Source organism: Blastomonas sp. AAP25 (genome assembly GCF_001295965.1).
In the GTDB taxonomy this organism is placed as follows: Bacteria; Pseudomonadota; Alphaproteobacteria; order Sphingomonadales; family Sphingomonadaceae; genus Blastomonas; species Blastomonas fulva.
Genome location: NZ_LJHP01000005.1, coordinates 165,647 through 604,990, shown reverse-complemented (window position 1 = coordinate 604,990; position 439,344 = coordinate 165,647). Strand labels below are relative to the sequence as shown.

Here is a 439,344-nt window from a genome sequence, read left to right as displayed (position 1 = left end):
CCGACAGCCCCTCGATCCTCAACGCCTCGCCCGAGAGTGCGGCAGGCGGCGGGCTGGCCTGGCTACAGACGGGAGACGTCATCCGCATCGATCTCAACACCGGGCGCTGCGACGCACTGGTCGACGAAGCCGAGATCGCACGGCGCAAGCAGCACCTCCCTGCCCCGCCGATCCCGCCCAGCAACACGCCATGGGAAGAACTGTACCGGGAAAAGACCAGCCAGCTCGCCGATGGCGGCGTGCTGGAAATGGCGATCAAATATCGCGGAACATCGCAAAGGACACCGCGGCACAACCACTGACACGGGCGCGCCGCGGAGTCCGGTGGGAGACACCATGCCGGCAGCACCCCACCAATCGCGGCAAACGCCAGGGCTTGCGCGATCGCCCCTCAGCTGCGGTGTCCTATCTCGGTGAGCTTGGCCCATTCGCGAGATGCTCAGCGAATGGGTGAATGGTGCCCAGAAGAGGACTCGAACCTCCACGCCCTTGCGAGCGCCAGCACCTGAAGCTGGTGCGTCTACCAATTCCGCCATCTGGGCACGGGGTAGGAGCGGGCCACTAGCCTGACTGTTTGCGGGCGTCAACAGGCTGGTGCGATTTGGGCCAAAAGAATTTGTCCACAGGCAGCAAGGCGTTGACGGGTTTGCGCAATTGGGCCGTTGCCTCGGGCGGTTGGCTGATGCAAAGGCGTGCTGGACAGACTGGCCGCGGCGGCACCTGCCGGCGACGCTGCGGACACGCAGAGCAACTCACGGGACTTGAACCATGCGCGACACACTGATCACGATCTTTGGCGGCGGCGGATTTCTGGGACGGCACATCACCCAGCGCCTCACCGCAGCAGGCGCCCGCGTGCGCATTGCCCAGCGCAACATCCGCATCGCGCAGGATGTGAAGCCGCTGGGCAATCTGGGCCAGACCCAATTGGTCGCCGCCGATATCCGCAAGCCCGAGACGGTGGCGCGCGCGGTGCACGGCGCCGATGCGGTGATCAACCTGGTCGGGATCCTCAAGGGCGATTTCGACGCCTTCCACCATATCGGTGCGGCCAATGTCGCGCAGGCAGCGGCAGCTGCCGGCTGCGCATCGCTGGTGCACGTCTCGGCGATCGGGGCCGATGCGAATTCCAAGAGCGGTTATGGCCGCAGCAAGGCCGATGGCGAAGCCGCGGTGCGTGCCGCCTTCCCCAACGCCACCATCCTGCGCCCCTCGATCGTGTTCGGCCGCGAGGACCAGTTCGTGAACCGCTTTGCCGGGCTGATCGCATCGCTGCCGGTGGTGCCGATCATCGGCGGCAAGGCCAGATTCCAGCCGGTCTATGTCGACGACGTCGCCGAGGCCGTGGCGATGAGCCTGATCGATCCGGCGCGCTTTGGCGGGCAGACGTTCGAGCTGGGCGGCCCCGAGACGATCAGCATGGCCGACCTCAACCAGCGCATCGCCAAGGAAATCGGTGCCGATCGCAGCTTCATCGCGATGCCCGATTCGCTCTCCGGGCTGATGGCGGGGCTCACGGGCTGGCTGCCGGGCGCGCCGATCACCAGCGACCAATGGGCAATGTTGCAGACCGATAATGTCGTGGCCGCCGGCGCGAGCGGCTTCGAGGCATTCGGCATCACGCCCACGCCGATGGCCGCGGTGATCGGCGATTATCTGGTCCGGTTCCGCAAGCACGGCCGCTTTGGCGTGCGCACCAAGCCCAAGGTTGGCTGAGGCCGCTCCGGCGGGCTGCTCACCGGCGCCCGCCGATTGCGCGCCGCGTCAGGCGGGTTGTTCCGCCTGCCACAGCGCCAGCGAGGCGCTGAGCTGACGCTCGGCCTGCATCCGCGCGGTATCGCGGTCCAGCCCCAGCGCGCCTGCCAGCTGCGCGCCCATCAGCGAATCGCCCAAGGCCATGGTGCACAGCACCAGCGTATCCTCATGCAGCGTGCGGCCCTCGGGCCCATGCTCGGCGAGTTCATCGACCAATTGGTGGATCGCCTCGACGATCGGGTCGAGCGCGTCCTCGTTGCCCGACAGCAGCATCCAGCAGGCCAGCGCCCCTGCCCCTTCGCGGTCGAACGCATCGAACGCAAGATCGACGATCTCGCGCGTGGCGCCCTCGCCGCTGCGCAATTTGACCACCGCTGCGCCGATCGTCTGGCAGATCGATTGCGCAAGATATTCCGCCAGCGCCTTCTGCAGCCCCGACGCCGAGCCGAAATGGTGGAGCAGATTGGCATGGGTGCGCCCGATTCGCCCGGACACAGCCTTGAGCGTCACCGCCTGCGGTCCGGTTTCGATCAGCAGATCACGAGCAGCACCCAGAGCGGCGGAGCGGCTTTCCTCGGGACTCAGCCGTCTTTTCGCTATTGACATCTATGTAAGTAACCTTATTGTCAAAACTGTAAGCAACACCCCAGCATTATGGACCCCGCCATGAACGCTCCGCAATCCTTTTCGACTCCGCAAACGCCGGACCGCCAGCACACCCCCGCCGATCTGGAGCTGGTCATCCGTGACCGCCGCTTCGGCCGCGATTCGGCGCAGCGCCGCTGGTGGCTGGGCGGAGACCCGGTCGCCACCGCGTTCTACAACGCGCTGTCGGTCACCTTCCCCAAGGGAGAGGCGTTCTTCATCGAGAGCGTGAAGGCATTCCGCGAAGGCACGCCTGAGCGGCTGGCAAACGAGATCCGCGCGTTCGTGAAGCAGGAGATCAACCACACCCGCGAGCATGTCGCCTTCAACCGCCGCGTGGTGGATGCAGGCTATGACGTGCGCGCGCTGGAAGACCATGTCGATCAGGCGCTGGCGCTCACCAAGGACAAGCCCAAGATCGCCAACCTCGCCTCGACCATGGCGCTCGAGCATTTCACCGCGATCATCGCGCAGCAGCTGCTCGCCAACCCCAAGCACCTCGAAAACGCCGATGCCGAATCGCGCGATCTGTGGCGCTGGCACGCCATGGAAGAGATCGAGCACAAGGGCGTCGCCTTTGACACCTGGAACTTTGCTACCAGGGGCTGGAGCCGCTGGCAGCGCTGGAAGGTCAAGTCGCTGGTGATGCTGATCGTCACCAAGAATTTCATGGTCCACCGCGCACACGGCATGCTCGAACTGCTGCGGCAGGACGGGCTGACCGGCCCCAAGGTATGGGCGCAATTGTTCTGGTATGCCTTTGGCAACCCCGGCATGGCGCGCAAGATCATTCTGCCTTGGATCAGCTATTTTCTGCCCGGCTTCCACCCGTGGAAGCACGACGACCGCTATCTGATCCAGCTCGCCGAAAGCGACTATCGCGACGCGGTAATGGACAAGGCCCCGACGCTGGTTCCGGCGGAGTAAGTCGCCCGCTCACTTATGAATAGCCGTCACCCCCGCGAAGGCGGGGGACCCGCTTCTGTACTCACGGTTCGGAAAAAAGCGGGATTCCCGCGTTCGCGGGAATGACGAGCCAGGGTGGCGGCACCAGCCTAGACCATCGGTTTCCTCGCCCGCAGCGCCTGTGCCAGCGTACCCTCGTCGAGATAATCGAGCTCACCGCCCATCGGCAGGCCCTGCGCCAGCTGGGTGAGCCGTACCGGATAGCCCTCGAGCCGCTCGGCGAGATAATGCGCGGTGGTCTGCCCCTCGAGCGTGGCGTTCATCGCCAGCACGACCTCGTCGATCCCGCCAGCAGCAACCCGCGCGACCAGCGAGGCGACCCCCAGATCCTCGGGGCCGATGCCGTCGAGCGCCGACAAACGCCCGCCCAGCACATGATAGCGCCCGACGAACAGCCGCGAGCGATCGAGCGCCCACAGGTCCGAGACCTCCTCGACCACGCACAGACTGCGTGGATCGCGGCGCGGATCGGTGCAGATGCCGCACGGGTTCTGCGTATCGACATTGCCGCAGATCTCGCAGGTCGACAGGTTGGCGCGCACCCGCTCCATCGCATCCACCAGCGGGGTGAACGCGGTTTCGCGCTTCTTGAGCAGATACAGCACCGCGCGGCGCGCCGATCGCGGCCCCAGCCCGGGAAGCCGGGCCAGCGCGGTTGCCAGATCCTCAATCTCTTGCGATGCCATGACCTGAGCATTAGGGGCGAGGCGAACCGCCTGCAAAAGAAAAGTCACCAAGCCTCATGCGCATCGCCTTTATGGGAACCCCCGATTTCGCCGTGCCGACACTGCAGGCGCTGGTCGATGCCGGGCACGAGATCGCCGCGGTCTACAGCCAGCCACCGCGCCCCGCCAATCGCGGCAAGAAGCTTACCCCCTCGCCTGTCCAGCAACGCGCCGAGCAGCTGGGGCTGGAAGTGCGCACCCCTGTGTCGCTCAAGGGCGAAGACGAAAAGCGAGCGTTCGCCGCGCTCGATCTCGATGCCTGCGTGGTCGCGGCCTATGGCCTGATCCTGCCGCGCGCGGTGCTTGATGCGCCGCGTCACGGCTGCCTCAACGTGCACGGTTCGCTACTGCCGCGCTGGCGCGGCGCCGCGCCGGTGCAGCGCGCGATCCTCGCCGGCGATGGGCAAACGGGCGTCACGATCATGCAGATGGAGGCCGGGCTCGACACCGGGCCGATGCTGCTCAAGGGCGAGACTGCGGTGGACGGAAAGACGGCGGGCGAGCTGACCAGCGAGATCGCGCAGATCGGCGCGCGGCTGATGGTGCAGGTGCTCGGCGACCTTGGCGCTTATCCTCCGCAAGTTCAGCCCGACGAGGGCGTGACCTACGCCGCCAAGATCGACAAGGCCGAGGCGCGGCTGGATTTCACCCGCAGCGCCATCGAGGTCGAGCGGCAGGTGCGCGCGTTCAATCCGATGCCGGGCGCATTCTTCGAGCTGAACGGCGAACGCGTGCGGGTGCATTCGGCGGAGGTTGTCGAAGGAACAGCCGCGCCCGGCAGCATCCTAGACGACCGCCTCGCAATCGCCTGCGCCAATGGCGCGATCCGCCCGGTGATCATCCAGCGCGCGGGCCGTCCGGCGATGGCCCTCGACGACTTTCTGCGTGGGTTTGCCGTTGTGCCGGGCAAGGTCATCGCATGACCCGCTTCGCGCTGACGCTCGAGTTCGACGGCGGGCCCTATATGGGTCTGCAGCGGCAGCCGCATGGCCCCAGCATCCAGCAGCATGTCGAGGATGCCGCGCACGCCATCACCGGCGAGCAGGTGACGCTGCACGCTGCCGGTCGGACCGACGCGGGCGTCCACGCGCTGGCGATGCGCGCACATGTCGATATCGAAAAGCCGATCGATCCCTTCCGGCTGATGGAAGCGCTGAACGCCAAATTGCGCCCCGAGCCGATCGCGGTGCTCGCCTGCGAGGTCGTGCCCGATGACTGGCATGCGCGCTTCTCGTGCCTGGGCCGGTCGTACATCTACCGCATCACCAACCGCCGCGCGCCGCTGACCCTCGAGCGCGGCAGAGCGTGGCAGGTCTCGGCGCCGCTCGATGCTGCAGCAATGCATCATGCTGCGCAGCATCTGGTCGGGCATCACGACTTCACGACGTTTCGTTCGGTGCATTGTCAGGCGGCGAGCCCGGTCAAGACGCTCGATCGGCTCGACGTGGTGCGCGATGGCGACGAGATCGACATCCACGCCGCCGCGCGCTCGTTCCTGCACCATCAGGTGCGCTCGATGGTCGGCTGCCTGGTGCTGGTGGGGCGCGGCAAATGGTCCGCCGATGACCTCAAGGCCGCGTTGGACGCCAGGGACCGTGCGGCGCTGGGGTTCAATGCTCCGCCCGATGGACTGTACTTTGCCGGGGCGGTGTATCCATAGTCTTTCCCCTTCCGCTTGCAGGAGGGGAAAGACTAGAACACCCGATCCAGCGCCTTGTCGAGCATCCACAATTGCCACAGCAGCCGCGCATTGTCGCTGCGGCCTGCGATATGCGCTTCGGCGACCTCGCTCAGTCGCGCGGTGTTGAACCATCCGCTGCGCGCCAGCGCCGAGCCCGACGCGATGGCGCGCGCCTGCTCTACCAGCGGCCCGCGGAACCACTGCGCGATCGGGCTTACGAAGCCCATCTTGGGGCGGTAGAGGATGTCATCGGGCAGCGTGCCGCGCATCGCGCGTTTCATCAACCACTTGCCCTGCCCGCCGCGCACGCGCATCGCGTCGGGCAACGTCGCGGCAAACTCGATCAGCCGGTAGTCGAGCAGAGGCTCGCGCGCCTCGAGACTGACCGCCATGCTGGTGCGGTCGACCTTGGTCAGGATGTCGCCGGGCAGCCACAATTTCATGTCGGCATATTGCGCAGCATCAAGGCCCGTGCGCGCGGGTGCAGCCTCCATCAGCGCGATCATGTGATCCTCGCCGCGATAGCTGCCGAGCGCATTGCGCTGGCTGTCCGAATAGAGCGCATGCCGCTGTGCGTAGCCGGTGACGCCGACTGCATCGGTATAGCCTTCCGCCCCGGTCCGGGCCAAGGACAGCAGCGTCGCTTTGGCGCGCAGCGGCCGCGGCGCCCAGTCGGCCTTGGGATAGAGCGCTCCCAGCGCACCGAACACCGGTCCGCGCAAGGATTGCGGCAACAGGTTGCGCACCCGCTCTTCGCCATGGTGAAACACATGGCGGCGATATCCGGCAAATGCCTCGTCGGCGCCATCGCCCGACAGCGCAACGGTGACGTTCTCGCGCGCCAGCTGGCACACGCGGAAGGTGGGCAGCATCGAGGCATCGGCGAAGGGCTCGTCGAACTGTGCTGCAACCTGGTCGATGATACCGATGTCGTCGGGCGAAACCGTCCGGCTGCGGTGCTCGGTCGCAAAGCGCTCGGCGATCCGCCGCGCATAATCGCTCTCGTCGAGCGCGGCGACATCGAAGCCGATGCTGCAGGTCTTCACCGCCTGCGTGCTGCGTTCCGCCATCAGCGCGACCACAGTCGAGCTGTCGACGCCGCCCGACAGGAATGCGCCCAAGGGTACGTCGGCGACCATGCGTGAGGCCACCGCCTCGCGCATATGGTGCATCAATTCGGCCTCGAGATCGGCGACCGAGCCGCGCGCGCGGCACGAGAAATCGACATCCCAGTACTGCACCGGGGCTGGCAGCAGCTTGCCGCGCTCGAGCATCAGATAATGGCCCGCGGGCAGCTTCTTCACGCCTGCAACAAAGCAGCGGTGATCGGGGACGTAACCGAACGCGAGATAGTCATCGACCGCCTGCGCATCGGGCGCGCGGCGCAGCGCCGGGTGCGCGAGCAGGCCCTTGAGCTCGGAAGCAAAGATCACGCTGCCATCGGGGAGCGGCGCATAATGCAGCGGCTTCACCCCCAGGCGATCGCGCGCGATGAACAGCCTCTGGGTGCGCTGGTTGTGGATCGCGAAGGCGAACATGCCGTTCAGCCGGTCGAGACAGCCCACCCCCCATTGTCGCCACGCACCCAGGATCACCTCGGTATCGCCTGAGGTGCGGAAGCGGTGGCCCAGCGCGGAAAGCTCGGCGCGGACCTCCTGGAAATTGTAGATCTCGCCATTGAACGTCAGCACATCGGCTTCGTCCTCGCTCAGCATCGGCTGCGCGCTGCCCGCAAGGTCGATGATCGAGAGGCGAAGGTGCCCGAGGCCGATGCCCGGCGCGGTCCAGCAGCCATTGCCGTCCGGGCCGCGGTGCAGCATCGCATCGGTCATCAGCCGGATGCGCGCCGGATCGACCGGCTTGGCGGTCTCGAGATGGAAGATGCCCGCAATCCCGCACATGGCTCAGCGCTCCGCCAGCACGGCTTCGGCAAGCTTGCGCGCGCCACCGGCATCGGCGAGCAGCGCATCGATCGCCGCGCGCTCGGACCCGTTGCCGCTGCGCTCTGCCGAAACGATCAGGATCATCGCGCTCTGGCTACGGCGCAGCAGACGCGCCTTGAGCGATTCGAGCCGGATACCGAGGTTGCTGCCGGTCTGTACATCACCGACGCGGTAGAAGGTCGCGACATCGCGCACAACCCGGCCCGGTCCGGTGATGATGTCCGCGCGGCCATCGGCAAGCGCAGGCCCCGCCTCCACCCACGACCAGGTGCCATCGGGATCGAGCGCACCCTGGCCGAAGCCGGTGATCTCGCGGCCTTCGGACTGGCCGTCATACAATGCGGCAAACACATCGACCCGCCTGCCATCGCGGACGAAAGTGGCGATGAGCGTGCGGTTGCTGGCATCGGCGCGCGGAGTCCATTCGGCGGTCGGGTCATAGCTTTGCCGCTGCCATCCAGCGATATCGGGCAGCGTGTCGCGCGCAGGGAGAGATGCCGGCGCGGGCAATCCGGCGAGCGCCCAGCCCAGCGGCGCTGCGACCAGCAGCGCAGCGCCGATCAGCACCGGGCGCGGCTGCGGGCCGGCCTTGCGCGATTGCACTGCCAGCCGTTCGGCCAGCGCCGGCTCGATGAACGGATCGGTGACCTGCCGGTCGAAGAACCGCCAGCCGATCGCCATCACCAGCAGAAGCACCAAAGCGAAGAACACCCAGCCATAGAAGATGTGATCGAACCCGGCGGCAAAATCGAGCCCGTGATGATGCGCGATATAGATCGTCCCGAACGCACGCACGCCATTGGCAAGCACAGGAACGACGATCGCGACCGCAATGATGCCGATCCGGCGCGGCCAGCTCTTGAAGCAGACATTGGCAACCAGCACGCCATAAGCGAGCATCGCGATCAGGAACTTCACCCCCGAGCACGCCTCGGCAACACGGAACAAGGCGGTGGGGGTCGAGATGAACACGCCCTCGATATGCGCAGGAATGCCGGTCATGCCGAGCAATGCCATCGAGATATCGGCGGTGATCACCTGCAGCCGCGGCACCAGCTCCTCGCCCACCGGCACAAGGAACAGGGCATAGCCCAGCGGGAACAGAAGCGCCCTTGCCACCTGCGGCCCGAGCAGCGCCAGCGTGCTGCCCTGCAGGAACATTACCAGCGCCAGATGCCGCGCGAGCGCGACCCCGGCCGCCTCGCCCAGCACCCAGCCGCCGGCAGCGGCGGCCATTACCACCAGCCCGGGTGCCCAGACCGAGGGCGCGATGCGCTTGAGCTCGTCTTCGCGCTGCATCACCAGCCAGCCGAGGATGAAGGGGATGAGCAGGATGTGGTTGAAGGTGGAGCTGTCCCACCAGATCATCACCATATCCGCAGCGTCGCGCGCGAACACCAGCAGGATCGCGGCCCAGGCCACGCCCAGCCGGATCAGGGCCATGCGCCAGGCGGCGCTCAGCGGCTGCGGGGAGACGGGGACCGCATCGGCGGCGATGCTGGCCATGTCAGGCTGCACTCTGCAGCGCGGGGACCGGCGCATCGAGCCAGCGCATGAGCGGCGCCAGTTGCGCATCCCATTGGTAGCATTGCAGCATGTGCGCGCGCGCCGCCTGCCCCATCGCCGTGCCCCTCGCCGGGTCGGCGGCCAGGGCATTGACGGCGGCGGCCATCGCGGCGTCATCATGCGCGATCATGAAATGCTTGCCATCCTCGGCGATGATCCCCTCAGCGGCGGCGGCGGACGCCACCACAGGGCGCGCCATCGCCATCGCCTCGAGCACCTTGTTCTGTATCCCGCGCGCGATCCGCAAGGGCGCGACCACGACATCGGCCGAGGCGATCCAGGGACGGATGTCCTCGACCGCGCCGGCCACGTTCACCCCCGCTAGGCTGGCAAGCGCGCGGACCGCAGCGACCGGATTGCGCCCGACGATGTGGAAGCATGCATCAGGGTGTTCGGCGCGAACAGCCGGCAGCACTTGGCGCGCAAAATGCACCACCGCATCGACATTGGGCGCGTAGTCCATCTGCCCGGTGAACACGAGGTGCGGGCCGTTGTCCTGCGCATAAGGCGCGGGCGCGACCCCGGCGGGATCATAAGCGACGGTATCGATGCCGTTGCTGATCCCCTCGACGCGGACAGAGGGATCGCCCAGCGTCTCGCGAAACAGCGCCGCTTCTGCCGGGCTGACAAACAGCGACAGATCGGCGCGGCGCGCCACGGTCTGTTCGAACGCACCCAGGAGCCGCGCCTCGCGCGCGTGCACCAGCTTCATCGGTCCCTGCGCAGCATCGGCATAGGCTGCGAACTTGGCCGAATCCATGTCGACGAAATCCATGACGACGCGGCCCGCAAAGCTTGGCGGAATGAACTGCGCCATCTGCCCCGAAAAGACGAAGATCGTGTCGATCGGCCGCGTGGCGATCAGGCGGCTGACGAAGTGGCCGATCTCGGCACTTTCGAACGCCACCAGCGACACCGGCTTGCCGGCGGCAAGCGCATTGAGCCCCGCGCGCAGGTTGGAAATGGTCCGCCGCACCAGCACATGGCTGGTCGCGGTCCAGGCTAGCTCGACCTCGGCGGCCATGTCCGCATCGGTCTCGCCAAAGGTCGCGACATGCACGGGCCCACGCGCGGCGAGCGCGCGCAGCATCGCGCACGAACGGATCTTGTCGCCGCGGTCTGGCGGAAACGGAATGCGGTGCGCAAGGAAGAGCGTTTCGCCCATCTCAGCCAAGCCCGTTCGCGATCAGCGGCCCCAGACGGTTGGCGATTGGCAACGGCAGCCGCTGCCACAAGGCGATCTGCAGCCGGTATTTGGGGCTCAGCGGATTGACGTCGCGCGGCGGCTGGCCATCGGCGTTGCGGATCGCATAGCTCAAGGGCGAAGGCTCGAAGCCCCAGTTCTTCTTGAACGCGAACGCGCCGCTGCCGACCTTGGAGCGGCCGAAATCGAAACGGGTGCAGCCACGCCGCCGGGCGTGGTTCATCAGCGCATAATACATGATGTCGTTGGCGCGAAGACCGCGCGCCGCCCAGACGCCGCCGCCCCAGAAGGGCATCACGGTGCCGCGATGATAGAGGTTGAGCACGCTCGCCACCGGAATATCGTCGTGCAGCACGGTGAGGATGTCGGCATCGTCGCCCAAGCCATCGAGCACCGCCTCGAACAGCGCGCGCGGGAACACCGGGGTGCCGAGGTTGCGGACGCTTGTCGCATAGACCGCATAATGCTGCTCGCGGTCGATTGCGCCGGTGCCGGTGCGCACCACCAGATCATTGGCAAGCCCCTTGCGGACCTCGGCGCGCTGCTTGCGCGGCACCCATTCAAGCTGCTTCTGGTCGGCATCCGGACCATCGGCGACCAGATCGGCGACAAAGCCTGCGTGCGCGTTCGACTTGATCGTCCAGGCCGGATCGTCAGGCAGCCAGCCGCCGCGCAGCTCGAGCGTCGGGGCGCTGTAGCGCTCGGCCAGCTGCCAGGCGGCATCGGCGAGCGCCTGCGCGCTGGCGCCATCGCTGGCGAGGATCCCGCCATCGACCGAGAAGCCTGCCGACACCATCACGCGCCCGAACAGCGGAGAATGCACCGCGTGCAGCGGCAGATAGCCGGTGAGCGATCCGGCGGCATCCTCTGCGACCAGCGCCAGGAAATCATGGCCGGTCGAGCGCGCCACGGCCTCCCCCCAGGCGATCCGGTGGAACGCGGTCGCCTCCTCGCGGCTATCGATCCAGGTAGACAGCCCCGCGCGCTCCTGCGGGTCGGCGAGGTTCGCCAGACGCACCGAGGGCGCAGTGCACGTCGGGGGCACGAAATGCAGCATCACAACCGCCCCGCCGCAAGCGGCAGCGCTATCTCGTCGATCCGGCACCAGTGGAAATCGCGCGTCAACTGCTCGAGCTTGCCCGCCATCGCGCCCAGCCCGGTATAGTGCCGCACCCGCGACTTGAGCGGGGCATTGGCGACGCGCGGCTGATCTGGATCGACCTCCCACGGATGGAAATAGAAGATCGCGGGCTGCCCATCGGTGCCGTTGACCCGGCGCAGCGCCCACTTGGACAGCGCATAAGGCAGGATGCGGAAGAACCCGCCACCGCCTGCACCAAAGCGACGCTCGCCGAGCTCGACCGTGGTCACCGGCAGTTCGATCAGGTCCGATCCCTCCACGGGGTGAAACGCAAAGCGCGGCGCGGCGCGCCAGCCATAATGGTCATGCGCGATGGGCGCTACACTCGACGAATAGGCATAGCCCTGCTCGGCCAGGATCGGGTGCGCCCAGGGGGTGCGCTGGTCGATCGAGAAGCTCGGCGCGCGATAGCCGCGGATCGCCACGCCACCTGCGTCTTCCAGAGCGGCGCGTGCGCGATCGATATCGGCACGAAACTGGTCGGGCGTCATGGTGAAAACGCGGGTGTGATCCCAGCCGTGGCTGGCGATCTCGTGCCCCTCCGCGATGATCCGGCGGATCAGCCCGGGATGGCGATGCGCGACCCAGCCCAGGGTGAAGAACGTCGCCTTGACCCCGCAGCGCGCGAACAGATCGAGCACCGCACCGGTGTTGAATTCCACCCGGCTGGCGATGCCGTCCCAGTCGCCGGACGCAATCGTGTTCTCGAACGCGCCGACCTGGAAATACTCTTCGACATCGACCGACAGGCCGTTGACGATGGCGCGCGGATCGGTGCGATCTGGTCCCAGCGATGCTTCGCGCACGGTATTAGACTCCTGGCAAACGGCAGTAACGACCCAAGACTTCGGGCGACGATTTCAGGCGGCCTGGCCCTTGGGCCACATGCCGGCGGATTCGTCCTCGACCCAGCCTACCAGCAAAGCGAGCACGCGGTGCAATGCCTTTTGCTGCTCGGCCTGCTGTTCCTCAAGCGCATGGATGCGCGCGAGCAGCGGTGCAAGATCGACCGGCGCAGTCTTGGGAGCTGCCTCCAGCGCCTGGACCCGGTCAAGCGCGGCCTGGAGTTCATTGACCAGGAACTTGCGCTCGGTTTCCTGCTGCCCGGCAAAGGCGCGGACCTCGGCGACGAACTGGTTGAAGTCGGCCTTGCTGACTTCGGGGATCACGGGCGCGGCCATCGCGGCCACAGGCGCTTGCGGGGTCGTCGCAACCGATGCGGAATGCGCGGCATGGGTAGCCGCGCTCGCGAGCGCGGCCTCGTTGTCCCAATCGTCATCGGTCATCGCATCGACCGCAAGGTCCGCGACCACGGCCTCGACCAGCGCGGCATCGATCGTTTCGCGGTTGTCCACCGCCGCCATCAGCAGCACGCGGTTGATCAGCATGTTGATCTTGCGCGGGATACCGCCGGTTTCAGCGAACAGCCTTGCCCACAGATCCTCGGCAAAGGCGGGGCGACCCTGCCAGCCGACCAGCTTCATCCGGTGTTCGATATAGGGCTGCACCTCGTACAGATCCATCGCGCCCAGATGGTGGGTCGCGATGATCCGCTGGCGCAACTGCTCCAGCCCGGGCGCGCCCTGCACCGATGCGCGGAACTCGGGCTGGCCGAGCAGGAAGATCTGCAGCAGCGGGTGGCTGCCCAGCTGGAAGTTCGACAGCATCCGCAGCTCCTCGAGCGCGGGCAGCGGCAGGTTCTGCGATTCATCGACCACCAGCAGGCAGCGGCGTCCGGCGCGCGCCTCGGTGTGGAGGAAATGCTCGATCGCGCCCAGCGTGCCGGTCTTGTCGAGCCCCGCGGTCGGCACGCCGAAGCTGCTGGCGACCATGTGCAGCAGATCATCGCCCTTGAGCTGGGTGGTGACGATCTGGGCAGCGGTCAGCCGCGCCTTGTCCACGGTCTGCATCAGATGCGCGACCAATGTCGACTTGCCCGCACCGATCTCGCCGGTGATGATGATGAACCCCTCACCCTGCGCCAGGCCATAGCCCAGGTACGACATCGCCTTGCGGTGCGTCGCGCTCTCGAAATAGAAGCGCGGGTCGGGGGTCAGCTGAAAGGGCCGTCCGGTGAGGCCATAATGAGTTTCGTACATGGGCTTGCCCCCTGATATGGATCTAAGAACTTACTGGAACGAATAGCGCAGCGCCAGCAGCGCGGACGCCACCAGGCTGCTTTCGAAGCCCTTGGGATCGAAATAATCGAGCCCCAGCGCGACGCTGCCCGAGAAGCGGTTGGTGAAGTTGCGGGCATAGGCGGCGTTGGTGCCAAGCCCCATCACATCGCTTCCCGCGCCGTTGAGCACCTGGCCGGGTCCGTTTTCCAGATAGGTCGCATAGACCGTGCCGGTCACGCTCGACCGGGCATCGAGCTGCTTGGCGCCGACATAGCTGGCGAACCAGATTTCATCGATCGTCTGGTCGAACCCTGCCAGCGCGCCGGTGTCTGCGGCAAAGAACTTGCGGCGGCTGTAGCCGGCGCCCAGCCCGTGCGTCCAGCTGCCGCTGTTCAGGCTGATCTGGCCGGTAACGCCGCGCGTGCGGAAGAACGAAGAGGCGACCGACTGCAGCGAATCGTTCAGGCAGTTGCCGCCGCCCCCGCCGAAGACGCAGGAGTTGAGATCGCCGCTCAGCGGGTTGCGCGTCGCATCGAACTGGGTGGGCAGACCTGCGAGGCTGTCGTTCAGCCGCGAACCGAACCCGGTCACCAGATCGTACACCGTCAGGTTCGCCGCCAGCCGCTGACTGGGGGTGTAAGTGAACGATCCGTAATAGGTCATGCTGTCATAGCGTTTGCCGACCCGCGCCTCGAGCGAGGTGCGACGGCTGGGCCGCCACAGCACGCCGACATCCCAGATCAGGCCATCCTGATCATAGGACAGCAGCCGGGGCGAGCTCTTGTCGGTCAGGAGGCGGCCGTCATTGCCGACCAGCGGGTTGCCCGCCGCATCGCGCAACGCGTTCCGCTCCGAAATCTCGATATCTTCATAGCCCACGCCGCCGACCAATGCGAGCGTCGGGCTCACCGGCACGGTGATGTCGGCGCGCACGATCTTGTCCTCGAAGCGCTGGTCGAGCTGGCTGGTATCCTCGCGATAATAGCCGCCGCTGACCGACCATCCCACAGGCAGGAAGCCGCCGGGCTGTTGGCCAATCGCGAGGCTCGCCGCGTGGTTGACGCTATCGCCGAAGATGTCGACCGGACGCTGGCCGACCGGCAGAACGACGGTGTCCGCCTCTACCTTGGTATAGCCGATGCGATAGGCCGCGTTGACATCGACCGTGCCGACCTGCGTGGCCAGCGTCGGTCCGGCATAAAGCGAATAGACTTGGGTGACGTTATCCGACCCGCCGATGAGGTTGCTGGGGGCAGCACCTGCGCCATCGATCCGCGAACGCAGACCCAGCGCACCCGCCTCGATCGAAAGCGTGTTGGGGATGATCTGATAGTTGGCGCGGGCGATGCCGCTGACGACATCCTCATCGCCGAACTGGTCGTTCCAGGAAAAGCGCCGCTCGTAGCGCAGGCTGACCTGCGCCTCGGCGCGCGACGACTGCACCGCGGCATCCACGCCCACCGCCACCAGGCTGTAGGTCAGCAGGTCACCGCCGTTCTTGATATCGCTGAACAGCACCTGGCCGACTTCCAGATACGGGATCACAGCGGTGCGCTGACGCCCCCCGCCGACATCACTGCCCTGGCCGCCGCCGCCCTGCTGCGCGTGCGCCGCCTGGGGCACGGCGGCAAGCGCGAAGGCCAGCGCGGTCAACGGCAAGCCGTGTTTGGCATTCTTGAAAGCAGACCATTTCGCCATGGTCATTCTCCATATCCATAATAGGACCCGAAGCTGCGGCCAGACGGGGAGAATTTGACCCCGTTGAGCAGCAGCTGAATCTGGTTGCAGCCTGAAATCAGTCCCAGCGCATCGCGCAGCGCGCGCTCGCTGGTGACATCGGCGCGCACCACCATCAGCGCATGGCCAACATGCTGGGCGAGCGTTGCTGCGGGCGATGCGGCGAGCAGCGGCGGCGAATCGAAGATCACGATCCGGCCCGGATGGCCATCGGTGAGCCTGGCGAGCACCTCAAGCGTGCGCGCCGAAGCGAGATATTCGCTGTCGGTGTTGGTCTGGCGCCCGGCGGGCAGGACGGAAAGCCCGCGAATGTCGGTGGGGATGATTTAATCCTCGACCGCCACCGAAGGATCGGCCAGCGCATCCATCAGGCCGCGCTGTCCCTCTATCCCGAGCGAGGAGAGGATGCTGGGCTTGGCGAAATCGGCATCGACCAGCAGCACATCATGATCCTGCTCGGTCGCGATCGACAGGGCAAGGTTGATCGCGCTGTAGGTCTTGCCTTCGTTGGGCTGCGCCGAACAGATCAGGATGCGCTGCGCCGCTGCGCCAAGGCCGGCATTGGCCTCTGCCTGGATGCTGGCGAGCAAGCGGCGTTTGACGATGCGGAACTCTTCGGAAATGCTCGTCACCGGGCCATCGGGCACGATGAACGCGCGCTCGCGCATCTGGTCGCGGTCGATTGCCGCAACCGGAAGGCTGGGGCGCATCCGCGGGCGAGCAACCGCAGCGGCGGCGGCAACAGGCGCGGGTGCAGGAGCGGCGGAAGCGGCAGCCGGAGCGGGAGCCGCAACCGGCGCGGGCGCAGCGGCAGGCGCGGGAGGCTCGTCCGACGGGGCGTCGGGCAGCTGAGGCGCGGGCTGGTTCAGGCTCTTGCGGAAATCGTACATGTCCGCCGCCCGCTCGATCAGCGAGGGCGTGCCACTGGATTTGTCCGGCGAGGAAATGGGGTCGTGCATCGTCATGTCTTTCTTGCCCCTCACACCACCGAACCGCGCTGGATGAACTCGATCACCAACAGCAGCAGGAACACGCCCACCAGCGCGCCTCCCGATCCGACATAAAGCCGCAGCTTGCGCTTGCGTTCGTCCCGCTGGGCCTGGGTCAGCATCTGCGAGATCGATCCGATCACCGGCAGGCCGCTGGCGGCTTCGAGCTTGGCGGCGGTGGGATAGCTGGCGCTGAGCTGGCCGAGCGCGAACGCCCCGCCGATGCCCCCGCCGATTCCGGCGAGCAGCACCGCGATCAGCAGCAGCGGGCGGTTGGGCGCGATCGGAGTGCGCGGGCTGGACGGCGGGGTGATCAGGTCGAAGCGGACCGCATCGGTCTGCGTTTCCACCTGCCCGCGCAGCCGCACCTGCTCGCGGTCGGCGAGCAGCTTGTCGTACTGGGTCTTGAGCACTTCATAATCGCGCGCGATCCGCGCCTGCTCGGCGGCGACGCCGGGCTCCTGGATCTGCTTGGCGACCATCGCGTTCATCTCGCCCTGCAGCGCAGCCTTGCGCGATTGCAGCGCGGTGACCGCCGCCTGGCGCTCGGCCCGCATGCTGATCAGCGAGCTGTAGGCGGGGTTGGAGACGCCATAGCTGGTGCTTGCGCCTGCGCCCGCTGCCTTGAGCGCGGCGATCTGGTTCTTGAGCGCCTGGACATCGGGATGCTGGTCGGTAAGGCCGCGCGCCTTCATGCCCGCAAGCTCGCCCTGCGCCTGTGCGAGCGGATTGACCCCGCCGCCGCTGGCACCGCCCGCGATGGTCTGCGGGGTTCCGGCGATCTGGCCGTTGATCGCGGCGAGCGCACTCTGTGCGGCGATCAGCTGCGAATCGATCTGGTTGATCTCGACCCGGCCGGTTTCGAGCCGCTGGCTGACCGATCCGATGCCGGGCAGCATGCCCAGATTCTCGGTCTCGAACTTCACGCGCTTCTGCTCGGCGATCTCGAGCTCTTTCTGCCTTTTGGCGAGCTGCTCGTCGAGGAAACGCAGCGTGTCGCTGGTCTCGCCGCGTCCGCCTGCGAGGTTCTCCTCGACGAAGATGTCGATCAGCTTCTGCACGACATCGCGCGCCAGAGTCGCCGCTTCGCCGTCGGAACGGCCGCCGGCGGACATCGTCGCGGAGATCTCGAACAGATTGTCCTGCTCGGACTTGATCTTGATCGCGGTGCGAAGGCCATTCACGGCGCCCTCGATCTCGCGCGGGGTGACGAGGTTCTTGCCGAGGTCCGTGCCGCGCACGACCTTGCCCAGATTGGCGGCCGAGGTCAGAGTCTGCTCGACGGTGTCGATCTGCTTCTGCCGTTCGACCGGACTGATGCCGGTATTCTCGGGCAGGATCGCCTTGGTCTGGACAAAAAGCTTGGCCTGCGATTCATAAGTGTTGGGGATCAACGCGACCGCCAGCCAGCCGAGCACGCAAATGCCCCAGGCAATCGCCATCGCCAGCCAGCGGCGCTGCCACACGCTGTGAACCGCAATCCGGAATTCTTCGTACAGGCCAGTCATCGGTCGGGCTTTTCTTTCAGCTATACGGGTCGGTTCGGCTTTGGGACGCTCAGAACATGCTTTCCGGGATGATGATGACATCGCCCGGCTGGAGCAGAACATTGGCGCGGCTGTCGCCCTTCTTGATGAGGTCGCCCAGCTTGATCGGATATTCCTGCTGGCGGCCCGACACCTTGTCGAAACGGACCAGCTTGGCGCGGTTACCCGCTGCGAATTCGGACAGGCCGCCCACCGCGATCATCGCATCGAGCAAGGTCATGTTCGCGCGATAGGGAATCGAGGCGGGCTTTTCGGTCGCACCAACGATCCGCACCTGCTGCGAGAAGGTGCCGGCAAAGCTGTTGACGATCACCGACACGATCGGCTCCTGGATGAACTGCGATAGTTGGAGTTTGATATCCTCGGCCAGCATCGTCGGGGTCTTGCCCACGGCGGGCATATCGGTGATCAGCGGCGTGGTGATGCGGCCATCGGGGCGCACCTGCACCTTGGCGCCCAACTCGGGATTGCGCCACACGAACACGGTGAGCTCGTCGAGCGGACCGATGATATATTCCTCGCCCGGACCATCGGACAGCGAGACGAACGATGCCGGAGGCAGCTGCGGCCCGCTGGCGCTCGAGGCGCAACCGGCCAGCAAGGCGGTGGCCGCCAGAGCCGCGATTCCCATTTTCAACAGACGGAACAATCCCATGTCAGCACCTTTTTCATCGCCCCGCGAATCCCCTTTCCGTCGCATGGACGAAAGGCCGGGTTCACGCAGATTGGGCTCAGCTATGACGAAAAAGGGTGAACATAGCGTTAGTGTTTGATGGTGAAGGCGTTTTTACATTGAGGGTGTGACCTAAGGCACGCTGGCGACACTACGGACCCAACCCGCCCTCGAATGGTCCGCTCCTAACCACCCCCGCTCAGCCTGAGCCTGTAGAAGGCCACGCGAAGCCGCTCCGTTTCCATCGCCGTCATTCCCGCGAACGCGGGAATCTCGCTTTTAACCTACCCGTCACAAAGAAAGCGGGACCCCCGCGTACGCGGGGGTGACGTGTCTCTTGGACGAACCTTAGCGCGGGGCCTTCGACAAGCTCAGCTGAGCGGATGAGAGTGGCGGGCTTGGCGCAATCCAGAAACAAAACTGACTTTCAGGAAACGACCACTTTGCTGACAGGTAACTTTCACATAAGATCTGCAGGTATGGCGAGAACCAGAACGCTCCCCCTCTTGATGATGGCATTCGGCTTGGTGAACTGCGGCGGCGGTGACACGAGCAATCAAACATCCCTGTCACGGAACGTGGCGCTCGCTGAATCTATAGAAAAGCAAGTGTTAACCCGTCATGCTAATTTTGATCTACGGCGCTATGCCCGCTTTTACACTCAAGACGATACCGGCAATGTAGAAGGAACTTACTTTTTCCCAGGCATCGGCGGTATGCCGTCGAAGTGGGAAAGAGGCAAATCGTATTGGGTAGAGGCGAACGAAGTCCCAGCAGTGAATGACGGCGGCTGTGCGGTTATCAGCCTGCTCTACAATGTCCCCAGCGAAACGCTTGTCTTTGTATCTTGTAATGGAGATGCATAGCGACGTCCGCTTTCCACCGATTCCGGCCTTCAATGCGTGATGGCGAGTCTCCTGAAACCAAGACGCCACTACACGCTCAAACCCATCACCCCCGCCGCTTTGCCAGGAACCGCGCCCAGCCCCGCGACCACTTGTTGAACACCTTCGCCTCATCCGAGGCGAAGGCCGCCGCCTTGATGTGCTCGGACCGGTTGGGATAGGGCACGATCAGGCTGGCGACGCCGAAGGTCGAGGATTTGCCCGCGATCATCATCGCGATGGGCAGGATGAGGTCTCCCGCGCCGCGGCCAACCACGGTGCCGCCGATAACCTTGCTGCCCTTCTTGACCAGTTTGACGAAGCCGGTGACTTCGCGCTCGGTCACCGCGCGGTCGTTGTGGTCGAAGTCCTCGCGCCAGACGGTGATTTTGTCGCCGTGCGCCTTGCGCGCCTCGTCCTCGGTCATGCCAACCTGCGCGAGTTCGGGGTCGGTGTACGTGACCCAGGGCAGCGCGGAATAATTGGCCTTGGTCGGCACCCCCAGGCTGATCTCGAGCGCGACATTGCCGCCCTCATAACCGCTGGCATGGGTGAAGCGTGGGCCATCGCGGCAATCGCCGATGGCGTAGATGTGTTTCGCGCTGGTCCGCCGCCGGGCATCGACCAGGATGCCCTTCTTGTCGTATTTGACGCCAGCGGCCTCAAGCCCCAGCCCGTCGAAGTTGACCTCGCGCCCGGTGGCGATCAGCAGATGCGTGCCGGTGATCGTGCGTCCATCCTTGAGCGTCAGCGTAAGGCCTTGGTCAGTCTTGGCCACCGCATCGGCCTCGGCATCATGGATCAGCTCGATCCCCTCGCCGGTCAGCCGGTCGATCACGATCTTGGCGGCGTCACTGTCATCCTTGGGGAACGGACGCCCCTTGGTGGCGACCACGACCTCCGAGCCCAGCCGCCGGAACGCCTGCGCCATCTCCATGCCGATCGGCCCGCCGCCCAGCACGATCAGCCGCTGCGGCAGTTCGGTCAGGTCCCAGACGTTGTGGTTGGTGAGGTACGGCACCGCATCCAGCCCCTTGATCGGCGGGACGTACGCGCGGCTGCCCACCGCGATGACGATGCGCGGCGCGGTGTAGGTCGTGCCACCTACCACCACGCTCCTGGGCCCGGTAAAGGTCGCATCGCCGCGCACGACTTCCACGCCCATGCCTTCGAAGCGTTCGACGCTGTCGTGCGGTTCGATGGTCTTGATCGCCTGATGCACCGCTGCGTGCACCGCGCGGAAATCGACCTTGGGCTCGACCGAGGCCATGCCGAACTCGGCGGCGTTGCGCATGTCGTGCGCGCGGTGCGCGGCGGAGATCAACGCCTTGCTGGGCACGCAGCCGGTGTTGAGGCAATCGCCCCCCATCGCCGCGCGCTCGATCAGCAGCGGCTTCAGCCCGAACATCGCCAGCCCGCCCGAGCAGACCAGCCCGGCAGACCCTGCCCCAATGACGATCACGTCGTGCGAATATTTCATAGACCCCGTTTCGATGAAACAATGCGGCTGGTTACGGCGAATTCTTCTCGCTAGACCATGTGCGCCAGATCAGAGGGAATCCAGCATGAATCTCGAAAATTCGCGTGAATATTACGGCAAGGTGCTGTCCGAGTCCGCCGACCTGCGCACCGATGCGTGCACCACCGCCGAACGCCCGCCGCTCGCGGTGATCAAGGCGCTGGCCAATGTCCATGCGGATGTGAAGGCGCGCTATTATGGCTGCGGGCTGATCGCGCCGTCGGCGATTGCCGGCGCGCGGATCCTCGATCTCGGCTCGGGCTCGGGCCAGGATGCGTATATCCTCGCGCAGTTGGTAGGCGAACACGGCGAGGTCGTCGGCGTCGATGCGACTCCCGAACAGCTCGCCATCGCCAACGCGCATCTTGAATGGCACCGCGAGACCTTCGGCTATGCCAAGTCGAACGTGCGCTTTGTCGAGGGCGACATTGAAAAGCTCGATGAGCTCGATCTGGAACCGGGCAGCTTCGACATCATCGTCTCCAACTGCGTGATCAATCTGGTTGGCGACAAGGCCAAGGTGTTCGCCGATGCGCACCGGCTGCTCAAGCCCGGCGGCGAGATGTATTTCTCCGATGTCTATTCGAGCCGGCGGGTGCCGCAGCATCTGCTGACCGATCCGGTGCTCCACGGCGAGTGCCTGTCGGGCGCGCTCTATTGGGGCGATTTCCTCAAGCTCTCCAAGGCCGCCGGTTTCACCGATCCGCGTCTGGTCAAGGACCGCCCGCTGGGCATCGGCGATCCGCGCATTGCCGACATGCTCGACGGGATCGATTTCTTCTCGGCCACCTACCGGCTGTTCAAGCTCGACGACCTCGAGCCCGAGTGCGAGGATTATGGCCAGGCGGTGGTCTATCTGGGCACCGTCGAGGGCGAGGAGCGCGTGTTCACGCTCGACAAGCACCACCTGATCGAGCGCGGGCGGATCTTCCCGATCTGCGGCAACAGCTGGAAGATGCTGAGCGATACGCGCTTTGCCGAGCACTTCCAGTTTATCGGTGACTTCTCGACGCATTACGGCGTGTTCGCAGGCTGCGGAGGCGGGCTGCCCTTCGCGCAGGCTGCGGGCGAGGATGGCTTGGTAGCAGCAGGGTGCTGTTGAGTTCGCTGCTTTTCCCTTTGTCGCTCCCCTCCCCCGCTCAGCCTGAGCGTTTCGAAGGCCCCGCGCGAGGTTTGCGTATCCATCTTCGTCATTCCCGCGCACGCGGGAATCCCGCTCCTACTTTCGTGCGGTTCACAAGCGGGACCCTTGCCTTCGCGGGGGTGACGAGGAAGGTGGCCGGACCGAATGCGCGGGGCCTTCGACACGCTCAGGCTGAGCGGAGGTGGTTTGGGGCTGCCGGACTGGAGCACCCATGCACATCTTCCTGACCGGGGCGACCGGACTGGTCGGCGGGGCGCTGGCAGGCGCGCTGCTTGATGCCGGGCACCGCGTCACTGCGCTGGTGCGCGGCGAAGGGCGCGATGTGCTCGACATGGATCAGCGCGACCGGATCAGCGAGATCCATGTCCTGCAGGGCGATGTTGCGCTGCCAGGATTCGGCCTGGCCGAGACGCCAAGGGATATCGACCTGCTGGTTCACTGCGCCGCCACGGTCGATTTCGCCGCAGCGGATGCGGTGCATCAGGCGGTCAATGTCGGCGGCACTGCGCACGCCGTCGCGCTGGCGCAGGCGTGGGACTGCCCGCTGCTCCACGTCTCTACCGCTTATGTCTGCGGCCGCGCCGACGGGCTGATCGCCGAGACCGCCGCCAATCCCGCCGCCGATTTCACCAACGGATACGAGGCCAGCAAGGCGCGCGCCGAAGCGCTGGTCGACGCGGCGCGCGCGGCAGGTCTTGCCGCTGCGATCGCGCGCCCGGCGATCATCGTCGGGCGGTTGAGCGACGGCGCGATTGCGCGGATCGACGGCTTCCATCATCTGTTCCGGCTGTTCGGATCGCCACTTCTGGGCGCGGTTCCCGCAGCGAGCGACGCCGCCTTTGCCATCGTGCCGATCTGCCACGTCACCGCCGGGCTGATGGCGATGGTGCAAGGTTTCGCCGCGTTCGACGGCCAGCGGGTGCACCTTGTCGGCGCCGCGCCATTCGCGATGACGGACATGCTGGCGATCGTCGGCGATTATCCCGGCACTGTGCCCGCGACGATCATGCCGCCGCCCGACTATCATGCCAGCGAACGCGACCGGCGGGTGGCGATGGTCCACCGGCGGATCGGCCCGCAATTCTTCGACTATTTTCAGCGCAGCCCGCGTTTTTCCGGGGAGGCGCTCGCCAGGCTGGCCGACATTCCCCCGCCGGTGATCGACGAACCTGCGTTCAGGCGGATGATCGACCACTGCATCCGGGCAGGATTTCTGGACTGGGGCTAATTCGCGTCAGCTGAAGTTGGCAGGCCGTTTCTGCATGAACGCGAACACCGCCTCCATCTGGTTGGGCGTGCGGATGATCTGGTCCTGCAGCACGCTTTCCTCCATCAGGATGGCATCGGTGTCGAGGTCCGGGGCCCGGTTGAACAGGTCCTTGGCGGCGCGCACCGCGTCCGGGTTCTTGGATGCAATGTCGGTGGCGATGGCCATCGCGCGGGCATGGGGATCGACGTCGAGATGCGTCGCAAAGCCGATGCGGCCCGCCTCCTCACCCGAGAACTCGCGGTTGGTGTAAGTGAGCTCGCGCAGCACATCGTCGCGCACGGTGCCGCGCCACAAAGCATAGCCGCCCATGTCGGGGATCAGCCCCCAGCGCATTTCCATCACCGACAGCCGCGCATCGGGCGCGATGATGCGCATGCACGCGCCCGACATGATCTGCAGACCACCGCCGAAACACACCCCGTGCACCGCGGCGATCACCGGCATCGGTAGCTTGCGCCAGCCGAACGCGACCTGCTGGAACTTGTTGGCGTTGCCATAGGTCCTGTCGGTAAGCGCGGCGGGTGCATCCCCGCCCGACCCACCGCCCGACGCGGTGAAGCTTGCCATGTCGAGCCCGGCGCAGAACGAGCGCCCCTCGCCCGACAAGACCACCGCGCGCACGCCGGGTTCGCTGCCCAGACGGTCGATCGCGGCGATGATGCCATCGAACATCGCCGGGTCGAGCGCGTTCATCTTGTCCGCGCGGTTCAGCCGGACATCGGCGACATGGTTTGCGATAGTGATGCTGACCCGGTCGTTCATGAAATGCTCTCTCCCTTGGCGTGCTTCAGCGCCTGTTCCACCAGCGGCAACTGGTCGTTGCCAAAATACATATCGGTGCTTCCCACGAAAATCGAGGGCGAACCATAGCCGCCGCGTGCCACCAATGCGTCGGTGTTGGTGCGCAGCCGGTCCTTGACCGGCTGGCTGTTCGCCGCAGTGATCAGCGCCGCGCCATCCATGCCGATGGCATTGGCGACCGCAGCGACTTCCACCGGGTCATCGAGATTGCGCTGTTCGACGAAATAGGCATGGAAGGCAGCTTCGGCAAAGCGCTCGAGCGCAGCCTGGTCATCCTCCAGCGCGCAGGCGGCACGCATGGCGTGGATGCTCTTGAGTGGGTGCCATGGCGCGGGGAAGTGCAGCTCCACCCCGGTCCATTGCGCCCAGTCGCGCAGGATCTTTCCCATATGCCGGAACTTGGGGCTGCTCGCATTTTCGCGCGCGGCATAGACCGAGGGGTTCGCGGCGTTGAACACCCCGCCGACCAGGATCGGCGTCCACCGGATCGCCGCCCCGTGTCTTGCTGCCAGCGGGCGGATGTTGTGGAACGCGAGATACGTCCACGGGCTGGAGAGGTCGAAGCAGAATTCGATTTGGGCGGTCATGTGGTGACGTTCCTTTCTTGCCCGTTCTCCAGCGAGAGCCGGAGCCCAGGGGTCAGATTAATCGTCCGGTGCACAATCCCGTCTTTCCCGCGAACGCGGGAATGACGCGTTGGCGCCGCCGCATCGCAAAAGCGGGACCCCCGCGTTCGCGGGGGTGACGATTCCAATGCCGTTGCGGAAGAACCGCAGCCCATCACGTCTTGATCCCGAACAATGTCTCGCGCGTCTTCCCATCCGCCTGCGGGTTGCGGTTGATCGCGTCCTTCATCACATTCAGCCCTGCCTGAAGCGCGGGCCGGGCGCGGCACAGCGCATACCAGCGGGCGATGTTGGGATAGTCCGCCAGCGTGATCTCCTGCCGCTTGTGCGTCATGATCCACGGGAAGATCGCCATGTCGGCGATGGTGTATTCGCCTCCCGCGACATACTCCGCCTTCCCCAGCCGCCGGTCGAGCACGCCATAGAGCCGCGCGGTCTCGCGCGCGTAGCGATCGATGGCATAAGGCAGCTTCTCGGGCGCATAGAGCTTGAAATGGCCGTTCTGGCCAAGCATCGGGCCAAGGCCGCCCATCTGCCACATAAGCCATTCGTGCACCCGCGTGCGCCCGCGCAGATCGCCGGGCATGAACAGCCCCGTCTTGTCAGCAAGATAGAGCAGGATCGCCCCGGTCTCGAACACACTGACCGGATCGCCACCGCCGGGCGGGGCATGGTCGACGATCGCAGGAATGCGGTTGTTGGGGCTGATCTCCAGGAACTCGGGCGCGAACTGCTCGCCCGCGCCGATGTTCACCGGCCTGACCGTATAGGGCAGCCCGCATTCCTCGAGCATGATCGATATCTTCCACCCATTGGGGGTGGGCGCATAATACAGGTCGATCATTGCAACAGGGCCTCTCCGCACGGATTCGCATTGCGTCTTGCAACCGATCATAACGCGGCTTGCCGCGCTGTCACCCCCGCGGATGAGGTGCGCACACCAACCGATAGCCCTGGCGCTTGACCGTCTCGATCCGCACCGCGCCGCCCAGCGACGCCAGCCGCTGGCGCAGCTTGAAGATGTGCACCTCGGGGCTGTTGGTGCCCGGATCGAACGCGGTCCGCCAGACCGATCTGAGCAGCACTTCGCGGCTGACCGGCAGCCCGGCATGGCGCGCCAGCACCAGCAGCAGATCGAATTCGCGCGGCATCAGCGGCACGATCTCGCCGCGCCAGCACAGCTGACGCAGACCGGTGTCGAAGCTGAATCCTGCCAGCCGGATGATCCCCTGGGCCGCATCGCGCGCGCGCTGGGCGGCGATCATCCGGGCAGCAAGCTCATAGGGCGCGATCCGCCCCGACACCGCATCGTCCGCGCCGGAGAGGATCAGCCGCGCCCGCGCCTGCGGGGCCTGCACGCCATGGATCAGCAGCGGCGCCAGCCTCGGCGGGGTGTCGTCGAGGAGGCTGCGCACCATCTCGCGGTGACGCGCATCGCACAGCACTGGCGCGATCGGCGATGGTCTGGTCTGGCCATCGGACAGCTCGGCCTGCACGCCAAAGCGCGCCAGCGACTGGGCCAGCATCCGGGCGAGCGGCGTCCATGCGGCACGATCGGCTCCGATCAGCAGCCAGCTGGCCCGCGGACCACAGGCCACGCCCCCCGATCTTGCCAGACATGCATCGTCGCCACGCCACATCGCCCCGCTCCCGCACGGCGTCCGCCTGGACGCCGTGCAGGCGGTTAAAGCGCGTTCATCGCAGGGATGTCAGCGGAACCGCCTCCGAAACGGAGCGACCCTTTGCCTTTGCGTCAGCTGCCGACGGCCTGTCCGGGGGCGTTGACGCCCATGCTGGTGAGGTAGCGCTTCACGTTGCGCGCCGCCTGGCGCAGGCGCTGCTCGTTCTCGACCATCGCGATGCGGACATAGCCTTCGCCGTCCTCGCCATAGCCCACGCCGGGGGCCACCGCGACCTTGGCATGCTGCAGCAACTGCTTGGAAAACTCGAGGGACCCCATGTGCTTCAGCGCAGGCGGCAGCGGCGCCCAGGCGAACATCGATGCGCGCGGCGGCGGGATATCCCACCCTGCCCTGCCGAACGCCTCGACCATCACGTCGCGGCGCTTGTGATAGAGTTCGCGGTTCTTCTGGACGATATCTTGCGGGCCATTGAGCGCCGCGCAGGCCGCCGCCTGGATCGGCGTGAATGCTCCATAATCGAGATAGCTCTTCACCCGGGTCAGCGCCGAGATCAAAGTCTTGTTGCCCACGGCAAAGCCCATGCGCCATCCGGCCATCGAATAGGTCTTCGACATCGAGGTGAATTCGACCGCGACATCCTTGGCCCCGGGAACCTGCAGGATCGAGGGTGTCGGGCAGCCGTCGAAGTACAATTCGCTATAGGCAAGGTCGGACAGCACCCAGACCTTGTTCTCCTTGGCCCAGGCGACCAACCGCTCGTAGAAGGCGAGGTCGACCACTTCGGCGGTGGGGTTGGAGGGATAGCCGACGACCAGCACCGAGGGACGCGGGACGGTGAACGCCATCGCACGATCGAGCGAGCGCCAGTAGTTCTCGTCCGGCGTGGTCGGCACCGAGCGGATCGTCGCGCCGGCGATGATAAAGCCGAAGGTGTGGATCGGATAGCTGGGGTTGGGCGCGAGCACGACATCGCCCGGCGCGGTGATCGCGTTGGCAAGGCTCGAGAGGCCCTCCTTCGACCCCATCGTCACCACGACCTCGGTCTCGGGATCGAGCTCGACATTGAAGCGGCGCGCGTAATAGTTCGCCTGCGCCTTGCGGAGGCCAGGAATGCCCTTGGACTGGCTGTAGCCGTGCGCATCGGGCTTCATCGCGACTTCGCAGAGCTTTTCGATGACATGCGGTGGCGGCGGCAGGTCGGGATTGCCCATGCCCAGATCGATGATGTCCTCTCCGGCCGCTCGCGCCGCGGCCCGCATCGCATTGACTTCGGCAATGACATAGGGGGGCAGGCGTTTTATGCGGTAGAATTCTTCGGACATATCAAATTCGCTTTTCAGTTCTCCGTGAATGGAGCGCGTTCTTTGACGTATGTGCGTGCGCGTGTCGAGCAAAAGCACCGATACGCCAGATCCTCCCTTGCAAGGGGAGGAGTGAGAAGGACTTATCTTTGCGGGCCGGCGCTGCTAGGACACCGGCAAAGAGCAAAAGCGAGAGACGATCATGCCAGGCGATACCGAAATCTCCACCCCGGGACTGCCCACGCTGGAAGAGATGCAGCACTGGACCTGGGTGGTCGGCCGCGCGCAGCAGATGATGCTGGAGCACGCCGCGACCATGGCGCAGCAGACCCCGATCGACATGAGCGCCTTTACCGATCCGGCGGCGTTCCAGTCGCGGCTTCCCGCCTGGATGGGATCGATGCCGCAGGCGATGCTCGATGCGCAGGCCGATATGTGGCGCGATGGCATGACCTTGTGGCAGGGTTTCATCGGCGCAATGACCCCGCCGGCTATGCTCGCCGAAAGCGAAGGCGGACCGCCCAGCACGCCGGGTACCGTGCCCGAGCTGCGCAGCGACCGCCGCTTTGCCGCGCGCCAGTGGCACGACAACCCGGTCTATGCGCTCATCCAGCAGAGCTATCTGATGGTGTCCGAACAGATGCTGCGCATCGCCGACAGCGTCGATGGGCTGGAGCCGCGGCAGAAGGAAAAGATGCGCTTTGCGCTCAAGGGCCTGCTCGACGCATCGAGCCCCGCCAACTTTGCAATGACCAATCCGCTGGTGCTGGAGAAGATGGTCGAGAGCAAGGGCGAGAACCTGCTCAAGGGCCTGGATCACATGCTGTCCGACATGCGCAAGGGCCAGCTCACCCACACCGATCCCGACGCGTTCGAGCTTGGCCGCAACATCGCGGTGACCCCGGGCAAGGTGGTCTATGAAACGCCGCTGTTCCAGCTGATCCAGTACGCGCCCGCCACCGACGAGGTGCTCGAGATTCCGCTGGTGATCTTCCCGCCCTGGATCAACCGCTTCTACATCCTCGATCTCAACCCGCAGAAAAGCTTCGTCAAATGGGCGACCGAACAGGGCATCACCGTGTTCATGGTGTCGTGGAAGTCCGCCGACGAGAGCATGGCCGAGGTGATCTGGGACGATTACGTCAAGGCGCAGATCGAGGCGATCGATGTGGTGCGCGAGGCTCTCGATGTCCGCCAGGTCCACACCATCGGCTATTGCGTCGCGGGCACCACGCTCGCCGCCACGCTGGCGCTGCTGGCCAAGCGCGGCGAGGCCGAGCGCGTCAAGAGCGTGACCTTCTTCACCGCGCAGGTCGATTTCGAAAAGGCGGGCGACCTCACATTGTTCGTCGATGACGAGCAGCTGAAGCTGGTCGATCAGCTGGGCGCCAAGGGGTATCTCGACGGGCGCTACATGGCCGCGACCTTCAACCTGCTGCGCGGGCGCGACCTCATCTGGAACTATGTGATCAACAACTATCTGCTGGGCGAGGACTATCCCCCGTTCGACCTGCTCCACTGGAACGGCGACACCACCAACCTGCCCGCCAAATGGCACAAGTCATACCTCAAGGATCTCTATCGCGACAACCGGCTGGTCCAGCCCGGATCGATGGTCGTCGACGGCACCCCGATCGACCTCAGGCTCATCGAAACCCCCGCGTATATCCAGGCGGGCAAGGAGGACCACATCGCCCCGCTGGAAAGCGTGTGGCGGCTGACCGATCACCTCTCGGGCCCGGTGCGCTTCGTGCTCGCAGGCTCGGGGCATATCGCAGGCGTGGTCAACCCGCCCTCGATGAAGAAGTACCAGTACTGGACCAACGAGGCGCCGGTGAACGGGCTCGAGCATTTCCTCTCGGGCGCGACCGAGACCAAGAGCAGCTGGTGGCCCGACTGGATCGAATGGCTCAAGGCCCATGCCCCCGCCACGGTCAAGGCCAAGGGCGCGCGCGTCCCCGGCAAGGGCAAGCTCAAGGCCATCGAGGATGCACCCGGGCGGTACGTCAAGACGCGCTGACGCGCTTGCAGCATAAGCCATGCTGCGCTAGACATCCTTGACCATCAGGAGCGCGGCCAGCCTGCCAATCCTTGCAGATTTGCACTTTTGTGCAGTGCAACATTTTCCCTTGACGTCACCCCCTCGGATCACTATTGTGCAGTGCAGCATAACGCAGCAGATGAGTGAAACCGACCATGTCCGATCAGAGCAAGACGCCCTCCGCCCCGAATGCGGTCCCGGCCAATGCCGCTGCTGCCAGCGCTGCTCCCGCAGCTGCTCCGGCGGCCAAGGTTGAAGCGCCCAAGGTTCAGGCACCCAATGCCGAGCCCGTCAAGAAGGTGGAGCCTGCCAAGGCGATCGATACCGTGATCGCCAAGGCGCTGGCCCCCGCCGCAAAGCCCGCTGCTGCAGCAAAGGCCCCTGTGGCCGCGCCCGCAACAGCCAAGCCGCAAGCTGCAAAGCCCAAGGCAACCAAGATGGCCAAGCCTGCCGCAAAGACGGCTGCGCCCAAGGCCACGAAGCCGCTGGCAACCAAGCCCAAGGCCGCGCCAGCAAAGTCCGCAGTCGTCCCGTCTCCGGTTGCCGCCAAGGCCGCCGCTCCAGAGAAGAAGAAGGAATCCATCATGACCACCACCGAAACCATCACCGCCGAAACCAAGAAGGCCGCCGAAGCCATGACCGATCGCGTCAAGGCGCTGATGGGCGACATGTCGACCCGCGCCAAGGGTGCCTATGAAAAGGGCACCGAAATGGTTTCGCAGGCGACCGAATTCTCGAAGGGCAACGTTGAAGCCCTAGTCGAATCGGGCAAGATTGCCGCCAAGGGCGCGCAGGAAATGGGCCAGACCTATGCCGAAGACACCAAGAAGGGCTTCGAGGAACTGACCGCCGCGCTCAAGGAAATGACCACCGTCAAGTCGCCGACCGAGTTCATCGAACTGCAGACCAAGCTGGTGAAGAAGAGCTTCGACACCGCGGTCGCGCAGACCTCGAAGAACAGCGAAGCGTTCCTGAAGCTGGCCGGCGACGTGTTCCAGCCGATCTCGAACCGCGTCAGCGTCGCTGTCGACAGCTTCAAGAAGGCCGCGTAACCCTTACGCCCTTTCCCGCTGGAAATTGAAAAAGCCGCTCCGGGCAACCGGGGCGGCTTTTTTTGTTGAGCGCGACCCCGATTGTGGCCACAAAGGGTCGGGCCTACCAGCGTAGAAGGCCTACGCGCGAGGAACCCCATGCTGCACTCAATTTCAGTAGAAAATTATAGAAGCTTTGCAGAATTAGCGAGCGTTGAGCTCAGGCCTCTTACAATTTTACTAGGAAGGAACAGTGCAGGTAAAAGCTCGTTGACCCGTTTATTCCCTCTGCTGAGGCAGTCAATGGAACGGGGAACCTCGGCTCCGATTTTGTGGAACTCAACGTCAGTGGATTTCGGGAAGATTGCTGATGTCATAAACCGTTCGAATCCAAAATCCCCGATGCAAATGTCATTCGAACTTCGCGATGAAAACCTCGCCCGGGTTGGCCGACGATTGCGTCCGGGGCCAACAATAACAAAATTTGGAGAAGACTATCTATCGAATTTGAAATTTACGGCTCGTCTCCGTGCTGGGCCTGATGGTAAGACACATTATGACAGCGCTACCTTATCCATCGATGACCATGACGAGGTTGAAATACGCTTTCATGGCGTCAACGCATCTGTTTTGATTAACGGTCGCAATATACGAAATCGAGGCTACTGGTCGCGTATTGTTTGCAGACCATCGCGACTTTTTCCGCATATATACTTCGCAAATGACGAAGGACAGCCGAGAGGTCTATCAGAGTTTCCTGAGACCCACGAAGCCATTCTAAAACGCGCAAACAACCTAATCGACCTTAGTCAGATTGATGAATGGGATTCGAAAACTCGGCGGCAACTTTGGACAAATCATGGGCTGAATCCTGATATACCACCGGCATTTCCATTTATTTCACGGAAGTATATATTCGAATATATTGATTCATTATCAGCACTGATGCCGTTCAAAAGCTACTCGATTGATCAAATCGAAGAACTATCTGATTTATTGGTTCTTACCTATTTCGGACAGATCATCGAATACGTCGGCTCGGTGGTTCAAGAGGCTATACAAGACTCTTCATATCTCGGACCAGTGCGTGCAAGTGGCAATAGATTTTACCGAGAACAAGAATTATCTGTAGAACGGATTGATGACAAAGGTGAAAATTTAGCGACCTATCTTGGATCACTTTCTGAACGGGAACTTTCGAATTTTAACAAGATATTGTACGATTCTTTTGGAGTCGAAGTACGCGCACATTCTGAGGCCGGCCACCTTAGCATTGAAATTGGCAGGCCTGGAAACGAAAAATATGATAATCTTGCTGATGTTGGGTTTGGCTATTCCCAGGTATTACCGTTGATTGCACAAATTCACAGTGAGACTCGTCGCCAAAACTCACCAGCATGGATGAGAAGCGGCGCAATGCAAATCGCAACGATAGAACAACCGGAGCTGCATTTACACCCAGCCTATCAGGCAAGTCTTGCCGACCTTTTTGTGAGTTCCATTACGACATCTAAAGAACGGGGGAATAAGCCCGTTGTTTTTCTCGAAACTCATAGCGAGTCATTAATCGGTCGCATCGGCGAACTTGTGTGCCTCGGTCAAATCTCACCGAAAGATATTGCGATTCACTTCGTTGACAAAGACGAGATCACCGGAAATTCTAAAGTACGACTCACAGAATTTGATGAAGATGGAATAATCCGCGATTGGCCTGTTGGTTTTTTTTCGGCTCGCTGATGTTCATTGAATTAGATCCTAGCGTAGATGCAGACTTAAGCGCACAAACTGAATCGGCAATCGAATTTGTTGACGATTTGTTGAGTGCACATCGTAACGGTCACTTGATCGCAGTCTTATCACGCAGGCAGGCACTGCAGTTTTCGGATTTAGGTTGGCTTAGCCTAGCCTCCCGAAGAACAGCCTCACACATTTCAAAGCGATTAAATGACTATACGGCGGCCATGGCTTCTGCAGCCAGAAGAATTGTTATTTTATCCCCCAGCGTTCAAAATAATTTTCAATTTGATGGCGGCGTTGTGAGGACATCCTACCGCGTCCTGTCCTCCCAACACTTAACGTGCCAAAAGTTTTTTCTCGCGGAAGGCCGCCGAGACATCGACATCTTAACACTTATTTCAGATGAATACTACAATTATTACTCATATCCCCGAAATTATGTCTTGTTTCGACCACTCATTGGCGGTGGTGGTTCCTGTGGGCAGGTATTAGAAACGGAGTTGATTAGCCCTTGCAAAGGGTATGCAGTTTGCGATCGCGATACGACACTAGATGTTCCCCCATTCAATAAAAACTCGACTGGCGACAAGCTTCACTGCGCCGCAAAGAATCTCGGATTAATTAGAGACGATATAGGAATAAGTGAAGTCTCCCCTTTCTTTGGATTTGGAGTGACTTGGGGGCGAACTATAGAGAATTTTGTTGGTCCAAATTTATTTGGCCTATACCTATCATGCAACATGAGACGGGCTGAGTCCAAGGCGTTTTTTCAGGCCTTTGCAAATTTCCCTAATCTTGATGATGTAGAATTAAGTATCTGGAGAATGCTAAATTTTAAGGATGGCACAAGAAATTTACAGGGCGTATTAGAGTTCTTGAGGAAGAACGTTGGATCGGTTCCACCGAGAATTCTTCAGCGTCTAGAATACATGAGTGATTTGAAATTTCCGGGCGATACATTGGACTGGATAATCTCGAACCAAGCAGCTAATCGTTGGTCACGCCAAATCCGCCAGTCTGTCCTCAAGGATTTCCAGTATGTAAGTTATCTTGAAGGTGTAGCAAGTTTTGCCATCCCGCTTTTGACTTTGGCAGCAGGCGACGCCTCGGCGGCAAGAACTTAGAGCTCACCTCCCAATTCAGTAGTTGGCCGCCAGTTCTCAGAAACTACTGAATTTCTACAACAACAGTGCTAGTTTTGCCTGTCCCCCTCACAACTGCCTCAACGCCTGCGCCGGTCTCGCCGCCAGCACCGGCAGCGATCCCGCGAGCCCCAGCCCGAGCGTCAGCAGCGCGCCGCCGCCCAGCGTCGCCAGCACCACCCACCAGTCGGGCTGCCAGCCGAAGCCGAAGATCTGCGTGATCACATACCAGGCAGCCGTCACCCCCAGTCCCAATGCGACAACCGCCAGCAGCGCCGCGAGAAGCCCGTACTCGAGCGCTTGGGCCGACAAGATCTGCCGCCGCGTTGCGCCCAGCGTCTTGAGGATCACGCTGTCATAGATCCGCGCCTGGCGGCTGGCGGCGATCGCGCCGATTAGCACCGCTATCCCTGAAAGGATCGCGATCGATCCGGCGGCGGCGATGGCGGTGGCGATCTGGGTGAGGATCGTCGAGACCTGCCCGATGACATCGCGCACCTCGATCACCGTGGCCGAGCCGAAGCCCGCGAGCACCGCCTTGGACACCGCGCGCTCCTTGACGTCTGCGTCCGCCATGCCCTTGAGCGAGACGGTCGCGGCAAGGTTGTGCGGTGCATCCCTGAGCGTGTTGGGGCTGAACACCATCACATAGTTGAAGCCCATCGTGTCCCAGTTGATCTGGCGCAGCGAAGCGATTTTCGCGGTGAATTCGCGCCCGAGCAGGCTGACGGTGAGCATGTCGCCGACCTTGAGGTCGAGCGTCTGCGCCATCTCCTTGTCGACCGAAACCAGCGGCGGGCCGTCATAGTTGCTCGGCCACCACGTGCCCTCGATCAGCTCGGAGCCTTCGGGCAGCGTTTCGGCATAGGTGAGGCCGCGCTCGCCGCGCAGCACCCACGCGTTGTCGGGGATGTCCTTCAGGTCGGCGACGCGGATGTTCTTGTAGCCGGTGATCGTCCCGCGCAGCGAGGGTACGGTGTTCACTGCCGCGCCCGGAGCGGCGTTTTCGACCAGCTGGCGGAACTGGTCCGCGCCCGTTACGGGCACATCGAGCACGAACAGATTGGGGGCTTCCTTGGGCACGTTGCGGGTGATCTCGTTGGTGAGGCTGGTCTGGATGCTCGCCAGGATCACGAACAATGTGAGTCCCAGCCCCAAAGCCACCACCAGTTGCCCGGTCTGCGCGCCGGGGCGGTGCAGGTTGGCGAGTGCCAGCCGCAACAGCGGCGCCTTGGGGCGCGGCAGGCGCGAGGCCGTCCAGCGGATCGCCCAGCCGATGCCTGCGAGCATCAGCAGCACCCCGGTCGCCGCCGCCATGAACCAGGCAGAGAACACCGCCTCGCGCGCGGTGACCAGTGCGAGCAGCACGATCGCGGCAATGCCTGCCCCAACCGCGATCAGCGTCGCACGGTCGGGCCAGCGGTTGCCCTCGACCAGCGATCGGAACAGCCCCGCCGCCGGGATGTGCCGCGCGCGCGCCAGCGGCGGCAGCGCGAAGATGAACGCGATCAGCAGGCCGTACACTGCGCTCACCACCAAAGGCAGCGGGTGGATGGCAAAGCCGGGCTTCACCGGCAGGATGTCGCCTGCCGCCGCGATGATCGCAGGCGGGATCAGCGCGCCTGCCACAAGCCCGCCCAGAATGGCGAGCGCCGAGACCGCGAGGATCTGCACCAGATAGATACGCAGGATATCGGCAGAGCCCGCGCCCAGGATCTTGAGCGTGGCGATGCCCTGTCGCTTGGTGGCGAGGTAGGACGCAACGCCGTTGCCCACGCCGATCCCGGCGATCACCAGCGCCGCGAGCCCGACCAGCGAGAGGAACTGCCCCATCCGCTCGATGAACCGCGAGGTGCCCGGCGCGCCGCGATCGCGGTCGCGCATCTCGAGCCCGGCCTCGGGGAACTCGGCCTTGATCCGCTCGATCGACGCCACCAGATCGGCGAGAGGACCGACCTTCACCCGGTATTTGGCCTCGTACATGCTGCCCGGCTGGATCAGCCCGGTGCGCTGGATGCCGAGGTCGGAAACAAGCGCGACGGGGCCGAGCGTGAAGCCCTCGCCCAGCCGGTCGGGCTCATCGGTGATGATGCCGCGGATGGTGAACTGCGCCTCGCCAAAGCGGATTGCGTCGCCGGGCTTGAGGTCGAGCCGATCGGCCAGCCCCGCGCCGATCACTGCGCTTTGCGGATCGAGCGGGCCATAGGTGCCCTGCTGCAGCGTCAGCGTGCCATAGAGCGGATAGTCATAGTCCACCCCCTTCAGCTCGGCGAGGATTGCATCGGGGCCGGTGCCCCCTCCGATATCCGGTGCGCGCGGGCCGGTGCGCTGCGCCATCGCCTGCATGCGCACGGTCTCGGACACGGTGCCTTCGCGCTCGAACGCAGCCAGTTCGGCTTCGCTCGCCATGCGCTGCGACATCGTAGCCTCGAAATCGCCGCCCAGGATCACCTGCCCGCGCTGCGACAGTTCGCCGGTGATCGATGCGGTCAGGCTGCCGATGGTCGCCAACGTCGCGACGCCCAGGAACAGGCAGACGATCAGCAGGCGAAGCCCGCGGAACCGCCCCGACAGGTCACGCCGCGCGATCCGCCAGATCTGCGCCCAGGTCATGCTGCTCCGCCGGCACGGTCGGCGATGATCAGCCCGTCGCGCATCTCGATGACGCGGTTGCAATGGGTTGCCAGGGCAGGATCATGCGTGATGATCAGCAGCGTTGCGCCGCTGGCGCGCTGGCGGCTGAACAGCAGGTCGATGATCGCCTCACCCGTCGCCCCGTCGAGGTTGCCGGTGGGCTCGTCGGCAAAGATGATGTCCGGGCCCGGCGCCATCGCGCGGGCAATCGCCACGCGCTGCTGCTCGCCGCCCGAAAGCTGGCTGGGGTAATGGGTGACGCGGTGGCCCAGCCCGACGGCTTCAAGCTCGCGCGCGGCGGTGCCGAACGGATCGTCGCGGCCTGCCAGCTCAAGCGGCACCGCAACGTTTTCCAGCGCGGTCATCGTTGGCAGCAGATGGAACGCCTGCAGCACTATGCCGATGCGTCCGCGCCGCGCCTTGGCGAGGCCATCCTCGTCCATCGGTCCGAAATCGAGCCCGGCTACGGTCACCTCGCCGCCGGTCGCGCGCTCCAGGCCCGACAGGATCGCCATCAGCGAGGACTTGCCCGATCCCGATGGACCCAGCAGCGCAACCGACTGGCCCAGCGGAATTTCCAGGTCGATGCCCTTCAATATCTGCGTCTGGTTGCCGCTTTCGCCCAGCGAGAGGGTGACATTGCGGGCGGCAATCGCAATATGGGTCCGCGTCGTTGGTGCGTGCATGAAATGAAAGGGCTTTCGCTTTGGGTCGGAACATCATCCTATATGGGGCAGCTTTGGCGCTTGTCTATTGCACTGCGGCATGTTCTGCGTCGTCGGACGAAGCCGCACCGCCGCCTGTCGAAAGCGCCGAGGCACCTGCCACCCCTGCGGCGCTTGCCGCGGACACCAGGCTGGTGATGGCATTCGGCGACAGCCTGTATGCCGGATATGGCGTCAAGCAGGACGAAAGCTTCCCCGCGCAGCTCGAAAAGGCCTTGTCCGCCAAGGGCCTGAAGGTCTCGGTCCGCAATGCCGGCGTCTCGGGCGACACCACGGCGGCGGGATTGCAGCGGCTGGCGTTCGCGCTCGATGGCCTGCCGCGCAAGCCCGATCTCGTGATCCTGGGGCTGGGCGGCAACGACATGCTGCGCGGCATCAGCCCCGACCAGACGCGAAGCAACCTGGATGCGATGCTCAAGGAACTGCAGAAGCGCGATATTGATGTGGTGATGACCGGCATGATCGCCGCGCCCAATCTGGGCCAGGACTATGCAGGGCAGTTCAACCCGATCTTCAGCACGCTCGCACAGCAATATGATGCCGAGCTGTATCCGTTTTTCCTCGACGGGGTGATCACCGATCCCAAGCTTATGCTCCCCGACGGCATTCATCCCAATCCGCAGGGTATCGCCAGGGTTGTCAATCAAATCAGCGACATGGTCGCGGCGGAGCTCAAAGACTGATTTTGTTCGTGTCACGGGTGTGACGGAATGAGTTCAAAATGACGACAGTTTTGCGCGTATCCCAGCAGATTCGGTCATCTGAACGCCGCCATGGAGTCATGCCCGGCAACTAGCTGCCCCCTCGAATTGACAACGAGGGGGTTGCGTCATGATTCTTGCCACACGTTCCGGTGCGCTGCTGCGCTGTTCGATCTCCGTCCTTGCCATGGCAGCAGCGGCGACCGCCATGCCTGTCATGGCGCAAACCGCGCAGGCTGGCGATGAGGCAGAAACCGAGGGCGAGATCATCGTCCAAGGTGCGATCATCACAGCGCAGGGCGAATCGATCGCGCAGAAGCGCAACGCCGACAATCTGATCGACATCTCGGCAGCGGACTCGGTCGGCCGTTTCCCCGACCAGAACAGCGCGGCCGCGCTCTCGCGGCTGCCCGCCGTCGCGGTGCAGCGCGATCAGGGCCAGGAACGCTATATCCAGGTGCGCGGCGCGCCCAACCGCTGGACCTCGGTTAGCATCGACGGGATTCCGATGATCGGCGCCGACGAAGGCGGCCTCACCCGCGCCTATCGCTTCGATGCGGTCCCCGCAGTGATCCTGAGCGCGCTGGCGATCAACAAGTCGCTCACCCCCAATCTCCAGGCAGAGGCGATCGTCGCCAATATCGACCTGCGCACCTTCTCGCCGCTGGCGGGCAAGACCGGTTTCCATGTGCAGGGCGATGTCGGCTATGGCTTGATGGAACTGGGCGATGGCGACCAGCGCCAGGGTTCGTTGCGCGTGTCGTACTCCGACGGCACCTTCGGCATTGTGGCGGGCGCATCGCATTACCGCCGCGAGCAGGTGACGGACAACCGCGAGGTCGGGCTGTATGACAATCCGAGCGACCCCAGAGCCAACGCCGCCACCCAGTTCGGCCCGACCGAGATCGATATCCGTCAATATCGTCTGGTGCGAGAGAACAATGGCCTGTTTGCGGGTCTGGAATATTCGCCGGCCGAGGGTCAGCGGATTTACGCCAAGACCATCTACACCGAGTTCAAGGATGACGAGCAGCGCGATCAGTACGAGATCCGCCTCGACCGCGCGCTCTCGGGCACGCGCAATCTTTCGGGCGGTGATCTAGTTCGTGTGCCGGTGCGCGCCTCGTTCAACCTAGGCAACTACCGCACCCGCAACTTCATCAACACCATCGGCGGCGATTACGAGGAAAACGGCTGGAAGGTGAACTTTGCGGCGAACTACACCCGCACCGAAAACACCACCTTCCTGCCCTTGGTCCAGGCCAGCACCGCGACGGCCACCTCGCCCTCGGTCAACTATGATTTCAGCCGCCCGAATTTCCCGATCGTCCGGCTGTTCCAGACGGTTCCAGGTGCGACGGCAGGCAGTTTCGTGCGCGGCCCGGCGCTGGCCAATTTCGACCAGACCACGATCGTCAACACGAATGCATCGGGTGCCTTGCTGATCCCCATCGTGCAGGACGTGTTCACCGACAGCTTTACGGTGAAGCTGGATGTGGCGAAGGAACTGGGCGATGTGACGTTGACCGGCGGCTTTCTGTATGCCGACCGCGACATCAACGGCTTCCTCTTTTCGACCTCAAACGCGCTTTCGTTGTCGCCTGCCGCGCTGGCCGGCACCGGGCTCAGCTTCAATCCGGCGAGCTATATCACCAACACGCCATGGGATACCGGCTTCCCGCTCGGACTGACGTTCAACTATGTCGACAACACCCGGATGCGCGCCGATCTCGATAACATCTTCGCGACGCTGCAATCGCAGGGCCGCTTCAATCCGGCCAACAATGTGCCTGCCGCAAACCGCTTCGCGCTGAACGAGAAGACGCTGACCGGCTATGGGATGGCCAAGTTCGTGTTTGGCAGCGGTCAGATTGTCGCTGGTGCCCGCGTCGAGCATTTCAAACTGAGCAATCAAGGCCAGGCGCTGATCCCCGCCAACCCGAGAATTCCGGGCTCCGTGGCGGTCTTTCTGCCGCGCTCGGTGCCTCAAGAATACACCGATATCTTCCCGAGCGTGAACGCACGCTTTGACGTGACCGACAATATGGTGTTCCGCGTGTCGGGCCAGCGCGGCATCGCGCGACCCAGTTTTGGCGAAATCCGCGTCGGTTCTGCGATCAACGATACGACGTTGCCTGGCTCGATTGCCGGCGGCAACCCCAATCTGAAGCCCGAATACACCTGGGGGGTCGATGCCAGCATTGAATATTACATCCCTGGCCAGGGCATCCTGTCGGTATCGGCATATCACCGCTGGGTGGAGAATGTGCTGTTCTCAAGCGAGAGCGCGGTGGGCACCAACGAGTTCAACACCAGCGGCATCGACCGGTCTGGCTATCTGCTAACCTCCAGCTTCAACGGGAATTCCGGCGAACTTTATGGCGTGGAGTTCAACTATCAGCAACAGTTCACCTTCCTGCCCTCGCCGCTCGACGGCTTCGGCTTTCAGGGCAATCTTACGCTGATCGAAGGCAGCTTCGATACAGACGCACGCCAGAATATCGGCTTTCCCGGCACATCGGACACCGTCGTCAATGCCTCGCTGTATTACGAGAAATACGGACTATCGGTGCGCGCCAGCTATCAGTGGCGATCCGATTATCTGGAAACGCTGTCGATCGGTACCGGCGGCGGGGTGGCGACCGGGGACGAGTTCCGCGGCGGCTATACCAATGTCGATGTCGCGATCCGCTATGACATCACGCCCAACATCAGCGTGTTTGCGGATCTCAACAACCTGACCGATGCAAAGTATACCGCGTTCCTGGGCACACGCGCCCGCCCGACCGAGGTCGAACAGATCGGCCGCCGCTACCTCGCCGGCATTCGCTTCGGCTTCTGACAGGAGATCATTCGATGCGCTTCAAAGCCTCCCTCGCGCTGGTCCTGCTGACCGGTACCGCCCCTGCCCTCGCGGTCGATACCGTGATGGTCAGCCGCATCGATGCCGAACGCGTCAAGGTCAGCTGGAACGACAGCGATGCCGTCGACATCATCGTCACCGACACGCCGGTGGCGGCGGGTGCGGCCATTCCGGTGGTCAAGGCCAGCCGCAAGCGGGAAGCGGTGGTCGCCATGCCTGCGAACAAGCGCCAGTTCGTCGTGCTGCGCGATGGCGGCGATGGCTCGCTGACGCTGGCGGCGGAGCGCGAGCTGCCGCTGGCCAAAGGATCGAACTTCCGTGATCTGGGCGGGTACAAGGGCGCAGGCGGCAAGACGGTGCGCTGGGGCAAGGTGTTCCGTTCGGGCGCGCTGCCGCTGCTCACCGACGAGGACTACACGCTGCTCGGCGGGTTGAACCTCGGCACCATCGTCGATCTGCGCTCGCTCGAGGAGCGCGAGGTCGCAGGCACGCTACTCGACGATCGCACCGGCGCGCTGTTCGTCTCGAACGACTATTCGCTCAAGCCGCTGATGGCCAACATGGGCAGCATGAAGGGCGAATATGTCTACACCGGCATGGAAAAGCTTCTCGCCCCCCAGTACCGATCTTTGTTCAAGCGGCTGCTCGCCGATGACGGCGCGGTGATGTACCATTGCTCCGCCGGGCAGGACCGCACCGGCATCGCCTCGGCGCTGATCCTCAGCGCGCTGGGCGTCGACCGCGAGACGATCCTGGCGGACTATCACCTTTCGACCCAGCTGCGCCGCCCGCAGAACGAGATGCCGCCGATCGATCCTGCCGATCACCCGACCAACCCGATCGTCCAGTATTACGCTGCCGCCGCCAAGAAGCCCGGCGGGGTCAAGGCCGAGCCGCTCTACTCCGCCTCGGGCAAATCGCACCTGGCGCAGTTCTTCGAGGTGATCGACCGCGATTATGGCGGGGTCGAGGGCTACCTCGCGACGCTGGGGATCACCGCGGTGGATGTTGCCCGGCTGCGGTCGCTGTATCTGGAATAGCCGGGCGAAACCGAGGCGCTGACGGCTAGGCGACAGGCTCTGCCCTGGGTGCATTCGGGGCATGTCCGAGCAACGTTGCGGCGTAGCGCGCGATGTCCTGGGGCCATTGCTGAAGTATGGCCGTGAGATCATCCTCTCGCCCCGCATACAGGGCACGCAATGCCTCCTCGTAACCCGGCATGTCGCCACACGCGGCCTGCATGAAACGATAGGCGGCATCGCGGCGCTGGCGCTCTGTCTGCCCCTTGCCGCGTGCTTCCTCCACCAGGCGTCTGAGCGCCGCGGAGGCACCGCCTGGCTGCTGTGACAACCATTCCCAATGACGCGGCAGAAGCGTTACTTCGCGCGCTTTGACGCCAAGCTTGGGTCGACCGGCGCCCTGCGCCGTGACGGACCGGTAATCGAGATCCGTGATCCGACCGGTCTCATCTTCAAACACCATCACCGCGCCGTCTTGGAGGTGAAGGCTGTCGCGGACAGCCCTCGCCACTTCGTCGCGGTCGCCTGCAGCAATCGCCTTGCCGCCAAGAAAAGCCGTATAACCAGACATGCCGTAAATCTCCCTGGGATTCACAGCCTATTATATCCGGATAAAACTCGAGTCAATACTATCCGGGTAAAATTACCGATGCCTGCCTTGGGTGGCCGGCTGATCCGCAATGGCAGGCGGACCGCCTCACCTGAACAGCAGCACCGACATCTGGCCCGACCGGATCATCTGCGTCGTGGTGCTGCCCACCAGCATGTTGCGAAGAGGGCTGTGGCCATAGGCGCCCATCACGAACATATCGATCGCGCGCTCTCTTGCCAGCTGCTGCAGCACGCCATCGGGCGCGCCCTCGCGCTGGATCGCCTTGACCCCGGTGCGCCCGGTGAACTGGGTCTGGGCCCAGTCGATATGCGCCGCGTTCCTGTCTGTATATCCGCCGACCAGCACGATATCGATATCCAGCCCGCCAAACAGCGGCGAGGTGGAGACGTATTCGAGCGCCTTGCGGCTTGATGGGCCGCCGTCAAAGGCGATGGCGATGCGCTGCGGCTGCTTAAAGACGCGGGTCGCGACCAGCACCGGCTTCTGGCTCTGACGCACCACCCGTTCCACCTTGCTGCCCAGATGACCCTTGGCGAAATTGGCCTGCGCGCCGCGCTTGCCGATGATCACGATGTCGCTGAACACCTCGCGCTCAATGATCGTCTCGACGATCCCGCCTTCGCGCTGCGTGGTCTCGACCTCAGAAATGCCCAGCGCCCGCAACTGCTCGATCGCCGCCTGCAGCAGCAGCTCCCCCTGGCGCTCGGCCAGTTGGCCCTCGGCCACCTTCAGCGAGAGGATTTCGTCGAGCAGACCTGGCTTGCTGGCCAGGTCCATGGTGTCGCCCAGCTCCTGGCGGACCTCCTCGGTGGCGTTGCGCTGGATGACATGGAGCAGCTCCACCGTGGCACCGAGCCGCTGGGCAGCCCAGGCAGCGTGCTCACACACGGTCTGCGAATAATGCGATACATCCAGACAAGCCAGAAGGCGCTTCATGTCTCTCTCCCGTTAGGTGCTTTGCCGTTATCGGCCAGCCCTGCGACTATGGGCCATGCGTCGTTGCGGCGTCATGGCCCGCCTGTTGTACAACGTTCAGGTTCGCGTGATGGTTTCAGCTTGCCTCAGGTTACCTTGGTTTTGGCCATGTATTCGCTGCGCTGCCAGCGGCCATCGTCCATGATCGCGGCCAGCCGGTCAACCGCATGCCAGATGTCGGCAAAGCCCAGATAGAGCGGGGTCAGCCCAAGCCGCAGCACATCGGGGGTGCGAAAATCGCCGATCACGCCCGCCTCGATCAGCGCGCGGTTGATCGGCCAGGCATGAGGATGGGAAAAGCTCGCATGGCTGCCGCGCAGATCCGCGCGCGGCGGCGTGATCGGCGCCAGATCGGGGCAGCGCGCGGCCATCAGCTGCGCAAGGAAATCGAACAGCGCCTGCGACTTGTGCCACAGCGCCGCGTCATCGGCCTCGACCATCAGATCGACCCCGCCTTCCAGCGCGAGCAGCGACAGCATCGGCGGCGTTCCGGCAAGGAACCGTTCGATGCCGGGCGCAGGCGTGTAGCCATCGGTCATCGCGAAGGGCTCGGCGTGCCCCATCCAGCCCTGGATCGGTGAACCCAGAAACTCCAGCGCCTCGCCCGCGACGTACAAGAACCCCGGCGCGCCCGGGCCGCCATTGAGATACTTGTAGCCGCAGCCCACCGCAAAGCGCGCGGCATCGCCGCCCATGTCGAGTGGAACCGCACCGACCGAGTGCGACAAATCCCAGATCAGCGGCACATTGTGCGCATCGGCCAGCGCCTGCACGCCCGCCATGTCGAAGCGCTCGCCGGTCTTGTAATGGACATGGGTCAGCACGATCAGCGCGGTGTCTGGCCCGATGCGATCGGCGATCTGCTCGCGCGGCACTGCGTCCAGGCTCAACCCATGCTGCCTTGCGACCCCTGCCGCGACATGCAGATCGGTCGGGAAATTGCCGCTTTCGGTGAGGATCGTCCTGCCCTGTCCGGGGTGCGAGGCGAGCAGTGCGAGCATCAGCTTGTAGAGGTTCACCGTCACCGAATCGCACACCACCACCTCACCGGGGGCGGCGCGGATCAGCTGGGCGATCTTGTCGCCGATGCGGCGCGGCGCGCCGATCCAGTCGGCATCGTTCCAGCTGCGGATCAGCCCCTCGCCCCATTGGCGTTCGGTGGCATCGCGCATCAGGGCCGCCGTCGACTTGGGCAACGCGCCCAGCGAATTGCCGTCGAGATACATCACGCCTTGCGGCAGCGTGAACCGGTCGCGCCACGCCCGCAACGGGTCGGCGGCATCACGGGCCTGGGCTTCGGAAAGCGAGGGGTATTCAGTGCTCATCATTGTCCCAACAGTTGCTTGATCCGCGCCTTTTGCGCAGCCCAGCTGCGGCTGCTCGGCGCGATCAGTTCGACATGGCCTTCGGGCCCATGGATCTGCGTTTCCACCTCCACGCCGCGCTTTGCCATGTCGGCAGCATAGCTTTGCGCGTACTCGGGCGGCGCGATACGGTCCTTGTCGGTGTGAAACTGGATCTGCCGAGCCTTGCTCACCGGCATTTCCGGCGGCGAGGTCAGCGCGAACGCATCGCCCGCCATCTTCGTCGGAGCATCGGTGCCGCAGGCATGGCCCTCGCGCTTCATCGCGGCGCGCAGATCGGCGATCCCCGCCTGGCTGATTGCCGCGTCGATGCGCAGCGGCGTGCTCCCACGCAGCGGTTCGTTCGCAGGCAGCGCCTGACGCGCCGCCAGCCACAGCGCCAGATGGCCGCCCGCCGAATGGCCGATGGCGACCGTGTTCGTAAGGTCGAGGTTCAGCGCCTTGGCCTGGCCGGCGAGCAGATCCGCCGCCGCGCCGACATCCTGATAGGTGCCGGGATAGCCGCCGCCCCGGTCGATCCCGCGATATTCGATGTTCCACACCGCGATGCCCTCCCTGCGCAGGTCATCGGCGATGTAGTTCATGATGTCGCGGGTTGCGATTTCGGTCTGCCAGCAGCCGCCGTGGATCATCACCACGACAGGATGCGGCCCTTTGTCCTTGGGCAGCCAGACATCGACCAGCTGTAGCGGGTCGGCGCCATAAGTGAGCGTGCGGTCGGCCGCCGGACGCGGCTGGTCGAGCAGATCGGGCCATTGCATGATCGGCTTGTCTTCGCCCGCTCCGGTCAGCATGGCCGCCACCGACGTGCCATCGGCGAGCCTGATGCCGAGCAGCACCAGCGCCAGCGCGATAGCCCCCCATTTGATCGTCTGCACACCGCTTCCTCTCCGGTCGTTGTTCTGCCTGGCACCCATGCCCGCTCAGGCCGAGCCGAGGTGGTCGGCTGGGCAATGCCCGCCTCAATAATCCTTCGATATCCGCACATTGGCGCTTTGGCGACCGATAGTCGAGATCGACGACAGCAAGGACAGCCAGCGCGTGATCTGGAACTCCACCTGCGTCGCCGAATAGCCGCGCCCATCGGTGACGATCTCGACATAGGTGTTGCGGGTGATGTACTTGCCCGCCGCGATGCTGGTGCCCTGCCCCAGCGTCTGGTTGCCCTCGACGATGCGCAGCCGGTCGAGCCCGATCGCCCCGCGCAGCGCGTTGATCGGGTCGAGCCCGCCGCCACCGCGCAGCGAGGCCAGGGCTGCGGCCAGCTGCACCGCTTCCGGCGCGGAGATATCGGTGATCGACGACCCGAACAGCAGCCGCGCGAGCAGTTCGTCCTCGGGCAGCGCGGGCGTGCTGGTGAAGCTGATCTCCGGCGCCAGACCCGTGCCGCGGACGTTGATCGTGGCGTTGAGATCGGTGAGATTGGCCGAGGCTGCGATGTCGAGCGAGGGATTGGGCGGGGTTTCGCCGCGGAAATTTATCCGCCCGCGCACCAGATCAAACTCGCGCCCGGCAAACTCATATTCGCCGCGCACCAGATCGGCCTGGCCGGTGATCCGCGGCGCATCGATCGTTCCGGTGAGCGTGACATTGGCGCCCCATTCGCTGTTGAGCCCGAGCCCGGTGACGGTGAACTGGTTGGTCGCGCGTGCCTTGACATCGTAGCGCCAGATCGCGGGGCGCTGGCGGCGCGGTGCCTCGTCGGCGCGGCGGTTGATCTCGCGCACGTTGATCACTGGCAGCGCCTGCGCCGCGTTGAACTGGCCGAGGCGGAAGCGGCCGCGGTTGAGCACGACATCGCCGCCAAGCGTTCCCGATGTGCCGCTCGACGAGATGGTGAGCGGCCCGGTGACGGTCGCGCCGAAATCATCGCGGTTTACCAATTGCGCGTTCTTCGCATTGGCCCGCATCTCGACTGCAACGCCCTGCGAGGGCGAGGCGAACAGCCCGCCATAATCGACATAGCCCGATCCCGATATCGTGCCGTTAGGCCCCGCCTTGCCGCTGAAGCTGGAGAAGGTCAGCCGCGACCCGTTGAACTGCCCGCGCGAGGCGATGTCGGTGATCACCGTGCCAGCGACGCCGCTTTCCAGCCGCGCGGTGCGCGTCGCAAGCACGCCGTTTATCCGCGGATCGAGCAGGCTGCCCGCAAGGTCGGCAGCCACGCCGACCTGGCCGGTGACATCGAACGCCTCGATCCCCAGCAGCCGCCACAGCGAATCTGCCGGGCCGTTGAAGCGCAATTGCCCCGCAAGCGTGCCGCGCTGCAGCCGCCCGAACAGATCGAACCCGGCGGGCAAGCCGCTGATCCGCGCCTGCGCGCGGCCCACGGTCTTGTCCTGCTCGGCAATCACCGCGCGCATCGCGAGGGCATCGGCGGTCAGCGCCAGATTGGCCGAGATATCGACCGGGCGCGAATTGGCGATCAGTCCGGTGCGGGTGATGTTGTCGAGCTTGAGGCTGGCCTTGCCGGTCGGCACTCCGCCTTCGGCTTGGCGATAATTGAGCGTGCCCGAGGCATTGCCGCCGAAGCCGAGCTCGCGAACCGCGACATCGAACAGCGCCATCGGCACCGTGTTGAACTGCGCGGTGACATCGGTCAGCCCGCCGCCTATGCGGCCCTGCGCGCCGATCCGTCCGCGTCCGACGCGCAGCACCGCCGGTGCCAGCCGCCAGCCGCCATCGTCGAGCTTGCTTAGCCGCGCCGGGCGCATCAGACGCAGCCGCCGGTTGCCATATTGGCCGTTGCCCGCGATCACCAGGGCATCGCGGGCTACTTGAACGCTCGTCTGCAGATCGAAGTTGCTGCCGCGCTTGCCCGTCATCGAGGCAGTGACCTTGCCTTCGCCGTTCACCAGATTGGCATTCGCCGCCAGCCGCCCGATGAACAGCGGACCGCGTCCGATGCCCTGCGCACGGATCGAACCGGTGACCGTGTTACGGCCCTCGGCGATCAGCGCGTCGATCTCGACCGAACCCCGGTTGATGGTGATCGGCACATCGCCGTCGAACCGTGCATTGGCGAGATCGAGCAGCGCCTTGACTCCCTGCCCCTGCGCGCGCGGATCGAGCGTGACATTGCCGGTGATACCTCCCCCGGACACGGTGAGCGTACCCCCGATCCCGGCGCGGGTCGCGAAGATATCCCCCGCAAACAGCGCCTGCGACACGGTGAAACGCTCGATCTCGATCAGGGTGCGCCCGGCCTCGCGCGCGTAGATCCGCGTTGCGCCTTCGAGCGGACCCAGCGTCGACTGGCCGGTCACATCGACCGAAAAGCCATCGGGCACGGTGCCCAGCGCGAGCCGCAGTTCGCGCACCCCCAGCGCCGGCAGCGGCTCGTCGAGCGTAAGCACCGCGCGGGTGTCTCCCCGGATCGAATCCGCGCTGAAATCGAGCGGGCCGTAATCGCGGTGACGTCCGCTGGCGCGCAGCACGATGCGGCCATCGCTTTCTACCCGTCCGCCGCCCTGCAGCGCGAGCTTCTCTGCCGCAAGGCTGGCATCACGCAGCACGAGGGGCTGGCCCGCGCCGTAGCTGAACTTGGCTGCAAAGCGCGGAGCAGGGCCGATCAGCGTCACTACCGTCTCGTTGACCACACGGCGCATCAGCACGCGAACATCGCCCAGCATGTCCCAGCCCGCACCGCCGCCAAAGGCGAGGCGGACATTGGCATCGATATCGGCATCGCCGACATTCTCGACCCCGAAAGCGGGCAGCCGGACATCGGCGACCGCCAGATAGCGCCCGCGCTGAGCGCTGCCCGAAAGCTGGACCAGAGCGGTGAAGGCGCGGCTGGCGAGCCGGATCGGATCGCTGCTGAGTTGCCCGTCACGCATCCGCACGACACCTTCGCCAGCCAGCCCGCTGGCAAGCCTGTCGCCATAGGCATTTCCGGTGACGACGCGCGCAGCGCTGACCTTGACCGGAATGGTGAAGTCGCTGCCCGTGCGGGTCAGCGTCCCTTCCGCGCGCACCGTATCAGCGCTGAGCCCCGCCAGCGCCAGCCGGTCGGCGGTCAGCCGATAGGGCGCAGCAAGATCGGTGAACGCACCGTCAAGCGTGATCGCGCCGCGCAGGTTGCGCGCCTCCAGCCCGGGAGCGAGCAGCTGCGGCCGTGTCAGCAGCGCCACGAGTTCGAGCCCGTCGAAGCGGTTTTCGCCCAGATCGATCGCCCCTTCGGCGTTGAGCGTGCCAGCCTGCGCCGCGAGCGCCAGCGTGCCCGAAAGCACCCGGGCATCGAGCGTGCCATTCGCCGACAGGCCCACCGCCGGACCCAGCGCGCGTGCCATCTGCGTGCCGATCAGCGGCGCGGGACGGACATAGCCTGTCATCCGCACATTGCCCTCGCGCTGGTTGATGTCGATCGCGGCGAGTTCGCCGGGGCCCAATGTTGAAGCGAGCTTGCCCTGCCAGAAATCCCAGTCGCCGCGGCCCTTGATGGAGGCGGTCATATCCTGGTTCATCCCGGCGATCGCAGCGATCGCGCCGTTGGCTGGCGCGGTGACATCGGCATCGATCATCAGCCGGTTCTGGTCGGGCATTGCATCGAGAGTGACCGCCAGCCGGTCGGTGCCGTCGGTCAGCGCCGCACGCGCATCGACCAGCACCCGGCCCGAGCGGATATCGACCTTGCCCGCGATGTTTCCGACCCGGCGCGCACCGGCGATGCCTTGCCGGATGACAAAGCCATCGGCGCGCAGCCGATCGATGCGGATATCGAATGCCGGCAGCAGCGGATCGTCGGGATCGCCGGGGTTGAGCACGGGCAGGCTGCGCAGTTCGCCGCGCCGGATGACGAGATCGCGGATGTCCAGCCGGTTGGCGAGGAAGCGCAGCGGCCGCCAGTCGAGATCGACGGTCGAGGCGGTAAGGAACACGCGTTTGGTATCGTACACCTCGACCCCGCGCAGCACCGCCTTGCCATAGATCGACCCATCGATCCGCGCGACGCGCAGCTTGAGCCCGGACTTGAGCTGATAGCCCGCCAGCTGCTCCGCAATGAATCGGCGCCCCGGCCCGGTATCGAGCGCGAGCACCAGCGCCCCGATCGCGACCGCCAGCCCAAGCACGGTGAGCAAAAGCCCGCGCACCCAGCGCACCGGCCTGCGCGGTGTGGGCGCATCCACGGCGTCGGGCGGGGTGATCGGCTCCTCTGCCATCAGAACGCCTGCCCCAGCGAGATATAGACGCCGATCCGGCTGTCGCCCGTCTGGCGGTTGAGCGGCGTTGCGACATCTATGCGCAGCGGACCGAAGCTGCTGTAATAGCGCACGCCGATGCCCGCCCCATAGCGCAGCCCGCTGAAATCGGGGACGCTGTTGGCGTAGACATTGCCCGCATCGAAGAACGGCACCACGCCGAAATCGCCGAACCGCACCCGCGCCTCGAGCGAGAACTCGGCAAGGCCGTTGCCCCCGATGGGATCGTCATTGCCATCGCGCGGGCCGATCCGCTGGAAGCCAAAGCCGCGCACCGATCCGCCGCCGCCCGCATAGAAGCGCCGCGAGGGCGCGATGTCGAAACGGTCGGCTCCAAAGGTGCTGCCCAGCCGCACCCGGCCCGCCATCACGATCCTGTCCGACACCGGCTGGTAATAGCTGCCGTCGAGCTGAATCCGCACATAGCCCTGGCTGCCCGATTGCAGCGAATATTCGGGCGACACGCGCCCGCCTAGCCGGAAACCCTTGCCCGGATCGAGCAGATCGTCGCTGCCGTCATAGGTCAAGGATGTCGGCAGCGCGGCGATGAAGAAAGTCCGGCGGCTGCCGCCGACGATGCGCGAGCGGCCATCGCGTTCATCGGTCAGCACCAGCTCGCCCCCCACTGACCAGGTCCATTTCTTCTGGAAGATCAGGTTGGTCTGCCGTTCGAGCGAGGCCGAGACGAGGAAGGTGCGCGCCTCGAAGGCATCGCGGTTGATGTTGCTCGCCAGCACCTGCGCGGTCAGCACGCGGTCGCGGGTCATGAAGTTGTTGCGGCGATAGACCAGGTTGATCAGCTGTTCCTGCGTGCCGCCCACCGCGCGGGCGCGCACCAGGCCTTCGGGCGGGAAGAAGTTGCGATGCTCCCAGCTGACCTCGGCGCGATAGCCTTCCCCCGTGCCATAGCCGACCGCACCCGCAATGGTACGCAGCGGCGCTGCCACGGTATCGACCGCGATGTCGACGGTGCCGGGCTCGGTCCCGGCAGGCGGGGTCGCGGCTACGGGGGTCAGCGTGATCGTAGAGATGAGCCCGGTTGCCAGGATCGCGCGGCGCAGATCGTCGACATCGGAGGCCTGGAAGATATCGCCGCGGTCGAAGCGCGCGATCCGCTGAAGATGGCGTGATCCGAACAGGTCATCATCGTCGGTGACGATGCCGCCAAAGCGATATTGCCCGCCGGGCTTGACCGCCAGGGTCAGCGCGCCGCTGCGCTGGTCGTGGTCGACCAGCAGATCGGGCTCGCCGGTTTCGGCAAAGGGAAAGCCCGTTTCGAGCAACCCGGTCAGCAGCGCCAGCCGTCCTGCGACGATGGTGTCGGAATTGGCGGGGTCCCCCACCTTCATGCCGAAGGCTGCGCGCATCGCGGGCACATCGACGCCAACAGCATCGAGCCCCGCCAGATCGATCGCGCTCAGCGTATAGAGCGGCCCTGCGGTGATATCGAAGGTCAGCGCGACCCTCTCCTGCCCCTCGATCCGCGCGACCGAATTGCGGACATCGGCATCGTAAAAGCCATAGACATGGAGCATGGTGTCGAGCAGATCGCGGTCGTCGCGCGCGCGCCGATTGACTTGCGCCAGGTTGGCGTCGTCGTCCGCCAGCCGTTCGAGCGTCGAGAGCGCGCGGAAACGGCTGGTGAACGCACCCTGGTCGAGCGCCTTCAGATCCTCGGACGGCACGAAGTTGACCACCACCTGATAGCGCACATCGCCATCGTCGATCTCGCGCAGCGCCTGCCGTTCTGCGCGGCGCTGCTCGCGCTCTGCCTGGCGCTCGGCGCGGCGGTCGGCGGCAGAATCCGCGCCATCGCCTGGGGCATCTGCCAAGTCTTCTGCAGCCGGCAGCGCCGATGCCACAAGGCCATCGCGGACATCGTCGGCACCGGTCGCGACGCTGTCGGGATTGGCGCTGTCGGATGCATCGGCGGCCTGGGTTTCTGAAGGCAGCGTGTCTTCCACCGCAAATTCGCCCGGCCAGGGCGGCACATCGCCGCCATCGGGCCATTCGACCTCCATGCCGGGAAGCTGGTCCAGCGGCGCGAGCGGATCGATCCCCAGCGGGTCATCGAGCTGCGGCGGCGGGGCTGGCAGATCGGGCGCGGCGGCTTCCGCAGCGACGGCGGCGGGGTCGGCGGCTGCGGCCTGTGCGCGCGCGGATTGCGGCATCGCGGTGCCGGCGGCCAGCAAAGCCAGTGTCCAGGCCGTTGCCAGGCAAGCGCGATCAGCCAGACTCATCAACCCTAATTGCTTTCAACGCGTACGGGCTTGATCCCGAGGCCGCCCGAAACGTCTAGACCTCGCCCGCGTCGCGTTCAAGGTCGAAGGGATGCCAGCCATCGGGACCAAGCAGCTCAAGCGGCTGATATTTGATCTTGTACTGCATGCGCGGCGAAGATTTTACCCAATAGCCCAGATACACATAGGGCAACCGCGCCCGCGCCGCGCGCTGGATGTGATCCATGATGATGTAGTTGCCAAGCCCGCGCCGGGTCGGATGCTCGGGTTCGTAGAAGCTGTAGATCATCGACAGCCCATCGCCCTGCTGATCGGTGAGGCACGCGCCGACGAGCTTGCCCGCGCTGCCATCGGGGTTGGGCTCGCGATATTCGATGACATAGCTGCGCACGGGCGAATGCTCGACCATGTCGGCATAGTCCATGTCATCCATCTCGGACATGCCGCCGCCGGGGTGGCGCGCCTTGAGATAGCGGCGCAGCAGATCGTACTGCTCCTGCGTCGACCAGGGACGACAGGCGGAGACGATGAGATCGCGATTGCGCTTGAGCAGCTTGCGCTGGCCGGGGCTGGGCACGAACTTTTCCGCCACCACCCGCACCGAAACGCAAGCGCGGCAATCGAGACAGCTGGGGCGATAGGCGACGTTCTGACTGCGGCGAAAGCCGATGCGGCTCAGCGCATCGTTGAGCTCGTCGGCATGCGGGCCGTTGAGCTCGGTGAACACCTTGCGCTCGCTCTTGCCCGGCAGATAGGGGCACGGACCGGGGTTGGTGACGAAGAATCGGGGGAAGCGTGCCGGTGCGCTCACGTGTGGAACGATCCTTGTTTCTGGTTGCCTGTCGTACGGGAAAGTGACCCGAGCCCGGTATGATCGATAACCCGGGGCACCGCCAAGCCGGTTAACCAACTTTCATGGTTAAGCCACGCCAAGTCGAGTCAATTTGGCGGCAGACTGCGCTGCGCTGTGGATAAAGAAAGGATTCATGCTGAATCCTTGGGGGTGTGCTTCGGCCTTTTCGCTCGCCGGAGCAGCATTGCGACGATCATTTTCTGCATTATTTCAGGCCCACCCCGGCCTTCGGCCACCGCTCCCGCAAGCGGTAGGGGAGAGAGCTTGCGCCAACCCTCTCCCCTACCGCTTGCGGGAGGGGCAGGATCAGCTTGCTGATCCGGGGTGGGCCTGAAATTCAGAGCCTCTCGCCCAAGGCCGCGTCGAGCTCCTGCAACACGCCATCAAGATGATCGCGGACGTCCTCGTTAAGAAATCGCAGAACCCGGTAGCCTTGGTTCCGAAGAAACGCTTCGCGACGTTCGTCATACGCCCCGGTTAAGTCATGCGAGTCACCGTCCACCTCAATCACCAGCTTTGCGTCCCGGCACACGAAATCGCTGAAATATGGACCGATCGGGATCTGGCGGGAAAACTTGAAGCCCAGCCGCTGCCGTTTATTTAGGTAGAGCCACAGCCGCTTCTCCAACAGCATGGCTTCGTGCCGGAGACTGCGGGCTCGCAAGGTGTTGCGGGGAGTGAAACTAGGCATCGTGACAATGACCTCCGACACTTTTCAGGCCCACCCCGGCCTTCGCCCACCCCTCCCGCAAGCGGGAGGGGAGAAGATTGGCGCTTCCCCTCTCCCCTACCGCTTGCGGAAGGGGCGGGCCCAGCTTGCTGGACCGGGGTGGGCTTGTCCAGAACGCAAAAGACGCCTCCTCAAGCCACCTCGACCAGACCCACATCATAGCCGCTGGCCTTCAGCGAAGTGATCAGCGCTTCGAGCTGGCCGCGATCGCGCGCTTCGCATTCGATGTCGGTGATCAGGCCCTTGGCGGGGAGGTTGGTGAAGACGCGCTGGTGGTAGATCTCGATGATATTGACCTGGTGCGCGTCGAACTGGCGCATCACCTTGAATAGCGCGCCTGGGCGGTCCTGCAACGCGATGCGCAGGCGGGCGAGGCGGCCCGATCGCGCCAGATCACGCAGCAGCACGTTGGCGAGCAGCCGCGTGTCGATGTTGCCGCCGCACAAGACGACGCCGACGGTCTGCCCGGCAAAGCGCTCGGGCTCGGCGAGCAAAGCGGCCAGCCCCGCGGCGCCTGCGCCTTCGGCCACAGTCTTTTCGATCTGCAGCAACAGGCTGACCGCGGTTTCCAATTGGGGCTCTGTCACCAGCACGATGTCGTCGGCGAGCGCACGGACGATCTCGCGCGTGAAATCGCCGGGCTGCTTGACCGCGATGCCTTCGGCGAGCGTGTCGCCCTCGCAAGGGTAATTGGTGCCCTTCACCGTGTTGTACATGCTGGGATAGAGCTGCGCCTGCACGCCGGTGAGCTTGATGCCCGGCTTGAGCGCGCGCGCTGCGGTGCCCATTCCGGAGAACAGCCCGCCGCCGCCAATCGGGATGACGAAATGATCGATCTCGGGCGCATCCTCGAGCATCTCGATCGCGACCGTTCCCTGCCCCGCCGCGATCACCGGATCGTCGAACGGATGGACGAAGGTCAGCCCCTCGGTCACCTCGAGCTCGCGGGCGTGCGCATAGGCGTCGTCGTATTTCTCGCCGAACAGGATGACCTTGCCGCCGTTCGCCTCGGTCTGCTGCACCTTGATGGTGGGCGTGGTCTTGGGCATCACGATGGTGACCGGAACGCCCAGTCGGGTGCCGTGCCAGGCCAGACCCTGCGCGTGGTTGCCGGCAGAGGCCGCGATCACGCCCTTGGCCTTGGCCTCTTCGGTCATCTGGGAGAGGAAATTGAGCGCGCCGCGTTCCTTGTACGCCGCGGTGAACTGCAGGTTCTCGAACTTGAGATAGACCGTCGCCCCGGTAATCGCCGACAAGGTCCTGCTGACAAGCGTGGGGGTACGGACGATCGATCCGGCGATCCGCTGGTGCGCGGCGCGGATGGTCTCGAGGGTGAGCTGGGCGGTGGGGCTGGTCATGTCGGCTGCGGCACCTAACCGATATGGCGCGGATTGAAAACATCCGTTAAGGCACCGCCATGGCAAATATAGCATTTATCGGCATCGGTGTGATGGGCGGCCCCATGGCCCGCCATCTGGGCAACAATGGACACTCTCTGGCGCTGTACAATCGCAGCCCGGCCAAGGTGCAAGGCTGGCTCGAGGCCAATCCGCATCTGGCTGGCAAGGTGCGGATCTCGGCAACCCCGGCAGAGGCTGCCGAGGGCATGGACGCGGTCATCACCTGTGTCGGCAATGACGATGACCTAGCGCAGGTGATCATGGGCCGCCAGGGCGCGTTCAACACGCTGCCCAAGGGCGCGGTGTTCATCGATCACACCACGGTATCGGCCACCATCGCCCGGCAGATTTCGGTAGAGGGCCGCGCCAAAGGCATCCTGTGCGTCGATGGTCCGGTCACCGGCGGGCAGGCGGGCGCCGAAAACGGCACGCTGGCGATCATGTGCGGCGGCAAGAAGGACGCGGTCGATGCCGCACGGCCGATCATCAAGAGCTATGCCACCCGCATCGTCCATGTCGGCGGCCCCGGCGACGGCCAGACCACCAAGATGGTCAACCAGATCTGCATTGCCGGCGTGCTGGGCGGATTGAGCGAGGCGATGCGCTTTGCGCAGGCGAGCCGGCTCGATCTCGACAAGGTCTTCTCCGCTATTTCGGGCGGCGCGGCGCAAAGCTGGCAGATGGACAACCGCTGGAAGACGATGTCGGAAGACAGCTTCGATTTCGGCTTTGCCATCGACTGGATGCGCAAGGACCTTGGCCTCGCGCTCGACGAGGCGCGCAACAACGGCGCGTCGCTGCCGGTGGCGGCGCTGCTCGACCAGTTCTTCGCCGAAGCCCAGCATCTCGGCGCCGGGCGTCAGGATACCAGCGCCCTCGTTCGCAGGCTGCCGCGCAAGTGATCGCCCGGACCCTTCCGCGCGTCCTCGGGCTCGCCGCCGCATTGCTCGCCAGTGCCTCTGTTCCTGCGCTTGCCGATGGGCTGATCGAAAACGTCAACGGCATGACGCTCGACGCCAAGGGCAAGGTGGTCAACTTTACCGGGCTGGTCATCGACGATGACGGCAAGGTGAAGGCCCTGCTCGAGCGCCGCGACAAGCGCCCCGAAAAGCTCGACTACAAGCTCGACGGCGAAGGCCGCACTTTGATGCCGGGCATCATCGATGCGCACGGCCATGTCATGGGGCTGGGCTTTTCGCTGCTGACGCTCGACCTGTCGGGCACGCGCTCGCTTGAAGAGGCGCTGGGGCTGATCAAGGCCTATGCCGACGAGAACCCGTCGCGCCCATGGATCATCGGACGCGGCTGGAACCAGGAAAAATGGGGCCTTGGCCGCTTCCCCACCGCGGCCGACCTCGACACCGTCGTGCCCGACCGCCCTGTGTGGCTCGAGCGGGTCGATGGTCATGCCGGCTGGGCCAACAGCGCCGCGATGAGGACAGCGGGCGTCAAGCCCGACGTCAAGGATCCGCCGGGAGGCCGCGTCGAGCGGATCGGTGGCAAGCCTGCGGGCGTGTTCGTCGATGCCGCCGAGAGCCTTGTTTCCAAATCGGTACCACCGCCGCGCGCGGTCGATCGCGATGCGGCGCTGATCGCGGCGCAGGACCATCTGCTGGCGCTGGGCATCACCGGCATCGCGGACATGGGCACCACCATCGACGACTGGCAGGCCTATCGCCGCGCGGGTGACGAGCGGCGGCTGTATGTCCGGATCATGGCATATGCGGCCGGGATCGACGCGATGGTCGCGATCGGCGGCCCGCGCCCGACGCCCTGGCTGTACGATGACCGGCTGCGGCTCAACGGGGTGAAGCTGTATCTCGACGGCGCGCTGGGATCGCGCGGCGCGCTGCTCAAGGCCGATTATGCCGACAAGCCCGGCGAGCGCGGCCTCGCTTTCGTCAACGACACCCAGCTGCTCAACATGATGAGCCGCGCGGCAATGGACGACTTCCAGGTCGCAGCGCATGCCATCGGCGATGGTGCCAACGCACAGGCGCTGTCCGCGATCGAGGAGCTCGCCAAGGACTACAAGGGCGACCGGCGCTGGCGGATTGAACATGCGCAGATCATTGATCCGGTCGATATTCCGCGCTTTGCCAAGAACGGTATCATCGCCTCGATGCAGCCGGTGCACCAGATATCCGATCGGACGATGGCCGAGGCGCGGCTGGGCCCTGCCCGGCTGGCCGGTGCCTATGCGTGGAAGTCTTTGGTCGATGCCAAGGTCCCGCTTGCCTTCGGATCGGACACCCCGGTGGAATCGCCCGACCCCTTTGCCGGGCTCGCAGCCGCGATCACCCGCGAGGGCGCCGACGGCCAGCCGTTCGGCGGATGGCAGCCGCAGGAACGGCTCGGACGGGTACAGGCGATCGATGCGTTCACCCGCGGCGGCGCTTATGCCGGATTTGCCGAGGACCGCTTCGGCACACTGCAGCCGGGCATGCGCGCGGACTTCATCCTGCTCGATGTCGACCCGCTGCTCAGCAGCCCGAGCGAACTGCGCAATGCCAAGGTCGTCGAAACCTGGATCGGTGGTGTCCGCCGCTTCGAAGCGCGCGGCAAGAAGTGAACGGCTTTTTGCGCAGCATTAACCATCCGGAAAGCATTCGTTGCGCGCGTGCAACAGCTTGCCATAAAAGCCTTTTTGCGGCGGACCGAGCATGGATTCCACCTTGCATGGCGGGAACTTTCGCCCTAGTTGGGCATTGAGCGTCGGGAAGAGCTCGTAAAACACTCTTTTCGAAACGGGTTGCAATCCCTGTTCTCTCAATGGGTTAGGGAACCAAACTAAAGACGTGACGGAGGCTATAATGAAGAATCGTATTGCTGCAGCTACTCTTGCTGCACTTGCCATCGCCGCGACGCCGGTACTGGCACAGGCTGGCGCACAGCGCGTTTCGGCTACCTCGACTGAGGATAGCGAAGCTGCTGGCGGCACCGGCATCATCATCGGTATCGTGGCTGCTGCAGCCGTGATCGGTGGTATCGTGATCGCTGCCGATCAGGACAGCGACACCCCGACCAGCCCCTGATTTCGATCAGACTGGTTGGATCGCACTGATCCAATGAATCAGGAAAACGGGGTCTTCGGGCCCCGTTTTTTTGTGCCCGGCGCGCGCGTGCCTATCGCCTCGCTGCTACCCCATCCCTCCGGCAAACAGGCGCATCAAAAAAAATAATCTCGCGCATGTTTTTTGTTGGAACCAAAATTGGCGATCTTGGTTTTCCATTCAGGACGACAGACCAAGCCCCCCTCCAAATGTCGTCCTCACAAACATGAGCCCGGGCGCGCGATCCTCCCCCCTTCTCATCGCGCCCGGGCTTATACCCCAGCCTCCAACATCCTGCAGTTCGCTGGTCCCGCCGATGCCCCTTGCATCGCGGGCCGTTCGTGCGCACAACTGGGGCGTTCGGGTCGCGCCAACCTATCGGGATAGCCGCAGTTGCGGTGCCCGGTGCTGCGCGGGGGCAAACCATGGTTTCCGGTCCGGCTTGCTTGGCAAGCGCCCTCCCCTCACCTGTGTCGTATAGCGGTACGAACCCATGACGCCGCGCATCGCCGCTCTGGCGCTGGCTGCGCTATTGGCCATTCATCCGCCGGTGCACGCACAGTCCTCGAAGACCGACATGCCCGCGGACGAATCCGCCGCCGCCCCTGCAAAGGCCGACCCGCTGATGGAGGAAATCGAGCGGTACCGCGCGCTCGATGCCGAAGCCTATGGCGCGAACGACTATGCCCGCGCTGCCGAGGCCTCCGCTAAGGTCGTGGAGCTTGCCGAGCCTTTGGGCGATGCAAGCTTCGTCTATGCCCGCGCGCTCAACGACCATGCGCTCAACCTCATGTTCTCGCGCCGCGCCGCAGAAGCCGAGCCATTGATGCAAAAGGCGCTGGCGCTGTATCAGGCGCAGCTGGGCAGCGATCATCCCGAGGCATTGAAGGCGCGCGCCAATCTGGGCGCGGTGCTGTTCAATGCGGGCAAGGTGGAGGAGGCCGTGGACGCCTATCGCATCGCCTATGACGGCTCGCGCGAGCAGCTGGGCATGGACAATCCGGCTACGCGCGATGTCGCAGCCAATCTGATCGACCTGCTGTATCGGCTTGCCCGGCGCGACGAGGCCATCCCGGTGCAGGCGGCGCTGCTGGAGAGCATGCGGACCGAGCCCGGTGCCGATCATCCCGACACGCTGCTCGAACAGAAGACGCTCGCCAGCCTGCTGATCGAGACCGGCCAGTACGTCGCCGCACGCGACCTGCTGCGCGATGCAATGCCCCGGCTGGAGGCGGCGCTGGGCAAGACGCACCCGCTGACCACCGAATCCCTGGCGCTGCTGTCGGTCTCGTTCGAGCGCACCGGGGACTATGTGACCGCAGAACCGCTGGCGCGCGACGCGCTGGACCGGGCCCGCGCGGCGAGCAGCGCCGAGGACCCCACTACCTTCCTGTCGGCGCTGGCGCTTGGTAACATCCGGATCGCGCTGGCTCGCTTTGCCGAGGCCGAAGCGGACCTGAAACCGGTGTATGAGATATCGCTGACCAACCCCGGCGAGGCGAGCGATATCAGCCTCGCGCTCGCCCGCGGGCTTGCCACCGCCTATCTCAACACCGGCCAGTTCCGCGAAGGCATAGCGCTGATGAAGCGTGTAGATGGCGTCGCGCGGCAGCATTATCCGCCCACCAGCACCTTCCGCCATGTCATCCAGGGCACGCTCGTGGCGCTGCTGGTTTCGGCAGGCAGCTATAGCGAGGCCGAACCGCTCAGCGCCGCGCTGCTCGACACCGTCCGCGAAACCCGGGGGCAGAACAACCGCGATGCGCTCAATGTCGCGACCAACCATGCGATGCTGCTCACCAACCTGGGCCGCTATGCCGAGGCCGAGGCGCTGTACGAACAATCCTCGCCCGTGCTGGCGGGCCTGCTCGGGAGCGAACACCAAGAGGTTCTGGCGCTGCGCAACAATCTGGCGCTGGTCCACATCTATCAGGGCCGCTTTGTCGAGGCGGAGGCCAATCTGCTCGAGACCCAGGCGATCGCGCTGGAGCGTTATGGCCGCCGGCATCCCACCTGGCAGGGCGCAGCGGCCAATCTGGCGCTGCTGCTGGTCCAGCAGCGGCGCTTTGCGGAGGCCGAAGCGGTGTACGAGGCAGCGCTGGCAGAGCTTACCGAGGTGCTGGGCCCCGACCATGCCTCGGTGCTGCAGACCCGCGCCAACATCGCGGACATGAAGCTGCAGCAGCGCGATTTCGCCGCAACCGAGCAAATCCTGGAATCGGTGCTGGAGCTGGGATCTAAGCAATCCTCGGGTCAGAGCCAGCTGCTGACCATCGCGCGCACCAACCTGGGGATCGCCCAGCTGCTGCTCGGCAAGAGCGCACAGGCGGAGGCCAATCTGCGCCAGGTGGTGGACCTTCCGTTCGAGACGCTGCCGCGCGATCACCCGATCCGCTTTGCCGCGCAGTCGCGGCTGGCGCTGGTGCACGTCAACCGCGACGAATTCGCCACGGCCGATGCGATCTACACCGATCTCGCGCAAAGCCAGATTGCGACCTTCGGCCTGCCTCATCCCAACAGTCTCGACACGCTTTCCATTCTGGTCCGGGCGCGGATCGCCAACACCGCGGCGGGGGTCGACCGGCTGGCCCCAGCGCGAATGCTGCTCCAAGGTCTCAGGCAGCGCATCGGATCGGGCGATGCCGATCTGCGCAGCGAAGCCCAGAGCACGCGCGAGCGCAGCAATCTGGTCGATTATTACAGCAAGGCGGCCGATGCGATGTGGCTGGCGCGCGAACAGGACCTGGCCACCGTTCGCAACGAGGCCTTCGTGGCGTTGCAGGGCGCGATCGCCGGCGGCGCCAATGATGCCATCGCGCGGATGGCGGCGCGCGGGCTTGCCGACAGCATCGATCCCGCGCTGGGCGATCTGGTGCGCGAGCGCGAGACGCTGAGTACCGCCTGGTCCGAAAACGCGCGCAAGTACAACGAGGCGCTGGGCAACACCGCGCCGGGCAACGCCGAGGTTCGCGCCAACCTGACCGCCAGCCGCACGGCGATGGCCGATCGCATCGCCGCGATCGACCAGCGGCTGCGCTCGGAGTTCCCGCAATATTTCGCACTCGTCCGCCCCGAACCGCTGGCCCAGCCCGAGGCAGAGGCGCTGCTCGCGCCCGACGAGGCGGCGCTGCTGATCGTGCCCAGCGATGCCGGAACGCATGTCTTTGCGGTGACATCCACCGCGACGGTGTGGCATCGCGCCGAGCAGGACGATGAGGCGATCGCCGCGTCGGTCAAGCGGCTGTTGTGGGATGTCGGAGCCAACATCCAGGTCGATGCGATCGAGGATGCCGAATGGTCCAACCAGGGCGAAGGCGCCTATCCGTTCGATCGCGGCACCGCCTTTGCGCTGTATCAGCAGCTGATCGCGCCAGTGGCCGACACGATCAGCGGCAAGCGCCATGTGTTCATCGCGGCGGCAGGCGCGCTGTCGTCGCTGCCCTTCGGCATGCTGGTGACGCAAAAACCCGAGGGCGCAGACGGCGATCCCGCCGGCCTGCGCGGCACGCGGTGGTTTGCAGACAGCCATGCGCTGATCCAGATTCCCTCGCTGCAATCGCTCAAGTTCCTGCGCGACCGGCTGGCGTCATCGCCGACCAAGGGCGGTGCCGCCCGCCAGCCGTTCCTTGGCTTTGGCGATCCGGTGCTGGAGGGCGAGGTCGCGATCCGCGGCGGCGGCGGGCGCGGCGTGTTCGTCAAGGGTCAGGGCCGCGATCCCCGGCGCGCCCGGCCGCAGGGGCTGGCGGCAGCAGAGGCGTTTGCGCCGGGCACCACGCGGTCGGGCGGCGGCGTGGTCAACATCGCAGCGCTCCGGCAGATGGCGCGGCTTCCAGGCACCGCGATCGAGCTCGCGGCGATGCGCACCGCTCTGGGCGCGAGCCCGGCCAGCGTACTGACCGGCGCACAGGCGACCGAGGCCAATGTCCGCAAGGCGAGGCTCTCCGACGCGCGCATCCTGGCGCTGGCGACGCACGGGCTGATGGCAGGAGAGGTCGAAGGTGCAGCCGAGCCGGGGCTGGTCTTCACTCCGCCCGCATCGGCGAGCGAGGCCGATGACGGGCTGCTCACCGCGTCCGAGGTCGCTGCGCTCAAGCTTGATGCAGACTGGGTGATCCTGTCTGCCTGCAACACCGCGGCGGGCGATGGATCGCAGGGCGCACCGGGGCTGTCGGGCCTCGCCCGCGCTTTCTTCTATGCCGGCGCGCGCACCCTGCTCGCCTCGCACTGGCCGGTGCGCGATGACGTTGCGGCGAAGATGACGGTGCGCACCATCGAAATCGCGCGCGACAACCCTGCTCTCTCGCGCGCCGAAGCCTTTGCGCAGGCAATGCGCGAGATCCGCAACGACGCCAGCCAGGATTCGGACAGCGACACGCTGGCCCATCCCAATGCCTGGGCGCCGTTCACGCTCATCGGCGACGGGGCGCGGTAGACGAAAGCTTCGTGCCCGGCTAATCCCGCCGCCATGACCGCTACCCCCGCCTGGCCCCCGCGCTCCGCCCCGCGCCTGTTCGTAGACCAGCCGCTTGCGATCGGCGCATCTTTGCGCATCGAAGGCAATCAGGCGCATTATCTGGTAAACGTGATGCGGCTGGCCGAAGGCGCACCGGTCAAGCTGTTCGACGATATCAGCGGCGAATATCTGGCGCGCGTCACCGCACGCGGCAAACGCGACATCACGCTGACCTTAGAAAGCCTGTTGCGCACCCGCGAAGCCGTGCCCGATTTCTGGCTTTGCGCCGCGCCGATCAAGAAGGCACGGTTCGATTTTCTCGCCGAAAAGGCGTGCGAACTGGGCGTTGCCCGCTTTGTGCCGGTGCTGACCGACCGCGCGGTGGTCGACAAGGTCAAGGACGACCGGCTGCGCGGGACGATGATCGAGGCCGCCGAGCAATGCGAACGCACCGCATTGCCCGAAATCGCGCCGCTGACCAGGCTCGATGCGCTGCTCAAGTCCTGGCCCGAGGGCCGTCACCTGTTCTTTGCCGATGAGCGGCTGCACGAGGACGGGGGTGTTTCGTTCAGCCAGGCGCTCACCCGCCATTCCGGCCCGGCGGCGGTGCTGATCGGCCCCGAGGGCGGCTTTACCGACGCTGAAAACGCCGCGATCCGCAGCCATCCGGCCGCGGTTCCGGTATCGCTTGGCCCGCGAATCCTGCGCGCGGAGACTGCCGCGATCGCCGCCACCGCTGTGTGGATGGCATCGCAAGGCGATTGGGTCGCTTGAAAGCCCGGCTATCCTCCCCATTACACATTTAACACTAGCTTGGGTTGCAAGCCGCAACTAAAGCCAGCGACCAAAGACAATTCAGGGTTCAGGGCGCATCATGAGCACACGTACCACCACCGGGCAGGATGATCCCGTGATCACCTCGATCGCGCAGCTCGCAGAGCCGATGCGCGAAGGCGAAAAGCCCAAGGCCGATTGGCGGATCGGCACCGAGCATGAAAAGTTCGTGTTCTGCCGCAACGATCACCACGCCCCCAGCTATGACGAGCCCGGCGGCATCCACGATCTGCTGATGTCCTTGACCGAATTCGGCTGGGAACCGGTCGAGGAACGCACCCCTGCCGGCGGCACCAACGTCATCGCGATGCGCGGCCCCGATGGCACCGTGAGCCTCGAGCCTGCAGGCCAGCTAGAACTGTCGGGCGCACCGCTCGAAAACCTGCACCAGACCTGCGCCGAGACCGGACGCCACCTTGCCCAGGTCAAGGCCGTAGGCGAGAAGACCAACACCGGGTTCCTGGGGCTGGGCATGTGGCCCGACAAGACCCGCGCCGAACTGCCGATCATGCCCAAGGGCCGCTATGGCATCATGCTGAACCACATGCCGCGCGTCGGCAGCATGGGGCTCGACATGATGCTGCGCACCTGCACCATCCAGGTGAACCTCGATTATTCGAGCGAGGCCGACATGGCCAAGAAGTTCCGCGTCGGTCTGGCGCTCCAGCCGCTCGCGACCGCCTTGTTCGCCAACTCGCCGTTCACCGAAGGCAAGCCCAACGGCATGCTTTCGTACCGCAGCCACATCTGGTCTGACACCGACCCCGCGCGCACCGGCATGCTGCCATTCGTGTTCGAGGATGGCTTTGGCTATGAGCGCTATGTCGAATACATGCTCGATGTGCCGATGTACTTCGTCTTCCGCGACGGGTTGTATATCGACGCGGCGGGGCAGAGCTTCCGTGATTTCCTGAACGGCAAGCTGCCCGCCTTGCCCGGCGAGCGCCCGACGATCAGCGACTGGAACGACCACCTCTCCACCGCTTTCCCCGAAGTCCGCCTGAAGAGCTTCCTCGAGATGCGCGGCGCCGATGGCGGCCCATGGAGCAAGATCTGCGCGCTGCCCGCTCTGTGGGTCGGCCTGCTCTACGATCAGGGCGCGCTCGATGCGGCGTGGGACGTGGTCAAGAACTGGACCATCGAGGAACGCCAGACGCTGCGCGATTCGGTGCCCAAGATGGGCCTCGCTGCACCGATCGCAGGCGGCGGCAAGCTGCTCGATATCGCCGCCGAAGTCCTCGACATCGCCACCTCTGGCCTTGCCGCGCGCGCGCGCACCAACTCCAGCGGCGACAACGAAACCGGCTTCCTCGAACCACTGCGCGACACCGTTGCGCGTGGCCGCACCCCGGCCGAAGACCTGCTCGCCAAATACCACGGCGAATGGGGCGGCGACCTCAGCCGGATCTATGACGAGATGCAGTTCTGAGCGCGACCGCTGTCGCGATAATCAAGCCGTAAAGACCCCGAATAGTCACACGAATGCCACACCCGCGCAAGATTGTGCGGCGCAGCATTGGCGGTTGCTTGACCCTTCAACCCCCGCTTCGCATTCAGGCGCCGGGGGGCGGCGCGTTTGATCGAGTCGTCCCGGGACAATTTTCATCTGGACCTGCCGGAGTTCAAGCAATGCGCTTTACCGCCTTTTCGTCGCCATCCCTTGTTGCTCTGGCGGCTGCCCTGTCCGGGCTTGGTCTTGCAACTCCTGCAATGGCGCAGGAGCAGGTCGCTGAAGACCAAGATCGTGGCATCGGCGTCATCGTGGTCACCGCGCAAAAGCGCGCCGAAGATCAGCGCGACGTTCCACTGTCGATCTCGACGCTCAGCGCCGACGCGCTGGCCGCCGTTCAGGCCGGAGGCGGTGACATTCGCGGGCTGGCAGGCCGGGTCCCCAACCTGAATATCGAAAGCTCGTTCGGGCGCACTTTCCCGCGCTTCTATATCCGGGGCCTTGGCAACACCGATTTCGACCTCAACGCGTCGCAGCCGGTCAGCCTGGTCTATGACGACGTGGTGCTGGAAAACCCCATTCTCAAGGGCTTCCCGATCTTCGATCTTGATCGGATCGAAGTGCTGCGCGGACCGCAGGGCACTCTGTTCGGGCGCAACACGCCCGCTGGCATCGTCAAGTTCGACACCGTCAAGCCCGGCGAAACCGGCGGCTATGCCAAAGCCAGCATCGCGCGGTTCAACACCTTGCAGCTGGAAGGCGCCCTCGGCCTGGATCTCGGCAACGGCTTTGCGGTCCGCGCATCGGGCTTCTATCAGCACCGCGACAACTGGGTCGACAATGTCGACAATGGCCCCGGCAACGATCTGGGCGGTTACGACGATTTTGCCGGACGTCTGCAACTGCAATATGAGGATGGCCCGCTCACCGCGCGGCTGGTCGGTCAGGTCCGCATTCTCGATGGTTCGGCGATCCTGTTCCGCGCCAACGTGTTCCAGAAAGGCAGCAACGAGCTCAACGGCATCGCCGGGGCGGGCAGCGATTTCCGCCGCGACCAGATCCGCTCGGATGGCCTGAATTTCCAGGAACTCAACACCTACAACGCCGGGCTGACAGTCAATTATGACTTCGGACCGGTCACGCTGACCTCGGTTACCTCTTACTGGAACGGCAACCTCAAGAGCCGCGGCGACATCGATGGCGGCTTCGGTAACGCCTTCGCGCCCAGCCAGGGACCGGGCTTCATTCCGTTTTCCGCCCAGACTCGCGACGATGTGCCGAGCCTCGACCAGTTCACGCAGGAAATCCGGCTCGCTTCGAACAACGAAACCGGGTTGGGCTATCAGGTCGGTGGCTTCTTCTTCAACGAAAAGCTCGACATCACCACCCTCGATTACGGCGCGCCTGCCGATACCGTCGCGGCAGCCGTTGCGGTGCAGCGCCAGGTCACAGATTCCTTCGGGGTGTTCGCTTCGCTGAACTACAAGTTCGACAATGGGCTGACGCTGCAGGCGGGTGCGCGCTACAACAACGACGAACGCAAATTCGCAGCCGCAAGACCGATCGACACCCGTCCCGGTTTCCTGGGCTTTGGCGGCCCGGTGCCGACCTTGACCACCGCGGTCGATGCCGATCTGGTAACCTGGGACCTTGCCGCCATCTATGCCGTCAGCGATGCGGTCAACGTGTTCGCTCGCGCAGCGCGGGGCTATCGCGCGCCCTCGATCCAGGGACGTCTCGCGTTTGGCCGCTCACTTTCGGTCGCCGACAGCGAACGGACGATGTCGTATGAAGCCGGCATCAAGACCGTGCTGTTCGATGGCCTCGCGCGCTTCAACCTGACCGGCTATTACTACAACACCGAAGACCTCCAGCTGACAGCGGTTGGCGGCGGTGGCAATGTCACCTCTTTGCTCAACGCCGATGACGTCGAAGGCTTTGGCTTCGAAGCCGACCTTGCGGCGCGGCCTGCCGACGGGCTGGATCTCAGCATCGGCGTCGGTTTCAACGAAAATGAAATCAAGTCGCCGGGCCTCGGCGTGGCCGGCTGCGGATCGCCCTGCACCGTTCTCGACCCCGCCATTGCCGGACGTCCGGGCATCTTCTCCATCAACGGCAACCGCCTGCCGCAATCGCCAAAATGGTCGCTCAACTGGACCGCAGGCTATGCCATCCCTGTCGGCGATGGTGAGGTCTACGCGTTCACCGACTGGTATTATCGTTCTCGCATCCAGTTCTTCCTCTACGATTCGGTCGAATTCAGCGATGACAGCCTGATCGAAGGTGGTCTGCGGTTCGGCTATCGGACCGGCAACGGACGGCTCGATGTCGCAGCGTTCGTTCGCAACATCACCAACAACACCTCGGCCACCGGCGGCATCGATTTCAACAACCTCACCGCCTATGTCAACGAGCCGCGCATCTTCGGCCTCGAAGTCGGCACCCGATTCTAGATCATGAAGACGCGGCGGACACAGCCCTTGTGGCTGTGTTCCGCCGCATCAGCAGCAGGTACCAGCCGATCAGCACCGTGTTCGACAGAGCGTTGCGCCAGAAGCCGGTCGCGACCGAGAGTGCGCTGTCGACGACATACCACAACAGCAAGGCGGCGGTGATCCCGCGCCACAGCGCCAGTGCCTGCGCGGCGGGCATGTCGCCGGTGCCGCGCACCACCGCGAGCACGGTCGCGCCCCAGCCCAGGGTCACCGCGCCCATTAGCGCCAGGCTGAAGCGCAGCGCCGGATCCCAGGTCACTGGTCCCGGGCCATCGAGAATATCGAACAGGATGTTGGCCACCTGACCTGTGGCTTCGAAGGCGCCGCTCATCAGCACCAGCCCAAAGACCATCACCGCGCCGCACCACAGTTGCATCTGTGCCTGCCATTTGCCGTTTATGTCTCAAGTCTCCCATTGGGTTTCTATTGCCCCCGGTTACGCCGCGGACATGCATGCGAACAATTACGCTGCAGGTAATCGCGCTGCATCCTTATGCCGCATGCCTGCGTAAACTGCGCCATATGCGCATTCCCAACATCATCGGTCTGGCCCGGCGTCTGATCTGGCTCGCGATTGTGGCGTTCGCCCTGCTTGTCCTGTTTGCCTGGCTGAAGCCGGGCCGCGAGGACATGCCGTGGACGCCGTTGTCGCTGAGCGAACCCATCGGCATGTCCACCGGGCGCAAGATCGTGGCACTGACCGACGATCGCGACCAGTGCCTCGCGCTGCTTAAGGGCTCGGGGCTCGATTTCACCCCGTCGGAACCGTTTGGCGCGGACCAGTGCCGGGTGGAAGACGCGGTGCGCGCCTCATCCGGCCAGCCGCTGCTGCCGCTCGCCCCCGCCTCGGTCGCGCCGTCGTGCCCGATGGCGATCGGCCTGCTGATCTGGCAGGCACAGGTGGTGCAGCCTCAGGCGCAGGAAATCCTGGGCAGCAGGGTCAGCCGGATCGAGACCTTCGGCAGCTATTCGTGCCGCCGCATGTATGGGCGCAGCGAGGGCGCGTGGAGCGAGCACTCGACAGCCGACGCGCTCGACGTCAGCGGCTTCGTGCTCGAGGACGGGAGGCGCATCTCGGTGCTGAACGACTGGTTCGGCGGGGATGACAAGGCGCTGTTCCTCAAGCGCGTGCGTGATGAGGCGTGCGAGCTGTTCTCGACCACGCTCTCGCCCGACTACAACGCCGCGCATGCCGACCATTTCCATTTCGACCTCGCCAATCGCGGCGCGATGGGCTGGAGCGCGTGCCGGTAATTTACTCGCGGCCCGCGCGGATCGCGGCACCCGCAGCAATCGGGCAGATCACGGTAAGCAGCAGGCTGGCCGCCGCAAGCAGCAGCAGTCCGTTCTGGCTACCGGGCGCCAGGCTTCCCGCCCCGAAAATCAGCAGAGGCACCGCGAGCGGAAGCAGCAGCAGCCCGCCCAGTGCCGCGCCATGGCGAAGCCCTGCGGTGAGCGCGGCGATCATCACGCCGAGCGCGGCAAGCGCAGGTGTCGCGCAGGCCAGCCCGATCTCGATGGTCAGCAATTGTTCCGATGTCTGGCCCAGCAACCCGGCCGAAATCACCGCCGCGAGCATCAGCGGCGGGCCGAAGCTCAGCCAGTGGCCGATGGTCTTGGCGAGCGCAATCAGCTCTTCGGACAACCCGCGCACGACATATTGATCGATCATCCCCTGGTCCATGTCCGCCTGCACCAGCCGGTCGATCGGCAGGATGCTGGCGAGCAGCGCCGCGACCCAGATCACCCCGCCCCCGGTGCGCCCCAGCAATTGCGCGTCCGGCCCCACCGCGAACGGATAGATCGTCGCCACCGCGAGGAAGAAGATGATCGGCATGATGAACCCCGCCGATCCGCGCGTGCCGCCGCCCAGCCCGAAGGCCAGCATCAGCTCGCGCCGGATCAGCGTGCCCAATGCGCCGATCATGCGGGCTCTTCCGGCACGATCGCGGGAACGAATTCGGCCAGCGGCAGCGTCTGCGCGCCTGCCAGCGGCAGCGGCTGGTGCGAGGCGGCGAGCACGATCCCGCCGCCCGCGCGGTGCGCCGCCATCAGCGTACCCAGCCGTTCGATCGACGCGGTGTCGAGGCCGTTGGCGGGCTCGTCGAGCAGCCAGAGGGGAGCGCGCGAAAGCTCAATACGTGCGAGCAGCGCACGCTTGCGCTGCCCGGTCGAAAGGAAGCGCACCGGCACATCGGCAAGGTGGGCGAGATCCACTGCCAATAGGGCGCGCGCAATGTCTCCGGTATCGGTGCCGTCGAGCTGCGCCCAATGTGCGAGCGCGCGGGCCAGCGGCTGCCCCTGATCGAGAGCAACGCGTTCATCGGCCAGCGCCATCCGCCCGGTCACATCGACCGTACCGGCAAAGGCAGGCAGCAGCCCGGCCAGCACGCGGATCAGGCTGGACTTGCCCAGGCCATTGGGGCCGGTGACATGCAGCACCTCGCCTGCCTTGAGCGCGAACGAGACGCCGCGAAACAGCATCCGGCCGCCGCGCACACAGGCAAGCCCGGTGCATTCCAGCGCTGCGTCCGCGTCAAAGTCCTTGGTTTGTGCAGCTTCTTGCGCCATCTGCACCGCAGATAGGCGCAATTGCCGCCCGCTGCCAAGAGGAGACACATGCGATGGTCACCAAACTTACCGATGTCGAGCGTACCATCGCGCTGGCCGCGCTACCCGAATGGACGCCTGAACCCGTGCGCGATGGCATCACCCGCACGTTCAAGTTCACCGATTTCGTCGAAGCCTTCGGCTTCATGACACGCGTCGCGATCCTCGCCGAAAAGGCCGATCATCACCCCGAATGGTCCAACGTCTACAGCCGGGTGGAAATCCTGCTCACCACGCACGATGCAGGCGGGCTTTCGCAGCGCGATATCGACCTTGCGACCCAGATCGACGCGCTGATCTGACACCGGCATCCGGGCTTTCAGCGGCCATTGTGCAGGCCGCATGCTCTCTATACGATGCAGTCCGGACCGACCCTGCATGAACGGGGCGGCAAGCCACTGTGGAGAGAGAGAGCTTATGGCAGACGACACCCCGAACCTGGTCGAAGAGGCAGCGCAGCACACCACCGCGCTGGGGCCATTGATGGGGCTGGCACGCGAGGATTTCATCGGCGCGATCGGGCTGCTGCTGCGCGAGACCGCGAGCGATCCGGCGCGCACGATGCGGCATGCCCAGTCGTTTTCGGAAGATGTGGTCAAGATCATGATGGGCCAGTCGGAGCTGTCGCCCGACCCCAAGGACAAGCGCTTCATGGACCCGGCCTGGCGGTTCAACCCGTTCTACAAGGCGGGCGCGCAATATTATCTCGCGGTGCAGAAGGGCATGAAGACCTGGATCGACGAGCTCGAGCTCGATGCGCTCGAACGCGACCGCGCCAACTTCATCTCGGCGATCATCATCGATGCGCTGGCGCCGACCAACACGCTGATCGGCAACCCGATGGCGCAGAAGCGCATCGTGGATTCCGGCGGGCTGTCGCTGCTCAAGGGGCTGAAGAACGCCTATAACGACATGGTCTACAACGACGGCATGGTCAGCCAGGTCGACAAGAAGCCGTTCACGATCGGCGAGAATGTCGCGACCTCCAAGGGCAACGTCGTCTATCGCGACGAGATCATGGAGCTGGTGCATTATGCGCCCTCGACCGACGAGGTCTATGCGATCCCGCAGCTGACCATCCCGCCGCAGATCAACAAGATGTACATCAACGATCTGTCGCCCGAGAAATCGGTAGTGAAGTGGCAGGTCGACAACGGCATCCAGACCTTCATCATCTCGTGGCGCAATCCGCAAAAGGAGCACGGCCACTGGGCGATGGCGGATTACATCGCCGCGTGCACCCGCGCGATCGACGTGGTGTGCGAGGTGACCGGATCGAAGAAGGTGAACGTCTCGGGCGGATGCTCGGGCGGGCAGACGCTGGCGATGCTGCTTTCCAAGCTAAAGGCCTCGGGCGACGATCGCATCGGCGCGGTGACCTTGATGGTGTGCGTGCTGCACCCCAAGCAGACCGATATCGAGGCAGGATCGCTGATGAGCGACAACGGCCTTGCGCTCGCCAAGCAGCGCGCGGCCAAGCAGGGCGTCATCAAGGGCAGCGACCTGTCGCGCGGCTTTGCCTGGTTGCGCCCGAACGACCTGATCTGGAACTATGTCATCAACAACTATCTGATGGGCGAGGATCCGCCCGCGTTCGACGTCTTGTTCTGGAATGCCGATGCCACCAACCTGTCTGCGAGCCTGATGGGAGACTTCCTGACCATCTTCGAGACGCTCGCCTTCACCCGCAAGGGCGAGGTCGAGATGGTCGATCACAAGATCGACCTTTCAAAGGTGACCAACGACCTGTTCATCCTGGGCGGGGTGACCGATCACATCACCCCGTGGCGCGCGTGCTATCGCTCGACCCAGTTGTTCGGATCGAAGAATGTCGACTTCATCCTCTCGCAATCAGGGCACATGCAGGCGATCCTCAACCCCCCGACCAACCCCAAGGCCAAATACTTCCGCATGAAGGGCAACACGCCCACCAAGGCAGGCAAGACCCCGGCGGATGTCGACGACTGGCTGTCCAAGGCCGAAGAGGTCAAGGGCAGCTGGTGGCCTTACTGGATGGAATGGGTGCAGGCGCGCTCGGGCGAGAAGGTCGCAGCGCCCGCCAGCACCGGCAGCAAGAAACACCCCGCGCTGGAACCTGCGCCGGGTCTGTATGTATTGGAGTAGGACATTGCAAACCCTCCTCGTTATGGGGAGGGTTTGAACGTGCATATATCAACCGACAGGAATTTCCTTTGGCCAGCAAACCCAAGCCCACCGCCTCCAACGGCCCCGAGATCACCATGGAAGTGGCCGACGGGCGCACGCTGCGCGTTGCGCGCTGGCGCTTTGACGAGGGGCTGACCAAGCCGCCCCTGCTGTTCTTCAACGGCATCGGCGCGAATATGGAAGCGGTCGCCCCGTTCGCCGAGATGATGGAGGAACGCCCGTTCATCACCTTCGACATGCCCGGTGTGGGCGGATCGCCCGATCCCAAGGTGCCGTACAATGCCTTTTTGATGTCGCGCATCGCCTGGCTGCTGCTTGACCGGTTCGGGATCGAGAGCGTCGATGTGATGGGGGTGAGCTGGGGCGGCGCGATGGCGCAGCACTTTGCGCTCCAGCATTCGGGCAGCGTCAACCGGCTGGTGCTGGCCGCGACCACCGCGGGCATGTTCATGATCCCGGGCAACATCTCAGCGCTCAGCAAGATGGCCGATCCGCGTCGCTACATTGACCCCAGCTATATGGAGAAGCATTTCGCGACGCTGTATGGCGGATCGACCGAAGGCGCGACGGGTCACACTGGCCGCATCACCCCGCCGTCCAAGACGGGCTATTTCTACCAGCTGCTCGCGATGATCGGCTGGACCAGCGCGCCATTCCTGCCGTTCCTCGGCAAGCCGACGCTGATCCTGATGGGCGGCGACGACCAGATAGTTCCGGTCGCCAACGGCCATATCCTCAAGACGCTGATCCCCAATTCCGAGCTCAAGATCATCGACGATGGCGGGCATCTGTTCATGCTCAGCCATCTCGACGAAAGCCTGGCCGCGATCCGCGAGCACCTGGATGCGGTAGAAGGCTAGATCTCTCCCACCGTCACCCCCGCATTCGCGGGAATGACGATGTCAGACGGTCGGTTTCAGCCTGCCTTTACCCGCTGGCGATAGGCGTGCAGCAAGGGCTCGGTGTAGCCGCTCGGCTGCTCGACACCCTTGAACACCAGATCGCGCGCTGCCTGAAAGGCGAGCGAGCCTTCGGGGTCGCTCGCCATCGCGCGGTACAGCGGATCGCCCGCATTCTGCGCATCGACTTTGGCCGCCATCCGCAGCAACGCCCCGTCGACTTCTTCAGCGGTGCACACGCCGTGCAACAGCCAGTTGGCGAGCGCCTGGCTCGAGATGCGCAGCGTCGCGCGGTCCTCCATCAGACCGACATCGTGGATGTCGGGGACCTTCGAGCATCCGATGCCCTGATCGACCCAGCGCACGACATAGCCCAGAATACCTTGCGCGTTGTTGTCCAACTCGGCGCGGATGTCATCAGGCGACCAGTTCTGCCCCGCGGCAAGCGGGATGCTGAGCAGCGGCTCGAGCGTTGGCACCGGTTGGGCAGCGATCTCGGCGCGGCGTGCGAAGACATCGACCTTGTGATAGTGCATCGCGTGCAGCGTTGCGGCGGTGGGCGACGGCACCCAGGCGGTGTTCGCGCCGGTCAGCGGGTGACCGATCTTCTGTTCCATCATGTCGGCCATCATGTCGGGCGCAGCCCACATCCCCTTGCCGATCTGCGCCTTGCCATCGAGCCCGCATTTAAGCCCGATGCCGACATTGCGCGCCTCGTACGACTTGATCCAGTCCGAGGTCTTCATGTCGCCCTTGCGGACCATCGCGCCTGCCTGCATCGAAGTGTGGATCTCGTCGCCGGTGCGATCGAGGAACCCGGTGTTGATGAACACGATCCGGTTCCGCACAGCATGGATGCACGCGGCCAGGTTGGCCGAGGTGCGGCGCTCCTCGTCCATCACGCCGACCTTGATGGTGTAGCGCGCGAGGCCCAGGATGTCCTCGACCGCATCGAAAAGATCGTTGGTGAAGCCGCACTCTTCGGGCCCGTGCATCTTGGGCTTGACGATGTAGATCGATCCGGCGCGGCTGTTCGAATAGCGGCCCAGCCCCTTGAGGTCGTGACAGCCGATCGCGCTGGTGAACACCGCGTCAAGGATGCCCTCGGGCGCTTCGGATCCATCGGCGAGCAGCACCGCCGGGTTGGTCATCAGATGGCCGACATTGCGCACGAACAGCACGCTGCGCCCCGGCAGGGTGAAGGCGGTGCCATTGGGCGCGACATAGCTGCGGTCCGGTTCGAGCGCGCGGGTCAGCGTCTTGCCGCCCTTGGGGAAGCTTGCCTCCAAATCGCCACGCATCAGGCCCAGCCAGTTGGTGTAGGCGGTGATCTTGTCCTCGGCATCGACCGCGGCGACCGAATCTTCCATGTCGACAATCGTCGTCAGCGCAGCTTCGAGCAGCACATCGGCGATCCCCGCCTTGTCGTCCTTGCCGATCGGGCTGGCAAGATCGATCACGATTTCGATATGCAAACCGTTATGGCGCAGCAGCAGGTTGGCGCCATTCGTGCCGACCAGCTGTGCAGGATCGGCGAGCACCGGCGTGCCGCCGGCAAATTCCGCCCAGCTGCCGTCTGCGAGCGGCACGGCCTCATCGAGGAACGCCTTGGCCGCCTTGACCACCGCGGCGCCTCGCACCGCGTCATAGCCACCAGGCTGCGCCGGGGCCGCGTCAAGCGCGTCGGTGCCGTAATAGGCGTCATACAGGCTGCCCCAGCGCGCATTGGCGGCGTTGAGCACGAAACGGTCGTTGAGCGAGGGCACGACCAGCTGCGGGCCAGCCATCGTGGCGATTTCCGGATCGACATTGGTGGTGCCGATGGCGAACGGCTGCGGCTCGGTCACCAGATAGCCGATGTCGTACAGGAAGGTGCGGTATTCCATGGCGTTGAGCGGCTGGCCCTTGCGCGCACGGTGCCAGTCGTCGATCTTGGCCTGTAGGTCCTCGCGCTTGTCGAGCAGCGCCCGGTTGACGGGAACGAACCGGTCGAGCAGCGCGGCGAAATCCGCCCAGAAGCGGTCTGCGTCGAGCGCCAGCGGGGCCAGCACCGAATCGGTGATGAAGCCGTGCAGCGCAGAATCGATGCTGATGCCGTTGCTCTGGATATAGTCGCTCATTCCCGGTCCTCTTTGCTTGTGACGGTCCCCTGGGCGCGGCGCGCCAGAGGAGATGCAAGGTAATTTCCGGGGGAGGAATGGCGCACAGCCTATGGCAACGCAAGGCGTCAAAGTAAATCCGCTTTTGCCCGCTACGGGTGGTAGGATGCGACCAACCGGGCTATGGCATGGCGGATGACGACCAGCCCTGCCAGACTGACCGGATCCGAGCGCGCCTGCCTTGAAACCATCGACCAGACCGCGATGCTGAGCCAGGTCGAGCGATGGGCCGCGATCAACAGCGGGACCGGCAATCTTGCAGGCCTCGCCCAGACCGCGCAGCTGCTAGCGGACGCGTTTTCGGCGCTTCCCGGTGACGTGCGGCTGATCGATCCCGCGCCGGTCGATGCGGTGCGCGCCGATGGTAGCATCGACACGATCCAGCGTGGCCAGCATCTGGTGGTGCAGGTGCGGCCGCAAGCGCCGCTGCGGCTGCTGCTCACCGGGCACATGGATACCGTATTTCCCGTCGACAGCGGCTTCCAGAGCCTGACATGGCTCGAGCCCGGGTTGCTCAATGGTCCAGGCGTCGCCGACATGAAGGGCGGGATCGCGGTGATGCTGGCAGGCCTTCGCGCGGTCGAGACATCGCCGCTTGCCGACACCATCGGTTATGACGTGATGATCAACTCCGATGAGGAGGTGGGTTCGGGCTCGTCCGCGGCGCTGATCGCCGAACTGGCGGCGGGCAAACTGGCCGCGCTGACCTATGAACCCGCGCTGCCCGATGGCACGCTGGCGGGCGAACGCGGCGGATCGGGCAATTTCTCGGTCATCGTCACCGGCCGTTCGGCGCACGCCGGCCGCAACCCACAGGACGGGCGCAACGCGCTGGTCGCTGCCGCCGACATGGCGGTGCGGCTGAAGGCGCTGACCCGCGACGGATTGTCGGTCAACCCCGCCAGGATCGACGGCGGTAGCGCCAACAATGTCGTACCTGATCATGCGATATTGCGGGTCAACTTCCGCCCGCAAAGCCTTGAAATGCAGGCCCATGCCGATGCAGCGCTGCGCCAGATCGCTGATGCCATCGGCCGCGAGCACGAAGTTTCGGTGCATGTGCATGGCAGCTTCGGTCGCCCACCCAAGCCAATCGATCCGGGTGCCCAAAAGCTGTTCGGGCTGGTCAAGGACTGCGGCGCGGCTTTGGGCCTTGAGATCGGCTGGCGCGGCACCGGCGGGGTGTGCGATGGCAACAACATCGCCGCGTGCGGGGTGCCGGTGGTCGATACCATGGGCGTGCGCGGGGGCGCGATCCACAGCGCCGACGAATTCCTGATCACCGAAAGCCTTGCCGAACGCGCGCGGCTGTCGGCGCTCACCATATTGCGCCTGGCCGAAAAGAGGGGTTTATGAGCTTTGTCATCCGGGCGGCGAGGCCCGAAGATCTGCAGCCGATCTACGAGATGGCGAAGCTGACAGGAGGCGGCTTCACCAACCTGCCCGCCGACCGCAAGTCGCTGCAATCCAAGATCGAGCGTTCGACCGAGGCCTTTGCGCGCACCGAGGACAGCGTCGAGGACGAACTGTTCGTGCTGGTGCTGGAAAACACGCGGACCCGCGAGATTCGCGGCACCTGCCAGTTGCTCACCCGGGTGGGGCAAAAATGGCCGTTCTATTCCTATCGCCTGAGCACCCTGACACAGCACAGCGCCGAGCTCGAACAGACATTCCGCGCCGAAATCCTGAGCCTGGTGACCGATCTTGAGGGATCGTGTGAAGTCGGCGGACTGTTCCTCCACCCCGGCGAGCGCGCGGGCGGGCTGGGGCTTTTGCTGGCGCGCAGCCGCTATCTGTTCATCGCCATGCACCGCGCGCGCTTTACCGACCGCATCCTGGCCGAACTGCGCGGGGTAATCGACGAGGCGGGGGATTCGCCGTTCTGGGACAGCATTGCCGGGCGCTTTTTCGGGATGAGCTTCGACGAGGCCGACACCTTCAATGCGCTGCGCGGCAACCAGTTCATCGCCGATCTGATGCCCAAGCACCCGGTCTATGTCGCGATGCTCTCGGATGCCGCGCGCCATGTGCTCGGCCGTCCCAATGTCAGCGGCCGCGCGGCGATGCGAATGCTGGAGAATGAAGGCTTTGCCTATGAGAATTACGTCGACATCTTCGACGGCGGCCCGACGATGACCGCGCGCACCGACCAGGTGCACTCGATCCGCAACTCGCGCGATGCGGTGTTGGGCGGAACCGCCGACGACGGAGCGCTCGCATTGGTGGCGACAGGCAGGCTGGCGGACTTCCGCTGCGCTTATGGCCATGTCGCGGATCAGGGCGACACCATGGCGCTCGATGCCGACGCTGCTGGCCTGCTGGGAGTGGGTGCGGGTGACGCGATCAGGTGGATCGAGCGGTGATTTTCCCCTCTCCCTCGATGGGAGAGGGTTGCGCAGACTTATGAGCGCAGCGAATTAGTCGGAGCTGGGTGACAATGATGCGCAGACAGAACAACATTTCGCCCCCTTCACCCTCATCCAACTTCGCCTAGCCAGCAAGCTGGCAAGGCTTCGTATCCTTCTCCCATCAAGGGAGCAGACTTTTCTGGAAAAAAGCAATGCTGACCGAAATCAACTTCGACGGAATCATCGGACCCAGCCACAATTACGCCGGGCTGAGCCTGGGTAACATCGCCTCGGCGAGCAACGCGGGCGCGGTCAGCGAGCCGCGCGCGGCGGCGTTGCAGGGCGTGGCAAAGATGCGCGCCAATATCGCGCTGGGGCTGGCGCAAGGCTTCTTCCTGCCGCTCGACCGGCCCAATACCGGCTGGCTAGCAAGCCTGGGCTGCGATATCGCCAGCGCCGAGCCGCACATCCGCGCCGCGGCCTTTTCCGCCTCGTCGATGTGGGCGGCCAACGCCGCGACCGTCTCCCCTGCCCCGGATACCGCAGATGGCCGCTGCCATCTGACGGTCGCCAACCTCGTCACCATGCCGCACCGCAGCCATGAGTGGACGGGAACGCTGGCGCAGCTGCAGCTGGTCTTTGCCGACACGCGGCACTTTGCGGTGCACGGCCCGGTGCCTGCCCCGTTCGGCGATGAAGGCGCGGCCAATCACATGCGACTGTGCGACGGCCATGATGGCGCCGGCGTCGAGATTTTCGTCTATGGCAAGGCAGGCGGCCCCTTCCCCGCGCGTCAGCATATCGAGGCGGGCAAGGCGATCGCCCGGCGGCACGGGCTTGCGCCCGATGCCACGCTGTTCCTCCAACAGAGCGAGACCGCGATCGCGGCAGGCGCCTTCCACAACGATGTCGTCGCAGTGGCCAACGAGACCGTGCTGTTCACCCACGAACAGGCGTTCGAGAAACGGACTGAGGCCTATGCCGAAATCCGCGCAGCCTTCCCGGCGGTGCAGATCGTCGAGGTTCCCGCCAGCGCAGTGTCGCTTGCCGATGCGATCAAGAGCTATCTGTTCAACGCCCAGCTGGTCAGCCTGCCCGAGGGCGGCCACGCGCTGGTGCTGCCCAGCGAATCGCAGGAGGTGACCGCGGTGTGGCAGTGGCTTGAGGCGATGGTCGCGGGCAATGGCCCAATCCGCCGGCTGGTCCCGGTCAATGTCCGCCAGTCGATGGCCAATGGCGGCGGCCCGGCCTGCCTGCGCTTGCGCGTGGTCGCGGATCCCGCCACGGTCGACCCGCGCTTCATGGCAACCCCTGACAGGCTCGACAGCATCGAGCGGATCATCGCCAGCCATTGGCCCGAACGGATCGCCCCGGCTGACCTTGCCGACCCGGCCCTGGCCGAGACGGTGCGTGCCGCGCGCGCGGCGCTGATCGATGCGCTGGATCTGGGCGAGCTTGGCTGACCTGTCGGCAGGCTTTACACATTAACCCGATCTTCACCATAAGGGACCGCAGAAATCAGCCCTTGGCACGGGGCTTGCGGAGAGAAGTTCCATGTTCGAGAAAATCCGGCGCCTGTTCCTGATCAAGACCAAGTTCGAGGTGTATCTGATCACCTACGCACTGGCGCTGGGGGCCTGCGAACGCGGCAAGCTCTATCTCGATCAGTATCCCGGATATGGCGGCTGGCTGCTGTTCGTCGCCTGCACCGGCGCGGTGTTCATGGCCGGCGCCAAGATGCTCGACGCGATCGAGTACCAGAAGGCCTATGGCCCCGAGTGACGCTCCGAAATGATGGGTAAGGTGGAGAGCTTCTGTTGCCCGGTGCTCTCCAAACCGCTGAACTCCGCTTCTGTTGCCCGGTGGGTTCAACCGCGCTCTTGCTAGATAACTCTTGGCCGTTAGGCCGCTGAATTATGCAGCGAGGGCGAGTGCGTCATTGTCATTGGCACTTATCGTGTTTGAGCCTTTAACGGGTTACTCAGCCCGGACGAAAACAACGTCTTTCAACACACGTCGATCCTAGTTCGGCCCCGTCAAAAGCCCTGCCTGCGCAGGGTTCATGGTGGAGCCGCCGGGTACCGCCCCCGGGTCCGCTGTGCCTATTGCACGCCGCAGTTTATCGTCATAGCCGGACGAACCGGCAGGGATGTATATAGCGATGGATTGATGAATGGGAAGTGAGTGTGGGGAAAATCCTTATCTTCCTCCTCTCCCCTCCCGCATGCGGGAGGGGAGAGCATAGGCTCACTTCTTCAGCAGATCGCGGATTTCGGCGAGCAGTTCGGTCTCGCTCGGGCCTGCGGGCGCGGCGGGCGCTTCTTCCTTGGGCATCAACTTGTTGGCCTGACGCACGATCAGGAAGATGATGAACGCCAGGATCAGGAAGTTGATCACCACGGTGATGAACTGGCCATAACCGAGCAGCGGAACCCCGGCCTTCTTGAGCGCGGCATAGTCGTTGAGCGATCCTGTATAACCCTCAGGCACCGGGCCCAGCATGACGAAGTAGCTGGAGAAATCCGCGCCGCCGAAGATCGCGCCGACCACCGGCATGATCAGGTCCTCGGTCAGCGATGTGGTGATGGTGGCAAACGCTGCGCCGATGATCACGGCCACCGCCAGATCGAGCACATTGCCGCGCATGATAAACGCCTTGAACTCTGCGAACACGTGTTTCCCCTTTTGCTGTCACGATAACGCCCTATAATCGTGAGCGACGTGGAGAAGTCGAGCGCTTTGCAGGCGTAACATGTAAAACATGGTCTTGCAGAGTTGCCGTATTAATACGATATAACGGTCGCGCGTTATCAACCGGAGGGAAATTCTGACTATGCGTATCACCCGTTATGCCCTGCTGCCGCTGGCTGTTCTGGCGCTGTCCGCTTGCGGCATCAACTCCGTTCCCACCGCCGAGGAAAACGCCAAGGCAAAATGGGGCGATGTGGAGAACCAGTATCAGCGGCGCGCCGATCTGGTGCCCAATCTGGTTTCTACCGTGAAGGCCGGTGCGGCCTCCGAAGAGAAGATCCTGACCCAGGTGACCGAGGCCCGCGCGCGCGCGACCTCGATCAACGTCACCACCGATGACCTCTCCGACCCCGCCACCTTCGAGAAGTTCAGCCAGGCGCAGAACCAGCTGACCCAGGCGCTGGGCCAGCTGCGCACCGTGGTGGAAGCCTATCCCGACCTCAAGAGCCAGCAGAATTACACCACGCTGATGAGCCAGCTCGAAGGCACCGAGAACCGCATCACGGTCGCCCGGCGCGATTACAATGAGGCGGTGCGGCAGTACAACACCACCATCCGCACCTTCCCCGATTCGATCGGCGCCAACCTGATCCATGGTGCCAAGCCGATGGTGCCGTTCAAGGCGACGACCGAAGGCGCCAACGAGGCTCCCAAGGTCGATTTCGGATCGTGACCACAACACCCGCCCCGACCGGGGGCTGGAAATCATGGCTGGGCCAATGTCTGGCGCTGGCGCTGCTGCTGATCGCAGCGGCGCCGGGCCAGATAGCCCTCGCCCAGACCTTCCCCAAACTCACCGGTCGCGTGGTCGATGCCGCCAATCTGCTCGATCCCGCGCAGGAAGCGGCGCTGACCGCCAAGCTGGAGGCGCTGGAGAAGCAGTCCAGCCGCCAGCTGGTGGTTGCAACGCTCCCCGATCTGCAGGGCTATGAGATCGAGGAATACGGCTATCAGCTCGGCCGCGAATGGGGCATCGGGCAAGCCGAAAAAGGTTCGGCAGAAAAAGACAACGGCACGCTGCTCATCGTCGCGCCCAACGAACGCAAGGTGCGGATCGAGGTTGGCTATGGCCTCGAAGGCGTGCTCACCGATGCGCTGTCGAGCGTCATCATCCAGCAGGACATTCTGCCGCGCTTTCGCGACAAGGATTTTCCCGGCGGCATCGCGGCGGGCGCCGATGCAATCATCACCCAGCTGACCCTGCCCGACGAGGAAGCGCGCGCCTTTGCCTCCAAGGTGGAAGAAGAGGCCCGGTCGAGCGATGACGGCGGCGGCATCGGTCTGTTCATCTTCTGGGGGCTGATCATCTTGTTCTTCTTCATCATTCCCGCCCTGAGCAGCAAGGGCAAGGGTTCGCGCTATCGTGGCGCGGGCGTCGGCGGGATCACCACCTGGGGCGGCTCTTCGGGCTCTTCCTGGGGTGGCGGAGGCGGCGGCTTCGGTGGGGGCGGCTTTGGCGGAGGCGGCGGCAGCTTCGGCGGCGGCGGCTCTTCGGGCGGATGGTGAGACAGCATGGCAAAGGTTGAAACCATCACCCCCGACGAACATTGCATCGTCACCGCTGCGGTCGCCGAGGCCGAACAGCACACCAATGGCGAGATTGTCACGGTGATCGCTGGGCAATCCGACGACTATCGCGAAACGCCGATCTACTGGGCGGTCGCCGCGATGTTCCTCGCGCTCGCGTGCATCGCGGTGTTCCCCGAATGGTTCGAACAGCTGCTGTCGACCTTCACCGGCGGCTGGGAGCATGTCTACACCCCCGGCGAATACCTCACCATCATCATGCTGCTGCTGGGAATCAAGTTCGCCGCGGTGCGCCTGATCCTGGGGTGGAAACCGCTGCGGCTTGCGCTGACCCCGGCTGCGGTCAAGCAGATGCGGGTGCGCGCGCGGGCGATCAACCTGTTCAAGGTCAGCGCCGAAAAGCGCACGGTCGGGCTCACCGGGGTGCTGATCTACCTCTCGATGGCCGAGCATCGCGCCGAGATCGTTGCCGACAGCGCGATCGCCGCCAAGGTCTCTCCCGATGTCTGGGGCGAGGCGATGGCGGACATGATCGTCGAGCTCAAGGCAGGCCGCGCGGGCGAAGGCATGGCGGCGGCTGTGCGCGATGTCGGCAAGGTGCTGGCAGAGCATTTCCCCAAGACCGGCGACAATCCCAACGAGCTGCCCGATCGGCTGATCGAGCTTTGAAGGTTGTGCAGCATTGCTCGCACCTCTCAATCGTGGCCCCCGCGCAGGCGGGGGTCCCGCTTCTGCTCTCCGTCAGAGCAAAAGCGGGATTCCCGCGTTCGCGGGAATGACGAGGCCTAACCTGTGCTGGAAAACCTGATGACCGAAACCGAGGAAATCGTCTGGCAGGGACGGTTCATCACCGCCAAGACACGCGGAAGATGGGAATATGTCTCGCGCAGCCGCGGCATCAGCGCCGCGGTGATCCTGGCGGTGCACGAAGGCGCGGTGGTGCTGGTCGAGCAGTATCGCGTTCCCCTGGGCCGCAGTTGCATCGAACTTCCCGCCGGCCTGATCGGCGATCATGAAAGCGGCGAAGCCCCCGAACTGGCCGCAGCGCGCGAGCTGGAAGAGGAAACCGGCTTCCGTGCAGGCCGCATGGAAAATCTCGGCGAGTTCTACTCCTCCCCCGGAATGGTCAGCGAGGCCTTCCACCTGATGCGCGCGCATGATCTGGTGCAGGTGCACGCGGGCGGCGGGGTGGAGGGCGAGAACATCACCGTCCATGTCGTGCCGCTTCCCGAGCTCGAGCGCTTCGTCGCCGACAAGCGCGCGCAGGGTTGCGGCATGGATGTGAAGCTGCTGATGCTGCTGGGCGCGCGGATACTGGGCTAACCCGGATGCCCGGGCGGGCCTCAGCCCTTGCCCTTGGTCTTGGTCGCGCCCGCCTTGCAGTTGCCCTCGATGAAATCGATGATCATCCCGGCAATGTCCTTGCCAGTGGCATGTTCGATCCCTTCGAGCCCAGGCGAGCTGTTGACCTCCATGATCACCGGGCCGTGATTGGAGCGCAGGATGTCCACGCCCGCCACGTTCAGCCCCATGACGCGCGCCGCGCGCACCGCGGTCGAGCGTTCCTCCGGCGTGATCTTGATCGCCTTGGCGGTGCCGCCACGGTGCAGGTTGGAGCGGAAATCGCCCTTGGCGCCAGTGCGCATCATCGAGGCCACAACCTTGCCGCCGATCACGAAGATGCGGATGTCGCTGCCATCGGCCTCCTTGATGAACTCCTGCACCAGGATGTTGACGTTGGCGCCGCGGAACGCCTCGATCACCGACTTGGCTGACTTTTCGGTTTCGCCCAGCACAACGCCGATGCCCTGCGTCCCCTCGAGCAGCTTGATCACGACAGGCGCGCCGCCGACGATCTTGAGCACCTCGTCGGTCTGCTTGGGGTCGTGCGCAAAGGCGGTGACCGGCAGGCCGAGGCCATGCTTGGCGAAGATCTGCATCGAGCGCAGTTTGTCGCGCGAGCGCCCGATCGCGACGCTCTCGTTGAGCGACCACACGCCCATCATCTCGAACTGGCGCAGCACGGCAAGGCCATATTGCGTGATCGAGGCGCCGATCCGCGGAATCACCGCGTCGTAACGCGCCACCGGCTCGCCATGATATTGCGCGCCGGGGCGGTGCGAGGTGATGTTCATCGTCACCCGCAGAGTGTTGAGGATGTCGATCTCGTGCCCGCGCGTCCGGGCCGCCTCGCACAGGCGGCGGTGCGAGTAGAGATTGGGATTGCGCGCCAGCATGGCGATTTTCATGGGGAGGTCCTTTGGGGAAAAGGGATCATCGGTCGGATTCCTCGGGCTGGCCGAGAACCCACTTGCGAGCGCAATCGACACGGAAACCGCGCCGCAGCGCGCGGCGGCCGATCAACAGCGGAAAGCTCATGGTGTTGCGATTGGCCAAGGTCATGTGCCCTTTCCAGCGCACGCTACCAAGGATCATCGTCGTTTCTATGACATAGCGCAGTTCGATCGCGCCATTCGAGCTCTTGACCCGGCGCTGCTCGACTCCGGGCGCGCGAAACTTGCGCGCAGGCTCGCCGCGGTGCGCGCGGAACCAGAATTCGACGACCAGCTGGCCATCGATCATCAAGGGGTTGACCCGCGTCGCGTGGATGGAGGAGGTAGCTGCGCCGGTGTCGATCTTGGCCTTGATCCGGCTCAGGCCCAGATCGGGCAGGTCGACGCACTCGGACCAGCCGATATCGATCAGCTCCCGGCTCGCTTTGATCTTTCTGGAGAGCCGGGACATCGCAGCGCCCGTTAGCAGGACGCGCGCGCGGCGCAAGAGGCTTGCGGCGAGCAGTTCGTCCTGCTCGCCGCGCCTGTCATCGCGTCAGACTACGCCAAAGGCGAGCATCGCATCGGCCACCTTCTTGAAGCCTGCGATGTTCGCGCCCTTCACGTAATCGACATAGCCCTTGCCGTTGTCGCCATAGGTCAGGCAGCTGTTGTGGATGCCCATCATGATGTCCTTGAGCATCTGCTGCAACTCGTCTTCCTTCCATGCGCGGCGCTCGGAGTTCTGGCTCATTTCGAGCCCCGAGACCGCAACGCCGCCGGCGTTCGAGGCCTTGCCCGGCGCGTAGAGGATCTTGGCATCCTTGAACACGTGCACGCCATCGAGATCGGTGGGCATGTTGGCGCCTTCGGACACCGCGATGCAGCCGTTCTTGACCAGCATGCGCGCATCATCGCCGAGCAGCTCGTTCTGCGTGGCGCAGGGCAATGCGACATCGCAGGGAACACCCCACGGGGTCTTGCCGGCATGGAAGGTCGCGCCCTTGAAGGCTTCGACATATTCCTCGATGCGGCCGCGGCGATGGGTCTTGTGCTCCTTCACCCAGTTGATCTTGTCCTGGGTGATGCCATCGGGATCGTGGATGAACCCGCCCGAATCCGACAGGGTCAGCACCTTGCCGCCCATCTGGACGATCTTCTCCGCCGCATGGGTGGCAACGTTGCCCGATCCGGAGATCACCGCGGTCTTGCCGGTGAGGCCATCGCCCTTGTGCGCCAGCATGTTGGAGAGGAAGTAGACCGCGCCATAGCCGGTCGCCTCGGTGCGGATCAGCGAGCCGCCCCATTCCAGACCCTTGCCGGTGAGCACGCCGGTAAACTGGTTGGTGATGCGCTTGTACTGACCGAACATATAGCCGATTTCACGCCCGCCCACGCCGATGTCGCCTGCGGGCACGTCAACGTCGGCACCGATATGGCGGTACAGTTCGGTCATGAAGCTCTGGCAGAAGCGCATGATCTCGCGCACGCTCTTGCCCTTGGGGTTGAAATTCGATCCGCCCTTGCCGCCGCCCATCGGCAGGCCGGTGAGTGCGTTCTTGAAAGTCTGTTCGAATGCGAGGAACTTCAGCACCGATTCGGTCACCGAGGGGTGGAAGCGGATGCCGCCCTTGTACGGGCCGATGGCGTTGTTGTTCTGCACGCGCCAGCCGCGCTGGACGCGGATATTGCCGTTGTCATCCTCCCAGCAGACGCGGAACGAAATGACGCGGTCGGGCTCGGCGATACGGCGCAGGATCTGCTGCTCGTGATACTGGACCTTGTCGGCCATGAAGTCGAAAATGTCTTCGGCGACTTCCTGCACCGCCTGGACAAATTCGGGCTGGTGCGGATTGCGCTTCTTCACGCCTTCCATGAAGGTCGGCAAGTCTACGTGATCGGATACGGCCATGGGTGCCCCCTTTTCAAGGTATTGCTGCGAACTGCGCGACCCGGCCCGAATGGCAGCGAACTCTCCTGATTCGCCTGCGATTCTGCGCAAACTCTAGCGTAAATTGCCCGGGGCGATAGTGCTAATTGGCACAGCTTTCAGACCGCCCGGAGGCTCGCGACCGGGGCTGTTCGAAGGCGCCGGAAGTGGCCAGCTTCAGCGCCCACCCTCTTCGGGATCACGATCGCGCGAAGGCCGGGCAAGCGGCCTGGTGCCTGCTGCAGGGCCAGGCTTCACGGCAGGCTCGGCGGCGGGCTTGGCGACAGGCTCCTCGTCCTTGCCTGCCGATACCGCGTCGTCCGGCTCGAGATCGGCAACCAGGCTGCTGACACTGCCGCCGGCATCATCGGCAGCGGCATCCGTGTCAGCCGCGGGCTCAGGTTCAGCATCACTGATAGCGGGCGCGTCAGCTCCGCCACCGCCCACCAGCGGGCCCAGCGCCATCGCCAGCCGCGATGCCTGCGCGCCGATCACGCCATCGACCGCCGGTGCCATCTCGCCCTGCGGCATCCGCATGAAGCCGCCCGCGACATATTCGAACGTGAGCCTGGTGCCTCCCTTGATCGGCGCGAGGCTGACCGTCATCGTGCCCGCCATCGCTTCACCCTGCAGCGGTCCCAGCGCGCCGGACAGCCGCAACAGCTTGCCCGGATCGACATAAAGGATCTGCATGTGCTGGACGCTGCCGCGCAAGGTCCGCTGCGGCGCGCCGCTTTCGGTGGTCGCCTCGTTGGGGATCAGCTCGCAAAAGCACCCCCCTGCCTGCGCATCCATGTAGAGATTGTCGGCGCTGCCGGTCCAGGTGTGGTCCTTGTCCCACCATTTGGCAGGCGTGCGCAGCATCGCAAAGGCGGCGTCCGGATCGACCGCGACCGTCACGCTGTGCTTGACCGCAAAGCCGTTGTCCGACTGCGCAGTGACCTCGGCATGGGCTGGGGCGGCGGCAAGGGTGGCGAGAGCCAGAACGGCAAGAGCGGTGCGCATGTGCAAAGGGTTCCCCGGTGATGTTCCAGGTTCATGCCCGCGATCGGGTGGTCCCGCAAGTCTATCGAGAGAAGCGCCAGCTCCGGACCTGCCCCTCCCGCTGCCGGGAGGGGAAACCCGTGGATCAGGCGTCGAGAACCCCGGCGATGGCGCCGGCGACGGCATCCATGCTCGCCATACCATCGACCCGGCTGACGATGCCGCGCGCTTCGTAGATCGGCAGGATCGGTGCGGTCTTGGCGCGATATTCGGCCATGCGGGTGCGCACGGTGTCCTCGTTGTCATCGGGACGGCGCTTGAATTCGGTCGAGCCGCACTTGTCGCACACGCCCTGCTTGGCGGGGAGCTTGTAGCGGTCGTGATAGCCCTCGCCGCAGTTGGCGCAGGTGTAGCGGCCGGTGATGCGATCGACCAGTGCGTCTTCGTCGACGCCCAGCTCGATGACATGGTGCAGGCTGCGGCCGCGCGCTTCGAGGATCTCGTCGAGCGAGACCGCCTGTGCCGCGGTGCGCGGGTAGCCGTCGAAGATGATCCCGGTTTCGGGCGAAAGCTCGTCCAGCGCATCACCGATGATGCCCGAGACGATCTCGTCGGAGACCAGCTCGCCCGCTTCCATGACCGCCTTGGCCTTGAGGCCGATCGGCGTGCCCGCCTTGACCGCAGCGCGCAGCATGTCGCCGGTCGATAGCTGCTTCATGCCGCGTTCGTCAACCAGACGCTGCGCCTGGGTACCCTTACCGGCACCTGGCGGGCCCAACAAAATGATATTCATGGACAGTCACATCCCCTGGGGACCGGTTGCCCCGGCCCTTCATATTCAGAATGGAACGCTTAGCGCAAGCGGCCCTTCAACTTAGCCTTCTTGATGAGGTCGGCATATTGGTGCGCAAGCAGGTGGCTCTGGATCTGGGTAATCGTGTCGACGGTCACGTTGACCACGATCAGCAGGCTGGTGCCGCCAAGGAAGAACAGCGGAATGCCGGTCTGCGCGATGACATATTCGGGCAGCACGCAGACAAAGGTCAGGTACGCCGCGCCGACCACGGTAATGCGCGTGAGCACATAATCCAGATAGGTCGCGGTGTTCTTGCCGGGACGGATGCCGGGGATGAAGCCGCCATTCTTCTTGAGGTTCTCCGACGTTTCTTCCGGGTTGAACACCACGGCAGTGTAGAAGAAGCAGAAGAAGATGATGCCCAGCGCATAGAGCGTCATGTACAACGGCTGGCCGTGCTGCAGATACTGGTTAAGCGTCACCAGCGCGCTGCCCATAGCCGAGTTGGGATCGGCAGAGTTGCCCGCGAACTGAGAGATCGTCAGCGGCATCAGCAGCAGCGACGAAGCGAAGATCGGCGGGATCACGCCTGCGGTGTTGATCTTGAGCGGAAGATGGCTGCGGTCCGCCTGCATCACGCCGCGCTGGGTGGCGCGCTTGGGATACTGGATCAGCACCCGGCGCTGGGCACGCTCCATGAAGCAGATGAAGATCACCAGGCCGACGATCATCACCAGCAGGCCGACGATCAGGAACGGCGAGATCGAGCCGGTGCGACCGCCCTCGAACATCTGGGCAATGAAAACCGGCATCTGGGCGACGATGCCCGCCATGATGATCAGCGAGATGCCGTTGCCGATACCGCGCGCGGTAATCTGCTCACCCAGCCACATCAGGAACATGGTGCCGCCGACAAGGCTGATCACCGCGCCGATGCGGAACATGAGGCCGGGATCGACCACCGCCTGGATGCCACTGGCACCGGCATAGGATTCAAGGCCGACGGCGATGAAATAGCCCTGCATCGCGGTGAGGAACACGGTGCCGTAGCGGGTGTACTGGTTGAGCTTCTTGCGGCCCGATTCGCCTTCCTTCTTGATCGCGGCAAGCTGCGGCGACAGCGAGGCTGCCAGCTGCACCACGATCGAGGCGGTGATATAGGGCATCACGCCAAGCGCGATCAGGCTCATGCGCTCGAGCGAACCGCCCGAGAAGGTGTTGAAGATGTCGAGGACGCCGCCCTTGGTCTGCTCGTACAGAGCTGCCAGCGCGGTGGGATCGACGCCCGGAAGCGGGACATAGCTCAGAAGACGAAAGATGATCAGCGCGCCGATGGTAAACCAGATGCGGTTCTTCAGTTCGGTCGCCTGGCTGAATTTAGCCATGCTGAAGTTGCTTGCCAGATTGTCGGCCCGTGATGCCATGAACCCAAATATCCCATAATGCGGCCTGCCAGCGCATTCAAAGCGCGCGACCGGAAATCACATTGTGCGCGCTACGCTTCGCGCTTGTGCTTTACAAGCCCGTCGCAGCGATACCGCCTTGCGACGTCTCAAGCAAGACGCCCCGCGCTCACCATATCGGGAGGCGGGGCGTTCTTGACAAGCCGGATGGCCTGATCAGGCTTTCTTTTCGTACGGCGGCTTTACGTACTTGGGACGCGGGAGGATGATATCCACCTTGCCACCGAGCTTTTCGATCGCCTCAATGGCACCCTTGGATGCACCGGCGACATTGAAGCTCACCTTCGAGGTCAGTTCACCCTTGGCGAGAATGCGCACGCCATCCTTGCCGCCACGCGACAGGCCGGCAGCGCGCAGCGCAGCCTGATCGACAGTGCCATCGGTCGGCAGCTTGCCGGCGTCGATGAACTTCTGGATCATGCCCAGGTTGACGATGTCGTAATCCTTGCCGAACGGATTGTTGAAGCCGCGCTTCGGGATGCGCATGTGCAGCGGCATCTGGCCGCCTTCAAATCCGGCGATCGAAACGCCCGAACGGCTGGTCTGGCCCTTCTGGCCGCGTCCACCGGTCTTGCCCTTGCCCGAACCGATGCCGCGTCCGACGCGCATACGGCCCTTGCGGGCGCCTTCGTTGTCCTTGAGTTCGTTCAGCTTCATAATGTGCACTCGCTTTCGCTTTGTTCGCGCTAAAATAAAATCTCTCCCATTCGCAGGGAGAGATACGCAGCCTTGCCAGCTTGCTGGCTAGGCGCAGTAGAGAGGGGCAAGCGTCAATGCAAGCCCCTCTCCCAACCCTCTCCCCTCAAGGGGAAAGGACATTTCTGTCAGTCGATCACCGTCACCATGTGGCGGACCTTCTGGAGCATGCCGCGAATTTCGGGCGTGTCCGTATGTTCCACAACGCGGTTCATCTTGTTCAGACCAAGGCCGATCAGGACCTTGCGCTGCGATTCAGGACGACGGATCGGCGATCCGGTCTGCTTCAGCTTGATGGTTGCCATGTCGCTTTACTCCGTAATCGCAGCGGCTTCAGCCTCGGCGACGACAGGTGCGGCACCGCCACGGCCCAGCAGGTCGGCAATCTTCTTGCCACGACGCGCTGCCACCGACTTGGGGCTGGTCTGTTCGCCGAGCGCCTCGAAGGTCGCGCGGATCATGTTATAGGGGTTCGACGTGCCGTTGGACTTGGTCACAACGTCGGCCACACCCAGGCTTTCGAACACGGCGCGCATCGGACCACCGGCGATGATGCCGGTACCCTGCGGCGCGCTACGCAGCGTCACCTTGCCTGCACCGAAATGGCCGGTGCCGTCATGGTGAAGCGTGCGGCCTTCCTTGAGCGGAACGCGGATCATCTTCTTCTTGGCAGCAGCAGTTGCCTTGCTGATCGCCTCGGGCACTTCGCGGGCTTTGCCATGGCCGAAGCCTGCACGACCCTGGCCGTCACCGACCACGACCAGTGCTGCAAAGCCGAAGCGCTTGCCGCCCTTGACGGTCTTGGACACGCGGTTGATGTGGACGAGCTTTTCGATCAGCTCGTCACCCTGGTCCTCATCGCGCTTGTTGCGGTCATCCCGACGGCCACGGCCACCGCGATCGTTGCCGCCACGCTCGTTGCCACCACGGCCACGACCACGGCCACCACGGCCCTGGCGTTCAGCCTGGGGAGCACCTTCAGCGGCGGTGCCCGATGCTTCTGCGTTGTTCACTTCATCAGCCATCGCTTAAAACTCCAGTCCGCCTTCGCGTGCGGCATCGGCCAGGGCCTTGACCCGGCCATGAAAAATGAAACCGCCACGGTCGAACACAACGGTGGTCACACCCGCCTGCTTGCCAGCCTCGGCGATCTGCTTGCCAACGGCGATGGCGTCGGCAACGGTTGCGCCCGTTGCCTTGCTGCCCTTGACCAGGGTCGAAGCCGAAGCCAGCGTCTTGCCGGCTGCGTCGTCGATGATCTGTGCATAGATGTGCTTGCCGGTGCGGTGCACCGAAAGACGGGGACGTCCACCTGCCCGTGCGCGCAGCGAGCTGCGGACGCGCTGACGGCGACGATCGAATAAAGAGAGCTTCGCCATGGCTTACTTCTTCTTCCCTTCCTTGCGGAAGATAAACTCGCCCGCATATTTGATACCCTTGCCCTTGTAAGGCTCCGGCTTGCGCCAGCGACGGATTTCGGCGGCAACCTGCCCAACCTTCTGGCGGTCGCTGCCCGAAATGTGGATCGTGGTCTGATCCGGGGTCTTGATCTCGATACCGTCAGGAATGGCGAAATCGACATCATGGCTGTAGCCGAGCTGCAGCTTGAGGTTGCTGCCCTGCACGTTGGCACGATAGCCGACGCCGGTGATGTTCAGCGTCTTGGTGAACCCTTCGGTCACACCGACCACCAGGTTCTGGACCAGCGTACGCTGCATGCCCCAGAACGCCCGAGCGCGCCGCGTGTTGTTCGCCGGCTTCACCGCGACTTCACCATCGGTGAGTTCGTAGGTGATATCGGGCACGGTCGGCATGGTCAGCTCGCCCTTGGGACCCTTCATGGTGATGACGCCATCGGCCATCGATGCAGTCACGCCTGCAGGAATGGCCACCGGCTTTTTACCAATGCGGCTCATATCAAAATACCTCCGCCAGCACTTCGCCGCCAACATTCTGTTCGCGCGCTTCCGCGTCGGACAGAACACCACGGGGAGTGGATACGATGGTGATGCCCAGGCCGTTGCGCACGATCGGAAGTTCCTTGGAACCCGAATAGACGCGGCGGCCAGGCTTCGACACGCGCGCGACATGCTTGATCGCGGGCTGGCCTTCGAAATACTTCAGCTCGATGCGCAGGCCCTTGTGACGGCCCAGCAGCTCTTCGGTATATCCGCGGATATAACCTTCGCGCTGCAGAACGTCGAGCACGCGAGCGCGCAGGTTCGATGCCGGCGACATCACGCTGTCCTTCTTGGCCTGCTGGCCATTGCGGATGCGGGTGAGCATATCGCCCAGAGGATCGGTCATTGCCATATCTTCAAATCCTTACCAGCTGGACTTCGTAACGCCGGGGATCAGGCCCTTGTTGGCCAGATCCCGCAGCTCGATACGGCAGAGCCCGAACTTGCGGTAATAAGCGCGGGGACGACCGGTGGTTGCACACCGGTTGCGCACGCGCGTGGGGTTTGCATTGCGGGGCAGTTCAGCCATCTTGAGCCGGGCGATCAGACGCTCGGTTTCGTCAAGATTGGTGTCTTCAGCCTGCGCACGCAGACGCGCATAACGGCCAGCATACTGCTTGACCATCTTCTTGCGACGTTCGTTCTTGTTGATGGAACTCAGTTTCGCCATGACTTAAGTTCTCGCCTTTCTATTGCGAGACGGTGGGCTTTTAAGCCGCCGCCTGTTCCTGGGTTTCCTCGATCGGGAACGGGAAGCCGAAGAGGCGCAGCAGTTCGCGCGCTTCATCGTCCGTCTTGGCCGTCGTGGTCACAATGATATCCATTCCGCGAACAGCGTCGATCTGGTCGTAGCTGATCTCGGGGAAGATGATCTGCTCTTTCAGGCCCATGGCATAGTTGCCACGGCCGTCAAAGCTCTTGGGGTTCAGCCCGCGGAAATCGCGGATGCGCGGCATCGCGATCGTCACCAGACGATCGAGAAACTCGAACATGCGCTCCTTGCGCAGCGTCACCTTGCAGCCGATGGGCATGCCTTCGCGCAGCTTGAACTGCGCGATCGACTTGCGAGCCTTGGTGATCACGGGCTTCTGGCCGGCGATCAGCTCCATTTCCGCAGCGGCGGTGGTCACCTTCTTCTTGTCCTGGCTGCCTTCGCCGACACCCATGTTGATGGTGATCTTCTCGAGCTTGGGAACCTCCATGTGGTTCTTGTAGCCGAACTTTTCCTGCATCGCCTTGACGACAACGTCGTCATAACGCTGACGCATGCGGGGCGTGTACTTATCAGCCATCGATTTTCTCCCCGGACTTCACGGCGACACGGACTTTCTTGCCGTCCACCGTTTCAAAACGGACGCGCGTGGGCGCGCCAGTCTTGGGATCGGCCACCGCGACCTTGGAAATGTGCATGGGGGCTTCGACACGGTCGAGACCGCCCTGCGGGTTGGTCTGGCTCGGCTTGCGATGACGGGTCATCACATTCAGGCCCGAAACCACAACCTTCTCGTCCTTCGGCATAACCTTGGCGACGGTGCCGGTGCGGCCCTTGTCCTTGCCGGACAGGACGACAACGTTGTCGCCCTTTTTGATCTTAGCGCTTGCCATGGTTACAGCACCTCCGGAGCCAGCGAGATGATCTTCATGTGCTTGCGCGCACGAAGTTCACGAACCACCGGGCCAAAGATACGCGTGCCGATGGGCTCGTCGTTCTTGTTAACCAGCACAGCTGCGTTGCCGTCGAAACGGATCACGCTACCGTCGGGACGACGAACGTCCTTGGCAGTGCGCACGATGACGGCGCGGTGAACGTCGCCCTTCTTGACGCGGCCACGGGGCGCCGCTTCCTTGACGGAGACGACGATGATGTCGCCAACGCCGGCGAAGCGACGCTTCGATCCGCCGAGAACCTTGATGCACTGGACGCGCTTGGCGCCACTGTTGTCTGCAACATCAAGATTGGATTGCATCTGGATCATGGATCCGTTTCCTTCTTGTCTGGCTTGCCGGAACCAGTCCGGCAGTTCCTGCTTGAATTATGCTTCGGTCGAAGCCTCGGGCGCCTTGTGGGTGTTGACCCGATCCAGCACCTTCCAGGTCTTCAGCTTCGAAATCGGCGCCGTCTCTTCGATGCGGACGGTTTCGCCTTCCTTGAAGCTATTGGTCTCGTCGTGCGCGTGGTACTTCTTCGAACGACGGATGATCTTCCCGTACAACGGGTGCTTCACCTTGCGCTCGACATTCACGACCACGGTCTTGTCGCCCTTGTCGGAGACCACCGTTCCGGTCAGAACACGTTTCGGCATATCGGCCTCCTTACTTGGCAGCGGCGGCGCTTGCGCGCTCGCTCTGCAACGTCTTGATGCGGGCAATGTTGCGACGCACTTCGCGGACACGCGCGGGGCGTTCCAGCTGGTTGGTCGCAGCCTGGAAGCGCAGGTTGAACGCTTCCTTCTTCAGCGAACCCAGTTCAGCCGAAAGCTGATCGTCGGTCTTGGTGCGCAGGTCTTCAACAATCTTGGTCATCACTCACCTCCCAGGTGCGACGTATCGCCGAGGCGGGCCACAACCTTGGTCTTGATCGGCAGCTTCATGGCTGCACGCTCGAAGGCAACCGCGGCGATCGGGCCGGGAACGCCATCCAGTTCGAACAGGATGCGGCCGGGCTTGACGCGCGCTGCCCAATATTCGACCGAACCCTTGCCCTTGCCCTGACGGACTTCGGCAGGCTTCTTGGTCACGGGTACATCGGGGAACACGCGGATCCACAAACGTCCCTGACGCTTGATGTGACGCGTGATCGCACGGCGGGCCGCTTCGATCTGGCGAGCGGTGATCCGCTCGGGCTCCAGCGCCTTCAGGCCATAGGACCCGAAATTGAGGCTGGTTCCGCCAGGCGCATTGCCGCTGATGCGACCCTTGAATGCCTTGCGGAACTTCATTTTCTTCGGTTGCAGCATGATGCTCTACCTTGCTCTACTGTTCTGGGCTCAGCGGGCCGGACGGACGCCGGAAGTCTGTGCTTCCATCATCAGCCGGTCCTGCGCCATCGGATCATGTCCAAGGATTTCGCCCTTGAAGATCCAGCACTTGATGCCGATGATGCCGTACGCGGTGAGCGCTTCGGCATCGGCATAGTCGACATTGGCGCGCAGCGTGTGCAGCGGCACGCGGCCTTCGCGGTACCATTCGGTGCGCGCGATTTCCGCGCCGCCCAGACGGCCGCCGCAGGTGATCTTGATGCCTTCGGCACCCAGACGCAGCGCCGACTGAACCGCACGCTTCATGGCGCGACGGAAGGCAACGCGGCGGATCAGCTGATCGGCAATGCCCTGGGCAACGAGCTTGGCATCGATTTCCGGCTTGCGGATTTCAACGATGTTGAGCTTGACCTCACCACCCTTGATCATCGATTCCAGCTTCTTGCGTAGCTTCTCGATGTCCGCACCCTTCTTGCCGATGATCACGCCGGGGCGTGCAGCATAGATGGAGACGCGGCACAGACGGGCCGGACGCTCGATCACCACCTTGGAGATCGCTGCCTGGGGCATCGTCTTCATGATGAACTTGCGCAGCTCGATGTCTTCCTTGAGCATGCGTGCATAGTCGCGCCCTTCGGCGTACCAGCGGCTGTCCCAGGTGCGGTTGATCTGCAGACGCAGGCCGATCGGATTGCTCTTCTGACCCATGACTTACGCTTCCTCTTGTTCGCGCACGACGATACGCAGGCGGCTGAACGGCTTCAGGATGCGGCTGGAACGGCCACGAGCGCGCGTCATGAAACGCTTCATCGTGATCGCCTTGCCAACACTCGCTTCAGCCACGACCAGCGCGTCAACATCGAGATTGTGGTTGTTTTCGGCATTCGCAATCGCAGATGCCAGAACCTTGCGTGCGTCGACCGCCATGCCCTTCTTCGAGAAGGCCAGGATGTTCATGGCCTCTTCGGCCTTCTTGCCACGGATCAGGGCAGCAACCAGACCAAGCTTCTGCGCAGAACCACGGATGGTCGTGCCGACAGCCAGAGCCTCATTGTCACCAACGCGACGCGGAGATTTTGCCTTGCCCATTAGCGCTTGCCCTTCTTGTCAGCAGCGTGGCCAGGGAAGGTGCGGGTCGGAGCGAATTCGCCCAGCTTGTGACCCACCATGTCTTCGTTGACCGAAACCGGGATGAACTTGTGACCGTTGTAGACGTTGAACGTCAGACCAACGAACTGCGGCAGAATGGTCGAACGACGCGACCACGTCTTGATCGGAGCACGGCCGCCAGCGTCCTGCGCCGTTTCTGCCTTCTTCAGCAGATACAGGTCGAAGAACGGCCCTTTTTTGATGGAGCGAGCCATGACTTACCTCTTCTTCTTCGCGTGACGTGACCGGATGATCATCTTGTCCGTCGACTTGTTCTTGCGGGTGCGCATGCCCTTGGTCGGCTTGCCCCACGGAGTGACCGGATGACGGCCACCCGAGGTGCGGCCTTCACCGCCGCCATGCGGGTGATCGACCGGGTTCTTGGCGACGCCGCGGGTCAGCGGACGACGGCCCATCCAGCGCTTGCGACCGGCCTTGGCGAAGTTCTGGTTGCTGTTGTCGGGGTTCGACACCGCGCCCACCGTGCCCATGCAGGCGCCGGGGATGTAGCGCTGTTCGCCCGAGTTCAGACGCACCATGACCATGCCGCGGTCACGACCTACGACCTGTGCATAGGTGCCTGCCGAACGCGCGATCTGACCGCCCTTGCCCGGCTTCATCTCCACATTGTGGATGATGGTGCCGACCGGCATCTGTGCCAGCTTCATCGCGTTGCCCGGCTTCACGTCGGTCTTTTCACTGGCGATCACCTGATCACCAACGGCCAGACGCTGAGGCGCCAGGATGTAGGCGACTTCGCCGTCTTCGTACTTGATCAGCGCGATGAAGGCGGTGCGGTTGGGATCGTATTCGATCCGCTCCACAGTGCCGGCAACGTCCATCTTGCGACGCTTGAAATCGACGATGCGATAACGCTGCTTGTGACCACCGGCGATGCCGCGCGAGGTCACGTGACCCTTGTTGTTGCGGCCACCGGTCTTGCGCTTGCCTTCGGTCAGCGCCTTGACGGGGCCGCCCTTGTACAGGTCGCTGCGATCGACAAGAATCAGACCACGACGGCCCGGGCTTGTCGGATTATATGATTTGAGTGCCATATCTCTATCCTGTCAGCTACGAACCGCGCTCAAACGCCGGTGGTGACGTCGATCGACTGGCCTTCGGCCAACCGAACAACGGCTTTCTTGATGTCATTGCGGGTGTAGGGACGACCCTTCCAGCGCTTGGTCTTGCCCTTCTGGACCAGGGTGTTGACCCCGACCACCTTGACATCGAACAGCGCTTCGACCGCAGCCTTGATCTGCGGCTTGGTCGCATCCTGGCTGACCTTGAAGACCACCGAGTTGAATTCGCTCAACAGCGTCGACTTCTCGGTGATGTGCGGGGCAACGATCACGTCATAATGACGCGTATCGATGGTGTCGGATTTTTTAGCCATTGAACCGTGCCTCCAGCTTTTCAACAGCGGCGCGGGTCAGCACCAGCGTATCGTGTTTCAGGATGTCATAGACGTTGGCACCAACAGCGGGCAGCACGTTCAGACCGATCAGGTTGGCCGAAGCCTTCCGGAAATTGTCGTTCACGGCATCGCCATCGATGAACAGCGCCTTCTTGCCGAGACCCAGCTTGCCGAGCTGTGCCAGCAGCGTCTTGGTCTTGGCTTCGGTGAGGTCGAACGTGTCGAGCACGATCAGGCTTTCGCTGGCGACCTTGGACGACAGTGCCATCTTCAGGCCAAGCGCACGAACCTTCTTGTTCAGCGAGGGGTTGAAGTCACGGACGCGGGGACCGTGAGCCTTACCACCGCCGATGAAGATCGGGGCGCGACGATCGCCGTGACGGGCGGTACCGCCACCCTTCTGGCGACCGAACTTCTTGCCGGTGCGGGCAACGTCCGAACGTTCACGAGCGCCGCGGGCAGTGCCGCGACGGTTTTCGAGCTGCCAAGTGACAACGCGGTGCAGGATGTCTGCGCGCGGGGTCACGCCGAAGACGTCATCGTTCAGTTCGATGTCGCCCTTTGCGGTGGCGTCGAGGGTCTGGACCTTGAGCTTCATGGTTTAACCCTCCTTCTCAACGGTGCTGTTGGGCGTATCGAGATCGCCTCCAGCGGCGGGCACTTCAGCGGCTGCTGCAGCGATTTCCGCATCGGTGGGGGTCAGCGGAGCTTCGTGCTCTGCTGCGGGCTCAACCATGCCGGCAGGTGCTTCTTCATGCTCGTTGGCATTGGCTGCCGAACGGATCGCACCGGGGTACGGAGCATCGGCGTGACGCTCGACCTTAACGGCATCGCGAACCATCAGCCAGCCACCCTTGGAACCGGGGACCGAACCCTTGACGAAGATCAGACCGCGCGCCTCATCGGTGCGGACGACTTCGAGGTTCTGCTGGGTACGCTGACGGTCGCCCATGTGGCCGGCCATCTTCTTGTTCTTGAACACCTTGCCCGGATCCTGGCGCTGGCCAGTCGAACCATGGGCACGGTGCGAGATCGACACACCATGCGATGCGCGCATACCACCGAAGCCCCAACGCTTCATGGCACCGGCAAAACCCTTACCCTGGGTGTGACCGGTGATGTCGACCAGCTGACCGGCGACAAAGTGGTTTGCAGAAATGGTGGCGCCAACATCGAGGATCGCATCATCAGAGACGCGGAATTCGGCCATCAGCATCTTGGGAGCGACTTCTGCCTTGGCAAAATGCTCGCGCTGCGGCTTGTTGACGTTCTTGGGCTTAGCAGCTCCGGCACCCAGCTGCACCGCGACGTATCCGTCACGATCCTGGTTCTTGACCGAAACTACCTGGCAATCTTCCAGCGACAGGACGGTAACCGGCACGTGCCGACCATCATCCTGGAACAGGCGGGTCATCCCGACTTTCTTTGCGATCACGCCAGTGCGCATGATCTTTCTCCCAATAGAGGCCCACATGCGTGATTGCGTGGGGGCGTATCCAAACGAAAACCCCCAAGGCCAGACAACCTTGAGGGCCAACCCGAATTTTGATGATCACCCCGTCCGGGTTGGCTTTTTCCGCACCTCCTTTGAAAAGGAGTGTCGAAAAAGACGGGGGACCAGTGCCGCAGCATTGCTGCGCGGTATCCCTTGTAGTTCCCATCCAGTGGATGGAAGCGCCAGGCCCAGCCCGGCGCCGACTGGCATCAGGCCAGTTTGATCTCGACGTTCACGCCGGCAGCCAGCTCAAGCTTCATCAAAGCATCGACAGTGGCCGGGGTCGGCTGAACGATATCAAGCAGACGCTTGTAGGTGCGCACCTCGAACTGCTCGCGCGACTTCTTGTCGACATGCGGGCCGCGGTTCACGGTGAACTTCTCGATGCGCGTCGGCAGCGGAATGGGACCACGAATGAGAGCGCCGGTGCGACGGGCGGTGTCGGCGATGTCGCCGGTTGCCTGATCAAGCACGCGATGATCAAATGCCTTGAGGCGAATACGGATATTCTGCGTTTCCATTACCACTTTACCGATGCGAAAGAGCGAAAAACAAACCGCCCCAGAAACCCGTTGGCTCTTTCGAGCCCAACGCCGGGGCGGCCTATTGGAATATTGCCATCCCCCGCACGAATCAGATCCGTGCGGGAGATGGCGCTATATTACTTGGAGATCGTGCTGACAACCCCAGAACCGACGGTCCGGCCACCTTCGCGAATTGCGAAGCGAAGACCCGGATCCATCGCGATCGGTGCGATCAGCTTGACGCCGATCGTCACGTTGTCGCCCGGCATCACCATTTCGGTGCCCTCGGGCAGAACAACTTCACCGGTCACGTCGGTGGTGCGGAAGTAGAACTGCGGACGGTAGTTGGCGAAGAACGGCGTGTGACGGCCGCCTTCGTCCTTCGACAGGACGTAGACTTCTGCGTTGAACTCGGTGTGCGGCGTAACCGAACCGGGCTTGCAGAGAACCTGACCGCGCTCGACGTCTTCACGGGCAACGCCGCGAACCAGTGCGCCGATGTTGTCGCCAGCCATGCCCTGGTCGAGCAGCTTGCGGAACATTTCGACGCCGGTGACGACGGTCTTGCGGGTGTCCTTGAGGCCGACGATTTCGACTTCTTCACCAACCTTGACGATACCCGATTCCACGCGGCCGGTCACAACCGTACCACGACCCGAGATCGAGAACACGTCTTCGACGGGCATCAGGAACGGACGGTCGATCGGACGTGCGGGCTGCGGGATGAACTCGTCCACGGCCTTCATCAGGGCGTAGATCGATTCCTTGCCGATTGCGTCGTCACGGCCTTCGAGAGCGGCCAGAGCCGAACCCTTGACGATGGGAATGTCGTCGCCCGGGAAGTCGTACGAGCTCAACAGCTCGCGCACTTCCAGTTCAACCAGTTCCAGAATTTCTTCGTCGTCGACCTGGTCGACCTTGTTCATGTAAACGACCAGAGCCGGCACGCCGACCTGACGAGCGAGCAGGATGTGCTCGCGGGTCTGGGGCATCGGGCCGTCAGCAGCGTTCACCACCAGGATCGCGCCGTCCATCTGCGCAGCACCGGTGATCATGTTCTTCACATAGTCAGCGTGGCCGGGGCAGTCGACGTGCGCATAGTGGCGTGCTTCGGTTTCATATTCGACGTGTGCGGTCGAAATGGTGATGCCGCGCTCGCGCTCTTCGGGAGCCTTGTCGATGTTGGCATAGTCGGTGAAGGTCGCGCCGCCGGTTTCAGCCAGCACCTTGGTGATGGCTGCGGTCAGCGTGGTCTTGCCATGGTCAACGTGACCGATGGTACCGATATTGCAGTGCGGCTTGGTCCGCTCAAATTTAGCCTTGGCCATTTTTTCCTACCTTCGTTCTTTTACTATCTGTGGATAGTCCGCGCCGCGCTCTGGCGAGACTGCCCAAAACTGTCAACACCCAAATGAAAGCCCGTCGCGCGTTTCAGCGCGATTCGGCGGGCTAAGGTCGAGCGCCTATAGCGACTATGCCCGGCTTATGCCAGCTTCTCCTTGACCTCGGCTGCGACATTCGCCGGAACCTCGTCATAGTGAGAAAACTGCATCGTGTACTGCGCACGTCCCTGAGTGAAGGAACGCAGCTGGTTCACGTAACCGAACATGTTTGCAAGCGGCACGATAGCCTCGACCGCCTGGGCATTGCCCCGCGTGTCAGTGCCCTGGATCTGTCCGCGGCGACTGTTGAGATCGCCGATAACATCGCCCAGATAGTCCTCAGGCGTCACCACTTCAACCTTCATGATCGGTTCAAGCAGCTTGATGCCCGACTTCTGTGCCGCTTCGCGCATGGCCGCACGGCCAGCGATTTCGAATGCCAGCGCCGAGGAGTCGACGTCATGGTAAGCACCGTCGTACAGCTCGATCTCGAAGTCGATGATCGGGAAGCCGACCAGCGAGCCCGAGGCTGCAGTTTCGCGCATGCCCTTCTCAACCGCAGGAATGTATTCCTTGGGAATGTTGCCGCCCTTGACGTTGTCGGTGAAGATGATGCCCGAACCGCGCTCGCCCGGCGTGACCTTGAACTTCACGCGGCCGAACTGACCCGAACCACCCGACTGCTTCTTGTGGGTATAGTCGATGTCCACGGCCTTGCCGAGATACTCGCGATACGCCACCTGCGGTGCACCGACATTGGCTTCGACCTTGAACTCGCGACGCATGCGATCGACGAGAATTTCGAGGTGAAGTTCGCCCATGCCCTTGATGATCGTCTGGCCGCTTTCGGAGTCGGACGTCACGCGGAACGAGGGATCTTCGCGGGCAAGGCGGTTGAGCGCCACGCCCATCTTTTCCTGGTCGGCCTTGGTCTTGGGTTCCACCGAAAGCTCGATAACGGGCTCGGGGAATTCCATACGCTCAAGGATGATCGGAGCATTGATGGCGCACAGCGTGTCACCCGTGGTGGTGTCCTTGAGGCCCGCCAGAGCGACGATGTCGCCTGCAAAGGCTTCCTGGATGTCTTCACGGCTGTTGGCGTGCATCAGCAGCATGCGGCCAACCTTTTCCTTCTTGTCCTTGACCGAGTTCATCACGGTCGAAGCCGCTTCCAGCTTGCCCGAATAGATGCGGGCAAACGTCAGCGTGCCGACGAAGGGATCGTTCATGATCTTGAACGCGAGCGCCGAGAACGGCACGTCGTCCGAGGACGAACGCTCGTCTGCGGTCACGCCGTCAAGCTTCAGGCCCTGGATCGCAGGAACGTCGAGCGGCGAAGGCAGATAGTCGACCACGGCATCGAGCAGGGGCTGGACGCCCTTGTTCTTGAACGCCGAGCCGCAAACCACCGGCACGAACGCCATCTCGAGCGTACCCTTGCGGATCAGCTTCTTGAGGTCGGAGGTGCTGGGCTCGTTGCCTTCGAGATAGGCTTCCATCAGCTCGTCGTCGAGTTCGACAGCCATTTCGATCAGGTCGCTGCGATACTTCGCGGCCTTCTCGACCAGATCGTCAGGGATCGGCTGATATTCGAACTTCGCGCCCAGGCTTTCTTCCAGCCAGATGATCGCGCGGTTCTCGACCAGGTCGACAAGACCCTTGAAGCCGCCTTCGATGCCGATCGGCAGATACAGAACGGCCGGACGCGCGCCCAGACGTTCGATGATCGAGTTGACGCAGAAATAGAAGTCGGCGCCGGTGCGATCCAGCTTGTTGACGAAGCACATCCGCGGCACGCCGTACTTGTCGGCCTGGCGCCACACGGTTTCGGACTGCGGCTCAACGCCGGCAACGCCGTCGAAACATGCAACCGCGCCGTCGAGCACGCGCAGCGAACGCTCGACTTCAATCGTGAAGTCGACGTGGCCGGGGGTGTCGATGATGTTGATCAGGTGCTCTTCGCCCTTGCCCTCTTCGGCGCGCCACTTGCAGGTGGTGGCAGCGGACGTGATCGTGATCCCGCGCTCCTGTTCCTGCTCCATCCAGTCCATCGTCGCGGTGCCTTCATGCACTTCGCCGATCTTGTACGACTTGCCGGTGTAATAGAGGATCCGCTCGGTCGTGGTGGTCTTGCCCGCGTCGATATGGGCCATAATGCCGATATTGCGGTACTTTTCCAGGGGATGGCTGCGTGCCATGATCATAAACTCCAGGTGTGGGCCAGATGTGGGGATGCAATTTGCCGCGCGCTATAATGAAGCCCCCGCACTTTGGCCAGTGCGAATTGGGGATATCGATGTAGCAGACGCCAAACCCCTCTCTCCTTGCAGAAAGAGGACGGTATGCCTCACCAGCAGGCTGGCCGAGGCGGAATTGGAGAGGGGCAGGTCAGCACCCGATGTGCGCCCTGCCCTCCCCGTGCTTCAGATCGTGAAGCGAACCCTCCCCCGCAAGGGAGAGGGCGAGTTTTACCAGCGATAGTGCGAGAAGGCACGGTTCGCTTCGGCCATGCGGTGCGTGTCTTCACGCTTCTTGACCGCATTGCCGCGATTGTTGGCGGCATCGAGCAGTTCGCCCGACAGACGCGCAGCCATGGTGGTTTCCGACCGGTTGCGCGCGGCCGAGATGAGCCAGCGGATGGCCAGCGCCTGGGCGCGCTCGGGGCGCACTTCGACGGGAACCTGATAGGTCGCACCACCGACGCGGCGGCTGCGCACTTCGATGCCGGGCTTCACGTTGTTCAGCGCATCGTGGAACATGGGCAGCGGGTCGGCCTTGGCCTTCGCCTGCATGGTTTCCATGGCGCCATAAACGATCCGCTCTGCGACGGACTTCTTGCCGTCAAGCATCAGGTTGTTCATGAATTTCGAAAGCGTCAGATCACCGAACTTGGGATCGGGAAGGATGACGCGCTTTTCTGGGCGACGACGACGTGACATATTGGATGACTCCTGAAAAAGATGTGGCCGCGAACGGGGGCGTGTGGATCCTGAACAAGATCGCCTGAAGCGATCTTTTCAGGATGATCCGTCCCCCGGACGGATCACTTGGGCCGCTTGGCGCCGTACTTGGAACGGCTCTGCTTGCGGTCCTTGACACCCTGGGTATCGAGAACGCCGCGCAGCACGTGGTAACGCACACCGGGAAGGTCGCGTACGCGGCCGCCGCGGATCAGCACAACCGAGTGCTCCTGCAGGTTGTGGCCTTCACCCGGAATGTAGGTGATGACTTCACGGCTGTTGGTCAGACGGACCTTGGCCACCTTGCGAAGCGCCGAGTTCGGCTTTTTCGGAGTCGTCGTATAGACACGGGTGCAAACGCCACGCTTCTGCGGGTTTGCATCCATTGCGGGCACCTTGGACTTGGCCTTTTGCGGCACCCGGCCCTTGCGGACCAGCTGGTTGATAGTTGGCATGTTTTCTCTTCACCTGATTGGTAGAGGTAAGGTTACTCTGCCGCCCGATACGTGCCCGATCCGTTGCAAAACGAATCGATATGGTGGAGGCTCCGCCTTTGTCCCACCCGCACCTGACGCCAGTGTCGTGCTAATATCCGGAAAGCCGGACGCAATACGCCCCGGCAACCGAAGCGCGGCCCTTAACGGCGAATCCCCGTGCGGTCAAGCCGCAGCAGAATAGGGCGCGGCCTTGGCGAGAATACCCTGACGCATCGCGGCCCAGTCCTCGAAATGCCAGAACTCGGGCCGTTCGGTCCCCAGGATCTGAACGCCGCGATCGGGCGTGATGGTGATCTCCGCCGGAGCAAGCTCCTGCAGCCGCGATGTGCAATAGAATGGCAGCACGCGCACCCCTGACGGGTCCTCGCGGCAATTGTCGACGACCAGCGCCAGCCGGTGATCGTTCAGCCTGACCAGCCCGCCTGCGGGATACAGCCCCATCGAGTTGATGAACACCTGCATCAGCCGCTCGTCGAAATGACCCTGCCACTGCGACATCCGGCCCAGCGCCACGCAGGGGGTCCAGGGGTCCTTGTAGGGCCGGTTGGAGGTCACCGCATCATAGACATCGCAGATCGCGCCCATGCGCGCCGCCAGGCTGATCTCGTTGCCCTGCAGGCCGAAGGGATAGCCCGAGCCATCGATCTTTTCATGATGGTGCAGGCACACGTCGCGCGCGATATCGGGGATATCGGGATTCTCGCCGATCAAGGCATGGCCGCGTACCGGGTGGCTGCGGATGGTAACCATTTCCTCGTCGGTCAACCGGTCGACCTTGTCGAGGATCATCTGCGGCACCGCCATCTTGCCCAGATCGTGCAGCAGCCCGGCCACCCCCATCGAGCGGATGGTGTCGTCGTCCAGATCGAGCTTGCACGCAAAGTTGATCATCAGCGTGCACACCGCGACCGAGTGCATATAGGTGTATTCGTCCTTGTTCTTGAGCCGGACGAGGCTGGTCAGCGCCTTGTTGTTGCGCTCGACCGAATCGCGGATCTCGTCGATCAACGGCAGGACCTCGGGAAGCTTGACCGCCTGCCCCAGCCGCGCGGATTCGAACATCGCACCGACCTTCTTGCGCGACTTCTCAACGATCTTGGCGGCGCGCTTGCTCTCCTGGCGGAAGCTGGTCTTGCGCGGCGCAAGGCTGGGCGGCGTATAGCGCCCGGTGGCCGGGGCATGGCGCGGCGGAAGCACGGCGGCGGGCGGAAGCTGCGGCATCACAGGCGCGGGCTCCGCGGGCACGGCGCCGCGCTCGACATCGATGATCACCGCCGACACCTTGCTCTCGCGGATCTTGAGGACATCGGCATCCTCGATCAGCAGGAACTTCTTGCGCCAGAACGGGTGATCGAACCAGGAGCCGACAAAGCCCTGGATAAACATGCCCGTTTCAACCTCGGCTGGTTTGATATGCTTTAACAACAGCCCACTTCCCGTCCACAACCAAGGCCCGGGCTATCGTTCCATGCATCCATGCTCACAGATGCCCCCCGGCTTTCGCACAATCGTTTGCGACACCGGTATCAGGCAAAATTGTTAACGGTTGGTAAGTCCCGCGCACCGGCCAGAAAATGTTACAAAATGGCACTATTCCGGGGGGTGCGGGGTCGCAATCAGTTAAGGGCTTTCTTCAGCAGCTCGTTAACCATCTGCGGGTTGGCCTTGCCCTGCATCGCCTTCATCGTCTGCCCGACGAAGAAGCCGAACAAAGCTTCCTTGCCACCGCGATACTGCTCCACCTTGTCGGCGTTGGCCGCAAGCACGCCAGCGATGGCGGCATCGATCGCACCGCTGTCCGATGTCTGCTTGAGGCCCTTGTCCTCGACGATCTTGCCGGCACATTCGCCTGTTTCCAGCATGATCTCGAAGACCTGCTTGGCGATGGTGCCCGAAATCGTGCCGTCTGCGACGAGAGCAATCAGCTCTGCGCCAGCAGCCGGGCTGACGGGGCTGTCGTCGATCGACTTGCCGGTGCGATTGAGCGCGCCGTACAGTTCGGACAGCAGCCAGTTGGCGGAGCCCTTGGCGACCTCGGTCTCCGGCTTGCCCTGTGCCTTGACGCTTTCGGCCAGCAGCGCCTCGAACCAGCGCGCGGTCTCCGCCTCGGCGGTCAGCACCGCCGCGTTGTAGGCGGACAGGCCCAGCTCGCTTTCATAGCGCTTGCGCTTGGCATCGGGCAGTTCGGGCAGCGACGCCTTGCAGCCTTCCAGAAACGCGTCGTCGAGTTCCAGCGGCAGCAGGTCGGGATCGGGGAAGTAGCGATAATCGTGCGCGTCTTCCTTCGAGCGCATCGAGCGGGTCTCGTTCTTGTCGGGATCGTACAGCCGGGTTTCCTGGACGATCGAACCGCCGCTTTCCAACACATCGACCTGGCGGTTCGCCTCGTGCTCGATTGTCGCCATCACATAGCGCACCGAGTTGACGTTCTTGGTCTCGGTCCGCGTGCCGAATTCGTCGCCGGGCTTGCGCACCGAGACGTTGACGTCGGCGCGCATCGAGCCTTCTTCCATGTTGCCATCGCACGAGCCGACATAGCGCAGGATCGAGCGCAGCTTCTTGAGATAGGCGCCAGCCTCCGCAGGTGAACGCATGTCGGGCCGAGAGACGATCTCCATCAGTGCGACGCCGCAGCGGTTGAGGTCGACATAGGACATCGTGGGATGCTGATCGTGCATCAGCTTGCCTGCATCCTGCTCCAGATGCAGCCGTTCGATGCCGATCGTCTTTGTCTGTGCGTCGGGGTTTTTCTCATCGAGGCTGATCTCGATCGCGCCCTCGCCCACGATGGGATGATAAAGCTGGCTGATCTGATAGCCCTGCGGCAGATCGGCGTAGAAATAGTTCTTGCGGTCGAACCGCGAGTACCGGTTGATCTGCGCGTTCAATGCCATGCCGGTGCGCACCGCCTGGCGGACGCACTCGCCATTGGGCACCGGCAACATTCCGGGCATCGCGGCATCGACAAGCGACACCTGGGCATTGGGCTCCGCCCCGAAGGTGGTAGCCGCACCCGAAAACAGTTTGGCATGGCTGGTGACCTGAGCATGCACCTCGAGCCCGATCACGACCTCCCACTCACCGGTGGCGCCCTGGATACGATAGGTTGATTCAGTCATTGTCACCACCACTGCGCCGGACGCGCGGTAAAGCCTGCGCGTTCCTCGATTGCCAGACCCGCGTTCAACACGCCCTGCTCGTCGAGCGGCTTGCCGATGATCTGGAGGCCCAGCGGCAGGCCCTGGCTGTCGAGACCGCCAGGGACTGACATCGCGGGCAGCCCCGCAAGCGAGGCGGGCACCGCGAAAACATCGTTGAGGTACATCGCAATCGGATCTTCGCTGTTCTCGCCCAGGCCAAAGGCCGCGCTGGGCGCGGTCGGAGCGAGCAGCACGTCACATTTGTCCCACACCTGCGCGAAATCGCGGGCGATCAATGCGCGGACCTTCTGCGCCTGCGTATAATAGGCGTCGTAGAAACCGGCCGACAGCACATAGGTGCCGATCATGATGCGGCGCTTGACCTCTGCGCCGAACCCTGCGGCGCGGGTTGCGGCGTACATGTCCTGCAGCCCCGCCCCGTCGGGCAAGGTGCGCTGGCCATAGCGCACGCCATCATAGCGCGCGAGGTTGGACGAGGCTTCGGCAGGCGCGATGATGTAATAGGCCGGCAGCGCGTAACGCGTGTGCGGCAGCGAGACCTCGACGATCTCGGCGCCGGCATCGCGCAGCCAGTCGGCGGCCTGATCCCAGATCGCGGCGATCTCGGCGTTCATGCCGTCCATGCGATATTCCCTGGGAATACCCACGCGCTTGCCCTTGAGGTTGCTGGACAATCCGGCTTCCCACTGCGGTACGGGCAGATCGAGCGAGGTCGAATCCTTGGGATCGAAGCCGCTCATCGCCTCGAGCATGATCGCGCAGTCGCGGACATCGCGGGCCATCGGCCCTGCTTGGTCGAGCGAGGAAGCGAACGCGATCACCCCCCAGCGCGAGCAGCGGCCATAAGTGGGCTTGATGCCGCTGATGCCGACGAATGCGGCAGGCTGGCGGATCGATCCGCCGGTATCGGTGCCGGTCGCCGCCGGGCACAACCGCGCCGAGACTGCAGCGGCGCTGCCTCCCGACGAGCCGCCGGGCGCAAGCGGCGCGTTGCCGCCATCGTTGCGCCGCCACGGCGAGATCACGTTGCCGAAAGCACTGGTCTCGTTCGACGATCCCATCGCGAACTGGTCCATGTTGAGCTTGCCCAGCATGCCCGCGCCCGCATCCCAGAGCTTCTGGCTCACGGTCGATTCATAGGTCGGCTTGAAACCGTTGAGAATCTCGCTCGCCGCGCGCGCTTCCACACCCACGGTGCAGAAAAGGTCCTTCATACCGATGGGCACGCCCGCCATGATCGGCAGGTCCTCGCCCGCCGCACGCTTCGCGTCGATCGCATCGGCTGCGGCCAGCGCGTGTTCCGGCGTGTCGATCAGGAATGCGTTGAGCGCCTTGGCGTCTGCCACCCGAGCGTTGAATGCGCTCGCGACGTCGCGCGCGCTGAAGGTTCCGGCGCGCACGCCGTTGCGGATATCGGCAATGCCGAGGTCTGTAATGTCGGTCATGTTTATTCGATCACCTTGGGGACGCCGAAAAAGCCGTGCTCGGCAGCGGGCGCGTTAGCCAGCACCTTGTCGCGGATATCGCCATCGGTGACGATGTCTTCGCGCAGGCGCAAGGTGTTGGGGATGACAGCGGTCATCGGTTCGACGCCGGTGACGTCGACCTCGCCCAGTTGCTCGACCCAGCCCAATATGCCGTTGAATTCGGGGACCATCGCCTCGACTTCGGCATCGGTCATCGCGATCCGGGCCAGGCTGGCGATTTTCTTCACGGTTTTGCTATCTACTGACATGGTTCATGCGGCTAGCACCGGCCCGCCCGGCCATCAAGCGGGCAAATGCTGTGATCGCGCCAATAACCGCTGCTGCCAAACACCGCTGGCGATGTTGAAAACCCGCACCTATATGCGCGGATTGACGGGCATGTCGCTGGACCGCCCTTGCCCGCCGTTTCCGGAGAGTTTTTTTGGCCCGCAAGTTCCTGTATTTGATTGCGACGATCATCTTCCTGCTGGTCGCAGCTTTCGCGGTTTACCGGCTGTTTCCCCAGCAGATTTTTGCCGCAGCCTTCGTTCCTTCCGCTGAATTCGTGAAGCCCGAGGCGATCCAGACCAGCGCCTATGCCGACAAGGCCATGTGGTTCTCCCGCCCGGAAATCACCGGCAACGACAACCCCTCATTGTGGACGCCGGAAGGCTTTGAGCCCACCACTGCGCCCAAGGTCGCGGTGTTCTATGTCCATCCGACGTCGTACCTGAAGCGCGAATTGTGGAACGCGCCTTTGGGCGACAAGGAGTCGCAGGACCGCGCGCGCATCTTCCTGCGCAGCCAGGCCAGCGTGTTCAACGGCATCGGCCAGATCTGGGCACCGCGCTATCGCCAGGCGGCGATCGGTGCCTTCCTCACCAACAAGCCAGAGGCGCAGATGGCGTTCGATGCCGCCTATTCGGACGTGCTTGCGGCGTTCGACGAGTTTCTGCTCGAAATCCCCGACGACATGCCGATCATTATCGCCGGGCACAGCCAGGGCGCCTTGCACCTGACCACGCTGATGCGCCAGCGCGTGGTCACCCGGCCGCTCGCCGACCGCATCGTGGCTGCCTATGTGATCGGCTGGCCCATCTCGCTGACCACCGACCTGCTGGCGCTCGGCCTGCCGGTTTGCGCCGACCCCGATCAGGCCAACTGCCTGCTGTCGTGGCAGAGCTTCGGCGAGCCCGCCGAACCCGATCTGCTGCTGTCGGTCTATGATGTCAGCATCGGCTTTGATGGCACCCTGCGCGGCGCGACGCCGATGGTGTGCGTCAACCCGATCACCGGCGTCAACGGCGACGAGGCGACCGCCGATCGCAACATCGGCACGCTGGTTCCCAATGACGAGCTGACCGATGGCGTCATCACCCCCGCTTTGGTACCCGCACGCTGCGACGATCGCGGCCTGCTGCTGCTGGGCGGCGAACCCAAGATGGGCAACTACGTGCTGCCCGGCAACAATTACCATGTCTATGACTATCCCCTGTTCTGGGCGAACATCCGCGCAGACGCCGAACGGAGGGTGGCAGCATTTCTGGCCCGCTGATCACGACCAAGCCCGCAGAGTTTCGCGAGGCATTGCCCGAGGGCGGACGGCTGATCGGGCTGGACGTCGGCAGCAAGACCATCGGCACCGCGTTCTGCGATGCCGGCTGGAGCTTCGCCACCGCCGCCAAGACGATCAAGCGCTCCAAGTTCGGCAAGGACAAGGCGCAGATCGAGCAGCTGGTGGCTGATCAGAACATCACCGGGCTGGTCATCGGCCTGCCGCTCAACATGGACAGCACCGACAGCCCGCAAACCCAAAGCGTGCGTGCCTTTGCGCGCAACATTGCAGTGCTGGGGCTGCCGATCCTGCTGCAGGACGAGCGCTGGTCCACTCAGGCTGTGGAGCGCGCGCTGATCGACGCCGACGTCAGCCGCGCCAAGCGCGCCGAGCGCGTCGATTCGGCTGCAGCGGCGTTTATCCTGCAGGGGGCGATCGACGCGCTGGTGGGTTGAACGCCCGGCGGTCAGATCAGAAAGTCAGCGGAAATTATCGGCATAGGCCTGAATCTTCAGGCGGCGTGGAGGTGTCTGCTCGATCCGCGCGATGATGCCGTATTTGTCGGCATAGGCCCTGGCAGCCTCCAGATCGGGGAAGCGCAGCGAGAGCTGCTGGCGCGTATCGCCCGAGCCTGCCCAGCCGGTCAGCGGATCGGGCTTCTTCGCCTCGGCAGGTTCGAACTCGAGAACCCACAGATCGGTGAGCGCGCGACCCGACTGCATCGCGTTCTTGGGGCGCTGATAGATTCGTGCGGCCATTGGTATCCGTCCCGGGAAAAAGGTGATTGCAGCGCCTTTGCTACAGCGGGGGCGTTCGGGTCAAGCGTGGTGTGGGGTGGAAGGGTTGCAACAACCGCTGTAGAAAACTCCCTCACCACCCCCGCTCATCCTGAGCTTGTCGAAGGACCCGCGCCCACGCCAGCCATGTAGCGGGGCCTTCGACAGGCTCAGGCTGAGCGGAAGTGGGCAGTATCCTTGAACTCTCTCAGCCCTCAAATCCCCTGCCGCTTCTTTGTTGCCAGGCTCGCCTGCGCTTCCCACGGCGCATCAGGCCAGTGGTGGCGCGGGTAGCGGCCGCGCATGTCCTTGGCGACGTCGCGCCAGCTGCCGCGCCAGAAGCCGGGGAGATCGCGCGTGGTCTGGATCGGGCGACCGGCGGGGGAGGTCAGCGACAGCACCAGCGGGATATGGTCGCGCCCGACCACCGGGTGAACATCCAGCCCGTAAAGCGCCTGCACCCGCAGCTCGACGGTCGGGCCTGCAGTGGCCGAATAGTCGATGGCGTGGCGTGTCCCGGCTGGGCTGGTGAACTCGGGCGGAGCGATACGATCGACCGTCTGCGCCGCGTCCCAACCCAGCAGGCCCTGCAGCGCGGTGTGCAGCGGCCCCGGGCCCACTGCGCCCAGCGAGCGGTGCCCGGCGAGCAGCGGGGCGAGCCAGTCGTCCAGGCTATCAAGCAAAGCTGCATCCTCCAGCACCGCAATCCCGGCAAAGCGTGCGCGCTGCCGCAAGGCCAGCGCCTTGTCACCCCAGCCGAAAAGATCGAGGCCATGCTCGCGCACCCCGCCGATCAGCGCGGCGCACAACGCATCGGGCGATGGCGACGGGTCCGGCCCGCTCGCCAGCCGGATCGCACCCAGCCTGCGTTCGAGCCGGGCCTCGGCGCGGCGCTCGGCCAGCGCAAAGCTGCAGCGGCTGACGCGCTCGATCCGCGCCGCCAGATGGGTTTCGACGTCCGCAGGGTCGAGCGCCATCGCGCTCAAGATGCGCGCGTCTGCCGCCTTGCCCTGCACCTCGCCGATCGCCAGCCATTGCGCGGTGATCAGCGAGGAGGCCGTATCGAGCCGGAAGCTGCGCCCGCCAGCGCTCGCCCAGGCCTCTCCGCCAGCATCGCGCCGCTTGGCGACCCGATCGGGGAAAGCGAGGGCTAGCAGGATGGCGGGTGGTAGGTCGGAAGAGTTCGGATTGGCGATCTGCCGCTCTGCCAATTGCGCCCAGCGCTGTGCGAGCTTGCGCGATTTCGATGCGCGCTCGCCGCGGTCGGAGCGCCAGCGCGCCAGCCGCGCATCGAGATCCTCCCCCTGCCCGCCCAGCCCGCGCTCCTGAAGCAGCAGCGCAATTTCCGCGGCCAGCATGGCGCATCCTGCGCGCGCGCCGCACAGCAGCATATGCGCAAGATGCGGCGGCAGCGGCAGCGCGGCGATCGCGCGGCCATTGGGCGTGATCGCGCCGGTGGCATCGAGCGCGTCGAGCGCCTGCAGCCGCTTGCGCGCCTCGGCCAGCAAGGGCGCGGGCGGCGGATCGAGCCAGTTCAGCCGCAGCGGATCGTTCTCCCCCCAGGCGGCGCATTGCAGCACCAAAGGCGCAAGATCGCTGTCGACAATCTCGGGCGGATCGAAGCGCGGCAGCCCGCCGGTCGCGGCCTCCTCCCACAGCCGATACGCCACCCCCGGCCCCTGCCGCGCGGCGCGGCCTGCGCGCTGGGTGGCGGCAGCCTGGCTGGCGCGCTCGGTCACCAGCCGGGTGGTCGCGGCGAGCGGATCATAGCGCGCGCGCCGCGCCATGCCGCTGTCGACCACGATGCGCACGCCATCGATGGTCAGGCTGGTCTCGGCGATGCTGGTGGCGAGAATCACCTTGCGGCGGCCTTGCGGATCGCGCCGGATCGCGGCGCGCTGTTCGGGCGGGGTCAGCGTGCCGTGAAGCGGCAGCACCACGATCACATCCCCCAGGTTCGCCAGCCGCTCCTGCGTGCGGGCAATTTCCCCGACACCGGGGAGGAAGGCGAGCACATCGCCCGCTTCCTCGCGCAATGCGATGCGGATCGCCTGCGCCATCGCGTCCTCAAGCCGTTGTTCGCCGCGCCGTCCGAGATGGCGCAGCGCCAGCGGATGCGAGCGCCCCTCGCTGTTCAGCACCGGCGCATCCCCCATCAGCGCAGAAAAGCGCGCGCCATCGAGCGTCGCCGACATCGCGAGCAGGCGCAGGTCGGACCGGAACGCACCCTGCGCTTCTAGTGCAAGCGCCAGCCCGAAATCGCTATCGAGGCTGCGTTCGTGGACCTCGTCGAACAGCACCGCTGAGACGCCTGCAAGCTCGGGATCGGCCTGTATACGGTTGACGAAAATCCCCTCGGTCAGCACCAGCACGCGGGTAGCCGCGCTGGTCTTGCTGTCCATGCGGGTGGCATATCCGATGGTCTGGCCGACACTCTCGCCCGCCAACTCCGCGATCCGCTCGGCTGCCGCGCGCGCGGCAAGGCGGCGCGGGGAAAGCAGCAGGATCTGCCCGGTGCACCAAGGCTGGTCGAGCAGCGCCGGTGCGACGGTCGTGGTTTTGCCCGCACCCGGCGGGGCGACGAGCACGGCATTGGGTGAGGTCGCGAGCGCAGCCAGCAGATCGGGCAGGACTGCGTGGATCGGGAGCTCAGCCATAAACCCCCAGCCCCAGCCGGCTGCGCATCATCCAGCGCCCGACCATCAGCACCGAGACCACCGCAAGTCCCGCAGCGAGCCCGATCCAGACTCCCACACCATCCCAGCCCAGCTGGAAGGCGAAGAACCAGGCGGTGCCCATGCCGACAGCCCAATAGCCGAATGCCGCAAACAGCATCGGCCAGCGTGTGTCCTGCAGCCCGCGCAACACCCCTGCCCCCACAGCCTGCACCGCATCGACCAGCTGGAAGATCGCCGCGACCAGCAGGAAGCCGAGAGCGAGCGAATACGCCGTCGCCGCGCTTGCATCCATCGGATCGATGAACAGGCTGACCAGCTGACGCGGGAACAGTGCCATGATCGCGGACATCATGCACGCCGCGATCACGCCCAGCCCCAGCGCCGCCCATCCGGCGCGCCCCGCCGCCACCGCATCGCGCGCGCCATGGTGCAGCCCGACGCGCACCGTAGCGGCCTGCGACAGGCTGAACGGCACCATGAAGGCGAAAGAGGCGATCTGGATGGCCACGGCATGGGCTGCAAGCGAATCGCGGTTGATCAACCCCATCAGGAACGCCGCCGCGCTGAAGATCGCGACCTCGAACGCAAAGGTGATCGCAATCGGCAGGCCCAGCCGGAACAGCCCGACATAACGCGGCCAGTCCGCCACCCAGAAGCGTCCGAAGATGCGATAGCGGCGGAACGGGCGCACCGTCGTGACGACCAGCGCCATCACCACGAACAGCGTGCAATTGGCAACGAGGTTCGCGGTCGCGGCCCCCATCAGCCCCATTTCGGGAAAGCCGAGATTGCCGAACACCAAAGCCCAGCAGACGATCAGGTTCACCCCGACCCCGCACAAGGTGACGATGACGCCCCAGATCGGGCGTTCCAGCGCCGAGACATACATGCGCAGCACGAACTGCAGCAGCCAGGGCAGCAATCCCCACATCGCGACGCGCAGGAATTGCCCGGCGTCGCGCGCCAGATCGGGCTGCTGGCCCATCAGCAGAAACAGCTTTTCGGCCTGCCACAGCACGGCCCAGATCGGCAGGCAGGCGGTAAGCGCGACCCAGAACCCCTGCCGCACCGTGCGCCGGATATCGCGCACCGAATGCGCGCGGCGCCCGCGCTCGGCCGCGATCATCGGCGAAGCGGCGGTCATCAGCCCCATGCCGAAGGTGCCGCAGGCGAAATACAGGTTCACCGCCAGCGCCGCCGCTGCCAGCGCCTGCACATCGTAGCGGCCCAGGATGATCACCTCGGTGGTGTGGATCGCCATCTGCGCGAGATTGCCCAGCACCAGCGGCCCTGCCAGCCACAACAGCGCACGGATCTCGATCCCCAACGAGGCGGGCGGGGCATCACCGGAAATGGAAGTGGCTGAAAGCGCCGTCATCTGACTGAAACTCGATTTACCGGGCCTGCCCGGTGATTCGGGTCAGCCGGGTTCAATACCCTCTTGCGATCGCGAACTCGACCGTTTCGATCAGCGCCGCCTTGGCCTTGCCATTGGGGAAGCCCGCGATAGCGTCGATTGCGCGCTGCCCGAAGTGGCGGGCGCGGTCGAGCGTCAGATCGATGGCGCTGTGCTGACGCAGCAGATCGGTGGCGTGCGCCAGATCCTCGTCCGAGGTGCGGTGACCGATGATCGCCGCTTCCCAGAACTTGCGCTCTTCGGGGCTGCCGTGCGCATAGGCCAGGATGACCGGAAGCGTGACCTTGCCGTCGCGGAAATCGTCGCCGACATCCTTGCCCATCTGTGCTGCGTCGGAGACATAGTCGATCGCGTCATCGACCAGCTGGAACGCGATGCCCAGATTGCGGCCATAGGCGTCTAGCGCGAGCTCGTCGGCCTCGTTGCGCTCTGCCACCACCGCCGAAATCCGGCAGGCAGCGGCGAACAGCGCCGCGGTCTTTGCACCGATGATCGCAAGATAGCGCTCTTCGCTTGTCTCGATCTGGCGCTGCGCGGTGAGCTGGTCGACCTCGCCCTCGGCGATGATCGCCGATGCGCCCGACAGGATCTTGAGCACCTTGAGCGAGCCGTCCTCGACCATCAGTTCGAACGAGCGGCTGAACAGGAAATCGCCGACCAGCACCGTGGCCGGGTTGCCGAACACCAGGTTTGCAGCCTTCTTGCCGCGCCGCATGTCGGACCCGTCCACGACATCGTCGTGCAGCAGCGTGGCGGTGTGGATGAACTCTACCGCAGCCGCCAGCTTGTAGTGGCGGGTGCCGGGATAATCGAGCAGCCGCGCGCAGGCGAGCGTCAGCATCGGACGCATCCTTTTGCCGCCGCCTGCGATCAGGTGACCTGCAAGTTCCGGAATCAGCGGGATTTTCGACTGCATCCGGTCCAGAATCACGCTGTTGACGGAATTCATGTCGTGCGCGACCAGCGCCATGATCGGATCAAGGCTGGGCGCGGCGGCAGGCGCGCTTCCGGGGCGGCCGATCGGGTGGATAGTCGCTGTCATGGGTTGCGATGTGGCAATCCACATGGCTTAAGGCAAGCGCAAAGCGCAGCGGTGTTGTGATCCGTAGCGTGATTCTGGTCCCGTTCTAGACAAGGCTTCCGCTTATGGCGCACGATCCCGTCCTGGCCGCTTTCCGGCAGAGCATCGACAACATCGATGCCGCATTGATCTTCATGCTGGCCGAGCGGTTCAAGATCACCAAGGCGGTGGGCGAATACAAGGCCAAGACCGCGCTCCCCCCTGCCGACCCCGGCCGCGAGGAAGAGCAGATCACGCGGATGAAGCGGCTCGCGGTCGATGCCGATCTGGATCCCGATTTTTCGGAGAAGTTCCTGCGCTTCGTGATCGACGAGGTGATCCGGCACCACGAGAAGATCAGGGACGCTGGGTAACTTTCTCCCCTCCCGCTTGCGGGAGGGGCAGGTTCAGCTTGCTGAACCGGGGTGGGCTGGGAGCACACCCGGTGCAGGAGCTTGATTTCTCAGGCCCACCCCCGCCTCGGCTTCGCCTCAACCACCCCTCCCGCAAGCGGTAGGGGAGAATTCGGTCAGCCCGCCCGCGGCAACCTCAGCCGCACCAGCAGGCCGCCCAGATCCTCGCTTTCGTCGAGCTCGACCAGCCCGCCATAGATCTCCGCGACATCGCGCACGATCGCCAGGCCAAGGCCCGTGCCCGGCTTGCCGGTATCCAGCCGCGCGCCGCGATCGAAGATGCGGGTGCGTTCGATTTCGGGGATTCCGGTGCCGTCATCCTCGATCCAGATATCGACCAGCTTCGGGTCCGCGGACCCCTTGGGATCGATGGTGACGAACACGCTGCCGCCGCCATATTTGCCCGCATTCTCGACCAGATTGCCCAGCATTTCCTCAAGGTCCTGCCGTTCGATCGCGACGCTCGCGGTCTTGCTGCCATCCAGGTCGCAGCGGACATGCGGGTACAGCCGCACCACCGCGCGCTCGACCGCCTGCGCGCTTTCCCACACATTGGCGCGCGCCAGCGCCTGGCCGCGACGCCCGACAGCGCGTGCCCGCGCGAGGTGATGATCGACCTGGCGGCGCATCACCGCGGCTTCGCGGATCACGGTATCGGCCAGGTCATCCGCGCGCGCGGTGGCGCTGTTCATGACCACGGTCAGCGGAGTCTTGAGCGCATGCGCGAGATTGCCCGCATGCCTGCGCGCCTCTTCGGCCTGTTTCTCGTTGTGCTCGAGCAATGCATTCAATTCCTCGACCATCGGCATCACCTCGATCGGCATCGGATCGCGCACCCGGTCCATCCGGCCTGTGCGCATCGCCTGGATCGCCTCGCGCACCTTGCGCAGCGGCCAGAGGCCATAGAGCGTCTGCAAACCGGCAAGGATGATCAGGCCCAGTGCCAGCAGCGCAAAGCTGTAGGTCAGCGTCTGGCGCAGCTGGCGAATTTGCAGGTCCATCGCGTCACGCGACTGCGCGACCATGAAGCGCCAGCGGACCTTGGATCCGGGCAGATAAATCGATTGTTCGATGATCCGCAGCTCGTCGTCGGAAAACTGGTCGCTGTTGTAGATATGCGGCTGCGCGTCGCTGTGGTCAGTCTCGATCCTGAGCGCGCGGTCCCACAAGGAGCGCGAGGTGAAATCGGAATGGCCCGCGCCGCTGATCTGCCAGTAGAGGCCGCTGTTGGGCTCCAGAAACCTCTGATCGCCCAGCGGCCGGTTGAAGAACACCTCGCCATCGGGGCCGATTTCCGCCGAGGATATCATTGCGGTCAGCACATATTCGAGCTGATCGTCGAAGCTGGTGGTGACGGTGTTGGTGAGGATGCGGTCGAGCGCCAGCCCGCCGCCCAGCAGCAGCACGAATATCCACGCCGCAGCGATGCCGATCATCCGGCGGCTGAGCGAGCCGGTATTGGGCAGCGGCGGAGCAGGCGCGACAGACCCGCCCGTCAGCGTCTGGTCGAGATCAGCCGCCGGCACGCTCTGCCGGGTCTTCGAGGCTGTAGCCGAGCCCGCGAATCGTGGTGATCACGTCCGAGCCCAGCTTCTTGCGGATGCGCGTCACGAACACCTCGATGGTGTTCGAATCGCGGTCGAAATCCTGGTCGTAGATATGCTCGATCAGCTCGGTGCGGCTGATGACCTTGCCTTTGTGGTGCAGCAGGTACGACAGCAATTTGTATTCCTGCGCGGTCAGCTTCACCGGCTCGCCATTCAGCGAAACCTTGCCCGAGCGGGTGTCGAGCCGGACATCGCCCGCGATCAGCTCGCTCGAGGCGTTGCCCGAGGCACGCCGGATCAGCGCGCGCAGCCGCGCGATCAGCTCTTCGGTCTGGAATGGCTTGGCAAGATAATCGTCCGCGCCCGCATCGAGCCCGGCGACCTTGTCGGACCAGCTGTCGCGCGCAGTCAGCACCAGCACCGGGAAGGTGCGGCCTTCCTTGCGCCACATGCCCAGCACGGTCAGCCCGTCGATCTCGGGAAGACCCAGGTCGAGGATCACCGCGTCATAATCCTCGGTCGAGCCCATGAAATGGCCGTCCTCGCCATCCACCGACAGGTCGACCGCATAGCCGGTGGCCTCGAGCGTGGACTTGAGCTGTTTGCCAAGGGTGGGTTCATCCTCGACGATCAGAACGCGCATGGGCTACTCCTGCAAATGGATTTGGGAAGCGGCATGGCGGATGCCGTCGCTTGCCTGAATGGGTGCATATTGGCCAAAAAGGGAGTGGTGACAAGGCTGGCGGCTGCAGCAAAGGCCCAAATGGTTCAGCCGGTCTGGCGCAATATCGCCCCCGTACGCGCATCGACATCGACGAAGATGACGCGGCCGCTGTCTAGGAACTTGAGCCGATAGACCTGCGAGCCGGCGTCATATTCGGGGCCGAGATACTGCATGCCGCGCATCTTGGGGAGAATGCGCCCCTCGATCTCGCGCAGCGATTTCACCTGGCCTGCCATGAACTGTTCGCGCGCCTCGCTCTGTTCGCCGCGGCGCTTGCCGTCGAGCGCGTCGGCATGCGGCGCGCCCGTCACCATCAGGGCAGCGCCCAGAGCGAGAGCAGGCAAGGAGAGAGAGAACAGTTTCATGCTGACCGCATTACCCCCCGATCATTGAATAACCGCTGAATAGCGCGCTAACCGCTTCTTCAGCCTTTGGCCAGAGCCGCGCGTGGGTCAACGCGTCATCTGATAAGTTGCGTTGACCGTCACGCTGGTACCCACCTGACCGCCCTCGATCGGCGGGGCGGCGGCGACGGACTGCATCGTGGTGCGCTTCATGTCCATCATCCCCATCGGCGAGGCGTTGGAGATCGCTTCGGACACTGCGAGCAGCTGCACCCCGGTGAAGCCGGTGCGGCGCGCATAATCCATCGCCTGGGCTTCTGCCCGCTTCATCGCCTTGTCGCGTGCCTCGCGCTGCGCGGTGCTGTCGTCATCGATGCTGAAGCTGGGGCCCGACAGGTTGTTGGCACCCTGCGACACGACCGAATCCAGGATCGATCCCAGCTTGTCGATCTGGCGGACTTTCACAGTGACCGTGTTGCTGACCTGATAGCCGATGAAGCGCGGCTGGCGGCCATCGTTGCCATATTCATAATCCATGGCGAGGTTGATGCCCGATGTCTGGATGTCCTCGCGCTTGATGCCCAGCGCGACGATCTGCTTGATCACCTTGTCCATGTCGGCGGAGTTCTGGCGAAGCGCGGCAGACGCGGTCGGGGCCTTGCTGGTCACGCCGGTGCTGAACGTCGCGGTGTCGGGGGCGCCAAGCACCGTCTCGGTGATGCTGAGTTCGACCACGGGCGCGCCGGCGCTGGGGGTGACATCCACAGCGGCAATCGCAGGGGTTGCGGCGGCAGCAAGGAAGGCCAGCGGCAGGGCACGAGCGACGGTCTTGATCATGAGCGGGGTCTCCAGAAGATTGAACGACATCGGTTTTTCCGGCAACCGCCGGGTGAAGGGGTGTCAATGCGCCTGCGTACGTGTCAATCGACTGAACGGATCAGTCAGACGCGCGCAAGCCTTGTAAACATCTCTGTCATCCCGTGCCGCGGGCATGATCGATGTACGCCTTGCGCAGCGCCATCGTCTCCATGCCGGGGCGGCCATCGCCTATGCTGAGCCCATCGATCTCGACCACCGGCATCACGAACAGCGACGCCGATGTGACAAAGGCCTCCGCCGCACCCTGCGCCTCGGCGATGGTGAAGGGCCGCTCTTCCACCGTGATCCCGCTTTGCCGCGCAATGTCGATCAGGCTGAGGCGAGTCACACCGGGAAGGATGTGATGCCCCAGATCGCGCGTGACCAGATGGCCGTTGCGGGTGATGATGCATGCGTTCTGCGAAGTGCCTTCGGTGATCACATCGCCCTCCACCAGCCAGACATCATCCACCCCCGCCGCCCTGGCCTCCATCTTCATCATGCTGGCATAGAGCAGCTGCACCGTCTTGATATCGCGCCGGCCCCAGCGCCGGTCCGGCCGGGTAAGGATCCGCATGCCGCGCTGCGCCGTCGGATTGTCGACCAAGGCGCGGGCCTGGGTGAAGGCGAACACCGTGGGCGGAGTGCCGGGCGCGGGGAACAGGAAATCGCGGTCCGCCGCCCCGCGGCTCACCTGCAGATAGATTGTTCCCTCGGTCAGATCGTTGCGCGCGATCAGCGTAGCCAGAACGCCTGCCCAGTCGGTCGCAGCAACATCGTGCGCGATGGTCATCTCGGCGAGCGACCGCTCCAGCCGGGCCATATGCGCTGCATGGTCGATGATCCGCCCGTCCAGCACCGAGAACACCTCGTATACCGCATCGGCAAACAGCAGCCCGCGATCGAAGATCGAAACATGCGCCGCGTCTTCCGCGACGAAATCCCCATTGAGATACACTGTCCGCACGGCCGACCCTTTCTGGCGTATTTGTTCCGTCTTGCGATGAGCGCGGGCGGCGGGTCAAGACGGATGTTGCAGAATGGCCGGGGATTGCGCCGCGCAGCGCCCGCGCCTAAGTGCCTGCGCATGTCCACACCCCCTGTCCTATCCTATGAAGACCTTGGCCTGATCCAGGGCACCGGCTGGCTGTTCCGCGATATCAACCTGCATGTCGGCCCGCGCGACCGGCTGGCGCTGATCGGGCGCAACGGTGCAGGCAAGACCACGATGCTGCGGCTGATCGCGGGCGATATCGAGGCGGATCGCGGACGGCGCACCATCCAGCCGGGAATCCGCTGCGTGATGCTGGCGCAGGACCCCGACTTCAAGGGGTTCGCCACGCTGAACGACTGGGCGCTTGCCGGAGACGATGCTCCGCCCGCGCACGAGGTCGCCGCGATCGCCGACCAGATCGGTATCGATCTGTCGCGCGAGGCAGCGACCGCCAGCGGTGGCGAGCGCAGGCGCGCCGCGATCTGCCGCGCGCTCGCGAGCGAACCCGATGTGCTGCTGCTCGACGAGCCGACCAACCATCTCGACCTTGCCGCAATCGACTGGCTCGAAAGCTGGCTCGGGCGCTTCAACGGCGCGTTCGTGGTGATCAGCCATGACCGCACATTCCTAGAACGGCTAACGAAACAAACCCTGTGGCTCGACCGCGGCAATCTGCGACGCCAGGAGATCGGCTTTGGCGGATACGAGGCGTGGATGGAGCAGGTTTATGCCGAGGAGGCCCGCGCCGCCGACAAGATGGACGCCAAGCTCAAGATCGAGGCGCACTGGCTCGAGCGCGGGGTCACCGCCAGGCGCAAGCGCAACCAGGGGCGGCTCGCCAAGCTTTGGGAAATGCGCGCAGCCCGCGCCGCGATGCTGGGGCCGCAGGGCACCGCCAAGCTGAAAGCCGTGAGCGACGACAGCAAGACCAAGTCGGTGATCGTCGCCGACCGGGTGTTCAAGACGTTCGGCGAAGGTGAAGACGCGCGCACGATCATCAAGGACTTTTCGCTCAGGGTGCAGCGTGGCGACCGCATCGGCATCGTCGGCGCGAACGGCGCGGGCAAGACCACATTGATCCGCCTGCTCACCGGCGAGCTCGCGCCCGACAGCGGCACGATCACCCTCGCCAAGACATTGGACGGCGTGATCATCGACCAGCAGCGCAAATTGATGTCGCCCGAAAAGCGCGTGCGCGACGTGCTCGCCGAGGGCGGAGACTGGATCGACGTGCGCGGGGTGCGCAAGCACATCCAGGGCTATCTCAAGGAGTTCCTGTTCGACCCCGGACTGGTCGAGGCGCGCGTCGGCACCTTGTCGGGCGGCGAACGCTCGCGGCTGCTGCTGGCGCGCGAGTTCGCCCGCGCCTCCAACCTGCTGGTGCTCGATGAGCCGACCAACGATCTCGATCTCGAAACGCTCGACCTGCTGCAGGAGGTCATCGCCGATTATGACGGCACGGTGCTGATCGTCAGCCATGACCGCGACTTTCTAGACCGCACCGTCACCGTGACGCTCGGGCTTGACGGCTCGGGCGTGGTCGATGTCGTTGCGGGCGGCTATGCCGACTGGGAAGCCAAGCGCAAGCAGCGCACCGCCGACTGGGTCAAGTCGAACCGCAGCAAGGCCGAGGCCGCCGCCGCGGCAGCTGCCGCGATCCCCAAGCCGGTCTCGCAGAAGGTCAAATTGAGCTACAAGGACCAGCGCGATTACGACACTCTGCCCGAAAGGATCGAGGCCATCGAGGCGGCCATCGCGCGCGATGAGGCCGCGCTCTCCGACCCGGAGTTGTATACCCGCGATCCTGCCAAGTTCGCCGCGCTGACCAAGGCGATCGAGAAGGCCCGCGAAGAGAAGGACGCCGCCGAAATGCGCTGGCTGGATCTGGCCGAGCAGGTCGAGGCGATGGGGTAACGCCACCGACTGTCGATCCGGTCCCTACCCGGTCCCCTGCGAAGGCAGGGGACTGAGCTAGTCTCTCAAGGCAGCCGATAGAAATCTGCCAGCCGGTCGAGCGCCATGCGCAGCACCAGGCGGCCGGAGCGCACCGGCCAGCCCAGCGCCTTTTCGGCCACCGGCATCGCCTCGCCCGAGCAGATCACCCGCCAGGCGATGTCATTCAGGTCGCGGCCCAGCGCGGTGATTGCCGCATCGAAACGCTGGCGCGCCGCCGCCTGGCGTTCGGTTGGCTCGAGATGGTCGTCGCTGCCGCGATAGCCGCCGGATCGCGGTGCGGCATCCCAGCGCATGGTGATAGAAGGGGCCAGGTTCGCCCGCTCCCAATCGGCGCGCAGTTTCTCCCCTGCCTCGAACTGCCGCTCGTCGATCAGCCCGCGCGCCAGCAGCCAGCCCAACGGCGATTCAGCCAGGTTCACCGTCACCGATCGCGCATGCCGCGCGCTTCGGTTTGCGCGCGCCACCGTCTCGCCCTCGATCGCGCGCTCCGTCAACAACCGCCCGGCCACCTGCCGGACAGCACCAAACACTTCAGCCTTTGCCATCACCACCATCCATATCGGTTCGTTTATGCCGATATCGTCTTGCCATGGCGGTTGGATTGTAGGAAAGTTGTTTTCCAATCCGGTTCGAGAGGATGCTCCATGATCAACCGTATCCGCGATGTCCGACGCGCCCGCCGCATGACGCTGGACGATGTCGCCCGGCGCTGCGATCCGCCGACCACCGCGCAGACCATCGGGCGGCTGGAGACCGGGACGCGCACCCTGTCGCTCGACTGGCTCAACCGCATCGCCGCAGCGCTCGAGGTCGACAGCAGCGCGCTGGTGAGCACCGAAACCACCGCCGAGCTGGCGGTCGTCGCGCTGCTCGGAGCCGATGGCGCGCATGCGCTCAGCCGCCCGGAAACCGCCGTTCCGCCGATCCCGAACGACCAGATGGTGGCGATGCGGGTGATCGGCAGCTTGGGCGAGTATCGCAGCGGCGACACGCTGTGGCTGCGGCGGATCGGTGCGGACGGCATCGGCTCGGCGCTCAACCGCGACGTATTGGTGCCCCGCCCCGCCGGTCGCTTCGTCTTCGGCCGACTGATCGCGCGCGATGGCGAGCGTATCCAGATTCTGCCACCGGGCGCAGGCTCCCGCCAGCAGGTGGTGAGCAATCCGCCGTGGCTGGCCGTGGCAGAAACGTTAATCCGCGCGCTGTAGAAGCAACGGCGATATGCGCATCCTCACCCTCGCCACGCTGTTTCCCAATGCCGCCCGCCCCAATTTCGGGATCTTCGTCGAGCGCCAGACCGCGGCGCTGGCGGCACGCGCCAGCGTCGAGGTCACGGTGATCAGTCCACAGGCGGTGCCGCCCTGGCCGCTGTCGCGCCATTCGCGCTACCGCGCGATCGCCGCGCTGCCCGCGCACGAAAGCTGGCACGGGCTGGATGTCCATCGCCCCCGCTTTATGCATGTGCCAGGAATCGGCAGCCACTGGCAGCCGCAGCTGCTCGCCCGCGCCGTCCTGCCGATGGTGCGCAGGCTGCACCGCGAACAGCCGTTCGATTTGATCGATGCCGAATTCTTCTATCCCGATGGCCCCGCCGCGCGCATCATCGCGCAGGAATTGGGCCTGCCCTATTCGGTCAAGGCACGCGGTGCCGACATTCACCATTGGGGCAACGCTGCCAGAACGCGAGAGGCAGTGGTGCAGGCAGGGCGCGATGCCAATGGTCTGCTTGCGGTATCGGCGGCGCTGAAGGCGGACATGGTCGCGCTGGGCATGCCCGCCGATCGCATCATGGTGCACTATACCGGCTGCGACCAGCAGCGCTTTGCGCCCCAGGACGGAAGCGCTTTGCGCCAACAGCTGGGCATCACTGGCCCGATGCTGATTTCGGTGGGTGCCCTGATCCCGCGCAAGCGCCAGAACCTGATCATCGAAGCGCTGCCGCTCATGCCCGAGGCGACGCTGGTTCTGGCTGGCGCGGGCGAAGCGGAGGCGGAATTCCGCGCGCTTGCCGTGCGGCTGGGGGTCGACAGCCGCGTGACCTTCGCAGGGTCGCTGCCGCATGACGACCTGCCCCGCTGGATCGCGGCGGCCGACGTGATGGTGCTGCCGTCAAAGTCCGAGGGCCTCGCCAATGCCTGGGTCGAATCGCTCGCCTGCGGGACGCCCATCGTGATCTGCGACGCCGGCGGCGCGGCAGAGCTGCTCACCGATCCGGTCGCCGGGCTGATCGCAGACGCTCACCCTGCCGCGCTGGCCGATGCCATCGGCCGCGTGCTTGCTGCGCGTCCGGACCCGGCCGCAGTCCGCGCATGCGTCGCGCGGTTCAGCTGGGACCGCAATGCGGACGAGTTGCACCGGTATTTCGAGAGAATTCTGGCGGCTTAGGGCCGTTTGGCGCGATCGCGCAGCGTGCGGATGATGCGGTTGCAGATCGTCGGGCTCAGCGCCTCGGCAAAATGGCACCCGACCAGCTTGCCTTCGGCCCACACTACTTCGCCAACGATCGGATCGACGCCATCGATCAGCAGCGTGATCGGCGCGGGCAGCCGAAGCAGATAGTCGGATTCGAACCGGCATCCGGTGATCGAAAGGTTGGTGAGCGTGACACCGCAGCGGCGACGCCCCTGCTCGAGCAGGTCGGCGTCGATCTGCACATTGATGCGAATGGCGTAGCGGCGGTCGGTGGCCGCCTGGCCCACCCCGATCTGCTTGCCCATTGTCGCCGTCATAACCTGCCCCCGATGAAGCGAAACCCTCGCGTGGTCCACGTCCGGCAGGGGCCGGAATGTGGCTACGCGATGTTAAGTCTTAACGGCAACACCCTAATCGTTAGTAAATGCGCGGAAAACGGGTGTGAAACGCAAAAACGCCCGGCAACCCCATCAGGGTGCCGGGCGTCTTTTAGAGCTTTTGCCTTTTCAGGCGCAGCTGCGCGTCTGCTTATTCAGCAGGAGCGGCGGGAGCGGCCGGAGCAGCTTCTGCGCCAGCGGCGGCACCGGCTTCGGCACCAGCTTCAGCACCGGCTTCGGCGCCAGCTTCCATTCCGGCTTCCATGCCAGCTTCGGCGCCTTCAGCGGCCGGAGCTTCCATGGCTTCTTCAGCAGGAGCTTCAGTGGTTTCTTCAGCAGGAGCTTCAGCGGCTTCTTCCGGAGTGCAGGCTGCGAGAGCCAGAACGCTAGCGGCGGCGAAAACCGGGCTCAGCTTGATGATGGACTTCATGGTACTTTTCCCCTTCGTTGCGGAAACAAGAGCCCGCGTTGTATCGACACCCTTGGGACTCTGGCAAGACAAATTTCTTGCACTGGCGCAGGAAGGACACGCACATGGCCCGACCCCTATCCCCCGCACCCTTGGGAACCGTGCATATAGCCGAGTTACGAAACGCGGAAAAGAGGATAAAATACTGACACTCCAAGCGTCTTGTTCTGGAACCAGACGGGGCTGATACATCGACAGAGCGCCGCATCAATTCGCGCGATCGCCGCGTTTTGAGTTTCGCAAACCGCCAGTTTAACCGATCAAAGACAAGGGCTTGCACTAGGCTGCGCCCGCCACGACGCACTGTGCCGTCTGGCGGTGAAACCCACCCGCCGCCGTTGCAGCATCGGGCAGATCCCCCGTCGCGGCGCGCCTTGCCGGGACATGCACGCCGAATCGCCCACAGGGCAATCTGGCTTCAATGACCGGCACTTCCGGACAGGGCAGTTGACCGACAAACACCATCTGTGCGACCGGCCAGAAGCGCACCACTTCCGGTTCAGAAAGGCCTGTCCATGACATCCCGCACGATCAACGGCAATCCGGTCAACCCCATCGGCCTTGGCTGCATGTCGCTGAGCTGGGGCTATGGTGCCCTGCCCCCGCGCGACGTGGCGATCGCCCTGCTCAACCGGGCGCTGGATATCGGCTATGATCATCTCGACACCGCCAACATCTATGGTCTGGGCCATAACGAAACACTGATCGGCGAGGCGCTGAAGGGACGGCGCGGCGAGTTCTTCCTTGCGACCAAGATGGGTATCGTCATCGAGGGCGAGAAGCGCGGGATCGACTGCAGCCCGCAAAGCATCCGTCGCTGCATCGATGAATCGCTGACCCGGCTTCAGACCGACCATGTCGACCTTTATTATATGCACCGCCGCGACCGCAGCGTGCCGATCGAGGAATCGGTGGGCGCGATGGCCGAGCTGGTGAAAGAGGGCAAGATCGGCAGCATCGGCCTGTCCGAGATGTCGGCCGACACCCTGCGCCGTGCGGCAGCGATCCACCCGATCGCTGCGATGCAGACCGAATATTCGCCCTGGACGCGCGAGCCCGAGATCGCCGTGCTCGATGCCTGCCGCGAACTGGGGACGACCTTCGTCGCCTTCTCGCCGGTTGCGCGGGGCGTGCTGGCAGGGGGCGTGCGCGATGTTGCCGCGCTGGCAGACAACGATCTGCGCCGCGCAATGCCGCGCTTCAACGACGAGAACTGGCCCGCGAACCTCGCCCTGGTCGATCAGTTCTGTGCGCTGGCGGCCGAACACGGGGTCACGCCTGCGCAGCTGTCGCTCGCCTGGGTGCTGTCGCGCGGCGAGCATATCGTCGCCATTCCCGGCACCGGATCGATCGCGCACATGGAAGAGAATTTCGCGCGGACCGACTGGACCATCCCCGCCGATGCCGCCGCGCGGATCGATGCGATGATCAACCAGCAGACCGTCGCCGGCCCACGCTATGGCGCAACCATGCAGCGGACGATCGATACCGAGATGTTTGGCTGAAACCCGCCCGATCGCCCGGATCGCTGCGGTGAGAAAATTGGTCGGGACGAGAGGATTCGAACCTCCGACCCCCACACCCCCAGTGTGATGCGCTACCAGGCTGCGCTACGTCCCGACCGTGCCATCGCCGCGCTGCGGCTGATGGGAAGCGCGCCTATATGGCGGTGCGACACGAATGGCAAGCCCGTCGTTCGCCCGCAACGCACAGGTCATCGCCAATTGCCATAAGCGGCCGATGATGATAGGCGCGCCCATCGCCGCGACCGGGTTTTTATGCCGCGTCGCTCTCCTGTGCTTTTTTCAGACATTCGGAATTTATCGACATGGACTCGACACTTTTGCTTGCATTGGCTGCGGCTGCTCCCGGTGGGGCTCCGGCCTGGACTCAGCTTTTGATGTTCGTGCCGCTGCTGCTGATCTTCTATTTCCTGATCATCCGGCCGCAACAGCGGCAGATGAAAGCGCACAAGGCCAAGATCGATGCGGTCAAGCGTGGTGATCAGGTCGTTACCGGCGGCGGTCTGGTCGGCAAGGTGATCAAGGTCGACGACATCTATGTCGAGCTGGATCTGGGCGGTGCCAAGGTGCGCGCGGTCAAGGCAACGCTGAGCGATGTCGTCCAGCCCGGCGGTGCGCCCGCCAACGATTGACCTATCGCCTTGCCGCAAATGAGCCACATGAATATATGGCGCGCACATCCGGTTCGCGTCCGCCTTGCCCGCCCCTGTGCGACGCATGACGCGGCACTGCCAAGGAAGCCTTGAGAATGCTTGATTTTCCGCGCTGGAAAACGATCTCGATCAGCCTGATGCTCGCTTTGGGCGTGCTGCTGGCGATCCCCAGCCTGCTGCCTGCCAGCATCTCGCCTTATTATCCATCGTTCCTTCCGCAGGAAAAGATCAATCTGGGGCTCGACCTTCAGGGTGGCAGCCACATCCTGCTGGAGGGCGACCCCAAGGATGTCGCGGCGCAGCGTCTGGAGAACATGGAAGAGACCGTGCGCACCGCCATGCGCGCCGCCAAGCCGCGGATCGGCATCGGCGATATCTCGCGTGAAGGCGGCAAGCTTTCGTTCCTGGTGCGCGACGTATCGCAGGTCGATGCCGCGCGCGAGGCGATCCTACCGATGACCACGGGTGCGGGCCTGACCGGCCAGCGCGACTGGGACATTGAGGTGCGCGACACCAGCCGCATCGTGCTGACCCCGACCGAAGCGGGCCTGACCGAGGCGCTCGACCAGGCGATGGAAACCGCGACCGAGGTGGTGCGCAAGCGCATCGACGAACTGGGCACGCGCGAGCCGACCATCATCCGCCAGGGCGACAACCGCATCGTCGTCCAGGTACCGGGCCTCGAAGATCCCGAAGCGCTCAAGGAACTGCTCGGCCAGACCGCCGAGCTCGAATTCAAGCTGGTCGACCAGAACGCCAGCCCCGAAGACATCGCCGCAGGCCGCGCCCCGGTGGGCAGCGAGGTCGTCCCCTACCCCAGCAACCCGGCCGGCGGCACGCCGATCGCGGTGCGCCGTCTGGGCGGTATCCGTGGCGACAAGCTGACCAACGCGCAGGCGAGCTTCGACCAGCAGACCAACGAACCCGTCGTGTCGATCACCTTCGACCGCGAGGGTGGATCGCGCTTTGCTCGGCTGACGCAGGAAAACGTCAACAAGCCTTTCGCGATCATCCTCGATGGCGAAGTGCTGTCCGCTCCCAACATCAACGAACCGATCCTGGGCGGCTCCGCCCAGATCTCCGGCAGCTTCACCACCGAAAGTGCCAACCAGCTGGCGATCGCGCTGCGCTCGGGCGCACTGCCGGTCGAACTGAAGGTGGTCGAGGAACGCTCGGTAGGGCCTGATCTCGGCACCGAATCGGTGCAGCTCGGCCTGCTCGCAGGCGGCATCGCGACGATCGCGGTGCTGGTGCTGATGGCGGTCACTTATGGCCGCTTCGGCCTCTATGCCAACATCGCGCTGATCCTGAACATTTTCCTGATCCTGGGAATCATGGCGCTGATGAACGCGACACTCACGCTGCCGGGGATCGCGGGCTTCGTGCTCACTATCGGCGCGGCGGTCGACGCCAACGTGCTCATCAACGAACGCATCCGGGAAGAGCGAAAGGCGGGCCGGCGTATCGTCCAGGCTATCGAGGTCGGCTATACCGAAGCCTCGCGCGCGATTTTCGATGCCAATATCACCAACGTGATTGCCGCCGTGCTGTTGTTCCTGTTCGGCTCCGGCCCTGTGCGCGGCTTTGCCGTGGTGCTGATGATCGGCATCCTCACATCGGTGTGGACTGCGGTGTACGTCACCCGCATGTTCGTCGCCATCTGGCTCAAGCGCGCGCGTCCGCGCGAGCTGGTCATTTAAGGAAGGCTTGACCCCATGAAGCTCCTCAAGCTCGTTCCCGACGATACCAACATCCGCTTCCTGCGCTGGCGCAAGCTGGCGATGACGATCAGCCTGCTGTCGATCATCGCATCGCTCGTGCTGGTCGGTGTGCGCGGCCTCAATCTGGGCGTCGATTTCGTCGGCGGCCAGATGATCCAGGTGACCTTCGACAAGGTGGCCGAAGCCCCCGTGTCCGATCTGCGCGAAGACATCGAGGCGCTCAACCTCGGCGAATCGACGATCCAGCGCTTCGGCCAGCCCAACCAGGTTTCGGTCCGCATGCGGCTCGCCGGCGACAATGTCGACGAGGTCAATGCCGTCACCAGCCGCGTGACGCAGATGATCACCAAGGAATATGCCGCGCAGGGCGCTCGCATCGACGGGGTGGATTCGGTATCGGGCAAGGTGTCCGAAGAGCTCCTGACGACCGGCGTATATTCGCTGGTGTTCGCGATGCTCGCGATTGCGGTCTACATCTGGTTCCGGTTCGAATGGCAGTTCGGGCTCGCCGCGCTGTTCGCGCTGTTCCACGACGTGGTGCTGACCTTCGGCTTCTTCGCGCTGACCCAGCTCGAGTTCAACCTCAACATCGTCGCCGCGCTGCTGACCATCATCGGCTATTCGCTCAACGATACGATCGTGGTGTTCGACCGCGTGCGCGAGAACCTGCGCAAGTACCGCAAGATGGACATGATCGCGCTGCTCGACCTGTCGACCAACGAGACCCTGGCGCGCACCGTGATGACATCGCTGACCATGCTGGTCGCTTTGCTCGTACTGCTGCTGATCGGCCCGGGCGTGATCTTCGGCTTTACTGCCGCGATGACCCTGGGGCTGTTCGTCGGCGCCTATTCGTCGGTGTACATGGCCAACCCGATCCTGGTGTGGCTGGGCGTGGGCGCGCACAGCTTCATCCCTCAGATGACTGATGCCGACAAGGCCGCAGCCAAGCTGAAAGAGGGCGTCGGGGGCGCCCAGCCCTGATCGGCAGCGCTCAATATGGCTGAATTCAACCAGGACCCGCGCGCGTCCGGCCCGGTGATCACGGGCTTCACCGCGCACGGCTTCAAGCTCGACGGCGACAATCTGGGCCCGCGCCGGGTCGAATCCAGCCTGGTGCTGACCCCCGTCTCGGCGATGCCTTGGGATACACCAGCGATCGACGCGCTCGGTATCGCGGCGTTGGAGCAGGTGCTGGCGATGGACCCACCGCCCGAATTCATGCTGCTGGGGACCGGCCCGGCGCTCGCCCACCCTCCCCGCGCCTTCATCCGCGCGATGGAAGAACGCGGCATCGGCGTGGAGGCGATGGACAGCCGCGCCGCCGCGCGCGCCTGGGGCATCCTGCGATCCGAAGACCGCTGGATCGCCGCTGCAATCATGGCGATCTGATCAGCCTCTCGGCCGCTCGTTCAGGCTCGTGATCATGTCCGCCATGGCGCGGAACTGCTCGATCGTGCGCGCCAGCAGTTCGTGATCGCGGCGCGGATCGAGCGAGCCGCTTTCGAACAGATCGTCGCTTTCCATCGTCACGATGACATCGCCCTTGTGAAACAGCGCCTTGAGCTTCTTGCCCTCGAACTTGTCCTCCAGCGCGATCAGGCGTTCGCAATAGGCCGGGTGCACCAGATACCGCGCTTCCACCGCATCGCTGCCATAGACATCGAACGCCTTTTCGAAGCGCGGATCGACCATCTTTACCCGCTCCAGCCTGATGCCGTCCTTGGTCTGACTGTCGCCGAACAGGGCGAGCCTCATCCGCTGCCGCTCGATCAGGGTGACGCCGTGAAAGTCGCGCGCGAAATGCATCTTCAGGATGACGCCGCTGAACACGGTGACATCGCGCGCATTCTTGCCCGACCCGCGCCGTTCGATCAGCGTGGCCTCGTACAGGTTGAAACGCGTACCCCCCAGATCGCCTTGCCACAGATCCTGGCAGGTCTTGCGGGTATAGGATGGCAGCAAATCGAACCTGCAGGCGAGCTCGAATTCCTCTCCAAACGAAGCTGCGGCGGAATAGGAAATGCCCAGCGTGCGGGCCAGCGTGGTGTTCATCTGTGTCTTGAGGCTGGTGACCACCGCCTGGCGGATCATCGCCCCCTTGCCAGCGCAGATCGCCATGATCCCCATGCCGACGAGCGCGAACAGCTGACCCAGAAAGCCTTCGATCGCCAGTCCCAGCAGGAACGGCAGGCCGATGACGGCCCCTGCGATCCACCATTTCGCTGCCCGGCTCTTGGCATCCTTGCGTGCCTGATCCTGCCCGGTGAGCCACGTTCCCAGGTCACCTGCCATCAACGTATCGACATCGGGCACTGTGATCATCGGCATTCCCCCCGGCGCGCGCGCATGATAGCTCTAGGGCTCGCAATGGGGGATTGTCTATGGAATGGATCATAGCTGGTGTCGTCGTCGTGCTGTTGCTGGCGGTTGTGCTGATCTACAACCGGCTGGTCGCGCTGCGCGCCAATTGCCGCCAGGGCTGGGCTGATATCGATGCGGGGCTGCGCCAGCGGCACGACCTGATCCCCAATCTGGTGAATACCGTGCAAGGCTATGCCGCGCATGAAAAGAGCGCGCTCGAGGCGGTGATCGCTGCACGGGGCAATGCGCTGGCAGCGCGCGGCCCGGGCGAGGCACAGGGCGCGGAGATGGCGCTGGGCGGCGCGCTCAAGAACCTGTTCGCGCTGGCCGAGGCGTATCCCGACCTCAAGGCCAACACCAATTTCCAGTCGCTTCAGCACGAGCTCGCCGATGTCGAGGACAAGCTCGCCGCCGCGCGCCGCGCCTATAACGCCGCCAGTGCGGATTATAATGCGGGGATCGAATCCTTCCCCGCGGTGCTGTTCGTCGGCGCTCTGGGCTTCAAGCCGCAGAACTTCTGGGAGCTGGGCAATGACGAGCGGGCGACACTGGGCAACGCGCCGAAGGTTTCGTTCTGAGCCTTGGTGGCACTTTGCTCTATCGATACAGTAATTCAGGTATCCCTGCTCGGCTGACGCATCACAAATCTGCAAGGTTAATGTAGTTTAATTTTGCTGCGTGGCCCTATCGTCTATCCTCTGCTGCAACTGGACGTATCCAGACAGCGGGGGCAGATGCGATGACACGGGGCAAGACAGCTTTATTGGCGTGCGCCTTGGGCGCGATGCTGGTGACGGGGTGCACCAGCCTGCGTTCGGCGCAACAGCCGGTTGTCTCCACGCAGGACATTCTCGCCAGTCTCAAACCCTATAGCTGGCCAGATGCGATCGCAGCCTATCACAGCGCCGACGCTCGCGATCGCGGTGGACTCACCCAGCGTCAATATCGCGATCTGGTCATCACGCTCTACATGAATGCCATCGATGCCCAATATGCCGACTTCCAGACCAGCGCAGATTCCGAAAGTCGCACCAGTGCGATAGGCTTCGACCTGGCGCTTCTGGGACTGACCGGAGTTGCGTCTGTGGCAGAGGCGGACGAGGTCGGACCGCTTGCCGCTGCCATTGCTGCGTTCACTGGCGCCCGCAGCAGCTTCGACAAGAACCTGTTCTTCAACCAGTCGCTGCCTGCGATGTTCGCGGCGATGGAAGAGGAGCGCGCAAAGCGGCGGCTGGTGCTCGTTCAGGCGATGCAGCGCGACGTGGAAAGCTATCCGTTGCCTCTGGCGATCGGAGACATCGCAGCCTTGCAGCGCGCTGGTTCGTTCGCGCTGGCGATTTCCAAGATTACCAGGCAGGCCGTGACCGCCAAGAACGACGCCGAACTGCGCCTCGACAAGGCGACCTCCGGATGCGACGTCGTCGAGGACGTGCAGGCATCGACCCGGGAGTTGCGCGCCATCCTCGTCGCGACGCGAAATAGCGATCCAGCGATCGCGACCGACAATCGCGACCTGCTCGCCGCCCAATTCAACCTGCCTGACGGCCTGTCCGAAATCGAATTGCGCGATCAGATCGGGGCAAAACTCAACAGCGACTACTGCAAGACGGCAGATCGGGCCGCGAAGGTCGCCAACGTGAAATCGCAGCTGGGCATACCTTGACGACAGGAGATGGAACCATGGCAACAGATCTCAAATATCATTCGCGCCACTCGCTCGGCCAGCTCGAGCTTGCCATGCGCAACGACGAGCAATGGTGGGGTGCGCTGACCGCATTCGAGGTGATCGACAATTACACGCTGGCGACACTGGGGGACGAGCCACCGGCCATCGACTCGCTCGTTCTGCTGCCGATGATCGGTGATACCGTTCCGCCGGCTCCGGGTGGAGCCGAGTTGATCACCACGGGCGAGGCGGTCATCAGCGGCGAACCGATGAAACTTGCCGCGTTCCGGCGGGGCTGACGCTTCGATCTGCTTGCCGCGTCGGCACAAGGCCCCCCCCTGCCCTTTACACCAGCGCCTTCCAGATGCTGAACGCGCTGGTCAGCGTCAGTACGGCGCCGACCATGAACAGCAGGATGCGCGGGCGCACGTTCTTGGCGAGGATCGCGCCGAACGGGGCGGCGAGCACGCCGCCGATCAGCAGGCCGATGGTTGCCTTGGTGAACGCCTCGAAGCCCAGGGTCAGGATGAAGGTCAGCGAGATCGAGACGGTGAGGAAGAACTCGGACGCGCTCACCGTGCCGATGGTCTTGCGCGGTTCGCTGCCCTGGATCAGCAGGTTGGACGTGACCACCGGCCCCCAGCCGCCGCCACCTGCCGCATCGAGGAATCCGCCCGCCAGCCCCAGCGGCGCGACGACCCTGGGGTCGTCGAACTTGTGCGGAGGAAAGCGCCAGGCGCGATAGAGCAGCATCGCGCCGATGATCGCGAGATACGCCATCACCAGCGGCCGGGCGAGGCCCGCATCGATATTCGACAGCACATAAGCCCCCAGCACCCCGCCGACGACACCGGGCACCACCAGCCTGGCAAACAGCGACCAATCGATGTTGCGGTGCCAGGCGTGGCTGAGCCCCGACGCGCCGGTGGTGAACACCTCGGCCAGATGCACGCCTGCCGAGGCTTGCGCAGGCGGCACTCCCAGCACCGAGACCAGCAGCGTGCTGGAGATGACGCCGAACGCCATTCCCAATGCACCATCCACCATCTGCGCGGCAAAACCCGCCAGGATGAAAGGCCAGATATCGGCGGGATTCAGTATTCCAAGGTCCGGCACATGCGGTCCCTTTCATGGCATGAGGGCCGCAGGTTCAGGAGAAACGCTGGCGTTCGGTGACATCCATCTGGACGAGCCTGCCGTCATGGACGGTCAGGGTGACCGCGCCGAACCGCAGCCTGGAAATGGTGTCGGCAATGGCCGAAAGCGGGATCGGGGATCGAACCGGCTCGGCGGCGCCTGTGGGACTGGAAGGAGGCATGAGGCAAAACTCCTGTAACGTCTGGTGCGGACCGGCTGCATGAAGCATGGCCCGCAGCCACAGGGTTATTCTCTACCAATTCAGTTGCCAAGATAGAAAAACTATCGGCCTTCTCTATGACCCTGCCTCTGCCCGGAGGTGGTCAGCCGATCCGCGCAAAGCCTGCCGCGCCGTGCGGGACGCGCGCTCCGGCGTCTGCGGCAGCAGACTCCGATAGGACCGGTGCATTCAACGCCCGGTGCAGCGCCGCCGACGGATCGTCATGCCCGCCCATCATCGCCTCCATTGTCCGCACGCACAGCCCGACCGTTTCGTCCGCGAGCGAATAATGGACCTGCTTGGCCTCGCGGCGGGTGCGGACCAGTTCGGTGCGGCGCAATTCGGCAAGCTGCTGGCTGAGCGCGGGCTGGCCGATGCCGGTAGCCGCATCTATCTGGCCCACGGTCTTCTCGCCTTCGAGCAGGCACGACAGGATCATCAGCCGCTGCGGCTGGGCATAGGCGCGCAACTTCTCGGTCATCGCCTCGGCCCGCGCGCGGCTCTGGTAGATCGCGGTCATGATGCCGGCACCGTGCGGCAGAACCAGTCGGCGGCGCTGCTATCGGGCATCGCTTCAGGGTCGGGCGCATGCAGCAGGTCATCGCCCGGACGCCAGCCTTCGGGAGTCATCACGATGCCATCGTCGGCGCGCTGCAGGGCGGCCACCAGCCGCAGCATCTCTGCCACCGATCGGCCGACATTGTGCGGGTACACCGTGATCGCGCGGACCACCCCTTCGGGATCGATCACATAGCTGCACCGCATCGCCGCGCTGCTCTGGGCGGTATCATCGATCATGCCATAAGCCCGGCCGATCGCCATCGAAGGATCTTCGACCACGGGAAAGCTGATCGCGACACCGAAGCTTTGCTGGATCGCGCGAAGCCAGGCGTGGTGCGCATAGAGGCTGTCGACCGACAGCCCCAGCAGCGCGCAGTTCATGTCCCTGAACTGGTCCGCGGCGCGCTCGATGCCGATGAATTCCGTGGTGCAGACCGGCGTGAAATCCGCCGGGTGCGAAAAGAACAGCAGCCACTGGCCGCGATAATCGCGCAGCGCCCTTTCACCCTGGGTCGTTCGGGCAGTGAAATCCGGCGCGAGATCGCCGATGCGGACCGCGCGAGCGGGAATCTGGGACAGGGTCATGCGTTCGCCATCTCACATTTGCAGGGGCCGGATCAATTGGCTTGACGATGCGACATTACTCACTTACATATTTCATGTAAATATGAATTTGAAGAGGATTCCCCATGTCCGACTCCGCCCTCGCCACCGCCACCGCACAGATTGCCGCCGCCCAGGCCGGCGTGCCGGTGATCAAGGCCTTTTTCGACAAGGACACCAACACCGTGTCCTATGTCGTCCACGATCCCGAGTCCCTGCGCGGGGCAGTGATAGACAGCGTGCTGGACTATGACCCCGCCTCGGGTCGCACCTCCTTCTCTTCGGCCGATGCGATCCTCGCCTATGTCGGGGAGAAGGAGCTTGCGATCGACTGGATGCTCGAGACGCACGCGCATGCCGACCATCTGTCTGCCGCGCCCTATCTGCAGCAGAAACTGGGCGGAAAGATCGCCATCGGCGCATCGATCACGCTGGTGCAGAACGTCTTTGGCAAGCTGTTCAACGCCGGCACCGAATTCGAGCGCGACGGCAGCGATTTCGATGCGCTGTTCCACGATGGCGATCACTTCAAGATCGGCAATCTGGACGTGACCGTGCTGCATGTTCCCGGCCATACACCCGCGGACATCGCCTACGTCATCGGCGATGCGGCGTTCGTCGGCGATACCATGTTCATGCCCGATTACGGCACCGCACGCTGTGATTTTCCCGGCGGCGATGCGCGCACGCTGTTTCGCTCGCTGCGCCGGATTCTCGAGCTTCCCGGCGATACCCGGCTGTTCATGTGCCACGACTACCTGCCCGAAGGTCGCGACCATTTCGTATGGGAGACGACCGTATCCGAGCAGCGCGCGCACAATGTCCACGCGCATGAAGGCATTACCGAGGATGGGTTCGTCGCGATGCGCGAAGCGCGCGATGCTACACTCGACATGCCGCGGCTCATTTTGCCTTCGGTGCAGGTCAACATGCGCGCAGGGCATCTGCCCGAGCCCGAGGACAACGGCGTGCGCTACCTCAAGATCCCGCTCAACGCGCTGTGACCGGAACGGGCATGATGCTTCCGGGCTTTCCCGATGCGATGCCGCTGCAGGGGCTGGCGGGCGGGCTGATGATCGGCCTGTCCGCCGCGATCATGCTGCTGGCGCTGGGCCGGATCGCGGGCGTCAGCGGGCTTGCCGCGCGCGCCACGGGGATCTCGACTGGCGGCGCACCGCGCAGCGTCGCCATCGCGTTCATCATCGGCCTGCCCCTTGGGGCACTGCTGGTCAGCACGATGCTGGGCGGCGTGGCGACGACATTCCCCGCCAGCCCGTGGCCGCTGCTGATTGGCGGACTGCTGGTCGGCTTCGGCACCCGGCTGGGGTCGGGCTGCACCAGCGGGCACGGGGTGTGCGGCATGTCGCGCCTGTCGCCGCGATCAATCTTTGCGACCGCGATGTTCATGGCCAGCGGCTTTGCCACCGTCGCCCTGCTGCGCGTGGGAGGATGGCTGTGAAACAGACCGCAATCGCGCTGGCCGCAGGGCTGATCTTCGGTGCGGGGCTGGCCGTCTCGGGCATGGCCGATCCGCAGCGGGTGCAGGCGTTCCTTGATCTGTTCGGCGCCTGGGACCCGACGCTCGCCTTTGTGATGGGCGGCGCGATGATCCCGATGGCGATCGCCTGGGTGGTCCAGCGGCGGATGGCCGCACCGGTCGCGGCCAGCCGGTTCGATCTGCCTGGCACCAACAGAATCGACCCCAGGCTGGCGATCGGCGGGCTGATCTTCGGCGCGGGCTGGGGGATCGGCGGGCTGTGCCCCGGCCCTGCCATCGCCGACCTTGCCATTGCCCCTGCGCCCGCCGCGATGTTCATCGCCGCAATGCTGGCGGGCATGGCGGTGCACAGGTTCGCGATACGATAACGACACTCCGCCAGCGTGCGGGACGGGAGAGCAGCATGCCGATCACCACCCAGACCACCTCGCCCGCACCCTTGGTGCCTGGGGCAACCAGAACCTTCGACATCGTGATCGTCGGCGGCGGCAGCGCGGGCATCGCGACTGCCGCCAGCCTGCTCAAACGCAACTCCCGGCTCGACATCGCGATCATCGAGCCCTCCGAGGTGCACTATTACCAGCCCGGCTGGACGATGGTCGGCGGCGGCATCTTCGATGCGCAGGTGACACGCCGCTCGCAGGCCTCGGTGATGCCAGATGGCGTCAAATGGATCCGCGCGTCGGCGAGCGGCTTTGCGCCGCAGGACAACCGCGTGATCCTGGCAGACGGTAGCGATGTGCACTATCGCGTGCTGGTCGCGTGCCCCGGCATCAAGCTCGACTGGGATGCGATCCCCGGGCTGCGCGATGCGCTCGGCCATCATGGCGTGACCTCGAACTACGGCTATGATCTTGCGCCCTATACTCGCCAGCTGGTCGACGCACTGCGCGGCGGCCGTGCGCTGTTCACCCAGCCGCCGATGCCGATCAAGTGCGCGGGCGCGCCGCAAAAGGCGATGTACCTCTCGTGCACCCGCTGGGAGAAATCGGGCGTGCTGCCCAGCATCGACGTACAGTTCCACACCGCAGGCGTGGTGCTGTTCGGTGTTCCCGCCTATGTTCCTGCGCTGATGGAGTATGTGCAGCGCTACGACGCGCATCTGAATTTTGAATCGAAGCTGGTCGCGGTCGATGGCCCCGGCAGGTTTGCGACCTTCGAACAGAAGCGGGGCGACACGGTGACCCGGGTGGAAGAGCATTTCGACATGATCCATGTCGTGCCGCCGCAGACCGCGCCCGACTTCGTGCGGTCGAGCCCGCTGGCTGCCGCATCGGGGTTCATCGATGTCGACGAGGCGACGCTGCGCCACACTCATTATCCCAATGTCTTCGCGCTGGGCGATGCGTGCTCGGCCTCCAACGCTAAGACCATGGCCGCCGCGCGCAAGCAGGCGCCGGTGGTCGCGGTCAATGTGCTCGCCGCCTTGCAGGGCAAGCCTCCGGTCGCCGAATATGACGGCTATGGCAGCTGCCCGCTGACCGTGGAATCGGGCAAGATCGTGCTCGCCGAGTTCGGCTATGGCGGCAAGTTGCTGCCAAGCTTCCCCACGTGGCTGATCGATGGCACAAGGCCCTCGCGGCTGGCATGGCTGCTCAAGGACACCATCCTGCCGCCGGTCTATTGGCACGGGATGCTCAAAGGGCGTGAATGGATGGTCAAACCGCACATGATCGGCAGCTGATCGATGCGCCCGGCCTCCTCCTTTGCCCGCTACCTGCCGGTACTCGACTGGGGCCGGGGCTATAACCGGACGATCCTGACCAACGATCTGGTTGCCGCCGCGATCGTCACCATCATGCTGATCCCGCAGAGCCTCGCTTACGCGATGCTCGCAGGCCTTCCGCCCGAGATCGGCCTGTATGCCTCGATTCTGCCGATCGTTGCCTATGCGCTGTTCGGCACCAGCCGCGCGCTAGCGGTGGGACCCGTGGCGGTGATCTCGCTGATGACGCTGACCGCTGCGAGCAGCATCGCGCCGCCAGGAAGCGCTGAGTTCATCACGGCGGCCCTCGTGCTCGCCTTCCTGTCGGGCGCGATGCTGATCGTCATGGGCGTGCTGCGGCTGGGGTTCCTGGCCAATCTGCTGTCGCACCCGGTGGTCTCCGGCTTCATCACAGCCTCGGGACTGATCATCGCGACCAGCCAGCTGAAATCGATCCTCGGCGTCAAGGCCAGCGGCGAGGCGATGCCCGAGCTGGTCAGCACTTTGATCGCCAACCTTGCGAACACCAACCTGCCCACGGTGATCATCGGGGTTGTCTCCACGGCGTTCCTGTTCTGGGTGCGCAAGGGGTTGAAGCCGCTGCTTGTCAAGCTGGGGCTGAAATCCCGCACCGCGGACCTGACCGCCAAGGCGGGACCGATCGCTGCGGTTGCGGTGTCGACGCTCGCGGTGGTGCTGCTCGATCTCGAAGCGCAGGGCGTCAAGGTCGTCGGCCAGATCCCGCAGAGCCTGCCGCCGTTCACCGTGCCGCTGTTCGATACCGAACTTTGGCAGCGCCTTGCAATTCCCGCGCTGCTGCTCAGTGTCATCGGCTTTGTCGAAAGCGTCTCGGTCGCGCAGACACTGGCGGCCAAGAAGCGCCAGCGGATCAATCCCGACCAGGAACTGATAGGGCTGGGCGCGGCCAATGTCGCCGCCGCATTCACCGGTGGCTATCCGGTCACCGGCGGGTTCGCGCGCTCTGTGGTGAACTTCGATGCAGGTGCCGAGACCCCTGCAGCAGGCGCGTTCACCGCGATCGGCATTGCCATCGCCGCGCTGTTCCTGACCCCGTTCCTCGCCTCACTGCCGATCGCGACATTGGCCGCGACGATCATCGTTGCGGTGCTCAGCCTCGTCGACTTCAAGACGCCGCAGCATATCTGGCATTATTCCAAGCCCGATTTCGCCGCGATGGCCGCCACGGTGCTGGTGACGTTGCTGGCGGGCGTCGAGCCCGGCGTGATTGCGGGCGTGGGCCTCTCGCTGGCGCTGTTCCTGTGGCGGGCATCGCGCCCGCATGCCGCCATCGTCGGGCGGGTGCCGGAGACCGAGCACTTCCGCAACGTCAGGCGGCACCAGGTGCTCACCGATCCGCGCATCCTCACGATCCGCATCGACGAAAGCCTGACCTATCTCAACGCGCGCTGGCTCGAGGAATTCGTGCTCGAACAGGTGGCCGAACACCCGAAACTGCGGCACCTCATCCTGATGTGCTCTGCGGTCAATGCGATCGATGCATCGGCACTGGAAAGCATCGAGGCAATCAATCATCGTCTCGCCGACGCCGGGGTCAAGTTGCACCTGTCGGAGGTCAAGGGCCCGGTTATGGACGCTCTCGAGCGATCGCATCTGCTGCGCGACCTCACCGGCACGGTATGGCTGTCGCAGAACAAGGCGTTCGCCGCGCTGCTGGTGCTGGCTGACGACGAAGACACACCTGCAACCAGCCACGACCCCTGGGCGGCCAGAGGGCTGATCTGACCCTTGGCGCATGAAAAACGGCGACAAACCTTTCGGTTTGCCGCCGTTCGTCGACCTTCGAAGGGGAAGGTTTACTGGTTGGGGGTTGCACCCGGAACTTCGCTCGGGGCGATTTCGCCATTGTCGTCGATCTGGTTGGCGCGTTCTTCGCCAGCATCTTCAACGGCATCGGCCTGCGCATCGAGAGCGTCTTCCTGCGCTTCGGTCGGGGCCTGGTCGGCCATGTCTTCGATCACATCAGCTTCGGCTTCTGCCTGATCTTCGACCTGGTCGGCCTGTTCGCTCTGGCAAGCTGCCAGGCTGATGAGACCGATGCTGGCGATGCCGGTAAGAATCTGTTTACGCATAATTTGCTCCACTACCCTGTTTCATGCACGACGCATGACGGGATTTACGACCATCGTTGCAGATGGTTGCACGGGATGGCATTTTTTCTGTCCATCGTTTGCGCGCACCCCACCGCTGGGCGCAGTCAGCGCAAAGCTAGCCAAAGCGGATCAAAGCTGCTTTAGAGCATGACCAGGTTTGGGGTTGGAAACGCCACTTTGACATCAGTACCGCCGCCTCACGAGCCATCGCTTCCGGATTCCGTGTCCGGGACGGGACAGGCTGTGTCCGGTGCCGAACAGGGCGAACGCGCAGCCAAGGCCGATGGCGACATCGCCGCGCTGGCCAAGGGCGGGCGCACCAATTTCCTCGGCTTTCTGCTGCGGCTCGCCGCCCGCCTGCCGTTCCTGTTCATCGCCGGGCGGCTGTACGGCGCAGAATCGCTGGGCCGGTTTGCCTATGCCATTCTGGTGGTCGAATTCGCAGCCCAGCTGGCCACCCTCGGCCTCAAGCGCGGGCTCGCAGCGCAACTGGCGCGCACATCGCGGCCGCATGCGCAGGTGGTAGCAGACGGGCTGCTGGTCAGCTTCATCGCCTCGGCTGCTGCAGTGATCCTGCTGATGCTGTTTCCCGAACTGATGTTCCCCAACAGCACCGCAGGCGAGATCGACCGGCTGCTGCCGCTGATCATCTTTGCCGTGGCGGGATCCGACATCGCTTTGGCGGCGCTGGCCTATCGCTTCGACATTGCCTCTGCGGTGCGCGCGCGCTCGGTGATCGAGCCGTGGACGATCAGCATCACCGCGTGGATCTTCTTCTACTGGACGCCGCAGGACGGCCTGATCCTGTCATATATCGCATCGATGGCCGCGGCGTTCGTCGCCTCGATCTGGCCGATGCTGCGCAGCTATGGCCTGCCCTGGGGCTGGCGCCCCCAACCGATGAAGCTGGCCCGGATGGCGCGGCGCAATTCACCGCTGGCCGCCGCGGACGCCATCGAGTGGGGCAGCCGGCGGCTTGACCTTGCCGTGCTCGGGCTGTTCGCTTCGCCCGCAGTGGTGGGCATCTATTATATCGCACAACAGGTCGCCAGCCTGCCGCAGAAGCTCAAGACCAGCTTCGACCCGATCCTGGGCCCGGTGATCACGCGCAACCTGCAGGAAGGCAAGTTGACCGAGATCGCGCGGCAGGTCAGCCAGGTGGGGTTCTGGATCATCGCCGCGCAGACCGGCGTCGCGCTGGCGCTGGGCATTCCGGGAGAAGGCGTGATGGGGCTGGTCGGGCCCAATTTCGTCGGTGGCACCGGGGCGCTGGCGTTTCTGCTGGCGGCAGAGGTCGTCGCCGCCACCGCAGCGGTGAGCGAGGCCGCATTGATCTACATCGCCCGGCACCGCAACCTGATGATCTCGCTGGCCATGCTGGCGCTGCAGGCGGTGCTCAGCGTCGCGCTGATCCTGACCGCGCAGGCAATGGGCCTGCCCCCCCTGTTTCAGGCGGCAAGCGTCGCGCTAGCGCTCGCGCTGGCACTGGGCTTTGCCTCAATCGTCAAGGCGCGGCTGCTCTCCAAGCTTTTGGGCGCGCCGGTCAATGGCTGGCGCTGGGCTCTGGTATGGGCGGCGGCGGTCGCATCGCTGGTCGGCTGGGGCTTTACCAAGCTGCCCGAATGGGCCGAGCTTGCGATCGGCATCCCCGCCATTCTCGGCGTCTATGGCTGGATCATCTGGCGGCGCGGCTTCGGCCCGGAAGACCGCGAGCTGTTCCGCACCCGCAAGGCAAACACCCCCTGAAAGCCTCGCGGGGCATCGCATTGCGTCTGCCATAGACGTGCATCGGGCGAATTTTGCTTGCACGTGTTATGATATTTTGTATCACGCGAGCCTCGGAGGCGATCGGTGGGGGCCGCTTCTGCAAGCAGGATCGCACATCATGGCCAATCGCGTCATATCTTTCATGTCTGCCATCGCGGCAGGCACCGCAGCCATCACGACCCCGGCTTTGGCCGAGGACGATGCCGGATCAATCGTTGTCACCGGCCAGCGCCAGGCCTATCGCGGCGACTTCGCCTTGCGCGAAACGCCGCAGGCGATCACCCAGATCGACGCCGAGATCATCGACCAGAACGCGATTTTGCGGCTGGCGGATGTGCTCGACCTGTCGGCATCGGTGGCGCGCCAGAACAATTTCGGCGGGTTGTGGGATTCTTACGCGGTGCGCGGCTTTGCGGGCGACGAGAACCTGCCCTCGGGCTATCTGGTCAACGGCTTCAATGGCGGGCGCGGCTTTGGCGGCACCCGCGATGCTGCGGGGATCGAGCGGGTCGAGGTGCTCAAGGGGCCCAACGCAGCGCTGTTCGGTCGCGGCGAGCCGGGTGGCACAGTCAACATCGTCACCAAAGTCGCCGATTTTGAGACCCGCGGCCAGATCACCGCGCTGGCGGGCAGCTTCGACCGCCGCCGAGCGGACAGCGACGTCAACATCGCGATCGGCGATGTCGCCGCGATCCGGCTGATCGGGTATTACGAAAATGCCGGCAGTTTCCGCGACACCGTGCGCAGCGAGCGCCTGGGCTTTCTGCCCTCGGTGCTGTTCAGGCTCGGCGAACGCACCACCCTGACCTATGACCTCGAGCTGTCGCGGCAGGAGGCCGATTTCGATCGCGGCGTCACGGCGATCGGCGGCGTGCTGGGGCTAGTTCCGCGCTCGCGTTTTCTGGGCGAGCCGGGCGATGGGCCGGTCGACGCCGATGCGACCGGCCATCAGGTCCAGCTCCGCCACGAATTCTCGGATGACTGGAGTGTCATGCTGGGCGGCCAGTATCGAGACACCCGGCTGGAGGGCTTTTCCACCGAGGCCGAGCTGGTTGCCAGCCGCCAGCGACTGGCCCGCGATGGTCGATCCTTGTCACGCCAGCGCCGGTCGCGCCTGTATGAAGCCGAACATTTCGTACTGCGCGGCGAAGTGGCCGGCAAATTCGACACCGGCAGCCTGTCCCACCGGGTGCTGATCGGGGTGGATTATGACGAGTTCGACAATTCGCAGCTGTTCCTGCGTTTCCGCCCTGCCGTCATCGGTGCGACCACCACGGCGCAGGCCAGCAACGACATCGATATCTTCAACCCTGTTTACGGACGGTTCCCGCTGCCCAACCCCGGGCCGCAAACCAACCGGCTCGATCAGCAGCGCGCGGTTGGTGCCTATGTTCAGGACCAGATCACGCTCAGCGACAGCCTGCAACTGCGCATTGGCGGACGCTTCGACGACATCACGGTGGAGACATTGAACCGCGCCAACAGTGTCGCCGCCAGCCGCAGCTACAACCGGTTCAGTCCGCAGGCCGGCATCGTGTTTACCCCATCGGATGCGGTGTCGCTCTACGCCGCTTATGGCGAGGGCTTTCGCGCCAATCTGGGCGCGACAGCGGCGGGCACATTGTTCGACCCGGAGACATCGAAATCGGCCGAAGTCGGCGCGAAATTCGGGCTGCTGGACGGCGCGCTGGAAGGCACGGTGTCGCTGTTCACCCTGTCCAAGTCCAACGTGCTGGCGGCAGACCCGGGCAATCCGGGGTTCTCGCTGCCCATCGGCAAGGCGCGCAGCCGCGGGCTTGAGGTGGACATTGCGGGCAAGCTTCCCGGCGATATCGATCTGTGGCTGTCCTATGCCTATGTCGATGCCGAGGCGCGCGCCAACGTCACCGATCTCAACTTCGGCCTGGCGATCCGCTCGGGCGACCGGCTGATCAACATTCCCCGCCACAGCGCCAACATCCAGCTGTCGCGCGGGTTCGACATCGGCACCACCCGGCTGAACGTTGGCGGCGGCGTGCAATATGTCGGCAAAAGGCTGGGCGAGACCGCCACCACCTTCGAGCTGCCCGATTATGTGCTGACGCGGGTGTTTGCGAGCTGGAAGCTGCAGGAAAATCTCGAGGTGATTGCCAATGTCACCAACCTGTTCAATACCACTTACTACACCAACAGCTTTGCCCAATTGTGGGTCCAGCCGGGAAGCCCGCGCGCGGCATCGGTTGCGGTGCGCGTGTCTTTTTGAGAAGGGATTAAGGTGACCGATTGCACCCTGGCCATCGCCGATCTGGTTGTCGAACGCGGGGACCGGCGCATCGTCGACGGTCTTTGCCTGTCGCTGGCACCGGGGGAAATCTATGCGCTGCTAGGTGGCAATGGCGCGGGCAAATCGACCACGCTGTTTGCGATCCTGGGCTTTCTGCCGTTCTCGTCGGGAACGCTCACCGTTTGCGGGCAGGACCCGCGCTCCAGCCCGGATGCGGTGCGCGCATCGGTTGCCTATCTGCCCGAGAATGTCGCGCTGTACGATCACCTGACCGCGCGCGAGAATGTCGAGTATTTCCTGAAAGTTGCCGATTGCGCCAGGCCACGCGCGGATATCGAGCAGGCGTTTCAGAGCGTCAGCCTGGCCGCCACCGCCTGGGACCAGCGCGCCGGGCGCTTCTCGAAAGGGATGCGGCAGAAGACCGCAATCGCGCTCGCTTTGCTGCGCAACACACCGCTGCTGCTGCTCGATGAACCGACATCGGGGCTGGACCCGGCAGCCGCAGCGGATTTCCACGCGCTGCTCGAAGCGCTGTCGGCGCGCGGGGTCTCGATCCTGATGGTCACGCACGACCTGTTGGGCGCAGCCGATACCGCCGACCGCATCGGCCTGATCGCGGGCGGACGGATAGCCAATGAATGGCGCGCGCAAGAGACCGGTCCGCGCTTTGATCTCAACACACTGCACGACGGCTTTGTGGGCGTGAAATGAACCGCAGCCTGATCATTGCCGCAGCCGAGCTGCGCCTGATGCTGCGGTCGCGGCTGGCGCTGGTCGGGGTCGTGACCTTGCTGCTGCTGTCGGCGATCGCGGCGGTCACCTCTGCGGTGCAGATGACCGAGGCCGCCAGGGCGCGCGCGCAGGCGCAGACCGAGACCGATGAGCAGTTCGAGGCGCAGCCCGACCGCCACCCGCACCGCATGGTGCATTATGGTACCTATGCGCTGCGCCCCGTCGGGCCGCTCGCCGCGTTCGATCCGGGCGTCGATTCCTTCACCGGTACGGTGGTGTTTCTCGAAGGGCACCGGCAGAACAGCGCGACCTTCGGCGCGGCGCGTGAATCATCCGATCTGCTGCGCTTCGGCCAGCTGACCCCGGCGTTCGTGCTGCAGACACTGGCGCCGCTGCTGCTGATCTTCCTGGGTTTTGCGACCGTCGCGCGCGAGCGCGAGCGCGGCAGCCCGCGCGCACTGGCGGCGCATGGCGCAAGCGCAGGCAGCATCGTCGGCGGCAAGGCGCTTGCGCTGGGTCTGGTCGCATTGCTCGCGCTGACACCCGCGCTGGTGGCCTTGGGCTGGGCGGCGCTGCGCCAGCCGCATGAAGCCGCCGTCGCGCTGGTGATCGCGCTCGCTTATGCCGGGTATCTCGCCGCCTGGGTGCTGGGCATCGTGGCGCTGTCGGCGATTGCGCGAACATCGCAGGGCGCGTTGATCGCGCTGATCGCCGCCTGGGCGCTGATCGTGGTGCTGGTGCCGCGCGCCGCGGCAGGTTGGGCAGGCGTTGCCGATCCGCTGCCCAGCCGGGTCGACACCGAACTTGCGATTGCCGCGGACCTGCGCCGCATCGGCGACAGCCACAACCCCAACGATCCGCATTTCGCCGCGTTCAAGGCGAACCTGCTCAAGCAATATGGCGTCACCCGCACCGAGGACCTGCCGTTCAACTATCGCGGGCGCCTGGCTCAGGAGGGCGAGCGGATCACCTCGCAGCTGTTCAAGGACTATGCCGCGCGCGCCGATGCCATCCGCGCGCGCCAGTCCGGCTGGCTGGCCTGGGCAGGCGTATTGAGCCCCGCGCTGTCGGTGCGCAACGCGTCGATGGTCGGCGCCGCCACTGATCTGACGACCCACACGGCGTTCATGAATGCGGCGGAAGCCTATCGCTTCGATCTGGTGCAGAGGCTCAACGGCCTTCAGGCCACCGCGGTGTCCGGCGCCGATGACAACGCGCGCAGCAAGGACCCGCTGGCCGACCGGCGCACGCGCATTTCCGCAGACTTCTGGAAGACCATGCCCCGGTTTGATTTCGCCGCGCCCTCGGCATCGGCTCGCATGGCAGCGATGCTGCCCTCGCTGGCGCTGCTGGCGCTGTGGATCGTGCTGGCGCTGGGCGGGCTGGCGCTGGCTGCGCGGCGGATGGGAAGGCTCGGCGCATGAGCAGCGTGATCCGTGAAATCTGGCTGCTGGGCCGCAACCGCGCTGCGCTTGCCGCTTTGGTGCTGCTGGCGGTGTTCGCCGCCGCAGGCGTCGCCATCGGGCTTGCCAATGTCGCACGCGATCAGGCGATGATCGAACGCATGCTTGCAGGCCAGCCCGCCGAAGAACAAGCGGTGGCCAGCTTCGTGAAGGATGCCGGCTATGGCGCCTATTACGGGTTCCAGCCCGTCTGGGATCCGCCATCGGACCTCGCCTTCGCCGCGCTGGGCAACCGCGACATCGCGCCTGCCATCCTGCGGGTGCGCTCACTCTCGCTCGAAGCGCAGCTGTATGAAAACGAGAGTGCCAATCCCGAGCTGTCGCTGGCCGGGCGGTTCGATCTGGTGTTCATCACCATCTACATCGCGCCCTTGGTGCTGATCGCGCTGCTGCATGACCTCTGGTCGGGCGAGCGCGAGGCGGGGCGGCTGTTCATGCTGTCCGCTCTCCCCAGGGCGCGACGACGGCTTTGGTCTGTGCGGATTGCGGTACGGATCGCAGGCGTGCTCGCCGCGCTGTTGATCCCGTTTGCAGTGGGTGCCGTGCTGGCAGGAACCGCCCTGCCCCGCGCGCTGGCCTTCGGCGGGCTGATCACGCTGGCGTGCCTGTTCTGGTCGGTGGTCATTCTGCTGGTGGCGCGGCGCGGCGCAAGCTCGGTGGTCAACGCAGCGACCCTCGCGTCGATCTGGTTCGCGCTGACACTGGTCGTTCCCGCTGCCGCCAATCTGGTGATCAACGCCGCCGTACCGGTGCCCGATGGTGCGGCGCTGGCGCGCGAGAATCGCGAATTCGTCCACGGCGCGTGGGATCGCCCACGCGAGCAGACGATGGACGCGTTCCTGGCGCTCTATCCGCAGCATGCAGCCGGAAGCGCGTTGCCGCCCACCTTCCACTACAAATGGTATTTCGCCTTTCAGCACATGGGCGATGTGCATGTTGCCAAGCAATCGCAGGCCTATCGCGACGGCATCGCGGGCCGCGCAGCCTATGCCCGGGCTGCGGGCTGGGTGCTGCCACCAGCGGGTATCGCGCAGGCCATGACTGCGCTAGCGGGGACGGATGTCACCGCCCAGCTTGCATTTCAACAGCGCATCCGCGCCTATCATACGCGACTGCGCGAGTATTATTATGACTATCTCTTCAGCGAACGCCCCTTCGACGTCCAGATCCTTGCGGATGTTCCGCGCTTCGATCCTGCTGACGGCAGCGGCACTGGGGCTGACTGACCCCGCTCTTGCTCAGCGTGTCACCGACAATGCCGCGGGCGGCGCCGAGGATGCCTTCGGCACCAGCATCGGCAACGAACGCGTCGGACTCTACAGCGGCAACGACGTGCGCGGCTTTTCACCGGTCACCGCCAACAACATCCGGCTGGAGGGGCTGTATTTCGACCGACCGGCCTCGTTCACCGACCGGCTGGTGCAGAGCAACGTCGTTCGCGTCGGGCTGACCGCGCAGAACTATCTGTTCCCCGCCCCCACCGGGATCGTCGATTACAGGATCCGCCCAGCTGGCAACGACTTCGTGCTAAGCACCATGTTCGGCCTCAACAGCTGGGGCGGCGGGCGGCTCGAGCTCGACGCGCAGATTCCTGTGATCAAGGACAAGCTCAGCCTGGTGGCAGGCGTGGCCGGCTTCGTCGACGAGCTCGCGCCGGGCAACCAGTCGTTCTTCGGCTCCTATGCGCTCGCCGCACGCTGGAAGCCCGCGCCGGGGATCGAGGTCATCCCGTTCTGGAGCCGGATCGACCTGTACAACCGCGAGGCCGCGCCGCTCTACACGCCCGAAGGCGCGTTCCTGCCGCCGCGCGTCGAGCGCCGCCGCTTCCCCGGCCCCGAATGGGCGGACCAGCGCAACACCGTGCAGCATTACGGCGCGCTCACCAAGGCGCGGCTGAGCGAGTCATGGCAGCTCGCCGCCGGGCTGTTCCGCTCGACATCGGACAGCAGCACCAATTTCGCGCAGAACTTCATCGCGATGCGCCCCGACGGCACAGCGATCCGCCGCGTGACAAGCGACCCGCCCTTGTCGCTCGCGGGGACCAGCGGCGAACTGCGCCTCAGCCGAACCTTTGCCGATGGTTCGCGCCGCCACACCGTGCATCTCGCGGTGCGCGGGCGCGAGCGGGTCAGCCGCTATGGCGGCGGCGGGCGGATCGATTTCGAACGCGCGCCGGTGGACGAGGTGCTCGATATCCCCGCGCCCGATTTCACCTTCGTGCCGCAAACCGGCGAGACCGTGCGCCAGGGGATCGCGGGCGTCGCCTATGACGGCCGCTGGGCGGGCGTCGGAGGTCTCAGCCTCGGATTGCAGCACACCTGGTATGCCAAGAGGGTCGATCGCCCCGGCGCCCCGCTCGCGCGCACCGACGATCAGGCATGGCTGCCCAATATCACCGCCTCGCTCGAGCTCAGCGACAGGCTGGCGGTCTATGGCAGCTACACCAAGGGGCTCGAGGAAAGCGGCATCGCCCCCGACAGCGCCGCCAATCGCACCGAAGCGCTGCCTGCTATCCTGACATCGCAGATCGATGGCGGGCTGCGCTGGAAGGCGCCCTGGGGGATGAGCCTGATCGCCGGGCTGTTCGATGTGCGCAAACCCTATTTCGCCGCAGATGAGGCCAATGTGTTTCGCGAGCTGGGCGATGTCCGCCATCGCGGGATCGAGCTTTCCGCCGCCGGGCCGCTCGCCAAGGGGCTGACCGTGGTCGCGGGCGCAGTGCTGATGCAACCGCGCGTCACCGGCGATGGGGTCAGGCTGGGCCGCGTCGGGCGGCGTCCGCTGGGCCAGCCATCGCAGCTGCTGACGCTGGCGACGCAATATGCGCTCCCCGGCGCGGAAGGCGTGCAGCTGACGTTCAACGTCACCCATCGCGGCACCCGCGCCGCAGATACGCGCAATCTCGTGACCTTGCCTGCGCGCGCCATCCTGGATGCAGGGGTGCGCTGGCGGTTCGATCTGGCCGACAACCCCGCGCTGCTGCGGGTGCAATTGCAGAACCTCACCAACGCCTATGATCTCGCTCTGGTCGGCAGCGGCAGCTATCAGGTCAATTCGCCGCGCCAGCTGACGATGTTCCTCACCGTCGATTTCTGACGCGGGAACGCAAGCGGGCGGAGCGACTAAGCCCCGCCCGCCTGGAGCGCTTACTTTGCCACGCCCATTTCACTCAGCAACCGCTGCGCGCCATCGACCTTTTCCATGGTCCACAGCATGAAGCGGCTGTCGACGTGGATGGTACGGTTGATTGCGGCATCGTACGACCAGTCGGACACCACGCCATCGAGCGTGCCATCGAACGCCAGTCCGACGAACTCGCCGCGCGCATTGAGCGTCGCCGAGCCCGAATTGCCGTTGGTGATGTCCACGGTCGACAGATAGTTGACCGGCAGCGTGCCCAATTTGGCGTCGGTGTAGGAACCGAAGTCGCGCGCCTTGAGCTTGTCGATCGCAGCCTTGGGGGCATCGAACTCGCCGCGCCCGGTCTGCTTGGCGACCAGTCCTTCCGCGGTGGTGAACGGCGTCCAGATCAGGCCGTCGCGCTGCTTTCCGGTGACCTTGCCATAAGTGAAGCGCAGCGATCCGTTGGCGTCGGGGTACAAAGTGCGGCCCTGTGATTTGGCGAAGGCGAGCTGCCCCGCCATCACCTGCGAGCGGGCTGCCTGCAGCCGTCCTGCCCGCTCCTTGGCCTTGTCCTCATCCGCCTTGGCGCCCGGATAGGCAGCCACCGCGAGCTGGATGAACGGATCGGTCGAGGCCTCGAACGCGGATGCGGGTTTGTCCATCCAGCCGATGCGCTGCGCGGTGTCGCCCAGCTGGGTGTCGGCGTACATCCGATCCATGCCGATCGCGGCGATCTTGGTTTCGAGCGGCGCATTGCGCTTGTCCGCCGCCACCTTGGCATATTCGCCCAAAGCCTGCTCGAACAGCACTCGGTCGACGCCTGCATCGAAGCGGCGCTCGATCTGGGTCAGGCGTTCGCGGATCGAAAGCCGATCGCGATCCTGGAAGCCGGGCTCACGCTGCGCATCGGGCTTTTCGCGCTCCTTCGCCCAGCGATACAGCGTTCCTGCTGCCGACAGCAGCTGTGCGCGGCCCAATGTCGAGAGCCGCAGGCTGTCTACGCGGGCCTGGTTCGATTCGGCGACCAGCGCGTCGAGATCGGCGAGCGCCTTGCCGTACTGGCGGGTGCGCGCAGGGTCCGCCGCCACCCAGGCGCGGAAATCCGCATCCGCGCGGTCCTTGCGGCCCAGCAGGTCGATGGCATCGGCCCCGGCGATCTCACCCAGCAGCTTCTTCTTGTAGTTGTCCGATCCCTTGAGGATCGATGCGTATTTGATCTCGGCATCCTTGTTGCCCGCCACCGCCTGGATAATCGCATCCGAATAATCGGCACGCAGCTGCTGGTCGATGGCATAGACCTGCTCGAAATTGTGGCGAACCTCGGCGGCGGTCCAGTGGCGCTGGGTGACGCCGGGGAAGCCCGCGACCATCACGAAGTCGCCTTCCTCCAACGGCTTGTCGGCAATCTTCAACCACGACTTGGGCTTGTAGGGCACGTTGTCCTTGGAATACGGCGCCGACGAACCATCGGGTGCGACATAGGCGCGGTAGAAGCCGAAATCGCCGGTGTGGCGCGGCCACTGCCAGTTGTCGGTCTCACCGCCGAAATTGCCGATGCCGCCAGCGGGTGCATAGACCAGCCGGACATCCTTGATCTCGAGCTGCTGCTGCAGGAAATAGGTCTGCCCGCCGAAATAGGGGCGAACGTCGCAGCGGCGGTTGGCCTGCTTTTCGCATTCGGAGATCAGGCTCTTGCGGTTGCTTTCCAGCCGGTTGTAGCGGTCGAGGCCAGACAGCTTGCTGGTGACACCCTTGGTCATCGCCGCGGTGACGTCGCGCAGGTCCTCGATCACATAGATGCGCGATCCCGGCGCGGCCTGAACCTCGTCGGCGTTGGTCTGGGCCAGGAATCCATCGGTCAGATAATCCTGGCCGGGCTTGGAATTGTACTGGATCGACCCATAGACGCAGTGATGATTGGTCGCGACCAGACCTTCCGGGCTGACGAACGAGGCCGAGCACCCGCCCAGCGAGACGATGGCGTTGAGCGGCGCGGTCTTGAGGTCGCCAAGATCGGCGGGCGATAGCTCGAGCCCCGCCTGTTTGAGCTTGTCTCCCAGCGCAGGGGTCTGGCCAGGAAGCCACATGCCCTCTTCGGCAAAGGCAGGCGCGGAAAGCAGTAGCGCGGTGGTGGCAAGCAACAGGGTATGACGCATTAAGGAACCTCCGGGTGATCGCAAAAGCGATGGATGGTCGCCCAGATAGACCGGGCAAATCGGCTGGGCAAGCGCGGTGGAATGGCAGGACGCCAGGGTCACAGATCGACCGTCAGATAGGCGCTGACCAGCCTTCCGTCGAAGATGTCGTAAGCCCCCGGGCCGCGCAGATCGAACCCGCGGACATCGAAGACATTGCTCATCGAGACGCGGAAGGTCGCAGGCGTTCCGTCCAGATCAAACGCATAGCGTCCGCCCAGCGACACCAGCGTGCGCGCCTCGATGAACACGGCATTGTCGATCGTCGCAGGCAGCCTGCCGGAATGGCTGATGCCGGTGTCGACCGAAACCCCGGGGAGGAACGGCAGGCGCCAGTCCAGATTGATGTCGATCCGCTCGCGCGGCGTTCCCACCGGGCGTCGGCCCAGCCGCCCCAGCCGCACGCCATCGCCGGTCACCCTGGGATCCAGCAGCACGCCGCCCAGCGCGATGCTGAGGTTGCCGGTGACCTTGCCTGAGAGCGACAGCTCTATGCCGCGGTTGCGCACATCGCCCAGCGCGCGGAAGACATTGTCGACATCCAGATCGAAATAGGGCTTGCGCAGATCGAACACGCCGGCAACCAGCCGGACATCGGGGCTGATCTGGTAGCGCAGCCCTGCCTCGGACTGGCGGGTGATGATCGCGGGCAGCGCCTCGTTGCGGTTGAGCGCGAAGGCAGGCGCGACCCCGCTTTCCTCAAGCCCGCGCGTGTGGCTGGCATAGATCGCCAGATTGTCGATCGCGGTGATCGCGACGCCGAGATTGTATAGCAGCGGGGTTGAGCGCGTGCTCACCGTGCCGAACACCGGCTGGTCGACGCGTTTGCGATAGTCGCTGTAGCTTAGGCCCAGCGTCAGTTCGCCCTCCGATTGCCACTGGCCCTGATAGGCGGCGCCCGCAAACCATTGCCGCACGCTGTCATTCGCCTGCGGCCCGAAGGCGAAACCGGGCCGGGGCGGATTGAGCACCTCGCCGATGCGGACCGGCCCCAGATCGATCCGCGCGGCGCCATCGAACACCTGCCCCCGGTCGCGCCCGCGCAGGCTGACGGTGATGCGATGCGTGCGCTCGGCCTCGGCAAAGACCTTGCTCAGCCTGACCTCGCCGCTGGTCGATGCAAGCTTGGTCGGCGGATCGGCAAGGATCAGCTGCGCGCCCTCGCCCTGCGGCGTCAGATCGAAGATCAGGTTGGTGAAGGCGCGCGCGTCATCGAACAGCGACCGGAACAGACCGCCGCGCAGCTCCCAGTCATCACCCAGATCGGCGCGTCCGAAGGCACCGTAGTTGATCGCGACCCCGCGGTAGCGCGCCCAGTCCGGCCCGAAATAGCGGCGGCGCGGCACGCGCGGCGGGCGGAAGTCGCCGGCGGGGATGTAGATCGGCCCCGCCTCGTCGCCATACAGGTCCGACCGCGCCCAGAAGGGGATGATCTCGATCCGGTCGCTCGGCGTGATCCTGACCGAGACTGCCTCGATATGCTGGACGCTGTCGGTGGCGTTGTAGAAGGCGTTGCGATAGACGCCCGCGCCGACCCCCAGCGCGAGCTTGTCCTGGATCAGCGGCAGGCTGACATCGACCTCAGCGCCTGCGGCACCAAAGCTGTTGATATCGACCAGCGCGGCGAGCGATGCGCTGTCGCCGGGCTTGCGAAAGCTGTAATCGACGATGCCGGTCGGCGCTGGAAAATCGAACCCGAAGGCGCTGAGCCCCACCCGGATCGTGGTCGAGCGGCGGATGCGGCTGGTCAGCCCCCAGACCTGATCGAAATACAGCCCCTCGATGCGGATGTTGCCCGCCCGTGTGGGAGAAAAACCGCGCACCTCGGCCGCGCTGTAGATCCCGATGGTCTCTCGCCCGACACTGACCCCGAACCCGTCCGATGCGGCGCGCACTGCATTCTCGCTCGCGCGGCCCTGTTCGCCCAGTGCATTAGCCTGTTCGGCGGAGGGGCGATCGTCAGCGGGCTGCTGGTCATCGATGACGGGAGGGTCGGTGTCGTGCGCCAGCGCGGACGCGGGCATCGCGACGCTCGCCGCCAGCCAGGCCGCCCATCGCATGCGCGCGCCGTTAGCCATTTGGATGCCGGTCGGGCGTATCGATCACCAGCACCAGCCGCTTGTCCCCGCTGCCCTCGATCGGCGGCGAGCGATGCAGGCAGGCGCGATGGCCGGGGCCAAATGCCTGCCCCTTGAACAGCGCGACCGCGCCTGTCGCAATGCGCTGCAGCGGAGCGTCGGGAACATCGCCCAGCGTATAGTCGGTGCCCGGCCCCGCCAGCGTGCAGATCAGCCTGAGATCGGTATAGTCGGCGTGCACCTTGCGACAGGCATTGCCGGTCACCCCCTCCAGCCGCACCCGCACCGTCTCGCACCGCATCAGCGCGGCAAAGCGGGTGGCGAGATCGGTGATCGCAGCAGTGAGCGCTGGAGGCATCGGCGGCAGCGCCTGTGCCACCGTGTCGGGCGGACCAGCGGCGCGATGGCCGAAGGGGGCAAGATCGAGCAGCGGCGCGATCTCGTCCCACCGCAGCAGCACGGCCTCGGGGTCGATGACGATCCGGGTGTCCGGATCGAAGATGTCCTGCCAGCTTGTGATGGCAGGCGGATGGTTCAGAGTTGCAGATGCACTGGTCATGGCTCAGGCGCTCTCCAGGACACGGGCCTGTTCGCCCCAGGCCGGAAACGGATCGGCGAGGCGCTGCCAGGCATCGGGGGTATAGCCCTCGGCGTCGACCAGACAGGCATCGAGTCCGGCGCGAAGCCGCGCCTCGTCCATATTGATGCCGATGAACACCAGTTCCTGCCGCCGGTCGCCCCAGACCGCATCCCAGTTGTGCGCGACGAAATCCTCGAACTGGTTGTCGTGCGGCCACTGGTTCTTGGGCACCGATGCCCACCAGCGGCCCAGCCGCGACGTCATCGTCTGCGATCCCGCCACCGCGAGTTCGCCGACCCATTCGGTGCGCGTCGCCAGCCAGAAGAAACCCTTGGCGCGGACAACACCTTCCAGCCCGTCTCCGGTCAGAAAGGCATAAAAGCGATCGGGCGCGAACGGACGGCGCGCACGATAGACGAAGCTCTCGATGCCGTATTCCTCGGTCTCGGGCCGATGGGTTGCATAGCCGTACAGCTCCTTGGCCCATAAGGGATGCTCTGCGGCACGGTCGTCGTCGAACAGCCCGGTGCCGAGTATCTGCGCAAGATCGACCTTCGAGCGGCTGGCGGGGATGATCCGCGCATCGGCGTTGAGCGAGGCGCACAATTTGGTGACGGTCGCCAGATGCTCTGCGGGAACGTCCTCGGCCTTGTTGACGATGATGACATCGGCAAACTCGATCTGCTCAACCAGCAGCGCGACCAGGCTGCGCGTATCGTCCTCGCCGAGGGATTCGCCGCGATCAGCCAGGAATTCGTGGCTGGCATAATCGTTGAGCAGGTTCACCGCATCGACCACGGTCACCATGGTGTCGAGCGTGGCGACATCGCCGAGGCTCTCGCCTGACTCGTCGCGGAAGCTGAAGGTTGCCGCGACCGGCAGCGGCTCGGAGATGCCGGTGCTTTCGATCACCAGATAATCGAACCTGCCCGCCTCGGCGAGGCTGCGCACCTCCTTGAGCAGATCGTCGCGCAGCGTGCAGCAGATGCAGCCATTGGTCATCTCGACCAGCTCCTCGCTCGCCCGGCTGAGCGCCGCCTCGCCGCCGCGCACCAGAGCGGCGTCGATGTTCACCTCCGACATGTCGTTGACGATCACCGCGACGCGCAGGCCCTCGACATTGGCCAGGATGTGGTTGAGCAGCGTGGTCTTGCCCGCGCCGAGGAAGCCAGAAAGCACGGTGACGGGCAGCTTGCGGTCCAGGGCGGATATCGGCGTGGGCATGGGGAACCTTTCTGGTGTTGCTATGTAACGTTATATCATTATAGGCTCGTGCGCAGTTCGACAAGTGGAGAAGTGGAGATGATTCCCAGCAGCCTTGCAGGCGCCGTGCGTGCGCCGAAATCGGCTGACTTTGCCGAGGGCGTGGCGATTTCCGCGTCGATCCTGTGCTTGATCCACTGCCTTGCGCTGCCGCTGCTGCTGGCAGGCTCGCCTTGGCTCAGCCATGCTCTGGCACTGCCCTTCGACATGCATCTGTGGATCGTGCTGATCGCAGGGCCGGTCAGCGCGTGGCTGCTGCTGACCGCAGCGCGGCACCAGCGGATCGGGGTGTTCATCGCCGGACTTTCCGGGCTTGGTGCGCTGGTGCTGGCGCTGGTGCTGCCGGTACCAGAGCCGGTCGAAACCACGATGAGCACGCTGGGAAGCCTGATGCTCGCCGGCGCGCATGTGGCAAACTGGCTGGCACGCCACGGTCCTGGCCAGCGTTGCGCCTGATGCACCGATAATCCGCCCGAAATCACCCGACCGCGGCCTGAAAGCTTTTGCGTTTCATCTTGGTTATGTTGTATCGTCGCACTCTGATCTGACGGAGGTGTCCCCGATGCGCAAATCCCTTGTCCTGTTGCTCGCCGTGACGGCATTTGCCGGCACCGCCCCTGCGGCATCCTCATGTGATCTGGAAGGCTTCGGCTTCACCCGGGTGAATCCCTTCGGGCTCAATGCATCCTGGGGCGTGCCACAGGATCACCAGCAGAGCCAGCCACCTTCCACCCGGCAGGCCGCCAGCGCTCGGGATGCGCGCCAGAGCGCGCCGGCGCGGACCGATCAGGCGAACAACGCCACCGACCCGGCAGCCGCATCGCAGCGTGCCGAGCGCGCCCCCCAGACCCCACCCGGCTTCGTTCCGGTTTCGGTTGAGGCGGCCGCAAGCCAGTCCCGGCGCTTCACGGCGACCAAGGATTGATCGCCCCGTCCCAGCCATGAGCCTTTTGCTTCAGCACGTCGCGTTCCATTATGCCGGACGCCCGATCCTAGATGATTTCAGCTTTGCCATGGAGCCCGGCGAACACAGCCTGCTGATTGGCGCATCGGGCAGCGGCAAGTCGACGCTGGTCAATCTGGTGTGCGGGCTGCTCACGCCCGACAGCGGCACCATCGCCATCGCGGGCGAGAGCATGACCGGGCTCGGCCCCGCCCGGCGCGACGATCTGCGCAGGCGCCGAATCGGGCTGGTCTTCCAGACGCTGCGGCTGGTCTCGGCGCTCGACCTCACCGGCAATCTCCTGCTCGCTCAAAGACTTGTGGGGGGCACCGGCGGGCGCGACCGCGTGGCGATGCTGATCGAGCGGCTGGGACTTGGCCACCGCGCCCATGCCCTTCCCCGCCAGCTCAGCCAGGGCGAGGCACAGCGCGCTGCGATCGCCCGCGCGCTCATCGGCCAGCCGGACCTGATCATCGCCGACGAGCCGACATCGTCGCTCGATCATGCCAACATGGAAAAGGTGGTCACGCTGCTGCGCGAGTGCGCGCGCGAGGCGGGTTCAAGCCTGCTGATCGTGACGCACGACGACCGGCTGCGCGATCATGTCGCCTCGGTGCGCGAGATCGGCCCGATGGCCGCGCAGGCTGCAGCATGATCCGGCTGGCATGGGCGTATATGCGCGACCGCCCGCTGACGGTCGGGCTCAACGCGCTGCTGCTGGGCATTGCGGTTGCAACGCTGGTGCTGCTGCTGCAGTTCGCCACACAGGCCGGCGAGCGGTTCGAGCGCGATGCGCGCGGCATCGATCTGGTGGTCGGCGCAAAGGGGTCGCCGCTGCAGCTGGTGCTGTCGAGCGTCTATCATATCGACCAGCCGACCGGAAACATCCCGCTGGGCGAGCTGGCGCGGCTGCGCGCCGACCCCGGCGTGGGCAAGGCTATTCCGCTGGCGCTGGGCGACAATTTCGAGGGTTTCCGGATTGTCGGGAGTGATTCAGGCCTGCTCGATCTCTACGGCGCGAGGATCGCGCAAGGCCGCGCTTTCGCGAGGCCGTCAGAGGTCGTGCTCGGCGCGGATGTCGCGCGGCGCACCGGCGCCGGGCTGGGGCAGAAATTCGTTGGCAGCCATGGCCTTGAGACCGACCCCGATGGCGAACAGGGCCATGACCATGCGCCGTTCGAAACCGTCGGAATCTTGGCCCCCACTGGCACCGCACTCGACCGGCTGATCATCACCTCGGTTGAATCGGTGTGGGACGTGCACGGGATCGCGCATGACGAACACGATGATGATCATGAGGGCGAAGCCGGGCATGACCACGCCGATCATGACGATCACGATCACGACTCCGAGCATCATGACGAAGCGCTGCAGGCAGAAGCCCCGCAGCCGGAGATCACCGCGATCCTGGTGCGCTATCGCAACGCGGCCGCCGCGATGCGCCTGCCCACCCAGATCAACCGCCAGACCGCATTGCAGGCCGCCGCGCCCGCGGCAGAGGCAGCGCGGCTGCTCGGGCTGTTCGGCTCGGTGATCGAGGGCGCGCGCTTGTTCGGCTGGCTGCTCGCGCTGTCGGCCGGGCTCAGCCTGTTCGTCGCTTTGTGGAGCGCGACCCGCGCGCGCGAGGGCGATCTGGCGCTGCTGCGGGTGATGGGAGCGACGCCGGGGGCGGTGTTCGGCACGATCCTGGTGGAAGGGCTGCTGATCGCGGCGATCGGCGCAGTCGGAGGAATCGCGCTCGCGCACGCGGCGATGGCGGCAGCTTCCAGCGCCTTCCCGACGATCAGCGAACTTGGCATTTCGGCGCTACGCTTCCTTCCCGGCGAGGCGGTGATCCTCGGCGCGGCGCTGACCATCGGGCTGGTCGCGGCAGCGATCCCCGCCATCCGCATCTTCCGGGTCGATCTGGCCGAAACCCTGGCAAAATACAGTTGAGGACACCTCCCATGCGCAAGCTCATCCCCGCCATTGCGGCGCTCGCCCTAATCGCCGTCCCGCAGACCGCCTCGCACGCTGCAATGCAGCAGGGCAAGAAGGCCCCGGTCGAGGATGTCTGGAAGCCCGCAGCAACCCCCAAGGGCGGCGTCTCCTGGGCGGTGCTGGAAGCCACCAAGGAACAGACCCGCACCGGCAAGGACGGCTATATTTATTCCAAGCCGCTGTTCACCCCGGCGGTGAAGGCGCTGGCCGGCAAGCGCATCAAGGTGGCCGGCTGGATGAAGCCGCTCGAGACCGGCAGCCGCCAGAAGCACTTCGTCCTGCTCGCCTATCCCCCGGGCTGCCCCTTCCATTTCCACGCCATCCCCAACCAGTTCATCGAGGTCTATGCTGACATCCCGTTCCCGACCAACGAGACCAGGATGTTCGTGGTGACGGGGGTGCTCGAGCTGACCGGCCAGGACGAAAGCGGCATCTTCTATCGCCTCAAGGCCGCCAGCCCCGCCTGACGCTCCCCGGCCTGACGGCAACCGCCGGATATTGACGCGCGGCCGCAGCTGTGGAAGCAAGGACGCACCGGGACAGGTGCAACCTCCCGGTCAGGCGGTCCGCGCCCAAGCGTTGCCTCTGGCTTGCCTCTCGTGCGAGGGGTCGGCAATTGAGGGAGCCTGGCCCGGTGCCGACACAACCAAACAGAACCGCCGACTTTGCCGACCTGCTGCGCGTCTTCGCGCGCATCGGATGCCTGAGCTTCGGCGGGCCCGCCGCGCAGATCGCGCTGATGCACAGTGAAGTGGTCGACAGGCTCGGCTGGGTGCGCGAGCAGGAGTATCTGCACGCGCTGAACTTCTGCCATTTGCTGCCCGGCCCGGAAGCGCAGCAACTGGCGACGTGGATCGGCTGGCGGCTGCACGGGCTCAAGGGCGGGCTGGCCGCCGGTCTGCTGTTCGTCCTGCCCGGCGCGCTGCTGATGCTCGCGCTTTCGACGCTCTATGCACTGGCGGCCAATCTTGACTGGTTTTCCGCAGCATTTCTCGGCGTCAAGGCAGCGGTGCTCGCGATCGTGGTCCAGGCGCTGATCCGCATCGCCGGGCGAGCCCTCGACACCCCGGTCAAGCAGGGCCTTGCGATCAGTGCCTTTCTGGCGCTGTTCCTGTTCGACCTGCCCTTTCCGGCGGTGGTGTTGGGCGCAGGCGCGCTCGGAATGATCGTGGCGGCGTGGCGTCCCGGCTGGCTGGCGCTCAAGCCCGTCTCTGGCGACGCCCCCGCGGCAGCACCCACATGGCGCGCGATGGGCCGCACGGCACTAGCGTGGGGCGCGATCTGGGCGCTGCCGCTCGCGGTGGTGCTGGCAACGCTGGGGCAGAGCCATGTGCTGTGGGATATAGGCCTGTTCTTTTCGCAGCTCGCGATCGTGACCTTCGGCGGCGCCTATGCGGTGCTGGCCTATATGGCGCAGGAGGCGGTGCAGACGTTCGGCTGGCTGCAACCCGGCGAGATGGCCGATGGCCTGGGCCTGGCCGAAACGACGCCGGGTCCGCTGATCCTCGTCACCCAGCATGTCGGGTTCCTCGCAGCCTTCCGCTCGCCCGAGCCGTTCTCGCCGATCACCGCGGGCATCCTGGGCGCGGCGCTCACCACCTGGGTGACCTTTGCGCCGTGCTTCCTGTGGATCTTCACTTTCGCGCCCTGGATCGACCGGCTGCAGCATGCCACGCGGTTCAAGGGTGGCCTTGCGGCACTGACCGCAGCGGTGGTCGGGGTGATCGCCAACCTCTCGATCTGGTTCGCACTGCACGTGCTGTTCGCACGCGTCACGCCCACCGCGATCGGCCCGCTGTACGTCCAGCTTCCCGAGCTTGCCAGCTTCGACGCCCGCGCCGGCCTGCTGTCGCTGGCGGCCGGCTTGATCCTGTTCCGGCTGCACTGGAGCATCCCGCGCACCCTCGCCGTTCTCGTATTGGCCGGGCTCGCAATGGCCTGGATCCCGCTGGGCAGCGCCTAGAACCTCGGCGATCTTTGGTCGTTGGAGGCCATCATCGTGGGCCATGCCCCAAGGGGGCCCCGAGTTCGAGACGGAAATGTGCGCCCTTGCGGCTATCCCCGGCCTCGCCGACGACCAGCCCGATCCCCGCCGCATCGCACAGGCGCCGGGTTATATCGAGCCCCAGGCCGCTGCCGCTGCTGCGATCGCCCTTCTCGAAGCGAGCAAACGGATCGGTGCCCGGTTCGAACCCGGGGCCGTCATCCGAAATCGACAGTGAACCGTTTTCGTATCCGATCACCAGCTGTCCGGTCCCGACATGCTGGAAGCAATTGCCGATCAGGTTGTTGAGCACAAGCTGCAACGAGATCGGGTGCGCAAGGACGGCGGCGGCGCTATCGATGCCGGTCGCAACCTCGATCAGGCTGCCGGGGTAGCGCAGCCTGGCCCAGGACACGGCCTTGTCGATCATCGCCCGCAGCGCCACGCGTTCCTTGCGAACGCCCTCGTTTTCGCGCGCCAGCGCCAGCAGCTGGTCGAGCGCCAAGACCATGTCGGTGGTCGCCGTTTCAATCCGGCGCAAGGGTTCGGCAAGATCCGATGGAAGATCGCGGTTGAGCGCGATGACCTCGGCGGCGCCGGAGATGACCGCCAGCGGCGTGCGCAGTTCGTGGCTGGCATCGCGGGTAAAGGCTCGCTCCCGTTCGACAAATCCGCCGATGCGCGCAAACGCCTGCTCCAGCGCTTCTGCCAGCGTCCCGATCTCATTGGCCGGATAGTCCCCTGCATGAAGGATCGGTATCGCCGACTCTGCGCGTGCGACATCGTGCGCCAGCGCGCTGAGCGGCTTCATCGCCCGGTTGACCAGCCACCATCCGAACGCGGCCATGACCGCCGCGATGACGAGGCTGAGCCCGGCCAGCAGCACGATGATCGAATCCCGATAGGGGCGAACCAGCAGATCCTGGCTGACTTCGATCACCGCCACCGCTGGCGTCCGCCCCGCACCCGACCTGCCATCGGCCGGATCGAAGCGCTGGACGTGGTAATGGCGTCCCTTGCGACCATAAAACTCGCTCTGCCGGGGATTGGCGGCAAAGTCCTTCCGGATATCCGGTGGCAGCGGCTGGTCTTGGCGATAGATGGTGACGTCGGGGTTGGCGGGTGTCGCAAGTGTGCCCGACCTGCGCCAGGCGGCCGTCTGGTGTGCGACCTCTTCGGCGAGCACGTCGCGAAACAGGCGGTCTTCGGTGGTATAGGCGATACCGAAGGCGGCGAGGCCGAAGATCGCGCTTGTCGCAATGACGCTGCCGATGATCGTGAGAACGATCCGCCCGCGCAGGCTGTGTCGCCTCGCGCTCATGGCGCGACCTTCAGGCGAAACCCGACACTGTGCACGGTCTCGATGATCGGACGGTCGAATGGCTTGTCCACCACCTGGCGCAGCAGGTGCAGATGCGCACGCAGCGAATCGGACGAGGGCGGATCATCGCCCCACAGCCGCAATGTCGCCTCGTCCCGGCTCACGGGATTGGGCCATGCTTCGGCCAGCAGCAACAGCAGTTCCCACAGCAGCGGCGTCAGACGCAGCAGCTGCCCGTCCCTCGTCGCCGTGCGCGCCTGCCGGTCGATGGTCAGCGGCCCCACCGAAAAGCAATGCGGCTGCCCCAGTTGCGGCCGCAGCGCCAGCGCGGCAACCCGCGCGGCAAGCTCTGCCAGCGAAAAGGGTTTGACCAGATAATCATCGGCACCATGCGCAAATCCCGCCAGCTTGTCGTCCAGCGTATCGCGCGCGGTCAGCATCAATATCGGTATGCGCCGGTCTGCGCGGCGGCGGATCTCGCTGCAGACGCTCAAGCCCCCCCGGTTCGGCAGGGCGAGATCGAGCAGCACGATATCGACCGGGCGGACCAGCGCCTCGCGCAATCCCGCCTCCCCGTCTGCGGCATAATGCAGCCGGTGCCCGAGCGCCTCGAGATAGTCGATGATGTTGCTGGCCAGATCGGGGCTGTCCTCCACCAGCAGAATGTCGAAGCTGTTGCTCAAGAGCAGTTTCCCGGCTGTTGCCTCCGCCCCTTGGCGCCCCCCGTGTCAAAAGAACGTCAAAAGGCGTTTCACATCCGCATGACACCCGGTGTGCGAAAGGCGCCAGCATCAACAGACTATCGAAAGGGTAGAAGATGCTGCTGCGGATAACAACGATGCTGACGTGCACGCTCGCTTGGCTGGTTTTTGCGCCTGCGAATGCCACCACCAGCCAGAACAACCGTGTCCTACTGGTGATCAGCGGCCATGGACAGGAAGAGGGCAAGGTGCGCCCCGGCTTCGAAATGGACGAACTCACCCAGGCCTATGCCGTGTTCGTGGACAATGGCCTGCAGGTCGATATCGCAAGTCCCGCAGGCGGGGCAGTCGTCGCAGACAAGTTCAATCGCGACAAACCCTACAACCGGCGTTTCCTGACCGACCCCATGGCCGCAGCCAAGCTGACCGCCACCCGGTCGGTCGCAAGCCTGGACAAACAGGACTATGCGGCGGTCTTCATCATCGGCGGCAAGGGCGCAATGTTTGACCTTCCAGTCGACGTTCAGCTCAAGGCGCTGCTTGCAAGGACCTATCAGGCGGGCGGCGTCGTTGGCGCCGTCTGCCATGGCCCTGCAGTGCTGATGAACGTCTCGCTGCAAGGAGGGACGTCGCTGCTCGAAGGGCGGTCGGTCACCGGATTTTCGAACGAGGAGGAAGCGCTGTTCGGCAAGGGCTGGGCGCCGGCCTTCCCCGTGCTACTGGAAAACGGATTGCGCGGCTCGGGCGCAAAATTCAGCGATGCCCCGATGATGCTGAGCCATGTCGTCACGGATGGCCGGCTGGTGACGGGGCAGAACCCCTATTCCACTGCAGCGGCGGCAGAAGCAGTGATCAGGGCCATGGGTCGGACGCCTGCGCCGCGCCAGCCATGGGCCGACGAACGGAGCATATTGCTGCTTGGGCAGATGCTGAATGGCGACGCGGTGCAAGCGCGCGCGGCGTTCAACGCGGACCCGACGCTCTATGATGTTCCGCTGATCGCGATGTGGGGGTTCTTCCGCGCGCAATCGGCGGGATCGGACCGCGGCGTGCTGACCAATGCGGTCGACGTCATGGAACTGGCGCTGCCCCATTTCAGCAGGCCCGAACTCGTCTCTGCCATCGCAGAGGCGCGCAACACGCTTGCCACGATGCCATGACGCGGTGGCGGCCGAGCCGTCACCCACCCCGTTGCACCCTGGCCCGACGCGCCCCGGGGTGAAGGCCGGATCAACTGCAGGAAAGCAATATGCCCGACACGCCCGACACCATAGAGCTGAACGCCATCAGCCATCATTTTGATACGGCAAGCGAACGGATCGAGCTGTTCAAGGGGCTTTCCTGCACGATCCATGCGGACCAAACCCTGGCCATCGTGGGGCCCTCGGGCGCGGGCAAGTCCAGCCTGCTGGCGATTGCCGCGGGGTTGGAGGAGCCCGCGGGAGGCACCGTGCGCTTCATCATCCTTGGCGCGGATGTCGACGCGCAAACGATGCGGGCCAATTCCGGCTTCATCTTCCAGCAGTTTCATCTGATGCCCGAGCTCGACGCGATCGGCAATCTGGCGTTGCCGCTCAGGCTGAAGGGAAATCGCGACGCGTCCGATATCGCGGCGCTCTGGCTCGAAAAAGTGGGGCTGAAAGATCGGGCCCGGCACCGCCCCCACCAATTGAGCGGCGGCGAGCAGCAGCGCATTGCCGTGGCACGCGCCTTTATTTCAGCTCCAAGATTTGTCTTCGCGGACGAGCCGACCGGCAATCTGGATATCCACACATCCCAGGCCGTGGCCGAGCTGATGTTCGATTGCGCGCAGGCGACAGGGTGCGGTCTGGTGATCGTGACCCACAGCAGGCAATTGGCACAGCGTGCCGGCGCGAGCCTGATTCTGGCGGCCGGACGGCTGGAGGAAGCCGCATGAACGCGCTTTGGCTCGCGCTGGAAAATGGCTGGCGAGACCTGCAACAGCAGCACGGGCGGATAGCCCTGGCCACGCAAACCGCATTGCTCTTCTTCCTCATGACACTGTCGCTCACGAGCGCGTCGATCCAGAGCTATCTGGCCGACAATCTCGATGAGATGCTGGGTTCGGACCTGGTGGTTGAAAGCCATTCGGCGCTGACACGCGATAATGAGCGCGCCCTCGGACGCCTGGCGCCCAGGCTTTCGGTGACCAAGATCAGCGACATAACCTTGACGCATCAGGACAAATGGGCCCGCGTCCAGCTGAAACGGGTGGATGATGCCTATCCGTTGCAGGGCAAGCTTCAGATCGGCGACACACCGGTCGCGCGCCAGCGTGCGGTCAGCCGGGGCCCGGGGGTCGGGGAAATCTGGCTCGAATCCAGGCTGGCGACGAAATTGGGGATGCAGCCTGGCGACACTCTCGTCATCGGCGGCACCCGGCTGCGGCTCGGCGCCATCCTGTTTCACGAACCCGACCGCATCATGGAAGGCCATGGCACCACGCAGCGGGCGATGGTGCACAGCCAGAGCCTCGACGCAGCATCGCTCGCCAGCAGCAAAGGCCGCACCCGCTATCTCGTCACCGCGGATGAAGAGCAGCAACGGGCGATCGAAGAATGGGTGCGCACGGCGCTGCCCGGTGCAACCGTGATCAGGAAAATCGGCGGTCGACATCCGCTCGCAAGCTTCTGGCAACGCACCGAGAATTTCCTTGGCCTTGCCGCCGTCATCCTGGTGTTCATGGGCGCCGTGGCGCTTGACATGACCACCCGCCGCTGGCTCGCCAGCATGCGCTATCGGCTGGCGCTTTATGCAAGCTTCGGGGTCACCACGCGCACCGGTATTGCGATGGCGCTGGGGCAATGGCTGGCGGGATTCATCCTCGCCGTGCTGCTGGGCACCCTGCTGGCGACGCTGGCGTACGTGCTGATCGTCGGACAGCTGCAGGAGCAGTTTCCAGGCCTTGACGCGGCGTGGCACTGGCTGCCCGCCCTGAAGACGATCGGTCTTGTCTTCGTGCTGCTGCTGGCGCTGCAGGTACCCAGCTTCCTCCAGCTGCGCCGCGCCTCGCTGCTTTCGCTGATCCGCAACCCCGCCGAAAACAGCTTTGTGTGGCACCGGCTGTTCTGGAGCATAGCATCGGTCACGCTGCTGGCCGCCGTCTATTCGGACAACTGGCTGCTGACCGGTATGACGCTTGCCGCGATCGCAGCGGCGCTTGTCCTGATGGTGGCGCTGACCTGGGCCGTCATCCGGCTGGGTGATCTGTGGGGGCGCCGCCGCGCAGGCCTGCTCCCCTTTGCCTTTTTCATCACGCGCCAGCGCCTGTTCGCCAAATCCGCCCAAGTGCTGGGCTTGGGCCTATCGGGACTGCTGCTGCTGTTCACGCTGATGCTGATGCGCGACCTGGGCACGACGATGGAGCAATATGGTCGCAGCCATGATGGCAATCTGATGATTTCCGAAGCCGGTGCGGACCAGATTGCGGGAATTCGCCAATGGACGACGCAGACCGGCAGCAGCGTTCGCGCACTGCGCCCTTTCGTGTCGGCCCAGCTTGTCGCCGTGAACGGCGCAAGCCTTGCCGAGCTTGGCGACAAGCCCAGCGACACGCTCGCCACGCTGAAGGATCCGATCCGGCTGAGCTGGGCGGGAGCCATGCCGCAGAACAACCGTCTCGCCGGCGGCAGGTGGTGGTCGGCGGACACGTCGAACTGGCGGCAGATTTCTGCGGAACCTGAAGTGATGACAGACATGGGGCTGGGCTATGGCGACACGCTCACCTACCAGATCAACGGCAAGCTCTATGCGTTTACGCTGGTGGCTAGCCATGCCTACCAGCCGGGGCATGGATCGATCACCTTCTGGTTCCAGGTTCCGCTGGCCGCCAGGGCGCAGATCGAGGCCCCGACGCTCTATATGGGCAGCATGGAGCTGCCGGAACAGGCTTGGGATGCGCTGGCCGGACTGTGGCAGCAATATCCCAGTCTTGCGCTGGTCCCGCTTCGCGAGCTGACCGAACGGTTCGACCGGACGCTCGGGATCGTCACCAGTCTGACCAGCGGCTATGCGGCCATGGTGCTCCTGCTGGCGCTGTTCGTGCTCGCAGCATCGGTCAGCGGTTTCAGCGCAGACGACCGCCAGAAGAACGGCCTGCTGATGAGCATGGGGGTCAGCAAGGCCGACTGCCTGAAGCTGAGTTTCTACGATTGGAGCGTCACGGCCCTGATTGCTGCGATGGGCGCCATCGCGGGGACCTGGAGCGCAGGGTTGCTGATCTATCGCAGCCAGTTCAACCTCACCTACAGCCCGGACCTGGCCTGGGTGGCTGGCATGGTGGTTGCGATGGTGGCAAGCGTATGCCTGGTGGGTTTCATCGCCTGCCGCCAGAGCCTCAACGTTTCCGTGCGCGAACTTATGACATCCTAGACGACAAACCTCCAAGTGGGGCTACCAGCGCGGCAGGTGAGCACATTGGCTGGGTGTGCGCTTTTGTCCGCGCTCGGGGATGCTCCCGCGCATGCCCTCTCGTTCAACGAGATGACGTGCGAAAATTCTGCGCAGCAACGCTGACCGGCATGCTGACATAGTTTGACAGCTCATCCCAACTAACCGAATCCGGACCCTCATATTCAAATAGTCATGAATGTTTGAAGATACCGAGATTTCAGCATTGTGATCCCGTTTTGAAACAGGGATTTACCGATAGATTTTTGCTATTGATCTCATCTGCAACTTTCTATTTTTTTATCGGTAAAGTGGCAGATATTACACGGCTCATCCGGATCCTGCAGGTCGAGTTCCCACCTCGTCATGCGAACATCTCGGTCGCGGATTTGCGCTGGGATAGGATATTGGGTGATGCTTGCATCGGATCGGGTCGTAGCCGGAATCCATGGGGCATCACCCACGTTTTTTGTTCAGCCGCCTCTTCGATGTCGTCCAAATAATTTGGATAGACCGATGTGTATTGCAGCCAAGCGAGTATTTGTTCTTCGAAGGCTTCATCGTGACCGGCGGCATTTCAAATTCAAAACCTAAAGAATGGCAAAGTTTGAAACATTGAGCACAGCAAGCCACATCCGCGTGCCCGTCATGGAGCTCCAATCCTCTAAATCACCTGTCGGTTCCTGACAGGACGCGGATCGATGCCTCATCGCATCTTGCTTGTTGCAGGGTTTTTCCCGCCATACTCCCCGCTGGGTGCAGTGCGGGCGCCGATGCTGGTGCGCTGGTGGCGCGATCAGGGCCATGATGTGCGCGTGATTGCGCTGGAGAACCCGGCGATCGCCGGCCAACTGGATCACTGCCTTGCACCAGAGGCGGTCAGGTACATCCCCTTCGGCCAGGCCGCCCCGCCCCTCGTACAGACGGTGGGCAGCGTCAAGAAGCTGCTGGTCAAACGCGAGAGCCGCTCCAATCCCTATCTGGCAAGCCTCCAGACGCTGTATCGCCAGATCGCCCATTTTCCCGACCGGTATCACAGCTGGATCAAGCCGGCGGTGGCGCAGGCCGTCGCGATGGCGGAAGAATGGCAGCCCGACCTCATCTACTCCACCGCACCACCGCATTCCGGCCATGTCGTGGCCTGCCAGATCGCGCGGCGATTGAACCGGCCCTGGCTTGCCGAACTGCGCGACCTCTGGGCGGGCAACCCCTATAACGATGGCCACCCGCTGTTCGATCCGATCCAGCGGCGCCACGCCTGGGGCACCCTGGCCCAGGCGGCGGGCCATGTCGCGCTCACTCGCGGTGCAGCCAGTCGCGTCTGCCGCGCGCTCCGTCGGCCGGTGACGCTGAGCTATAACGGCTTTGGCGCGGATGATTTCGATACCCTCGACACGGTGTCCGCGCATGATCCTGACCGGCTGACCATCGTCCATGCCGGAATCATCTATGCCGGTCAGCGCGAGCCGACCGTGCTGCTGGCGGCCCTTGCCAAGCTCGATGCCTCGGTGCGCGCGCGCATCCGGGCCGTTTTCTTCCACGACGAGGAATCGGCGGTGGTATCGGGCGCCGCGCATTTCGGCGTCGCGGACTGCATCGAGCTGCGTCAGCCTGTCCCGCGCCGCGATATCCTGAAGCTTGAGCGCGAGGCCGATGTCTTGCTACTCTGCCGCTGGAACGACCCGGCCGAGGACTCGATCATTCCGGGCAAGGTCTTCGAGTACATTGGCGCCCGGCGCCCGATCCTGACAATCGGGTCGGATACCGGCGAAGCAGCGGATATCGTGCGCGCAGGACCCTTTGGCGTGGTGATGACCCATCCGGACGATATCGCCCGCCAACTGGTCGAATGGCTGGCGCAAAAGGACGCCCATGGCGGCCGACTGCCCGATCTGCCCGAAGGTCCGACCCATGCCTATCTTCGCGAAACCCAGTTTCAACACGTGGATGCAGCCATTGCCGAAATCCTCCGCTAGCCCGGCCTCAGGGCCCGTACTCCATGGGTAGGGGCATGCTTTCCGCCTTGAAAACTGTTGCCCGCGATGCGCTTGATTGTCGGCCCTGGGTTTCCGGACACGGCGCCTATCTGCTCCACCAGGTCAGCGGTCGTGGCTCGATCGACGAGGCTGGCGCACACGATGACGCGGCGATGCGCGCTGCCGCCCGCTGGCTCGCCGCCGCACAGGACAGCCAGAACGATGGCGGCTTTTCAGGGCGTTACAAGCTCGCGCGCGGGTGGTCATCCAGCTACCCGGAAACCACCGGCTATATCATTCCCACCCTGCTGAAGCTTGCTGACCTATGGGACGAGCCGGAATGGCACGACCGCGCGGCGCGGGCGATCGACTTTCTGCTGGGCCAGCAACTGCCCGATGGTGCCTTTCCCGGGGGAGAGGTGCTGGAAAACCGCACTAGCCCATCGCCGTTCAACAGCGCCCAGATCCTGCATGGGTTGACCCATTGGGCGCGCAGCACGGGCGACACCCGCGCTCAGACCGCTGCTGCCCGCTGCGCGGCGTGGCTGATGTCGGTGCAGGACGAAGACGGTGCCTTTCGCCGCCATTTCTATCTGGATGTCGCTGCAACCTATGCGGCTCATCTGAGCTGCTGGCTGGCTGAATATGGCGAAGCCTTTGGCGACAGCGCTGCACTGGCCAGCGCGGAACGGCATCTCGACTGGGTCCTTGCGCAACAGGACAGGGCAACCGGCTGGTTCGACCTGGCCGGATTTACCGACGATCAGCACAGCGGCCGAACCGCCTATACCCACACCATCGCCTATACGGTGGCCGGTGTCCTGACGAGCAGCCTGATCCTGAAACGCGAGGACGGGATTGCCGCGGCGCGCCAGGCTTCCGAAGGGATCATGCGGCGGCTCGAACTGTCCCGCTGGCTCCCCGGGGTGCTCGACTGGCGCTGGCGCGAGGTGGAACACCCGCAATGCCTGACCGGCAATGCCCAGATGGCGCTGATCTGGTTTGCCCTGACGCGGCATGAAGGCGACTGGCGCTTTGCAAATGCGGGCTTCAAGGCGCTCGACCTGGTCAAGCACGCGCAGCTACGCGACAATGTGAACCCGGGACTGGCCGGAGGGATCGGCGGATCGGACCCGGTATGGGGCAGCTACATTCCCAAGGCGCTGCCCAATTGGGCCGCGAAATACTTCATCGACGCCCTGATCGAAAAGCGCGCGCTGCTGCAGGCGGCCGGCACGCCGCCATGAAGATCGCGCTGCTCACGCATCGGCATTCCTTCAAATGTGCAGTGATCGGCTCCGCGCTGGCGGCGCGCGGCGTGCAACCCGATTTGATCGTCTTCGAGCAACCACCTCTCGCGCCCGCCGGAGCACGGCTGCGCCAGCTGATCCTGGAGCGCGGACCGCGGGGCCTGACGGACAAGCTGCTCTCGAAGTTCGGCACTCAACGCGAGGACGGGACAACAGAGCCGGGCCATTCCGGCCAAAGGCTGGATGCGGCCAGCTATGCCGCGCAGCACGCCATCCCGCTTGTCGACCTGCCCGACCTTGCATCTTCGGCATCGCTCGATCGGCTTCGGGCAGAAGCAATCGACCTGATGATCCATTCAGGCGCCGGCATATTGCGCGCGCCGCTGCTCGCTCTGCCCCGGCTTGGCGTGCTCAATGCGCATATGGGGGTGCTGCCACGCTATCGCGGGATGAATGTCGCCGAATGGGCAGCGTGGGAAAACGGCCCGCTGGGCGCCACGCTGCACTGGATCGATCCCGGCATCGATACCGGACGGATCATCTCAACCGTCCCTGTCGCCCGGCAAGGCCTGCGCGATGTCGCCACGCTGCGCAACGCAGTGGATCAGGCCCAGACCGCAGCGCTCGCGGATCTGGTGGCACGAATGGTGGCCAGCGGTGAGCCGCCTGCGGCGACCCCCCAGCGGCGCGAGGATGGGCAGCAGTATTTCACCATGCATCCGCTGATCGTCGAGGTGCTCGAACAGCGCCTGGCTCAATCGGCATAGGCTGCGCACCAGCGATCGAACATCGCGATGCCCCACAGTTGTTCCAGCGCACGGCGTTCGTTGGCGCAGGCGCGCGCGACGATCGGCTGAAGGCCATCGAGCGATATCCAGTTGTGGAATTCCCGGCTGACCGGAACGTAGCCACCTGCATCGCGCAGCCGCTCGGCGAACCATGGGAATATCGGCAGCGGGAACCCCCGCTTGGGCGCATTCAGCACCGCGTCGGGCAAGCGCGTGGCGACAAAATCACGCAGCACCGCCTTGGTGCGGAATTGTCCATGCGCGCCGATCCTCGCCTCCATCGGCGTCATCTGGCACCATTCGACCAGCGGCAGGTGCAGGAAGGGAACCCGCGTTTCCAGCGATGCCGCCATGGCCATCTTGTCCGCCTTCATCAGCAGATCCTCGACCAGCCAGGTGCCGAAATCGGCCTGCTGGCTTTGCGCCAGCGGGTTGACCGTATCGGCAAGGCTGTACCAGCCCTGCACCAGATCGAAGCTGGGTACCATCGGCGGACCTCGCCAGAACGCCGCCTTTTCGGCATCACTGATCGTCCAGCCAATGTGCGCGGCCATGCCCCGGCGATAGGCGCCAGGCCCCCCTTTCGCCATCGCGCGCAAGATCGATGCGCGATCGGGCGAGACGAAACGCGCGGCCAGACCCAGCAAGGACCGGGGCACATGGCCATAGCGCCGCTCCACTTTGGCCAGGGTGGCAAGGTCGGTTGCGCGGGTATAGCCAAGCAGCAGCTCATCCGCGCCTTCGCCCGACATCGCGACCTTTACATGCTCGCTCGCCTTGCGGGAGAGCAGATAGAGCGCAGCGCCGGTCGCATCGCCATAGGGCTCGTCAAACGCGCGGACCACATCGTCGAGCGCATCGAAATAGTCGGCCCGCGCCATGCGGATTTCATGATGCGTCGTGCCGAACCGCTCGGCAACGGCGCGCGCCAGCGGCAATTCGTCATCGCCGCCCGCGCCATCGCCGCTGATCGAGAAGGTGTGGAAATCGCGATGGCCAAGCTCGCTCGCCGCCGCCACGATCGCCCCGGAATCGAGCCCGCCCGAGAGAAACGCGCCAACCGGCACATCGGCCGCAATAATGTGGCTGTCGACCGCTGCGATGAACTGGTCGGCAAATTCGCGGGCATAATCCCGCCCCGGCACGAGCGCCCCGGGTGTCAGATCAGCACGCCAGTAAGTTTCGATGGTCTGGCGGCCATCGCCAAGGTTGCGCCTGAGCATCTGGCCTGGGCCAAGCTTGCCGATGCCGGCCCAGATCGTGCGATCAGGCGCCATGAAGCGGAGGGACAGATAGTCCCAAACCGCCTGCGGATCGATCGCAGGCCGGCCCGGCAGCGCAGCGAGGATCGCCTTGATCTCGCTGGCAAAGAGGAATTCGCCGTCATGTTCCGCAATATAGAGCGGCTTGATGCCGACCTGATCGCGCGCGAGGATCAGCTCGTTGCTGCGCGGATCATGGATCGCAATCGCGAACATGCCGTGCAGGCGGGCAAAGGCCGCCACCCCTTCGGCATGATAGAGATTGAGGATGACCTCAGTGTCCGATCGGGTCCGGAAGACATAGCCTCTCGATTCAAGCTCGGCGCGCAACGACTGGAAATTGTAGATCTCGCCGTTGAAGACAATGGTGACGCCATCCGAAGTCATCATCGGCTGGTGACCGGTGCTGAGATCGATGATCGCCAGCCGCCGCATCGCCAGGGCAAGCCCGGGTGCAAGATGCACGCCAGCATCGTCGGGCCCACGGTGGACGATCGCCGCGTTCATGGCGGCTATACGGCTTGCCAGCCGATCCGGAGCGTCTGCAGATAACAGTCCAACAATGCCGCACATCGCCCGATACTTAGCGAAAAACGGTTAGCAAAACACTATTCGATGCATCGCCCCACGTGTTTCGGAGTCTCATCCTACAGCTAACCGATCGAAGTCATGTAATCGCGCCGGGTTGTCCAGTTCCCGGCAGAAAGGCAATTCGCCCCGGGCAAACCAGAATGCGGCTCCTGCAAGCCAGAGCCCCAGCGACCGTTGTCCAGCCGCAACCGGTGATTTGGCCTTTTTTTCTCACAACCCCAGATCGTCGAGGCCCGGATGATCATCGGGCCTGCGGCCTAGCGGCCAGTGAAATTTGCGCTCGGCTTGCGTGATCGGATGTTCGTTGATGCTGGCAAAGCGCCTGGCCATCAGGCCGTCTGCGTCAAACTCCCAGTTCTCGTTGCCATAGGCGCGGAACCACTGGCCGCTGTCATCATGATATTCATAGGCATAGCGAACCGCGATGCGGTTGCCGCCGAATGTCCACAACTGCTTGATCAGGCGATAGTCGAGCTCGCGGTTCCATTTGCGGGTCAGGAATGCCTCGATCTCGGCATGGCCTGTCGGGAACTCGGCGCGGTTGCGCCATTGGCTGTCGCGAGTGTAGGCCAGAGTCACCTTGGCAGCGTTGCGGCTGTTCCAGCCATCCTCGGCCAGGCGGACCTTCTCGCGCGCGGAATCTTCTGTGAACGGCGGCAGAGGCGGACGGGACATCGGGCAGTTCCTTTTTGGCTGAAACTCAATGGGACACCATGGGAGCGCGAGCAGCGATCATGGGCGGTTCGTTGCAAGGGCTTGCGCATTCCATTGCCCTCGCCAGCTGACGAAAGCCGCTTTTCTGGACGGAGGGCCCGCCGGGGAGCAGCATCAGCAGGGCAATGGCGGCCATCAGCAGCGGCAACAGACCCTTTTTGTTTGCGCCAGGTGTCGGTCGATCTCCCAGTTGCGGGTCGATCAGCACCATGGCCTCTGCCGAGAGGCCGAGGTGCAGGTTGGCATGCGGGTCGCAGGTCATAGTTCGATCTCCAAGGCTTCGCTGCCATCGGCGGGAACCGCCGAGCAGACCAGGATTTCGCCGGGACCGACCGGCGCGGTGGGTGGAACGGGATAGGCGACCTTGCCCTTGAGCAGCCGCACCGCACACGATCCGCACGATCCGGCGCGGCAGCTGTGCTCGGGCTTCAGTCCGCGCGATTCTGCCAGCTCGAGCAACGAACCGCTGGCGGGCTGCCAGCGCGCTTCCTTGGCCGATGCGGTGAACACCACCGTGACGCTGGCGGCGGAGGGTTGTGGAAGCTGCGGAACGGCTGCGCTCTGGTCCGGCTTGCGGACCAGAGCGGACGGACCAAACGCCTCGGCATGGATGCGCGCGTCGATGACGCTCAGGTCGCGCAGGCCGTCGTACAGGTCCTGCATAAATCCGCCCGGGCCGCACAGATAGAAGTCGTAATCGCCAAAGGGCAGGATCTGGCGGAAAGTGTCCGCCGTCAGCCGGCCCACACCATCATGGTCGCGGCCGGTCCGCTCATGGGGGCCCGGCTGGCTGACGATGCGCACAACCCTGACTGCGCCCTGCGCTGCGGCGACCAGCGTATCGATCTCGGCATCGAAAGCGCGTTCCGCCCGGTTGCGCGCGGTGTGGATCAGCCAGGTCTGGCGAGTGCTGCGGGTACGCAGCCCCTCGAAGACGACCTGCCGCAGCATCGCCAGCATCGGCGTGATCCCGACACCTGCAGCGACCAGCACTGCCGGGCGGGTGGCTGCAGCATCGATGGTGAAGCCACCTGCGGGGGCCTTGGCCTCGATAACACTGCCTTGCCGCACATGATCGTGCAAGAACCGCGAGACACGGCCATCGCGCTTCACACTGATGCGATAGCCGGCGTCGGACGGCGCGCAGGAAATTGTGTACGTCCGCAAGATCGGGTCGGTATCGCCCGGCAGCGTGACCCGGATCGGCAGATGCTGGCCCGCCTTGTGGGCGATCAGCCCCTTGCCGTCGTTCGGCATCAGATGGAACGAGCGGATCGTGCTGCTTTCGTCGACGACATCGGTGACCACAAAGGGCCGCCAGCTTCTGGCGAGAGCTTCGGCCTCGATGCGCCGGGTCGCGGTGTCCCAGTCTCCCGTCATCAATGCATTGGGCGACCAGCCGTTCGTGCGCGTCGCCCAGCGCAGCGCCAGCGCGCCGCGCCGCAGGATGATCCGGCGCGGGTTGAAGGTCCACAGCCGCTCCGCGCCTTGGAAGGCCGAAATTTCCGGAGAGTCGAGAATGACCTCAGCCGTGCCGGTCATCTGCACGACATCTCCTGTCGCAAAATCGGTAAAAATCAGGCCGGCGCGCGAATTGACCAGGATGTTGCCCAATGTGTTGAAGAACAGGTTGCCGGCAAAATCGGGAATGGTGAGCGTGCCGCCCGGATCGATCCGCACGAAGCCGCTCTTGCCGCCGCGGTGCGACACATCGACCTGACGGCCCGCATCGGTATCGACATAAGAGGCGACGAAGAAGGTGTCTGCGGCAGCGACGATTTCACGGGCCAGGCCGTCGAGGACAACCGCTTCCTCGCGCTGGGCCTGCGAGGGGAGCGCAGGATCGCGTACGAAGGAAAAGTCGCGCAGCTGAATGTATTGGGGGCAGTTGCCGTAGCTTTGAACGACCTCGACACGGTGCCCATCCGCGCCGGTGCGGCGCAGCGTGCCGTTCATCCGGTTGCGGCGGCGGGTATGGAGCTCGATCCCGAGCAGCCCCACCGCATCGCCATCGCCGAGCCCGGCATCTGCCGGGTCGAGCGGGTCGCGCTGCAGCGCAAAGTCCAGCGTGCGGGGATCGGGCGAGGACACGAAACCGGGATTGCCCACCGCCAGTGTCGCCCAGGCGTCTCCCTGCGGATCGACCGCGCCCACCACGATCACCGGCAGCTGCTCATAGAAGTCGCGGTGCTGATCGGGCATGAAGTCACGCACGATTTTGCCCCCGATTGTGGCCATCCGATCGGCGGCGCCGACCGTCTGCTGCATCGCCACCTCGCCTGCGTGCCAGGGTGCTTTTGGATCGGTGGGTGTCATGTCGAACTCCTCTGGCGATGCGGGAAAGGCGGGCTGGCAGCGTGTTCGGGGGGCGCTGCCAGCCCGGCGGGACAATCAGGCGGCGATGCGCAGCCCTGCGACGGTGCGCTGGAAGGGCGCAAACCCGTCGAGCGCCTCGATCCGGCGCAACCAGGCGAGGACCTGCGGATAGCCAGCGAGATCGACATTGCCCTCGGGCGCGTTGGCAATGTAGCTGTACAGCGCGATATCGGCGATCGTCGGCTGAGCCGCGCCGATGATCCAGTTGCGCCCCTTGAGTTCGGCATCGATCTGGCCCAGCACTGCATGGGCGCGCGCAATGACTTCCTCAGCGTTGAACTTCGCCCCGAACACGGTGATCAGGCGGGCTGCGGCCGGGCCGAAGGCGATCTGTCCGGCGGCGACCGACAGCCAGCGCTGAACAGCGGCCGCGCCCTCAGCGGTATCGGGCAGCCAGTCGGTGCGGCCGAACTTGCGCGCGGCATACACGAGGATCGCATTGGAATCCGCGATCACGGTGTCGCCATCAATCAGCACCGGCAGCTGCCCGAAGCGGTTGAGCTGGAGAAATTCGGGCTTCTTGTGCTCGCCTGCAGCGAGATCGACCACGATCTCTTCGACGTCTGCACCGATCAGCGAAAGGAACAGGCTGGCGCGGTGCGCATGGCCGGAGAGCGGGTGGGTATAGAGTTTCATCTGGCATTCCTTCGGTTGGGGGCCGGTCGAACCGGATGCCCAAGAGATACGCTTATCGCGCGCTTGGAAGAATGACCGGCGAATGAAAGAAACTATTCCATCTGGGGAAACAATGGTAAGCACCGGCAATGGATCGATTGCATGCCATGCAGGTGTTCGCCGCCGTCGCGCGCAGTGGCGGCTTCGCGGCGGCCGCGCGGCAGCTGGGAATGAGCCCACCTGCGGTGACCCGGGCGATCGCGGCGTTGGAAGACCGCATCGGGACAAGGCTGTTCAGCCGCACCACCCGCAGTGTCTCGCTGACCGAGGCGGGGCATCGCTATCTGGTCGATGTCGAGCGGCTTCTACAGGAACTGGACGATGCCGAGGCTGCAGCGCAGGGGCTGCATGCCTCTCCGCGGGGGTTGCTCACCATCACTGCCCCGGTGATGTTCGGCCGATTGTACATCGCGCCGATCCTGCTCGACTTCCTTGACCAGCATCCCGATGTGACCGGACGGCTTCTGCTGCTGGACAGGGTGACCAACCTGCTGGAAGAGGGCATGGATGTCGCGCTGCGCATCAGCCATCTTGGCGATTCGAGCATGGCCGCCATCCGTGTCGGTTCGGTGCGGTCGGTGATCTGTGCGTCGCCCGACTATCTCAAGCGCCAGGCCGTCCCCCAGCATCCCGGTGACCTTGCCGCTCACCGTCTGATCGTCGCGACAAGCTCGCTCGGCATTCAGGAATGGCGCTTCGGCAAGGATGACAGCCTTGCGGTGCGCATCAACCCGGCGCTGGTGTGCAATTCCAACGCCGCGGTGGTCCAGGCAGTCGAGAGCGGTTGGGGAATCAGCCGGCTGCTATCCTACCAGGTCGGCCCGTCGATTGCCGCAGGCCGCATAAGGCTGGTGCTGGAAAGCTTCGAACGCGCCCCTCTGCCCGTGCATCTGGTCCACCTCGAGGGCAGACGCGCCTCGGCGAAAGTTCGCGCCTTCATCGATTTTGCCGCCAGCAGGCTGCGTAGCGATCCGGTGATCAATCCTCGCTAGGTCCGCAGATTACCCACTTTCTTGACAGGAGCTGCCAGCAGCAGCGGGATCAGGTGGACAGGATCGGGGAAGAACGAAGCGCGCGCGCTCTTGCTTCGATTGCGATGCGATAGCCGACGCCAGGCTTGTTGATGATCAGCCTGCAGCTGGCAGGATCGGCCTCCACCTTCTTGCGGAGTGCGCGCACGGCGACACGCAGATAATCCAGATCCTGCCGATGCGCCGGTCCCCAGACATGCTCGAGGAGGTTTTCGTGGGTGATCACCCGTCCGGGTCTGTCGGACAATGTCCGACCGCTTTGGCGCCACGATCAGGCCCTCGCAGCCGGCAACTGCAAGCCAGCATTGTGACAGATTTTTTACGTCAGCCTCGATCTTTTCGCCAATTGTCCTATAGCCCCCTCTTGGTGCGCGGCGGGAGGCACGAACTTACCAAGGACTTTTGAATGACCGTAACCCTTTACTCATCTAATCCGCCAGCTTCTGCACGGCAGCGGCCATGAGCGCCGTAAGCCGGATACAAGGCAATCTGCTCGCGGCTGCTGAACGCAGGCTGCTCAACTGGCTGTGCGCGCGCCTGCCTGCATGGGTGTCTCCCGATGGTCTGACGCTGATGGGATTTTGCGGCGCATTGACCATCTTTGCAGGCTATGGTCTCAGCCTGTACCGGATCGAATGGCTTTGGCTGGCGATTGCCGGATTCTTCATCAACTGGTTTGGCGATTCGCTGGATGGCAGCCTGGCACGCTACCGCAAGATCGAGCGGCCAAATTACGGCTACTTCATCGATCACAGCATGGATGCCTTGTCCAACCTGATCATCGTCGTGGGTCTGGGCCTGACTGCTTTCATTCGCATGGATGTCGCGATGTTCGCGCTGGGCAGCTATCTGCTGTTATCGATCCACACATTTCTGGCGGCCCGTGTCACAGGCGAATTTCGGTTGTCCTATCTGGCTGCCGGACCCACCGAATTGCGGCTCATCCTGATCGCTATGAGCCTGGCGATGTTCACCACACGGCCGACAACGGTGATGGGCACGGGCCTTTCCCCATTTGATCTGTTCATCACTGCCATGGGCGCAGGGATGATGGTCCTGTTCATTGTCCAGACTGCGGTCACCGGGCGCAAGCTGCACGCACTGAGAAAATAATCCCGGTTAGAGGCGTCCAAGGCCACACTTTCAGGACACTGCGCGCCGACGCGACCTAGATGCTTTCAGGCGTCTCGCAGGCTCATTGCCACCGCCTCGGCAATCTTGATCCCATCGACAGCGGCCGAAAGGATGCCCCCGGCATAGCCCGCACCTTCGCCTGCTGGAAAAAGCCCCAAGGTGTTCAGGCTTTGAAAATTGTCACCCCGGGTAAAGCGGATCGGGGATGACGTGCGGGTCTCGACGCCAGTCATCAGAACGTCGGGGTGATCATAACCCGGAATCTGCCGACCGAATACGGGAAGCGCCTCGCGCATCGCGACGACGGCATAGTCGGGCAGGCATTGCGCAAGATCCGTCATGTGCACGCCGGGTTTGTAGGATGGAATGACCGACCCAAGCGCTTGAGAGGGGCGACCCGCCAGAAAGTCCTCCAGCCTTTGGGCCGGGGCCTTGTAGCTCGATCCACCCGCGACATAGGCCAGCGACTCCCAGTGGCGTTGCAGCTCTATCCCTGCGAGCGGATCGCCCGGGAAGTCGCGCGCTGGATCGATCGCGACCACCAAGCCGGAGTTCGCGTTGCGCTCGTTGCGTGAATACTGGCTCATGCCGTTGGTGGCTACGCGGCCTTCTTCGGACGTCGCAGCGACCACGGTGCCGCCGGGGCACATGCAGAAGCTGTAGACCGTCCGGTCATTACTGCAGTGGTGCGAAATGTGATATTCGGCTGCACCGAGAATGGGGTTGCCTGCATCGACGCCGAAGCGCGATCTGTCGATCCACGATTGCGGGTGCTCTATCCTGACCCCGATTGAAAACGGTTTGGCCTCGACATGGACCCCGGCGGCATGCAGCATCGCAAACGTATCGCGCGCACTGTGGCCGATCGCCAGCACGACATGATCGGCCTCCAGATACGCACCGGTGCTCAGGTGGACGCCGCGAACCCGGCGATCGCCCCTGGAGTCGATGGCAATGTCTATTCCATCGACGCGGCTTGAGAAGCGATATTCGCCGCCGAGCTCCTCGATGGTCCTGCGCATGCTCTCGACCATCGTCACCAGCCGGAACGTCCCGATATGCGGATGCGCCTCGGTCAGGATCTCGGCCGGTGCCCCGGCCTTGACGAATTCGGTCAGAACGTTGCGGTCGCGATTGCACGGATCCTTGATCCGGCTGTAAAGCTTGCCATCGGAGAATGTGCCCGCACCCCCCTCCCCGAATTGGGCGTTCGATTCCGGATTGAGGACCCCGCGTCGCCAAAGGCCCCAGGTGTCCTTGGTCCGCTCACGAACGACCTTGCCCCGGTCGAGGATGATGGGTCGAAATCCCATCTGGGCCAGTATCAGCCCGGCGAAAAGGCCGCATGGCCCTGCGCCGATGACCACGGGCCGCTTCGAAGTGCCGCTTGCAGGTGCCTTGGCGACCAGATGATAACGAGGGTCCGGGGTGCGCTGGACGTTGCGATCCTTGCGAAAGCGCGCGAGCACCGCGGTCTCGTCCTTCACGTTCACATCGACGGAATAGACCAGCTGGATGTTGGCCTTGTCGCGCGCATCATGCCCGCGGCGCGCAACGACGTGGCGAATCAGATCGCGTGGGCCGATCCGCAGCCGCTTGCAGATGGCGGCGGGCAGCGCTTCGTCCGGATGATGGAGCGGCAGGGTGAGTTCGGTGATGCGGAGCATTGTGCAACGTTAGTAGACGGATAGCACAGAATGCCAATCACTCATGTGCAGCCTGTCGCGAACCCATTGTTCGGCAGAAGAATGGCCAGGTAACACCTCCGGGCCTGAGCCAAAGTGCTCGAAAATCCGCCGAAGCGCCGCCGTGTCGTGCTCATCCCGGGCAGTCTCGATGGCATCCGCAGCACAGCGCCCATGATGCCGCGACCAAGCATATCACCGCACGCCTGCCTGGTGCATCAATAGCCGTGGTAATGGCCGACCTGATCGACAATGGCTGTTGAACACAGCGGCTGGGCATATGGGGGAAGGATGAGGCCGGGCCGGATACCGGATCACGCGAAAACAAATCGACGCCCTGACAGGATCACAGGATGGCAACGCTATCTGACCAGGTTGGGTATCTCAAAGAGCATGACAATCATGAGCATTGGATGCTCAGGGAGATGCATGACAGAAGGGTCAACCACATAAATGTCGGCTTCACCGAGGTTTCAGGTAGTCGCCCTGGCGGAGAGGGTGGGATTCGAACCCACGGTGAGCTCGCGCCCACGCCGCATTTCGAGTGCGGTACATTCGACCACTCTGCCACCTCTCCGGCCTGGCTGGGTCAGGGAACATGCCTTGACGCCCGAACGGGTTCCCGCAGTGCAGAAAGCGATGTGGTCGATCTGCGGGAAGGCGGGCCATTAGCGCAGGCATTGCGGCTTGCCAAGGGGAAACCTGCTGTGCAGATGCGGAAAGCTTGTATGCTGCGGCGCAACACCCTAGATTGAGGATATGAGCAATAATTCCTTCCGATCCGGCAATGACGATGCGTCGGGGGTCACCCAGTCTCCCGGCGGCGTGATCATGCCGCGCATATCCCGCGCGCGCTATGCGATTGGCGATGTGGTGCGGCATCGCATCTTCGATTTCCGCGGGGTGGTGTTCGATATCGACCCCGTGTTCGCCAACAGCGACGACTGGTACGAATCGATTCCCGAAGAGCTGCGCCCTGCCAAGGACCAGCCCTTCTATCACCTGTTCGCCGAGAATGCGGAGAACAGCTATATCGCCTATGTCAGCCAGCAGAACCTCGTGACCGACGACAGCGGCGAGCCGGTCGATCATCCCGCGGTGCCGCAATTGTTCGGTCCGTTCAGCGAGGGTCGCTACCGCCTGCGCACGATGCACTGATTTTCGGCCGTATCCGGGTTTAAGCCCGGATCAGGAGCGCAGCTTCCATCCCGAGCGCAGCAATGCGTAGCAGGCAAAGCCCAGCGCGACGTTGATCGCCAGCAACAACCCCGCGCCCAGCAGCAGCGGCGAATCGGCCGAGCCGATGAAGCCATAGCGGAAGCCCGAGATCACGTAGAAGAACGGGTTGGCGTGGCTGAGCGTGCGGAACGCTGGCGCCATCGCATCGACCGAATAGAAGGTCCCCGAAAGCAACGCGAGCGGGGCGACCACGAAGTTGGTGATGGCAGCGGCGTGATCGAACTTCTCGGCCCATATCGATGTCAGCACGCCCATGAACGCCAGCATCATCGCGCCCATCAGCCCGAACCACAATATCGCCAGCGGATGCTGCGGAGTCACGTCGATCCCCGGCCACAGCAGCATCGCCAGCCACACCGCTGCGCCGACCAGAAACGCGCGGGTGACCGCGGCGATGACCAGCGACACCAGCACTTCAAGCTCGGACAGCGGCGGCATCAGATAATCGATGATCGTGCCCTGGATCTTGCCGACCAGCAGCGAGAAGCTGGAATTGGCAAAGCTGTTCTGCATCATCGCCATCACGATCAGCCCGGGGGCGAGGAAATCGGCGAAGGGCACGTCCAGCACGGTGCGTCCGCTGCGCCCCAGAGCGACCGTGAATATCACCAGATACAGCATGGTGGTGATCGCCGGAGCCCAGATGGTTTGCAACTGGACCTTGAAGAACCGGCGCACCTCTTTCATATAGAGGGCTTTCAACCCTCCCCAGTTGATCGTGCCAATCCGGACGGTGCCTGGCTCTGCAAAGGCCGGACCCGTTCCCAATTCGGGCCGATTGCCCGCCGCAGCAGCGGCGGCGGAGGGATTTGGTGCTTGATCGTTCATGGTGGTTGCGCCTATCGGCGGACACCAGACCGGGCAAGCCCCAATTGGTCAAGAAGGAATTGCTGTTCATGTCATGGACCGACGAGCGCATCGATCAGCTCAAAACCATGTGGGAAAAAGGCCTCACCGCCAGCCAGATCGCTGAAGAGCTGGGCGGGGTCAGCCGTAACGCGGTGATCGGCAAGGCGCACCGCCTTGGCCTGAAGTCGCGTCCCTCGCCGGTGAAGCCGGGCGAGGCCAAGCCCAAGCCCGCCAAGAAGACGGAGGCACCCAAGCCCGCCAAAAAGGTCGAGGCTGAGGCTGCGAGCGATGCGCCGCCGTTCAAGGTCGACGCTCCTGCCCAGCCCGTGCGCGCCGCGCCGGCACCAGCCCCTGCACCTGCACCTGCTCCGCGCCCTGTCGAAGCCGCCGATGTGGCCGATGACGCGGACGAAGGCGATCTGGATGCCGGAGCCGACGCCGTTGCAGCACCCAAGCCGCAGCCGCGCATCGTCTCGGTCGGTCCCGGCGGGTTCTTGCGTCAGGGCCCCGGCGACCAGCAGGCGCCGATTCCGCCTGCCCCGCCGCGCCGTCTGGTCCCTGCCCGTCCGAGCGCAGAGATTGCCGACAAGACCACATTGCTCGATCTGACCGACCGCATCTGCCGCTGGCCGATGGGTCACCCGGGCGAGCCGGATTTCCACTTCTGCGGCCAGGCGGTCAATCCGGGCTTCCCGTACTGCGTGGAACATTGCGGACGTGCCTATCAGGCGCAGCTGCCCCGCGGCACGCGTCGCCCGCCCCCGCCCATGCCGTTCGGCGGACCACGCGTCCGCTGATCAACCTTCGATAGCAGCGGATAAGTCCGGCAGCGTGCTTGCCGGACCGCTGCATTGCGCCCTATAGCAGGCGGCATGTCAGACGATCTGTTCGCAAAATCGCACGCCCCTGCCGAAACCTATGATGCCTCTGCGATCGAGGTGCTCGAGGGGCTTGAGCCGGTGCGGCGCAGGCCGGGCATGTATATCGGCGGCACCGACGAGCGCGCGCTGCATCATCTGGCCGCCGAGGTCCTCGATAACTCCATGGACGAGGCGGTGGCAGGCCATGCCAGCCGGATCGAGGTCACGCTGCGCCCGGGCAACCATCTGACGATCAGCGACAACGGCCGCGGCATCCCTGTCGATCCACACCCCAAATTTCCCGGCAAATCGGCGCTCGAGGTGATCCTCACCACGCTGCATTCGGGTGGCAAGTTCTCGGACAAGGCCTATGCCACCAGCGGCGGCCTGCACGGCGTCGGCGTGTCGGTGGTCAACGCGCTGTCGACCGAACTGCTGGTCGAGGTCGCGCGCAACAAGGAATTGTACGCGCAGCGTTACTCGCGCGGCGCGCCGCTGGGCCCGCTCGAGAAGGTGGGCGCCGCCCCCAACCGGCGCGGCACGACGATCAGCTTCGTGCCCGATGAGGAGATCTTCGGCGCAGGCGCAAAGTTCAAGCCCGCGCGGCTGTTCGCGCTCGCGCGCTCGAAGGCGTATCTGTACGCCGGCGTCGAGATCCGCTGGAAATGCGATGCCGAGCTGTCCGATGACAAGGTGCCGCAGGAGGCGGTGTTCCAGTTCCCCGGTGGCCTCGCCGATCACCTGCGCGAGCAACTGGGCGGGCGCGAATGCGCGACCTCGGATTTCTTCGCCGGGCGGCAGGATTTCCCCGATGGCAAGGGCCGGGTCGAATGGGCGGTCGCCTGGCCATTGTGGAGCGACGGCAGCTACAGCTACTATTGCAACACCATCCCGACCCCCGATGGCGGAACGCACGAGTCAGGGCTGCGAGCCGCGATCCTGAAAGGGCTGCGCGGCTTTGGCGAGCTGATCGGCAACAAGAAGGCGACGCAGCTTACCGCCGAGGACGTGATGACCGGCAGCGAACTGATGCTCTCGGTGTTCATCCGCGATCCGCAGTTCCAGAGCCAGACCAAGGACCGGCTGACCTCGCCCGAGGCGGCGCGTCTGGTCGAGAACGCAGTGCGCGACCATGTCGACCACTTCCTCACCGACAATATGGAGCGCGGCAAGGCGCTGCTCGGGCTGGTGCTCGAGCGGATGGACGAAAGATTGAAGCGCAAGGCCGAGCGCGAGGTCAAGCGCAAGACCGCGACCAGCGCGCGCAAGCTGCGCCTTCCCGGCAAGCTCACCGATTGCAGCAACGACGGCACCGGGGTCGAGGGCGCGGAAACCGAGATCTTCATCGTCGAGGGCGACAGCGCAGGTGGCTCTGCCAAGCAGGCGCGCGACCGCAAGACCCAGGCGATTCTGCCGATCCGCGGCAAAATCCTCAACGTCGCTTCGGCCAACAGCGCCAAGATCGGCGCCAACCAGGAAATCGCCGATCTGGCGCTTGCGCTGGGCTGCGGGACCGGCAAGCATTGCGACCCGGGCCAGCTGCGCTACGACCGGATCATCATCATGACCGACGCCGATGTCGACGGCGCGCATATCGCGACCTTGCTGATGACCTTCTTCTTCCAGGAGATGCCCGATATCGTCGAGGCAGGGCATCTGTACCTCGCCCAGCCGCCGCTCTACCGGCTCGTGGTTGGCGCCAAGAGCTGGTACGCGCGCGACGATGCGCACCGCGCCGAGCTCGAACGGACGATCCTCAAGGGCAAGAAGGTCGAGGTCAGCCGCTTCAAGGGCCTGGGCGAGATGAACCCCGGGCAGCTCCGCGAGACGACGATGAGCCGCCAGAGCCGATCGTTGCTGCGGGTCACGCTGCCGCCCAATTACGAGCAGTATTCCGCGGTCAAGGAGCTGGTTGGCGAACTGATGGGCAAGAACCCCGAGCACCGCTTCAACTTCATCCAGAACCACGCGGCGCAGGTCGACCGTGAAGCGATCGACGCATAGCCGATCGCACCATCCGTCTGTCGTTCCCCGGCGGTGGGGAGTCCGCGCGCTCGTCATCGTTGCGTGGATGAGCCCCTTCATGGTCGCCGCCCAGACGCCCCCGCCGCCCTCGCCCGCATCGCAAACGCTTTTCGACCAGCCCGCTGCCAATGTTCTTGCGCTGATGCAGGACAAGGCTGCGGCGCCGGACATCTTCGACCCCGCGTTTCTTACCGCGGTCCCTCCCGAGCAATTGGTCTCGGTAATCGCCTCGCTCAAGACGCAGTTCGGCGAGCCGCAGACCCTCGAGGCGGTGCGGCGGATGGACGTGCGATCGGCCAGTATCGATATTCGCTTCGACAAGGCGGTGGTCACGTTCACCATCGGCGTGCTCGACGGAAGGCTCTCGGGGCTGTTCATCACAGGATCGCGCACCCAGGGCGACACGATGGAGCAGATCACCGCAGATATCGCCGCGTTGCCCGGTCGCAGCGGCTTTGTCGTGCAACAGCTGACCCCCAGCGGTGCGCAGACCATCGCCAGCCACCGCCCGGATGAGCGCTTTGCCATCGCCTCGGTGTTCAAGCTGTACGTGCTTGCCGAGATCGACCGGGCGGTGCGCGCGGGCGAGCGCCGATGGAGCGATGTGCTGCCCCTGTCGCAGAAATCGCATCCCTCGGGAATCGCGCAGGATTGGCCCGACGCCGCGCCGATGACGCTGCAGACGCTGGCGACGCTGATGGTTTCGGTCAGCGACAACAGCGCCACCGACACGCTGATCGCCGCCATAGGCCAGGAAAAACTTGCTGCGATCGTCCGCGCGAGCGGACACTCCCGGCCGTCGGACATGATCCCGCTGCTCTCGACCCAGGCGGTGACGGGGCTGAAGATGCCCGCGAACGCGGCGCTGCGCGACCGCTTCCTCGCCGCGGACGATGCCGAACAGACACGCCTTGTCGCCGATGCGGGCGACACGTTGCGGCTCAAGAACCTCGATCTTGCAGTCTATACCGGCGGCCCCAACCAGATCGACACGATCGAATGGTTTGCCAGCCCCGCCGATGTCGCGCGGCTGCTGGCGATGCTGGAGCGCGATGGCGACCAGGTGACGCGCGCGATCCTTAAGGTCAATTCCGGGATTCCTCCGGTCAACGCCGGACGCTGGGCGTATCTGGGTTACAAGGGCGGGTCGGAGCCCGGGATTATGGGCATGAGCTTTCTCGCCCGCACGAAGCAAGGCGACAGCTATGTGATCACGGCCTTTGCCAACAACCCCGCCGCCGATATCGACCAGCCCGGCTTTATCCAGCTGATGACCCGGCTGCTCGATCGGCTGGCTGCTGGCGATGCGCCAGCCACTCGTCCCTGAGCAGACCGAAGATCAGGCTGTCACGCACGCCGATATGCGTTTCCCATTCGGCGCGCAGATAGCCTTCGCGGACAAAGCCCATCGACGTCAGCAGGCCGATCGAGTGAATGTTTTCAGGATCGGTATCGGCAAACACGCGGCGCTGGCCTTCGGTCACCAGCAGCTGGTCGAGCACCATGGCCACCGCTTCGCGTGCAATCCCCTGCCCCCAGGCCGGGCGCGCCAGGATATAGCCGATCTCGCTGACGTTCTCGCGCCGGTCATGCGCGGCGACCCAGCCCAGCGCGATGTCTTCGCCGGCCCGCGTGATCGCCCAGCTGCGCCAGTTGCCCACAGCTGCCGGTTCCAGATAGGTGCGGGTTTCCTCGACCGACCGGTGCGGGCCCGACGACCACCAGGTCATCAGCGCTTCGTCGGAAAGCACGGAAAACAGCGCTGCAGCATCGTCGCTCCGCACCTGACGCAGCACCAGCCGCTCGCTGGTCAGCACCGGCATCGCCACCGTGGTCATGCCGCTGTCAGCGCGTCGACCAGCGCGCGGACCTTTTTCTGCCGCCATTGCGGTGTGGGCGCGACCACCCAATAGGCACGCCGCGCCGGGCGAGCCTCGCCGATCGCCACCAGCCTGCCTTCGGTCAGATCGCGTTCGGCGAGCAGATAGGGCACGGTCACGCTGCCAAAGCCGGCAATTGCCGCATCCAGCCCCAGTCCCGCATCGGCGACCTGCATCACCGCCCTGTCTTCGGAATCATTGCTGTCTTGTCCGCGCGTGCAGCCGGGCCATTCGATCCCGCGATTGCCATCATATCCGGGCGCAGCCACGGTGACGAACTGCGCCGGGCCGATCTGCGCCCCCTCGAGCTCCGCCGGGCCATCGGCAAGCCGGATCGCGCAATCGAGGTTCGCCTCGGTGAAGTCGATGTCGCTGTCGCCCGAGACCAAAGTGTAGCGGATTTCGGGGTTGGCGGCAGCATAGCCAATCAGCCGGTGGTGCAGCCATTTGGCGGCAAAGTCACGCGGCACCGCGATCGTCAGGCGGAAGCTCGACTGGCCTTGCTGCATCGCGCGCACGGCTTCCTCGAACTGCAGGAAACCCCCGCGCAGCGCATCGAGCCCGGCGCCAGCCTCGTCGGTCAGTTCCAGCCCCTTGGGCGTGCGGCGGAACAGCACGACGCCCAGCATGTCCTCCAGCGCGCGAATCTGCTGGCCGACCGCAGCCGGCGTCACCGCGAGCTCGTCTGCCGCGCGGGTGAAGCTCAGATGGCGGGCGGCGGCATCGAGCACACGCAGGCCGTTGAGCGGAAGATGGGTACGCTTCATAAGGAGCGCTGATTAATCGGCAACTGCCGGGGCGACCAGCGGAAAACGCGGAATTTCGACCGCGATCAGTTCATCATCGTCGCGCATCATCCGATAGACGCCTTCCATCCGCCCGGTTGGGGTGGTGAGCGGGCAACCCGAGACATAATCGTGCGACTTGCCCGGAAGGATCACCGGCTGTTCGCCGACCACGCCTTCGCCATCGACCTGGTGCACGCCGCCGCGGCCATCGGTAATCACCCAGTGGCGGGTGAGCAGCTGAACGGCGCTGTCGGAATGATTCTCGATACGGATGTGATACGACCAGAACCAACGGGCACTGTCCGCGCGCGACCGGTCCGGCAGAAAGCTGACCGCCACCCGCACCGTGATTCCCTGGGTGGTGGCAGAGTGGGTGAAGAACCTGTCCATGCTGTCTGAAAATCGGTCCATGGCTATAATATGCCTCTTAATCCGGTGAGGCGAAAGGGGGCACGGGAGAAATTCCTGGAAGCGTGCGCCTGGGCGAGCCTATTTGCCGCTTTCCTTTTTCAGATACGCGATCACATCGGCGCGGCGCTGGGCATCGGCCAGGCGGAACCCCATCTTTGCGCCTGGGATGAACGCCTGCGGACTGGTGAGCCATTTGTCGAGGCGCGCGGCGTCCCAGGCGAATTTCGCCTTCTTGAGGCCCGGCGAATAGGCAAAGCCGGGCGCACTGCCCGCCTTGCGCCCGAAGATACCGCGATGCGCAGGGCCCACACCATTGGCATCGGGCGCATGGCAACCGGTGCAGTTGCTCTCATACACCTTCGCGCCGCGCGCGGGGTCGCCTGCTGCGGGCGCGCTCTGTGCGGCGGCGGGATGCGCGGCGGTTGTCGCGACCAGCACGGCAAGCACGAGCGACTTGGGGGCAATCATCAAAATCCAGGCTCCGCAGATGGTTAGCAAGCGCGGGATATAGGCGCGAGCTGGTGCGGTTCCAAGGCGCCGGTCACATCATTCGGCAGGCGCGGGCATGGCCTCCGGCTTGACGCGACGTCCGGTGATCATCGCGATCAGCCGCGGGACCGGGCCGTGGCGGTCCATCCAGGCGGCATAGGCCGCATAATCGGGGTCTGCCATCAGGTGCCGCTCCTCGGTCCGCGCACGCCAGTAATAGACCCCCGACACAGCGGCGAGCAAAGCGGCGTTGCGCACGCCATCCTGCCAGGTGCCGCTGGTGACCAGAAACGGCATGGTGGCAAACCACCAATAGGCATTCTTGGAAAGATACGCCGGGTGCTTGGTCCAGCGATAGGGCCCGTGCGTCAGGATGCCGCGATGGGTAAGGTTGGAAAAACGGATCCCGAAGGCCACCGTCGCCCAGGCATAGATCCCGGTCAGCAGCACCAGCCAGGCGCCCCAGACGATCAGCAGCGGCGTGTTGCCCTCGAACCAATAGGCCCAGTCGGCGGTGTTGACGTGATAGTTGAGCGGGCCGTTGTCCCCCATCATGATGAACGGCGGATAGCAGATCAGCGCAGCTGCCCAGCCCGCCATATAGGGGTTGGCGGTGCGGATGTGCGAATCCAGCGGCTTCAATGTCAGCGCATAGCCCACGGTGGCGAACTGCACATCGACCAGGAACATCGCGATGATCAGCCAGTTGGCGATCCACACCGGGTTGGTCACGATCTCGGCGACATTGGCATTGACGATATCGGCATAGCCGCCCGGCACGATCGACAGCATGAAGGCGAGGAAGAAGCCCTTCACCGCCCACGCGCGCAGGTGGTGGAAGATCGCCTCGCGGTCCCAGCCCGGCTGGCCCGAAATCATCGCGCCGAAATGCCACGCGCCGTCGTGCGGGTCCTTCAGATAGCGGTCTATCCAGATGACATAGGGGATCGAGAGGAAGAACAGGAAAGGCGAGGCATAGATGAACACGTTCATCGAGAACTGGTAGTTGCCCATCCAGTACCAGCGCGCCACCGCATAGATCGCGGCGATCCCCGCCCAGGTCATCCACAATCCGGTGAGCTTGATCATGCTGGCATCGATGACATCCTTGACCGCCCTGGGGTGCGCCCAGTCCAGCCCCGTGCTGGGGCGCAGGTGCACCTTGTCGACCAGCAGCGACCACAGCACCATCGGCAACCCGGTGGCGATGCAGCAGACCAGCGCCGCATTGGGGCCGTTCCACGCATAGTGCCGCGCCAGCAGCACCCAGCCGATCAGCCCGACAAGCCCGATCAGCCCAGCGCCATGGCTGACGGCGCTGGGGGGACACGGATCATGCAGAGGTGCAGCAGAGCTTGGCATGTTGCAGCCTCCTTAACCCATATTGGTAAGCAAGGGATGAAGGAATTTCAGGGCCGGCACCCGCCGCCAGTTTGCGACAAAATACATCGCGCGCGCACGAATGCTGCTCGACTTGGCGCAGCGATCATGCACAAGTCGCAGCTTCGCGCGGAACAAATGCCCGGCGCACGGGTAAGAATTGAATATGGTCGCAAAGGGTCGATGAAGATGTATCTGGGGACATCGCGGGTTTGGTTATTGGCTCTGGCCGCGCTGGGGCAGACCGGATTCGCTGCGAGCGCGGCCAGAGCCGAGTCCATCCACGGCACCTGGGAGAACCCCACAGGCGACGTCCGCGTCGTCACCCAGCCGTGCGGCACCGAACTGTGCGGCAAGGTGAGCTGGGCGAGCGATCTGGCCAAGAAGGATGCTGCCGCAGGCGGCACGCCGCAGCTGGTCGGCACCAGCCTGCTGCGCAACTATCGCGAGACCAAACCCGGCCACTGGAAGGGCAATGTGTTCGTGCCCGATCTTGGCGACACCTATTATTCGACGATCAAGCAGCTCGACGCCAACCGGATCAAGATCAGCGGCTGCATTCTGGGCGGCCTGCTGTGCAAGTCGCAGATCTGGCGCAAGATCTGAGCCGTCAGTCACGCTGACTTTGGCGCGGGGCATCGACGCTTTCGAACCCGTGCATCCGCCAGTGATATTGCAGCGCGATCACCGCACCCTTGGCGGGCTGCAGCAGCGCGATCGTGAGCAACAGCGCGCCCAGGATCGCGATGACAGCCAGCACCCCCATCGGCAGCAGCTCGCGGCTTCCCGCAGCGATCAGCACCGGGGCGAGCAGATGCCCGCTGATGAAGATCGCGATATAGGCGGGAAAATCATCCGCCTGGTGCAGCGTCCAGTCCTGCCCGCAACCGGCGCAGCGCTCAACCGGCTTCAGATAGCGCCGGAACAGCGGCTTGTGGTCGCAGCGTGGGCAATGGTTGCGCATGCCGCGCAGCGCAAGCTGCAGCGCGCTCTGGGTGTCGCTGTCGGGCGTCACGGAGCCGGGGCGGGCGGAATCGGGCATGGCCAGTCTTTCAAAGACGCTGGCAAAGGCACCGACGCCGGTAGCTAGATAGGTATTGCGATGGCCGACATCAAAGCCAAATGCCGCCATTGATCGCACAGGATCACTCCCCATCATTAAGCTGAGCACCGCCCAGGACACCATCTGCCGCATGAAAACCCTTATCCCGATCCTGGGCGACCAGCTCAGTCATGATCTGTCCGCACTGGACGGCGCCGACCCCGATCACACCATCCTGCTGATGATGGAGGTGGATGCCGAGACCAAATATGTCCGCCACCACAAGGCCAAGATCGCTTTCATCCTCTCGGCGATGCGCCACCATGCCGAGGATCTGCGCGCGCGCGGCTGGACGGTCGATTATGTGCGGCTCGAGGATTCGGACAACAGCGGCACCTTCACCGGAGAGGTCGCGCGCGCGATCGAGCGTCATGCCCCGGACCGGATCGTCGCGACCGAGCCCGGCGAATGGCGGGTGCTCGCTGCGATGCAGGAATGGGCCGACCGGTTCGACGTGCCGATCGATCTGCGCGAAGACAGCCGGTTCGTGTGCACGCATGCCGAGTTCGACACCTGGGCCTCGGCACGCAAGCAGCTGCGCATGGAGTTCTTCTATCGCGACATGCGGCGCAAGACCGGGCTGCTGCTCGACGAGCATGGCAAGCCCGAGGGCGGCGAGTGGAACTACGACAGCGAGAACCGCAAGCCCCCGCCGAACGAGCCGCTGCTGATCCCGCAACCGCTGCGCTTCAAGCCCGATGCCATCACCCGCGACGTTCTCGACATGGTCGCCAGACGCTTTGCCGATCACCCCGGCAGCCTCGACCATTTCGTGTTCGCCACCACCCGCGAGGATGCGCTCGCACAGCAGGCACATTTTATCGGCCAGGCGCTCGCCCGGTTCGGCGACTACCAGGACGCGATGCTCACCGATCAGCCGTTCCTGTGGCACTCGATCCTCTCGCCTTATCTCAACTGCGGGCTGCTCGATCCGCTGGCCCTGTGCCAGGCGGTCGAGGCTGCCTATCGCGACGGCAAAGTCCCGCTGAATGCCGCCGAGGGGTTCATCCGCCAGATCATCGGCTGGCGCGAATATGTCCGCGGCATCTATTGGCGCGAGGGGCCCGATTATGCGCAGCGCAATGTGCTTGAAGCGCACCGTCCGCTGCCCGGCTTCTATTACGACGGCAAGACCGACATGCATTGCATGGCGCAGGCGATCGGCCAGACGCTGGACCATGCCTATGCGCACCACATCCAGCGGCTGATGATCACCGGCAACTTCGCGCTGGTCGCCGGGATCGATCCGCACGCGGTGCATACCTGGTATCTGGAGGTCTATGCCGATGCCTATGAATGGGTTGAACTGCCCAACACCCTGGGGATGAGCCAGTTTGCAGATGGCGGGCTGCTGGCGAGCAAGCCCTATGCCTCGAGCGGCAACTATATCAACGGCATGTCCGATTATTGCGGCAAGTGCCGCTACGACGTGAAAGCCAAGACCGGGCCCAAGGCCTGCCCGTTCAACCTGCTCTACTGGGACTTCCTCGATCGCAACGAGGCGCTGCTGGGCAGGAACCAGCGGCTTGCCATGCCCTATCGCAACTGGGCGAAGCGCGACGAGAAAGACAAGGCGGCAATCCGCAAGGATGCCGCGCGCTACCTCGACACGCTCACCAGATAAACGAGGTGATCGCCACGAAGAACGCCGAGAAGCTCAGCAGAAACAGCCGGACTTCCTCGTTGCGCTGTGCCTTTTTGCGTTTCGCCAGCACCTCGGGCTCATCCACCGGGGTTGCGGCGAGGATTCGCGGGGACAGGCTGCCCCGGAAGCTGTGGGGACGAGCGGGCACGGGAAGGAATGTCAAACGCTGCATAATGAGGGTGTTAACGGATTTTTAACCATTGCCCATCGCAATTGATGGTTAATCATCGATTGTTCCAGAAACGGACAGGCACGCGGCGTCGGCGGTTTACGCGCGCGTCAACTTTCGAAGAGAAATTGAGGTTTAAACCGGGGAGAAGCTGCGCTAGACCCTGACCCCATGAAGCACGACACCATCCGCAAGGCCGAAACCATTCCCTTCACCTGGGACGATCCGTTCCTGATCGACGAGCAGCTGACCGAAGAGGAACGGCTGATCCAGGCAAGCGCGCGCGGATTTGCGCAAGATGTCTTGCAACCGCGGGTGATCGACGCTTTCCGCGAGGAAATCGACGCGCCCGAACTTTTCCCGATGATGGGCGAAGCCGGGCTGCTCGGCGCGACGCTGCCCGAGGAATTCGGCGGGGCGGAAGCAAGCTATGTCGCCTATGGCCTGATCGCGCGCGAAGTCGAGCGGGTCGACAGCGGCTATCGCTCGATGATGTCGGTGCAAAGCTCGCTCGTGATCCACCCGATCAATGCCTATGGCAACGACGAACAGCGCCGCAAGTATCTCCCCGGCCTATGCGCGGGCACGCTGATCGGCTGCTTCGGACTCACCGAACCCGATGCGGGATCCGATCCTGCGGGCATGAAGACTCGCGCGAAAAAGGTCGATGGCGGCTATGTCATCTCGGGCGCGAAGACCTGGATCTCGAACAGCCCGTTTGCCGATGTGTTCGTCATCTGGGCAAAGTCCGACGCGCACAATGGCCAGATCCGCGGGTTTATCCTGGAAAAGGGCATGAAGGGGCTGAACGCACCCAAGATCAAGGGCAAGCTGAGCTTGCGCGCATCGACCACGGGCATGATCCAAATGGACGAGGTCGAGGTGCCCGAAGAGAACCTGCTGCCCAATGTCGAAGGGCTCAAGGGTCCGTTCGGCTGCCTCAACCGCGCGCGCTACGGCATCTCCTGGGGCGCGATGGGGGCGGCGGAATTCTGCTGGCACGCTGCGCGCCAATACGGGCTCGACCGCGTCCAGTTCGGCAAGCCGCTCGCAGCGACGCAGCTTTTCCAGAAGAAGCTGGCCGACATGCAGACCGAGATCGCGCTGGGGCTCCAGGCATCCTTGCGGGTCGGACGGCTGATGGACGAAGGCCGTTTCGCGCCCGAGATGATCTCGATCGTCAAGCGCAACAACTGCGGCAAGGCGCTCGATATCGCCCGTCAGGCGCGTGACATGCACGGCGGCAACGGCATCAGCGAGGAATATCAGGTGATGCGTCACATGGTGAATCTGGAGACGGTGAACACCTATGAAGGCGCGCACGATGTCCATGCGCTGATCCTCGGCCGCGCGCAGACGGGGATCCAGGCGTTCTTTTGACACAAAATTGGACAAAAGAAAAAACCTCATCGTAACAAGCCGTTAACTAGCATCTTCTAGTGTCCTCCCAGGCATTTCGGGGAGCTTGCGGCAAGGGCATGGGCGTAGCTGGGCACAATTTCGGTATCGGCGGGACGGACATCTGTGTCGGCCCGGCGCCCGCCCTTGTCGAGCCGGACAGCCAGTGCATCTCCCGGGCCGTCGCGCGCGCCGGCGTCGGGGTGTTCGAATGCGACCTGCAATCCGAAACCCTGTGCTGGACCCGCAACATCTACGACCTGTTCGGGATCGACCGCAGCGCACGACCGCATCGAACCGAGATCGTCGCGCTGTACGACGAGGCATCGCGCGAGACGCTGGACCGGCTGCGCAGCCGCGCCATCGAGCGCCGGACAGGCTTTACGCTGGATGCGCGGATCACCCGCCCCGATGGCGCCGAACGCTGGGTGCAGATCATCGCGCAGGTGGAAACCGAGCGCGGCCGCGCCGCCCGGCTGGTGGGGACCAAGCTCGACATCACCCGCCAGCGTACCGAATTCGAGGCCCTGCAGCAGACTGCCGAACGCGACAGCCTGACCGGGCTGGCCAACCGCGCGGTGTTCCAGCAGCGCTTTCTGGATGCGTCGCGATCGACGCTGAGCCTGCGTCCGCTGGGCGCGCTGGTGCTGCTCGATGTCGACGGGTTCAAGCAGATCAACGATCGCTATGGCCATGCTGCGGGCGATGCCTGCCTGGCGCAGTTCGGCCAGCGCATCCAGCAATGCTTTCCCGATGCGCTGATGGTCGCGCGGATCGGGGGCGATGAATTTGCCGTGCTGATGCCCAGCGACCGCAACTTGCAACGGCTGCCGAGCCGCATTGCCGCAGCGATCGCGCTGCTGCGCATGCCGGTGGCGTGGAACGGCCATCTGCTGGAAGCCGGCGCCAGCCACGGTGTCGCGTTGGCGCACAACGCGATTTCCTATGATGCCGAGGACATGTTCCTGCACGCGGATCAGGCGCTGTACGTCGCCAAGCGCGCGCGCTGACCCACCCAGCCGATAAGCGCGATCAGGCGCGCAGGCCCGCCAGTTCGTCGAGGCCCGCCATGATGTTGAGGTTCTGCACCGCAGCGCCGCTTGCCCCCTTGCCCAGATTGTCGAGCATCGCGATCAGCCGCACCTGCGACCCATCCGCGCTGGGCAGGACATAGAGCGCCAGCCGGTCAGTCGGCGCATCGCCCTCCGACAACAGCAGTTCGCCGGGCGCGGTGCCCATGGCTGCGACGCTGACTAGAGCTTCGCCGGCATAATGATCGGCCAGCGCCTCGTGCAGCGCCGTCGCATCGGCAAAGCCGAGCTCGGGATCGAGGAACAGCGGCACATCAACCAGCATTCCGCGAAACGCACGCACCACCGCAGGCGCGAACAAAGGCGACCGGCTCAGCCCGGCATGCACCTGCATCTCGGGCAGATGCTTGTGCTCCAGATTGAGCCCATAAGCGCGGAAACCGATATCGGGCGCATCGACCTGCATCCGCGCGATCAGCTCCTTGCCGCCACCCGAATAGCCGCTCACCGCATTGACGATGAAGCCGTGATCGGCTGGCAGCAGCGTCTCGGCCACCAGCGGCGCGACCAGAGCCAGAAACCCGGTGGGGTAGCAGCCGGGATTGCTGACCGCGCGCGCATCGCGGATCGCAGCGCGCTGGCCTAAACGCAGCTCGGCAAAGCCATAGGTCCAGCCATCGGCGACGCGGTGCGCGCTGGAGGCATCGATGAACCGCGTCGGCGCACCCTCGCCCAGCGCCACCGCCTCGCGCGAGGCGGCATCGGGCAGGCACAGGATCACAAAGTCGGCATCCTGGATCGCGGCGGCGCGCGCCGAGACGCTCTTGCGGTCGGCGTCGCTGAGCGTGATCAACCGGAACTCGTCGCGTCCTGCCATCCGCTCGGCAATTTCCAGGCCGGTGGTCCCGGCAGCGCCATCGATAAAGAGACTGGGCATCAGGCGATCCGTTTGCGTGCCAGCACCGGCTGGAGCGTGGTTTCGGGGAAACGGGCGATGACATCGGCAAGCGGCTCGGCCACCACCTGCATCCAGTGCGCATTGGCGTGCACCAGCGTGTCTGCATCCATCATGATTCCGACATGGCCGGGGAAGAACACGAGGTCACCGCGCTGCAGCGGTTCGTCATCCGCCAGCGCACGGCCAAGCGCTGCCATCTGCTGGTCGCTGTCGCGCGGCGCGGCAATTCCGGCAAGCCCCAGCACCAGCTGCACCAGCCCCGAACAGTCGAGCGCATCCCCGCCGCGTCCGCCCCACAGATAGGGCGCGCCGACCAGCTGCAGCGCGCGGTCGACCGGATCGCAGCCCTGCTCGGCCAGCGGCACGGCATGGCGCACCGACATCCAGCCGCACGCAACGGACAGGAACCTGCCGCACTCACTGGTCGCATCAACCGCGATCCGTGCGCCCATCGGCAAGGCTGCAACCATCGGCGTCTTGATCGAAGGTTCGGCGAACACCAATGCGCTGCGGCTGTGGACGACATGGCTGGGATCGGCACTGCCAAGCGTGATCTGGTCCAGCCGCACATAGCCGCAATAGCCATCGTGCAGGCCATAGCCCCAGCCCCAGTCGCCGGTGCTGTCGAGCAGCGCGAACGCCTCTCCGGGCAGCAGCTGGCTCACCGCCTGGGCATCGCCCGCTCCGGCCTTGCGCAGCATTGCGCCACTCGCGGCGACGCGGTGGATCTGCGGGGCAACATAATGCGGCGCGAAGAAGCGACCGGCCAGCGCGATATCCGCAAGATCTCCGCGAATGGGTGTCACGCGCGGATCATAGTCGGTCACGGGGCCCGTGAGCACGAACTGCTGCACCGGGTCGGCGCGCGTGTCCGCAGCCTCGCTCGCCGGTCCGCCAGCCAGCGAAGCCGCCTTGGAATGCGGCGCCAATGAGCCCGATGAATGTGTCAAGAAACCCGGTCCCCCGCGCAAATTACCGCCACGCCATGATTCTGCGCCCGTCCATGGCTTCGGGCTGGCGGCGCAGATAGACGAGTTGAAGCGATTTGTCCAAGCCGCCGGTTAACACAGCGCCCGACGCCGGAAAATGCCTGCCACACAGCGGCCAAGATCAGCCAGCCGCGCCATAGCGGCCGCGCAGATAGTGCCATGATGCGCGCAGGCCCAGCGCCTCGCCGCCCTTGGGCTGGCCGGGCCGGGGCGTGGGCCGCCACGCATAGGTGTCGAAATGCGCCCAGGGCACGCCCTCGCCGACAAAGCGCTGCAGAAACAGCGCCGCGGTGATGGCACCGGCGAACGCCCCACCGCTGTTGCCGATGTCCGCGATATCGCTGACATACATGTCTTCGTACCCCGGCCACAGTGGCAGCCGCCAGCACGGATCGCCCACCGCCCTGCCGCTGGCGACCAGACCATCGGCCAGCGGATCGCTGTTGGCGAACAATGCGGGCAGATCGGGACCCACCGCAACCCGCGCCGCGCCGGTGAGCGTGGCGAAGTTGATCATCACATCGGGCGGAGTCTCGCTCGCCTTGGCCAGGCAATCGCCGAGCACCAGCCGGCCTTCGGCATCGGTGTTACCGATCTCGACGGTGATCCCCTTGCGGCTCCTGAGCACGTCGCCGGGGCGGAAGGCGTTCCCCGAGATGGCGTTCTCCACCGCGCCGACCAGCATGTGCAACCGCACCGGCAGGCCTGCGCGCATGATCAGTTGCGCCAGCGCCAAAGCGTGCGCGGCGCCGCCCATATCCTTTTTCATCAGCAGCATGCCCGCCGCCGATTTGATGTCGAGCCCGCCGCTATCAAAGCACACGCCCTTGCCGATGATGGCGACGCGGGGATGATCCTCGCGTCCCCAGTGCAGCTCGATCAGCCGCGGCGCATGGCTGCGCGCCGCCGCGCGCCCGACCGCGTGGATCATCGGATAGCCGGTGGCAAGCGCGTCGCCGCGGGTCACTTCAAGCGTCGCGCCATAGCGCCTGGCGAGCGCCTCTGCTGCGGATTCGAGATCGCCCGGGCCCATGTCTTCGGCGGGGGTGTTGACCATGTCGCGCACCCAGGCGGTCGCCTCTGCCTCTGCGATGCGATCGGGAAGCCGCGCAGGATCGCCGGTCAGCAGCACGCGCGAGCCTTGCGGATTCTCCTCTGGCTTCTTGTAGGTGGTCAGACGGTGCTGGGCGAGCGCCCAGCCGATCACCGCATCGCCTGGCCTGACATCACCTCCCAGCCTGAAGGTGCCCGCGGCGAGAACTTCCGGCGCCTTGGCAAGGCACCAGGGCCGCAGATTGGCGACATCGGCCACCCCCAGCACCACCGACCACTCATCGGCCGTATCGCCCGAAACCACGACCAGCTCATGCGGACGCGCGGTGAAGCGCATCGCGGCGAGGTGGTTGCGCACGCGCGGCGGCGCCGACGCCAGCCAGGCCGCCAGGCCGGCCTTGTCGACGAGGTGAAGCAGGCGCGCCGGCTGGCCAATGTCCGGCTGGACGAGGTGAGACAAATCCATCATTGTCGCAGCATAGAGCATTTTTCAGCCAGCCGAGCGAGACAGAAATATGAACGGTCGAAAACCGGCGCAGATCACTCTGGCCGTGCTGGCGGCGCTGGCGCTGCCCGGCATCGCCGCGTGCGAGCAGGGAACCCCGGTCGCCCAGAAGACCAAAGCGCCCGTCGCCAGCACGAAAGCAGCGACCGCGGTGAGCTTCGAACGCGAAACCAAGGCATTTGCCTTCACCTATGAATACCCCGCCCAGGCCGCTGCCCTGCCCAGGCTGGCCGCGATGCTCGATGCCGAGCGCGCCAAGGCGCTGGGCGAGCTGGAAGCGCAGACCGCAGAGGCGCAGAAGGAAGCGGCGGACAACGACTATCCGTTCAACCCGCACATGCTGGGCGTCGGCTGGAAGGTTACCGGGGAGAGCCCCGAGATGCTTGCCATGGTGGCGGAGATCAGCAGCTATTCGGGCGGCGCGCACGGCAACACGGGTTATGAAGCGCTGATCTGGGACAAGGCGGCGGACAAACGCATCCAGCTGGCCGCGCTGTTCACGGACATGGCCATGGCGCTCGAGCCGTTGCGCGAGGGCTATTGCACCGCGCTCAATGTGGAGCGTCGCGAAAAGCGCGGCGAGCAGATCGGCGAGCCCGACGACATGTTCAACACCTGCCCGCCCTTTGCCGAGCTGGTGCTGGTGCCTTATGCCAGCAGCGACAGCGGTTTCGACCGCATGATGTTCATAGCCGCGCCTTATGTCGCAGGCCCCTATGTCGAGGGCGTTTACGAGATCAGCCTGCCGCTGTCCGGCGCGGCGCTGGAAAGGATCAGGCCCGAATACCGCGCAGCCTTTGCCGCCCCTGCGGAGTGACGATCACTCCGCCGCGATGGCGGTCTGCTGCGGCGCGTGCGCATCGGCCTTGCGGAAGGCGAGCACGCCATCGTCCACCGCCTCTTCGCGCAGCACCTTGCGGTCGAACAGATAATCCTGGTTGAGCCGCCACGGCATGCGGTCGCCCTGCTTGGGCAGGATATGCAGCGCGCGCTGGACATAGCCCGACGAGAAATCGAAGATTTCCTCCTCGTTGACCGGGCCGTCGCTGCCCAGCACCGGCACCGCTACATCGGTACCGGTCGCAGCCATGTGGTTGAGCGTGCGGCAGACGAAGTCGGCGACGATATCGACCTTGAGCGTCCACGACGCATTCAGATAGCCGAAGACGATCGCCATGTTCGGCACGTCGCTGAACATGCAGCCCTTGTAGTAATAATGCTGGGTGAAATCGACCGGCTGGCCATCGACCGAGAACGCGACCTTGCCTGCCATCGCTAGCTTGAGCCCGGTGGCGGTGATGATCACATCGGCGTCGAGATGCTTGCCCGATTTGAGATCAATGCCGGTGGGCGTGAACCTGTCGATATGATCGGTGACGATATCGGCCTTGCCGTCGCGGATCGCCTTGAACATGTCGCCATCGGGGACGAGGCACAGCCTTTGCTCCCAGGGGCCGTAAGGTGGCTGGAAATCGGGTTCGTTCATCTTGCCACCCATGATCTTGCGGATCCGCTTGAGCAGATAGTCGCCGACCTTCTTGGGATTTTCGCGCGCACGCTTGAACGAGATCTGCTGCATCCGCACGTTCTTGAAGCGGATGAAGCGATAGGCCCATTCATCGGGCATGATGGCACGCAAGCTGTTGGCCAGCCAGTCCTTGGCGGGGCGGCTCCAGTACCAGGTCGGCGTGCGCTGCAGCATCGTGACGTGCTTGGCCTTGTCGGTCATCGACGGCACAATCGTCACTGCGGTTGCGCCCGATCCGATCACGACGATGTTCTTGCCTGCATAATCGAAGCCCCGGGGCCAGAATTGCGGGTGGATGATCTCGCCGCCAAAGCTTTCGCGACCCTCGAACGCGGGGTCGTAGCCCTCGTCATAATCGTAATAGCCGGTGCCCATGAACAGATAGTTGGCGGTGAGGTGGCAAACGCCCTGCCCTTCGACCTCGGCAGCGATCGTCCAGCGCGCATCGCTGCTCGACCAGCTGGCAGAGAGCACCTTGTGGCCCAGCCTGATGTGGTCATTGAGCCCGCGTTCGTCCTTGATCCGGCGCAGATAGCTCAGGATCGAGGGGCCGTCGGCGATCGCCTTCTGCTCACGCCAGGGCTCGAACTCGAACCCCAGGGTGTGCATGTCGCTGTCCGAGCGGATGCCGGGGTACTGGAACAGGTTCCAGGTGCCGCCGATGTCGCTGCGCTGGTCCAGAATCGCAAAGCTGCGTCCGGGGCACTTTTCCTTGAGATGGACCGCCATGCCGAGCCCCGAAATCCCCGCGCCGATGATCAGCACATCAAGATGGGTGGCGGCTTTGAGGTCGGACGGCTTTTCGTGCTTCATGGGTCAGGCTCTCCGGTCGCAGTCCGCTTGGCCGCGGCTCTCTTGCGTCATCCAAAGGCTATACCATGCTTACATCGTTGTAAATTGCAACCGGTTTTGGCCCGATCCGGCCATAAAGCGCGATCAGGCGACGCGCTCGTCCGCGATCCGCTCGAGCAGGCGCTGCGCGACCGAGGCGCGGATGGGTTCGCCACGCTCGATCTTGCGCAAGGTGTTGTAGCTGATGCCGAAGCGGCTCATCACCGCCTCTTCGGTACGTGCGGGGCAGCTGCGCAGGACATAATCGGCAATATCGTCGGGCAGACGCATCAAATCGTCCACTTTCCGTCGATCCGCGACAACACGCCTGGCTGGCCGCCTTCGCGCAGCTCGGGCGGCAGCAGCGCACCAGGCAGGTCCTGATAGGCGACCGGGCGCAGGAACCGGTCGATGGCGAGCGTGCCCACCGAACTGGTGCGGCCATCCGAGGTAGCGGGATAGGGCCCGCCGTGGTTGACAGCATGGCTGACCTCGACGCCGGTCGGCCAGCCATTGGCGAGGATGCGGCCGACCCGGCGCTCGAGCACGGGCAGCAGCGCGCGCGCATCGTCGATGTCGGCCTCGTCCATGTGCAACGTCGCGGTCAACTGGCCTTCGAGTGCGGACAGCACCGCAAGAAGCTCGGCGCGGTCGGCGCAGCGCACGACGATCGACGCGGCCCCGAACACCTCGTGCTGCAGCTCGGCATTGGCAAGCCAGTCGGCGCCGGTCACGCTGAACAATGCAGTGCGGCCCTCGTGCGGGCCGGTGGGGTGCACGCCGCGCGCGATGGTCCTGACCTCGGGCGTGGCGGCGAGTGCTGCGCTGCCCTTTTCATAGGCGGCATGGATGCCTGCGGTGAGCATGGTCTGCGGCGCCTGCGCTTCGACGAGCTGCCCGGCTTCCTCCAGAAACGCGTCCAGCGCGGGCCCTTCGAGCGCCAGCACCAACCCGGGATTCGTGCAGAACTGCCCCGACCCCAATGTCAGCGAGCCGATATAGCCCGCCGCCAGCGCCTTGCCCCGCGCCGCCAGAGCTTCAGGCAGCAGAATCACCGGATTGATTGCCGACATTTCGGCATAGACCGGGATCGGCTGGGTCCGCGCCGCAGCGATCTTCATCAGCGCCTCGCCGCCGCCCCGCGATCCGGTAAAGCCGACCGCCTGGATGCGCGGATCGGCGACCAGCGCCGCACCAAGCGCATTGCCGGTTCCGCTGAGCAGGCTGAACACGCCTGCGGGAACACCGGTGTCAGTCGCAGCCCGGACAATCGCGCCGGCAATCAGCTCGGAGGTTCCGGGGTGTGCAGGGTGCCCCTTGACCACCACCGGACAGCCAGCGGCGAGGGCCGAAGCTGTGTCGCCGCCTGCGGTTGAAAACGCGAGCGGGAAGTTGGATGCGCCGAACACCGCGACCGGGCCCAGCGGCACCATGCGCAGCCGCAGCTCCGGCTTGGGCGGGGTGCGCGCGGGATCGGCATGATCGATGCGCAGCTTGAGCCACTGGCCGTCGCGCACTTCGCTGGCGAACAGCCGCAGCTGGCCGCAGGTGCGCCCACGTTCGCCGGTGATCCGCGCCACCGGTAGCCCGGATTCGCGCGATGCCCGTTCGATCAGCGCATCGCCCAACGCCTCGATATTGGCGGCGATGGCATCCAGGAACGCGGCGCGGGTCTCGCGCGGAAGATCGGCATAAGGGATCGCGGCAGCCTCGGCAGCAGCGCAGGCATCGGCAACGTCCTGCTCGCTCGAGCAGAAGAAGCCGATATCGTCGATGCTGGCACCACAAGCGGGGTCATAGGCGTGGAACACTTCACCGCTGCCGCGCCGCTCGCCCGCGATGAAATATTCGCCCGTGAGAGGCGCGGCGTGGATCATTGCGTCAAATCTTCCTGTTCGATTGTCATATATCCCGGGGGTAACCCGCGATCTGCCTTCGATCGCGCCACGATGGCGCGGATATCTGCTCTCAACGCCTTGCCCTCGTAGAAGATGCCATCTTTTACGGTCCAGGCGATGCCGCCGACCCGCTGCGCCTTGCCGGTGGCATCGTCGAGCTTGAGCGTACCGGTGGCGAACAGCAGTTTGAGATTGGCGATGGGATTGCCCTTCACGATTACCAGATCCGCCTTCTTGCCCGGCTCGATCGTGCCGATATCGGCATCGTGCCCAAGCAGCCGTGCGCCTTGCTGCGTCGCCGAATTGATCACCTCGAGCGGGCTGAACCCGGCCTCGCGCAGCAGTTCCATCTCCTGGATATAGCCGAAGCCATAGGTGTTATAGATATAGCCCGCGTCTGAACCCACGGTGACTCGGCCGCCGCGATTCTTGTATTCGTTGACGAAGCTCATCCACAGCCGGTAGTTTTCCTTCCAGTCCATCTCGCGCTCGGTGGTCCAGTCGAACCAGTACGAGCCGTGATTGATCCGGCTGGGGCGATACCAGTCCCAAAGTGCGGGCATGGTGTATTCGTTGTGCCAGAAAGCGCGGTTCATCCGCATCAGGTCGCGGCTGGCGAGATAGGCGGTGAAGGTGGGGTCGAGCGTGAAGCCGCGCTCGAGCAGCGTCTCCATCACTTCGTTCCATTTGTCCGACCCGGGCTTTGCGGTCTGCTGCCACAGCCTGCCCGCCTCGCCGAAGCGCATCTGCTCGTCGGTGTTGATAAAGTCGGTCGGCCAGTCCTGCAATTTCTGGTTGGTGAACATGGCTTCGGGCAGGCCGTACCAGTGCTCCATCGATTCGAGCCCGGCGCCGCTGGTGCGCAGCACATTGGCATAAGCGACGACGCCTTGCGCGTGGTGCATCGTCGAATGCAGGCCGAGCTTCTTCGCTTCCTCGATACCCGCGATCAGCGCCGCCTCGCTGCCGCCGATGAACTTGATGCCGTCTGCGCCGCGCCTTTTGGCATCGCGGATCGCCAGACGCCCTTCCTCTGCGGTGCGGATCGGCAGGCCGATCTGATGGAACATCGGATAGACATCGAGCCGAGGCCCGGTAATCTCGTTGCGCGCAAGCCGGCCCTTGATCGCGACCTGCTGCTCGATTGACATCTCCGACGAGCCGACATTGCGCGCGGTGGTGATGCCGTGCGCGAGCCAGAGCTTGAGCACATAATCGGACGGCACGCCCTGTCCGTCGCTCAAGGTATGCAGATGGACATGCGCGTCAACAAAGCCCGGGAGCACGTAGTGCCCGGTGAGGTCGTACTCCTTGTCGCCGCGCGGGGGACGCCGGGCCTCCTCGATCGCACCGGGCGAACCGATCGAGACGATCCGCACGATCCGGTCGTTCTCGATGACGATGTCCACCGGGCCCTGCGCGGGCGCGCCCGTGCCATCAACATAGATCGCGTTGCGCAGCACGGTGCGCGGCCAGGGGCCCTCGCCCAGCGTGCGCGGCGGAATGGGGTCGGCGACCTCGCGCGGCTGCGCCTGGCCGAGCGCCTGACCCTGCAGCGGAGCCGATATGCTCCCCGCAAGCGCCAGCGCCGATACAATCGTCAACCCTATGCGCCCTATCCGCATGATACCCTCTCCCCTGCCAAGTGACGTTGCGCTTTTGATGATGTCAGATACCCGTCACCGGAGCATCCTGCCGGGCCTGGCTGCGCGAGCGGCTGTAGAGGAAATAGAAGGCGAGCCCCGCCACATTCCACAGCGCAAAGCGCACCAAAGTCTGCGAAGGCAGGCTGATCATGAGATAGAGACAGCCCAGGATCGCCAGCGTGCCGACCAGATAGGGCTGCGGGCACTTGAACACGCGCTTGAGTTCGGGCGCGCGCTTGCGCAGCACCATCAGGCATCCGCCCACCGCGATGAACGCCAGCAGCGTGCCCGCATTGGCGAGCTCGGCAATCTCGTCGAGCCGGAAGAAGCCCGCCACTGCAGCGACGAACACTCCGGTGATGCCGGTGACAAGCACCGGAGCACCGGTCTTTGCCGACACCCGCGACAGCACCGGGGGCAACAGGCCATCGCGCGCCATGACGAAGAAGATGCGGCTCTGGCCGTACATCATCACCAAGATCACCGAGGGCAGCGCGATGAGCGCAGCCAGCGCGACCAGATAGGATGCGGTGGGGTGGCCGAGGGTGCGCAGCACCAAAGCCAGCGGCTCGGGCGAATTGCCCAGCGTCACATAGGACATCGCGCCGATCGCCGACAGCGCGACGGCCATGTAGATCAGCGTGCAAACCGCCATCGATCCAATGATCCCGATGGTAAGATCGCGCCCCGGATTGCGCGCCTCCTCGGCCGATGTCGCCACCGCGTCGAATCCATAGAATGCGAAGAACACGATCGCAGCCGCCGCCATCACCCCGCGGGTCGATCCGTCCTGTACCGAGCTGCCGAAGCCATAGGGCATGAACGGGGTAAGGTTGTCGGCATCGAACGCGGGTGCGGCCAGCGCGATGAACGCGGTCAGCGCCACGAGCTTGATGATGACGAGGATGATGTTGAGCGTCGCGCTCTCACGCGTGCCCGCCATCAGCATGCCCGCGATCGCCAGCGATACGACCACCGCAGGCAGGTTGATGATCCCGCCGGCATGGGGTCCTGCCAGCAGCATCTCGGGAAGCGAAACCCCCGCCGATTGCAGCCAGCCGACCAGATAGCCCGACCAACCGACCGCGACGGTGGAGCAGGCCAGCGAATATTCGAGGATCAGGCTCCATCCGACCACCCAGGCCAGGGTCTCGCCGACCACCGAATAGGTGTAGGTGTAGGCCGAGCCCGCCGTGGGGATCATCGTTGCCAACTCGGCATAGGCCAGAGCCGCGCAGGCGCACACTGCGCCCGCAATCGCGAACGCCAGGATCACAGCGGGCCCGGCCCGCTCGGCACCGACGCCGGTGAGCGTGTAGATGCCGGTGCCGACGATTGCGCCGACGCCCAATGCGATCAGGTGCGGCCAGGACAATGTCGGCTTCAGCCGACTGCCCTCTGGCGCATCGGACGCCTGTACGATCGGCTTTATCGGCCCGAAAAACCCCATGATGTGCGTCCCTTGTCGTTTCACCCAGCCGCAGCGCCGGGTGTTTCTGTGTCATTTGCGTTCAATTGCACGCGAAGATCGTCGAGTGTCTTGCCGATATGCGATACCGCCAGCGCCGTCACCCTCGGTTCGTCGCGCGCGATCCACGCCGCCAGCAATTCGCGGTGCTCCTCGTTGGCGCGCTCGTCGCGGCCCAGCGGCTCTAGATGCTTGCGGACATAGCGCTCGGACAGCACGTGCAGCCGTTCGAGAATGGTGAAAGTCACCGGCCGCCGCGCGGGTCGCAGCAGCGCCAGGTGAAAGGCGCGGTTGAACGCCCCCACCCCCTCGCCCCGCGAATCGGTGAGCACATCGAGCCTGTCCAGAATATCGGCAGCGGCGCGCTGGTCGACACTGGAAGCCGCGCGCGACGCCAGTGCGGCCAGATCGGGCTCGAGCTTCAGGCGCAGCGCAAAGACCTCTTCGGCCTCGGCGGTGTTGAGCGCGCGGACGGTGAAACCGCGATTGGCCTGCGATGCCAGCAAGCCTTCCTCTTCGAGCCGGGCGAGCGCCTCGCGCAGCGGGATCTTGCTGACCCCCAGCTCCGCCGCCAGCGCATCCTGCCGGATCGGACGTCCGGGGGCGACGGCACCGGTAAGGATGCGGTCGCGGACCAGATCGACCAGCTGCTCTGAAAGATTGCGGACAACGATGCTCATCGGCCCCTCATATCACAGAGAAGCCCTTCCAGAAGGGGTCTTCGTCGTCGATCCAGATCGTGTTGAAGCCGGTGGAAAAAGCCGATCCCTCGATCGACGGGATGATCGCTGGATGCCCGGCCAGATCGACCCGCGCCTCGACCCGCCCCACAAAGCGGCTGCCGATGTAGCTTTCGTGGACGAAGGCCTCGCCCGTCTGCAACCGCCCGGTGTGCGCCAGATGCGCCAGCCGCGCGGAGGTTCCGGTGCCGCAGGGCGAGCGGTCGATGGCGCGCTCGCCATAGAACACCGCGTTGCGCCCGTCGGCGCCATCGCCTTTGGGAACGTCGGCCCACAGCATATGGCTGACGCCGCGGATGCGGTCGTCGAGCGGATGCACCGGCTCGATCGTCTCGCGGAGCATCGCTCGGATGGTGCGCGACAGCTCGACCAGCCGCGCCGCACCCAGCGCATCGAGCCCCGGATAGCCGGGCTGCGGCTCGATGATCGCGTAGAAATTGCCGCCATAGGCGATGTCGATGCTAAGCGGGCCCAGCCCCGGCACATCGATCTGCACCCCCTGCGCCGCGACGAACGAGGCGACATTGCGGATGCGGACCGAGGTCACCTTGTCGCCCGCGCGCACATAATCGATCTCGATATCACCCGCGGGCACTTCGACCTTGATATGGCCGGGCACGCGCGGCTGGATCAGCCCGTGTTCGAGTGCGAAGGTGATGATGCCGATGGTGCCATGGCCGCACATCGGCAGGCAGCCCGATGTCTCCATGAACAGGATGCCGATGTCGTTTTCGGTGCGGGTCGGCGGATAGAGAAACCCGCCCGACATCATGTCATGCCCGCGCGGCTCGAAGCACAGGCCGGTGCGGATCCAGTCGAACCGTTCGACGAAGTCCATCCGCCGCTCGGCCATCGACGACCCGCGCACAAGCGGCGCGCCGCCGACGACCAGCCGCACCGGATTGCCCGCGGTGTGGCCGTCGATGCAGAAGAAGGTGTGCCGCATCAGGCGCCGGCAAGCGGCCGCGTCGCGGCGCACTGTTCGACCCAGGCGATGACATCGGCGCGGCGCTGGCCCGAAAGCGGCATGCGCGGCATCCGTACCCGTTCCGATCCGCGCCCCATGATCTGCTCGGCCAGCTTGATCGACTGGACGAGGTCATGCTCGGCATCGAGATGGAGCAGCGGCATGAACCAGCGGTAGATACGCAGGGCCTCGGCATAATCACCGCGCCGTTGCGCCGCCACCAGCGCAACCGATTCGCGCGGGAACGCGCTGGTGAGCCCCGAAACCCAGCCCGACGCGCCGAGCATCAGACCTTCGAGAGCGACATCGTCGAGCCCTGCCATCAGCGTATAGCGATCCCCGAACTGGTTATACAGATCGGTGAAGCGGCGCGGATCGGGCGCGCTTTCCTTGATCGCGACGATGTTGGGCACCTCCTCAAGTCGCGCGAGCGTGTCGAAATCGACGTTGACGCGGTAGGCGGGCGGGTTGTTGTAGAGCATGATCGGCAGGCTGGTCGCCTCTGCCACGGTCCGGAAGTGCGTGTACAATTCGTCGAGGTTGGGAACATAGACCATTGCAGGCAGCAGCATCAACGCATCGATACCAATTGCCTCTGCGGCTTGCGCATATCTGACCGCGCGATCGGTGGTGAACTCTGAGACGCCAGCAACCAGCGGCACCCGGTTGCCCACTGCCTCGACCGCGCCCTTGAGAACCGCGAGCTTCTCGTCTGCCTCCAGCGAGTTGTTCTCGCCGCAGGTGCCGAGCACGATCAGCCCATCGACGCCATCATCCACCAGCGCGGTCTGCACCCGCTGGGTGGCATCGTGATCGATCGCCAGGCTTTCGGTAAACTGGGTGGTGGCGGCGGGGTAGACACCCTGCCACAATGTCTTGGATGGTGTGATCGTCACGCAGAAACTCCGGTTGCAGTCCATTTCGTATACCGTATATGATTTGCCTGACAATATGAAAAACAGATGTTCTTCTTCGGGTGAGACCGGTCTGGTGATCGGCGGAGGGCTTGTCGGCCTTTGCACAGCGTTGCAGCTGCAACGCTGTGGGCTATCTGCGACAGTGCTGGAGCCACAGGAAAAACCGCAAGGTGCCTCCTGGGGCAATGCCGGGCATATTGCGGTGGAGCAGGTCCAGCCGCTGGCGTCCCCCGCAATGATCGCGGGCGCACTGGCGCGGCTGTATCCGCGCGGTGCCCTGGGGCTGCCACTGCGCCAGATCGGCAGCTGGGGTCCGTTTGCGCTGAAGCTGCTGCGCGCCAGCACTCCTGCCCGCTTTTCCGCCGGAACCGCCGCGCTGTCCGCATTGCTGGCGCAAGCGATGCCCGCATGGCAGCGGATGTGCGCGCTAAGCGGCACCGCGCATCTGCTGCGGCAGGACGGACATTTCGTCGCCTGGGAAAGCGAGGCCAGCGCCGCAAAGGGCCGTGCGCACTGGCTTTCCACCGATATCGGCACCGCCAGCGTGCGCGATGCGACGCCCGAAGAGCTATCCGCGATCCGCGCGCTGGCGCCCAATGGCACGATCGCAGGCGCGGTGCGGTTTGTCGGATCGGGCCAGATGACCGATCTGGGCGCGCTCGCCAATGCGCTGCGCCAGGCGCTGGTCGCTGGCGGAGGCACGATCCGCCATGCGAAGGCTGACAGCATCGAGATCGATGGCGGGACGGCCCATGCGATCATCGGCGGCGAATGGCTGACCGCCGACCATATCGTGGTGAGCGCAGGCGCGGCTTCTGCCGAGCTGCTGCGCCCGATGGGGCTGCGTATCCCGCTGATCGCCGAGCGCGGCTATCACATCCAGTCGCCCGACAGCCGCTGGCCCGCAGACATGCCCCCGGTCGCGTTCGAGGACCGATCGATGATCGTCACCCGCTTTGCAGGCGGGCTGCGCGCGGCAAGCTTCATCGAGTTTTCCGCGCGCACCGCTGCGCCCGATTCGGGCAAATGGCGCAGGCTGCGCGACCATGTTGCCGCGCTCGGCCTGCCATTTGACGGACCGGACCACGAATGGATCGGCGCGCGGCCCACGCTGCCCGATTATCTTCCCGCAATCGGCCGCAGCACCCGCGCGCCCAACCTGCTATATGCCTTTGGACATCAGCATCTGGGGATGACATTGGCGGCCGCGACCGGCGAGGCAATCGCCGCGCTCGCCACCGGTCGGCCCCCGGGAATCGACCTTGCGCCGTTTGACCCGGCGCGATTTGGAGACACGACATGAAAGGCATTGGCGGATCAAACGCGGTCGAGCAGCTTGCGACGATCACCCCCTGGGCCACCCCCGCGGCCCCGATCACCCAGGACGAACGGCTCGCACGGATCGAAAAGGCGCGGCGCCTCACCCGCGACAGCGGCGCCGACGCGCTGCTCATCGCTGCGGGCACATCGCTGCGCTATTTCGCGGGCGTCCCCTGGGGCGGCACCGAGCGGCTGGTCGCGATGCTGATCCCCGTGACCGGCGACCCGGTGATGATCGCGCCGCATTTCGAGCTCGGCTCGCTGCAGGCCGAAATGCAGATCAGCACCGATTACCGCCTGTGGCAGGAGGACCAGTCGCCCACCGCGCTGGTTGCGGATATGTGCCGTGGCTGGGGTGCCGATACGCTCGCGATCGATCCGGCGCTGCCGTTTCTGTTCGTCGACCGCATCGCGCGTGACGCGCCAGCCCTCACGCTGGTCAGCGGCGCACCGGCGATCGATGGCTGCCGGATGCACAAATCACCCGCCGAGATCGCGCTGATGCAGCAGGCCAAGACGATGACGTTGGAAATCCACCGCCGCGCCGCGCTGATCCTGCGCGAGGGCATCCGCGCCAGCGAGGTGGTCCGCTTCATCGACGAGGGACACCGGAAGATCGGCGGCGCACCGAGCACCTTCTGCATGGTCCAGTTCGGCCACGGCACCGCGTTTCCGCACGGCGTGCCCGGCGATCCGCAGCTGCGTGAGGGCGACATGGTGCTGATCGACACCGGCACCACCGTGCAGGGCTATCATTCGGACATCACCCGCAGCTATGTCTTTGGCACGCCCGATGACGAGCAGCGCCGCATCTGGGATCTGGAACACGCCGCCCAGGGCGCGGCCTTCGCCGCCGCGCAGCCCGGCCATGCTTGCGAGAGCGTAGATCAGGCCGCGCGCGACGTGCTCGAGGCAGGCGGCCTAGGACCGGACTACAACCTCCCCGGCCTGCCCCACCGCACTGGGCACGGCATCGGCCTTTCGATACACGAACCCGCCTATCTGGTGCGCGGCGACAAGACTCCCCTTGCGACCGGCATGTGCTTTTCCAACGAACCGATGATCGTCATCCCCGACCGCTTCGGCATCCGGCTGGAGGACCATTTCTACATGGCCGATGACGGCCCACGCTGGTTCACCCAGCCGCAGGTCGCGATCGACGCCCCGTTTGGTTGAGGCACCGCCCCGGCCAGGCCTCAGGGCTGGCCCTCGGGCCGTTCCCGCAGCGTCATCGCCAAGGCGATCGCCAGCAGCAGCGTCGCGGCGGTGCCGGCGGCACCTGCCGGGAAGATCCAGGCCATTCCGGTTGCCATGCCGAGCAGGTTGACCGCCATCGCGGCAAGTCCCGACAAGATCGCCAGCACGCCTGCGGCCTTCGCCAGCCCGGTTCCACGCAGCATCGCGGCGCCGACGAGGATCGCAGCGAGGCCGAAGAGCCATTTGCCCGCGAAATAGAGGAAGAACGCACCGGCGACGACAGCTTCATAGGCCGGTGCCATCGCCTCTCCGGCGTCTTTGAGCGGGCCGAACATCGCAAGGCCCATACCCACCTGCACGACATTGAGCACGCCGCTGACAGCGATCGCCGCCCAGGCAGGCGCAAGCCTTGACTTCTGCGCCAGCGCCACCAGTGCCAGCACCGTGATCCCCAGAAACGCGACCGCCTCGGTGGTCCAGATCACCATGCGATGCATCTCGAAGCCGCTGTTCGACAGCACGACATAGGAAAGCTGGGTGACGACGAGCACGATCATGGCCAGAGGAACGGCTTGCAGATATCTGGTCATGACGTGTGATTTCCCCGAAGCTTGCATCTGCCGATGCCGCAGATGGCTGTGTTGCCGCAGGTGCGCTGGCCAGGCCCGAAAGGTTACAGCGCTCAGCGCGGTTGGCCCCGCCCCGCGTCGGTGATAGGCCCATGCGATGATCATCGACGCTTCATCTCCCGGCGCACTGGCAAGCCCCCCGCACAAACGCTGGTATGCGCAGCTGTATCTGCAGGTGCTGGTCGCGATCGTCGCAGGCGTGACGCTCGGGCATTTCGCACCGGAAACGGGCGCCGCGATGAAGCCGCTGGGCGATGTGTTCATCAAGCTGGTCAAGATGGTGATCGCGCCGGTTATCTTCCTCACCATCGTCACCGGGATCGCCGGGATGCGCGATCTGGCGAGTGTGGGGCGAGTCGCGGGCAAGGCCTTTGCCTATTTCCTGTTCTTCTCCACGCTGGCGCTGATCATCGGGATGATCGTCGCCAATGTCGTACGCCCGGGCGACGGGCTGAACATCGATCCGGCGACGCTCGACACGGCCAAGGTCAGCGAATTTGCCGCCAAGGCCGAAGACAGCTCGATCACCGGGTTCCTCACCGCGATCGTTCCCGATACCTTCCTGTCCTCGCTCAGCGATGGCAATCTGCTGCAGGTGCTGTTCGTCTCGATCCTGTTCGGCATTTCGCTGGCGATGATCGGCGACAGGGGCGCGCGGTTGCTCGATCTGCTCGAGGATGCCTCGATCGCGTTCTTCAAGCTGGTCGGCATCGTGATGAAGGCCGCCCCCGTCGGCGCCTTCGGCGCGATGGCATTCACCATCGGCGAATATGGCATCGGCACGCTCGCCAATCTCGCCGCGCTGGTTGCGACCTTCTATCTTACCTCGCTGCTGTTCGTGCTGGTGGTACTGGGGCTGGTCGCGCGCGCGTGCGGCTTTTCGATCCTCAAGCTGATCGCCTATCTCAAGGCGGAGCTGCTGCTGGTGCTGGGCACGTCATCGTCGGAGAGCGCATTGCCCTCGCTGATCGAGAAGATGGAACGCGCGGGCTGCCCCAAGACCGTCGTCGGCCTGGTCGTGCCCACCGGCTACAGCTTCAATCTGGATGGCACCAACATCTACATGACGCTGGCGGCTTTGTTCATCGCGCAGGCGTGCAATGTCGATCTGTCGATCGGCGAGCAACTGCTGTTGCTGGGAGTGGCGATGATCTCTTCCAAAGGCGCCGCGGGCGTGACCGGCGCAGGCTTCATCACGCTGGCGGCGACGCTGTCGATCGTGCCTTCGGTGCCGGTCGCGGGGCTGGCGCTGATCCTGGGGATCGACCGCTTCATGTCCGAATGCCGCAGCCTCACCAATTTCATCGGCAATGCGGTGGCGACCGTGGTGGTGTCGAAATGGGAGGGCAGGCTGGACAAGGCGCAGTTCGATGCCGCGCTGGCGGGACGCTTGCCGCCGGTGGAAGAGCTGCCCGAAGGCGCCATCGGCGCCTGAAGCCCAGGGGTAACGCTCAGGCCTTTTCGTCGGCCAGCAGGATATTGGGGGAAAGCCCGATGCGCTGCATCTGGCGCAGCACCGGCGGCCAGATGTGCTTGAGGAAATCCTCGCGTTCCATGTCGCGCAGCTTTTCGGTGGCGCCGGGAGCGACATACATGCCCACCCCGCGCTGCACTTCGACCAGACCCTGATCCTGGAACATCTGGTACGCCTTGGCGACGGTCAGCGGATTGGCCTGTTGCTCGGCGGCAAAGGCGCGGACCGAAGGGAGCATGTCGCCTTCGGCATAGATGCCGTCGAGGATCGACGCTGCGATGATATCGCGCAGCTTGAGATAAACGGGTTTGCTGTTGTCTGCCATCACTGCCTCACTGCCATAATACAGCGTGTCAGGTCAAGCGCATTCGCCTGCCGCCGATGTTGCGCACAAAAGTGCCCGCACAGGACCTGCAAGAACCGGCTCAGACGCCGGTGACCGCGTCGCCGACGTTGATCCGCTCGCCATTGGTGATGATGACGATGTCGCCCAGTTTCACCTGATTGAACAGCTTCTTGGCGAAGGCGGTGGGAACGCCGATGCAGCCGCGCGTGCCATAGCCCCATTCGACATCGCTGCCGTGCACCGCAACACCATCGTTGGTCAGCCGCAGCATATAGGGCATCGGCGCATCATAGATGTTGGACACATGGTCGGCGTCCTTCTGGGTGATCGGGAAGGCGCCGAGCGGGGTGGGCTTTTCGGGCGTGCCGTACAGGATCACCGCAACCCCGATCTCGTGCCCATCGCGGAATACCGAAAGCGTCTGCGCCTCCAGGTCGACGGTGATCAGCATCGGGCCGGTGGCGGGCGCGCGGCTCTCGTCCCAGTAATAATTGCCATGGCCCAGCGGACCGTCGATGGTCATCACGCTCTTGATCGCATAGCCGATCTGCTCGGGCGTGGTCGCCGTAGCCTCTGCCTTGGTGAGTGCGCGAGTCTCGGGGCGTTCGCCTGCATCCGCACCCGGAAGCGGCGCGACAGCGGCAGACTTGATCGCGGCATCGCCCGGAGCGCTGGTGACCACCGCGGTGACCAGCAGCGCTGCCGCTGCCAGCATGCCGACGCCTGCCAATTGCCGCGCCTTGGGCCTGAAGGTTGCCGCCATGATATCTGCTCCGTCGATCCCGCCTTGCCGCATCATCACGGCCGTTGGACAGCATGCTAGCCCGCTCCGCGCCGAATCGCCAGCATGCGATCGGCTGCGTCCCCCTGCGGGACGGTGCCAGGGGTGCAGGTTAACGCCCCGCCAGGGCCCAGGACCTGCGCACCATGGGCGCGCTGCGGCCCGACATAATTCTTGCCATTGCACGGGCACGCGCCTATATGGCGATCCATCCCGACATGGTTGTTGAAGCTTGACGGGCTGGCGCCACTGGGGGCCGGCACCATACCGCTTTTGCCGCCATATCCACATTCAAGCCTGTGAGAGCCCGTTCTTGACCGACCTTTCTGCCGTCTCTGCCCTGATCGAGCCCGAAGCCAATGCGCTGGGATTTGATCTCGTGCGCGTGCACCTTTTCGGTGCGGGCGACGAGCGGACGCTGCAGATCATGGCCGAACGCCCCGACACCGGCCAGCTCAACATCGACGATTGCGCCTCGCTGTCGCGGCGGATCTCCGATGTGTTCGATGCGCTGGAAGAAGCGGGCAAGGACCCGGTCCCCGGGTCCTACCGGCTCGAGGTCAGCTCGCCGGGCATCGATCGCCCGCTGACCCGGCTCAAGGATTTCGGCAACTGGCTGGGGCATGAAGCCCGGCTGGTGCTGCATGAACCTGCACAGGGTCGCAAGCAATTGACCGGCGATCTGCTGAGCCTGGAAGGCGATCAGATCACCGTGCAGGACAAGAAGACCGGCGCGGTCACCGTGCCGCATTCGAACGTGATCAGCGCAAAGCTGATGCTGACCAACAGGCTGATCGCTGCCACCCGCCCGCTCGACACCAGCGGCGCGGATGACATCGAAGAAATCGACGACACCGCAGACCTCGAAGAACAGGAAGACTGATCATGGCCAGCGCCATTTCCGCCAACAAGGCTGAACTTCTCGCCATCGCCAATTCGGTGGCAACCGAAAAGATGATCGACAAATCCATCGTGCTGGAAGCGATGGAAGAGGCGATCCAGCGCGCTGCCCGGGCCCGTTACGGCGCCGAGAACGACATCCGTGCAAAGCTCGACGGCAACACCGGCGACCTACGCCTGTGGCGCGTCGTCGAGGTGGTCGAGACCGTCGAGGATTATTTCAAGCAAGTCGACGTCAAGGCCGCGCAGAAGCTGCAGGCAGGGGCCGTGGTCGGCGACTTCATCGTCGATCCGCTTCCCGCCGTGGACCTGGGCCGCATCGATGCGCAGGCCGCCAAGCAGGTGATCTTCCAGAAGGTCCGCGATGCCGAGCGCGAACGCCAGCATGAAGAGTTCAAGGACCGCGTCGGCGAGATCATCACCGGCGTCGTCAAGTCGGTCGAGTTCGGCCATGTCATCGTCAACCTCGGCCGCGCCGAAGGCGTGATCCGCCGCGAACAGCAGATCCCGCGCGAAGTCGCCCGCGTCGGCGACCGCATCCGCGCGATCATCCTCAACGTCCGTCGCGAAAACCGCGGGCCGCAGATCTTCCTCAGCCGTGCGCACCCCGATTTCATGCGCAAGCTGTTCGAGCTCGAAGTTCCCGAAATCTACGACGGCATCATCCAGATCAAGGCCGCTGCGCGCGATCCCGGCAGCCGCGCCAAGATCGGCGTGATCAGCTATGACAGCTCGATCGATCCCGTCGGCGCCTGCGTCGGCATGAAGGGCAGCCGCGTTCAGGCGGTCGTGCAGGAAATGCAGGGCGAGAAGATCGACATCATCCCCTGGTCGGAAGACACCGCGACGTTCGTGGTCAACGCGCTCCAGCCCGCTACCGTCAGCCGCGTGGTGATCGACGAGGAAGAAAGCCGCATCGAAGTCGTCGTTCCCGACGACCAGCTGTCGCTCGCCATCGGTCGTCGCGGCCAGAACGTGCGCCTCGCCAGCCAGCTGACAGGCTCTGCCATCGACATCATGACCGAGGCCGAATCGAGCGAGAAGCGCCAGAAGGAATTCACCGAGCGGTCCGAGCTGTTCCAGAACGAGCTCGACGTCGACGAAACGCTCTCGCAGCTGCTGGTCGCCGAAGGCTTCAGCGAGCTGGAAGAAGTGGCGTATGTTTCGCCCGACGAGCTTTCGAGCATCGAAGGCTTTGACGACGAGCTCGCCGCCGAGCTTCAGAACCGTGCGCAGGAAGCGCTCGAGCGTCGCGAGGAAGCCTCGCGCGCCGAACGCCGCGTCCTGGGCGTCGAGGATGCGCTGGCCGAGCTGCCGCACCTCACCGAAGCAATGCTGGTGACCCTGGGCAAGGCGGGCATCAAGACGCTCGACGACCTGGCCGACCTCGCCACCGACGAGCTGATCGCCAAGAAGCGCGTCGAGCAGCGTCGCCGTGACAATTCGGCTCCGTCGAACAAGCGCCCCGAAGACAAGGGCGGCGTGCTGGCAACTTATGGCCTGAACGAAGAGCAGGGCAACGAGATCATCATGGCCGCCCGCGCGCACTGGTTCGAAGACGAAGACACAGTTGGGGAGGACGCGAATGCGGAAACTTCCCAATGACACGGTTGCTGATCTAGCAGCCGACGCGCCTACCCCCTCTGCCGACAACGCAGAAGGTCCTATTCGCCGCTGTATCCTCAGCGGCGAGCGGGACGAGCGCGCGCATCTGATCCGGCTTGCCATCAGCCCCGACGGCGTCGTGGCACCCGATGTTCGTGCCAAAGCGCCCGGACGCGGCGCGTGGATCGGGGTGGACCGCGCAGGCCTTGAAGAGGCGATCGCCAAGGGCAAGCTCAAGGGCGCGCTCGCCCGTGCGTTCAAGACCGGCCCGATCACCATTCCGGAAGACTTGCCGCAAGCCATCGAGGAAGCGCTGACCCGCGCCCTGCTCGACCGGCTGGGGCTCGAGGCGCGATCGGGCACCCTGCTCACCGGTTCCGACCGGATTGCCGAGACCGCACGGCGCGGAAAAGTCACCATGTTGCTGCACGCCAGCGATGCCGCCGCCGATGGCAATGGCAAGCTCGACCAGGCCTGGCGCGTGGGCAGCGAGACCGAGGGCAGCGGCGATCGGGGCATTGTATTGCCTGTAGACCGCACCCGCCTGTCTGTGGCATTGGGGCGCGACAACGCGGTTCATGTTGCGCTGACCGATCATCGCGCCGCCGCGCGCATTGACCAGTTTCTTGGCCGATTGCTGCATTTCAAAGGGGAGGGGGCTGAACCTGCCCCCGGAATGACGATCTAGCGCGCATTGGCGTGCGTGGATCGCCCCACGCGAACCGGCGATGCTGAACCCATCGCCCGACGTGACGTATTTATTGAGGATTGAGTCTGTTCGATGAGTGAAGATACCGAAAACAAGCCGACACTGGGTCGCAAGCCTCTGGGGCTGAAGCGTTCTGTCGAAGCTGGCGAAGTCAAGCAGACGTTCAGCCATGGCCGCACCAACAAGGTCGTGGTCGAAGTCAAGCGCCGCAAGCTGGTCGGCAAGCCCGGCGAAGCACCCGTTGCTGCGCCAGTGGCAGCGCCTGCCCCCGCCCCTGCGCCCACCCCGGCGCCGGTGGCAGCCCCGCCCCCGCCGCCGCGCCCGACCCAGTCGTCGATGCTGAGCCGCCGCGAGATCCAGGAAAAGCTGCTGCGCGAAGCAGAAGAAGCACGCCTGGCCTCGCTGGAAGAAGCACGCCGCCGCGAGACCGAGGAAAAGCAGCGCGCTGCCGAGGAAGCGCGTCGCCGCACCGAGGAAGCCAAGAAGGCCGAAAGCGAGCCTGCTGCGCCCGCGCCCACGCCCGCAGAGGCCGCCCCTGCCCCCGCCCCTACCAGCGAAGCCCCGCAGGCCGCGCCGGTCGAAGCCAAGACAGAACCCGCTGCTGCCGCAGCCCCCGCGACCGAAGACGCCAAGCCCGCAGCGGCCCCGCCGCCGCGTCGCTTTACCCCGGTGGCATCGCCGCCGCGGCCCGAGATCAAGCCCAAAAAGGCTACCGGCGCCAAGGTTGTCGACAACCGCCGCCAGTCGGGCAAGCTGACCGTGAGCAAGGCGCTGAACGAAGGTGACGGCGGTGCGCGTGCGCGCAGCCTCGCCGCACTCAAGCGCGCCCGCGACAAGGAACGCCGCCTGCACATGTCGGGTCAGAGCCGCGATGCTCAGCCCAAGCAGGTCCGCGACGTCGTCGTGCCCGAAGTGATCACCATCCAGGAACTGGCCAACCGCATGGCCGAAAAGGGTTCCGATCTGGTCAAGTCGCTGTTCAAGCTCGGCATGATGGTCACCATCAACGAGGCGATCGATCAGGATACTGCCGAACTTCTGGTCGAGGAATTCGGCCACAAGATCACCCGCGTGTCCGATTCCGATGTCGAAATCGACCACGACGCCGATGTCGATGCCGATGAAACCATGTCGCCGCGTGCGCCTGTGGTCACCATCATGGGCCATGTCGACCACGGCAAGACCAGCCTGCTCGATGCCCTGCGCGGCACCGATGTGGTCGCTGGCGAAGCGGGCGGCATCACCCAGCACATCGGCGCCTATCAGGTGCAGGTGCCCTCGGGCGACAAGATCACCTTCCTCGACACCCCGGGCCACTCGGCCTTTACCGAGATGCGTGCGCGCGGTGCCAACGTCACCGACATCGTCATCCTGGTGGTGGCGGCCGACGATGGCCTGATGCCGCAGACGATCGAGGCCATCAACCACACCAAGGCCGCCGGCGTGCCGATGATCGTGGCGATCAACAAGGTCGACAAGGAAGGCGCCAATCCGCAGAAGATCCGCGAGCGCCTGCTCGAGCACGAGGTCATCGTGGAAGCGATGTCGGGTGAAGTGCAGGACGTGGAAGTCTCCGCGCTCAAGAAGATCAACCTTGAAGGCCTGGTCGACAAGATCCTGCTGCAGGCCGAATTGCTCGAGCTCAAGGCCAACCCCGATCGCGCCGCCGAGGCTGTCGTGATCGAGGCCAAGCTGGACAAGGGCCGCGGCCCCGTTGCCACCGTTCTGGTGCAGCGCGGCACGCTCAAGCGCGGCGATATCTTCGTCGTGGGCGAGCAGTCGGGCAAGGTCCGTGCGCTGATCAACGACAAGGGCAAGCAGGTTCCTTCTGCAGGGCCTTCCGAACCCGTCGAGGTTCTCGGACTCACCGGCGTGCCGTCTGCGGGCGACAAGCTGACCGTGGTCGAGAACGAACAGCGGGCGCGTGAAGTCGCCGATTATCGCCGCCAGAAGGCGCTCGAAAAGCGCACCACGATGGCACCGACCAACATCGACACGATGTTCTCGTCGCTCGCCGCCAACCGCGCCAAGGAATATCCGGTGCTGGTCAAGGGCGATGTGCAGGGTTCGGTCGAAGCGATCGTTACCGCGCTCAACAAGATCTCGACCGATGACATCAAGGCCCGCGTGCTGCACGCTGGCGTGGGTGCCATCACCGAGTCCGACGTGACCCTGGCCAAGGCCTCGAACGCGCCGATCATCGGCTTCAATGTCCGCGCCAATGCCCAGGCACGGGCGCTGGCGACGCGTGATGGCGTGCGGTTCAAGTATTTCGACATCATCTACGACCTGCTCGACGATATCCGCGGCGAGATGGCAGGGGTTCTTGGCCCCGAGCGCATCGAAACCGTGGTCGGCCGCGCAGAGATCAAGGAGATCTTCCCGGCAGGCAAGAAGGACAAGGCGGCGGGTCTGCTCGTCACCGACGGCTTCATCCGCAAGGGCCTGCACGCGCGCATCACCCGCGACGATGTCATCGTCTCCAAGACGGTCATCTCCTCGCTGCGCCGTTTCAAGGACGATGTCGCCGAGGTCCGCACGGGCCTGGAATGCGGCGTCGTGCTGCAGGATACGAACGACATCAAGCCGGGCGATATCCTTGAAACGTTCGACGTCGAAATGCGCGACCGGACCTTGTAATTCGTGACCCCCGCCGCCTTTTTGAGAGGCGGCGGGGCGTCGTGAGAGGACATTATGGCCAAGCATAACGATACCGGCCCCGAAGGGCGCTCCGTCCGCGTGCTGCGGGTGGGCGAACAAGTGCGGCACGTTCTGTCGGAGCTGCTCGCGCGCGGCGAGGTGCACGACAAGGTGCTGACCGCGACTACCATCTCGATCACCGAAGTCCGCATGTCTCCTGACCTGCGGCACGCCACAGTGTTCGTGAAGCCGTTGCTGGGCAAGGACGAAGAGGTGGTGCTCAAGGCACTTCGCACCAACACTGCCTTCTTTCAGAAGGAAGTCGCCTCGCGCATCCGCACCAAATATGCGGCGAAACTCAAGTTCCTCGCCGATGACAGCTTCGACACCGGCAGCCATATCGACAAGCTGCTCAACGCGCCCAAGGTGGCGCAGGATCTGGGCAAGGACGATGCCCAAGATTGACGTCTTACCGGGTAAGACATAGGCTGCTTGCATGAACGATGTAACCCGCCTCTCGGCTCAAGGCCAGGTTCTCATCCCCAAGGATGTGAGAGACCGTCTGAAGTTGGCCGAAGGCGAGATTTTCGACGTGCTGACACGAGGCGAGGATATTGTTCTGCGCCGACCATCCAAAGCTCCCCGGCGTTCGGTCGAAGACGTCACTCGCAGCTTAAGGGCCATTTACCAGCACAAAGGACCGCCAATACCCCTTGAAAAACTGAGCTGGTCGCCGGATGTCGACGATCCCTCGCTCGACAATTAACGCGGTTAGCTGATGCAGGTTTTGGATACCAATGTCTTGGCGCGTTGGGTCTTGAATGATGATCCTGTGCAGTGCCTGCTCGCTGATGACGCTGTGTCAAAACCGTTCGTGCGTAGCTGGACAGCGTTTACCGAACTTGGCTGGGTGCTGGAGAAGGCGGTCCGGCTGCCACGTGCAATGGTGGCGACCCTTCTCGAGGAACTTGTCAGTTTGGATAACGCGCACACCGAAAGCCCAGCTGCAGTTGCCTGGGCTATCGAGCGATACCGGGCTGGTGCGGATTGGGCAGACATGATGCATCTGGCGTCGGCTCCCATCGATGCCAGTGGCTTTACCACCTTTGATCGAAGGCTGGTCCGACAGGCGGGCGAGGACAGCCCCCTGCCCGTAACGCCACTTCGAAAAGCTCCCTGATGGCCAAGCTCTATTTCTACTACGCCTCGATGAATGCAGGCAAATCCTCCACGCTGTTGCAGGCGGCGTTCAATTATGCCGAGCGGGGGATGCGGGCGATGCTGTGGACCGCGGCGCATGACGATCGCTTCGGCACCGGGCAGATCACCTCGCGCATCGGACTCCACGCGCCTGCGCATCTGTTCGAAGCCGACACCGACATCTTCGCTGCGGTCGCGCTCGACCTCGCCTCTGCGCCGCTGGATTGCGTGCTGGTCGACGAGGCGCAGTTCCTCACCAAGGCGCAGGTGTTCCAATGCGCGCGGATCTGCGACGAGCTCAAGATTCCCGTGCTCTGCTACGGCCTGCGCACCGATTTCCAGGCCGAACTTTTTCCCGGCAGCGCGCAGCTGCTCGCCATCGCCGATCATCTGGTCGAGCTCAAGGCCGTGTGCGAATGCGGGGCGAAGGCAACGATGAACCTGCGGGTCGATGAGACCGGCCAGGCGGTGAAGACCGGCGCGCAGACCGAGATCGGTGGTAATGACCGCTATATCGCGCTGTGCCGCAAGCACTTCATGGCGAAAATGGCATGAGCGCGCTGGAGACTGTTCTGGTCGATGGTGATGTCCGCCTGGAGCCGCTGGCCGCACACCACATCGAATTGCTGCGCGCGGCGTGTGCGCGCGATCCCGATATCTGGGAGATTTATCCGGTCTCGATGCTGGGCGAGCATTTTGACCGCGCGATGGAAGACTTCCACGCCACAACCAACTGGGTGCGTTTTGCGGTGCTGCATCGCGGCGTTCTGGTCGGCATGTCCTGCTATATCGCGCCCGACGAAAGCAACCATGTCGTCGAGATCGGCGGCACCTATATCGAGCCCGCCGCGCGCGGCAGCGCCGGGGTCAATTCTGCGATCAAACGGCTGATGATCGACCACGCCTTTGCCTGCGGCTTCACCCGGATCGAATTTCGAGTCGATAGCCGTAACCTGCGCAGCCAGGCGGCGGTGCGCAAGCTGGGCGCGATGCACGAGGGTACCCTGCGCCGAAACCGCATCACCTGGACCGGCTATGTGCGCGACACCTGCATGTTCGGCCTGTTGAAGACGGAATGGTCCGGCGGCCGCGGCTGAGAGTTTGCCTGAGGATTTGCCTGAGAGTTTGCCGGAGTGTTTGGTAGCGCCGGATAACGGTGCTAACGGCGCTGGCGATGCACGGATGGATCATTCTCGACAAACCTTATGGCATGGGCTCGACCGACGCGGTGACCGCGGTGAAGCGCGCGTTTCGTGCCGGGGGGCATGGCAAGGTCAAGGTCGGCCATGGCGGCACGCTCGACCCGCTGGCGACCGGCGTGCTGCCGATTGCATTGGGCGAGGCGACCAAGCTCACCGGCCAGATGCTCAACGGCGACAAGACCTATGATTTCACGATAGCCTTCGGCGTGCAGACCGATACGCTCGATGTCGAGGGTGTTGCCGTGGCGGACAGCGATGTGCGGCCGACGCTGGAAGCGATCGAAGCGGTGCTGCCGCGCTTTACCGGGCCGATCGACCAGGTGCCACCGGCGTATTCAGCGCTCAAGGTCGATGGCAAGCGCGCGTACGATCTGGCGCGAGCGGGCGAAGAGGTGGAACTGGCGAGCCGGGCAGTGACGGTGCATACGCTGACGATCCGTCATCCTGAACTTGTTTCAGGACCCATCGTGCCCCAAAAGCCGAAGCCGCAAGACGATAAATGGGCCCTGAAACAAGTTCAGGGTGACGATCAGGGCGCAGCGGGACCGTTGCTGGAAAGTATCACCCTCACCGCTTCTGTCTCGAAGGGAACCTATATCCGCAGCCTCGCCCGCGACATCGCGCAGGCGCTGGGAACGGTCGGGCACGTCACGATGCTGCGCCGCACGCAGGCGGGCCCCTTCACCCTGGCGGGGGCGATTTCACTGGACAATCTGGAGCAAATCCGCCATGGCGCGGCCCCAGAAGACATAATCTTGCCATTCGAGGCAGGGCTGGACGACATCCCGGCTCTTGACCTCACCCCCGATCAGGCAAGGCGGCTCCATATGGGGCAGGTCGTGACCGGGATAGCCGCACACGATGGGCGATATTGGGCGCGGGGGAGTGATGGCACTCCACTCGCTCTCGTTTCGCTTTCGGACCATGAGGTCCGGGTGGTGCGCGGCTTCAACCTTGGATAGATGTTCGAAGGACGAAGAAACATGACGATCAGTGCAGTACGCAAAGAAGAAGTTATCAAGGAACATGCCCGCGAAGCCGGTGATACCGGTTCACCCGAGGTCCAGGTAGCCATCCTGACCGAGCGCATCAACAACCTGACCGACCACTTCAAGGCACACCACAAGGACAACCACTCGCGTCGCGGCCTGCTGATGATGGTGAACAAGCGGCGCTCGCTGCTCGACTATCTGAAGAAGAAGGACGCCACCCGCTACAGCGACCTGATCGCCAAGCTGGGTCTTCGCAAGTAAGAATTCTCGGACGGCCCCCCAGCGGGGCCGTTCGTTTATCCGCGCCCCTGAAAATACCGGGCGCGGCACTCAACGGACCTTTTCCGCAATGAGGCGGACAAAGGCCAGCCGGGGCAGCAGAACAGCCCCGAACCGCGCCAGGCCGGTCAGCCTGGCACCAGAAGAGGCCCCGGTCCGCAATAGGGCGCATCGGGTTCGATAAGGAAAATCCATGTTTGACGTAAAGACTGTAGAAATCGAGTTGGGCGGAAAGACCCTCAAGCTCGAAACGGGCCGCATTGCCCGTCAGGCGGACGGCGCTGTGCTGGCCACCTATGGCGAAACCGTGGTGCTGTGCGCCGTGACCGCCGCAAAGTCCGTGAAGGAAGGCCAGGATTTCTTCCCGCTGACCGTTCACTATCAGGAAAAATTCTCCGCAGCAGGCCGCATCCCCGGTGGCTTCTTCAAGCGTGAGCGCGGCGCGACCGAAAAGGAAACGCTGACCAGCCGCCTGATCGACCGTCCCGTCCGTCCGCTGTTCCCCGAAGGTTTCTACAACGAAATCAACGTGATCGCGCAGGTTCTGTCGTTCGACGGCGAATCCGAGCCCGATATGGTGGCGATGATCGCAGCATCGGCTGCGCTGACGCTTTCGGGCGTCCCCTTCATGGGCCCGATCGGCGCGTGCCGCGTCGGCTACCAGGACGGCGAATACCAGCTCAACCCGTCGATGGATCAGGTCAAGGAAGGCGAGCTCGATCTCGTCGTCGCCGCGACCCAGGATGCCGTGATGATGGTCGAATCGGAAGCCAAGGAGCTTTCCGAGGAAATCATGCTCGGCGCTGTCGAGTTCGCGCATGATGCCTGCCGCCAGGTTGTCGGCGCGATCATCAAGCTGGCCGAGCAGGCTGCCAAGGATCCTTGGGAAATGGCTGCACAGGCCGATCTGTCGGCTGCCAAGCAGAAGCTGCGCGACCTGATCGGTTCGGACATTGCCGCAGCGTACAAGCTGACCGACAAGTCGGCCCGCTCGAACGCGCTGAATGAAGCTCGCGCAAAGGCCAAGGCAGCCTTTGCCGACGCCACCCCGCAGGACCAGATGGCCGCCAACAAGCTCATGAAGAAGCTGGAAGCGGAAATCGTCCGCGGTGCCATCCTCAAGGACGGCAGCCGCATCGATGGCCGTACCACCACGCAGATCCGTCCGATCGAAGCGATGGTCGGCTTCCTGCCCCGCACCCACGGTTCGGCGCTGTTCACACGTGGTGAAACGCAGTCGATCTGCACCACCACCTTGGGCACCAAGGACAGCGAGCAGATGATCGACGGCCTGACCGGGCTCTCGTATGAAAACTTCATGCTGCACTACAACTTCCCGCCCTATTCGGTCGGTGAAGTCGGCCGCTTCGGCGCGCCCGGCCGTCGTGAAGTGGGCCATGGCAAGCTGGCATGGCGTGCGCTGCACCCCGTGCTGCCCAGCAAGGACGAGTTCCCCTACACGATCCGCGTTCTGTCCGACATTACCGAATCCAACGGCTCTTCGTCGATGGCAACGGTGTGCGGCGGTTCGCTTTCGATGATGGACGCGGGCGTTCCGCTCAAGCGTCCGGTGTCGGGCATCGCGATGGGCCTGATCCTCGAAGGCAGCGATTTCGCTGTCCTGTCGGACATCCTGGGTGATGAAGATCACCTCGGCGACATGGACTTCAAAGTGGCTGGCACGTCCGAAGGCATCACCACGATGCAGATGGACATCAAGATCGCCGGCATCACCCGCGAGATCATGGCGCAGGCGCTGGCGCAGGCCAAGGAAGGCCGTGCGCACATCCTGGGCGAAATGGCCAAGGCGCTCGACAGCACCCGCACCGAGCTTTCGGCGCATGCTCCGCGTATCGAGACGCTGCAGATCGACAAGTCGAAGATCCGTGAAGTCATCGGCACCGGCGGCAAGGTGATCCGCGAGATCGTCGCTGAAACCGGCGCCAAGGTCGACATCGATGATGAAGGCCTGATCAAGATCAGCTCGTCCGACGTCAACCAGATCGAAGCCGCGCGCAAGTGGATCCTGGGCATTGTGGAAGAAGCCGAAGTCGGCAAGGTCTACAACGGCAAGGTCGTGAACATGGTCGATTTCGGCGCGTTCGTGAACTTCATGGGCGGCAAGGACGGCCTGGTCCACGTGTCTGAAATCCGCAACGAGCGGGTCGAAAAGGTGACCGACGTCCTGACCGAAGGCCAAGAAGTGAAGGTCAAGGTTCTCGAGATCGATCCGCGCGGCAAGGTTCGCCTGTCGATGCGCGTCGTCGATCAGGAAACCGGTGAAGAGCTGGAAGACACCCGCCCTGCCCGCGAACCGCGCGAGCGCGGTGAACGTGGCGACCGTGGTGATCGCGGCGATCGTCGCCCCCGTCGCGACGGCGATGGCGGACGTGGCCGCGAAGGTGGCCGTGGTGGCGAACGTTCGGGCGGCGGTGATCGCGGCGGCGAGCGTTCCGGCGGTGGCCGTGGCCGCGGCCGTGCAGAAGGCGGCTCGGCCCCCGATGCGGGACTGCCCGACTTCATCACCGGCGACAACTGAGCTTAGCAGTTTGCTGCTAGTGTCGCGGGCTTGCTCGTGATGCGACAAAGACCGGCTGGAAGCGTCATGCTTCCGGCCGGTTTTTTGTTGGGTGCGGCGGTAAGGCTAAGAGGGTCGCGCTACGGACGCTCCCCTCCCTTCAAGGGAGGGGCTGGGGGTGGGTAGGCGTCCAGATGAAACATCCGTAACATCCGGCTTCATGGCCCAACGCGTCCCGCCAGCTATGACTCGCAACGCTCGCGAACTGCGCAACAATGCGACACTGCCCGAGCACAAGCTTTGGAGGCAGCTATCAGCCTATCGCCCAAGGTTCACACGGCAGCTCGTCATCGGACCCTATATCGCGGACCTCGCTAACCGCCGTGCCAGGCTGATCGTTGAAATTGATGGCGAGCAGCATCTCGACAATCCGAACGATGTCGTCCGAACAACCTATCTTGAGGCACGCGGATGGACGGTGATGAGGTTCTGGAACCATGAGGTGATGGAGAGCCCCGAAGCCGTCGCAGAGGAAGTGCTAGCGCGGACCGCCGAGTGCCTCGGCGGGACCCACCCCCAACCCCTCCCTTCCAGGGAGGGGCGCAAGAGACTGCCGCGCATCCGAACGGAAAAACCCTGACCTGAAAACAAATCGGGGCAGGATCACGCTTTAACAGCACGATCCCACCCCATTGGTATCATCCTTGCCAGACGGCAAAGCTATCCGATCAATACACCCGCTTCTTGGGCTTGATGTACTCAATCTCGTCGCTCAACGTGTATTCGTGCACCGGGCGGAAATCGAGGGTGACCTTGCCGCCCTTGCCGCCCCAGCCTTCGAACCAGCTGACGGTGTGCTTCATGAAGTTGGTATCGTCGCGCTCGGGGTAATCTTCGTGCATGTGCGCGCCGCGGCTTTCCTTGCGGCTGTGCGCGCTTTCGATGGTGCAGACCGCCTGGCTGAGCAGGTTGTCGAGTTCCAGCGTCTCGATCAGGTCGGTGTTCCAGATCAGCGAGCGATCGGAAACGTGGACGTCCTGCATCCGCTGGTTGACCGTCTGCATCAGCGCGGTGCCTTCGGACAGCAATTGCGTGTCGCGGAACACCGCCGCATGCTTCTGCATCGTCTTCTGCATGTCCATGCGGATCTGCGCGGTCGGCGAACCGCCCTTGGCGTTGCGGAAGTGGTCGAGACGCGCGAGCGACATATCCGCCGAATCCTGCGGCAGCGCCTTGTGCGAGCTGCCCGGCTTGATGGTATCGCGCAGGTGGTGACCAGTCGCACGGCCGAACACGACCAGATCGATCAGCGAGTTCGAACCCAGGCGGTTGGCGCCATGCACCGATACGCAGGCGGCTTCGCCCACGGCATACAGGCCGGGGACCACGGTATCGGGGTCGCCATCCTTGATGGTGACAACTTGGCCATGATAATTGCAGGGAATTCCGCCCATGTTGTAGTGGACGGTCGGCACCACCGGCAGAGGCTGGCGGGTCAGGTCGACATTGGCGAAGATCTTGCCGGTCTCGGTGATGCCCGGCAGGCGCTCGGCCAGCACCTTCTCGTCGATGTGATCGAGATGCAGGTAGATATGGTCGTTTTCCTTGCCGACGCCGCGGCCTTCGCGGATTTCGGCGGCCATCGAGCGGCTGACGACGTCACGGCTGGCCAGATCCTTGGCGGACGGAGCATAGCGCTCCATGAAGCGCTCGCCTTCGGAGTTGGTGAGGTAACCGCCCTCGCCGCGCGCGCCTTCGGTAATCAGCACGCCCGCGCCATAGATGCCGGTCGGGTGGAACTGGACGAATTCCATGTCCTGCAGCGGCAGGCCCGCACGCAGCACCATCGCCCCGCCATCACCGGTGCAGGTGTGTGCCGAAGTGGCCGAGAAATAGCAGCGGCCCGAACCGCCGGTTGCCAGCACCACGGCGTGGCTGCGGAAGCGGTGGATCGATCCGTCTTCCATGCACAAGGCGATCACGCCACGGCACGCGCCGTCTTCCATGATCAGGTCGATGGCGAAATATTCGATGAAGAAGTCGGAATCGTACTTCAACGACTGCTGGTACAGCGCATGCAGCATGGCATGGCCGGTACGGTCGGCCGCGGCGCAGGTGCGCTGCACCGGCGGGCCTTCGCCCATGTTCTGCATGTGGCCGCCGAACGGGCGCTGATAGATGGTGCCATTGTCGTTGCGGCTGAACGGAACGCCTGCGTGCTCCAGTTCGTAAACAGCGGCAGGCGCTTCACGCACCATATATTCGATCGCGTCCTGGTCCCCCAGCCAGTCCGATCCCTTGACGGTATCGTACATGTGCCACGACCAGTGATCGGGCGAGTTGTTGCCCAGGCTCGCCGCGATGCCGCCCTGGGCCGCCACGGTGTGGCTGCGGGTGGGGAACACCTTGGTGATGCACGCGGTCTTCAGGCCCGCTTCGGCGCTGCCCATGGTGGCGCGCAGGCCCGATCCGCCTGCCCCGACGACAACCGTGTCGTATACATGGTCGATGATCTTGTAGGCTTCAGACATCAGCTTGCGGCTCCGGCAAAGGCAATGCGTGCGACAGAAAAGATGCCGAGGGCAGCCCCGGCGATGGCATAGAAGTTGAGCAGCAGGATCACGCCGAACTTGGTGCCGTGATCATGCACATAATCCTCGACGATCACCTGCAGGCCAAGGCGCAGGTGATAGAACACGGTGATCAGCAGCAGGATCATCGCGGTGGCGGCCAGCGGCGAGGACAGCCAGGCGGTGACCGTGGCGTGATCAAGCGCGGGCAGGCTGACCAGCGACGCAATGAACCAGATCATCAGGATCAGGTTGCTGACCGCGGTGACGCGCGCCATGACCCAGTGGTGGGTCCCGGTTTTGGCGGATCCCAGTCCGCGTACTTTGCCAATTCTGGTGCCACTACCCATGGTCGCCTCCTCGCGCGGACATCAATGGTCCTGCGCAGCGTAAAAATTCAAAAAGACTCAGACGAAAAAGATGATCGTCCACAAGATCGCGGTCAGCGCGATCGCCAGCACGGGCAGCAGAGCCGACCAGCGGTTGTTGCCGTCGACCTCGTACCCCGCGCCGATATCCAGCACGAAATGCCGCAGACCCGAGCACATGTGCTGGAAGAAGGCCCAGCTCAGGCCGATCATCAGCAGATAGCCGATCGGGCTGGTGGCCCAGCCGACATACCAGGCATAGCCTTCTGGTCCGCTGGCAAGCGCCATAAGCCAGCCGACCAGCAGAACGCCGCCGATCACTGCCATGCCATCGCCGGTTGCGCGATGCAGGATGGAAACCAGCATGGCCGGTCCCCAGCGCCAGATTGACAGGTGCGGCGAGAGCGGCCTGCCCGATGGTTTGCCCATGGTATCCCCCGTAAAATCGATCATAATAACGACTGAAATGCGTCCCGCGCCTGTTTAACCGATTGCCCACATGATGCAATTGCTGATTGCGGCGGCGCAGTTTCGGCAGGCGCACGCAACGGGCTCCATCCGCGCCGCTTCGCGCAGCATCCTAACTCCGCATTAACCATGTCGGCCTAAAGTCACTGGCATATCACCGCTTATGTGAGGACGGCATGGCAGAGTTCAACCGCGATTCCGGCAGCCCGACCGATGCCCGGTCGCTGTACGCATTGGTCATGCACGACCTGTCGATCAGCGACCGCCTGACCGCGTTCGATCCCGATGGCAAGCTGCCCGGGCTTGCCCGCCAGGCGCGGGAGCATATGGAAGGCGACGAAGACCTGATCGCCAACGCGTTCTGGGACTTTTATGTCGCCGCCAGCAACATCGCGTCGCGGGTTCGCGATCTGGACAAGGTGCGCGAATCCACCATCCGTTCGGTGCGAGAATACACGGTTGAGAAATTCGTGCGGTTCGATGAACAGGGCTGGGTCGAGCAGGCGTTTGCCAACACGCTCAACGCCCGCGCCATGGGCATTCCGCTGTGGCAGGTCCTCGCCGCACAGACGCAGACCTATGATTTTGCCCTCAAGCGCATGCACACCAAGCTGAGCGATCAGCCGCTGCTGTATTTCAGCCTCGCAGGGGCCATGGCCAAGATGATGATGATCGAGGCCGAGATCATGTCGTTCGCGGTCAATGCGGTCAGCAGCCTCGAGGCGCAGCACACGCGCATGCAGCAGACCTCCAGTTTCAAGCAGACGGTCGATGGCGAGTTGCAGCAGGCATCGCATCTGGGAACCGGGCTGCAGGGCCAGGTGGTTGCCGCCTCAGAGGCCGCGCGCCAGATGCTGGGCCGCTCGTCCGAGGTCGCCGCTGCCGCCGAACAATCTGCCATCGCCATGCGCGAGGCGGCGCAGACCGCCGCAGGCCTGATCCGCGCGATCGAGGATGCCCGCTGCGAAGTGGAGGTTGCCGCCGACGTTGCCGAACGCGCCTCGCGCGAAGCGGGACATGCGGTCGCCAGCACGCAGACGCTGTCGACCCACGCCGAGTCGATCGAATCGATCCTCAGCCTGATCCGCGATATCGCAGGCCAGACCAACCTGCTCGCGCTCAACGCCACGATCGAGGCTGCGCGCGCAGGCGATGCCGGGCGTGGCTTTGCCGTGGTCGCGCAAGAGGTCAAGAGCCTCGCCAACCAGACCGCGCGCGCCACCGACGATATTGCGCACAAGATCACCGCCATCCAGCAGGCGACGCGGGACACCGTCGCCTCCAACGATTCGGTCCGCGCCACGGTCAGCGAGGTGCAGACTTCGGCCGACCGGATTCGCCAGGCGATGGAAATCCAGGCCCAGACCGTGACAATCATCACCGCCGCTGTCGACGAGACCGCGCTCGCCGCCGATTCGATGTCGAACACCATCGGCACCATCCGCATGGATACCGAGGGGCTTGCCAGCGAGATGGACAAGGTGGGCGCGGGCTTCAGCCATCTGCAGTCGCAACTGACCCAACTCAAGCAGCGCTCCAACAGCTTTGCCGACGAAATCGGGCTCGCCAAGATCGCCTGACCGACCGATCGATTTTGCCGCCCGCACCGATGGACCGCATCGCACGCGCGGGCTATGCTGGCGCGCATGATCCATGTCGAACAGAACATCCTCGTCACCGGCTCCAGCCGCGGCATCGGCCGCGCTATCGCCGACACCCTGCATGAAGCCGGACACCGGGTGGTGGGCCATGCCAGCCGCCCGTTTCCCGACGACAGCCCCGATGCCCCGGCCTGGGATCTGGTCGATGCCGATTTCGGTGATTTTCGCGGTCCCGGCAGTCTGTGGGCCGAAGCGCTTGACCTGCTCGACGGGCGGATCGACGTCCTGATCAACAACGCCGGCATCTTCGCTGCCAACCCAATCGATTCAGGTGATGCCGAATGGCTTGCCGCGTGGGACGAGACGATGACGATCAACCTCACCGCCAGCGCGCAACTGTGCCGGCTTGCGGTGCTGCATTTCCAGGCAGGCGGGCAGGAAGGGCGCATCGTCAACATCGCCAGCCGCGCCGCCTATCGCGGCGACAGCCCCGCGCACTGGCATTATGCGGCCTCCAAGGGCGGCATGGTGGCGATGACCAAGTCGATCGCGCGCGCCTACGCGTCGCAAGGCATCTATGCCTTTGCGATCTGCCCGGGGTTCACGATGACCGGCATGGCGGAGGATTACCTTTCCAGTCGCGGCGGCGACAAATTGCTCGCCGACATTCCGCTGGGCCGAGTCGCCATGCCCGACGAGGTCGCCACCATGGCCGCTTTCTGCGCCCTCGACGCCCCGCCGTCGATGACCGGCGCAGTGCTCGACGTCAACGGCGCAAGCTTTGTGCGGTAGGATGCCCCGCAATGCGCCTTGCGCTGGCAATCGGACGTTTGTCACACTAGAGCACGCTGCTCAGGCATAACCGCGCATCCGACAGCGACGAAGGACCCCCTCATTGGACAACTGGAAAGTCACCATTCCCTGCACGCTGGCCGAGGCGCAGGCGGTTACCGAAGCCGAGGATATCGACGAGGCCGCGTTCGGCAGTCCCAGCCTGGTGGCGAGCGAGGTCGATGCCTATGCCGACCCCCAGATGCCTGGAAGCTGGGCGATCCATGGCTATTTCACGCAGAAGCCCGATGCCCGGTGGATCCGCCGCCTGCGCGATCTGGTGCCCAGCGCCGATGGTCTGAGGCTGAAGCCCGAGCGGCTGCCCGAGGACGACTGGGTGACCATGAGCCAGTCCGGGCTGGAGCCGATCCGCGCCGGCCGCTTCTGCGTCCACACCCCCGAGATGCCCGCGTCGACCGAAGCCGGCATCACCAATTTCTGCATTCCGGCGAGCCTGGCGTTTGGCACCGGACACCACAACACCACGCGCGGCTGTCTGATGATGCTCGATGCGATGAAGCGCCGCGGCCATGTTGTGCGCAGCCATATCGATATCGGCACGGGCACGGGCCTGCTCGCCTTTGCCGCGATGCACCTGTGGCCGCGCAGCTTTGCCACCGCGAGCGACATCGATCCGGTCTGCGGCCCGGCGGTCGTCGATAATGCCGAGGCCAACGGCGTTGCGCTGGGCCAGCGCCCCGGCGCGCTTGCGATGTTCATCGCCGAGGGGCTGGACGATGCCGATCTGCAGCGCCGCGCGCCCTATGACCTTGTCATCGCCAACATCCTGGCCGGGCCGCTGATCGAACTGGCGGGCGATATCGCTGCGGTCACCGCACCGCAGGGACAGGCGGTGCTCTCCGGCCTGCTGGGCACGCAGGCGGACGCGGTGTCGCGCGCCTATCGGATGGTCGGCTTTCGCCTTGCCGAGCGGCTGGACCTGGGCGACTGGACCGTGCTGCGCTTGCGCAAGCGGGGCGGACGATGGACGGGCAAGGCGTAATCTCGCACCCGAGAGATTTCCCCGTCACCCCCGCGCACGCGGGGGTCCCGCTTCTGCCACGGCTGGCGCTCGAAAAGCGGGATTTCCGCGTTCGCGGGAATGACGGGGTTAAAGTCAGCCCAGGCCGGAAATCGGGTTGGTGATACGGCGTCTTCGCTCCATCCTCGGCTGGCTGCTGCTCGTCGCGGGGCTTGCCTTTCTTGCGGGCGAAGCCGGGGGGCTGATCGGCACCAACCGCGACTGGCGCGAACCCGATGACGGCATCACCATCTATGTCGAGACCAACGGCTTCCACACCGGGTTCATCCTGCCTGCCCAGGCAGAAGGCATCGACTGGCACGCGCTGTTCCCGCCGACCGATCTTGGCGACATGCGCTACCACGCCACCGGCGCCACCGATCATGTCGCGATCGGCTGGGGCGAACGCGATTTCTATCTCGCCACCCCGCGCTGGCAGGATCTGGACCCTGCCACCATGGCGCGCGCCGCGATCGGCAGCGATGCGACGCTCGTCCACATCTACCACATGACCCGCCCGCTCGAAGGGCGCTACGCCAGGCGGCTGGTGATCAGCCACGCGGCCTACCGGACGCTCGCCGCACGGCTGATGCAGGATATCGCGCTGCCCGAAACAGGACCGCTCGAGCCTATCCCAGGCTATGGCGGCGACGATGTGTTCTATCAGGCGCGAGGCCGCTATTCGCTGGTCAACAGCTGCAACGTGTGGACCGGGAATCACCTGCGTGCGATCGGCGTCAGAGTTGGCGCGTGGACCCCGGCAGAGCACCACGTCATGCGCTGGTTCCCGCAAGCCGCGCCTCGAGGTACAGCCGCTCGGCCCACGGAGGATTGAGCGCGAGCGCCGCGCGGTAGCTCGCCTGTGCTGCGCCAAAATCGCCGGTCGCCGCCTGAAGATGCGCGCGCGCGGCGTGCCAGGGCCGATAGGTTGCAAGCGCCGCCGCATCGAGTGCGTCGAGCGCAGCCAGCGCGGATTCGGCCCCTGCAAGCCTGCCGAGCGCAAGCGCGCGGTTGATCGCCACCACCGCCCCGGGCCGCATCACCAGCAGCACATCATACAGCCGCACGATCGCCTGCCAGTCGGTGGAGCCTTCGTCGCGGCGACGGGCGTGCGTCAGATGGATCGCGGCCATGATCTGATAGGGGCCGCTGCGCCCCAGCGCCGCCGCCCGGTCCATCAGCCTGGCTGCAGATGCGATCAGCGGGGCATCCCAGCGTGCTGCATCCTGTTCGCTCAGCGGCACCATGCAGCCGGTTTCATCCACGCGCGCGCCACGGCGCGATTCGGCGAGTTGCACCAGCGCGGCAAGCCCCAGCACCTCGGGATCGCCCGGCACCAGTTCGGCCAGCATCCGCGCCAGCCGCAGCACCTCGGGCCCCAGATCCGCGGTCGGCTCGCTGCTGCCGGCATCCTGATAGGCCAGCGCATAGCCGATCTCCAGCGTCGCCAGCACCGCAGCCATCCGCTCTCCCCACAAATGCGGCTCCGGCGTTTCGAAGGGCACCTGTGCCTCGCGGATCTTGGCCTTGGCGCGTGTCAGTCGCTGGTACATCGCGGGCACCGCCATCAGGAAGGCCGCCGCAATGCGTTCGGTCGGCACGCCGCAGACCACGCGCAGCGTCAGCGCCGCCCGCGCATCGGGCGCGATGGCCGGGTGGCAGCAGATGAAGATCAGCCGCAGTCGCTCGTCGGGGATCGGTTCGCCCGGCAGCAGTTCCGGCTCTGCCGCCACGAACGCTTCCGAAGCCGATTGGCTGGCGACCAGCTTGGCGAGCCGCGCGTCGCGCCGCAGCCGATCGATGATCCGCCGCCGCGCCGCAACGTGCAGCCATGCGGCCATGTTCGCAGGTAGCGGATCATCGCTGAACTGGCGCAGCGCGAGTTCGCTGGCATCGGCAAAGCCGTCTTCGGCCAGGTCCAGATCGCGAAACCGCGCCGCCAGCGCGGCGACCACAACGGGGCGGGCCGCGATGATCGCCGCACCTGCCCCGCCCCGCGCGTCCATCAGCCCTCTGCGCCCATCGGCCAGATCGGTCGCACCTCGACCGATCCCTTGCCGGGTACGGGAATGCGCTTGGCCCATTCCAGCGCCTGATCGAGATTGTCGACGGTGATGATGTAGAAGCCGCCCAGTTCCTCGTGGCTTTCAGCAAAGGCGCCATCGTGGATCTGGTGGCTGCCATGGTCCCAGCGGATGGTGGTCGCGGTGGAGGCAGCCTTCAGCCGCTCGCCCGAAAACGGCACGCCCGCAGCCACCAGAGCCTCGGCCAGCGCCATATGCTTGGCCAGCGTGTCGGCGAGGATCGCCTCGCCATCCGGCCCGGCATAAACGCTTTCGTCTTCGTGGATCATCAGCATGTATTGCATCGTCATGTCTCCTTGGATCGAACGCCCCGCCACCGGGATGTTCCGATCCCATGACGAACGGGCGCGCGCGGATTCGACACGCGGATCAGGCGTTGCGCATGATTTCCGCCCATTCGGCCTCGTCGACCACCCGCACGCCAAGCTCGGCGGCCTTTTTGAGCTTTGATCCCGCGCCGGGCCCGGCCACCACCAGATCGGTCTTGGCCGAGACCGAACCGGCCGATTTCGCCCCCAGCCGTTCGGCCTGCGCCTTGGCCTCGTCGCGGCTCATCGTCTCCAGCTTGCCGGTGAACACGATGGTCTTGCCGCTCCACTCAGTTTCGCGCGCGGTGGAGACGAAGGCGGCGGGGCGGACTTCGGCGATCAGGTCGTCGAACACCGCTGCGTTATGCGGTTCGTGGAAGAAATCGCCCAATGCCTCGGCGACCGCGGGACCGATGCCGTCGATTCCGGTGACTTCGGCCACCGCTTCGGCATCGCCCGCCGCCAGCCGGTGGCCGATCGTGCCCACCGCCTCGACGCTGCCGAACGCCTTGACCAGATCCTTCGCGGTCACCGATCCGACATGGCGAATGCCCAGAGCGAACAGGAAGCGCCCCGGGTCTGCCCCCCGCCGCGCCTCGATGCTGGCGAGCAGGTTGTCGACCGACTTTTCCTGCCAGCCCTCGCGCGCGAGGATGGCGGAGCGGTGCTGCTTAAGCCGAAAGATGTCGCCCGGCTTGGCAATGAAGCCCGCGTCCAGGAACTCGGCGATCGTGCGTTCACCCAGCCCATCGATGTCGAGCGCGGCGCGGCTGACAAAGTGCTTGAGGCGTTCGCGCTGCTGCGCGGGGCAGATCAGCCCGCCGGTGCAGCGGACATCGACCTCGCCCTCCTCGGCGACGGCTTCGCTTTGGCACACAGGGCAGCGTTCGGGGAAGGCATAGGGATTGCGCGGTTCTTCGCGGGTCAGGTTCTCGACCACCTGGGGGATCACGTCGCCCGCGCGCTGGACGACCACCCGGTCGCCAGGGCGCACGCCCAGCCGCGCGATCTCGTCGCGGTTGTGCAAGGTGACGTTGGAGACAACGACGCCGCCGACGGTCACCGGGGTGAGCCTGCCGACCGGGGTCAGCTTGCCGGTGCGCCCGACCTGGATATCGATCGCCTGCAGTGTGGTTTCGGCGCGCTCGGCCGGGAACTTGTGCGCCAGCGCCCAGCGCGGCGCCTTTGCAACAAATCCCAGCCGCGCCTGCCAGTCGAGCCGGTCGACCTTGTAGACGACGCCGTCGATATCATAGGGCAGGTCCGCGCGCTGCGCCTCGATGCTGCGGTAATGCGCGAGCAGGTCTTCGAGCGATTCGACGCGTTGCAACAGCGGCGAGACGGGCACGCCCATCGCGGCAATCGCCTGCATCACTTCGTGCTGCGTATCGCCCGGAACCTCGCTCGCGACGCCCCAGCCATGCGCGAGGAATCGCAGCGGACGCGCGGCGGTTACCCTGGCGTCCTTCTGCCGCAGCGATCCGGCGGCGGCATTGCGCGGATTGGCGAACAGTTTCTCGTCCCGCTCGGCCTGCGCCGCGTTGAGCGCGGTGAAGTCCGCCTTGGACATGTAGACCTCGCCGCGAATTTCGAAGATTTCGGGCGCTTTTCCGGCAAGGCGCTCCGGAATATCCGCAATCATCCGCACATTGGCGGTGACGTCCTCCCCCACCTCGCCATCGCCGCGTGTCGCGGCGCGCACCAGCACGCCGTTCTCATAGCGCAGCGAGAGCGATAGCCCGTCGATCTTGTCCTCGGCGGTCAGCGCCAGCGTCTCGTCCTCAGGCAACGCCAGATAGCGCCGCACCCGGCCTACGAACTCGGCGATGTCCTCATACGAAAAGCCGTTGTCGAGGCTCATCATCCGCTGCTCGTGCCGAACCTTGGTCAGCGGAGAAGCCTCGACCGCCGCACCCACCATCCGGCTGGGGCTGTCGGCGCGGATCAGATGCGGAAAGGCCGCTTCCAGCTCATTGTTCCGCCTCACCAGAGCGTCATAGTCCGCATCGGAAATCTCCGGCGAATCCTCGGCATGATACAGCCGGTTGTGGTGCGCGATCTTCTTGGCGAGCCGCTGCAGCTCGATCGCGGCTTCGGCTTCGGAGAGCGCCGATACGTCCTTCATCACACCCTCTCCAGCAACCGATCCGCCTGCGCGCGCGCCTCTGGCGTGATTTCCGCGCCCGAGAGCATCCGCGCGATCTCCTCCTTGCGGTCGGCGTCGTCGAGCAGGCGCACGCCGGTGCGCGCGACGGTGCCGTCGGAGGTCTTGGCGATCAGCAGGTGGTGCGCGCCGCGGGCGGCGACCTGGGGCGAGTGGGTGACGACCAGCAATTGCGTGGTGAGCGCCAGCCGCGCCAGCCGTTCGCCGATGGCAGAGGCCACCGCGCCGCCGACGCCGCGGTCGATTTCGTCGAAGATCATCGTTTCGGCCCCGCCCTGTTCGGCCAGCGCGACCTTCAAGGCGAGGATGAAGCGCGATAGTTCGCCTCCGGAAGCGATCTTCATCAGCGGCGCAAAATCGCTACCGGGGTTGGTCGAGATCAGGAATTCGACATGATCCATGCCTGATGGCCCCCAGCGCGCTTCGTCCAAGGGATCGACCAGGGTCCGGAAGCGCGCGGCATCAAGCTTGAGCGGGATCAGCTCGCCCTGCACCGCCGCATCGAGCGCCTTGCCCGCCTTGGCGCGCTCGGAGCTCAGCGCCCCGGCTGCGGACACATACGCGGCCTTGGCAGCATGGCGGGCCTTGTCGAGCGCGGTGAGATTCGCCCCGCCCGATTCGAGCGCAGCCCAGTCCGCCTGCATCCGGGCGAGCAGATCGGGCAGAGCGTCGCCTGCGACATTGTGCTTGCGGGCGAGCGCGCGCAGATCGAACAGGCGGCGTTCCATCTCGTCGAGCCGCACCGAATCATAGGTCAGCGCCTCGGACGCCGCGCGCAGCTTCGCCTCGGCATCGTCGGCCTCGATCACCGAGCGGTCGAGCGCCTCCAGCGCCTCGTTGAGCAAGGGATGCTCCTCGGCGATCCGGTCGAGCTTGCGCGCAGCGCCGCGCAACTGCGCCAGCGCGCCCTTCGACCCTTCGAAGGTCGCAAACAGATCGGCGATGTCGCCCGAAAGCCGCTCGCCCTTCTGCATCGCGGCGCGATCGCCGGCGAGCTCCGCCTCTTCGCCCGGCTGCGGCATGAAGGCGGTGAGTTCGGCGAGGTTGTGCTCGAGCAGATCGCGGTCGCGCAAAGCCGTGTCGATCGCGGCATTGGCATCGGCGTACGCGCGCTCTGCGGCCTGCCAGCCGCGCCAGGCTGCGGCGACGCCTGCGACATCGCATCGCCCGAAGCTGTCGAGCAGATCGCGATGCCCCTTGGGGTTGATGAGGCCGCGATCGTCATGCTGGCCGTGAATCTCGACCAGTAGCACGCCAAGGTCCCGCAGCAGCCCGGCCGAAACCGGCTGGTCGTTGACGAAGGCGCGGCTGCCGCCATCGGCGCGCACCTGCCGCCGGATCAGCAACGGCTCGCCCGGCTCCTGCGCGATGTCGTTCTCGCCCAGCAACGCCGCGACGGCAGCATGGCCTGCGACATCGAACCCGGCGATCACCAGCGCACGCTCAGCCCCCTGCCGCACCAGCCCGCTATCGGCGCGCGCGCCCATCGCGAGGCCCAGCGCATCGAGCAGGATGGATTTGCCCGCGCCGGTCTCCCCGGTGAGCACGCCCAGACCGCGATGGAAATCGAGGTCGAGCGCCTCGATCAGCACCAGGTCACGAATGGCAAGCGACAGCAGCATGGGACGTGCTTTAGAACATACAGTGGACAGGTGGGAACAGCTTTTTGGAGCACGGCACCGCGGGGACAGGCTGCATGGCGCAGCAGATTTGACGCGACGGTGATTGACTTGTCTTCGATCCGCCCATAGCTCCCGAAAAACAGGGGCGGCACGTGCAAAGAAAGACAGCGCGAACATGATGACGTACCCTCACCGCGCATCCAGCGGATTCCTGAAATGAGCCTTGCAGGCCTATCGCTGGCGTTCGTGCTCATCGGCACCCCGCTGGCTCCCGATAGCGCGGACCTGCCGCAAATCGTCGCCGTGGAACAGGCCAGCACCGCTGCGCCGCAGCCCCAGGTGCCTGCTCCTGCGCCGACCACGCTCCCGCCCTGCCCGCAGGGCGCCGTCTTACCCTCTGCCCCGCCCGCACCCGGGGAACAGACGCCCGTGCCGGCCGAACAGGGCGCAATCGTTGTCACCGCACGCCCCGATTCGGAGCCGGGAGACCCGATGGTGCAGCTCAACGCGCAATCCTATGAGGTCGTGCAGGAGGTCGACGAGGCGCTCGTCGGGCCGGTCGCGATGACGTACAAGGAAGCGATCCCCAAGCCGATCCGGCACGGGCTGCGCAATTTCCTGCGCAATCTCACCGAGCCGATCGTGGCGCTCAACTTCATGCTCCAGCTCAAGCCCGGCAAGGCGGCAGAAACCGTCGGACGGTTCGCGCTGAATACCACGCTGGGCATCGGCGGGCTGTTCGATGTCGCCAAGCGCGATCCCTTCAAGCTGCCCTACCGCCGCAACGGCTTTGCCAACACGCTTGGCTATTACGGCGTCAAGCCGGGCGCCTATCTGTTCCTTCCGCTGATCGGCCCGACCACGGTGCGCGATCTGGTGGGCGGCGCGATCGACGGGATGTTGCTGCCCTCGGTGGCGGGCGCGCCATTCAACGACCCTTATTTCACCCTGCCCGCCGCCACGCTGAGCGCGTTGCAGGGCCGGATCCAGATCGACGAACAACTGAATGCGCTGCGCACCTACAGCAACGACCCCTATGTCGACGCGCGCGATTTCTATTTGAAGCGGCGCCAGGCAGAAATCGACGCGCTGCGCGGACGGACGCAATATCCGGATGGCGAACTTCCGTTCGTCAACCCGGGCACCGGCGGCCCGGTGCCGATGACGCCGATCGTGCCAGTGACGCCTGGCGTGAATTGCGTGCCGGTGGGTGGGTACTGAAGCGAGGGCTGCGGCGGGCATCCAATAAGCCCGTTCAGCCTGAGTGTGTCGGAGGTACGCGCCAAAGCTTGCCCCACACTCCACCGTCATCCTGAACTTGTTTCAGGACCCATCGCGCCCCAAGGACCGAAGCCGCGTGGGGAGAAATGGGCCCTGAAACAAGTTCAGGGTGACGGGTTTTCAGTCTCGGAAGGCAGTGCGGGGCCTTCGACAGGCTCAGGCTGAGCGGAGGTGGGGCGTCACTCGCGATTGCGCGATCTCCACCCCCTTCGCTCTCACGCCCCCTGCAACAGCCCTTCCTTCGTGATCCGCTCTTTCCACACGAGCGGCGCGAGCTGGTGGACATTGTTGCCTTCGCTATCCACCGCGACGGTCACCGGGAAGTCGCTGACCTCGAACTCGTAGATCGCCTCCATCCCCAGATCGTGGAAGCCCACGACCTCCGAGCCCTTGATTGCGCGCGCGACCAGATACGCCGCGCCGCCGACCGCCATCAGATAGGCGCTCTTGTGGTCACGGATCGCCTCGACCGCTGCGGGTCCGCGTTCGGCCTTGCCGACCATCGCGAGCAGGCCCTGTTCGAGCATCATCCGGGTGAACTTGTCCATCCGCGTGGCGGTGGTGGGCCCTGCGGGGCCGACGATTTCCTCGCCCACCGGATCGACCGGGCCGACATAATAGATCACGCGGCCACGGAACTCGACCGGCAGCTGCTCGCCCTTGCTGAGCATGTCCTGGATGCGCTTGTGCGCGGCATCGCGCCCGGTGAGCATCTTGCCGTTGAGCAGCAACCGGTCGCCCTGCTTCCAGCTCTGCACCACGTCTGGCGTCAGGTTATCGAGATCGACGCGGATCGCAGCCTTGTCCGGCGTCCAGTTGACGTCGGGCCATTCGGCAAGCTTGGGCGCTTCGAGATAGGCAGGCCCCGATCCGTCCAGCGAGAAGTGCGCGTGACGAGTCGCGGCGCAGTTGGGGATCATCGCCACCGGCTTGCCAGCGGCATGGCACGGCGCATCCATGATCTTGACGTCGAGGATGGTCGAAAGCCCGCCCAGCCCCTGCGCGCCGATGCCCAGCGCGTTGACCTTGTCGAAGATCTCGATGCGCATCGCCTCCACGTCGGTCTTGGGCCCGCGTGCCTTCAACGGGCCCATGTCGATCGGGTCCATCAGCGCCTTCTTGGCGAGCAGCACCGCGTGCTCCGCGGTGCCGCCGATGCCGATGCCCAGCATGCCCGGCGGGCACCAGCCGGCGCCCATCTGCGGGATCATCTCGAGCACCCAGTCGACGATGTTGTCGCTGGGGTTCATCATCTTGAACTTCGACTTGTTCTCGCTGCCGCCGCCCTTGGCCGCGACATCGACATGGACATGATGCCCCGGCACCATTTCGACGTGCAAAACACAGGGAGTATTGTCCTTGGTGTTGCGGCGGGTGAAGGCGGGGTCGGCCAGTACCGACGCGCGCAGCTTGTTTTCGGGGTGCAGATAGGCGCGGCGCACGCCCTCGTCGACGATCTCCTGCAGCGACTTCGATGTCTCGTCCATGCGGCAGTCCATGCCCCATTTGACGAACACATTCACGATGCCGGTGTCCTGGCAGATCGGGCGATGCCCCTCGGCGCACATCCGGCTGTTGGTGAGGATCTGCGCGATCGCATCCTTGGCCGCGGGCGACTGCTCGGCCTCATATGCCTCGCCCAGCGCGCGGATGTAATCCATCGGGTGGTAATAGCTGATGAACTGCAGCGCGTCGGCAACGCTCTCGATCAGATCGGCTGCGCGGATGGTAACGGTCATTGGCATTCCCCCGGATACTGGCGGCGCGGCTGTGGCGCTGTCGGATGAAGTGCGACCGTCTCTATTGTGCAGACGATGCTATCGCAAGGTGGGCCCCAAGGGAATGTGCGATGGCGATCGCCAGGCGATTCTCCCGCTTCGGTTTTCCATCCCGCAAAATTTGGCGTGCACAAGCCTGTGGAGAGGAAATTGTGGGGAAGCCTCAATTGCCCCCTTGCACTTTTTTGGCGCGGCTTTGGAGCGCGCGTCGCACTGTCCGTAGCCCGTCCCGCCATCGACGAAACGAATCCCAGATACGACGAACCGTTATGCAAATTAACCATTTACCCTCTTGCGCGGGATTCAGGATGAGGCACTATAGGTAGTGGGGTACGCAGCTGGGGCATACCAATAGCAGTGGACACAGAAGCATCGCGGGGGCAGACAAGCGCCTTCGCGTCAAGGGTTTTTGACCCTGTTTCGGCCTTCTGTTGGGGATAAGTTTTCCCCCGCTGATCCCGACAAGATGCTATACGGGACGCTTGCGCCCCGAGTCGAACATTAGCGGAACAAAGTGCCGCACAACAGATTATGGGGGCGTCATGGATTTCAGAGATACGGGCAAAGGCAACGCAGGCGATATGGGTGAATCAGATGTACTGGAAGCAGCCGAAAAGGCAGGAACCGCAACCGCTGCAGCAGCGCCGACCGGCGCGCTGGCGGCAGGCGAATCCAGCGCTGCCGAAATGGCGTTGATCGCGATGGCCGCGACTCAGGCTGCCGCAGCGCTGCCCGCCGACGTGCGCGACAGCAAGACCGTCGAAGCCCGCCGGTTTACCATTGTCACCGATACCAGCCGCGATGCGCTGCTCACCGATTTCGGCAAGGAAACGCTGGAAGACCGCTATCTGCTTCCCGGCGAAAACTATCAGGACCTGTTCGCGCGCGTGGCCGATGCTTATGCCGACGATCAGGAACACGCGCAGCGGCTGTACGATTATATCTCCAAGCTGTGGTTCATGCCCGCAACCCCGGTGCTGTCGAACGGCGGCACGGGTCGCGGCCTGCCGATCAGCTGTTATCTCAACAGCGTCGACGACAGCCTCGAAGGCATCGTCAACACCTGGAACGAGAATGTCTGGCTCGCCTCGCGCGGCGGCGGCATCGGCACCTATTGGGGCAATGTCCGCGGCATCGGCGAACCGGTCGGCCTCAACGGCAAGACCTCAGGCATCATTCCGTTCGTCCGCGTGATGGATTCGCTGACGCTGGCGATCAGCCAGGGCTCGCTGCGGCGCGGTTCGGCAGCGTGCTATCTCGACGTCTCGCACCCCGAGATCGAGGAGTTCCTCGAAATCCGCAAGGCATCCGGCGACTTCAACCGCAAGGCATTGAACCTCCACCACGGCGTGCTCTTGACCGACAAGTTCATGGAAGCGGTGCGCGATGGCGCGGACTTCGATCTTGTCAGCCCCAAGGATGGCAGCGTGCGCAACACGGTGAACGCCCGCGCTCTGTTCCAGAAGCTGGTCGAGACACGCCTGGCCACCGGCGAGCCGTACATCGTGTTCAACGATACCGTGAACCGGATGATGCCCGCGCACCATCGCGAGCTCGGCCTCAAGGTGTCGACCTCGAACCTGTGCAGCGAGATCACCTTGCCCACCGGCCGCGATCATCTGGGCAACGACCGCACCGCGGTGTGCTGCCTGTCGTCGCTCAACATCGAGACCTGGGACCAGTGGCACGACGACAAGCTCTTCATCGAGGACGTGATGCGCTTCCTCGACAATGTGCTGCAGGACTATATCGATCGCGCTCCGCCCGAAATGGCGCGCGCCCGCTACAGCGCGATGCGCGAGCGTTCGGTCGGCATGGGCGTGATGGGCTTCCACTCGTTCCTCCAGGCGCGCGGCCTGGGCTTTGAATCCGCGCTCGCCAAATCGTGGAACATGAAGATCTTCAAGCACATCGCGGCCAAGGCTTCGGAAGCTTCGATGATGCTGGCGCACGAACGCGGCCCCTGCCCCGATGCTGCCGACCAGGGCGTGATGGAGCGGTTCAGCTGCAAGATGGCGATCGCGCCGACCGCGTCGATCTCGATCATCTGCGGCGGCACCTCGGCGTGCATCGAGCCGATCCCGGCAAACATCTATACCCACAAGACGCTCTCGGGCAGCTTCGTGGTCAAGAACCCGTATCTGGAAAAGCTGCTCAAGGAAAAGTCGAAGGATTCGACCAATGTGTGGAACACGATCCTGGAAAAGGGCGGCTCGGTCCAGCATCTCGACTTCCTGAGCGCGGAAGAAAAGGACGCCTTCAAGACCAGCTTTGAGATCGACCAGCGCTGGCTGCTCGAACTGGCCGCCGACCGCACGCCCTATATCGATCAGGCGCAGTCGCTGAACCTGTTCATCCCCGCCGACGTCGACAAATGGGACCTCTTGATGCTGCACTTCCGCGCTTGGGAACTGGGCATCAAGTCGCTCTATTACCTGCGCTCGAAGAGCGTCCAGCGCGCAGGCTTTGCCGGCGGCGTCGAGGCCGACAACACCATTGAAGCGCCTAAGTTCGAACTGGGCGAGACGACGGACTACGACGAATGCCTGGCGTGTCAGTGAGACAATCCCTCTCCCACTGGGAGAGGGAGGGAGCCGCGCAGCGGCGGAAGGGTGAGGGCGACAAGGGAGCAATCATGCGCACCTATCACCGCCAACCTTCCGGCACCGTCTCCCGCGCCCGCCAGCTGCGCCGCGATGCCACCGATGCAGAGCGCGCGCTTTGGTTGGCCCTGCGCGAGAATTTCCCGGCTGCGCGGTTTCGCAGACAGGTACCGATCGGGCCGTACTACGCCGATTTCCTCAGCTTCCGCGCAAAGCTGGTGATTGAAGTGGATGGCGGCCAGCACGATCTACAGACCGAATATGATGCCGCCCGGACGCGCTTTATCGAAGCGCAGGGCTATCGGGTCATCCGGCTCTGGAACAGCGACGTTCTTCCCGATCCGGAAGGTGTCGTGAACGAAATATCCCTCTGCCTTGAGGCGGGGAAAGAATGACGAAGTCGCGGAAGGGCAAGGGTGACAACCTGAACTCAGCCGCATCACCCTCACCCTCCCAGGCTATGCCTGGGCCCCTCCCTCTCCCGACGGGAGAGGGGTTCAAGGAGTAACCGCATGTCCCTTCTCGAAGCTCGCACCCAGTACAAGCCCTTCGAATATCCCTGGGCCTATGATTTCTGGAAGCGCCAGCAGCAGATTCACTGGATGCCCGAGGAAGTGCCTCTGGGTGAGGATTGCCGCGACTGGGCGCAGAAGCTGACCGAGCACGAGCGCACTTTGCTCACGCAGATCTTCCGCTTCTTCACCCAGGCCGATGTCGAGGTGCAGAACTGCTATCACGACAAATACGGCCGCGTGTTCAAGCCGACCGAGGTCAAGATGATGCTGACCGCGTTTTCGAACATGGAAACCGTGCACATCGCCGCGTACAGCCATCTGCTCGACACCATCGGCATGCCCGAAAGCGAGTACGGCATGTTCCTCGAATATGAGGAAATGAAGGCCAAGCACGATTACCTCGCCGAGTTCGGCGTCGACAATGACGAGGATATCGCGCGCACGCTCGCGATGTTCGGCGGCTTCACCGAGGGTCTGCAGCTGTTTGCATCGTTCGCGATGCTGATGAACTTCCCGCGCTTCAACAAGATGAAGGGCATGGGGCAGATCGTCAGCTGGTCGGTGCGCGATGAAAGCCTGCACTGCGAGGGCATCACCAAGCTGTTCCACGCCTTCTGCGCCGAGCGCAACTGCCTGACCAAGGCGGTGAAGGAGGACATCATCGACTGCTGCCAGAAGACCGTGCGGCTGGAAGATGCGTTCATCGATCTGGCGTTTCAGGACGGCCCCGTCCACGGCATGACCGCCAAGGAAATCAAGCGCTACATCCGCTACATCGCCGACTGGCGTCTGGGCCAGCTTGGCTTTGCCCCGGTGTACATGATCGAGGACCACCCGCTCCCCTGGCTCGCGCCTCTGCTCAACGGTGTCGAACACGCCAACTTCTTCGAAACCCGCTCAACCGAATATTCCAAGGGCGCGACCCGCGGCAACTGGAACGACGTGTGGAGCGCCTTCGACAAGCGCCAGAAGAAGGGCGCGGCGAACGAAGCCGCGGTCATCGACGACGGCGAGGACATGTTCAAGCAGGCAGGGATCGCTGCGGAGTAAGTAAACATGGCCCGCACTGTCAATCTTGATGCAATGATTACTCGCTCAGATTTTGCTTCTAAGCAAGATGCTGAGTCGTCACAATCGAATAACTTTGCTGAAATCGCTTTAAAAGATTTAGCAGGTCACGGGGCATGGCTACCAAAACTGCTTAGAAAACCCGACTTTCAACGTGAGACAACGCAATGGACATCGAGCCAGATAACGACATTGATTGAAAGTTTTTTAGACGGCGAACTAATTCCGGCTGTCATTTTATGGGGCCCTAAATCTCATATTTTTGTCATTGATGGGGGCCATAGGCTTAGCGCTTTATTAGCATGGGTGCTTGATGACTATGGTGATGGTCCCCACTCATACCAGTATTTTGGAGGGATGATTCCAAACGCGCAGCGAGTACTGGCTCGGAAGACCCGTGCTGAAATCGAGACAAAAATTGGGCCTTTTTCACATTTTGCTAAGCAAATTTCCGAGGGGAATGATAACGTAGACCCCAAGATCGCCGGACGAATTGGCAATTTTGTAAGACGTGGGCTACAGGTTCAGTGGATATATGGCGACGCAGACAAGGCTGAATCATCTTTTTTCAAAATTAATACTCAGGGTTCTGTTCTTGATCCAGTTGAGGGCAGAATTTTAAGAAACAGACGTAAGGCCCCCGCAATTGCTGCCAGATCAGTTGTGAGAGCAGGCACAGGACATCAGTACTGGTCGAAATTCGACGAAAATGTTCAAGGCCATATTTCAGCCAAAGCCACTTCTATCCATCTTTCATTGTTTGCTCCTGAAATAAATACACCAATAAAATCAATTGATCTTCCAATTGGCGGGAGTTCATCCGTTACCGACGCCCTAGATATGCTGATCAATTTGTGTGAGATAGTGGATAGTGACAATAAATCAATTGAAAAATACGAAGATGACATAGATGGATCGGATACAGTCAAGCTTTTAAACAAACTTGAATCTGTAACATCAAATCTTGTTGGAAATCAATCCAAGAGCTTGGGCATTCATCCATTTGTGTATTTCTATACATCCAAGGGTAGACACTACCCACCATTGATGATGGGAATGTTTGCACTAGTATCTGAAAAAATTAAAAATAATGACAGGGAATGGTTTAAGATTTTTGCGTCCACAAAGCGAAGAGATATTGAGCAGACCTTAATTGAACACAAGACAATAATTACACTTCTTATCTCCGCTCTTGCGAGTGCACGACGAGCCAACGGCGGTAAAAAAGTTCTAGAGTACATTATAGAATCGGTCCGAAATGACGTTCGCATTTCTGCAGATGAAATTGCTCAAAACCTTGGATTGGAAAGTCGGCTTTATTCTATTCAAAGCAAGCCTGGCACCGACTTTTCCGAAGATGCAAAAAGCTCTGCGTTTTTAAGGGAAGCCCTCAAACAAGCCTTGAAGTGCCCACTGTGCCATGGATACTTGGATCCGGCAAAATCAATTTCTTACGATCATATAAAGCGAAAAAGCGAAGGTGGAAATGGTAGTGATGAAAATTGCCAACCGACTCACCCTTATTGTAATAGCATAAAGAATTAGGTCAGATTTTTTGTTCGGATGGTCAGGTGGGCCGTCCATTTAACATACAGTGTCTTATTGCGCCTCCCTTCTGTCAAGCCGGCAGAGTTTCCTCTGCTTCCCACAGGAATAAGTTGCACCCCTCCCGCCCCCTCCCCTAACCTCCTACCTTGGCGCTCGCGCCTTTGGGGGATGGACACACCAGCATGAGCCTGCCGTCGGCGGCATTGTTCGGGCTTACGATGATCGCGCTGCTTTTTGCGGTGGCAGCGGTGGTCGAGGGGCGTGCGGGGCTCGCGGTGCGCAGGCCCTGGCTGCGGCATGGCGCGTATACGCTCGCGCTCGGCGTCTATTGCTCGAGCTGGACCTTCTATGGCGCGGTGGGCAGCATCGTGCGCGATGGCTGGCAGTATCTGCCGATCTATCTCGCGCCGATCTGCCTGTTGCTGTTTGCGCCGCGCTTCTTGCGGCGGCTAGCCCACGCCGTGGCCGAAGAGCAGGCAACCACGGTCTCCGATTTCATCGCCGCGCGCTTTGGCCATGATGGCGGCGTGGCGCGGCTGGTCACGCTGATCGCGCTGGTTGGCACCATCCCCTATGTCGCGCTGCAGTTCCGCTCGATCGGCGGCGCGCTCGCCTTTGCCTCGGGCCAGTCAATCTCCGACGCGACGATGATCGGCGCGGCGGCGCTGCTGGCGCTGTTCGCGATCCTGTTCGGCGCGCGACGCTATGAACTCGCCGGGCGCAGCGAAGGGCTGGTCTATGCGATCGGGCTGGAATCGGTGATCAAGATCGTCGCGCTCACTGCGGTCGCGGGCGTTGCGGTGATGCTGCTGATCAATGCCGATCCGGTGGCGGTCAGCGGCGGCATGGAGCTGCTCGCAGCCAATTTCCGCCCCGAGCGGCTGTCGGTCGACTTCGGAGTCATCTTCCTGATCTCGATCATGGCGATCATCGCGCTGCCGCGGCAGTTCTATATGGGGCTTGTCGAGGCGCAGGAGCCCGGATCGCTCGACCGCGCACGCTTCGGCCTCGCCGCGTACTTGGCGGTGATGGCGCTGATGGCGCTGCCGATCGCGCTCGCAGGCGCCAGCCTGATGCAGCCGGGCGAGGGATCGGACCTGTATGTGCTCCAGGTTCCAGCCTTGGGCGACAACAGCGCGGTGCTGGTGCTCGCCTTGATCGGCGGGATCAGCGCGGCGGCATCGATGGTGATCGTCGACTCGACCGCGCTCGCCACCATGGTCTCCAACGACCTGATCTTCCCCGCATTGCTGCGCACCCGGCAGACCGATGCCGCAGAAGGCGCGCTGGGGCGACGGATGCTGCAGGTGCGGCGGCTGTCGATCCTGGGGATCGTGGTCGCTGCGCTCGCCTGGGCGCTGCTGATCCCGGCGCAGAACACGCTGGCATCAATCGGCCTAGTCGCCTTTGCCGCGATGGCGCAGTTCACCCCGCACCTGATTTTGGCAACGCAGGCGAGCGGCCGCGATGCATTGGCGGCGCGGGTGAGCCTGAGCGTCGGCTTTGCATTGTGGCTCTACACGCTGGCGCTGCCGCCGATCCTGCCCGATATGGTGGCACACGCGCTGAGCGGCAGCCTTTTCGATCCGCTGCGGCTGTTCGGCATCGGCAACGCCTCGCCTCTGGTGCACGGCGTCGCGTGGAGCCTGGGGTGCAACCTGCTGGCCTATAGCGTGGTCGCCGCGCGCAAGGTGCAGACGCCGCCGCTGCCGTGGACGCTGCGCGGCCAGCAGAAGATCAGCGATCTCGACGACCTCGCCCGGCTGACCGCGAGCTTTGTCGGACAGGAGCGCGCGCGCGCCGAGTTTCCCGATGCCGCCCCCGGCGTACCGGTCACCCGCGCCGCCGCGCAGCGCGCGCGCGACCTGATCGCGCGCGTGGTCGGGGCATCCTCGGCGCGCGCATTGGTCGCATCGGCGCTGGCGGGGAGCCAGATGAGCCTCGCCGATGTGACGCGGCTGCTCGGCGAGCGCGGCCAGTCGCTGCGCTTCTCGCGCGAATTGCTGGCGGCGACCTTCGAGCATGTCGATGCCGGGATCAGCGTGGTCGATTCCGAGATGAACCTGGTCGCGTGGAACAGCCAGTATCTCGACATCTTCGGCTATCCGCCGGGGCTGGTCCGGGTCGGCACGCCGATCGCCGACCTCATCCGCTACAACGCGCGGCTGGGTGATTTCGGATCGGAGGATATCGAGCACCATGTCCGCAAGCGGCTCAATCACATGCGGCGCGGGCAGCCGCACAGCTTCGAGCGGCAGCGCAAGGATGGCCGGGTGATCAAGACCGTGGGCGGCCCGATGCCCGGCGGCGGCTATGTCACCAGCTTCACCGACATCAGCGACGAGGCCGAGGTGCGCGACGAGCTGGAGCGCACACTGGCGCAGCTCGAGCAGCGCGTTGCCGAGCGCACCGGCGAACTGAGCGCCGCCAACCGCCAGCTCGCCGAGGCGACGCGCGACAAGACGCGGTTCCTCGCCGCTGCCAGCCATGATCTGCTGCAACCGCTGCACGCTGCGCGGCTGTTCACCGCCGCGCTGGCGCGCGATGCCGCGCCCAATACGCAAATGCTGGCGGGCCGGGTGGACAGCGCGATCAGCGCCGCCGATGGCCTGATCCGCGCGCTGCTCGACATCAGCCGGCTGGATGCAGGCGGGGTGGAGCCGAGCCCCGAGCCGGTCGCGCTTGCGCCGTTCCTCACCGATCTGGCGCAAAGCTTCATGCCGATGGCGGAGAGCAAGGGGTTGGCCTTGCGGATCGGCGCGCTGCCCGGAGACGTCCACACCGATCCCGGGCTGCTGCGCTCTGTCCTGCAGAACTTCCTCTCCAATGCGCTGCGCTATACGCAAGACGGCGGCGTGCTAATCGGCAGCCGGCGGCGCGGGAACCGGGTGCGGATCGATGTCTACGACACCGGCGTCGGCATCGCGCCCGAGCAGATCCAGAGCATCTTCACCGAGTTCACCCGGCTGGGTGAGGTCGAGGCCGACGGACTGGGACTGGGCCTCGCTTTGGCCGAACGGATTGCACGGCTGCTGGGCGGCGAGATTTCGGTGCGATCGGTGCCCGGCAGGGGGAGTAGGTTCAGTCTGTCGCTGCCGCTGAGCGCGCCGCAGGTCCAGACGGCAGCGCCCGCACGCATCACCCCCGCGCTGGCCCCGACGCGGGCGCTGCACGTGCTGGTGATCGATAACGATCCGATGATCGTCGAGGGCACGCTGTCGATGCTGGCGAGCCTGGGCCACCGTGCAACCGGTGCTGCCGATCCCGGGCAGGCGCTGGCCGCTGCCGGGTCGTTCGATGCGGCTTTGGTCGATTACCATCTCGGCACTGCGACCAACGGACTGGCGCTGATCGCCGCGCTGCGGCTGCAGCACCCCGGCCTGCCTGCCGCTCTGGTGACTGCGCAAGGCTCGCCCGATCTGGTGCGGCGCGCGGGCGCGCTGGGCGTATCGGTGATCGCCAAGCCCGCGGCGGCGGCGGACATCACGGGGTTTCTGGCAGAGGCAGCGGGAACCGCCTGAATGCGCTCTAATGCTTGAGGTTCAACCCCAGCGAGCGCGCGACCAAAGCCGCCTGGGTGCGGTTCTGTACGCCCAGCTTGCGCATGATCACGGTCATGTGCGCTTTTACCGTCGCCTCGCTCATCGCAAGATCGTGCGCTATCTGCTTGTTGAGCTTTCCGTCCAGCACCTCGAGCAACACCTTGAGCTGGGTCGGGGTGAGCGAGGCAATCTCCTGCTGCACCTCTTCCTGCGGGCCAGTGGGCACGGGCTTGGTGGCACGTCCCCCGAGCGCCCGCGCGATGGCCTGTTCGATCATGTCGAGGTCGCTGTCCTTGGACAGGAACCCCACCGCGCCCAGCTGCCGCGCCTCGTCGGCGACGCCCGCCCCTTCGGCGCTCGAGACGACCAGGATCGGCACCTCAGGGCGTTCGGCATGCAGCAGCGCGATGCCGGAATAGCCCACCGCGCCGGGCATCTTGAGATCGAGCAGGATCAGCCGCAGCCCTTCGGCCGTGCTCGCCGCGCGCGCCGCCGCGGCGAGCGTGCCGCATTCCAGAATCTGCGCCTGCGGAGCCACCCTGCCGACCGCCAGGATCAGCGCCTGGCGGAACAGCGGGTGGTCGTCCGCGATCAGGATCGTCTCTATGTCGCGTCTGCCGGTTGCGGTCTTTCGGCGAGAAGATGGTCGACAACCGAAGGATCGGCAAGCGTCGATGTATCGCCGAGGTTGGTGAGGTCGTTCTCGCCGATCTTGCGCAGGATGCGGCGCATGATCTTGCCCGAGCGGGTCTTGGGCAGAGCGGGCGTGAACTGGATGATGTCGGGCGTGGCGATCGGGCCGATTTCGCGGCGCACCCATTGCACCAGTTCGCGGCACAGCGCCTCGTCGGGCTCGACCTCGACATTGGTGGTGACGAAGGCATAGATGCCCTGCCCCTTCACGTCGTGCGGCATGCCGACCACAGCGGCCTCGGCCACCTTGGGATGCGCGACCAATGCGCTTTCGATCTCGGCGGTGCCCATGCGGTGGCCCGAGACGTTGATGACATCATCGATCCGCCCGGTGATCCAGTAATAGCCGTCCGCATCGCGCCTGCAGCCGTCACCGGTGAAGTACAGGCCCTTGAAGGTGGTGAAATAGGTCTGGAAGAAGCGGTCATGATCGCCCCACACCGTGCGCATCTGCCCGGGCCAGCTGTCAGCGATGGCCAGGCACCCCTCGCCCGCGCCTTCGATCACTTCGCCTTCCGGGGTCAGCAGCAGCGGCTTGACCCCGAACATCGGCATCGCGGCGGACCCGGGCTTGAGCGCGTGTGCGCCGGGCAGCGGGGTCATCATGCACGCGCCGGTTTCGGTCTGCCACCATGTGTCGACGATCGGGCAACGGCCCTCGCCGACCACGCGGTGGTACCATTCCCAGGCTTCGGGATTGATCGGCTCGCCCACCGAACCCAGCAGGCGCAGCGACTTGCGGCTGGTTCTTGTCACCCAGTCGTCGCCTTCGCGCATCAGCGCGCGCAGCGCGGTGGGTGCGCCGTAGAAGATTTCGACGCCGAACTTGTCGACGATCTGCCAGAAGCGCGAAGCATCGGGCCAGGTCGGCACGCCTTCGAACATCACCGTCGTCGCGCCCATCATCAGCGGGGCATAGACGACATAGCTGTGTCCGGTGACCCAGCCGACATCGGCGGCGCACCAGTAGATCTGGCCGGGGCGGTAATCGAAGACATATTGGAAGGTCATCGCCGCCCAGACTGCATAGCCGCCGGTGGTGTGCAGCACGCCCTTGGGCTTGCCGGTCGAGCCCGAGGTATAAAGGATGAACAGCGGGTCTTCGGCGTTCATTTCCTCTGCCGGGCAGTCCGCGGATTGCGCGGCGACTCCGTCAGTCCAGTCGATATCGCGACCCTCGACCATCGGCACATCGGCGTCGGTGCGCTTGAGCACGATGACGGTGTCCACGCCGCTTTCGTGCAGACCGAGCGCGGCATCGACATTGGCCTTGAGCGGCACATGCTTGCCCGCGCGCAGGCCCTCATCCGCCGTGACGACGATGCGGCTGTCGCAATCCTGGATGCGCCCTGCCAGCGCCTCGGGCGAGAAGCCTGCGAACACCACCGAGTGGATTGCCCCGATCCGCGCGCAGGCCAGCATCGCCACGGCAGCTTCGGGCACCATCGGCAGATACAGCGTCACCCGTTCGCCCTTGCGCACGCCGTGCGCCTTGAGCAGATTGGCGAAACGGCAGACCTGCTCGTGGAGATCGCGATAGGTGATCGAGCGGCTGGCCTCATCGGGGCTGTCGGGCTCCCAAAGGATCGCGACGGTATCGCCGCGTTCGGCAAGATGCCGGTCGAGGCAGTTGGCCGCGAGGTTGAGCGTGCCATCAGCAAACCACTGGATTCCGAAATCGGCCTCGTTGAAGCTCGTGTCCTTGACGGTCGTGAACGGTTTGATCCAGTCGAGCCGCGTCGCCTCCTCGCGCCAGAAGCGGTCGGGATCGTCGAGCGACAGGCGGTAGCGCTCGTCATAGACCGCTGCGGTGACAAGCGCGTTGTCCGCCCAGTCCGCGGGTACGGGATAGATGCTCTCGGCCATGATTGTCTCTCTCCTCGTCTGTATGCGTCTGCGGCGCATTGCTGGCAGCACGATAGCCCTGCGCGGCCGCCACCGGACCTTAGACAAAGGTCGTAGGCCTACGACCAAGGTCGGGCTGGCGACCCAGCGGCATTGAGCGAACACTGCGTCCACTACCGGGAACAAGCCGGAGCGGGATATCAGGAGAGGTGAGATGCCAAAGGCCAGGCGCCGTTCATGGCTGATATTGCTGGGAGCAAGCGCGCTGGTCGCGCCGAACCTGGCGCATGCCCAGAACGCCAAGACCGCCACTGCCCGCGAACAGGCGCTCGAGGAGCGGCTGCTCAGGCTCGAAGCCGAGATGGCCGCACTGCGCGCCGATCTGGGCGCCGCGCGCAGCGAACAGGCGCAGACCGCTACCGCCGCCAGCCAGGCCGCCGCACGCAGCGAGGAGACCGCCACCAAGCTCGCCACGCTGGAAAGCAGACCCGCCGCGCCCGCAGAAGGTTTTCGTGTCGGTGGCACGACCTTCAAGCTCGGCGGCTTCGTCAAGGCGGTGGCCAGCGCGACTCGGTTCGACGACGGCATGCTCGCGGGCGGATCTTTGGGCAAGGAATTCTACCTGCCGCAGCAGATCCCGGTCGGCGGCGCTGCGACGCGTGATTTCATGGCCAATGCCCGCCAGACGCGGCTATTCTTTACCAGTTCCACCCCGTTGGGCGGCAAGGAGCTCAAGAGCCATATCGAGTTCGACTTTGCGCTGGCGACAGCGCCTGCAGGCGCGCAGCGCGCCACCAACGCCTATACGCCCACGCTGCGCCGCGCCTTCCTGACCTATGACCGGTTCCTGGTCGGGCAGGAATGGACCACCTTCCAGAACCCGGCGCTGCTGCCCGAAAGCACGGATTTCGTCGGCCCGCTCGAAGGCACCGTGTTCGTTCGCCAGATGATCGTGCAGTACCGCCAGCCGCTGGGCCAGGGACTCGACCTGCTGCTCGCGCTGGAAAACCCACAGACCGAGACGGTCACCACGATCAATCCGGTGCTGAGCGACAATGATCAGGACCGCGTGCCCGATCTGGTCGCCAAGCTGGTCTACAAGAAGCCCAACCTCGACCTGCATCTGGCCGGGCTGGTGCGCCAGCTCTCGGTGCATGACGGCGGCGCTGGCGACGATTCGCTTGGCTGGGGCCTATCTGCCGGCGGCAAGTTCGCCTTCGGCCCCGATGGCCGCCACGACATCCGGCTGAGCGCCACTTATGGCAACGGCATCGGCCGCTATCTGGGCCTGGGCTATGCGCCCGATGCGGTGTTCGACCGCACCGCGCTGGGCAACCGGCTGCTCAATGTCGACAACATCGCAGGGTTCGCTTCGCTCAAGCTGGGCTGGACCACCAATCTGCGCTCGACCTTCGCGGCGGGCTATCAGCACGCCGACTATCCCGATGGCATCGCGATCCCGGGGCTGGCCAATGTTTCGGCCTATTCGGTTGCCGCCAATCTGTTCTGGTCTCCGGTCAAAAATCTCGACATCGGCATTGAGGTCCGCCACGCCGGACGCGAGGTGGCGAGCGGATTGAAGGGCCAGATGGACCGGTTCGAAATGGCAGCGAAATACACGTTCTGAAGACACCAAAAAGGAGTGGGGATGATGGCTACGGTTCCACAGGATGCGCTACCAAAGCATCACAAGGCGACACAGGGGGAGAAGATGGTCATCGCCGCTTCGTCCCTGGGCACGGTATTTGAATGGTATGATTTCTACCTGTACGGCCTGCTGGCGACCTATATCTCGGTGCAGTTCTTCTCCGGCGTCAACGAGACCACCGGGTTCATCTTCGCACTCGCCGCCTTTGCCGCGGGCTTTGCGGTCCGCCCCTTCGGCGCGCTGGTCTTCGGGCGGATCGGCGATCTGGTCGGGCGCAAGAATACCTTTCTGGTGACCATGGGGATCATGGGGCTGTCGACCTTCGCGGTTGGGCTGCTTCCCAGCTACGCCTCGATCGGCGTGGCCGCGCCGATCATTCTGGTCGCGCTCAGGCTTGCCCAGGGACTGGCGCTGGGCGGCGAATATGGCGGCGCTGCCACCTATGTCGCCGAGCATGCGCCTGAGGGCAAGCGCGGGCTCTACACCAGCTGGATTCAGACCACGGCGACCTTCGGGCTGTTCGCGGCGCTGCTGGTGGTCATCGGCTTCCGCTTCGCACTGGGTGAAGAGGCGTTCGCCGCCTGGGGATGGCGCCTGCCGTTCCTGATCTCGATCGTGCTGCTCGGCATCTCGATGTGGATCCGCATGCAGCTCAACGAAAGCCCGGTCTTCCAGAAGATGAAGGACGAGGGCACGACCTCCAAGGCGCCGCTCACCGAAGCCTTCGCCAAATGGGGCAATCTGCGCTGGGTGATCATTGCGCTGCTGGGTGCGGTGATGGGCCAGGCGGTGGTCTGGTATGCCGGGCAGTTCTACGCATTGTTCTTCCTCGAAAAGACCCTGCGCGTCGATGGCGCGACAGCCAATATCCTGATCGCCATCGCGCTTGCCCTCGCCACGCCGTTCTTCGTGTTCTTCGGCTGGCTGTCCGACAAGATCGGCCGCAAGCCGATCATCCTGGGCGGCTGCGCGCTGGCGGCGATGACCTACTTCCCGCTGTTCGGTGCGCTCACCCAGGCCGCCAACCCGGCGCTCGCCGAAGCCCAGGCCGCTGCCCCGGTCACCATCGCCGCACATCAAGAGGAGTGCTCGTTCCAGTTCGATCCGATCGGCAAGAACACCTTCGATACCTCGAGCTGCGATATCGCCAAGACCTATCTCGCCAAGGCCGGGGTCAGCTATGCCAATGTCGAGGCAACCCCGGGCAAGCCGGCCACGGTCAGCATCGGCCGTGCGGTGTTCACCGCGCCTGCCCCTGCCGGGATGACCCCCGAAGCGAAGAAGGCCGCGATCAAGACGTTCCAGGACGATCTGAAGGCGGAACTGATCGCGGCGGGCTATCCCGAAAAGGCCGACAATGCCCGGATCGACAAGGTGGCGGTCGTCGCCATCCTGTGGGCGTTGGCGATGCTGGTGACCATGGTCTACGGGCCGATCGCCGCGATGCTGGTGGAGCTTTTCCCCAGCCGCATCCGCTACACCTCGATGTCGCTGCCCTATCACATCGGCAACGGCTGGTTCGGCGGCTTCCTGCCCACCACCGCGTTCGCGATGGTCGCTGCCACCGGCAACATCTATTACGGCCTGTGGTACCCGGTGGTGATCGCCGCAGCGACGGTGGTCATCGGGCTGCTGTTCTTGCCCGAGACCTTCCGCCGCAACATCGACGACTGATCAAACAGCGCGAATCGCCCTGTCTCATCAGCGCCCCGCCCTCACCGGCGGGGCGCTTTTGCATTCGGGATCAGGGCAGCAGCAGCGAGGAATCGCCATAGGAATAGAAGCGATAGTCATGCGCGATGGCATGCGCATAGGCCGCACGCATAACATCCAGCCCCATCAGTGCCGAGACCAGCATGAACAGCGTCGAGCGCGGCAGGTGGAAGTTGGTCATCAGCCCGTCGATTCCTCTGAAACGGTAGCCGGGGGTGATGAAGATCGCCGTATCGCCCTCGAACGGGACGATCACGCCATCCTCGCGCGCGGCGCTTTCGATCAGCCGCAGTACCGTGGTGCCCACCGCGATCACCCGGTTGCCGCGCGCGCGCACCGCGTTCAGACGATCGGCAGTAGCAGAATCGATGCGGCCCCATTCGGCGTGCATCTGGTGGTCGTTGGTGTCGTCGGCCTTGACCGGAAGAAAGGTGCCCGCGCCGACATGCAGCGTCAGCATGGCATGTTCGATCCCCGCCGCGGCGAGCGCAGCCATCAGCTCGTCGGTGAAATGCAGCGAGGCCGTGGGCGCAGCGACAGCGCCGTCTTCCCTGGCAAAGCGGGTCTGATAGTCCTCGCGGTCGGCCTCGTCGATGTCGCGCTTGGCAGCGATATAGGGCGGCAGCGGCATCGTACCCGCGCGTTCGAGCAGCAGCTCGACCGGCTCGGTCCCCTCAAACGCCAGCGTGATCGACCCGTCTGCGCCGCGCGCCTCGACCGTGGCGAAGACATCCGCGCCGAAATCGATGACATCGCCCAGCCGCAGCCGCCGCGAGTTGCGGACAAAGGCCTGCCAGCGCCGCAGGTCGATCCGCTTGTGCAGCGTCGCGCCGATCCGCGCCTGCCCGCCCAGCTTCACGCCTTCCAGCTGCGCCGGGATGACACGGGTGTCGTTGAACACCAGGCAATCGCCGGGGTTCAGCAATCCGGGCAGGTCGCGGACCTGCGCATCGCGCATCGCGCTGCCGTACACGCACAGCATCTTTGCCGCATCGCGCGGGCGCACGGGGCGCAGCGCTATGCGTTCGGGGGGAAGTTCGAAATCGAAATCGTCAACGCGCATGGTGCCCTGTGCCTAGCCTGATCGTCACCCCGCTTTCGCGGGAATAACGATCGATTGCAATGGGGCCCGGTCGGATCAGTTGGTGATCGGCGCGTTCAGGTCGTCGACTGAGATCGCGCGATCGGCAGGCTGGCCGGCAGCGGCATAATTGGGCTCTGGCAGGTTCTGCGACTTGAGCGAGGCCTGCAGGATGCGCGCCGGTGTCGCGGGCGGCTCGCCACGCGGGATGGAATCGACATGCTCCATGCCCGCAATCACCCGGCCGAAATTGGTGTAGCTGTTGTCGAGCGAGAAGCGCGGATAGAAGACGATAAAGAACTGGCTGTTGGCGCTGTTCGGGTCCTGCGCGCGCGCCATCGAGACGCTGCCGCGAAGATGCGGGAACTTGTTGAATTCCGCAGCGACATCGGGAAGATCCGATCCGCCGGTGCCGGTGCCTGTTGGGTCGCCGGTCTGCGCCATGAAGCCATCGATCACGCGGTGGAACACGATGCCGTTGTAGAAGCCCTGACGGGTCAGCGTCTTGATCCGCTCGACATGGTTGGGCGCGATTTCGGGATACAGCTGGATCGTCACCCGGCCGCCGGTCGACAGGTCGAGAAACAGGATGTTGTCGGGGTCGGCCTTGTCGGGCGTGGCGACCAGCGGCGCTGCAAGCACCGAGGCTTCGGCGGCGTTATTGTCGCGCTTATCCTGCGCGTCCTTTTCGGCATTGCGGGCGGCTTTGCGCGCTTGCTTGTCCTTGTCTTCAGACGCCTCGGCTTCGGCCTTCGCGGCCTTGCGCGCTTCCTTTTCGGCAGCCTTGGCCGCCTTGTCCTCTTCCTTCTGCGCTTCCTTGGCTGCCTTCTCGGCCTCCTCCTCCTGTTGCTTGCGAACCTTCGCCGCTTCCTTTTCGACTTCGCGAGCGGCGAGGCCGGCTGCCCTGTCAGCCTCAAGCTGGGACTGGCCGGTCGGCGTGGAGTCCTGCGCCTGGGCAGTGATGGGGGCGAGCAGCATCGGGATGAACGACAGGGCAGCAAGCGATTTCAAGATATTGGGCATATAACCGGACATTCCTGTTCCATTCAGGCGGGACGGCAGGCTTGGCCCCGTCCCGTTTCGGGCATGGCTATAGCCAAAGCATCTGAGCGTGTCATGAATGAACTTGGGCGACGCGCAGCGCTGTGCGGTCAGTCACCCTTGAGGCCGATTTCGCGTACGCGCTTTTCGACATCGACCCGCACCGCATCGGTGACGAAGCGGTTGATCTGCCCGCCATAGCTGGCGATTTCCTTGACCAGCCGCGACGCAATGGGCTGGAGCGATACGTCCGCCATCAGGAACACCGTCTCGATGCGGTGGTTGAGCTGCTGGTTCATCCCCGCCATCTGGTATTCATATTCGAAATCAGCAACCGCGCGCAGCCCGCGCACGATCATGCTCGCGCCTTCCCGTTCGGCAAAGTCCATCAGCAGCGAGTTGAACGAGACGACATGGATGGCATCGCCCATATCGGCGGTTTCACGGCGGACCATCGCCATGCGCTCTTCGACGCTGAACATCGGGTTCTTCGACGGGTTGGTGGTAACCCCCACCACCAGCCGGTCGACCAGCTTGGCTCCACGCCGCAGGATATCCATGTGCCCCAGGGTGATGGGATCGAAGGTCCCCGGATAAACGCCTACGCGCATGATGCTGCTTCCCCTTTTCGCGCCGCTTGTGCGGTCAATTGTCGCGTTCGACGATATAGCGCGCCAGCGCGCGCAGAAGATCGGCCTCGCGGCCATGGCTGGCGAGATGGCCGATCGCCTGATCGACCAGGAAGAAGGCCTGCTCGCGCGCACGCTCCAGACCCAAAAGCGACAGGAAAGTCTCCTTGCCCGCGGCGGCATCCTTGTGCAGCGCCTTGCCCGCCAGCGCCTCGTCGCCGACCTCGTCCATGATGTCGTCGGCGATCTGGAAGGCAAGGCCGATGTCGCGGGCATAGGCGCGCAGGGCCGTGCGCCCCTCGGCGGGCACATTGGCCAGGATCGCGCCCATCTCGACCGACGCCGCGATCAGCGCGCCCGTCTTAAGCCGCTGCAGCTTGGTGACGGTCGGCAGGTCGAACTTGGCCTTTTCCGCCTCGAGATCCATCATCTGGCCGCCCGCCATGCCGTTGGGGCCGCTCGCCTCGGCCAAAGTCATGATGAGTTCTGCACGGATGAACGGGTCGGGATGCGACTGGCTGCCGGCGAGGATCTCGAACGCCAGCGCGTGCAGCGAATCGCCCGCCAGCACCGCCACCGCATCGTTGAAGGCCTTGTGCACCGTCGGCTTGCCGCGGCGCATGTCGTCGTCGTCCATGCAGGGCAGATCGTCATGGATCAGCGAATAGACATGGATCGCCTCGACCGCGCAGGCCACCCGCACCGACAGGGAACGATCAACATTGAACATGCCCGCAGTTGCAGTCAGCAGCAGCGGGCGCACCCGCTTGCCCCCGCCGATCGCCGCATGACGCATCGCTTCGTACAGAACCGCGCGCGGATCATCGGGCACAACCAGCAGCGCATCGAAGCACGCATCGACATCGTTCGATATCTGGCGGAAGGCATCGGCAAGCGCAGCATCGCCTATCGCGGTGGTCATCGTCGTCAATCCCCTGCCCCGGTCATGTCGCCGGTTTGACCCTGAATCATTGTCGTTGTGCCATCAGTCCGCATCGAACGGAACGGTCCCTGCCGCCTGACCATCGGACCCGACGCGGATCTTCTCGATCCGCGCCTGCGCCACGTCGAGCCGCTTCTGGCAATGGCTGCGCAGCTGATCGCCGCGCTCGTAAAGGCTGATCGATGCATCGAGCGGGACATCCCCCGATTCGAGCTGGCGGACAATAACCTCCAGCTCCTTGAGGGCTTCTTCGAAAGACAGATCGGCGGAAATGGCTGCAGTTTCACTCATCGGCACAGCTTTGACCTGTGGCCCGCGCCCGGTCAAGGCGGTTGCTGCCCACAGGGCGTTCTGGTAATTTGAAAGCACCGCAAGGCAAGGAGTTTCCGATGGACGGCTTCAACCTGACCGACGCCGAAAAGAGCTTGAGCGAGCTGGTCGACCGGGCAGAGGCTGGCGAAACGATCGACATCCTGCGCGACGGAAAGCTGGTCGCGAAGCTGGTGCCGGCAGAGCCGCCGGTTTATACACCCAAGGGGCGCGTTGATATCGAGGCTCTTCGACGGCATCTGGCGGAAATGCCCATGCAGCAACAGGATGCTGGCGAGTTCATCCGGCATATGCGCGACACAGACCGCTATTGATGCAGTATCTCGACACGTTTGTGCTGGTTGCGCTGCTGTGTCGCGAACCCCGAAGCGAGGATGTCCTGACTTGGCTTTACAGGCCTGAGACTGGTCCAGTTGCCATCAGCAAGTGGACCTTGGTGGAATTTGCCAGCGCGTTGTCGTTGAAGCTCAGAACGCATTCAATCGCCGAAACGGACGCGGACAGGGCCAGAGCCATGCTCGGAGACATGCTGCAGAACATGCTCATGGCACTGCCGCTTACAGACCGTGACTTTCACGATGCTGCAGAGTTCTGCGCTTTTTGGCATTTGAATTTGCGTGGTCCGGATGCGCTCCATCTCGCGATCGCCTCACGACTAAATCTCTCCCTCGCGACTTTTGACCGTGTTCAATTCGTCGCAGCCCAACACTTCGACATCCCCGCCACAATCCCCTGATTTGCCCCCTTCCCCGATCGCGCTGAGCCGCGTAAAGCGCGGGGCCATGAGCGAGACCCAGACAGCACCCGTGGCAACCATCACCCCGCAGATCGTCGCCGAACATGGCCTCAAGCCGGACGAATATCAGCGCATATTGGCAGCGCTCGGGCGTGAGCCCAATCTGGTCGAGCTCGGCATCTTCTCGGTGATGTGGTCCGAGCACTGCAGCTACAAGAGCTCGCGGGTGCATCTCAAGACCCTGCCCACCACCGGACCGCAGGTGATCTGCGGACCCGGCGAGAATGCGGGCGTGGTCGATATCGGCCCCGGCGCGGACGGCAAGCCACTCGCGGCGATCTTCAAGATGGAGAGCCACAACCACCCCAGCTATATCGAGCCCTATCAGGGTGCTGCGACCGGTGTGGGCGGCATCCTGCGCGATGTGTTCACCATGGGCGCACGGCCCGTAGCGCTGATGAACGCGTTGCGCTTCGGGCGGCCCGATCACCCCAAGATGAAGCATCTGGTGCAGGGCGTGGTTGCAGGTATCGGCGGCTACGGCAACTGCGTCGGCGTCCCCACCGTGGGCGGCGAAACCAATTTCGACCCGGCCTATGATGGCAACATCCTGGTCAACGCGATGGCCGTGGGCATCGCCGAGCAGGACAAGATCTTCTACTCGGCAGCCTCGGGCGCGGGCAATTCGATCGTCTATGTCGGATCCAAGACCGGCCGCGACGGCATCCACGGCGCGACCATGGCCTCGGCAGAGTTCGGCGAGGACAGCGAGGAAAAGCGCCCCACCGTGCAGGTCGGCGATCCGTTCACCGAAAAGCTGCTGATCGAGGCCTGCCTCGAGCTGATGGCATCGGACGCGATCGTCGCGATCCAGGACATGGGCGCAGCGGGCCTCACCTCTTCCAGCGTAGAAATGGCGAGCAAGGGCGGCGTCGGCATAGAGCTGATCCTCGACAACGTGCCGCAGCGCGAAACCAACATGACCGCGTACGAGATGATGCTGTCGGAATCGCAGGAGCGCATGCTGATGGTGCTCAAGCCCGGCCGCGAGGATTTTGCGCAGGCGATCTTCCGCAAATGGGAGCTTGATTTCGCGGTGATCGGCCATGTCACCGAGACCGGACACATGGTGCTCAAGCACAAGGGCGAAACGGTGTGCGACATTCCGCTCGGCCCGCTCGCCGACGATGCGCCTGCCTATAACCGGCCCTATGTCACGACCGCCCCGCCCAAGGCGCTCACCAACGTGCCCAAGAGCGACGATCTGGCCGCAGACCTGACCGCGCTGATGGCGTCTCCTGCGCTCGCCAGCCGCAGCTGGATCTGGCAGCAGTACGATCACATGGTGATGGCCGACACGGTGCAGATCCCCGGTGGCGATGCCGGCGTGGTCCGCATCCACGGTACCAACCGTGGCCTTGCGATCACCACCGATTGCACCCCGCGCTATTGCTTTGCCGATCCGTTCGAGGGCGGCAAGCAGGCGATCGCAGAATGCTATCGCAACCTTGTCAGCACCGGCGCGCGCCCGCTGGCGACCACCGACTGCATGAACTTCGGCAACCCCGAGCGGCCCGAGATCATGGGCCAGTTCGTCGGCTGCATCGAGGGCATGGGCAAGGCCTGCCAGGCGCTCGACATGCCGATCGTCAGCGGCAATGTCAGCCTCTACAACGAGACCACCGGCCCCGACGGCATCGCCCGCGCCATCCTGCCGACGCCTGCGATCGGCGCAATCGGCCTGATCGACGATCTGGCGACGATGACCACGCTGGCGTTCAAGGCAGCGGATGAGGCGATCATCCTCATCGGCGGCAGCGAAACGCATGAACTCGGCCAATCGCTGTGGCTCGACGTGCTCCATGGCCGCCGCGAAGGTGCTCCGCCGCAGGTCGATCTGCAGGCAGAGCTGACGGCGGGCGGTGTCATCGCCGGGTTGATTGCCAGCGGTACGGTCAGTGCGGTGCACGACTGCTCGGACGGCGGCCTGGGCGTCGCGGTGGCCGAAATGGCGCTGGCATCGGACATCGGCGCGATGCTTAACGCCGAAGGCGGCGCAGGGTTCTGGTTCGGCGAAGGCCAGGCGCGCTATGTCGTCACCGCAGGCAATGCCGACGCGGTGCTGGCGGCGGCGAAGGTAGCAGGCGTAAACGCTGCCGTGATCGGCACGACCGGCGGCGATGCCATTGCGTTTGGCAAGGGCAACAGCGTCGCCATCGCCGACCTGCGCGATGCCAATCACGCGTTCTTCAAGGACTGGATGGAAGGCTAAGGTTCGCGCGAGCGCCCCTTCATGTCGCTCGGGAGCGCGGAGAGGTTAGCGAGGGATTTTCGGTAAGCTTGTACTCCCGGTCCGTTTTTCCTGAGCGAAGTCGAGGGACGCATGCGCTTTGGTTAGCGTCAGCTCATGGCAAAAAGGTTGGCGTTCATGACGACAGGGTATTCCGGCACGCCTTTAGCGCGCAAACTGGGACTGAAATCGGGCATGCCGGTGTGGTTCGATGCCATGCCTCAAGCCGTACGGACCGAGATTGACGCTGAGGTCGAAGGTATTGTGCCCGTCGCCTCCCCTGATGAGGGTTTTGCTGCCGCACATCTTTTCACCACCGAGCGCGCGGTGCTGGAGCGCGAGCTGCCAGTCCTGATGGCCGCGATGGACCGCGATGGCTTCATCTGGGTCAGCTGGCCCAAAAAGGCCTCCAAGGTGCCCACCGACATTACAGAGGACACCATTCGCGAGATCGCGCTGCCGATCGGGCTGGTCGATGTGAAGGTGTGTGCGGTCGACACCATCTGGTCCGGCCTCAAACTGATGATCCGCAAGGAATTGAGATGACGATGCGCGTTTTTGCGGCATGGCTGGCGCTGCTGCTCGCCCTGCCCACCCCCGCTCTGGCCTGGGGCGACTATGGCCACCGCACGATCGCCCAGATCGCCGAGGCCAACATCTCGCCCAAGGCAAAGGCGCGAATGAATGCGCTGTTCCGTGCCGAAAAGCTGCTGGCGACGCCGGATTGCCCGCTGCGCAACATCGGCGATGCCAGCGTCTGGGCGGACTGCGTCCGGCGCGACGATCTGCGCTGGGGCTACACCGCGCCGTGGCACTATATCAACATGGACATCTGCAAGCCGTTCGACATCAAGGCGAATTGCGCCAACGGCAACTGCGTCGGGGCGCAGGTGGCGCGCAATGAAAAGCTGCTCGCCGACAAACGCCTGCCCGCGCATGTCCGGCTCGAGGCGCTGGCGTGGCTGGTCCACACGATGGGTGACATGCACCAGCCGATGCACGGCGGCGACCGCGGTGACCTTGGCGGCAACCGGGTGAGCGCGGCCTATGGAATCGTCCAGGGTCGGATGAACCTGCACCGGCTGTGGGACACGCCGATCGCCGAACGCGCGATCACGCAAGGCGAACCGATGGTGCGGCGCTATGCCGCCGCCGAACGTAGCCCCTATCTCACCGGGACGGTCGAGGACTGGGCGCTCGAAAGCTGGAGCATCGCACGCGATATAGCCTACCCCACCGCGCAGCACGGCCCGGCCTGCGGCCCGGCGCTCAAGCCCGGCGAGCGCGCCCGGCATGACGACGGCGACATCGAAACGCTCGTTCCCGTCGTGCGCCAGCAGGTTCTGCGCGCCGGGCTGAGACTGGCCGATGCGCTGGAGCGCGCGCTGGCCTGACACGATGATTTTGCACCCAAAACCCTAGCGGCAGCCGCCCGACGACAAGTCTTGCAATCGTTTGCATTGGATTGCATAGCTATACATCCGCAACAGCGGTGGACAGGCAGGCAGGCCATCCTTAACACGGGCCCGCAAGGCAGCCGCCAAGACTGATGGATAGGGAAAACTGATGGCCAATGCGCAATCCCGGACGTTGCTGCTCTTCGGCGCGACGGGCGATCTGTCCAAGCGGATGCTGCTGCCCTCGCTGTTCGTGCTCCACGCCGACGGCCTGATTGCACCCGATCTCAAGATCATGGGCACCGCGCGCAGCGCGCTGGATGATGCCGCGTTTCGCGATATGGTTGGCGAAGCGCTGAGCGAATTTCTGCCCGAACCGCGCAAGGACGATGCGCTGATCGCCAGCTTTCTCGAGCGGATCAGCTACCAGCCGCTCGATGCCTCGACGGTCGAAGGCTTCGCCGCACTTGCAGAGCGCCTCGGCGACATTTCGGGCGGCATGTCGATCTTCCTCTCGACCGCGCCGTTCCTGTTCAAGCCGACGATCCAGGGGCTGAAATCCGCGGGGCTGGCGGGCGAGATGGTGCGCATCGGGCTCGAAAAGCCTTTGGGTAACGATCTGGCCTCGTCCTGCGCGATCAACGATGCGGTCGCCGACGCCTTCCCCGAAAGCCGCACCTTCCGGATCGACCATTATCTTGGCAAGGAAACCGTGCAGAACCTGATGGCGCTGCGCTTTGCCAACATGATGTTCGAGCCGCTGTGGAACGCCAACGGCATCGAGCATATCCAGATCACCGTCTCGGAAACCGTTGGGCTTGAGGGCCGTCACGGCTTTTACGACGACACCGGCGCGCTGCGCGACATGGTCCAGAACCACATGCTGCAATTGCTCGCGCTGATCGCGATGGAGCCCCCTGCCGAGTTCGACGCGACCTCGATCCGCGACGAGAAGGTCAAGGTTCTGCGCTCGCTGCGTCCGGTGGCGCCCAACGAGACGGTGCGCGGCCAATATGGCGAAGGCGCGGTGGGTGGCAAATCGGTGCATTCCTATGCCGACGATCTGGGCAAGCCCTCGGGCACTGAAACGTTCGTGGCGATCAAGGCGCATGTCGACAACTGGCGCTGGCAGGGCGTGCCGTTCTATCTGCGCACCGGCAAAAGGCTGTCCGAACGGCGCAGCGAGATCGTCATCCAGTTCAAGCCGGTACCGCACAACATCTTCGCGCAGCGCGGCGGCAAGCTGTCGGCCAACCGGCTGGTGATCCGGCTGCAGCCCGAGGAATATGTCCGGCTGCTGGTGATGGCCAAGGAGCCGGGACTTGACCGGGGCGGGCTTACCCTGCGCGAGGTGCCGCTCGACCTGTCGCTGACCGATGCCTTCTCCAAGTCGCAACGCCGCATCGCCTATGAGCGTTTGCTGCTTGACCTCATCGACGGCGAGCCGACGCTGTTCGTCCGCCGCGACGAGGTGGAAGCACAGTGGCGCTGGGTGGATGCCATCCGCAAGACCTGGGCGGACAACGCCATCGAACCCAAAAATTATGGTTCGGGCAGCTGGGGGCCGAGTGCGGCCATCGCGCTGACCGAACGCGACGGAGTAAGCTGGAATGACTGAGATTGAATGGTGGGAATATGACGATGCCGCCGAAATGGCGGGCGCGCTGGCTGGCGACATCGGCTTCATCATCGAAAGCGCGATCGATGCGCGCGGCAGCGCGGTGATCGCGCTCGCCGGCGGCAGCACGCCGCTGGCCGCCTATGCCAAGCTTGCCGAGGCCAAGCTTAACTGGAAGAAGGTCACCATCATCCCCACCGATGACCGCATCGTGCCGATGGGCGATGCTCTGTCGAACGTGACGATGCTCGCCAAGACCTTCCTGCCCAAGGGCGCGCGCGTGATCCCGATCATCAGCGAAGCCGCCAGCGACTACAAGGCGTGCGGCAACGCCGCCAATGCCCGGCTCGCCGATTTCCACTGGCCGCTGGATCTGTGCCTGCTGGGAATGGGCGCGGACGGACACACCGCATCGATCTTCCCCGGACCCGATCTGGAAGAGGCGCTGACCGCGCCCGCCGACCGCCGCGCTTTGGGCGTTATGCCAGATCCGCTACCCAAGGATGCACCGGTGGCACGCGTCACCCTGTCGCTTCCCGCTATCGCCTCTGCGCGCGCGCTGATGGTCGCGGTCACCGGCAAGGACAAGAAGAAGGTGCTCGAAACCGCGATCAAGCAGGGCGAGTCTTCGGCCTATCCGATCGGCAAGGTGCTCGCTGCGGTCGAGCTGCCGGTCGACATCCACTGGGCTGGCTGAGCCCCCCCGCCCCGACATCCATTGAAACGAGAATGCCATGACCACCCTCCACCCCGAGCTTGAACGGATCACCCAGCGGATCATCGAACGCTCGAGGCCCAGGCGTCAGGCGTATCTCGATTTCATCGCGCGCGAACGCGACAAGGGCGTGCACCGGCCGACCCTGTCGTGCGGCAACCTGGCGCACGGCTTTGCCGCATCGGGCGAGGACAAGCCCGCGATCCGATCGGGCAAGGCGATGAACATCGGCATCGTCACCGCGTACAACGACATGCTCTCGGCGCATCAGCCCTATGGCCGCTACCCCGAGCAGATCAAGATATTCGCCCGCGAAGTGGGGGCAACAGCGCAGGTCGCTGGCGGGGTCCCTGCAATGTGCGACGGCGTGACCCAGGGCCAGCTCGGCATGGAGCTGTCGCTGTTCAGCCGCGACAACATCGCCATGGGCAGCGCGATTGCGATGAGCCACGGCATGTTCGAAGGCGCGCTGTTGCTGGGAATCTGCGACAAGATCGTCCCCGGGCTGTTCATCGCCGCGGCGCGGTTTGGCCATATCCCGACGATCCTGGTGCCTGCAGGCCCGATGCCCTCGGGCCTCGCCAACAAGGAAAAGCAGCGCGTCCGCCAGCTCTATGCCGAGGGCAAGGTCGGGCGCGAGGAACTGCTTGAGGCAGAAGCTGCAAGCTATCATGGCGCGGGCACCTGCACCTTCTATGGCACCGCCAATTCCAACCAGATGATGATGGAGATGATGGGCCTGCATATCCCCGCATCCGCCTTCATCAACCCCGGCACCAAGCTGCGGCAGGAACTGACCCGCGCCGCGACCCACCGTGTCGCCGAGATCGGCTGGAACGGCGAGGATTACCGCCCGTTCGGCCACTGTGTCGACGAAAAGGCGATCATCAACGCCTGCATCGGCCTGCTCGCCACCGGCGGCTCGACCAACCACGCGATCCACCTGCCCGCGATGGCGCGCGCCGCAGGCATCCATATCGACTGGCATGATCTGAGCGAGCTGTCTGCGATCATTCCCTTGCTTTCGCGGGTCTATCCCAACGGATCGGGCGACGTGAACCATTTCCATGCCGCCGGCGGCATCGGCTTCATCATCCGCGAGCTGGCGGCCAACGGGCTGCTGCACACCGACATCATGACCGTCGCTGGCGGCACCCTGCTCGATTATGCAGTGGAGCCGGTGCTCGACGATGCCGGTACGCTGGCGTTCGCCCCCGCGCCCGAAGTGTCGCGCGACGACAGCATGCTGCGCCCGGTCGCAACCGCGTTCCAGGCCGATGGCGGGATGCGGCTGGTCGAGGGCAATCTGGGGCGTGGCATCGTCAAGACCAGTGCGGTGGATCCGGCGCGGTGGGTGATCGAGGCGCCCGCACGGGTCTTCGACGATCAGGACGCCGTGATCGCGGCATTCAAGGCGGGTGAGCTCGACCATGACGTGGTGGTGGTCGTCCGTTTCCAGGGCCCGCGCGCCAACGGCATGCCCGAGCTGCACAAGCTTACCCCGTCGCTGGGGGTGCTCCAGGATCGCGGGTACAAGGTGGCCTTGGTCACCGATGGCCGCATGTCGGGCGCTTCGGGCAAGGTGCCTGCGGCAATCCATCTGTGGCCCGAGGCCTGCGACGGCGGCCCGCTCGCGCGGATCAGGGATGGTGATGTGGTCAGGCTGGATGCGGTTGCGGGCACGATCAGCGTGATGGTCGACAACTCCGACTGGGAATCGCGCCCCACCGCCACCCAGCCCGCCCAGCCGATGGGCACTGGCCGCGAACTGTTCGCGATGATGCGTGCCACCAGCGACAACGCCGAAGCCGGCGCGTCCGCGATGCTGGCGATGGCGGGATTGTGATGATGGTTCGCGCACTTCCGTCATTCCCGCGAACGCGGGAATCCCGCTTTGTAGCAACCGTGGCGCAGAGAAGCGGTATCCCCGCGTTCGCGGGGATGACGACCCGGTTGGTATCAGGACGCTAAGCCATGCAGATCGTTACAGCCGATATCGGCGGCACCCATGCACGCTTTGCGCTCGCGACCATCGAGGATGGCCGCGTCACCCATCTGGGCGAGCCTGTAACGCTCAAATGCGCGGAATACGCCAGCCTGCAGACCGCGTGGGAGGCATTTGGGGAAGCGATCGGGGAAACGCTGCCGCGTGCCGCAGCGATTGCGCTCGCCACCCCGATCCGCGGCGACGTGCTCAAGATGACCAACAACCCCTGGGTCATCCGCCCGGCGCTGATCTGCGAAAAGCTGCACGTCGATTCCTACACTCTGGTCAATGATTTCGGCGCGGTCGCGCATGCCGTGCAGCACTGCGATGCCGCCAGTTTCTCGCACCTGTGCGGGCCGGAAGGTGACCTGCCCGAAACCGGCGTCATCACCGTCATCGGCCCCGGCACCGGGCTGGGTGTCGCCTATGTCGTGCGCGGGCCCGATGGCTATCGCGCGATCGAGACCGAGGGCGGGCATATCGATTATTCCCCGCTCGACACCACCGAAGACGCCATCCTCACCCGCCTGCGCCGCCAGCACCGCCGCGTATCGGTGGAACGCGTATGCTCGGGCCCCGGCCTGGCCGCGATCTACGAGACATTGGCCAGCATCGAGGGCCGCGCCGTCGTCAGCATGGAAGACAAGGTGCTGTGGCAGCTGGCGCTCTCGGGCGAGGACAGCCTCGGAGCCGCCGCGTTCGACCGCTTCTGCCTCAGCCTTGGCGCTGCGGCGGGTGATTTTGCGCTGGCGCAGGGCGCGGGCGCAGTGGTAATCGCCGGCGGGCTTGGTCAACGGATCGCGTCGCGCCTGCCGCAATCGGGCTTCGAGGAGCGTTTTCTCGCCAAAGGCCGCTTCCAGCGGCTGATGGAGACGATCCCGGTCAAGCTGATCGACCATCCCCAGCCCGGCCTGTTCGGCGCCGCCGCTGCCTTTACCCAGGAGAACCCCGCATGACCGCAGACCGCACTATCGAGACCATCATGCGGACTGCGCCGGTTATCCCGGTGATCGTGATCAACGACGTCGCCGATGCGGTACCGATGGCGCAAGCTTTGGTCGCAGGCGGTCTCAAGGTGCTCGAAGTCACGCTTCGCACTCCCGCCGCGCTCGAAGCGATCAGCCTGATGAAGCAGGTCGAAGGCGCCATCGTCGGCGCGGGCACGGTCATCGATCCCGCCACGCTCGATGCCGCGCTCAAGGCCGGTTCTGAGTTCATCGTTTCGCCGGGCCTCACCGACAGGCTCGGCAAGGCGGCGATCGACAGCGGAATCCCGTTCCTTCCCGGCACCGCCAATGCCGGCGACATCATGCGCGGACTCGACATGGGGCTCACCCATTTTAAGTTCTTCCCGGCGATGGCGGCAGGCGGCATCCCCGCATTGAAGGCGCTGAGCGCACCCTTCGGTCAGTGCAAGTTCTGCCCCACCGGCGGCGTGACTCTGGAGACTGCGGGCAACTGGCTCGCGCTCGATCCGGTGCTGTGCGTTGGCGGCAGCTGGATGATTCCGGCGGGCCCGCTGGATGCCTCGGCGATCCAGCGCAATGCCTCTGCCGCGCACGCGCTCGCCTAAATTAAATCAGCCTGAATCAGACGAGCAGCTCGGGGGCCTTGCCATGGCCCAGGAAATCCGCCGGGCTCGCTGTCGCACCATAGGCTCCGGCACAGAACACCGCGACCAGATCGCCGACCTGCGCCTCTGGCAGCAGCGCCTTGTCCGCCAGCCGGTCGAGCGGGGTACACAGGCAGCCCACGACATTGGCCTCTTCCGAGGCTTGCGCATCGAAGCGGCTGGCGATCGCCACCGGATAGTTGCGCCGCACCACGGTACCGAAATTGCCACTGGCGGCGAGTTGGTGGTGCAATCCGCCATCAGTGACCAGATACAGCTCGCCGTGACTGTTCTTCTTGTCGACGATGCGGGTCAGGTACACGCCCGCCTCACCCACCAACCAGCGGCCAAGCTCCATCGCGAAATGGGTGTCGGCCAGCACCGGGGGCAGATCGGCGAACCGCTCGGCCAGCGCCGCGCCGACCTTGGCGATATCGACCGGCACATCGCCCGGAAAATAGGGAATGCCCATGCCGCCGCCGAGGTTGAGATGCTCAGGGCTGTGCCCGACCGCGTCGGAAAGCTGGGCTGCCAGATCGAGCGTCTTGCCCTGCGTCTCGATGATCGCATCGGCATCGAGCGCTTGCGATCCGGCAAAGATGTGAAAGCCCCGCCAATGCGCGCCCGCAGCCAAGATATGCCGCACCAGCGCGGGCACCCGCTCAGCATCGATCCCGAACGGCTTGGCGCCGCCGCCCATCCGCATCCCCGATCCGCGCAGATCGAAGTCCGGGTTCACCCGCACCGCCAGCCGTGGCTGCACCCCGATACGTTCACTGATCGCAAGCGCGCGATCCGCTTCGCCTTCGGACTCGAGGTTGAGCGTGACACCGGCGGCGATCGCCGCTTCCAGATCGCGGTCGCGCTTGCCGGGTCCGGCGAAGCTGATGTTGGCAGGGTCCATGCCCGCTGAAGTCGCGAGCTTAAGCTCACCTGCAGACGCGATGTCGATGCCATCCACCAGAGAGGCCATAAGCTCCAGCACCGGCGCAAACGGGTTGGCCTTCATCGCGTAATGGATCGAAAGCCGATCGGGCATCACGGCGCGCAGCGAGGCGACCCGCGCGCGCAGCATGTCCGACGAATACACGAAGCACGGCGTATCGCCGGCGCGTTCGACCAGGTCGCTCGCCGCGATGCCCTGCACCGCCAGTTCGCCATCGACGCTCGCAAAGCCAGCGGGAATCGGGCCCAAAGGCTTCATGAAAAACGCTCCTCGATCTCGGCGACGAGCAGCGCCCGGTCGATCTTGCCGTTGGGGTTCTTGGGGAAGGTCTCGCGCAGTTCGACGATCTTGGGCAGCATGAACGCGGGCAGCTCCTTTTTCAGCGCGATGAGCAGGTCGTCGACCAGCGCCTCAGGGCGAGGCACCAGCGCCGGACGTGCCAGCAGCAGGATCGCCTGACCGAGCTGCGGATCGGGGACGCCCAGGGCAACCGCTTCGGCCACCAATCCGGTCGATGTCGCTGCATCCTCGATTTCCGCCGGGCTGATGCGGTTGCCCGAGGACTTGATCATCGCATCGCGGCGACCGACGAAGTACAGCAAACCTTCGGCATCGCGTCGCACCCGATCGCCCGACCACACCGCCATCCCGCCATAATGAGAGAATGCAGGCGCGCGCTTGAACCGCTCGCGGGTGCGCGCCTCGTCCTGCCAATAGCCTTGAGCGACCAGCGGCCCTGCGTGGACCAGCTCGCCTTCCTCGCCATCGGCGGCATCCTGCCCGGCATCGTTGACCACCAGGATCTCTGCGAACGGGATCGCCTTCCCGATCGAGGTCGGGTTGTCGTCGATCAGATCGGGATCGAGATAGGTCGAGCGGAATGCCTCGGTCAGGCCGTACATCGCGTATATGTCGGTGGAAGGAAAAATGCCGCGCAGCCGCTTGACAAGCGCCGGGCTGAGCGCTCCGCCGCTGTTGGTCAGCCGCCGCATGCTGGCGACGGCCTCTTCGGGCCAGGTGTAGTCGATGAGTTGCGTCCAGAGCGGCGGAACTGCCGCCAGCGTAGTGATGGCGTGCCGCGCGCACGACTTGATCACGTCGCGCGCCATCAGATAGTCGAGCGGCACCGCAGCGCCGCCCGCAGCCCAGGTCGAAAGCAGCTGGTTTTGCCCGTAGTCGAAGCTCAAGGGCAGCACGCACAAGGTGCGGTCGGAGAATTTGAGCTTGAGATAATGCGCGACGCTCAGCGCCCCCAGCCACATGTTGGCGTGGGTCAGCATCACCCCCTTGGGCTTGCCGGTCGAGCCCGAAGTATAGAGGATCGCGGCGAGATCGGAGGGATCGCGGTGCGAGGGGTGCGCGCTCATCTCCCCCTCCTTCCACTTTTCCATCGCCTCCTCGTCTTCCATGACCAGGCAATCCTCGGGCACGTCGCTGGGCAGCAGCGAGTTCATGCGGGTGCGGTTGGTGATCAGCATCCGCGCGCCGCTATCGCCCAGGATATGCGCGACCTGCGCGCGCTTGAGCACCGGGTTGATCGGCACGTGGACCACACCCGCCCTTGCCGCCGCCAGCGGCATCAGGCAGGTGGTCTCATTCTTGGGCAGCCAGGTGGCGATCCGGTCGCCATGGGCCAGCCGAAACGCGGTTAACCAATGGGCAAGCAAACCGATACGCAAATTTAGGATGTCGTAGCTAAGTGTCTCCTCGCGCAGCACCAGGGCATCGGCCCGGCCGACGCCGCGCAGGACGAGATGATCAAGCGGTTGCGGAGTGGGATCGAGAGAAATCACGAACGGCCTGGTTCAAGAGAGAGATGCAATATCATGGGGTTCATGACTTTGAATGATGAATATCATGATAACCCGAAGCCCGGCATAGCGCACCGGGTTTCTGGAGGCTGTGATGCGGATCGCACCGGCCAGCGCACGGCCCGGCGCACCGGGCTGTTCGACCGCGCCTTGTGGTTCGACGGATTGCACCGCCACTGCCTCGCCGCGCAGGCACCGCACATCGCCTATGCCGCCGAGGATGGCGACGCGGTAAAGCTCTACCTCATCGACAACGGGCGCGCCGGCATGCTGGCCATGGCCAACTGGTACAGTTTCATCTGGCGCCCGGTGTTTGGCGGCAACCCCGATGCGTCGCGCCGCCGCGCTCTGCTCGAGCGGACCGCGCGCCGCCTGCCGCGCGAAACGCATCGCATCGTCCTGTCGCCCGTACCCGACGAGGACGGCTCTGCCAGCCTGATCGCCGAGACCTTTGCCGCCGCCGGATGGCTGGTGAGCAAAACCCCGTGCGACGAGAACCATGTGCTCCACCTCGATGGCCGCAGCTTCGACGAATACTGGGCAACCCGCCCCGGGCAATTGCGCTCCACCGTCAAGCGCAAGGGCAACAAGGGCGTGGTCGATCTGCGCATCGAGACCGTGTTCAACGCGGGCAGCTGGCTCGACTACGAGACGATCTATGCGCGCAGCTGGAAGCCCGAAGAGGGCAACCCCGATTTCCTGCGCTGGCTGGCGGCGCGCGAAGCGGAGGCAGGGCGGCTGCGCATGGGGATCGCCAGCATCGACGGGCAGGCGGTCGCGGCACAGTTCTGGACGGTCGAGAACGGCACCGCCTATATCCATAAGCTGGCGCACGACGAACGGCACATCAAGGCCTCGCCCGGCACGCTGCTCACCCATGCGCTGTTTAGCCATGTGATCGACACCGATCATGTCGATCTGGTCGATTTCGGCACCGGCAGCGACCCTTACAAGCGCGACTGGATGGAGGATGTCCGCCCGCGCTATCGCCTTGAAATGCTGTGGCCCAAGGCGCCTCTGGCGTGGCCCTATCTGGCGAAGCATCGCATGGCGGGACTTGCCGCCCGTTTTGGGAAGGACTAAGGCCGCACACCAGCGGCCGGGGGAGCCGTGGGTTGCACGGCCAGCGAGGGACATGTGAGCGATATCCAGACCAACGGTCAGAACGACGCCGTCGAGCGCGTGGTACGCAATGTGCTGCGCGACATTTTGGGCCTGTCCGAAGACCAGGTGAGCGGGTTCGACCGCGATACCGAGCTGTTCGGCGCGCTGCCCGAGCTGGATTCGATGGCGGTGGCAGGGCTGCTCACCGAAATGGAAGACCGGCTCGACATCCTGATTGAGGATGACGAGGTCGATGGCGAGCTGTTCGAGAATTTCGGCAATCTGGTCGATTTCGCGCGGGCGAAGATCACCGCGTGAACGCGAGCTATCGGTTCGACGGCAACGACGAACTGTGCCTGCGCTTCGGGCCGGATGACGCGCCGAGGCTGCTGATCCTGCCGCCGTTGTTCGACGAGGCCAACCGCGTGCGCCATCTGATGGTGGAATGCGGGCGGTTGCTCGGCGACCTTGGCATTGCCAGCCTTTTACCCGACCTGCCCGGCTGCAACGAAAGCCTGGTTGCGCTCGAAACCGCCAGCATCAGTCTGTGGCAGGCGGCGCTGATCACCTGTGCCGAGCAGCTTGGCCCCGTCACCCACGTCGCGTCGTTGCGCGGCGGCGCTTTGATTGACGGTGCTCTGGGCGATCTGCCCCGCTGGCGGATGGCCCCGGTCAAGGGCGGGCAGCTGCTGCGCACGATGCTGCGCACCCGCATCGCCTCCGACCGCGAGGCGGGAATCACCAGCAGCAGCGAGGCGCTGATGGAAACCGCGCGCACATCGGGGATCGAACTGGCAGGCAACAGCCTGTCGCCCTGCATGGTCCGCGAACTCGACAGCGCCGCGCCTTCGGAGAGCAGCGCGATCCAGCTGGTGCGCTTTGCCGATGATCCGCTCGATGCAGATGGCCGCATAACAGGCGCGCCGCTGTGGCTTCGCGCCGAACCCGCGCATGATCCCGCGATGGCGGCGGCGATGGCGCAGGATATCGCAGCGTGGATGCGCGGATGAGGCGGCATTTTACCTTCGATTGCGCAGGCGACACTCTTACCGCGACGCTCGACGAAGCCGACGGCACCACCGGGTTGCTGATCGTCAGCGGCGGCAACGAAATCCGCTCGGGCGCGCATGCCGGGATGGCGGCGTTGGCAGCAGCCGTCGCTGCTGCGGGCTACCCGGTGATGCGCTACGACCGGCGCGGGATCGGCGACAGCAGTGGCGAAAACGCCGGTTTTGAATCCAGCGCCGACGACATCGCCGCCGCGGTGCGGGCGATGCGCACCCGCGTCCCGTCGCTCGCCCGGCTGGTGGCATTCGGCAATTGCGATGCTGCGAGCGCGCTCGCGCTCTACGGCCCGGCGGCGGGGATCGACGCGCTGGTGCTCGCCAACATGTGGACGCTCGAGAGTGAGAGCGACGAGCCGGACGAGGCCGAAGCGGCCGCCACGATGACCGCAGGCGCAATCCGCAGCCGCTACCTCGCCAAGCTGAAAAACCCGCGCGAACTGTGGCGGCTGGCAAGCGGCGGGGTCGACATCGGCAAGCTGGTGCGCGGGCTGCGTCAGGCCGCGGCGAAGACCGAGGTCACCGGGCTGGCAGCAAAGCTGGGACAAGCGCTGGCGGAGATGCCGGTCCCGGCGAAGCTGCTCGTCGCCGAACATGACCGCACCGCGATGTGGTTCCTCGAGCACTGGGACAGTGCCCCCTTCGCCGCCGCGCGCGCCAATGCCGGCATCACGATGGCGCGCCTCGACAGCGGCTCGCACAGCTTCGCGTCCGCCGGCGACAAGGCGTGGCTGCGCGAGCGGATCCTGGAAGCGTTGACCTAGAAAACGCCGTTCATCCGGGTGCGTGATGCTCAGCCGCAGGCATAGCCATGGCAGTCAATCCGCCTATGCGCTCAGGCGGTGTTCCACCCTTTGGGACGGCGCCGGGAGCGGCGCGGAATCGAGCAGATCGCCAAAACTCAGGGGCCGATCGGTCAGGCTGGGGTGCGGCGAATACCCGTCGTGCCAGTATTTGGGGTCTATGATGTCCCGCGCGATGCTCATGCCGAAGATCCGCCGCGCGTGCGGCGACCGGTTGTCGGGCCCGGCATGGAGCAGATCGCTGCGATAGAGAATGACCGTTCCCTTGCGCGGTGCGGTCTGCACCAGCGAGAACAGGTCATCGAGCGCCTGCCGGTTGCGATACAGCTTCCACAATCTGCGCGGACCGAGCATGCGAAGACTGAACTGGGAATTCTTCCCCAAGACGAAGCGCAACAGATTTGGCTGGTGCTGATCCCATTTGGTCGAAAACACACGGTCGCGAAATTCACCGGGGGCCAGAGCGGCCCGATCGGCCTTGCGCATGCCCCACAGTTTTCTCAGATTGTGCCACAGGATCCGGTAATTGCATTGCGTCCGGAACAGCTCCATCCACTCATAGGCCCTGCCATCATGGTTGTTGTCGGCACCGCCGTACATATGGGTGCCGGGCACGAACACGGTTCCGCCCTGCTGCTCGGAGACATCTTCCACGGCAGCAAAAAGGCTGATCACGCCGGCCGGGTCGCGGTGGATATACTGATGCGATGAGCCCAGATAGCTGGTGAATGTCGCGATTTCGAGGACCGGACGCGACCGACCACAATATTCCGAGACAACGCCCTCGACACGCTGGCACACTGTGGCGGCAAAGCTCGTGACACGCGGGGTCGAGGGTAGCGAGCAGAAGTCGCGGCGCAGATACCGGTTGTCCGTCTCGCTGGCGAAGGAGCACTGGCTGCGATCGGGATCCTCGATGGTCTGGCTGATCAGCTCGAGGCCGACATCCGCTTCGTCATCCGAAAGCAGGCCGGTCAGGATGACCAGGCCGTGCGTGTCCATGATCGTCACGGCCTGGCGGGCGCAATGATCCGCGAGCCTGCCATTTTCATCGAGAACCGCAGGGACTTCGAACGCGGACGTATCGTTGGAAACGCTGAATTCTTTCATGCGAGCCTGCCTTGCCTTGATCCCTAGTTCCCCGGATGGCCTTGCCGATCACATGCATGCTTGGCCGTGTTGGGGGATTTGGAGCCAGGCCGTTCTATGGGCGCACAAGCTTCTACATCTGGTTAAACGGGTATGATCAGGCGCAAATTTCCACAGCGATCGATGCCATCCCGTTCCCGCCACCAGCCAATGTCGCCACCCTCGCGAAAGCGGGGGGTGACGCTCCTACGCAACGGTATTGCACAAGCGGGATTCGGACGGCCGCAGGGAGAGCAGCTTACTCCGCCGCAATCGCCTCGAAGTCCGCTTCGGCCAGGAACCGCTCGACATCCAGCGCGGCCATGCAGCCGGTGCCGGCCGCGGTGACCGCCTGGCGATAGACCTTGTCCATCACGTCGCCGCACGCGAACACGCCGGGGACGCTGGTGAACGGCGTGCCCGGGGTCACTTCGATATAGCCGTCGCGGTCGAGCGGGAGATGGCCCTTGAACAGTTCGGTCGCAGGCGCGTGGCCGATTGCGACGAAGCCGCCGTCGACCGCGAGGTGCGAGGTCTCGCCGGTCACGGTGTCCTTCAGGTCAATGCCGACCAGCCCGTGCGGCTGGCCGCCGCCGACGAAGCGTTCGACGCCCTTGTTCCACAGAACGCTGATCTTGGGGTTGGCGAACAGGCGCTCCTGCAGGATCTTTTCCGCGCGCAGCGAATCGCGGCGGTGGATCAATGTCACATTGTCCGAATGGTTGGTGAGATAGAGCGCCTCCTCGACCGCGGTGTTGCCGCCGCCGATCACGGCGACTTTCTTGCCGCGATAGAAGAAGCCATCACACGTTGCACACGCAGAAACGCCCTTGCCGCCCAGCTCCTGCTCGCCCGGGACGCCCAGCCACTTGGCCTGCGCGCCGGTGGCGATCACCAAAGTTTCCGCCTCGTACACGGTGCCGCCATCGCCGATCAGCCGGAACGGGCGGCGCGACAGGTCGACCGACACGACGGTGTCGTAGATCATCGTGGTTCCGACATGCTCGGCCTGCGCCTGCATTTCCTGCATCAGCCACGGCCCCTGCACGACGTCGCGGAAGCCGGGATAGTTCTCGACATCGGTGGTGATAGTGAGCTGCCCGCCCGGCTGCAGCCCCTGTACGACGATGGGCTTGAGCCCTGCGCGCGCGCCATAGATCGCGGCGGAGAGGCCGGCGGGGCCTGAGCCGAGGATCAGCATGCGGGTCTGGACGGTATTGGTCATGGCAAGAGCCTTCTGATGAATTGCGAGCCCGGCATGTGGCCTGCGGCTGCACCGGCCGCAAGAGGCACGGCGCCGGGCTGCCGCACAAGAATATGTTGGACCGAGGCTAAAGCAATTTGCAGCGGCGATGCCAAGCATGATTCCGGTGCTGCCCATCAATTCGCTTGCCAAGGTGGCAGGCCGTGGCCACCTAGGCGCGATGCTTCCCCGCATTCAGTCCATCGCCACGGGCGTCCCGTCCTTTGCCATCACCCAGCACCAGGTGCGCGATTTCGTCGCCAGCGCGCTGCCGCAAGGGCTGCCGTCGCGGATTGCGGCCATTTATGATAGCACGGGCGTCAACAGCCGCGCGATCGTGCAGGCGCCCGAAGAGTATCTCGGCCCACCCGATTTCGGGGCGCGCAACGCGCTGTATCTCGCCGCCGGGCAGCAGTTGCTCGAAGAGGTAGCAAACACCGCGCTGGCAAAGGCCGGGCTGGCCCCCGACCAGATTGATGCCATCGTCTGCGTCTCGTCCACCGGCATTGCGACACCTTCGATGGCGAGCCAGATGCTGAACCCCATGGGGTTTCGCGCCGATGTGATGTGCCTGCCGCTGTTCGGCTATGGCTGCGCGGGCGGAGTTCTGGGGCTGCAGGTCGCAGGCGATCTGGTGCGTGCGGACCCCAGGCGGTGCGTGCTTCTGCTGACGCTCGAACTGTGCTCGCTCGCCTTCCGCTTTGGCGACCTCACCAAGAAGGCGATCATTGCCTCGACCCTGTTCGCCGATGGCGCCAGCGCGATCGTGCTCACCGCCGATGGCGACGGCCCTGCGCTGGGGCATTTCGCCCAGCACACCTGGCCCGACAGCCGCGCGATGATGGGCTGGGATGTCGACACTCTGGGGCTGGGGCTGATCCTGTCGCGCGATCTTCCTGCATTCGTCGCCAGCGAATTCGCGCCGGTGGTCGATGGCTTTCTCGCGCAAGCCGGGCTGGAGAAGGCGGCACTGACCGAACCGGCGTGCCACCCCGGCGGACGCAAGGTGATCGATGCGCTCGAGGCGTATTTCGATGACCTGCCGGGCGGGCTTGTTCAGACCCGCGCGGTGCTCGCCGATCACGGCAACATGTCCTCGCCCACGGTCCACTTCGTGCTCGAGCGCATCCTGGCCAAGGGCGAGTCCGGGCCGCTGCTTCTCACCGCGCTGGGACCGGGCTTTACCGGCGCGATGGGAGTGCTGCACCGATGATGCAGATGAGCGAGCTTGCACCCTATATGTGGCAACCCGGCTGGGCGGCGGCCTGGGTCGTGCTCGCGCTGCTCACCGCGCAGCGCCTGCTCGAACTTGTCTATGCCCAGCACAACACCAAAAGGCTGCTCGCGCGTGGCGCGACCGAGCATGGCCGGTCGCATTATCCGCTGATGGTCGGCATCCACGCAAGCTTCCTGCTCGCATTGTGGCTGAGCACCCGGCCCGATGCGCCGATGCTGTGGCCGCTGCTCATCGTGTTTGCGCTGCTGCAGATCGCGCGGCTGTGGGTGCTGGCGACTCTCGGCCCCTATTGGACCACGCGGATCATCTCCTCGCCCGATTTCCCGCGCATTTCCGGCGGCCCCTATCGCCTCGTCCGGCACCCCAATTACTGGGTGGTGACGCTCGAGATCCTGACCATTCCGCTGATCTTCGGCCATGTCCAGATCGCCGCGCTGTGGACCGTGCTCAACTTCGGCATCCTGTTCATCCGCATCCGCACCGAGAACGTCGCGCTGGCCCGCCGGGAGCGCCAAAAACCTGTCGCCTGATCGCGACGATGCGCTTAGGATCGGGCGCTCGACGGATCGCGATGAGAGGGTTTTGATGCGCCATATCATCGGCCTGCTGGCCAGTTGCGCCCTGTTGCTGAGCGCGTGCGGCGGCGGTGGCGGCAGTTCGCCCACACCCGGCCCGACTGCGGTCGCTGGCGCCCCCACCCCGACGCCCGCGCCAAGCCCCACCTGCTCGCTGGAAAACCGCCAGGCCTTCGCGCGCGACGTGCTCAACGAATGGTATCTGTTCCCCGAGCTGCTGGTGACCAGCGCCAACCCGGCCAGCTTCACCACGGTGCAAGGCTATATCGACGCGCTCACCGCCACCGCGCGCGCGCAGGGCAAGGACCGGTTCTTCACCTTCGTCACCTCGATCGCCGAGGAAAACGCCTTCAACACCACCGGCGCGACCGCCGGGATCGGCATCCGCCTTTCGATCGACACCCCCGGGCGCCGCGTGCTGATCAGCGAAAGCTTCGAAGGTGCGCCGGGGCTGACCGCCGGAATCGATCGCGGCGACGAGATTCTCGCGATCGGCACAGCCAGCAGCAACCTGCGCAGCGTCAGCGACATCCTCGCGGCGGAAGGGTCCGGCGGAATCACCACCGCGCTGGGTCCCAGCACCGCAGGCACCACCCGGATGCTGCGCATGGCGCGCGGCGGGGTAGCGCGCGAGGTCAGCGTCACCAAGGCCGATTTCGATCTGCCCGCAGTCTCCAGCCGCTATGGCGCGCGCATTATCCAGGACGGCGGACGCCAGATCGGCTATCTCAACCTGCGCACCTTCATCTCGGCAGCGGACGCGCCGCTGCGCGACGCGTTCCGCAGCTTCCGCGCGGCGGGTGTCACAGAGTTCATCGTCGACTTCCGCTACAATGGCGGCGGGCTGATCTCGACCGCGGAGCTGCTGGGCGATCTGCTGGGCGGCAACCGCACCAGCGCCGAATTGTTCTCGGGCGTGCGCTTCCGCGCCTCCAAATCCTCGCGCAACGAAAACACCTTCTTCAATCCGCGGGCGGAATCGGTGAGCCCGGTCAAGATCGCGTTTATCGGCACCAGCGCCAGCGCGTCCGCCAGCGAACTGGTGATCAACAGCCTTGCGCCCTATTACAACCGCAACCTGGCGCTGATCGGCAGCAACACCTTCGGCAAACCGGTCGGCCAGATCGCGCTGGACCGCAGCGCCTGTGACGACCGCGTCCGCGTCGTGGCGTTCACCTCGGTCAATGTGCGCGGCGCAGGCGATTACTTCAACGGCCTTGCCAGCACGCTCGATGTCAGCTGCCAGGCGGCGGACGACCTGACGCGGCCGCTGGGCGATCCGCAGGAAGCCTCGATCCGCGGCGCGCTCGATTTCCTCGCCGGGCGCAGCTGCACCGCAATCGGGCAGAGCAGCGCTGCCGGTGGGCTGACCGGCCAATCGCAAGGCGGCCAGATCACGTTCGAGCGCGAACTCCTGATCCCCGCCGCACCGACACCTGCGCAGCGCGAGGTGCCCGGGCTGTTTTGACGCCCCTCTCCCCTAACGCACCCTCCCTGTTGGCTCCGCTGCGAGGACTGCAGGAAGACGATCGGCCCCCACACCCGTCATAAAACTGCCACCCAACCACAATCACTGGTGGCATCGTGCCGCACGCTCGCCTAGATAGCGGCCATCACGGGAATCGCCCCCATCACGCCTTGATCCGGATCGCACCTGAAGATGACGCAAACGCCCCGCACTATCGCCCTCGCCTCCGATCATGCCGCCGTGGGCCTGAAGGCAGAGCTGGCCGCATGGCTCACCGAGCAGGGGCACAGCGTGACCGATCTGGGGCCGGACACCGCCGACAGCGTCGATTATCCCGATTACGGCTTCAAGCTTGCGGGTCATGTTGCCGCGGGCGGCTCCGAATTCGGCGTCGCCTTGTGCGGATCGGGCATCGGCATCTCGATCGCGGTCAATCGCAATCCAGGCTGCCGCTGCGCACTGGTCTCCGATCATCTTTCGGCCAGCCTGTCGCGCCAGCACAACAATGCCAATGTCATCGCGATGGGCGCGCGGCTGATCGGGATCGATACCGCCAAGGATTGTCTCGCCACCTTTCTTGCCACCCCGTTCGAAGGTGGCCGTCACGAACGCCGCGTCGCCAAGCTGACCCCGGCCTGATATACCCTCAATTCAAGTCCCCGATGGAGCCTGTCATGTCCACCAACACTGCGATCAACGAAATCCGATCCTCCGGCTTTTTCAGCGAAGGCCTTGCGCTCACCGATCCTGCCGTGGCCGCTGCCATCGCCAAGGAAGTGCGCCGCGAGAAGAAACAGATCGAGCTGATCGCATCGGAAAACATCGTCTCCAAGGCGGTGCTCGAGGCTCAAGGGTCGGTGTTCACCAACAAATACGCCGAAGGCTATCCCGGCAAGCGTTACTATCAGGGCTGCGAGCCTTCGGACGATGTCGAGCGCCTGGCGATCGAGCGCGCCTGCAAATTGTTCGATTGCGCCTATGCCAACGTCCAGCCGCATTCGGGCGCGCAGGCCAATGGTGCGGTGCTGCTGGCGCTGATCAAGCCGGGTGATACCATCCTTGGCATGTCGCTGGACGCCGGCGGCCATCTGACGCACGGCGCGCGCGCCGCGATGTCGGGCAAGTGGTTCAACGCCGTCCAGTATGGCGTGACCCCCGACACGCACCTCATCGATTATGACGAAGTCCGCCGCCTGGCGCTCGAGCACAAGCCCAAGCTGATCTTCGCCGGCGGCTCGGCCTATCCGCGGCACATCGATTTCGCCAAGTTCCGCGCGATCGCCGACGAAGTGGGCGCGTTCTTCCAGGTCGACATGGCGCACTTTGCCGGCCTCGTCGCAGCAGGCGTGCACCCCTCGCCCTTCCCGCACGCGCATGTTGCCACCACCACCACGCACAAGACACTGCGCGGACCGCGCGGCGGCATGATCCTGACCAATGACGAGGCACTCGCCAAGAAGCTCAACTCGGCGGTGTTCCCCGGCCTGCAGGGTGGCCCGCTGATGCATGTCATCGCCGCCAAGGCGGTGGCGTTCGGGGAAGCGCTGACGCCTGAGTTCAAGAGCTATTCGCGCGCAGTGATCGACAACGCCAAGGCGCTGGCGAGCCGCCTCAAGGAGCGCGGCGCCGACCTCGTCGCTGGCGGCACGGACACGCATCTGGCACTCGTCGATCTGCGTCCGCTGGGCGTTACCGGCAAGGACGCCGACGAGGCGCTCGAGCGCGCAGGCATCACCTGCAACAAGAACGGCATCCCGTTCGATCCGCTGCCGCCGACCAAGACCAGCGGCATCCGCGTCGGCAGCCCTGCAGGCACGACGCGCGGCTTTGGCGTTGCCGAATTCCGCGAGATCGGTGACATGATCGCCGACGTGCTGGAAGGCCTGCGCCAGAAGGGCGAACATGGCGATCCTGAAGTCGAGGCCGCCGTGCGTATCCGCGTCGAAGCCCTGTGCGACCGCTTCCCCATCTATCCGGAGCTTTGAGCCATGCAAAACCCTGATGACCCCAATAATGGTGGCGATCTGATCGCCGATGCGCGCGAAGAAATCGTCGGCATGGCCAAGCAGGGCATGGCGCACCCTTCAACCAAGCCGGTGCTGACCGCAGGCGCAGTGGGTGCTGTTGCCGGCGCGCTGCTGCCGGTCGTCAGCTGGCCCATCGGCCTGGCGGTCGGCGCAGGCTTCATGCTCTACAAGCGCCTGCGTCCCTGAAGGGCTTGAGCTGACCGATGAGATGCCCCTTTTGCGCGCACGAAAACAGTCAGGTCAAGGATAGCCGCCCCACCGAAGACGGGGCGGCGATCCGCCGTCGGCGGCAGTGCGAAAGCTGCGGCGCGCGGTTCACGACGTTTGAGCGCATCCAGCTGCGCGACATCATGGTGATCAAGAGCGAGAACCGCCGCGAGCCGTTCAACCGCGCCAAGATCGAGAAATCGGTCGCGGTCGCCTGCCGCAAGCGCGGGATCGACCAGGAGCGCATCGACCAGCTCGTCTCGGGCATCCAGCGCCAGATCGAGACATCGGGCGAGAACGAGGTGCATTCGCGCGATATCGGCGGGATGGTGATGGATGGGCTGCGCATGCTCGACAGCGTCGCCTATATCCGCTTCGCCTCGGTCTATCGCGATTTCAGCGAAGCCAAGGACTTCGAGGAATTCGCCAGCACCGTGAAAGATGTTGGCGGCGCCTGATGCCCTATTTCACCTATATGCTGCGCTGCGGCGATGGATCGTATTTCGTCGGCCATGGCGAGAATCTGGACGCCGATGTCGCCGCACATCAGGCAGGTGCCGTCCCCGGCTACACCAAGGCGCGCCAGCCGGTTGAATTGGTGTGGAGCGAAGATTTTGCCACCGCCGATAATGCGCAGGCAGTCGACAGGCAGATCAAGGGCTGGAGCCGCGCCAAGAAGGAAGCGCTGATCCGGCAGGACTATGGCGCGCTGTCAGAACGCGCGCGCAAGATGCTGCTGGGCAAGGCGAAGGCGGCACGCAACCTGCAGTCTGCAAGGGACGCGGCGCCAGGCGACCTGCGCAAGCCCATCGTCATTCTGGTGCGTCCGCAACTGGGCGAGAACATCGGCAAAGCCGCGCGCGCGATGCTCAATTTCGGGCTCACTGAAATGCGGCTGGTCGCCCCGCGCGATGGCTGGCCTAATCCCAGCGCGGGCCCGGCGGCCTCTGGAGCGGACATCGTGCTCGAACAGGCGCAGGTGTTCGAGACGGTCGCCGACGCGGTCGCCGACTGCAACCATGTCTATGCGACCACCGTGCGCAAGCGCGGCGTGACCAAGCCGGTGGTGACGCCCGCGGTCGCCGCTAGCCAGATCGTCAGCGCCCCGGGACGCAGCGCGATTCTGTTCGGACCCGAGCGCTCGGGGCTGGAGACCGAGGATGTCGCCATCGCGCAGGCCATCCTCACCGTGCCGATCAACCCGCAGTTTGGGTCGCTCAACCTTGCGCAGGCGGTGATCCTGGTGGCGTATGAATGGTCCAAGACCGGCGGCGGCGATGCGGTGTCATCCCCCACCGAAGTCGAGCTCGACCCGCCCGCGCCGATGGAAGAGCTCGACGGCATGTTCGAGCAATTGTGCGCCATGCTCGAGGCGAAGAACTATTTCTTCCCCGAAGGCCGCGCCTCGATGACGCGGCGGACGCTGCGCAACCTGCTGACCAAGCCGCAATGGAACAGCAACGAGGTGCGCACTTTCCGGGGCGTACTGAGTACGCTGGCGAAGGACAAGCGCAAGCCGGTCTAGGGGTTGTTGGCCGCCAAAGGATGTAGCGGCTCGCTCAAGGCCTTGGCAGGGCGTAGATGTTACGGGTCAGCCCATCGGGAAACCGTTCGCGGCCCATAACGGTGCCGCCCAGCTTTTCGGCAAGCTTGCGCGCTGCGACGTTATCGTCGTTCATATGGGTTTCCACCAACGGCCAACCCAATGCCTCATAGCCGAAGCGCACCGCTACCTTCGATGCCTCGAGCGCATAACCGTGCCGCCGCGCCTCGGGAATGATCCACCACGTCAGCTCGGAACGGGGATAGCCCTCTGGCCACCACAGCCCGCAGCCGCCAATCATCGTGCCGCTCGCCTTTTCCACCACCGACCATCGTCCATAGCCCCTGAGCAGCCAGTGGCCGAGATCGGTCGCCAAGACTCTCCAGGCACGGTCCGCCTCCAGCGGGCCGCCATAGGCTGCCGAAGCTTCGGCATCCGCGAAAAAGTCGCGATAGACGCAAAAGTCCGATGCCCGCGGTGCTCGCAGGATCAGGCGTTCGGTTTCCAGTGTGGGAACAGTCGACATCATCCCGTCATCCTCCCTTCTGGTTCTGGCCCCCTACCGCCGCAGCAGCTCCCAATGCTCGCCCTCATACGCGATCGAGGCTTCCACCAGCCGCTCCCAGAAATCGGCGACCAGCCCCACGGGCACGCCAGCGTCGAACGCGGCGGCCTTGGCCTGGGCGATGACCTGCGCCTTGCGCGCTTCGTCGCGCACCATGCCGCGTTCGGGCTTGATCCGGGCCGCCGCGCGCATATAGCCGAATCGGGTGGCGAGCAGCGCGATCAGCTCCCGGTCGAGCGCATCTACGCCCGCGCGGACGTCGGTCATGGTCATGCAGTCTTCGGGCGATGTGATGGTGTCTGACATGGCTCCCCGCATAATCGCCCGAACCCGGCATGTCGAGGCGGTGAGCGGCGGGTTGACTCTTTGCACCCATGTCGCCATAGGCCGCGCTTCGCAATTGGCCCTGCACCCCCGGTGAAGCAGCGGCCGCATGGAGCATGTTCGGCTCCATGGCGCGAACCCGGGACAAACCTGGCCGCATAGCTGGCCGGATCCGCCCGATTTATCAGGCAGCAAATTGGAGAAACACACGTGTCGAAGCGTAACAGTTCGAAGTACAAAATTGACCGCCGCATGGGCGAGAACATCTGGGGCCGCCCCAAGTCTCCCGTCAACAAGCGCGAATATGGTCCCGGCCAACACGGCCAGCGTCGCAAGGGCAAGGTTTCGGACTTCGGTCTGCAGCTGCGCGCCAAGCAGAAGCTCAAGGGCTATTACGGTGAAATCACCGAAAAGCAGTTCAAGAAGAACTACACCGAAGCCAGCCGCATGAAGGGCGATACCAGCCAGAACCTCATCGGTCTGCTGGAACAGCGCCTCGACATGGTCGTCTATCGCGCCAAGTTCGCACCGACCATCTTCTCGGCTCGCCAGATCGTCAGCCACGGCCACATCCGCGTCAACGGCGTGAAGTGCAACATCGCATCGCGCAAGGTGAAGCCGGGCGACGTCGTGTCGCTGGGCAAGAAGGCGCAGGAAATGGCTCTGGTCATCGAAGCGCAGGGCCTGGCCGAGCGTGACATCCCCGATTACGTCGCACCCGACGGCACCGACAAGATCACCTTCACCCGCGTTCCGACGCTGGACGAAGTGCCGTATCCGGTGAAGATGGAACCCAATCTGGTCGTCGAATTCTATTCGCGCTGATCGGTTTCAACCGACCGAAACACGAAAAGGCGGGCCACAGCGGCCCGCCTTTTTTGTTTGCCGTCAGGCCGTTCGTGCTCAGGGCAGCGCAAGGGTCTTTTCCAGGAACTCTGCGCTGGTGCTGAGCATCTTCGAACGGATGACGCTGTCTTCCAGATAGTGGTCGCGATCCTCGAAGATGTGGAGCTCGGACGATTTGCCCGCGCTGCGCAACCGCGAATCCATCAGCCGCGCGTGGCCCACATCGACATTTCGGTCGATGTCGCCGTGGAACATCAGCACCGGCGCCTTGAACGCTTCGGCATTGCGCGCGGGCGAACCATCCTTGATGTGCGGGCCCGACCCGACATAGCGGCTGACCTGGACAAAGTCCGACCAGCCCTGCCGGTCCGCTTTCAGCTTCTCCAGATCGGTCACCGGGGCAACCGCCACCACTGCCTTGAACAGCTCGGGCTCCATCACGTTGGACTGGAGTGCGGCATAACCGCCATAGGACCAGCCGAAGATCGCCAATCGCCTGGCGTCAGCCCCGTTGCTGACAAGCCAGTGCCCGGCATCGTTGATGTCGCCGACCGCTGTCTGCCAGCTCTGGAACCCGTTGCGCTGGAACCAGTCGCTCCCATAGCCCGCCGATCCGCGGAAATTGGGCTGCAGCACGGCATAGCCACGCAGCGCGAAGAACTGCACCAGCCAGTCAAACCTCCATTCGTCGCGCGCACTGGGGCCGCCATGCGGCATCACGATGGCGGGGAGCCCCGCAGCGCTGGCCTTGCCCGGCGGCAAAGTGAGGTATCCGGGGATCTCGACGCCGTCGCGCGCGCGGTAGCGCACCGGCTCCATCTTCGCGAGCGGGATGGTATCGAGAGCGCTGCGCACCGCGAGCAGATTGCCCAGCGTCCGCGCATCGCGGTCGAAAAGGAAATAGGCGCCGGGGTTGGTGTCGCTGCCCGCCCAGATCAGCATCTTGCGCTCGTCCTCTGAGGTATCGACCACGCGGATCAGCGGCAGATCGGGCACCGCGCCGGACAACGCCTTGGTCATCGCGGCGATATCCGGATCGATATAATGCACCTGCGCGACATCGGTGACATAGCGCACGCCGATGACGCGGTTGCGCCGCCCGACACGGATGAAGCCCGAGACATCGACCTGCGGATGGGCAAAGACCAAAGTCTCCTTGCCCGAACCATCGAGCGCCATGCTATAGGCGGCCATCCGGCCATCGAGCCGCTTGAGGCCATAGGCCAGGTTGGCGGTGGCATCGACCGCATGCGGGTCGAAGCCTTCGCGGCTTGCATCCACCACGCTCATCGCGACCCAGGCCTTGCTGTCCGGGGTGCGATAGAAATAGCGCCTGCCCTCCATCACATAGCCATCGCGAACGGACCGCGAGCCCTTGATCCGGACCTTGCCATAGCCGTCAGAGATGAACTCGATCGCCCCCAGATCGGGCTGCTCCACCGTCCTTGCGGCCAGCGTGCGGGTGTTGACCAGATCGACACCCAGCCCTTCCTTCTCCTGCGCCAGCCGGGTGCCGATGCTGGTTTCGGGCACATAATCGCGGACCATGAGCACATGTCCCTCGTCCGAAGGATTCCAGTCGATGACATCGCCGCCATAAAGGGCCAGCCCCAGCCGCTCGCCCCCGCCCCGGCGGACATCGATCACCTTGGCGTCTCCGCCGATCGCATCCACCGCGACCATACGGGTGGCATAGGTCGCGCGGTTGTCGACCATCACCGATGCGATGATGCTGCACAGCAGCCGGGTATTGCCCGTCCAGTTGCACGACGTCATCCGGTTGGGCTCGCCATCCGCCTTGAACACCGCGCGCTGCGGGCGATCCTCGCGGGACAGGTCGACAACCATCAGCACAGAGCCCTGGCCGTTGACCGGCGCGAGATAGGCAAGCTTGGTCCCATCGGGCGACAGGCTGGCATCCTCGACCTCGGGGCGCGACCCCATGATTCGCGCAAGATCCGGGGCGGCGGCCTGCGCCTGGGCGATCGTCGGCACACCGAGCCAGGCCAAAGCCGCTCCCATGGCAACACCAATCAAGGTTCCGCGGTTCGCAGTCGACATATCCACCCCCTAATTTTTCCCACTTTGCGTGGTGATCGCAGCAGACAAGAAGATGTCCCGGTTTGTCGGCGCAGGGCAATAAAAAAGGCGAGCCGAAGCCCGCCTTTTCGATGAGTTGAAAATAAATCCCCTATTTTTGGGGGATGAATATTACACCGTCTCCGCATCGAAGAAGAACAGTGCCTGGCTGATCGCTGCGCGCACTGTGTTGCGGTGGAAGGGCTTCGTGATGAGGAACGCAGGTTCGGGGCGCTCGCCGGTGAGCAGGCGCTCGGGAAACGCGGTGATGAAGATCACCGGAACCTCGATCTCGCGCAGGATGTCGGCGACCGCATCGATGCCCGAGCTGTCATCGGCCAGCTGGATGTCGGCGAGCACCAGCCCGGGCTTGTGCAGCCGCGCCTGCTCGACCGCCTCGTCGCGGGTGACCGCGATGCCGGTGACATCATGGCCCAGATCACGCACGATCGTCTCGATGTCCATCGCGATGATCGGCTCGTCTTCGATGATCAGCACCTTGGCCTTGATCTGGCTGTCGATCTCGCTGAGCGCCTCGTTGACCAGTCCGGAGACGGTGCGGTCATCCAGGCCCATCAGATAGGCGGTGTCGGCGTTGGAGAAGCCTTCCATCGCGGTGAGCAGCAGCGCCTGACGCGACAATGGCGGAATGCGACCCAGCCGCTGCTCGGCCAGCAGGCGACGGGCGTCGTCGTCGGCATCGGGATAGGCATCGAAGCTGTCCGATTCGAGCCGATCGTCATGGGTCGAACTCCAGATCACCTGGAACACGCGATACAGGCCCAGCCGCGCATCGACGTCGCTGGGGAACTGGTCCGGCGCGGCGATGATCGCCTGCAGGGTTGCCTTCACATAGGCATCCCCATGGTGCTGATCGCCAGCCAGAGCCCGGCTGTAGCGCCGCAGGAGGGGAAGGTGGGGAGCGAGCGTCTGGCCCAGGGACATGTATTGAAACTCCTTCATCGGATGGCGCTCGTATCTATTGCCTTTGGCACCCGGTGTCAAAATTGGGTCGACGCGAATGACAGCGGTGAGGGAAAGGCGATAAACAGAACCTCAGGCAAGGAACAATCCTCGCCGCAGTTTGTTTCCTCCTCTGAGACGTTTATGCGTGATCCCGCAGAATTTTGCGGGCTTGGCAGGGGTTGGACGGCTTGCTAAGCCCCATTTCGGGACGATATTCAACAGGCGGGATGGGATGCTCGTGCATCGTGACAATGACGATCAGTCCGGCGACGAACAGCCCGGCAAAGGTGGCAGGCCAAATGTGGTCGAGCCGCGCTCTGCCGATGGCGTGTCGGATGGCGAAGACAGGCCCCCCGCTCCCGAGGACGGCAAATCGCACGTCATCGGTGACGCACTCAAGTCGGTGTACCAGCGCACGCTGGAAGAGGACATTCCGGACGATTTTCTGGATCTGCTCAAGCAGCTGAAGTAATGGCCAGCACCCCAAGGGCTAGCTTCCCGATTTTTGCTCCACTGGCGCGGTTGTCGATCGGCACCCGGCTGTTCCTGATCATGGCGGTGGCGCTGCTGCCGCTGGCGCTTGGCGCGGTCGTGGCCAACCGCAGCCTTGCCGAAACCGCAACCGAAGAACGTAACCGGCTGCTCCAGAAAAATGTCGACGATGCCGCGTTGCGGCTGGGTGCCGCCATCCAGAACGATCTGGCGATACTGAGCGCAGCGGCCTCGCAGATCGCGCTCGGCGAAGACCCCGCCAAGATCTGCCTCAACCTGCGCGAGCAACTGGGTCCGCAACAGACCCGATTTGCAGCCCTGCTCTATTCCAGCACCACCAGCCCGCCTGCATGCCAGGTCGGCGCGATCCCCCAGGCGCTGCGCCAAGCGGGCGGCGATGCCTCGACCCCCGGCGCGCTTGTGGTGCCGCAGGCCAACGGCGCGATCTTCGCGACGCGGGGCCGCGTCTCGGTCGCGCGGGCGCTGGCCTTTTATCCTGCCGAAAGCATGCTGCAGCTGGCCGACCCGGTCGATGATGTGCCGCTGTCGCAATTCGATCTTCGCAGCCCCCAGCAGGTGCTGCCGCTCACCCGCATCCCCACCAACTGGGAGCGGAGGCTCAATGCGGTAATGACCGCGCAAGGCGACGTCGCGGGTCTGAACCTCGACCTCAGGTTCGTGCGCCCCAAGCAGACCCCGCCGGAATTTCTCGCGCAGATCATTCCGTTCATCACCGTGCTGGCGGCCGCAGGCATCGGCTGGCTGGTGGTGAACTTCATGCTCATCGCGCCGCTGACCCAGCTGCAACGCAAGATTCGCCAGTATGAAACCGGCGAACGGCTGGTGCCGATGGCGCGCACCGCGTTCAACGCCAGCGAGATTCAGGATCTGGACCAGGGCTTCGTGACGCTTGCGCACAAGGTCTCGGTTGATCGCGAAGCACTCGATGAGGGGCTCAAGCAGCAGATCATGCTGACCCGCGAGGTCCACCACCGGGTCAAGAACAACCTGCAGATCATCGCCAGCCTCATCAACTTGCACGCGCGCACCGCCGATTCGGATCAGGCCAAGCTGGCCTATGGCAAGATCCAGCGCCGGGTCGATGCGCTCGCGGTTGTGCATCGCAACCATTTTGCGGGAACCGAGCGCAACGAGGGGATCAATCTGCGCGCGCTGGTCGGCGAGCTGGCGGGCAGCTTCGAACATGCGGGCAACGCTGCTGCAGCAGATGGTCCCGATATCGTGGTCGATATCGATAACATGCATGTCAGCCAGGATGTCGGCGTTCCGATTGCCTTCCTGCTCACCGAGATCCTCGAACTGATCCATCTCACCCGCCCCGAGGCTCCGGTGCGGATTTCCGCCAAGCCGCTGCCCGATGACCCGACGCGGATCAAGCTGCGCATCGCCTCGCCCGCACTTGGTCCCAACCCGCTGCTCGAAGAGATGCTCGCCGATGGCATCGACCGGGTGATGACCGGTCTTGCCCGCCAACTGCGCGCACCGCTGGAGCGCGACACCGCGTTCGAAAGCATCGCGATCGCCGTCCCGGTGTTCGTTCCGGCCAAGTCGTAAGCTGCGGGACCGGCGGTTAAGTGCCCTTGGCGTAATAGCGCGCGCGGAACGCCTCGCCGAACGCCGCCATGCGGCCTTCGCTGATCGCGAGCCGCATCCCGGCCATCAGATCCTGATAGAAGCGCAGATTGTGCTCGGTCATCAGCATCGCACCCAGCATCTCGCCGGATTTCACCAGATGGTGGAGATAGGCCCGGCTGAAGCGCGTGCACGCGGTGCAGCCGCACGCCTCGTCGAGCGGCGCCTGATCCTCCGCATGGCGCGCGTTGCGGATATTGACCGGCCCGTCCCAGGTGAACGCCTGACCGTTGCGGCCTGATCTCGTGGGCAGCACGCAATCGAACATGTCGACACCGCGTTCGACCGCGCCGACCAGATCGTCGGGCTTACCCACCCCCATCAGGTAGCGCGGGCGATCATCGGGCAGCTGGCCGGGTGCGTAATCGAGCACACCGAACATCGCCTCCTGCCCCTCGCCCACCGCAAGTCCGCCGATTGCATAGCCGTCGAACCCGATATCGCGCAGCGCATCGGCCGATTGCCGGCGCAGGCCCTCGTCGAGCGAGCCCTGCTGGATACCGAACAACGCGGCGCGCCCGGCGTGCTCGGTGCAGCTGTCGAACCCTTCGCGCGAGCGGCGCGCCCAGCGCATCGAGCGCTCCATCGCAGCGGCCTGAACCTCGCGCGTCGCGGTGGTGGGGACAAGCTCGTCGAATGCCATCACGATGTCCGATCCCAGCAACCGCTGGATCTCCATCGAGCGTTCCGGGCTGAGCATGTGCCGCGAGCCATCGAGATGGCTGCGGAAGGCGACTCCCTCTTCAGTCGTCTTGGTGAGCGCGGACAGGCTCATCACCTGATAACCGCCGGAATCGGTGAGGATCGGGTGCGGCCAGTCCATGAAACGGTGCAGCCCGCCCAGCCGCGCCACGCGCTCGGCGCCCGGACGCAGCATGAGGTGATAGGTGTTGCCCAGGATGATGTCCGCACCCAGCGCGCGCACCTCGGCAGGCTTCATCCCCTTGACCGTCGCGGCGGTGCCAACGGGCATGAAGGCGGGCGTGCGGATGGTGCCGCGCTGCATGGCGAGCTCGCCCGTCCGCGCCTTGCCATCGCGGGCGGAAATCGAAAAGGCGAATCTGGGGGCGGTTTGCGTCATGGCCGCGCGCTCTAGCCGGTTTGATATGCATCGGCAAAGGTTTGACGATTCGCGGCGGTTATGCGAGCGATGGCAATGCTATCCGGCCAGCAGGAGCCCTGTCTTCATGTCCCAGAATTTCCCGCTCACCGCGCTTGCATCGGCGCTGATCGCCGCCGCCTCGCTTTCCGCATGCTCGGCAGACAAGCCGGCAACACCTGAAGAAACCAGCGCCAAGGCGATCGACAAGGCCGCGACCGAGCTGGCCGCGCAGGAGAAATGCTATGGCATCGCGCTTGCCAAGCAGAATGATTGCGCAGCGGGCCCCGGCACCAGCTGTGCGGGCACCTCGTCGGTCGATTATCAGGGCAATGCCTGGAAGTTCACCGAAGCGGGCGAATGCGAAAAGATGGGCGGATCGCTCACCGAGGTCGCGGACAACGATCCGCCGGTGCCTGTGAAAGGGTGAACTTGTCCCCGGGAGTCCATCTTCACCCCCGAGCACACGGGGGTGACGCTTTCTTTCACCCTTGGCCCAATAGCGGGATTCCCGCGTTCGCGGGAATGACGGAAGTGGAGCCTACTCGGCCGGCTCCGACTGCGCTTCGGGCAGGGCCTCCTCCGCCTCCGCCGGTGCGGCCTTCGCGGCCTTGCGGTCGGTGAACCAGATTGCCAGGATGCTAATCTCGTAGAGCAGCACCAAGGGTATCGCGAGCATCAGCTGCGAGACCACATCGGGCGGGGTCAGCACCGCAGCGACGATGAACGCGGCGACGATCATGTAGCGCCGCATGCTCACCAGCTGCGCGCGCGAAACTATCCCGGCGCGGTTGAGCAGCATCAGCAGCACCGGCAGCAGGAAGCTGATCCCGAAGGCCAGGATGAACTGCATCACCAGCGAAAGGTACGCATCGGTGCTGGGCAGCGCCTCGACCTCAAGCCCGCCCGATTCCCCCTGGAACTGCAGAAAGAAATGGAAGGCGGTCGGCATCACGACATAATAGGCCAGCGCCGCGCCGGCCGTGAACAGCACCGGAGTGGCGAGGATGAATGGCAAGAGCGCGCGCTTTTCCTGCCGGTACAGCCCCGGCGCAACGAACGCCCACATCTGGTTGGCGATGATCGGGAAGGACACGCAGAAGGCGGCGAAGATCGACACCTTCACCTGGACGAAGAATGCCTCGTACAACTTGGTGTACACCAGCCGCCCGTTGCCGTCACCGAACGCTTCCTTGAGCGGGACGACGAGGAACGAGAAAATGTGCTCTGAAAAATAGAAGCAGACGCCGAACGCCAGCAGCAGCGCCACGACGCAACGCACCAAACGCTGGCGCAGCTCGATCAGGTGATCGAGCAAGGGTGCGCGCGAGGCGTCGATCTCGTCTTCGGGCTCGCTCATCGCTCGCCTTCCGTCACGGGCAAGCCCTGCGCGGTCGCAGGGACATCTGCGCTGGCCACCGGCGCATCGGATGCAGCTGTCACCTCAGGCACGTGTGGAGCCGCGAGCGGCTGCATCACGCCAGCAGGGTCGGCTACAGGCGTGGCCGAAGCGGGTTGCGGCGCGGCATGCTCGCGCATGATCCGCTCATTGTCCGCCTTCCACTTCTTCTCCATTTCCTCGAGCTCGACCTCGCGGACCATGGCATCGATGCCGGTACGGAAATGGCGCGCGACGCCCTTGGCCTTGCCGATGACCTGGCCGACCTTGTACAGCGCGCGCGGCAGATCCTTCGGGCCGATCACGACGATCGCCACGATGATGATCATCAGCAATTCGGTCGATCCGATGTCTAACATGACATGGTCACGCCTTTACGCTGTCTGCCATCGGCACGTGCTGAACCCGATCGGGACAACAGGCCATGATCAGCCCGGCTTGCGCTCTTCGCTGGGTGTTGTGGTGGCAGTTCCGTCGATCGTGCGCGCGGGCGGAGCTTCGATCTGCGCGACGGGGCGCTTGGGCTGCACCGGCTCTTCATCTTCGGCCATGCCCTTTTTGAAGCTCTTGATGCCCTTGGCGACATCGCCCATTATTGACGAAATCCGTCCGCCGCCAAACAGCAGGACGATGATGATCAGCACAATAACCCAGTGCATCAGGGAGAAGGATCCCATGGCAAATCTCCTGAAGGCCTGCGGGCTATCTAGGCCTGATCCTCATGGTTTTCCAGCAATGAATCCGATTCATCCGACGAGTGGTCGGTGTCATCCGTCGCCAGCGCGCCTTCCAGCGCCAGATCGACCGGGTCGAGCAGGCCCGCTGCGCGCAGATCCTCCAGCCCCGGCAGATCGCGCCGGCTGGTGAGCCCGAAATGGGTGAGGAAGCCCGGGGTGGTTGCGTAGATCAGCGGCCTTCCGGGGACTTCGCGGCGGCCCGCCGGCGTGATCCAGCCCTCCTCCATCAGCACATCGATGGTGCCTTTGCTGACCTGTACGCCGCGAATCGCCTCGATCTCGGCGCGGCTGACCGGCTCGTGATAGGCGATGATCGCCAGCGTCTCGGTCGCCGCGCGCGACAGCTTGCGGGTCTGCTCGGTCTCGCGGCGCAGCAGCCAGGCAAGATCGGGTGCGGTCTGGAAATGCCAGCGCCCGCCGCGCTCGACGAGTTCGATCCCCCGCCCGGCATAGTCCGCCTGCAGCGCCTGGAGCGCGCCTGCAATGTCGGCGTCGCTGCCGATATGCGCAGCCAGATCCTCGGCGCTTTGCGGCTCCTGCGCTGCAAACAGCGCTGCCTCGACCGCGCGCACGACAGGGTCGACCTCGCTCACGGCGCCCTGCGCACCTTCAGCGGCGCGAACGCCTCTTCCTGCGCGAGCTCGACCCGCCCTTGCCGCGCCAGCTCGAGCAGCGCCAGAAAGGTCGAGGCTGTCGCCGAGCGGGTGAGGTCGGCAGGTGCGCCTTCGGGCAGAAAGCTGCGCAGATCGGTCCACTCGAGCGCAGTCCCCAGCATGTACGACAGCCGCGCCAGCGCGTCTTCCAGCGTCATCACCCGGCGCGACTTGACCATGTGCACAACCGGCTCGCTGCGCTGCTTCACCCGGCCATAAGCGGTGAGCAGATCGAACAGCGAGCAGTCGTGCCGCGTTCTGGTGAGCAGCCGCAGCCCTTCGCCCTGCCCGTGCACGAAGACATCGCGCCCCAGCCGGTCGCGCCCCAGCAGCCGCGCCGCCGCCTCGCGCATCGCCGCCAGCCGCTGCAGCCGCAATTGCAGCCGCAGCGCGAGTTCCTCGGGCGAAGGCTCGACCTCGGGGTCGCCCGGCAGCAGCAGCGCGGATTTGAGATAGGCGAGCCACGCCGCCATCACCAGATAGTCCGCCGCCAGCTCCAGCTTCAGGCTGGTCGCGCTCTCGATGAAGCCCAGATACTGGTTGGTGAGATCGAGGATCGAGATTTGCCTGAGATCGACCTTCTGCCGCCGCGCCAGATCAAGCAGCAGATCGAGCGGGCCTTCCCAGCCATCGACATCGATCAGCAGCGCCTCGGCCGCGGCGGTCGCGGCGGGAACGGGCTCGCTGAAGAACAGGTAATCGCCGTCCGGGGGGGCGATCGTGGTGTCCGCTGCGCTCACGCCCCCGTCACACCAGCGCCAGCAGCGCATCGCGCCGGGCGAGCAGCTCCGCCTGGTGCGACCAGTCGTGCACCGGATTGATCGCGGCGCGGGCACGGTCCAGCCGGGCGCGCGAGGCGTCCGAGATATCGGGAAGCGCATCGGCGATGCCGATCATCTCGTCCATCCGCGCCCAGCAGTTGAGCGCGATGTCGCACCCCGCCGCAACCGCACGCGCAGCGCGGTCGGGCACCTCACCCGCCAGCGCCTTCATGTCGAGATCATCGCTCAGCAGCAGCCCGTCGAAACCGATGCGCTGGCGGATGACGGTCTCGATGATGGTCGGCGACAGCGTGGCGCAACGCTCGGCATCCCAGGCTTCGAACAATATGTGCCCGGTCATGCCGATCTCGGCGGTCCTGAGCGCGCGGAACGGAGCGATGTCCTGCTCGAGCTCTTCGTCGCTGGCGGTGACGCGGGGCAGCTCCATATGGCTGTCGACCATTGCGCGGCCGTGGCCGGGCATGTGCTTGATCGTCCCCAGCACGCCGCCGCGCTTCAACCCGTCGAGCACCGCACGGCCCAAGGCTGCGACGCGCATCGGCTCCTGGCCAAGTGCCCGGTCGCCGATCGCAGGCGTGCCGCCGGGGATCGCGACATCGAGCAAAGGCAGGCAATCGACGGTGATGCCGACCTCGGCCAGATCCAGCGCCAGCGCCTCGGCGTTGATCCGTGCGGCCTCGATCGCGCTTGCGGGCGCGATGTCGTACAGCCGGTCGAACGCGGCGCCGGGCGGGAAGGACAGCCAGTGCGGCGGCTTCATGCGGCTGACCCGTCCGCCCTCCTGATCGATCAGGATCGGCAGCCGGTCATCGCCGTGAAGCGCGCGCAGATCGTCGGTCAGCGCGCGCAGTTGCTCGCGATTGTCGATGTTGCGGCCGAACAGGATATAGCCTGCAGGAACGCTCTCGGCAAAAAAGGCGCGTTCATCGGGCGCGATCGTCAGACCGGCCAGGCCGAAAATTACGGGTTTCATGGAAACAGTGTCGCCAAAAGCGGCGGTGAAATCAACGCACCACCAGGCAGTTTTGCCCAGCTTTCTTGAGCTGGTCGCACACCGAAGCTGCACTGCCGGGGCTGTCGAGCACCGCGCTCAGACGGAACACCGTGCCGCCATCCACCGTGGCCTGGACGATCCGGCGGTTGAGCCCGCCCAATACCTCGTGCCGCTGGCTGAGCGTTGCCCATCCCGCGATCGCGCTGGCCTCGTCGGTATAGGCGCCCAGTTGCACCAGCGCGCTGCCCGCAGGCGGCGGTGCGCCTGCCGCATCGGCCAGCTGGCCCTGCGGCTGTTCGCCCTGGCTGACCGCGAAGCTCGCATCGCCAGTGCCTTCGACCTGCTGCTCCTGCTTGTCCTTGGGGCGGACCTTGTAGTCGCCCTGCGGCGCGGCGATCAGGCTGCCGTCGCCCTCGGGTGCGCCGCCATCGCCGCCGATCCAGTAGATCGCCGCCAGCACGATCGACAGACCCACCAGCCCGAGCAGCACGAAGCCGATGATCTTGCCCGCCGAGCCATCGCCGGACGGCGCGTCATCGGCGGATTCGAGCCAGGGCAACCGGTCGTCATCGGCATCCAGCCCCAAAGGCTGATCCCTCAGAGTATCGTCCATGCCATCATCCAGCCGATTGCTCATTCTTGTCGCCCCATCAGACACGCCAGTTCGGTAAGGTCTGCCCTGGCATCCCCGGCAGGCTACATCTGCGTAGCCGCCTCCACCGCCATCAGCGCCAGACCGTTGGCAATGACTTGCCCGATATTGCTGACCATGAAAAGCCTTGCAGAACTGGTGGCGGCGTCATGCGTCATAACGATACGCTTGTCTGGCCTGTCATTGCCCAGGTTGAAGAAGGCGTGGAAAGCCGCGGCCAGATCGCCGAGATAAAAGGCGATGCGGTGCGGCTCGCGGTTCGACGCCGCCGATTCGACGATGCGCGGGAACTGCGCCGCCAGTGCGATCAGCGCATGCTCTTCTGCGCCCAGCAGTTCGAGATGTTCCGGCGATGCGCTGAGCCCTTCGGCCTGCGCCTTGCGCATGATCGAGTGGATCCGCGCATGCGCATACTGCACATAGAACACCGGATTGTCCTTCGACGCCTCGACCACCTTGGCGAAATCGAAGTCCATCTGCGCGTCTGCCTTGCGCGTCAGCATGGTGAAGCGAACGGCATCCTTGCCGACCTCTTCGACCATATCGGCGATCGTGACAAAGCTGCCCGACCGCTTCGACATCTTGACCGGCTCGCCATCGCGCAAAAGCTTGACCATCTGCACCAGCTTGACGTCGAAAGTGCCGGTGCCGTTGGTCAGCGCCGCGACCGCAGCCTTGATCCGCTTGACGGTCCCGGCATGGTCCGCACCCCATATATCGATCAGCTCATCGGCGCTTTGCAGCTTCTGGAAGTGATAGGCGAGATCGATGCCGAAATAGGTCCAGCTGCCGTCCGACTTGCGGATCGGCCGGTCCTGATCATCGCCGAAACGGGTCGACCGGAACAGCGGCAGCGTCACCGGCTCCCAGTCCTCGATCACCTTGCCCTTGGGCGCTTCAAGCACCCCGTCATAGACCAGGTCGCGCGCGCGCAGTTCGGCTTCAGCCGCTTCGGGCTTGCCCGCAGCCAGCACCGCGGCTTCCGAAGAGAACAGGTCGTGATGGATGCCGAGCAGCGCCAGGTCGGCACGGATCATGTCCATCATGTCGGCAACCGCGCGGGTGCGGAACAGCACCAGCCAGTCAGCCTCGGGCGCAGCAGCGTAACGGTCTCCAAATTCCGCTGCCAGCTTCTGGCCAAGCGGGATCAGATAATCTCCAGGATATAGCCCCTCGGGAATCTCGATCGTCTCGCCGAGTGCCTCGCGATAGCGCAGGTGCACCGACCGGGCCAAAGTATCGACCTGGCCACCGGCATCGTTGACATAATATTCGCGGATGACCTTGTAGCCTGAATATTCGAGCAATGTCGCCAGCGCATCGCCCACGACCGCGCCGCGGCAATGGCCCATGTGCATGGGGCCGGTCGGGTTGGCAGAGACATATTCGATGTTGACCGTGATGCCCTTGCCCTGCTCCGAGCGGCCATAATCCGCGCCCGCTGCGGCGATGGCGTGAAGTTCCTCGATCCAGGCCGAGGGCGCGAGCCGCAGGTTCAGGAACCCGGGCCCGGCGATCTCGACCGCGGTGACCTCGTCCACCTTGCCCAGTTCGGCGCTGATCGCTTCAGCGAGCGCGCGCGGATTGGTGCCCGCAGGCTTGGCGAGCACCATCGCGGCGTTAGTTGCAAGATCGCCATGCGCAGGATCGCGCGGCGGCTCGACGGTCAGCGCGCCGCGGTTCAGCCCCGCAGGCAGGACGCCGCTGGCCTCCAACGCGTCGAGCGCGGTGTGCAGATGTTGGGTGAAACGGGTATAGAGTGTCATGATTTTTGGCCCTGATCGCATCACTCCTCTCCCTTCAGGGGAGAGGATACGAAGCCTTGGCAGCCTGCTGCCTAGGCGGAGTTGGAGAGGGGAAGCCAGACACCGGTCGTGCTCCCAGCCCTCTGCCTGCTTCACTGCGTGAAGCTGTTCCTCTCCCGTGAAGGGAGAGGGGTCAATGCAGCCTCATCGCGTCGCGTTGTACTGCAGCTGGTCCTGCGTCAGCTGGAAGCCGATCAGCAGTTCAAAGCTGGTCCGCTGGAGCGCGCTGCGCACTTCGGGAACCGACAGCGGATCGATCGCGGCATCGGGATCGCCCGACTTGCGCTTGCGGGTGATGCGCTCGCGGATGTCCTCGGGCAGCGTCGCTGCCGCCTTGTTGATATAGCCCGCGCCCGATGCCTTGGCTTCGGCACGATAGGAGCCATCGGCAAAGTTCAGCGTCACCGAACCCAGCCGCTTGGCGACCACGGTGTTGCCGCCGCGCATGACGGTGGAGAAATAGGGCAGCGTCACGGTGCGCTGGCCGCGGTTGTCGCTGCGCCGCGCCTGGACGTCGAAGCTGGCGGTCGCATAGATTTCCGCGCCGGTTTCATCGCACGCAGGGCGAACATTGGTGATCGTTGCCACCACGTCGATCGCGCTTGCATCGCGGCTGCTGGCGGGGTTGAAGATCGTGACATCGCCGGTGTGCTCGGGGATGGCGGTGTTGGGGCAGGCGCTCAGCGTCGATGCCACGCCGACGCCGGAATCCACCACCAGCTGGTTCTTCTCCGCACAGGCCGAAAGGCTGAGCAGCGCAAGCCCGGTTCCCATAACGGCAGCCAGGGATGCCTTGGGGGACGATTTCTTGGGCAGAATGGGCATGTTCAAACAAAAATCCTTCGAGGCCACAGTGCATCGCTCCTTATCTGCCGTTGGGTTTCAGCGCAACGACCAGATTCTTCGCCTGCCGATCGCACGGGATATGCTTCACACCGCGCCCCGCATCCCCTAAGACGGATGCGGAATTACGAAAGCCAATCTGAACATGACCGAAACCGCCCCCACCCCGGCCAATGCTTCTCCCGCGGTCAAGCCGCCGCTGCTGATCAAGATCGCCTCTCCCCGCGGATTTTGCGCCGGGGTCGACCGCGCGATCGAGATCGTCGAGCTGTCGCTGCACAAATATGGCGCACCGGTCTATGTCCGGCACGAGATCGTCCACAACAAGTTCGTGGTCGATAGCCTCAAGGCCAAGGGCGCGGTGTTCGTCGAAGAACTCGACGAGGTGCCCGATGGCGTACCGGTGGTGTTTTCCGCGCATGGCGTGCCCAAGGCGGTCCCCCACAAGGCCGCCGAGCGCGGGCTCAACTATCTCGATGCCACGTGCCCTCTGGTCTCCAAGGTTCACCGCCAGGCCGAACGCCAGGTCGAGGCCGGACGGCACATCATCTTTGTCGGCCACAAGGGTCATCCCGAGGTGATCGGCACCTTCGGCCAGGTCGAGCCCGGCAACATGACGCTGGTCGAGACGGTCGAGGATGTCGCCAATTTGCAGGTGGCCGACGAGACCAAGCTGGCGTTCCTCACCCAGACCACGCTGTCGGTCGATGACACCGCAGAAATCGTCGCCGCATTGCACCAGCGCTTCCCCGCGATCGTCGGGCCCAAGGGCGAGGATATCTGCTATGCCACCTCCAACCGCCAGGCGGCGGTCAAGGTGATGACCGATGATTGCGATCTGGTGCTGGTCATCGGCGCGCCCAACAGCTCGAACTCGCTGCGGCTGGTCGAGGTTGCCGAGCGCGAGGGCACCCGCGCCATGCTGATCCAGCGCGCGCAGGAAATCGAACTGCGCTGGTTTGACGGGGTGAACACCCTGGGTCTCACCGCAGGTGCCTCTGCCCCGGAAATCCTGGTGCGCGAGGTCGTCGACCTGCTCGGGCGGCATTTCGATGTCAAAGAGGAGCGCGTCAAGACCGTGGACGAGCGCATCACCTTCAAGCTGCCCCGCGCGCTTGCAGCTGAGGCCGATGCTGCCTGATGGCTGTCTATACCCATGTCAGCGCCGAGATGATGGCGCGGTTTCTGGACGACTATGACACCGGCGAGCTGATCAGTTTCAAGGGCATCGCCGAGGGCGTCGAGAACAGCAACTTTCTGGTCGAGACGCGCGGCGGCCAAGATGGCCACCGCTTTATCCTGACGCTGTATGAAAAGCGCGTCGATCCGGGCGATCTGCCGTTCTTCATGGCGTTGCTCGATCATCTGGCGATGCGCGGCTGCCGCGTGCCGCGTGCGATTGCCGACCGGCAGGGCGTGCAGATCAGGGAGCTTGCCGGACGCCCGGCCTGCCTGATCGAGTTCCTCGAAGGCATTTCGCTCAGCGCGCCGACGCCTGCGCAGGCGAGCGCTGCCGGCATCGCGCTTGCTGACCTGCATCTGGCGGTCGCGGATTTTTCCGGCACCCGCCCCAACAGCATGGGGCTGGCCGCCTGGCGCGATCTGGCCGAGCGCTGCGCCGGCCAATGGCAGCAGATCGACCCCGGACTCGAGCAGATGGTGAGCACCGCGCTGAGCGATCTGGAAGCGCACTGGCCCAGCGATCTGCCGCAATCGGTGATCCATGCGGATCTGTTTCCCGACAATGTGCTGATGCTGGGCGACCGGGTCAGCGGGCTGATCGACTTTTATTTCTCGTGTACCGATGCGCGCGCCTATGATCTGGCGATCACGCACAGCGCGTGGTGTTTCAGCAATGACGGGCGCAATTTCGACACCGGCTTGTCGGACGCATTACTGCAGGGCTATCGCAGCCGACTTGCGCTCAACGATGCCGAAACTGCGGCGCTTCCCATTCTGGCACGCGGCGCAGCGTTGCGTTTTACATTGAGCCGCGCGTATGACTGGATCAACACCCCGGCCGACGCCCTGGTCACCCGCAAGGACCCCATGGCGTTCGCCCGGCGGCTGGCATTCTATTCGGACCCGGCCAACGCCAGGCTGTTTGCCTGATCGCCGCCGGGTGGGATGGAACGGGTCCGGAGCAGATCGAGACGATGGTTGAATGGACATGAAAACGGTCGAAATCTTTACCGACGGCGCGTGCAAGGGTAATCCCGGCCCCGGCGGCTGGGGGGCGATCATCCGCTATGGCAAGCACGAAAAGGAGCTTTCGGGCGGCGAGCCGGACACCACCAACAATCGCATGGAGATGACCGCCGCGATCCGCGCACTCGAACTGCTGATCGAGCCGTGCAAGGTCGTCCTCTATACCGACAGCACCTATGTGAAGGACGGCATCACCAAATGGGTCGATGGCTGGCAGCGCAACGGCTGGAAGACCGCCTCGAAAAAGCCCGTACGCAACGCGGACCTTTGGCACGAGCTGATTGCCGCAGTATCGCGTCACCAGATCGACTGGCGCTGGGTCAAGGGCCATGCCGGCCACCCCGAAAATGAGCGCGCCGACCAGCTGGCGAGCGCTGCGGCAATGGCCATCGGGCGCTGACAGGTCAGGACTGATCCAAGGCTCAATCTGCCGTCACCCCCGCGCACGCGGGGGTCCCGCTTGTCTACGATCGCTGCAAAAAAGCGGGATTCCCGCGTTCGCGGGAATGACGATCACGGCGAATGACCAGACGCGTCAGCTGTTGTCTTCGATCGGCGCTTCGGGCCCGTTCTTCTTGATCGATTCGATCGCGTTCTTGGCGGATGCCTTGCTGGCATAGCCTTCGGTCGAGAACATCACTTCCGAATTGTACTTGAACCGCACCCGGAATTCGCCGCCCTTGTCCTTGTAGATCTCAAAACTGTGCGCCATCGACTCGACTCCCTCAAACCGAGTGAGAGATTATAACCTAAGTCAATCACGTGCCAGCATTCTCACCCCAGCCGTGCGGGATTATACAATTGCGCATCCACCGCGCGCAGCATCGCATCGGGAGTGATACCCAGCAGGATGGCGGCGGCCAGCTTGGCGGCGGCAGGCGCAGTCTGGATGCCGAAGCCGCCCTGGCCTGCAAACCAGAAGAAGCAGGGATTGTCCGCGGCAAAGCCGATCAGCGGCAGCCTGTCGGGCGCGAAGCTGCGTTGGCCTGCCCAGCGATGCTCCACCGCCTCGATCCGCCAGTCCATCACCTGGCCGAAACGGTCGATGGCGAGCGCCATGTCCAGCTCGTCGGGCGCGGTGTCGCCGGGCTCTTCGGGGGTTTCGTCATGCGGGCTGAGCCACAGGCGTCCGGCCTCGGGCTTGAAGTAATAATCGCCGCGCACGCCCAGTGTCAGCGGCAGGTCGGCAGACGCAGCAGGCGCGGTGCGCAGTTGGATCACGGTACGGCGATAGGGTCGGACGCCCAGCGGTCGAACGCCTGCGCGTTCCGCCACCGGATCGGCCCAGGCTCCGGCGGCATCGACCAGCTTTGCCGCCGTTACCTGCTGCTCGCCCAGCGTCAGCGTCCAGCTGCCCGACGCGTGCACCGCGCCGACCAGCGGCGCGCGCAAAGCGATCGCCGCTCCCGCGCGGCGCGCGACCGCCAGATAGGCCTGATGCAGCCCGCCGACATCGATGTCCTGGCAATCGGGCTCATAGGTACCCGCGACGATATCGGCGGCCAGCCCGGGCAGCATCGCATCGAGCGCTGCCCTGTCGCGGCGCTCCATCCGCACGCCCGAGCCTGCGAACTCGGCCTCGAAGGCATCGAGCAGCGCCAGCTCGTCGCGGCGCGCCAGCGTCAGCGATCCGCGCGGCCCAAGAAAACTGCGCTCGCCATAGCCCGGCGGAGGCGAATGCAGCCAGGGGCCCGACGCCGTGGTCAGCGGCTGCACCTGCGGCCCGCCATAGCTTTCCGCCCAGAAGGCTGCCGAGCGACCGGTGGAATGATAACCCGGGCGATCCTCTGCCTCGGCGATCAGCACCCGGCAGTGGGGTGCGATTTCCGCAGCAAGGCTGGCCCCGGCGATCCCGGCGCCGATGATGACGACATCATAATCCGGCATCAGGCGGCTGCTCCGACCCTTTCGGTCGCGGTCCCGGCCACCTTGCGCTCCAGGAAGTCGTCAATCGTCTGCAGCACCTGATCGCGGATGGGATCCACCTCGCGCAGCACCTCGTGCCTGGCCTCGCGCCCGAAGGCGAGCAACTCGGCGCCGGGAATGCGCGCCGCAGCGGCCAGCGTCGCCTTGTTGTCGACCAGCTGGTCCGCGCTGGTGCCGATCAGCAGCATCGGGATGCGCAGCTTTTCCCACTGGCCGGGCGCGTTGAGGCGGATGTTCGATTCATACGCGCGCTCGACCCAGTGCCAGCTCGCCGGTCCCATCACCAGCTCGGGGCGCTCTCCCCACCACCACAGCTCGTCAGCATAGCGGTCATTGTCGTGGGTCAGCAACGTCTGGCGGATCGCGAGCGGCGAAGCGGGCTTTTCGCTCACCTTCCAGGCGGGGCGCTCGGGACGTCCCATTCGGCGCATCATCCGGGTGACGAGGTGCCCGAAGGACATCGGCAGGCCCAGCCCCTTCAGCCCCAGCATCGGCGCGCTCAGCACCGCGGCCACTGGATCGATCCGCTTTTCCTGGATCGCGCGCGCGATCAGATGCCCACCCATCGAATGGCCGACAACGACGTGCGGGCCGGGGCGCGAGGCCGACCATTCAGCCCAGAGGCCCGAAATGTCATCGATCCAGTGGGCGAAATCCTCGATATGCCCGACATATTGGTGATCGGACATGCGACCGCTGCCGCCCTGCCCGCGCCAGTCGGCAGATGTGACGTTCCACCCCTGCGCCTGCCAGTGCGCCAGCGTCTCGATATATTTTTCGTAGATATCGCCGCGGCCCGGCATGAACAGGATCGACCCGCGCGCAGGGCCCTGAGCCATCATGTCGATCCGGCGCAGCTTCCAGCCGTCTGCGGCGGTCCAGTGGCTTTCGACCGCATCGTCAGGAATGGCGCGCCGATCAATGGTTACTTTTTGGTAAGTCATCGCCGCTATACGCCAGTTCCCATGGAAAACATGCCTTTCGTCTACGGTCTGCTGGCCATGTTGGCAATCGCGCTGTTGCACGCGGCTTATACCGACATCGTGCGGCGCGAGATCGAGGACTGGCTCAATGCCGCCATCGCGCTTGGCGCGCCGCTGTTCTGGTGGGCCTGCGGTCTTTCGCTGTGGCCCGATGTGGCGATGCAGCTGGCGCTGGGCGCGGGCGTGTTCATCTTCTTTGCCCTGATGTTCGCGCTGGGCGCGATGGGCGGCGGCGATGTCAAGCTGCTGGGCGCGATCGCGCTGTGGTTCCCCTGGGGGGTCATGGCAAAGGTAGCGATCGCGATGTCGCTGATCGGCGCGGTGCTCACCGTCATCATCCTGATCGAACACAAAATGCACCGAAAGCTGGGTCAGCCCGAAGTGCCATATGGCGTTGCCATCGCAATTGCGGCGCTTTGGCCGGTTGGCGAACGCTTTTTTAACCATTTTGCCTGAGAAGATCAGCATTCTGAAGGACTTTGGGGGCCATCAACGTCATGGATAAACGGAAAGTCATCCTGCTGGCAGGCGCGCTACTGGTCGCGCTTTGCACCGCATTTCTGGCCCGAAGCCTTTTCACCGGCTCGGCCGCGCCGGAGGTTACGGCCGCCGTGCAGGTGGCAGAGCCCAACGGCCCCCGCGTCCTGGTGGCGAATCGTTCGCTGCCCGTCGGTACCATCATCACACCCGACAGCGTCGCCTTCCAGCCCTGGCCCGCCAAGCTGGTGAGCAACGCCTATTTCCTGGAAGACGGCGCCAAAATCGAAACGCTGCTGGGCACCGTGGTGCGCAACGCGATCACCGCCGGACAGCCGGTCACGCAAGGATCGCTGGTCAAGCCGGGCGATCGCGGCTTCCTGGCCGCAGCGCTCGGCCCCGGCATGCGCGCCGTCACCGTGCCCGTATCGGCCCGCACCGGCGTTGCCGGCTTCGTGTTTCCCGGTGACCGCGTCGACCTTGTCCTGACCCAGTCGGTCGAGGGCGAAGGCGGCCCGGCGCTGAAAGCGTCCGAAACCATCATCCGCAACCTGCGCGTCCTCGCCACCGACCAGCGCGTCAACGCCGAGAACGCCGAAGGCAACACCGAGGTGATCGCCTTCTCCACCGTCACCGTCGAAGCCACGCCAAAGCTGGCCGAGAAGATCGCGGTGGCACAGACCATCGGCACGCTCAGCCTTTCGCTGCGCTCGATCGCGGACAACGAGGCCGAGCTCGAACGCTCGATGGCGGCAGGCGATGTCTCTGTGCCCGAAGGCGCCGATCGCAAGACCGAAAACAAGTTCCTCAAGGCGCTCGCCACCCGCCCGGTCGATACCGACGTGACCTATGTCACCGGCGGCGATGTCTCGCGCTTCCAGCGTCGCAGCGTTCCGCCGATGTCGAGCGGTCGCCGTCAATCCGAATATGCCGGCCCCATACCCGCCGGTGCACCTGCTGCCAGCGCCCCCGCCCCGTCCGTGCCCATGGGCCCGGTCGTGCGGGTCGCGCGTGGAAATGATGTGACCGTTGTTCCGGTCGGAGGGAAATGACCATGCGTTTTTCCAATATCCTCAAGGGTGCACTGCTGTGCGGCGTGGTCGCGGTGGGGGGTTCGCTCACCGGCCTGGCGCCGATGACCGGCAGCCCCGCCAACGCCCAGTCGGCGATGCAGCGCCCTGCTGAAACGCTGGTGCTCTCGATCGGGCGCGGCCAGCTGATCCAGCTTCCCGGAACGATGACCGATCTGTTCGTCGCCGATACCGGCGTCGCGGATGTGCAGGTGAAGTCTTCCCGCCAGCTGTATGTGTTCGGCAAGGCGGGCGGTGAAACGACGCTCTATGCCAGCAACGCGGCAGGCCAGGTGGTCTATTCCGCCACGGTGCGGGTCGGATCGAACCTCGACTCGATCGACCAGATGCTGACGCTGGCCATGCCCGACGCCAAGGTGCGCGTGAGCACGCTGAACGGCGTGGTGCTGCTCACCGGCACCGTCGGTGCTCCCGTCGACAGCGCCGAGGCCGAACGGCTTGTCCAGGCGTTCGTCGGAGACAACGTCAAGGTCATCAGCCGCTTGCAGACCGCCACCCCGATGCAGGTCAACCTGCAGGTGCGCATCGCCGAGGTCAGCCGTTCGCTGGTCAAGGAAATCGGCGCCAACCTGCTGACCCGCGACCTCACCGGCGGCTTCCAGTTCGGCGTCTCGCGCGCCAGCCGCAACTTTGCCAGCATCCGCGACACGCTGGATGTGACGACGCTGCCGCGGATCGACGCGTCCGGCCAGTTCGGCCTGCCCGCGGGCACGCTGTCGCTGCCGTTCAACCCTGCCACCGGCCAGTTCGTCACCGGGGGCAGCACCACCGGCTTTCTCAACGGCATCGACGGCAAGACCGCGATCCAGGCGGCAGGCCGACTGTTCGGTGTCGATATCGCCAGCGCATTCGATCTGGCCGAACAGGTCGGTCTGATCACCACGCTGTCGCAGCCGAACCTGACCGCGCTTTCGGGCGAAACCGCAGACTTCCTGGCGGGTGGCGAATTCCCCATCCCGATCAACCAGGGCCTGGGCACCACCACGATCGAGTACAAGAACTTCGGAGTCAGCCTGGCCTATACGCCCACGGTGCTGGCCAACGGCCGGATCTCGATGCGGGTACGGCCCGAAGTGTCCGAACTGTCCTCGGCAGGCTCGGTCACGCTCAACGGCTTCCAGGTGCCTGCACTGACCATCCGCCGCGCGGAAACGACGGTCGAACTGGGATCGGGCGAAAGCTTCATGATCGCAGGGCTGCTGAGCAACAACTCACAGAACCTCGTCGACAAGGCTCCGGGCCTGGGCGACGTTCCGGTGCTGGGCAACCTGTTCAAGTCCACCAACTTCCGCAAGGGCGAGACCGAGCTGGTCATCGTGGTGACGCCGTATCTGGTCAAGCCCGTCAACGCCAACGACATCAAGCTGCCCACCGATGCCTTCCGCACGCCGGATGATCTGCAGCGGTTGATCAACAGCCAGCAGTCGGACGGCATTTCGGGCGGCGACCGGCCCAAGCCGAGCGTGGCGCCTGCCGAAGGCGGCAGCGGCGCACCGGAATTCGGCGCCCTGCCCAGCCAGCCGCGTGCTCTGCCTTCATCGGCAGCCAAGCCCCAGCGCGATGCCAAATCAGGCAAGGCTTCATCCCGCAACGGTGGCAAACCCGGCGATCTCGCCGCCGCCACCCCCGGATTTTCGTTCGACTAAGGCCAGCGACCGCCCTTGAGGAGACTATCAATGCGCGCTTATCATGCAGCCATCGCAGCAGCGGCCGTCCTGACCTTGTCCGGCTGTGGCAATATGGCCAGCAACCGTTCGCTGGAAAGCGTCCACCAGCCGATCGTGTCGCGATCGAACTACACGCTCGATCTCAACGCGCAGGGCGGCTCTCTGCCCACGCAGGAACAAAGGCGCCTCGCCGAATGGTTCCAGGCGATGGACCTGGGCTATGGCGATCGCGTCGCGGTTGACGATCCGGCGGGCCGCAACGTCGTGGTCAAGTCGGCGGTCGAGGCTGCCGCCTCGCGCCACGGCCTGCTGGTCAATGATGTCGCCCCGGTCACCACCGGCGAGATCGCACCCGGCACCATCCGCGTCGTCGTGACGCGCAGCACCGCCAGCGTCCCCGGCTGCCCCGACTGGCAGACCAAGCTCGAGATGAACTATCGCAACGCGACCAGCAGCAACTACGGCTGTTCGGTCAATGCCAACATGGCATCGATGGTCGCCAACAAGGAAGATCTGGTGCGCGGCGAGCCGGGCAGCGGCACGGTCGCCACGCAGCGCTCCGACGCTGCGATCAAGCAGTATCGCGAGGCTCCGCCGACCGGCGCGCAGGGATTGAAACAGGGCTCTACCCAGCAGGGAGGATCGCAGTGAACGCACCGTGGAAGCCTGGCATGGCCGCGACCCGCGACCAGTTTGCCGCCTATATCTGCGACGAGCCTACGCTGGACATAGTCCGCGCGATGGCCATCAACATGGGCTGGCCGCCTGAGAAGTGCAACAAGGGCGGCCTGCGCAACGCGGTGCAGTCGCTCTCGATCACCGCGAGCCCCAACATCCTGCTGGTCGACCTGTCCGAATCGGGCGACCCGCTGAACGACATCAACGCGCTGGCGGAAGTCTGCGAGCCCGGCACCGTGGTGATCGCCATGGGCCAGGTCAACGACGTGCGCCTGTACCGCGATCTCATCGCCAGCGGCCTGCACGATTATCTGCTCAAGCCCGTGGGCCCCGACCATATCCGCGACACCATCCTGCAGGCGCAGGCCATGCTCAACGCGCCCAAGGCCGGTGAAGCCACCGCCGAGCGCGCGCATGTCGGCATCATGGTCATCGGCACCCGCGGCGGCGTGGGGGCATCGACTGTCGCAACCTCGCTCGCCTGGCAGCTCAGCAAGAATGCCGGGCACACCACCGCGCTGCTCGATCTCGACCTGCACTTCGGCACCGGCGCGCTGACGATGGATCTGGAACCGGGCCGCGGCCTGACCGACGCCATCGACAATCCGAGCCGCATCGACGGGCTGTTCATCGAACGCGCAATGATCAAGGCCAACGACAAACTGTCGATCCTCTCGGCCGAAGCGCCGATCAGCTCGCCGCTGATCACCGATGGCACCGCGTTCTTCCAGCTGCAGGAAGAGTTCCGCCACGCCTTCGAAAACACCGTGGTCGATCTGCCGCGCCAGATGCTGATCGATTATCCGCATCTGGTGTCCGAAACCAACATCGCGGTGCTGGTCACCGAGTTGACGCTGGCATCGGCACGCGATGCGATCCGCCTGCTCGCCTGGCTCAAGAGCAACGCGCCTGCCGCGCGGGTGCTGGTGGTCGCCAACAAGGTGCAGCCGGCCGCGCTGGAGATCAGCCGCGCCGATTTCGAGACCACGATCGAACGCAAGATCGACTTCCTGATCCCCGCCGACCCCAAGACTGCGGCGCAGGCTGCCAAGCTGGGCCAGCCTTTCTGTGAGGCGGGCAAGTCGACCAAGGCGGGCGCGGTGATGAAGTCGCTGACCGACCGCTGCCTGGGCATGGCCGAGGAAGAAGTCGCTGCCGAGAAGGATACCGGCGGAGCGAAGAAATCGCTGCTCGGCAAGTTCGGCGACTTCAAGTCGCTGCTACCGAGCAAGCCCGGCAAGAAGTAACCGGGCCCGCGGCGTCCTTCAGGAACGCTGCGGCCCCACAATGCGGATGGAATGCGCATGAACATGGTGCAGACATTGCTGTTGGCCGGCGGCCTGCTGAGCGTTATCGCGCTGATAGCGATGGCGTTTGGCGGACCCAACGCCCGCAAGGAACTGCAGCGTCGCATTCTGGCCGTGCGCGAACGCTATAGCGAGAATGCCAGCGCCAAGGTCGAGGCGCAGATGCGCAAGGCGATCGCCAACCGCAAGCCGCGGTTCAACCAGGCCGGCGAGGATCTGACCAAGGTCCAGATGCTGGCTCGCAGGCTGGCGATGACCGGCAAGAGCTGGACCGTCGTCCAGTTCGGTCAGGTCGTGATCGGCCTCGGGCTGATCGTGGCGCTGCTTATCTATATGCGGTCGGGTCAGTTGATGATGAGCCTGTTCATCGGATCGGCATTGGGCTTCGGCCTGCCGCACATGGTCGTCGGCCATTTCATCAAGCGCCGTCTCAACAAGTTCACCCAGCACTTTCCCGATGCCATCGATCTGCTGGTGCGCGGCCTGCGCTCGGGCCTGCCCGTCACCGAGACGCTGCAGGTCGTCGCCAAGGAAATCCCCGGCCCGGTGGGCGAGGAGTTCAAGCTGGTGACCGAGCGGATCAAGATCGGCCGCTCGATGGAAGATGCGCTGCAGGAAAGCGCCAACCGCCTGCAGACGCCCGAATTCAACTTCTTCTGCATCACGCTCGCCATCCAGCGCGAGACAGGCGGCAACCTTGCCGAAACGCTGTCCAACCTCGGCGCGGTGCTGCGCTCGCGTGCGCAGATGAAGCTCAAGATCCGCGCGCTGTCGTCCGAATCCAAGGCGTCGGCCTATATCGTGGGATCGCTGCCGTTCCTGGTGTTCATCATGATCTGGTGGGTGAACCCCGAATATCTGGCCGGCTTCTTCAGCGAAGAGCGGCTGATGATCGCCGGGCTCGGCGGGCTGCTCTGGATGAGCATCGGCGTCTTCATCATGGCCAAAATGGTCAGTTTCGAAATCTGATCGGGGGAAGAGGGAACCGTGCCTGACGCAGCCAATCCTACCCTGATGGGGGTCGACGTGATTTTTGTCGCCACGCTGCTTGCAGCGGTTGCGACGCTTGCCGTGATGATTGCCATCTATGCCGCCACCACCGTGCGCGATCCCATGGCCAAGCGGGTCAAGGCGCTGAGCGAGCGTCGCGAGCAGCTGAAGGCAGGGATCACCGCATCCACCGCCAAGAAGCGCACGCGCATCGTCCACAAGAGCGACACCACCGACAAGATGCGCAGCACACTGCAATCGCTGCGCGTGCTGCAGGACGAGCAGCTCAAATCGGCGCAGCAGAAGCTCGCGCAGGCGGGCATCCGCTCAAAGGATGTCGCGGTTGCGATCATCTTTGGCCGCATGGTGCTGCCGATCGCGCTGGGCGGGCTTGCCGCGTTGCTGATCTATGGCCTGGGCGTGCTGGTCCCCGACTGGACGCCGATGAAGAAGTTCGGCCTGTTCGCGACCATCCTGCTGCTGAGCTACAAGGCGCCCGACCTGTTCGTGCAGAACATCATCTCCAAGCGCACCGATGCCATCCGCAAGGGCCTGCCCGACGCGCTCGATCTGCTGGTGATCTGCGCCGAGGCCGGTCTCACCGTCGATGCCGCATTCAACCGCGTCGCCAAGGAACTGGGCCGCGCCTATCCCGAGCTCGGCGACGAGTTTGCGCTGACCGCGATCGAGCTTGCCTTCCTCACCGAACGGCGCCAGGCGTTCGAGAACCTCGCCTATCGCGTGGCACTGGACTCGGTGCGCGGGGTGGTCACCACCATGATCCAGACCGAAAAATACGGCACGCCATTGGCGTCCGCGCTGCGTGTGCTGTCGGCCGAGTTCCGCAACGAGCGCATGATGCGCGCCGAGGAAAAGGCCGCCCGCCTGCCCGCGATCATGACCGTGCCGCTGATCCTGTTCATCCTGCCGACGCTCTTCGTCGTCATCCTGGGTCCGGCAGCCTGTTCGATCGCCGACGCCTTCGCCAAACAGTGACGCGCCCGATCGCGTGACATAAAAAAGGGGCGATCCCGCATAACGGAATCGCCCCAGGTCACTGATGTACACCGGCTGAAATCTTGCCCTTGCGGGGCTCCCCTTCAGCCAGTGTCCCCCATCAATCTCTCAAATCAGTACTTCGCCCGCAGCGTGATACCGTACATCCGCGGCTCCTCGACAAAGCCGATGCGCGAGCGGGTGCCTGCACCACCGCGCAGCGGGGTGTTGGCGGTGATGCCGCGGGTGATCTCGTTGTTGAGGTTGGTGCCCCACAGTTCGAACGAGAAGCGGTCATCGGGCGTGGTGAAACCAAGCCGCGCGTTCATCTTGAAATAGCTCTCCTGAATGTCGAGCGGGATCGGAAGGCCGTTGGTATCCAGCGGCGACGTGCTGGTGCGGCGGTCGTCCGAATAGTTGATGTTGAAGTTGGCGAGCATCTTCCAACCGGAATCGGTGATCTGGTTGTCATAGGTGATGCCGGCCACGCCCGTGAACTTGGGCGCGTTGGTGAGATCCGCGCCGCACAGGCTGCGCACCGTCTGCAGCGTCGCGGCATTGCCCACCACGCCATTGGCGCAGTTGCGGGGATAGCGCGCATCGGCATAGGTGACCGCCAGATTGACCAAGATGCCCGAGTCGAACTGACCGAACATTTCCAGTTCCGCACCGGTCGACTTGGCGGCTGCCACGTTGAACGTCTGGAACTGCACGCCGGTGAATTCGAGCACCTGGAAGTCGGTCATGTCCATGTGGAACAGCGCCAGGTTGGCACGGATGCGGCCATTGGCGAACTCGGTCTTGATCCCCGCCTCATAGGCATCGACCTTTTCCGAGTTGAACGCCGGGTTGGCTCCGTTGGCGGCAGCTGCCGGGTCGAGGTTGAAACCGCCCGACTTGAAGCCGTGGCTGAAGCCGGCATACGCCAGGAAGCCGTTGTTGGTGTTGTACGCGATCTGCGCGGTGTAGGTCAGCTCGTCATCCTTGAACACCCGGTTGAACTCGCGCGGCAGCGGGAGGCCCGGGATGGTGCTGGCCAGCACGGTGCCGCCGGTACCGGGGACAGTCAGCCCCACCGAGGTGGCGAACGGGAAGCAGGTCGCGCCCAGCGCGCCGCCGCGTAAGGCGGCGGGCACGGCACCGGTGATCACGCCGTTGACGATCGCCTGACAGGCCGGCGAGTTTGCCGCCAGCTGGTCGAAGCTGCCCTGCTTCTTTTCATCGACATAGCGCGCACCCAAAGTGAGGCTGAGATTGTCGGTGATGTTGAACACGTTGTGGGTGAAGATCGAGAAGCTCTCGGCATCCTGACGGAAGCGGTTGACCGCGAAGTTGCCCGCCGCATTGACTGGAACGCCGCCGTTGCCCAGCGCGGTGAGCGCGAACAGCGGATTGACGCCTGCCAGATTGCCGAAGTTACCGGCGCTGACCGCACGCTGATAGTCGGTGCCCAGCGTCATCGACTGGACCTCGTCGATCTTTTCGTCCGAATAATAAGCCCCGATCAGGAAATCGAGCGCATCGTTGAAGGCGCTGCCCTGGAAGCGCAGTTCATGCGTCATGGTCTTGATCGGGCCACCGGTCCGGGGGAAGCCAGCCGCTGCGGTCGAGCCGCGGCCGGTGCTGAACAGGTTGAGGCTGACAAAGTCGGATTCCTGCGCCGACTCCGCCTCGAAGTGGCGATACGACCCGATATAGGTCATCTGCGCCGGGCCAAGATCCCATTTCAGCTCGCCCGAAAAGCCGTACTGCTCGGTGTTGTTGAGGAACTGCTGGCTGTTGGTCTGCAGGTTGTTGAGCGCCGACTGGCCGAACACCGCGACGCCGTCATTGGGCAGGCCGTGGAACGCGAAGAAGGGCTGCAGCTCGGTCTCGCGGACGATCACCGCGTCGCAGCAATTTTCGGTCGCCTTGGCATAGTCACCGATCAGGCGGATGCTGATATCGGATGAAGGCTCCCACAGCAGCTGGCCGCGAATGACATAGCGGTCACGGTTGCTGCTTTCGGCGCCCGGGACACCGACGCTGTTCAGGAAGCCGTCGCGCTTGCGATAGGCACCCGAAACCCGCAGACCCAGCTGGTCGTTAACCAGCGGGACGCTGACCCCGGCCTGCACGTTGAAGAAGTCATAGTTGCCGTAGGTGAAGTTGCCGAATGCTTCCACCTTGGTCAGGTTGGGACGCTTGGTGGTCAGGTTGAGTGCACCTGCCGAAGTATTGCGGCCGAACAGCGTTCCCTGCGGCCCGCGCAGGATTTCGAGCCGCTCCAGATCGAGCAGATCGCCCAGCGCGATGCCGGGGCGCGACTGGTACACGCCATCGATGAACACGCCGACCGAGCTTTCGAGGCCCGTGTTGTTGCCGGTGGTGCCGACGCCGCGAATGCGGATCGAGGTGCCCTGGCTTTCGGTCTGCGAAGACTGGACGTTGAAGCTCGGCGAGATCGAGGTCAGCGACTTGATGTCCTGAACGTTCTGCCGGTCGAGCTGTTCCGGGCTGACCGCAGTGACCGCGATCGGGATGTCCTGGACGTCGGCCGCGCGCAGCGTGGCGGTGACAATAATGACTTCCCGCTCAGGCGCATCGGAGTCTTGCGCGTCCTGCGCCTGAGCCATCGATGTCATTGAGACAGTGCAAAGCAAGCCCATCACGGGCTTCCACAAAGTGCGCATCCTCTTCTCCCACAAGCAAAGTGTATATCTTGCTCTTTTGCCCCCACCGCTCTTCAGGCGATGCAAGGTGCAGTCAGAAAATTGTCACAACGCGTGCCGGATTGCAATTTTTTAATGCTATCTGCAGCTTTTTGCATGTTTCTGGGATGCCCGGAAAACTGCGATTTCTCGCTATGCTGCGGCGCAGCAGGCGCTTTACGTTACGGTAAGTTGCGCTCGCGCCACATATGGATGTATTTGCTACGGCGGTGCAGCACCACGCCGCGGCAGATCGGGGTTGCAATACCGAAAACGGACGTTAGCGTGCGACGTTTTAATCGATTAATTAAACGGGTGAGAGACATGGGCGGAGCGCTTTCGGGAATTACCATCGTCGAGCTGGCGGGCATCGGCCCGGGACCGTTCGCCGCGATGATGCTTGCCGATCATGGCGCCCGAGTCGTTCGCGTCGAGCGCGCTTCGAGCCGCTCCACGGTGGGCGATGCGGGCAACCGCGATATTCTCAACCGGAACCGTGAGGTGATCGCAGCCGATCTCAAAAGCCCCGACGGGATTGCGCAGGTGCGCGATCTCATCCGCGAAGCCGACGGCCTGATCGAGGGTTTTCGTCCCGGGGTTATGGAACGGCTAGGGCTGGGCCCCGATGTGCTGCTCGCCGACAATCCCGCACTTGTCTATGGCCGGATGACCGGCTGGGGCCAGACGGGTCCCTACGCCCCGCTAGCCGGCCACGACATCAACTATATCGCGCTGTCGGGCGCGCTGCACAGTTATGGCCGCGCAGGCGAGAAGCCGACGCCGCCGGTCAACGCGGTCGGCGATTTCGGCGGCGGCGGCATGATGATGGCGTTCGGCATGCTCGCAGGCATCCTGTCGGCGCGCAGCACCGGCAAGGGCCAGGTGATCGATTGCGCGATGACCGATGGCGCTGCGGTGCTCTCCGCGATGACCTACACCTTCCTTGCCAACGGCCAATGGCGCGACGAGCGCGGCGTCAACCTGCTCGATACCGGCGCGCATTTCTATGACACCTATGAATGCGCCGATGGCAAATACATCTCGCTCGGATCGATCGAGCCGCAATTCTATGCGCTGCTGCGCGAGAAGGCGGGGCTGACCGATCCGGCGTTCGACGCCCAGATGGACCCGCGCCAATGGGTCTCGCTCAAGGACAAGCTCACCGCCCTTTTCCTCACCAAGACCCGCGACGAATGGTGCGCGATCATGGAATACACCGACATCTGCTTCGCCCCGGTGCTGAGCCTGACCGAAGCGCCAGAACATCCCCACAACAAGCAGCGCGGCACCTTCGTGGAAGTGGCAGGCATGCTGCAACCAGCCCCTGCCCCGCGGTTCAGCGAGACCCCGGCGCCACCGGTGCGGATGGGGTGATGCTCGGTGCTTTGCCGACAAGCTCCAACTCTGCGCGAAAATGCTGGAGATTGCTGACAAGGCTTTGAACTGAAGATTTCAGTCTCACCAGCATTTCCTGAGCACGCGCCTCATCGACAAACGTGCGGGTAGTGGTGGATCCCATATCTGCGAATATGATCATCTTGAACTCTGCAAGCCAAAAACCTTCTCGGCTTGCATAAACGGTCATTGCGCCGTGATTAAGGGTGGTGCGCCACGCTGCCTGCTGCTGAAAGCGTTCCAGTGCCTGTAATGCTTTGCCGGAGCGCTTGATGTTTTTGATGTTGGGGAGATCAAAGCTTGCCGCTAGTTCCGCAAGTTTATGCCCAAAAAGATAGCCTGGCTTGAAGCCGGCAGTTTCTCCGGACGCTTTGCGGATAAGGACGATGGTTTCGGAAACGGCGTACTCGGCGTCCGTATAGCAATCCATGCACTTTGCCCGCCAGAGATGGACTTTATCGTCAATAGTTGACCAATCGCATCCAGTCTCTTGGGCTATATTCAACGTTATTGCGTTCATGCACGACAGGTAAGCAGTTACACCTTTCCAATTCGTTTCAGCCAGTATTTCTCACCCGAACACGCTCCACCCCGTCGCCTCCACCAGCTCCTCCAGCGCAATTGCGCCGACCATCGATGTGCCCGAGGCGTTGAGTCCCGGTGACCAGACCGCGATCGCGCCATGGCCAGGCGCGATGCATAGGATGCCGCCGCCGACGCCGCTCTTGCCGGGCAGACCGATGCGATAGGCGAAATCGCCGCTGTTGTCGTAATGGCCGCAGGTCATCATCACCGCGTTGATCCGGCGGCAGTTCTCGCGGGTGACGAGCTGTTCGCGGTTGATCGGATCGCAGCCGTCAAACGCCAGGAACAAAGCCGCGCGCGCCAGCTGGCGGCAGCTCATCCGCACCGCGCATTGGCGGAAATAGGCGTGCAGCGCGTCTTCCACGGGATTGGCCATGTTGCCGAACGCGGCCATGAAGTGCGCCAGCGCGCGGTTGCGCGATCCGGTCGCCGATTCCGATTCCGCCACCTCCTCGTCGATGCCGATGGTGTCATCGCCCGACAGCCGGTGAAACCGCGCCAGCAATTCCTGCACCATCGCATCGCGGTTGCTGGCGGCGACCAGCATGTCGGTGACGACGATCGCGCCAGCATTGATCAGCGGATTGCGCGGAATGCCCTTCTCGTTTTCCAGCTGCACAATGGAATTGAAGGCGCTGCCGGTCGGCTCGCGTCCCACCCGGTTCCACACCTCCTCGCCATAGTGCCTGAGCGCCATCGAGAGCGTGAAGACCTTGGAGATCGACTGGATCGAGAACGGTTCGTGGCTGTCGCCCAGTGTGATCATCTCGCCATTGCCCTGGACGATCGCCATGCCGAACCTGGCCGGGTCCACCCGGGCGAGCGCGGGGATATAGTCCGCCACCTTGCCGGTGCCGATGTGCGGCGCGACCGCTGCCTCGATCCGTGCCGTGATCGCCTGCCAGTCCATCCGTCCGCCCCCATGCTGCCTGTCTGCCGACTGTGTCGCACCCGATAGCCTGCCAAGCAAGTCGTTGCACGGGGGGCAGAAAAATAGCAGGGGGTCTGGATGTCGATTATCGCGCGCCTCATTCCAGACCGTTTCGTGCTGTTGCTGATGGCGACCATTCTGGCGGCCGCCTTGCTGCCGGTCACCGGTCAGGCCGCAGTGTATGCCGGCCACGCGGTCTCGGTGGCGATCTTTCTGCTGTTCTTCCTGCACGGCCTGCGCCTGCCGCGGGCAGAGGTTGTCATCGCGATGCGCAACTGGCGGCTTCAGAGCGTGATGTTCGGCTTCGTGTTCGTGTTCATGCCGATCCTCGGCCTTGCCGCCGCCAGCGCGCAGGACGGGCTGCTGCCCGAAGGGCTTGTGGTCGGGCTACTGTTCCTCGGCATCCTGCCATCGACTGTCCAGTCGGCGATCAGCTACTCGTCGCTGGCAGGCGGCAATGTCGCGGCATCGGTGATGGCATCGGCGCTGCTCAATCTCGCCGGGATCTTCATGACCCCGCTGCTGGTCGCGCTGCTGATCGGTGCAGGGGGCGGCGCGGCGATCGGTAGCGATACCGTGCTGCGGATCCTGGCCATCCTGCTGCTGCCCTTCGCGCTGGGTCAGCTGGCGCAAGGCTGGCTGGGAGCCTGGGCAGGCCGCAACAAGGCGCTGCTTTCGGTGCTCGACCGGATCGCGATCGTCCTTGCGGTGTATGTCGCGTTCAGCTCGGCGGTCTCAGGCGGCCAGATGCAGGCGCTGGACTGGGGCGTGCTGGGCACGCTCACGGCGATCATCTGCGTGATGATGGCCATCGCGATCGCCGCTGCCTGGGCGCTGGGCGGGGTCATCGCCCTGCCCCGCGCGGACCGGATCAGCCTGTTGTTCGCAGGGTCGCAGAAAAGCATCGCCACCGGTGCGCCTCTCGCCGCGATCCTTTTCGCAGGGCCGCAGGCGGGCCTCGCGATCCTGCCTGCGCTGATCTATCACCAGATTCAGCTGATCATTGCTGCACCCATCGCATCACGGCTGGCAAAAACCCGCGACGCCTGACGCTTTTTTGCTTTTCCTGCGGCCAGAGCGCAGCGATAGATAGGCGATGGATCCCACCAGCCCCTTTGCCATCGCCGACGCTCCGCCGCTGGACCCGGCAAAGTTCCGCGATCCGCTGATCACCGCCAAGGGCGAGCCGCGCGCCAGCGTGGCGATGACCGGGCTGGAGACGTTGTGGTTCAACACCGGCACATTGTGCAATCTCGCGTGCAAGAGCTGCTATATCGAAAGCTCGCCGCGCAACGATGCGCTGGTCTATCTCAGCCTTGCCGAGGTCACCGCCTATCTCGACGAGATCGCCGCATCGGGGCTCCCCACCCGCGAGATCGCCTTCACCGGCGGCGAGCCGTTCATGAACCCGGACATGATCGCCATCCTCGAATTGTGCCTGTCGCGCGGATTTGCCACTTTGGTGCTCTCCAACGCGATGCGCCCGTTGCGGCGGCATGAGGATGCGCTGCTGGCGCTGAATGCGCATTATGGACGCCAGCTGACCATCCGGGTGAGCCTCGACCATTACACCCAGGGCGTGCACGAAGCCGAGCGCGGCGGCAACAGCTGGGACAAGGCGATCGACGGCTTGCAATGGCTGGCGACGAACGGCTTTGCCATTGCGGTCGCGGGACGGCATCTGGCGCATGAGAGCGATGCCCGGGCGCGCGCCGGCTTTGCCGCACTGTTCGCGCAACACGGCCTGCCGGTCGATGTCGGCAATCCGCTGAGCTTCGTGATGTTCCCCGAGATGGACGCATCCGCCGATATCGCCGAGATCAGCACCGGATGCTGGGACATTCTGGGCAAGAGCCCCGATGCGATGATGTGCGCGACCAGCCGGATGGTGGTGAAGCACAGGGGTGCAGAGCGCCCCACGGTAGCGGCCTGCACATTGCTGCCCTATGATCCGGGCTTCGACATGGGGGCGACATTGGCCGAGGCGTCGCGCAGCGTCTCGCTCAACCATCCGCACTGCGCGCGCTTCTGCGTTCTGGGCGGAGCGAGTTGCAGCTAGGGGGGCGCCCACCTACATAGCAGCCAGGCGACGCTTCTATCCCGATGCCGCCAACGCCCACAGGTCAACACCCCGCATGCTTCCCCCCAAATCGCGTTCCGTCGCCTCATCTTCCGGACAGGCCGTCCCCAGCGGCCGCATCGCCCGGTTCGCCGGTTTCAGCAGCATGGCTGGCGGCATTGCGGGGACGATGCTGGTCGATGGCGCCAAGCAATGGGCGCAGGGCAAGCGTCCCAGCGTCGGCGACCTTCTGCTGACTCCCGCCAATGCGCGCAAGATTGCCGACAAGCTCGCCACTATGCGCGGCGCAGCGATGAAGCTCGGCCAGTTGATGTCGATGGACACCGGCGATTTCCTGCCGCCCGAGCTCGCCGACATCCTGGGCCGCCTGCGCGCCGATGCGCAACACATGCCGCAGGGGCAGTTGCGCAACGTGCTCAACCAGAACTGGGGCCGCGGCTGGGAAAAGCGCTTCAAGAGCTTCGATTTCAAGCCGATCGCCGCCGCCTCGATCGGCCAGGTGCACCGCGCGCGTACGCTCGACGGCCGCGATCTGGCGATCAAGGTGCAATATCCCGGCGTGCGCCAGAGCATCGACAGCGATGTCGACAATGTCGCCTCGCTGATCAAGCTCACCGGGCTGCTGCCTCCGGGGATCGACATCGACCCGATGCTGGCCGATGCCAAGGCGCAGCTGCACGAAGAGGCAGACTATGCGCACGAGGCCGCGCATCTTGCCCGCTTCGGCGAACTGCTCGCCGGCAGCGCCGATTTCCACGTGCCCGCGCTGCATGCGGACCTCACCACGCCCGACATCCTGGCGATGGACTATATCGAGAGCATCGCGATCGAGGACACCGCCCAGATGGGTGCCGAAGTGCGCGACCGCATCGTGCGGCTGGCGGTCGAGCTGCTGCTGCGCGAGCTTTTCGATTTCCGGCTGATGCAGACCGACCCGAATTTTGCCAACTATCGCTTCGATCCGGCCACCGGACGGCTGGTGCTGCTCGATTTTGGCGCGACGCGGGTGGTGACTGACAGGGTATCGGACGCCTACCGTACCCTGTTGCGCGGCGGGCTGAGCCGCGACCTCGCCCAGATGCGCGAGGGGGGCCTGGCGCTGGGGATGCTGCATCCCGATGCACCGGAGAACCACAAGGTCGCGGTGCTGGGCATGTTCGACACCGCATTCGAACCGCTTCGCCTCGACGCGCCGTTCGACTTCACCTCAAACGAGATGACGATGGAATTGCGCGACGAGGGCATGGCCTTTGCCAAGGAACGGACCTTCTGGCAGATCCCCCCGGTCGACACGCTGTTCATCCAGCGCAAGATCGGCGGCGTATTCCTGCTGGGCAGCCGCCTGAAGGCCAACCTCAACGTCTACCGGCTGATCCGCGACGCGCTCTAGAGCGGTGCAGCGGTCAGCCGCCCAGCTTGGTAACTTCCTGGCCTTCGGGGCTGGTGAAGCTGAAGCCCGAGAGCTTGTTCTTGGCCAGCGTGTTGACGAAGGACTGCGCCTCGTTGGGGCCTGAGAACGGCCCGGTCAGCAGGCGATTGGTGGCGTTGAGCGGCGTCCACCAGCCCTGCTTGCCCTTGAACAGCGCAGGCGCCTCGCCGGTCAGCCGCTTCCATTCCTTCGAGAGGTCCGCGCGGTTGGCGCCACCTGCGACCTGCACCCAGTAGCGCTTGGGATGCTTTGGCGGCGCGGGCTTGGCGGCGGCCTTTTTCGCCGCGGCCTTCTTTTCCTCGGCCTTCTTGTCCGCCAGCTTCTTGGCCTCGGCGATCTTGGGGTCGACTTTGGGCGGCAGCGGCTTGATCTTGGTGATGTCGACCGCGTTCTCGTCCGGGGCCAGTTCTTCGGGCGGAACCGAGATGCTTGCGATCACCGACGACAGGCTGACCCGCGCGGGAGCAGGCGCTGCAGCGGCAGGGGTCGCTGGCTGCGACCCGGCACCTTGCGGCAGGCTCGCCGCCGCGAGCGCGACCGGATTGGCGGCAGGCGGTGCAGACTGGGTCGGTGCTGGTACGGGCGTCGGCGAAGGGGTGGGCGCAGCGGCACGCGGCTGCTGGCCGATCTGCGCCAGATCAAATCCCCCCTGTCCGCTGCCTGCAGATGCAAGCGCAGTGGGTTGGGTTGCTTGCACGGTCTGGACCGCGGGCGGTAAAGGCTCGGCTGCTCGTGGCTGACGCTGGGGCTGCGCGGCACCGCTGGCCTGCGCCGCCGCCGGACCGGAGGTGCCGACCGGCGGAACCGAGTTGAACCCCGGCTTGGGCAGTTCGGTCATCCCTGCCATCAGCACTGGCCGCGTGCCGGATGCAACCGGCGGCGGCGTGGCGGGCGGCGACGTGACGGGCGATGGCGTCACGCTGGCCTGCGCGCTGGCCGTAGCCGGCTGCCGTATAACTGGATCGGCCGCCGTTGGCGCCTGGGGGGCCTGAGCTGCCACGTTGGTCTGCCCGCCGCTGGTGCGGGGAACCCGCGCCACTCGGACCGGTGCCTGGGTGGCGACCGAGGGCTGGACCGGTTCGGACGACGCGCGCGAGGAATCGGGCAGCGGCTGGACCGTTGCCGACGCCGATGCCGATCGCGTCTGGCCGGGCAAGGGCTGGACGGTGCCGGGCGCCGGGCGCGACTGGCCTTGGCGGGACTGGCCGGGAAGCGGCTGGACGGTGCCCGGTGCGGGCTGCGAGGACGCAATCTGCGCCGGGCTACCACGCCCGGGGATCAGCAAATCGGGCGGCGGAACCGGGCCCGGCGCGCGAGCCTGCACGGCGACGGGCCTGGCTGCTGCCTCAGCCTGCGCCAGCGCGATCGCCTCGCGCTCCTTCTTCGAAAGCTTGCCCGGCCTGCGCCGCTGCGACTTGTCTACCTTGGCGACCTTGCGCGACTTGCTGTCTGCCCCCGGCCCCAAAGGCTCGCCTGCGGGGATCAAGCCTGCATCGGCGCGGCCCGAGCGGACCCGCGGGGTCCCTGCCGAGGCATATTGGCGGTTGCGCGGATCGTCCTTGCCGATCGCCGCTGCTTGCGGGAACTGGCCGAAATGCGCGGCGGCTGCCTGCTGGGCTGGGGTCAGCCGTCCCATGAAGCGGAAGAACGGCTCGATCGATGCGGCCATCCGCTTGGGCATGGTCGCATCGGCGATCTCGATTGCACCCTGCGCGTCGCCGGTCACCGCGAGCACGAACGCGCGGGTGCGCCACGCGGCGGCATCGCGCTTGCGCAGCAGCGGATCGAGCTGTGCCTCGGCAGCGGCGCGGTCGCCCGAGATACCCAGCGAGAGGGCATAGCGGCGGATCGTCTCGTCATCACCGCCGCGCCGCAGCGCCAGCTCGTAATCGGCCTGCGCCGCATCGGAATTGCCGACCAGGTCATAGGCCAGCCCCCGGTCCGACGCGAACACCGATTCCGGCACGCCCAGCTTCTTCGCCTCTTCGAACAGGCGCAGCGCCTCATAGGGGTTTTCGTTGAGCAGCAGGCCCGATCCCAATCCCGCCTTCACCCGGCCATTGCCCGGCGCCATCTCGTCGGCGCGCGCGAAAAAGCCGATCGCCGCCTGCGGATCGCCCAGCAGCAAGGCCGCATTGCCCCCGTCGATCAGCGCATCGATATCGGCAGGGTTGAGCGCGAGCCGCTGCAGCGCGTTCTGCAATTCGCGCGTGCCCTTGGGCTGCGCGACATTGAGCGAGGAATAGCCGGCTTCACCGGCATCGGGCGCATCGGGGCCTTCTTCCTGCGCGTGGAGGGGCAAAGGTGCCAGGGCAACCATCGCTGCCAGCAGGGTCGCGGCCGAGCCGAGGAAACGCCAGTGGGAAAATCGGGTCAATGCCATGTTGATCCCGTCAGTCGTCGCTTGACCAGGTGATTGCAAGCGCATCCCGCATCACCACACGGCAGAGCGTGGCGCGTATTCGACAGCTTGCGGGAACCCTGGGCCCGCCGCCCGGAAAGGGGCAGCGGGCCGACAGGCTTACTGGTTATTCTGGCGGCCCAGAAAGCGCGGGATGTTGAGCGGCGGCGCATCGGTGCCGTCATCGCCATCCTCGTCATCACTGCGGGCGCCGCCGCGCGACAGGCTCGACATGCGCTCGAACAGCGTGCCGCCGCCGGTTGCCACGCGCGGAGCCTTGGCGGCAGGCGCAGCGGCTTCTGCAGCAGGAGCAGCAGCCACGGGCGCCGGCTCGTCCACCGGATCCATGCTGGCGGTATCGAGCAGCAGTTCGTCGCCCGCCGATGCGGCATCGGCATCATCGAGCGACTGCGCGGCCACGCCCAGATCCAGCGTTTCGGCGGCATCGGCCGCCACGGGGGCAGGCGTTGCAGCGAAGGATGGCGCAGGAGCCGGGGCCGGAGCAGGTGCGGGCGCCGCAACCGGTGCGGTGAAGCTGCGCGTGCCACCCTGGGCGAGCGAGAACGGACGCGAGTCTTCAGTGTTGTGCAGGGCTTCGCCATCGATTCCGGTGGCAACCACCGACACGCGGATCTTGCCTTCCAGATCGGGGTTGAACGCGCTGCCCCAGATGATGTTGGCATCCGGATCGACCAGTTCCTTGATGTGATTGGCCGCTTCGTCGACTTCCATCAGGCGCATGTCGTCGCCGCCGGTGATCGAGACGATGACGCCCTTGGCGCCCTTCATCGAAACGCCGTCGAGCAGCGGGTTGGCAATAGCGCGTTCCGCAGCTTCCAAAGCGCGACCATCGCCTTCGGCTTCACCGGTGCCCATCATCGCCTTGCCCATCTCGCGCATCACCGAACGGATATCGGCAAAGTCGAGGTTGATGAGGCCGGGGTTGACGATCAGGTCGGTGATCGAGCGCACGCCCTGCTGCAGCACTTCGTCGGCAAGCTGGAAGGCTTCCTTGAAGGTGGTGTTGGGGTTGGCGACCAGGAACAGGTTCTGGTTGGGGATCACGATCAGCGTGTCGACGTTCTTCTGCAGCTCGGCGATACCCGCTTCAGCCGCGCGCATGCGGCGCGTGCCTTCGAAGGTGAACGGCTTGGTGACGACGCCGACGGTGAGGATGCCGCGATCGCGCGCAGCCTTGGCCACCACCGGCGCTGCTCCGGTGCCGGTGCCGCCGCCCATGCCCGCAGCGATGAAGCACATGTGCGTGCCCTCGAGGATCGCCTCGATGTCGCCGACGGTTTCTTCCGCCGCCGCGCGGCCGACTTCGGGACGCGATCCGGCGCCCAGGCCCTGGGTGACATCGGGGCCAAGCTGGATGCGCTGTTCGGCAGTCGACGAGTTGAGCGCCTGCGCATCGGTGTTGGCGACGATGAAGTCGACGCCTTCCACATGCGCCGCGATCATGTTGGCAATTGCGTTGCCGCCTGCGCCGCCGATGCCGATCACCGCGATCCGCGGACGCAGTTCATCGACGGTGGGCGGTCCAATGGTGATGCTCATGCCTTAATTCTCCCCTGCTTCATAAATTTGAAGCAAATTACAAAGTGCACATTGCACAGATTGATTCGCGAATTCACGTAAAAAATCGGGTTTTTCCACCACTTCGTGCGTATCGTTGCGCCATTGGTCGCTCATCGTCAGAAATTGCCGACCAATGCCCGCCACAGACGCTGCAATACCGCCGCACCCGAATGGCGATGAACCTGCTGATAGCTCGACGCAATGCTGCGAATGTCCACCGGCTCGTCGGCCGCGAACAGCGCGAGCCCGGCCAGCGTCGAAAAGGCGGGGCCCGCATGCGCGTCCGGAAGACCCGCCAACCCCGAAGGCCGCCCGATCCGCACCGTGCGGCCCAGCGCCACCTGCATGTGATCGGCCAGCCCGCGCAGCTCCGCGCATCCGCCGGTGAGCACGATCCGCTGCCCCTGCGCGCCGGTAAAGCCCAGCTCCTTCAGTCCCTTGGTGATCTCTCCGATCAGATAATCGAGCGGCTGGCGGATGACCGATACCAGTTGCGCGCGGCTGATCGAATGCTTGTCGTCGGGCGCGCGCCCGCCCGCGCCCACCAGCTTGCTGTCCTCTTCGGGCAGGCGCAGGTCGATCATGTCGTGGTTGTCGCGCGGCGAGGATGTGGCAGCACCGTGGAAGCACTTGATCCGCTCGGCCTCGGCCCGGCGCAGCCCGAAGGCGGACGCGATCGCATCGGTGATGTCCGCGCCGCCAAAGGGAATGGTGAACAGCCCGACCAGCATGCCGCCGGCGTAGAGCGAGATGTTGGTGACCGCTGCGCCCATTTCGATCAATGCGACGCCCAGCTCGCGCTCTTCCTCGCCCAGGCACGCGGTGCCCGCCGCGATCGGCGCGGCAACGATGCCGCTGACGCCGAGATACGCCGCCGCCACGGTCTGGTCGATGTTGCGCACCGGCGCCCCATCGGCGAACACCACGTGGATATCGACGCCCAGCCGCTCGGCGTGCAGCCCGATCGGCTTCTTGACCCCGGTCGCGCCGTCGAGCGTGTAAAGCGCAGGTTGCGCGTGCAGCACCATGCGCCCGCCCGGCTGGATCGTTTCGCGCCCGGCGGCGAGCAGGTGATCGACGTCATCCTCGTCGATGCGGCCCCCGCCCAGATCTATCTCGACCCGCGCGATCGTGCTGGTGAGCCCGCCCGAGGTGCAGCTGACATGGACATGATCGATGTTGAGCCCGGCGATCCGCTCGGCCTGCTCGACCGCTTCGCGCACTGCAAGCTCGGTCGCCTGCATGTCGGTGATATAGCCGCGCTTGACCCCATCGCTCGCCCTCTGCCCGGTGCCCAGCACCAGCAGTTCGCCCGCATCGGTGCGTCCGACGATCATCGCGCAGACCTTGGACGAGCCGATGTCGAGCGCGCCGAAGGTCTTTTCGATCCGGGGGACGGCTGCGCCGCCCTTGCGGGGCTTGCCGCCGCTCATTGCGCTGCCGATGCGATCGCATCGCCTTCGGGTTTGGCGGGGTTGCGGGGTTTGCGCAAGTAAGCGCGCTCAGGATCGCGCAGATCGAAATAGGTCACGCCCTTGCCGAGCAGCCGGTTGACCCCGTCCATCCGCGCAAAGTTGATCAGCGCAGCTTCGGACAGGTCCTCGCCCTCGGGAAGTGCCAGCACCTCGCCGGTGTGGAAGGTCAGGTTCCAGCGGCGGTTGCCGACCCATTCGGCCTCCTTCACCTGCGGGGTCAGCGCGGGCGCTGCATCGAGCAGTTCGGTAAGGTCGCCGATCTTCGCATTGGCGCGCTTGCCGACGATCCGCAGCATCTTGGGATCGATCTGGCCGGGACTGGGCTCGAGCGCGACGCCTTCGGCATCGACCAGCATCACCTTGCCGCGATCCTCCCACACCGCCAACGGCTCGCGCTCGACGATATCGACGATCAGCGTATCGGGCAGCTGGCGCGAGATGCGCGCATCGGCGATCCAGCTGAACCGGGTGAGTTCGCGGCGGAGCTCTTCCAGATCGACCTGCGGCATCGACCGGTCCTTCTGCGCCAGCACGATCTCGTAGACCTTGAGCTCGTTCATCTTGTCTACGTTGCGCACCTCGACCTTCTTGACCTCGAAGCCCGCGCGCCCGGCGGCCAGCGCCATCTCCTCCTGCACCATGCCGGGCAGGCCCATGAACTGCGCGGTGATCACGCCGGCCAGCGCGAGCAGCCCGAGCACGCCGATGGTGACGGCCTTCTGCAGCTGCGCCTCGGTGAACGGCAGCCGTGCCAGCGCGGCGTTGGTGCGCGATCGTTGCGCGGTGCGCGGCTTGGCGCGGGTTGCGCCGCGCTTGGCCGATGTGCCGCGTTTAATCCGTGTCGTCATGCCGGGTGCCCCCCAATGCGCTTTCCACGATAATCTCAACCAGATCGGCATAGCTGATGCCGATATGTGCCGCCTGTTCGGGAACCAGGCTGAGAGGTGTCATACCCGGCTGTGTGTTGACTTCGAGCAGGAACAGCCCGTCCACACCCTTCTCGTCATCCCAGCGGAAGTCCGAGCGCGATGCGCCCTTGCATCCCAGGATGTTGTGCGCGCGCAGTGCCAGGTCCATGCACAGCGCCGCGATATCCTCGGGGATGTCGGCAGGGCAGATGTGCAGCGTCAGGCCGTCGGTATACTTGGCATCATAGTCGTAGAAGCCCGACTTGGTCTGCAGCTCGGTGACGCCCAATGCCCGGTCGCCCAGCACGGCAGTGGTCAGCTCGCGGCCCTTGATGAAAGGTTCGGCGAGCAGCTCGTCGAATTCCTGCCATGGTCCCACGGCATCGCGCGCAATCGGGTCACCATAATTGCTGTCCGCCTTGACGATGGCGACGCCGACCGACGAGCCTTCGTTGACGGGCTTCAGCACATAGGGGCGCGGCATCGGGTCGCCGGTGTAGAGGCTTTCGGAACGTACGATGTGCCCGCCGGGCATCGGAATGCCATGCGGCTGCAGCGCCTGCTTGGTCAGCACCTTGTCGATCGCGATCACCGAGGTGGCCATGCCGGAGTGCGTGTACGGGATCTGCATCAGATCGAGCATGCCCTGCACGCTGCCATCCTCGCCGGGCGTGCCGTGCAATGCGTTGAACACGATATCGGGACGGATGCCGGCCAGCACTGCGGCGACATTGCGGTCCATATCGACGCGCGTCACGGTGTGCCCGCGCGATTCCAGCGCCTTGGCGACGCCCTCGCCACTCATCAGCGACACTTCGCGTTCGGCCGACCAGCCGCCCATCAGCACGGCGATATGGAGCTTGGGGAGAGTCATGCTACGGGGCTCCCTATCCGCTGGATTTCCCATTCCAGCTCGACGCCCGATTGCGCCTTCACGCGGGAGCGCACTTCCTCGCCCAGCGCTTCGATGTCGGCGCTGGTGGCGGTGCCGGTGTTGATCAGGAAGTTGGTGTGTTTCTCGCTGACCTGCGCACCGCCGATCATCAGGCCGCGGCATCCGGCCTGGTCGACCAGAGCCCAAGCCTTGTGGCCATCGGGGTTCTTGAAGGTCGATCCGCCGGTCTTGCTGCGCAGCGGCTGGCTCGCCTCGCGCGAGGCGGCGATGCGGTCCATCTCGGCCTGGATCGCCGCCGGTTCGGCGGGGGAACCGGTGAAGGTTGCTCCGATCACGATCGCGCCCTCGGGCAGCTGCGAATGCCGATAGCTGTAATGCAAGTCGGCCAGCGCCAGCGTGCGCTGCGAACCATCGCGCAGCACCACGTCGCAATCGATCAGCACGTCCTTGACCTCGCGGCCATAAGCGCCGCCGTTCATCCGCACGAAACCACCGACCGTGCCGGGGATCGAGCGCAGAAATTCGAGCCCGCCTATGCCCGCATCGCGCGCGGTCGAAGAGACGAGAATGCCCGAGGCGCCTGCCCCGCAGCGCAGCGTCATGTCGCCTGCGCGTTCAACCTGCGCGAACGCCTTGCCCAGCCGCACGACGACGCCGGACACACCGCCGTCGCGCACGATCAGGTTCGATCCCAGCCCCAAAGCCATCACGGGCACGGAAGGATCGAGAGCCGCCAGAAACTCGGCCAGATCATCGGCATCCTTCGGTTCGAACAGCCAGTCGGCCGCGCCCCCGGTCTTGAACCACAGCAATGGCGCCAGCGGCGCATGCGCCGTCAGCCTGCCTGCCACTGCCGGCATCGTTTTGATCGAGGCGGCGGCTGCCGTCATTTAACGCCCCAGATCGACAGCCAGCTTTTCACCGCGCGCTGCTGCGCATTCGCGGCATCGCGCATCGCCGAGGCACCATCCACGGACTTCTTCCACGCCTCGAGTGCCTTCTGCCCCGCCTGCATCTGCTGGCGCTGGGCATCGATCATCTGCTTTTGCATGTCGATCATCCAGTCGAACGGCGTGCTCATGATGCCACTCTCCGCGCGCCGATCGCGTCGGCGAGCCCTGCCGCCCATTTGGTGATGTCGCCCGCGCCCAGGCAGATGACCATGTCGCCATCCTGCGCCTCGGCGGCCAGCAGATCGGCCAACTCTTCGGGGCCACTGATCGTGCGGGCCTGGCGGTGGCCGCGTGCCTTGAGGCCGCTTGCCAGCGCTTCGGCGCTGACGCCCTCGACCGGGTCCTCGCCCGCCGCATAGACCGGCGCGACATAGACGATGTCGGCATCGTTGAACGCCTGCTGGAACTCGTCCATCAGATCGCCCAGCCGCGAATAGCGGTGCGGCTGGACCACCGCGATGATGCGGTTCTGCACGCCCTCGCGCGCGGCTGCCAGCACCGCGCGGATTTCGACCGGGTGATGGCCGTAATCGTCGATGATCGTCACGCCATCCACGGTGCCGACATTGGTGAAGCGCCGCTTGACCCCGCCGAACTGGGCAAAACCGGTGATGATGTCGCTGTCCTGCATGCCCATCTGCAAGCCGACCGCGATCGCGGCGATCGCATTCTGCACATTGTGGCGGCCCGGCATCGGCATTTCGATGCCACTGATCTGCCGGGTCGAGCCATCGCGCTCGCGCACGGTGACGTCGAAGCGGTTGCCGCCTGGGATCGAGACGACATTGTCGCCGCGGATATCGGCCTGCGCGCTGAACCCGTAGGTGACGATCCGCCGGTCCTTGACCCGCGGCAGGATCGCCTGGACCTCGGGGTGATCGAGGCACAGGATCGCCGCGCCATAGAAGGGGACGTTCTGGACGAACTCGACGAACGCATCCTTGACCGCATCGAAGCTGCCATAATGGTCGAGATGTTCGGGATCGATGTTGGTGACCACCGCGATCGTGCCGTCGAGCCGCAGGAAGCTGCCATCGCTTTCATCAGCCTCGACCACCATCCACTCGCTCGCGCCCAAGCGGGCATTCGAGCCGTAGCTGTTGATGATGCCGCCGTTGATCACGGTAGGGTCGATGCCGCCCGCATCGAGCATGGCCGCGATCATCGAGGTGGTCGTGGTCTTGCCGTGCGTGCCCGCTACCGCGACGGTGGATTTCAGCCGCATCAGCTCGGCGAGCATTTCCGCGCGGCGCACCACGGGGACGCGCGTTTCCAGCGCCAGATCGACCTCGGGATTGCCGCGCTTGATCGCAGTGGAGGTGACCACCACGGCAGCATCGCCCAGGTTCTCCGCCTTGTGGCCGATCATCACCTTGATGCCGCGCTTGCGCAGGCCCTCGATGACATAGCCCTCGGCGATGTCGGACCCTTGAACCTTGTAGCCCAGATTGTGCATCACTTCGGCGATCCCGGACATGCCGATGCCGCCGATGCCGATGAAATGGATGGTCCCGATGTCGACTCCGACGCCCTTCATGCTTCTGCTCTTTCCGTATCGCGCGCGAGCGCTTCGCCGCCGATGGCGTGTCCCTTGGCGGCAGGCGCCACCCGGATCACATCGACCAATGGCGCACCGCCAAAACTTTCCACCAGATCGGCCAGGTCACGCACCGCGTGCGGATAGCCGCATTTGTGCGCGGCCAGCGCGGCGTTCTCGAGCGCGTGCGGGTCAAGCGCCATCTTCTGGATCTGCTTGGCCAGCTCCTTGGGCGTGAACGCCTCCTGCCGGATCGAGCGCGCACCGCCGGCCTTGACCATCTCGCGCGCATTGGCGGTCTGGTGGTCGTCGGTGGCGATCGGCAGCGGCACCAGGATCGCTGGCCTTCCCGCAGCGGTCAGCTCGGCGATCGTTGAAGCGCCAGCGCGGCCGATGAACAGGTGCGACCAGCCCAATTTCTCGGGCAGGTCATTCATATAGGTGGCGAGTTCTGCCGGAATGCCATGCTCGGCATATTTGGCGCGAACGCCTTCGATGTCCTCTTCGCGGCACTGCTGGACGACCTGCAGGCGGCGGCGCAGATTGACCGGCAGCATCGCAAGGCCGTCGGGCACCACTTCGGAGAGCACTCGCGCGCCCTGGCTTCCGCCGGTGACGAGCACGCGGAACACGCCATCCTCGAGCAGCGGCGGATAATTCTGCCCACGCAGTTCCAGCACCTCTTCGCGCACCGGATTGCCAACAACATGGACGCGGTCGGCATGTTTGGGGTTCAGCCGGTCGACCTGCTTGTAGGCGGTGGCGATCGCGTTGACCCGCCCCGCCATGAAGCGGTTGACCCGGCCCAGCACCGCGTTCTGCTCGTGGATCACCGTGGGGATCCCGGCCTTCTGCGCCGCCAGCAACGTAGGCAAGGCAGGATAGCCGCCAAAGCCCACCACCGCGGTCGGCTGGAAGGTCTCGAACAGGTTGAGCGCCATATTGCGCCCCGCCCAGATGCCCTTCATGCCCTTGAGCCAGCCCAAAGGCCCGCCCGCGATCCGGCCCGGCGGCAGGATGTGCACCTGATCGCCTTCGAAGATCCCCGGAATTTTCGCGCCGCGTTCATCGGTCACCAGCGCGATGTGGTGCCCGCGCTGCTGCAGCTCGCGCGCGAGCGCAAAGGCGGGGATCAGGTGTCCGCCGGTGCCGCCTGCGGCCAGCACATAATGGCGCGATACATTCATCCTCGGCTCCAGTCCTGACCGAGCAAAGTGCGGTCTTCGAACGGGTTACGCCGGGTCAGCGACAACAGCAATCCCGCGCCGATGCCCAGCGCGATCATCGACGATCCGCCATAGCTGATAAACGGCAGCGTCATGCCCTTGGAGGGGAACAGTTGCAGGTTCACCGCGATGTTGATGAACGCCTGGCCGCCCAGCTGCGCGGTGAGGCCCGCCACCGCCATGATGGTGAACAGGTCGCGTTCCTCGAGCAGCCGCATGCAGATGCGCGCGATGATCGCGAAATAGACGAGCGCGATCGCCGCGCAGGCGAGCAGGCCGAATTCCTCGCCGATGACGGAGAAGATATAGTCGGTGTGCGCCTCGGGCAGGTTGAACTTGTGCGTGCCTAGCCCCGGGCCGGTGCCGATGAGGCCGCCGCCGGTGAGCGTCTTGTGCGCGAACATGACATGGTCATATTCGCCCGCGCCGAACAGCCAGCCGTTGATGCGCTGGGTGGCGACCGGATAGAAGAAATAGGCGGCGGTCATGCCGACCGCGCCCAGCCCGACGCCGCCAGCGACCACCTGCATCGGCAGCCCGGCCAGCAGCATCAGCGTGAACCAGATGCCGATGAACATGATCGTCTGGCCGAGATCCGGCTGGCGCATCAGCAGCATGGCGATGCACAAAGTGATCGCTGCCGAGAGCTTGAGCACCGGCAGGCTGGGGTCTTTGACCCGCAGCGAGATGATCCAGCCCATGGTCACCGCATAGGCAGGCTTGAGGAATTCCGAGGGCTGGATGCCGATGCCGTAACCGATCCAGCGCTTGGCGCCGTTGACCGTGTTGCCCATGATCGGCACCAGCATCAGCAGCACGAAGCAGATGCACGCCATGATGATCGCCAGGCGCCGCGCCTCGCGCTTGGGCAGCATTGAGACCACGAACATGAAGCCCAGGCTGACGATGACCCAGCCCAATTGCCGATAGAAGAAATAGAGCGGGCTCAGCGTTTCGGTCGCGGTCGAGAGCCGCCGCGCGCTGGCGGGCGATGCCGCCTGCACCGCAATCAGCCCGATGGCGATCAGCATCATGATCAGCGCCAGCAGCACGCGGTCGAGTTCCCAGAACCAGATCGCCAGCTGCGAGCGGTCGCTGCGGCCCAGGCGGCGGCTGAGATTGCGCGGCAACTTGTAGGCGCGCGGGCCTGCCTGTGCGGCAGCGGGAGCGGTTGCAGCCAGATCGCTCATTGCGCGACATCCTTGTGCTGGTTGACATCCTGGGCGATCAACGCGTCGACGATCTGGCGGAAGCAGTCGCCACGCGCTTCGAAATCGCGGAACTGGTCGAACGAGGCGCAGGCCGGGGAAAGCAGAACGACGTCACCCGCCTTGGCATTGTCCATCGCGCTGCGCACGGCATTCGCCATCATTTCGGCGCGGGTCACCGGCATCACCTTTTCGAGCTGATCGGCAAACACCGGACCCGCCTCGCCGATGGTGTAGGCGTGGACGACATGGCCGAAATGCTCGGCGCATTCATCGAGGCTGTCACCCTTGGGCAGCCCGCCGACGATCCAGTGGATCCGTGCGAATGCGCCCAGCGCAGGCGCGGTGGAGGCCGGGTTGGTCGCCTTGCTGTCGTTGACATACACCACGCCGCGATGCTCGGCGACGCGCTCCATGCGGTGCGGCAGGCTGGAATAGGTGGCGAGCGAGCGGCGCGTCTGCGCCTCGTCGAGCCCGAGCGCATGAGCCACGCCCAGCGCGACGGCAATGTTCTGCGCATTGTGCGGCCCCTGCAGGCTGGGCCAGGCGGCCTGATCACCTGCCGGGATGTCGCTCGCATGCACCTCGAGCGGCGCTGCCAGCGTGGCGGCGATCGCGCGCGTCGGCTCGTCATCGGTGGCGATCACCGCGACATTCGCCTCGCTCTGCATGCTGAACAGCCGCGCCTTAGCGGCGCAATAGCCGGCAAAGCCGTCATAGCGATCGAGATGGTCGGGGGTGATGTTGAGCAGCACCGCGACATCGCAATCGAGGCTGAAGGTCAGGTCGATCTGATAGCTCGACAGCTCGAGCACATAGACCCCGGTGCCAGCCTCATTGGGCGAGAGCGGCGGCTGCGACAGGATCGGCAGGCCGATATTGCCGCCCATGATCGTCGGCACCCCCGCCTCGCGCAGAATGTGGTGGATCAGCGCGGTGGTGGTCGACTTGCCGTTGGTCCCGGTGATGCCGACCACGCGGTGCGGCGGCAGGCTGGGACGGGCAAGCGCGAACAGCTCGATATCGCCGATGATCGGCACATCGGCGGCGCGGGCACGATCTGCCACCGGGTGTCGGTTCAGCGGCACGCCGGGCGAAACGATCAGGCCGTCGAACCCTGCCAGGTCGATTTCCATCGGATCGCCGATCACCACATCGGGATGGTTGGCGATCGCGGTCTCGCGCGCTTCCTCGCGATTGTCCCACACGGTGCACTGCGCGCCCGATGCCATCAGCGCATCGAGCGTCGCCAGACCCGAGCGTGCCAGCCCGAGGATGCAATAGCGTTTCGCAGCAAAGGCGGGAGAGACGATCAACGAATCTTCAACGTCGCAAGACCGGCGAGCGCCAGCACCAGAGCGATGATCCAGAAGCGGATCACCACGGTCGATTCAGGCCAGCCCAATTGCTCGAAATGGTGATGGATCGGGGCCATGCGGAACACGCGCTTGCCGGTGCGCTTGAAGAAGAACACCTGGATGATCACCGACATGGCTTCGACCACGAACAGTCCGCCGACGATGCCCAGCACGATCTCGTGGTGCGATGCGACAGCGATCGCGCCCAGTGCGCCGCCCAGTGCCAGCGAACCGGTATCGCCCATGAATACGGCAGCGGGCGGAGCGTTGAACCACAGGAAGGCAAGGCACGCGCCGATGATGCACCCGCAATAGATCGCCAGTTCGCCCGCGCCCGGAACGTGCGGGATTCCCAGATACGCGGCGAACTTGGCGTTGCCGACCATGTAGACGATCAGCAGGAAGGTGAGGCTGGCGATGATCACCGGAAAGGTCGCGAGTCCGTCGAGCCCGTCGGTGAGGTTCACCGCATTGCCGAATGCGACAATCGTGAACGCGGCAAAGGGGATATAGAACAGGCCAAGGTCGAACGGCGGGTAGTTGATGAACGGCACGTAGAGCAGCGTTCCGGTCTCACGCAGGATAATCCAGCTGGCAACGCCTGCGATGATGAATTCGCCCAGCAGCCGCACCCGGCCCGATACGCCCTTGTGGCTGGCCTTGCGCACCTTGTCGAAGTCATCGAGAAACCCGATCAGGCCGAAACCCAGCGTCACGGCAAGGCACGCCCAGACGAACACGTTACTGAGGTCCATCCACAGCAACACCGAAATGCTGAGCGAAATGAGGATCATCAGCCCGCCCATGGTCGGCGTGCCGCGCTTGGCGAGGTGGGTCTGCGGCCCGTCGGTGCGGATCGGCTGGCCCTTGCCCTGGCGCATGCGCAGCATCAGGATGAAGCGCGGACCGATGATCAGCCCGATCAGCAGCGCGGTGACGATTGCCGCCCCCGAGCGGAAGCTCAGATAGCGGATGAGGTTCAGCGGCCCCTCGAAATCCAGATATTGCGCGAGAAGATACAGCATCAAACCCCCTTCTGCGCCAAAGCGCCGCCTGCTGGCGGCTGTGCCAGCGCGCGCACCAGCGCAGATAACCCCACGGAATTGGACCCCTTGACGAGCACGGCATCGCCATCGGCCAGTTGTGCCCGCAGCGCTGCAAGCGCCGCGTCGGCGGCGGGCACATGCGCGATTGTTCCGTGCCACTCAAGCGAATTGCTGAGCGCATCGGCAAGGGGTGCCATTTCATCGCCGACCAGAATGACCGAGGCGATATCGGCCGCGATCACCGGCGCTGCGAGTGCGGCGTGATAATGATCCGAGGTTTCCCCCATCTCCTTCATCGCGCCGAGCACCGCGATGCGGCGCGGCGCGGGCTCCTTGGCCAATTGCGCGAGCGTGGCGGCCATCGATGCCGGATTGGCGTTGTACGCCTCGTCGATCAGCAGCGCCTCGCCGCCATCGGGGGTCGCAATCGTCAGCCGTTCGCCGCGACCTGCAAGCCCGGGCAGGTTGGCGAGCGCAAGGCCGGCGATGGCAAGGTCGCCGCCTGCGGCCTCGATCGCGGCCATCACCGCCAGCGCATTCATCACCCAGTGCTCGCCGGGGGCAGCGATGCGGAAGCACAGCCGGGCCTCGCCGATCTGGGCGGTGACCAGCGATCCGCCTTCGATCGCGGCGATGCTGTCGATCAGCCGCGCTTCGCTGTCGGGCTGGCTGCCGAAGCGGATGATCGTGTCGGTGCAGGCGCGGGCTGCAGCATGCAGGCGCGCGAAATGGCGGTTGTCGTGCGGCAGGATGGCGGTGCCGCCCCGCTCCAGCCCCTGGAAGATCTCGGCCTTGGCATCGGCGATGCCTTCCTCGCCATTGGCGAAATTGCCGATGTGTGCAGGCGCGATGGTGGTGATGATCGCGATGTGCGGGCGGACGATCCGGGTCAGCTCGGCGAGCTCGCCTGCATGGTTCATCCCCATCTCGAACACGCCGAAGCGTGCGTCGCGCGGCATCCGGGCGAGGCTGAGCGGCACGCCGACATGGTTGTTGTAGCTCTTGACCGAGCGATGCGCGCTGCCCGGCGCCGTCCGGTCGAGCGCGTGGAACAGCGCCTCCTTGGTGCCGGTCTTGCCCGCAGAGCCGGTGACGCCGATGATCATGGCCTGGCTGCGGTCACGCGCGGCGCGGCCCAAAGCGGTGAGCGCGGCGGCGCTGTCGGCCACCAGCACATGGGGATGGTCGATCGGCTGCTCGGTAATCACGCCCGCAGCGCCAGCCGCCACCGCGCGGTCGATGAACTTGTGCCCGTCGGTTGCCTCGCCGCGCATCGCGATGAACAGGTCACCCGGCACGATCTCGCGCGAGTCGAACGCCACGCCGGTGACGGCAAAGTCGGCAGATGCCGTGCCGCCGGTCGCCGCTGCGATTTCGGATGAGGTCCAGAGGCTCATCATGCCGCGCACTCCCGCGCAACCTGGACATCGTCGAACGGAAGCACGCGGTCTCCCACGATCTGGCCCTGCTCGTGGCCCTTGCCCGCGAGCAGCACAATATCGTTGGCGCCGGCCATCGCCACCGCTGCGGCAATCGCCTCGCGGCGTCCGCCGATTTCGGTGGCGCCGGACGCTGCGGCCATGATTGCTGTGCGGATCGCGGCGGGGTCTTCGGAGCGGGGATTGTCGTCGGTGACGATCACCACATCCGACAGGTCGCTGGCCACCTTGCCCATTTGCGGGCGCTTGCCGGTGTCGCGGTCTCCGCCTGCGCCGAACAATGTGATCAGCCGGCCGCTGACATGCGGACGCAGCGCCTCGATCGCGGCCTGCAGGCCGTCTGGGGTGTGGGCATAATCGACATAGACCGGAGCGCCCGCGCGGGTGATTACCGCGCGCTCGAGCCGGCCGCGCACCGGCTGTAACCGGCCCATATGATCGAACACCTGCTTGGGGTCGCCACCGGCGGCGATGACGATGCCTGCCGAGACCAGAGCATTGGCAGCCTGATAGGCGCCGATCAGCGGCAAGTTGACCTTCAGCTCCTTGCCATCATGCAAAAGCACGAGGAGCTGGCCAAGCTGGGTCGGGGTGCGGCTGACAAGGCGGATGCCCTCGCCCGCGCTGCCCACGGTGAACAGATCGAGCCCGCGCGCCTTTGCCCGGTCGATCACGCGCGCCGACCATTCGTCGTCTGCCCAGACGACAAAGCTGCCATTGTCGGCGACGACCTCATCGATCAGCCGCATCTTGGCCTCGAAATAGGCCTCCATCGTGCCGTGGTAATCGAGGTGATCGCGGCTGAGATTGGTGAAGGCGCCGACCTGCACCGGCAGGCCCTCGGTGCGGTATTGCGACAGGCCGTGGCTCGATGCCTCGAAGATCGCATGCGTCACGCCCTCGCGCGCGAGGCCGGACATGTTGCCCAGAAAGGTGACGATATCGGGGGTGGTGAGCCCGGTGGACGTCTGGTCGACCGAAGTGGTCACCCCCAGAGTGCCGATCGATGCGGCGTTGTGCCCTGCCATCCGCCACAGCTGGCGTGTCATCTCGGCGGTCGAGGTCTTGCCGTTGGTGCCGGTGACGGCGGCGACGTGCGCGGGAACGGGGGTGAAGAAGCGCGCGGCGATTTGCGCAAAGGCGCGGCGCGGCTGGGCATCGGCGATGTGGATCGCGCCGTTGACGACCGCATCGGGCGCGGCGACGATGGCAACGGCGCCGGCGGCGACCGCATCGGCGATAAAATCCTCACCGTTGAAGCGCGCACCGGCAAAGGCGCCGAACACGGTGCCCGGGGCAACCTTGCGGTGATCGATGGCAAATCCGGTGACTGTCTGCGCGGCATCCTGATCCGACAGGCCGGGAGCCAGTTCACCCAAATTCATTTCCGTGCCCTTTGTTCGACCCTGTAAATTCCTGCCTCCTCTATGTCTGCCCCGCGCAGATGCAAGACCCCTGCTGCGCACCGCATTGTATAATTGCCTATGCCGGGTCGTCCGCCCCGCCCTTTGCCCCGGCCCTGACCGGCGCCTTCCACAGCAGCGGCATCAGTTCGGAGACATCGACATCGCGCCGGTCATCGGGGATGATCCCGAGCATCGGACCGATCCGCGGGACCAGCCGCGCCACCACCGGCGCTGCCGTCCAGCCGGCGGTGCGCTGGAACGAGGAGGCCGAGTTGCCCGCGGGCTCGTCGATCATGATCAGCACCACGAAGCGCGGCGCATCCATCGGGAAGACGGCCGCGAAGGTCGCGACCACCGAACTGCGCTTGTAGCCGCCAGCACCCGGTTTTTCAGCGGAGCCTGTCTTGCCGCCGACGCGAAAGCCGGGAGCCTCGGCCTTGCGACCGGTGCCATCGCGCACGATCATGCGCAGCAGCTGGTTCATCCGCGCGCTGGTCGATGCCTTGAACACCCGCTCGCCGCGCGGCACGTCGCTTGGTTTCAGCTTCATCAGCGTTGCGGGCCGATAGACCCCACCATTGACCATTGCGGCATAAGCGCTGGCCAGGTGCAGCGGGCTCACCGCGATGCCATGGCCATAGCTGACGGTCATGTTGGTCAGCCGACCCCAGCTTGCGGGCCACAATGGCTTGACGGTTTCGCGCAGGTTGATCTGTGCGGGCCGGTCGAAGTGCAGCTTGCGCATCACTGCCTGCAGCCGCTCGGGGCCCAGCTCGTCGGCGATCTGCGCGGTGACGATGTTGGAGCTGTGCACCAGTGTTTCGGGGACGTTGAGCCAGCGGCCTGACGAGTGCGAGTCGCGGATCTGGAAGCCTGCGACCTTGAGCGGACGGCTGGCATCGTAGCGGCGCGACAGGTTGGTCACCGTGCCCGCATCGATCGCAGCGGCGACGGTGAGCGGCTTGAAGGTCGATCCCAGCTCGAAGAAGCGATAGGTGACCTGATTGGCCTCGAACGCCGCGCTGTTGGCGTCGAACTGGTTGGGGTTGAAGCTGGGCAGCGAGGTCATCGCCATCACCTCGCCGGTCTCCACGTCGAGCACGACGCCAGCGGCCGCCTTGGCATCATAGGATTTCATCGCGCGGCCAAGCTCGTCCTCGAGCGCGGCCTGCACCCGGATATCGACAGACAGCGCCGAAGGCGTCAGCCGCTTCTTGGGATCGATCAGCTCGGCATCCAGCGCGCGCTCCATGCCGGAGACGCCATGGCCATCGGGGTGGACATAGCCCAGCACGTGCGCCGCCAGCTGCAGCTGCGGATAGAAGCGTTCCTTCTCGCGCGGAAATTCGATCCCGACCTCGCCCAGCGCGTGGACGCGGTTGACCTCTTCGGGCACCGCGCGGTGACGCAGATAGGTCGGCTTGTTGCGGCTGAGCAGATCGAGGAAGCGCTGCTCGCTGGTATCGGGGAAGATCTGCGCCAGCTTGCCCGCCAGCACCTTGCGGTCGCCGATCAGCCGTTCGGGCACCACACGGACGGCATAACCATCGATCGTGCGCGCGAGCGGTACGCCGTTGCGGTCGACGATATCGCCCCGGCCCGGATCGACCAGGGCAGAGCGCGTGGCGGCCTGTGCCTGTTCGCCGAAGACGCCGATAAAGGTCAGCCGCAGCAGGATCGCGCCGACGCCGATACCGAACAGGGCGAGCACCGCGACCAGCCGCACCTGCGCGGTCAGCGTCATGTGCTGCCGCTTGCTGGCTAGGCGAACCCTGTGGCTGCCGGATGCGAGCGCGGTCATTGGCCCCCCGTCTTCTTGAGTTCGGCGTCCGCCTGCTTGTTGATCCGGTCGAGCAGCCTGTCATCGAGCAGGCGGCGGCCTTGGGTCCGGCTCTCGGGCTTGCCTGGCTCGCCGAGCGCGGCCTTGGGCGATGTCGTCGCTGCGGTCGCCGCGCGCGCCGGGCTGATGATCGCGACGCTCGCCGAGACCGACAGCGGCTCGGGCGTCTTGACGGTGGCGGCGGCCAGTTCCGACGGCTTGATCGCGGCGGGCTCTGCCTGCGGCTTGATCGTCATCGCCGCCACGCGCACCGGCTTGTCGAGCTCGCGCATCTCGTCGCCCAGATTGGCCAGCTCGCGCTCGCCGTCCAGATACTGCGCGGCGCTGGGCGCCTCGTAGCCGTATTCCAGGTCGTTCCACATCGCCAGCTGGCTGAGGCTGGCGCGGGTGGCGAACTCGGTTTCCAGATAGCGCAGCTCGGCGCGCGTGCGCAGAATCTCGCGCTCGGTGCGGGTCAGGTCGCTGCGCAGCGTCGCGACGCTCAGCGACAGCGGATACAGCGCGATCGCGACGATGAAGATCAGCGCGATCCAGCCGATGGTCTTGAGGCGCTTGACTGCCAGGATCATGCCGCACGCCTTTCCGCATCATCGTGCGCGCCCCAGGCCGGAGCCTCGCTGCGCACCGCGACCCGCAAGGTGGCCGAACGCGCGCGGGGGTTACGCGCGCATTCGGCCTCGCCCGCCCGGGTCGGCCTGGCGGGTTTTTCGAAACTGGGGGCCCGGCGCTGGCCGGACAGATCGGGAAGGTGACGCGAGCCGGCGCCCTCGCTGCCGCTGCGCAGCTTCAGGAAGCGCTTGACGATGCGGTCTTCGAGGCTGTGGAAGCTGACCACGGCAAGTCGTCCGCCCGGCGCAAGCATCGCCTCGGCAGCGACAAGCCCCTCGCGCAGCTCGTCAAGCTCGCCGTTCACGTGGATACGGATCGCCTGGAAGGTGCGGGTCGCAGGATCCTTGGGCGCGCCGGGCCGATAGCCAAGCGCCCTGCGGACGACGGCGGCCAGTTCGAGCGTGCGCTCGAGCGGACGCGCAGCGACGATCGCGCGGGCGATGCGGCGCGACTGGCGTTCCTCGCCATACAGATAGAGTATGTCGGCGATGTCCGCCTCGTCGGCGGTATTGATGAAATCGGCAGCGCTCAGGCCATCCTGCCCCATGCGCATGTCGAGCGGGCCATCCGACTGGAACGAAAAGCCGCGGCCTGCCTGATCGAGCTGCATCGACGACACGCCGATATCGAACACGATGCCATCGACCTGGGTCACCCCTGCGGCGCGCAGCACCTGTGCGAGCTGCGAGAAGCGCGCCGCATGGAACGCGAATTTGCCATCGCTTTCGGCAATCAGCGCCTCGCCTGCCGGGACCGCATCGGGATCGCGGTCAAGACCATGGACGGTCGCGCCAGCGGCCAGCATGGCACGGCTGTATCCGCCCGCGCCGAAGGTCGCATCGACATGCACTTCGCCCGGCGCAATCGCGAGGCCTTCGAGCACCTCGGCGAGCAGCACGGGGACGTGCGGAGCATCATTGGTCTCGACCGAAGGGGTTTCACGGCGCGCCATCAGGCCTTGCCCCCCAGCTCGTCCATCATGAACCTTGCGATATACTGCTGCGAGGCCAGGCGGGGGTCATCCATCGCCAGCAGATGCTCGACACCCCAGATGCTGAAATCGGTGCCGTTGCCGCTGAAGAAGACGTGCTTGTCGATCCGCGCCATCGCGACGAGCAACTTGGGCAGGATCAGGCGACCGCTGCCGTCGAAGGTAATGCGGAAAGTGGTGTTGAAACGCGGTCCGCCGAACAGTTCGGTGCGAAACTCCTCGCCCTGTTCGCTGGCGAGCTGTTCGCGGTGCTGCATCTGGGCGAGCAGCGAATCGAGGCGGGCGGTGCCGCAGCCCTGCAGGCACTGGCCTTCGGCGTTGAAGCTGAGCACGGCGACGCTCTCGCCCTTGCTGCCGTAGATCAGGGGGTTTCGAAAGTTAGCCGGAATGGCCATCCGGCCCTTTGGGTCGATGGTCGTCAGTGCAGAACCGAGAAAGGCACTGATTTCCGCCACTTGTTAATCGAACCCCTTGTGCCGCGCCGTTGCGTCTTCCCTGACCGTTTCGGGGGTCTTTTTCTGTCTGCCCGACACGCGTGACCCCGCCCGGCGAGCCGGAACTGGGTAAAGCCGCCTCCCCCCACCGCGCACGAGCGCTGCAGGCCGGTCAGACATGACAAATGGTTTGAACCCCGATTAAGGATATCCATAACAGGGGCGATTTGGGGATGAAAGGGTTTTTTTGGGGTTAGCGCGGTATATTGCGGGGCAATACTTCAATTTCGGGACGAGCCGAAGGTACCGCAGACCGGCTTGTCATGACGTGTCCTTGGCCAACACCTCGCTGATCAGCCCGGCAACGAAGCGACGGTTGAAAACTCCCGACTCGGCAGAATCGCTGATCATGCGAGGGTCGAGCAGGTCGGCATCAGCAACCAGTATCGCCCGCCCCTCGCCCGGCCGGCACCGCGCGACATGACCCTGCGCATCGATGCGGCAGGCGGCGTCCCCAATTTTCCCCGGCAAAACCTCAAAAATCCCCGGATGCACCAGAACGGCCCCAGAGGGCTGCAACCGAACCAATTCGGTTTCGAGGTCGACGAGGCCAAGCCCCCAGTGTCTGAGCAGCGGCGAGATCAGGCTGGTGCGCTGCGGCCCCAGCGGATCGGCAAGGCCCTGGCCACCGGGCCATTCCAGCAGCGGATCGGCAAACAGCAACAGCCTGCCACCCCCGCGGACATAGCCATCGAGCGCCACCAGCGCTTCGGGCGGCAGGGCGCGCGGCTGCACCAGCACGACGAGGTCCGCCTTTTCCAGCGTCTGGTCGTCCAGCGCATCGGCGACCACCAGATCGTGCGCGGATTTGAGGGCATCGTGCAGCGGGTGCGGCCTGCTCTGCCCGGCGAGCATGGCCTGCATGTCGACGCCATCGCCATGGACAAGCGGCAGGCTGCTCATCAGCACGACCCGCATCCTGGGCGCATCGGGAACGAGCGCCGCCGTTCGTTCGGCGGTGCGCGGATTGTCGGCATCGCCGCCCGGGGCTGCCGAACAGCCGCTCGCCACCGCAAGCACTGCGGATGCAGCGAGCGCGCGGGCGATCACGGCTGGGGTGCGGGCGCGGTGCCGGACTGGGGATTGGGCTGCAATTCGCCGACCACCGGGGTCTGGCCGCCAACGCTGTGCTGCGCGCCCTCTGCGGGCAGATCGGGGACCACGCCCAGATCGACCAGGGGTTCGCTGGCGGCGGGCGCCTGCACCACGGGCGGTGCGGCCGATTCAAGCGTGCCCGGCGGGGTCGCGGCGACATCCTCGACGGCAACCTCGCCGCCTGCACGCTGGAGCAGCATGTCGGCGAGCGCGACCATCACCAGCACCGCGAAGATTCCGGCAATGCCGATCTGCAGGCGGTGCATGATGGGGTTGCCCCCCGGGGTACGTGCAATGTTGCGGGCTTTTTCAGCGACCATGCGGGGCAATATAGGTCAATCCGCGAGCCAGGGGAAGACCGGCAATTCCTTGGCGCGCAGCCACTCGGGATTATACAGCGTCGACAGATAGCGAAAGCCGGTGTCGCACAGGATCGTGACGACACGCGATCCGGGCCCGAGCGTCCGCCCGAGTTCCACCGCGCCTGCGACGTTGATCCCCGACGACAGCCCCAGGCACAGCCCCTCTTCCTTGAGCAGCCGCTGCACCCAGTACAGCCCAACCTCGTCCGAAATGCGGAACTGCCTGTCGATCGGCGCATCTTCAAGGTTGCCGGTGATGCGGCCCTGGCCGATGCCTTCTGCGACCGAAGAACCTTCGGCCTTGAGCTCGCCGTTGGCGTAGTAATTGAACAGCGCCGCGCCGTGCGGATCGGTGAGCGCGATGGTCACCTTCTCGTCCTTGGCCTTGAGCCCCATGCCGACGCCCGCGATCGTGCCGCCGGTGCCCGCCGCGCAGGTGAAACCGTCGATGCGACCTTCCATCTGCGCCCAGATTTCTTCTGCCGTTCCCTCGATGTGCGCACGGCGGTTGGCGATATTGTCGAACTGCTGCGCCCACACCGCGCCCGGCGTTTCCTCGGCCAGACGGCGCGAGGTGTGGACGAAATGGCCGGGGTTGGAATAGGGCGCGGCCGGCACCAGAACCAGCTCGGCCCCCAGCGCGCGCAAGGTATCCATCTTTTCCTTGGACTGGGTCTCGGGCATGACGATGATCGTCTTGTAACCCTTGGCGTTGGCCACCAGCGCAATGCCGATGCCGGTGTTGCCCGCCGTCCCTTCGACGATCGTGCCGCCGGGCAGCAACGTGCCGCGCTCTTCTGCATCGCGCACGATGTACAGCGCGGCGCGGTCCTTTACCGAAGCGCCGGGATTGGCATATTCGCATTTGCCGAAAATGTCGCAGCCTGCGGCCTCGCTGGGGCCGGCAAGACGGACGAGCGGGGTGTTGCCGATCAGGTCGAGGGTGGTGGCTGTGGTGGTCATGTCGGGGTAGATAGGCCCGCGTCCGCGCAGCGGCAAGCCAGTTGCTGCACAGGTGCGCTGCAAGGGGTCCGGCATGCCGCTCGGCGCCGGACCCCTCGCTTCAGCGCAAGGTCAGTCGCGATCCGCCGCCGCTGGGGCGGATGCCGCAGCGGTGGTGACCGGGAAACCGCGCCGCTTGAGCAGCGCGTTGACGTCCGGATCGCGACCGCGGAAGGCACGATACGCCTCGACCCGCTCGGTCTCGTTGCCGGTCGACAGCAGGGTCTTGCGGAAGCGGTCCGCGATCTCGCGGTTCCACACATCGCCCGATTCCTCGAACGCCGCCCAGGTATCGGCATCCATCGTCTCAGACCACAGATAGCTGTAATAGCCTGCCGAATAGCTGTCCGACGAGAACAGGTGGCCGAACTGCGGCAGGCGGTGCCGCATCACCAGTTCCGACGGCATGCCGATTTCGTCCAGTGTCGCCTTTTCGAACGCGCGCGGATCGGCGACCGGATCGGTGCGGAAGTGCAGCTTCATGTCGACGATCGCCGATGCCAGATACTCGACCGTGGAAAAGCCCTGGTTGAAGGTCTCGCTGGCGTTGATCTTCTTGACCAGTTCGGCGGGGATCGCCTTGCCGGTCTTGTAGTGCGTGGCATAGTTCTCGAGGATATAGGGCGTCAGCAGCCAGTTCTCGTTGACCTGGCTGGGATACTCGACGAAATCACGCGGCGTGCCACGCAGGCCCGGATATTCGATGTCGGTGAGCAGCGAATGCAGCGCATGTCCGAATTCGTGGAACAGCGTCGATGCATCGTCGAGGCTGATCAGCGCAGGCTCGCCCGACGCCGGCTTGACGAAGTTGTTGTTGTTCGATGCGAGCACGTTGCGGTCCCCGCCCAGCCGCTGCTGCGCGCGATACGATGTCGCCCATGCGCCCGAACGCTTGCCGGTGCGCGCATAGGCATCCATGTAGAACAGCCCGACATTTTCACCGGTCAGCTTGTTGGTGACCACATAAGTGGTGACATCGGGGTGGAATACCGGAACCTCGCCGGTGTTTTCCTTGAACTCCAGATCATACAATTTGCCCGCGGCATCGAACATGCCCTGGATCATCTTGGTCAGCTGGAAGTAGGGCTTGATCTCGTTCTGATCGAGATCGTACTTCGCCTTGCGGACCTTCTCCGAGTAGAAGCGATAGTCCCAGGGCTCGATCTTGAGGCCGGCGCCTTCGGCATCAGCCACCGCCTGCATGTCGGCGACCTCCTGCTTCACCCGGGCGACCGCAGCGGGCCAGACCTTCATCATCAGGTCCATCGCGCGCGCCGGATCCTTGGCCATGGTATCGTCCATCCGCAGATGCGCGTGCGTCTTGAAGCCGAGCAATTCGGCGCGCTGCTGGCGCAGCTTGAGGATCTGCGCGATCGTGGCGTTGGTATCGTTGGCGTCGTTGTTGTCGCCGCGCATGACGTAGGAGCGGTACACCTTCTCGCGCAGCGCACGGTTGGTGGCGTTCTCGAGCACCGGCTGCATCACCGAGCGGGTGTTGACCAGCACCCAGCCATCGACCTTGCGCTCTTGCGCCGCGGACTTGAGCGAGGCGACGAAACTGTCGGGCAGCCCGGCAAGCTCGGCCTGATCGGTGACCACGAGGTACTTTTCCTCATCCGCCTGCAGCTTTTCGTTGAAGGTGGAATAGAGTCCGGCAAGCTGGCCGTTGACCGTGATCAGCTGGGCCTTGGCGGCATCGTCGAGCAGCGCGCCACCACGCACCAGACCGTCATAATCGCGCTCGACCAGCCGCTTCTGCTGGGCGTTGAGGCCCAGCGTTTCGCGGCGATCATAGACCGACTTGATACGCCCCAGGATACGCGGGTCGAGCGTCAGCTGGTTGTAGAACTTGCTGATCTTGGGCGCCCATTCGGCCTGCATCGCGCGGACCTGCTTGTCGGCGAGGTTGCTGGTATAGACGCCCCACATCGCGAACACCCGGTCCATCTTTTCGCCGGTCATCTCGAGCGCGAGGTTGGTGTTCTGGAAGCTGGGCTCGGCGCTGTCGGTCGCAATTGCTTCGAACTCGGCCTTCAGCTCGTCCATCGCCGCCTGGATCGCCATCGGAAACGCTTCGGTGCTGACCTTGTCCCAGGGCGGAACGCCTTCGTACGGCCCGGTCCAATCCTGATAGATAAGCTTGGCCTGCGCGTCCGCCGAGGCAGGCGCCGCCTGCTGCGCCATCGCGGGGGCTGCCACACCCATTGCAAGTGCCGATACTGCCATCAGCAGAACTGTCTTCACCATGTCGTTCCCTTTGTTCCTGGCCGCGCCGCAGCCGATCCGGGCCGCGCGGGTTTGGTCGCAAGGGGCAGACGCAAGCCTTGCGTGCCCCATGCCGATGGAGCGTGTTGGCATGTCCGATGGTGAAATGCCAGCGGCAGGCGACCAGCCGCGTGCGACTAGACCGGGCGCTCGGCCAGCAGGCTGCGCACCAGCGGCTGCATCTTCTCGTCATAGCGCGCGAGCATCACATGATCGTCGGCAGTCTCGTAATGCGTGATCAACTCGCGCCCGTTCCACCAGTGCAGCGCAAAGGCGGGCGGGTCGGCGATGATCATGTTGCGGCCATCGGGCGTGTCGGGGTCGATCGGGGCCAGCTCGAGCGCCACCTGCGGCGCGCTCGACGGGCAGATCGCGACCGGAAAGCCGCTCCAGCTGCTGACGATCGCGCGGTGGACATGGCCGCACACCATGCCGATGATGTTGGAGTGCCCCGCAAAGCAGCTGCGCAGCCGCTCTACCCAGGGCTCTTCGGGATGGGTGTTCATCCATTCGATCCCCACCTCGATCGGCGGGTGGTGCTGGACGATCAGTGTCGGGCGGTCGGTCTGTTCGGCGAGCCGGTCGCGCAGCCAGCCCGCGCGCACTTCGCAATAGGCACCGCCATGGCGCCCTTCTTCAAGCGTATCGAGCACCAGCAGGCGGATTGGGCCGGCCTCGACCTCATATTGCACGAAGCCGTCGACCATCGGCACATCGGGGAACTGCGCGGCGAAGGTGTCGCGCTGGTCATGGTTGCCCAGGCACATGTGCACCGGAAACGGACAGACCGAGAGCGCGTTCTTGAGCCGGCGATAGCTGTCCTCGTCGCCGCGGTCGATCAGATCGCCGGTGGCCAGCAGCATGTCGGGCTGCGGATCGAGATCGCACAGCATCCCGATGACCTGATCCAGCCGCTTGCGATTGAACTCGGCAGGATTGTCCGGATCGAAGCCCAGATGGATATCGGTGATCTGGGCAATCAGCATTCGGCGTGAAGGTCCTCGGGCCTGGGTTAGTTGGGCATCATGCGCGATTGTCGGAGACGGGCGCTGACCGCTGCGGGATGCGCCAGTGCCGCCGTGATCTCTGGCCGCTTTTTCTTCTTGTCTTGCTCGCGAAGCAGCCATGGGGCCCCCTTGTCGGCGTGGTAATCGTGGCACATTGCACAGGTGGATTCGACAGGATTCTTGACCTTGATCAGCGACTCGCCGGTTTCACCCACGTGGCAGGTGCGGCAATCCTTGATCCCCGGCAGCAGCAGGTCCGACGCCTGGCTGGATTTTTCGGCAAGGTGGCAGCTGGTGCACTCTTCCTTGTCGTGCGCATCGTGCGTGAACCAGCCCTTGTTGAGATAGCGGCTGGTCTGCGCGACCGGTGCGATCCGGTAGTCCATCCCGCCCGAAGAGGACGGCGGCACCACGACATGGCAGTCATAGCACGCGCCGCCGCGGCTGAAGACCTGGCGGATCGCCTGATCGGCACGCCCACCGCGGAAGTTGACCGCCCGCGCATAATCGGCAGCGGTGCGCCTGGAATTGACGACGCCTGGCCGCTGGCGCGCCAGGCTGCCGAGGTTGATCGGCCGGGTCGGCGCGGTCGAGCGATAGAAGGCGCGCAGATCGGCCTTGACCTGCTCGGGCTGGCCGTGGCGCAGCGTACGGAAGGTGTTGCCGATCTTGTCGAAGGCCAGGCTGTGGCACATGGCACAGCTCTTCTCCATGTCCACGGCTACAAAGCCGACATTGTTCTTGTCCGCCTCATGGCAATCGGAGCATTCGAGTGCATCGCCAAAGCCATATTTGCCCGCCAGTCGCCGCCCCATCTGGGCAACGCCGCCGGTCTTGTTCAGGTGCATGTCGTGCGGGAATTTCAGGCCGTTGTTCTCGCGCGGCTTGCGGTCGAGCGAGATGCGCTTGCGCGGCGCCTTGGCATCGTCGCCGACGAGCGGACGCACCAGCACCGCAGGCTGAAACTGCGGATGCGCAGTGCCGAAATCGGCGGCGTTATCGAGCTTGGTGTTGGTCAAGCGCGTGTCCATCCCGTCGTGGCATTCAGCACAGAATCGCTGCTGAGTGGGCTGCATAGCACCTGCCCCCTCATGCTCGGTGTGACATTCGACACAGCGTCCTGCAGGTTTGTTGAAACTGGCCGCAATGAATCGGGTGAAGGCGGCAAATCCGGTGGGGTCGCCGCGCGCGGTGAGCTGCCGCGTCATCGGCGCATGCGGCCCTGCGTCCTTTTCGTGGCAGGTCATGCAGGCATTGTCTCGGACGGACACAAATGCATCGACATGGCACGACTGGCAGTCGTCCTTGAGCGTCTTGTGCGCGAGGCTGAGCTTGCCCGATGACCACAATCCATCGGCGTGGAAGCCATCGGGGCGCGATACCTTTTCCTTGTACGCCAGGTCCTTGTAGCTCGACCAGGTGTAGATCGGCCAGGCAAGGCAGGCGATCAGGATCAGCAGCGCAAAGCCCCAGGCGCTCATCCTTTTGCCCGGCAGCAGCCCCTTGAGCGAATAGATCGCGCTCTCGTCCTTGTCCTCGGCGCTGTCCGATACCGCCTCGACCCTGCGGATGGTGAGCGTGATCGCAACGCCTTCCACGCCGACCGCGATGATGTGGCCGCCAAAGCGCAACTCCGCGCCGCGCGCGATATCGATTGTCGCACTTTCGGCGCTGCGGCCATCGACATCGAAAGGCTGCTGCGACTGGGCGGTGACCAACAGATCGCCGCCGCGCCGTTCCATGCGCGCGTGTACCGGGTTCACCGCCAGATCGGGCAGGTGGACGCCGTTGCTGGCGTTGCGACCGATGAAGATCTCGCCGCCTTCGACCTCGGTCTGGCGGACAATCTCGCTGCCGTCTGCCTTCAAGGCAACCTGGCGGACGATAAACATCATTCAACTGCCCCCAAAACCGTCACAAACCCGCCCGCCAGGCCCCTGCCCCGGACCTTTCGATCACCAATAGAAAAACACGCTGAAAATATGCGCCGACAGCGCGGCGAGCAGCGCGAAGGTCATCGGCACATGCACGAACAGCCACACCTGCAGCATCGACTTGATCTGAAGGTGCTTGCGCAGCCGTGCCAGCGTCGATTCCTTGCGCTGCAAGAGCCCGTCGACCTTGTCGAGCGGGTCGTCGCCCATCCTGGGCTGATAGGCGCGCATCCGGCGCAGTTCGGCGATCGCCGCGCGGGTCTCGCAGCCGCCATAGCTGTTGCCGATGCGCTGGAAGAAATTGCCGTCGAACGGATCCTGCTCAAGCGAGGCCTGCACCAGCGCCGCCTGCGCGGGATCGAGCGGCTGGGCTGCATCGTGCAGCTGCCGGTCGAGCGATCGCAACTGCTCGATCATCATCCGCTCGGTCACCGCGCCGTCGTTGTCGGCGCGGTTGTTCGACAGATTGTCGGGCAGCGTCGCATAGAAATAGATGCCGACGATCCCCGAAATGATCACGATCATCATCAGCGACCATGCCAGCGTGTGCACGTTCCAGCCAAGCTGGAAGCCGGTGTGCAGCGTTCCAATGACGATCAGGCTCAAGCCCAGATACACATGCGCGCTGGTCCAGGCTTTCAGCGACCATCCCCCCGGCGTGATCGCGCGCTTGCGCAGGCCAAGGCAGGTCAGCCAGAGGATCAGCAACGCCCCGATGGTGCCGAGCGTATACCCATACCAGGACCCGCCATTGTGGCGCGGCTGCACATCGACCAGGAAATAGCTCACAAGGCATGTGATGCTGAGCACCGTGGCGATCTTCATCCAGCGGAAGTTGCGATGCCGAAGGAACCCGTCGTGCATCGAATTGCGCTGGCGACCGGTGGTTTTCTTGCGCACCACAGGCGCGGCGGGTTGGGCCTGGCTAGCCATGGTTCAGGCCTCCTCCTGCTCGAGCCGGGCGACGGTCAGGAACTCGTCTGGCGCGACGCGGATCGCCGCGCCCGTCGGGCAGGCGCGCACGCAGCTTGGCCCCCCTTCGATGCCGGCGCACATGTCGCACTTGATCGCCTTTTTGGGCTTTTCGACGCCGGGATCGCTGTTGGCATACGCCCATTTCTTGCTCGGTTCGCCAGGCCCGGGGCCAAAGCCGAAGAACAGCCACGACAGCAGGCTGGGCTTCTTGGGCGGCACCTTGTCCATGCGGATCACGCCATAAGGGCAGTTGCGCTGGCAGTTGCCGCAGCCGATGCAGGTGTCGTTGATATAGACCTCGCCATCGGGTCCGCGGTTGATCGCGTTGGGCGGGCAATCGGCCATGCAGTGCGGGTGTTCGCAGTGGCGGCAGCTGGTCGGAACATGCAGGTGCGCGTAGGAGCGCCCCGCCTCGCGATCGAGCCGCGAGAGCCCGTCATGGCTGTCGGCGCATGCCTTTTCGCAATTGTCGCAGCCGACGCACAGCGTCTCGTCGATCAGCAGCACGTCGGTCGCCTCGCCGATGCCGTTTTCGACAAGGAAGTTGGCGACGCCCGAATACATGTCGACCACGCCCGAGAAGCTGTCCTTTTTCGCCTCGATGAACGCGTTGATATCCTGGCGGCTGGCCATGTCGCGCTTGGCGCGCTTGAGCAGTTCGGGATGCGCCTCGAGCACCTTCTTGAACGCATCGCCATCGATCTGGATGACCTCGGACTTGATCGCCGCCTTGACCGTCGCGGTGCGCCTGCCCCCCGCGATCAGCGCCATTTCGCCGACATACGAACCTGCGGGAAGGTACGACAGGAACACCGGCTTGCCGCCGATTTCCTTCTCGACGATCATCGATCCGACGCGGATCACATAGATCTCGTTGCCCTCGTCGCCTTCCTTGAGGATCGCCTCGCCGGGCTTGATCTGGCGGATCTTGCTGGTCTGCACCACCTCGGCGATATCGTCGGGCTTGAGGCCCGATCCGAACATCTGCAACAGCAGCCGCTCGGTCGAGATGCGCTCGATCGCCTTCTTGGCGGTGGGCACCTGGCTTTGCAGCTTGAGCGCCGCGTTGCGCGATATCTCGACGCAGATCGTGTCCTCGGCGGCGATCACGGTCGCGCCGCGACGGCGCCCCGAGATCAGCCCGACCTCGCCGAAGATCGATCCCTGCCCGATCGGCACGGTCTTGCTGGTATCATTGGGATCGATCTGCACCGCGACCGAGCCTTGCGCGATCGCGAACAGTGATGATCCAGGCGCCGCGCGTTCGAAGATCACGTCGCCCTTGCGATAGAATTTGGCATCGGAATCGAGCATGAACTCGCGCATCTGCAGCGGGTTCATGCCGTTGAGGATCGTCACGTTCTCGCGCAGAAGGTCGAGCCATTCGGCCACCGACTTGCGGCCCGGAAGGTCGCGGAACTTGGCTTCGAGGATTGGCTCGTCGGCGGGTTTCAGCTCGGTGTTGCCGTTGATGAACTCGATGACGTCATAGCCCTGGTTCATGCAGTGCTTGATCAGCGGATAGCCTGCCAGCGCGCCGATGACGAAGATTCCCGGCGCGGTCGATTCGAACACCGGCGACAATTGCGGGAAGGCAAGGCGGTCGGCGCTGGTGAACGCGATGCCGCACTCCTCGATAAATGCGCGCGGAGGGGCGGAGCCAATACGCGCGATGATCCGGTCGCAGCGCACCCGTTCCTCGCCGTCGCGGGTGCTGAAGGTGATCCAGCCCGGCTCGACACTGGCGGTGTCGGTCTCGAACCGGATGTTGAGCTTGCCGGCATTGCGATCGCCCAGCAGCGCCAGCGCATTGGCCTCCTTTGCGGTCGGGAAGCTCTCCTTGGGGCTGGGTGCCTCGGGGCCGCGGCTGACGATGGTGACGACATTGCCCTGCGCCGAATCCTCGGCAAGACCGCGCGCATTCTCGATTCCCGCATCGCCCGCGCCGATCACGACGATGTGCTCGTCGACATATTCGGTGGGATCGTCGAGCTGATACTGCACATGCGGCAGATCGCCGCCCGGGCAGCGCATGCGATTGGGATTGCCCTGGGTGCCGATAGCGAACACGACGTTTTCCGCCATGATTGTCTCGCCGTTGGTCAGCACGATCTCATAGGGAGGGGCGTAGCGCTGGATTTCCTTCTTGGTGATCGATCCATCGCGTCCTCGCTGTTCGATGACATGCACGCTGCCCTCGATCGCAGGCCCGGTTCCTCGGATCGCCTTGGCCTCAGCGTTGAACTTGACGTTGACGCCCAGTTCCCTGGTGCGCGCGTTCCACTTTTCCAGGATCGCCTCACGCTTGCCCGCCTCGAACTCCTGGTCGGAGCGCAGCACCAGCTGCGATGGCGTCGCCATCACGTGCTTGCCCTTCTGGTATTTGTAGATCGTATCAGAGAGGTGATCGGTCTTTTCGAGCAGGATGTGGCTCATCCCCAGGCTCGCGGCGCGTCCGGCAGCGCTCTTGCCCGCCGGGCCTGACCCGATGATCGCAACGCGGAAAATCTCGCTCACAGGTTCGCGTCCCCCATTTGCGGACGCGCGAGCGTCCACGCTTGCATGGCTGAGGCAGACCAGCCCGACATTGCGCCGCCCGATATCTCCCCGATCGGTACGGCGGACGCCAGAATGCTCCGCAGCCGCAAGAACTTGCCCAAAATTCGGTTGCGAACCCTATGGCCATATTTCTAGCAAAGAATGTGATCTTTACCACTTAGAAATTGGAAATTGTGGCCGATCGGCTAGCATGATGGCCTGACACGCGGACAAAGAGACACCCTGATGACCGAGAGCACCCAGCAAACCCCGGCCCCGCTGCCTGCACAGGCTGCTGCGGTGGAAGGCCCGCAAGGCGGATTCGGCGCGGCGCGCATCGCTTTGCTGTGCGCGGCGCTGATCGCGGCGGGTGCGGTGGGCTACAAGCTCTATACCGATCAGGCTCCGAGTGCCGCAGCGCCGACAGCGCCGGTCGGGGCCAATGGCGAGCCCGCCTCGGTCGACGAGGTGATCGCCGGGCTGGAAGCGCGGCTGCAGGACAATCCCGGTGATGCCGAGGGCTGGCGGATGCTGGGCTGGAGCTATTTCGAAACCGGGCGCTTTGCCGAATCCGCCACGGCCATGCGCCGCGCGATCCAGCTCGCACCGGGCAATTCGGAATATCATTCGATGCTGGGCGAAGCGCTGGTGATGGCGAGCAAGGACGAGGCGATCAGCCCGGATGCCCGCGCCGCGTTCAAGCGCGCGGTCGAGATCGACCCCAAGGATGCGCGCGCGCGCTATTTCCTCGCCGCCGCCAAGGACATCGATGGCAAGCATGCCGAGGCGATCGAGGACTGGTTCGGCCTGCTCGCCGAAACCCCCGCCGATGCGCCTTATGCCAAGGACATTCGCGACGTGATCCGCAACGTCGGCAAGGAGCGCGGCATCGAGGTGGAAAAGCGGCTCGCATCGGCGAAGTTCGCGCCCGCCAGCGGCGGGTTCCGGACCGATGGCGCGCAGGCCGCCACTGCCGGCATCCCCGGCCCCAGCCCCGACCAGATGGCTGCTGCCGCCGCGCTGCCCCAGGGCCAGCAGGACATGATGGTCGCTCAGATGGTAGATGGCCTTGCCGACCGGCTCAAGCGCGAGCCGGGTGACACCGATGGCTGGATCATGCTGCTGCGCAGCCGGATGCAGCTGGGCGAGACCGGCAAGGCGCAGACCGCGCTGCGCGACGCGACTGCAGCGTTGAAGAACAAGGCGGCCGATCAGCGCCGCGTGCGCGAGGCAGCAGCCGCGCTGGGCGTGCCGGGCGCCTGAGCCTCCCCGGCTACCCCTGGCACCCCCCTTAACCCCGGCCACACCCGGGAGATGACTCCGTTCCGGACCAATGTAACCGTATAATCATTGCCTGTTGAGCAGCGAGCAAATAGTTTGCTCTCAATGGTTTGCAAACCATTGACCATTCTGCCGGCGGGGCCCTCGCGCCTTCGCCACACCCACCATTTTATCGCCACACCCATCATTTTATCGCCGAACCCATCACTTTATCGAAGGTGCGCCGGAACAGTCTATGCCGGATATGGATCATGTCGAGCACGCCTGGGGGGCGATCGAGTCAGCTTCCACGCTGGATGATGTGCTGCGGGTGACCGTGGAACACGCGCGCACGCTGGGCTTCGGATATGCGGCCATCGCGCGTCATGTCCATGTTCAGTCCGGGCTGATGCGGCCCGACGTGCTGAGCAACTATCCCCAGGCGTGGAAGGACCTGTTCAACCGCCGCGACTATGGCCTGTCGAGCCCGATCCTGGCCGCCTGCCAGCGCCGGGGGGGCGCGATCCGCTGGACCGACCTCGAATCGATTATCCCGCTCACCCGCATCCAGCGCGAATATCTGGAAGAATCGCGCAAGCTGGGGCTGGCTTCGGGCTGCACCGTGGCGAGCCACATGCCCGACATGCCCACGGTGTCCGCCCATTTCGTGATCCCCGACAATGGCCCGCTGCCCGCTCGCCTGTTCATGGTGGCGATCCTGCTGGGCACGGCGGCCGGTCAGCAGGCGCGCAGCCTGTGGCAATCGCACCATCCCGACGCCGCAGCTGACCTCGCCGAGCGGTTGTCCCCGCGCCAGGTCGACTGCATCAAGCTGGTCGCGCGCGGCATGACCAGCTGGGAAATCGCCAGCGTGCTGGGGATATCCGACCAGACCGTGAGCGAATATCTCACCGACGCCCGCCGCCGCCTCGCCGTCGCCAACCGCGCGCAGCTGGTGCTCAAGGCGCTCAAACAGGGCTATTTCACGCTGGATGACGTGACCGACTGAGGCGCACGTGGCTTTGTAAGCGCCTGCCTGTCGCTCATCGACCCGACGGGGTTTGCAGGGGGCCGTGATCGATGGTGGCAAGATAGGCGGCGACCTCTCCCGCCGAAAGGTGGAAGCTCCGCCGCGTCTCGCGGCTGAAATGCGCGCTGTCGGCAAAGCCGGCACTGTACGCCGCCTGGGTGAGATTGGTGGCATCGCCAGTGACATGGTTTATCCAAGCGAACCGCTGACGACGAACGCGTTGCCAGGCCTTGGGCGCCAGACCGGTGGCGGCCAGGAAGCGGCGCTGCAGTTGGCGCGGGCTGAGCCCCAGTGCGGCTGCGACCGCAGCCACCGGACGTCCCGCGTCCATGGCCTCGGCGGCAGCAGCGATGACGGCATCCGGTGGCGACAAATCACCGATCCGCGCCTCGAGCGCGGCGGTGAGGCCTTCCAGCCCCCGCTCAAAGGCTGCAAAGGCCCAGTGGCTCTGCGGCAGCGATTGCATGGTGCCGGCGATCTGGAGCGGGGCGATGCCGATCAGCGTCAGTGATGCCCCGGGGCGCAGCCGCGCGCCGACCACCGTCATCCCCTGGACAAGCTGCACCGTCTGCGCGATCTCCGCGGCGCCGACCAGTTCGACGCCAACCAGCCTGCCGCTCCAGAAGCTCGCTGCCAGCGAGACGGATCCGTCGGGCACGATGGTGTGGACAATCCGGTCAGGGTCTGACGGATCGAGCGAAAATTGCCAAAAGGCCTCGACAAAGGGGGCCAGCGGCGGATCGGGCGGAAATTCCTCGTAGCGCACAGGCATGTCCGATTTGATCAAGTCTGCAGCATAATGCCTTCCTATTCTTGGCGTCAAACACGGGTATTGGCGATGGAGCAGAAAAATGATTACGATCAAACACCTTAAACGAGCCATGACGGTCATGGCGGCCGCGCTGCTGGCAGTCCTGGCAACAACCATGCCGACGCATGCAAGGGATGCCGCCGCTCCGCTGAATTATCTGGTGGGCGAATGGACCGGTGAAGGGTGGGTCGACATGGGGCAAGGCCGCATGGAATTTCGCCAACACGAGCGGATCACCTCGAGGCTCGATGGCAACATCATCACCATCGAGGGCACCGGGAGCGATCCCGCCAATCCAGGCGTGACTGTGTTCGAAGCGTTTGCCGTGCTCAGCGCCAGCGGCAAACCCGGCGAGTTCACCATGCGCAGCTATACGCGCGAAGGTCAGGCCGGAACATTCCCCGCCGTGCTGGAGACCCCGAACCGGCTGGTGTGGACAATCACGGTGCCGGGCCGGCTGATCCGCTATCGCAGCGAAGTGACAGGCGATCGCTGGATCGAAACTGGCGAAGCTTCGGTCGATGGCGGATCGAAATGGATGAAGTTCTTCGAGATGAGGCTCGATCGGATGCCCGCAGGCTAGCAACCACCTGCGCGCAATCTCAGCGATCGTCTGCTGGTGTGCGTGCGACGACGAGCCAGGCCAGCACGGTGATCGCACCGCACCAGGCGAGAAAGGCGCTGAGTTCGCCCAGGGCGAGCAGCCCCGCGCCGGGAGCAAATGCGAGCGCCCAGCCAGCGCGCCTGTAGCGGGGCAAGGCGCGGGCACGGTTGAGGCGGAAGACGCGGATGCGCTTGGTGTCGGTATACAGCAGATAGATGACCGCCAGCAGGCTGATGGCGGTAGCGGCGGCAAACAGCGACAGCGTGCTCATTCGGCTGGCACCGCTGCCGAGGCCTGCCCCTCGCCGCGCGCCGATCTGCCGATGGCATCGCCGCGCCGCGAGCGATGGAGCGCAAACACTCCGCCCGCCAGCAGCATCAGATCGATCATCACCACCACGGCTTGGCCCGCCCCCACCAGATCCGGCCAGCCCTGCCCGCCGGTCGCCAGCCGCGCCAGCGGCAGCGCGACCATCGCCAGCCCGAGCACCGCCATGAACACCGCGCTCGCATCGCCGCGGCGGATCAGCACGCCCGCCAGCAGCACCGCGAAGGCGCAACCCCAGACGAAACCCAACGCGGTGCCGGACACCGGATCGCCCGCGGGATAACTGAGCAGAAAGCCCAGCGCCGCGCCGGTCAGGCCGATCGGAACGCCATAGCCCACCATCGGGATCGCGACCCCCAGCACCCGGCCCGAAGGCATATCGGGCCTGCGCTCGACCCACAGCCTGAGCCCGGTGAGCGTGACATAGCTCGCCGCCAGACCCAGCGAGACCCAGATGAGCTTGGAGAGCAACCCGGCGAAATGACCGAAGTGCAGCGGCCCCATCCAGGCATAGACCGTGCTGCCGAACGAAGGCCTGGTACCGAGGTCGGGCTTCACCCCGTGGTAGCGCCCGCTCGCCATGTCATAGACATGCGTGCTGGCCTCGACCGCGCGGCCCGAGGGCAGGTGATAGAGATACGCCCTGGAATCGGCGGTGCCCCAATGCGCGATCGAAATGAAGCTGGGCTGCGTCCCGGTCCGCGCGACCGATCGGGCGATCATAGAGTCCAGATTGGCCATGTCCGCCGGACGCTCGCTGACCTTTTCGGGTGCACCGACAAGCGTTTCGGTCATCTTTTCCTGGTCACCGCCAAAGGCCACCATCGCCACGATCGGCAGGCCGATGGCGCCGGCAAAGCTGAAGAAAGTGCCGGTAAAGGCAAGCAGAAATCCGAACGGCAGGCTCCAGCTGCCCGCCAGAATGTGCCGATCGCGCCGGTTGAGCAGGCGGCTCGACAGCCGCGGCGCGACGAAAAGGTCCTTGATCAGATGGCGGTGGAGGATGATGCCGGAGACCACCGCGAACAGCATCACGAAGCCCGCAAGCCCTGTGAGATACAGCCCCACCGGGTCGGGCGCGTGCAGGCTGATGTGCAGGATCGAGATGAAATAATCGAGCGCGCTGTCGCGGTCGTCGGGCAGTTCGCTGCCATAACCCTCGTCGCGCGCGGCAACCTTGAGCGTGCCGGGTTCGAGCAGGAAACGCACGCCGACATCGTCGGGCTTGCCCGCCGAGTTCACGCCATGGGTGTGGAAGAACACCAGCATCGTCCCCGACGCATTGGGATAGATCGTAATGTCCTCGCGATATTTCGGCTCGACCGTCTGCGCAAGCTGCCTGATCCTGGCATCAAGCGGCTGGCTGAACGGCGCTTGCGTCTTCGCGCCGCTGATCGACCAGGCGCCGATCTCCTGCGACAGCACCGCCACGGTGCCGGTGATCACCACGACATAGAGGAACAGTCCGAGCAGCACGCCCGACCAGCCATGCACCGCGAGCAGCCGCTTGGAGGTTGCCTGATTGACGAGACTCATGTGCGCGATCCCCTGAGGCTCAGAAACGGCTGTAGATGAGCGCGGCATTGGCCAGGATGATCGCCGTGATCACCCCGGTACCGCGCAGCGGCCGCGCCTCGATCAGCGCGTAGAGAAAATAGACAGCCCATAGCGCCGGAAAGAGAAGGATCGGCCAGATCAGATTGTCGATCCCGGCAGCGCCGCCGGGCAGCCACAGCGGCATCGAGGCCATGGTCACGACCGCAGCGATCAGCGCGAGCGGACCCGCCATTACCCAGCGCAGCACAGTATCGCGCGCAGGCATCCCGCCCGCACCCGTTCCGCTGTGTTGCACTGTTTCCTGCGGCACCGGCCATCGCCTCTTTTGATCTGATGTGGCGCGCATGGGTTTGCGCCGCCGAGATGCCAAGGGTCTAAAGCGCATGGATTGCTAATGCAAGTGATTCTCATAATGATATGATCCGGCGCAGTGTTCGAATGCGCAAGACCGTCGCGAGCGGCGGGGACCCGGCTCTGTCACAGCTAGAATTGACAGGCACCTGTTCGATCGTTCAGCAAGGCGAATGCGGCGCTTGGCTCAGGGCAACCGCGCGCTGTCGGCAAGCTTGCGGAAATCCTCGATGCCGGCTGCGAAATAATGCAGGCGCGGCGCCTCGAAGCTGATCATGTAGAGCTTGCCCGCGATGATCGCCGCGCGCGCCTCGCCCCGGCGGGGCAATTCGTCCTGATCGACGAACTCATAGGTGAAATGCACCCCGTCCGCGCCCAGAAACCGCCCCGGTTCGATCCCTGTCATCTGGAACGATCCGCTGCGCTTGTAGGTGCGCCAGGTGGTCTCGAGCAGCTCGGGCACTTCGACCAGCAGGGTGGCGGCGGTGAACTTGGGCAGCGGCTCGCGCTTCTTGCTACGTTCACGGACCAAGGGCTGGCCCGGCGCGATCGCAGCGAAGAAGGTCACATCGTTGAGCTGCTCGCCATCGACCGTCCAGTGCTCGGTGTTCTTGCCGAGGCGCACATCGAGCCGGTTCCAGTCGCGCGACGGCGTGACGGTGAGCGGCGTATCGGCAACCGCAACAGGCGCGCCACGCTCGCGCAACTTGTGCGCATGGGCGGCAAACGGAGCGGATGCCAGCGCTACGGCCAGCCATCCGACCAGCAGACCAATCGGAGCGTCCTTCATTGTGCGGCTCCTTGGTCGGGGATCATCATGCGGATCAGCTTCGCATCGGATGCATCGGGCTTGAGATCCAGATAGCGTTGCAGCGCGGCCTGCCCTGCCCCGGCCTGCCCGGTCTTGAGCAGCGACAGACCAAGACCGCGGTTCGCCTCTGCATGCGCGGGGTCGAGCGCGATCGCCTCTGCATAGAATTGCGCGGCGTTGACCAGGTCTCGCGGGGCGCCGCGCATCCGGTAAAGCTCGCCGCGCGCATGGTGCAGCTGCGCGGTCCAGCCGCCCTGCGCCAGCGCCTGGAGCAGATACTCGCTCGCACCGAAATCGTTGAGCTTGATCTGGTCGTCGAGGAACATGCCCAGCCACGGCGCAAGCGCCGCGCGATAGCGCTCAGCGCCATCGTCGCGCGTCACGGCATCCGGGCGGGCGAGCTCGGCCAGATATCCGGCGCGTTCGGCATTGGGCGGGTGCGAGGCCGCAAAGGCGATGGCATCGAACTTGGGCTTCTTCAGTCCTCGGCCACGCGCAGATGCCTCCGCCTCTGCCATCAGGTTATCCCACATTTGCGAAGCTGCCTGCGGTCGCAACGCGCTGTTGTTCAAATAGGCGATTGCGAGCCGGTCTGCCTCACGTTCCTGATCTCGCCCATAGCGGTACAGGTTGCCGTAAATGGAGAACTCGAGATTACGGTACGTCCGAACGACGTCATACGATGGAGCGAGGCTCCCCAGGACCGCCGCCCAGGCGAGGACATCGGTGCCCGATCGCCGTGCCTTGAACTTCCCAAGGATATGCCGATTTTCGAAATGACCGAACTCATGACCGAGCACCGTCCCCAGTTCAGCCTCGTTCTGCACGCGCAGCAACAGCCCGGTGAAGACACGCATGGTGCCGTTGGCCGTCATGCTGGCGTTGAAAAATGGCGCGCGCACGATGTAGATGCGGACCGCGTTGCAGCGATCTGACCCGACCGTATCGCACAGCACCTTGCGCAGATAGCCGTTCAACGTCTCCTCGCGAATCACGAGGTCAGATTGTGCGAGGATGGCTTCTTCCTCATCCATCTCGCGCCACCAGCCGATTTCATCCACGCCCACCGGCTGATAGGCTCCGGTATAGGGTGGCACAAGCGCAGGTTGCGCGGTTGCCTGACCCGCCCCTGCGAGCCACGCCAGCGCGACACACGCTGCAAGGAAAGCCCGCGTGATCATTTGCCGGGTCCGGCATCGGGGGCAGTTTCGCTTTCGGCGATCATGCTTCCCGGAAAATCCTCGAGCAACTGCCGGATACGCTTTTCGGCGCCGTCCTTCTCGCGCACATCGCCGCCCATCTGCGCGTCGGCATTGAGCCACAGCAGTTCGCCGGTCTTCAGGTCGACAAGCCCGGCATAGCCGACATGCTCGCCCGACGAGACGCCGACTCCGGCCAGCGCACCAACCAGTTGCAGCATCTTGCGCCCGGTCGATCCGTAGACATCACGGTTATAGATGAATAGCGCATAGTCCGCGCCCTCAGCACCGGGCAGGTTCCCGACGCCTTCGCCTAGCGACCAGTCAAAGACCTCCGCCTTGTTGTCGCGCTTCTTGGTTGGAAGGCGGTTGCCGACGAAGAACTGGTACTGGATCACCGCCTGCGACACCGCCGCAAACAGCGCCATGTGCTCGTTCAAGGCGCGGGCGTCGTCGCCATAGGCTGGCGGCGCGATGATGACGTCATTGCCCAGGCTGCGTTGCAGCCCATCCAGCGCGATACCGATATTGGCGCGGGCCTGCTCGGTCCAATCTGAATTGGGTTCGAACATGCCTCCGGTGGACTGTTCGCCAACCCGCATCGTGGGACGCATCAGCAGGATCTTCTTGCCGCTTTTGGCTGGCAGGGCAAATCCCTGCCGGGTTGCGGATCGCTCTTGAGCGTGGATTGGACCACCGGCTAACGACAGGATCAAGAGCGCAGCAAGAATATGAAGAATAAATGTTCGCATCGTAGCCCCCGCAACGGGGACAAGTTATAGACTAAGGTTTGGACTGCGTGCCAGTATTGATGTCCAGATAGATCCAATCTGGAGCAGATTGCCGATCCGATACTTGTCAGCGTGCCCCGAAAAGGGCAGAGCCGATGCGCACATGCGTCGCGCCGATGCGGACCGCGGTCTCATAGTCACCCGACATGCCCATGCTGAGCTGGTCGAGCCCGTTGTCGCGTGCCAGCTTGGCGAGCAGCGCGAAGTAGGGCGAGGGTTCGACATCGGCGGGCGGCACCGCCATCAGGCCGACGACCGGCAGGCCGAGTGCGCGCACCTGTTCAAGGAACTGCGGCAGATCGGGAAGCGCGCAACCGCCCTTCTGCTCCTCCTCGCCGATATTGACCTGGATGAAGCACGGCACCTGCCGCCCCGCCTTGGTCATCGCGGTGGCGAGCGCCTTGGCGAGCGACATGCGGTCGAGCGAGTGGATGACATCGAACAACGCGACGGCATCGTCCGCCTTGTTCGATTGCAGCTGGCCGACCATGTGCAGTTCGAGATCGGGATAGCGCGCGCGCAGTTCGGGGAATTTGGCCTCGGCCTCCTGCACCCGGTTTTCGCCGAACACCCTTTGCCCCTGCGCGATCAGGTCCTCGATCGCCTCGACCGGTTTGGTCTTGGAAATCGCAATCAGCGTGGTCGCTCCCGTCGGGCGCCCGGCGATCTTCTCGGACTGGGCGATATTCGCGCGGATCGTCGCGAGCGGGGTGTCTGCAGCAAGGCTATGCGTGGTCATGGGGCGGGGCTATAAGCCTGGTCATGCGCCGCCGCCAGCCCGGAAAATCAGCCCTGCCGCGAATCTGGCTGATCAGCGATGCGCGCAACGATGCGGTGCTGGAGCGGTCGATCAAGCGGCTGCCGCACGGATCGGGGCTGGTGTTCCGCCATTACCACCTCCCGCCCGAAGCGCGTCGCGCACGGTTCGACCGGCTGGCAAAGCTGATCCGCAGGCGCGGCGGGGTGATCGTGCTGGCAGGCGGTGCCCGGATGGCACGGCGCTGGCGGGCTGACGGATATTATGGAGCGCCCGGCGGCGGCGCAGCGAACGGCTTGATCCGGCTGCTTACGGTGCACGACATGCGCGAACTTGCCCACGCTCACGCCCATGCCTCTGCAGCGGACCGGGCGGCAGCGCTGACCTCTCCGGTGTTTGCCACACGAACGCATCCGGGCGCCATGGCGCTGGGCGTCGCAAGGTTCGCCAGCCTCGCGCGGCTGTCACAGTTGCCGGTCGTGGCCTTGGGCGGCATGACGCGGCGACGGTCGCTCCAGATTGCGGCAATCACCACCGGCTGGGCTGCGATCGACGGGTTGTCGGCGTAACGGCTGACCTGTGCTTCCCCGAGACGGCATGGGCCCAAATGCTGACGCCTGAGTCGTTGGTGCTTCAGACGCGAGAGGGAACGAAATTCGCGGCGAACGTGCGCGCGCCTGCCTTTGCCAGGCAGCTGATGACGGCAAGCTCGCCATCCTTGCGGCGATGCATCCTGCAGGTGCCTGTCGCGGACAGCCGCCGCCCGTCGCGAAGCGTCACTTGCGATATGGCCATCGTGTCGCTGGACATGCTCCCGGTGAACCGCGCCATCGAACCCCAGCTGCGCTGGGCGAAATCGAGCGTCGCACGCGCCGAGCCCTGGTCGATCTCCACCGTGTCACACAGGATCAAGACGGTCTCGGCGCGGTTTTTCACCACCTTTTCGGGGTACTGGCAGCGACCGTCTATCGAGGTCTTCCGCGAATCCTGGGCGCACAGCGGCGCTGCAGCGGCGAGCGCGAACAGGGCTATCGCCCGGATCGGCAGTGTCATCGATGTCATGCACCGATGATAAGGTAAAAAGGCCGGCGGCTCAATGGTTTGGGGGCGAGGCGCGTTTCGACGAAGGCCCTTCGCGGCTGAGCGTCAGGTCAGCGTCCTGCAATTGATCAATCGCTTGCCCGATGCCCGAGGCGCAACGCTAAGGCATGGGGTCATAACGGTGATGTCAGCAAACGCCCGGAAGGTCAGAAGCGGAATTCGGTTCCGACATAGACAGCCTGGCTGTCGTACTGCTCGTTGGTGAGCCCGGTCAGGCGGTCGCGTTCACTGCGCAGGCGGATACCTGCGGTAACGTCGAGATTGCGCGTGACCTTGTAGGCACCACCGACATCGAGCGAATAGCTGCCCTGATCGTTGAACGGACGAACCGCACGGGTGGTGGGCGCCTGGATGTCGTCCACCTCGATCCGCGGGCTGAAGCGGCTTTTGCGCGCCGCACTGTCGCCGCGACCCAGCAGGGCGATATCGGGCAGCGCTTCATCGGGCTGGCGGATGCTGGAAGGCAGCGCAAACTTGGTGAAGCCCTTGGCGACGCCCAGGCTGAAGGCAGTCGGCGTGATCTGGACCAGACCGGCGCCCTGGCCGCTGTCGCTGGCAAGATCAGGACGGATGTTGATGGCCTTGGCCGAGTCGGGGCGCACGCGCACCGCGATGGTCAGCGCGCGGGTGCCGCTGTTCGCCGAAGCGGCGGGAGTGAAGCGGAACATCTTGTCGCCGCGCAGCGCGGAGAATTTCAGCTTTTCAGCAAGACGGGGGTCAACCGAAGCGGGCGTGAACGATCCGATCCCGCCGCGGGCGTCGATCGACACCGGGCGCGAATCGAAACCGGAGGAAAATGCCAGGGCAATCGACGGCACCAATGCCGCAGTCCCGAGCAAAAGCCCCGAAATCGTCAGTTTTTTTACAACTCCCGCGTTCATGTCTATTTCCGACCCCGCCTCGTCCCTGCTTGTAGCGTTACCACAAAATCGGGCCCTTGAATGCCCATTGTCAGGAACCCCAAAAATAATCTGAAACCGTTGCACACAATCCACAATGCCAGCATTGACCTGGCCACAACGCCGATCTCGACCTGATGGTGGCGCATGCGCACCCGCCCCGGTCGGGACTCGGCATGAGCCAGATTAGCGCGCGCAAACTTGCTGCTGCATGAACGCTTCCAGGCGTGCGCAAGTGCTTGCCCACGCCCGCAAAGCAACTATAGAAGGCCGCTGTTTCATGCGTCAGTTGTGTAAGGATTCCGCCATGCCTGTTCTTCCTTTCGCCCGCGTCGCGATCTGCGCTGTCGGCACCCTGACGCTGCTGTCTGCATGCGGTGGCGGCGATCGCGAGCGGCCCGAAGCGGACATCGCCGCCAGCCAGGTCACAACCATCGGCGTGAACAGCTATCTGTGGCGCGCCTCGCTTGACGCATTGTCGTTCATGCCGCTGCTGCAGGCAGACAGTGCCGGCGGCGTGATCGTGACCGATTGGTACGCCAACCCGCAGACCCCGGGCGAGCGGATGAAGGTGACGGTGTCGATCCTCGATCAGGATTTGCGCGCCGATGCGCTGCGCGTCGCCGCCAGCCGCCAGCTCAGCCAGAACGGCCAGTGGGTCGATGCCCCGGTCCGCGCTGCCACGGTGCAGAAGCTCGAAGAAATCATCCTCACCAAGGCCCGCGATCTGCGCCAGTCCGCCATTCGCGAATAACCCGACCCCTCCAGAGGCGATACAATGAACGAGAAGACGCGGTTCAATCCGCTGGCCGCCGATTCCCGCTGGCAATCGGTGTGGGACGAACGCCAGTCCTTCAAGGCGGACAGCAACAGCCCCAAGAAAAAAGCCTATGTGCTCGAGATGTTTCCCTATCCATCGGGACGCATCCATATCGGCCATGTGCGCAACTATACCATGGGCGATGTCATCGCGCGCTATCGCCGGATGCAGGGCTTTGAAGTGCTGCACCCGATGGGCTGGGACGCCTTCGGCATGCCCGCCGAAAACGCCGCGATGGAAAAGGGCGTCCACCCCGGCGGATGGACCCGCGACAACATCGCCGCGATGCGCAAGCAGCTCAAGCGCCTCGGCTTCGCGCTCGACTGGAGCCGCGAACTCGCCACCTGCGAGCCCGAATATTACGGTCACGAACAGGCGCTGTTCCTCGACCTCTATGCTGCTGGCCTGGTCTATCGCAAGGAAAGCGCGGTCAACTGGGACCCGGTCGACCAGACCGTGCTCGCCAACGAACAGGTCATCGATGGCAAGGGCTGGCGCTCGGGCGCGCAGGTTGAACGGCGCAAACTGAGCCAGTGGTTCCTCAAGATCACCGATTTCGCCGACGAATTGCTCGAAGGCCTGGATACGCTGACCGACTGGCCCGAAAAGGTCCGCTCGATGCAGGCGAACTGGATCGGGAAGTCGCAGGGATTGACGTTCAGCTTTAGCTTGAACGGCGATGACACGAAAATCCCCGTCTATTCCACGCGGCCCGACACCATCTTCGGCGCGAGCTTCGTCGCCATCGCTGCCGATCACCCGATCGCGCAGAAGATCGCTGCGGACAACGCCGACGCCGCCGCGTTCATCGAGCGCTGCAAGGCGGGCGGCACCACCGCGGCCGAGATGGAGACCGCGGAGAAATTGGGCTTCGACACCGGGCTGCGCGCGATCCATCCGTTCGACCCGAGCTGGGAACTGCCGGTGTTCATCGCCAATTTCGTGCTGATGGACTATGGCACCGGCGCAGTGATGGGCGTGCCCGCGCACGACCAGCGCGACCTCGATTTCGCGCGCAAATACATGCTGCCGGTGCCGCGCGTGGTCGCCGCCGAAGGCGACGAGAATGTCGCCATCCAGAACGAGGCCTATACCGGCCCAGGGCGGATCATCAATTCCTCGTTCCTCGACGGCATGGGCGTCGACGAGGCCAAGGCCGCGGTCATCGCGCGCGCCGAATTGGAAGGCTGGGGCGAAGGCACCACCGTGTGGCGGCTGCGCGACTGGGGCGTTTCGCGCCAGCGCTACTGGGGCACACCTATCCCGTTCATCCATTGCGAGGATTGCGGCGTCGTTCCGGTACCCAAGGGCCAGTTGCCCGTTGTGCTGCCCGAGGATGTCAGCTTCGAGATCCCGGGCAACCCGCTTGTGCGCCACCCGACCTGGAAGCACGTTGATTGCCCCAACTGCGGCAAGCCCGCCGTGCGCGAGACCGACACGCTCGATACCTTCGTGGATTCGAGCTGGTATTTCCTGCGCTTTGCCAGCCAGCCCGACGACAAGCCGTTCGACCCGCAGGAAATCGCCAAATGGCTGCCCGTCGGCCAGTATATCGGCGGGGTCGAGCATGCGATCCTGCACCTGCTCTATGCCCGCTTCTGGACCCGCGCGCTTGCCCGCATCGGCAAGATCGAGGTGACCGAACCCTTCGCCAGCCTGTTCACCCAAGGGATGGTGACGCACCAGACCTGGCAGGACACGAACGGCAAATGGCTGGGCCCCGATCAGGTTGAAAGGCGCGGCGAGGACTGGATCATCACCGACACCGGCGAGGCGGCAATTGCCGGCCGCGTCGAGAAGATGTCCAAGTCCAAGAAGAACGTGGTCGATCCCGATGCCATCGTCGATCAGTACGGTGCGGACGCGGTGCGCTGGTTCATGCTCTCCGACAGCCCGCCCGAGCGCGACCTGCCGTGGAGTGAGTCGGGCATCGAGGGCTGCTGGCGTTTCGTCCAGCGGCTGTGGCGGGTGTTCAACTCGGTCGAGGCTGCCGAAGGCGAGGACAAGCCGCTCGAACGCAAGCTGCACCAGAGCGTGGACCTGATCGGCAAGGACATCGAGGCGCTCGCCTTCAACAAGGCGGTCGCGCGGATCTATGAGCTGACCAACGCGATCGAGAAGGCCAAGAAATCCGCCAGCCGCAACATCGCGATTCGTGCGCTGGCAAGGCTGGTGGCGCCGATGGTGCCGCATCTGGCCGAAGAGGCCTGGGAGCTGATGGAAGGCCATGGCCTGATCGCCGATGCAAGCTGGCCCGAAGTCGATCCAGCGCTGCTGGTCGAGGACGAGGTCACCATCGCGGTGCAGATCAAGGGCAAATTGCGCGACACGCTGACCGTCGCCAAAGGCCTGCCCAACGAGGAGCTCGAACGGCTTGCGCTGGCATCGGACAAGGTGCAGCGTAGCCTGGACGGCGCCGCGATCCGCAAGGTGATCGTGGTGCCTGACCGGCTGGTCAATCTGGTGGTGTGATGGCTTCACGTACCGTTTTCCGTCACCCTGAACTTGTTTCAGGGCCCATTTATCCCCACGCGGCTTCGGCTGCTGGGGCACGATGGGTGCTGAAACAAGTTCAGCATGACGGGGTTGGTAAGGTTGCCCCCCTTTCCTGCACTGGAGCGATTTGATGCGCCGCCTTCTCCTCCCTCTCGCCCTAGCTGCAAGCCTTTCAGCCTGCGGCATGCAGCCGCTCTATTCCTCCGGCACGCAGGGCGCGGTTGCAACGACGCTGGGCGATGTCACCGTTGCCCCGATCCAGGGCCGCGCCGGCTGGCTGGTCAAGAACGCGCTTGATGATCGGCTCGACGCGCTGGGCGGCGGCAACAGCCGCTTCCAGCTGCAGGTGGTGCTCGACGACAAGATCACCGGCTTCGGTCTGCTCGCCAACGACCAGGTGACGCGCGAACGCCGCACGCTGCGCGCGCGCTATCAGCTGGTCGAGGCCGCCACCGGCGAGATCGTGCTCGATGCCACCGCCGCATCGGATGCGGGCGTGGATATCGTCAGCAGCGAATATGCCACGATCGCAGCGGAAAACCGCGCGCTGGAAAACCTGTCGCTCGAGATCGCCGACCAGATCGTCACCCGGCTGTCGCTGTTCGCGCGCGAGGTATCGCAGGCGCAATGAGGTTCAGGGCGCAATGAAGGCGGACGCCGCAGCGATCCGAGCCCTGGCGCGCAAGCCTCGCCCCGATATCCGGCTGTATCTGATCTTCGGCACCGATGATGGCGGCAACGCGGCGTTGGCGGGCGAGCTGATCGCGGGGTTCGGCAAGGGCATCGAACGCACCGATCTCGACGGATCGCAGCTGTCGCGCGACCCTTCGCTGCTCCCCGCCGAGGCCGCGTCGATGTCGCTGTTCGGCGACAAACGCTACATTCGCGTCACCACCAGCGGAGAGGAAAGCCTTGCCGCGGTCGAGGCGTTGCTCGCGGCGGACAAGGCGATCAACCCGGTGGTGATGCTGGCGAGCGGCATCAGCGAGAAATCGCGCATCGCCAAGCTGGCGCTCGCCGCGCCCAATGCCATGGCGGTGCAGACCAAGCTGCCCGGCCCCGAGGACATGGCGCGGATCGTCGCAGAGCTCGGGCGCGAGGCGGGACTGACCATCGAACCCGATCTCGCGCACGTCATCGCGGGCTTCACCGCGGCCGATCGCAGGCTGGCGGCGCAGGAGATCGAGAAGCTCTCGCTCTACCTCGATGCCTCGCCGCAGGACCCCAAGGCCGTGACCCGCGAGGCGATCACCGCGCTGCGGGCCGATGCCGAGGACGATGCAATGCAGCCGATCATCTCGGCGGCGCTGTCGGGCGATCTCAGGCGCTTGCCCGAGGAACTGAAGCGGATGCGCGAACAGGCGGTGTCCGAGGTCGGGCTGGTGATCGTGATGCAACGCCAGGTCATGCAGCTTGCTGCCGCAGCGCAGCGCATGGGCAGTGTACGTGATATCGGCGGCTGGGTGGCTCAAGAGATGCGTAGCCGCAGGCTGTGGGGCGGCGGCAGCGCGCAGGACTGGACGCGGCAGCTGCGCGCCTGGGGCCGCCCGCAGCACATGGCGCGGCTGATCGAGCGGCTGCTCACCCTGCAACAGGCGATGATGCGCGCTACCCCGGGGCCTGCGCTGCTGCTGGAGCAGGAATTGCTCGAAATCGCCCGGGTCGCCGCACGCGCGTCTTGACTGTATCTCCAGTCGGCCCATGTTGTGATCTCCCCAGGAGAGACACATGGCAGACACCAAGATCAGCGACACCGAATGGCGCGCGAAGCTCAGCCCCGAGCAATATCACGTGCTGCGCGAAGGCGGCACCGAGCGGGCGTTCACCGGAAAGTATAACGACCACAAGGGCGATGGCATGTACCGCTGCGCCGGATGCGGCGCGCCTTTGTTCGAATCCGACGCCAAGTACAACAGCGGCTCGGGCTGGCCGAGCTTCACCACCCCGGTCGAAGGCGAGGCAGTCGCCGAGATCGTCGACACCAGCCACGGCATGGTCCGTACCGAAGTGCGCTGCGCGCGCTGCGACGGCCATCTGGGCCATGTCTTCCCCGATGGTCCCGGCCCCGAAGGCCTGCGCTATTGCATGAACAGCGCGTCGCTCGAGTTCGACCCTAAGGAGGATTGACCATTCTTCGTCATTCCCGCGAACGCGGGAATCCCGCTTTCCTGCCAACCTATGAGAAGAAGCGGGATCCCAGCCTGCGCGGGGGTGACGAGCCAGCCATCGGGGCCTCATCCCCGCCGCCGCCTCAGCACGATATACAGCGCCCCATCCCCGCCATGCCGGGGATGGGCGTTGCGCACCGCGGCGATCTCGCTCGCATGGCGTGACGAGGCCAGCCAGTCCGACACCGCCCCGCGGATCGCGCCGCGTCCGCTGTCGGGTGCGCGCGCCTTGCCGGTGATCAGCAGCATCAGCCGCATGTCCGCCGCCTTGGCTTGCGCCAGCGCCATGTCCAGCCGCGCATAGGCGCTCGCCAGCGTGTGCCCGTGCAGATCGATCGTGACATCGGGCTGCACCCCGCCCTTGGCCATCCGCCGATCCCAATGCCCGTCGAGATTCCCCGCGACCGAGGGCCGCGGCGCTTGCGTGAACGTCCAGGAGGGGGTGGGTTTGTTCACTCTCCCCTCCCGCAAGCGGGACGGGTCGGCCAAAGCTGCAGGCTTTGCGCCGGGGGTGGGCAAGATGGGAGGACCAGGCTTTACAGGCCCACCCCCGGGTTGCCCGGCCTTGCTGGATATCCCTGCCCCTCCCGCAGGCGGGAGCGGAGAGGTTTGCAGCTTGTCCTTGAACGGCTCGACGGTCGCGATCACCCGCTTCCACAGGGCCGCTTCCGCATCAGAAAGCGGCCTTCGGCTCATCGCTCAGCGCGCCTGCTGCGCCAGCCGGTCGTAACTGCCGCGCGGCAGCAGGATCAGCGCGAGCCCGCGCGCGGACATGCCGCCGGCAATCACCTTGGCCTGCTCGCCCGCACCCCAGAAAGTATCGAAGCGGTTCGCGCCCTTGATCGCGCCGCCGGTATCCTGCGCCACCCACAATCCGTTGGGCTCTGCGCGGTCCATGCCCAGAAACACCGGCGCGCCCAAAGGCACGAACTTGGGGTCGGCAGCCACGCTGCTGCCCGCCTCGACCTGATAGCCCAAAGCGCCCAGCGGGCCGGGTCCGGTCAGTTCGCGGAAAAAGACGAAGCTCTTGTTTTCGCGCATGATGCTGCGGCCCTCTTCGGGGTTGGCGCGCAAATAGGCGACGATACCCTGCATGCTCGCCTGGCCGGGTGCGAGGAGGCCCCGGTCGCGCATCAGCGCGCCGATGCCGGTGTAATCGCGGCCGTTCTGGCTGGCATAGCCGATCCGCACCACCGACCCATCGGGCGCGCGCAACCGTCCAGAGCCCTGTACCTGCAGGAAGAAGAAATCGATCGCATCCGCCGCCCAGGCGATCACCGGCGCGCGGCCACCCAGTGATCCCTGTTCGATCTGGGTGCGGTCATCATAAGGGACAAGATCGGTGCCCTTGAGCTTGCCGCGCACCCGCTTGCCCGCCCATTCGGGAGAGAATTGCGACAGATCGACATCGATCAGGTCCGACGGGCGGCCATAGACGGGGACTTCAAACCCCGCAGAGCGGGTGCGCGATCCGGCGATCTCGGGTTCGAAATAGCCGGTGGCAAAGCCTGCCCCCTCGCCCACCTGAACCGCTTCGAGCTGCTCTGTGAAGAACCGCACCGCGTCGGTGTCGGGCCATCCGGCAGCGGCTGCGCACGGAGCGCGCCAGTCTTCGGGACGGGTAAGGCCGCTGGCATCCTGGCGTTTGGTGACCGCAGGACAGGTGAGCCGGAAAGCGACCAGCGCGGCGCGAGCGTCATCTTGGGTGATCGGCAGGCTGGCGATGGCAGGGCCGCGGCGCAGCACCTGGCCAGCAGCCTGGGTGATATCGGCGCTGGCGGTGATGGCCGCGCCGGACATTGCCGGCAGAGGCGTTGCGCGGGGAATGACGTAGCTGGATGCCGGGCCGCTCGGCGCAGTCGCTTGCCGCGTGGGACCTGTTGCGGGGGGTGCGCTCTCGTAGGGCAGCCGCGCGGGCGGCGGCGCCGAACTGGTCTCGCCCGAGGGAACGACACCCGCACAGGCGGTGAGCGCCAGCGTCAGCAGACCGATCGCGAACCGGCGCATGGCAATCCCCCGGCGCGCGGACATCAGGCCTGATCGGTTTCGACCAGAATCCAGTTGGGATCGTTGCTGCGCAGGTCGCGGGCAAAAGTCCACAGGTCGTGCGTCGCTACCGCGTCGGTCAGCGATCCGGCGACAAGCTCGCCATCGGGGCCGCGAACGACAGCCGCGATATCAGCGTCGAACCGCACGGTGATGCGGGCATTGGGCGCGTCATATTCGGCGTCGACGATGCGCGCCTCGTCGATGCGCACCAGGCGGTTTTCCAGCGTTTCGCCGCGCGCGGTGCGCTGGTCGATCGAGCTGGAGAAGCTTTCATAGACCTCGTCGTCGCACAGCGTGCGAAGGTCTTCGCGGTTGCCCGCCCAGAATGCTTCGAGGATCATGCCATAGGCAGCCTTGGCGCCATCGCGGAACCGCGCGACGTCGAAGCTGCGGTCGGCGGCGAGCATCTGGCGGATGCCGGGCTCGGCGGCGATATCGAATACGGTCGAGGTTCCCGGCGTCATCGCGGCGGGCTTGTCATCCAGCTGCGGCCGCTCGATCGCGGTGGGGCGCTTGGCGACGGGCGTGTCCATGCCGCGGGTCAGCGGTTCCTGCTCGTGCCCGGTGCGTTTGCCCAGGACCGAGTACAGGCGGAGGCCCAAAAACGCTGCAACCATGGCCAAGATGATGATTTCTACCGTCACAAGTCTTCCCGTTTGCCCGCCCGCTTAAACCAATGTGCTGCTAAAAGGTCAGCGCGAATGCATAACATAGGGCATGTCGGCCAATATGCAAATTGCTTTGGCCGACAAAAACTTGCATCGCCCAGTGCTTTCGTGGTGCTTGCACCGCACGGGAAGCACGATTAGAGCGCCGCGCAAGACGCGCTGGCTGCGCCTAGCATTGAAAGGGACTATCCATGGCCGAAGACGGCACCGTGAGCTCGCAAAATCCGGCGCTGAATGGCGCTTCCGGCCCGCAGGCGGGCCTGATCTCGCAATACGTGAAAGACCTGTCGGTCGAAAACCCCAATGCACCCGACAGCTATCAGTGGCCGGGCCAGCTCGCGTTCGACGTGCAGTTCCGCGCCGAATCGCGCCAGCTGAGCGAAGAAGTGCACGAGATGATCTGCACCTATACGATCGCTGCCAAGGCCGAACAGGGTACCGCTTATCTGGTCGAATTGGCCTATGGCGCGCTGGTCGGCATCCGCAGCATGGATGAAGAGCAGGTCCGTCGCTTCCTGTTCGCCGACACCCCGCGCATGGTGTTCCCCACCATCCGCCTGATCCTGGGCAACGTCATCCGTGACGCGGGCTATCCGCCGCTGGTGCTCGAGCCGATCGATTTCACGACCCTGTACGAACAGCAGAGCCAGGACCCCAACTTCGGCGCAGCGATGCCGCCTGCCGAAGGCAACGCCTGACGCCCGGCTGCGATAGGGCGCACCCGGCATGAACCTGCTCCGCGCCGTATCGACCATCGGCGGGCTGACCCTGGTAAGCCGGGTGCTCGGCATGGTGCGCGACATGCTGATGGCGCGCTATGTCGGGGCCGGCATGGCCTCGGACGCGTTCCTGATCGCGTGGCGGCTGCCCAACCTGTTCCGCGCGCTGTTTGCCGAAGGCGCGTTCGCCGCGGTCTTCGTGCCGATGTTCAACCGCAAGATGGCAGAGGCCGACACTGCCGAACCCGGCAGCGGCATGGTCGCGGCGCGCGCCTTTGCAGGCCAGGTGCTGTCGGTGCTGTTGCCGGTGCTGATCGTGTTTACCGCGGTCATGATGCTGGCCGCAGGGCCGGTGGTCTATGCGATGACCGGCGGCTTTCCCGATGGCGGGCCTGAAAAGTTCGCGCTGGCGCGGCACCTGACGATCATTACCTTCCCGTATCTGGGGCTGATCTCTTTGGTGTCGCTGCTCGGCGGCATCCTCAATTCGATCAACCGCTTCTGGGTCAACGCCGCAGCGCCGATATTGCTCAACATCTGCATGATCGCAGCCTTGCTGCTTTTTCGCGGGCAGAGCGAGGCGGAGACCGCGGTCACCCAGGCGATTGCAGTCACCGTATCGGGCGTGCTGCAGCTGCTGTGGCTGATCATCGCCTGCCGCCAGAGCGGGGTGAGCCTCAAGCTCTCGCGCCCGCGTCTGTCGCCCGACGTCAAGGCGATGCTGGTGCTGATCGCACCCGCCGCGATCGGCCAGGGTGCGATCCAGTTCAACCTGCTGATATCGACCTCGCTCGCCGCGCGCTATCTGGGCGAAGGCTCGGTGTCGTGGATCTATTATGCCGACCGGCTGAACCAGCTACCCTTGGGCCTGATCGGCATCGGCGTGGGCACCGCGATCCTGCCATTACTCTCGCGCCAGATCGGCAGCGGCAATCCGGATGCGGCCAACAACACCCAGAACCGCGCGCTCGAACTGGCGCTGTTCCTCGCGCTACCCGCTGCGGTCGCGCTGGTCGTGGCAGCGGTGCCGATCATCCACGGCGTGTTCCAGTACGGTGCGTTCACCACCGCCGATACCGTCGCGACCGCGCGCGTGCTGGCCGCCTTTGCCTGCGGCGTTCCGGCCTATGTGCTGATCAAGGTGCTGACCCCTGGCTTTTATGCCCGCGCCGATACCAAGACCCCGGTGCGGCTGGCACTGGTCGCGATGCTGGTCAATCTGGTGGGCAACCTCATCCTGATCTGGCCGCTGGGCCATGTCGGCGTGGGCGTCGCCACCGCGATTTCGGCGTGGGTCAATGTCGGCCTGCTCTTCGGCGTGCTCTACAAGCGCGGCCACATCCAGCCCGACGCGCGGCTGATCGCCAAGGCATGGCGCATCCTCGTCGCCTCTGCCGTGATGGGCGTGGCGCTGTGGCTGGGCAGCAGGCTGGCCGACAGCTTCATGGACGGCAGGCTGATCGAACGGATCACCGCACTTGCCGTCTTGTGCGGCGGCGGCGGGGCGTTGTATGGGCTGGCGGCGCTGGCGCTGGGCACCTACCGGCTTGGCGACATCAAGACGATGCTGCGCCGCAAGGCGTGAAGCAGCGCGAAACCTCCCGCATCCAGCGAAAGAGAAGATCATCATGCGCGTCCTTTCCGGCATCCAGCCGACCGGCAATCTGCATCTGGGCAACTATCTGGGCGCGATCCGCAACTGGGTGAAGATGCAGGACGAGATGGATGCGAATAGCGCGTGCTATTTCTTCCTCGCCGATCTGCACTCGATCACCGTCAGCGAAGAGCGCGAAACCCGCATCCGCAACGTGCGCGAGATGGCCGCGGCGCTGATCGCGTGCGGGATCGATGCCGACCGCAGCGTGCTGTTCAACCAGGCCCGCGTGCCCGCGCATGCCGAGCTCGCCTGGCTGCTCAACGGCACCGCGCGGATCGGCTGGCTCAACCGCATGACCCAGTTCAAGGACAAGGCCGGCAAGAACCGCGAAGGCGCCAGCATCGGCCTGTTCGTCTATCCGGTGCTGCAGGCCGCCGACATCCTGCTGTATCAGGCGACGCACGTCCCGGTGGGCGAGGACCAGAAGCAGCATCTGGAGTTGACCCGCGACATCGCGACCAAGTTCAACACCGATTTCGGGGTCGAGCTGTTCACCCTGCCCGATCCGTACATCCCCAAGGAATCGGCACGGATCATGTCATTGCGCGATGGCACCGCCAAGATGTCGAAGTCCGACCCCTCGGAGATGAGCCGCATCAGCCTGACCGACGACGACGATGCGATCGCGCAGAAGATCCGCAAGGCCAAGACAGACCCCGAGCCCCTGCCCGAGCTGGCATCGGCTCTGGAAGGCCGCCCCGAGGCGCTCAACCTTGTCGGCATCTATGCCACGCTGACCGAACAGACCCCCGATGCGGTGTGCGCGCAGTTTGCAGGCCAGGGCTTCGGCGCGTTCAAACCCGCGCTCGCCGAGGTGCTGGTCGAGACGCTGCGCCCGATTCGCCAGCGCTTCGTCGCGCTCAAGGATGACGACACCGCGCTCGATGCGATCATGACCAAGGGGGCGCAAAAGGCCCGCGCCGTCGCGCAGCCGACGCTTGATGCAGCCTATGACGCGCTGGGGCTGATGCGCTGAACCCGGGCTTGCACCGATTTTGCGTTCAAACGGGGTTCATTCGCGGCAAACTAGGCTTATATCCATATTCGGGTCGCGCAGGGTCGCGCGGGCCCGTGATGGAGATCAGACAATGACCGCTCGCAGCCGCTTTACCCGCCGCGCCGCGTTGTTCGCCGTGCCCGCGCTGGCGCTCGCACTTTCCGCCTGTGCCACCCCGTTCAAGGCCGATGTCGCCCGCTTCCAGGCTTTGCCCGCTCCCCAGGGACAAAGCTTCATCGTCACCGCCTCCGATCCGCGGCTGCAGGGCGGGCTCGAATTCGGTCAATATGCAGGGCTGGTCACACGGCAGATGACGCAGCTGGGCTATGTCCCCGCCAATGACCCTGCCCGTGCGGACATGGTGGTCAGCTTTGCCTATGGCGTCGACAATGGCCGCGAAAAGGTCGTGTCGGACGGCTTCGGCGGCGGCTTTGGCGGTGGCTGGGGCGGCTTCGGTCCCGGCTTTGGCCCCTGGGGCGGCGGCTTCGGCCGGCGCGCCTTCGGCTTCGGCTTCTACGATCCGTTCATCTTCGGTCCCGGCTGGAACAACGATGTCCGCAGCTACACCGTCTACACCAGCGCGCTAGACCTGAAGATCGACCGCGCGGCCGACAACCAGCGTCTGTTCGAAGGCAAGGCCGAAGCCCAGTCGCGCAGCAAGAACCTGCAATATCTGGTGCCCAACCTGGTCGATGCGATCTTCACCGATTTCCCGGGACGCTCGGGCGAGACCGTCCAGATCTCGATCGCGCCCGAAGGCAAGAAGGTCAAGCCGATCCGCGAACGTCGGTAACCTCGGAAACCTGTCTGGGATATCCCCTCCCCTCCCGCTTGCGGGAGGGGAAAACTGCTAAACCCCCGTCGAGCCGAAGCCGCCTGCGCCGCGCACGGTTGCGTCGAGATCGTCGACTTCCACGAACCCGGCGCGCTGCACCGGGGCGGCTACCAGCTGCGCGATGCGGTCGCCCCTGCGGATCGGGAAGGGTGCATCGCCATGGTTGATCAGGATGACCTTCAATTCACCGCGATAATCGCTGTCGATCGTGCCCGGGGTGTTGGGCACGGCGATGCCGTGCTTGAGCGCTAGCCCCGAGCGCGGACGCACCTGCACCTCATAGCCATCGGGGATGGCGATCGCGAAACCCGTGGCGACCGCGTGCCGCTGACCCGGCATCAGGTCGAGCTCTTCGGCGGCGACCACGTCCATCCCCGCTGCGCCCTCGGTCGCATAAACGGGCAGCGGCAGCCCGTCGCCATGCGCCAGCCGCCTCACCCGGATGGTGATTGGCGGCAGCGGGTGTTCAGCGGACGGCATCGGCGATTTTCTCCATGAGTTTGCGGGCGACCTGATCCTTGGGCAGATCGGCCCAGCTTTCGACGCCCTGCCCGGTGACGATGTGCACCGCGTTGTTCTGGCCGCCCATCACGTCACCCGACACGTTATTGGCGACGATCCAGTCGCAACGCTTGCGCGCCAGCTTGGCCTGGGCGTGCGCGACGACCTGTTCGGTTTCGGCGGCAAAGCCGATCAGCAGCGCCGGACGACGGGGATCGCTAGCAAGCCCGGCAAGGATATCGGGGTTTTCCGCCAGCTGCAGCACGGGCAGCGCGCCGCCAGTTTTCTTGATCTTCTGGTCGGCTGCATCGGCGGTGCGCCAGTCGGCCACAGCGGCGACCAGAATCGCGATGTCGGCGGGCAGCGCGGCATCGACCGCAGCGGCCATCTCGCGCGCGGTCTCGACATCGATCCGCGTGACCCCCGGCGGGGTCGCCAGATGCACCGGGCCTGCGATCAGGTGAACCTCGGCGCCCATTTCGGCCGCCGCAGCCGCGATCGCAAAGCCCTGTCGCCCGCTCGACCGGTTGGCAATGTAGCGGACCGGATCGATCGGTTCGTGGGTAGGGCCTGCGGTGATCAGCACGCGTTTTCCCCGCAACGCCTCTCCCCTCCCGCCTGCGGGAGGCGAGGACGATGCAGAGCCGAGAGCGCGCTCGATCTCGCCCATGATCGCCACCGGCTCGGGCAATCTGCCGGGGCCGTACTCGCCGCACGCCATCGCGCCGCTATCGGGATCGACCACCTGCACCCCGTCGCCGCGCAGCTGCGCGACGTTGCGCTGGGTTGCCGCGTGCTGCCACATGCGCACGTTCATCGCGGGGACTACCAGCACCGGGGTGTCGGTGGCGAGCAGCACGGTGGTGGCAAGGCTGTCCGAAATCCCCGCCGCCATCTTGGCGAGCAGATCGGCCGTCGCCGGGCACACCACGATCAGGTTGGCCTCGCGGCTGAGCTGGATATGCCCCATCTCGGTCTCGTTCTTGAGATCCCACAGCGTGGTGAACACCTCGTTCTCGCTCAGCGCCGCCAATGTCATCGGGGTGATGAACTGCGCGCCGCCGTCGGTCAGGACGCAGCGAACGGTCATGCCCGCCTTGCGGATCAGCCGGATCAGCTCGCACGCCTTGTAGGCTGCAATGCCGCCGCCGACGATGAGCAGGATATGGGGTGTCTTCATGGCCAGCAGCGGTAAATGCTGCGCGCGTCGGGGTCAACGATACTGCCAGCCATCGAGCAGCCGGCTATCGCTGGGCGCAAAGCTCTTGCGATAATCGGCATCCGGGCGGCTCTCGCCGCAACGATAGAGCGGACCTGCCACCAGCCGCCGCCGCACCAGCCACGTCAGGACCAACGCGTAAGTGAGGCCGCACAAGGCTGCGCCGATCAGCTGCCCGGACAACGGGTCCAGCGCGATCACCCCATGCGGCAGGAACCGCGCCGCACCGGCCAGACCGAGCAGCCCGACGATATGCGCGCAGGCAAGCGTTGCCAGCATCGCCGCCAGATGGTCCCGGGCCTTGTGGAGAAGTGGATGACGGTTCATGCACTCTGCCTACACCCGCGCGCGGCCGCGCGCTGTGAGGCAGATCGCAAGATGGCGCGAAATACGCCTATTGTGCGCGCGCCAGAACCTCGGGCAGATAGCTCTCGACCAGCGTCCCGCACGAATCGGCGAGGCCCTCGAGATCCTTTGCCATGCTGCTGCTCTCATCGAGCATCGCGACTGCGAAAAGCTCAGCCTGCTCCTCGAGAGCGGCCTCGGCCTTGCCGGTATTGCCGCCCGGCGCCAGCAGCACCGCACCGGTCATGAACGCGGTGGCAAGATCGGTGGCATCCTTGGCCATCTTCTTGTCGTCGCCTGCAATGACTGCCGCTGCTGAGAAGAATGCCGCGCAGCTGAGCAGCGTTTCATGCCCCTCCTTGTCGGACAGTGCCGACTGCGCCTGGGCAGGCACGGCGAGAAGGCCCAGCAGCGCGGTGCAGGCAGCGATGCGCGTGAAGAGGAAGGATGCAGGCAGGGTCATGGGTTCACGTCCGATGGCAGGGACCCTGTCGGGCCAGGTGGCTGATACGGCGCGACCCGCTGGCGCCCAAGGTGGCGGGTTTGCGCGGCCTTGGCAAGCCGGGGAACAATCGCCGCTCGCGTGTCGGCCAGCAGCACCGAGATGCCGTCAGAGCCCGATCGTTCGCAGTGCCTGGTCGAGATCCTCGATCACATCGTCGACATCCTCCAGCCCGACATTGAGCCGCAGCATGTCCTCGGTGATGCCCACCGCCATGCGCGCCTCTTCACCAAGACCGTGGTGCGTGGTCGAGCTGGGGTGCGTCATCAGCGAACGCGAATCGCCGATGTTGTTCGAGATATCGACCAGCTCGAGCGCGTTGAGCAGGCCGTGCGCGCGCGCGCGGCCACCGCCGACATAGACCGAGAAGATCGGCCCTGCGGCCTCCATCTGCGCCATCGCGAGGTTGTGCTGCGGGTGGCTGGGCAGGCCCGGATAGTTCACCCGCTCGACCCGGCCTTCGAGGAAGCTCGCCACCTTCATGGCATTCTCGCTCTGGCGGCGGATGCGCAGATCGAGTGTTTCGAGCCCCTTCAAGACCACCCAGGCATTGAACGCGCTCAGCGTCGGGCCGGTGTTGCGTGTGAACGGCAGCAGCGTGTTGGTAATGAAATCGTCGGTGCCGCACACCGCGCCTGCGAGCACGCGGCCCTGGCCGTCCATCATCTTGGTGGCGCTATAGGCAACGACATCGGCGCCATATTCCATCGGCCGCTGCAGCACGTTGGTGGCAAAGGCATTGTCGACGACGCTGGTGATGCCGCGCGCGCGCGCGATGTCGCACACCGCCTGCATGTCGATGATGTCCATCGTCGGGTTGGCAGGCGTTTCGAAGAAGAAGACGCGGGTGTTGGGACGGATCGCGGCCTCCCACTGATCGAGCTCGCGCCCGTCAATGATCGTGGTCTCGATGCCGAATTTGGGCAGCAGCGTGTCGGTCAGCCAGCGGCACGACCCGAACAATGCCCGGCTGGCCACGACATGGTCGCCCATCTGCAGCTGGCACAATAACGCTGCGGTCATCGCCGCCATCCCGCTGGCCATGCAGCGTGTGGCTTCTGCGCCCTCCATCAGCGAAATGCGTTTTTCGAGCATTTCCACAGTCGGATTCTGCAAGCGGCTGTAGGTCATGCCCGCCTGCTCGCCGTTGAAACGCGCGGCGGCATCTTCGGCGCAATCATAGGCATAGCCCGAAGTCAGGAACAGCGCCTCGGAGGTCTCGCCGAACTCGCTGCGCGCGGTACCCCCCCGGATCGCCCGGGTGGCGGGGCGCCAGCGGCTGGTGATGGCGGGGTCTTGTCCGGCGTTACGCTTCATCTGGGCGGTCCTGAGTTTGAATGCAAAAGCGCGCGCTATATGCGCCGCTCCTCCGCCAGGGGAAAGCCCGAAAAAGCGAAATTCACCGCGTCGAATTGCGGCCCCGCTCGGGCGCCTCGTCCGAGGCGATCGCCTGCGGGCTGATCGACACGCCGTGCAGACGCCAGCGCCCCTCGACCCACTGGAAGAAGAAATCGAAGAACAGGGCTGTCGGGCGGAGGCCGAAATAGCCGCGCACCCGGATCACGCCCGGCTCTGCCACCGATGGCGGCTCGGTATAGGTCGGCGCGAGCAGCAGGGCGCTGGACAGGTCGACCCGGCTTTGGCGGATGCTGGCGAAGATCTCGCCAAGCCGCGCGGCATTGTTGTTGACCTGGAACCCGGGCGAAGAGATGTCGCGCAGCACCGAATAATTACCCGACAGATTGGCATGGTGCACCGCGGTCATCGTGGACCACAGCAGCTTGGCGAGTTCCAGCTCGCTGGGCACCGGTTCGACCGAGATCGGCGGTTGCGCGGCCTGAGTCTGGGCCTGGACCGGCATGGCAAAGGCCAGCGCGGCAAGCAAAAAGGCCGGGGCAAGAAGCCCCGGCCGAGTGTTCATTAATCGCATAACGCTCCTTACCAAGCGGGCTGGCCTTACCAGGCGATCTGGAAACCGCCGCGCGCGCCCACCGAACCGCTGTTGAAGCCGACACCGATACCGGCCGACACGGAAGCGTTTTCGGCGACGCGGGCGGTGATCGCCGTGGTCAGGGATGCCTGATCCTCATAATAGCCCACGCCGCCCGACAGTGCAAAGGTGGTACCCGGCGGAAGCGCGGGCGATTCCATCGCCAGCGCCATCGCCACGCCCTCGTTTGCCCGGTTGATCGCGCGCCGGTTGACTTCGGTCAGGTCGAACAGCGTGTTGACCTGGCCGGTCAGCGCATTGACCTGGCCGTTGGTGGCGAAGGTGTTGACCGCCGGGCCCGCACCCAGCGTGCCGCTGGCATCGGTGGTGACGATCGAGGTGGTGCCGCTCTGCGCCGCTGTGCTGGCGGCAAGATCGCCGATGGTCACCGAGCTTCCCGTGCCACCCAGCTTGATCTGCCCGGCGCGGTTTGCGGTCGCCCCGTTGCCGATCGCCACCGAGTTGGTGAACGCCGCCGAGGTCTGGTTGCCGATCGCGATCGCGCCTGCGCCCGATGCGACGGCCGCCTCACCCACCGAGACCGAACGCACGCCCGATGCCACTGCAAGATGACCCAGCGCGGTCGCCCGCTCGCCGGTGGCTTCTGCCCGCCAGCCATAAGCGGTCGCCGCCGTGGCCGTAGCCAGCGCCTGTCCGCCCACCGCGGTGGTCGAAGCGCCGGTGGCCTGGGTCGCACGGCCCGAGGTGCCGTCGCGGTTGCCGCCGATGGCGATCGCATCGCCGCCGCTTGCCACTGCGGTGTTGCCGATGGCGATCGCATTGGTGCCGCTGGCGACCGAGAGATTGCCGACCGCGACGCTCAGCGCGCCCGACGAGTTGGCCGCCTCACCCACTGCGGTCGAGCGCACGCCCGATGCATTGGCAAGGTGGCCCAGCGCCGTGGCGCGTTCCGCCACCGCTTCTGCGCGCCAGCCAAACGCGGTTGCCGCCGTCGCTGTCGCCAGCGCGCGGCCGCCCACTGCGGTGGTGGACTGCGCCGTGGCGACAGCGCTGAGGCCCATTGCAACCGCTTCGACCCCGGTGGACAGTGCATCGTTGCCGATGGCAATCGAGCCGACCCCCGATGCCACAGCGCCCAGCCCATCGGCATCGCCGCCATCTTCGCCGATCGCGATCGACTGCGCGCCGGTCGCCCGGGAGTTGGAGCCATAAGCCGCCGAGCCCGGGCCGGTCGCCTGCGCGCCTGCCCCCACTGCGGTCGAGCCCGAGGCGATCGCGCCCGCGCCAACCGCGGTTGCGCCTGCACTCGTCGCACGTGCGCCTTCGCCGACCGCGGTTGCATCGGTGGCGCTCGCCACCGCGCCGCTGCCGACCGCGGTGGTGTCAGGAGCCGACGCCGCAGCGCCATTGCCGACCTGCGTGCTGTTGGTTCCGGTCCCGGCAAAGGCCGTTGCCGGGGCAACCGCCACCGCCATGATGTTGCCCGCCGAATCCACCGTGAGGAAGAACTGCGCGCCTGCCGGAACGTTGCCGCCCAGCCCTGCAAAGCGATAGCTGTGGTTGGCAGTGCCCAGCACGATCTGGTTGGCGACGGTCGTCGCCGCGCCATTGCCGATCGCGATCGAGTTCATGAACCCGGCCGATGCGGTGTTGCCGATGGCGATGCCGAAATCGCCGCTGGCCGAGGCACTCTTGCCCAAAGCGAGCGAGCGCACACCGCCTGCCACCGCCTGGTGCCCGACCGCGAGCGAAAGCTCGCCCGTGGCGCGCGCCTGCCAGCCGAAGGTCTGCGATCCCCGGCCCGAGGCGACCGATTCACCGCCGACCGCGGTGGCATGGAAGCCCGAGGCATTGGCGAGATCACCGATCGCCACCGAATCCTCGTCGCCCGCGCTCGCAAGGTTGCCGATCGCGACCGAGGTGCCCAGCGACGCCGCATTGGTGCTGTTGGTGGTGGCCTGGTTGCCGATGGCGACCGAGTTGATGGCCGATGCGACCGCGCTCTTGCCGACCGCAGTCGACCGCACGCCGGTGGCCTGCGCCTGATGGCCAGATGCCAGCGACAGCTCGCCCGAGGCGACCGCCTGCCAGCCGAAGCTTTGCGCGCCGCGGCCCGATGCAACCGATTCGCCGCCCACGGCAGTGGCATGGAAGCCCGAGGCCAGCGCAAGATCGCCCACGGCAACCGCGTCCTCATCGGTTGCGCTGGCAAGGTTGCCGACCGCAACTGTGGTCAGCGCGGTGGCATTGGCGGCCTCGCCCACGGCAAGCGAACGCACGCCTGTGGCGTTGGCCAGATGGCCCAGAGCGTGCGCGCGTTCGGCGCTGGCGTTGGAACGCCAGCCAAAGGCGGTTGCTGCCAGCCCGATGGCATCAGCCTCTCCGCCGATGGCGACGGTCGAGTTGCCGATCGCGCGCGCACCGGTTCCGGCGTCGTCGCCACCGATGGCGAGCGCATCGACACCATCTGCGGTGGCGTTATCCCCCAGCGAAATCGCCGAAGCACCGGTGGCGGTGGCGCCTGCCTGGGTGCTGTTGACCGCAAGATAATTGAGCCGCGAGGCATTGGCCGTGGTGGTCGATGCCACCGCGTTGAGCTGCGCCAGGTTCACCGCATCGGTGAGCGAAGTGCCCGCCGCGACGTTGACGATCTGGCGCTCCCCACCGACGGTGCCGACCGACACCGTTCCGGCGCGGTTGGCGACCGATCCCGAGCCCAGGGCGACCGAATTGAGCGCGGTCGCCTGCGCGGCGTTGCCGATGGCCACGCTGAAATCCGCCGAGGCATTGGCCCGGCTGCCCAGCGATGCCGAGTTGGCCCCGCCCGCCAGCGCGCTCTTGCCGATCGATGTGGCTTCAAGCCCCGAGGCATTGGCCTGGTGGCCCACGGCCACCGCGGTGCGGCCCGAAGCGTTGGCCTGCCAGCCAAAGGCCTGGCTGCCCACGCCCGAGGCCACCGATTCGCCGCCGATCGCGGTCGCGTGGAAGCCTGAGGCGTTGGCGAGATCGCCCAGCGCCACCGCGTCTTCCGCCGTCGCGCGCGCGCCGTTGCCGATCGCGACCGCGGTGCCGGTGGAGAGTGCCCCCGAGGGCGTGGTGCCATCTGCCGTTACCGCGTTGTTGCCGATTGCGACCGAACTGATACCCGCCGCACTCGCGCGGCTTCCGACCGCAGTGGCGTTGGCGCCGCCTGCGTTGGTGCTCTTGCCGACCGAGGTCGCCTCAAAGCCTGCTGCGGTCACCTGATGTCCGACGGCGACCGCCGTACGTCCCGAAGCGTTGGCCTGCCAGCCAAAGGCCTGGCTGCCGACCCCCGAGGCCACCGATTCGCCGCCGATGGCCGTCGCATGGAAACCCGAGGCGTTGGCGAGATCGCCCAGCGCGACCGCATCTTCCTGCGTCGCGCGCGCGCCGTTGCCGATGGCAACGGCGGTGCCCAGCGAGGCCGCCCCCGAAGGCGTCGAACCGGTGGTCACCGTGGTGGAGTTCTGGCCGATGGCGACGCTGCCCGAGGTTGCCGCGTTGGAATTGGCACCGATGGCGACAGTGAAGTTGGCACTCGCGATTGACGCATCACCCACGGCAACGCCCTGCAGCCCGGAAGCACGGGCGAACGAGCCGAAAGCTGCCGAACTGAGCCCGGAAGCCGTTGCGGTGAAGCCTGCCGCGATCGACTGGGTGCCGGCCGAAGACGCCAGATTGCCCATTGCGGTCGAGTTGATGCCCGAAGCATTGGCCCGGCTGCCCAGCGATGTGGCGTTGGCGCCCGCTGCCTGTGCGCTCTTGCCCACCGAGGTGGCTTCGAATCCTGCGGCATTGGCCTGATGACCGACCGCCACTGCTGTGCGGCCTGCAGCATTGGCCTCCCAGCCAAACGCCTGGCTGCCGACCCCCGAGGCAACCGACTGGCCGCCGATCGCGGTTGCATGGAAGCCCGAGGCGTTGGCAAGATCGCCCAGCGCGACCGCATCTTCCTGCGTTGCCCTGGCTTGGTTCCCGATGGCAACAGCGGTGCCCAGCGACGCCGCGCCCGAGGGCGTGCTGCCCAGCGTTGCGGTCGTAGATCCTGAGCCTATGGCGACGCTGCCCGTCGATGAAGAGACAGCGGTCGTTCCGATCGCAATAGCCAGATTGGCCGACGCGTTTGCAGAATCGCCGAATGCGTGTGCCTGCTGGCCCGATGCGACTGCAAAATTGCCCACGGCGGTGGAAAAACCGCCCGATGCCGTTGCTGCTGCTCCCACCGCGGTCGCCTGCAAGCCAGACGAAACCGACCGCGCACCAAGAGCGGTGCTGAAGCTTCCCGAGGCTGTCGTCTGGTTGCCGACTGCGGTCGAACCGGGGCCACTGGCAACCGAAGACACGCCGCATTCAGTCGACTCGGCCACATCGTCCGCATTGCCCGCAATGCCGTCGGGCCCGGCGTTCACGTTGCACGGGGCGGTTGCATCGGCATGGGCCGGGGTTGCGATAGCGATGGCTGCGGCGCTGGACGCCAGGAAAAGCGTAGCTCGCAACGCTTTTGCGTTGTTGGGGAAAGTTTTCATGGGTCCGCTCCTTGCTCACTGACAAGGCGGGTGTTGCCCCCGGCTTTAAACTTACTCATGCGACCCTGTTCGCCGAGTGGTGTTAACCAGCCGGGGCGGACGTTAACATAGGTTACTCGATGTGCAAGCCCCAGAAATGGCCGTTATTTTGTCACAGGCATGTTCAATAGTTTCAGTCTCGACCAAAGCTTGCTATCCGGATGCCGGATGGCCATACCCGTCGCTTCACGACCGCCAGAAAGCGTGACTTTTGCCTGAACTTGTCTCCTTTGAACCCGCGACCGGCGCCCGACTGTGGGCTGGGGCGCATGGCGATGTCGATATCGAAGTGGCCAAGGCACGCGCCGCCTTTCCCGAATGGGTTGCCATGGCGGTTACCAAGCGAATCGAGCTGTGCCGCCGCTTTGCCAATCAGGTCCGTGCGCGCCAGGAAGAGTTCGCCAGCCTGATCGCGCGTGAAACCGGCAAGCCCATGTGGGAATCGCGCACCGAAGTGGAATCGGTGATCGCCAAGGTCGATATCTCGGTCTCCGCCTATGCCGAGCGCACAGCGCAGCGCAAGCTGGACAGCGCGCTGGGCGGCACCATGGCGCTACGTCACAAGCCACACGGCGTGATGGCGGTGCTGGGCCCCTACAACTTCCCCGCGCACCTGCCCAACGGCCACATCATCCCCGCGCTGATCGCGGGCAACGCGGTAGTGTTCAAGCCGTCCGAAAAGACACCGGCAGTCGGCGCGATGCTGGTCGAGTGCCTGCATCAGGCGGGCATTCCCGAAGGCGTGGTGCGGCTACTGATCGGCGCTGCGGACGAAGGCAAGGCGCTGGTGGCGCATGAGGATGTCGACGGCATCCTGTTCACCGGCTCTGCCACCACCGGTATCGCGATCAACCGCACGCTCGCCAGCCGCCCGGACAAGATCGTCGCGCTGGAAATGGGCGGCAACAATCCGATGGTGATCTGGGACACGCCGTGCATCGCCGATGCCGCGACGCTGATCATCCAGTCCGCCTTCACATCCGCAGGCCAACGCTGCTCCGCTGCCAGCCGCCTGATCGTGCGCGACACCATCTATGACGCGGTGATCACCGAGACCAAGAAGCTGGCCGACCGGATCATCGTCGGCAGGCCGTTCGACGACCCGCAGCCGTTCATGGGCCCGGTGATCGACAACCAAGCCGCCGACGGCCTGACAGAGAGCTTCCTGTATTTCCTCAGCAATGGCGGCCGGGTGATCAAGCATCTTGTGCGGCTGGACGACAAGGTGCCGTTGCTGTCGCCCGCGATCATCGATGTGACCAACATCAAGGACCGCCCCGATATCGAACTGTTCGGCCCGCTGCTGCAGGTAATCAAGGTCAGCTCGTTCGAAGAGGCGATCAACGAGGCGAACAACACCCGCTTCGGCCTGTCTGCCGCTCTGGTGGGGGGCAGTCCGCAGCACTACAAGCAGTTCTGGGCCAACATCAAGGCAGGCATCGTCAACTGGAACCGCCCGACCAACGGCGCCTCGTCCAAGGCCCCGTTCGGCGGCGTCGGCCTGTCGGGCAACCACCGCGCCAGTGCCTATTATGCCGCCGACTATTGCGCCTATCCGGTGGTCTCCAACGAGATGGAGCAGCCGCGCGCCACCATCGGCATCGGGCTCAAGCAGGACTGAGTTTCCTGAGCTTTTGCGCCCAGCAAAAGCAAAACTAGGCGAGCCCAAAGGGGTTCTGCTTTGCAACTTCAGGGCGCACCGACCAGATGCACCGTTGGAAAGGACCAACGGCATGACCCATCTGCAATCCCCTGGTGCTACCGGCACTGTCTGGCTTGTCGGCGCAGGTCCGGGTGACCCCGACCTGCTGACGGTGAAGGCCGCGCGGATCATCGCGAAGGCATCGCTGATCGTGCACGACGGGCTGGTCGACGATGCGATCCTGGCGCTCGCCCGCCCCGATGCCCGGCTGATTTCGGTCGCCAAGAAGCGCGCGCGTCACACGCTACCGCAGGACGACATCAACGCACTGCTGATCGCCGAAGCTCGCAAGGGCCATGATGTCGTCAGGCTGAAGGGCGGCGATCCCTTCATCTTCGGTCGTGGCGGCGAAGAGGTCGATGACTGCCGCGCAGCAGGTGTCGCGGTCGAGGTCATCCCCGGGATCAGCGCCGCCAATGGCAGCGCTGCCGCCGCGCAGTTGCCGCTCACCCATCGTGATCTTTCGAGCGCGGTCACCTTCGTCGCGGGCCAGTGCAAGGGCCTGACCGAGCAGGACTGGTCGGGTCTTGCGGGCAAGGGCCGCACGCTCGTTATCTATATGGGCGTCGCCACCGGCGATGCGATCGCCGAAAAGCTGATCGCCGACGGCCTGTCGCCCGATACTCCGGTTGCCGTGCTCGAAAAGGGAACGCGGGCCGACATGCGCACCTTGCGCACGCTGCTCACTGATCTTGGCCCGATGATCGCGCGCGAAAGCGTTGTGAGCCCGGCACTGATCGTGATCGGCGACGTGGTGACCCGCGCGCGCGCCACCGATTGCCTGCCCACTCTGTTCGCCCAGCATCTGGAGCCGACGCCTTTTACGGAGTCCTTGGCATGAAAATCCTCACCGGCAACGATCTGAAGACCGGAGATGTCATCTGGTGGGCGGGCGAAACCCGCTGGTCGCGCCATCTGGCCGACAGCGCCGATGCAGGCGCAGAGGCCGACGCGATCCTGGCGCGCGAGGAAGCCGCATTGAGGGTCAACGTGCCCTATATCGTCGATGGCCGGCAGACCGATCAGGGCCCCATGCCGCTGCACATCAAGGAACGCGTCCGCGCATTCGGCCCCACGGTGCGCCCCGACCTCGCCATCAACACCAGCATCCCGATCCTGAAGGCCTGAATCATGCCGTCGCGTCGCCAGACCATGACCGCAGGACTTGCCGGCCTTGCCATGCTCGGCGGCGGAGTGCTGGCCGCGCCTGCTTTTGCAGCCGCCGCGCGCCCCACGGTGGTGGTTGAGCAGACGCTGCTCAAGGCGCTGCCGGGCAAGGCCGATGCGTTGGGGCAGTATCTGGCAGCGAACTGGCTGGTGATGGACCAGCAGGCGCTCGATCAGGGGTTGTTCACCGGCTTCTGGCTGGCCCGGTCGGCGTCAGGGTTCGAAGAATGGGATTACGCCATGTCGGTCGGCTATCCGACCGCGCTTGGTTACGACGACCCGGCGACATCCGCCGGTTTCGAGGCGATCCGCGCGGCGCATGTCGTGACGCCGATCGACGGGGAAGGCCTCTCGCAACTGGGCCGCATTGTTTCCAGCCAGCGGCTCGATGTGGTCGCGGTGCGCGGCTTTGCCGCCGCTGTTTGAAGTTTATTGAGGATAGGCCATGTATCAATACGACAAATATGATCAGGCGATGGTCGATGCGCGCGTCGCGGAATTTCGCGATCAGGTGCGCCGCCGTCTCGATGGCAGCCTGCCCGAGGACGAGTTCCGTCATCTGCGCCTGAAGAACGGGCTGTACCTGCAGCTGCACGCGTACATGCTGCGCGTCGCGATCCCCTACGGCACGCTGTCATCGAAGCAGATGCACATGCTGGCGCACATCGCGCGCAAGTACGACAAGGGCTATGGCCATTTCACCACCCGGCAGAACATCCAGTACAACTGGATCAAGCTGGACGAGACCCCCGACATCCTCGCCGATCTGGCGACAGTCGAGATGCACGCCATCCAGACAAGCGGCAACTGCATCCGCAACATCAGCTCTGACCATTTCGCGGGCGCCGCCGCCGACGAGATCGCCGATCCGCGCCCCTGGGCCGAGCTGCTGCGCCAGTGGTCGACCTTCCATCCCGAATTCCAGCTGCTGCCGCGCAAGTTCAAGATCGCGGTGATCGCGTCGGCCACCGATCGCGCCGCGATGCGGCTGCACGATATCGGCATCGAGCTGGTGAAGAGCGCAGACGGCGTGCTGGGCGCGAAGTTCTTCGTGGGCGGCGGCATGGGCCGCACCCCGATGATCGCGCCGTGCATCCGCGAGTTCGTTCCGGCTGAAGAGCTGATCAGCTATTCCGAAGCGTGCCTTCGCGTCTACAACCGCTATGGCCGCCGCGACAACAAGTACAAGGCGCGGATCAAGATCCTCGTCCACGAAATCGGTGCGGACGAATACCGCCGCCAGGTCGAGGAAGAGTTCGCGCACATGAAGACGCTGGGGCTCAATCCCCCGGTGGCCGAGCTCGAGCGGATCAGCGCTTATTTCACCGACCCCGCCTTCGAGCAGGGCCTGAGCGATGACATCGACCGCTCCGACCCCGACTTTGCGGTCTGGGTCGACCAGAACACGCATGCGCACAAGACACCGGGCTATGCCTCGGTGACCATCAGCCTGAAGCCCGCAGGCGGCATCCCCGGCGATGCCACCGCCGAGCAGATCGACCTGATGGCCGACCTCGCAGAGCGCTATGCGTTCGATGAACTGCGCGTCACCCACACGCAGAACATCGTGCTCGCGCATGTCCGCAAGGCCGATCTGCATGCGATCTGGCAGGCGCTCGATGCCGCGGGGCTCGCATCGGCAAATCTCGACCTGATCGGCGACATGATCGCCTGCCCTGGTCTCGACTATTGCAGCCTGGCCAATGCGCGCTCGATCCCGGTGGCACAGAAGATTTCCGAACGCTTCGCCGACACCGGCAGGCAGCGCGAGCTCGGCGAACTCAAGCTCAAGATCTCGGGCTGCATCAACGCCTGCGGCCACCACCATGCCGGCCATATCGGCATCCTGGGGGTCGATAAGAAGGGCGTCGAGAACTACCAGTTGCTGCTCGGCGGATCGGCGGCAGAAGACGTTTCGATCGCAAAGATCGTCGGCCCCGGCTTCGACGAGGACGGTGTGGTCGACGCAGTCGAAACCGTGACCAACGTCTATCTGGGCGCGCGTCAGGCTGGCGAGCGTTTCGTCGATACCTATCGCCGCATCGGCATGGAACCGTTCAAGGAGGCGCTTTATGGCTGAGCCGCAGATCATCTACCGCGATGCGCCCGCCGTTACCGAACTGGCAGTATCGCTCGCCGACTTCACTGCCGGATCGAACGGCGCCGCCGTGCGGATCGAGCCGGGCGACGATGCGCGCGCGCTGTTGCCGCATCTGGGCCAGATCAAGCTGGTGGAGGTCAACTTCCCAGCGTTCGGCGATGGCCGCGGCTTCTCCTCGGCGCAGATCCTGCGCGAGGCGGGCTATGCGGGCGAGCTGCGGGCCACCGGCGATGTGCTGGTCGACCAGTTCGTCTTTCTGCGCCGCTGCGGGTTCGACAGCTTCGCGCCCAACAAGCCGCTCAACCCCGAAGATGTGAAGGCGGCGGAGGGCTTCTTCCCCGACTTCTACCAGAAGACCAGCGACGGTATCGCCGCGATCTGGGCCAAGCGCCATCAGGTGACATCATGAAGCAGACCCAGGCATCGGGCGCCCGGGCCTCGGCAGGCCAGCGCGTGCGCGACCAGATCGATCTCAAGCCGCGCTTCACCGAAAGCGATGCGATCCGGCTCAACAACATGTTCCGCGGCACCGACACCGCCGAGATGATGCGCGTCGTCATCCGCGACGGGTTGGTCGGTGATCTGGCGGTGGTCTCCTCCTTCGGCGCGGAGAGCGCGGTGCTGCTGCACATGGTGGCGAGCGTCGATCCGACTCTTCCGGTGCTGTTCCTCGACACGCAGAAGCATTTCGCCGAGACGCTGACCTATCGCGATACGCTGGTCGAGCGGCTGGGGCTGACCAACCTCGTCCTGCTCGCGCCCGAGGCTGACGAGGTCGCGGGTCAGGATGCCAATGGCCTGCGCTGGTCGTACGACCCCGATGGCTGCTGCGAAATCCGCAAGGTGCGGCCGCTCGCCAAGGCGCTGCTGCGCTTTGACGGCTCGATTACCGGCCGCAAGGGCTTCCAGTCCGCCACCCGCCAGGGACTGCCGCGCTTCGAGATCGACACCAGCGATGCGCAGGGCCGGTTCAAGCTGAACCCTCTCGCCAGCTGGGGCAAGGACATGCTCGATGCGTATTTCGCCGAGCATGACCTGCCGCGCCATCCGCTGGAATCGCAGGGCTATCCCTCGATCGGCTGTGCGCCGTGTACCAGCAAGGTCGCGCCGGGCGAAGACCCGCGCTCGGGCCGCTGGAAGGGCTGGGACAAGACCGAATGCGGCATCCACAGCGATGTCACGCCGCTGCCTGGCACCGGTCAAGACAACGGTGCAAACGACCCGATATTCTGACGAAATTCACCTGATATCGGTTGGTCGCAAGCACAAACTCGCGTTCACGGTCCCTTAACCGGCCTGCGGCAATGTCGGCTCATGACCGGCGCGGCTCCCATCGAACAGATCCTGTACATCAGTACGGTGTCGCCAAGTGAAATGGTGAACCTCAACGCAATTCTTGCAGTTGCGCGGCGGAACAACAGTGCGAACGACATTACCGGACTGCTGATGTTCAACGGCAAGAGGTTTCTCCAGGTGCTGGAAGGGCCGAGCGAGGCCATCGATGCTACCTTCGAGCGCATCCGCCGCGATCCGCGTCATCGCGGACAGGTTCTGCTTGCTCGCAAGACGATCCCGCAACGCGAGTTCGGCGACTGGTCGATGGGTTTCAGGGATGGCGCACACGAGGACGGCGGTGCGGTTTACGAAACGATCTGTGCCAAGGTCGCCGATGCCAACCCCAACCTGAGGGCCGAACTGACCGCTTTCGCTCGCCAGATCTGACACCAACAACTGCTCGCCGGACCGCATTATGCTGCGCAGCATATTGCGGCATTTGCGCGCGCGTATGGTTGACATAGCACGGCGCTGCCATATGTAGGACGTAGCGGGCCGGGCCCCTCTGGCGACGAATGATGCCTTGCACATTCGGCGTGATGTCGGACCGCTACGGGATGCGCAACCATCCCGGGCTTCAGGCCCGGTCTTTCGATCGTTTTAACCCTGCGTATCCCGACCAATGCATCATCCATTGGAAAGGACAGAAAAATGAAAATCACAACGACCGCAATCATAGCGGCATTGTCAGTTGCAGGACTTGCTACTCCCACCGTCGCCGCCGATTATCAGGACATCCGCCATCAGGTGGAGGTACCCCATGGCGAACGCCAGGTGACGGCCGTCTACCAGCCCAAGACCATGGTGAGCTATCGCCAGGTGGGCAACATGACCCCCAACCGCCCGAGCACGGCGCGGTGCATGTGGAAAGCGGAAATCTCGGTCGAACGGCACCTCCAGGCACCTGCCGGCCAGGGCAGCCATGTGGTGCGCACCCTGGTGCCCACCAAGCTGATCGAGGGCTCAACCAATGGCCGCTGCGCGCAGGGCAAGGAACAGGTCAGTTCCGCGCTGGCCCGCCGCACCGACGAGGTGCGCAGCCATGTTCTCGCGGTGGCGGCTGAAGACCGCAACGCACTGATGGCCGAACTGAGCATCGCCCAGGGCAATCCTGCGGGCTGATGCCACTTTGACAAACCCTCCCCCAGCGCGTCTGGGGGAGGCGTTTTGACCCTCCTCCCGCTTGCCATCTCCGCCTGCCTAGCCCACTGTCTTCCGAACAAAAAATTCTCAGGGAAGGACAGGCCATGTCGGCTCGCACGCAAAAATTCGGCAAATTCAGCAAATTCGGTTCCGTCGCGCTGGCGCTCGCCATCGCGCCGCTGTTCGGCGCGCACGCGCAAGGCACTGACACCAGCGAGAATTTCACCGTCATCATCGGCGGCACCCGCGTCGGCCATCTCGACGTTGTGCGCAGCGGTGACACGGTGAAGATCGATTACGATTACAAGAACAACGGCCGCGGCCCCACGATGAAGGAAGAGCTGCGGCTTGATGCCAAGGGCATGCCGACATCCTGGAAGATCACCGGCAACTCGACCTTCGGCAACGCGATCAACGAGAGCTTCGCGATGCAGCGTGGCACTGCGCGCTGGACCGATTCGACCGGCAGCGGCACCGCCAAGCCCAAGGGTCCGGCGATCTATGTCGCGCAGGAAGGCAGCCCCTGGGCCGCTGGGATGTATGCCCGCGCGTTGCTTGCCGATGACGACCGTTCGCTGCCTGCGCTTCCCGGCGGCGCGCTCAGCCTTGCCGAGCTCGAAAAGGTGCAGGTCTCCGGCACCGGCGGTGCGATGACCGTCACCTCCTATGCGCTTTCGGGCAACGATCTCGACCCCGGCTATTTCCTGCTCGACGACACCGGCGCGCTGTTTGCGGCAATTTCCCCGCGCGCAGTGTTCGTGCGCAAGGGCTTCGAGGGCGAGGACCTTAAGCTGCGTGACCTTGCGGTCAAATATTCGACCGAACGCTTCGTCAAGATGCAGGCCAAGGCGGCCAACAGCTACAAGGCGCCGGTGCGCATCACCAACGTTCGGCTGTTCGATCCGGTGACCATGAAGCTCACCGAGCCCAAGAGCGTGGTGGTCAGCGGACGGCACATCTCCGCCGTGCTGCCTGTGAACAGTCCCGCCACCGAGGGCGAGGTTACCATCGACGGCAATGGCGGTACACTGGTCTCCGGCCTTTACGAGATGCACGGGCATATCGGCCAGGAAGACGCAATGCTCAACATCCTAGCCGGGATCACCTCGGTGCGCGACATGGGCAACGAGATCGATGTGCTCGACGGCCTGATCGAACGGATCGACAGCGGCGTGCTGGCCGGGCCGCGGATCACCAAATCGGGCTTCATCGAGGGCAAGAGCCCCTTCAGCTCGAACAATGGCAAGCTCGTCAACAGCCAGCAGGAGGCGGTCGACGCCGCGCGCTTCTATGCCGCGCGCGATTTCCAGGCGATCAAGATCTACAACAGCATGAACCCCGAGTGGATCCCCGCGCTGGTGAAAGAGGCCAAGGCGCTTGGCCTCCACGTCATGGGCCATGTCCCCGCCTTCACCAACGCCGATGCGATGATCGCCGCAGGCTATGACGAGATGACCCATATCAACCAGGTGATGCTGGGCTGGGTGCTCGAGCCCAAGGAGGATACCCGCACCCTGTTGCGCCTGACAGCCCTGAAGCGCCTGCCCAGCCTCGATCTCGAAAGCGAGAAGGTGAACAGGACGATAGGCGCGATGGTCGAAAAGAAGGTCACCATCGACCCGACCTTCGCGATCCATGAATCGCTGCTGCTGGCGCGCAACGGCACGATCAATCCGGGCATGGTCGATTATGTCGCCAACATGCCGGTAGGCGTCCAGCGCAGCGCCAAGCAGGCATGGTCGAACATCGAAAGCCCCGCCGACGACAAGGCGTATCGCGGCGCATTCGACAAGATCACTGCCACGATCAAGAAGATGCACGATGCGGGCATCTTCCTGATTCCCGGCACCGACATGGGCGGCAGCTTCACCTATCACCGCGAGCTCGAACTCTACCAGAAGGCCGGCCTGACCCCCGCGCAGATTTTGCGCCGCGCGACCTATGACATGGCCGAGTATCTCGACCAGGAACAGTCGCTGGGCAGCATCGAGAAGGGTAAATACGCCGACTTCTTCCTGATCCAGGGCGATCCCACCAAGGACCTCAAGGCGATCAAGGCGATCCGCATGGTCGCCAAGGATGGCGTGTTCTATTACCCCAGCGACGTCTATCCCGAGTTCGGCATCAAGCCGTTCGCGACCAAGCCCAAGGTGAAGATGCCCAAGGAGGGCTGACGACCCATTGCTTTTTCACCGTCACCCCCGCGAAGGCGGGGGACCCGCTTCTGCGCTGACGTTTCGGCCATAGCGGGATTCCCGCATTCGCGGGAATGACGGGGGGAATGCTACAGGTCCCGCGCCCAGAACTGCATCGGGTGCGGCGTCTCCTGCGCATCACCGATGTCGAGCCAGTCGAAGCTGGTGGTCAGCCCCTGGACCCTGCCATAGCCACGGCTGATCCAGAAAGCGTCGAGCGCGCGGTAGTCCGCAGGGCGTAGCGGGTGGTCGGCGGGGCGCTGCACCGCGCAGAAAGTGGCAATGTCCGCGCCTGCCGCCCTGGCCCCCGCCTCGCGCTGGTCGAAGAACGCATGACCGATGCCCTGCCCGCGATAGCCCGGCAGCAGCACCGACTCCCCGAAATAGAACGTGCGGCCGACATCCCAGCCATGCGCCATGAAGGGAGACAGGAACTCTTCCTTCTGCGCCGCCAGCGGCGATGCGGTGGCCGCGCCGACAATGGTATCGCCCTCGCGCGCAATCACCAGCACCGCATCGGGCGCAGCGGCAAATTCGGAAAGATAGCCGCGCTCGTAATCGAGATCGCCGTCATAGAGATACGGCCATTCGCGGAACACCGCGATGCGCAAGGCGGCAAGCGCGTCGATCGCCGCATGGATGCGGGCGGTGGGCAGCGTCTCGACCGTCACCGCCATCGGCTCAGCCCGCCTTGCGGATGACCACCGATCCTGCCGAATAGCCCGCGCCAAACGAGCAGATCAGCCCGGTGTCGCCCGGCTTCAGGTCGTCATGGTGCAGGTGGAAGGCGATGATCGACCCGGCAGAAGAGGTGTTGGCATAAGTGTCGAGCACCGTCGGGCTCTCGTCCTCGCTCGCCTCATGCCCCAGCACGCGCTGCGCGATCAGCCGGTTCATCCCCGCATTGGCCTGATGCAGCCACAGCCGGCGCAACTGCTCGGGCGCGATCCCCAGCCGGGCGATATGATCGGTGATCAGTTCGCCGACCATCGGCACCACTTCCTTGAACACCTTGCGGCCCTCCTGGACGAACAGCTTGTCGGCATCGTCGCGGCTTTCGGGCGCGGTGCGGTTGAGGAAACCGAAGTTGTTGCGGATGTTGTTCGAGAACCGAGTCTTGAGCTGGGTGCCCAGGATGTCCCAATGGCTTGCGGGGGCAAAGTCGGCATCTTCGATCAGTACAGCTGTGGCGACATCGCCGAAGATGAAATGGCTGTCGCGATCGCGCCAGTTGAGGTGGCCCGAACAGATTTCGGGGCTTACCACCAGCACCGACCGGGCATTGCCTGCACGGATGAAATCGGCAGCGGTCTGGATGCCAAAGGTCGCCGACGAGCAGGCGACGTTCATGTCGAATCCGAAGCCCTGGATCCCGAGCGCGTCCTGCACCTCGATCGCGATGGCCGGGTACGCGCGCTGCAGATTGGAGCAGGCGACCAGCACTGCATCCACGTCCTTGGCATCGCGCCCGGCGCGCGCCAGCGCATCGCGCGCGGCGGCAACACCGATCTCGGCGAGCACCGAAATCTCTTCGTTCGGGCGCTCGTCGAAGCGCGGGCACATCACGTTGGTGTCGAGTATCGACGCCTTGGACAGAACCTTGCGCGCCTTGATCCCGCTCGCCTTTTCGATGAACTCGACCGACGACGGCTGCAGCGCAGTCATCTCCCCGGCCTCGATCGCGGCGGCATGCTGCGCGTTATGCTGCGCAACATAGGCGTTGAAGCTCCCAACCAGCTCGTCGTTGCTGATGCTGTCGGCGGGGGTAAAAAGGCCGGTCGCGGAGATGACCGGGCGGGCGGTGGGATAGGCGGAAGTCATGAAACCGTAGGGTCCTGCACTATAGCTGGAGCGGGTGGGCGTCTTACTGCCGCAACACGCCAATGGCAAGGGCCGTCGCGGATCGCGCATTTTTGCTTGCCGTGCGGGCGCCTGCGCTCTTTGATGGCCGCCAACCAGAAACGGAGAGACAGGCAAATGGAATATTCGGGCAAGGTCATCTGGATCACCGGGGCATCATCGGGAATTGGCGAGGCCCTGGCCGAGGCTTTTGCCGCGCAGGGCGCATCGCTGATCCTTTCGGGCCGCCGCAGCGATGCGTTACAGGCGGTTGCCGACCGGCTGCCGACATCCAGCCTCGTCCTCCCGTTTGAGACCACCGACAAGCAGGCGCTGCCCGGCATCGTCGAGGAGGCGATCGCCTGGCAGGGCCATGTCGATGGCCTGATCAACAATGCCGGGATCAGCCAGCGATCCCTTGCGGTGGACACTGCGCTTGAGGTCTACGACCGGATCATTGCGGTCGATCTGCTCGCCCCGATCTGGTTGACCCAGTTGCTGCTGCCGCACATGACAGGCCGAAAATCGGGGATGATCGTGGGCATATCCTCGGTCGCGGGCCGCGCCGGCGTGCCGTTGCGCACCGCCTATTGCGCCGCCAAGCACGGGCTGATCGGCTATCTCGATGCGCTGCGCGCGGAAACCGAACTGCATTACGGGCTGAAGGTGCATACGGTGCTGCCCGGATCGGTCCGGACGCAGGTGTCCGCCAATGCGCTCGCAGCCGATGGCAGCCTGCACGGCAAGACCGACAGTACCATTGCCAATGGCATGGATCCCGCCGTTTGCGCCCAGCGCATCCTTGCCGATATTGCTGCCGGCCACCCGGAGATCGTGGTGGCGGAAGGTCTGGAGGACATGCTCGCCAAATTGCGGTTCAGCGATCCTGATAAGCTGTTCGGTACGGCTGCGGCGATGGGCGGCCAGCTCGCCGCTCAGCGCGACGCAGCGTCGGCGCAATGAGCGAAACGCCTCGGGAGCTGATCGACCGGCTCGCCCTTTCCCCGCACCCGGAAGGCGGCTGGTACCGCGAGACCTGGCGCGGCGCAGCCGACGCCGATGGCCGGGCCAGCGAGACGCTGATCTACTTCCTGCTCGAAGCGGGCCAGCAATCGCACTGGCACACCGTCGATGCGACCGAAATCTGGTGCTGGCATGCCGGGTCCCCGCTCGAGGTCGGCACCGCTCCGGGTGACAACGGGCCCGTGGCGTGGCATGTGCTGGGCAACGATTTTGCCGCAGGCCAATCACCGCAACTGGTCATCCCCCCGCACCACTGGCAGGCCGCACGCTCGCTCCATGGCTGGGCGCTGGTCAGCTGCATGGTATCGCCAGGGTTCGAATTCAGCGGCTTCGTGATGGCCGAGCCGGGCTGGGAGCCGGGGTGAGCCTGACGACCCTCTCCTCTCCCGCCTGCGGGAGGGGAGAAATGTCCGTTGCTCCCTAGCCCGGCGTCTTGTCGAACTTCACCGCATCCTCGGTGTACCGCACCCAGGGCTGCGCGCTGGCGGTCCAGAAGTGCATCTTCGGGTCGAGCCCGCTGACATCGTCGAGCGTGCCCGCCTTGACGAAGTGCATCCCCTGCTGGCTGGGAAGGTCGGACAGGATCGGCGATCCGCAGATCCCGCAGAAACGCCGATAGACCGGGTCACCGCTCTCGCCGGTGTCCTGATAGGTGGTCAGCGTGCCGGTGATCTCCATCTGCGTGTCGCGCACCCCGATCAGCACCGACATCGCGCTGCCCGCCTGCTTCTGGCAGTTGCGGCAATGGCACACCGCGCTCAGCAGCGGGTCGCCTTCGATGGTGTAGCGCACGGCGCCGCACAGGCAGCCTCCGGTCATCGTCATGTGCATCTCTCCCCTTGCCAACGCCTGTCCGCGCGCCTCAGCCGTGCGTGTCGATCCAGGCAAATTCTTCCAGCAACAGCTTGGTGCTGTCCTCGAGCATCAGTTTCTCGACCATGTCGGCGACCATCGGCGCGCGGCTGGAGACGCTGATCTGCGCCTCGCACTGCGTGGCGTCGTCCGAGCTGGGCGCAAGCGTGATCTGCGCGGCGCCCTCTGCCGCAAGCCCCTTGGGCTTGGCGTTGCGCACCGCGGTCCAGCTGCCATCGGCGTGCTGCTGCCAGATATCGTTCTGGGTCAGGTTGAGCCACGACCCGATCACCGAACGAATCAGCGCGGGCGCCTTGACCGGCACCTGGCGCGTGATCGCGACATGGATCTGCCCGGGCTCGGGCCGTTCGACAGTCACACTGACATCGCGCGAGCCCTGCGCCTCCATCATGCCGGCCAGGAACGCCTCGTCGGTCCAGCAGGCCACCACCAGCCCCACCGGTTTTGAAAATTCGTGCCGTTCCTGCCGCTTCAACATCGCGTCCGTCATTCCCTAATCCAGCGCCCGCATCCTGATGCATTGCGCTTGGCTGTCAGCAGCCTAGGCTATGCCGCAATGTTAGCAAGCTATGTCATGACTGTTCTCGTGATCGAACTGACGCCGGGGCCGAACATGGCCTATCTGGCGGCGCTGACGCTAGCGGCCGGGCGCAAGGCCGGGCTGGCGGCGGTGGCAGGTGTCGCGCTCGGGCTTTCGCTGATCGGGATCGCCGCAGCCGCCGGGCTGGCGACGCTGATTGCCGCGAGCCCGATGATCTGGGGCGCGCTGCGCTGGGCGGGCGGACTGTATCTGCTTTATCTCGCTTGGGAGACCTGGCGCGGAGAGACCGAAACCTCGCCCGCCGGCACCGCATCTATCAGCCGCACCGGGGCGCGCTATTTCAGCCGCGGGGTGATCACCAACGTCCTCAATCCCAAGGCGGCCCTGTTCTATGTCGCGATCGTGCCGCGCTTTCTTCCCGAAACCGGGCCCACTTTGGCGACCGGTCTGGGGCTGACCGCGATCAGCGTGGCGGTTGCGACCAGTGTGCATCTGGCCATCGTGCTGCTGGCTGCCAGGATGCATCCGCTGCTCAGCCAGCCGGGACGCATGGAGCGCACCAGGCACGCGTTGGCGATCGGTCTGGCGGGAATCGCGGCCTGGTTTCTGCTGACCACCACCGGGCCATCGGCATAGCGCCGAGGGGAACCATTTCGGCGGATTTTGCGTAGTCATGGTCTGTTACCAAGAGGAGGTCGGCAATGATCAGACACGGCGAAGAAGTTGAAATGAACACCGAAGAAGCCAGCGGCGGGCAGAAGCGGGGAATCGTGCGCTATGTGCTGCTGATCTCGACCGCGCTTGCCATCCTCGCGCTCAGCATCATCTGGATTACGGGTGCGGCCACCTCGCCCGAAGGCTCCACGCCCAACCCGGCAGAGGCCACCGCAAACCCGGCAGCAGAGCCCGAGGGCGACTGAACCGTCTGAAGACACTCCCGGCCTGAGCCAAGGCCCACCCAACAAGCGGCGCTCCCCGTATCAGCGGGCGAGCGCCGTTTCGGTTTCCTGCATCAGCGTGGCGATGATATCGGCGACGCTTTCCTCGGCGTTGACCATGCCCACCGACTGGCCCGCCATCACCGATCCGTTCTCGACATCGCCATCGATCACAGCACGGCGCAGCGCGCCTGCCCAGAAATGCTCGATCTGAAGCTGCGCCTCGTTCATGTCGATGCCGCCGGAATCGAGCAGCGCCGCGACTTCGCGCTGCTTGGCAGTGAATTCCTCGGTGCCCTTGTTCTTGAGCGCGCGCACCGGGATCACCGGCAGGCGCGGATCGACCTGCACGCTGGCGATGGCATCGCGCGCATTGCCGCGCAGAAACGCCTTCTTGAACGCCGGATGCGCGATCGATTCATGTGCGCAGACAAAGCGCGTGCCCAGTTGCACGCCCGATGCGCCCATTTCCAGATAGGCGGCGATCGCACTGCCCCGGCCGATGCCGCCGGCAACGAACACCGGCACTTCATGGGCGACCTCTGGCAGGATTTCCTGCGCCAGCACGCTGGTCGATACCGGGCCGATATGGCCACCCGCCTCCATGCCTTCGATCACCAGCGCATCGACGCCCGATCGGATGAACTTCTTGGCCAGCGCCAACGCCGGAGCGAAGCACACCACCTTGGCGCCTGCGGCCTTGATCGCCTCGATGCTGCCCTTGGGCGGCAGCCCGCCTGCCAGCACGATGTGGCTGACCTGGTGCGAGGCACACACCGCAATCAGCTCCATCAGCTGCGGGTGCATGGTGATCAGGTTGACGCCGAACGGCTTGGTGGCAAGAGCCTTGGTCGCGGCGATCTCGGCATCGAGCAGCGCAGGGGTCATCGCCCCGCACGCGATCACGCCAAAGCCGCCCGCGTTGGAGATTGCCGAAACCAGGTTGCGCTCCGACACCCAGCTCATCGCCCCGCACATGATCGCGGTCTCGCTGCCGAGAAACGCGGTGCCACGCGCCATGGCGGTGTCGGTCAGGGGGTGGTTGGTCATAATTCTATCCTGTTCCGGTTCCCTTGCGAAGGCAGGGGGCCATCTCCAGAGCTATCGATACGAGGCAAACGCAGGAGATAGGCTCCTGCCTTCGCAGGAGACCGAAGCCTTCAAGCCTCTACCGCATCCAGCCCATAGGCCGTGTGCAGCACGCGCACGGCAAGCTCGGTATAATCCTCTTCGATCAGCACGCTGACCTTGATCTCGCTGGTCGAGATCGCGACGATGTTGACGCCGCGGTCGGCGAGCGCCTTGAACATCGTCGCCGCGACACCGGCATGGCTCTTCATGCCGACGCCGACCACCGAGATCTTGGCGACATTGGTATCGGGGATGATGCGGTTGAAACCGATCTGGTCCTTGGCGGCCTCGAGCAGGTCCATCGAGCGCGCCAGATCGGCGGCAGGCACGGTGAAGGTCACGTCGGTCTCACCCTTGTCGCGGCCGACGTTCTGGATGATCATGTCGACGTTGATCGCAGCTTCCGCGAGCGGGCCGAAGATGTTGGCGACCGCGCCGGGCTTGTCGGGCACGCGGGTCAGCGTGATCTTGGCTTCGTTCTTGTCGTGCGCAATGCCGGTGATCAGCTGGCGTTCCATGTCCATTCCTTCCAGTTCTTCATCGCTGACGATCATCGTGCCGGGGATCGTGTCAGCCGCAGGGGCATCGTCTTCGATGAACGAGGAGAGCACCTGAACGCGCACCCCTTCCTTCATCGCCAGGCCGACAGAGCGGGTCTGCAGCACCTTGGCGCCGACGCTCGCCAGTTCGAGCATTTCCTCATAGGTCACATGGCGCAGCTTGCGCGCCTTGGCGACGATGCGCGGATCGGTGGTGTAGACCCCGTCGACATCGGTGTAGATGTCGCACCGGTCGGCCTTGACCGCCGCTGCCACCGCGACCGCCGAGGTATCCGATCCGCCGCGCCCAAGGGTGGTGATCCGCCCGTCATGGCTGACGCCCTGGAAGCCCGGGATGACCGCGATCACGCCCTTCTGCATCTCGGCAATCAGCGCATCGGCATCGATCGTCTCGACCCGCGCCTTGGCGTGCGCCTCGACCGTGCGGATCGGCAGTTGCCACCCCAGCCAGCTGCGCGCCTCGGCTCCAAGCGCCTGCAGCGCGATGGCCAGCAGTCCGCTGGTCACCTGCTCGCCGCTGGCGACAACCACGTCGTATTCGGCAGGGTCATACAATGGGTTGGCCTCGCGGCAGAAATTGACCAGACGGTCTGTTTCGCCCGCCATCGCCGAGACGACCACCGCAACCTCGTGCCCGGCGTCCTGCTGACGCTTGACGATGCGCGCAACCCTGCGGATGCGCTCTGTCCCGGCCATCGAAGTGCCGCCGAATTTCATGACGATCCGTGCCATTGCCCGTTCGTACTTTCCCTTATGCGAAGTTCGCCCCTATAGTCGGGCGCTGCCATAGAGAGGCCCCATGATGAACGCAAGCACCGCAACCGCAGAAGCCCGTAACGGAACGATCGACCCCAAAGAGGCCGCGCATTTCGGTCGGCTGGCAGCGGAATGGTGGGACCCGAGGGGCGAATCGGCGATGCTGCACCGGCTCAACCCCGTGCGGCTGGCCTATATCCGCAATGCGATCGATCATCACTGGCCCGAGGCCGGCGCGGCGCGCAAGCCGCTGGCGGGCAGAAGCGCGATCGATGTGGGCTGCGGCGCGGGACTGCTGACAGAGCCACTGGCCAGGTTGGGGGCCAAGGTCACCGGGCTGGACGCGGCGGCGGAGAATGTCGCGGCAGCAGTTGCGCATGCATCTGCCGTCGGCCTGACGGTCGATTACCGCTGCGCCGATATCGAGACACTGGAGGGCGAACAGTTCGATCTCGTTACCTCGATGGAGGTCATCGAGCATGTCACCGATCCGGCCGCGTTCGTCGCCGCCTTGGGCCGCGTGCTGGCCCCCGGCGGGCTGATGCTGCTGTCCACCCCCAACCGCACCACGATGTCGCGGATCATGCTGGTCGAGGCTGCCGAACGCATCGGCCAGGTGCCCCGCGGCACGCACGACTGGCACAAGTTCCTGACGCCGGAGGAGCTGAGCGACCTGCTGAGCGCCGCCGGGCTGAGCGTGATCGATACACGCGGCATCGCCTGGGACCCGATCAAGGGCCTGCACCTGAGCGATAATGTGGCGTTGAACTATCTGATGACCGTGGTGCGGACGTGAACATGGAAGATTGCAACGATAAGAAGTTGAGCACAGACGGCTCACGCCGTGCTTTCGTCGCGGGTGCGGTTCTCACCGGGTTGGCCGGGTCGATGGCCTTGCCAGCAGGCGCGAGCGTTGCCAAGGCCGCACCGCTGGCGGGAACCGGCGTCAGGACGCCCGCTCAAGCTCAGATGCGCCAATGGTTCGAAGCCTATCTTGCAGCCTTCAACCGTTCCGATTTTGACGCTTTCGGGCGCTACTATGCCGATGACGTGCAGTTTGCCGGGCAAGCCGCGACCTTGACCGGGCGTCAGGCGGTGATCGATTTCTACCGCAACGCCCATGGCTATCTGCACGAGGAGCTGGAATTGCTCACCTTCGTAGGGGCAGCATCGGGCAACAACTGCCTTGCCGAGCTGCAAACCACCCTGGTCGCACGTCGCGACTGGCCCGACATGCCGACGGGGGCGATGAAGGCGGGCGACCGCCGCCAGAGCATCAATTTCGTGATGTACGATATTGCGGGCGAGCGCTTCACACGGGTGCGCTCGGCCCGGTTCAGCTCGCAGCCGGGTCAGCCGACATGACACAGGAAGACCGCTTTCGCGCGTATATGGCAGCGTTCAATGCCAGCGACTGGGCCAATCTGGTGCCGCATTATTCGCCCGATATACGGCTGGTGATCGGCAGCGGGCGTGAGCTGATCGGACGCGATGCCATCGTCAAATTCTACACCACGGTCAAGGCGACGGCGCAGCGCACCATCGAGATCCGCAACTGTTTTGCCGATGGCAATGTGCTGGCCGCCGAGCTTGAATCCGAATTCGTCGCGCTGCGCGATGCGCCGGACTTCGCGGTGCGCCCGATGATGAAAGGCGACCGCTATTACATCAACAGCTGCGTCGTCTATGATTTCGTCGGCAATGAATACACCCGCATCCGCGCCGGCATCTTCCGCCGGGAGTATCGCCCGCTGAAGGCTTGAACCTGTCCGGCCCCCTGCGCAGGCCGGGGCCTACAGATAATCGGAAGCACTCATACGCTGGTGCGATGTGGCGACCCTTTCCCTATTCGTCGAACCCGCCGGGCATATAATCCTCTCTGGCCAAGTCGCTGAACTTGGTGATCTCGCTTTCGAAGCGCAGCTGGACGTTGCCGGTCGAGCCATGGCGCTGCTTGGCGACGATCACGGTCGCCTTGTTGGCGGTGGGGCTGAACTTGTCCTCCCACTCGCGGTATTTCTGATTGATCTCTTCGTCCGCGGCGGTCTTGGGGTCCATGATCGGGCCATCGGGCTTGACCATCAGCCGGTAATATTCCTCGCGATAGATGAACAGCACGATATCGGCGTCCTGCTCGATCGAGCCGGACTCGCGCAAATCCGAAAGCTGCGGGCGCTTGTCCTCGCGGCTTTCCACCGCGCGGCTGAGCTGCGACAGCGCCATCACCGGCACCTGCAATTCCTTGGCCAGCGTCTTCAAACCGCGGCTGATCTCCGAAATCTCGTTGACGCGGCCCTCGTTGCGGCCCGTGCCCTGCAGCAGCTGGAGATAATCGACGACGATGAAACCGATATCGTGCTTGCGCTTGAGCCTGCGTGCGCGGGCGCGCAGTGCGGCGATGGTGAGGCCGGGCGTATCGTCGATGAACAGCGGCAGGTCTTCGAGCTCCTGCGAGGCTGTCACCAGCCGCTGGAATTCGTTGCGCGCGATCTGCCCCATGCGCAGCTTTTCCGAGCTGATCCGCGATTGCTCGGCCAGGATACGCGTCGCCAGCTGGTCGGATGACATTTCGAGGCTGAAGAACGCGGTCTTTGCGCCGACATTCTTGTCGTCCTCGATCCCCGCCGCCTTGTCCAGCCGCCAGCGCGAGGCGGCGTTGAAGGCAATGTTGGTGGCGAGCGAGGTCTTGCCCATGCCGGGGCGCGCGGCGAGGATCAGAAGATCGGACGGATGCAGGCCGCCGATCTTGGCGTTGAGATCGGTCAGCCCCGTGGTGACGCCGGAGACGTGCCCACCGCTGTTGAGCGCCTTTTCGACCATGCCGAGCGCAGCGCCGACCGCAACGTTGAAATGCACCGCGCCGCTGGTGTCGCCCTCTCCCTGCGCGACATTGTAGAGCGCGGCTTCCGCCTGCTCGATCTGGCCCAAGGGGTCGACCGCCTCGCTGGTGTCCATGGCCTTGTCGACCAGCGTCCGCCCGACCTGGATCAGCTCGCGCAACAGCGCGAGGTTATAGATCTGCTCGGCAAAGTCCCGCGCGCCGATCAGGCCGCCGGCATCGCCGGTCAACCGCGCGAGATAGCGCATCCCGCCAAGCTCGGCGAGACCCGCATCGCTTTCGAAGAACGGCTTGAGCGTCACCGGGGTCACGGTTACGTTCTTGTCGATCAGCCGCATGATCTGCGCGTACAGCCTTTGGTGGACGCTTTCGAAGAAATGCTCCGCCTTGAGCCGCGCGCCAACCTCTTCCGCGATCCGGTTGTCGATCAGCAGCGCGCCCAGAAACGCGGCCTCCGCCTCGATATTGCGCGGCAGCTTGGCTTCGGGGGTGTCGCGCGCGATCGGGGCTGCGATCTGCGGCGGCAGCGCGGGAGGAGGAGCGGACTGAAGCAGGGTGTCTTGGGCCATGCCCATATATTCGCTGCGGACGCTGTGGCGCGCAAGGCACTGCGGCCAATAATCGTGTGGACAAGGCGCCGGACAGCGAGGCTGCCGGGTTTTTCCGCTTGCCCAGCCCCGGTGCATAGGCGAAAGACTGCGGCTTATGTCCGATCCGCGCATCATTCATGTCGAGCTCGACGAGCAGACCATCCTGTGGCGAAACGCGGATATCGAGCAGGAACGGCGCATCGCCATTTTCGACCTGATCGAGGACAATTTCTTCAAGCCGCTCAAGCCCTATCCCGATGATTATTCAGGCCCCTTCCGGCTGAGCCTTGCGGTGTTCGAGGGGCGGCTGGCGATCACCATCGCACGCGAGGACGGCACGCATCTTGAGACACTGGTGCTGGCGCTGGGCCGCTTCCGCCGCCCGATCCGCGAATATTTCGCGATCTGCGACAGCTATTACCAGGCGATCCGCAAGGCGACCGCGCAGGAGATCGAGACGATCGACATGGCACGGCGCGGCGTCCACAACGAGGCGGCGGAACTGCTGGTCGAGCGGCTGCAGGACAAGATCGAAATCGATTTTCCCACCGCAAGGCGGCTGTTCACGCTGATCTGCGTGCTGCACATCAAGGGCTGATCAGCACAATCATGCGGACATCCACCCTGAAACGCTGGACCATCGGCCTTGCGCTGCTCGCGCTGCTGCTCGCCGTTCTGGGCGGGCTGATCTGGGGCGGCATCACCGGATGGGCGCCCTCGCGCAAGGACTATCCGGTGCAGGGGCTGTACGTCAGCGCCAGCGATGGCGATCTCGCCTGGCCGACGCTCGCGGCAATGGGTGCGGATTTCGCCTATGTCCGCGCCAGCGCCGGGGGAGCGACCCGCGATCCGCGCTTTGCCGCCAACATCAAGGGCGCGCGGCTCAGCGGCATGCGCTTTGGCCCAGTGCACGAATTCAGCCTGTGCGCGGGCGAGGCGCAGCAGGCCGAGCTGTTCATCACCACCGTGCCGCGCGACCCGGCGATGCTGCCGCCGGTGGTCAGCCTGGAGCTTGACGAGGCCTGCAAGTCCCGTCCCGACCGCGCGATGCTACTGGGCGAGCTCAACACCTTCTTGAACCAGATCGAAAACCACAGCGGCAAGCCTGCGCTGCTGAGAATTTCATCGGACTTCGAAAGCGCCTATCAGATCAGCGACGGACTTGCCCGCACCGTGTGGCTGCTGGGCGATTTCGTTCCCCCCGATTATGCCGCCAAGCGCTGGGTGATGTGGCAATCGAGCAGCTTCTACCGGATAAACGGCGCGCCGCAGGGCGTGCGCTGGAATGTGGTGCGACCATGAGTGACGAGACGACGACCCGCGATCTGCTGGAGGCGGCGCGCGGCGCGGCGCTGACCGCCTATGCGCCATATTCGGGCTTCCATGTCGGCGCAGCCTTCCGCTTCGACGATGGCACCGTGATTACCGGCAGCAATTTCGAGAATGCAAGCTATGGCCTTGCCATCTGCGCCGAGACGGCAGCGGCGATTGCCGCGAACCTGCAGGGACGCCGCACCGGGCTGGTCGAGGTTGCGATCATGGGCGGCCCCTTGGGTGATGACGGCGCGCTTGCGCCAACGGCTGCGCCGGTGACCCCCTGCGGCCGATGCCGCCAGGTGATGAACGAACTTGCACAACTGGGCGGGACCGATCCTGTCGTCTATTCGGGCCATGCCAACGGCTGGATCGAGCACCGGCTCTCGGTGCTCTTGCCAGCCGCGTTCGGCCCGGCCAATCTGGAATGACAGCTTAACCCCGTCACCCCCGCGAACGCGGGGGTCCCGCTTTGCACCCGCCAGCGGGATTCCCGCTTTGCCGGGAATGACGAAAATGGAGAGATCGCGAAGTGTCCATCCTTTCCGACAAATGGATCCGCACCCAGGCGCACGACCATGCCATGATCGAGCCGTTCGTCGAGGCCCAGAGGCGTGATGGCTGCATATCCTATGGGCTGTCATCCTATGGCTATGACGCGCGGGTGGCGGACGAGTTCAAGATCTTCACCAACGTCAATTCCTCGGTGGTCGATCCCAAGCAGTTCGATCCCGACAGCTTTGTCGACCGCAAGACCGATGTCTGCATCATCCCGCCCAACAGCTTCGCGCTGGCGCGTACGGTCGAGTATTTCCGCGTGCCACGCGATGTGCTGGTGATCTGCCTGGGCAAATCGACCTATGCGCGCTGCGGGATCATCGTCAACGTCACCCCGCTCGAGCCCGGCTGGGAGGGGCATGTGACGCTGGAGTTCAGCAACACCACCCCGTTGCCCGCCAGGATCTACGCCAATGAAGGCGCATGCCAGTTCCTGTTCCTCAAGGGCAACGAGCCGTGCGAGATCAGCTATGCCGACCGCGCGGGCAAATATATGGGCCAGCGCGGCGTGACGCTGCCGAAACTGTGATCCATAGAACACCGCAACCACAATCAAGCAGGAGAGAGCCGATGTCGCCCAGAGAGAACCGCGAATTCGATGTGATCGTCTATGGTGCCAGCGGCTTTACCGGGCGGCTGGTCGCCGAATATCTGCAGAACACCTATGGCCAGGGCGGCGATGCCCCCAAATGGGCGGTCGCGGCGCGCTCGGCCGACAAGATGGCAGCGGTGCTTGCCGAAATGGGCCTTCCCGCCGACACGCCGGTGGTGGTCGCCGATGCCGACGTGCCCGAGACGATCGAGGCGATGGCCAAGCGTACCAAGGTGGTGCTGACCACGGTCGGCCCGTACCAGCTCTATGGCGAGCCGCTGGTTGCCGCCTGCGCTGCCAATGGCACCGATTATGTCGACCTGTGCGGCGAGCCTGCCTGGATGCGCCAGATGATCGACAAGTATGACGCCGCCGCCAAGGCCAGCGGTGCGCGCATCGTGTTTTCGACGGGTTTCGATTCGATTCCCTTCGATCTGGGCGTGCTGATGCTGCAGAAGGAATGCGTCACCCGCTTCGGCAAGCCTGCCCCGCGGATCAAGGGCCGGGTGCGGGCAATGCAGGGCACCTTCTCGGGCGGTACCGCCGCCTCGCTCAAGGCGACGATGGCCGCTGCTGCCAAGGATCCCGCGGTGCTGGGCTATCTGGTCAACCCGTTCAGCCTGGCGGGCGGCTTCGAAGGCCCCGCCCAGCCCAAGGGCAACAAGCCCGAGCACGACGAGGCCCTCGGCAGCTGGGCCGCGCCGTTCATCATGGCGCCGATCAACACCAAGAACGTCCACCGCACCAATGCGCTGCTGGGTCACCCCTATGGACAGGATTTCGTCTATGACGAGATGATGCTCACCGGTCCGGGCGAAAAGGGCGAGGCGATCGCCAAGCACCTCGCCACCACCGACATGATGGGCGGCGAAGGCGGCCCCAAGCCCGGCGAAGGCCCCAGCAAGGAAGAGCGCGAAAACGGTTTCTACGACGTGCTGTTCATCGCCGAGATGCCCGATGGCCAGGTTCAAACCTATGGCGTCAAGGGCGACAAGGACCCCGGCTATGGCTCGACCTCCAAGATGATCGCCGAAAGCGCGCTGTGCCTGGTGCAGTACGTGCCCGCAGGCGAAGGCGGCATCGTGACCCCGGGCGCGGTGCTGGGCGACAAGCTGGTCGCGCGGCTGGTGGCGAAGGCCGGACTGAGCTTCGCGGCGGAATGATCAACGGACCCTCCCCCTCGGGGGAGGGTTTGATGCCATTGCTGCAGCTGCGAACAACAGATGGTTGAACTTTTCGCCAATTGGCGCATATAGCAGCCGCTTGGGGCGACGCACGACACTGATCATTTGAAGAATCGAAAGCATCATGCTCAAGGCCTTGCTGCGCAGAAAGCCGAAACCGGCTGCCCCGATCGATACCGCGAGACTTCCTGACGGTCGGCGTGTCTACGCGATCGGCGATGTGCACGGTCGCCGTGACCTGCTCGACCAGCTGCTCGACCAGATCGTCGCCGACGACCGCGCGCGCGGCGCCGCCGACACCCATATCGTGTTCCTTGGCGACTTGATGGATCGCGGCCCAGACAGCTCGGGCGTGATTGATCGCGCCATCGAGGTGTCGCAATCGCTGGGCGAAAACGCGCACTTCCTGATGGGCAACCACGAAGAGGTGTATCTGGGCGCTGCCAGCGGCGACGAGAAGCTGGTGCGCTTCTTCTGCAAGATCGGCGGTCGCGAAACCATTCTGAGCTATGACATCACGCCGCAGGACTATAACGAGCTGAGCATGGAAGAGCTCGCCGCGCGGATGCCGGCACTGCTGACGCACAGGCATGTCGATTTCGTGTCGGGTTTCAAGGATCGCATCGTGATGGGCGATTATGCCTTTGTCCACGCAGGGGTCCGCCCCGGGGTGCCGATCGAGGACCAGCGGCCCAAGGATCTGCGCTGGATCCGCGAGGATTTCATTATGGATGAAGCCCCGCACGACAAACTGATCGTGCACGGCCACACCATCACCGACGACGTCGAGGAATGCCCCAACCGCATCGGAATCGATACCGGTGCCTATATGAGCGGCATGCTCACCGCGCTGTGCCTTGAAGGCGGTGAGCGCTGGTATCTCAAGACCGGACAATAGCCGCCTTCAAGGTGCTTGCGCTGGCCGGAAACTTGGGCCAGCTTGGCCCGCATGCACAAAATTACAACGCTGGTCGCAGCCCTGGCCCTGTTCACTGTCCCCGCGCACGCCGAGGTCGAGGCTGACCCGGCGCGGCTGCGCGCGGATGTCGAGAAACTGGTGAGCTTCGGCACCCGTCACACATTGTCCTCGCCCGACCATCCCACTCGCGGAATCGGCGCGGCGCGGCGCTGGGCGGCGGCGGAATTCGCGAAGATCGGCAAGGCCTGTGGCGGCTGCATCACCATCGAGCAGCTCGACCGGCGTTTCACCGGGCCGCGCGCACCCAATGGGGTGAATGTGGTCAACGTGCTGGGCGTGCAGCAGGGCAGCGGCGATCCCGATGACGTGATCATCATCTCCGCGCACATCGACAGCCGGGTATCGGACATCGCCGATTTCACCAGCGATGCCCCCGGCGCGAACGACGACGGATCGGGTGTCGCGCTGGTGCTCGAGGCCGCGCGGGTGCTGAGCAAGCAGAAATTCGCGCCCACCATCATCTATGCGGTGCTCTCGGGCGAAGAGCAGGGCCTGTGGGGTGGGCGGCTGATCGCGGAGACCGCCCGCGCGCGCGGCTGGCGGGTGCGCGCGCTGCTCAACAACGACATCGTCGGCAACACCGAGGGTCAGGATGGCCGCAAGGTCAGCGACCGGGTGCGGGTATTCTCAGAAGGCATCCGCGCGTCCGAATCGATGACCGAGGCGATGGCCCGGCGCGGCAGCGGGGGCGAGGATGATGGCCCATCGCGTGCGCTGATGCGCGCCGCACAGCGTGTCGGCAAGGCACGCGGCGACCTTGGTCTTGAAGTCTTCGGGGTGCGCAGGCCCGACCGCTTCAGCCGCGGCGGCGACCATCTTCCTGCGCTGGAGCTGGGCTATCCCGCGATCCGCTTCACCGTTGGCGTGGAAAATTACGACCACCAGCATCAGGACATCCGCCTGGAGGGCGACCGCAAGTTCGGCGACACCATCGACGAGATGGACTTTCCCTATCTCGCACGCGTGACCGCGCTCAACGTCGCGGTGATCCGCGAGCTTGCCAGCGCGCCAGCGGCGCCCGCCAGCGCGATGCTGGGGGGGGCGCTGAGCAGCGACACCCAGGTCAGCTGGGCCGAGGTTCCGGGGGCTGCGCGTTACAAGGTCTACTGGCGCAGGGCCGATGCCCGCGACTGGGAACAATCGGCAGAAACCACCGATATCAAGATGACTCTGCCCGGCGTGATCGTGGACGATCACTTTGCCGGGGTGGCCGCAATATCGGAAAGCGGCGCGGAGAGCGCGATCACCTTTGCGGGCCTGCCGCCCCGGTAATTTCGCACTGGCGCAGCGCCCTGTTCATAGAGCCTGGGAAGGCGTAGGGAGACCGTATGAACGATTGCTCATCCTGCATTGTCCGAAATCGCGCGATCTGCGCCAGCCTGACCGGGGACGAACTTGCGGTCCTGGGCAAGATGGGTCGGCGGCAGAAGGTCAAGTCGGGCCACACGCTGTTGTGGGAGGGCGATGACGCGCCTGTCGTCGCCAATGTGCTCGAAGGCGTATTGAAGCTGGTCGTGTCCGCATCGGACGGGCGCGAGCAGATTGTCGGGGTGGTGTTTCCCTCCGACTTCATCGGCCGCCCCTTCGGCAAGGAAAGCCCCTATAGCGTCACCGCGATGACCGATGCCGAAGTGTGCATCTTCAACCGCAACAGCTTTGACGATTTCGCCAGCGAGCATCCGGACCTGCAGCAGAAGCTGCTGCGCCGCACGCTCGACGAGCTCGACCGGGCGCGGCACTGGATGATGCTGCTTGGCCGCAAGTCGGCTTCCGAGAAAGTCGCATCCTTCCTGCTCGAGATGGCCGATCGGCTGTCCGGCCAGGGCTGCAATGCCGATGGCTCGCTCAACGGCTTCGAACTTCCCTTCGGGCGCCAGCAGATCGCTGACATATTGGGGCTGACGATCGAGACGACCAGCCGCCAGCTCACCCGGATGAAGGGGGATGGCCTGCTCGCCCTGCCATCACGGCGCGAAATCGTGATCCGCAATCGCGCCGCGATGGAGGAATTGGCCGGCTAGCCGCTCATGACACGCTATTGACCCACCCTGATTGCCGCCAGGCAGCGAGCCACATCCCGGCTCCGTCATGGTCAGGCAATACTGTGTCAACTCGATCTACCGCATCAGAACCGGAAACCGAGCCCTGCGCTGATCACCCAGGGGTCAAGCTCGTGCCGGGTGCGCAGAACCTCGACCCCGTTGGCGCGCCAGCTGGCGAGCGGGCGCATGAAATAGCGCTTGGCATCGACAGAGACGAACATGCCCTTGTCGTTGATCGGAACATCGACACCCGCCTGCAGTGCGGCACCTACGGTATCGTTGATCTTCTGGCTGGTCGCGCCCAGCGTTCGTGTCGTGGCGCCGGGCTTTTCGTTGATGAAGATGAAGTAGCTGGGCCCCACGCCGACATAGGGCCGAATGCCCCCTGCCTTGCCGAAATGATATTTCAGCGTGACCGTGGCGGGCACGATCTTGGCGTTGGAAACCAGGCCAGCCCCCGCCAGCGCGCCGCGTCCATCGACATCATGCTGGGTGACTCCGGCGATCGTCTCCACCGAGATCGAATCGGCCAGGAAGTATTCGATCGCCACCGTGGGGACAAAATTGTCGTTGGCCTTGGTCTGGCTGCCCGCGGGCAGGCCGATGCGGTCCAGCTTGACGTCCCTGATCTTGCCGTCGGGCGCGACAAGCGTGCCCAGGATCTTAAAATGCACCTCACCGCTTTGCGCCATCGCCTGGCCCGGAACGGCCAGAAGCGCGGCAAGCACAGCGAACGGTACGACAGATTTTTTCATGTGATCACTCCTCCTTGAGTGAACGCATCCCTGGCCCCGGATGCTGGCCAGCGCATTGATGCGGCGCAAAAATTTCGTTGATCGTGATCAATGTTTTGTGGGCCAGCCGGGTCCATCAGCAGCCGTAAGGAAGCGCAGATCCTGATGAGTCTGCGCGCACGGGGACAAGGTATATGGATGGTTTGGTTTTAAGGGCCGGTGGCTGGCTGGGGCTGGCTTTGCTGGCACTCGCGATGGCGATACTGGCGGTCGATTGGCCGTTTGCGGTGCACATGACGATCGTGATGATCGCTTGCCTGGCAGTATTGTGGTTCACGATCAGTCGCGCCGACTATGGCGCGATGGCGCGGGGCATGCTGAAACTGCCCGCCGATCTTGGCCAGTATGACGACGACCCGGTCCGCTGGGGTGTCATTGCGACGCTGTTCTGGGGCGTCGCCGGGATGGCCGCGGGGCTGTTCATCGCGCTGCAGCTCGCCTTCCCCATGCTCAACCTCAATTTCGAATACACCACCTTCGGACGGCTGCGGCCACTGCACACCTCTGCGGTGATCTTCGCGTTCGGCGGCAATGCGCTGATCGCGACCAGCTTCTATGTCGTCCAGCGCACCTGCCGCGCGCGCCTCGCCTTCCCGTCGATGGCCCGCTTCGTGTTCTGGGGCTATCAGCTGTTCATCGTGCTGGCCGCCACCGGCTATCTTATGGGGGTCACCGAAGCCAAGGAATATGCCGAGCCCGAATGGTATGTCGATCTGTGGCTGACGGTCGTGTGGCTGTGCTACCTCGCGGTTTTCATCGGCACCATCGTGCGCCGCCGCGAGCCGCACATCTATGTCGCCAACTGGTTCTATCTCGCCTTCATCATCACCGTGGCCATGCTCCACGTGGTCAACAACCTGTCGATGCCCGCCTCCATCTTCGGATCGAAGAGCTACTCGGCGTTCGCAGGCGTGCAGGATGCGCTGACCCAGTGGTGGTACGGCCATAACGCGGTCGGCTTCTTCCTGACCGCGGGCTTCCTGGCGATGATGTATTACTTCGTCCCCAAGCAGGCCGAGCGTCCGGTCTACAGCTATCGACTGTCGATCATCCACTTCTGGTCGCTGATCTTCCTGTATATCTGGGCAGGCCCGCACCACCTCCACTACACCGCGCTGCCCGACTGGGCGCAGACGCTGGGCATGGTGTTCTCGATCATGCTGTGGATGCCCAGCTGGGGCGGGATGATCAATGGCCTGATGACGCTCAACGGCGCCTGGGACAAGATCCGCACCGATCCGATCATCCGCATGATGGTGATGGCGCTCGCCTTCTACGGCATGAGCACCTTCGAAGGCCCGATGATGTCGATCAAATGGGTCAACTCGATGTCGCACTACACCGACTGGACCATCGGCCACGTCCACTCCGGCGCTTTGGGCTGGAACGGCATGATCACCTTTGCCTGTGTCTATTATCTGGTGCCGCGCCTGTGGAACCGTCCGCGCCTGTACAGCCTGCGCATGGTCAACTGGCACTTCTGGCTCTCGACCGTGGGCATCGTGTTCTACGCCGCCGCGATGTGGGTCGCTGGCATGATGCAGGGCCTGATGTGGCGCGAATACGGAGCCGACGGATACCTCGTCTACAGCTTCGTCGAAAGCGTCGCGGCGATGCACCCGATGTACCTGATCCGCGCTGCGGGCGGCCTGCTCTATCTCGCCGGGTTCATCGTGATGATCGTCAACGTCTGGGCCACGATCAAGGGCCATATCCGCGAGGAAAAGCCGATGACCGAGACGCCCCACAACCCCGCTGCTGACCGTCCGCTGGTCGCTGCCGCCGCCGTCAAGGGAGCCTGATCATGGCCGACACCAACGCCGAACCGCGCTTCAGCCACAAGAAGCTGGAACGCAACGTCACCCTGCTGGGGCTGGGCGCGCTGGTCGCCGTCGCCATCGGCGGCATCGTCGAGATCGCGCCCTTGTTCTGGATCGACAACACCATCGAGAAGGTGGACGGCATGCGCCCCTACACCCCGCTCGAGCTGTCGGGCCGCAACATCTACATGCGCGAGGGCTGCTATACCTGCCACAGCCAGATGATCCGTCCGTTCCGCGACGAGGTCGAACGCTATGGCCATTACAGCCTGGCCGCAGAAAGCATGTACGACCACCCGTTCCAGTGGGGATCGAAGCGCACCGGGCCTGACCTTGCGCGCGTCGGCAACCGCTATTCGGACGAATGGCACCGCGCGCATCTCATCGATCCGCGCAGCGTGGTCGGCGAATCGATCATGCCGCCTTATGCCTTCCTTGCCGAGCGCGAGCTGGACGCAGGCGACATGGCCAACGACCTGACCGCGCTGTCGCGGGTGGGGGTACCCTATGACAAGGCCGCAATCGCCGCCGCCAACGCTGATCTGAAGGCGCAGGCCGATCCGAACGCCGACGGCGCGGCAGAGCTGCAGGCGCGCTATCCCAAGGCGCAGGTCCGCGACTTCGACGGCGATCCGACCCGGATCACCGAGATGGATGCGCTGATCGCCTATCTGCAGATGCTGGGCACTCTGGTCGATGTCGAAAAGGCTGCGCCGCAAGACCAGGGCGCTGCGCCCGCACCCGCCGCTGCTGCGGCAGCGTCTGCGACCGCAAAGGGGGCACGGCCATGAGCTATGATGCGCTGCGCCACTTCGCCGACAGCTGGGGCCTGCTGGCCATGACCGTGCTGTTCCTCGGCCTTATCGCCTGGCCCTTCCGCAAGGGCGCGCGTCAGCACAACCACGACGCGGCAAACATGATCTTCAGGGACGACGAAAATGTCTGACAAATCGCGCTTGGACGAACCCACCGGCACCCACACCGTCGGCCATGAATGGGACGGCATCGAGGAGCTCAACACCCCGCTGCCGCGCTGGTGGCTGTGGACCTTCTACGCCTGCATCGCCTGGGCAGCGGTCTATGTGGTGCTCTATCCCGCCTGGCCGATGGTCAACAGCGCGACGCAGGGCGTGCTGGGCTGGAGCAGCCGCGGCGATCTGGAAAAGGAAATGGCGGGCCACACCGCGCGGCGCGCCCCGATCGTGGGCGCCATCGCCTCCATGCCGATTGCCGCCCTGCCCTCAAAGCCCGAGCTGCTCGAAGCGGCGATCCAGGGCGGCAGCGCTGCGTTCAAGGTGCATTGCGTGCAGTGCCATGGCGCGGGCGGCGCAGGCGTTGTCGGCCTCTATCCCAGCCTGACCGATGACGACTGGCTGTGGGGCGGCGACCTTGCCAATATCGAGACCACGCTGATCCATGGCATCCGCAATCCGGACCATGACCAGACCCGCCTCAACGTGATGCCCGCATTTGGCCGCGACGGCATATTGGACAGCGCCGCGATCAACGATCTGGTCAGCCATGTCCGCGTGATCAGCCGCCAGGAAAAACCCAGCGCGGCTTCCGCGCGCGGCGCCGCATTGTTCGAGAACAACTGTGTGGCGTGCCATGGCACCAATGGCGAAGGCATTCGCGAGCTCGGCGCGCCCAAGCTGACCGATGCCGTATGGCTTTACGGCGGCAGCCGCGATGCCATCGCGAAGACCATCCACAACCCCCGCAACGGCGTGATGCCGCGCTGGAACGACAAGCTGGACGCGGTGACGATCCGCATGCTGGCGGCCTATGTCCACTCGCTGGGCGGCGGCGAGGAAGCACCCGCACCGATCGCGCCTGCGGCTGCAGAAGCGGCCGCCGTCCCCGACAAGGTCCCGGCCCATGGCTAATCCAGACGTGCTTGCAGGCAGCGAGGGCCCGCTCTACGCCGCTCGCAAGGGTGTCTACCCCAAGAAGGTGGACGGCACCTTCCGCCGCCTGAAATGGGTGATCATGGCGGTCACCCTGGCGATCTATTACGGCACGCCGTGGATCCGCTGGGACCGGGGCCCCTATGCGCCCGATCAGGCGGTGCTGGTCGATCTGGCCAACCGGCGGTTCTACATGTTCCAGATAGAGATCTGGCCGCATGAGTTCTATTATGTCGCGGGCCTGCTGATCATGGCGGGGATCGGGCTGTTCCTCGTCACCAGCGCGGTCGGCCGTGCCTGGTGCGGCTATGCCTGCCCGCAGACGGTGTGGACCGATCTGTTCCAGCATGTCGACCGGCTGGTCGATGGCGATCGGAACGCGCAGATCCGGCTCGCAAATGGCCCGTGGACCGCCGAAAAGATCGCCAGGCGCGCGGCCAAATACGCGATCTACCTTGCCATCGCTTTCTGGACCGGCGGCGCGTGGATCATGTATTTCGCCGACGCGCCGACGCTGACCCGCGATTTCTGGGCCGGCGATGCGGCGTTCATTGCCTATGGCACCGTCGCCGCGCTGACCGCGACGACCTTCGTGCTCGGCGGCTTCATGCGTGAGCAGGTGTGCATCTATATGTGCCCCTGGCCGCGTATCCAGACCGCGATGATGGACGAAAAATCGCTGCTGGTGACCTACAAGGACTGGCGCGGCGAGCCGCGCGGCAGCCTCAAGAAGGCGCTGGCGCATCCCGGATCGGTCGGCGATTGCGTCGATTGCAACCAGTGCGTCGCGGTCTGCCCCACCGGCATCGACATCCGCGAAGGGCCGCAGATCGGCTGCATCACCTGCGCGCTGTGCATCGATGCCTGCGACACCGTGATGGCGCAGGTCGGCCGCCCGCGCGGGCTGATCGACTATTGCGCGCTCGATGATGTGGCGGTCGAAAAGGCGGGCGGCACCGCTCCGCCGGTGCTCAAGACGCTGCTGCGTCCGCGGCTGATGGTCTATCTCGGTATCTGGAGCGCGATCGGCGCGGCGATGCTGTTCTCGCTGGGCGAACGCACCCGGCTAGATCTTGCCGTCCAGCACGAGCGCAGCCCGCTGTTCGTCCAGCTGTCCGACGGGATGATCCGCAACAACTACACGCTCAAGCTGCGCAACATGGAAACCCGCCCGCGCAAGGTCGCGATCACGGTCAGCGGCCTGCCCGGCGCGCAATTGTGGACCGAGAACGGATCGCGCGAAAAAGCCAGCCAGCGGGTCTTGATGACGATCTCGCCCGACAGCGTCACCCGCGTCCGCCTGTTCGTCGCAGCGCCGTCCGAGGGCCCTGCGCGGCAGGACTTCACCATCGCCACGATCGGCCGCGATGGCGACCCGCGCGGCGATGAAGACACCATCCAGTTCGATCGCCCGGAGGCACAATGATGAGCACCCTGCCCGCAAAGAAGCTGTTCACCGGCTGGCACATGACCGCAATCCTGGTCGGGTTCTTCGCCATCGTCATGGCGGTGAACTTCACCATGGCGCGGCTGGCCTATTCGACCTTTGGCGGCAAGGTGGTCGAAAACAGCTATGTCGCCAGCCAGCAGTACAACGATCTGCTCGCCCGCGCAGAGGTACAGGACCAGATGGGCTGGACCCAGTCGGTGTGGCTCGATCGGACCCGGCACATGCGGATCACACTGGGGCAGGATGGCCGGCCGCTTGCGATTACGAGCGCCACCGCCACGGTCAGCCACCCGCTGGGCAGCGTGCCTTCGCGCACGCTGACGATGGTGCGCGATGGCAAGGGCGGAATGATCTCCACCGCCCCGCTGGAACAGGGCCGCTGGCGAGTGGACCTGATCGTCCGCCACGACGCACAGGAAGCCCGCTACCGGAGCGACGTGCGATGAACGCGTTCGCCAGCCTCGCTCCCCGCCCCGCCCCGCGACCGGCAACCCCGCCCGCGCTGATCGAGCGCGACTTTGCCGTGCCAGATATCCGCTGCGCGGGCTGCATATCCAAGCTTGAGCAGGGCCTGGTGCGCGACTCGCGCATCCATTCGGCGCGGGTCAACTTCACCGAAAAGCGGGTGCACGTCTCGTGCACGGCCGATGCGCAGATGCCCGATCTGCTGGGCGCGTTCACCTCGCTGGGGTTCGAGGCGCATCCGATCGGCGATGGCCCGAAGGACATCGACCCCGATGCGGCGAACAGCCGCGAACTGCTGCGCGCGGTCGCGGTGTCCGGCTTTGCGATGATGAACATCATGCTGCTGTCGGTTTCGGTCTGGTCGGGGGCGGCAGGTGTCACCCGCGACCTGTTCCACTGGCTCTCGGCGATGATAGCGCTGCCGACCATCGCCTATGCGGGCCGCCCGTTCTTCCGCTCGGCCTGGCGCGCGCTTGCGCATGGCCACACCAACATGGACGTGCCGATCAGCATCGGCGTCACGCTGGCCACCGCCCTCAGCTTGTACGAGACTGCGACCCACGGCCCGCATGCCTATTTCGACAGCGCGGTGATGCTGCTGTTCTTCCTGCTGTGCGGCCGCTGGCTCGACAGCGTGATGCGGGACCGCGCGCGTGGAGGCGTGACCGCGCTGCTGCGCAACATGGGCACCGGCGCGATGGTGTTCGATTCGGATGGCTCCACCCGCTGGGTCGATGCGACCGAGCTCAACCCCGGCATGGTCATGCTGGTGGCGGCAGGCGAGCGGCTGGCGGCCGACGGCGTGATCGTTGCTGGCGCCAGCCGGATCGACCTGTCGCTGCTCACCGGCGAGAGCGCGCCGCAGGAAGCGGGGATGGACGATGTCGTGCATGCCGGAACGCTCAACCTGGAAACTCCGATCCGGGTGCGCGTGACCGCCGCGGGCACCGACACCGCGATTGCCGATATCGCGCGGCTCATGGGCGAGGCATCGCAGGGCAAGTCGCGCTATGTCCGCATCGCTGACCGCGCCGCAAGGCTCTATGCGCCTGCCGTCCACACGCTTGCGCTGATGGCATTTGGCGGCTGGATGCTTGCTGGCGCAGGCTGGCACGATGCGCTGCTGATCTCGGTCGCGGTACTGATCATCACCTGCCCCTGCGCGCTGGGCCTTGCCGTTCCCGCCGCGCAGATCGTGGCGGCAGGCGCGCTGATGAAGGTCGGCGTGCTGATCAAGGATGGCTCCGCGCTCGAGCGGCTGGCCGAGGTCGACCGCGCGCTGATCGACAAGACCGGCACGCTGACCCTGGGTCGCCCGGTCGCGAGCAACCTCTACGAGATTGCGCCCGAGCACCACGCGCTGCTGCTTGCGCTGGCTCGCGCGAGCCGCCATCCCTTGAGCGCCGCGCTGACCCGCGATCTGGGGGCGCAGGGAATTGCTGCGGCGGAAGTCACCCACGTGCAGGAAACGGCGGGCTTTGGCGTCGAGGCACAATGGCAGGGCCATATCGTCACTCTGGGCCGCCCCCAGCAGGGCGATGCGGGCACCGAGCTTGCCACCGAGCTTGCCATCGACATGCAGCCGGTCGCGTTGGTGCGCTTTGCCGATGCGCTGCGCCCCGATGCGATCGATGCCATCGCCGCGCTGAAGGCGCAGGGCATCGATGCGATGATCCTGTCGGGAGATCGCGCCGCCGCGGTTGCCCCAGTCGCGCGCACCCTGGGCCTCACCGCGATCACCGGCATGAGCCCGCAGGACAAGCTCGCTGCGATCGCACGCCACACCGGCGCCGGGCACAAGGTGCTGATGATCGGCGACGGGCTCAACGATGGCCCCGCGCTCGCCGCGGGCCACGCCTCGATGGCGCCGGGCAGCGCCAGCGATGTCGGCAAGAACGCCTCCGACTGCATCTTCCTCGGCGACCGGCTGATGCCCGTTGCCGACACCATCCGCATGGCGCGGCGGACGCAAGCCATCGTCCGGCAGAATTTCATGCTCGCCATCGGCTACAACGTCATCGCGGTGCCACTGGCATTCGCCGGGCTGGTGACGCCGCTGGTCGCCGCGCTCGCGATGTCGGGATCTTCGCTGATCGTGGTCAGCAACGCCTTGCGCCTCAAGAGGACCTTGAAATGAACGGTCTCCTCGTTCTCATCCCCATCGCGCTGTTTCTCGGGCTGCTCGGGCTCGCGGCGTTCTTCTGGTCGCTCAAGCGCGGCCAGTTCGACGACATGGATGGCGCCGCGCTGCGCATCTTTGTCGAGGACGAAGAGGACAAGGCGGTGCAGCCATGAACCCGCTCGCAAGGGACCTGCGCGCGATCTGTGCACTGCTGATCGCCACCGCCATGATCCACGCCCCGCTCGCCCAGGCAGACGCGCAGATGATCGCGGTGAGCAACTGCAACGGCGGCATGAGCCTGCTGGTCATCCCGCAGGACGACAGCGCCCCAGGCAAAAGCGGCGGCAATGACTGCGCCAAGGCATGCCATGGCATGTGCGAGCGGCGGGGCAAGAGCCTGAAACGGGGATAGGCCAGGCACTTCGGCCCTCCCCTGCCCCTTTACAGAGATTTGGCGGCGCACGCATTTCAGACTTTTGTAAGCAATTGCCCATATTGGCATGCCTGTTATGTCAGGCGTTGTGCAACTTTCAGGGGCAGTCAGGGCCAGAAAGGTCGTCCACGACCTGTTTGCACAGGAAACCGACGATGCCGAACTGGCGCGCGCGCAGTTCCTGTCGTTCTCCAAGCAGATGCCGTTATTGTATTTGATACTCGTTTGCAACGCAGGCGCGGTGATGGTTGCTTTCTTTCAGCCCGATCTCATTTTCAAGACCTTCGTTCTTCCGGCAAGCATCTGCGTGATCGCACTCGTGCGCGCCGCCTGGTGGTGGCGGCAGGATGGTGCGCAGCTGTTTTCCGATGCGGAAATCGCCAAGAGCAACCGGCGGACCTGCATGCTGGCGGTCGTGATGACGCTGGCGTTCGAGTTCTGGTGCATGTGGATCTACAGCAGCGGCGATGCCTATGCCCGCGGCCATCTGACCTTCTTCCTCGCCTTGACCCAGGTCAGCACGGTATTCTGCCTGATGACCATGCGGGCTGCAGCGATGCGCGTCGCGGCATCGAGCACATTGTGCTTCGTCATCTTCTTCAGCGTGGTCGATGACAGCAGAATGCTGGTCGAGGCCGTGGTGCTGGGCTGCGTCGGGCTGGGGATGATGATCGTCACCCACCGCTACAATCTCGATTTTTCGAAGCTGATCCGGTCTCAGCGTGATCTGCGCAACCGCCAGGCCGAAACCGAAAAGCTCAGCGACGAGAACCGCCGGATTGCGCTCACCGATGCGCTCAGCGGCCTCCCGAACCGCCGCCAGCTGCTGGTCAATCTCGATCGCATCGATGACCAGACGGTCGATGCACTGGACAATCTGGCCGTTCTGTTCATCGATCTGGATGGCTTCAAGGACATCAACGACACCCATGGCCACCAGGCCGGTGACAGCCTGATCCGCAGCCTTTCCGTGCGCATCCGCGAGATCTGCCCACCGCATTCCATGCTCGCGCGGGTTGGCGGTGACGAGTTCGTGGTGCTGATCGAGACACCTCAGGCAGCCTCGGTCGCGGCATCGATGGCAGAGCGCATCAGCAACGAAATCGCGCTTCCCGTCCTGGTCGACCGGCACGTTCTGCAGGTCGGCGCGAGTATCGGGATCGCCACCAATGCCAACGGCGCGTGCACCTCGCACGAGCTGCTGCGGCGCGCCGATACCGCGATGTATCACGTCAAGACGGGTAAGAAGGGCAAGATCGCGGTCTATGACGCCGCGCTGGACCGCGGCCGCCTGCGCCGGATGGAAATCGAGGCGGAAATCGGCACGGGGCTCGACAAAGGCGAGTTCGACGTTTTCTACCAGCCGGTCATCGATGCGCATTCCGGGCAGATCGTGGCGACAGAGGCGCTGATCCGCTGGCCGCGGCGCGCAGCCGGCGTGCTGGTGCCGCAGCAGTTCATCGAGATCGCCGAAGCCACCGGACAGATCCATCCGCTGGGCATGTTTGTGCTGGAGCGCGCCTGCAGGGACGTGGGGCCGCTGGGCGATCTCAGCCTGAGCGTAAATGTATCGCCCGCGCAGTTTCGCGACCCCGGCTTCCTGCGCCAGGTCGCGCATGTGCTGGAACAGACCCGCTTTCCTGCAGGGCGGCTGCAGCTGGAAATCACCGAGGGCTATCTGCTGTCCCAGCCCGAAACGGCGATCCGCACGATCCGGTCGTTCAAGGCCATGGGCTTGTCGATCGCGCTCGACGACTTCGGCACCGGGTTCACCAGCATCCATTATCTGCGCACATACGGCTTCAGCCATGTGAAGATCGACAAGTCGTTGCTCGTGGATCTCGGCCCCGGCAGCAAGGCATCCTTCCTGGTTGCAGGCGCAATCAACCTGGCGCGCGGGCTGGATATGGAAGTCACCGCCGAAGGTGTCGAAACCCATGAACAGGCAGCTTTGCTCCGCGCGGCGGGTTGCGACAGGCTGCAAGGCTTCCTGTTCGGGCGGCCCATGCCGATCGCCGATCTCAGGGCCATGTGCGCGCAGGGCACGGGCGATCTGCGTCAGGGGCCCCCGGCACTTCGGGCGCTCTGATCACGGCGCCAGACAAGCACCGACCAGCGCGGCGCGAGGTCATCATGCAGATTTCGACGCCCCGTTGCGGCTTCCGCCAATTTTGACCCGCATCAAAGACCGGCATCGTCCGATGGCATAAACCATGCCTCATGTGGACCTATCACCCCGATCTGCTCGCCCGGCCCGTGCCGCGGTATACCAGCTACCCGACGGCGGCGGATTTTGTCGATGAGGTGGGGGCGGAGCAATATGCAGGTGCGCTTGCCGGAATGGCGTCGGCGACCCCGCTGTCGCTGTATGTCCACATCCCCTATTGCGACCTGATCTGCTGGTATTGCGGGTGCAACACGGGAGCTGCCAACCGCAAGCACCGGCTGACAGACTATCTCACCGCACTGCGCGCCGAGATCGCGATGGTCGCCAAGCGGCTGGGCGGACGTGGGCGCGTCCAGCATATCGCCTTTGGCGGGGGCAGCCCCAACGCGATCACTCCTGTCGATTTCGTGCGCCTGCTCGACCGGATCATGACCGTGTTCGATTGCAGCGACCCGGAGATATCGATCGAGGTCGATCCACGCACCTTCACGCTGGAATGGGCGCGTGTGCTGGCCTCGTCGCAGGTCAGCCGGGTGAGCATGGGAGTGCAGACCTTCTCGCCGAGGATCCAGGCGGCAATCGGCCGAGTGCAGCCGCTCGAGCATATCGAACAGGCGGTGATGAGCCTGCGGATGCGCGGTATCGATTCGATCAATTTCGATCTGATGTACGGCCTTCCCGGCCAGACACTCGACGATCTCGACGGCACGCTGGAACAGACCATCCGCCTCGCCCCCAGCCGTATCGCGCTGTTCGGCTATGCGCATCTTCCCACCATGATCCCGCGGCAGAAGCGGATCAATGCGAGCAACCTGCCCGATGACCGGCAACGCTTCGAACATGCCGCGTTCGGCTACCTGCGGCTGCGCGATGCGGGCTATGTCCCGGTCGGGTTCGATCATTTCGCGCTGCCATCGGATCCGCTGGCTGTGGCCGCACTGGAGAACCGCGTGAACCGCAATTTCCAGGGGTTCACCCATGACGGCGCATCGACCCTGCTGGGCTTCGGGGCGAGCGCGATCAGCATCCTGCCCGGGCTGATCGTGCAGAACGAGAAGAACGCCGGACCCTATCGCGCGCTGGTCGGCGCAGGGCAGCTGCCCGCCTCGCGCGGGGTCGCGCCCGATGCGCAGGACAGCGCCCGGTCCGCGATCATCAACGCCATCTTGTGCCGGGGCCGCGTGCGTCTGGCCGATGACCTGCTCCCTCCTGCCCGCGCCGCTCTTGCCGAGTTCGAACGGCGCGGGCTCCTTTTCTGGGATGCCGACATGCTCGTGCTCAACCCCGGATCAGAACCCTATGCCCGCGTGATCGCGGCGCAGTTCGACGGCTATCGCGGCGCGATTCATCCGCGTAGCGGACCTGTCAGCTTGCATTCCGCCGCTCCTGCCTGTTGAGGTTATGCAGGCAGCGCGGGCGCGAATCGCGCGCGCCTGCCTGAACCAACCGGGGGAGCCGAGCCATGACGACATCCGAGGCGCAGTCCAATTATGCTGGCGTGTTCGGCAATCGCATCGGCTTTGGCCAGCGGCCCGCCTTGCTGCTGATCGATTTCGTCCAGGCCTATTTCGACCGCGATTGCGTGCTCTATGCCGATGTCGAGGATGCGCTGGCCAGCGCGATCCGGGTGCGCGACGCCGCACGGTCGGCGGGGATCCCGGTCATCTACACCAACGTCGTCTATCATCCGAGCCTGCTGGATGGTGGGCGCTTCATGCAGAAGACGCCGCTGCTCAAGGTGTTCGTGGAGGGGTCGCCGATGGGGGCCTGGCCTGAAGGGCTTGAGCCCAGCGCCGACGAGTTCGTGATCTCCAAGCAATATCCCAGCGCGTTCTTCGGCACCTCGCTGGCGGCGACGCTGACCGCGATGGGCGTGGACAGCGTGATCCTGACCGGGCTTTCCACCAGCGGCTGCGTGCGCGCGACCTGCGTCGACACCTCCAGCCACGGCTTCATCCCGATCGTTGTCGCCGATGCCTGTGGCGATCGTCACCAGGCCCCGCATGAGGCCAACCTGTTCGACATGAACGCCAAATACGCCGATGTCGTCAGCGAAGCCGAGGTGCTGGAGCATCTGGCAGGGCTGAAGGGCTAGCGCTTCACCATTTCAGTCGTCACCCCCGCGAACGCGGGGGTCCCGCTTCCTTGCCAAGTCTGCGCAAAAGCGGGATTCCCGCGTTCGCGGGAATGACGGTTACACCGCGCCTGCAGCCTTCAACTCGGCAATCGCGGCCTCGTCCAGCCCGAGAAGGTCCCCATAGACCTGCGCGTTGTGCTCGCCGATGCTCTGCGGTGCGAGGGTGCGGATGCTGCCGGGCGTGTCGGACAGCTTGGGGAAGCTGTTCTGCATCGCAAACTTGCCCCAGCGCGGGCTGTCCACCTCGACCAGCGCATCGCGCGCCTTGAAATGCTCGTCCTGCAACATGTCCGCCGCGCCATAGATCTTGCCTGCGGGGACACTGTATTCGATCATCAGCGCCTCGACCTGCGCCACGGTCAGCGTCTTGGTCCAAGCCTCGATCAGCTCGTCGAGCTCGGTCTGCCGCTCGCCGCGCGCCAGATGCGTGGCATAGCGGGGATCGGTGGCAAGTTCGGGCCGCCCCATCGCGGCGCACAGCCGTGCGAACACCGCATCTTGGTTGGCGCCGATCAGATATTCGCCATCGCTGCACTGATAGACGTTGCTGGGCGCGACGCCTTCCAGGATCGATCCGGTCCGCTGGCGAACATGGCCGCCGACCATATATTCGGGCACCAGGCTTTCCATCACCTGCAGCACCGCCTCATAAAGCGCGCTGTCGACGACCTGGCCCTTGCCGGTGCGCTCGCGCGCATGCAGCGCGGCAAGCGCGCCCATGCAGCCATAGGTCGCAGCCAGGCTGTCGCCGATCGAAACCCCCATGCGGCTGGGCGGACGATCGGGATCGCCAACGATTGCGCGCCAGCCGCCCATCGCCTCGCCGATGCCGCCAAAGCCCGCGCGCGACGAATACGGCCCGGTCTGGCCATAGCCCGAAACACGGACGATGATCAGCCGCGGGTTGATCGCATGCAGTGCGTCGGGCCCCAGCCCCCATTTTTCGATCGTGCCGGGCTTGAAGTTCTCGATCAGGATATCGGCCTGCGCGGCCAGCTTGCGCACGATCTCCTGGCCTGCCGGAATGCGCAGGTTGGCGCTGACCGATTTCTTGTTGCGGGCGACGACTTCCCACCACAATTTGTGCTCGCCATGGCCCCAGGCACGCATCGGATCGCCGCCGGCCTTTCCGCCTTCGGCTGGCGGTTCGACCTTGATCACTTCTGCGCCCATGTCGCCCAGCAGCTGGCCGCAGAATGGTCCCGCGATCAGCTGCCCCAGTTCGATGACACGGATGCCCGCCAGAGCCCCCCGGTTTTCTTCGCTCATCGAATGTGTCCCTTATTCTGCGGCGATGGCGTGATGAGCCCAGCGCGGCTGGATCGGCGCGGGAAGCCCGGTTTCGGCAAGGCAGTTGGCGCGAAGCTGCTCGATGCTCGGGCCATAATCGAATAGCGGCAGGTCGGGCCGTTCGCTGCGCATCTGGGTGCGCAGGGCTTCGGTCGCCGCCGCATCGAGCACGCCATCAGCATCGGCGATGACGCCATAGGCCTTGGCGCCTTCCGATGTGACCAGACCCTGGCGGATTTCCTTGGCCACCAGCTCGGGCGCGCGTTCGAGCGGGTCACCCCAGCCGCCGCCGCCCCAGGTGATGAAGTGGAGGACGTCGCCCGCCTCGATCGCCAGATCCTCGACCTTGTTGCCGACGATGGTCTGCGTGCCGTCTGCCTTTTCGAGGATCTTGCGCGCCCTTGCCCCCGGCTTGCCGCCGTTGACTCCCCAGGGCGGAACGAACCAGCGATCGTCATGGATCGCTATGACGCCCGGCTCGAGGAAGCGATAGGTCATGATGATGCCGTTGCCGCCGCGATGCAGGCCTGCACCGCCGCTGTCGGGCACGGTCTCGTAGCGTTCGATGACCAGCGGGAAATAGCGCTCCAGAAACTCGTTGGGCACATTGGTAAAGCCCGGCCACAGCGAATGGCCATCGGGTCCGTCGCCCATCGGCCGCCCCGGAATACCCCCAAAGCCGATCTGGAACAGCTGGAACCACTCGCCCTTTTTGTCCGTGCCCGCATAGAACAGGTGCGGGGACGACGAGAAGCCGGCGGCATTCAGGAACTCGGGGGTCTTCTGGCCGAGCAACCCGCCCAATATGTCGAAGATGCGGCCCAGCGCATGGGTGCGGCCCGAGAGCGCGGCAGGGTAGCGCGGCTTGAGCAGCGATCCTTCGGGAATGCGCACCTCGATCAGATCGTAGAACCCGTCGTTGAACAGGATCTGCGGATCGAAGACCATGATCATGTAGATGCCGAAGAACATCTTGAACATGTTCTCGTTGAGCAGGAAGTTGATCGAGGCCTGGCTCTGCGGATCGGTGCCGTCGAAATCGAGGATGACCTTGTCGCCGTCGCGCCACATCGTGCATTTGAGCTTGTACGGCCCATAACCCATGCCGTCGTCGCAGATATAGTCCTCGAAGCTCACCGGCTCCTCGCTGATCGCCTGGGACAGCAGAACCTTCATTGCGCGGTGGTTGCGTGCCAGCAGTTCCTGCGTCGCCGAGACATAGGTATCGACGCCGAAGCGCTCGCTCATCTCGATCACCCGGCGCGCGGCGACGCGGCACGAGGCGATCAGAGCGTTGAGGTCCGCCGCGCACCACGCAGGCGTTCGGCTCTGATGCAGCACGAGCTTGACGAGGTCCTCGTTGTAGACGCCCTTCTTCCAGATCTTGACCGGGGGAATGCGCACGCCTTCCTGGAAGATGTTGGTTGCATCGATCGGCATTGATCCGGGCACCTTGCCGCCGATGTCGCTCTGATGGCCGAACATCGCGGTATAAGCCAGCAGACGGCCGTCCTTGAACACCGGCAGCAGTACCAGCCAGTCGTTGCAATGGCTGATCGCGCCGCCGACCGAATAGGGGTCTGACAGGAAGATCATGTCGCCATCCTCGAGCGTGCCGTCATAGCCCTCGAGAAATCCACCGATGAAGCTGCCGAACTGGCCGACAATCATGCGTCCAAGATGGTCGGCGATCAGCGGAAAGGCATCGCCCTGCTCGCGGATACCGGGCGACATCGCGGTGCGCACCAGGGTCGCGTCCATCTCGATGCGCGCGTTGCGCAGTGCGTTCTCGATGATGTCGAGGCTGACCGGATCGATGGTCTTGGTTTCGAACGGGGTGTCGTTGGTCTGGATGATCGTTGCGGGCATGGGTTCAGTTCCCCGTCTTGAGGGTGATGAGGATATTGCCGACCGCATCGACCGTGCCGGTGCAGTCCGCTTCGATCAGCGTGGTCGAATCCATCTCGATGACGATCGCAGGCCCGGGGATCACGTCGCCTGCCAGCAGCTTCGACCGATCGTAGATCACCGCAGGCATCATCGCGCCGTTCATCCACAGTTCGTGGTCGCGCAGCTTGGCCGCTGACGGATCGCCGGTGCCTTCAGCCAGCGTCGCGGCGGGCAGGTCGAGCGCCTGGCCCATAGCGACGGCACGCAGGTTCACGATCTCGTGCTCGCTATCCATGTTGAAGGTGAACAGCCGGTGGTGTTCCTCGTCGAAGCGCCCGGTGAGCCATTCGACGCCGTGGGTGTGCAGGTCGTCGCGGGTGACCGCCATCGGCACCTCGAATGCTTGCCCGGCATAGCGCACATCGACCTCGAAGGTGATCGTGACGTCCTCTTTCGCGACGCCTTCGGAGACCAATTCGTCGCCAATCTGGGTCGCCATCTCGTCGAGGATACCGCCCAGTTCCTCGAGCGTGGTCTGAGATGCCAGCCGCGAGAAGCTGCGCGCGGTTTCGGTGCGCATCCGCGTGGTCGCATCGCCCAGCGCGCACAGCACACCGGGGCTGACGGGAGAGACCGCAGGCCAGCTTCCCATCAGCCGCGCCACCGCGTTGACATGCAGCGGGCCCGCGCCGCCAAATCCCATCAGCGCGAAATCGCGCGGGTCATATCCCTGCTGCACCGAAATCATGCGCAGCGCGCCGAACATGTTCTCGTTGACGATATCGATGATGCCGCGCGCCGCGGCATACAGATCGATCTTGAGCGCATCGGCGATGGTCTGCACCGCCTTTTTCGCGCCCTCGCGGTCGAGCTTGAATGTGCCGCCGAGCAGCGCCTCGGGCAGATAGCCCAGCACGACATTGGCGTCGGTCACGGTGGGCAGTTCGCCGCCCTTGCCATAGGCCACCGGCCCCGGCACCGCGCCTGCCGATTGCGGGCCGACACGCAGCGCGCCGGTCAATTCAGGCACATAGGCGATCGACCCGCCGCCCGCGCCCACGGTCTTTACGTCCAGCGCCGAGGCACGGACCGAAAGATGCCCAACCTCGGTGGTGCGTACGCGGCGTGCCTCGAGGTTCTCGATCAGCGCGACATCGGTCGAGGTGCCGCCGACATCCAATGTCAGGATGTTGCGGATCCCGGCGTTCTTTCCGACCCAGATCGCCCCGGTAACGCCGCCTGCAGGACCCGACATCAGCAGCGACACGGGGTGCTCCTCGGACTTTTCGGAGCTCATCAGACCGCCGTCGGAGCGCAGCAGGGCGAGCTTGCCCGCCATTCCGGCATCACGCAGGCGGCTGCGCAGATTGCGGACATAGCGGCCGACGACGGGGCGCACCGCAGCGTTGGCGACGGTGGTCAGCGTGCGTTCGTATTCCTGCATTTCGGGCAGCACGATATGGCTCAGCGAAATCGGCACGTCGGGCATGATCTCGGCGGCCAATTCGGCGACGCGGCGTTCGTGCGCACCGTTCAGATACGCGTTCATCAGGCTGACGGTCAGTGCCTCGACGCCTTGGCGCTTCAGCGTCTTGAGCGCCGCGCGGATATCGGCATCGTCGGTCGCGCGCACCTCTTCGCCTTGCGCCGACATGCGGCCCTTGACCTCGACCGTATCCTCGAGCGCAGCGAGTGGCGTCGGCTTGGGCCACACGATCCAGCCGGCAAGGCCTCCGGGGACGAAGCTCCGCGCGATCTGCATCACCTGGCGGTACCCCTCGGTGACGATCAGACCGACGCGCGCGCCCTTGCCCTCAAGCACCGCATTGGTGGCAACCGTCGTTCCATGCAGGAATATCTCGACATCGGCGGGCGTGATCCCCGCGCTGCCGCAGATCGCCTGCACGCCGACAAGAATGCCTTCCGAACTGTCATGCGGGGTGGAAGGAGTCTTGTGCCGCCAGAAGGCACCTGTTTGTTCGTCGAACAGCAGCAGATCGGTAAAAGTCCCGCCGACATCGACGCCCAGCCTGTAACTCATTCCTTCACCCCTTGGCTTGCCGGGCGAGCGCGCCGCGGCAGGTTGATGTGTTGCCCGTCAGGCTGCGGCGCGTGCCACCAGCGACGGGAGTTCGCGTCCCAATACCTCTGCCATGCAGCGGTTGGCGGCGATCACCGCGTCCAGATCCATGCCGTGTTCGATCCCCGATTGCTGCGCGAGATAGATCAGGTCCTCGGTGGCGATGTTGCCGGTGGCCTTGGGCGCGAACGGGCAGCCGCCCAGCCCGCCCAGGCTGGCATCGAGCGTGGTCACGCCCGCCTGGATCGCCGCCCAGGCATTGGCGATGCCGGTGCCGCGCGTGTTGTGGAAATGCGCGCGCAACCGCACATCGGTCGGCACGAACTCGCGCAACCGGCCATACAGATCGGTCACCTGTGCAGGCACGCCGACGCCGATTGTGTCCGCCAGCGCGATCTCCGCAGGCCCTGCCTCGAGAACGGCTTTTGCGATATCGACGATGCGCTGCGGCGGCACGTCGCCTTCGAACGG

General features: G+C 64.7%; 417 protein-coding genes, 3 tRNA genes, 1 other RNA gene and 2 pseudogenes (1 of these 423 running past the window's edge). 200 read left to right on the top strand and 223 right to left on the bottom strand.

What is annotated here, in order from left to right:
• Window positions 1–302, top strand: a 302-nt coding sequence (locus tag IP68_RS07550) for a dihydroxy-acid dehydratase (RefSeq protein ID WP_054134313.1), incomplete at its 5' end; no start/stop codon positions are given.
• A gap of 153 nt (window positions 303–455) precedes the next feature.
• On the opposite strand, the gene IP68_RS07545 is transcribed toward IP68_RS07550, so the two are convergent.
• Window positions 456–542, bottom strand: a tRNA-Leu gene (locus IP68_RS07545).
• A gap of 226 nt (window positions 543–768) precedes the next feature.
• On the opposite strand from IP68_RS07545, the gene IP68_RS07540 reads away from it, so the two are divergent.
• Entirely contained in the window at window positions 769–1,716 is a 948-nt protein-coding gene (locus tag IP68_RS07540) for a complex I NDUFA9 subunit family protein (protein WP_054134312.1), read from the top strand.
• A 48-nt stretch (window positions 1,717–1,764) separates the two neighbouring features.
• On the opposite strand, the gene IP68_RS07535 is transcribed toward IP68_RS07540, so the two are convergent.
• Entirely contained in the window at window positions 1,765–2,361 is a 597-nt protein-coding gene (locus IP68_RS07535) for a TetR/AcrR family transcriptional regulator (RefSeq protein WP_054134311.1), read from the bottom strand.
• 60 nt (window positions 2,362–2,421) lie between these two features.
• Here IP68_RS07535 and IP68_RS07530 point away from each other — a divergent pair, with 60 nt between their 5' ends.
• Window positions 2,422–3,327: a metal-dependent hydrolase gene (locus tag IP68_RS07530; RefSeq protein WP_054134379.1), complete on the top strand. Its 906-nt coding sequence runs from the start codon at window positions 2,422–2,424 to the stop codon at window positions 3,325–3,327.
• 128 nt (window positions 3,328–3,455) lie between these two features.
• Here the strand turns inward: IP68_RS07530 and recR are convergent, their stop codons facing one another.
• Complete coding sequence (recR, locus tag IP68_RS07525; protein WP_054134310.1) at window positions 3,456–4,052, bottom strand: recombination mediator RecR; 597 nt, start codon at window positions 4,050–4,052, stop codon at window positions 3,456–3,458.
• Window positions 4,053–4,108: 56 nt separating this feature from the next.
• Here recR and fmt point away from each other — a divergent pair, with 56 nt between their 5' ends.
• The gene (fmt, locus tag IP68_RS07520) at window positions 4,109–5,014 is read left to right on the top strand and encodes a methionyl-tRNA formyltransferase (protein ID WP_054134309.1); all 906 of its coding nucleotides are present in this window, start codon (window positions 4,109–4,111) and stop codon (window positions 5,012–5,014) included.
• Window positions 5,011–5,751, top strand: coding sequence for a tRNA pseudouridine(38-40) synthase TruA (gene truA, locus IP68_RS07515; RefSeq protein ID WP_054134308.1), 741 nt, complete (start codon window positions 5,011–5,013; stop codon window positions 5,749–5,751). Before fmt ends, truA begins: the two co-directional genes overlap by 4 nt.
• A 32-nt stretch (window positions 5,752–5,783) precedes the next feature.
• Here the strand turns inward: truA and IP68_RS07510 are convergent, their stop codons facing one another.
• The 10 genes and pseudogenes from IP68_RS07510 to IP68_RS07465 form a co-directional block, all read right to left on the bottom strand.
• A complete protein-coding gene (locus IP68_RS07510) occupies window positions 5,784–7,673 on the bottom strand; it encodes an XrtA/PEP-CTERM system amidotransferase (protein ID WP_054134307.1) in 1,890 nt (629 codons plus the stop codon).
• Window positions 7,674–7,676: 3 nt separating this feature from the next.
• The gene (gene xrtA, locus IP68_RS07505) at window positions 7,677–9,221 is read right to left on the bottom strand and encodes an exosortase A (protein ID WP_054134306.1); all 1,545 of its coding nucleotides are present in this window, start codon (window positions 9,219–9,221) and stop codon (window positions 7,677–7,679) included.
• Window position 9,222: 1 nt separating this feature from the next.
• Window positions 9,223–10,446, bottom strand: a complete 1,224-nt coding sequence (locus tag IP68_RS07500) for a TIGR03087 family PEP-CTERM/XrtA system glycosyltransferase (RefSeq protein ID WP_054134305.1) — start codon at window positions 10,444–10,446, stop codon at window positions 9,223–9,225.
• Window position 10,447: 1 nt separating this feature from the next.
• The gene (locus IP68_RS07495) at window positions 10,448–11,542 is read right to left on the bottom strand and encodes a FemAB family XrtA/PEP-CTERM system-associated protein (protein ID WP_054134304.1); all 1,095 of its coding nucleotides are present in this window, start codon (window positions 11,540–11,542) and stop codon (window positions 10,448–10,450) included.
• Window positions 11,542–12,432, bottom strand: coding sequence for an XrtA system polysaccharide deacetylase (locus IP68_RS07490; RefSeq protein ID WP_082382190.1), 891 nt, complete (start codon window positions 12,430–12,432; stop codon window positions 11,542–11,544). The genes IP68_RS07495 and IP68_RS07490 overlap by 1 nt, the downstream gene beginning before the upstream one ends.
• 54 nt (window positions 12,433–12,486) lie before the next feature.
• Complete coding sequence (locus tag IP68_RS07485) at window positions 12,487–13,725, bottom strand: XrtA/PEP-CTERM system-associated ATPase (protein WP_054134303.1); 1,239 nt, start codon at window positions 13,723–13,725, stop codon at window positions 12,487–12,489.
• Window positions 13,726–13,755: 30 nt separating this feature from the next.
• The gene (locus tag IP68_RS07480) at window positions 13,756–15,444 is read right to left on the bottom strand and encodes a hypothetical protein (RefSeq protein WP_054134302.1); all 1,689 of its coding nucleotides are present in this window, start codon (window positions 15,442–15,444) and stop codon (window positions 13,756–13,758) included.
• Between the two features lie 2 nt (window positions 15,445–15,446).
• Window positions 15,447–16,448: pseudogene (locus tag IP68_RS07475) on the bottom strand (capsular biosynthesis protein).
• A gap of 14 nt (window positions 16,449–16,462) precedes the next feature.
• Window positions 16,463–17,980, bottom strand: a complete 1,518-nt coding sequence (locus tag IP68_RS07470) for an XrtA system polysaccharide chain length determinant (protein WP_054134301.1) — start codon at window positions 17,978–17,980, stop codon at window positions 16,463–16,465.
• 49 nt (window positions 17,981–18,029) lie between these two features.
• Complete coding sequence (locus IP68_RS07465; protein WP_054134300.1) at window positions 18,030–18,674, bottom strand: XrtA/PEP-CTERM system exopolysaccharide export protein; 645 nt, start codon at window positions 18,672–18,674, stop codon at window positions 18,030–18,032.
• Window positions 18,675–19,090: 416 nt separating this feature from the next.
• On the opposite strand from IP68_RS07465, the gene IP68_RS20170 reads away from it, so the two are divergent.
• Window positions 19,091–19,558 (top strand): hypothetical protein, encoded by a 468-nt coding sequence (locus IP68_RS20170; protein WP_197275749.1) that lies wholly within the window; start codon window positions 19,091–19,093, stop codon window positions 19,556–19,558.
• 85 nt (window positions 19,559–19,643) lie between these two features.
• Here the strand turns inward: IP68_RS20170 and IP68_RS07460 are convergent, their stop codons facing one another.
• Window positions 19,644–21,056, bottom strand: a complete 1,413-nt coding sequence (locus IP68_RS07460; RefSeq protein WP_054134299.1) for an NAD(P)/FAD-dependent oxidoreductase — start codon at window positions 21,054–21,056, stop codon at window positions 19,644–19,646.
• Window positions 21,057–21,141: 85 nt separating this feature from the next.
• On the opposite strand from IP68_RS07460, the gene IP68_RS07455 reads away from it, so the two are divergent.
• Both IP68_RS07455 and IP68_RS07450 read left to right on the top strand, forming a co-directional pair.
• Window positions 21,142–22,197, top strand: a complete 1,056-nt coding sequence (locus IP68_RS07455; RefSeq protein ID WP_054134298.1) for a methyltransferase domain-containing protein — start codon at window positions 21,142–21,144, stop codon at window positions 22,195–22,197.
• 253 nt (window positions 22,198–22,450) lie between these two features.
• Entirely contained in the window at window positions 22,451–23,467 is a 1,017-nt protein-coding gene (locus IP68_RS07450; RefSeq protein ID WP_054134297.1) for an SDR family oxidoreductase, read from the top strand.
• 6 nt (window positions 23,468–23,473) lie between these two features.
• Here the strand turns inward: IP68_RS07450 and IP68_RS07445 are convergent, their stop codons facing one another.
• The 5 genes from IP68_RS07445 to IP68_RS07425 form a co-directional block, all read right to left on the bottom strand.
• Entirely contained in the window at window positions 23,474–24,271 is a 798-nt protein-coding gene (locus IP68_RS07445; protein ID WP_054134296.1) for a crotonase/enoyl-CoA hydratase family protein, read from the bottom strand.
• Window positions 24,268–24,897 (bottom strand): 2-hydroxychromene-2-carboxylate isomerase, encoded by a 630-nt coding sequence (locus IP68_RS07440; protein ID WP_054134295.1) that lies wholly within the window; start codon window positions 24,895–24,897, stop codon window positions 24,268–24,270. The genes IP68_RS07445 and IP68_RS07440 overlap by 4 nt, the downstream gene beginning before the upstream one ends.
• A gap of 193 nt (window positions 24,898–25,090) precedes the next feature.
• Window positions 25,091–25,780 (bottom strand): glutathione binding-like protein, encoded by a 690-nt coding sequence (locus IP68_RS07435; protein WP_054134294.1) that lies wholly within the window; start codon window positions 25,778–25,780, stop codon window positions 25,091–25,093.
• A 70-nt stretch (window positions 25,781–25,850) separates the two neighbouring features.
• A complete protein-coding gene (locus tag IP68_RS07430; RefSeq protein ID WP_054134293.1) occupies window positions 25,851–26,534 on the bottom strand; it encodes a winged helix-turn-helix domain-containing protein in 684 nt (227 codons plus the stop codon).
• Window positions 26,535–26,689: 155 nt separating this feature from the next.
• On the bottom strand, window positions 26,690–27,901 hold the full coding sequence (locus IP68_RS07425; protein ID WP_054134292.1) for an LL-diaminopimelate aminotransferase: 1,212 nt from the start codon (window positions 27,899–27,901) through the stop codon (window positions 26,690–26,692).
• 181 nt (window positions 27,902–28,082) lie between these two features.
• Here IP68_RS07425 and IP68_RS07420 point away from each other — a divergent pair, with 181 nt between their 5' ends.
• The 4 genes from IP68_RS07420 to IP68_RS20165 all read left to right on the top strand — a co-directional run bounded on the left by IP68_RS07420 (window position 28,083) and on the right by IP68_RS20165 (window position 33,813).
• Complete coding sequence (locus IP68_RS07420; RefSeq protein ID WP_054134291.1) at window positions 28,083–29,900, top strand: alpha/beta hydrolase; 1,818 nt, start codon at window positions 28,083–28,085, stop codon at window positions 29,898–29,900.
• Between the two features lie 176 nt (window positions 29,901–30,076).
• A complete protein-coding gene (locus IP68_RS07415; RefSeq protein WP_054134290.1) occupies window positions 30,077–30,973 on the top strand; it encodes a phasin family protein in 897 nt (298 codons plus the stop codon).
• A gap of 138 nt (window positions 30,974–31,111) precedes the next feature.
• Entirely contained in the window at window positions 31,112–32,689 is a 1,578-nt protein-coding gene (locus IP68_RS19730) for a DUF3696 domain-containing protein (protein ID WP_082382188.1), read from the top strand.
• Window positions 32,689–33,813 (top strand): hypothetical protein, encoded by a 1,125-nt coding sequence (locus IP68_RS20165; protein WP_156317964.1) that lies wholly within the window; start codon window positions 32,689–32,691, stop codon window positions 33,811–33,813. Before IP68_RS19730 ends, IP68_RS20165 begins: the two co-directional genes overlap by 1 nt.
• A gap of 87 nt (window positions 33,814–33,900) precedes the next feature.
• On the opposite strand, the gene IP68_RS07410 is transcribed toward IP68_RS20165, so the two are convergent.
• Together IP68_RS07410 and IP68_RS07405 are read right to left on the bottom strand one after the other, a co-directional pair.
• Complete coding sequence (locus IP68_RS07410) at window positions 33,901–36,444, bottom strand: ABC transporter permease (RefSeq protein WP_054134289.1); 2,544 nt, start codon at window positions 36,442–36,444, stop codon at window positions 33,901–33,903.
• A complete protein-coding gene (locus IP68_RS07405; RefSeq protein WP_054134288.1) occupies window positions 36,441–37,151 on the bottom strand; it encodes an ABC transporter ATP-binding protein in 711 nt (236 codons plus the stop codon). The genes IP68_RS07410 and IP68_RS07405 overlap by 4 nt, the downstream gene beginning before the upstream one ends.
• Before the next feature lie 53 nt (window positions 37,152–37,204).
• Between IP68_RS07405 and IP68_RS07400 the strand changes: the two genes are divergently transcribed.
• From IP68_RS07400 to IP68_RS07390, 3 genes are all read left to right on the top strand, one after another.
• Window positions 37,205–37,873: an arylesterase gene (locus tag IP68_RS07400; protein ID WP_082382187.1), complete on the top strand. Its 669-nt coding sequence runs from the start codon at window positions 37,205–37,207 to the stop codon at window positions 37,871–37,873.
• Window positions 37,874–38,021: 148 nt separating this feature from the next.
• A complete protein-coding gene (locus tag IP68_RS07395; RefSeq protein ID WP_054134286.1) occupies window positions 38,022–40,733 on the top strand; it encodes a TonB-dependent receptor in 2,712 nt (903 codons plus the stop codon).
• A 14-nt stretch (window positions 40,734–40,747) separates the two neighbouring features.
• A complete protein-coding gene (locus tag IP68_RS07390; RefSeq protein ID WP_054134285.1) occupies window positions 40,748–41,794 on the top strand; it encodes a tyrosine-protein phosphatase in 1,047 nt (348 codons plus the stop codon).
• A 25-nt stretch (window positions 41,795–41,819) separates the two neighbouring features.
• Here IP68_RS07390 and IP68_RS07385 read toward each other — a convergent pair whose 3' ends face one another.
• The 9 genes from IP68_RS07385 to IP68_RS07345 form a co-directional block, all read right to left on the bottom strand.
• On the bottom strand, window positions 41,820–42,344 hold the full coding sequence (locus IP68_RS07385) for a DUF2239 family protein (protein WP_054134284.1): 525 nt from the start codon (window positions 42,342–42,344) through the stop codon (window positions 41,820–41,822).
• A 126-nt stretch (window positions 42,345–42,470) separates the two neighbouring features.
• Window positions 42,471–43,322 carry a universal stress protein gene (locus tag IP68_RS07380; protein WP_054134283.1) on the bottom strand — a complete coding sequence of 284 codons (852 nt, stop codon included), beginning with the start codon at window positions 43,320–43,322 and terminating at the stop codon, window positions 42,471–42,473.
• Window positions 43,323–43,447: 125 nt separating this feature from the next.
• Complete coding sequence (kynU, locus tag IP68_RS07375; protein ID WP_054134282.1) at window positions 43,448–44,686, bottom strand: kynureninase; 1,239 nt, start codon at window positions 44,684–44,686, stop codon at window positions 43,448–43,450.
• On the bottom strand, window positions 44,686–45,603 hold the full coding sequence (locus IP68_RS07370) for a S9 family peptidase (RefSeq protein WP_231683785.1): 918 nt from the start codon (window positions 45,601–45,603) through the stop codon (window positions 44,686–44,688). The genes kynU and IP68_RS07370 overlap by 1 nt, the downstream gene beginning before the upstream one ends.
• A gap of 84 nt (window positions 45,604–45,687) precedes the next feature.
• Window positions 45,688–49,887: a translocation/assembly module TamB domain-containing protein gene (locus tag IP68_RS07365; RefSeq protein WP_054134281.1), complete on the bottom strand. Its 4,200-nt coding sequence runs from the start codon at window positions 49,885–49,887 to the stop codon at window positions 45,688–45,690.
• Window positions 49,887–52,166: an autotransporter assembly complex family protein gene (locus IP68_RS07360; RefSeq protein ID WP_054134280.1), complete on the bottom strand. Its 2,280-nt coding sequence runs from the start codon at window positions 52,164–52,166 to the stop codon at window positions 49,887–49,889. Before IP68_RS07360 ends, IP68_RS07365 begins: the two co-directional genes overlap by 1 nt.
• Window positions 52,167–52,221: 55 nt before the next feature.
• Window positions 52,222–52,977 (bottom strand): arginyltransferase, encoded by a 756-nt coding sequence (locus tag IP68_RS07355; RefSeq protein WP_054134279.1) that lies wholly within the window; start codon window positions 52,975–52,977, stop codon window positions 52,222–52,224.
• A gap of 379 nt (window positions 52,978–53,356) precedes the next feature.
• Window positions 53,357–53,710 (bottom strand): endonuclease domain-containing protein, encoded by a 354-nt coding sequence (locus tag IP68_RS07350; RefSeq protein WP_054134278.1) that lies wholly within the window; start codon window positions 53,708–53,710, stop codon window positions 53,357–53,359.
• Window positions 53,711–53,880: 170 nt separating this feature from the next.
• Window positions 53,881–55,107 (bottom strand): threonine ammonia-lyase, encoded by a 1,227-nt coding sequence (locus tag IP68_RS07345; RefSeq protein ID WP_054134277.1) that lies wholly within the window; start codon window positions 55,105–55,107, stop codon window positions 53,881–53,883.
• A 59-nt stretch (window positions 55,108–55,166) separates the two neighbouring features.
• Between IP68_RS07345 and IP68_RS07340 the strand changes: the two genes are divergently transcribed.
• From IP68_RS07340 to IP68_RS07310, 7 genes are all read left to right on the top strand, one after another.
• Window positions 55,167–56,051 carry an NAD(P)-dependent oxidoreductase gene (locus IP68_RS07340; protein WP_054134276.1) on the top strand — a complete coding sequence of 295 codons (885 nt, stop codon included), beginning with the start codon at window positions 55,167–55,169 and terminating at the stop codon, window positions 56,049–56,051.
• Window positions 56,048–57,721, top strand: a complete 1,674-nt coding sequence (locus IP68_RS07335; protein WP_054134275.1) for an amidohydrolase — start codon at window positions 56,048–56,050, stop codon at window positions 57,719–57,721. Before IP68_RS07340 ends, IP68_RS07335 begins: the two co-directional genes overlap by 4 nt.
• A 241-nt stretch (window positions 57,722–57,962) precedes the next feature.
• Window positions 57,963–58,184, top strand: coding sequence for a hypothetical protein (locus IP68_RS07330; RefSeq protein WP_054134274.1), 222 nt, complete (start codon window positions 57,963–57,965; stop codon window positions 58,182–58,184).
• 511 nt (window positions 58,185–58,695) lie between these two features.
• Window positions 58,696–62,634: a CHAT domain-containing protein gene (locus IP68_RS07325; protein ID WP_054134273.1), complete on the top strand. Its 3,939-nt coding sequence runs from the start codon at window positions 58,696–58,698 to the stop codon at window positions 62,632–62,634.
• Between the two features lie 33 nt (window positions 62,635–62,667).
• Window positions 62,668–63,429, top strand: coding sequence for a 16S rRNA (uracil(1498)-N(3))-methyltransferase (locus IP68_RS07320; RefSeq protein WP_054134272.1), 762 nt, complete (start codon window positions 62,668–62,670; stop codon window positions 63,427–63,429).
• A gap of 100 nt (window positions 63,430–63,529) precedes the next feature.
• A complete protein-coding gene (locus IP68_RS07315) occupies window positions 63,530–64,918 on the top strand; it encodes a glutamate--cysteine ligase (protein ID WP_054134271.1) in 1,389 nt (462 codons plus the stop codon).
• A 200-nt stretch (window positions 64,919–65,118) separates the two neighbouring features.
• Window positions 65,119–67,392 (top strand): TonB-dependent receptor, encoded by a 2,274-nt coding sequence (locus tag IP68_RS07310; protein WP_197275748.1) that lies wholly within the window; start codon window positions 65,119–65,121, stop codon window positions 67,390–67,392.
• A 1-nt stretch (window position 67,393) separates the two neighbouring features.
• Here the strand turns inward: IP68_RS07310 and IP68_RS07305 are convergent, their stop codons facing one another.
• Complete coding sequence (locus tag IP68_RS07305) at window positions 67,394–67,810, bottom strand: hypothetical protein (protein WP_054134269.1); 417 nt, start codon at window positions 67,808–67,810, stop codon at window positions 67,394–67,396.
• Window positions 67,811–67,956: 146 nt separating this feature from the next.
• On the opposite strand from IP68_RS07305, the gene IP68_RS07300 reads away from it, so the two are divergent.
• Window positions 67,957–68,688: an extensin family protein gene (locus tag IP68_RS07300; RefSeq protein WP_054134376.1), complete on the top strand. Its 732-nt coding sequence runs from the start codon at window positions 67,957–67,959 to the stop codon at window positions 68,686–68,688.
• A 1-nt stretch (window position 68,689) separates the two neighbouring features.
• Here IP68_RS07300 and IP68_RS07295 read toward each other — a convergent pair whose 3' ends face one another.
• On the bottom strand, window positions 68,690–69,361 hold the full coding sequence (locus IP68_RS07295) for a heme exporter protein CcmB (protein ID WP_054134268.1): 672 nt from the start codon (window positions 69,359–69,361) through the stop codon (window positions 68,690–68,692).
• Window positions 69,358–70,005, bottom strand: a complete 648-nt coding sequence (gene ccmA / locus IP68_RS07290) for a heme ABC exporter ATP-binding protein CcmA (RefSeq protein ID WP_082382185.1) — start codon at window positions 70,003–70,005, stop codon at window positions 69,358–69,360. The genes IP68_RS07295 and ccmA overlap by 4 nt, the downstream gene beginning before the upstream one ends.
• Window positions 70,006–70,058: 53 nt before the next feature.
• On the opposite strand from ccmA, the gene IP68_RS07285 reads away from it, so the two are divergent.
• The 3 genes from IP68_RS07285 (at window position 70,059) to IP68_RS07275 (ending at window position 73,070) form a co-directional block, all read left to right on the top strand.
• A complete protein-coding gene (locus IP68_RS07285) occupies window positions 70,059–70,346 on the top strand; it encodes a 4a-hydroxytetrahydrobiopterin dehydratase (RefSeq protein ID WP_054134267.1) in 288 nt (95 codons plus the stop codon).
• Window positions 70,347–70,461: 115 nt separating this feature from the next.
• Window positions 70,462–72,168: an alpha/beta hydrolase gene (locus tag IP68_RS07280; protein WP_054134266.1), complete on the top strand. Its 1,707-nt coding sequence runs from the start codon at window positions 70,462–70,464 to the stop codon at window positions 72,166–72,168.
• A 68-nt stretch (window positions 72,169–72,236) separates the two neighbouring features.
• Window positions 72,237–73,070, top strand: a complete 834-nt coding sequence (locus IP68_RS07275; RefSeq protein ID WP_082382184.1) for an alpha/beta fold hydrolase — start codon at window positions 72,237–72,239, stop codon at window positions 73,068–73,070.
• A 56-nt stretch (window positions 73,071–73,126) separates the two neighbouring features.
• Here the strand turns inward: IP68_RS07275 and IP68_RS07270 are convergent, their stop codons facing one another.
• Complete coding sequence (locus tag IP68_RS07270) at window positions 73,127–75,229, bottom strand: malate synthase G (RefSeq protein WP_054134265.1); 2,103 nt, start codon at window positions 75,227–75,229, stop codon at window positions 73,127–73,129.
• Window positions 75,230–75,403: 174 nt separating this feature from the next.
• Between IP68_RS07270 and IP68_RS07265 the strand changes: the two genes are divergently transcribed.
• From IP68_RS07265 to IP68_RS07250, 4 genes are all read left to right on the top strand, one after another.
• A complete protein-coding gene (locus IP68_RS07265) occupies window positions 75,404–76,624 on the top strand; it encodes a hydrolase (protein ID WP_054134373.1) in 1,221 nt (406 codons plus the stop codon).
• Window positions 76,621–77,631: an arginine N-succinyltransferase gene (locus IP68_RS07260; protein WP_054134264.1), complete on the top strand. Its 1,011-nt coding sequence runs from the start codon at window positions 76,621–76,623 to the stop codon at window positions 77,629–77,631. Before IP68_RS07265 ends, IP68_RS07260 begins: the two co-directional genes overlap by 4 nt.
• 197 nt (window positions 77,632–77,828) lie before the next feature.
• The gene (locus IP68_RS07255) at window positions 77,829–79,079 is read left to right on the top strand and encodes an N-succinylarginine dihydrolase (RefSeq protein WP_054134263.1); all 1,251 of its coding nucleotides are present in this window, start codon (window positions 77,829–77,831) and stop codon (window positions 79,077–79,079) included.
• A 91-nt stretch (window positions 79,080–79,170) separates the two neighbouring features.
• The gene (locus IP68_RS07250) at window positions 79,171–79,398 is read left to right on the top strand and encodes a hypothetical protein (RefSeq protein ID WP_054134262.1); all 228 of its coding nucleotides are present in this window, start codon (window positions 79,171–79,173) and stop codon (window positions 79,396–79,398) included.
• Window positions 79,399–79,418: 20 nt separating this feature from the next.
• On the opposite strand, the gene ssrA is transcribed toward IP68_RS07250, so the two are convergent.
• Together ssrA and mscL are read right to left on the bottom strand one after the other, a co-directional pair.
• Window positions 79,419–79,800, bottom strand: a transfer-messenger RNA (tmRNA) gene (gene ssrA / locus IP68_RS19725).
• 63 nt (window positions 79,801–79,863) lie between these two features.
• Window positions 79,864–80,289, bottom strand: coding sequence for a large conductance mechanosensitive channel protein MscL (mscL, locus tag IP68_RS07245; RefSeq protein ID WP_054134261.1), 426 nt, complete (start codon window positions 80,287–80,289; stop codon window positions 79,864–79,866).
• A 160-nt stretch (window positions 80,290–80,449) separates the two neighbouring features.
• Here mscL and IP68_RS07240 point away from each other — a divergent pair, with 160 nt between their 5' ends.
• From IP68_RS07240 to IP68_RS07225, 4 genes are all read left to right on the top strand, one after another.
• Window positions 80,450–81,040, top strand: a complete 591-nt coding sequence (locus IP68_RS07240; protein ID WP_054134260.1) for a LemA family protein — start codon at window positions 80,450–80,452, stop codon at window positions 81,038–81,040.
• Window positions 81,037–81,873 (top strand): YgcG family protein, encoded by an 837-nt coding sequence (locus tag IP68_RS07235; RefSeq protein WP_369814824.1) that lies wholly within the window; start codon window positions 81,037–81,039, stop codon window positions 81,871–81,873. Before IP68_RS07240 ends, IP68_RS07235 begins: the two co-directional genes overlap by 4 nt.
• Window positions 81,874–81,879: 6 nt before the next feature.
• Window positions 81,880–82,563 (top strand): TPM domain-containing protein, encoded by a 684-nt coding sequence (locus IP68_RS07230; RefSeq protein WP_054134259.1) that lies wholly within the window; start codon window positions 81,880–81,882, stop codon window positions 82,561–82,563.
• A 138-nt stretch (window positions 82,564–82,701) separates the two neighbouring features.
• A complete protein-coding gene (locus IP68_RS07225) occupies window positions 82,702–83,217 on the top strand; it encodes an NUDIX hydrolase (protein ID WP_054134371.1) in 516 nt (171 codons plus the stop codon).
• Window positions 83,218–83,237: 20 nt separating this feature from the next.
• Here IP68_RS07225 and rimK read toward each other — a convergent pair whose 3' ends face one another.
• The 35 genes from rimK to gatC form a co-directional block, all read right to left on the bottom strand.
• Entirely contained in the window at window positions 83,238–84,143 is a 906-nt protein-coding gene (gene rimK, locus IP68_RS07220; RefSeq protein ID WP_054134258.1) for a 30S ribosomal protein S6--L-glutamate ligase, read from the bottom strand.
• A gap of 25 nt (window positions 84,144–84,168) precedes the next feature.
• On the bottom strand, window positions 84,169–84,639 hold the full coding sequence (locus IP68_RS07215; RefSeq protein WP_054134257.1) for a RimK/LysX family protein: 471 nt from the start codon (window positions 84,637–84,639) through the stop codon (window positions 84,169–84,171).
• An 84-nt stretch (window positions 84,640–84,723) separates the two neighbouring features.
• Window positions 84,724–86,079: an NADP-specific glutamate dehydrogenase gene (gdhA, locus tag IP68_RS07210; protein ID WP_054134256.1), complete on the bottom strand. Its 1,356-nt coding sequence runs from the start codon at window positions 86,077–86,079 to the stop codon at window positions 84,724–84,726.
• A 195-nt stretch (window positions 86,080–86,274) separates the two neighbouring features.
• On the bottom strand, window positions 86,275–87,102 hold the full coding sequence (locus IP68_RS07205; RefSeq protein WP_054134255.1) for an SRPBCC family protein: 828 nt from the start codon (window positions 87,100–87,102) through the stop codon (window positions 86,275–86,277).
• Between the two features lie 124 nt (window positions 87,103–87,226).
• Complete coding sequence (locus IP68_RS07200; protein ID WP_054134254.1) at window positions 87,227–87,874, bottom strand: adenylate kinase; 648 nt, start codon at window positions 87,872–87,874, stop codon at window positions 87,227–87,229.
• A 59-nt stretch (window positions 87,875–87,933) separates the two neighbouring features.
• Window positions 87,934–89,301: a preprotein translocase subunit SecY gene (secY, locus tag IP68_RS07195; RefSeq protein ID WP_054134253.1), complete on the bottom strand. Its 1,368-nt coding sequence runs from the start codon at window positions 89,299–89,301 to the stop codon at window positions 87,934–87,936.
• 195 nt (window positions 89,302–89,496) lie between these two features.
• Window positions 89,497–89,997 (bottom strand): 50S ribosomal protein L15, encoded by a 501-nt coding sequence (gene rplO, locus IP68_RS07190; protein ID WP_054134252.1) that lies wholly within the window; start codon window positions 89,995–89,997, stop codon window positions 89,497–89,499.
• Window positions 89,998–90,164: 167 nt separating this feature from the next.
• Window positions 90,165–90,341 carry a 50S ribosomal protein L30 gene (gene rpmD, locus IP68_RS07185; RefSeq protein WP_017670462.1) on the bottom strand — a complete coding sequence of 59 codons (177 nt, stop codon included), beginning with the start codon at window positions 90,339–90,341 and terminating at the stop codon, window positions 90,165–90,167.
• A 6-nt stretch (window positions 90,342–90,347) separates the two neighbouring features.
• Window positions 90,348–91,061: a 30S ribosomal protein S5 gene (gene rpsE, locus IP68_RS07180; protein WP_054134251.1), complete on the bottom strand. Its 714-nt coding sequence runs from the start codon at window positions 91,059–91,061 to the stop codon at window positions 90,348–90,350.
• A 3-nt stretch (window positions 91,062–91,064) separates the two neighbouring features.
• Complete coding sequence (gene rplR / locus IP68_RS07175; RefSeq protein ID WP_054134250.1) at window positions 91,065–91,415, bottom strand: 50S ribosomal protein L18; 351 nt, start codon at window positions 91,413–91,415, stop codon at window positions 91,065–91,067.
• Between the two features lie 3 nt (window positions 91,416–91,418).
• Window positions 91,419–91,952, bottom strand: a complete 534-nt coding sequence (rplF, locus tag IP68_RS07170) for a 50S ribosomal protein L6 (RefSeq protein ID WP_054134249.1) — start codon at window positions 91,950–91,952, stop codon at window positions 91,419–91,421.
• A 1-nt stretch (window position 91,953) separates the two neighbouring features.
• Window positions 91,954–92,349 carry a 30S ribosomal protein S8 gene (gene rpsH, locus IP68_RS07165; RefSeq protein WP_017670458.1) on the bottom strand — a complete coding sequence of 132 codons (396 nt, stop codon included), beginning with the start codon at window positions 92,347–92,349 and terminating at the stop codon, window positions 91,954–91,956.
• Window positions 92,350–92,361: 12 nt separating this feature from the next.
• Window positions 92,362–92,667 carry a 30S ribosomal protein S14 gene (rpsN, locus tag IP68_RS07160; protein ID WP_054134248.1) on the bottom strand — a complete coding sequence of 102 codons (306 nt, stop codon included), beginning with the start codon at window positions 92,665–92,667 and terminating at the stop codon, window positions 92,362–92,364.
• A 40-nt stretch (window positions 92,668–92,707) separates the two neighbouring features.
• Window positions 92,708–93,289 carry a 50S ribosomal protein L5 gene (gene rplE, locus IP68_RS07155; protein ID WP_054134247.1) on the bottom strand — a complete coding sequence of 194 codons (582 nt, stop codon included), beginning with the start codon at window positions 93,287–93,289 and terminating at the stop codon, window positions 92,708–92,710.
• Window positions 93,282–93,602: a 50S ribosomal protein L24 gene (gene rplX, locus IP68_RS07150; RefSeq protein ID WP_054134246.1), complete on the bottom strand. Its 321-nt coding sequence runs from the start codon at window positions 93,600–93,602 to the stop codon at window positions 93,282–93,284. Before rplX ends, rplE begins: the two co-directional genes overlap by 8 nt.
• A gap of 2 nt (window positions 93,603–93,604) precedes the next feature.
• Window positions 93,605–93,973: a 50S ribosomal protein L14 gene (gene rplN / locus IP68_RS07145; RefSeq protein WP_054134245.1), complete on the bottom strand. Its 369-nt coding sequence runs from the start codon at window positions 93,971–93,973 to the stop codon at window positions 93,605–93,607.
• A gap of 57 nt (window positions 93,974–94,030) precedes the next feature.
• The gene (rpsQ, locus tag IP68_RS07140) at window positions 94,031–94,300 is read right to left on the bottom strand and encodes a 30S ribosomal protein S17 (protein WP_017670453.1); all 270 of its coding nucleotides are present in this window, start codon (window positions 94,298–94,300) and stop codon (window positions 94,031–94,033) included.
• Between the two features lie 10 nt (window positions 94,301–94,310).
• Window positions 94,311–94,520, bottom strand: coding sequence for a 50S ribosomal protein L29 (gene rpmC / locus IP68_RS07135; RefSeq protein ID WP_054134244.1), 210 nt, complete (start codon window positions 94,518–94,520; stop codon window positions 94,311–94,313).
• Complete coding sequence (rplP, locus tag IP68_RS07130) at window positions 94,520–94,954, bottom strand: 50S ribosomal protein L16 (protein ID WP_031318020.1); 435 nt, start codon at window positions 94,952–94,954, stop codon at window positions 94,520–94,522. Before rplP ends, rpmC begins: the two co-directional genes overlap by 1 nt.
• Window positions 94,955–94,984: 30 nt before the next feature.
• The gene (gene rpsC, locus IP68_RS07125; protein ID WP_054134243.1) at window positions 94,985–95,683 is read right to left on the bottom strand and encodes a 30S ribosomal protein S3; all 699 of its coding nucleotides are present in this window, start codon (window positions 95,681–95,683) and stop codon (window positions 94,985–94,987) included.
• A 3-nt stretch (window positions 95,684–95,686) separates the two neighbouring features.
• Window positions 95,687–96,064 carry a 50S ribosomal protein L22 gene (gene rplV, locus IP68_RS07120; protein WP_017670449.1) on the bottom strand — a complete coding sequence of 126 codons (378 nt, stop codon included), beginning with the start codon at window positions 96,062–96,064 and terminating at the stop codon, window positions 95,687–95,689.
• Window positions 96,064–96,339: a 30S ribosomal protein S19 gene (gene rpsS / locus IP68_RS07115; protein ID WP_017670448.1), complete on the bottom strand. Its 276-nt coding sequence runs from the start codon at window positions 96,337–96,339 to the stop codon at window positions 96,064–96,066. The genes rplV and rpsS overlap by 1 nt, the downstream gene beginning before the upstream one ends.
• A 3-nt stretch (window positions 96,340–96,342) precedes the next feature.
• Window positions 96,343–97,179: a 50S ribosomal protein L2 gene (gene rplB, locus IP68_RS07110; protein ID WP_017670447.1), complete on the bottom strand. Its 837-nt coding sequence runs from the start codon at window positions 97,177–97,179 to the stop codon at window positions 96,343–96,345.
• A gap of 29 nt (window positions 97,180–97,208) precedes the next feature.
• Window positions 97,209–97,520, bottom strand: a complete 312-nt coding sequence (locus IP68_RS07105; RefSeq protein ID WP_054134242.1) for a 50S ribosomal protein L23 — start codon at window positions 97,518–97,520, stop codon at window positions 97,209–97,211.
• Window positions 97,513–98,139: a 50S ribosomal protein L4 gene (gene rplD, locus IP68_RS07100; RefSeq protein WP_054134241.1), complete on the bottom strand. Its 627-nt coding sequence runs from the start codon at window positions 98,137–98,139 to the stop codon at window positions 97,513–97,515. Before rplD ends, IP68_RS07105 begins: the two co-directional genes overlap by 8 nt.
• A gap of 3 nt (window positions 98,140–98,142) precedes the next feature.
• Window positions 98,143–98,988, bottom strand: coding sequence for a 50S ribosomal protein L3 (rplC, locus tag IP68_RS07095; protein WP_054134240.1), 846 nt, complete (start codon window positions 98,986–98,988; stop codon window positions 98,143–98,145).
• Between the two features lie 257 nt (window positions 98,989–99,245).
• A complete protein-coding gene (rpsJ, locus tag IP68_RS07090) occupies window positions 99,246–99,557 on the bottom strand; it encodes a 30S ribosomal protein S10 (protein ID WP_017670443.1) in 312 nt (103 codons plus the stop codon).
• A gap of 140 nt (window positions 99,558–99,697) precedes the next feature.
• The gene (tuf, locus tag IP68_RS07085; RefSeq protein WP_054134239.1) at window positions 99,698–100,888 is read right to left on the bottom strand and encodes an elongation factor Tu; all 1,191 of its coding nucleotides are present in this window, start codon (window positions 100,886–100,888) and stop codon (window positions 99,698–99,700) included.
• 155 nt (window positions 100,889–101,043) lie between these two features.
• Window positions 101,044–103,140, bottom strand: a complete 2,097-nt coding sequence (gene fusA, locus IP68_RS07080) for an elongation factor G (RefSeq protein ID WP_054134370.1) — start codon at window positions 103,138–103,140, stop codon at window positions 101,044–101,046.
• Between the two features lie 270 nt (window positions 103,141–103,410).
• Window positions 103,411–103,881, bottom strand: a complete 471-nt coding sequence (rpsG, locus tag IP68_RS07075) for a 30S ribosomal protein S7 (RefSeq protein ID WP_054134238.1) — start codon at window positions 103,879–103,881, stop codon at window positions 103,411–103,413.
• 104 nt (window positions 103,882–103,985) lie between these two features.
• On the bottom strand, window positions 103,986–104,357 hold the full coding sequence (gene rpsL, locus IP68_RS07070; RefSeq protein ID WP_017670439.1) for a 30S ribosomal protein S12: 372 nt from the start codon (window positions 104,355–104,357) through the stop codon (window positions 103,986–103,988).
• A gap of 204 nt (window positions 104,358–104,561) precedes the next feature.
• Window positions 104,562–105,824 carry an HD-GYP domain-containing protein gene (locus tag IP68_RS07065; protein ID WP_069050553.1) on the bottom strand — a complete coding sequence of 421 codons (1,263 nt, stop codon included), beginning with the start codon at window positions 105,822–105,824 and terminating at the stop codon, window positions 104,562–104,564.
• Window positions 105,825–106,015: 191 nt separating this feature from the next.
• The gene (gatB, locus tag IP68_RS07060) at window positions 106,016–107,518 is read right to left on the bottom strand and encodes an Asp-tRNA(Asn)/Glu-tRNA(Gln) amidotransferase subunit GatB (protein ID WP_054134236.1); all 1,503 of its coding nucleotides are present in this window, start codon (window positions 107,516–107,518) and stop codon (window positions 106,016–106,018) included.
• Between the two features lie 2 nt (window positions 107,519–107,520).
• Entirely contained in the window at window positions 107,521–109,005 is a 1,485-nt protein-coding gene (gene gatA, locus IP68_RS07055; protein WP_054134235.1) for an Asp-tRNA(Asn)/Glu-tRNA(Gln) amidotransferase subunit GatA, read from the bottom strand.
• Window positions 109,006–109,007: 2 nt separating this feature from the next.
• Complete coding sequence (gene gatC, locus IP68_RS07050) at window positions 109,008–109,295, bottom strand: Asp-tRNA(Asn)/Glu-tRNA(Gln) amidotransferase subunit GatC (protein ID WP_054134234.1); 288 nt, start codon at window positions 109,293–109,295, stop codon at window positions 109,008–109,010.
• A gap of 173 nt (window positions 109,296–109,468) precedes the next feature.
• Here gatC and IP68_RS07045 point away from each other — a divergent pair, with 173 nt between their 5' ends.
• Window positions 109,469–110,581, top strand: coding sequence for a DUF3089 domain-containing protein (locus IP68_RS07045; protein WP_054134233.1), 1,113 nt, complete (start codon window positions 109,469–109,471; stop codon window positions 110,579–110,581).
• Window positions 110,578–111,036, top strand: a complete 459-nt coding sequence (gene ruvX, locus IP68_RS07040; RefSeq protein WP_054134232.1) for a Holliday junction resolvase RuvX — start codon at window positions 110,578–110,580, stop codon at window positions 111,034–111,036. Before IP68_RS07045 ends, ruvX begins: the two co-directional genes overlap by 4 nt.
• Window positions 111,037–111,060: 24 nt before the next feature.
• Here ruvX and IP68_RS07035 read toward each other — a convergent pair whose 3' ends face one another.
• From IP68_RS07035 to IP68_RS07020, 4 genes are all read right to left on the bottom strand, one after another.
• Complete coding sequence (locus IP68_RS07035) at window positions 111,061–111,339, bottom strand: ETC complex I subunit (RefSeq protein WP_054134231.1); 279 nt, start codon at window positions 111,337–111,339, stop codon at window positions 111,061–111,063.
• Window positions 111,340–111,572: 233 nt separating this feature from the next.
• A complete protein-coding gene (gene hrpB, locus IP68_RS07030) occupies window positions 111,573–114,014 on the bottom strand; it encodes an ATP-dependent helicase HrpB (protein ID WP_054134230.1) in 2,442 nt (813 codons plus the stop codon).
• Window positions 114,007–115,413, bottom strand: coding sequence for an MATE family efflux transporter (locus IP68_RS07025; protein ID WP_054134229.1), 1,407 nt, complete (start codon window positions 115,411–115,413; stop codon window positions 114,007–114,009). The genes hrpB and IP68_RS07025 overlap by 8 nt, the downstream gene beginning before the upstream one ends.
• A 52-nt stretch (window positions 115,414–115,465) precedes the next feature.
• Window positions 115,466–116,494: a polyprenyl synthetase family protein gene (locus tag IP68_RS07020; RefSeq protein ID WP_054134228.1), complete on the bottom strand. Its 1,029-nt coding sequence runs from the start codon at window positions 116,492–116,494 to the stop codon at window positions 115,466–115,468.
• A gap of 104 nt (window positions 116,495–116,598) precedes the next feature.
• Here IP68_RS07020 and IP68_RS07015 point away from each other — a divergent pair, with 104 nt between their 5' ends.
• Window positions 116,599–116,886 carry a chorismate mutase gene (locus tag IP68_RS07015; RefSeq protein ID WP_054134227.1) on the top strand — a complete coding sequence of 96 codons (288 nt, stop codon included), beginning with the start codon at window positions 116,599–116,601 and terminating at the stop codon, window positions 116,884–116,886.
• A 155-nt stretch (window positions 116,887–117,041) separates the two neighbouring features.
• On the opposite strand, the gene IP68_RS07010 is transcribed toward IP68_RS07015, so the two are convergent.
• The 5 genes from IP68_RS07010 to IP68_RS06990 form a co-directional block, all read right to left on the bottom strand.
• The gene (locus IP68_RS07010) at window positions 117,042–118,361 is read right to left on the bottom strand and encodes an ATP-binding protein (protein ID WP_054134369.1); all 1,320 of its coding nucleotides are present in this window, start codon (window positions 118,359–118,361) and stop codon (window positions 117,042–117,044) included.
• 76 nt (window positions 118,362–118,437) lie between these two features.
• Window positions 118,438–119,115 carry a response regulator transcription factor gene (locus tag IP68_RS07005; protein WP_054134226.1) on the bottom strand — a complete coding sequence of 226 codons (678 nt, stop codon included), beginning with the start codon at window positions 119,113–119,115 and terminating at the stop codon, window positions 118,438–118,440.
• A gap of 125 nt (window positions 119,116–119,240) precedes the next feature.
• Window positions 119,241–119,561, bottom strand: coding sequence for a PepSY domain-containing protein (locus tag IP68_RS07000; RefSeq protein WP_054134225.1), 321 nt, complete (start codon window positions 119,559–119,561; stop codon window positions 119,241–119,243).
• Between the two features lie 87 nt (window positions 119,562–119,648).
• A complete protein-coding gene (locus IP68_RS06995; protein ID WP_054134224.1) occupies window positions 119,649–120,407 on the bottom strand; it encodes an SIMPL domain-containing protein in 759 nt (252 codons plus the stop codon).
• A gap of 106 nt (window positions 120,408–120,513) precedes the next feature.
• Window positions 120,514–121,365 carry a D-amino-acid transaminase gene (locus tag IP68_RS06990; protein WP_054134223.1) on the bottom strand — a complete coding sequence of 284 codons (852 nt, stop codon included), beginning with the start codon at window positions 121,363–121,365 and terminating at the stop codon, window positions 120,514–120,516.
• Between the two features lie 120 nt (window positions 121,366–121,485).
• Between IP68_RS06990 and IP68_RS06985 the strand changes: the two genes are divergently transcribed.
• Complete coding sequence (locus IP68_RS06985) at window positions 121,486–123,306, top strand: ABC-F family ATP-binding cassette domain-containing protein (protein WP_054134222.1); 1,821 nt, start codon at window positions 121,486–121,488, stop codon at window positions 123,304–123,306.
• 65 nt (window positions 123,307–123,371) lie between these two features.
• Here IP68_RS06985 and IP68_RS06980 read toward each other — a convergent pair whose 3' ends face one another.
• Complete coding sequence (locus tag IP68_RS06980; RefSeq protein ID WP_231683780.1) at window positions 123,372–123,893, bottom strand: DUF6456 domain-containing protein; 522 nt, start codon at window positions 123,891–123,893, stop codon at window positions 123,372–123,374.
• A gap of 99 nt (window positions 123,894–123,992) precedes the next feature.
• Between IP68_RS06980 and IP68_RS06975 the strand changes: the two genes are divergently transcribed.
• Both IP68_RS06975 and IP68_RS06970 read left to right on the top strand, forming a co-directional pair.
• The gene (locus IP68_RS06975) at window positions 123,993–124,556 is read left to right on the top strand and encodes a helix-turn-helix domain-containing protein (RefSeq protein WP_054134221.1); all 564 of its coding nucleotides are present in this window, start codon (window positions 123,993–123,995) and stop codon (window positions 124,554–124,556) included.
• 13 nt (window positions 124,557–124,569) lie between these two features.
• Window positions 124,570–125,733: a glycosyltransferase gene (locus IP68_RS06970; RefSeq protein WP_054134220.1), complete on the top strand. Its 1,164-nt coding sequence runs from the start codon at window positions 124,570–124,572 to the stop codon at window positions 125,731–125,733.
• Here IP68_RS06970 and IP68_RS06965 read toward each other — a convergent pair.
• The gene (locus IP68_RS06965) at window positions 125,730–126,077 is read right to left on the bottom strand and encodes a PilZ domain-containing protein (protein WP_082382182.1); all 348 of its coding nucleotides are present in this window, start codon (window positions 126,075–126,077) and stop codon (window positions 125,730–125,732) included. The genes IP68_RS06970 and IP68_RS06965 overlap by 4 nt on opposite strands.
• A gap of 211 nt (window positions 126,078–126,288) precedes the next feature.
• Window positions 126,289–126,567, bottom strand: a complete 279-nt coding sequence (locus tag IP68_RS19720) for a hypothetical protein (protein WP_117351113.1) — start codon at window positions 126,565–126,567, stop codon at window positions 126,289–126,291.
• A gap of 554 nt (window positions 126,568–127,121) precedes the next feature.
• Between IP68_RS19720 and IP68_RS06960 the strand changes: the two genes are divergently transcribed.
• Window positions 127,122–128,111 carry an aldo/keto reductase gene (locus IP68_RS06960; RefSeq protein WP_054134218.1) on the top strand — a complete coding sequence of 330 codons (990 nt, stop codon included), beginning with the start codon at window positions 127,122–127,124 and terminating at the stop codon, window positions 128,109–128,111.
• 38 nt (window positions 128,112–128,149) lie between these two features.
• Here IP68_RS06960 and IP68_RS06955 read toward each other — a convergent pair.
• Window positions 128,150–128,226: transfer RNA gene (locus IP68_RS06955), tRNA-Pro, on the bottom strand.
• Window positions 128,227–128,434: 208 nt separating this feature from the next.
• Between IP68_RS06955 and yajC the strand changes: the two genes are divergently transcribed.
• The 4 genes from yajC (at window position 128,435) to IP68_RS06935 (ending at window position 131,895) form a co-directional block, all read left to right on the top strand.
• Complete coding sequence (yajC, locus tag IP68_RS06950; RefSeq protein WP_054134217.1) at window positions 128,435–128,761, top strand: preprotein translocase subunit YajC; 327 nt, start codon at window positions 128,435–128,437, stop codon at window positions 128,759–128,761.
• A 116-nt stretch (window positions 128,762–128,877) separates the two neighbouring features.
• Complete coding sequence (secD, locus tag IP68_RS06945; protein WP_054134216.1) at window positions 128,878–130,482, top strand: protein translocase subunit SecD; 1,605 nt, start codon at window positions 128,878–128,880, stop codon at window positions 130,480–130,482.
• A gap of 15 nt (window positions 130,483–130,497) precedes the next feature.
• A complete protein-coding gene (gene secF / locus IP68_RS06940; RefSeq protein ID WP_054134215.1) occupies window positions 130,498–131,487 on the top strand; it encodes a protein translocase subunit SecF in 990 nt (329 codons plus the stop codon).
• A gap of 15 nt (window positions 131,488–131,502) precedes the next feature.
• Window positions 131,503–131,895, top strand: a complete 393-nt coding sequence (locus tag IP68_RS06935; protein ID WP_054134214.1) for an Mth938-like domain-containing protein — start codon at window positions 131,503–131,505, stop codon at window positions 131,893–131,895.
• Here the strand turns inward: IP68_RS06935 and IP68_RS06930 are convergent, their stop codons facing one another.
• Window positions 131,896–132,828, bottom strand: a complete 933-nt coding sequence (locus IP68_RS06930; RefSeq protein WP_197275746.1) for a DUF3137 domain-containing protein — start codon at window positions 132,826–132,828, stop codon at window positions 131,896–131,898.
• A gap of 59 nt (window positions 132,829–132,887) precedes the next feature.
• Here IP68_RS06930 and IP68_RS06925 point away from each other — a divergent pair, with 59 nt between their 5' ends.
• The 3 genes from IP68_RS06925 (at window position 132,888) to IP68_RS06915 (ending at window position 134,832) form a co-directional block, all read left to right on the top strand.
• Window positions 132,888–133,445 (top strand): LemA family protein, encoded by a 558-nt coding sequence (locus IP68_RS06925; protein ID WP_197275745.1) that lies wholly within the window; start codon window positions 132,888–132,890, stop codon window positions 133,443–133,445.
• Window positions 133,446–133,606: 161 nt separating this feature from the next.
• A complete protein-coding gene (locus IP68_RS06920) occupies window positions 133,607–134,530 on the top strand; it encodes a hypothetical protein (protein WP_156317963.1) in 924 nt (307 codons plus the stop codon).
• A gap of 17 nt (window positions 134,531–134,547) precedes the next feature.
• Window positions 134,548–134,832, top strand: a complete 285-nt coding sequence (locus tag IP68_RS06915; RefSeq protein ID WP_054134210.1) for a hypothetical protein — start codon at window positions 134,548–134,550, stop codon at window positions 134,830–134,832.
• 46 nt (window positions 134,833–134,878) lie between these two features.
• Here IP68_RS06915 and IP68_RS06910 read toward each other — a convergent pair whose 3' ends face one another.
• The 4 genes from IP68_RS06910 to IP68_RS06895 all read right to left on the bottom strand — a co-directional run bounded on the left by IP68_RS06910 (window position 134,879) and on the right by IP68_RS06895 (window position 137,036).
• Entirely contained in the window at window positions 134,879–135,649 is a 771-nt protein-coding gene (locus IP68_RS06910; protein WP_054134209.1) for a sulfite exporter TauE/SafE family protein, read from the bottom strand.
• A 34-nt stretch (window positions 135,650–135,683) separates the two neighbouring features.
• Window positions 135,684–135,851, bottom strand: a complete 168-nt coding sequence (locus IP68_RS06905) for a YezD family protein (RefSeq protein WP_082382201.1) — start codon at window positions 135,849–135,851, stop codon at window positions 135,684–135,686.
• A 142-nt stretch (window positions 135,852–135,993) separates the two neighbouring features.
• Window positions 135,994–136,410, bottom strand: coding sequence for a metalloregulator ArsR/SmtB family transcription factor (locus tag IP68_RS06900; protein ID WP_054134207.1), 417 nt, complete (start codon window positions 136,408–136,410; stop codon window positions 135,994–135,996).
• A complete protein-coding gene (locus IP68_RS06895; RefSeq protein WP_054134206.1) occupies window positions 136,407–137,036 on the bottom strand; it encodes a peroxiredoxin in 630 nt (209 codons plus the stop codon). The genes IP68_RS06900 and IP68_RS06895 overlap by 4 nt, the downstream gene beginning before the upstream one ends.
• A gap of 104 nt (window positions 137,037–137,140) precedes the next feature.
• On the opposite strand from IP68_RS06895, the gene IP68_RS06890 reads away from it, so the two are divergent.
• Genes IP68_RS06890 through IP68_RS06870 form a run of 5 tightly spaced genes read left to right on the top strand, consistent with a single transcriptional unit; the run spans window position 137,141 to window position 142,021 of the window.
• A complete protein-coding gene (locus IP68_RS06890; RefSeq protein WP_054134205.1) occupies window positions 137,141–138,058 on the top strand; it encodes an MBL fold metallo-hydrolase in 918 nt (305 codons plus the stop codon).
• Between the two features lie 11 nt (window positions 138,059–138,069).
• On the top strand, window positions 138,070–138,513 hold the full coding sequence (locus tag IP68_RS06885) for a YeeE/YedE family protein (RefSeq protein ID WP_054134204.1): 444 nt from the start codon (window positions 138,070–138,072) through the stop codon (window positions 138,511–138,513).
• On the top strand, window positions 138,510–138,920 hold the full coding sequence (locus IP68_RS06880; protein ID WP_054134367.1) for a DUF6691 family protein: 411 nt from the start codon (window positions 138,510–138,512) through the stop codon (window positions 138,918–138,920). Before IP68_RS06885 ends, IP68_RS06880 begins: the two co-directional genes overlap by 4 nt.
• Window positions 138,921–138,955: 35 nt before the next feature.
• Entirely contained in the window at window positions 138,956–140,236 is a 1,281-nt protein-coding gene (locus IP68_RS06875) for an FAD/NAD(P)-binding oxidoreductase (RefSeq protein WP_054134203.1), read from the top strand.
• 3 nt (window positions 140,237–140,239) lie between these two features.
• The gene (locus IP68_RS06870; protein WP_054134202.1) at window positions 140,240–142,021 is read left to right on the top strand and encodes a SulP family inorganic anion transporter; all 1,782 of its coding nucleotides are present in this window, start codon (window positions 140,240–140,242) and stop codon (window positions 142,019–142,021) included.
• A 71-nt stretch (window positions 142,022–142,092) separates the two neighbouring features.
• Here IP68_RS06870 and IP68_RS06865 read toward each other — a convergent pair whose 3' ends face one another.
• Window positions 142,093–142,368, bottom strand: coding sequence for a hypothetical protein (locus IP68_RS06865; protein ID WP_054134201.1), 276 nt, complete (start codon window positions 142,366–142,368; stop codon window positions 142,093–142,095).
• A 264-nt stretch (window positions 142,369–142,632) separates the two neighbouring features.
• On the opposite strand from IP68_RS06865, the gene IP68_RS06860 reads away from it, so the two are divergent.
• The 6 genes from IP68_RS06860 to IP68_RS06835 all read left to right on the top strand — a co-directional run bounded on the left by IP68_RS06860 (window position 142,633) and on the right by IP68_RS06835 (window position 151,710).
• Complete coding sequence (locus tag IP68_RS06860) at window positions 142,633–144,135, top strand: lipopolysaccharide biosynthesis protein (protein ID WP_054134200.1); 1,503 nt, start codon at window positions 142,633–142,635, stop codon at window positions 144,133–144,135.
• A 139-nt stretch (window positions 144,136–144,274) separates the two neighbouring features.
• A complete protein-coding gene (locus tag IP68_RS06855) occupies window positions 144,275–146,398 on the top strand; it encodes a TonB-dependent siderophore receptor (RefSeq protein WP_231683775.1) in 2,124 nt (707 codons plus the stop codon).
• A gap of 6 nt (window positions 146,399–146,404) precedes the next feature.
• Window positions 146,405–147,130, top strand: coding sequence for an ABC transporter ATP-binding protein (locus IP68_RS06850; protein WP_369814827.1), 726 nt, complete (start codon window positions 146,405–146,407; stop codon window positions 147,128–147,130).
• Entirely contained in the window at window positions 147,127–148,575 is a 1,449-nt protein-coding gene (locus IP68_RS06845; RefSeq protein ID WP_054134197.1) for a DUF3526 domain-containing protein, read from the top strand. Before IP68_RS06850 ends, IP68_RS06845 begins: the two co-directional genes overlap by 4 nt.
• Window positions 148,572–149,840, top strand: coding sequence for a DUF3526 domain-containing protein (locus IP68_RS06840; RefSeq protein ID WP_082382181.1), 1,269 nt, complete (start codon window positions 148,572–148,574; stop codon window positions 149,838–149,840). Before IP68_RS06845 ends, IP68_RS06840 begins: the two co-directional genes overlap by 4 nt.
• Window positions 149,791–151,710: a TonB-dependent siderophore receptor gene (locus IP68_RS06835; RefSeq protein WP_231683773.1), complete on the top strand. Its 1,920-nt coding sequence runs from the start codon at window positions 149,791–149,793 to the stop codon at window positions 151,708–151,710. Before IP68_RS06840 ends, IP68_RS06835 begins: the two co-directional genes overlap by 50 nt.
• A gap of 50 nt (window positions 151,711–151,760) precedes the next feature.
• Here the strand turns inward: IP68_RS06835 and IP68_RS06830 are convergent, their stop codons facing one another.
• The 4 genes from IP68_RS06830 to IP68_RS06815 form a co-directional block, all read right to left on the bottom strand.
• Window positions 151,761–153,893, bottom strand: coding sequence for a S46 family peptidase (locus IP68_RS06830; RefSeq protein WP_054134195.1), 2,133 nt, complete (start codon window positions 153,891–153,893; stop codon window positions 151,761–151,763).
• A 98-nt stretch (window positions 153,894–153,991) separates the two neighbouring features.
• On the bottom strand, window positions 153,992–155,992 hold the full coding sequence (locus IP68_RS06825; RefSeq protein ID WP_054134194.1) for a TonB-dependent receptor domain-containing protein: 2,001 nt from the start codon (window positions 155,990–155,992) through the stop codon (window positions 153,992–153,994).
• Between the two features lie 10 nt (window positions 155,993–156,002).
• Window positions 156,003–156,569 carry a DUF1826 domain-containing protein gene (locus IP68_RS06820; RefSeq protein WP_054134193.1) on the bottom strand — a complete coding sequence of 189 codons (567 nt, stop codon included), beginning with the start codon at window positions 156,567–156,569 and terminating at the stop codon, window positions 156,003–156,005.
• 3 nt (window positions 156,570–156,572) lie between these two features.
• Window positions 156,573–157,814 carry a GTP-binding protein gene (locus tag IP68_RS06815; RefSeq protein WP_082382179.1) on the bottom strand — a complete coding sequence of 414 codons (1,242 nt, stop codon included), beginning with the start codon at window positions 157,812–157,814 and terminating at the stop codon, window positions 156,573–156,575.
• A 78-nt stretch (window positions 157,815–157,892) separates the two neighbouring features.
• Between IP68_RS06815 and IP68_RS06810 the strand changes: the two genes are divergently transcribed.
• From IP68_RS06810 to chrA, 6 genes are all read left to right on the top strand, one after another.
• Window positions 157,893–158,309 carry a MerC domain-containing protein gene (locus tag IP68_RS06810; protein WP_156317962.1) on the top strand — a complete coding sequence of 139 codons (417 nt, stop codon included), beginning with the start codon at window positions 157,893–157,895 and terminating at the stop codon, window positions 158,307–158,309.
• Window positions 158,310–158,415: 106 nt separating this feature from the next.
• Window positions 158,416–158,778 carry a hypothetical protein gene (locus tag IP68_RS06805; RefSeq protein ID WP_054134191.1) on the top strand — a complete coding sequence of 121 codons (363 nt, stop codon included), beginning with the start codon at window positions 158,416–158,418 and terminating at the stop codon, window positions 158,776–158,778.
• A 16-nt stretch (window positions 158,779–158,794) separates the two neighbouring features.
• Window positions 158,795–159,451, top strand: a complete 657-nt coding sequence (locus IP68_RS06800) for an ABC transporter ATP-binding protein (RefSeq protein WP_054134190.1) — start codon at window positions 158,795–158,797, stop codon at window positions 159,449–159,451.
• Window positions 159,448–160,731 carry an ABC transporter permease gene (locus IP68_RS06795; protein ID WP_054134189.1) on the top strand — a complete coding sequence of 428 codons (1,284 nt, stop codon included), beginning with the start codon at window positions 159,448–159,450 and terminating at the stop codon, window positions 160,729–160,731. Before IP68_RS06800 ends, IP68_RS06795 begins: the two co-directional genes overlap by 4 nt.
• An 11-nt stretch (window positions 160,732–160,742) precedes the next feature.
• Complete coding sequence (locus tag IP68_RS06790; RefSeq protein WP_054134188.1) at window positions 160,743–161,243, top strand: DUF3299 domain-containing protein; 501 nt, start codon at window positions 160,743–160,745, stop codon at window positions 161,241–161,243.
• A 167-nt stretch (window positions 161,244–161,410) separates the two neighbouring features.
• The gene (gene chrA, locus IP68_RS06785) at window positions 161,411–162,739 is read left to right on the top strand and encodes a chromate efflux transporter (protein ID WP_054134187.1); all 1,329 of its coding nucleotides are present in this window, start codon (window positions 161,411–161,413) and stop codon (window positions 162,737–162,739) included.
• Window positions 162,740–162,770: 31 nt separating this feature from the next.
• Here chrA and IP68_RS06780 read toward each other — a convergent pair whose 3' ends face one another.
• Both IP68_RS06780 and IP68_RS06775 read right to left on the bottom strand, forming a co-directional pair.
• Window positions 162,771–164,081, bottom strand: a complete 1,311-nt coding sequence (locus IP68_RS06780) for a HAMP domain-containing sensor histidine kinase (protein ID WP_054134186.1) — start codon at window positions 164,079–164,081, stop codon at window positions 162,771–162,773.
• Entirely contained in the window at window positions 164,078–164,764 is a 687-nt protein-coding gene (locus tag IP68_RS06775; RefSeq protein ID WP_082382178.1) for a response regulator transcription factor, read from the bottom strand. Before IP68_RS06775 ends, IP68_RS06780 begins: the two co-directional genes overlap by 4 nt.
• Window positions 164,765–164,898: 134 nt before the next feature.
• On the opposite strand from IP68_RS06775, the gene IP68_RS06770 reads away from it, so the two are divergent.
• The 6 genes from IP68_RS06770 (at window position 164,899) to IP68_RS06745 (ending at window position 173,185) form a co-directional block, all read left to right on the top strand.
• Entirely contained in the window at window positions 164,899–165,942 is a 1,044-nt protein-coding gene (locus IP68_RS06770) for a type 1 glutamine amidotransferase domain-containing protein (RefSeq protein ID WP_054134184.1), read from the top strand.
• A gap of 89 nt (window positions 165,943–166,031) precedes the next feature.
• Window positions 166,032–166,700 (top strand): ABC transporter ATP-binding protein, encoded by a 669-nt coding sequence (locus IP68_RS06765; RefSeq protein ID WP_054134183.1) that lies wholly within the window; start codon window positions 166,032–166,034, stop codon window positions 166,698–166,700.
• Window positions 166,697–169,174 (top strand): ABC transporter permease, encoded by a 2,478-nt coding sequence (locus tag IP68_RS06760; protein ID WP_054134182.1) that lies wholly within the window; start codon window positions 166,697–166,699, stop codon window positions 169,172–169,174. The genes IP68_RS06765 and IP68_RS06760 overlap by 4 nt, the downstream gene beginning before the upstream one ends.
• A gap of 719 nt (window positions 169,175–169,893) precedes the next feature.
• The gene (locus IP68_RS06755; RefSeq protein WP_082382177.1) at window positions 169,894–171,168 is read left to right on the top strand and encodes a glycosyltransferase; all 1,275 of its coding nucleotides are present in this window, start codon (window positions 169,894–169,896) and stop codon (window positions 171,166–171,168) included.
• Window positions 171,169–171,215: 47 nt separating this feature from the next.
• The gene (locus IP68_RS06750; protein WP_054134180.1) at window positions 171,216–172,415 is read left to right on the top strand and encodes a prenyltransferase/squalene oxidase repeat-containing protein; all 1,200 of its coding nucleotides are present in this window, start codon (window positions 171,216–171,218) and stop codon (window positions 172,413–172,415) included.
• A complete protein-coding gene (locus IP68_RS06745; RefSeq protein ID WP_054134179.1) occupies window positions 172,412–173,185 on the top strand; it encodes a formyltransferase family protein in 774 nt (257 codons plus the stop codon). Before IP68_RS06750 ends, IP68_RS06745 begins: the two co-directional genes overlap by 4 nt.
• Here the strand turns inward: IP68_RS06745 and asnB are convergent.
• The 5 genes from asnB to IP68_RS06720 form a co-directional block, all read right to left on the bottom strand.
• Window positions 173,173–175,041: an asparagine synthase (glutamine-hydrolyzing) gene (gene asnB, locus IP68_RS06740; RefSeq protein ID WP_082382174.1), complete on the bottom strand. Its 1,869-nt coding sequence runs from the start codon at window positions 175,039–175,041 to the stop codon at window positions 173,173–173,175. The two genes, IP68_RS06745 and asnB, sit on opposite strands and share 13 nt — an antisense overlap.
• 228 nt (window positions 175,042–175,269) lie before the next feature.
• The gene (locus IP68_RS06735; RefSeq protein WP_054134177.1) at window positions 175,270–175,734 is read right to left on the bottom strand and encodes a nuclear transport factor 2 family protein; all 465 of its coding nucleotides are present in this window, start codon (window positions 175,732–175,734) and stop codon (window positions 175,270–175,272) included.
• A 25-nt stretch (window positions 175,735–175,759) separates the two neighbouring features.
• The gene (locus IP68_RS06730) at window positions 175,760–176,035 is read right to left on the bottom strand and encodes a hypothetical protein (protein WP_054134176.1); all 276 of its coding nucleotides are present in this window, start codon (window positions 176,033–176,035) and stop codon (window positions 175,760–175,762) included.
• Window positions 176,032–178,089 carry a pyridoxamine 5'-phosphate oxidase family protein gene (locus IP68_RS06725; RefSeq protein WP_054134175.1) on the bottom strand — a complete coding sequence of 686 codons (2,058 nt, stop codon included), beginning with the start codon at window positions 178,087–178,089 and terminating at the stop codon, window positions 176,032–176,034. Before IP68_RS06725 ends, IP68_RS06730 begins: the two co-directional genes overlap by 4 nt.
• A gap of 75 nt (window positions 178,090–178,164) precedes the next feature.
• Entirely contained in the window at window positions 178,165–178,785 is a 621-nt protein-coding gene (locus IP68_RS06720; protein ID WP_054134174.1) for a glutathione S-transferase family protein, read from the bottom strand.
• Between the two features lie 128 nt (window positions 178,786–178,913).
• Here IP68_RS06720 and IP68_RS06715 point away from each other — a divergent pair, with 128 nt between their 5' ends.
• The gene (locus IP68_RS06715; RefSeq protein ID WP_054134173.1) at window positions 178,914–179,816 is read left to right on the top strand and encodes a LysR family transcriptional regulator; all 903 of its coding nucleotides are present in this window, start codon (window positions 178,914–178,916) and stop codon (window positions 179,814–179,816) included.
• A gap of 49 nt (window positions 179,817–179,865) precedes the next feature.
• Here IP68_RS06715 and IP68_RS06710 read toward each other — a convergent pair whose 3' ends face one another.
• On the bottom strand, window positions 179,866–180,102 hold the full coding sequence (locus IP68_RS06710) for a helix-turn-helix domain-containing protein (protein WP_082382173.1): 237 nt from the start codon (window positions 180,100–180,102) through the stop codon (window positions 179,866–179,868).
• A 212-nt stretch (window positions 180,103–180,314) separates the two neighbouring features.
• Here IP68_RS06710 and IP68_RS06705 point away from each other — a divergent pair, with 212 nt between their 5' ends.
• Window positions 180,315–180,968 carry a CDP-alcohol phosphatidyltransferase family protein gene (locus tag IP68_RS06705; RefSeq protein ID WP_054134171.1) on the top strand — a complete coding sequence of 218 codons (654 nt, stop codon included), beginning with the start codon at window positions 180,315–180,317 and terminating at the stop codon, window positions 180,966–180,968.
• Between the two features lie 65 nt (window positions 180,969–181,033).
• Here the strand turns inward: IP68_RS06705 and IP68_RS06700 are convergent, their stop codons facing one another.
• Together IP68_RS06700 and IP68_RS06695 are read right to left on the bottom strand one after the other, a co-directional pair.
• Window positions 181,034–182,656 carry an NAD(P)/FAD-dependent oxidoreductase gene (locus tag IP68_RS06700; RefSeq protein WP_054134170.1) on the bottom strand — a complete coding sequence of 541 codons (1,623 nt, stop codon included), beginning with the start codon at window positions 182,654–182,656 and terminating at the stop codon, window positions 181,034–181,036.
• A gap of 505 nt (window positions 182,657–183,161) precedes the next feature.
• Window positions 183,162–183,251: transfer RNA gene (locus IP68_RS06695), tRNA-Ser, on the bottom strand.
• A 254-nt stretch (window positions 183,252–183,505) separates the two neighbouring features.
• Between IP68_RS06695 and hspQ the strand changes: the two genes are divergently transcribed.
• A complete protein-coding gene (gene hspQ, locus IP68_RS06690) occupies window positions 183,506–183,832 on the top strand; it encodes a heat shock protein HspQ (RefSeq protein ID WP_054134365.1) in 327 nt (108 codons plus the stop codon).
• Window positions 183,833–183,862: 30 nt separating this feature from the next.
• Here hspQ and IP68_RS06685 read toward each other — a convergent pair whose 3' ends face one another.
• On the bottom strand, window positions 183,863–184,741 hold the full coding sequence (locus tag IP68_RS06685) for an ABC transporter permease (RefSeq protein WP_054134169.1): 879 nt from the start codon (window positions 184,739–184,741) through the stop codon (window positions 183,863–183,865).
• Between the two features lie 68 nt (window positions 184,742–184,809).
• Here IP68_RS06685 and IP68_RS06680 point away from each other — a divergent pair, with 68 nt between their 5' ends.
• The 3 genes from IP68_RS06680 (at window position 184,810) to IP68_RS06670 (ending at window position 188,974) form a co-directional block, all read left to right on the top strand.
• A complete protein-coding gene (locus tag IP68_RS06680) occupies window positions 184,810–185,559 on the top strand; it encodes a GcrA family cell cycle regulator (protein WP_054134364.1) in 750 nt (249 codons plus the stop codon).
• Window positions 185,560–185,634: 75 nt separating this feature from the next.
• Complete coding sequence (gene parE / locus IP68_RS06675) at window positions 185,635–187,626, top strand: DNA topoisomerase IV subunit B (RefSeq protein WP_054134168.1); 1,992 nt, start codon at window positions 185,635–185,637, stop codon at window positions 187,624–187,626.
• A 79-nt stretch (window positions 187,627–187,705) separates the two neighbouring features.
• The gene (locus IP68_RS06670; RefSeq protein ID WP_197275744.1) at window positions 187,706–188,974 is read left to right on the top strand and encodes a serine hydrolase; all 1,269 of its coding nucleotides are present in this window, start codon (window positions 187,706–187,708) and stop codon (window positions 188,972–188,974) included.
• Here IP68_RS06670 and IP68_RS06665 read toward each other — a convergent pair.
• The 5 genes from IP68_RS06665 to IP68_RS06645 all read right to left on the bottom strand — a co-directional run bounded on the left by IP68_RS06665 (window position 188,907) and on the right by IP68_RS06645 (window position 192,577).
• A complete protein-coding gene (locus IP68_RS06665) occupies window positions 188,907–189,485 on the bottom strand; it encodes a GNAT family N-acetyltransferase (protein ID WP_197275743.1) in 579 nt (192 codons plus the stop codon). The genes IP68_RS06670 and IP68_RS06665 overlap by 68 nt on opposite strands.
• Window positions 189,482–190,294, bottom strand: a complete 813-nt coding sequence (locus IP68_RS06660; protein WP_054134166.1) for a LysR family transcriptional regulator — start codon at window positions 190,292–190,294, stop codon at window positions 189,482–189,484. The genes IP68_RS06665 and IP68_RS06660 overlap by 4 nt, the downstream gene beginning before the upstream one ends.
• Before the next feature lie 12 nt (window positions 190,295–190,306).
• On the bottom strand, window positions 190,307–190,705 hold the full coding sequence (gene apaG / locus IP68_RS06655; RefSeq protein ID WP_054134362.1) for a Co2+/Mg2+ efflux protein ApaG: 399 nt from the start codon (window positions 190,703–190,705) through the stop codon (window positions 190,307–190,309).
• 99 nt (window positions 190,706–190,804) lie between these two features.
• A complete protein-coding gene (locus IP68_RS06650; protein ID WP_054134165.1) occupies window positions 190,805–191,194 on the bottom strand; it encodes a c-type cytochrome in 390 nt (129 codons plus the stop codon).
• A 78-nt stretch (window positions 191,195–191,272) separates the two neighbouring features.
• Window positions 191,273–192,577, bottom strand: coding sequence for an isoprenylcysteine carboxylmethyltransferase family protein (locus IP68_RS06645; protein WP_054134164.1), 1,305 nt, complete (start codon window positions 192,575–192,577; stop codon window positions 191,273–191,275).
• A 201-nt stretch (window positions 192,578–192,778) separates the two neighbouring features.
• Here IP68_RS06645 and IP68_RS06640 point away from each other — a divergent pair, with 201 nt between their 5' ends.
• Window positions 192,779–193,201 (top strand): DUF2147 domain-containing protein, encoded by a 423-nt coding sequence (locus IP68_RS06640; protein ID WP_069050612.1) that lies wholly within the window; start codon window positions 192,779–192,781, stop codon window positions 193,199–193,201.
• A gap of 4 nt (window positions 193,202–193,205) precedes the next feature.
• Here IP68_RS06640 and IP68_RS06635 read toward each other — a convergent pair whose 3' ends face one another.
• A complete protein-coding gene (locus tag IP68_RS06635) occupies window positions 193,206–193,727 on the bottom strand; it encodes a DUF983 domain-containing protein (protein ID WP_231683770.1) in 522 nt (173 codons plus the stop codon).
• 61 nt (window positions 193,728–193,788) lie between these two features.
• On the opposite strand from IP68_RS06635, the gene IP68_RS06630 reads away from it, so the two are divergent.
• The gene (locus tag IP68_RS06630) at window positions 193,789–195,321 is read left to right on the top strand and encodes a cryptochrome/photolyase family protein (protein ID WP_054134163.1); all 1,533 of its coding nucleotides are present in this window, start codon (window positions 193,789–193,791) and stop codon (window positions 195,319–195,321) included.
• Here the strand turns inward: IP68_RS06630 and IP68_RS20160 are convergent.
• Entirely contained in the window at window positions 195,311–195,490 is a 180-nt protein-coding gene (locus IP68_RS20160; RefSeq protein WP_150126262.1) for a hypothetical protein, read from the bottom strand. The two genes, IP68_RS06630 and IP68_RS20160, sit on opposite strands and share 11 nt — an antisense overlap.
• A gap of 192 nt (window positions 195,491–195,682) precedes the next feature.
• Here IP68_RS20160 and IP68_RS06625 point away from each other — a divergent pair, with 192 nt between their 5' ends.
• Both IP68_RS06625 and IP68_RS06620 read left to right on the top strand, forming a co-directional pair.
• A complete protein-coding gene (locus IP68_RS06625) occupies window positions 195,683–196,891 on the top strand; it encodes an acyl-CoA dehydrogenase (RefSeq protein ID WP_054134162.1) in 1,209 nt (402 codons plus the stop codon).
• A 98-nt stretch (window positions 196,892–196,989) separates the two neighbouring features.
• Window positions 196,990–197,919 (top strand): GGDEF domain-containing protein, encoded by a 930-nt coding sequence (locus IP68_RS06620; protein ID WP_054134161.1) that lies wholly within the window; start codon window positions 196,990–196,992, stop codon window positions 197,917–197,919.
• A gap of 22 nt (window positions 197,920–197,941) precedes the next feature.
• Here the strand turns inward: IP68_RS06620 and argC are convergent, their stop codons facing one another.
• The 3 genes from argC to IP68_RS06605 form a co-directional block, all read right to left on the bottom strand.
• Window positions 197,942–198,880, bottom strand: a complete 939-nt coding sequence (argC, locus tag IP68_RS06615) for an N-acetyl-gamma-glutamyl-phosphate reductase (protein ID WP_156317959.1) — start codon at window positions 198,878–198,880, stop codon at window positions 197,942–197,944.
• Window positions 198,877–199,848, bottom strand: coding sequence for an NlpC/P60 family protein (locus IP68_RS06610; RefSeq protein WP_082382171.1), 972 nt, complete (start codon window positions 199,846–199,848; stop codon window positions 198,877–198,879). Before IP68_RS06610 ends, argC begins: the two co-directional genes overlap by 4 nt.
• 160 nt (window positions 199,849–200,008) lie before the next feature.
• Complete coding sequence (locus IP68_RS06605; RefSeq protein WP_054134359.1) at window positions 200,009–201,409, bottom strand: M17 family metallopeptidase; 1,401 nt, start codon at window positions 201,407–201,409, stop codon at window positions 200,009–200,011.
• 46 nt (window positions 201,410–201,455) lie between these two features.
• Here IP68_RS06605 and IP68_RS06600 point away from each other — a divergent pair, with 46 nt between their 5' ends.
• A complete protein-coding gene (locus tag IP68_RS06600) occupies window positions 201,456–202,262 on the top strand; it encodes a DUF4163 domain-containing protein (RefSeq protein ID WP_054134158.1) in 807 nt (268 codons plus the stop codon).
• 3 nt (window positions 202,263–202,265) lie between these two features.
• On the opposite strand, the gene IP68_RS06595 is transcribed toward IP68_RS06600, so the two are convergent.
• The 8 genes from IP68_RS06595 to IP68_RS06560 form a co-directional block, all read right to left on the bottom strand.
• Complete coding sequence (locus IP68_RS06595) at window positions 202,266–203,786, bottom strand: NAD(P)/FAD-dependent oxidoreductase (RefSeq protein WP_054134157.1); 1,521 nt, start codon at window positions 203,784–203,786, stop codon at window positions 202,266–202,268.
• 123 nt (window positions 203,787–203,909) lie between these two features.
• Entirely contained in the window at window positions 203,910–204,095 is a 186-nt protein-coding gene (locus IP68_RS06590; RefSeq protein ID WP_054134156.1) for a hypothetical protein, read from the bottom strand.
• On the bottom strand, window positions 204,095–205,681 hold the full coding sequence (locus tag IP68_RS06585) for an aldehyde dehydrogenase (NADP(+)) (protein WP_054134155.1): 1,587 nt from the start codon (window positions 205,679–205,681) through the stop codon (window positions 204,095–204,097). Before IP68_RS06585 ends, IP68_RS06590 begins: the two co-directional genes overlap by 1 nt.
• Window positions 205,678–207,306 carry an amidohydrolase family protein gene (locus IP68_RS06580; protein WP_231683768.1) on the bottom strand — a complete coding sequence of 543 codons (1,629 nt, stop codon included), beginning with the start codon at window positions 207,304–207,306 and terminating at the stop codon, window positions 205,678–205,680. Before IP68_RS06580 ends, IP68_RS06585 begins: the two co-directional genes overlap by 4 nt.
• A 64-nt stretch (window positions 207,307–207,370) precedes the next feature.
• Complete coding sequence (locus IP68_RS06575; protein ID WP_054134153.1) at window positions 207,371–208,798, bottom strand: amino acid permease; 1,428 nt, start codon at window positions 208,796–208,798, stop codon at window positions 207,371–207,373.
• Window positions 208,799–208,818: 20 nt separating this feature from the next.
• Complete coding sequence (locus IP68_RS06570) at window positions 208,819–209,496, bottom strand: GntR family transcriptional regulator (RefSeq protein ID WP_054134152.1); 678 nt, start codon at window positions 209,494–209,496, stop codon at window positions 208,819–208,821.
• 7 nt (window positions 209,497–209,503) lie between these two features.
• Window positions 209,504–210,502 (bottom strand): 4-hydroxyproline epimerase, encoded by a 999-nt coding sequence (locus IP68_RS06565; protein ID WP_054134358.1) that lies wholly within the window; start codon window positions 210,500–210,502, stop codon window positions 209,504–209,506.
• A complete protein-coding gene (locus IP68_RS06560) occupies window positions 210,502–211,443 on the bottom strand; it encodes a dihydrodipicolinate synthase family protein (protein ID WP_054134151.1) in 942 nt (313 codons plus the stop codon). The genes IP68_RS06565 and IP68_RS06560 overlap by 1 nt, the downstream gene beginning before the upstream one ends.
• 31 nt (window positions 211,444–211,474) lie before the next feature.
• Here IP68_RS06560 and IP68_RS06555 point away from each other — a divergent pair, with 31 nt between their 5' ends.
• Both IP68_RS06555 and IP68_RS06550 read left to right on the top strand, forming a co-directional pair.
• A complete protein-coding gene (locus IP68_RS06555) occupies window positions 211,475–212,743 on the top strand; it encodes an FAD-binding oxidoreductase (RefSeq protein ID WP_054134150.1) in 1,269 nt (422 codons plus the stop codon).
• Window positions 212,740–213,936, top strand: a complete 1,197-nt coding sequence (locus IP68_RS06550; RefSeq protein WP_054134149.1) for a Xaa-Pro peptidase family protein — start codon at window positions 212,740–212,742, stop codon at window positions 213,934–213,936. Before IP68_RS06555 ends, IP68_RS06550 begins: the two co-directional genes overlap by 4 nt.
• 20 nt (window positions 213,937–213,956) lie before the next feature.
• On the opposite strand, the gene IP68_RS06545 is transcribed toward IP68_RS06550, so the two are convergent.
• Window positions 213,957–214,547, bottom strand: a complete 591-nt coding sequence (locus IP68_RS06545; protein ID WP_054134148.1) for a hypothetical protein — start codon at window positions 214,545–214,547, stop codon at window positions 213,957–213,959.
• 136 nt (window positions 214,548–214,683) lie between these two features.
• Between IP68_RS06545 and IP68_RS06540 the strand changes: the two genes are divergently transcribed.
• The gene (locus IP68_RS06540) at window positions 214,684–216,021 is read left to right on the top strand and encodes a dicarboxylate/amino acid:cation symporter (protein ID WP_054134147.1); all 1,338 of its coding nucleotides are present in this window, start codon (window positions 214,684–214,686) and stop codon (window positions 216,019–216,021) included.
• 16 nt (window positions 216,022–216,037) lie between these two features.
• On the opposite strand, the gene IP68_RS06535 is transcribed toward IP68_RS06540, so the two are convergent.
• Complete coding sequence (locus tag IP68_RS06535) at window positions 216,038–216,385, bottom strand: GntR family transcriptional regulator (RefSeq protein ID WP_054134146.1); 348 nt, start codon at window positions 216,383–216,385, stop codon at window positions 216,038–216,040.
• 100 nt (window positions 216,386–216,485) lie between these two features.
• Window positions 216,486–217,169 (bottom strand): L,D-transpeptidase family protein, encoded by a 684-nt coding sequence (locus IP68_RS06530; RefSeq protein WP_054134357.1) that lies wholly within the window; start codon window positions 217,167–217,169, stop codon window positions 216,486–216,488.
• 331 nt (window positions 217,170–217,500) lie between these two features.
• On the opposite strand from IP68_RS06530, the gene rimP reads away from it, so the two are divergent.
• From rimP to IP68_RS06465, 13 genes are all read left to right on the top strand, one after another.
• Complete coding sequence (rimP, locus tag IP68_RS06525) at window positions 217,501–218,070, top strand: ribosome maturation protein RimP (RefSeq protein WP_197275742.1); 570 nt, start codon at window positions 217,501–217,503, stop codon at window positions 218,068–218,070.
• 2 nt (window positions 218,071–218,072) lie between these two features.
• On the top strand, window positions 218,073–219,692 hold the full coding sequence (gene nusA, locus IP68_RS06520) for a transcription termination factor NusA (protein WP_054134145.1): 1,620 nt from the start codon (window positions 218,073–218,075) through the stop codon (window positions 219,690–219,692).
• On the top strand, window positions 219,673–220,380 hold the full coding sequence (locus IP68_RS06515; RefSeq protein ID WP_054134144.1) for a DUF448 domain-containing protein: 708 nt from the start codon (window positions 219,673–219,675) through the stop codon (window positions 220,378–220,380). Before nusA ends, IP68_RS06515 begins: the two co-directional genes overlap by 20 nt.
• A gap of 93 nt (window positions 220,381–220,473) precedes the next feature.
• The gene (gene infB, locus IP68_RS06510) at window positions 220,474–223,041 is read left to right on the top strand and encodes a translation initiation factor IF-2 (RefSeq protein WP_054134143.1); all 2,568 of its coding nucleotides are present in this window, start codon (window positions 220,474–220,476) and stop codon (window positions 223,039–223,041) included.
• A 54-nt stretch (window positions 223,042–223,095) separates the two neighbouring features.
• Window positions 223,096–223,506 carry a 30S ribosome-binding factor RbfA gene (gene rbfA, locus IP68_RS06505; RefSeq protein WP_054134142.1) on the top strand — a complete coding sequence of 137 codons (411 nt, stop codon included), beginning with the start codon at window positions 223,096–223,098 and terminating at the stop codon, window positions 223,504–223,506.
• Window positions 223,507–223,537: 31 nt separating this feature from the next.
• The gene (locus tag IP68_RS06500) at window positions 223,538–223,807 is read left to right on the top strand and encodes an AbrB/MazE/SpoVT family DNA-binding domain-containing protein (protein WP_054134141.1); all 270 of its coding nucleotides are present in this window, start codon (window positions 223,538–223,540) and stop codon (window positions 223,805–223,807) included.
• Window positions 223,808–223,819: 12 nt separating this feature from the next.
• The gene (locus IP68_RS06495) at window positions 223,820–224,221 is read left to right on the top strand and encodes a type II toxin-antitoxin system VapC family toxin (RefSeq protein WP_054134140.1); all 402 of its coding nucleotides are present in this window, start codon (window positions 223,820–223,822) and stop codon (window positions 224,219–224,221) included.
• On the top strand, window positions 224,221–224,796 hold the full coding sequence (locus IP68_RS06490; protein WP_054134139.1) for a thymidine kinase: 576 nt from the start codon (window positions 224,221–224,223) through the stop codon (window positions 224,794–224,796). The genes IP68_RS06495 and IP68_RS06490 overlap by 1 nt, the downstream gene beginning before the upstream one ends.
• Window positions 224,793–225,338, top strand: a complete 546-nt coding sequence (locus tag IP68_RS06485) for a GNAT family N-acetyltransferase (RefSeq protein ID WP_054134138.1) — start codon at window positions 224,793–224,795, stop codon at window positions 225,336–225,338. The genes IP68_RS06490 and IP68_RS06485 overlap by 4 nt, the downstream gene beginning before the upstream one ends.
• Before the next feature lie 77 nt (window positions 225,339–225,415).
• Window positions 225,416–226,405 (top strand): tRNA pseudouridine(55) synthase TruB, encoded by a 990-nt coding sequence (gene truB / locus IP68_RS06480; RefSeq protein ID WP_054134137.1) that lies wholly within the window; start codon window positions 225,416–225,418, stop codon window positions 226,403–226,405.
• A gap of 21 nt (window positions 226,406–226,426) precedes the next feature.
• A complete protein-coding gene (gene rpsO / locus IP68_RS06475) occupies window positions 226,427–226,696 on the top strand; it encodes a 30S ribosomal protein S15 (protein WP_054134136.1) in 270 nt (89 codons plus the stop codon).
• Window positions 226,697–226,907: 211 nt separating this feature from the next.
• Window positions 226,908–229,253: a polyribonucleotide nucleotidyltransferase gene (pnp, locus tag IP68_RS06470; protein ID WP_054134135.1), complete on the top strand. Its 2,346-nt coding sequence runs from the start codon at window positions 226,908–226,910 to the stop codon at window positions 229,251–229,253.
• Window positions 229,254–229,452: 199 nt separating this feature from the next.
• Complete coding sequence (locus IP68_RS06465; protein ID WP_054134134.1) at window positions 229,453–229,872, top strand: endonuclease domain-containing protein; 420 nt, start codon at window positions 229,453–229,455, stop codon at window positions 229,870–229,872.
• Between the two features lie 88 nt (window positions 229,873–229,960).
• Here the strand turns inward: IP68_RS06465 and sdhA are convergent, their stop codons facing one another.
• From sdhA to sdhC, 3 genes are read right to left on the bottom strand one after another with little or no spacing between them, the layout of a single operon-like run.
• Window positions 229,961–231,763, bottom strand: coding sequence for a succinate dehydrogenase flavoprotein subunit (gene sdhA / locus IP68_RS06460; RefSeq protein ID WP_054134133.1), 1,803 nt, complete (start codon window positions 231,761–231,763; stop codon window positions 229,961–229,963).
• Window positions 231,763–232,152, bottom strand: a complete 390-nt coding sequence (gene sdhD, locus IP68_RS06455; protein WP_054134132.1) for a succinate dehydrogenase, hydrophobic membrane anchor protein — start codon at window positions 232,150–232,152, stop codon at window positions 231,763–231,765. Before sdhD ends, sdhA begins: the two co-directional genes overlap by 1 nt.
• Before the next feature lie 57 nt (window positions 232,153–232,209).
• Complete coding sequence (sdhC, locus tag IP68_RS06450) at window positions 232,210–232,599, bottom strand: succinate dehydrogenase, cytochrome b556 subunit (RefSeq protein ID WP_054134355.1); 390 nt, start codon at window positions 232,597–232,599, stop codon at window positions 232,210–232,212.
• Between the two features lie 215 nt (window positions 232,600–232,814).
• Here sdhC and IP68_RS06445 point away from each other — a divergent pair, with 215 nt between their 5' ends.
• From IP68_RS06445 to IP68_RS06430, 4 genes are all read left to right on the top strand, one after another.
• On the top strand, window positions 232,815–234,218 hold the full coding sequence (locus tag IP68_RS06445; protein ID WP_054134131.1) for a methyl-accepting chemotaxis protein: 1,404 nt from the start codon (window positions 232,815–232,817) through the stop codon (window positions 234,216–234,218).
• 66 nt (window positions 234,219–234,284) lie between these two features.
• Window positions 234,285–235,031, top strand: a complete 747-nt coding sequence (locus IP68_RS06440; RefSeq protein ID WP_054134354.1) for an SDR family NAD(P)-dependent oxidoreductase — start codon at window positions 234,285–234,287, stop codon at window positions 235,029–235,031.
• A 103-nt stretch (window positions 235,032–235,134) separates the two neighbouring features.
• Window positions 235,135–236,073 carry a 50S ribosomal protein L11 methyltransferase gene (locus tag IP68_RS06435; RefSeq protein ID WP_054134130.1) on the top strand — a complete coding sequence of 313 codons (939 nt, stop codon included), beginning with the start codon at window positions 235,135–235,137 and terminating at the stop codon, window positions 236,071–236,073.
• 139 nt (window positions 236,074–236,212) lie between these two features.
• Window positions 236,213–236,926 carry a TIGR02117 family protein gene (locus IP68_RS06430; RefSeq protein WP_231683766.1) on the top strand — a complete coding sequence of 238 codons (714 nt, stop codon included), beginning with the start codon at window positions 236,213–236,215 and terminating at the stop codon, window positions 236,924–236,926.
• Here IP68_RS06430 and IP68_RS06425 read toward each other — a convergent pair.
• The 4 genes from IP68_RS06425 to recN all read right to left on the bottom strand — a co-directional run bounded on the left by IP68_RS06425 (window position 236,865) and on the right by recN (window position 242,269).
• Entirely contained in the window at window positions 236,865–238,097 is a 1,233-nt protein-coding gene (locus tag IP68_RS06425; RefSeq protein ID WP_054134128.1) for an RNA polymerase sigma factor, read from the bottom strand. The two genes, IP68_RS06430 and IP68_RS06425, sit on opposite strands and share 62 nt — an antisense overlap.
• Window positions 238,097–238,465: a YciI family protein gene (locus tag IP68_RS06420; protein ID WP_231683764.1), complete on the bottom strand. Its 369-nt coding sequence runs from the start codon at window positions 238,463–238,465 to the stop codon at window positions 238,097–238,099. Before IP68_RS06420 ends, IP68_RS06425 begins: the two co-directional genes overlap by 1 nt.
• 79 nt (window positions 238,466–238,544) lie before the next feature.
• The gene (ligA, locus tag IP68_RS06415; protein WP_054134127.1) at window positions 238,545–240,608 is read right to left on the bottom strand and encodes an NAD-dependent DNA ligase LigA; all 2,064 of its coding nucleotides are present in this window, start codon (window positions 240,606–240,608) and stop codon (window positions 238,545–238,547) included.
• Window positions 240,608–242,269 carry a DNA repair protein RecN gene (gene recN / locus IP68_RS06410; protein ID WP_054134126.1) on the bottom strand — a complete coding sequence of 554 codons (1,662 nt, stop codon included), beginning with the start codon at window positions 242,267–242,269 and terminating at the stop codon, window positions 240,608–240,610. The genes ligA and recN overlap by 1 nt, the downstream gene beginning before the upstream one ends.
• Before the next feature lie 216 nt (window positions 242,270–242,485).
• Between recN and IP68_RS06405 the strand changes: the two genes are divergently transcribed.
• Window positions 242,486–243,490 carry a VacJ family lipoprotein gene (locus IP68_RS06405; protein ID WP_054134125.1) on the top strand — a complete coding sequence of 335 codons (1,005 nt, stop codon included), beginning with the start codon at window positions 242,486–242,488 and terminating at the stop codon, window positions 243,488–243,490.
• A gap of 275 nt (window positions 243,491–243,765) precedes the next feature.
• On the opposite strand, the gene IP68_RS06400 is transcribed toward IP68_RS06405, so the two are convergent.
• Entirely contained in the window at window positions 243,766–245,289 is a 1,524-nt protein-coding gene (locus IP68_RS06400) for a fumarate hydratase (protein ID WP_054134124.1), read from the bottom strand.
• 581 nt (window positions 245,290–245,870) lie between these two features.
• On the opposite strand from IP68_RS06400, the gene IP68_RS06395 reads away from it, so the two are divergent.
• From IP68_RS06395 to IP68_RS06380, 5 genes are all read left to right on the top strand, one after another.
• Window positions 245,871–247,889: a ribonucleoside-diphosphate reductase subunit alpha gene (locus tag IP68_RS06395; protein WP_054134123.1), complete on the top strand. Its 2,019-nt coding sequence runs from the start codon at window positions 245,871–245,873 to the stop codon at window positions 247,887–247,889.
• Between the two features lie 74 nt (window positions 247,890–247,963).
• Window positions 247,964–248,326 carry an endonuclease domain-containing protein gene (locus tag IP68_RS06390; protein WP_054134122.1) on the top strand — a complete coding sequence of 121 codons (363 nt, stop codon included), beginning with the start codon at window positions 247,964–247,966 and terminating at the stop codon, window positions 248,324–248,326.
• Between the two features lie 117 nt (window positions 248,327–248,443).
• Complete coding sequence (locus IP68_RS06385) at window positions 248,444–249,496, top strand: ribonucleotide-diphosphate reductase subunit beta (protein WP_054134121.1); 1,053 nt, start codon at window positions 248,444–248,446, stop codon at window positions 249,494–249,496.
• 6 nt (window positions 249,497–249,502) lie between these two features.
• Window positions 249,503–251,059, top strand: a complete 1,557-nt coding sequence (locus IP68_RS19715) for a DUF262 domain-containing protein (RefSeq protein WP_082382169.1) — start codon at window positions 249,503–249,505, stop codon at window positions 251,057–251,059.
• Window positions 251,060–251,244: 185 nt separating this feature from the next.
• Entirely contained in the window at window positions 251,245–254,583 is a 3,339-nt protein-coding gene (locus IP68_RS06380; protein WP_054134120.1) for a PAS domain-containing hybrid sensor histidine kinase/response regulator, read from the top strand.
• A 7-nt stretch (window positions 254,584–254,590) separates the two neighbouring features.
• Here IP68_RS06380 and IP68_RS06375 read toward each other — a convergent pair whose 3' ends face one another.
• The gene (locus tag IP68_RS06375; RefSeq protein WP_054134352.1) at window positions 254,591–255,211 is read right to left on the bottom strand and encodes a response regulator transcription factor; all 621 of its coding nucleotides are present in this window, start codon (window positions 255,209–255,211) and stop codon (window positions 254,591–254,593) included.
• Window positions 255,208–257,163, bottom strand: a complete 1,956-nt coding sequence (gene acs / locus IP68_RS06370; RefSeq protein WP_054134119.1) for an acetate--CoA ligase — start codon at window positions 257,161–257,163, stop codon at window positions 255,208–255,210. The genes IP68_RS06375 and acs overlap by 4 nt, the downstream gene beginning before the upstream one ends.
• A 193-nt stretch (window positions 257,164–257,356) precedes the next feature.
• Between acs and IP68_RS06365 the strand changes: the two genes are divergently transcribed.
• Entirely contained in the window at window positions 257,357–258,769 is a 1,413-nt protein-coding gene (locus IP68_RS06365) for a DcaP family trimeric outer membrane transporter (RefSeq protein ID WP_054134118.1), read from the top strand.
• A gap of 24 nt (window positions 258,770–258,793) precedes the next feature.
• The gene (locus IP68_RS06360; RefSeq protein WP_054134351.1) at window positions 258,794–260,464 is read left to right on the top strand and encodes an MFS transporter; all 1,671 of its coding nucleotides are present in this window, start codon (window positions 258,794–258,796) and stop codon (window positions 260,462–260,464) included.
• Between the two features lie 70 nt (window positions 260,465–260,534).
• On the opposite strand, the gene queA is transcribed toward IP68_RS06360, so the two are convergent.
• The 5 genes and pseudogenes from queA to IP68_RS06335 all read right to left on the bottom strand — a co-directional run bounded on the left by queA (window position 260,535) and on the right by IP68_RS06335 (window position 264,488).
• On the bottom strand, window positions 260,535–261,566 hold the full coding sequence (gene queA / locus IP68_RS06355) for a tRNA preQ1(34) S-adenosylmethionine ribosyltransferase-isomerase QueA (protein WP_054134117.1): 1,032 nt from the start codon (window positions 261,564–261,566) through the stop codon (window positions 260,535–260,537).
• Between the two features lie 75 nt (window positions 261,567–261,641).
• Window positions 261,642–262,265 (bottom strand): annotated as a pseudogene (locus tag IP68_RS20595) (peptidylprolyl isomerase); the annotation flags it as partial.
• A 470-nt stretch (window positions 262,266–262,735) separates the two neighbouring features.
• Complete coding sequence (gene coaD, locus IP68_RS06345; protein WP_054134116.1) at window positions 262,736–263,236, bottom strand: pantetheine-phosphate adenylyltransferase; 501 nt, start codon at window positions 263,234–263,236, stop codon at window positions 262,736–262,738.
• A 34-nt stretch (window positions 263,237–263,270) separates the two neighbouring features.
• A complete protein-coding gene (locus tag IP68_RS06340) occupies window positions 263,271–264,176 on the bottom strand; it encodes a polyprenyl synthetase family protein (protein WP_117351304.1) in 906 nt (301 codons plus the stop codon).
• 63 nt (window positions 264,177–264,239) lie between these two features.
• Window positions 264,240–264,488, bottom strand: coding sequence for an exodeoxyribonuclease VII small subunit (locus IP68_RS06335; RefSeq protein ID WP_054134114.1), 249 nt, complete (start codon window positions 264,486–264,488; stop codon window positions 264,240–264,242).
• A gap of 98 nt (window positions 264,489–264,586) precedes the next feature.
• Here IP68_RS06335 and IP68_RS06330 point away from each other — a divergent pair, with 98 nt between their 5' ends.
• The 10 genes from IP68_RS06330 to eda all read left to right on the top strand — a co-directional run bounded on the left by IP68_RS06330 (window position 264,587) and on the right by eda (window position 274,843).
• Window positions 264,587–264,841 (top strand): type II toxin-antitoxin system Phd/YefM family antitoxin, encoded by a 255-nt coding sequence (locus IP68_RS06330; RefSeq protein WP_054134113.1) that lies wholly within the window; start codon window positions 264,587–264,589, stop codon window positions 264,839–264,841.
• Window positions 264,841–265,263 carry a type II toxin-antitoxin system VapC family toxin gene (locus IP68_RS06325; RefSeq protein ID WP_054134112.1) on the top strand — a complete coding sequence of 141 codons (423 nt, stop codon included), beginning with the start codon at window positions 264,841–264,843 and terminating at the stop codon, window positions 265,261–265,263. The genes IP68_RS06330 and IP68_RS06325 overlap by 1 nt, the downstream gene beginning before the upstream one ends.
• Before the next feature lie 46 nt (window positions 265,264–265,309).
• Complete coding sequence (purL, locus tag IP68_RS06320) at window positions 265,310–267,535, top strand: phosphoribosylformylglycinamidine synthase subunit PurL (RefSeq protein WP_054134111.1); 2,226 nt, start codon at window positions 265,310–265,312, stop codon at window positions 267,533–267,535.
• Between the two features lie 156 nt (window positions 267,536–267,691).
• The gene (locus tag IP68_RS06315) at window positions 267,692–268,099 is read left to right on the top strand and encodes a DUF3052 family protein (RefSeq protein ID WP_054134110.1); all 408 of its coding nucleotides are present in this window, start codon (window positions 267,692–267,694) and stop codon (window positions 268,097–268,099) included.
• Entirely contained in the window at window positions 268,096–268,947 is an 852-nt protein-coding gene (locus IP68_RS06310) for a S1/P1 nuclease (RefSeq protein ID WP_054134109.1), read from the top strand. Before IP68_RS06315 ends, IP68_RS06310 begins: the two co-directional genes overlap by 4 nt.
• A gap of 172 nt (window positions 268,948–269,119) precedes the next feature.
• Window positions 269,120–270,568: a glucose-6-phosphate dehydrogenase gene (zwf, locus tag IP68_RS06305; RefSeq protein WP_054134108.1), complete on the top strand. Its 1,449-nt coding sequence runs from the start codon at window positions 269,120–269,122 to the stop codon at window positions 270,566–270,568.
• Window positions 270,561–271,265 (top strand): 6-phosphogluconolactonase, encoded by a 705-nt coding sequence (gene pgl, locus IP68_RS06300; RefSeq protein ID WP_054134107.1) that lies wholly within the window; start codon window positions 270,561–270,563, stop codon window positions 271,263–271,265. Before zwf ends, pgl begins: the two co-directional genes overlap by 8 nt.
• Window positions 271,266–271,302: 37 nt before the next feature.
• Window positions 271,303–273,129: a phosphogluconate dehydratase gene (edd, locus tag IP68_RS06295; protein ID WP_054134106.1), complete on the top strand. Its 1,827-nt coding sequence runs from the start codon at window positions 271,303–271,305 to the stop codon at window positions 273,127–273,129.
• 128 nt (window positions 273,130–273,257) lie between these two features.
• Window positions 273,258–274,226 carry a glucokinase gene (locus tag IP68_RS06290; protein WP_054134105.1) on the top strand — a complete coding sequence of 323 codons (969 nt, stop codon included), beginning with the start codon at window positions 273,258–273,260 and terminating at the stop codon, window positions 274,224–274,226.
• The gene (gene eda / locus IP68_RS06285; RefSeq protein ID WP_054134104.1) at window positions 274,223–274,843 is read left to right on the top strand and encodes a bifunctional 4-hydroxy-2-oxoglutarate aldolase/2-dehydro-3-deoxy-phosphogluconate aldolase; all 621 of its coding nucleotides are present in this window, start codon (window positions 274,223–274,225) and stop codon (window positions 274,841–274,843) included. The genes IP68_RS06290 and eda overlap by 4 nt, the downstream gene beginning before the upstream one ends.
• Window positions 274,844–274,859: 16 nt before the next feature.
• On the opposite strand, the gene IP68_RS06280 is transcribed toward eda, so the two are convergent.
• Both IP68_RS06280 and IP68_RS06275 read right to left on the bottom strand, forming a co-directional pair.
• Window positions 274,860–276,086, bottom strand: a complete 1,227-nt coding sequence (locus IP68_RS06280) for a pyridoxal-dependent decarboxylase, exosortase A system-associated (protein WP_054134103.1) — start codon at window positions 276,084–276,086, stop codon at window positions 274,860–274,862.
• On the bottom strand, window positions 276,083–277,621 hold the full coding sequence (locus tag IP68_RS06275; protein WP_054134102.1) for an acyl-CoA ligase (AMP-forming), exosortase A system-associated: 1,539 nt from the start codon (window positions 277,619–277,621) through the stop codon (window positions 276,083–276,085). The genes IP68_RS06280 and IP68_RS06275 overlap by 4 nt, the downstream gene beginning before the upstream one ends.
• Before the next feature lie 42 nt (window positions 277,622–277,663).
• Between IP68_RS06275 and IP68_RS06270 the strand changes: the two genes are divergently transcribed.
• Genes IP68_RS06270 through IP68_RS06255 form a run of 4 tightly spaced genes read left to right on the top strand, consistent with a single transcriptional unit; the run spans window position 277,664 to window position 280,571 of the window.
• Window positions 277,664–278,722 (top strand): GNAT family N-acetyltransferase, encoded by a 1,059-nt coding sequence (locus IP68_RS06270; protein WP_082382196.1) that lies wholly within the window; start codon window positions 277,664–277,666, stop codon window positions 278,720–278,722.
• Window positions 278,723–278,776: 54 nt separating this feature from the next.
• Complete coding sequence (locus IP68_RS06265; protein WP_054134101.1) at window positions 278,777–279,061, top strand: acyl carrier protein; 285 nt, start codon at window positions 278,777–278,779, stop codon at window positions 279,059–279,061.
• Window positions 279,058–279,753, top strand: a complete 696-nt coding sequence (locus tag IP68_RS06260; RefSeq protein ID WP_054134100.1) for a hypothetical protein — start codon at window positions 279,058–279,060, stop codon at window positions 279,751–279,753. The genes IP68_RS06265 and IP68_RS06260 overlap by 4 nt, the downstream gene beginning before the upstream one ends.
• Complete coding sequence (locus IP68_RS06255; RefSeq protein WP_054134099.1) at window positions 279,750–280,571, top strand: hydrolase 1, exosortase A system-associated; 822 nt, start codon at window positions 279,750–279,752, stop codon at window positions 280,569–280,571. The genes IP68_RS06260 and IP68_RS06255 overlap by 4 nt, the downstream gene beginning before the upstream one ends.
• A 63-nt stretch (window positions 280,572–280,634) precedes the next feature.
• On the opposite strand, the gene IP68_RS06250 is transcribed toward IP68_RS06255, so the two are convergent.
• Window positions 280,635–281,720: a phytanoyl-CoA dioxygenase family protein gene (locus IP68_RS06250; RefSeq protein WP_054134098.1), complete on the bottom strand. Its 1,086-nt coding sequence runs from the start codon at window positions 281,718–281,720 to the stop codon at window positions 280,635–280,637.
• A 277-nt stretch (window positions 281,721–281,997) separates the two neighbouring features.
• On the bottom strand, window positions 281,998–282,963 hold the full coding sequence (gene trxB, locus IP68_RS06245; protein ID WP_054134097.1) for a thioredoxin-disulfide reductase: 966 nt from the start codon (window positions 282,961–282,963) through the stop codon (window positions 281,998–282,000).
• 127 nt (window positions 282,964–283,090) lie between these two features.
• Here trxB and IP68_RS06240 point away from each other — a divergent pair, with 127 nt between their 5' ends.
• The 8 genes from IP68_RS06240 to IP68_RS06205 all read left to right on the top strand — a co-directional run bounded on the left by IP68_RS06240 (window position 283,091) and on the right by IP68_RS06205 (window position 290,020).
• Window positions 283,091–284,194 (top strand): type III polyketide synthase, encoded by a 1,104-nt coding sequence (locus IP68_RS06240; RefSeq protein ID WP_082382167.1) that lies wholly within the window; start codon window positions 283,091–283,093, stop codon window positions 284,192–284,194.
• Entirely contained in the window at window positions 284,191–284,748 is a 558-nt protein-coding gene (locus IP68_RS06235; protein ID WP_054134095.1) for an isoprenylcysteine carboxyl methyltransferase family protein, read from the top strand. The genes IP68_RS06240 and IP68_RS06235 overlap by 4 nt, the downstream gene beginning before the upstream one ends.
• A gap of 55 nt (window positions 284,749–284,803) precedes the next feature.
• On the top strand, window positions 284,804–286,261 hold the full coding sequence (locus IP68_RS06230; protein WP_054134094.1) for a S41 family peptidase: 1,458 nt from the start codon (window positions 284,804–284,806) through the stop codon (window positions 286,259–286,261).
• Window positions 286,262–286,453: 192 nt separating this feature from the next.
• The gene (rpiB, locus tag IP68_RS06225; RefSeq protein ID WP_054134093.1) at window positions 286,454–286,900 is read left to right on the top strand and encodes a ribose 5-phosphate isomerase B; all 447 of its coding nucleotides are present in this window, start codon (window positions 286,454–286,456) and stop codon (window positions 286,898–286,900) included.
• 35 nt (window positions 286,901–286,935) lie between these two features.
• Window positions 286,936–288,246, top strand: coding sequence for a serine hydroxymethyltransferase (glyA, locus tag IP68_RS06220; RefSeq protein WP_054134349.1), 1,311 nt, complete (start codon window positions 286,936–286,938; stop codon window positions 288,244–288,246).
• Between the two features lie 3 nt (window positions 288,247–288,249).
• Window positions 288,250–288,474, top strand: a complete 225-nt coding sequence (locus IP68_RS06215; RefSeq protein ID WP_054134092.1) for a hypothetical protein — start codon at window positions 288,250–288,252, stop codon at window positions 288,472–288,474.
• 17 nt (window positions 288,475–288,491) lie between these two features.
• The gene (gene nrdR, locus IP68_RS06210; protein ID WP_054134091.1) at window positions 288,492–288,953 is read left to right on the top strand and encodes a transcriptional regulator NrdR; all 462 of its coding nucleotides are present in this window, start codon (window positions 288,492–288,494) and stop codon (window positions 288,951–288,953) included.
• Window positions 288,953–290,020 carry a TrmH family RNA methyltransferase gene (locus IP68_RS06205; protein ID WP_082382166.1) on the top strand — a complete coding sequence of 356 codons (1,068 nt, stop codon included), beginning with the start codon at window positions 288,953–288,955 and terminating at the stop codon, window positions 290,018–290,020. The genes nrdR and IP68_RS06205 overlap by 1 nt, the downstream gene beginning before the upstream one ends.
• Window positions 290,021–290,054: 34 nt before the next feature.
• Here IP68_RS06205 and IP68_RS06200 read toward each other — a convergent pair whose 3' ends face one another.
• Together IP68_RS06200 and IP68_RS06195 are read right to left on the bottom strand one after the other, a co-directional pair.
• On the bottom strand, window positions 290,055–290,564 hold the full coding sequence (locus tag IP68_RS06200) for a GNAT family N-acetyltransferase (RefSeq protein ID WP_197275741.1): 510 nt from the start codon (window positions 290,562–290,564) through the stop codon (window positions 290,055–290,057).
• A gap of 33 nt (window positions 290,565–290,597) precedes the next feature.
• Window positions 290,598–290,909, bottom strand: coding sequence for a chorismate mutase (locus IP68_RS06195; protein ID WP_054134089.1), 312 nt, complete (start codon window positions 290,907–290,909; stop codon window positions 290,598–290,600).
• A 228-nt stretch (window positions 290,910–291,137) separates the two neighbouring features.
• Here IP68_RS06195 and rpsD point away from each other — a divergent pair, with 228 nt between their 5' ends.
• Window positions 291,138–291,752 carry a 30S ribosomal protein S4 gene (rpsD, locus tag IP68_RS06190; protein ID WP_054134088.1) on the top strand — a complete coding sequence of 205 codons (615 nt, stop codon included), beginning with the start codon at window positions 291,138–291,140 and terminating at the stop codon, window positions 291,750–291,752.
• A gap of 78 nt (window positions 291,753–291,830) precedes the next feature.
• Here rpsD and IP68_RS06185 read toward each other — a convergent pair whose 3' ends face one another.
• Both IP68_RS06185 and IP68_RS06180 read right to left on the bottom strand, forming a co-directional pair.
• Window positions 291,831–293,834 (bottom strand): S9 family peptidase, encoded by a 2,004-nt coding sequence (locus IP68_RS06185; RefSeq protein WP_054134087.1) that lies wholly within the window; start codon window positions 293,832–293,834, stop codon window positions 291,831–291,833.
• A 150-nt stretch (window positions 293,835–293,984) separates the two neighbouring features.
• On the bottom strand, window positions 293,985–294,797 hold the full coding sequence (locus tag IP68_RS06180) for a response regulator (protein WP_054134086.1): 813 nt from the start codon (window positions 294,795–294,797) through the stop codon (window positions 293,985–293,987).
• Window positions 294,798–295,050: 253 nt separating this feature from the next.
• Between IP68_RS06180 and IP68_RS06175 the strand changes: the two genes are divergently transcribed.
• Both IP68_RS06175 and IP68_RS20780 read left to right on the top strand, forming a co-directional pair.
• Window positions 295,051–295,290 (top strand): NepR family anti-sigma factor, encoded by a 240-nt coding sequence (locus tag IP68_RS06175; RefSeq protein ID WP_054134085.1) that lies wholly within the window; start codon window positions 295,051–295,053, stop codon window positions 295,288–295,290.
• The gene (locus IP68_RS20780; RefSeq protein ID WP_082382165.1) at window positions 295,290–296,885 is read left to right on the top strand and encodes a sensor histidine kinase; all 1,596 of its coding nucleotides are present in this window, start codon (window positions 295,290–295,292) and stop codon (window positions 296,883–296,885) included. The genes IP68_RS06175 and IP68_RS20780 overlap by 1 nt, the downstream gene beginning before the upstream one ends.
• Before the next feature lie 16 nt (window positions 296,886–296,901).
• On the opposite strand, the gene tgt is transcribed toward IP68_RS20780, so the two are convergent.
• Window positions 296,902–298,044 (bottom strand): tRNA guanosine(34) transglycosylase Tgt, encoded by a 1,143-nt coding sequence (gene tgt / locus IP68_RS06165; RefSeq protein WP_054134083.1) that lies wholly within the window; start codon window positions 298,042–298,044, stop codon window positions 296,902–296,904.
• Window positions 298,045–298,150: 106 nt separating this feature from the next.
• On the opposite strand from tgt, the gene IP68_RS06160 reads away from it, so the two are divergent.
• Window positions 298,151–298,492 (top strand): DUF2282 domain-containing protein, encoded by a 342-nt coding sequence (locus IP68_RS06160; protein ID WP_054134082.1) that lies wholly within the window; start codon window positions 298,151–298,153, stop codon window positions 298,490–298,492.
• A gap of 111 nt (window positions 298,493–298,603) precedes the next feature.
• Here the strand turns inward: IP68_RS06160 and tatC are convergent, their stop codons facing one another.
• The 9 genes from tatC to IP68_RS06115 all read right to left on the bottom strand — a co-directional run bounded on the left by tatC (window position 298,604) and on the right by IP68_RS06115 (window position 305,909).
• Complete coding sequence (gene tatC, locus IP68_RS06155; RefSeq protein WP_054134081.1) at window positions 298,604–299,422, bottom strand: twin-arginine translocase subunit TatC; 819 nt, start codon at window positions 299,420–299,422, stop codon at window positions 298,604–298,606.
• On the bottom strand, window positions 299,419–299,820 hold the full coding sequence (gene tatB / locus IP68_RS20585; RefSeq protein ID WP_054134080.1) for a Sec-independent protein translocase protein TatB: 402 nt from the start codon (window positions 299,818–299,820) through the stop codon (window positions 299,419–299,421). Before tatB ends, tatC begins: the two co-directional genes overlap by 4 nt.
• A 69-nt stretch (window positions 299,821–299,889) precedes the next feature.
• Window positions 299,890–300,138, bottom strand: a complete 249-nt coding sequence (locus IP68_RS06145) for a twin-arginine translocase TatA/TatE family subunit (RefSeq protein ID WP_054134079.1) — start codon at window positions 300,136–300,138, stop codon at window positions 299,890–299,892.
• A 29-nt stretch (window positions 300,139–300,167) separates the two neighbouring features.
• The gene (gene scpB, locus IP68_RS06140) at window positions 300,168–300,791 is read right to left on the bottom strand and encodes an SMC-Scp complex subunit ScpB (protein ID WP_054134078.1); all 624 of its coding nucleotides are present in this window, start codon (window positions 300,789–300,791) and stop codon (window positions 300,168–300,170) included.
• Entirely contained in the window at window positions 300,788–301,621 is an 834-nt protein-coding gene (locus IP68_RS06135) for a ScpA family protein (RefSeq protein WP_082382164.1), read from the bottom strand. The genes scpB and IP68_RS06135 overlap by 4 nt, the downstream gene beginning before the upstream one ends.
• Entirely contained in the window at window positions 301,599–302,606 is a 1,008-nt protein-coding gene (gene nagZ, locus IP68_RS06130) for a beta-N-acetylhexosaminidase (protein WP_054134077.1), read from the bottom strand. Before nagZ ends, IP68_RS06135 begins: the two co-directional genes overlap by 23 nt.
• A gap of 31 nt (window positions 302,607–302,637) precedes the next feature.
• Window positions 302,638–303,264: an SPOR domain-containing protein gene (locus IP68_RS06125; RefSeq protein WP_054134076.1), complete on the bottom strand. Its 627-nt coding sequence runs from the start codon at window positions 303,262–303,264 to the stop codon at window positions 302,638–302,640.
• A 59-nt stretch (window positions 303,265–303,323) separates the two neighbouring features.
• Complete coding sequence (argS, locus tag IP68_RS06120) at window positions 303,324–305,045, bottom strand: arginine--tRNA ligase (protein ID WP_054134075.1); 1,722 nt, start codon at window positions 305,043–305,045, stop codon at window positions 303,324–303,326.
• Between the two features lie 183 nt (window positions 305,046–305,228).
• Window positions 305,229–305,909: a hypothetical protein gene (locus IP68_RS06115; RefSeq protein WP_054134074.1), complete on the bottom strand. Its 681-nt coding sequence runs from the start codon at window positions 305,907–305,909 to the stop codon at window positions 305,229–305,231.
• Between the two features lie 163 nt (window positions 305,910–306,072).
• Between IP68_RS06115 and ispH the strand changes: the two genes are divergently transcribed.
• Genes ispH through rnhA form a run of 3 tightly spaced genes read left to right on the top strand, consistent with a single transcriptional unit; the run spans window position 306,073 to window position 308,535 of the window.
• The gene (gene ispH, locus IP68_RS06110) at window positions 306,073–307,068 is read left to right on the top strand and encodes a 4-hydroxy-3-methylbut-2-enyl diphosphate reductase (protein WP_054134073.1); all 996 of its coding nucleotides are present in this window, start codon (window positions 306,073–306,075) and stop codon (window positions 307,066–307,068) included.
• A complete protein-coding gene (gene thrB, locus IP68_RS06105) occupies window positions 307,068–308,039 on the top strand; it encodes a homoserine kinase (RefSeq protein WP_054134072.1) in 972 nt (323 codons plus the stop codon). The genes ispH and thrB overlap by 1 nt, the downstream gene beginning before the upstream one ends.
• A 58-nt stretch (window positions 308,040–308,097) precedes the next feature.
• Window positions 308,098–308,535 carry a ribonuclease HI gene (gene rnhA, locus IP68_RS06100; RefSeq protein WP_054134346.1) on the top strand — a complete coding sequence of 146 codons (438 nt, stop codon included), beginning with the start codon at window positions 308,098–308,100 and terminating at the stop codon, window positions 308,533–308,535.
• A 135-nt stretch (window positions 308,536–308,670) separates the two neighbouring features.
• Here the strand turns inward: rnhA and IP68_RS19705 are convergent, their stop codons facing one another.
• From IP68_RS19705 to IP68_RS06090, 3 genes are all read right to left on the bottom strand, one after another.
• Entirely contained in the window at window positions 308,671–308,847 is a 177-nt protein-coding gene (locus IP68_RS19705) for a YegP family protein (protein ID WP_082382163.1), read from the bottom strand.
• Window positions 308,848–308,909: 62 nt separating this feature from the next.
• On the bottom strand, window positions 308,910–310,022 hold the full coding sequence (locus IP68_RS06095) for an FAD-binding oxidoreductase (protein ID WP_054134071.1): 1,113 nt from the start codon (window positions 310,020–310,022) through the stop codon (window positions 308,910–308,912).
• Window positions 310,022–311,005 carry an alpha/beta hydrolase gene (locus tag IP68_RS06090; protein ID WP_054134070.1) on the bottom strand — a complete coding sequence of 328 codons (984 nt, stop codon included), beginning with the start codon at window positions 311,003–311,005 and terminating at the stop codon, window positions 310,022–310,024. Before IP68_RS06090 ends, IP68_RS06095 begins: the two co-directional genes overlap by 1 nt.
• Before the next feature lie 21 nt (window positions 311,006–311,026).
• Here IP68_RS06090 and IP68_RS06085 point away from each other — a divergent pair, with 21 nt between their 5' ends.
• The 7 genes from IP68_RS06085 to IP68_RS06055 are packed head-to-tail and all read left to right on the top strand — an operon-like array spanning window position 311,027 to window position 318,250.
• Window positions 311,027–311,500 (top strand): prepilin peptidase, encoded by a 474-nt coding sequence (locus IP68_RS06085; protein WP_054134069.1) that lies wholly within the window; start codon window positions 311,027–311,029, stop codon window positions 311,498–311,500.
• Between the two features lie 41 nt (window positions 311,501–311,541).
• Window positions 311,542–312,573 (top strand): Flp pilus assembly protein CpaB, encoded by a 1,032-nt coding sequence (gene cpaB, locus IP68_RS06080; protein ID WP_054134068.1) that lies wholly within the window; start codon window positions 311,542–311,544, stop codon window positions 312,571–312,573.
• Window positions 312,570–314,258, top strand: a complete 1,689-nt coding sequence (locus tag IP68_RS06075; protein WP_054134067.1) for a type II and III secretion system protein family protein — start codon at window positions 312,570–312,572, stop codon at window positions 314,256–314,258. The genes cpaB and IP68_RS06075 overlap by 4 nt, the downstream gene beginning before the upstream one ends.
• 30 nt (window positions 314,259–314,288) lie before the next feature.
• On the top strand, window positions 314,289–314,930 hold the full coding sequence (locus IP68_RS06070; protein ID WP_054134066.1) for a CpaD family pilus assembly protein: 642 nt from the start codon (window positions 314,289–314,291) through the stop codon (window positions 314,928–314,930).
• A complete protein-coding gene (locus IP68_RS06065; RefSeq protein ID WP_054134065.1) occupies window positions 314,927–316,204 on the top strand; it encodes a P-loop NTPase in 1,278 nt (425 codons plus the stop codon). Before IP68_RS06070 ends, IP68_RS06065 begins: the two co-directional genes overlap by 4 nt.
• Window positions 316,205–316,261: 57 nt before the next feature.
• On the top strand, window positions 316,262–317,233 hold the full coding sequence (locus IP68_RS06060) for a type II secretion system F family protein (RefSeq protein ID WP_054134345.1): 972 nt from the start codon (window positions 316,262–316,264) through the stop codon (window positions 317,231–317,233).
• 45 nt (window positions 317,234–317,278) lie between these two features.
• Window positions 317,279–318,250 (top strand): type II secretion system F family protein, encoded by a 972-nt coding sequence (locus IP68_RS06055; RefSeq protein ID WP_054134064.1) that lies wholly within the window; start codon window positions 317,279–317,281, stop codon window positions 318,248–318,250.
• Window positions 318,251–318,384: 134 nt separating this feature from the next.
• On the opposite strand, the gene IP68_RS06050 is transcribed toward IP68_RS06055, so the two are convergent.
• Window positions 318,385–320,874, bottom strand: coding sequence for a TonB-dependent receptor (locus tag IP68_RS06050; protein ID WP_054134063.1), 2,490 nt, complete (start codon window positions 320,872–320,874; stop codon window positions 318,385–318,387).
• 390 nt (window positions 320,875–321,264) lie between these two features.
• On the opposite strand from IP68_RS06050, the gene IP68_RS06045 reads away from it, so the two are divergent.
• Window positions 321,265–322,314, top strand: a complete 1,050-nt coding sequence (locus tag IP68_RS06045; protein ID WP_054134062.1) for a CaiB/BaiF CoA-transferase family protein — start codon at window positions 321,265–321,267, stop codon at window positions 322,312–322,314.
• Here IP68_RS06045 and IP68_RS06040 read toward each other — a convergent pair.
• Window positions 322,277–322,765 (bottom strand): hypothetical protein, encoded by a 489-nt coding sequence (locus IP68_RS06040; protein ID WP_054134061.1) that lies wholly within the window; start codon window positions 322,763–322,765, stop codon window positions 322,277–322,279. The two genes, IP68_RS06045 and IP68_RS06040, sit on opposite strands and share 38 nt — an antisense overlap.
• Window positions 322,766–322,906: 141 nt before the next feature.
• On the bottom strand, window positions 322,907–323,830 hold the full coding sequence (locus IP68_RS06035; RefSeq protein WP_054134060.1) for a glutaminase: 924 nt from the start codon (window positions 323,828–323,830) through the stop codon (window positions 322,907–322,909).
• Window positions 323,831–323,929: 99 nt separating this feature from the next.
• Here IP68_RS06035 and IP68_RS06030 point away from each other — a divergent pair, with 99 nt between their 5' ends.
• The 3 genes from IP68_RS06030 (at window position 323,930) to IP68_RS06020 (ending at window position 327,321) form a co-directional block, all read left to right on the top strand.
• Window positions 323,930–324,901 (top strand): bile acid:sodium symporter family protein, encoded by a 972-nt coding sequence (locus IP68_RS06030; RefSeq protein ID WP_054134059.1) that lies wholly within the window; start codon window positions 323,930–323,932, stop codon window positions 324,899–324,901.
• A 46-nt stretch (window positions 324,902–324,947) separates the two neighbouring features.
• Window positions 324,948–325,910, top strand: a complete 963-nt coding sequence (locus IP68_RS06025) for a radical SAM protein (protein ID WP_054134058.1) — start codon at window positions 324,948–324,950, stop codon at window positions 325,908–325,910.
• 166 nt (window positions 325,911–326,076) lie between these two features.
• Window positions 326,077–327,321 (top strand): AarF/ABC1/UbiB kinase family protein, encoded by a 1,245-nt coding sequence (locus IP68_RS06020; RefSeq protein WP_082382195.1) that lies wholly within the window; start codon window positions 326,077–326,079, stop codon window positions 327,319–327,321.
• A gap of 13 nt (window positions 327,322–327,334) precedes the next feature.
• Here IP68_RS06020 and IP68_RS06015 read toward each other — a convergent pair whose 3' ends face one another.
• From IP68_RS06015 to IP68_RS05890, 26 genes are all read right to left on the bottom strand, one after another.
• Window positions 327,335–329,737, bottom strand: coding sequence for an SPOR domain-containing protein (locus IP68_RS06015; RefSeq protein WP_197275740.1), 2,403 nt, complete (start codon window positions 329,735–329,737; stop codon window positions 327,335–327,337).
• Between the two features lie 144 nt (window positions 329,738–329,881).
• Window positions 329,882–331,321 (bottom strand): cell division protein FtsZ, encoded by a 1,440-nt coding sequence (gene ftsZ, locus IP68_RS06010; protein WP_054134055.1) that lies wholly within the window; start codon window positions 331,319–331,321, stop codon window positions 329,882–329,884.
• Window positions 331,322–331,458: 137 nt separating this feature from the next.
• Window positions 331,459–332,775, bottom strand: coding sequence for a cell division protein FtsA (ftsA, locus tag IP68_RS06005; RefSeq protein WP_197275739.1), 1,317 nt, complete (start codon window positions 332,773–332,775; stop codon window positions 331,459–331,461).
• On the bottom strand, window positions 332,772–333,665 hold the full coding sequence (locus IP68_RS06000) for a cell division protein FtsQ/DivIB (RefSeq protein ID WP_054134054.1): 894 nt from the start codon (window positions 333,663–333,665) through the stop codon (window positions 332,772–332,774). The genes ftsA and IP68_RS06000 overlap by 4 nt, the downstream gene beginning before the upstream one ends.
• The gene (locus IP68_RS05995; RefSeq protein WP_054134053.1) at window positions 333,649–334,599 is read right to left on the bottom strand and encodes a D-alanine--D-alanine ligase; all 951 of its coding nucleotides are present in this window, start codon (window positions 334,597–334,599) and stop codon (window positions 333,649–333,651) included. The genes IP68_RS06000 and IP68_RS05995 overlap by 17 nt, the downstream gene beginning before the upstream one ends.
• Window positions 334,596–335,510, bottom strand: coding sequence for a UDP-N-acetylmuramate dehydrogenase (murB, locus tag IP68_RS05990; protein ID WP_197275738.1), 915 nt, complete (start codon window positions 335,508–335,510; stop codon window positions 334,596–334,598). Before murB ends, IP68_RS05995 begins: the two co-directional genes overlap by 4 nt.
• Complete coding sequence (locus IP68_RS05985) at window positions 335,507–335,701, bottom strand: hypothetical protein (RefSeq protein ID WP_054134052.1); 195 nt, start codon at window positions 335,699–335,701, stop codon at window positions 335,507–335,509. The genes murB and IP68_RS05985 overlap by 4 nt, the downstream gene beginning before the upstream one ends.
• Window positions 335,698–337,110, bottom strand: coding sequence for a UDP-N-acetylmuramate--L-alanine ligase (murC, locus tag IP68_RS05980; protein ID WP_054134051.1), 1,413 nt, complete (start codon window positions 337,108–337,110; stop codon window positions 335,698–335,700). The genes IP68_RS05985 and murC overlap by 4 nt, the downstream gene beginning before the upstream one ends.
• On the bottom strand, window positions 337,107–338,297 hold the full coding sequence (gene murG, locus IP68_RS05975; protein ID WP_054134050.1) for an undecaprenyldiphospho-muramoylpentapeptide beta-N-acetylglucosaminyltransferase: 1,191 nt from the start codon (window positions 338,295–338,297) through the stop codon (window positions 337,107–337,109). The genes murC and murG overlap by 4 nt, the downstream gene beginning before the upstream one ends.
• Window positions 338,294–339,526 carry an FtsW/RodA/SpoVE family cell cycle protein gene (locus IP68_RS05970; RefSeq protein WP_171900224.1) on the bottom strand — a complete coding sequence of 411 codons (1,233 nt, stop codon included), beginning with the start codon at window positions 339,524–339,526 and terminating at the stop codon, window positions 338,294–338,296. The genes murG and IP68_RS05970 overlap by 4 nt, the downstream gene beginning before the upstream one ends.
• On the bottom strand, window positions 339,523–340,860 hold the full coding sequence (gene murD, locus IP68_RS05965) for a UDP-N-acetylmuramoyl-L-alanine--D-glutamate ligase (protein ID WP_054134049.1): 1,338 nt from the start codon (window positions 340,858–340,860) through the stop codon (window positions 339,523–339,525). Before murD ends, IP68_RS05970 begins: the two co-directional genes overlap by 4 nt.
• Entirely contained in the window at window positions 340,857–341,927 is a 1,071-nt protein-coding gene (mraY, locus tag IP68_RS05960) for a phospho-N-acetylmuramoyl-pentapeptide-transferase (RefSeq protein ID WP_054134048.1), read from the bottom strand. Before mraY ends, murD begins: the two co-directional genes overlap by 4 nt.
• On the bottom strand, window positions 341,927–343,348 hold the full coding sequence (gene murF / locus IP68_RS05955) for a UDP-N-acetylmuramoyl-tripeptide--D-alanyl-D-alanine ligase (RefSeq protein ID WP_054134341.1): 1,422 nt from the start codon (window positions 343,346–343,348) through the stop codon (window positions 341,927–341,929). The genes mraY and murF overlap by 1 nt, the downstream gene beginning before the upstream one ends.
• On the bottom strand, window positions 343,345–344,772 hold the full coding sequence (locus IP68_RS05950) for a UDP-N-acetylmuramoyl-L-alanyl-D-glutamate--2,6-diaminopimelate ligase (RefSeq protein ID WP_054134047.1): 1,428 nt from the start codon (window positions 344,770–344,772) through the stop codon (window positions 343,345–343,347). The genes murF and IP68_RS05950 overlap by 4 nt, the downstream gene beginning before the upstream one ends.
• A gap of 97 nt (window positions 344,773–344,869) precedes the next feature.
• Window positions 344,870–346,594 (bottom strand): penicillin-binding protein 2, encoded by a 1,725-nt coding sequence (locus tag IP68_RS05945; RefSeq protein ID WP_054134046.1) that lies wholly within the window; start codon window positions 346,592–346,594, stop codon window positions 344,870–344,872.
• Window positions 346,591–347,202 carry a hypothetical protein gene (locus IP68_RS05940; protein ID WP_054134045.1) on the bottom strand — a complete coding sequence of 204 codons (612 nt, stop codon included), beginning with the start codon at window positions 347,200–347,202 and terminating at the stop codon, window positions 346,591–346,593. The genes IP68_RS05945 and IP68_RS05940 overlap by 4 nt, the downstream gene beginning before the upstream one ends.
• Window positions 347,199–348,194, bottom strand: coding sequence for a 16S rRNA (cytosine(1402)-N(4))-methyltransferase RsmH (gene rsmH, locus IP68_RS05935; protein ID WP_054134044.1), 996 nt, complete (start codon window positions 348,192–348,194; stop codon window positions 347,199–347,201). Before rsmH ends, IP68_RS05940 begins: the two co-directional genes overlap by 4 nt.
• Window positions 348,194–348,688, bottom strand: coding sequence for a division/cell wall cluster transcriptional repressor MraZ (locus IP68_RS05930; RefSeq protein WP_054134043.1), 495 nt, complete (start codon window positions 348,686–348,688; stop codon window positions 348,194–348,196). Before IP68_RS05930 ends, rsmH begins: the two co-directional genes overlap by 1 nt.
• A 300-nt stretch (window positions 348,689–348,988) precedes the next feature.
• The gene (locus IP68_RS05925) at window positions 348,989–349,777 is read right to left on the bottom strand and encodes a hypothetical protein (RefSeq protein ID WP_054134042.1); all 789 of its coding nucleotides are present in this window, start codon (window positions 349,775–349,777) and stop codon (window positions 348,989–348,991) included.
• Window positions 349,774–350,088: a hypothetical protein gene (locus IP68_RS05920; RefSeq protein WP_156317958.1), complete on the bottom strand. Its 315-nt coding sequence runs from the start codon at window positions 350,086–350,088 to the stop codon at window positions 349,774–349,776. The genes IP68_RS05925 and IP68_RS05920 overlap by 4 nt, the downstream gene beginning before the upstream one ends.
• A 69-nt stretch (window positions 350,089–350,157) precedes the next feature.
• Window positions 350,158–351,147: a cysteine synthase A gene (locus IP68_RS05915; protein WP_054134040.1), complete on the bottom strand. Its 990-nt coding sequence runs from the start codon at window positions 351,145–351,147 to the stop codon at window positions 350,158–350,160.
• A gap of 111 nt (window positions 351,148–351,258) precedes the next feature.
• The gene (locus IP68_RS05910) at window positions 351,259–353,433 is read right to left on the bottom strand and encodes a M3 family metallopeptidase (protein WP_054134340.1); all 2,175 of its coding nucleotides are present in this window, start codon (window positions 353,431–353,433) and stop codon (window positions 351,259–351,261) included.
• A 155-nt stretch (window positions 353,434–353,588) separates the two neighbouring features.
• The gene (locus IP68_RS05905; RefSeq protein ID WP_054134039.1) at window positions 353,589–354,437 is read right to left on the bottom strand and encodes a phosphodiesterase; all 849 of its coding nucleotides are present in this window, start codon (window positions 354,435–354,437) and stop codon (window positions 353,589–353,591) included.
• Window positions 354,438–354,463: 26 nt separating this feature from the next.
• On the bottom strand, window positions 354,464–356,353 hold the full coding sequence (locus IP68_RS05900) for a cytochrome c3 family protein (protein ID WP_054134038.1): 1,890 nt from the start codon (window positions 356,351–356,353) through the stop codon (window positions 354,464–354,466).
• Between the two features lie 60 nt (window positions 356,354–356,413).
• The gene (locus IP68_RS05895) at window positions 356,414–357,325 is read right to left on the bottom strand and encodes a hypothetical protein (protein ID WP_054134037.1); all 912 of its coding nucleotides are present in this window, start codon (window positions 357,323–357,325) and stop codon (window positions 356,414–356,416) included.
• A 3-nt stretch (window positions 357,326–357,328) separates the two neighbouring features.
• Entirely contained in the window at window positions 357,329–359,884 is a 2,556-nt protein-coding gene (locus tag IP68_RS05890; protein ID WP_054134036.1) for a cyclic nucleotide-binding domain-containing protein, read from the bottom strand.
• Window positions 359,885–360,151: 267 nt separating this feature from the next.
• Here IP68_RS05890 and IP68_RS05885 point away from each other — a divergent pair, with 267 nt between their 5' ends.
• Window positions 360,152–361,168 (top strand): tetratricopeptide repeat protein, encoded by a 1,017-nt coding sequence (locus tag IP68_RS05885; protein ID WP_054134035.1) that lies wholly within the window; start codon window positions 360,152–360,154, stop codon window positions 361,166–361,168.
• A gap of 253 nt (window positions 361,169–361,421) precedes the next feature.
• Window positions 361,422–362,174: a LuxR family transcriptional regulator gene (locus IP68_RS05880; protein ID WP_082382160.1), complete on the top strand. Its 753-nt coding sequence runs from the start codon at window positions 361,422–361,424 to the stop codon at window positions 362,172–362,174.
• Window positions 362,175–362,208: 34 nt separating this feature from the next.
• On the opposite strand, the gene IP68_RS05875 is transcribed toward IP68_RS05880, so the two are convergent.
• Window positions 362,209–362,982, bottom strand: a complete 774-nt coding sequence (locus tag IP68_RS05875) for a helix-turn-helix domain-containing protein (RefSeq protein ID WP_054134033.1) — start codon at window positions 362,980–362,982, stop codon at window positions 362,209–362,211.
• Window positions 362,983–363,046: 64 nt separating this feature from the next.
• On the opposite strand from IP68_RS05875, the gene IP68_RS05870 reads away from it, so the two are divergent.
• Window positions 363,047–363,589 (top strand): hypothetical protein, encoded by a 543-nt coding sequence (locus tag IP68_RS05870; protein WP_197275737.1) that lies wholly within the window; start codon window positions 363,047–363,049, stop codon window positions 363,587–363,589.
• A 19-nt stretch (window positions 363,590–363,608) separates the two neighbouring features.
• Here IP68_RS05870 and IP68_RS05865 read toward each other — a convergent pair whose 3' ends face one another.
• From IP68_RS05865 to IP68_RS05835, 7 genes are all read right to left on the bottom strand, one after another.
• Window positions 363,609–363,881, bottom strand: coding sequence for a hypothetical protein (locus IP68_RS05865; RefSeq protein WP_054134031.1), 273 nt, complete (start codon window positions 363,879–363,881; stop codon window positions 363,609–363,611).
• Window positions 363,878–365,473 carry a PepSY domain-containing protein gene (locus tag IP68_RS05860; protein WP_054134030.1) on the bottom strand — a complete coding sequence of 532 codons (1,596 nt, stop codon included), beginning with the start codon at window positions 365,471–365,473 and terminating at the stop codon, window positions 363,878–363,880. Before IP68_RS05860 ends, IP68_RS05865 begins: the two co-directional genes overlap by 4 nt.
• 19 nt (window positions 365,474–365,492) lie before the next feature.
• The gene (locus IP68_RS05855; protein WP_083231439.1) at window positions 365,493–365,804 is read right to left on the bottom strand and encodes a hypothetical protein; all 312 of its coding nucleotides are present in this window, start codon (window positions 365,802–365,804) and stop codon (window positions 365,493–365,495) included.
• A gap of 228 nt (window positions 365,805–366,032) precedes the next feature.
• On the bottom strand, window positions 366,033–366,635 hold the full coding sequence (locus tag IP68_RS05850) for a hypothetical protein (RefSeq protein ID WP_054134029.1): 603 nt from the start codon (window positions 366,633–366,635) through the stop codon (window positions 366,033–366,035).
• On the bottom strand, window positions 366,632–367,837 hold the full coding sequence (locus IP68_RS05845; protein WP_054134028.1) for a M48 family metallopeptidase: 1,206 nt from the start codon (window positions 367,835–367,837) through the stop codon (window positions 366,632–366,634). Before IP68_RS05845 ends, IP68_RS05850 begins: the two co-directional genes overlap by 4 nt.
• Window positions 367,834–368,607 carry a hypothetical protein gene (locus IP68_RS05840; protein WP_054134027.1) on the bottom strand — a complete coding sequence of 258 codons (774 nt, stop codon included), beginning with the start codon at window positions 368,605–368,607 and terminating at the stop codon, window positions 367,834–367,836. The genes IP68_RS05845 and IP68_RS05840 overlap by 4 nt, the downstream gene beginning before the upstream one ends.
• A 106-nt stretch (window positions 368,608–368,713) precedes the next feature.
• Entirely contained in the window at window positions 368,714–369,385 is a 672-nt protein-coding gene (locus tag IP68_RS05835; RefSeq protein WP_054134026.1) for a YggS family pyridoxal phosphate-dependent enzyme, read from the bottom strand.
• A gap of 23 nt (window positions 369,386–369,408) precedes the next feature.
• On the opposite strand from IP68_RS05835, the gene IP68_RS05830 reads away from it, so the two are divergent.
• Complete coding sequence (locus tag IP68_RS05830; RefSeq protein ID WP_054134025.1) at window positions 369,409–369,972, top strand: thiamine phosphate synthase; 564 nt, start codon at window positions 369,409–369,411, stop codon at window positions 369,970–369,972.
• Between the two features lie 64 nt (window positions 369,973–370,036).
• On the opposite strand, the gene IP68_RS05825 is transcribed toward IP68_RS05830, so the two are convergent.
• Complete coding sequence (locus IP68_RS05825; RefSeq protein WP_054134024.1) at window positions 370,037–370,465, bottom strand: hypothetical protein; 429 nt, start codon at window positions 370,463–370,465, stop codon at window positions 370,037–370,039.
• 185 nt (window positions 370,466–370,650) lie between these two features.
• On the bottom strand, window positions 370,651–371,385 hold the full coding sequence (locus tag IP68_RS05820; RefSeq protein ID WP_069050715.1) for a hypothetical protein: 735 nt from the start codon (window positions 371,383–371,385) through the stop codon (window positions 370,651–370,653).
• A 325-nt stretch (window positions 371,386–371,710) separates the two neighbouring features.
• On the opposite strand from IP68_RS05820, the gene IP68_RS05815 reads away from it, so the two are divergent.
• The 5 genes from IP68_RS05815 (at window position 371,711) to msrB (ending at window position 376,846) form a co-directional block, all read left to right on the top strand.
• Complete coding sequence (locus IP68_RS05815; RefSeq protein ID WP_054134022.1) at window positions 371,711–372,157, top strand: DUF3576 domain-containing protein; 447 nt, start codon at window positions 371,711–371,713, stop codon at window positions 372,155–372,157.
• A 24-nt stretch (window positions 372,158–372,181) separates the two neighbouring features.
• The gene (leuS, locus tag IP68_RS05810) at window positions 372,182–374,695 is read left to right on the top strand and encodes a leucine--tRNA ligase (protein WP_054134021.1); all 2,514 of its coding nucleotides are present in this window, start codon (window positions 372,182–372,184) and stop codon (window positions 374,693–374,695) included.
• Window positions 374,696–374,849: 154 nt separating this feature from the next.
• Window positions 374,850–375,350 carry an LPS assembly lipoprotein LptE gene (gene lptE, locus IP68_RS05805; protein ID WP_054134020.1) on the top strand — a complete coding sequence of 167 codons (501 nt, stop codon included), beginning with the start codon at window positions 374,850–374,852 and terminating at the stop codon, window positions 375,348–375,350.
• A gap of 13 nt (window positions 375,351–375,363) precedes the next feature.
• The gene (gene holA, locus IP68_RS05800) at window positions 375,364–376,401 is read left to right on the top strand and encodes a DNA polymerase III subunit delta (protein ID WP_054134019.1); all 1,038 of its coding nucleotides are present in this window, start codon (window positions 375,364–375,366) and stop codon (window positions 376,399–376,401) included.
• Between the two features lie 46 nt (window positions 376,402–376,447).
• A complete protein-coding gene (gene msrB / locus IP68_RS05795) occupies window positions 376,448–376,846 on the top strand; it encodes a peptide-methionine (R)-S-oxide reductase MsrB (protein WP_054134018.1) in 399 nt (132 codons plus the stop codon).
• A gap of 107 nt (window positions 376,847–376,953) precedes the next feature.
• On the opposite strand, the gene IP68_RS20825 is transcribed toward msrB, so the two are convergent.
• The 3 genes from IP68_RS20825 to IP68_RS05780 form a co-directional block, all read right to left on the bottom strand.
• Complete coding sequence (locus IP68_RS20825; RefSeq protein ID WP_335617666.1) at window positions 376,954–377,343, bottom strand: Smr/MutS family protein; 390 nt, start codon at window positions 377,341–377,343, stop codon at window positions 376,954–376,956.
• Window positions 377,344–377,586: 243 nt separating this feature from the next.
• Entirely contained in the window at window positions 377,587–378,894 is a 1,308-nt protein-coding gene (locus tag IP68_RS05785; protein WP_054134338.1) for a murein transglycosylase A, read from the bottom strand.
• A gap of 23 nt (window positions 378,895–378,917) precedes the next feature.
• Window positions 378,918–379,580, bottom strand: coding sequence for a Tim44/TimA family putative adaptor protein (locus tag IP68_RS05780; protein ID WP_150126268.1), 663 nt, complete (start codon window positions 379,578–379,580; stop codon window positions 378,918–378,920).
• Between the two features lie 215 nt (window positions 379,581–379,795).
• On the opposite strand from IP68_RS05780, the gene IP68_RS05775 reads away from it, so the two are divergent.
• The 4 genes from IP68_RS05775 (at window position 379,796) to IP68_RS05760 (ending at window position 383,770) form a co-directional block, all read left to right on the top strand.
• Entirely contained in the window at window positions 379,796–380,302 is a 507-nt protein-coding gene (locus IP68_RS05775) for a protein-export chaperone SecB (RefSeq protein WP_054134016.1), read from the top strand.
• Between the two features lie 28 nt (window positions 380,303–380,330).
• Entirely contained in the window at window positions 380,331–381,908 is a 1,578-nt protein-coding gene (gene murJ, locus IP68_RS05770) for a murein biosynthesis integral membrane protein MurJ (RefSeq protein ID WP_054134015.1), read from the top strand.
• A gap of 43 nt (window positions 381,909–381,951) precedes the next feature.
• On the top strand, window positions 381,952–382,956 hold the full coding sequence (gene trpS / locus IP68_RS05765) for a tryptophan--tRNA ligase (RefSeq protein ID WP_054134014.1): 1,005 nt from the start codon (window positions 381,952–381,954) through the stop codon (window positions 382,954–382,956).
• Between the two features lie 112 nt (window positions 382,957–383,068).
• Window positions 383,069–383,770 (top strand): DUF4136 domain-containing protein, encoded by a 702-nt coding sequence (locus IP68_RS05760; protein ID WP_054134013.1) that lies wholly within the window; start codon window positions 383,069–383,071, stop codon window positions 383,768–383,770.
• A 57-nt stretch (window positions 383,771–383,827) separates the two neighbouring features.
• Here IP68_RS05760 and dut read toward each other — a convergent pair whose 3' ends face one another.
• The 7 genes from dut to IP68_RS05725 form a co-directional block, all read right to left on the bottom strand.
• Window positions 383,828–384,292: a dUTP diphosphatase gene (dut, locus tag IP68_RS05755; RefSeq protein ID WP_054134012.1), complete on the bottom strand. Its 465-nt coding sequence runs from the start codon at window positions 384,290–384,292 to the stop codon at window positions 383,828–383,830.
• Window positions 384,279–385,493: a bifunctional phosphopantothenoylcysteine decarboxylase/phosphopantothenate--cysteine ligase CoaBC gene (gene coaBC / locus IP68_RS05750; protein WP_054134011.1), complete on the bottom strand. Its 1,215-nt coding sequence runs from the start codon at window positions 385,491–385,493 to the stop codon at window positions 384,279–384,281. The genes dut and coaBC overlap by 14 nt, the downstream gene beginning before the upstream one ends.
• A 33-nt stretch (window positions 385,494–385,526) precedes the next feature.
• On the bottom strand, window positions 385,527–385,859 hold the full coding sequence (locus tag IP68_RS05745; RefSeq protein WP_156317957.1) for a hypothetical protein: 333 nt from the start codon (window positions 385,857–385,859) through the stop codon (window positions 385,527–385,529).
• A 67-nt stretch (window positions 385,860–385,926) separates the two neighbouring features.
• Complete coding sequence (locus IP68_RS05740) at window positions 385,927–386,340, bottom strand: hypothetical protein (protein WP_054134009.1); 414 nt, start codon at window positions 386,338–386,340, stop codon at window positions 385,927–385,929.
• Window positions 386,341–386,487: 147 nt separating this feature from the next.
• Window positions 386,488–387,696 carry a PLP-dependent aspartate aminotransferase family protein gene (locus tag IP68_RS05735; RefSeq protein ID WP_054134008.1) on the bottom strand — a complete coding sequence of 403 codons (1,209 nt, stop codon included), beginning with the start codon at window positions 387,694–387,696 and terminating at the stop codon, window positions 386,488–386,490.
• 82 nt (window positions 387,697–387,778) lie between these two features.
• Window positions 387,779–388,300: a hypothetical protein gene (locus tag IP68_RS05730; protein ID WP_231683761.1), complete on the bottom strand. Its 522-nt coding sequence runs from the start codon at window positions 388,298–388,300 to the stop codon at window positions 387,779–387,781.
• A 35-nt stretch (window positions 388,301–388,335) separates the two neighbouring features.
• The gene (locus IP68_RS05725; RefSeq protein WP_054134006.1) at window positions 388,336–392,877 is read right to left on the bottom strand and encodes a hypothetical protein; all 4,542 of its coding nucleotides are present in this window, start codon (window positions 392,875–392,877) and stop codon (window positions 388,336–388,338) included.
• Between the two features lie 250 nt (window positions 392,878–393,127).
• Between IP68_RS05725 and astD the strand changes: the two genes are divergently transcribed.
• From astD to IP68_RS05675, 10 genes are all read left to right on the top strand, one after another.
• The gene (astD, locus tag IP68_RS05720) at window positions 393,128–394,537 is read left to right on the top strand and encodes a succinylglutamate-semialdehyde dehydrogenase (protein WP_054134005.1); all 1,410 of its coding nucleotides are present in this window, start codon (window positions 393,128–393,130) and stop codon (window positions 394,535–394,537) included.
• 112 nt (window positions 394,538–394,649) lie between these two features.
• The gene (gene cobA / locus IP68_RS05715; RefSeq protein WP_054134336.1) at window positions 394,650–395,459 is read left to right on the top strand and encodes a uroporphyrinogen-III C-methyltransferase; all 810 of its coding nucleotides are present in this window, start codon (window positions 394,650–394,652) and stop codon (window positions 395,457–395,459) included.
• On the top strand, window positions 395,456–395,746 hold the full coding sequence (locus IP68_RS05710; RefSeq protein ID WP_054134004.1) for a DUF2849 domain-containing protein: 291 nt from the start codon (window positions 395,456–395,458) through the stop codon (window positions 395,744–395,746). Before cobA ends, IP68_RS05710 begins: the two co-directional genes overlap by 4 nt.
• 3 nt (window positions 395,747–395,749) lie before the next feature.
• Window positions 395,750–396,211, top strand: a complete 462-nt coding sequence (locus IP68_RS05705) for a hypothetical protein (RefSeq protein WP_156317956.1) — start codon at window positions 395,750–395,752, stop codon at window positions 396,209–396,211.
• Window positions 396,212–396,230: 19 nt separating this feature from the next.
• Complete coding sequence (locus tag IP68_RS05700; RefSeq protein WP_054134002.1) at window positions 396,231–397,865, top strand: nitrite/sulfite reductase; 1,635 nt, start codon at window positions 396,231–396,233, stop codon at window positions 397,863–397,865.
• A complete protein-coding gene (locus IP68_RS05695; protein WP_054134001.1) occupies window positions 397,858–398,295 on the top strand; it encodes a DUF934 domain-containing protein in 438 nt (145 codons plus the stop codon). Before IP68_RS05700 ends, IP68_RS05695 begins: the two co-directional genes overlap by 8 nt.
• The gene (locus IP68_RS05690) at window positions 398,292–399,119 is read left to right on the top strand and encodes a phosphoadenylyl-sulfate reductase (protein WP_054134000.1); all 828 of its coding nucleotides are present in this window, start codon (window positions 398,292–398,294) and stop codon (window positions 399,117–399,119) included. The genes IP68_RS05695 and IP68_RS05690 overlap by 4 nt, the downstream gene beginning before the upstream one ends.
• A gap of 81 nt (window positions 399,120–399,200) precedes the next feature.
• Window positions 399,201–399,608 (top strand): BLUF domain-containing protein, encoded by a 408-nt coding sequence (locus tag IP68_RS05685; protein WP_054133999.1) that lies wholly within the window; start codon window positions 399,201–399,203, stop codon window positions 399,606–399,608.
• A gap of 264 nt (window positions 399,609–399,872) precedes the next feature.
• Window positions 399,873–400,343, top strand: a complete 471-nt coding sequence (locus IP68_RS05680) for a hypothetical protein (protein WP_054133998.1) — start codon at window positions 399,873–399,875, stop codon at window positions 400,341–400,343.
• Window positions 400,344–400,468: 125 nt separating this feature from the next.
• A complete protein-coding gene (locus IP68_RS05675; RefSeq protein WP_054133997.1) occupies window positions 400,469–402,538 on the top strand; it encodes an amidohydrolase family protein in 2,070 nt (689 codons plus the stop codon).
• A 110-nt stretch (window positions 402,539–402,648) separates the two neighbouring features.
• On the opposite strand, the gene IP68_RS05670 is transcribed toward IP68_RS05675, so the two are convergent.
• Both IP68_RS05670 and IP68_RS05665 read right to left on the bottom strand, forming a co-directional pair.
• Entirely contained in the window at window positions 402,649–403,236 is a 588-nt protein-coding gene (locus IP68_RS05670) for a GNAT family N-acetyltransferase (protein WP_054133996.1), read from the bottom strand.
• 4 nt (window positions 403,237–403,240) lie between these two features.
• Window positions 403,241–404,380: a beta-ketoacyl-ACP synthase III gene (locus IP68_RS05665; protein ID WP_054133995.1), complete on the bottom strand. Its 1,140-nt coding sequence runs from the start codon at window positions 404,378–404,380 to the stop codon at window positions 403,241–403,243.
• Window positions 404,381–404,536: 156 nt separating this feature from the next.
• Between IP68_RS05665 and IP68_RS05660 the strand changes: the two genes are divergently transcribed.
• Complete coding sequence (locus IP68_RS05660) at window positions 404,537–405,361, top strand: SDR family NAD(P)-dependent oxidoreductase (RefSeq protein ID WP_054133994.1); 825 nt, start codon at window positions 404,537–404,539, stop codon at window positions 405,359–405,361.
• On the top strand, window positions 405,358–405,786 hold the full coding sequence (locus tag IP68_RS05655; RefSeq protein ID WP_054133993.1) for a cupin domain-containing protein: 429 nt from the start codon (window positions 405,358–405,360) through the stop codon (window positions 405,784–405,786). The genes IP68_RS05660 and IP68_RS05655 overlap by 4 nt, the downstream gene beginning before the upstream one ends.
• Window positions 405,787–405,841: 55 nt before the next feature.
• On the opposite strand, the gene IP68_RS05650 is transcribed toward IP68_RS05655, so the two are convergent.
• Window positions 405,842–406,246, bottom strand: a complete 405-nt coding sequence (locus IP68_RS05650) for a GFA family protein (RefSeq protein WP_054133992.1) — start codon at window positions 406,244–406,246, stop codon at window positions 405,842–405,844.
• A 37-nt stretch (window positions 406,247–406,283) separates the two neighbouring features.
• Window positions 406,284–406,784, bottom strand: a complete 501-nt coding sequence (locus tag IP68_RS05645; RefSeq protein WP_054133991.1) for a DUF2505 domain-containing protein — start codon at window positions 406,782–406,784, stop codon at window positions 406,284–406,286.
• 84 nt (window positions 406,785–406,868) lie between these two features.
• Between IP68_RS05645 and IP68_RS05640 the strand changes: the two genes are divergently transcribed.
• Window positions 406,869–407,471, top strand: a complete 603-nt coding sequence (locus IP68_RS05640; RefSeq protein WP_231683758.1) for a LysE family translocator — start codon at window positions 406,869–406,871, stop codon at window positions 407,469–407,471.
• Between the two features lie 92 nt (window positions 407,472–407,563).
• A complete protein-coding gene (locus IP68_RS05635; protein WP_231683756.1) occupies window positions 407,564–407,755 on the top strand; it encodes a hypothetical protein in 192 nt (63 codons plus the stop codon).
• A gap of 60 nt (window positions 407,756–407,815) precedes the next feature.
• Here IP68_RS05635 and IP68_RS05630 read toward each other — a convergent pair whose 3' ends face one another.
• A complete protein-coding gene (locus tag IP68_RS05630; protein WP_054133988.1) occupies window positions 407,816–408,823 on the bottom strand; it encodes a nitronate monooxygenase family protein in 1,008 nt (335 codons plus the stop codon).
• 110 nt (window positions 408,824–408,933) lie between these two features.
• A complete protein-coding gene (locus tag IP68_RS05625; protein ID WP_054133987.1) occupies window positions 408,934–410,196 on the bottom strand; it encodes an aspartate kinase in 1,263 nt (420 codons plus the stop codon).
• A gap of 70 nt (window positions 410,197–410,266) precedes the next feature.
• On the opposite strand from IP68_RS05625, the gene ubiG reads away from it, so the two are divergent.
• The 3 genes from ubiG (at window position 410,267) to IP68_RS05610 (ending at window position 411,983) form a co-directional block, all read left to right on the top strand.
• Window positions 410,267–411,016: a bifunctional 2-polyprenyl-6-hydroxyphenol methylase/3-demethylubiquinol 3-O-methyltransferase UbiG gene (gene ubiG, locus IP68_RS05620; protein ID WP_054134335.1), complete on the top strand. Its 750-nt coding sequence runs from the start codon at window positions 410,267–410,269 to the stop codon at window positions 411,014–411,016.
• Window positions 411,017–411,108: 92 nt separating this feature from the next.
• Window positions 411,109–411,585 (top strand): nuclear transport factor 2 family protein, encoded by a 477-nt coding sequence (locus IP68_RS05615; protein ID WP_171900226.1) that lies wholly within the window; start codon window positions 411,109–411,111, stop codon window positions 411,583–411,585.
• Window positions 411,582–411,983, top strand: a complete 402-nt coding sequence (locus IP68_RS05610; protein WP_069050742.1) for a nuclear transport factor 2 family protein — start codon at window positions 411,582–411,584, stop codon at window positions 411,981–411,983. Before IP68_RS05615 ends, IP68_RS05610 begins: the two co-directional genes overlap by 4 nt.
• 82 nt (window positions 411,984–412,065) lie before the next feature.
• On the opposite strand, the gene IP68_RS05605 is transcribed toward IP68_RS05610, so the two are convergent.
• Complete coding sequence (locus tag IP68_RS05605; RefSeq protein ID WP_231683754.1) at window positions 412,066–413,628, bottom strand: replicative DNA helicase; 1,563 nt, start codon at window positions 413,626–413,628, stop codon at window positions 412,066–412,068.
• A gap of 136 nt (window positions 413,629–413,764) precedes the next feature.
• On the opposite strand from IP68_RS05605, the gene IP68_RS05600 reads away from it, so the two are divergent.
• From IP68_RS05600 to IP68_RS05565, 8 genes are all read left to right on the top strand, one after another.
• Complete coding sequence (locus tag IP68_RS05600) at window positions 413,765–414,247, top strand: UPF0262 family protein (protein WP_054133984.1); 483 nt, start codon at window positions 413,765–413,767, stop codon at window positions 414,245–414,247.
• Window positions 414,248–414,258: 11 nt separating this feature from the next.
• Complete coding sequence (locus IP68_RS05595; RefSeq protein WP_054133983.1) at window positions 414,259–414,951, top strand: glycoside hydrolase family 25 protein; 693 nt, start codon at window positions 414,259–414,261, stop codon at window positions 414,949–414,951.
• A complete protein-coding gene (locus IP68_RS05590) occupies window positions 414,930–415,394 on the top strand; it encodes a cytidine deaminase (RefSeq protein WP_348638119.1) in 465 nt (154 codons plus the stop codon). The genes IP68_RS05595 and IP68_RS05590 overlap by 22 nt, the downstream gene beginning before the upstream one ends.
• A 101-nt stretch (window positions 415,395–415,495) precedes the next feature.
• Window positions 415,496–416,050, top strand: a complete 555-nt coding sequence (gene dcd / locus IP68_RS05585; protein ID WP_054133981.1) for a dCTP deaminase — start codon at window positions 415,496–415,498, stop codon at window positions 416,048–416,050.
• A 41-nt stretch (window positions 416,051–416,091) separates the two neighbouring features.
• Complete coding sequence (locus IP68_RS05580; RefSeq protein WP_054133980.1) at window positions 416,092–417,276, top strand: trans-acting enoyl reductase family protein; 1,185 nt, start codon at window positions 416,092–416,094, stop codon at window positions 417,274–417,276.
• Between the two features lie 145 nt (window positions 417,277–417,421).
• Window positions 417,422–418,195 carry a metallophosphoesterase family protein gene (locus IP68_RS05575; RefSeq protein WP_054133979.1) on the top strand — a complete coding sequence of 258 codons (774 nt, stop codon included), beginning with the start codon at window positions 417,422–417,424 and terminating at the stop codon, window positions 418,193–418,195.
• Between the two features lie 51 nt (window positions 418,196–418,246).
• Window positions 418,247–419,548 carry a M20/M25/M40 family metallo-hydrolase gene (locus tag IP68_RS05570; protein ID WP_054133978.1) on the top strand — a complete coding sequence of 434 codons (1,302 nt, stop codon included), beginning with the start codon at window positions 418,247–418,249 and terminating at the stop codon, window positions 419,546–419,548.
• A gap of 56 nt (window positions 419,549–419,604) precedes the next feature.
• The gene (locus IP68_RS05565) at window positions 419,605–420,297 is read left to right on the top strand and encodes a Crp/Fnr family transcriptional regulator (RefSeq protein ID WP_054133977.1); all 693 of its coding nucleotides are present in this window, start codon (window positions 419,605–419,607) and stop codon (window positions 420,295–420,297) included.
• Window positions 420,298–420,401: 104 nt separating this feature from the next.
• Here IP68_RS05565 and IP68_RS05560 read toward each other — a convergent pair whose 3' ends face one another.
• Window positions 420,402–421,073 carry an OmpW family protein gene (locus tag IP68_RS05560; RefSeq protein WP_054133976.1) on the bottom strand — a complete coding sequence of 224 codons (672 nt, stop codon included), beginning with the start codon at window positions 421,071–421,073 and terminating at the stop codon, window positions 420,402–420,404.
• Between the two features lie 173 nt (window positions 421,074–421,246).
• Between IP68_RS05560 and ccoN the strand changes: the two genes are divergently transcribed.
• The 12 genes from ccoN (at window position 421,247) to IP68_RS05500 (ending at window position 433,571) form a co-directional block, all read left to right on the top strand.
• Entirely contained in the window at window positions 421,247–422,914 is a 1,668-nt protein-coding gene (gene ccoN, locus IP68_RS05555; protein ID WP_054133975.1) for a cytochrome-c oxidase, cbb3-type subunit I, read from the top strand.
• Window positions 422,915–422,916: 2 nt separating this feature from the next.
• On the top strand, window positions 422,917–423,723 hold the full coding sequence (ccoO, locus tag IP68_RS05550) for a cytochrome-c oxidase, cbb3-type subunit II (protein WP_054133974.1): 807 nt from the start codon (window positions 422,917–422,919) through the stop codon (window positions 423,721–423,723).
• On the top strand, window positions 423,720–423,878 hold the full coding sequence (locus IP68_RS05545) for a cbb3-type cytochrome c oxidase subunit 3 (RefSeq protein WP_054133973.1): 159 nt from the start codon (window positions 423,720–423,722) through the stop codon (window positions 423,876–423,878). Before ccoO ends, IP68_RS05545 begins: the two co-directional genes overlap by 4 nt.
• Complete coding sequence (gene ccoP / locus IP68_RS05540; protein ID WP_054133972.1) at window positions 423,871–424,818, top strand: cytochrome-c oxidase, cbb3-type subunit III; 948 nt, start codon at window positions 423,871–423,873, stop codon at window positions 424,816–424,818. Before IP68_RS05545 ends, ccoP begins: the two co-directional genes overlap by 8 nt.
• Entirely contained in the window at window positions 424,811–426,265 is a 1,455-nt protein-coding gene (ccoG, locus tag IP68_RS05535; RefSeq protein ID WP_054133971.1) for a cytochrome c oxidase accessory protein CcoG, read from the top strand. The genes ccoP and ccoG overlap by 8 nt, the downstream gene beginning before the upstream one ends.
• Window positions 426,265–426,735, top strand: coding sequence for a FixH family protein (locus tag IP68_RS05530; RefSeq protein WP_054134333.1), 471 nt, complete (start codon window positions 426,265–426,267; stop codon window positions 426,733–426,735). Before ccoG ends, IP68_RS05530 begins: the two co-directional genes overlap by 1 nt.
• Window positions 426,732–428,891, top strand: coding sequence for a heavy metal translocating P-type ATPase (locus tag IP68_RS05525; protein ID WP_082382154.1), 2,160 nt, complete (start codon window positions 426,732–426,734; stop codon window positions 428,889–428,891). Before IP68_RS05530 ends, IP68_RS05525 begins: the two co-directional genes overlap by 4 nt.
• On the top strand, window positions 428,888–429,049 hold the full coding sequence (gene ccoS, locus IP68_RS05520) for a cbb3-type cytochrome oxidase assembly protein CcoS (RefSeq protein WP_054133970.1): 162 nt from the start codon (window positions 428,888–428,890) through the stop codon (window positions 429,047–429,049). The genes IP68_RS05525 and ccoS overlap by 4 nt, the downstream gene beginning before the upstream one ends.
• Window positions 429,046–429,288 (top strand): hypothetical protein, encoded by a 243-nt coding sequence (locus IP68_RS05515; protein WP_054133969.1) that lies wholly within the window; start codon window positions 429,046–429,048, stop codon window positions 429,286–429,288. Before ccoS ends, IP68_RS05515 begins: the two co-directional genes overlap by 4 nt.
• A gap of 97 nt (window positions 429,289–429,385) precedes the next feature.
• Window positions 429,386–431,398, top strand: a complete 2,013-nt coding sequence (locus IP68_RS05510; RefSeq protein ID WP_082382153.1) for a bifunctional diguanylate cyclase/phosphodiesterase — start codon at window positions 429,386–429,388, stop codon at window positions 431,396–431,398.
• Window positions 431,399–431,529: 131 nt separating this feature from the next.
• Window positions 431,530–432,873 carry an oxygen-independent coproporphyrinogen III oxidase gene (gene hemN, locus IP68_RS05505; RefSeq protein ID WP_054133968.1) on the top strand — a complete coding sequence of 448 codons (1,344 nt, stop codon included), beginning with the start codon at window positions 431,530–431,532 and terminating at the stop codon, window positions 432,871–432,873.
• A gap of 65 nt (window positions 432,874–432,938) precedes the next feature.
• Window positions 432,939–433,571 carry an isochorismatase family protein gene (locus IP68_RS05500; RefSeq protein ID WP_054133967.1) on the top strand — a complete coding sequence of 211 codons (633 nt, stop codon included), beginning with the start codon at window positions 432,939–432,941 and terminating at the stop codon, window positions 433,569–433,571.
• Window positions 433,572–433,670: 99 nt separating this feature from the next.
• Here the strand turns inward: IP68_RS05500 and IP68_RS05495 are convergent, their stop codons facing one another.
• The 4 genes in view from IP68_RS05495 to IP68_RS05480 are tightly spaced (at most 57 nt apart) and all read right to left on the bottom strand, a layout consistent with a single transcriptional unit that may run on beyond the window.
• On the bottom strand, window positions 433,671–434,882 hold the full coding sequence (locus IP68_RS05495; RefSeq protein ID WP_054133966.1) for a CaiB/BaiF CoA-transferase family protein: 1,212 nt from the start codon (window positions 434,880–434,882) through the stop codon (window positions 433,671–433,673).
• A 12-nt stretch (window positions 434,883–434,894) separates the two neighbouring features.
• Window positions 434,895–436,772, bottom strand: a complete 1,878-nt coding sequence (locus IP68_RS05490; protein ID WP_054133965.1) for a hydantoinase B/oxoprolinase family protein — start codon at window positions 436,770–436,772, stop codon at window positions 434,895–434,897.
• A 4-nt stretch (window positions 436,773–436,776) separates the two neighbouring features.
• Window positions 436,777–438,834, bottom strand: coding sequence for a hydantoinase/oxoprolinase family protein (locus IP68_RS05485; protein WP_054133964.1), 2,058 nt, complete (start codon window positions 438,832–438,834; stop codon window positions 436,777–436,779).
• 57 nt (window positions 438,835–438,891) lie between these two features.
• A protein-coding gene (locus IP68_RS05480) for a hydroxymethylglutaryl-CoA lyase (protein ID WP_054133963.1) crosses the window boundary here: on the bottom strand, window positions 438,892–439,344 show its final stretch. 453 nt of this gene lie beyond the right edge of the window; 453 of the gene's 906 nt are visible here — the last part of the coding sequence; the start codon falls outside the window, past its right edge; the stop codon is at window positions 438,892–438,894.

Bases quoted from the DNA above. Each gene is read 5' to 3' on its own strand.
- IP68_RS07540 (WP_054134312.1), top strand. From the start codon at position 769: ATGCGCGACACACTGATCACGATCTTTGGCGGCGGCGGATTTCTGGGA.
- IP68_RS07535 (WP_054134311.1), bottom strand. From the start codon at position 2,361: ATGTCAATAGCGAAAAGACGGCTGAGTCCCGAGGAAAGCCGCTCCGCC.
- IP68_RS07530 (WP_054134379.1), top strand. From the start codon at position 2,422: ATGAACGCTCCGCAATCCTTTTCGACTCCGCAAACGCCGGACCGCCAG.
- recR (WP_054134310.1), bottom strand. From the start codon at position 4,052: ATGGCATCGCAAGAGATTGAGGATCTGGCAACCGCGCTGGCCCGGCTT.
- fmt (WP_054134309.1), top strand. From the start codon at position 4,109: ATGCGCATCGCCTTTATGGGAACCCCCGATTTCGCCGTGCCGACACTG.
- truA (WP_054134308.1), top strand. From the start codon at position 5,011: ATGACCCGCTTCGCGCTGACGCTCGAGTTCGACGGCGGGCCCTATATG.
- IP68_RS07510 (WP_054134307.1), bottom strand. From the start codon at position 7,673: ATGTGCGGGATTGCGGGCATCTTCCATCTCGAGACCGCCAAGCCGGTC.
- xrtA (WP_054134306.1), bottom strand. From the start codon at position 9,221: ATGGCCAGCATCGCCGCCGATGCGGTCCCCGTCTCCCCGCAGCCGCTG.
- IP68_RS07500 (WP_054134305.1), bottom strand. From the start codon at position 10,446: ATGGGCGAAACGCTCTTCCTTGCGCACCGCATTCCGTTTCCGCCAGAC.
- IP68_RS07495 (WP_054134304.1), bottom strand. From the start codon at position 11,542: ATGCTGCATTTCGTGCCCCCGACGTGCACTGCGCCCTCGGTGCGTCTG.
- IP68_RS07485 (WP_054134303.1), bottom strand. From the start codon at position 13,725: ATGTACGAAACTCATTATGGCCTCACCGGACGGCCCTTTCAGCTGACC.
- IP68_RS07480 (WP_054134302.1), bottom strand. From the start codon at position 15,444: ATGGCGAAATGGTCTGCTTTCAAGAATGCCAAACACGGCTTGCCGTTG.
- IP68_RS07470 (WP_054134301.1), bottom strand. From the start codon at position 17,980: ATGACTGGCCTGTACGAAGAATTCCGGATTGCGGTTCACAGCGTGTGG.
- IP68_RS07465 (WP_054134300.1), bottom strand. From the start codon at position 18,674: ATGGGATTGTTCCGTCTGTTGAAAATGGGAATCGCGGCTCTGGCGGCC.
- IP68_RS07460 (WP_054134299.1), bottom strand. From the start codon at position 21,056: ATGAAATATTCGCACGACGTGATCGTCATTGGGGCAGGGTCTGCCGGG.
- IP68_RS07455 (WP_054134298.1), top strand. From the start codon at position 21,142: ATGAATCTCGAAAATTCGCGTGAATATTACGGCAAGGTGCTGTCCGAG.
- IP68_RS07450 (WP_054134297.1), top strand. From the start codon at position 22,451: ATGCACATCTTCCTGACCGGGGCGACCGGACTGGTCGGCGGGGCGCTG.
- IP68_RS07445 (WP_054134296.1), bottom strand. From the start codon at position 24,271: ATGAACGACCGGGTCAGCATCACTATCGCAAACCATGTCGCCGATGTC.
- IP68_RS07440 (WP_054134295.1), bottom strand. From the start codon at position 24,897: ATGACCGCCCAAATCGAATTCTGCTTCGACCTCTCCAGCCCGTGGACG.
- IP68_RS07435 (WP_054134294.1), bottom strand. From the start codon at position 25,780: ATGATCGACCTGTATTATGCGCCCACCCCCAATGGGTGGAAGATATCG.
- IP68_RS07425 (WP_054134292.1), bottom strand. From the start codon at position 27,901: ATGTCCGAAGAATTCTACCGCATAAAACGCCTGCCCCCCTATGTCATT.
- IP68_RS07420 (WP_054134291.1), top strand. From the start codon at position 28,083: ATGCCAGGCGATACCGAAATCTCCACCCCGGGACTGCCCACGCTGGAA.
- IP68_RS07415 (WP_054134290.1), top strand. From the start codon at position 30,077: ATGTCCGATCAGAGCAAGACGCCCTCCGCCCCGAATGCGGTCCCGGCC.
- IP68_RS19730 (WP_082382188.1), top strand. From the start codon at position 31,112: ATGCTGCACTCAATTTCAGTAGAAAATTATAGAAGCTTTGCAGAATTA.
- IP68_RS20165 (WP_156317964.1), top strand. From the start codon at position 32,689: ATGTTCATTGAATTAGATCCTAGCGTAGATGCAGACTTAAGCGCACAA.
- IP68_RS07410 (WP_054134289.1), bottom strand. From the start codon at position 36,444: ATGACCTGGGCGCAGATCTGGCGGATCGCGCGGCGTGACCTGTCGGGG.
- IP68_RS07405 (WP_054134288.1), bottom strand. From the start codon at position 37,151: ATGCACGCACCAACGACGCGGACCCATATTGCGATTGCCGCCCGCAAT.
- IP68_RS07395 (WP_054134286.1), top strand. From the start codon at position 38,022: ATGATTCTTGCCACACGTTCCGGTGCGCTGCTGCGCTGTTCGATCTCC.
- IP68_RS07390 (WP_054134285.1), top strand. From the start codon at position 40,748: ATGCGCTTCAAAGCCTCCCTCGCGCTGGTCCTGCTGACCGGTACCGCC.
- IP68_RS07385 (WP_054134284.1), bottom strand. From the start codon at position 42,344: ATGTCTGGTTATACGGCTTTTCTTGGCGGCAAGGCGATTGCTGCAGGC.
- IP68_RS07380 (WP_054134283.1), bottom strand. From the start codon at position 43,322: ATGAAGCGCCTTCTGGCTTGTCTGGATGTATCGCATTATTCGCAGACC.
- kynU (WP_054134282.1), bottom strand. From the start codon at position 44,686: ATGAGCACTGAATACCCCTCGCTTTCCGAAGCCCAGGCCCGTGATGCC.
- IP68_RS07365 (WP_054134281.1), bottom strand. From the start codon at position 49,887: ATGGCAGAGGAGCCGATCACCCCGCCCGACGCCGTGGATGCGCCCACA.
- IP68_RS07360 (WP_054134280.1), bottom strand. From the start codon at position 52,166: ATGAGTCTGGCTGATCGCGCTTGCCTGGCAACGGCCTGGACACTGGCT.
- IP68_RS07350 (WP_054134278.1), bottom strand. From the start codon at position 53,710: ATGCCTAGTTTCACTCCCCGCAACACCTTGCGAGCCCGCAGTCTCCGG.
- IP68_RS07345 (WP_054134277.1), bottom strand. From the start codon at position 55,107: ATGACCAGCCCCACCGCCCAGCTCACCCTCGAGACCATCCGCGCCGCG.
- IP68_RS07340 (WP_054134276.1), top strand. From the start codon at position 55,167: ATGGCAAATATAGCATTTATCGGCATCGGTGTGATGGGCGGCCCCATG.
- IP68_RS07330 (WP_054134274.1), top strand. From the start codon at position 57,963: ATGAAGAATCGTATTGCTGCAGCTACTCTTGCTGCACTTGCCATCGCC.
- IP68_RS07325 (WP_054134273.1), top strand. From the start codon at position 58,696: ATGACGCCGCGCATCGCCGCTCTGGCGCTGGCTGCGCTATTGGCCATT.
- IP68_RS07320 (WP_054134272.1), top strand. From the start codon at position 62,668: ATGACCGCTACCCCCGCCTGGCCCCCGCGCTCCGCCCCGCGCCTGTTC.
- IP68_RS07315 (WP_054134271.1), top strand. From the start codon at position 63,530: ATGAGCACACGTACCACCACCGGGCAGGATGATCCCGTGATCACCTCG.
- IP68_RS07310 (WP_197275748.1), top strand. From the start codon at position 65,119: ATGCGCTTTACCGCCTTTTCGTCGCCATCCCTTGTTGCTCTGGCGGCT.
- IP68_RS07305 (WP_054134269.1), bottom strand. From the start codon at position 67,810: ATGCAACTGTGGTGCGGCGCGGTGATGGTCTTTGGGCTGGTGCTGATG.
- IP68_RS07300 (WP_054134376.1), top strand. From the start codon at position 67,957: ATGCGCATTCCCAACATCATCGGTCTGGCCCGGCGTCTGATCTGGCTC.
- IP68_RS07295 (WP_054134268.1), bottom strand. From the start codon at position 69,361: ATGATCGGCGCATTGGGCACGCTGATCCGGCGCGAGCTGATGCTGGCC.
- ccmA (WP_082382185.1), bottom strand. From the start codon at position 70,005: ATGGCGCAAGAAGCTGCACAAACCAAGGACTTTGACGCGGACGCAGCG.
- IP68_RS07285 (WP_054134267.1), top strand. From the start codon at position 70,059: ATGGTCACCAAACTTACCGATGTCGAGCGTACCATCGCGCTGGCCGCG.
- IP68_RS07280 (WP_054134266.1), top strand. From the start codon at position 70,462: ATGGCAGACGACACCCCGAACCTGGTCGAAGAGGCAGCGCAGCACACC.
- IP68_RS07270 (WP_054134265.1), bottom strand. From the start codon at position 75,229: ATGAGCGACTATATCCAGAGCAACGGCATCAGCATCGATTCTGCGCTG.
- IP68_RS07265 (WP_054134373.1), top strand. From the start codon at position 75,404: ATGACGACCAGCCCTGCCAGACTGACCGGATCCGAGCGCGCCTGCCTT.
- IP68_RS07260 (WP_054134264.1), top strand. From the start codon at position 76,621: ATGAGCTTTGTCATCCGGGCGGCGAGGCCCGAAGATCTGCAGCCGATC.
- IP68_RS07255 (WP_054134263.1), top strand. From the start codon at position 77,829: ATGCTGACCGAAATCAACTTCGACGGAATCATCGGACCCAGCCACAAT.
- IP68_RS07250 (WP_054134262.1), top strand. From the start codon at position 79,171: ATGTTCGAGAAAATCCGGCGCCTGTTCCTGATCAAGACCAAGTTCGAG.
- IP68_RS07240 (WP_054134260.1), top strand. From the start codon at position 80,450: ATGCGTATCACCCGTTATGCCCTGCTGCCGCTGGCTGTTCTGGCGCTG.
- IP68_RS07230 (WP_054134259.1), top strand. From the start codon at position 81,880: ATGGCAAAGGTTGAAACCATCACCCCCGACGAACATTGCATCGTCACC.
- IP68_RS07225 (WP_054134371.1), top strand. From the start codon at position 82,702: ATGACCGAAACCGAGGAAATCGTCTGGCAGGGACGGTTCATCACCGCC.
- rimK (WP_054134258.1), bottom strand. From the start codon at position 84,143: ATGAAAATCGCCATGCTGGCGCGCAATCCCAATCTCTACTCGCACCGC.
- IP68_RS07215 (WP_054134257.1), bottom strand. From the start codon at position 84,639: ATGTCCCGGCTCTCCAGAAAGATCAAAGCGAGCCGGGAGCTGATCGAT.
- gdhA (WP_054134256.1), bottom strand. From the start codon at position 86,079: ATGGCCGTATCCGATCACGTAGACTTGCCGACCTTCATGGAAGGCGTG.
- IP68_RS07205 (WP_054134255.1), bottom strand. From the start codon at position 87,102: ATGCGCACCGCTCTTGCCGTTCTGGCTCTCGCCACCCTTGCCGCCGCC.
- IP68_RS07200 (WP_054134254.1), bottom strand. From the start codon at position 87,874: ATGAATATCATTTTGTTGGGCCCGCCAGGTGCCGGTAAGGGTACCCAG.
- secY (WP_054134253.1), bottom strand. From the start codon at position 89,301: ATGGCATCACGGGCCGACAATCTGGCAAGCAACTTCAGCATGGCTAAA.
- rplO (WP_054134252.1), bottom strand. From the start codon at position 89,997: ATGAAGCTGAACGAACTCAAGGACAACGAAGGCGCCCGCAAGGGCCGT.
- rpmD (WP_017670462.1), bottom strand. From the start codon at position 90,341: ATGGCAACCATCAAGCTGAAGCAGACCGGATCGCCGATCCGTCGTCCT.
- rpsE (WP_054134251.1), bottom strand. From the start codon at position 91,061: ATGGCTGATGAAGTGAACAACGCAGAAGCATCGGGCACCGCCGCTGAA.
- rplR (WP_054134250.1), bottom strand. From the start codon at position 91,415: ATGGCGAAGCTCTCTTTATTCGATCGTCGCCGTCAGCGCGTCCGCAGC.
- rplF (WP_054134249.1), bottom strand. From the start codon at position 91,952: ATGAGCCGCATTGGTAAAAAGCCGGTGGCCATTCCTGCAGGCGTGACT.
- rpsH (WP_017670458.1), bottom strand. From the start codon at position 92,349: ATGGCAATGACCGATCCTCTGGGCGATATGCTCACCCGCATCCGCAAT.
- rpsN (WP_054134248.1), bottom strand. From the start codon at position 92,667: ATGGCGAAACTGAGTTCCATCAACAAGAACGAACGTCGCAAGAAGATG.
- rplE (WP_054134247.1), bottom strand. From the start codon at position 93,289: ATGGCTGATAAGTACACGCCCCGCATGCGTCAGCGTTATGACGACGTT.
- rplX (WP_054134246.1), bottom strand. From the start codon at position 93,602: ATGGCAAGCGCTAAGATCAAAAAGGGCGACAACGTTGTCGTCCTGTCC.
- rplN (WP_054134245.1), bottom strand. From the start codon at position 93,973: ATGATCCAGATGCAATCCAATCTTGATGTTGCAGACAACAGTGGCGCC.
- rpsQ (WP_017670453.1), bottom strand. From the start codon at position 94,300: ATGCCGAAACGTGTTCTGACCGGAACGGTGGTCTCCGACAAGGGCGAC.
- rpmC (WP_054134244.1), bottom strand. From the start codon at position 94,520: ATGACCAAGATTGTTGAAGACCTGCGCACCAAGACCGACGATCAGCTT.
- rplP (WP_031318020.1), bottom strand. From the start codon at position 94,954: ATGCTGCAACCGAAGAAAATGAAGTTCCGCAAGGCATTCAAGGGTCGC.
- rpsC (WP_054134243.1), bottom strand. From the start codon at position 95,683: ATGGGTCAGAAGAGCAATCCGATCGGCCTGCGTCTGCAGATCAACCGC.
- rplV (WP_017670449.1), bottom strand. From the start codon at position 96,064: ATGGGCAAGGCAAAATCTCCGCGTCGCGTTGGTGACAATGAGGCTCTG.
- rpsS (WP_017670448.1), bottom strand. From the start codon at position 96,339: ATGGCTCGCTCCATCAAAAAAGGGCCGTTCTTCGACCTGTATCTGCTG.
- rplB (WP_017670447.1), bottom strand. From the start codon at position 97,179: ATGGCACTCAAATCATATAATCCGACAAGCCCGGGCCGTCGTGGTCTG.
- IP68_RS07105 (WP_054134242.1), bottom strand. From the start codon at position 97,520: ATGGCTAAAAAATCCGACACCATCGATACGCGTCATTATGACGTGATC.
- rplD (WP_054134241.1), bottom strand. From the start codon at position 98,139: ATGAAGCTCAAGGTCCAGACCCTCGACGCCACCGCAAAGGGCGACATC.
- rplC (WP_054134240.1), bottom strand. From the start codon at position 98,988: ATGCGCACTGGCGTGATCGCAAAGAAAGTCGGGATGACCCGCCTGTTC.
- rpsJ (WP_017670443.1), bottom strand. From the start codon at position 99,557: ATGGAAACGCAGAATATCCGTATTCGCCTCAAGGCATTTGATCATCGC.
- tuf (WP_054134239.1), bottom strand. From the start codon at position 100,888: ATGGCCAAGGCTAAATTTGAGCGGACCAAGCCGCACTGCAATATCGGT.
- fusA (WP_054134370.1), bottom strand. From the start codon at position 103,140: ATGGCACGCAGCCATCCCCTGGAAAAGTACCGCAATATCGGCATTATG.
- rpsG (WP_054134238.1), bottom strand. From the start codon at position 103,881: ATGTCACGTCGTCGTCGCCCAGAAAAGCGCGTCATCCTTCCCGATCCC.
- rpsL (WP_017670439.1), bottom strand. From the start codon at position 104,357: ATGCCAACTATCAACCAGCTGGTCCGCAAGGGCCGGGTGCCGCAAAAG.
- gatB (WP_054134236.1), bottom strand. From the start codon at position 107,518: ATGACTGAATCAACCTATCGTATCCAGGGCGCCACCGGTGAGTGGGAG.
- gatA (WP_054134235.1), bottom strand. From the start codon at position 109,005: ATGACCGACATTACAGACCTCGGCATTGCCGATATCCGCAACGGCGTG.
- gatC (WP_054134234.1), bottom strand. From the start codon at position 109,295: ATGTCAGTAGATAGCAAAACCGTGAAGAAAATCGCCAGCCTGGCCCGG.
- IP68_RS07035 (WP_054134231.1), bottom strand. From the start codon at position 111,339: ATGGCCGCACGAATCTATCAGCGCCCCAAGAACGCGATGCAGTCGGGT.
- hrpB (WP_054134230.1), bottom strand. From the start codon at position 114,014: ATGGCTGAGCTCCCGATCCACGCAGTCCTGCCCGATCTGCTGGCTGCG.
- IP68_RS07025 (WP_054134229.1), bottom strand. From the start codon at position 115,413: ATGACGGCGCTTTCAGCCACTTCCATTTCCGGTGATGCCCCGCCCGCC.
- IP68_RS07020 (WP_054134228.1), bottom strand. From the start codon at position 116,494: ATGACAGCGACTATCCACCCGATCGGCCGCCCCGGAAGCGCGCCTGCC.
- IP68_RS07015 (WP_054134227.1), top strand. From the start codon at position 116,599: ATGGCGCACGATCCCGTCCTGGCCGCTTTCCGGCAGAGCATCGACAAC.
- IP68_RS07010 (WP_054134369.1), bottom strand. From the start codon at position 118,361: ATGATCGGCATCGCTGCGGCGTGGATATTCGTGCTGCTGCTGGGCGGC.
- IP68_RS07005 (WP_054134226.1), bottom strand. From the start codon at position 119,115: ATGCGCGTTCTGATCGTCGAGGATGAACCCACCCTTGGCAAACAGCTC.
- IP68_RS07000 (WP_054134225.1), bottom strand. From the start codon at position 119,561: ATGAAACTGTTCTCTCTCTCCTTGCCTGCTCTCGCTCTGGGCGCTGCC.
- IP68_RS06995 (WP_054134224.1), bottom strand. From the start codon at position 120,407: ATGTCGTTCAATCTTCTGGAGACCCCGCTCATGATCAAGACCGTCGCT.
- IP68_RS06985 (WP_054134222.1), top strand. From the start codon at position 121,486: ATGTCCACACCCCCTGTCCTATCCTATGAAGACCTTGGCCTGATCCAG.
- IP68_RS06980 (WP_231683780.1), bottom strand. From the start codon at position 123,893: ATGGCAAAGGCTGAAGTGTTTGGTGCTGTCCGGCAGGTGGCCGGGCGG.
- IP68_RS06975 (WP_054134221.1), top strand. From the start codon at position 123,993: ATGATCAACCGTATCCGCGATGTCCGACGCGCCCGCCGCATGACGCTG.
- IP68_RS06970 (WP_054134220.1), top strand. From the start codon at position 124,570: ATGCGCATCCTCACCCTCGCCACGCTGTTTCCCAATGCCGCCCGCCCC.
- IP68_RS06965 (WP_082382182.1), bottom strand. From the start codon at position 126,077: ATGACGGCGACAATGGGCAAGCAGATCGGGGTGGGCCAGGCGGCCACC.
- IP68_RS19720 (WP_117351113.1), bottom strand. From the start codon at position 126,567: ATGAAGTCCATCATCAAGCTGAGCCCGGTTTTCGCCGCCGCTAGCGTT.
- IP68_RS06960 (WP_054134218.1), top strand. From the start codon at position 127,122: ATGACATCCCGCACGATCAACGGCAATCCGGTCAACCCCATCGGCCTT.
- yajC (WP_054134217.1), top strand. From the start codon at position 128,435: ATGGACTCGACACTTTTGCTTGCATTGGCTGCGGCTGCTCCCGGTGGG.
- secD (WP_054134216.1), top strand. From the start codon at position 128,878: ATGCTTGATTTTCCGCGCTGGAAAACGATCTCGATCAGCCTGATGCTC.
- secF (WP_054134215.1), top strand. From the start codon at position 130,498: ATGAAGCTCCTCAAGCTCGTTCCCGACGATACCAACATCCGCTTCCTG.
- IP68_RS06935 (WP_054134214.1), top strand. From the start codon at position 131,503: ATGGCTGAATTCAACCAGGACCCGCGCGCGTCCGGCCCGGTGATCACG.
- IP68_RS06930 (WP_197275746.1), bottom strand. From the start codon at position 132,828: ATGATCACAGTGCCCGATGTCGATACGTTGATGGCAGGTGACCTGGGA.
- IP68_RS06925 (WP_197275745.1), top strand. From the start codon at position 132,888: ATGGAATGGATCATAGCTGGTGTCGTCGTCGTGCTGTTGCTGGCGGTT.
- IP68_RS06920 (WP_156317963.1), top strand. From the start codon at position 133,607: ATGACACGGGGCAAGACAGCTTTATTGGCGTGCGCCTTGGGCGCGATG.
- IP68_RS06915 (WP_054134210.1), top strand. From the start codon at position 134,548: ATGGCAACAGATCTCAAATATCATTCGCGCCACTCGCTCGGCCAGCTC.
- IP68_RS06905 (WP_082382201.1), bottom strand. From the start codon at position 135,851: ATGCCTCCTTCCAGTCCCACAGGCGCCGCCGAGCCGGTTCGATCCCCG.
- IP68_RS06900 (WP_054134207.1), bottom strand. From the start codon at position 136,410: ATGACCGCGATCTACCAGAGCCGCGCGCGGGCCGAGGCGATGACCGAG.
- IP68_RS06895 (WP_054134206.1), bottom strand. From the start codon at position 137,036: ATGACCCTGTCCCAGATTCCCGCTCGCGCGGTCCGCATCGGCGATCTC.
- IP68_RS06890 (WP_054134205.1), top strand. From the start codon at position 137,141: ATGTCCGACTCCGCCCTCGCCACCGCCACCGCACAGATTGCCGCCGCC.
- IP68_RS06885 (WP_054134204.1), top strand. From the start codon at position 138,070: ATGATGCTTCCGGGCTTTCCCGATGCGATGCCGCTGCAGGGGCTGGCG.
- IP68_RS06875 (WP_054134203.1), top strand. From the start codon at position 138,956: ATGCCGATCACCACCCAGACCACCTCGCCCGCACCCTTGGTGCCTGGG.
- IP68_RS06870 (WP_054134202.1), top strand. From the start codon at position 140,240: ATGCGCCCGGCCTCCTCCTTTGCCCGCTACCTGCCGGTACTCGACTGG.
- IP68_RS06865 (WP_054134201.1), bottom strand. From the start codon at position 142,368: ATGCGTAAACAGATTCTTACCGGCATCGCCAGCATCGGTCTCATCAGC.
- IP68_RS06855 (WP_231683775.1), top strand. From the start codon at position 144,275: ATGGCCAATCGCGTCATATCTTTCATGTCTGCCATCGCGGCAGGCACC.
- IP68_RS06845 (WP_054134197.1), top strand. From the start codon at position 147,127: ATGAACCGCAGCCTGATCATTGCCGCAGCCGAGCTGCGCCTGATGCTG.
- IP68_RS06840 (WP_082382181.1), top strand. From the start codon at position 148,572: ATGAGCAGCGTGATCCGTGAAATCTGGCTGCTGGGCCGCAACCGCGCT.
- IP68_RS06835 (WP_231683773.1), top strand. From the start codon at position 149,791: ATGTTCCGCGCTTCGATCCTGCTGACGGCAGCGGCACTGGGGCTGACT.
- IP68_RS06830 (WP_054134195.1), bottom strand. From the start codon at position 153,893: ATGCGTCATACCCTGTTGCTTGCCACCACCGCGCTACTGCTTTCCGCG.
- IP68_RS06825 (WP_054134194.1), bottom strand. From the start codon at position 155,992: ATGCGATGGGCGGCCTGGCTGGCGGCGAGCGTCGCGATGCCCGCGTCC.
- IP68_RS06820 (WP_054134193.1), bottom strand. From the start codon at position 156,569: ATGACCAGTGCATCTGCAACTCTGAACCATCCGCCTGCCATCACAAGC.
- IP68_RS06815 (WP_082382179.1), bottom strand. From the start codon at position 157,814: ATGCCCACGCCGATATCCGCCCTGGACCGCAAGCTGCCCGTCACCGTG.
- IP68_RS06810 (WP_156317962.1), top strand. From the start codon at position 157,893: ATGATTCCCAGCAGCCTTGCAGGCGCCGTGCGTGCGCCGAAATCGGCT.
- IP68_RS06805 (WP_054134191.1), top strand. From the start codon at position 158,416: ATGCGCAAATCCCTTGTCCTGTTGCTCGCCGTGACGGCATTTGCCGGC.
- IP68_RS06800 (WP_054134190.1), top strand. From the start codon at position 158,795: ATGAGCCTTTTGCTTCAGCACGTCGCGTTCCATTATGCCGGACGCCCG.
- IP68_RS06795 (WP_054134189.1), top strand. From the start codon at position 159,448: ATGATCCGGCTGGCATGGGCGTATATGCGCGACCGCCCGCTGACGGTC.
- IP68_RS06790 (WP_054134188.1), top strand. From the start codon at position 160,743: ATGCGCAAGCTCATCCCCGCCATTGCGGCGCTCGCCCTAATCGCCGTC.
- IP68_RS06780 (WP_054134186.1), bottom strand. From the start codon at position 164,081: ATGAGCGCGAGGCGACACAGCCTGCGCGGGCGGATCGTTCTCACGATC.
- IP68_RS06770 (WP_054134184.1), top strand. From the start codon at position 164,899: ATGCTGCTGCGGATAACAACGATGCTGACGTGCACGCTCGCTTGGCTG.
- IP68_RS06765 (WP_054134183.1), top strand. From the start codon at position 166,032: ATGCCCGACACGCCCGACACCATAGAGCTGAACGCCATCAGCCATCAT.
- IP68_RS06760 (WP_054134182.1), top strand. From the start codon at position 166,697: ATGAACGCGCTTTGGCTCGCGCTGGAAAATGGCTGGCGAGACCTGCAA.
- IP68_RS06755 (WP_082382177.1), top strand. From the start codon at position 169,894: ATGCCTCATCGCATCTTGCTTGTTGCAGGGTTTTTCCCGCCATACTCC.
- IP68_RS06745 (WP_054134179.1), top strand. From the start codon at position 172,412: ATGAAGATCGCGCTGCTCACGCATCGGCATTCCTTCAAATGTGCAGTG.
- asnB (WP_082382174.1), bottom strand. From the start codon at position 175,041: ATGTGCGGCATTGTTGGACTGTTATCTGCAGACGCTCCGGATCGGCTG.
- IP68_RS06735 (WP_054134177.1), bottom strand. From the start codon at position 175,734: ATGTCCCGTCCGCCTCTGCCGCCGTTCACAGAAGATTCCGCGCGCGAG.
- IP68_RS06730 (WP_054134176.1), bottom strand. From the start codon at position 176,035: ATGACCTGCGACCCGCATGCCAACCTGCACCTCGGCCTCTCGGCAGAG.
- IP68_RS06725 (WP_054134175.1), bottom strand. From the start codon at position 178,089: ATGACACCCACCGATCCAAAAGCACCCTGGCACGCAGGCGAGGTGGCG.
- IP68_RS06720 (WP_054134174.1), bottom strand. From the start codon at position 178,785: ATGAAACTCTATACCCACCCGCTCTCCGGCCATGCGCACCGCGCCAGC.
- IP68_RS06715 (WP_054134173.1), top strand. From the start codon at position 178,914: ATGGATCGATTGCATGCCATGCAGGTGTTCGCCGCCGTCGCGCGCAGT.
- IP68_RS06705 (WP_054134171.1), top strand. From the start codon at position 180,315: ATGAGCGCCGTAAGCCGGATACAAGGCAATCTGCTCGCGGCTGCTGAA.
- IP68_RS06700 (WP_054134170.1), bottom strand. From the start codon at position 182,656: ATGCTCCGCATCACCGAACTCACCCTGCCGCTCCATCATCCGGACGAA.
- hspQ (WP_054134365.1), top strand. From the start codon at position 183,506: ATGCCGCGCATATCCCGCGCGCGCTATGCGATTGGCGATGTGGTGCGG.
- IP68_RS06685 (WP_054134169.1), bottom strand. From the start codon at position 184,741: ATGAACGATCAAGCACCAAATCCCTCCGCCGCCGCTGCTGCGGCGGGC.
- IP68_RS06680 (WP_054134364.1), top strand. From the start codon at position 184,810: ATGTCATGGACCGACGAGCGCATCGATCAGCTCAAAACCATGTGGGAA.
- parE (WP_054134168.1), top strand. From the start codon at position 185,635: ATGTCAGACGATCTGTTCGCAAAATCGCACGCCCCTGCCGAAACCTAT.
- IP68_RS06670 (WP_197275744.1), top strand. From the start codon at position 187,706: ATGGTCGCCGCCCAGACGCCCCCGCCGCCCTCGCCCGCATCGCAAACG.
- IP68_RS06665 (WP_197275743.1), bottom strand. From the start codon at position 189,485: ATGACCACGGTGGCGATGCCGGTGCTGACCAGCGAGCGGCTGGTGCTG.
- IP68_RS06660 (WP_054134166.1), bottom strand. From the start codon at position 190,294: ATGAAGCGTACCCATCTTCCGCTCAACGGCCTGCGTGTGCTCGATGCC.
- apaG (WP_054134362.1), bottom strand. From the start codon at position 190,705: ATGGACAGGTTCTTCACCCACTCTGCCACCACCCAGGGAATCACGGTG.
- IP68_RS06650 (WP_054134165.1), bottom strand. From the start codon at position 191,194: ATGATTGCCCCCAAGTCGCTCGTGCTTGCCGTGCTGGTCGCGACAACC.
- IP68_RS06645 (WP_054134164.1), bottom strand. From the start codon at position 192,577: ATGCCAAGCTCTGCTGCACCTCTGCATGATCCGTGTCCCCCCAGCGCC.
- IP68_RS06640 (WP_069050612.1), top strand. From the start codon at position 192,779: ATGAAGATGTATCTGGGGACATCGCGGGTTTGGTTATTGGCTCTGGCC.
- IP68_RS06635 (WP_231683770.1), bottom strand. From the start codon at position 193,727: ATGGCGGCATTTGGCTTTGATGTCGGCCATCGCAATACCTATCTAGCT.
- IP68_RS06630 (WP_054134163.1), top strand. From the start codon at position 193,789: ATGAAAACCCTTATCCCGATCCTGGGCGACCAGCTCAGTCATGATCTG.
- IP68_RS06625 (WP_054134162.1), top strand. From the start codon at position 195,683: ATGAAGCACGACACCATCCGCAAGGCCGAAACCATTCCCTTCACCTGG.
- IP68_RS06620 (WP_054134161.1), top strand. From the start codon at position 196,990: ATGGGCGTAGCTGGGCACAATTTCGGTATCGGCGGGACGGACATCTGT.
- IP68_RS06605 (WP_054134359.1), bottom strand. From the start codon at position 201,409: ATGATGGATTTGTCTCACCTCGTCCAGCCGGACATTGGCCAGCCGGCG.
- IP68_RS06600 (WP_054134158.1), top strand. From the start codon at position 201,456: ATGAACGGTCGAAAACCGGCGCAGATCACTCTGGCCGTGCTGGCGGCG.
- IP68_RS06595 (WP_054134157.1), bottom strand. From the start codon at position 203,786: ATGAAGCACGAAAAGCCGTCCGACCTCAAAGCCGCCACCCATCTTGAT.
- IP68_RS06590 (WP_054134156.1), bottom strand. From the start codon at position 204,095: ATGCGTCTGCCCGACGATATTGCCGATTATGTCCTGCGCAGCTGCCCC.
- IP68_RS06585 (WP_054134155.1), bottom strand. From the start codon at position 205,681: ATGATCCACGCCGCGCCTCTCACGGGCGAATATTTCATCGCGGGCGAG.
- IP68_RS06575 (WP_054134153.1), bottom strand. From the start codon at position 208,798: ATGGGGTTTTTCGGGCCGATAAAGCCGATCGTACAGGCGTCCGATGCG.
- IP68_RS06570 (WP_054134152.1), bottom strand. From the start codon at position 209,496: ATGAGCATCGTTGTCCGCAATCTTTCAGAGCAGCTGGTCGATCTGGTC.
- IP68_RS06565 (WP_054134358.1), bottom strand. From the start codon at position 210,502: ATGCGGCACACCTTCTTCTGCATCGACGGCCACACCGCGGGCAATCCG.
- IP68_RS06560 (WP_054134151.1), bottom strand. From the start codon at position 211,443: ATGGACTGCAACCGGAGTTTCTGCGTGACGATCACACCATCCAAGACA.
- IP68_RS06555 (WP_054134150.1), top strand. From the start codon at position 211,475: ATGAAAAACAGATGTTCTTCTTCGGGTGAGACCGGTCTGGTGATCGGC.
- IP68_RS06550 (WP_054134149.1), top strand. From the start codon at position 212,740: ATGAAAGGCATTGGCGGATCAAACGCGGTCGAGCAGCTTGCGACGATC.
- IP68_RS06545 (WP_054134148.1), bottom strand. From the start codon at position 214,547: ATGACCAGATATCTGCAAGCCGTTCCTCTGGCCATGATCGTGCTCGTC.
- IP68_RS06540 (WP_054134147.1), top strand. From the start codon at position 214,684: ATGATCATCGACGCTTCATCTCCCGGCGCACTGGCAAGCCCCCCGCAC.
- IP68_RS06535 (WP_054134146.1), bottom strand. From the start codon at position 216,385: ATGGCAGACAACAGCAAACCCGTTTATCTCAAGCTGCGCGATATCATC.
- IP68_RS06530 (WP_054134357.1), bottom strand. From the start codon at position 217,169: ATGGCGGCAACCTTCAGGCCCAAGGCGCGGCAATTGGCAGGCGTCGGC.
- nusA (WP_054134145.1), top strand. From the start codon at position 218,073: ATGGCCAGCGCCATTTCCGCCAACAAGGCTGAACTTCTCGCCATCGCC.
- IP68_RS06515 (WP_054134144.1), top strand. From the start codon at position 219,673: ATGCGGAAACTTCCCAATGACACGGTTGCTGATCTAGCAGCCGACGCG.
- infB (WP_054134143.1), top strand. From the start codon at position 220,474: ATGAGTGAAGATACCGAAAACAAGCCGACACTGGGTCGCAAGCCTCTG.
- rbfA (WP_054134142.1), top strand. From the start codon at position 223,096: ATGGCCAAGCATAACGATACCGGCCCCGAAGGGCGCTCCGTCCGCGTG.
- IP68_RS06500 (WP_054134141.1), top strand. From the start codon at position 223,538: ATGAACGATGTAACCCGCCTCTCGGCTCAAGGCCAGGTTCTCATCCCC.
- IP68_RS06495 (WP_054134140.1), top strand. From the start codon at position 223,820: ATGCAGGTTTTGGATACCAATGTCTTGGCGCGTTGGGTCTTGAATGAT.
- IP68_RS06490 (WP_054134139.1), top strand. From the start codon at position 224,221: ATGGCCAAGCTCTATTTCTACTACGCCTCGATGAATGCAGGCAAATCC.
- IP68_RS06485 (WP_054134138.1), top strand. From the start codon at position 224,793: ATGAGCGCGCTGGAGACTGTTCTGGTCGATGGTGATGTCCGCCTGGAG.
- truB (WP_054134137.1), top strand. From the start codon at position 225,416: ATGCACGGATGGATCATTCTCGACAAACCTTATGGCATGGGCTCGACC.
- rpsO (WP_054134136.1), top strand. From the start codon at position 226,427: ATGACGATCAGTGCAGTACGCAAAGAAGAAGTTATCAAGGAACATGCC.
- pnp (WP_054134135.1), top strand. From the start codon at position 226,908: ATGTTTGACGTAAAGACTGTAGAAATCGAGTTGGGCGGAAAGACCCTC.
- IP68_RS06465 (WP_054134134.1), top strand. From the start codon at position 229,453: ATGGCCCAACGCGTCCCGCCAGCTATGACTCGCAACGCTCGCGAACTG.
- sdhA (WP_054134133.1), bottom strand. From the start codon at position 231,763: ATGTCTGAAGCCTACAAGATCATCGACCATGTATACGACACGGTTGTC.
- sdhD (WP_054134132.1), bottom strand. From the start codon at position 232,152: ATGGGTAGTGGCACCAGAATTGGCAAAGTACGCGGACTGGGATCCGCC.
- sdhC (WP_054134355.1), bottom strand. From the start codon at position 232,599: ATGGGCAAACCATCGGGCAGGCCGCTCTCGCCGCACCTGTCAATCTGG.
- IP68_RS06445 (WP_054134131.1), top strand. From the start codon at position 232,815: ATGGCAGAGTTCAACCGCGATTCCGGCAGCCCGACCGATGCCCGGTCG.
- IP68_RS06440 (WP_054134354.1), top strand. From the start codon at position 234,285: ATGATCCATGTCGAACAGAACATCCTCGTCACCGGCTCCAGCCGCGGC.
- IP68_RS06425 (WP_054134128.1), bottom strand. From the start codon at position 238,097: ATGGACGCGCGGGGCGGGGCAGGTGCGGCGATCATCGCGGCCCGCCCC.
- IP68_RS06420 (WP_231683764.1), bottom strand. From the start codon at position 238,465: ATGACGATGCAATACATGCTGATGATCCACGAAGACGAAAGCGTTTAT.
- ligA (WP_054134127.1), bottom strand. From the start codon at position 240,608: ATGAAGGACGTATCGGCGCTCTCCGAAGCCGAAGCCGCGATCGAGCTG.
- recN (WP_054134126.1), bottom strand. From the start codon at position 242,269: ATGCTGCTGTCGCTTGCCATTCGTGACCTGGTGCTGATCGAGGCGCTC.
- IP68_RS06405 (WP_054134125.1), top strand. From the start codon at position 242,486: ATGAGCCTTGCAGGCCTATCGCTGGCGTTCGTGCTCATCGGCACCCCG.
- IP68_RS06400 (WP_054134124.1), bottom strand. From the start codon at position 245,289: ATGACCGTTACCATCCGCGCAGCCGATCTGATCGAGAGCGTTGCCGAC.
- IP68_RS06395 (WP_054134123.1), top strand. From the start codon at position 245,871: ATGGATTTCAGAGATACGGGCAAAGGCAACGCAGGCGATATGGGTGAA.
- IP68_RS06390 (WP_054134122.1), top strand. From the start codon at position 247,964: ATGCGCACCTATCACCGCCAACCTTCCGGCACCGTCTCCCGCGCCCGC.
- IP68_RS06385 (WP_054134121.1), top strand. From the start codon at position 248,444: ATGTCCCTTCTCGAAGCTCGCACCCAGTACAAGCCCTTCGAATATCCC.
- IP68_RS19715 (WP_082382169.1), top strand. From the start codon at position 249,503: ATGGCCCGCACTGTCAATCTTGATGCAATGATTACTCGCTCAGATTTT.
- IP68_RS06380 (WP_054134120.1), top strand. From the start codon at position 251,245: ATGAGCCTGCCGTCGGCGGCATTGTTCGGGCTTACGATGATCGCGCTG.
- acs (WP_054134119.1), bottom strand. From the start codon at position 257,163: ATGGCCGAGAGCATCTATCCCGTACCCGCGGACTGGGCGGACAACGCG.
- IP68_RS06365 (WP_054134118.1), top strand. From the start codon at position 257,357: ATGCCAAAGGCCAGGCGCCGTTCATGGCTGATATTGCTGGGAGCAAGC.
- IP68_RS06360 (WP_054134351.1), top strand. From the start codon at position 258,794: ATGGCTACGGTTCCACAGGATGCGCTACCAAAGCATCACAAGGCGACA.
- queA (WP_054134117.1), bottom strand. From the start codon at position 261,566: ATGCGCGTTGACGATTTCGATTTCGAACTTCCCCCCGAACGCATAGCG.
- coaD (WP_054134116.1), bottom strand. From the start codon at position 263,236: ATGCGCGTAGGCGTTTATCCGGGGACCTTCGATCCCATCACCCTGGGG.
- IP68_RS06340 (WP_117351304.1), bottom strand. From the start codon at position 264,176: ATGACCACCGCGATAGGCGATGCTGCGCTTGCCGATGCCTTCCGCCAG.
- IP68_RS06335 (WP_054134114.1), bottom strand. From the start codon at position 264,488: ATGAGTGAAACTGCAGCCATTTCCGCCGATCTGTCTTTCGAAGAAGCC.
- IP68_RS06330 (WP_054134113.1), top strand. From the start codon at position 264,587: ATGGACGGCTTCAACCTGACCGACGCCGAAAAGAGCTTGAGCGAGCTG.
- IP68_RS06325 (WP_054134112.1), top strand. From the start codon at position 264,841: ATGCAGTATCTCGACACGTTTGTGCTGGTTGCGCTGCTGTGTCGCGAA.
- purL (WP_054134111.1), top strand. From the start codon at position 265,310: ATGAGCGAGACCCAGACAGCACCCGTGGCAACCATCACCCCGCAGATC.
- IP68_RS06315 (WP_054134110.1), top strand. From the start codon at position 267,692: ATGACGACAGGGTATTCCGGCACGCCTTTAGCGCGCAAACTGGGACTG.
- IP68_RS06310 (WP_054134109.1), top strand. From the start codon at position 268,096: ATGACGATGCGCGTTTTTGCGGCATGGCTGGCGCTGCTGCTCGCCCTG.
- zwf (WP_054134108.1), top strand. From the start codon at position 269,120: ATGGCCAATGCGCAATCCCGGACGTTGCTGCTCTTCGGCGCGACGGGC.
- pgl (WP_054134107.1), top strand. From the start codon at position 270,561: ATGACTGAGATTGAATGGTGGGAATATGACGATGCCGCCGAAATGGCG.
- edd (WP_054134106.1), top strand. From the start codon at position 271,303: ATGACCACCCTCCACCCCGAGCTTGAACGGATCACCCAGCGGATCATC.
- IP68_RS06290 (WP_054134105.1), top strand. From the start codon at position 273,258: ATGCAGATCGTTACAGCCGATATCGGCGGCACCCATGCACGCTTTGCG.
- eda (WP_054134104.1), top strand. From the start codon at position 274,223: ATGACCGCAGACCGCACTATCGAGACCATCATGCGGACTGCGCCGGTT.
- IP68_RS06280 (WP_054134103.1), bottom strand. From the start codon at position 276,086: ATGAAGCCTTTGGGCCCGATTCCCGCTGGCTTTGCGAGCGTCGATGGC.
- IP68_RS06270 (WP_082382196.1), top strand. From the start codon at position 277,664: ATGACTTTGAATGATGAATATCATGATAACCCGAAGCCCGGCATAGCG.
- IP68_RS06255 (WP_054134099.1), top strand. From the start codon at position 279,750: ATGAGGCGGCATTTTACCTTCGATTGCGCAGGCGACACTCTTACCGCG.
- IP68_RS06250 (WP_054134098.1), bottom strand. From the start codon at position 281,720: ATGAAAGAATTCAGCGTTTCCAACGATACGTCCGCGTTCGAAGTCCCT.
- trxB (WP_054134097.1), bottom strand. From the start codon at position 282,963: ATGACCAATACCGTCCAGACCCGCATGCTGATCCTCGGCTCAGGCCCC.
- IP68_RS06240 (WP_082382167.1), top strand. From the start codon at position 283,091: ATGCCAAGCATGATTCCGGTGCTGCCCATCAATTCGCTTGCCAAGGTG.
- IP68_RS06235 (WP_054134095.1), top strand. From the start codon at position 284,191: ATGATGCAGATGAGCGAGCTTGCACCCTATATGTGGCAACCCGGCTGG.
- IP68_RS06230 (WP_054134094.1), top strand. From the start codon at position 284,804: ATGCGCCATATCATCGGCCTGCTGGCCAGTTGCGCCCTGTTGCTGAGC.
- rpiB (WP_054134093.1), top strand. From the start codon at position 286,454: ATGACGCAAACGCCCCGCACTATCGCCCTCGCCTCCGATCATGCCGCC.
- glyA (WP_054134349.1), top strand. From the start codon at position 286,936: ATGTCCACCAACACTGCGATCAACGAAATCCGATCCTCCGGCTTTTTC.
- IP68_RS06215 (WP_054134092.1), top strand. From the start codon at position 288,250: ATGCAAAACCCTGATGACCCCAATAATGGTGGCGATCTGATCGCCGAT.
- nrdR (WP_054134091.1), top strand. From the start codon at position 288,492: ATGAGATGCCCCTTTTGCGCGCACGAAAACAGTCAGGTCAAGGATAGC.
- IP68_RS06205 (WP_082382166.1), top strand. From the start codon at position 288,953: ATGCCCTATTTCACCTATATGCTGCGCTGCGGCGATGGATCGTATTTC.
- IP68_RS06200 (WP_197275741.1), bottom strand. From the start codon at position 290,564: ATGTCGACTGTTCCCACACTGGAAACCGAACGCCTGATCCTGCGAGCA.
- IP68_RS06195 (WP_054134089.1), bottom strand. From the start codon at position 290,909: ATGTCAGACACCATCACATCGCCCGAAGACTGCATGACCATGACCGAC.
- IP68_RS06185 (WP_054134087.1), bottom strand. From the start codon at position 293,834: ATGTCGACTGCGAACCGCGGAACCTTGATTGGTGTTGCCATGGGAGCG.
- IP68_RS06180 (WP_054134086.1), bottom strand. From the start codon at position 294,797: ATGTCCCTGGGCCAGACGCTCGCTCCCCACCTTCCCCTCCTGCGGCGC.
- IP68_RS06175 (WP_054134085.1), top strand. From the start codon at position 295,051: ATGCTCGTGCATCGTGACAATGACGATCAGTCCGGCGACGAACAGCCC.
- IP68_RS20780 (WP_082382165.1), top strand. From the start codon at position 295,290: ATGGCCAGCACCCCAAGGGCTAGCTTCCCGATTTTTGCTCCACTGGCG.
- tgt (WP_054134083.1), bottom strand. From the start codon at position 298,044: ATGACGCAAACCGCCCCCAGATTCGCCTTTTCGATTTCCGCCCGCGAT.
- IP68_RS06160 (WP_054134082.1), top strand. From the start codon at position 298,151: ATGTCCCAGAATTTCCCGCTCACCGCGCTTGCATCGGCGCTGATCGCC.
- tatC (WP_054134081.1), bottom strand. From the start codon at position 299,422: ATGAGCGAGCCCGAAGACGAGATCGACGCCTCGCGCGCACCCTTGCTC.
- tatB (WP_054134080.1), bottom strand. From the start codon at position 299,820: ATGTTAGACATCGGATCGACCGAATTGCTGATGATCATCATCGTGGCG.
- IP68_RS06145 (WP_054134079.1), bottom strand. From the start codon at position 300,138: ATGGGATCCTTCTCCCTGATGCACTGGGTTATTGTGCTGATCATCATC.
- IP68_RS06135 (WP_082382164.1), bottom strand. From the start codon at position 301,621: ATGCGCTGCTGGCGCTGGTGTGACGGGGGCGTGAGCGCAGCGGACACC.
- nagZ (WP_054134077.1), bottom strand. From the start codon at position 302,606: ATGAAACCCGTAATTTTCGGCCTGGCCGGTCTGACGATCGCGCCCGAT.
- IP68_RS06125 (WP_054134076.1), bottom strand. From the start codon at position 303,264: ATGAGCAATCGGCTGGATGATGGCATGGACGATACTCTGAGGGATCAG.
- argS (WP_054134075.1), bottom strand. From the start codon at position 305,045: ATGACACTCTATACCCGTTTCACCCAACATCTGCACACCGCGCTCGAC.
- IP68_RS06115 (WP_054134074.1), bottom strand. From the start codon at position 305,909: ATGCCCATTCTGCCCAAGAAATCGTCCCCCAAGGCATCCCTGGCTGCC.
- ispH (WP_054134073.1), top strand. From the start codon at position 306,073: ATGACCGAAACCGCCCCCACCCCGGCCAATGCTTCTCCCGCGGTCAAG.
- thrB (WP_054134072.1), top strand. From the start codon at position 307,068: ATGGCTGTCTATACCCATGTCAGCGCCGAGATGATGGCGCGGTTTCTG.
- rnhA (WP_054134346.1), top strand. From the start codon at position 308,098: ATGAAAACGGTCGAAATCTTTACCGACGGCGCGTGCAAGGGTAATCCC.
- IP68_RS19705 (WP_082382163.1), bottom strand. From the start codon at position 308,847: ATGGCGCACAGTTTTGAGATCTACAAGGACAAGGGCGGCGAATTCCGG.
- IP68_RS06095 (WP_054134071.1), bottom strand. From the start codon at position 310,022: ATGCCGGATTATGATGTCGTCATCATCGGCGCCGGGATCGCCGGGGCC.
- IP68_RS06090 (WP_054134070.1), bottom strand. From the start codon at position 311,005: ATGACTTACCAAAAAGTAACCATTGATCGGCGCGCCATTCCTGACGAT.
- IP68_RS06085 (WP_054134069.1), top strand. From the start codon at position 311,027: ATGGAAAACATGCCTTTCGTCTACGGTCTGCTGGCCATGTTGGCAATC.
- cpaB (WP_054134068.1), top strand. From the start codon at position 311,542: ATGGATAAACGGAAAGTCATCCTGCTGGCAGGCGCGCTACTGGTCGCG.
- IP68_RS06075 (WP_054134067.1), top strand. From the start codon at position 312,570: ATGACCATGCGTTTTTCCAATATCCTCAAGGGTGCACTGCTGTGCGGC.
- IP68_RS06070 (WP_054134066.1), top strand. From the start codon at position 314,289: ATGCGCGCTTATCATGCAGCCATCGCAGCAGCGGCCGTCCTGACCTTG.
- IP68_RS06060 (WP_054134345.1), top strand. From the start codon at position 316,262: ATGAACATGGTGCAGACATTGCTGTTGGCCGGCGGCCTGCTGAGCGTT.
- IP68_RS06055 (WP_054134064.1), top strand. From the start codon at position 317,279: ATGGGGGTCGACGTGATTTTTGTCGCCACGCTGCTTGCAGCGGTTGCG.
- IP68_RS06050 (WP_054134063.1), bottom strand. From the start codon at position 320,874: ATGACATCGATGGCTCAGGCGCAGGACGCGCAAGACTCCGATGCGCCT.
- IP68_RS06045 (WP_054134062.1), top strand. From the start codon at position 321,265: ATGGGCGGAGCGCTTTCGGGAATTACCATCGTCGAGCTGGCGGGCATC.
- IP68_RS06040 (WP_054134061.1), bottom strand. From the start codon at position 322,765: ATGGATTGCTATACGGACGCCGAGTACGCCGTTTCCGAAACCATCGTC.
- IP68_RS06035 (WP_054134060.1), bottom strand. From the start codon at position 323,830: ATGGACTGGCAGGCGATCACGGCACGGATCGAGGCAGCGGTCGCGCCG.
- IP68_RS06030 (WP_054134059.1), top strand. From the start codon at position 323,930: ATGTCGATTATCGCGCGCCTCATTCCAGACCGTTTCGTGCTGTTGCTG.
- IP68_RS06025 (WP_054134058.1), top strand. From the start codon at position 324,948: ATGGATCCCACCAGCCCCTTTGCCATCGCCGACGCTCCGCCGCTGGAC.
- IP68_RS06020 (WP_082382195.1), top strand. From the start codon at position 326,077: ATGGCTGGCGGCATTGCGGGGACGATGCTGGTCGATGGCGCCAAGCAA.
- ftsZ (WP_054134055.1), bottom strand. From the start codon at position 331,321: ATGAGCATCACCATTGGACCGCCCACCGTCGATGAACTGCGTCCGCGG.
- ftsA (WP_197275739.1), bottom strand. From the start codon at position 332,775: ATGAGCGGCGGCAAGCCCCGCAAGGGCGGCGCAGCCGTCCCCCGGATC.
- IP68_RS06000 (WP_054134054.1), bottom strand. From the start codon at position 333,665: ATGACGACACGGATTAAACGCGGCACATCGGCCAAGCGCGGCGCAACC.
- IP68_RS05995 (WP_054134053.1), bottom strand. From the start codon at position 334,599: ATGACTCTCCCCAAGCTCCATATCGCCGTGCTGATGGGCGGCTGGTCG.
- murB (WP_197275738.1), bottom strand. From the start codon at position 335,510: ATGACGGCAGCCGCCGCCTCGATCAAAACGATGCCGGCAGTGGCAGGC.
- IP68_RS05985 (WP_054134052.1), bottom strand. From the start codon at position 335,701: ATGAGCACGCCGTTCGACTGGATGATCGACATGCAAAAGCAGATGATC.
- murC (WP_054134051.1), bottom strand. From the start codon at position 337,110: ATGAAGGGCGTCGGAGTCGACATCGGGACCATCCATTTCATCGGCATC.
- murG (WP_054134050.1), bottom strand. From the start codon at position 338,297: ATGAATGTATCGCGCCATTATGTGCTGGCCGCAGGCGGCACCGGCGGA.
- IP68_RS05970 (WP_171900224.1), bottom strand. From the start codon at position 339,526: ATGAGCGATCTGGCTGCAACCGCTCCCGCTGCCGCACAGGCAGGCCCG.
- mraY (WP_054134048.1), bottom strand. From the start codon at position 341,927: ATGCTGTATCTTCTCGCGCAATATCTGGATTTCGAGGGGCCGCTGAAC.
- murF (WP_054134341.1), bottom strand. From the start codon at position 343,348: ATGATGAGCCTCTGGACCTCATCCGAAATCGCAGCGGCGACCGGCGGC.
- IP68_RS05950 (WP_054134047.1), bottom strand. From the start codon at position 344,772: ATGAATTTGGGTGAACTGGCTCCCGGCCTGTCGGATCAGGATGCCGCG.
- IP68_RS05945 (WP_054134046.1), bottom strand. From the start codon at position 346,594: ATGACCGCGCTCGCATCCGGCAGCCACAGGGTTCGCCTAGCCAGCAAG.
- IP68_RS05940 (WP_054134045.1), bottom strand. From the start codon at position 347,202: ATGATCCTGGCAGTCAAGCGCCTCAAGACCATCGGCTGGATCGCGCTG.
- rsmH (WP_054134044.1), bottom strand. From the start codon at position 348,194: ATGGCGCGCCGTGAAACCCCTTCGGTCGAGACCAATGATGCTCCGCAC.
- IP68_RS05920 (WP_156317958.1), bottom strand. From the start codon at position 350,088: ATGCACCGCCTGCAGATCGGCATTGCCGGAATCTTCGCGGTGCTGGTG.
- IP68_RS05915 (WP_054134040.1), bottom strand. From the start codon at position 351,147: ATGACCACCACAGCCACCACCCTCGACCTGATCGGCAACACCCCGCTC.
- IP68_RS05910 (WP_054134340.1), bottom strand. From the start codon at position 353,433: ATGGTGAAGACAGTTCTGCTGATGGCAGTATCGGCACTTGCAATGGGT.
- IP68_RS05905 (WP_054134039.1), bottom strand. From the start codon at position 354,437: ATGCTGATTGCCCAGATCACCGATATCCATCTGGGCTTCGATCCGGAC.
- IP68_RS05900 (WP_054134038.1), bottom strand. From the start codon at position 356,353: ATGATGTTTATCGTCCGCCAGGTTGCCTTGAAGGCAGACGGCAGCGAG.
- IP68_RS05895 (WP_054134037.1), bottom strand. From the start codon at position 357,325: ATGGCTAGCCAGGCCCAACCCGCCGCGCCTGTGGTGCGCAAGAAAACC.
- IP68_RS05885 (WP_054134035.1), top strand. From the start codon at position 360,152: ATGACCGAGAGCACCCAGCAAACCCCGGCCCCGCTGCCTGCACAGGCT.
- IP68_RS05880 (WP_082382160.1), top strand. From the start codon at position 361,422: ATGCCGGATATGGATCATGTCGAGCACGCCTGGGGGGCGATCGAGTCA.
- IP68_RS05870 (WP_197275737.1), top strand. From the start codon at position 363,047: ATGATTACGATCAAACACCTTAAACGAGCCATGACGGTCATGGCGGCC.
- IP68_RS05865 (WP_054134031.1), bottom strand. From the start codon at position 363,881: ATGAGCACGCTGTCGCTGTTTGCCGCCGCTACCGCCATCAGCCTGCTG.
- IP68_RS05860 (WP_054134030.1), bottom strand. From the start codon at position 365,473: ATGAGTCTCGTCAATCAGGCAACCTCCAAGCGGCTGCTCGCGGTGCAT.
- IP68_RS05850 (WP_054134029.1), bottom strand. From the start codon at position 366,635: ATGAAGGACGCTCCGATTGGTCTGCTGGTCGGATGGCTGGCCGTAGCG.
- IP68_RS05845 (WP_054134028.1), bottom strand. From the start codon at position 367,837: ATGATCACGCGGGCTTTCCTTGCAGCGTGTGTCGCGCTGGCGTGGCTC.
- IP68_RS05840 (WP_054134027.1), bottom strand. From the start codon at position 368,607: ATGCGAACATTTATTCTTCATATTCTTGCTGCGCTCTTGATCCTGTCG.
- IP68_RS05835 (WP_054134026.1), bottom strand. From the start codon at position 369,385: ATGACCACGCATAGCCTTGCTGCAGACACCCCGCTCGCGACGATCCGC.
- IP68_RS05830 (WP_054134025.1), top strand. From the start codon at position 369,409: ATGCGCCGCCGCCAGCCCGGAAAATCAGCCCTGCCGCGAATCTGGCTG.
- IP68_RS05825 (WP_054134024.1), bottom strand. From the start codon at position 370,465: ATGACATCGATGACACTGCCGATCCGGGCGATAGCCCTGTTCGCGCTC.
- IP68_RS05820 (WP_069050715.1), bottom strand. From the start codon at position 371,385: ATGAACGCGGGAGTTGTAAAAAAACTGACGATTTCGGGGCTTTTGCTC.
- IP68_RS05815 (WP_054134022.1), top strand. From the start codon at position 371,711: ATGCCTGTTCTTCCTTTCGCCCGCGTCGCGATCTGCGCTGTCGGCACC.
- leuS (WP_054134021.1), top strand. From the start codon at position 372,182: ATGAACGAGAAGACGCGGTTCAATCCGCTGGCCGCCGATTCCCGCTGG.
- lptE (WP_054134020.1), top strand. From the start codon at position 374,850: ATGCGCCGCCTTCTCCTCCCTCTCGCCCTAGCTGCAAGCCTTTCAGCC.
- holA (WP_054134019.1), top strand. From the start codon at position 375,364: ATGAAGGCGGACGCCGCAGCGATCCGAGCCCTGGCGCGCAAGCCTCGC.
- msrB (WP_054134018.1), top strand. From the start codon at position 376,448: ATGGCAGACACCAAGATCAGCGACACCGAATGGCGCGCGAAGCTCAGC.
- IP68_RS05785 (WP_054134338.1), bottom strand. From the start codon at position 378,894: ATGCGCCGGTTCGCGATCGGTCTGCTGACGCTGGCGCTCACCGCCTGT.
- IP68_RS05775 (WP_054134016.1), top strand. From the start codon at position 379,796: ATGGCCGAAGACGGCACCGTGAGCTCGCAAAATCCGGCGCTGAATGGC.
- murJ (WP_054134015.1), top strand. From the start codon at position 380,331: ATGAACCTGCTCCGCGCCGTATCGACCATCGGCGGGCTGACCCTGGTA.
- trpS (WP_054134014.1), top strand. From the start codon at position 381,952: ATGCGCGTCCTTTCCGGCATCCAGCCGACCGGCAATCTGCATCTGGGC.
- IP68_RS05760 (WP_054134013.1), top strand. From the start codon at position 383,069: ATGACCGCTCGCAGCCGCTTTACCCGCCGCGCCGCGTTGTTCGCCGTG.
- dut (WP_054134012.1), bottom strand. From the start codon at position 384,292: ATGCCGTCCGCTGAACACCCGCTGCCGCCAATCACCATCCGGGTGAGG.
- coaBC (WP_054134011.1), bottom strand. From the start codon at position 385,493: ATGAAGACACCCCATATCCTGCTCATCGTCGGCGGCGGCATTGCAGCC.
- IP68_RS05745 (WP_156317957.1), bottom strand. From the start codon at position 385,859: ATGAACCGTCATCCACTTCTCCACAAGGCCCGGGACCATCTGGCGGCG.
- IP68_RS05740 (WP_054134009.1), bottom strand. From the start codon at position 386,340: ATGACCCTGCCTGCATCCTTCCTCTTCACGCGCATCGCTGCCTGCACC.
- IP68_RS05735 (WP_054134008.1), bottom strand. From the start codon at position 387,696: ATGAAGCGTAACGCCGGACAAGACCCCGCCATCACCAGCCGCTGGCGC.
- IP68_RS05730 (WP_231683761.1), bottom strand. From the start codon at position 388,300: ATGAACACTCGGCCGGGGCTTCTTGCCCCGGCCTTTTTGCTTGCCGCG.
- IP68_RS05725 (WP_054134006.1), bottom strand. From the start codon at position 392,877: ATGAAAACTTTCCCCAACAACGCAAAAGCGTTGCGAGCTACGCTTTTC.
- cobA (WP_054134336.1), top strand. From the start codon at position 394,650: ATGACCCATCTGCAATCCCCTGGTGCTACCGGCACTGTCTGGCTTGTC.
- IP68_RS05710 (WP_054134004.1), top strand. From the start codon at position 395,456: ATGAAAATCCTCACCGGCAACGATCTGAAGACCGGAGATGTCATCTGG.
- IP68_RS05705 (WP_156317956.1), top strand. From the start codon at position 395,750: ATGCCGTCGCGTCGCCAGACCATGACCGCAGGACTTGCCGGCCTTGCC.
- IP68_RS05700 (WP_054134002.1), top strand. From the start codon at position 396,231: ATGTATCAATACGACAAATATGATCAGGCGATGGTCGATGCGCGCGTC.
- IP68_RS05695 (WP_054134001.1), top strand. From the start codon at position 397,858: ATGGCTGAGCCGCAGATCATCTACCGCGATGCGCCCGCCGTTACCGAA.
- IP68_RS05690 (WP_054134000.1), top strand. From the start codon at position 398,292: ATGAAGCAGACCCAGGCATCGGGCGCCCGGGCCTCGGCAGGCCAGCGC.
- IP68_RS05685 (WP_054133999.1), top strand. From the start codon at position 399,201: ATGACCGGCGCGGCTCCCATCGAACAGATCCTGTACATCAGTACGGTG.
- IP68_RS05680 (WP_054133998.1), top strand. From the start codon at position 399,873: ATGAAAATCACAACGACCGCAATCATAGCGGCATTGTCAGTTGCAGGA.
- IP68_RS05675 (WP_054133997.1), top strand. From the start codon at position 400,469: ATGTCGGCTCGCACGCAAAAATTCGGCAAATTCAGCAAATTCGGTTCC.
- IP68_RS05670 (WP_054133996.1), bottom strand. From the start codon at position 403,236: ATGGCGGTGACGGTCGAGACGCTGCCCACCGCCCGCATCCATGCGGCG.
- IP68_RS05665 (WP_054133995.1), bottom strand. From the start codon at position 404,380: ATGACTTCCGCCTATCCCACCGCCCGCCCGGTCATCTCCGCGACCGGC.
- IP68_RS05660 (WP_054133994.1), top strand. From the start codon at position 404,537: ATGGAATATTCGGGCAAGGTCATCTGGATCACCGGGGCATCATCGGGA.
- IP68_RS05655 (WP_054133993.1), top strand. From the start codon at position 405,358: ATGAGCGAAACGCCTCGGGAGCTGATCGACCGGCTCGCCCTTTCCCCG.
- IP68_RS05650 (WP_054133992.1), bottom strand. From the start codon at position 406,246: ATGACGATGACCGGAGGCTGCCTGTGCGGCGCCGTGCGCTACACCATC.
- IP68_RS05645 (WP_054133991.1), bottom strand. From the start codon at position 406,784: ATGACGGACGCGATGTTGAAGCGGCAGGAACGGCACGAATTTTCAAAA.
- IP68_RS05640 (WP_231683758.1), top strand. From the start codon at position 406,869: ATGACTGTTCTCGTGATCGAACTGACGCCGGGGCCGAACATGGCCTAT.
- IP68_RS05635 (WP_231683756.1), top strand. From the start codon at position 407,564: ATGAACACCGAAGAAGCCAGCGGCGGGCAGAAGCGGGGAATCGTGCGC.
- IP68_RS05630 (WP_054133988.1), bottom strand. From the start codon at position 408,823: ATGACCAACCACCCCCTGACCGACACCGCCATGGCGCGTGGCACCGCG.
- IP68_RS05625 (WP_054133987.1), bottom strand. From the start codon at position 410,196: ATGGCACGGATCGTCATGAAATTCGGCGGCACTTCGATGGCCGGGACA.
- ubiG (WP_054134335.1), top strand. From the start codon at position 410,267: ATGAACGCAAGCACCGCAACCGCAGAAGCCCGTAACGGAACGATCGAC.
- IP68_RS05615 (WP_171900226.1), top strand. From the start codon at position 411,109: ATGGCCTTGCCAGCAGGCGCGAGCGTTGCCAAGGCCGCACCGCTGGCG.
- IP68_RS05610 (WP_069050742.1), top strand. From the start codon at position 411,582: ATGACACAGGAAGACCGCTTTCGCGCGTATATGGCAGCGTTCAATGCC.
- IP68_RS05605 (WP_231683754.1), bottom strand. From the start codon at position 413,628: ATGGCCCAAGACACCCTGCTTCAGTCCGCTCCTCCTCCCGCGCTGCCG.
- IP68_RS05600 (WP_054133984.1), top strand. From the start codon at position 413,765: ATGTCCGATCCGCGCATCATTCATGTCGAGCTCGACGAGCAGACCATC.
- IP68_RS05595 (WP_054133983.1), top strand. From the start codon at position 414,259: ATGCGGACATCCACCCTGAAACGCTGGACCATCGGCCTTGCGCTGCTC.
- IP68_RS05580 (WP_054133980.1), top strand. From the start codon at position 416,092: ATGTCGCCCAGAGAGAACCGCGAATTCGATGTGATCGTCTATGGTGCC.
- IP68_RS05575 (WP_054133979.1), top strand. From the start codon at position 417,422: ATGCTCAAGGCCTTGCTGCGCAGAAAGCCGAAACCGGCTGCCCCGATC.
- IP68_RS05570 (WP_054133978.1), top strand. From the start codon at position 418,247: ATGCACAAAATTACAACGCTGGTCGCAGCCCTGGCCCTGTTCACTGTC.
- IP68_RS05565 (WP_054133977.1), top strand. From the start codon at position 419,605: ATGAACGATTGCTCATCCTGCATTGTCCGAAATCGCGCGATCTGCGCC.
- IP68_RS05560 (WP_054133976.1), bottom strand. From the start codon at position 421,073: ATGAAAAAATCTGTCGTACCGTTCGCTGTGCTTGCCGCGCTTCTGGCC.
- ccoN (WP_054133975.1), top strand. From the start codon at position 421,247: ATGGATGGTTTGGTTTTAAGGGCCGGTGGCTGGCTGGGGCTGGCTTTG.
- ccoO (WP_054133974.1), top strand. From the start codon at position 422,917: ATGGCCGACACCAACGCCGAACCGCGCTTCAGCCACAAGAAGCTGGAA.
- IP68_RS05545 (WP_054133973.1), top strand. From the start codon at position 423,720: ATGAGCTATGATGCGCTGCGCCACTTCGCCGACAGCTGGGGCCTGCTG.
- ccoP (WP_054133972.1), top strand. From the start codon at position 423,871: ATGTCTGACAAATCGCGCTTGGACGAACCCACCGGCACCCACACCGTC.
- ccoG (WP_054133971.1), top strand. From the start codon at position 424,811: ATGGCTAATCCAGACGTGCTTGCAGGCAGCGAGGGCCCGCTCTACGCC.
- IP68_RS05530 (WP_054134333.1), top strand. From the start codon at position 426,265: ATGAGCACCCTGCCCGCAAAGAAGCTGTTCACCGGCTGGCACATGACC.
- IP68_RS05525 (WP_082382154.1), top strand. From the start codon at position 426,732: ATGAACGCGTTCGCCAGCCTCGCTCCCCGCCCCGCCCCGCGACCGGCA.
- ccoS (WP_054133970.1), top strand. From the start codon at position 428,888: ATGAACGGTCTCCTCGTTCTCATCCCCATCGCGCTGTTTCTCGGGCTG.
- IP68_RS05515 (WP_054133969.1), top strand. From the start codon at position 429,046: ATGAACCCGCTCGCAAGGGACCTGCGCGCGATCTGTGCACTGCTGATC.
- IP68_RS05510 (WP_082382153.1), top strand. From the start codon at position 429,386: ATGTCAGGCGTTGTGCAACTTTCAGGGGCAGTCAGGGCCAGAAAGGTC.
- hemN (WP_054133968.1), top strand. From the start codon at position 431,530: ATGTGGACCTATCACCCCGATCTGCTCGCCCGGCCCGTGCCGCGGTAT.
- IP68_RS05500 (WP_054133967.1), top strand. From the start codon at position 432,939: ATGACGACATCCGAGGCGCAGTCCAATTATGCTGGCGTGTTCGGCAAT.
- IP68_RS05495 (WP_054133966.1), bottom strand. From the start codon at position 434,882: ATGAGCGAAGAAAACCGGGGGGCTCTGGCGGGCATCCGTGTCATCGAA.
- IP68_RS05490 (WP_054133965.1), bottom strand. From the start codon at position 436,772: ATGCCCGCAACGATCATCCAGACCAACGACACCCCGTTCGAAACCAAG.
- IP68_RS05485 (WP_054133964.1), bottom strand. From the start codon at position 438,834: ATGAGTTACAGGCTGGGCGTCGATGTCGGCGGGACTTTTACCGATCTG.